Raw genomic sequence first — 374,279 nt, forward strand, 5'->3', positions numbered from 1 at the left:
GCGAAAGCTGGTGAAGGCGCTTTCTTCGCGGGTGGATCGCTGACTTGGGAGACAGAGGATGGCCCGTTCTTGGTGATGCGCGGCGCGCTTTGCGGCGGTCTGTTCGGGATCGGGGACATGGCTTTGATACTGCGCCGCGAGGACGGGGTGGCCGCCGCCGTCGCGATTAAGGGATGTGTGGCCCCCGATGTTTTTCTCGCTCTGGAAGAAACGCTGACATACGCCGCAGGACAGCCCGAGAACTGATCGATGCGGAAACGGCGGCGCTCCGCATCCGATCTGGAAAGCGCTTCCGTCTTGAACTAGATGGGCCGGACGCATGCTAGTGAAAGCCCGACCATGACCCGCCATCTGATCACGTCTGCCATTCCTTATATCAACGGGATCAAGCATCTGGGGAACCTCATCGGATCTCAGCTCCCGGCAGATCTGTTCGCGCGGTACCAGCGGGCGCGGGGCCGGGAGGTGCTGTTTTTGTGTGCCACGGACGAACATGGGACCCCGGCAGAGCTGGCGGCGGCCAAGGCGGGGCTTCCCGTGGCAGACTATTGCAAGCAGATGCATGCCGTTCAGTCGGAGCTCGCCGAGGGGTTTCGCCTGTCCTTCGATCATTATGGGCGGTCCTCCAGCCCGCAGAACCACAAGCTGACCCAGCATTTTGCGGGCAAGCTGGCCGAGAATGGCCTGATCGAGGAGCGCTCCGAACGGCAGGTCTATTCAAATGCCGACGGCCGTTTCCTGCCGGATCGCTATATCGAAGGAACCTGCCCGAATTGCGGGTACAACAAGGCGCGCGGGGATCAATGCGAGAACTGCACCAAGCAGCTTGATCCGACCGATCTGATCGATCCACGCTCGGCCATCTCGGGCTCGACCGATCTGGAAGTGCGCGAGACCAAGCATCTCTACCTGCTGCAATCCAAGCTGAAGGACGATCTGGATGCCTGGATCGACAGCCAGTCGGGATGGCCGGTTCTGACGACATCGATTGCCAAGAAATGGCTGCATGACGGCGACGGGCTTCAGGATCGAGGGATCACGCGCGATCTCGATTGGGGTATCCCGGTCAGGAAGGGTGACGCGGATTGGCCCGGGATGGAAGGCAAGGTCTTCTATGTCTGGTTCGATGCGCCCATCGAATACATTGCCTGCGGCGCCGAATGGGTCGAGGCCGGAAAAGGCACCGACTGGGAACGCTGGTGGCGCACGGACAAGGGCGCCGGCGACGTGCGCTACACGCAGTTCATGGGCAAGGACAACGTCCCCTTCCATACGCTGAGCTTTCCCGCAACGCTGATCGGATCGGGCGAGCCGTGGAAGCGCGTCGATTACCTCAAATCGTTCAACTACCTCAACTACGATGGCGGCCAGTTCAGCACCTCTCAGGGGCGCGGCGTCTTCATGGACCAGGCGCTCGAGATCCTGCCGGCCGATTACTGGCGCTGGTGGCTGCTGAGCCATGTGCCCGAAAGTTCAGACAGCGAATTTACGTGGGAAAACTTCCAGACCTCGGTGAACAAGGATCTGGCGGACGTGCTAGGCAATTTTGTGAGCCGCGTGACCAAGTTCTGCCGCTCGAAATTCGGCGAGGCGGTGCCGGAGGGCGGCGATTGGGGCGCGCAGGAAGAGGCGCTGATCGCAGAGCTGACGGACCGGCTCGCCGCCTATGAGCGGCATATGGAGGCCATCGAGATCCGCAAAGCCGCCGGAGAGCTGCGCGCAATCTGGGTGGCGGGCAACGAATACCTGCAAGCGGCGGCGCCCTGGTCGGTCTTCAAGGAGGACCCCCAACGGGCGGCGGCGCAGATCCGGCTCGCGCTCAACCTGATCCGGATCTATGCCGTCCTGTCCGCGCCGTTCATCCCGGACGCGTCCGAGACCCTGATGGCCGCAATGCACACCGAGGATGCGAGCTGGCCCAAAGACATGCCTTCGGCGCTAACGGCCCTGCCTGCAGGCCACGCCTTTACTGTGCCTGACGTGACCTTCCGCAAGATCACGGATGAGGAGCGGGAGGCGTGGCAGGATCGCTTTGCGGGTCAGCGGATGTAGGCTCAGGCGGGTCGGTCTGAACAAGATCGCTCCCCCGTCCGGCCAGGAACAGGCCCAGCCCGTGCATGCCGGGCACATGTTCGCTGAAGACCCGTAGCGCGATCAGGACGGGCACCGCGATCACCATGCCGATCACCGACCAGGCCCAGCCCCAGAAGGCGACGGCCAGAAAGACCACGACGGGGTTGAGCTTGAGGCTGCGGCCCACCGCATAGGGTGTGATGAACTGGCCCTCGAGGCTCGTCAGGCCAAGATAGACCAGCGCCGCGAGCACCGCGCTTCCAGCCTGATCGTAGGTGACAAGGCCGATAGCGGCGGTAATGATGACCCCGATGATCGCCCCCAGAAACGGCACGAAATTCAGCACGAAGGCCATCGCGCCGAAGAGGACCGGATTGGGCATGTCGAGCAGGAACAGCGCCACGCCTATCGCGACGCCCAGACCGGCATTGATGACGGTGATCGTGAGGAAATACCGGCTGATCTTCCGCTCGATATCGAAGGCGATCGTGATCGAGCGCTTCTTGTCCGCGAAGCGGGGATGCGCCTGCACGATCTTCTCGTAGAACATATCCCCCGAGGCGATCAGAAAGAACATCAGGGCAAGTGTCAGAACCAGCTGCGCCAGCAGGGCAGGGGCGCTGGTCACCGCTTGCGACAGCAGGCTGGGCTCGTCGACGACGACGCGCTCCGCTTCAGAGGACGCATCTTCCTCGGTCGATCCGGCGGCGATCTTCTCGACCTCCTCGCTGGCCTCGGCCACCTTCTCGACCGCGGAGGACAGACCGCGCAGCTTGCGCTCCACGTCCGCGGCGATGGTGGAGGCGTCGCTGGCATAGGTCTGCACGGGGGTCGACAGCCCCATAACAGCAGCCCCAAGCGCCGTAACCAGCGCAAGAAGGACGAGCAGGGCGGTCACCGCATCCGGTACCCCGCGCCGGGCCAGAACGCGGCGCACCGGCGAAAAGGTCAGCGACAGCAGAAAAGCAAGGATGACAGGCATCAAAAACGCCCGCGCCAGGACAATCGCAGCGCCGGCCGAAAGGACGAACAACCCGATGATGGCCCAACCGGGCGCAGCAGGTCGGGCAATCTTGGTCTGCGACATGGGTCTTCCGATCAGGTGGTTCTGAGACAAACCGCCGCGGGACCGGGCCGGTTCCGCGCCCGCTCTCCCGATTGCTATTGGCCCTGAGGGGCGCGGGCTGCTAATTTAAGCGCAACGAGGATCTGAAAGGACTTTATGATGCGTTCTCTTATGCTTGCCGGAGTGTTTGCCGCTGTTTCCAGCGCAGCCTTCGGTGCTGCCTGCGGCAATGACGGATCGGGCTTTTCGAACTGGAAAGCCCAGTTTGCGCAAGAAGCCGCCGCTGCCGGGGTCGGCCAACGTGGTCTGGATGCGCTTGCGGGCACCCAATATGCGACCCGCACCATCGCCGCCGACCGCAACCAGAAGAGCTTCAAATATTCGCTCGAGAAATTTATGCAGGTGCGCGGCGCCGACACGATCGTCAATCAGGGCCGCAGCCGTCTGGCGCGCAATGCCGATTTCTATCGCAGCCTCGAGCAGCGCTATGGCGTGCCCGCTGGAGTTCTCATCGCGATCCATGGGATGGAAACGGGGTTCGGCGGTTTCATGGGCGATGCCAATGTCCTCTCGGCCATCACGACGCTGGCCTATGATTGCCGCCGGTCCGATTTCTTCACCGGCCACGCCATGGCAGCGCTGAAACTCGTCGATCAGGGCGCGATCTCTCCGGGGTCGACCGGCGCAATGCACGGAGAGCTGGGGCATACTCAGTTCCTGCCGGGCAACGTCCTGCGCTACGGCGTTGACGGTAATGGCGACGGGCGCGTGGATCTGACAAATCTCACGGATTCAATGGCCTCTACGGCGAACTTCCTGCAACAGAAGGGCTGGCAACCCGGCGCCGGGTTCCAGGAGGGCCAGCCGAATTTCCGGGTGATTCAGGAATGGAATGCGGCGACGGTCTATCAGAAGGCCATCGCGATCATGGCGGCCCGCATCCAGGCCTGATGGCCAAGCGTCCACTCGACACCGAGGAGGAGCTCGAGGTCTCCTCCCGCGCCGAATTGCGGACCTGGCTCGGCCGCCATCACGGGCGGCCGCGCGGCGTTTGGCTGGTCACGTGGAAAAAGGCGCATCCCGACCGCTATGTCGCGATCGGAGAGATCATTCGCGAATGTCTGGCCCATGGCTGGGTCGACAGCCTGCCGCGCGGCAAGGATGCGGATCGCACGATGCTGTGGATCAGCCCGCGCAAGCCGGGATCGAACTGGAGCCGCGTCAACAAGGAGTTCGTTCAGGAGCTCGAGGATCAGGGCCTCATGACCGAAGCAGGGCGCGCGAAGGTCGAGGCCGCCAAGGTGGACGGAACCTGGACGGCGCTCGACGATGTGGAAAACCTCGTCGTCCCGAAGGATCTGCAGGCCGCCTTCGATGCGCGGCCGGGATCGCAGGCGCAGTGGGATGCCTTTCCGCGTTCGGTCAAGCGCGGCGTCCTGGAATGGATCCTCAACGCCAAGCGGCCCGCGACACGGGCCAAGCGGATCGAGGAGACGGCGTCGGACAGCGCGAATGGGCAGCGCCCGAACCAATGGCGATGACGCGGTGCCAGAGGCGAGCCATATCGAAGGACCCCGCCAATTTAGCGGTCGCCATCGGCGCCGGGTCCCTCTAGATCGTCGGGAATGAGCCTGGATCTGACCGATACGCCCCGCAAGCGGCGTCGCGCCTCCGACGCATCGGGGCAGACGTCCTTCCGGCTCCTCACCGTCTTTGCCGTGGCGATCGCCCTGATCTGCCTGCTGCCGGGTCTTGCGGTTCTGCTTGCGGCCCTGTCCGGGTCGGTCGAGACGATCTCCCATCTGATGGAGACGGTTCTGCCGCGCTATATCGGCACGACGGTCGCCCTCGTGGCGCTGGTCGGCGCAAGCGCGATTGTTCTGGGTGTGTCGACCGCATGGCTTGTCGTGTCGTCGGATTTTCCCGGCCGACGGATCCTCGAAATCGCGCTGGTACTGCCCTTTGCCTTCCCGGCCTACGTGCTGGCCTATGCCTATACGCATATCCTTGACCATCCGGGTATCGTTCAAACCACCTTGCGCGATCTGACGGGCTGGGGCCCTCGGGATTACTGGTTTCCGGAAATCCGCTCGCTGGGCGGGGCGACCTTCGTTCTGGCCCTCGTTCTTTACCCTTACGTCTACCTTCTGGCCCGGGCGGCCTTCCTGTCGCAAAGCGCCACGACCTATACCGCCGCGCGCGCGCTGGGCCGCACGCCGTTCGGCGCGTTCGCCCGGGTGTCGCTGCCGATGGCGCGACCGGCGATCGCATCTGGCGGCCTGCTGGTCGCGATGGAGACCATCGCGGATTTCGGGACCGTCTCCTATTTCGGGGTCCAGACCTTTTCGACCGGGATCTATACAAGCTGGTTCACCATGGCCGACCGGGCGGCGGCGGCGCAGCTGTCGCTTGGCCTGCTGGCCTTCGCTCTTTTGCTGGCGCTGCTGGAGCGCGCGAACAGAAGCCGGGGCAAGCACTATGCGAGCCGAAAACAGCCGCCCGCCAGACGGCGGCTTACGGGCGGCGCGAGATACGGCGCAACCGCCATCTGCGCCTTTCCGGTTGTCTTCGGCGTCATCATACCGGTTGTCGCTCTGGTGGCGATGGCGGTCGGGTCCGAGCAGGATCTTCTAAGCAGCCGGTATCTCGGCTTTGTCCGGAACTCCGTCACGCTGGCCTGCCTGGCCTCGGGGCTCACGGTAATGGCGGGCGTCATTCTGGGCACCTATCAGCGGTTTCGGCCGGGGCGCGTGTCGCTTGGCGCGATCCAGATCGGCCGGCTGGGATATGCCGTGCCGGGCGGCGTGATCGCGGTCGGCCTGCTCGTGCCGTTTGCGGCCTTCGACAATGCGCTGGATGCCTGGATGCGCGAGACCTTCGATGTTTCGACCGGCCTTATTTTGACCGGGTCGATCGCGGCGCTGACGATGGCCTATATGATCCGCTTTCTGGCGGCCGCACTGGGCTCCTATGAAGGCGGGATCGCGAATGTGAGCCCCAATATGGATGCTGCCGCCCGGGTTCTGGGCACAGGCGTCTGGGGAACGCTCAGGCGGGTCCACATCCCGATCCTTCTGCCGAGCCTTCTGACCGGGGCGCTGATCGTATTCGTCGACGTGATGAAAGAGCTTCCCGCGACACTGATCATGCGCCCGTTCAACTATGACACGCTGGCGGTTCAGGCCTACCGGCTGGCCTCGGACGAGCGGCTGGAAGGGGCAGCGGTTCCAAGTCTGGTCATCGCGGCGATCGGACTGCTCCCGGTGATCCTGCTCTGCCGAGGCCTTGCCCGGCCGGACAAAAAGAGGGGCGCGACCTAGCCGCGCGCCCCCGAACTGCGCCTTGGACGCTCGCTTATTCCCAGTTGACCTCGTTGAAGATCCGCTGGGCGGCGGGCACGTTCTTGGCCACCGCGCTCAGATCCACGTCATCGGGTTTGAAGAACCCCAGTTGCGCCACGGATGGGCTAAGGGCGACGCCGGGCACTGCCGGATATTCGTCATTCCCGGCCGAGAAGTATTCCTGCGCCTGATCGGAGGCGAGATATTCAAGGAACAGGATCGCATTCTCCCGGTTTGGCGCATTGGCCGCAACGCCTCCGCCCGAGAGGTTCATATGCGCGCCGATATCGTCCTGATTGGGAAAGACCCATCCGATCTGGTCAATGCTGTCAGAGACGCCGTCGACCGAAGTGCGGATCGCGCGGCCGAAATAGTAGGTGTTGGACATCGCGATATCGCATTCGCCCGAAACGATGCCGCGCAGCTGATCGGTGTCTCCGCCCTGCGGATCGCGGGCGAAATTCTCGGCTACGCCAGCCGCCCAGTCCTGTGCCGCTTCCTCGCCGAGATGTTCGATGATCGCGGCCAGGATCGTCTGCGAGTAGACGTTGGTCGAGGATCTGATGCAGACCATGCCTTCATATTGGTCATCGGCCAGCGCCTGATAGGTCATGGGCGGGTTTTCAACATCGGCCTTGTCGTAGAACAGGATCCGGGCGCGCTGGGAAAAGCCGAACCACTGGTTGTCGGAATCTTGCAGGTAAGCGGGGATCCGGGCCTCCAGAACGTCGGACTCTATTGATTGCAGGATACCGGCATCCTTGGCCCGCTCCAGCCGCGAGGTATCCACCGTCAGAAGGATATCCGCCGGAGAGTTCGCGCCTTCGGCTTCCATCCGGGCGATCAGCTCGTCCGCATTGCCCTCGATCCGGTTGATCGTGATGCCGCTTTGCTCTTCGAAGTCGGAATAAAGGCGTTCGTCCGTGTCGTAATGCCGGGAGGAATAGAGGTTGAGCTCTCCTTCCGCATAGACCGGGAATGCAGCCCCGGTCACAAGGGCTGCAGCAATGGTCGTGGTGGCCAGTTTCGAGCGGGTGGACATCTATCTCTCCTTGAAAGTGAGTATCTTACAATTTTTATCAGATATTACATGTCGCGCCCGATGCAAGGCACTCTTTTTCAAGACGGCGCTGAAGCTAGCCGGTTCTTCCCGGATCGGAGAAACCGAAAAGGCCGGGCGAACCGCGACCACCGGCGCCGTGCAGGCCTAGTTCGTTTCTTGGGAATTCAGGACAAGTTGTCAGCGCGCTTCAGCGGCTATTCGTCAAAGACCTGCCGGGTTGCGTCCTTGATCACCCGAAGGGGATGCGTAACGCGAGGCACTTTCATCTGCGCTAGGTCCGTCAGGCTCGTATAGCCCAGCCGGTCCATCACCGCTGCCACGCCCGGCGCAGAGATCGCGCCGGTTTCCGGGCTGTAGTCCGCATTTCCATCCCGGACGTGTTCGCAAACGCGCGGTACGTCGCCCAGATCCAGAAAGCAGCCGAGCGCGTCTAGAACCTTCTGGGGGTCCGCGACCACATCTTCATACCGGAGGATAAGACTTGAATGGAGCGCCTCCCGATCCGCCAGCGCGAGGCCGTAGGCGCCCGCCCAGTAATCCGCCAGCTCCTCGGGATGCCGGTCCGACCACTTTCCGATGGCCCGGATCCAAAAGGCGGGATGCCGGACCACGATCACGAACTGCGCCATCGGCCAAAGCTGCTGATAAAGCCGCATCCTCATGAGGTTGACGGGCGATTTCTCGACGCGCCATGCCGCCTTGTTCGGGAACCACGGGCTCCAGTCCGCCTCGATCCGGGTTCGCACCTCGAGAGTGTCGTAGCGGCTCCCCTCGATATGATGCTGATCGGGATCGGTGGCGAAATGATCGGGCCGTCCGTGCCGGGCCGTGTGGGGGATGGCGCCCTGAAGGTAGACCCCTTCGTTTTCGGGAACCGGCGCGTTCGTAATTGCGCCGACATTCGGCAGCGATCCGATCAGACGCGCGACCAGCGAGGTTCCCGACCTGTGAAGGCCGCCGACGAAGACATAACGATGCGGCATCCCATGGTGATCGCCGACAAACCCGGTCCAAGCAAATGTAGTTGGCATAACTAGGTTAATAGACTGCCAATTTTGCTCCCAGCCGGACTGGAAAGCGTCCAGGTCTGACCTCCCTCGAGTTGCGACACGTCCAGAAGAGGTCCATCCATGTTTGTAATGCACGTCGCTTTGGGCGGCTGTTTCAAAGCTCCCCCCGTCGCGTATGGCCTGACCGAAGATACCGGGGGGCATATCGCCTACGTTCTTGCCGCGGCGCAGGGCATGATCGGCCACTCTGACATCGACCGGGTCGAGGTCGTCACGCGGCGGTTTCAGGATAAGGCTTTGGGCGACATCTATTCATGTCCCCGGGAGCCTCTTTTGCCCGGTTGCGACATTGTCCGGCTGGCCACGAAGCAATCGGCCTATCTCTCAAAGGAGGCGCTCGAGGCCGAACTGCCCAGCTTCACGGCTGCCCTGATCGATTACATCGGCGATCTTGAGCGAAAACCCGATGTGATCCACGCGCATTTCTCGGACGCCGCAGAGGCGGCGCTGGAGGCGCGGCGGCGCTTCGGGATGAAAGTGCTCTATACGCCCCATTCGCTTCTTCTCGACAAGGTGGACTGCGCCGGGCCGGGCGCCCGGGCGGGCGGCGCCCGGATGGCACGGGAGGCACGCGCGATTGCCGAGGCCGATGCCATCATCGTCTCGTCCCGGGACGAGGCCGAACGCCAGGTCGCCGCCTATGGCGCGCAGGCCGAGGGCTGGACCCATTGCATTCCGCCCGGCGTTCCCGCCCGCCAGTCAGCGGCGGGCGCGGAAGATCGGGCAAGCGCCCTCATCTCGCCCTTTCTGAACGACCCCTCCCGCCCCATCGTCCTTGCCGTGGCGCGCCCCGTGGAGAAGAAAAACCTCGGCGCGCTGGTCGAAGCCTTCGGCCAGGTCGAGGAACTGCGAAACCGGGCCAATCTGGTGATCCTCGCAGGTCTCCGGCGCGATCTCAAAAGCGGATGCGCCGAACAGAACGGGGTCTTTGCGGATCTGCTGAACCGGATCGACCGACATGACCTTTATGGATCGGTCGCCTTGCCCAAACGCCACGAGATGGCCGATGTCAGCGCGCTTTACGACAGAGCCCGGCAGTCGCGCGGCGTCTTCGCGAACCCCGCCTTCGTCGAGCCCTTTGGCCTCACCCTGATCGAGGCCGCAGCCGCAGGACTGCCCGTGGTCGCGACCCGAAATGGCGGCCCGTCGAGCATCATCGAGACCATCGGCCATGGCCGGACAATCGATCCTGCCGACCCGGTCATGCTGGGCCGGGCCTGCCTTGACCTGATCCGCGATACGCGCGCATGGAACGACGCCTCTACCGCCGGGCTGTCCAATGTCGGCCGCTACTCCTGGCCCGCCTACGTGGAAAAGCTGATCGCGCTGGTCAAACGCCTCCCCCGTCAGGCCGCCTGGACAACGCAGGAGCGGGTGCTGCTTTGCAGCGATATCGACAATACGCTGACCGGCAATGCCGAAAGCAGCCGTCTTTTCGCCCGCTGGTCCGAGGCGACCGCGGTGCGGTTCGTCATCGCCACGGGCCGCTCCATCGGCGAGGCGCGGCGGGTGCTGGACAAATGGGCCTTGCCGCACCCGGAGGTCTGGATCACCTCCGTCGGATCCGAGATCTACAGCCCCGACCGGCGCGGCCGGCTGCGGCTGTCAAAGGATTGGTGCGCGCAGATCGGCGATGACTGGGACCCCGCCGGCATCGAAAGGATCGCTGCGTCGGTCCCGGATCTCGCGCCGCAGCCGCATCTTGAGCAGCGACAGTTCAAGAGCAGCTATTTCGGCTCCGCCTCTGCGGCGAAGGCCCTGAACCGCCGCCTGACCGAGGCGGGTCTGAACGTCCGGGTGATCCATTCGCATAGCCGCCTTATCGACGTTGTGCCGCACCGCGCGGGAAAGGCGGCGGCGCTGGCCCATGTCGCACGCTCACTCGGCCTGACGCTGGCCGACTGCGTCGCGTGCGGAGATTCCGGCAATGATGTCGATATGCTGGAGGATGCAGGCCGGTCGATCATCGTCGCCAATGCCTCGTCCGAGCTCGATCATCTGACCCCCAACCAACGCTGCCTGCGCAGCCCTCTGGCCCATGCGGCAGGCGTTCTGCACGGTCTTGAGACGTTCGGCCTGACCGCGCCGCCCCGCGACCTCAAGAAGATTGCAGCGGAATGAGACCGTTCGGCTTTTTCGTTCACCACCAGGGCAGGGGCCACGCAGAGCGTTGCGCCGCGCTCGCCAATGCCCTTCCGCCGGAGCGGCCGGTCACTCTCTTTTCGGCGCGCGCCGATATCTTCCCGCCCCTTAGATCCGGGATCGAGGTGCAGACGCTGCCATCCCTCTTCGAATGGCAAGGGCCGACACCGCCACCCTCCGGTCTTGCCGCTCACGACACGCCAGAGACGCTCCATTGCGCACCGCTAGGCTGGCCCGGCATCCGGTCCGCGATGGCCAAGCTCAGCGGATGGTGCGCCACCGCCGATCCCGAACTGCTGATCGTCGATGTCTCTGCCGAGATTGCGCAGCTGGCGCGCATCTGCAGCGTTCCGCATGTCTGCGTTCTGCAGCACGGCAGCCGGTCCGACCCGGGGCATCTGGCGGCCTATCGCGGGGCGGTCGGTCTTTTGGCACCCTATCACGAGGCCTTGGCGCAACCGGACTGGCCGGACTGGATGAGGACCAAGACCTGCTTTGCAGGCCATGTCGGAGCCTTGCCGCACCGGCTCGACAAGGCAACGGCCCGCCGCCGGATCGGTGTCGCAGAGAAGGCTCGCCTTGCTCTTGTCCTAACGGGTGGCGGCGGGTCCGGCCTGCATACCGCAGCACTTGGCGTCGGCGCACGCGCAACGCCGGACTGGCAGTGGATCACAGTCGGCCAGATCGAACGGGACTGGCATGCGACCGAGCCGGGCAACCTCGAACACCGCGGATGGGTCGATGAAGTGCACGCCTACATCGCGGCGGCCGATCTTGTCGTCTCCTCGACCGGGAACACGACCTGCCATGATGTTTTGGCCGCCGGTGTGCCTTGGCTGGCGATCCCCGAATGGCGGTATTTCGACGAACAGGTCGAAAAGGCTCGCGCCCTGGACCGCGCCAAGGCAGCCCATGTGCTGCCCTATCTTCCCTCCTCCGCCGAGGCATGGCGGGAGGCGTTCGCGCAGACCGCGAAGATCCATTGCGCCAAGCGTCAGACCGATCTGGCCAAGCCGGGCGCGGACGTCGCCGCCGGATGGCTCGACGCCCTCGCGACCCGGTGCTGGGCACAGCCGTCGCTGCCGCGCCCGATAGCGGCCGAATGACCCATCATATGAAGAAGGAGCCGCCCATGTCGCAACTATCGGTGCTGACCATCGCGCGAGGACGCAACGCGCATCTGGCCAACATGATCGAAGGTCTGTGCCGTCAGAAGCAAATGCCGCGCGAGCTGGTTCTCGTGGCGATGCAGGATGACCTTTATCCGATCCCGCAGACGCCTTTCCCGGTGCGGCAGATCCGAATGCCCGGGGCGCATCTTCCGCTTGCCGCCGCCCGGAACGCGGCCGCCGCCGCCGCGACGGGGGACCGACTTGTCTTCCTCGATGTCGATTGCATCCCGGCCCCGAGCCTCATCGGGGATTACGACCGCAGGCTCGGCCATTTCGGCGGTCTGCTGATGGGAGAGGTGATGTATCTGCCGCGCGGCGCTGCCCAGCCGGGCTGGAGCTACGGGGCATTCGACCATGTTGCCGAGCGGCATTCGGATCGGCGCGGCCCCCCTGAGGACGGGCTGGATCTTTGCCGCGACTACCGCTGCTTCTGGTCGCTGAACTTTGCCCTTCACCGCCGTACCTTCGAGGATGTCGGCGGCTTTGACGAGCGCTTCACCGGCTATGGCGGGGAGGATACCGACTTTGGCAAGATGGTCGACCGGGCCGGTCACCCGATCGCCTGGATGGCGGGCGCCCGGGTCTATCATCAGTATCACCCGCACCATATGCCGCCCGTTCACCATCTCGACAGTGTCCTGCGGAACGCTCAGCTTTTCGCGCAGAAATGGGGCTACCGGACGATGGAGCACTGGCTGCGCGCCTTCCGCCTCATGGGTCTTGTCGGCGACGGACCGGACGGTCTGGTCGTTCTGCGGCGGCCCGGGGCCGATGACTTTGCCCTGACCAGTCAGGATGACGGCCAGCCTTACGTCAACACCGCAACGGTCCTGCGCTATCTGGAAGCCAGAGAGACGAGCGCCGCGTCCCCCATGGTGGCCGAATAGGAGCGACTATCCCAAGGCAAGCTCGTGCGGCGCATACCGCACGCCCGGGCCTGCCTCAGAGAGCCCGTCCATCGCAAGCGCATAAAGCCGCTCGTAGCGTGTCACCATGGTCTCGATCGAAAACTGCTGCCTCGCGCGCGTATGCACATCGGCGCGCGGGATCGCGAGCGCGGCTGGGATCGCCTTGGCCAGCGCCTCGGGACTGTCATCCTCCGCATAGGCTCCGCACGGGCCGATCACTTCGCGAACGGCGCCGTTGTCCAAAGCGGCGACCGGAACGCCGCAAGCCATGGCTTCGATGGCCGCCAGACCAAACGGCTCGTCCCAAAGCGGCGTGAACAGCAGAACCGAGGCTCGGCCAATCTCATGGGCGAGGCGCCGCATATCCAGATGCCCGCCATACCGGATAGCCCCGCCAAGATGCGGCTTCACCTCGGTCTCGTAATAATCGCGATGCTCGATCGTTCCGAAAAGCGTCAGCGGACAGCCCGCAAGCCGGGCCGCCCGGACGGCAACATGAACGCCCTTGGTCGGTGTGATCCGGCCCGCCCAGACGGCCTCTCCGGTCCCGTGCGGCTGATAGGGCCATGCGGACAGATCGATCCCGTTCGGGACGACATGCGCCTCTTTCGGCGGAGCGCTCCACCAGGCGGCCAGTTGCCTGCGCGATGTGACCGTGGCTTGGCACCAGGGCGCGAGGCTGTCCTGCATCGCCCGCCGCAACGCCCCGAAAGGCGGCACATGAAGAGAGGTAAGCATCGGACGATGCGCCTGCCGCCCCAACCGGGGCGGGAACCGGTGCAGACTGTTGTTGTGGATGATGTCGAACTCTCCCGTTCGCAGGATCCTGGATCCTCGGGCGAACGCATCGTCCAGATGGGTGTTGAGCGCGTCGGTCCCGTGGAAGTCATGCCAGGGGAAATCCCTGTCGTAATGCTCCGCTACGATGGGAGCGAGCCTGAACCGCTCGTCGCTGTCGCCCGACGCAACCAGCGTGACGTCGTGGCCCCGGCCGGTCAACGCGTCAGCCAGGCTCCAGGCATGGGCTTCCATGCCGCCCATGAAGGGGCGCCGGATGGGATGCCGGATATGGGCGACGACCGCGATCCTCAACCGTTTCGGGCGGGACGCGGAGGAGGGAGGTCGAGAAAGGGATTGAGGCTGCATTCAGACCAACGACAGCGCCCCCGTTCCGGATGCGTTCCCGAGGCCAATCCACTTTAGGATCGCTGCCGAAAAGGATCGCCAAGGAAAATTTCGAATACAATCCAGATGCTTAAAGATCATTCCTCATGCGCAACCTGCGCCCGCTTTCAGAACGCCTGCCTGCACCCCATTCGAAAGACTTGATCGGGCCGGGCGCGGTCGCTTACATCCTCCCTGGGAAGACAGGGCGATGGCGTCGCCGCCGACCGCGGTCGAATCTTCCCCCATGATCCCCATCCTGTACGCCGGGATTTCGCCTTGGCCTGCGGCGCCGGTGGACAACCCCCCGGACCCCCGCGGCGGGCGACGTGAAAAAGGTGTATGACGATGGACAAATCCACAGATCCCGCAGGCGCAACGCAACGTCCCGACTTCTACCGCTTCCACCAGGGCGAGAAGACCTTGCCCTTCGCAGACGCCGAATACGAGGCGCGCCTGACCGGGCTTCGCAAAAGCATGGCGGAGCTAGGCGTCGAGGCCTGCATCCTGACATCCATGCATAACATCGCCTACTATTCCGGCTTTCTTTATTGCGCGTTCGGCCGGCCCTATGCGCAAGTCGTAACCGCCGAGGACAGCGTGACCTTCAGCGCTGGCATCGATGCTGCACAGCCTTGGAGACGCGGCTACGGCGACAACATCACCTACACCGATTGGCGGCGGAACAACTACTGGCGCGCGATCCTCTCGGTGACGGGATCGGGCCGGGTTATCGGGTTCGAGGGCGATCATCTGTCGATCGCGCAGATGGGTTTGCTCGATGACAGTCTGGCGCCCCGCGACAAGATCGATATCGCGCCCGCCACGATGCGCCAGCGTCTGCACAAATCTCCTGCCGAGCTTGAGCTAATCCGGGCGGGGGCGGCGACGGCCGATATCGGCGGATATGCGATCCGGGACGCGATCAAGGCCGGGGCGCGCGAGATCGATGTCGCGATCGCCGGTCGCGACGCGATGGAGCTCGAGATTGCACGGCGCTTCCCTCAGGCCGAATACCGCGACACCTGGGTCTGGTTCCAGTCGGGTCTGAACACCGATGGAGCGCATAATCCGGTCACCGCGCGCCAGCTCGAACCGGGCGATATCCTGTCGCTCAACACCTTCCCGATGATTTCGGGCTACTACACGGCGCTCGAGCGGACGCTGTTTCTGGACAGCGTCGACGAGGCCAGCCTCGCCGTCTGGAGCGCCAATGTCGCCGCCCATGAATACGGGATGAGCCTTCTTCGCCCCGGCAATTCCTGCGCGGAGGTCACCCACAAGATCAACGCCTTCTTCGAAGAGCGCGATCTTCTGCAATATCGCACATTCGGCTACGGCCATTCCTTCGGCGTGCTAAGCCACTATTATGGCCGCGAGGCGGGGCTCGAGCTGCGCGAGGATGTCGACACGGTTCTGGAGCCCGGGATGGTCATCTCGATGGAGCCGATGCTGACGATCCCACACGACCAGCCCGGAGCGGGTGGCTACCGCGAACATGACATCCTGATCATGACCGAAGACGGAGCCGAAAACATCACCGGCTTTCCCTATGGGCCCGATCACAATGTGATCGGATCGCCGCAGATCTAGGATATGGCCCCGCGCGCCGATCACCAGCGCGCTAAGGCAGACTGGCCCGGACTACCGGTACATCGCCTCGTAAAGCGTGATGTGGATCTGTGATCCGGCCTCGGGCCGGGCGCTTCCGCGTGCCAGAAGCCAGCCGTCCTCGCGTTCAAGGCGCGCCACGATCTGCAGGCTGGGAGAGGTGAGATCCCAATCCTCATCTGGTGCGAGGGTAAAGGCAATTCTGTCTGTCTTGCCGCTGCTCTGGATATATAGATCCGCCGCCTCCATGCCTGACGGTCCTGTCGCGGGATCCTTCAGATAGATCGCGATCCGCCCCTCAGGAAGCGCCGCGCCGCTATCTAGACCGATATCGCCTCGTAGATCCGGCGCCTGAGCGAAGGCGGAACTGCCCAGCAGCGCGGCGATCGCCGCGGCCTTGGCGGGTGTCTGGTAGGTCATCGAATTCGCCTCCTTCTGAAAATGGGTGGCCGGATCGCGGGAATGGGGAGGGACCATAGCCCCTCCCCGCAACGGGCCGCTTAGATGATCACGAAATCATCCGCCGTCAGCGCAAGATCCGTTTCGACCCGTGCGAATTGCACCGCCTCGGCCTCGCCTGAGCCGTCCACATCATAGGACAACGTGCCATCATCGGTATCATAGATGATCCGGTCATCGGCATCGAGGCTCTCGCCCCGGGCGCTCGAATGGAACGCGCCAAAGGACAAAGCGCCGTCCTCGCCCAGCTCTGTAAAGATGAAGCTGTCGAGCAGGATCAGATCCTCGGCGACTTCGAAATCCCGGATCCGGTCGACATTGTCCTCCCCAAGCTCCGTCGAGAAGCGGAACGAGTCCTCTCCGGCGCCGCCGGTCAGGACATCATCGCCCAGACCGCCATCCAGAAGGTCGCTGCCGCGTCCGCCGTTCAGCCGGTCATCACCAGCCTCTCCGGGCTGCGCAGGCTCCGGCGGGAATTCAACCGACACGTTGAGCGTGTAGGTTGATCCTTCCGGAATGGCCTCCGTCCAGCCACCTTCTTGGGATTCAGGCGTCCAGCTGCCTTCGAGGATATAGTAGGTCCCTGTCTCCTGAACGACGTGGACGGTGCTGGAATCGCGGATGCTGGTCGATCCGGGATCGCCGCCGCCGTCATCGTTCTGAGCGACGATATTGCCATCCTCGTCAAGCAGCCTGACCCAGCTGTCATGGACATTAGGATCCTCGATACCATCGATATCGATGGAGATCACCGTCCCGGCCGCCAGCTCGATGCTGTAATAGGCGCCCAGACCGTTACCCGTCGCATTGACGGTTGTGTGCGGAACGGTCGTGGAGTCGAAGATGTTCGGATCCTCGGTTAGCGAGAAGTTGTCCGAAATATCGAAGGCCGTCTCAATCGAGTTGTTCGCCGCATCGGCGTCAAGCGTCGTATAGCCTGTGCCCATGCCCAGCATGATCGGTGTTCCGTCCTGATAGGCGAAATCGCCAAGCAGGACATCATCCCCGCCTCCGCCGCGCAGAACATCGTCGCCGCCCTGTCCGGTCAGCACGTTGGCCGCCCGATCACCTCGGATCCGGTCGTCAAAGCCCGATCCCGACAGGTTTTCGATCGAAACGTAAGTGTCGCCTTCGGACCCGCCGTCCCGTAGCCTCAGATCGACGCCGCTGCTCGCATCGGAGTAGTCGGCCGTATCCTGGCCCCTTCCGCCATTGAGCAGATCGGCGCCGACGCCGCCGGTCAGGGTGTCGTCCCCGCTGCCGCCGGACAGCTCATTGACCTGATCGTCGCCGATCAGCCAATCGTCATGGAAGGATCCGACCACATTCTCGATCTCGGCCAGAATGTCGTTCCGGATCACAGTGCCCCGGCCGACGATCTGCGCCGGACCGGTGGCATCGCCCCCGCTCGCGGTGCCCTCGGCCAGGTTCACCGTCACCCCGCCATCGCTGCCCGCATAATCGACCGTATCGATCCCGTCGCCGCCGTTCATGTAGTCCTGACCGGCGCCGCCGATAATGTAGTCATCCCCGTCTTCGCCATAGAGGATGTCGCCATCCCGGCCACCATCGAGCATGTCGTCCCCGGCGCCGCCGGTGAAGTAATCTCCACCGCCCTGACCCCAGAAATGATTGTCCGCGTCATTGCCGACAAAACGGTCGATCCGGTCGTCCGAGCCGATGAGGTTTTCGATACTGTCGAACGTATCGCCCGAGGCGGTGCCTCCGCTGGCCACGTTTGTCTCCAGATTGACGAGCAACTGGAATGGGCTCTCCCGGCTATAATCGACCGTGTCGCTGCCCGCGCCGCCCCGGAAGACGTCCATGCCGTCCTGACCGCTCAGAACATCATCGCCATCCCCGCCGTCGAGAATATCGTTCCCCGCGCCGCCAAGGATCGTGTCATTGCCGCCGCCGCCATAGAGCGTGTCATTGCCATCATCGCTCTCGGTCTGATCCTCCAGATCGGCGATGGCGATCGTGTTGTTGATATCGCGGCTGGCCAACGTGTCCCGGCCCCCGATGATCAGGTCATCTCCGTCAAATCCAAAGATCGTATCGCCGCCCGCGCCGCCTTCGAGCGTCTCGCTGGTGCCATCCCCGAAGATGAGGCTGGTCAGTGTGTTGTCGCCCGCGCTGGGCTGGGGCTCTTCTCCACCGGTATCCGGCTGATACGCAGTCCCGTCCGCATAGATGATCGTCTCGACATTCTCGATCTCGCCAATGTCGATATCGTCGGACAGAACGATGACGGTGTCGTTTCCGCCATTGGCCTCCTCGCGGACGATATCGTCGATGGAGTCGACGAAGTAGATATCGTCCCCACCGCCGCCAGCCATCCGGTCCGCACCTTCACGCCCGTCAAGGGTATTGGCGCCGTCATTGCCGATCAGGATATCGTCATGCGCGCTGCCGATACCGCTTTCGATGTAGTATTCTGTCTCGTCCTCGTTATGACCGTCAAAGATCGACACGTTGTTATTGTGCCCATTGACGCTCGAAAACTGCCCGGCGCGCAGATCCAGAATGGTCCCTTCGGTCGAGCCCGAGAAATCCACTATGTCGTAGCCGCCGGTATCGTGGATGACAAAGCCGATATCCCGCTGCATCCCGGTCGAGGTCAGCTCGTAGCCGTATTCGGTGCTGTTGAACCCATAGACATTGTCGCCGGTGTTGAGGTCGATGACCTCGTAGGTCCGTTCTCCGTTCTCGTCGACAGTGGAGAAATAGGTGCGAATGACAGCTTCGATATCCCCCATCATCGGGGTCGCAGCGGACCAACGACTGCCTTCACCAACATCGATCCCGTCGAAATAGGACATGACGCTGTATTGCTGGCGGTCGTAGATCCAGGTCGCGTTGTTCAGGTAATTGATCTGCACGCCGCCCGGACCGCTGTAATTGTAAAGACCGGGATGGTTCAGGCCGAATTCATGGCCCAGCTCGTGAATGAACGTATCGAAGACGTAGCCGCCGATATCCGTCAGGTTCGGTTCGGTATCGTGAAAGCGCTGGCCGACGCTGATATAGCGGTTGCTCGAGAAGGCGCTGCCATCGCTCGGCTCGCCGATTTCGGGGCTGACGATCTCCATCCAGTGGATTTCGGGATCGAACGGCGCGTCATCGACAATCTCGAATTCCAGCGGTGTCACCGCCGCCCAAACCTGCAACGCCCCGATCGCGGCCTCCTGATATTCAGGATGATCGTTCAGCTCAGTGACGTTGATGACAAGCGGCTCTGCTGCGATCTCGGGTGACAGGCTTCGGGGCAGCGCGCCGAGGTAGTCGAGATACGCCTCGTAGTCTTCGCTTTTGCCGAATGTGTTATCCGGCGTCTGGTCATTTTCCCACCACGGATCGCTCGCATTGTCGGTCTCGAATTGTGCATTGACTGACCCGTCTCCTGCGACCGTGGCCGCGTCGCCCGATGCAGCGGGATCTGGGTCACCTTCTTGAAAAGCGTCCAGGTCGGCTATCGTGTCTAGAAGGGCCGTTGCGACACCCAAATTCGTCTCATACCCAATCGTTTCAGAGCCAGTCTTGCCAAGCGAAGGTTCATTCGCGGGGCCGTAGCCCATTTCACACATCATGCACATGGTCAGATCACCTTTCTAGGAATGCCGGGGATGACGAAGTTCGCGCCCCCTGCGGGGAAGGAGTTATGGTCAGATGCTCTGTTTAGAGCGTTGAAAACGAGCAGATTTTTGATAATTTCAGCAGCCAATCGAAGTATCGTGCAGATCCAGAAGGGATCACCGATCTTCTGTCGGGCGGGGAGGCGCCATTGTCCTCTCTTGCGATCGATGAACGCCAAAGCCCCAATCGGCAGGGAGGACTGACTTAACTTCTTTCGATCCGACGCAGCGATGCTGTCGCAGTCACGCCCCGGTTCAGGGCTGACGATCTCTATCCAGTGGATCTCTGGCGGCAGGCTTTGAGGCAGCGCATCGTGGGAGTCGAAATCGGCCTCGTCATCCTCGCTCTTGCCGAACATGTTGTCCGGCGTCTGGCCATTGACGCACCACGCGTCACTGGCCCCGACTTGATTTGACATTTGCAAAGCCCCCCGACTTCAACCTTAAGTTCACAGACTGTAACCATTGGTTGATGAGTCTGGCAACGCTACGAGCCAGTGGGGAAATCGGGGACAGGATCACCAATCCCCGCAGAACGGCAAGGCAGCGCTCCGGTTGCTCGAGCGGCGTTTTCAGTGAAAACCGGCTCATTGCGCCCTCGATCGACCTGCAAAATCGAGGCCAATTGGGCAAAAAAGCCTCTTGGCAAGATCCCGCCGCCCGGACCCGCCCTTCCGCGAGGTCACCCCCTCGACCCCTCCGATCGGGGCAAAGCGCATGAGTTTTGTGAAGCGCTCCATCACCAAACAGCAGCGCGCCAGAGCCAAAGCGCCGCGCAGTGCCAGGCCGTTGCAGGATACGCGCTGCTAGATCAAAGCACGGGCGGATGTCTCTCTTCACTGAAAGAAAGCCAAACCGCAGCCAAGCCTCTCACCAATCCCGCAAGCAGCGGACCAGACACGACATCAGACCAAAAGAGAGTGGAGGCGAGTACCGGAATCGAACCGGTGTACACGGATTTGCAATCCGCTGCGTAACCACTCCGCCAACTCGCCGAAGATCCGGGATGTCAGTAGGTTTCGCAGCAAGGGGCGTCAAGTCGTTATCGGATTGGTTACCCCCGGAGACGCGGCGCGGAAGGGCGTTGCCGCCTCGCCGCATCTGTGGCATCACGTTTTTTGAGTAACTGAACGAAAGAGTTTAGCCCCTTGGCCGATTTTGCGCTGCGCCGCCGGACGATGGTCGACACCCAGATCCGGCCATCCGATGTCACGAAATTTCCCATCATCCAGGCCATGCTTGAGGTGCCGCGCGAGGCCTTCGTGCCCGAGGGACGGCGCGAGGCTGCCTATATCGGCGAGCATATCGCCTTGGACGAAGGCCGCGTGATCCTCGATCCGCGCGTGCAGGCCAAGATGCTCGACGCGCTTGAGATCGAACCGCAGGATGTCGCGCTCGATCTGGGATGCGGGCTGGGCTATTCGGCCGCTCTTCTGGCGCATATGTGCGAGGCCGTCGTCGCGGTCGAGGAGGATGCAGCCCGCGTGACCGAAGCCCAGACGACCCTGTCGGAGCGCGGCTTCGACAATGCGGCGGTGCTTGAGGGCGATCTGGCCGAGGGCGCGGCCAAGCATGGGCCCTATGACGTCATTCTGGTCCAGGGCGGGGTGGAGACGATCCCCAAAGCCCTGACCGATCAGCTCAAGGATGGTGGGCGGATCGCCGCCATCTTCATGGACGGCGCGCTGGGGACAGTGCGGGTTGGTCTGCGCAGCGGCGACCGGATTTCCTGGAGGGACGCGTTCAACGCGGGCGCGCCGCTTCTGAACGGCTTCCGCAAGGCGCCAGCCTTCCAGTTCTAAAGCCGCCGAAGACCAGCGAAACGAAGGACGATCAGAAGGGACCTGACATGAGATCCTCTACCATCCTCGGAGCGGCGATCGCCCTCGGGCTTGCCGCCAGCGCTCCGGCGCGGGGCGAGACGCTGGCCGACGCCCTTGTTCTGGCCTACGAGAACAGCGGCCTGCTCGAGCAGAACCGCGCCCTGCTGCGCGCCGCGGACGAGGATGTCGCCCAGGCTGTCGCCGCTCTTCGCCCGGTCATCAACTACACGCTGCGCGGGCAGTATACGAATATCACCGGCGGCACGTTCGAGACCAATACCTCGACCACTGCTGAACTGAATGCCGATTTCCTCCTCTATGATGCGGGCGCCACCCGGTTCGGCATCGACGCCGTCAAGGAAACGGTGCTCGCCACCCGTCAGGCGCTCATCGACGTGGAGCAGAATGTCTTTATCCAGGCGGTCAGCGCCTATGTCAGCGTGCGCGAGGCGCTCGAGATCGTGTCGCTACGCCAGAACAACCAGCGGCTCATCACCGAAGAGCTGCGCGCCGCCGAAGACCGGTTCGAGGTGGGCGAGGTCACCCGCACCGATGTGGCGCTTGCACAGGCGCGTCTGGCCGAAGCGCGCAGCGATCTGGCGCAGGCCCAGGGCGCGCTTCAGCAGGCGATCGAGGAATATGGCCGCGTGATCGGCGCCGAGCCGCGCAATCTTGCGGCGCCGCGCGGACGTCCGCAGATCCCCGCCTCTATATCAGAGGCCAAGGCCATCGCCTTGCGCACCCATCCCGACATCCGCGCCAGCCAGCGCCGCATCGCCGCCTCCGAGCTGCGCGTCCAGCAGGCCGAAGCGGCGGTCTCACCGAACATCACCGCGCGCGCCACGCTTGGGATCGACGAGGATGATCTGAACGACCGCTTCGACTCCACCGAATCCGTTGGCGTCACGCTAAGCGGTCCGATCTATCAGGGCGGGCGGCTCTCTAGCGGGATCCGACAGGCGATGAACAATCGCGATGCCGAACGTGCCAACCTGCTGTCGATCCGGCGCCAGGTCGAGGCGAATGTCGGCAACGCCTACGCCATCCTGCAATCCGCGCGGGCCAGCCAGATCGCCGTCGACCAGCAGATCCGCGCCGCCGAGATCGCATTTCGCGGCATCCGCGAGGAGGCGACGCTGGGCGCCAGAACCACGCTTGACGTGCTCGATGCCGAACAGGATCTCCTCGATGCGCGCTCGCGCCGGATCTCTGCGGATGCCGACGAGGTCATCGCGGTCTACCAGATCCTGCAAAGCATGGGCCTTCTGACCGCCGATCATCTTGGCCTCGGCATTCAAAGCTACGATCCGGCCGCCTATTACAACCTGGTCAACGAAGCGCCGGTCGTGCGCTCAGAGCAGGGCAGAGCGCTCGACCGGGTCCTGCGCGCGATAGGAGACTGACGCACGGTCCGGTTGTTTCGCCGGCCCTCTAACTGTTATAGTCAGATATCGGATCAGTGGCGAGTTTATGAATGTCGGATGAGCAACCTGGGGTAGAAGATCGGGAGGATGACACCTCCGATAATGCGCCTGTTGCGAAAGGGCAGGGCAGGTCCGATGAGGACCGCCTGATCCTGACCGCCGACCAGCGGGTCGCCGATCCCCCGCCGCAGACCGCGACGGTGGCCAGAGCCCGTAAAAGCATCTCCTACGAGCCGTTTCTCCAGACCCCCGCCCTGTCCCTGCGCGCCAAGATCGCGGAGCTTGAACAGGCCGTGGATCGCACCTTCCAAATGCACGAAGGGTCCGATCAAACGGAACGCGGTTTCGGCGAAGCGCCCGCCGGATATAGCGCCAAGCGGCCCGAATGGCTGCGCTCCCGGCACCGCGCGCGGGGCGTTCAGCGATTTCAGTCGTCCACTGCCGTGGCCTATCATGGTCCGGCGGCCGCGCCTGCCGGTTACACCGACGCGCTGGCTGCAATCCTCCCTGACGAGGGCATTCCGGAAACGTGGGAAGTCGCGGCAACCCCCGATAGCTCCGGGCCCGATACGCCCGACGTCGCCGCCTCACCGGAAGATCCTTCGCGCGAGGGTGGCGATGCAGGCGGCGCGACTCTCAGGCTCGTCACTCCCCTTCAGGTTGACGGCACGACGACGGCCCAGTCCGACGATTCGGACGGGCCCGACGTATCCGGCCCTGCACAGGGCCATACGAGCCTCGAGGCGACTGTGGCTTCCTCGCCACCCCAGCCCCGGGCGACGATCTCAACGATCCCGCCTGCCGCCACCGAAGATACAGGCGAGTTCTCAGAAGAGGCCTGGCTCACCGCCGGTGCGGTCGCGCAATCCACCGCATTCCCGCCGAACGAAGAGGACGAAGAAGAGGATGACGACCCGCTCGAGGATGCGGTCCGCGCCATCGCGTCGGCTGTCGCAACAAAGATAACGCTCGCCGACCCCGCAGGCACCCCCACCGTGTCCCACCTTCCGGTCGCCGAGCCCAAGATGCCCGAGCCAAAATCAGACGATACCGAACCGAAGCGCCTAGAGCCGGACAGCCCCGATGCCGGTCTGCTTGTTCAGGTCGGCGCAATCGACGGAACGGCCTTGCGCAAACTCGTGGCCGAGATCGTGCGCGAAGAGCTTCAGGGCCACTTGGGCGAGGCGGTCACGCGCAATATCCGCAGCCTCGTCCGGCGCGAGATCAACCGCGCTTTGGCGAGCCACGATCTGACATAGGCGCAGCCAGCCTCAGGATCAGATCCAGATCCAGATGCGCCTCCAGATGATCGGCCAGCGCATCGAGCGTCGCCTCCACCCCATCGTCGAACGCTGTCTCGGGACCCAGATCCCCGAACGCCCCCAGATAAGCCCGCCGGAACCCGTCCGAGGCGAAAAGACCGTGCAGATAGCACCCCTGGATCCGTCCATCCGCTGACGCTGCTCCGACCGGACGCCCGTCCACGTCCAGCCATCCGCGCGTGCAATCAGGACCCTCGGTGCGCCCGATATGGATCTCGTAGCCGCGCAGGGCCTCCCCGCTGGGCAAATGCACTGCGTCCGCCTCGATCAGCCTCTTCTCAGGCGTCATCTCGGTGACGACATCCAGCAGCCCCAGCCCCTCATACCGCCCGGGCCGCCCCTCGATCCCACCTGCATCCACGATCTCGCGTCCCAGCATCTGATACCCGCCGCACAGACCAAGCACATGCCCGCCGCGCCTCACATGCGCTGCCAGATCCACATCCCAGCCTTCCCGCCGGACCGCCTCCAGATCGGCAATCGTCGCCTTCGATCCGGGGATGAGCACCAGATCCGCATCGCCGGGCAGGGGGCGGCCCGGCCCGATGATCTCCACGCTCACCTCCGGCTCTGCGGAGAGCGGATCCAGATCGTCGAAATTCGCGATCCGCCCGAGCTGAGGCACCACAACCTTGATCGACCCGCCGGGACGCGAGGCAATGTCCAGCACATCCTCCGCCGGCAGCCGCCAGGCGTCGGCGAACCACGGCACCACCCCGGCAGAGGCCCAGCCCGTCCGCTCCACGATCGCGTGCAGCCCATCATCGAACAGACGAGGATCGCCCCGGAACTTATTGATCGCAAAGCCTTTGATCCGCTGCCGGTCCGCCTCGTCCAGAACCGCCGACGTACCGACCAGCTGCGCGATCACACCGCCCCGGTCGATGTCGCCGATCAACAGAACCGGGCAACCCGCCGCCTCGGCAAAGCCCATATTCGCGATATCCCCGGCGCGTAGATTGATCTCTGCAGGGGAACCCGCGCCTTCAATCAGCACCAGATCGCGTCCATCCGCGATCCGCCCGTAGCTCTCCATCACCGGCCCGATCAGCTCGGCCTTCATCGCCCCGTAATCGCGCGCCCGCATCGTCCCGACCCGGCGGCCCTGCACCACGACCTGTGCGCCCACATCCGTCTCGGGCTTGAGCAGGACGGGATTCATATCGACCAACGGCGCCAGCCCCGCCGCCCGCGCCTGCAGCGCCTGCGCCCGTCCGATCTCTCCGCCATCGGCGGTCACGGCGGCGTTGTTCGACATGTTCTGCGGCTTGAACGGCGCGACGCTCAGCCCCCGCCGCAGGTAGGCCCGTGCCAGCCCCGCAACCAGCACCGACTTGCCGACATTCGATCCGGCCCCCTGGATCATGATCGCCTTTGTCATTCCGCCCTTTCCGTCCTAGCGTCCCCTTTGCAGAAGGAGAGACCGAAGATGAACACGCCCGCTCACCTGATCTTCGGTCTGGCCGCCTTCGGCAAGCCCGATCACGGCAAGATCGCGCTGGCGGCCTTCGCGGGCAGCCTGATCCCGGACCTGTCGCTTTACATCATGGTAGGCTGGCACCTCGGCATCCTTGGTACCGACCCGCAGATCGTCTTTCGAGAGCTTTACTACAGCGACGCCTGGATGCGCATCTTCGCCATCGACAACAGCTTCCTGCTATGGGGCCTCGCCTTTGCACTGGCGCTCTGGCTCAAAAGCGGCTGGGCCATCGCCTTGACCGGCGCGGCGCTGCTGCATCTCGCGCTCGACTTTCCGCTCCACCACGATGACGGGCGCCCGCAATTTTGGCCGCTGACCATGTGGATCTTCGAAAGCCCGGTCAGCTACTGGGACAACAGACAGGGCGCCTGGTGGATCGGCCCGCTCGAGGCGCTGGCTTCCACAGCGCTGGTCGCCTGGATCATCGTCCGCTTCCGCCAGCTCTGGATCCGCGTGACAGCCATCGTCCTGCTCGCGATGGAGCTTATGGCCTCCGGCATCTGGCGCTTCATCTTCTGACGAACCCGGCCCGGAACCAGACCAAAGAAAAAGGCGCCGCCCTTTTCGACCGCGCCTTCTCTAACCGGTGATGATGCCGGATCAGGCGGCTTTGGCCTGCTCCGCTGCATGGCGGCGCTCGCTCTCTTCGCGCGACAGCGCAACAGAGGTGCGCACACCCTTGCCGACGAAATCCATAAGACCCTGCACGACCCGCTCATTGGGATCGATCCCGGCGCAAGACAGGACTTCGCGGCCATCGCGCGAGCGCGCCCAACGGGCAATCTGCTCGGGGCCGTTTCCGTACTTCTTGTCATCCGCGATGGCATCGTCCAGAGCGGCCAGCACGACAGCTGCAAAAAGCTTGCGTGCGCGGTTGCCCTGTTCGTTGTTGAACGCGGTGCCGTCAACAAAGTCCGTCATGTCCGTCCTTTCATTATTGATCTTTTCTTCTGACGTGGCAGCCCTTATGCCCTGATTTCCGCGATTCGGCGTCCCTTATTAGGAATAGCAGCCATGCGCGATATGCATGGCAAGGAGCGGGGGTCTACCGGATCTGGTGCACTTGTTCGACCACAATCAGCCAGATATAGCTCTGATTAACACTTCATCAACCATCTGACACAATTCTGCCATGAGGCTCCTACTATGCCCAAAATCAACGGAAACGAAATCCGCGCGGGCAATGTGCTCGAGCATAATGGCGGGCTCTGGGCCGCCGTGAAGGTCGATCATGTCAAACCGGGCAAGGGCGGCGCCTTTGCCCAGGTCGAGATGAAAAACTTGCGCAACGGCTCCAAGCTCAACGAACGCTTCCGCTCCGCCGACAAGGTCGAACGTGTCCGGCTCGAACAGAAGGACCAACAGTTCCTCTATGAAAGCGACGGAATGCTTGTCTTCATGGACCAGCAAAGCTTCGACCAGATCGAGCTGCCCGCCGACATCCTCGGTGACCGCCGCCCGTTTCTGCAGGACGGCATGATCGTGCAGATCGAATATTACGAAAGCGAAGCGCTGAACGCGACGCTGCCGCAAAAGGTGACCTGCACGATCGTCGAGACCGAACCGGTCGTCAAAGGCCAGACCGCCGCCAACAGCTTCAAGCCTGCCGTGCTCGACAACGGCGTGCGCGTCATGGTGCCGCCCTTCGTGGGTCAGGACGAGGCGATTGTCGTGAATACCGAAACGATGGAATATTCCGAACGTGCGTGACGATCCGATCTCGCCGATGACCTGAACTGCGATGTCTCACCAGATTCGGCTCGCGGGACCGTCTGATATCGAAGCGCTCATGCCCGCTGCGAAAGCCGTGCAGGATCTGCATTCGGCCGCATATCCCGACCTCTACCGCGCGGATCTAGCGGACGAGAATTGGCACACCCATTTCCAGAAGAGCATGAAAGATCCGCACGGCTTCGTCCTGATGGAGGAGGCCGGACGAGGCTATCTGATTGCCGAACGGATCGTGAAGGCAGAAACGTTCTTCGGCCAAGCCTCGATCCACGGCTATCTGCAGCAGATCTCGGTCGTCGAAGCCGCACAAGGGCAGGGGATCGCCACAGCTCTCGTGGAGGAAATGAAACGCCGGTTTCGCGCCGCAGGTTACTCCAGGTGGACAGCGAGCCACATCGCGACGAACCACGCCTCTGCCGCCCTTCTGCGCAAAGCAGGAGCCGAGCCCTTCCTCGTCAGCCTGTCTGCGACCCTCTAGCCGCCCGCTAGCCAGAATTTTCTAGAAAATTCTGCATCCCAAAATCTTCTAGAAGATTTTGACTTCAAGATCCTTCTAGAAGGATCTTTCACCCCCCGGCGGTCTCCATCAACGGCACGATCCGCGCGTCCCCCGCGCTCAGCTCCGCCTTGGCCCGGTCAAACCGCAGGAATGCGATCGCCCTCTCTCCCGCCTGCGTATGGAGCGTTCCGGCCTCTCGCCCGTCAGGCATCGAAATAGGCGTCCCAGCTTCCGCTCTTCCGTCGATCGCCACCTGCACCAATCCCTTGCGCAGGTCGGTCTTGTGCTTCATCCGGGCCACGATCTCCTGACCGACAAAACAGCCCTTCCGGAAATCCACGCCATTGAGCCGCTCAAACCCCGCCTCGAGAATATACGTCTCGGGCCCCAGCTCGATCCCGGCCTTCGGGATCACATGCTCCACCCGGATCCGGTCCCACTCCACATCCTGCCCAGGCTGCCGGTCATAGCCGCGCCAGCCCAAAGCCTCGTGCCGTGGATCCGTAAAGGCACCGTTCGGCACGTCGCCCAGCCCCCGCGCTACGGCCAGTTCCGTCTCTTCTATCGTCACATCCGCGCGCAGCCGGTACATCGTCAGCCGCTGCACCAGCCCCGGCGCGTGATCCTCGGCGACATCAAGATGAATCGCGCCCTCCCGCTCGAACAGTAGGAAATCGGCGATGTATTTCCCCTGAGGCGTCAAAAGCGCCGCATAGACCATCCCGTTCGTCAGCCCGTCCAGCTCGTTCGTCACCAAATCGTTGAGAAACTTCGCGGCATCGCTGCCCGAGATCTTCAGAACGGTCATTCCGCGGCCTCCCGGAACTGCATATTGTAAAGATCCGCGTAAAGACCGCCGCGCTCCAGCAGCGCATCATGCGTACCTTCCTCCGCCACGCGTCCCTGATCCATCACCACGATCTTGTCCGCATCGCGCACGGTCGAGAGCCGGTGCGCGATGACCAGCGTCGTACGGCCCTTGCTGAGCTTCTCCAAAGCGGCCTGCACCACCGCTTCGGACTTCGTATCCAAAGCCGAAGTCGCCTCGTCCAGCAGCAGGATCGGCGTATCGCGCAGCAGCGCCCTTGCAATCGCGACCCGCTGCCGCTGGCCGCCCGACAGGTTCGATCCGCGCGGCCCCACCGGACTATCGAGCCCGTCCGAAAGCTGCCCGATGAAATCGGAGACATGAGCCGCCTCCAGCGCCGCCTGCAAGGCTTCATCTGGAACGTCCCGGCGGCCGAGCAGGATGTTCTCCCGCACGCTCTCGTCAAAAAGCAGCGCATCCTGCGTGACCACCGAATAAAGGCTCCGCAGCTCGGCCAGCTCCAGCTCTTCGATGGGCACGCCCGCGATGCTCACCCGGCCCGCGCGCGGCTCGATCAGCCGCGTCAGCACGTTGAACACGGTCGACTTGCCCGCGCCCGAAGCGCCGACCAAAGCCGTCGTCTGGCCCGCCTCGGCGGTGAAGGAGGCGCCTTTCAGAACCGGCAGATCCTCATAGGCCAGCTCGACATTCTCAAGCCGGACCTGCGGCACCTCGCGCGGGGCCGGTCGGGGCGCCGCCGGGATCGTCAGCGTCGGATGCGTATCGAAGAGCGCCCGGATCCGCTCGATCCCCGCCGCCGCCGATTGCCAGAGACCCGCCAGCCCCGCCAGACGCCGCACCGGATCGAAGGCCGAACCCATCGCAAAGAAGAAGGCGACGAAATCGCCCGCCGTCCCTTGCCCATTGATGATCTGGCTGCCGCAAAAGATCAGCACCGCGAAAAAGCCCACACCGGCCATCACATCGGCCATGCCGGGCACCAGGGCTCGCCCGAAAGCGGTCTTCATCTGCGCCCGGTTGCGCTCCAGGATCAGCCGCTCGTAGCGGTCGCCCTGATAGTCCTCCAGCGCATTCAGCTTGACCGGGTTGATCCCGTGAAACACCTCGTCGAGCCGCAGCGACATCTTGCCCGACAGCTCCCGCGCTTCGCGCGACGTATCGCGGACATAGCTTTGCGCCAGATAGGCAGGCAGAACGAGGATCGGCACGCCGACCAGCGCCACCAGCATCCATTGCGGATTGATGGCAAAGGCGACCCCCATCAGCGAAAACAGCATCACCACGTCGCGCCCGGCACCCGAGATCAGCGCCCCCCAGACCGAATTGACGCCGCCCACATCGCCCTGCACCCGCTCGATCAGGTAGCCCGGCGGATGGTTCTGGTGAAAGGTCACATCCAGCGTCATCAAATGGCGCATCAGCCCGGTCGTGATCTCGGCCGCCGAGCGCTGCTTGATCCGCGTGACCAGCAACTTCTGCCCGACCGACATCGTCCCGCGCAGAACAAAGGTTCCGAAAACGATAAAGGCGATGCCCCACAGCGCGCTCATATCGCTGCCCGCAAAGGCGATATCGAAGGTCGGCTTGAGCATATAGGCCAGAACGCCGACCATCGCGCCTTCGACGGACATCATCGCCATCGCGAGAAACAGCCACCACTTGTGCTTGGCCAGATACCGCTTCCACAGCCACAGGAACAGCGTGCGCGGCTCCTCCGTCGGTGTGCCCTTGGGCGCTCTCATCGTTTCCACCGCGGCAGGGCATCGAACGAGGCCTGGATCGCATGGCGGTCATAAACCGTCGCGATCCACTCTTCAAAACCCATCTCCGCCTCGCGTTCTTCGTAAAGATCCAGAATATGATCGAGCACACCGGTAGCCGTCTTGCGGAAATGAATGAACTTCGCGCCCAGTTGCTTGCGCGCCTCCGCCACAGGCCGCCCCTCCATCACCATCTGGTAGACGGCCGAGGCGAACCCGGCCCGGTCCGCACCCGATTTGCAATGGATCAGCAGCGGCTTCGGCAGCGTTTTCAGATGCGCAATCAACTCCTGATATTCCTCGCGTTTGGCGGTCCGGCGGGCATAGAGCCTCAGATCCACCATCTCGATCCCTAGACGGTCGCAGATCGCGCGTTCCTCGTGATAATGCCCGCGCCTTTCCTGCCCGCGCAGGTTCAGGATCGTGCGGATCCCCATATCGTAATAGCGTTGCAGCCGCGCGGGCGTCGGATGGTTCGACCGCCAGACGCCATCCGCGACAGGGAAGAAATTCGTCCACCAGTGCCGCAGGTATTTCTGGTCGAACAGGTTGTCGTGCCACGCCGCCAGCTTGCGCCCCTCGGGGGTCGCATATTCCTCGGGCGTCATCTTGCGCATCCGCCGCCTCAGATCGCGGTAGCGGTCCATCACGGATCTTGAGGGGCTTGGCTCGCTCATCACATCGCTGGATGTAGAGCCTCGGATCGCCCCCCGCAAGCGCGACCCCCGTTGCACCTTGGCTCCGCCCCGCCTATAGCGCCCGCCTGACAGGAGGCCCGATATGTCCGGCAGCGCCAATCTCAACGTGATGATCAAGACCGCCCGCGCCGCGGGCCGCCAACTTGTAAAGGACTTCGCCGAGGTCGAGCAGCTTCAGGTCTCGCGCAAGGGGCCGGGCGATTTCGTCTCCCGCGCCGACACCGCCGCCGAGCAGCTGATCCGCGAGGCGCTGATGGAGGCCCGTCCGACCTACGGCTTTCTCGGCGAGGAAGGCGAGGAGCATCACGGCGAGGATCCGACCCGCCGCTGGATCGTCGATCCGCTGGACGGAACGACCAACTTTCTGCACGGAATGCCCCATTGGGCGATCTCCATCGCGCTCGAACACAAAGGCCAGCCGGTCGCAGGCGTGATCTACGATCCCGCCAAGGACGAGATGTTCTGGGCCGAAAAAGGGCAGGGCGCCTATATGAACGAAAGCCGCCTGCGCGTCTCGGCCCGCACGAAGATGGCCGATTGCGTCTTCGCCACGGGCCTGCCCTACGGCCCGTCCAAACACCTGCCCGCCTCGCTGCAGGACATGGCCCGCCTTCTGCCCGCCTGCGCCGGCGTCCGCCGCTGGGGCGCCGCCGCGCTCGACATGGCCTATGTGGCCGCCGGCCGCTACGACGGCTTCTGGGAGCGCGGCCTCAACGCCTGGGACCTCGCCGCCGGCATCGTCATCGCCCGCGAAGCAGGCGCCTTCGCCGAGGCGATGGACGCGCGCGGCAACATCCTCGAAGACGGCTCCGTCATCTGCGCCAATGACGGCATCTTCGAACAATTCGCCAAGGTAATCCGGAACGCGTGAACTTCTCGCAAGACAGCGCCCCGGACTATCAAGTTATTGCAATCGACAATTCGTCCGCCTGCCAACAAGCATCTCAGAAGCGACGCTTTGTTGCTCGCAGACGATCGGACGCTCCTCAACGGATCGATATGTCAGGGAAGCGGCAGCCGCTCCATACTGGCCTCGCAATGCGCTTTGCACTTCTGCAAGTTCTGCTGCCGATGCATCTGCATTATTGCCGATAACATGGACTGTTCCGGGCGACAGGTTCAGCGTCATCGTTTTCGTCCTTGGGCTGATATCGCTCTGGCTTATCCCCGAACTCTGAACGCCATCTGCAAACGCATAAAGCCCGGATGTTCCAGCAGATGTCGACATGACGCGATACTGAATACCGGACGGACCAGTTATAAAGATTTGCTGCTCTCCAGCTGCAATCGGGAACCCGAAAGCGACCGTACCGGCACATCGTCTGATACCGCCGCAGCCTTGGAACTGCCCGGCTTGATTTACTGGACGAAAGAACATCGAGTAAAATCCAAGTTGATGTCTCGTGGGTACAGCAAGATAGACACGATCTTGCGACACCTCAAAGGCGCTCAGAGCCCGATCTCCCGACTCCATCGAGCCATCCAGTTCCGCACATCCAACCAGTCCCAAAAAACAAATCGAAAACAAAAATCGAGAAATCATCTATACTTCTCCCAAATTGAATATCCGATAGACGTGGTCTTGAGGGCTGGTTATCGCAAGTACATGTTTATAAATCCTTTCTGACGTGTTGTATGAAAACGCCGATCTATTTGTAACTCGACCCGTCCACCCAACTCACAGGTTCGTAGTCCCTCGGCTGAACTCCCTCCAAAGCGCCAAGATTGACGCCGAACTCAGTCGGGTCCGACCTTCGCCGATGATGCGTGTAGATCCCGCAGATCGAGCAGAAGTAATGCTCCGCCACGCCGGTATTCCATTGATACAGTGTCAGCACATCCGCGCCCGTCACAATCCTCAGATCGCTCTCGTGAACCGACACGGTCGCCGCCGCGCGCCGCTTGCAGAACGAGCAGTTGCAGCGCCGGGGCCGCGCGCGCTCAAGATCGACGCTCACCTGAAGTTCGACCGCGCCGCAATGGCATGTCACTTTCATCCTCCGCCTCCCTCTGATTGCCGGTGCCGCTCCGACGGCGACCATTCAACGATCCCGCTTTAAGATCTGGTATTGTTTCGATCTGCCGCGCAACGGTTTATCGCGCGGTGCCTTAACCAAGCTTCATGCGAAAAATCCACCGACGGGATACCGACGTATTACCGACCGGATACCGAAGGCTCGTTTTGCCACCAAAGCCAGCGTTAACAGGTGAGTCGCGCCACTCGCAGCCTAGCGCCGCCGGATCACCGGTATCGACGACCGACTATAGGTGGCATCGGGATGAGGCGGATGCCCATGCGTCCTTCGCCAAAACCCCGCTCCTCCCAGTTTGAGCCAGACCGGGACCGCAAAGATCGCACCGACCACGAACCCCCCCGCATGCGCCCAATAGGCAACCCCTCCGACGGAAGGGTCCGCCATGACGCCGCGCAGTACCTGAAAGCCGAACCACAACGCCAGCATCAACCAGGCCGGGACCGGAATGATGCGAAAAAAGACAATAAATATCAGCAGGATATCGACTTTGGCCTTGGGAAACAAAAGCAGGTATCCGCCCATCACACCGGCAATCGCCCCCGATGCGCCGACCATCGGAATCTGCGACAGCGGCTCCGTCACATACTGCGCGATCGAGGCGGCAAGCCCGCAGGCCAAATAGAAAATCAGGTAGGGCAGGCACCCCATCTCGTCTTCGAGGTTGTCCCCGAAAATCCAGAGAAACAGCATGTTTCCCGCAAGATGCATCCAGCCGCCATGCAGAAAAATCGACGTAACCAACCCCAAAGTGCCGTCCCCTTCCGACAACCGAGCCGGGACAAATCCCCAGTCCCAGAAGATCTGAGCGAGCCGCCGCGGTTCATCAAAGGCATCCGCATAACTAAGGAAAATCAGAACGTTAGCCGCGATCAGCGCATAGGTCACGATCGGCGTCTGACGGGACGGGTTGTGGTCTCGGATCGGCAGCATAACCCCAGACCTGACCTTTCCGCTTCATTGCGTCAAGCGGATGGACCCTGGCCTCTTGACGCAGCGCAAGGATGACCGATCCTTATCGCCATGCGTCTATGTCTCCTATTTCTCGTCGCCATTCCCGGCCTCGTCCTCGCCGACTGCCCGCCGCATGACCCCCAAAACGAGCTTCGATCAAGGCTTCTCGCCCATCTCAGCGTCGCTCCGACAGAGGACGCCGCCGCGCCGATCGCCTCGGAATTGTGGAGGATCTGGCTCACCGCTCCGGACCAGCAGGCACAAGATATGCTCGACAGCGGGATGGAGCGCCGCGAGATGTTCGATTTCGAGGGTGCGGAGGCGATCCTGACGGCTTTGACGGAATACTGCCCGGACTATGCGGAGGGCTGGAACCAGCGTGCCTTCGCGCGCTTCCTTCGGCAAGACTATGCAGGAGCACTAACTGATCTGGACGAGGCTCTGACGCTTTCTCCGGATCACATCGCCGCCCGGTCCGGTAAGGCGCTGACCTTGATGGGCCTGGGCCGCACGGACGAGGCACAGGGCGTTCTACGTGACGCCCTGGACCTCAATCCTTGGCTGCCCGAGCGCAGCCTTCTGCAAGAGACAATCGATCAAGAGCGGGAGCTCTAGGCTCTTTGAGCCGCAATCGGGTAGGTCGGCGGGCCTCGACTTCAACGCATGAAAAATATGAAAAAGGGATAGATATCAGTATATTGCTTGGTGCTCATGCGGTAGTCAAACATAGAAATGCGAATAGCATGGCCCTGTGACAGAGCGCACAAAATATCTCGTTGCTTAAATGATCGTGGCCATAGCCAAAACCTTATGGCAACTATCAAGTTATCGACGCGGACGTGGTGGAATCGGTAGACACAAGAGACTTAAAATCTCTCGATCGTATGATCGTGCGGGTTCAAGTCCCGCCGTCCGCACCATCCTCTTCTTAATGCGCAAGGGGGCGCTTTCTCGAAGGGGAAGTCAGAAGATAGAACCTCCTGCGCTGTTATAAATTTTCATTCTACAACAATGCCTTGGGCTAGCGCTATATAAGTCGGGCTATGCTTGAATAAGGTCTTCGTAACGAGAAATGCAGTCTTCTATCGGTAAGGCCATCAATCATCGACAGCTTGCCTCCGATCCTTGATCGCTCAAAGGGTCGCAACAAAGGCTCGCCCACCACAAGAGCGATCATGCGCCGGTCCTTATCAGGTTCGATGTTGGAGACCTTCCTCACATTCTGTATGATCGAATGAACGAGGCGCGTATATGGCTCAGGAATACTGGTCATTTGGGAATAGCTGGATCGCGGCGTTCATCTTGAACCGCGCTACCGGGCGCGCTGCGCTTCGGTAGTCTTGAGACTCATATGCTGATACATGACAAAACTTAAATCGCCTCGATCGCTAAAGTAATCACGCGGCTCGCCAAAGACGATGGACAGCTAAGAAGCGAGACGTACAGCATGATCTGTGGCAGTTTCCGCGAACATCTCGCCGATAACACTGTCGGCGATTGCAGCATCGTAGATGGCCATTGTTATGAAGAGCCTTCGTTCGGCAATAGGTGCGTGTGAGGTCATGCTTAAGTCATCTTATTCACTGGTGCCTGCGCCAGAAGCATCAATTAATCCTCCCGCTACCGGAATTTGGCTGCGAAAGTGAGACTCGAACGATCTTTAATGGAAGTTCGGGTATGTCGGATTGCGCCGCAAATTTTGCGTTGGTTATGAGAAGAGTACTACTCAAAACGACGAGCCTGTATGACCGTCACAGGGGCTCGATGTGATACTTTCGAGAAACGAAGCACCACTGAAATCTTGATCTATTTCGGAGAGGTGAATGCCGTCGTCCTCGGCTACAGGCAGTCGGCTGCCAACCAGCGGTCGACCGTCTCTGCTGTCTGACGCAAGGTTGCATGCGATTCTTTCTACTTTTGAAGCGCAATCGACGCGCCAAATTCCTTCGTGTTTGGCTGCGCTACGACAGAGGCACAGTTATTGTATGCTGCAACAGTGCTGTTGAGAGTAATGCCTTCGACATAGTCTAAGAATGATGTCTTCGAAGTCGAGCCAGATTTCTAAAGACAAGTCTGCGTCATTGTTTGAGACATATAAGAGTGGCCTAAACGAGGCGGTGACAAATTGCCGTCCATCATGAAGCTCAACGATGTCATTCAGGAAAACTCGCTCAGATTCCCCTACAATAAAGTTCGTCCAAGTGAGCTGTCCTTCGTGTAAACGCTAACCGCACTGGAAGATCCGCGTACTATGATAATATTATTAAACGTTAAATCTCTATGCGAAATCGCCGAATCGCGCTCTGGGCATGGTCCGACGTCGACAACAACTTGCGACTTCACGCCGCTTTCTACGGATGGCTGCTGGATGTGGTCTATCTCATCGGCACAACATCATGAAACCTGACTATGAGATCCGGAAGAGCAGCTCAGAAACCGAGAGATCTTGTCCAAAGGACGTGGAGCGCATCAGATGCCCGCAAGGCAATAGCCATAGCCAATCCGTCCTTTGAAATTTTGGTAGCAGCTAACGCAGCTTACATCTGGGGAGAGGGGCTATATACCTAACTAGCTAAATATACTTTAGCCATGGCATCTGCGCTAGCCAGTTTAATTCAAGAGTTAGGAATTAGATCTAATAACCGAAACACTTATCACCTCTGAGTTCTTCAAAGAGGTCCAAGATAAAAATGTTTCACGTAAATATATTGAAGTGCAACGTTAAGGTTATGAACTCGTCTATAGTCACTGTGGTTTGGCCAACACCACCGAGTGCAAAGACCATCGACCCATATTTTACCATTTCCGCGAATGCCGAAGGCAGCCTCGCCCCTTGCGGAAATGACTTCCGGCGATTTTCATCCTCAACAGCGCTCGCAAAGGCATCCCCAGCACTCAAATGGCGCGTGAGTTACCTATAACGCAGAGAACCGCATGGTTCCCAGCCCATCGGATTCGCGAAACATGGCTTCAAGGCCGCAATGATCACACGGCCGGTCAAGTCTAAGTTGACGAAACCTACGTAGGCGGCGAAGGGAACAACAATCACTTTAAGAGAAGCTGAAAGCTGGCCGTGGTACGGTTAGCAAGACAGCCATTGTCGGAACACGTGATTAAAACGTCGAGATTTGCGTAATAACGGTGAAAAATACCGGGGCGCAATGCTTGCTCGCTTTCTTCTCAAAAACAAAAACAAAAACACTGACGCATTTGTCGTGATCGATATACATTGCGGCTACATCGGCTTATTTTCAGCGGGCTATCATCATATCACCGTCAAGCATTCCGCTGGGGGCACGTCCGCGACGTGGCGCACAACAACGGCATCGATAGCTTCTGGTCGCTGCTCAAGCGCAGTTACATCCGCATCTACCATTACATGCGCGCCGAACATCTGTCTCACTACGTGAAAGATTTTTCCTTCCATCACAACACGGTACTAATCGAAGCCATGGACTCTCTCGGCATGACAATCGAGCGCATGTAAGACAGGTGGTTGACATGCGATAGGCTAAGCGATGATTGACAGCAAGAAAGACGAATTTGACCCGATAGAAACGGCATTAAAGAATATAGTTGGCTCGGTCGCCCCGCGCGCAGTCCCAAGCAGCGAGTCGGACGTTACTTCAGCGGATCGGCGGGATTAAATGAACGACAACGAAGCCATTCATCGCGGGCGCTTCGCATTGGACCAGGCGAGATACCGTACGATGTTTTGAAAATGACCGCAGGGCTCTCTCTGGCATCGGGATTGCAAATGCACTTGGTAACCATAGCGGCGCGGTAAAAAAATGCTCAAAATTGAAGTCGAAAAAGACGGTGCTCATGTGCCCGTTTTTCTAGCATATAATAGTCTTTTGCCTTGCGCCAACATCGAATTGATGGTATTATCCTTAAGGTTAATTACGCATAAGTGGGATAAATCTTCGGCAAAGGGTTACGTTGACCAGCGTTTCCCGAGATTTGCAATATTTTGCTTTAAGCATGTCAGGATAGCGTACTTAACCTGCAAAACTGAAAGATGATGGGAGATGCATATCACTCGTCAGACGTCTGGCGGCTATCTAAGTATATAGGCGCCATAGGAATGAGCGTGCCTAATCCCCGATTGAAACCGTACTCGAGCCGGTATCCGCGGCGCCGCCGCAGGAAATCGCATCTCCGACACGCCCTGCCGGTTTGCCGTTGATAAATACTGTCCCCGATCCGCCAGATAGGGTTCGTGAGTGAGGTGGCGCGAGGCAGCTTGGGCAAGCATGAGGCGCGTAGTCATCGCCCTGACGCACGACAGGGATACCATCAACATTCACATCGGGAGAAGCCGCGATGGAGGCAGTCGGAGGGAAGTGACAGTCATGGCCAGAACCGATGTCACCTAGACGAGTGGCTTTGGGCAAGTTTCTCTCCTCACTACAAATTAACGGAAATTAGATACACCTCAACACAAGCAAGCGGACAGAAAAGGATACCTAGATAATATCTAGAGTCTAAGTCAGGTAGACCATATCATTAACCGCGGAGGATCACAAAGCCGATTAGCATCGCGAGTAGACCGAAGGAAACCATGACCCAAAGGTCAGCAATGATTTCTCCTAGCGCAACCAAAAATCCAACCCCTGTCAGAAAAGTCCCTCCTGCATCTACGATTGAGCTAATCGAGTAGCGAAGAAACCCCATCAAGACTGGCCACCTTACTGTCTAAGATATAGAACGCTTCGGTGAACTCGACAAAGAGCGCAAAGTAGAACCTAAGGATTTCATCGAGTGTTGGAAATAATTTTCTGTACCAAGTATCAAGATCTCACCGATCTGGAAAAAAGAGCCGCACCAGCCCGTGTATAAGGACACCACCCGAAACCGCCATACAGAGCCACGCGACAAACCTTGAGCCAGTAATCATCAATACAAAATCAAAAAAGAGAGTACCCAGAAGTGTTAAGCAGACCAGTAAAGTAACCCAAAAAAGAATTTGCCTTGCCATCACTTTCATAGCTACTCCCAGTACTTCTCAAGGTTAACCTGATCTGGCTCAAGATCTCCAAACATCGACATATACTGTTCTTCCGTGGCGCGTCCTTCTCGATAGGCGATTTCCAATAAGTCTTCGATCATCTCGAGTCGCCTTTGACCATGATCATAGAGAGCTAGCCCTGTAATTATGAGGGCGCTACCCGCCAGTCCCCTACGACCTATTTTTGAGAGTGGACCGCGTCGCCCAGTCACATTATCGATTGCTGTACTGCCCGCGGAACGCGCAGAAGCGATAGCTCTGTCTCGTAGTCTACCTTGAGTGTTACCAAAGGTTTCGTTCGCAGATACCGCACTACTAACACCAACGGCCAATGGCGCGGCAGCAGCTCCAGAAGCACCTAAGCGACTCAAAACATATAAAGCTTGCCGCAAGTTCTTATGCAACTTCACCAACTCCTCGGGGGAGGCTCTCAAGTCATTCCACCATTGCGGTAAAATACGCATATTTAGGAGGATAAGATTCACTTCTCGAAAGAAAACATGATGCGGCTGTTGACCACTTATCGCAGAACGCGGGGTCAATCCAAATGCTTCCGCCATAATCTGGCGTATTTCCATACCTGCTTGATCGCGCACTGACTCTTGATCATGGTTGGGAACCAAGAACATCGCTACAACAACTTGTAAACACACAAATGGATAATCAATGGTGTTCTCAGCGCTAACCTCGAATAAATCACAATAATCTTCGAGACGGCTTTGATGGCCATCAGTCCAACCTGCCGCCTCTAGCTCCGCTTGTCTTTCAGCCTGTCTGGCTTCATATGCGGTTGTGTCGATGACATAGCCCTGCTCCTGTGGCTCGTCCGGTTCATCTCCGAAAAGAAGCTCTAATAGTCCACCCATGACTTTCTCCGGCTCTAGTTCAGATCAATACGTGGCGCTTTGCTTCGGATAGTTGAGCTACCTTCGATCCTCACGTCACTCCCCCTCAAAGTGACTGTTCCATCTCTATCGAGGGTGAGTGAAGATGAACCAACCTTGAACATAATTCGGTCGGCCGCGTTAATGTGCACAGTTCTTTGCGATGAAATCATCACGTTTCTACGTACATCAAATGTCAATCCACTTCCGACTGACAAACGATAGCTTTCGCCTGAAGATAGCGTCGTACTGCCTAACGCGGTCTGTGTGACACTGCCTCGCGCCTCCGAGCGGATATCACCGTCGGCCTGAAACGACATGCTGCCATTTCGCATTTGGGTAAATTTCCCACGTCGTAACGTTCGTGCACTTGCACTGACCTTATTGACCTGTGCACCCATTCCTGCGGATGCGGTTTCGTCAAGGCCAGTGATACCTGCCGAAAATACAATACCAACCCCGGCATTTGTCAAAAGCCCACCGGACACCTCCTGCAAACAGTTCCCTTCTATCAAGCCCGACTTATTTCGTAGGACAATTTCAGAGCTATCTCTTCTCACAATAGTATTGAGGTCGTTTTGTGCGTGAAGCCGGATCTCCTCTTGCTCATTCTTATCCTCGAACCTGAGTTCATTGAAACCAGTGCCCTGATGCGTATCACTCTTAAACGTACTCCGCGTCTTATGCTTCGGCAGCTCGTATGGCGGTTGGTTTTTTCCATTATAGACGCATCCGGTGACGATGGGCTTGTCCGAATCGCCGCGTAGGTGCTCGACGATAACTTCCATCCCGATCCGCGGGATGACCATCCCGCCCCAGCCCTTCGACGCCCAGTTCTGGCTGACCCGCACGCGCATCGAATGCGCGCCGCCCAGGTCCCAGTGGAAGCGCACCAGAATGCGGCCATGTTCGTCGCAGTCGATCTCGCCCTCGCCGACGACCACCGCCGTCTCTGGGCCGGCGATCCTTGGCGCTGGCGTGCGCCGCTCGGGCATCAGCGGCGCGTCATCGGGGATCAGCACATAAGCTCCGTCATAGGCCCGCTCGTCCCCGTTCGCGTCGCCGGAGCCGTAGGCCAGTGATCGAAAGCTGTGCCTGGCCTGAAGACATATGAAACGTCGGCCGTTACCTCCGATAGCTCGTCACCCGAGATTTTGACGCAGCCTCCTGCCCCTAGTCCCGCGACGTTCCCTTCTGCCCGGTGCCGGGGCGCCTGTCCCCGCTCGGCCATCAAACGGCGAGCCACCAGGCCTTTTCCCTCCTCATTACTCAAATAATCGCCAGGCCAATCAAAGCTCTCGACGTTGCCTCTCGTGTGACAGGCGTCCCCGGATCTATCGACCTCCTGCGCGGCATTGGGAGTTTTGAAGTTATATTCTGTCAGCCGCACCGCGCCGGTGGTGATCCGCTTGGCACCCGACCAAGTGCGGAAGTGCTCTTCCTCCGACAGGTGATGCCCGTCAACAGGGCGATAGGGCCGCGTACCGCCAGGAATGTCGGGCAGCGCGGAAACATCGTCGACTAGAACCATCGCATGGCTGCCTTCAGAATGCGTCCATGCCCACGAAATGCCATGCCGTTCCAACTGGCGGCGCACGAAGTCCGCGTCGCTTTCGCCATATTGGACTGTGTACTCCAAGACCGGATAGTCTTGGCTCGTCGAGATCTCCAGATGCGGATCGCCCAGATCGGTATAGTCCGCCAGAACCTCCTCGACGATCTGGATCACCGTGCGGTCATGGAAGATCCGTTGGTTGCGCCGCAGTCCCGCAACATGCAGCCAGGGGCGCAACACCAGATCGTAGCGCCAACCGTTCTCCGCCGCGCCGCCATGGCTGGCCTCGCAGACGATCCCATCGAAATGCCGTGTCCCGCCCGCCATGTCGATCTCAACCGTTGCATGGGTTCCCAGCAGGGCCTCGAGATCGAGCCCCGACGCAGTCCCGAGCGCCTCGATTTGCCATGTGAAGTCACCGGAAAGCTCCTCGTCGCCGTTCATCCGTAAGAGAACCAGGGCGTCCTGCCCGAGCGCCGTCGTCAAACGCCCTTGGCGGGCATCCTGAGAAAAGAGAGCATTCATGAGAAACTCGTGGCTCCGAAAAAGAATGGTAATTTAATCAACTCAGCATCGAGCAAGACTGCGGCAAGAGAAAGGCGCACGCCCTCGTTAGATCAGCACGTGACTGCACGGTCGAGCAAAGAGCGCGCGGAGTTCAGTTACGCCCTCCAAGGAGAGGACGGCGGCATAACGTCAATGAGAGCAATACAGCGGAGTTTTCCGCTTGCCTTAAGATCCATCCGAAACCGATCAGGCGCGGTCCACCAGCGCATATTGGCACTCCAAGCCGCGCTGACCTGTGCTTGATCCCGGCTCCAGCGGTACCGGCACAAGCGTACCTCCACATTTCAACCAACCCATCTTTCGCTCTTGGCAGGGTATTTCGCGCGGCGACGTTCTCGGACCACCTAGTAACCTTAGTTTTTGCCATGCCTCAACAGTTGCAGGACCGCGGCTCCAAGCGCGATTGCGCTTCCAGCATCCAATTCAGTGGCCGCTCAGTTCGTGCCCATTCGCCGATGCGGATCGCCATTCGCCGTGTCCGGCGGGAAGGTCGGCCAAGACAGCCGCGATTGTCTCCGCATCCTTATGCGCCGAGCTCCGGCCGATCGCGGTATCGATCCCCACCCCACCCAGACCGGCGCGCTGGAGCAGCACATATTCCATGCCATAGCCGCGGGCTTCGGGCGCCGGCCGGTCCGCGAACTCCAACTGAACCTTCTTACGGGCAAAGGCCACTGAAGGGCCTCGAGGATGCCCCCCCTCGGACGGGAGCGGATGCGGTCGAAGCGGTGGGCCGTTGGTCGAGGCGACAAGTTGATGATCGTCGCACATGGCGCGTGATGAGCCGGTGCCTCGTCCACTTCAATCGGCGGGATCTGGGTGACCTCGGTTTTTGCCAGGAAAGCACCGATGGTTGGCTGCTCTTCTTTAGTCAGTTTGGCGCTTTGGCCTATTGCTTCACCTTTGATTCCAAGATGTTGTTCCTTCAACATAAGGAGAGAGAAGATGTTGATTAAGCGAGTCAGCTTGTGGGGCGGCTCGGGCAGAACGCGCAAGGACGGGGCCGAACCCCAGCAAAGGCGCCAAACAGACAAATCTCTGAACAGAAACGCATAGTTAGGACGGCGGGGCTCGTGGGGCGCATAAATTCCCCCTACACCTGAGAGATCTCCTGCAAGCAAAGCCCCACAGCTCGGATCTCGCGCGCGCACATAAACCCCGCCAATTTGCGCCTCAAGCGCCTCAAGCGCCCCAAGCGCCCTAGCCACTCCGAAGGGCGCGTAAGCCTTTGCCATCCAAATGGTTCTCGGATCAGAGGTCTGACCGAGAGTACCGAAAGGCACGACGAACGATATGGTGATTATTCGGGAAGGCCAATACGATGATCGAGGCCAATTTTTTCATAACGCATGTATTTAATACGAGTACACCGCAGCGAAACCTACTGTCCGAATCAGGCTTAAACGAGATGCGACCTGAGCGGATTGGCTATGCCTCATGCTCTTCAGAAAGGTAGTTGGGTGTGAAAATCCCAAATAACTGACGCGTTTGAGATCGAGAGAACCAATCAATCTCGCCTCGAGTGTGGAAAAGGCTGATAATAGATGGTTTTTGCCCACTTAGTGAAGCTGTATGGCGTCATACTGGATTTTCTACTACTCGAATGCCGGGAAGACCTATCACTAAGGTTGGCCGACAAAAATGCGTGACTTTGAACGAAAGGATAGCGGATGCAAGTTATCAGCGGCTAATTCTACTCGCCATTAAGCTCGCATAGGCGGCTCATGATGACTACGTTTTCTCTTCCAAAAATCTAAAGTTGTTTTGCCGGCCTCTGGCCACCTTGGACGCTAAATGCATCGTCTAAAACCAAGACGATCACTATCGCATCTCTGCACCTTAGAAATTAAGAGATTTCAAAAATTACGTTTACATCGGTAGAAGTCGAAAATAAAGCTTTTTTCCATAAAATTTAGGTATCTTGGAAATATTGTTAGTCTGTCTAAGTTATTGTCGCAATTGCGTCTGATTAATACGATGACGATACCCTGTCAATTCTGTTGCTACCTTCACCGGTATTGCCTTCCCCCCTAGTCTTGGGCAAGAAGTTTCGATCACCACCCGCTTACAACTTCGGGGTAGCGACACGTTCGTCGTTGTCACGTTGCCTGAATTCGCAACCTGCAACTACGCGCTTTGGATGCTTGCTTGGTTTGCCCTACTGAACCAACGCGATCAGCGAGTGAGCCAGTCACATTGAAACGCTGACGCGCGTGCCCAAACCGCTATGGCCGCGCGGTTCCTCGCCAGTCGCAGGTTTGGATATAGTGAACGGACCTCCATCGTTTTACGAGCGATGGGGGTCTCGGCACTTTGTTTCAACACATAATAAGGAAGTCAAGAAAGAGAAATGGAGTTCATTTGGACACTGGTTGTGTGCGCTGGATTGACCGCCGACGGGGCTGTAGCGAGCGCGAGATCAGCGTCATGCTGGCCTTGATGCCTGTTTGGCAGCCGCTCAGGCGACGAAGATAACACGCGCGAGCAATAAGCAGGCCTATGCAACCTGCGAACTACGCCGCGCTGGCGCCGTCGGAGATCACCCAAGAGGATCGTTGATCATCGACGATATTGAAACGAAGATCTAAACTGGTCAGTTGGTTTTTGGGGGCGGTGGGCTGCTTATTGAGACCTCGACGCATATATGCTTTTCCACCGCGACTAACGAAAGTACCGGTACGCGGCGTATTGTTTGGTTATCATTGCCTCCAAGCTTTACACGCTCGATCTTCCGATAAAGCGCAGCGGCCGGAATGCACTCTATGACGTCGTTGAGCTTGAAGCCTAAGCTGATTCACTGTCGATTATGGGCGGGTAGGATTGAGAATGGCGATACCAGAGGGTCGCGGACACCGCGTTTGGAAGTTGAAGAATACCACCCGCACAAGATCGGGTGGCGTTGTCCGTTCCGACCATCGTCAGACCGGTAGGCGGATGCCGGACCTGCCGGCGGATCACCCTGACTTCGCCGCGGCTTGGCTCACTGAAGAGAATGCTGGCCCGAAGCCGACACGGCACGATATGGACATACTAGGTTCAGCCTGCCGTCTTTCTGAGCATTCTGCCGTATTTCGCGACTATAGCGATGGACATCGCAACACTCTCTCCAAACATTTCGGCAAGATGGCGAAGCGGTATGGACGGGTTAAGATCACAAACCTTCGTAAGCGCCATATCGCGATCGACATCGCGCGCTTCGAAGGTCATGCGGTAGAATGCCCCGAAAGGCTTGGCGATCGCTTCTCGCGTAGGCGACATCCAAAAAAGGAGCCTGATGGACACTGATCCGTTACGCGCCTTACGGCGCGCACGCGTCAGAAGGAATGACTGATATCCGCCTTGGGCCTCAGAAGATCTGGAACACGTGCGGAAGCTTGGCTGATTGGCAGTCCGCAGCGAGCGGCGCTGGAGTTGCTACACCGGATGGGCGCACGAGCGGTGGACGCCCACTTGCTCATCCGCGGCAGGATCGACCGGGACGGGATCCTGAGGTATCTGCAGAGCAAGACGTCCAGCGAGGCCTTCGTCCTGATGCGCGCACCCTTACTTACCCAGTGGGCGAACCATGAGTAGGGTCTCGAATTAGCGATTGAGGCAGTCGATTCGGTTGAAAGTCGACCGCCACTGCTTCTGGAGACCTGATTAGGCAGGGCGCACGCGGTCGTCGGTATTTCGAACTATGTCTTAATGCTCGCGAGAAAGGCCGGGGGCGAGAAATCAGCGCATGGGCTACGAGAGGCGCGGCTCTCTGTGCTGGTGAAAATGGGGTACAGACCATTCACTGACGGCATGGTGCGGTCATCTAGCGCCTGCGGAAGTCGAACGTTATGGCGACTGCTAGCCGTCGCCGGGCGATTAGGGGCACAGACCGGAAGAAGAACCTGAAAAGTGTCACGGACATTCTGAAAAGTGGCCTTGTAGGCCGTTGATCTGTAGTGCGATTTTTTTGGAAGTGGCAGCCCGTAGGGGGCTGCGGAAAAGGCGATGAAACAGAGGATTAGACGATAGTGGGACAGTCCGATGTCTCATAAGACGTCATGGTTTTCTGGGAAAAGTGTCCCACTAGTTTGGAACCTGCAGCAAGCATGATCGCCTTCAATCGAGAAATCAGATTTAGTGCATGGCTCAGCTTACGAAGCAGCTCGCTCGACGTTCGATAAGGCAAACTTATTGGACATAAATAAGAACCGTAACGTGGGGCGGTTTGCACATCATATTGTGGACGAAAGCGCCGTGACGCGATAGTCTTGTGGCATGACCTATGCCCGCCAACCCGTTCTCGACGATGTTGAGACCCTACCCCGGATGCCGTCCTGGGTCACCTCGGTGCGGGCAGAAGCCCCTGAAGATGTGGCGTTTTTGTCGGGGGCAGCCCTCAGTCATCTGCATCTTGTGTTGAACCGAGAGGACGTCCCCCAGACCTTGCTGCGGGCACGGCTGGCATTGCGTGCCGCGGAGGCGTGTGTGACGCGCCAAGGACGCCCGGAACGCGCTTCGGAGCTGCGGGATGCCGTGGCTTTTCTGCAGCCTGGCGACAGTCCGGGTCCTGCGGGGGGCATCTATTTCTCTTGGCGTCGGGCGGTGAAACGGCCGATCTCGATCGAGTCCCTGCAGCGGGCGCTGCCCGAGATCGACGCCGACCAGATCGCATCGTGGCTCGACGGGTACAACCCGCGCGGCACGGGGCAGGGGGTGCCGGCCCCCCATGCCGCGGCCGTGCTGCAGGCGATTCTCGCGGATCGTCCGCGGGATCCCGCCGCGGCGTTGATCCTAGCGGACGCAGCCTTGGCGCAGGCCCTCGGGCGGCCGCTTATCCTCCCGCTCCTGGCGCTCGGTCTGAAGCGCGCCGACCTGCGTAAGACTGGTGCGGACCTGAGCCTGGCCTGTCATCGGGCAATTTTGTCGGCTGCGGCCGAGGCAACGCGAGAGGCGGCCGGCCTGGCACGGCGCGCGGTGCGGCTTCACGCCGTCGCGCCCAAGCTCCGGGCAAAGGGCGCGGAGGAGGCGGTTACTCTGTTTCTGAACCGGGACGCTGTGGCGCCGCCAGCGCTAACGTCGTTGCGCTCCAGTCGTGCGGCGCGGCGGTTCTGTGACCGACTGGTGGAGCTCGGTGCGGTGCGCGAGCTGACCGGGCGCGACACCTTCCGGCTCTACGGGGTCTGAGAAATGGCGAAGGATCACGCAGATCAGGTGCTGGACCGAGAGCTGGAGGACCTGCCTCCTGACCTGCGCTGGCGCGAGTGGATGCGCCGGATTGAGGCGGTTCTCTTTGCCTCTGCGTCTCCTGTGCCGCGCGAGGACCTGGTCCGCGTGGTGGGGCAAGGGTTCTCGGTCGATCTGTTGATTGATGATCTGATTGCTGATCTCGAGGGGCGGTCGTTTGAAGTGGCGAAAGTCGCCGGCGGTTGGATGCTGCGGACGCGGCCAGCTTACGCGGCAGCGATCCGCGCGGCGGCGGATGTAGGCGACCAGGATCTTGATCTCCGCGAATACGACGTCGCGGTCCTGGCCGTCATTGCGTATCACCAGCCGATCACGCGGGATAGGCTCAAGGACATCTTTGGCAAGGAGATTAGCCGCGACCTGATCGGGCGTCTGCATGCCCGCGACCTGATCGGGACGGGTCCCCGGTCGCCCCGGCGCGGGGCGCCGTACACCTATGTGACGACCGAAAAGTTCCTCGCGGCGTTCGATCTGGAGTCTCTCCAGGACCTGCCGGATCGTGAGCAGCTGGTGGATGCGGGGGTTGCAGGTTAAGGACCACAAGTCGCTTTCGGTTAGTCTGTTGCCGGTGTTGTTGGGTGCAAAGGCTCTGTGCGAGCACTGTTCTCCTAATATGCTTTCGAGTCTTGCCGGTTTCCCTTGCCCATGCATGACGCAAATTCGGCCGTTCTGCTTATCGTTTCATTCGCCGTGCAACGATTCATGTGGCGTGATAGAAATAGTCGCAATTTCAATGTGATAATCGTTTCGGCCATTTCACGAAGGCGGCTTTTGCTTTGTGACCCAAGAATCGTTTCAAAATCCGTGAAACGAAAACTTGCGCCGAGGAAAAATGTAGGTGTATCAATATTCTAATCGTTTCAAACTTGCGGAATATCGTTTCATGGCCTTGTCGGATCAAGACGTTCTCGAATTTGTCGGCGAGAACCCGGGTGCTGGACGCGATGCCATCCGGAAGGCCGTTGCAAGGGATGTGAGCGAAACCACTATATGGCGTCTCTTGAAGCGCATGGTGGAGGAAGGTCGCCTCGAGATATCTGGCAAGGGCAGGGCGACGGGATACAGGATCGCCGGGGGTGCGGTCGTCCGGGCGCATTTGTCGACGCCGTACAACAGGCGAGCACCGGTGTCCTATCGACCGGAGTTTCTCGACGCGTACGTCCCGGAAAAGACCTGGTACCTGTCTGCATTAGACCGCAAAAGGCTGTTGGAGGCCGGTCGCCCTCAGGGAGGCGCAATTCCAGCCGGAACATACGCGCGTCGGATCCTTGAACAGCTTCTAGTCGATCTCAGTTGGGCGTCGTCCAGAATGGAGGGGAACACCTACGACATTCTGCAGACTGAGCGATTGATCAGGTTTGGCGAAGAAGCTGCGGGAAAGGATCGAAAAGAAGCCCTGATGATCCTCAACCATAAGGAAGCCATTCAGTATGTCGTCGACAATCTCGATGAGATCGGGCTTCGGCGTCCGGATTTGTTCGCGATCCATGCGCTGCTCTCAGACGGTCTTTTGGCGGACCCGGCGATGTCGGGCCGCTTGCGTGCGATGCCGGTCGGGATCTCGCACTCGAGCTATCGACCGCTCGATGATGCGGTCACGATCGCAGAGGAATTCGATATCCTGCTGCACAAGGCTGCGCAGATCACCGATCCGTTCGAGCAGTCCTTCTTCCTTCTAGTGCACATCCCGTATCTCCAGGCTTTTGCCGACGTCAACAAGCGGACTTCGCGCGTGGCGTCGAACATCTCTCTTCTGAAGTCGGATCTTGCGCCGATGTCGTTCACGACGATGGATGACAGCGACTACATCGACGGGCTCATCGGGGTCTACGAACTGAACAACGTCTCGTTGCTGCGCGATGTCTACATAGACGCGTATCTGGCCTCCGCCGAAAAGTACCGAATTCTCCGCGCTGAGGTGGAGAGCCCGGAAAAAGCGGCTTTGGCCTATCGGGAGTTTGTTCGCGCAGCCGTCCGGCGTTGCGTTCTCGAGTTCAAGGAGTTCCGAAACGATGCGGTTGATGAGATGGCCTTGGCTGCTGGCGTGCCCGATGCTGATCGAGCGGACGTTGTCACTTATGTCCGTGAGCAGATCGCAGGGCTCCATGAAGGAAACGTAATCCGCTATCGGCTGAAACCAGATGATCTGGAAGGAGTGAAACTCCGCTAGATCGTCGATCAAGCCGGGCCGAGGAACTTCAACGCATCAATAGCGCATTCAATCATTGCGATAGTCGTTGCAATGATGGGCATCCAAAATAGTGTAGTGCGGAGAGGGTTCTGTTAATGTCTTCAATATTCAAGTTTTTCCGAATTACATTCTTTCTCGTCCTGTATTTCTTTTTGTGCATGGTCGTGGTGACCACAATGCTTCAGGATTGGCCAGACGGCGGCCAAATGCTGTTTGCGTTCGGTGTGCCTGTCATTCTCGTGTGGTGGCAGGAAAAACGGAGATCGCGGAAAGTCGCTGCGCAAGCCAAGGGAAGTTCCGAACATCGAACATCCCGATCTGAGCCGAAAACGCGACCAAGTGCCTACGACAAACGTGTCGAGCGTGAGCGGGCACGAACTCGCGAAGCCAATGTTTCCAACACATCGGCTGCGACTAAAGCCTATTCCCCACCGAAGCAGGACTACGCTGAGATCGTTCGCGCTGGAAAGTCTGCTGCGCCCGCTCTTGCGGCAGCCGCTGAAAGAAAGAAGTCTGGGCGAGTTGCATCGAGCAGGGTGTCCCGGACAAAGAAGAACGGATGGGTTCCGTCTACCGAAGCTGCCAGCGTAGCCGGCCGCAACATCGGCGGGATGGTCTATGTTGGCACGCCTCCCCCGCTGAACTCCTACGGGTATCATGACAAATGCCGAGCCTATATCGATCCATCCTTGTCAGTCGCGCGCTCGGGCAGGGACAAGGCTGGCGATGGTATGCCGTATTGGCCCGGATACTCGGATATCTCACCCCAATGTCGGGCAACCTACTTGGAGTGGTTGGCAAGTGGGCGAAGCGACGCCTCCTATAACCCTGGCTACATGTTCCTGTACTTCTACGGGCTGGAGCGTCGCTTCTTCGTCGATCAGTCCAATGAAGATGCAAAGGATATCGTCCAAGAAGTTCGGCGGCTGCAGTCACTTTACCCTGATAACCATTCCGTCAGACGCTATTTGGGTGAGTTCCTCGACATTGCGATGCTTGTTGAAACCGACCTCGACGCTATCGAGCCGATTTTCGAGAAGCAGGGCTGGGAACTTCCGTTCTCACTCAAATACGCAATCGGCGCTCGGATCGACAAAGGCGAGCACCTGACTGCGGACTGGTTGCTGAGTTGGTTCATCTGCCATCCCGAAGGCAATCTTAGAACTCCCGCGACGCGGTGCCGCGACGAGTTCATCGCCCTCTTCCGCATGCGATTTGATGAACGATTTCCGGACGGACTAAAAGTTGCCAAGCCTAGGAAGAAGCTCACGGCGTCCTATCGGGCCGCTTCCAGCGAGTTTCAGGGTTCCGCCAACCCAACCGTGGATGGCAAGCCTGTCCCGGATATTTCCGGCCTGCGCAAACCGATCGAGATTGCCCAGGAGCTGGCTGATGAGGTGATGAACGATCTCGACAAGCTCAGTCGCTTCCTGGGCCGAAATCCTGATGGCCGCGGAAGCGTTGAAGCGCATGCCTTGATGCCCACTGAACTTTGGGAGGCCTTCCCATCCGAGGAAATGGACCGCTTGAAATCCTGGGCTGCCGATATCGTCGATCGAGGGGGATTGGTGCCGCTTAAGGAGGTGATCGGACGTCTGGAGGGAGAAACGCACGAGAAGATCGGGAAACGGCAGATGACAGGAGCGGCCGACGCGCTCGCGCGCCTCGGTTTCGGTCTCGCGCCTGACCCTCGGTTTGCACTCCGATCACCCAAGGCGGAAGAGCCCGTTGTGTTGTTTAGCCTGGGTGAACCCATCGAAAGACTGGAGGAAGTTTCCGACAGCTATCGAAGCGCCTTGATGGAATTGGCACTTGGATCGTTCGTCGCCCATGCGGATGGTCGCATCGCGGAGCCTGAACGCAGGGCGCTGGAAGGTCAGGTTTCTGCCGCGGCCCTCAGCGATCAGGAACGCCGCAGGCTGCGCGCAAACCTTGAATGGTTCCTGTCCGTGCCGCCGGACATGACGCTTCTGCGGCGCAAATTGAAGGATGTGGGCCAAGACAGCCAGGCCGCTATGCGCGCAGCACTGGTTAGTGCAGCACATGCTGATGGAATTATTCACTCCGACGAAGTCGCAAGCATCGAGAAAATCTACAAGGCTTTGGGCCTCGATCCTGCGCTGGCTTACTCGGACCTGCATGCTGGTGAAGTTGCGGATGGTCCTCGCACTGTTCGTGCCTCGCAACCGGGTCGTCCGGGCGAAGCGATACCCGATCTTGAAAAAGCAAACGGACCCAAACTCGACGCGTCGCGGATCGCAGAAATCCGTTCAGACACTGAGCGAGTGTCGTCTGTCCTGGGCCAGATTTTCGATGTCGAAGAGGAAGAAAACGGTGTCTCCGGGCCTGCCTACCAAAGCTGGCTGGCGGGGCTTGACCCGAAACACGGAGCGCTGGTCCTTGAACTGGTAACTCGGGAGCATTGGTCTGAAACCGAGTTCCAGACGATCTGCGCCTCGCACGGCTTGATGGCGTCTGGGGCTTTAGAAGTCGTGAACGAATGGGCTTTTGAGATCTACGATGAAGCGCTTCTTGACGAGTATGATGGATATGACGTGTCTCCGGAGATTGCGGAGGCGGTAAAAGAAAAGATGAGCGCGGAGGGCAGGGATGTCGAAGTTGAAACCACGTGAACGCGATGCAATCGTACAGGCCCTTCGAGCCGGGGTCGTGCCCAAGCTCGGTTTGCGCCATATCCAGGTCGGCCGAGTCCGGGAGATTGAAGAGCTCGTCAAGGACATGGACCGGATATCCGATGGCGGATCGGCAATCCGGTTCATCATCGGGGAATACGGATCGGGCAAGACATTCTTCATGAACCTGATCCGCCTCGTCGCCTTGGAGAAAGGCCTGGTCGTCATGTTCGCGGATCTGGCGCCGGATCGCCGCATTCACGCGACCGGCGGGCAAGCCCGAGGGCTTTATGCAGAGATGGCCCGAAATCTGTCGACGCGGACAAAGCCAGATGGCGGGGCATTGGCCAGCGTGGTGGAGAGGTTTGTCAGCCAGGCTCACCGAGATGCCGAAGAACGGGATTTGCCAACAGGGTCTGTCATTCGTGAACGCCTTGGCCACTTTGAAGAGCTTACCGGGGGGTTTGAGTTCGCTGAAGTCATCCGTCGATATTGGGAAGGCCATGAGACCGGCGACGACGAGTTGAAATCTGCGGCCCTGAGATGGCTGCGCGGCGAGTTCGCCACACGCACCGACGCGCGCAAGGCGCTTGGAGTGCGAACGATCATCGACGATGCCAGTGTCTACGATCATCTAAAGCTGATTTCGGCATTCGTATGCGAGGCCGGTTACAAAGGTTTGCTCGTGGGCCTCGACGAGATGGTGAATCTCTACAAGCTCACCTCGTCGCAAGCCCGCAATGCAAACTACGAACAGATCCTCCGGATCCTGAATGATGTGCTGCAGGGCAGTGCCGAGAGCCTCGGATTTCTCATGGGCGGGACTCCGGAGTTTCTGATGAACACCCGTCGTGGGCTCTATAGCTATGAAGCCCTTCAGTCGCGTTTGGCCGAGAATACCTTCGCGCGAGACGGATTGGTCGACCTTTCAGGACCCGTTGTCCGGCTGGCCAGCCTGACCCCTGAGGACCTCTTCGTCCTTTTGGCCAATGTCCGGCGGATCATGCAGGAAGATGCCGGAGCTTTACCGGACGACGCGCTCGAGGCCTTCATGGCGCATTGCTCGGACCGGATCGGTGAAGCTTACTTCCGCACCCCGCGCAATACGGTGACGGCCTTCGTGAACCTGCTTTCCGTGCTTGAGCAAAACCCCGGTGTCGAGTGGAGTGATCTGATCGAACAGATCGAAGTCTCCGAAGACCTCGGCGAAGACATGACCGCGGTAGACGAGTCGACTGGCGCCCAAGACCCCGGTGACGATGACCTGATCAGCTTCAAGCTCTGACGCCGATGAGCGGTGCTTTCGACAAACTGGCGAGGCCTGTGCAGAAATGGATACGCCAGAAAGGATGGCGCGAACTTCGCGACATCCAGGCGCGATCCATCCGGACGATCTGCGAAACCAATGCCGATTTGATCGTTGCGGCTTCCACGGCGGGCGGAAAGACGGAGGCGGCGTTTCTGCCGTTGATTTCACAGGTGCTTGAAGAGCCGTCGGGCGGCACCGGCTTCGACCTGCTCTACATCGGTCCGCTGAAAGCTCTGATCACGGACCAGGCCATGCGGCTGGAGGACATCTGCCAAGAAGCAGAGCTTCCGGTTGTTCCCTGGCACGGGGATGTCTCGCAATCGATCAAGACGCGCGCGTTGAAATCTCCAAAAGGGATCCTGCTGATAACCCCAGAGTCCCTTGAGGCACTTTTCATTCGTCGTGGTTTGGAAATCGCTCGCCTGTTTGGGGCCACGCGGGCAGTCGTGATCGACGAATTGCACACGGTCTTAGATAGCGAACGTGGTGTCCAGCTTCGTTCACTGCTCACACGGCTTGAGCTCGCGATAAAGCGCCCAATCCGTCGAGTAGGTCTGTCAGCCACACTTGGCGACATGGACCTCGCCAAGGCCTATCTTCGCCCTGACGCAGCAAGCTCTGTCCAGCTGATCGAAGCAGATGGCGGCGAGGCTGAATTGAGGCTCCAGCTTCGCGGCTACCTCTCAGGCGGTGAAGATGAATACAGCCCGTCCGCAACGGACGCAATTGCAGCCCATCTGTTCAAGCATCTTCGAGGCAGCGACAACCTAGTCTTCGCGGGAGCACGACAACGGGTCGAGATTTATGCGGATCGATTGCGGGAGTTTTGCGAGCAAGAACACCTTCCGCAGGAATTTTACCCCCATCATGCGAGCCTCTCCCGCGATCACCGTGACTTCGTGGAGCGGCGGCTCAAGGATCCTGCGAAACCGACAACAGCCGTATGTACGTCGACGCTCGAACTTGGAATCGACATCGGCGACGTGACCTGTGTGGCTCAAATCGGCGGACCATTCAGCGTCGCCGCGTTGCGGCAACGGCTCGGGCGATCAGGCCGGCGCGAAGGACAACCGGCCACTCTCAGGCAGTACGCTGTCGAAGCCGAGTTGACGCCGGAGAGCAGTTTCGTTGATCGTCTTCGCCTCGGCCTGATCAGGTCTATCGCGATGATAGACCTGCTGCTGGAAGGCTGGTGCGAACCGCCAAAACCCCAGGCGCTTCATCTCTCGACGCTCGTCCATCAGATACTGTCAGTCATAGCGCAGCGCGGCGGTGCATCTGCAAGCGTGGTCTACAATATGCTCTGCCGCGAAGGCCCCTTTAGGAAAGTCACAACCGATGTCTTCGCCGATGTGTTGCGTTCGATCGGTCATCCAGAAACCGGCTTGATCGAACAGTCCGGTAGCGGGCTGTTACTCTTGGGCCCGACAGGCGAAAAGCTGGTCGAGCACTACAGCTTCTACGCAGTTTTTCAAACTCCTGAGGAATTTCGTTTGGTTGCAGACGGGCGGGATCTCGGCACTCTGCCGATCGACAATGTCCTTGCCCCGGGGATGTTACTTATCTTCTCCGGGCGGCGTTGGGTTGTTCAAGAAATCCATGACCGCGAAAAGGTGATTGTAGTCAAACCAGCGAAAGCTGGTGTGCCACCTGTCTTTGGCGGTGATCCGGGTGACATTCATGATAAAGTAATTGACCGAATGTTCGCGATACTCGAAGGGAGCGCTCTTCCGGCTTACATGGACGCGGTGTCTCTGAAGATGCTGGAAGAAGCGCGGGGATACTACGACCAACTCGGGTTTCGGACCAAGAATATCCACGTTCTCGGCGAGCATACATCGATAATCGCAACGCGGGTTGGGACAGTGAAGACGTCAACTCTTGCGCTTGCACTTAGAAGCGTAGGGTTCTCGGTTGAGCAGCATGACGGGTTTCTGATGGCGGAGGCCGGTGACGAAATACCCGATCTTCGAGCGGTGCTGGCGGAAATGGCATCTGGCGAACCTCTTGACCTGTTCGGCGATGCCGGAAACCTAGCGACGGAAAAGTTTCACCCCTACCTTTCGGTGTCACTTCTACAGTTAGATGCCGTTTCTTCAAAGCTAGCACCCGATCATCTGTGTAGCATGCTTGATCGGATTGCTAACTGATAAAGGCGGCGGGAAGCCGACTTTCGCTGCGCCGCCGAGAGATTTTTGGCGCGAAGCGAAAGCGGACTTTCCCTTCTTGTATTGTGGTCGCGCATATAATGCGCAAGCACTTGCCTTATCGTATGAAGTGCCAAATCCGTTGCCAGATGCTTTTTGCTTCAGTTTCATGCTCTAAGTCGAGTGCATGGCCGGGCGCCTTTCTGACCTCCGGCTGTTGGGCGTAGTGACGGGACTTGACCTTTCGATCGCGCAATCGTTCAGCTGCCACTTGCTCATCCGTCCACGGTCCAGCTTCAATGACGCGCCCTCGCTTGATCACGTAGTGTGACCGGCAGTCTAATGTCCAATTCCCAATGGACGGGTTTAGCGATACCGTTTCACCGTCAAAGATCATCTTCCAATCAGTCGGTGTGAACGGCGTAACAATCTCTTCTCCGCATCCGCAACAACAGCTGTGCGCTGCCGTTCCATACTCCATCGAAACGTAGAGAATACCTGGTTTGACCTTTTCTGGAATATGTTCAACAAAGGCGTGTTCTAGTAGCTCATGCCGCATCATTTTGTGTCACCATTCAGCAGCATGTTGCCATCCGTGGTGTATGTGCAGTGGTGCTCCTGCTCCAAGTCCCGGTAAAAGCCGCGAAGTTTCTTCCACTTCACGACAGCAAGCACCGCGTTCAGCGCGTTTAAGTCAGCAACCTGAATATTCGAAGAATAGAGGTCCTTTTCCCCGCCCCCAGAAAAAGACACGCGGCCATTGTGAACGTGGTCCCGCATGTCAGGCGTGCTCGTCGTTACGCGGAGAATGCCACCAAGTGAGCCTTCATCGAGTTCAAGACCCATGCCGACATCGATGAACGATGCGCCTATAGCTTCCAGTTTTTCGACAACTAGTCGCTTTTCTTCGCCAGCATCCATCGACAGAAAAGCAAATGTTACGCCGTCGAGCTTGTCCAAATTGGTTGCGCTCATGGCTTCGTCGCAGGCGATGATGCCACAGTGCATCTTGGAATAGGTTGCTTCAAAGTAGTCAACTTTTTTGGATACCTCCCGTAACTCCTCAATGGATGCGGCTCCAGGCGCACGAAATGCGTTGTGCTGAAGAAACTCATCTGAATCGAACAACCTGATCTCAGAGACCGGGGTTTTCGCAACCAAGTCCAAAACGTAACCGCCCGTTCCTCCTAAACCAACAATCGCAACGACATCAGACTTCAGAAGATCGGACAGCGCGCCGATACCAACCCGATCAGAAGCAGTTTCAGTGTAGTTGAAAATGCTTTCTTCTTCCGCTTCCGGTTCTTTCATCGTTCTTGGGGTGGCGTGACCATCCACAACCTCTGCAGGACCGGAGAGAATTGCCGCATATGTGGTCATCTTGTGAAAATAGTCGACATACCCGCCCTCTGGTTTGCTTGAGAATGAGTGCTTCGCAGCCAGACCGTTCCCGAGGTCAGTGTAACGGCTCTGATGCCGGATTGGTTCGATCGGGCGACCATCTGCCGTACAAGGAAACTCACCATCAAAGTGAATGACATGTGTGTCTGGCCGGCGGGTCTGATCCCCAGCCAATGTCAGACTGGAGATCAGTGTGCCGCTGCGAACCTCACGGCTCTTGTCGACATACGGGACATTGCGCATCACAAGAAAACCGCCCACAACTTGCACGAGGTAACCTTCATTTCGCAGGCGCTTGAGATCGTCATTAAGACTGAACAGTGCGTGTGACATTGAATACAGTCCCCTTCTTTTTGATTTTAACAAAACCACCCGCAGCAAGTTCACCCGCGTGTGGCTTCGAAGCGGCGTGCCGGAACGTCATCGAAAAAATGACATTCGGGTCGTGCGCGCCGGGAAAAGCAAGTTTCACAACTTCTTCAAAAGTCACGTGACGGTCTTCGACCTCACGGGGGCGCGAGTTTATGACAATGATGCAAGTCGCATCAGGGCGCGGCGCAGTGATGAACCGTTCGATCCCAGGCTCGTTCAAATCCATCAAATCATCTGGTTCCACGAGCTGATCTGTCCCACCCCGTTTTTGGAGGAAAACAGCCTCGTCATCGTCAACCTCGGCAAGCTTGTAGAGCGCAGCTCCGGCGATGGCGGGCTTGCCCCACTCGATCTGTCGATTATCAAGGGTCAGTTTGTAATCGCGATCCGTCTGGAACGCGACAAACCGCTCAGCACCCCGCGCCCGAAGGTCGAAAGGTTCATCAAGCCGGATATCCTCGAAATCACCGGAGGCGAGTATGGCAAACAGACTGAAATTGTCATTCGGATTGCACCCCGCTGCGGCGAGAATCTGCCGGCCAAGGGGAATGGGATCCGGAACTTCCAATTTCCGGAATTTCAGGCCGTCGACCGCGAAGCGGATACGATAGGCCCGCGCCTTGCGCAGCGGGCGATCTTCGCGCAGTGCATCAGAAAGATCGTCATGATCAGGAATGTCGTCAAGAGTCATCTTGTTTTGGTCCTTAGCTTTTGCCGGACCCATGCCCGGCTTCTAAGGGTTCAATCGAAGTGACTTTCCGCGACCGGTAAATATAGTCGAATTTTTTTCCTAATGTGCCGTCAGGTGTGGGGCCGCACACGAAAAAAGCAGGGCATCCAGGGCAAACCCGCGCCGATGGCTTGGCAGGAAAGCGCCCGGAACGAATATCTTGAAGATGATTAGTCAGTTTGTCGCGACGGGTTCCCAACTTTTTTTCAGTCATGTCCATCGGCCGGGTTGTTTCGTCAGATAAATGAAGAAACTCAATGTGAGCTCCTGGAAATGCCTGCCGGGCTGCCAGCAAGAACGCCGCAGTTCCGACATCATCTGTTTCCGACTTTCGAAAATGACCAGTCTGAACCTTCCTTACTGCGCGACTTCCGTCTGCTCTCAAAAGGATATCGTCAGGCTCAATTACGAGCTCCTCATTTCCCAGTTGAACCTTCACGGCTGTCGTCGTCTCGGGGGTGTGATCACCGCGCGTCGAGAGGAAAAACGAAATCATCGCAACCGCATAATCCGTGTACTCTCGAACATACCCATTCTCTGAAAGGTTGTGGATCGAAAAAGCCTTCGCGACCAGTCCTCGAAGGTCAGCATCAGATGACACTATGGCGGTGCCTGCGATCACCTCTTTCACAACAACCCGCACGGCTTCGTGCATTTGCATGAACGGTGTAGCAGTGCGGCGCCCACCCACCTGCAAAACATGCGTATAAAAAAACCGTCGCGGACAGCGTTCGTAAAGCGAAAGCTGTGCACCGCTGAAACGGACACGCCCACTGACCTGAAGCAAGACATCGGCCATCTCTGGGGCGGCAGGCAACTTGCCTTCGGGTTGCACGGCCTCATGATCAATTCTGCTTCCAAGCCGATCAAGGAAGCTGGATAGATTTCGCTTGCTGCCGTTTGACTTCTGTGTCGGCGCATAAATTAGAAGCCTGTCGCGTGCCCGAGACATAGCAACGTAAAAGAGGCACTCTTGCTCTTCGGCTTGGCCGGATCGAAACGCCTCCAAAGCACTTTCTGTCGTCCCTTCCACCATACCATCCGGTGGCGGACAGGGTGGAGGCGGAGGCTTCCTTGGGATCGTATCTGCATTCAAGCCCGGCAAATGAACTGTCTCAAATTCGAGGCCTTTGGCCCCATGAATAGTCATCAACCGGACCGCATCGATACCTTGGGCAGCCAACGGCAATTGTCTTAGGTCACGATCATCGCCCAGACGAACCAATCTACGTACTCGATCCAGCAGCCGCTTGATGGGTCGGCCTTGTCCTGTTGGCTGACTTCTCAGAAAGTTCAGAAACTGCCAAATGGCAATTCCCTGTGTACGGTGACAGATTACCTCAGAATTACTCAAACGCGCAGCAAGCCTAGTGCGGTCCAACAATAGGTGCGCAATCACCGACCATGGTTCCGATGTATCATCGAAACCATCGAATGCAGCTTTGAGATTGGCCAAACTCGATTGGCCGCGTTTCGACAGAGAGGTTATCAAATTGGTATTTTCTAGCCAGTTCTTAGGGCTGCTGTCCGAAGACCGCAGGTGCTGGTAGATTTTGCCCACATCATCGATTGGCATTTTAAAATCATCAATACAAGCGACCCGGACCAACCCCATTGCCCTCTTGTCGCTCAGAATAGTGAGCAATGACATAAGATCTTTGATTTCTGGGCGTTCGAACAAGCTTCCCAAAAACAAAACCGGCACACCGAGACGCTCGAGGTTCTGTCCGATTTCCGAGAGCTTTTCATTGCCAGTACACAGCACCGCCTGCTCACGAAAAACGCAACCTTCACGATGGCGCTCTTGGATAGCCTCAGCGATGGCGACGATCTGGTCCGGAGCTTGTGCGACCTTACGCACCGCCGGACGAAAACCACCCGATCCGCGCACCGCCTCAAGACCGCTATCAGTATCTCCTACAATCATGTCGGTCGCAAAATGGGAGAAGGTATCTACGATCTCTTCCACCGATCTGTAGTTCTTCTTCAAGCGACCCCGTTCGCCGTCTGGAAAATCTCTGGCCCCAAAACGCGCCATGTTAAATGATGATGCGCCTCTGAATCGATAAATCGACTGCTTTGCATCGCCAACGGCCCACAAGTTGCGGCCATCGGGACTCAATGCTGCGAGAAGACGGACACTACTCCGATTCACATCCTGATACTCATCGACCAAGATGTGGTCGTACTGGGATCGAAGATGCTCACAAATGTCAGGACGGCTCTCCACCAGTCGAACAGGCATGGAAACAAGGTCGCCAAAATCGACGCAGTGAGCGTCAGTTTTTAGCCGTTCATATGCCTCATAAGTGCGGGCCACTTCCAGAGCCTTCGCCGCAGCAATTTTTTGGTTCTCAGTTTCCGCGGATGTGGCCATTGCCTCTGCCAAGCTGGCGTAGCGCAGCGGATCTACCACTTCGTCCTTGGCCCTGGAAATCGCCTGAAGAATATCGGAAATGATCTGTGTAGGATCATAAAGGTCCCGATAATGAGCGAGGTCAAGCCGCGGAAATTCTTCCTCAAGTAATTCGACCGCCTCAATCCTATCCATCATTCGCGGGTCTGTCGGAAGACCAAGTTCGCCATGGAACCGTCGGATAATGTCTAGGCCAAAAGCATGAAACGTTCCGATCCACATCGCTGTCGCCGCCGAACTGTGCTTGCGCGCAATTCGATCCGCCATTTCGCCTGCCGCCTTATTTGAAAACGTCAGCAACAAGATGCGACGCGGATCGACGCCTTCTTCTAAGAGTGCATCAACGCGCGCCACGAGCGTTTGTGTCTTTCCCGTTCCAGGCCCCGCTTCCAAAAGATAGGCATTCCCCCGGTGTGCCGCAGCTGTCGCCTGAAGAGCGTTAGGAGTCCGCTCCACTGATTCAACCTCAACCTCGGGAACAACTTCGGGTAGGAGCAAAGCGTCGAACAGTTGTTGGGCGACGACGTCGAATGGTGCATCGAACCGTTGAGCAATTTCTGACGCACTCAATTCCAATTCAACATGCAAGTTTTTGACAATAGCGCGTGGGAGAAGGAATTCGCGGGCGAAGAGGTCCATTTGAACTTCGCGACGTTGCCTGCGTCCGTAGTCAACGACACGTTCCATTCCAATTGGAGATGGCTCCGCAGGGCGCGCAGGGTCAACTTCGCTTGTCGGTTCACCTTCCACCCCGTCGCCAAGTTCCAAATGCCCAATCTCGTGAGCGACCAGAAAAGCCTTGTCGAACGTGGTCCCCGTATTCTCATGCAAGACCAATCGATCCGCATGTATGACTGTTGCCCGGCTACCTTCGAGCAGCGGAGAGCTAGCCGAGGTTTCTTCAACATCAAATCCGCGGCTATTGGCTTCGGCGATCGCGAACTCATAGAGTCGCGCTGGATCGTGCCCATTTGAAACAGCGCTCTGGTGCAGTTGAGCTGCAACTTGTCTTGCGAGTTCTACGCCGTCCACGTCAGTCGCCCGGATCCATAATCTCTGCGCGCCGAGCATCTGGCACACCAGCATCGATTAGGAGTTGCTCAAAAGAAACTCTGTTCGCTATCTGCGGCTTCCCATCCGATTTATAGCTGCGAGCGAGTCCTGAGTCAGATGAAACTGACAGACTTTGGGTGAGGACCGCAACCGTCAGCTGAATGGTGTCTGCAAATTTCGAAAGGAAAGGGCCGGGAACTGTCTCGACATCAACGCGTCGTTCTTTGAATGCTGTGACGACCTGCCTTGGAACATCAAGCGTTTTTGCTAGATGCCGCGATTGATCGACAGATAAGACCGCCAGCGGATCTGTCGCGGCTTTCGTTTCCAATGGGGCAAACCCTCGCCAAGCATCATCGATGAGTCGACTTTCGGACGCCGTGAGCGGTCCAAGATCGCTCTCAGAACTTCGTGAGAGCTCTCTCGCCAGGTCGATCAACTCATTGGCATATTCCGGATAGTCTTGCAGATATCGCTCAAACGTCGACCGATCATGTTGAGGTTCGACGGCCAATGCATCAAGCACATCTTCCATAGATGGTCGGTTTTTGCCGACGCTCACTGGTTATCTCCACTCAGAGCTTCGCGCAACGCTGCGAAAGCCTTGTTGCGATGTGTCCTGATGGTCTTTTCCGACTTTCCTAGAGCCTTTGCGATTGTGAATGTGTCAGGGTCTTTTGAGTCTATCGGAATTCCTTCTCTTAGCATCTGGATGATCCTCATTTGTTCTTTTGGTAAAGTGTCAATCGCCGCTTCCCACCGAGACCGGTAATCCGGATCGTCGATTTCTTGCGCTCCGGTCAGATCAAAACTTCCTGCGGCACGTTCGACTTCCTCGGAAAGCTCGCCTGTTTCCGTGTCATATTCGAGCGCTGCAGATCGGTTTTCCTCCCGCCAAGCCTGCTCTTGTGCGTCTCGCCGTAAGCTAGCCAAAGCTCCATCAAAGCGTACCTCAAAGTAATCCAGCTTGTCTGACTCGGATGTACGATCCAGAGACAATAGCTCCACAAATCGGCCAAAAACTCTGTCGCGAATGGCTAGCTTTGTAAGCGAAGCGGTCTTACCCCCGCTGACACCTTCACGTGGAAGCGCTCTCAGCACCCTCTCAGCAAGAATCTTGAAAAGCCGCTCAAACCACGCTTCAGTGTTGTCTTCTCGGCTGTTCCGAATGAAATACACCAAGCATTCGCTTGGCACATAATGCGGATCATTTCTCTTCGACACTGAGACACGCTCGATCAGCTCGATCAGCTCGTTCCGCGACACTGCAGTTAGCTCACTCAATCGCGCTTCAATTTTCGGATCGCGCGTGTAGAGTTCTCCTGTCAATCGTCGTTTGGTTAGCGGTCGGATCTCAATACTTGACTGCAATATCAGGAATTCCTTCGCCTTTGAAGTACTTGAGCGTCAAAGCGCAGGCCTAGACCCATGTACAAATTCACAGTTCATTTCCAACTGAGGTGGATAGCGTTCCTTCTTTAGAAGACATTTCGCTTTGCGCCTACCGTAATGCTGTAGATCATGAGTTGAAAGGCTAGTTTGCAGCGTACAAAACTATGAATGAAAATAATCGAACGGGCGGTCCGACTGGCGGCATCACAGCATCGTGGCGTACTGGTAAATGGCCGGTCTGTGCCGTCAACATTAGAGGCAAATTGCTTAGTGCTGCATGGTATGTGAAGCCCTGAAGTATCTGGTGTAGCACTGGCTTCTAATGCAGAAATACAGATGTGCTTCGCTACACTGAGGAAAGGCGCTATATGGATTTTGCAGGCCGATTACCTGACCAGTTCTCGCATGACTTGCTTGCTGGGAGCCTATTGGTGGCAAAAGAACCAATTAATCCAGTGCGACTGCATCTTGCGGCTGCCGGTTTGCGAGAATTGTTCGGGCATATCTTACACGCTGACGCGCCTGATGATGAAGTGCGTGCATGCTCTTGGTTCGTGCAAGATCAGAATACTGAGACCGTAACACGGCGCCAGAAGGCGATTTACTCTACCCAGGGCGGATTGTCCGATGGGTTTGTCGAAGGGCTTGGTCTCGACGTTAAGGATCTGCACAAAACGGCAATCAAATCGATTCAAGTGCTAAACAAGGCAACGCATGTCCGACCTGAGACACTTGTAAGCGACGAAGCGGCGATTGATGCTTTCGTCCAAGAGGCCCTCTCAGCTTTAGATGGTTTGTTGGTGTCATTTCAACAGGGCCGTGATGCTGTGAAGGAGGCATTGGTCGATGACGTATATGAGGCCATGTGGGACGCGCTTATCGAACAAACCTTTGACGAGATCGACATACTTGCAGGCAAGGGGTACGAAATCGATCCATGGATTGATGATCAGCAGATTGAGATCGAGGCCATCCGCGCAAACGTCGTTGTTGTTCGTTTTTCGGGCCTGGCACACGTCACTTTGCACTATGGTCCAAAGCACGACGCGGCTGAGATCCCGCACGATTTTCCATTTTGGTTGAGGTTTGAGGCTCTTGTCGACGACCCGACCAAACTTGGATTGGTGGACCACCATTTTGATGACACAGGATGGTACACCTAATCGACCCTATCAAATTCATCTCATGGCCGACGCAATTCAGCCGATACGCGGCAATGTCCGCTATGCGGGCTGCGGGTGCAGCATCAGAATTGGATGGTTAATGTCTCTTATGGGCCGTTCTCGCAAGCTATATCGCAACGCGAAGCCATTGATGCTGCGCCGCCAGTGAGGTCAGCAGCGAGCCCAGCACTCGCCAATACTGCGTGGCGCATGAATGTCCATACAGGCTCTTGCAGAACGAATACTGACTCCCATGTTTGCGCTGTAACTTGGCAGAAAGACACCTCCCAGAATGTACGCGGCACTTCTTGTCGTTGTTGGCCTTGTCGGCCTGATCGTTGGCGGCGAACTGCTGGTGCGTGGCGCGGTTTCTGCGGCTAAGTCGTTCAGAATCTCGCCAATGGTCATTGGCCTCACACTGGTGGGATTTGGTACCTCGTCTCCGGAATTGGTTACGAGCTTACAAGCTGCGCTCTCGGGGTCTTCTGGAATTGCAATTGGAAACGTCGTCGGCAGCAATATCAGCAACGGCCTGCTGATACTTGGCATTGCCGCGTTGATTGCACCCATCGCAGTCGACCCGAAAGCATTTCGGCGGGACGGAACCGTCGTTGTTCTAGCAAGCCTCCTTTGCCTGGGCGCTGTACTTCTCAGCGAAGTTGGCCGGCTGATCGGCGCGGCTCTGGTGGTCGCGTTGGCGGCATATCTGTGGTTCACACTTTGGACTGAAAAACAAATCGGTGGGACACCTGCAGCGGCTGTTTATGCGGGTGAAGCAGATGCCGTACCTGGTCCGGAGACACCTCTAGCCATGTCTTTACTACTCGCGCTTGGAGGTCTGGTGATCACCGTTCTCGGAGCGCGGTTTCTGGTCTCAGGCGCAGTGTCAATTGCTCAGGCTGCAGGACTTTCGGAAGCTGTGATTGGTCTAACAATCGTAGCGATCGGAACATCGATGCCTGAGCTTGTGACCTCGATCATTGCGGTTCGAAAGGGCGAAGGCTCTGTCGCGCTCGGCAATGTTCTGGGTAGCAACATCTTTAACATCCTCGGCATCCTCGGGATCACCGTTCTTGTTCAGCCCATGCACATCCCGAACGAGATTGTCCGCCTCGACATTTGGGTGCTGTGCGCAACCACTGTCGTTCTTGTCGCTTTCGCGCGCAGCGGTTGGACGATCTCTCGACGTGAAGGCGGTCTGTTTGTTCTAGCCTATGCTACGTACCTCGCTGTGCTCCTAACTTGAAATCAGGCGATAAGGAGGCCTGGAGACAAAGCGGACGTTAAGCATGAGTTGGCGAACGACAGGAAAGTGCTGTTCACGCTTTGCCGGCGAAGACATGATTTGTAGAAGTCGCGCCGCCTTTGAGGTCCGCTCCGAACCCATTTTACCTACTGCTGCGTAATATAGTACTGATGGCTTTCGCGAATGTGTTTCCTATGCAGCGTGGTGATCAAAATATGTCTAGATCAGAATGCCTAAGTATTCCGAAAACCAAGAGGAACGCTATTCTAGCGGCTAAACGGCTCCAATTGCGAGTTACGACTGAGCCCGCACTATTGAACATAGGCCTACGCTGATGGACCCACACCTTGCTGCGCAGCGTTAGCCGATGTCTAGTTCGGCAGGAACGACACTGCCCTCAGACAACGGAAAGAGACCAATGCAGAGACCTTTGAAAGCCGCTGCTTGCTGCATCGCCCGACGGCGACATAGACTACAAAATCACCGTGCCAAAGCCTCCGATCAACAAAGGTCCGCTTGTTCCAGAACATCTGACGACGGACATTGAAGAATGTGCGGCGGTCGAGAGACGCTACTCTTATGATCATTCCACTTCTTTCGGGACTAGGCTTATCGCAGATTGGTCGAAACATCCGGCAGTCTGCGTGACGGAAACGCGATGCTTTCCCAAGATATCGTAAGGGCCACGCAATGACGCAAGATCTAACCATCGCACTGCATGCGGGAGCTCACAAGACCGCCACGACGCATCTTCAGCGAACGCTCATGGATAACAAGGTGCTGCTCGAGCGCGCCGGAATTACGTTTCGAGGACCCAACGCATTCCGGAACCCCGGAGAAACGCTTCGCCATATGTTTGAGATCGGCAGGCGGATGGAGGACCCCTTTCCTGGTGGACCCTTGGCGCTATTGAAGAAGCTGGCAGCGGGCCGTAAGCGTCTGATAATCTCCGAGGAAAACTTCTTCGGCTCGCTCAATCCGCCAGATGGGCCATTCCGGCGTCATCTCTATAGGAACGGTCCTGGGCGTCTTGAAATTCTGGCCGCTCGAGTTAGGCCGCATCCGATTGATCTCTTTTTTGCAGTGCGCGATCAGGCGACTTTCATGCAGTCGGCCCACAGCCAGGTGCTGCTTTCCGGCCGACGTGTGTCGCTGGATGAGTATCTCAATGGTCTGCGTCCTGAGCAAATCAGCTGGTTCAGCCTTATCGAAGAGCTGGTGAATAAGAACGCTGCACGACGGATCTGGATTTGGCGATACGAGGACTATCCAGCGGTTCAGGAAAAGATCTACGCCAATCTGCTGACGTGTGACATCGCTTCTCGTATCGTGCCGCATCCTAAGCAGGTCAATCAAAGCCTGTCGCGAGCCGCGGTCAAGGCCTGCCTGTCAGATTCCCCCGGAAGCCCGTCTGGTCAGGAAGCGCGAATGCTCCATCCCGTCAGTGACGTAAATCCTCGCTATGAGGGCTTCTCTAGCGAAGCGCGGCGACTTAGCCGCGCGAGATACGAGAACGATCTCGTACGCATCGAAGAACTTAAAGGCGTGCAGCTTCTGAAACCGTGACGCGGGACTTTTGTGTCAACCGGTACTGTTGGTCTCAGGCAACGCTTTTGAGGCACATCATGCCACACAAATCAACTTTCAAACACCATTGCTTTACCGTCTTCGTGCCATGCCAGCCATTCGATCGCGGCATGGCGTGACGATTAGAACCATTATCGCCTGCATTCGAGTCTCGACGGACTGACTCCGCGGCAGTATCACCAAAGGTCAGAGGAGGACCAAACCCTGAACAAAGCTAACTCATAATCGCGGACTCCAAAGGAAGCAGGTCACTTCCGACCTCATTGTAGCAGACTGTCGCATAACTCTCTGTTAGATATTGATAAATCTGACTCTGCCATGGTTTATCATTGCGGAACTGTCAAAATGCTCCGCCTGAATCAGTCTTTTGATTGAGATTTTTTAATCAAATCTTAGTAAAAACAGAGCATCTCTGCCTTCAGCCGCATCTTCTCGTTCCCTGATGCGGCTCCAAACCAGCCGATGTCCCCTCATGGTTTGGCTTAGTCCCAAGTGGCACGTTCCCCCGACAGCGGGTCACTTGGGACACCTACTGCCTAAATTGAGCCTGCTTGCAAAAGATGCTCCAAATACCTCATGGAACTCGTAAGAAAGAGGCCCGAGAGTTTGCTAGGTGTAAAGCAGGCTGATGTTGATCCTCCTACCACCCGATCAATATCAACACGATCTTCGCCTCCTATCTCGATGCAATGTAAATGACCGTAGTCCCAACTATACCGAACCATCGATCAAACGCCGAACCTTGGCGGTGTCCTTGATAGAGAGCAGTGACGTACTGTTGATCCTGGATAACTCTCTCCCAGCCTTCCAGATATCAGATTCTACGAACAACGCAATTATTCTTGTTCACCTCGCGTACTAGGAAAGCTGGTAGGTATAGAGGAGGAAATTTTGGACATATTGCCACTCAATTATGGTACGAGAATCGAGATAATCAAAGTACGGAGCCCTCAAGATCGACATGTGAAGCTTTCATAATATCTTCAAGGCGCGACAAGCTAAGTTGAGGGGGCCGATCGATGAAACCACCCAAGACGTTTCCTGATGCCCGTCGGAAGTCAGTCGTCAAAAGTATAGAAGTTGCCAGCACGATCGAGGTCTGTAGAACCGGCCGGATCTTACGTTCTGACACGACTATATTTTTGTAGGTATATGATGTGAACCTCCATCGTTTCGATCATTTGTAGATCGTTTTGGTGGATGAAGCCGAAGCGGCAGCGGATATTGCAGGTGATACTGTTTGCAGCCTGGCTTTCTTTGGGTGCTGGGTCTGACGCAGGAGCATGCCGCTTATACCAAAGAACCTATTTCCATCGGTGATATAGACGATCGCATCAACCTCATTGATAACGAGGTTCGATAGTAACTCTTTTGCCGAACCAAAAGACGATTGATATGATGGCTGCCACTTTCCTTATTCTGGACATAGGAAGCCCCAGATCTAAACGTTTACTTACGTGAAGGATGCGGAAGGCGTGGTCTGACAAGAACGTCGATCTAGCTGGTCTCTTATCGCAGCAGCGTGGTGGGCTATGTTTTCGTATGACTTGCCCTTGAATAGATGTCCAAGCGCCAAAAAAGGCCGTCAGAGGAGTTTTCTTTGGTGAAAGTTAAAACCAGATATACTTCGCTCACGTGCTGGTCGTTGACTGGCTCGGATGGGCTCGCAACCTTCGAAGTCATGACGCATGGAACATCAAGACGTCGGCAGCTCGAGCGATCCAGCCGCAGACCAAACAAAGAGACTTATAAGGAGCGAAACGAAGAGCCACTGCAAAATGTGGCCAGACCCGTAGCTTTCTCCGATCAGCAGGATCAGTTCGACAAATGCATTCGCAAGCTTAAAGAGCAAATCAGAAAAAACGAAGACCTTATTAAACGAATTGCAGAATACAAATAAGTGCGTCAATGATGCGCATATCGAAGATGCTTCTGAACTCGCTCTCCTTCATCGTATGATCATTGGGTAAGCTGAACATTGCCAGTTCGACTTCTTCTACTGCCTTTCGACAGTCTCTGTCGAGCAAGGTTAGAGCAGACAATCAAGGGCACCATCTTTCAGAATAAGCGTCGTTGGGGCAGAGCATCCAGCCCTTCTCTTCCCAATGCTGCACGACATCAACCGTAAGACTTTAGCGACCATGCTTGATCTGTAGCGCAAATGCGCGCCAGACTATGGTTGGCATCACCAAGTGAGTTTTACAGCATGTATTGGTCTCCCGCATGACGACCTCTGGCAGGGCTGCGCTTGACAAATTCGTCGGGTCTCGCCTGGTTTCGCTGTAGTCGCAACAATCTTCCCAAACGAGGCGCCAGAGAGCTGGTATTCACAGAGCTTATCTTGGTCAGCCAAAGAGCATATCCAGAAGAATACGGGTTGATGTCCACGCTCAAGGGGGGACAGAATGCATCTGCGGTAGATAGATGTCTAGCAGCACAGGGAGAAACTTTCATTAGTCGCTTAAGCTACTGAACAGCATCGGGATTCGTAGAATCCTTGAGCGCTTCGAAAAACCACATAATCTCAATTTCGCCTTAACCCCATAAATTGAATTTATGAATGTTTGAGTCAACCACTCAAGCAAAACACACAAACTCTTAAGAACGTGACATCAAAGGTAGTGGTAACTTTTTAAGTAGATAGTACACTTAAGTAGATAGTACACTTGAGACTAGTCAAGAATTTTTTATTTCTAATAAGATTTAAGTATAATTGAGAAAGTTAACTACTCAACATTACGAGAGCTAGTTCTTGCGCTTATTATTCAATTAAAGGGGGGTAAGCTAATTAATCTGGTTGTGGGTCAAACAGGAAATCGTATCGGCGAGGTGAGACGTCACCATGTCGAGAGAGTTCTTAGTTGAAAACTGATGTAGATCTGTCAAGACATCTATAATCCAACCTGGACATGGGGATCGGGTATCCAAGGTAGTTTCATGGCTAATAGAACAATGACTTCCATTTGTTCTAACGCCTTCTTCTGCGCCGAGCGCGGTACAATAGGCTGGAGTTAAGAGGTCAAGCGATCTGCGCCCTTCCTCCTCGAGTCTTTTAACAAGTAAAGCATGTCTTTCCCGCGCATGACTGACAAGCTCCGAGAGGGTTTCAATCGAGCAAGAAAGTTGCCAGACATGCAGATCCGTCAACGTTGATGTCAAGAGCTCAATTTCTGAGTGAAGGAGATGAATAGCCCGTCTCAGCTTCTTCTGGTTTACTGACGAAGAGCATTCGTAAAGGTCCATACCAGACTCTTCTACAAAACCACGAGCACAGATTTTCCTTGCAACAGCGATTAGTAAATCTGACGCGACTAACTCACCAGACCGCCTTAGCTCTGACGCCAACTTCAATAAAATCTCCACGCGCTCGGAACCGGTCATAAAAAATCTCTCGTTTGTTTTCGGTCACCAGAGGTGCACGCGATCAACCACAACTGATAAGGAGAAGGTGACAACAGAATGTTAAGAATGGGTCATTATTGGTGTATTTTTGAATGGGTTAGGTCAACCTAGCTGACCAATGTTGCTTTGTATGGGAGCTGTCCGTCCTTCTAAAATAATGATCCTAAGCTACTTAGAGCGAGCTTACTGCATCGACAGAGAGCGGGGACTTCGCTCGTCCCTCAAAGGTTTTCTAGATGGACGAGTGCAGATGCAGTGACTTGATACTTAAGTACCGCTGACATACTACAAGAACGCGTCTTCAGCCTTTAATAGCTTCTGTATCTGGCCTGCTACCGATCTCGTGGACGGCTGCCTAAGCTTTCATCGCCAACTCCTCGTATAGAATTCGGCTCAGATACCCGATCACCGACTGTCGCCGGACCGGATTGTGGAAGCGCTCAATGTAGTCGAAGGCATCGGCCTGGGCCAGATCCCGCTTCCGGTGGTCCGCTCCTAGACCCGTTCGATCCTGAGTGAATAGAAGAAACTCTCGATCGCAGCGTTGTCCCACACGTTGTCGGAGCAGCTCATCGAACAGGTCAAGAGTTCAAACAATTTAAATTTCAATACGAAACTCGAGAAATTGAATAGTTTCAGCATATTAGCCTTAGTTATTTTTTCGAATATTTTAGATAATTTCTTAGATGAAAGATCAGTTCAGTTAAGAAACTGTACTCCAGTAATTTGTATTCTTCTATCTACAAGATGGATAAGAAGGATTGATAGAGATGGTCACTCTTAGAGTAAACCAAGGAGACTATGTGAGGGGTGCCGAGAGCTTCTCCGAGGACCATTTTGGAATAATTCAAGCTAATATGTTTCAGTGGCATCATTTTGAAGCTCATGCTGAGAGGCTTGAGAGCCATCATATTAGGTGGCCAGGCGGAACACTTGCTGAGGTTGACTACGATATTTACGGTCTTGATATTCCAAACCTATTTGATGGGACAAAGCTATGGACACACGATGAAAATCGTCAACGGCCTGGCCTGTCTGATATGCTAAAGTATGCGATTGAGACCGACCAAGCCTTTAGTATGATCATCCCAACAATGAGATATGAGGATGATCTAGCTCGCGGCACACGGGAAGTTCGGGACTTCATTCAAGATCTGCTCGATGGAAAATATGGTCCTCTGCCACCAAGTCTGACTCTAGAAATAGGGAACGAATATGATAACAAGTTCGAAGAAGGCGCTGCAGGTTATGCCAAGGTAGCAAACGCACTCCTCGAAGAGATTGCAAAAATCTTGCCTAAGTACGACTTGGATAAGCTCGGCGTCGACCTAAAAATTGGAGTACAGACAGGGTACCGATCAGAAGAGGACGTCGTAATAAGAGAGACGCTTAGCGATGAAGCATTGTCAATCGTCAACACTGTCGTGCATCACGCGCTCCCTATCCGTTTTGAGGCAATTAATCAAACCGAGCGATCCCTCGATGGAACCTTTCTGGACCAAACACAAACAGAAAGCAGGGCCAGCTTTGCGGAAGACTGGGCGCAGGATATAGCCAATGCAGGCGGTAGCAATGATGTTGAGCACTACATGTCAGCTTGGAATATTGGGAAGGGAGCAACTCACCCTGAGAACGCGTTTCTCGACTATAATGACTATGGTCTGAGATCAGCATCAGCGTCTCTCGAGCTGCTAGTGACGAGTGTAGATGCAGGGATAGACAGGGCGGCAGCCTGGGGTATCAATGCACCAAACCTCAATGCGCTGTCCGACATAGGAGGTCAAGACACGCTCACCCACAAGGGTGAAGCCTTCCGCATGATGTCCGAAGCCTTGCCAGGCGCAACTATCCTCGATGGATATCAAGCAAACGATCGAGCAGATGCAGTTATGCAGTATTCTTTCGAGAGTGATGACACCTTTGTGGTATTCGTAGCAGCGAATGACATTCAGGAAGGAGGCGGAAGCGTTCGCTTGGAATTCGGCGACTTAGCAGATGGTAGCTATCTGCATGTAGAGCGGCTTGGTACGGTCTTGGACGACTCCTATGATGGTGAATTTCAGTCCGACGAGACAAGAGTGCATGAAAAACCAACAGTAGATACAGCGCTCTACACAGGTGATATCTCTTCTTTTGATCTCGACCTGACAGAGGATTATGAGTTCATACGGGTCGTAGTTTCAAAAGGTCCGCCAACCGATAGCTTCACAAGTCTTCTAAAAGATGAGACTTTGACCGATGCAGTAGAGGTGACCAATGGCGATCCCGTTGGTCGAGCATACGGGGGCACAGAGCTAGACGACCACATGTTTGGACAAGGCGGCGATGACCTATTCCGCACAGGTGACGGTCAAGATACTGTTCTAGCGGGAGAGGGTGATGATACGGTGTATTCAGGCAGGGGATTTGACACCGTCTATACATTCGGTGGAAATGACAAAATTTACCTTGGGGCGGGCAATGATCGAGCGTTTGGAGGCATGGGCGATGATGAGATCCGCGGTGACTCTGGCCGAGATGAGATCATTGCTGGTCAAGGGAACGACTATATTCATGGTGGCTCAGGGAGTGATTTTGTCGATGGGGGCTCAGGTAACGATCGACTTATTGGCGGCGAAGGTCAGGATTACTTAGACGGAGGACAGGGGAATGATCGACTAACCGGCGGTGCGGATTCCGATGTCTTTAGGTTCGATTTTAATTCAGGTCGAGATGTTATCACAGACTTCGATGAGAATGATGTTATCATATTAACGACTAGCGCTATTAGCAATCAGAATGGAGATAATAATTCAACTGATAGTCTTGATCTCGATAGCCTCATCATTGAAAGGAATGGAAACGTAATCATTAATCTAGAAGGAAGAAACGAAGTTCGCATAAATAACTCTACGAAGGAAGATGTATTATCACAAATTGATGTCGTTTCTGCTGATGAGGTAAAGTTCGGAAAGGGGAAAATTGGCGACGAACTTTTCTTCGTCTGCGATGGCCTAAAGCCATCGGACGATGAGATTATGTAATGATATACAGCTTATGCTTCGAACCTGGTCATTATCAAAGTCTGAATACAGCGGCATTCATTGGAATAGCGATCGCGGAAAAGATCTTCAAGTATCTATAATTATAGGTGGCGACTCGAAATTAGTTCTCATCGACGGAACATGACCTTAACGTATTTTCGACGCTAGTAGCAGAGTTTGTGATGCTATGCGACTACTGCGGTAGCTTATGCTTAGAATTCCAGGGCGCGCGCATTCCTGGTGCGAGGCATCACAGACCAATCAGCGGTATTATCTAGAGGCAGTTACCTGTTAATCGTCGAAGCTGCGTCAGATCCACGCTTCTATGTCGTCATCTGTCCTTTTGAAGATAAGATTGCGGCAGATCAAACGTTGGACATAATACTGTACGGCATGGAGTGCGATACCCGGTACTTGCGCGTGTCCCTAAATTATAAATCCTCCTTCTACCTCGATTTCTTTAATCTTCTCAAACGACTTCCCTTCCCTTTCCTTCATCACTAGATTAGACGCCGTCCAGGATGGATCATAGTAAGCCACATCGATCAACTTCCGACTTCTTACTCAGATATTCCGGTAGCTAACCCTGAATAGTCACAAGCTACCACGGTGCTATAGCTTCAGCGTTCGCAACAACGGTATAAGAATTCTGCAACTAGTACTCCATAGGTTTGTCGCATCATTGGAATTTCTTGCGTCTAATAAATTGTTGATCCAGCGCGTAACAATCATCTATGTGACTTTGGCCATGGAACTGGACAATAGACTGCACGAGCTGTATCGTTTACTTCTTTGATATTAATAAGAGATCACCTGTATCGCATCTCGACTATGAGATCCGTATGTTTGGCTCCGATTACCTAATCTTTGGCCCTAATACTGGAACCTCTTGGAATATACACCAGAAGGCCCAGCAATAATATGACCGCGCACTTGAACATGAAAATGTTTGCAAGCAGACTGAAGACTATCAATGGCTCGTTGATCTCGGGCTTGAGGTTCTGATCTGCCAAAAACTTTGTTTTGTATAAGGACTACGGATATTGCGTTTAGCTCAAGAATCCTCTTCACAATCTCTCTCGGGTAAATCTTTACATAGTCGACTGTACCGCTTGCGCTCTTCTCAATAGTGATCATACGATTATCACCATCCAAATAGAGGACATGAGCCTCCTCCTTTACCTGCGTATGAGTTACGGTGCGACAGTATTCAACAAGTACTTCCCAAGATGAAAGTATATTAAGAGAGGAAATTGACGAATATGGAATATAGCTGACGAATCTCTTTACTAAGAGAATCCGTCGATATATCTCTAACGTAATACCATCTGTATTGAGCATATCCTCCCTACTAGCGCTTAGTATGCTCCTTAAATTAATGAACCTATTGAGTAATATCTCGGTGATCTCATGCTTATTAATACAGTTTGAGGGCAGGTCGTCGAAAAGAGATTCAAGAAGCTCTCGCTCGGGGTTGGAGCTTAGTAGACATGGACTGCACATGCTCCTTTGAATTTGGCACCCTGAGCATGAACGTGGCCGCCTATACGATCTCAATTCCAAAAGCGACGTACAAAAATTATTATCAGTGTTTTGATTTTTCGAAACTACTTTTGCATCAAGACAAATGTTATGAGTTGGCGATTGGATTGTCATATTTTAGATCAACTTCTTTGTGCTGGCAAAGCGTAGTATCTTACGTTCCGACATGAGGTTGGTGTTCTCGAAGTTCGATCTAGTCGCGTCTTGCTTAAGAGAAAGTAAACTTGAGAGCTGTTGTTCGAGGAATATCAGCTCTTACCCCAAGATCGGGGAAGGTAGGCCTCCTCACTCTGGAGCAAAAGGGTCACCTGCGCGTGTCAGAATCCCTATTTATAAGGTGGATGGCTCGAGGTTTGAGTTCGATTGTGGGCGGCTGAGCATCAAGTTCGAGACGCTGACCAAGCGACATCGAAATGCTTCAACATCACTTTGAAGTTCAGAAGTATCTCTTTCGCTCAACCTTACTTTGTTTACCGACTGCTACAACGTAGGAGCTTTTGAACGTCGCGCCTTGCCGACCTATTGCGCGTTACGCTCTCATATCAAGAGGCTAGGTTGGAAGCTCAGTAAGCTTATAGGTTGCCTCGCAACTCAAATTTTATCCCGTCTCTATCATAGCTCACGAGGGAGCTGCCCGAGAAATACGATCCGACAATCCTTTTAAGAATTGTTGAGCCGAAGCCCTCCGTGGTTGGGGGTTTAACTTCTGGACCATCCTGTTCGACCCACCGGAACATGAAAGCTCCCTCTTCATCGACGTCCCAAGCGATCCTTATGTGACCGACATTATTGGAAAGAGCGCCATATTTCGAGGCATTTGTCGCCAATTCGTGAAGTGCGAGCGTAAGACCCAGAACCTGATCGGACGTCATCGGGATCGATGGTCCGAAGAACTCAACTCGGCTCTGCTGAGGAACGTGTGGAGCGAGACTGGTCTCGATCACAGAAAGGATATCCGCAGTCTTCTCTTCCGCGCGGGTCAACACATCCTGAGCACCCGACAGCGCGCGAAGGCGAGCGTCGATCGCCTGCTGCGCCGCCGGCGTATCCGTTGTGTTCCGCAAGCTCTGCTTTACGATGATCTGCGCTATGGCGAGCATGTTCTTCATCCGATGCGCAATCTCGATTGCGAGAATATCCCGCTCCTTTTCGAAGCGGAGAACATCGATCGCAGCATAAGTCCGGTCAAACATCGCGCCAAGGAACGTCAGTTCTGCCTCGGACCACTCGCGCGTCTCAGTGTCGTTTACGAACAGAACCGCCTTGAGTTTGCCTTGCTCTATGAGAGGAAGGTTCACAAGTGATCTGATATCGATACTTGCGAGCGCCGAGGCATCTTCGACGCGCGGGTCCGCTTCCGCATCTGAAATGACAACCTCCTTTCCTTCGTGCAGCTCGGAGACGAAGCTTCCAAAATCACTGAATTTCAGTGTTCCAACGATACTGTTGCGCCTGCTGCTGTTCCAGTCGGCCTGGATATCGATTGTGTCACCATCTGCATCGACATAGCCGTGACCGACCCGCGAAGCGTAAAGCGTCTCACCGATAACGCGAGAGGCTAGCTCCGCGATTTCCGCCGCGTCATCAATGTCCCGAACCTTTTCCGCGAACTCCAGCCGGGCCTCTTTCATCCGGAGATGCTCCTGCTGTTCAGTAACATCAACGACGATACCGGTCAGGCGTTCGGGGTCTCCATTCTCTTTCAGATGGACGCGGCCCTGGAAATGGATCCAACGCGGCCGTGTTTGATCGCTGATCACTCGATAAATGACATCGCTGTCCTGAGCATCTTTGAGCGTCGCCCGAAGAACAGCACGCGCGTCTTCCCGATCTTCCTCGACAATGCCGTCGAAGAAGACGTCCGTTGTCGTGCCGCCTTCTGCCGCATCGATATCGACAGAATGCATGCGGGCGCAGACATGATCCGTAATGATCAAGTCATTCTGCAGATCGATATCGAAGACCCCGACGGTTCCTGATCGTTGCATCGCAAGAGTGGCTCTGTCCTGAAGCCGCGCCATGCGTTGGTCCGCTTCACGTTCTACCATGCGATCGCGGAAGATCTTTACGAATCCTTCGATCCTCTTGGGATCCTGAATCGCATCTCCGTCAAGATCGGTCCCGTCGAGGAATGGCATCATAAGGCCGCTTCCCCAAAACTTCTCACCGTCCTTAGGAACATGCCATCGCACGTCCTCGGCACGGCCATCTTCGATAGCGCGTCTCATCTCAGTTTCCGGGCGATCCTTATCGACATCGTCGGCTGTGAAAAAAACATCCGCCGACCGGCCGACGATTTCATCCTCGGTCCAACCGAGAATGCGCTCCGCGCCCTCGTTCCAGCTGGTCACGATCCCATCCGCATCGAGGGTCACAACAGCATGATCAACGATCGATCTCAGAATAGTCCGGTTCAGCGCAGCAATCTTCTCCATAATGTCCGTTGGCCTTATTTCACTGACGCGGCCGCACCTATCCTCGCGGCCTTGGTTCCAAATCGAACGTTGCTAAATACCATATACAGTTGGTTAGTTGTGCAGGGTCGGGACCTTATCTCACCCGGGCTGCGTTAGCTGAATAATGATTAAGCTGCGAAATCACCACCCACCTGTGCATCCGAGCTCTTTGCGCGGTACAAACGCTACTGAAGTTCTCCATGCCACTGACGGGCCTGCACTTTCTCTTGGTCGAAAACGAGCCCCTTATCGGCCTCGACGTCGTGATGATGTTGGAAGGCGCCGGAGCGACGGTGCAAGGACCAATTATCTCGGCGCATGAGGCGATGGAAGCCGTCGTATCAGCGTCAAGCGAAAGAGCGTGGGACATGGCGATCATGGATTATCAATTAGGCGAGGAGACTTGCGAGCCAGCGGCGCGACCGCTTTGCAGCAAGCATATTCCGGTCGTCTTTCATACAGGGAGCTCGTTGAGAGCTGCAGCGCTCTCAAAAGAGCTTTCCATTCCCATCGTGGCCAAGCCTGCATCTGAAGCGGATTTCACTCTCGCGATAGAATCCTATCATACTAAAGGTTAGCTAGAGTTCCAGTAGTTAGCCATTCCTCTATCTGCATCATTAGCTCGCCACGTAGCCTCTCTAGGTGAACCCTACTAAGCATTTGCGCATCGCACATTAATTATGTGCCACATAATCTTCTACTTGGCTATTTATCAGATAAAGCTAGGTAACATCATGTTATCCAGATATTATCAACTATAATAGATAATTTACCGGCGAGAATATTAATAGCCATAGTATGGCTAGATACTAAGATCAAGATGTTTCAATTTAGTAGAACGGCATTAGTCGCACTTTCTACTATTCACTAGATTTTCTTTACGCGTAGGTAGATAAAATAGATTGCATTGCTTATGTGTAAATGATCATCTGGAGTGTCCCCTCAGAGCTCCATGATCATAAATTTTTTCCAGTTTTGAGTTGATAAGTTTAGTGGATGACCTGCATCATCATGTAACGGTATACAATTGAGATCTTAACAATGTGTTAAGAGAACTAGACAACCATCATCTGATAAACGCTAGAAAATTCCCCACGATAGACAAGATGTTAACATAAGCTATGCCTAACTTGCGATTGGTAGCGGGGAAGAGTTGAGTGTGAGTTCTGAAGATAGGTATGTTGAGATGTATGAAGAGTATGATAGAGGTGCGGATACAGATCGTATGGCATGCGATGGAAGACCCGCATCCCATCAGGTAAGCGTTCAATCAGCACCTAAGGACCAGAAGTTAGAAGCATACTGTAGTGCTTACGATGCTCTTGTACTTCTCAGACGAACGACGCGCACCTCGGATAGGCCGTGTGTCTGCCTTCTGATAGACGGGATGCTAAATGACCTTGAAAAACAGATAGAAAATCGGGTCGATATTCTTCATCGATCCGCTTCAGAGAGCGAGACGACGCCAATTTACTTTGATTAACGTAGTGTTAAGATTTACCACATATGCTTGATTCTGGCTGAACTGTGGGGGTCTGAGATGGATAGGAGAGCCGATCAACAAGCGGAAGAGCTCTTACGGATGGAGCTCTTGATTGTAGCAAGAGACCTCAAACAAACACTTACATGGGCGAACTGCGCAAGCGCTGAGGATCATTTCAAAGCTCATATCCCAAGCATTCTTGCACGGCTAGATCAAATTGAACTTACGGCAAAGAGTTTATGTGAAGACAGCGAGCTAACTCAGACTAGATCGCAGCTAGCAGACGCTGTTGTTGATGTCTAGGATACTCCGAATAAAGAGTGCATCTCAATTTATGTATGTTGATCATTTGAAATACTGCTTTGCTCTTTATTTAGAAAATCTAACCGACTACGAGTGATGACTTGGGTTATTATAGATTGCCTCCTTGCGAAGTGCATATTAATCTCTTTGATTAGGTTAGTATCTACATCAGTCGCCACTGGTGACTGACTATTGTCCCTAGCTACATTATTCCTCACACCGATCTCCCTTCAGATTACCTAAATTTGCATAGCTTAGTTAAGAATATATGAATCAATATTTTCTCCTAGGGACAAAATTCTCCCAGACGGTTTACTATTAGCTAGTTCATGCTCTTTCAATGTCCACCCTACAGCTCCGATACGTTTTTCCTCCACGCATCCGGTAGGTAACCGAACCGTTCTACTGCCCACTCATACTGAGGAGCTAAAAACTTCGCCGCTCGTTTCCTATTCACATCGCTCAACTCAACACGTACCCCCTCATGAACCGGCCTCTGCCTAGTCGGTTGGTCAGGCAATCTCAAAAATCGACAAACTGAGCCAAGACCAGGTCCAGCCCAAATGTCTTCTATAAAAGCAGTCATCTGTCGATCTTCTGGTACGGCGCGCTCCAACCTTTCAGAAATCGTTGAGTAATCCCCGCGTTTAAGAATATGCGTCTCCTTCTCACTTGTGATAATTCTATCTAATATGCGCTCCGCCTTTATTGGAATTTCTTCTCCTGGCTGACGCTGCCGAACAGCTTGCATCCGAACGTGACTCCACAACCTCTCAACTGGATCACGAACTAAAAAAAGGACGCGGCTGGTGCTATAAGAGGCAACCATTCGCTGCATAGTTGGGACATCGAGAAGGCCATAGTTAGGAGTGATATCGGCGACAAGCCTTGCCTCCCCAATATCCTTCATTAAGTACTCTTTATACGCCCTATCATCCTCGCGATTGGACTTCAAAACATCTTTCAAGCCAAAAGCATCAGAGATTTGGCGTTGTAGATTAGATGCGCGCCAATTTTGTCCAGCAACTAAAGCTTGGCCTCGAAGTTTAGTGAACGTCTCGATTCGACGCTCCTGCACTTCAATCTGCTTCTCGCATAGTTCAACTTCGAACGTATCCCAGTAATGAAGTTCTTTTAAAGATTTAAGTCCCGTATCATGTCTATCGTGGAGATACCTATAGAACCATGATGTTCCGGCCTTTGTAGCCCCGACACCGTAAAGAACGTCAACACCGCCCACCTAAATAAATCCGTACTGTTGGATTGAAACTTTACCCATACAGATACTCCTCACAGAAGATATAGATAATCTCTAAAACCCGATAGTCCACCATCACTTTGAAGCACCATCAATTCAACTTCACCTGCTCTGCAACTGACGTAAGCTACGATGAAGCTTATCAAGGCATCTGCGGATAGTGCGTATTCCGTAGAACTTTTGAGCAGGCCTAAGCATGCAAAAGCTCTACTTGAGGTATAGTATCAAAATTAAAGATCTTGACAACTAATAGTGGGAGCATCGAGACCTAGAGGATCTGAACAGTGGACGGCTGTAATCATCCAGGACCGACGATCCTTAGTCGAAAACTGTGTGTATTCGGGTTGCGGATCCTGCCGAACTGTCTCGAATGTTCAAGAAATCTTGTAAGACAAGGCCTAAAGAGCACTTGTACACACGGGCGACTCTAGGGACTCCTAATCTGTATGCAGTAAGCCGTTCACATGCCAACGCAGATCCGGATGCCCAAGAGTTCATGCAAGGATATACGGCAGTCGAGGAGTTGAATTGCGCGGTGACAGATCAGGCGCCCCTGATAACCTCCACCTGTCTCCCACCACCTAGATGTCTTGCTCGAGCTCAAGGACTCAAGGACTCAAGAGTAAGGCCGAGGCGTAAAAGCTTGTGTTATCGTAGCACACTGGCCTCGCGGGTAAATAAATCATCCATCACTGGGAGAGCCGTTTTCAGGAAAAGATGAAAACTAGCCAGTTCTCAATAGTGTTTGGCCTAACTATGCTTGTAATACCAATAACGCTGTAGGAAGCTGCTATGAATAAGCCGGAGAAATTAGAAAGACTAGCGCAACTGGAGAAAGTGTTATGTGATTATATTGAGCGCTTTGGTGCGACCGAAGCCGCTATGAAATACTTTATCAATGTAGAGAGTGCAGATACCTGTAAGTAATACTAGCAATATAATATCTAGCTATAGTCACAAAATAGCGTGAGAGCCGCACATACACGTAAACTTTGTTCTACGGTCATTATAAGAAATTTTTTTGGCGAGATTAGGTGTTAAAGCTTAGTATATCGATTAGGCGATTTCCCTCCTCAAATTATCACTTCGGCCTTTAGCATAGATCGTGATGGCCCTATTCGAGCTATTTTCTAAGTATAAATCAAGCAGAAGATGTAACATAGAGCCTTATAGATTTCGCCTTCTTATTTCCCTCTTGATAGTTTATTTTGATAGATAAAAATAGATCTACATTATTACGGGCAATCCTTTTCACGTTAATGTATGCTATCTTAAAAGCTCGCGGGGTTGATAAAGTTTGGGCCGAAGTATTTTGCGCAACACCTGCTATACCTAAGTATTCTTTATTATACTTCTGCTTGTATGGGGCCGATACCATTTTTCATCAAAATAACTCCTTCCATGACCCCGTACTTGCACTCTGTTTACATTTTTTAGGTCTCCGCCAATCGCCTCAGTCGACCCAGCTAAGATGGCGCCGGGCGATCTCCTCGATCCGGGCCTGTTGCTCTCGGCGGGAGAGGTCGCGCTCCCTAGCCAGTTTGCCTACCTCGATAAGAGCTTTTATGACATCGCGCATTTTGTCGGGCGGCAGGAGGTTCTGGCCGCGTATATGGTCGTGGCCTGCGGCTTTGAAGGTGCGGTGGATGCGCTTGAGCAACTCGCGTTGGGTCAGGGCCTTGTAGATCATGATCTTGGAAGCCGCCTCCGCCGGCTTCCATTGCAGGCGGGGCGGAAGGCCATAATCGAGGTGGGTTGCCATGGAGAAGGCATCTCCCCGCTCCGATGTCGGAGGGCTCTTCTTGCGCGCTTTTTCTGCGCGATGTCTCTGCTTCTCTTCCAAAGCGACGGTCATCAGCAGCGCTTCTCGCTCCTTCAGAAGGGTCTGCATGGCATGATGTTCCTGCAGAGAGCATGGACCGACGAGCCGAACGCCCACTCCGAGAGTGATCTCGATATCCTCCGGATGCGGGAATATCAGCGGGTCTTCTCCATGGGCCTCGCGATGCTCTGCGAAGAGCCGCGCGAGCTGTGCCTTCTCTCGCGCCCAGAGGGCAATCTCCTCATCGATTTGGGCCTGCCGCGCAGCTTCTGCTTGGTTCAAGCGGTCGAGGACATGACGCTGAGCATGGGGACTGCCGGAGATCGCGCTCGCAATGGTCTTCTTAACGACGGCCTCTGCGGCCGTGATCCGCTCCGTCCCGCCCTGTCTCTTGACGCTGACCTCTTGCGCCGTGGCATCGAGCACCTGCTTGTCCAGCGAGGTCATCTTCTTTGTCTCGGGGGCTTTGGGTGGCCGCGACTTGCTCATAGCACCGCCTCCAGCTGGGCCGTGTCCACGAGATCGGCGAACCGCTCGCCGGTCGCGGCATTGACCGCCGCCAGACCCGCCGTGCTTTCGGCCCGGCGCAGGATCGTGTCGCAATAAAGCGGATCGTATTCGAGAAGGCGGGCGCGGCGCCCGCAGCTCTCCGCAGCCATGAGCGTGCTGCCAGAGCCGCCAAAAGGATCGAGGATGCTCTCGCCGCGCCGGCTGCAATCCTGAATGGCGTCCCGGATCATCTCGACCGGCTTGACTGTCGGATGCATCTCGAGCTCCGCATCCCGCCGCTCGCCCAGAACGTTCGCGCCCGCATAGTCCCAGACATTTGTCCGGTATCGCCCGGTCTCGCCCAGCCCGAAGCTGTTCACATGAGCGGCCGTCCCGATCTTATAGACGAAGACCAGCTCGTGCTTGGAGCGATAGAACGTCCCCATCCCGGCATTGGTCTTGTTCCAGATGCAGAGGTTCTTCAGCTCGGCGAAGACACCGCGGCCGGCCTCCATCAGCTCAGCCATATGCCGCCAATCCATGCAGACGAAAGCGATCGCGCCATCCCTGGCCGCTGCGGCTGCATGCCCCAGAGTCGTGCTTAAGAACTCCGTGAACTCCGCGCTCGACATCTCCCCGGAGGCGCAGGCGAACTCGCGATGCACCTGTTTGCCAAGGCCGCTGACATGCCCGTCGATGGCGACATTATAGGGTGGATCGGTGAAGATCAGATCGGCGCGATCTTCCGCCATCACGCGCGCGAGATCCTCGCTTTTGCGCGCATCCCCGCAGAGCAGGCGATGAGGCCCGAGGATCCAGAGATCTCCGGGCTGCGTGACGGCCGGTCCCAGAGAGCGGGCAGGATGGATCTCGCTCGGTGGGGTGTCGCCTCCGGCGTCCTCCAGGGTCAGATCGATCTCTGCCAGCGAGAACCCGGTCAGCTCAAGATCGAAGTCGAGATCGATGAGCCCCTGGAGCTCGATCGCCAGCAGATCGCGGTCCCAGCCCGCAAGCTCGGCCAGCTTGTTGTCCGCGAGGATATAGGCCCGCCGCTGCGCCTCACTCAAATGAGAAAGCTCCAGGACCGGCACGCGATCCAGGCCCAAGGACTTTGCCGCTGCCACCCGCCCGTGACCGGCGATGATCTCGCCCGTGCCGGTGACAAGAACAGGGTTGGTAAACCCGAACTGCTCGATGCTCCGCGCAATCTGCTTGATCTGCTTCGAGGAATGAGTCCGCGCATTGCGCGCATAGGGGCTGAGGTCCTCTGGCGATCGATACTCGATCTTCAAAGAGGCTGAAGGGAATGACGAAAGGGGGCTCATTGTAGTCTCCAGTGGGTGAGGTCGTGGCGTGTACCTTGAGAGCTAACGGTTGTGCCATGGGGCTGTCGCTGTGAAAAAGTTTGGAAAACAGCCGCCCGGCCTCAAGGGGGCTCCTTCTTGAGAGCGGTCGCGACGAAGGCACCTCTCAACGGCGATTGAAGACCCCTTGAAGAGCCCTTGAGGAGATTTGCCTATTCAAAGCTCAACTCACGGCTGCGGCTCTACGATTTGGTTCAAGAGGGAGGGTTTGGACCCTGAGAGAGATGACTTGAGCCTGAACCGCTCAAGACAGCGTATTTGCTTGCCGGTCAGACTGCGAGGAGCGCGGCCCGGATCGGCGTAACTTGAGCGATCTAGGCTTAGCCCATCTCACTCCAGAAAGACTGTTTCGTCGGTCGTGGTTCGAAGTGCCAGCGCCCCAAAACCGACCTCGCAAACATCCATTGCGGCCTCAGGGCCTGACATTTACTCATCCGTTTGGTCTTTGGAGCAACCTCATCCGACATGAAAATGCTCTGCGCCGATATCACTGCACTGCCGTCCGACAAAACGACAATCCGAACTGACAAAACGACAATTGGGACCAACATAACTGCAATCTGCATCGACAAATCTGACAAGCTTTCCGCATAGATCGGACGAGATCCCGGGCGTCCGTATTGGTCAGATCATCCTATCCCTTTGGTTTTACGCTGTTTCCCTCACGAACGCCCCTCAAAAAGCAGAGACTGGTTCGCAAGAAATAAAATCCTCAGCCAGGCCCCACTCTCTCACCGGCCTTCTCTCTTTACCCGGGCCATTGCGTCGAGATTTCAGCGCCTTGGCAGTGAGGCTCTGTGGATGAGACTTGGCTTGGAGCTAATGGCTCAGCGAACTTGGCCGGGCGTCTCGGTTCGACGCTTGCGCGGTCCGAATTTGCGGATATCCGGGTGGGTGCAGTCTAGAGGTCGGCGAACTTCTGGATCTGGTTTGCCCAGACAGGCGGGACACCGGTTTTGATCAGGTAATCCGTAGTCAGTCCCGCCGGTTGCGCGCCGGTCGCGATCGCCTCGAGGACGCTCGGAGCCAGCAGAGCCAGATCAATGACATCCTGCACCCGGCGCCGGGAGGTGTTTTCAGCCCCGGCGATCTCCGCGACGCTTTGCCCTGCAATGATCCTCTTCAGCCAGCTTTTTGCTGTGACGACATTTCGGACCAGAGTCAGATCAACCGCTTTAGTCTCCTCGCCCAGATGCAGCTTCACCTCGACACCACGCCGTCGCATCTGAAACGGAGAGGAAATCTGCAAGCCGTCCGACTGAAGATCCTCGCACGCGCATCCGGCCAGAGCCGCGATGCTTTCCCGCCGGAGCTCTATGATCAGCGCTCCCGGTCGCAGATCGACCCGCTCGATCCATGCGAGCCTCCCGGCACCGGGCATAGATTGCGCAAACTTCTCCGACGCGCTCGCCAACCGCGCAGCGGATTGATCCCGGAGCAGCAGAGCGGCGGTCCGTGGGGAGGACAGATGCGCGTCGATCAGATCAACCAGTACGCGCTCCAAAGGTTCGGCGGGTAGTCTCCAGCCGTCAGGATGATCTTTGCTTCGGCCTGTTATTAATCGATGCGAGACATAATACCGGGATCGACGCCCCTTTCGCGTCGAATGGCTCGGCGTCAACCGGTCCCCGGTCTCATCGAAGAGCTTACCGATTAGAGGAGAGGGTGCAGTCTTGCGCGCGCCGCCCCGCGCCTTCCCCGCCTGATCCTGCAGCTTGCGCTGAACGTCTTCCCAAACCACGGGCGCGATGATTGCAGGATGCAGGCCGTCGTAGATCCGGCCCTTATGGCGGATCCGCCCGACGTAAACAGGATTGCGCAGGATGTGATAGAGATGACCGCGCGAAAAGGGCAAACCGCCCACGGCTCGACCATCGGCCCGCTCCCGCACTCGCGATCTAAGCCCGAGCGCCGCCGCCTGCAGCCGTGTCTCGCGAAGACATCCGTGTTGCTGGTAGAGTTTGTAGAGCATTCGCACCGTTGCGGCTTCTGTCTCATCGATCTTCAGGCTTCGACCTTCTGCCTGATACCCAAGCGGAACCAGCCCTCCCATCCAGAGCCCCTTCTGCTTGGAGGCCGCGATCTTGTCGCGGATCCGCTCGGCCGTCACCTCCCGCTCGAACTGGGCGAAGCTCAGAAGGACATTGAGTGTGAGCCGCCCCATACTGGTGCCGGTATTGAAGGATTGCGTCACCGACACGAACGAGGCCTCGGCGGCATCCAGCGTCTCCACCAGCTTGGCGAAGTCCGCCAGAGAGCGGGTCAACCGGTCGATCTTGTAGACGACGATCTGGTCGATCCGCCGCGCCTCGACCTCCTGCATCAGCCGCCGAAGCGCAGGCCGATCGAGATGGCCTCCCGAGATCCCGCCATCCTCGTAGCGATCCGGGCAGAGGATCCAGCCCTCATGCGTCTGGCTGGCGATGTAGGCCTCGCAGGCTTCCCTCTGCGCATCCAGGGAGTTGAAGTCCTGCTCCAGACCGCTCTCGGAGCTCTTGCGCGTATATATTGCGCAGCGGATCCGGCGCATCACACCAGTCCGAAGAATCGGGGGCCGGACCAATGCGCTCCCGTGATATGCCTGGCCAGAGCCGAGAGCGACCGCCAGCGTTGGCCGTCCATCAGATAGCCGTCCGCCGTGACTTCAACCTGATAGGTGCGCCCGTTCCACTCTCGCACGAGATGGGATCCGGGCTTTATTAGATTGGCTCCGGCCTTGCTACGACCCAGACGGGTCAGCTGCTGCTCTGTCTGGGTGGAAAGCCCGCCAAGCGCCTTGGTCTGACGCTCCCAGATCAGCACCTTACGCAGGAATGGCAGCGACAGGTGTTTGGGAGGCGGCCTTCCGAAGGCCACGCCCCATCGTGCTAGGCAGTCGGCCCGAGGGGCCTGCGCAAGCTCGCTCAAATCTGCCTTTAGCCTCTCTGCGCATTGCTGCGTCATGGCTTCGATCCCTCGGTCACGATCCGATAGACCGGACCGGCTTCGGTGCGGGTTCGCTCCACCCTGTGACCAGCCTTTCGCTGCGCCGAAATCGCCGCACGGGCCGTATGCGGCTGCCACCCGAACGCGGTCTGGATCTGGGCGATCGAAGCGCCGGACTTGCGGCTCAGCAGCTTGGTCAGCTGCCCCCTCCGGCTCAGCTTGCTCTTCGATCGAGGCTTGGCAGCTTGGGTCGGGGATGCAGGATCAGCTTGGGTCATTGTCGTCTCCGCTCTGGCGACGCGAGACCATCCCGCGCCCGGTACCGAGTAGAGCCCGGCGATCCAGGCCGGGCGACAACACCGGCAGTACTGCGTGGTTCGAACACGAAGTCCAGTGCAAAGGGAGGGAGGGGCGGGAACCGGACATTCGCTGCGCTGCAGCTCAAGAGCATAAGCTGTCTTGACAGCGGACCTTCGAGCGATCGAGGTCGGCAGAGTTTGAGTGAAAAAAAAGGCAGTGGCATTTCGTTTGCGATCAATTCTAGCCCCGCGGCGTGACCTTTGAATGAGCTTGAACTGTTTAGAGATTTAAGGATCTGAGGCTGCGGAATCGGGCGTGTTGTGCCACGGGAAGGGGACCCGCGGCCGTCGAATATTTGTCTGAACAAACTTCTGTCCGGAATAATTATCATCTCTTTCACCAACTAAATCGCGGACTAAGCCGATAAGGTCAGGCAAAGATGAATGTTGGGGTCGCCAACCGAGTGTCCGCAGCCTTTGTGCATTTGCGACGATTGAAGCAACGTCTCCTGGCCGTCTTGGTCGAATCAAACATGGAAGGCGCGCACCAATTTGATTTTCTGCTGCGGATACGATTTCGCGAACCGATATTCCATGACCAGCCCCGATATTCAGACGACTTTCGTTGTCCGCGCCACCTTTCGACGCCAACAGGATGGCAGAGCACAGGTCGCGGACGTGAATGAAGTCTCTTATGCAGGTTCCGTCGTGGGTATCATAGTCGTCGCCAAAAATCTCAAGATACGGTTGATCTCCGAAGGCAACACGGGAAACGGCTGCCAAGAGGTGCGGCGCAGCCCGATGTCCGGTTCTTGTTTCATTCAAGACTTGCCCGCCCGCGACGTTGAAGAAGCGCAACGAAATTGTCCGCAACTGTTCTGCCTGCGCAATGCCGGACAAGATCCATTCAGCGGCAAGTTTGCTGCGCCCGTAGGGGGAAACCGGGGTGGTTGGGCTATCTTCTGTAACTTCGCGCGTTGCCGGCACCCCATAAACAGCTGCGGTGGATGCATATATCAGCCGACTGACGCCTTCTACGAGGCAAGCGGTCGCGACGACCCGCGTTCCATTCACATTGGTGTCGTAGTATTTCATCGGCATTTCGATGGATTCTGACACACTTGTACGTGCTGCAAGGTGAACGACGGTCTTCACTTGAAGTGAGCGTAGGATCCCGCGCAATGCGGTCCCATCTGAAATACAGGCACGAAAAAACGGGATATCCTGTGGTAGACTGTCGTGGCTTCCGTTTGAGAGATCATCAACGACGGCACAAGATTGCCCTGTGTCGATGCAGGCCTGTACAAGATGGCGACCAATGTATCCTGCCCCTCCGGTAATAAGGATCACTTCGCACCTCCTGAAAAGCGGGCATGCAGAGTCGATTGCTCCGGTTTGACTCCCGCAACAACTCTGGCAAGTGCGGCATGGTTGGCGCGCAGAACAGGAATGTCGACGCCTGCCAATTCCGCGTTCTGGAGCGCGCGTTCGTAGTTTTCGGCCAAGGCGGCGACCTCTGGAAAGCCGAGCGTTCCACTGCTACCCTTGATCTTGTGGGTAGCAGCGCGAAGCCTGGAGAGCGCATCCCCGCCAGTCATCGCCGCGTCGAAACCGAACTCGATCACCTCAAATTCTTTGCGCAGCGTAGAACAATGACGCTCTACTAGAGCCAGCATTTGCGCGTTCAAAATGATCACCTCTGCATAAATGCAATCTTTAACTCTTATCGAATCAACCGTTAAAATATCGCAAAGATAAATAGTTACGGTTATTTAAGGGTTGCTTGATTATATGCCCCGAACGCAACCGGAGGCCGGACGCTTGGTGCAGACCTCATCTTATCTTGCTGTTGAAGACCCGGGCCTGCCACTACAGGCGCGTCGCGTTTTGCTTGTTGAAGACAGTTCAGTGACAACCGACTTGGTTACGCTGGTCCTGACGCAGGCTGGTCATTCTGTAACCTGTGCGGCAGATGGAACAGCCGCTTTGGCCGCGCTTCGGGCCAATGAATTCGACGTTGTTCTGACGGATTTCCACCTTCCTGATATTAACGGGACCGAAGTTGTTCGTCGGTTTCGAGATGCAAGCCTGGGCGCTGAAATGCCCGTCTTCATCGCGATTACAGGCGATGTCCGGGGTCTGTTAAATGACGCGCATAACTGCGAAATATTCGATAAGGTCGTGCCGAAACCGCTTGATATCGATGCAGTGTGTGAGCTTGTTGAGTTCCCGCCGCAGCGGATGTCTAATCCATCCCCTGTCAACGCAGAGAACATAAAAGCCGTTGATGCAGCGGATCTACCGTTTTCCTGGTTTCATTGGCCGCCCCGTGCGCCGAATGCGATTGATTCCGGTATCTCGGACGCAGACGCTATCCTTGTCACACGGGCGACAGATCTGGATGCCCTCTGGGAAATTCCAGGTGCTAACCTGCTTCCCATTGCCGACCAATCAGGTACGCTTGGCGTGTCCGCTGACGTAGATCTCACATCTCCTGGCCCGGAAGAAATTCAGAAGCTTGGCGAAGTTATCGAGGCGTTTCATCTGCGCAGAGACGATATTGACATTGATCTCCGTGAGTCGTCTGACGAGGCTGAACGGCTTCTGGGACGCATGCACGTTACTGGCGGGGCTTTAACCCCGAAGCGCGACGGGCGACGGGCGTCGATGATGGCATGGAATTCGCTCGTCCCAGACCGCATGCTGGACTCTCTTCTAACACAGCTTGAAGCAGATTCGCTTGTAGAACGGGCATTTTTTGAACGGGTTCACTGTTGTCCGGTATGTGACTCTGCCCGACTTATTGCCAGAGAAGAGTGTCCGTCTTGCCAGTCCGCGCAATTGTCGGAAGAAAGCTATATTCACCATTTCAGGTGTGCGCACCAGGCCCCCGAAAGCGAATTCATAGAAGGTGACGAACTGATCTGCCCGAAGTGCCGGCGCAGGTTGACTCACTTCGGACAGGATTACGATCGTCCGGGCCAAATGGTGGTTTGCAAATCCTGCCAGACAGCCACTTCGGAACCTAGCGTTAGTTTTGCCTGCGCGGACTGTGACAAGATTTTCGCCACTGATCGTGCCGTCGTGCTCGACGTATCCTCGGCCCGATTGACGGATCGCGGGCTTTCAATGCTGCGGATGGGGCGCAGTGGGCTGTCCCGGGGTCGGACGATGTTCAGGTTTTCTGACCTGCCAATTGATATGATTGTCGGTCTCAATCGCGCCGCAAATCTATGGAATGAAGATCACACACCGTTCGTGCTTGCGCGTATCAGCCACGCAAATCTGTTCGAATTGCGCGATACCGAAGGTCTTCGTCAAGTGTCGGAGGCGCGGCGGTTATGGCTTTCGTTTTTGCGTATGGCTTTGGATCAGAAGTATATTTGTTCCGCGGGTCGGAATGATGATTATGTACTATTGACCAATATGACCTCTGTTTCGGCTGAGACTTTGTTGGGCGAGGCTTGCATTTCTGCGGCTCGCGATATTCGCCTGCAGCTTGACAGCGAAATAAAGGTTTTTGGCCCTGATGATCTGGCCAAATAATGGAACAATTTGCGCTCGCGATTGACTATTTGTTCGCGCAAAGCTGGGCAAGTCTACTCGCGCTCTACTGGTTCGTGATTGTATTCGAATTGCCACGCTACGGGCTGCTTTTCGGAACGATGGTCCTGCTCCCAGCACGTAAACCTGGTCCCGAATATAAGGGGCGCGTCAGTGTCATGCTCGCCGGTCATTGCGAAGAAGAAGCGATTGAACGTTGTGTTCAGGCACTGCATGAACAAAGCAGACCGCCCGACCAGATCGTAGTGGTGAGTGACGGATCAGACGACGCGATGCGATCTATCATCAGGCGGATGCAGGTGCAGGGTCTGATCGATCTGGCCCACGCGACGGATTTGCGGTCGGGTAAATCCGCCGGGGTCAACCTTGCCGCAGGAAGCTGCACCGGCGATGTCCTCGTGAATGTCGATGCCGATTGTTCATTTGATCGCCATGCCATCCGTGAGATTGCGCGCCCCTTTCACGATCCAGCGGTAGGCGCAGTCTGCGGGTGTATTCGAACACGCAATGTAAATCGAAGTCTTATCACACGATTTCAGGCGATAGAGTATCTCGTTTCGATCTCTTTGGGGCGCTATGCCGCTGACCGCATTGAACAGGTCACCTGTGTGTCCGGCGCATTTGGTGCCTTTCGTCGTGATGCCTTCTTGAACGCAGGTGGCCTGGATGCCGGTGGAGGAGAAGATTTTGATCTCACCATGCGGATGCGTCAGCAAAATTGGTCGGTGCGTTTTGCAATCGGGGCAATTTGCTACACGGACGTCCCGGAGACGTGGCGCACGTTTGTTCGGCAAAGGTTTCGCTGGGAACGCGACGCAGTGCGGTTGCGCTATCGCAAACATGCAGCGCAAATGAATCCGTTTTCACATGCGTTTAGACTTTCAGAATTGACCGGAGAAATTGAGTTTCTGCTCTTCAATGTCATCGCGGCAATTGCGTTGCCATTCTACCTCATCTGGCTGTTTGAGATTTATGGAACGATGGCGATCACCATTCTGCTCGCTGCACAAATCGGCCTCCTCTTGATAGATACGCTTGTTTTTGTGGCCGCCATATCCGTTGCCAAAGGAAGTAAGTCAGGATGGCTTTTACTCTACCTCCCCGGATACGGCGTATTTGGGGGCCTTGTCATGCGGTTTGTACGCGTCGCGGCATACCTTCAGGAGTGGCTGTTTTACGCGTCCTATAAGGATACCTATGTGCCGTCCAAAGTGCACAAGGTCAGGGAGTGATGAGATGATTACACGTCTCAAGTGCCGCCCGCGTACTGACAGCCACCGCAACGAAATCCGAGTTCATCGATGGTCTTGGGATCGCACGATTTACCTCGTGGTTCTCGGTGGTTTTTTTGCCATGCTTCTGAATTACCTTGCAGGGGATCGTCTTATTTTGCGGGCCGATGGGCTGGTATTGCGCGATCGGATCGTCGTGGCCGCCACCTCTTTGGTCAGCGTCACCGAAGTGCAGGCGCAACCCGGCCAATGGGTTGAAGCAGGCGACATCCTGCTGCGTGCTGAATCGACCACTGTGCTTGATCGTTTGGCAGACCTCGCCCTTCGGCGTGCAGAACTCGATGAACGGCTCGCAAAGTTGATTGGCGAAGCCGCCTTGGCTCAAGCCCTTGCCCCCCTTGCACGGGAGCGTCTTGAGACGCTTGAAGCCGACACTCTCTGGATGATCGGTTCAGACAATGACCGATTGGTCAACGCTGCGCGCCGAGCTGAAATCGAAGATCGGTTGCATGCTGCCCGCACAGAACTGCGTCGGCTCGAAACGCGCGACACCGGGCTTAATCACGAGATTGCTGCGGTGCGCACCGCCGCTGAACATGCCGATGCGGATATTGCCCGCCTCAGGTCGCACTACAACGGCGGTGTCCGCCGGGCACCGCGCGAAGGTGTCGTGGGGTCCGCAGTGCCGGCTGAAGGTGAGGTGTTTCGCCCCGGCGAACCGATTACATCGCTACTTTCAGGCGGACAGTATGTTTTGGCATACCTTCCAAGGCATTATCTTTTTTCAATCGCTCCGGGTGAGCCTGTTCGGGTGATGAACGGTTCCGCATCCGTGATTGGAAAAATTGATGCCATCCTTCCTGTGTCTGCTGCGATCCCGGATGAGTTTCACAACAGCTTTCGCGCTCGCGAACGCAAACAATTGGCGCGGATCGCGCTGCCGCAGGATAGCCCGTTTCCCATTCATTCAACCGTTCGCATCCGGTCGGACTTTGACCTTAGGGGGCGCCTTTCGGCGCTGATCAGCCAAGTCGGGGCTTTACGGGCTGACGACCAGATGGCGTCGGTAACCAAAACAGAACAGTTGAGGAGCCCGAAATGAAAGAGACATTGATGACGATGGTCGAGAGCGGCTCGGTCATGTTGCTTCCGGTGCTCATTATCGCGTTGATCCACGATAGATTGGAGAGGCGACCTATCATTCTTGGCGCTCTAATTGGTCTAATCTTTGCTGCGATCGGAGCCATTGTGATGGATAACGCAGTGGAAGTTATCCCGGGTATTCGGACGGACCCGCGCGCTGCGGTGATTGTTCTTGCCTTTCTGACCGGCGGTCCGATTAGCGGCATCATTGCCACGATCACGCTTGCCACAATCAGGTATGAGCAAGGCGGAATGGGGGCAACGCCGGGAATCATTTATATTGTCGGCACCGCAGTTGCGATGCTGGCCTATCGCGCGTGGCTTGATCGCACTGCGCGCCAAATCGGTGTCCGACAGGTCGTGCAAGCCGCAATCATCGCAGCATTTTTACCTACGTTCTTACTCATGTTCGTAAGCGCAGCGCCTTGGAAGGTATTCCTCATATCGAACGGGTTGGCGATGCCAACAAATTTCATCGCAGTGATCATGGTTGGCATTCTTCTCGTTCGTTACCGCGAACGCGACATAGCGATTGCGGCGAATGTCGAAAAACAGGCCCAAATGAATGCGATTGCTGACAACTCTCCGACCATGATCTTTCAGGGCGTGACGGATCCGTCGGGTGCCTTTCGACTGACATTCGTTTCACATGCCGCCTGTCGTCTACTTGGCCTGACACCACATGAATTAACTGACCAGAGCCGCACCTTTGAAGAAGTTCTTTCGGACGAGTCCGGTCAGCTCAAAGACGCCTTTTGCAAACCTGAAGAGGCCGCTTCAATCGAATTCCAGTTCGAACATGCCGATGGCTCGCGCTGGTTGCGCCTTGATGCGAGCGCACGCAAAGACGTTAGGCAACATCTGGTATGGGATGGTACGATCATCGATATTTCCGCTCAGCGTGCTGCGGAGGAGATGAAAGACAATTTCATCTCGGTGATCAGTCATGAATTGCGCACGCCACTCACGTCGATCAGGGGGTCACTGGGGCTTGCGCTCTCAGTATTGGAGAAGCCGAAGGCGCTGGAGGCTAAGAAGCTAAAGAATATGCTTCAGATAGCAAACAGAAACGCCGAACGATTGGCGCGCTTGGTCAACGAGATTCTGGACAGTCAAAAGCTACGCTCCGGACAGATGGATTTTACGATTACGCAATCCGAAGTGTCGCCGATCGTCAGAGACGCCATCTCAGAGGTTGAAGGGTTTGCGCCCGAAAAGGGGATCGATCTAGTGTATGAGGATCGTACCCATGGTGCAAGCATTATGGTCGACTCGGGCCGCTTGCGATTGGTTCTGCAAAACCTGCTTTCAAATGCCTACAAATTCTCGAAGCCAAAAAGCGATATCCGCGTAATCGCCAATCTCCACAATCAAGAGCTTCTCATCTCAGTGCGAGATAAAGGTTCTGGAATTCCCGAAGAGTTTCAACCCCACGTTTTTGAAAGATTTCGGCAGGCACAGGGCGCGCACAATCGAAACTCAGCTGGCACTGGATTGGGATTAAGTATTGCGCGTTCATTGGTCGAGGGAATGGGCGGACGTATCTGGTTTGAAACCGCAGAAGACGTGGGTACAACATTCCATGTTTCTTTCCCGGCAGAGAGTAAGCCAAGTGCGTTGAAAAAATCCACAAGACCATCTGCAAATCTAGCGCTTCCGCATCTACTGTATGTAGAGGACGATTTGTCTCTTCAGGAAATCATCGCCATCCGCGTTGGCAATTATGCTCGCGTCTCGGCCGCGGCAACCTTGGCCGACGCTATCGAAATATTTGAGCAGGAAGACATTGCCGCAGTTCTGCTTGATCTAGATCTGCCTGATGGGATGGCGCTGGATTTTATGAATGGTGTACCGCAAGAGGTGCCGATAATCGTTTTTTCAGCCTTTGAAATCGACCCATCCGACATCCATCGTGAGGTAATCGTCATGACCAAATCACGCGTGCCCGAAGCCGAAGTCGCCAAAGCTGTGTTGAATGCGCTGAATGTCACTCCAGATTGCGATGCTGCTTGAAACAGAGGAGGGCTTTGCCGTGAAAGTTCTACATGTCGACGACGAAAACGATATCCGCGAGATCGTTGCACTTGCCCTTGAGATGGATGGCGACTGGGAGGTCGCGACTGCTACTTCGGGAGCTGAGGCGCTTGATCTGATGGCGTCAGATAGGCCAGAGATCATCTTGCTGGATGTGATGATGCCAAGCATGTCTGGCCCGGAATTGAAAAAGCAGATGGACTGCGACCCTGACCTCAGAGGAATCCCTGTGATTTTCATGACCGCCGCCGCGCAAGAACAGACCAGAGCAGAACTCCTGGCGCTGAACGCATTGGGGGTTATTGAGAAGCCATTCGATCCAATGGCGTTGGGCGCAAACCTGAATGCGATGCTTGGATCGCGACGATAATAGTGCGCTGCCGCGAAGGACGCAACAATGAACCTGAGGGATTTGCTTCATCACATGGAATAGGGTTGGCCATATCGGCTATCGCCGAACATCTAATGTTAATAAAGCAATCGGCAAACTTAGCATATGACAGGCTGAAAGCCTTTATCCTCGTTGAGGTGGGTCAAGATTGACTTTCGGTTTACAGTAGATGCGCACAACTATCATGTCGTAAGCCAATACATTGCGGGCAATCGACCGAGCAATTCTGTTAGCAACGCCGTCCCGCAAACTGCGAACTCGCGCCCCCTCTCGATTTCGCTTTCAAAGCCAATGCCTGCTTTTCAAATCGCAACCGCAGCATCCAGATTGAGTGGCCAACGGCAGCAATGGGCCGTCCGCGAAGACGACCCTAAAGTCGCTAGATTTCAATGGCCTCGGCGATTGCTAGAGCGTCCTCAAGTTCGACGCCCAGGTACCGGACTGTGCTGTCCATCTTGGTATGACCGAGCAGAAGCTGAACCGCCCGCAAGTTGCCGGTCTTTTTGTAGATCTGGGTCACCTTTGTTCGCCTCATCGAATGCGTGCCATATGCGCTCGCTTCTAGACCGATCGACGTGACCCAATCGCGGACGATCCGCGCATACTGGCGTGTCGAGATGTGCAGGCGCTCGTGGAACCGACCCGGCCATAGGAACTCCGACCCGACCATGAGCTCATCTTCCATCCACTTTTCGACAGAGGCGCGTGTGCCTTCGGATATCTCAAATCGCACAGGTTTCTGAGTCTTGCTTTGTAGCACCGATGCCCGTTCCTTGATCTGACCTGATGCCATCACATCGACGACTTTCATCTTCACCAGGTCACAGCCGCGCAGCTTGCTGTCGATGGCCATATTGAAGAGTGCAAGGTCTCGATGGTTCTCGGCCAGTTCAAGTCGAACCCGGATCGCCCAGACATGTTTTGGTTTCAGTGGTCGTTTTTGCCCGACGATGCGGCCCTTGTTCCAAGCCGGGCGAAGCGCACGAATAGCCGGTAAGTTTGGTGTTTCCATGACTGATCCTCCGATCCGCCATGCCCTCCCACAACGACAACCCGACGTTGACGATGCCACCATATCACAGGATGCTGCGTCGCATCCGAGGTCGGCTGTGAGCCCAAAGCTGCCATCCACCCAGGGTTCCAGATACTGCAACGCAGCTTCCGCAAGCTGTCATTCGATTTTCTTGCATCTCAACCGAAGAACCGGCCCTTTTGAAGAGCCGGTTCTGAGGGCTAAAACGCCGGATCACCGTTCATGATCAACTTTATGAGCCAGATCAGAAACGCAAACCAACGACGGTTTTTCGCCTTTACAGGGTATCTCATCCCTGTGTCCTTCAACTCGACTAGGCGGTCGAGTCATAGAAGGCAGGTCGGCTCTAGCCTGCCGGTGGTAAAGCCTCACCCTGTCCACTGGGGTGGTCCCGAGCTTTTATCTTCGGGGTGAGGATTGGAGACCCACGGTGGCCTTGTTAAAAGTACTTGGGCATTGAAGATCTGAAATTCAAGCTTCCAGCGCATGCTTGCGGACGGCCCTTACCGGAAGTTCGTCGGACCCCCAGATGCCGCGATGCAGCTTTCCTCAAGCGTCGTTCGCTGCGCCTGCGGATTGATAAATGCCTGAGCGCCCAAAGTGCGGACAAAGCCGCTGTTAGATCTTGTTAGCCGTCGACGTGGCCGTCGCCGTTGAAGCGGTGCGGCCAGCCAGAGACGACATCCGCTGCGGCAACATCGGCCACTTGCACTTGGAGGCTGAGAGCGCGCGAGAAAGTTGCCTTTCGGGGCCTAAAGCTAAAGATCTGTATTTCCAAAGTGCTATTAATTTATACTCTTGGAAAGTTCTAGCGCTGCTCTTGCGGCTGAAGACGTCCGATACTCACTCTCCCGCTTACAGCTTCCTAACGATCTGACCAATCTGCAGGCCTCGGATCCTAACTCTCGTTCTCGATCCTCTCTGTTGACAGCACTGAACAATGCCGGATAAGAGGCTTGGCAACTCAAAACACCAGCCATAACTTCGTAAGGCGCGAGTAAGTCATTTACGTTCCGCCTATTTCGATCCTTTTCCCAAAAATATCAGCGCTACACCAAAAGACAAACTCATTCGATAGGTCGGATTAGCTCACCGATAAAAGAAATTGCTTAAGCATGAGGACCGCCGTCTAGAGGTGGCCTTTGGGAACCCGTACTCTCTACCCCTATGCAAATCGTTCCATTTAGGCCTATCAAACGACGAGATAGATAGGATCGAGGATGAGTCATGCAAATATTTACGTAGCAAAACTCTTTCACGGATCCGACAGCAATTGTCTGCCAACTAGGCACCTCTTTAATCTCCATCCTTACGCCCCCGTCTTTGACAAATAGCGCTCTAAAACGCCCCATCGGATAAATCTCATCCCAGTCCGGCTCAATCGCCCTGCGATGTCTAATCACGCCCGTGCCATTCTTTTTCGGGGGGTACAACAGAGCGATGTCGCCCACCCCATACAAGTTCCGTCGATACAGGATAAATGCTCCACTTCCGTTTGACCGCTGATCAAAATGTCCAGAAGCGACGATGTCATATTGTATCTCGTTTCCATCATCTTCGGGAACGGTAATTGTAGTGGCTAATACCATTTCTCCAGGAGCAATCTTCAAGAGCGGCTGATGATTAAGTCCAATATAACTCCTTTGTAGCGTACGACGAACATATCGGTAGATAAGGATCCGATCCTCATTGGGTTGATAAGCAAAAAAACCATCTTCCGCCTCTGACAACCTATGGATATCGATGCTAGTTGCATCCTTAGGAAACTCGTGCAGACACTCAAGCTCTAGACCTTGATCGGGATCACGTGGGAGCTCATAAAAAGATGCGGGCCGTTCAGGATAAACTGCAACCACGTTGTCCCATTGAAACATCGCGAGCGCATGACCTTCGTATCGGCCTCCAGGTATAATGTCTCTACCAAACGCCAGAGGTGGTACATCAGCAGCCGGTTTGAAAGACCTTAGTTTGTCTGCATGAACAGCCGGTCTGAACCACTTCCGGCCTTCGGGTTCGAAGCCTGACGATAACGGCTCCTCCTGTAAGACGTTGAATGCGTGATCGTAATGAAGTGTAGGTATTTGATTTTTATCCCTATCAAAAATTTTGAGTCGCCCTATCGATTGTGTTGGCTTGCGATAGTCAGGCGCCCGAAAGCCGTCGATACGATTGGACCACCGCGCCTCGAAATCTTCCTCGAGCTTTCTTATCGTAAGCGCTCGCGGAAAACGTTTCGGAAAAAGCCTGGGAATAAATCTAGAAGGATTATGTATCGTCTTCTCCCTATGGTAAATCTCGTGGGCTTCACCATTTTGGTTGAATCGATCTGTGCCGCCATTGCTTTCTAACAGAAAATAGACAGTATACCTCCCTTGACCATTCGGGTCTAGGTGAACGGTGCGGATATTGGTGTCAAATCCGTATGGTTTAAGCCTCTTACTGCGTAGGAGGTTGTAGCATTCATGATTGTCAAGGTGAAGAACTACATGACCGAGATTGTCATTCTCCCCGCCCGCGAAATCACCGATTGCGGTAATTCCTTTTCCCACTGCTGAAGTTACTTTTAGGCCTTTCTTCAAATCGCTATCTCCAGATATCACTGATGCACCAATGCTGGAGATTTTCGTTATAAAGTCCACCGCCTTTTCTAGAATTTCACCCCCATCGTCCACTTCTACAACACCTACGACGATCGTAAGCGCTGTCGGTATACTATGGCCGGACCAGAGCTCGTATTTCTGACCTTGATCTCTAATGTCGCCCGCTTTGACGTTTCGGTGTACGGTAGTCCGATGATGCTCTGGCTTCGTGCCCGGCGCACCAGCTACCATTTCGACGAAAACTTCATCCTTGCTGCTCAGCCACTCGTCTTCTGTATTTTTTGAACAGCGAACCCGCATGTAGCTCAACGTGAAGCGTTCGCGACGCTCGTCAGTATTATCAAGGTCTGTCATAATATTCTGCCTCTCAGCTAACCCATTATAAGAAACCGTAGTTCGATCGTCATATGTCACTATCGGCCTCTGACCGGATGAACCGAGGTTCGGTTGAGCCTGAGTCCGCCTCTGACTATCGCCGTTTACTGAATGGGTTTCTATACTTTTTGGCCATCTCTTACCGATCGTTTTTCTATTGACGACGGTTTCCTCATCGCTTTTGCTTCTTGATTACCTAACTCTGGTGCGTTCTTTTCCCTCCCGCAATCCCCTCCACGGAACGATCGCGGGCACCCGTTCTAGCTCTAGTTCGCAATCCAGCTGAATTAGGTACTGGGCGGGTGCACCCAATAAAGACGCCGAAGTGAGACGGTTTCGCCTTTGCGATAGGTCGTTGTCGGGTTTCGACACACTTGCGAAGGAGCACTTAAGGGTGTGATGAGTACTGCACGGTCGCCATGCATGACTGCGCAGCGTCCTGAAATTTGGGCTCACAGCCGACCTCGGATGCGACGCAGCATCCTGTGATATGGTGGCATCGTCAACGTCGGGTTGTCGTTGTGGGAGGGCATGGCGGATCGGAGGATCAGTCATGGAAACACCAAACTTACCGGCTATTCGTGCGCTTCGCCCGGCTTGGAACAAGGGCCGCATCGTCGGGCAAAAACGACCACTGAAACCAAAACATGTCTGGGCGATCCGGGTTCGACTTGAACTGGCCGAGAACCATCGAGACCTTGCACTCTTCAATATGGCCATCGACAGCAAGCTGCGCGGCTGTGACCTGGTGAAGATGAAAGTCGTCGATGTGATGGCATCAGGTCAGATCAAGGAACGGGCATCGGTGCTACAAAGCAAGACTCAGAAACCTGTGCGATTTGAGATATCCGAAGGCACACGCGCCTCTGTCGAAAAGTGGATGGAAGATGAGCTCATAGTCGGGTCGGAGTTCCTATGGCCGGGTCGGTTCCACGAGCGCCTGCACATCTCGACACGCCAGTATGCGCGGATCGTCCGCGATTGGGTCACGTCGATCGGTCTAGAAGCGAGCGCATATGGCACGCATTCGATGAGGCGAACAAAGGTGACCCAGATCTACAAAAAGACCGGCAACTTGCGGGCGGTTCAGCTTCTGCTCGGTCATACCAAGATGGACAGCACAGTCCGGTACCTGGGCGTCGAACTTGAGGACGCTCTAGCAATCGCCGAGGCCATTGAAATCTAGCGACTTTAGGGTCGTCCTCGCGGACGGCCCATTCCTGCCATTCACCGCACAAGGCCGCGCCGCAGTGCGGCTTCACCGAACCGGCCATTCGCCGCGACCGCGAAATCGGTGACCGGCCCAAAGTCGCTTGCGCGGGACATAGCCGCCATTGATCTGAGGTGTTATGTGTCTGATGAACAAGAATGAAACACATTGACCAAAAGACATTAGAAGAGCTTGAAGGCGAGATTTGGCCTGAGCCTGGCTTCAAGTCTTATCTCACAACAACATGCTACCAGCTAAGGAAAAAGAAACTTGCGGAATTCACTGTAGAAGATCTGCGCATCATGCTCGGGCAATCAATCGGTGCGAGACACTTACTTCCCAAAGCGTTAATAGTTCTGAAAGAAAACCCATTCGCGGACGGTGATTTTTTTGAGGGTGATCTACTAGGTGCCATTTCCCGATACCCAGAAAACATGTTGCTGTTGGACTGCAAAGATAAAGAGATGTTTCGCGATATCTGCAAAACGGTTCTGAGCAGTTGCGACGATCCACTGCCTGAACCTGATCGTACACAAGTCGAAGAACTTGTAGCATATTTGAATGAGCAATTGTCGAAGTAGGGTTGGGCTCATTCGAGACCTTCGCGGCATTTGGTATGAATGTCCGCTCCGCGGAGCTGTCCGGTAACGATACTTCCCAGTTATCGTAACCGAAAATCGAGCTGTCGCGCGAAGCCTAGCCGGTAACGATAATGGGACCCAAAAATTCCAGTTTATCTTGGTTCTCGCCGCGTCCAAAAGCCTCCCGCCGACGCTTAAAGGGACTAACCTTTTCTCCAAACCTGCATCCATTGCCGAGGCGCGCCCCGCGTCGCGCGACTATAGGTGGGGACATCCAGGGGATCGCTCGGAGATTTCACCCACTCGATCTCCTTGCGCAGGAGTCCAAGTCCGGCCATTTGCGCGAGGGCTGCAATGGTGCGGGGATCGGAGCGGTGCAGATTGCCGGCCTGCGCGTCCGATACCCTCGGCGGAGCCAAGTTATCCACGACGAGAAACTTGCCGCTGGATGCGAGGACACGCGCGATTTCCGCGAACACGGTTGCAGGCTGTCCGAGCGAAATTCCGGAGCCAGGCTCGAACCAGAGTTCGTGGGGTCCCTGCACCCAGACAACCCGTTCGACGCTGCCATCAGCCGCATCGAGGGCCTCCCAAGTCGTGTGCGAGTAGCGGGCGTTCGATGCCCGTTCCATGCGCCGTCTCGCCTTCTGTCCGAAGAACGCATCGAGCGGCGTTGGTTGCTGGACGATGAGCTCTCCATCATCAGCGACCAGACGCAAAAGGGCCTCCGTGAGCGCCCCTTTGCCGGGTTCGATTTCCAGAATGGTTTGGCCGAGCGTCAGGTCTCCGGCGGCAAGCAGCGCGGCGCGACGCTCTGCTTCCGCCCTTTGTCCGAAGAGGCGCATCAGCTCCCGCTGAGGAGCGTCATTTCCAGGGTGAGCCAGATGCCCACGGCAAAGACCGGGGCCGCGATCAGGAAGAGCGCCCAGGCAAACGACCGGAACGGGGTGATGCCGAGGGCGTAGAGCGGGAAGTAGAGCAGGCGACTGGCGATCATCGCGACCGCGGCCCAGTAGGTCAGCGCACCGCCGGCGCCGCTGATCTGTTGCACCACGACGAGGGCGATCCAGACCGCGGCGACATCCGACTGGTTGCGCACGGCGCGGAGCATCCGGGCCTGGGCGGGAGGAAGGTCAGGCGGAGCGTCCCGGTTCGAGAGCGCGAATTTGGTGCCGGCCGCCTTGTCGAGATGGAGCTGCTGGATGACGATGGAGAGCCACAGCATGGCGCCTGTCACGAAGACGGAGAGAAGTTCGATAGTCATGGGTTTTGTATCCTTGGTGGTTTGTGAGGGTTAGGCCGACGAGGCCAGATGAGGGGCGAGGAAGCGGCGCAGGGCCACGATCGTATCGGGGCCGTCTTCTTCCAGCAGCCAGTGGCCCGCGTCCGGCACGACATGTCCGGCGACATCTGTGGCGATCAGGCGCATCTGTTCGGCGATCATCGCGCCGAAGCTGCGCTCGCCCCCAATCGCCAGGACAGGCATTTGAAGCGGGTCTGCAAAGAGGGCGTCCGCGGCCTCGGCATCAGCCGGAAAAACAGCGAAATGGCCGAGCGCCGCGCGGAGAGCGCCGGGTTCGCGAAGCGCCGAAATGTAGGCGGCGCGGTCCGGCGCGGGGATGGGATCGCGCCCGTCACCGGCGAACTCGGTCCAGAAACGATCGAGATAGATTTCTTCGCGCCCTTCGATCAGCTTCTCCATGTGAGAACCGTGGGCGTTGAAGTGCCATGCGCGGGGGTCGGCAAGGAGCTGCGACCAGAAACCGACTCCCGGCGGTGTGGCCTCCAGAACCGCAAGTGCGCGTAAATCGGTGCGATTGCGCGCTGCATGCGTGGCGGCGACCATCGCGCCGAGGTCGTGGCCGACAGTGACCGAGGCGGGGCGCGCGACTGCCGTCAAAAGCGCGTCGAACCGTTTGGCGAGATCGGCCTTTGTCGGCGGTGCCACTCCCTCCGGGCGGTCCCGCAGGTGCAGATCAGGGGCGACGACAAACCAGCCGTCCTCCGCCAGAGCCTCCGCCGCTGCGCGCCACATGATGGGGGACTGCGTATGCCCATGGATCAGGAGGGCCACGGGGCCATCTTTGGGCCCGTGGGTCCGGTAGGTCATACACGTACCATCGACACGAGCCTCTTGCGCGTCCCAACTTGTCATGCGGGCTGCACCGTTGCTGCCAATGCCTTCGCCTTGTCGGGATGAACCTTCCCGGTTTCGGCGTAGAGCTTGAGGTCTTCCAGCGTCTCGTCGATGGCCGATTTGAATTGCCGTCGGATGACCCAGCCCATGAGCGCGCCGAAGGGCGCCATCAGGTCGGCTTCGAACTGAAGACCGACCTCGGAGCCACTTCCGGCGGGCCGCACCGTCCAGTGTCCGGTAAGCTTGCGGACGAAGAATGGCATCGCTTTCGCCTGGGCGTCATACGCCAGAACGCGGTTTTCGGTGTCATAAATCCGGATCGTCTCCGTCACCGCACCGATGGACGCAGTGCAGACACGACCGCCCACGGCCGCCGCCGGAAGGGGGGCGACGGCGGCGTTTGGCTCGGACGTCTGCACTGCACGCGCCCAACGTCCAACATCTGCATATTCATCCGCAAGGATGCGCCAGACATCGTCCGGCGCTGCCTTCACGTCGAGATCGCGCTCAATGCGCATTACTCGCCCTCCAGCCCAACCGAGGCGGAGATTTCCAGCTGTTGCATCTGCAGCGTCTCGAGGTTTGCTACACCAGGCAGCGCGCCAAACTCTGGCCAGGTCAGGGCTTCTTCGTTGATGCGATTCATCGCGTCCCGGTCGGTCGAGAAGTTGACCATGGTCCACGTACCGTCAGGACCTTCGGCGACCGAACGGGCGACGAGCGTGCCGTACTGGCCCATTCTTTCGGCGATGGGGGCGAGGGCTTCGGTCACTGCCGCCGCATCCGCGCCGTCCTGTGCATTGAACGTGACGATTTCCATAACGGTCGCCTCTTGCGCGGAAGCGAGGGCGGGTGTCAGCGCCATTGCGGCAGCGAGAACGAGATTGCGAAGGGTCATGATTTTCTCCTTGGGTTGGGTTGATTGGTGATGATGGGAAAGCGGTTGATGGACAAAAGTCTCAGGGCCGCTCGTCGCCGAGATATTCGCCGCCGAAGACATCTGCGGCCGTCTGAAATGTCCGGCGGAGCGTTCCCGTGAGAACCGGGTCGATGATCGGCCCGGTGCCGGACACGGCAGGCTCGTAAAAGGCACGGACAGTCAGGTTCGTCCCGCCATCCTCAGCAGGAGCAAAGTCATAGATCAGTACGATCTCGGAGACGGGCAGGGACATGGTCGAGGCGTCGGCATCAACTGTGTAGGCATAGGCGCGCCCCTCCTCCCAGACGAGGATCGGTTCGTGCAGCTCGCGCCCGTCTTCGAACACGCAGATCCGCACCGAACCCACGCCGATCTCGCCCGGCGTTAAGCTGGTCGCGTTGTCCATTCGAACTTCCACGATGGTGGGGTCGTATAGATCGACCCGTGTCAGTAACTCACGCTGGATTTCATCAGGGGCAGCGTCGAAATGGATCCGCACCGTGCGGCGATGCGTTGCTTCGGTCAGCGCTGCCGCCTCGGTCAAGGTGGGGGAGGGGTCCGCCTGCGCGGTCCCGATGGGCAAGCCGATCCCGATCGCCACGGCAAGCGCCGCGACGGCAATGAGGCGAGGAAACATGGTCATTCTCCCAGTCGCGCCGGGCTGGATCATTCCAGAACGTGCGTTACAAAACAATTATCATTTGATTCTCGCGCCCGCAAGGATAATATAACGCGTGTTATGAAATATTTGTGATCGGCCCGCCTATGCCTCGCCCACGTTCCTTTGACGACGACGCAGTGATCGACGCGGCGATGCTTGCTTTCTGGCGCGGAGGATATGACGGGACGCCGATCGGCGCCTTGGAGGAGGCGACCGGCGTGAAGCGGATCAGTCTCTATAACGCGTGGGGCGACAAGGAGGGGCTCTTCGTCGCCGCGCTCGACCGCTACCATGAGGGTGCGAAGGAAGTGTACGAAGGAACGGTTGCGGGTGGCGGCCTCGATGGCATTCAGCGCCTTTTCCGCGCCATGAGCGCGCCGGCTGAGGAAGATGCTCCGGTGCATTCGGGCTGTCTTATGGTCAACACTGTTCTCGATGTCCGGCGCATGTCCGACCCGGTGAGACGAAAGGTCGAGGGCTACAGGTCCATGATCCAGGACGCTTTCCTGACGGCTTTGCGCAACGCGCGCGACGCCGGTGAGATGGAGGGTGACGATGAAACGCTTGCTGCGCGAGCCGATTTCTTGCTCGCGACGCTTTGGGGACTGTTGGCGCTGATCCGGCAGGAAGGGCGGACGACGGCAGCTGGAGCCGCCGCAGGTATTGCAGCCGAGACCGTGGAGAGCTGGCGCGCCGCCGCCAGTGGGCCCTAACCGCCCGGCTAGGGCGTCGCCAGCACGGCCTGCGCCGTGAGAATGGCGACCACCAATGTCCCCATTGACCCACCCAGAAAGCCTATAAGGCGAACAAATGGCAGACCGGTGTAATAGAACAGGACAAACCACGCGCGACCCGCGACGATTGCCATGGCGGCCAGTTGCGCAGCCGGGCTATTCACTCCGAGAAAGGCGGCCGCTGCGAGCACTGGAACGACATAGGCGGCCGCCTCGACCTGATTGACGTAGGCCCGACCGATGCGCCGTCCAAGCGGGCTGAGCGTTACGGCCGGGCGGTTCGAGGAGAATCCGAAGCCGATCCCCTGGGTCGCATAGGTGTACATGATCTCGATACCGAGGGCGAAGAGGGTGACTGCGCCGAAGCCAAGCAAGGCGGCGGTCATGGAAATGGTCATGGTGTATTCTCCTGTTGGTTGAGGTCTGGAGCGGACGGGCAGGGCGCGCCGCGCCCGTCTGGATTTCGAGCCAAGGATTTTGGTCACGGCAGTCCCGGTCTGCTCAGCCGTCGATGAAGGCGCGCAGCCCCGCGATCACCTCATCCGGCGCGTCCTCCTGGATGTAGTGCCGTGCCTTGGGCAACTCGGTCACTTCAGCCTGTGGCAGCTTCTTTCGCCACGCGTCCAGCACCCCGTTCGGGAAGAACGGGTCCTTCATCCCCCAGAAGATGCGCGCCGGGCCGTCGAACGCATCGAGGAAAGGCCCGGTCTCCGCCTGCATGAGCCGCGCCGAGGGATGGCGCGTATTCGTCGGGATGAGACGGGGGAATGCCATGACTCCCGCGCGATCGACTGTCGATTGGAAAATCCCGGTATAGGCATGGCGGACGGCTCTCCAGGCACTCTTGTCGCCAATTGCGGTTGGCATGGCCATGCGCTCAAAAAAGCCCAAACGGCGTACGAGAAAGTCCCCGACGCCGCGGCTGCGCATCAGCAGCAGCGGCGGCGGGAGCTTTAGCTTTTCGGGGTCCATGCCCTCGACCGGCGGATAGAATCCGAACGTGTTCAATATCACGAGTCGCGATACGCGTTCAGGATGCCGGGCGGCCATGCCAAGCCCGATGGGCCCGCCCCAGTCCTGCATCACCAGCGTGACGTCTCGTAGGTCCAGTGCTTCCACAAGGCCTTCGAGGTTCCGCACGTGGGCGTCGATGCTGTAGGCGTTCTCATCCTCTGGCTTGTCGGACAGGCCGAAGCCGATGTGGTCCGGCGCGATGACGCGATGCGTGTCCGAGAACGCCGTCACGAAGCGGCGGTAGAGAAACGACCAACTGGGATTACCATGGAGCATCAGCAGGACGGGCGCGTCCCGCGGCCCTTCGTCCAGGAAATGCATCGCGCCCATCGGGCTGTCAAAGAAATGGTGAGGGAAGGGGTAGGACTTTGCCAGACCCAGGCGCTTGATGGTGGCTTCGGCGCGCGAGCGCACACCTTGGGATTTTGGCGAATTGATACTCGTTGATTGAGCAGTCATTGGGCCACCTCCACGACGATTTTCCCGAGATGGGCATTCGACGCCATGTGCCGATAGGCGTCCTGGATTTCTTCGAACGGGAACACCTTGTCGATGACGGGCTTGTAGGTCCCGTCCGCAAGCCTGGCATTCAGATGCTCCACTGCGACGGCGCGGCGCTTCGGATGATCCAGCATGGACCAGGCAACGTGGAAGCCCGTCACCCGCAAACCCTTCGCCACCATCGGATAGAATGGCGTCATGGATGGTGCACCCGAGAGCAGACCATAGGCCACCATCGTGGCTTCGAACCCGGCGGCATTGGCCAACGTTTCGCCTGCCTCGCCCTGCACGGCGTCCAGCGCGATGTCAAAGCCCCGGTTAGCCGTGATCTCCATCACGCGCGCTAAGACGTCTTCTTCCTCAGTGACGATCACATGATCCGCCCCCGCGGCCTTAAGGCCTTCGACTTTGTCGCGGGTCCGGGTCGTCGCTATGGAGGTTCCGCCGTGAGCGCGGATGATCTGGAATGCGGCCGTTCCGACGCTGGATGACGCGGCGTTCAGCACGACGGACTGACCCGCGCCTTCAATCAGGCCGCCCGTCTGGACGAGCAGCCCATAGGCGGTCCCGAATGCCATCCAGAACGCCGCCGCATCCGGCCAGCCAACGGCGTCCGGCAAACGCTCCAAGGCCGTTTCAGGGATATTGATGATCTCGCCAAGGACGCCGTAGCCGTTCTGTTTGAAGGCGGGCGTGATGGCGACGCGGTCGCCCGGAGAGACCCGCTTGACGGCGTCGCCGACCGCTAAGACTTCGCCGGCGCCCTCGAAGCCCAGGCGCGAGGGCAGCTCGGGGTCGACCAGGTACTGTCCCGCGACGAAGAGAAGCTCCGCCCGGTTGAGGCCCGCGGCTTTGACCGCGACCTGCACTTCGCCCGGACCCGGCGGCGTCGGGTCGCGGTCCACGATCGTCAGGACTTCCGGCCCGCCCAAAGCGGTGAACTCTACGCTCTTGGTCATGTCAGCCCCCCTGTGGCGCGAATTGGGGGACGACCAAGGCGAACGAACTATCGGTGTCGGTCAACTCGAACCGCCGCTTTAGCAACGGTTGGTAGTCCGGGTCGTCGTACCAGGCCCGCTGCGCGTCGGCCGACGGGAACTTGAGGACTACGGTGATGGTCTTGTCATAGCTCCCTTCAAGCACTTCCGGCGCGGGTGTGGCGACGAGGGTCTCGACCCCATGCTTTGCGTGGTGTGGCTGAAGCGGACCGGCATAGTCGCGCATGAAGGCGTCCATGTCGGTCAAGTCGAGCATGACGATCATGTAGACGGGCGCGTCATTGTGTGTACCGTCCATAACTCAGCCCTCCCCCACGACGTCGCGAAGCCAGTCGGACAGGTTGCGGCCGATGGTCTCGGGCTGATCCTCCTGAAGATAGTGAATGCCCGCGCCGATGAACCGCGTCTGCACGTTGTTCATCACCTGAGGGACAAAGTTGGCGACTTCGGGCGTGATGATGAGACCCGGAGAGGCATAGAGGTAAAGCTTTGGTTGTTCGGACGTGCCGAGCCATGCGGCGATGTCCTGCATCACGGCGACGTTGCCGGCAGGCTCACCCTCGATTGGAATCTCGTTCGGCCAGACCAACACCGGCTGGCGGCTCTCAGGCGTTGGGAAGGGCGCGCGATAGGCGTCCATCTCTGCCTGCGTGAGTTGCCTGATAACCGAGGCCGGCAGCAGCCCTTCCACGAAGCCGTTTTGCTCAAGGATGATCCGCGGTCCCATTTCCGGATCACGGAACCCCTGGAAGGTCGCGCGAACCTGTGGGTCCGCAACAGCGTCCCAGGACGGGATCGGCAAGGCGGGCGGTGCCGCCGCTTCCATCATCGCCACAGCGCGGACATTGTCCGGGTGGTTGGCTGCGTAATACGTTCCCAGTCCGCCGCCCCAATCGTGCAGAACGAGCGTGACGTCCTCCAGTCCAAGCGCGTCGATGAAGCCCTCCACATAGGCGTAATGGTCCTGAAACGTGTACGCGATGTCGGGCTGGTCCGACGCGCCCATTCCGATCAAATCCAGCGCCACCGCACGGTGAGTGTCCGAGACATATGGGATCACGTTGCGCCAGAGGTAGGAGGATGTCGGGTTGCCGTGGATGAAGAGAACGACCGAGCCTTCGCCCTCCTCAACATAGGCCATACGGTGTCCATTCACCTCAACGAACTGGTGCTCGTAGGGAAACTCCGCGGAGATGGCAGGCACAGTGTCTGTGCTTTGGGCAAACACAGGCGCCGTGAACGCGATAAGTGCAGCTGTCGTGGCAGCGATCGCGTATTTCGCTGCGGGAGAGAGAGATTTCATGTTTCTTCCTTTTTTCACTGATTGGTGAATTTACATCAAAAAAACTCAGGCGATGTCCTCAAGCGCCTGATCGACCATGCGTTTGAGCTGCTCCACCGGGCGTCCAGCCCGGCCTAGAATACAAAGGGCGACGTGGGTTCCGAACAGCGCCTCCGCGCGAGACGCGACTTGCGCGTCAGTCAGAGCCAGATCGCCCCGGTTAACGGCACGCCTGAGTGCATTGAAATAGGCGTCCCGAATCCGGTCAAAGTAGGTGTCGATCCGGCTCGCGACATCGGCGTCCGACGCGATCTCCTCCTGTGAGCTGCTGCAGACCAGGCAACCGGTCGGTCCGTCCGGCGTCAACGCAAGCTCAAGAAAGGTTCGAAGCAGCGTCTCGATGTCAGCGACGCCCGCCTCATCGCTTTCAAGTTGCGCGAGGAACCGGCGCCCCGCGAGGGCGGAAAAGTCGTCCAACGCACCTAGGAACATCTGCCTCTTGTCGCCCACACCGTTATAGAGCTGCCGTCGGTTCAGTCCGGTCGCGGATTCGATGTCCGACAGAGACGTCTCTGCATAGCCCTGCGCCCAGAAGACCTTCATCATTGTCTCCTGAAGCGCGAGGGGGTCGTATTCGATCTGACGGGCCATGCAAGTCTTATTTCACCGAACGGTGACGAATGCAACAGGTCATTGCTGTATCATCGCGGCGGGTGCGGGAAGACCTGCAAAACCTACCATCCGCTCGATGTCCATCGTCTCGTTGAGGGCTAGCCAGCGTCCGTCATCGCTCTGCACAAACTCGACGGTGATAATCCCGAAAGTCGTCTCGACCGTGCCGTCCTCGCGGAAGTGGTCGGCGGTCTGAAGCGCAGTGGCGGTCGCGGCACCCTCGGCGCCCATTTCAACCTCGACATTCGAGATATAGTGATAGGCCCCAGTGTAGCCGAACATCGCTGACGTCCGCACGTTCGTCTCTGCCCGCCCGGCGGCGCCTTCGCCTTCAATTGTCTGACCCTGGAAAAGGACCTGAAAGCGATAGTCGGGATGCGCGTAACACGCGTTCCACGTCGCGAGCGCGGCATCGGCCTCGCCGCCGATGGTCAAGTCCATGCCCCGGGCCCAACAGCTCAGCGCGGTCTCCAAAGCGTCCCTGGCAATCATCGTCTCAAAGGCGGCGGACTCGCTGACAAGTTCTTGGGCGGATTGCGCGAGAGACTCAGCTGCCGCCATCGCCGGAACAATGACTAGGGCAGCACCGAAAATCTTCTGTTTGATAGGTAGCATTTTGTTCTCCTTGGGTTTCATAAAGACATGACCGCGTGTTCGCGATCGGGAAGCGATCATGTCGGTCTGGATGGGGTTCTTGATTTTTCTGTGCCCAGGGCTTGGTTCAGTTGCCGGCAGGCAAGGCACCGATCTGGCGAAGCATTGTGGCGAAGTCCTCGGAATGCCAGCTTTCGACGATGCGGCCGCCGTCAATGCGATGGACGTCAATTGCGCCGAACTCAACTCTGGCACCGCTTGCCGGTATCCCGAAGAGTGGGCCTTCGTGTATGCCGCTCACCGTTCCACGTACGGTTGCGATATCGTCCGCAATATAAATGGCGAGCACCTCATAGGTCACATCAGGCACACCTGCGGCGAACCCCTGAAACGCTTGCCCCAGTGTGTCCGCATCGCCTTCGGGTAGGGAGGGCGATGTACCATGCACCACGTAGTCATCTGCCAAAACGCTGCGCAGCGCCCCAACGTCTTGAGTGTTAAAGGCCGCATAGAAGCGCTCCACCAACGCACGTGTAGCGGCATCGTCGGAAAGTGCCGGTGTGGCAATCGCTAACAGAAAAAGCAAAGCTGCGGCGCTGCCGTTCCTGAAATTACGAGAGTGGGATTGCATTCGAATTCTCCTTCTTGTTGGTGTGATGGGTCAGCAATGCTCGATGCGTTCTCCTTCCAACAGAACGGCCAAGGCGGTCATGCCATTGTCGACAAAGCGCCGGACCTGCCTGCGCTGCAGTACGCCGGTGAGGCGGGGGGACCGAAAGTATTGATACCAGGAGACGCGCGTCCCGCCGGTTTCCAGGGTTGTGACGACCAGGACGGCAAGGTGATCGTCGATGGGAAAGCCACCGATGATCTGGTAGGCGAAAAGACGCGGCAGCTCGACCGCCACGATCCGCTCGACATCCGCCTGTCCGCCGAAGGACAGCCGTCGCGTCATCCCTGGCGCGATAGGCGCGCGCTCGGGACGATCGTCGTAGGTGCCGCCTTCGAGGCTTGGCATCCAGCGCACCAACTGCTCATTCTCCGTGACGACGGGGAAAATCTCTTCGGCGGTGAGCGGCGAGAGGATATGCCCGGCTGCGTGCAAGCGCCCCGCTCCGGTTTGATCGACCAGCGCCTCCACCTCGGCATGTTCGCTGGGAGTCAGACATTCCGTGTTTGAGTCGGCCATGACCGCTCCTGTGCTTGCCAGAAAGAAAGAGGCGAAGATCAGCGCCAAGCGGCGAGGGATAGGGTGGGTCATCTGCGTCCCTCGGGCGCAGGAAAATCCGGATCGGTCTGCGCGAGGCGGTTGAGGTAGTTGGTCGCGATGTTCATCACGACGATGCCGAGCACTTCGATGATATCGGCATCCGACAGGCCCGCCGCGCGCGCCGCATCGAGGTCGCTGTCTTTGAGCGCGCCGCGTGTCTCATTCAGTCGACGTGCAAGGACGAGGATCGACGCAAGCGCCGGGTCCGAGGATGCGCCACGCTGCCAGGCCTCCACCTCGTCGGCGGGCGTGTCAAACATCTGGATCGCGGTCGCCGCGTGGGCCGCCTCGCAATAACCACAGCGATTCTCGACGGCGATCATGGTGGCGACAGCTTCACGGGTGCGCCCGTCGAGACGGCCCTCGGACAGCTTGGCACGCATCGTCATGTATATGTCGAGATAGAAGGGCTGCGCGCCCATAACCCGAGCCATGTTGGGCACCCGGCCCAATGTGCTTTCGATGGCGGAATATGTCTCGGCCAACTTACCCGAGGCGCTTTCCGGGTCGACGTGCGCCAGCCGGGTCATGCCGCGGCCTTTCGAGTGGTTTTCGCTTGTGCTTTCACCTTGCGGGGATGCGGCACGTCGTTTTCCGCGTAATACTTCAACTCCTCGACCAATCCGCGCAGGCTCTTGCCCATGGACATCTTCATCATTGGCCCCATGAGAGTCCGGAACGGCTGTGTCATGTCGGCGCCTGAGTTCATCGTCACGCGACAACGATCGTTGCCAAGCGACTCGACCGTGAAACGGTTGGTGAGGCGCTTGATAAAGAACGGCAGCTTAGGGCTCGTTGCCTCGTAGGCCATGGTTCGGGCTTCGGGATCGTAGTCGCGGAACATCTCGTCAAATGGTCCGAAGGTGGTCTCGCAATGGCGGCCCGCGGCAGGGGCGTTCTGCAAGGCGACAGGCCGTTCGGACAGGCGAGAAGAGTTCACAGTGGCACACCATTCGGAGATATGACCGAAGCGGGGGCCGAGCAGAGTCCACACCTTCTCAGCCGGAGCATTAACTGTCGTGGAGACGTCGATTTTCATGGATGGGGATCCTTCAGATAGGGATGAAGAGGCCGATGACCATCAGGACGAGCCCTGCGGTGCCGACACCGAAAGCGGCGGATCGGAGGCCCGGCACACCGATGAGGTAGAGGACGGCATGTGCAACTCGCGCCGCGACGAAAAGCTGCGCTCCACCTGCGGTCCATCCGTTCGAGATACCAAGAATTGCGGTCAGCAGACAAAGCGGCAAGAAGAAGAACAGATTCTCCTTTAGGTTGTCGATGGCGCGATCTGTGCGGCCCGCGAAACCCGGCTTCGGCACGGGTATGTCCGCCCGCGACCGGAGCATGCCGCCAACGCCGTGGCCGGCAACGAGCGCCGACATCTGGACGACGTTCGTCAGCACAGCCAACAGGAAAAGGGCGGCAAGCATCATTGTGAGTTCTGCGGTCATGGGTAGGTCCAATCTGTGGTTGACCTCGAAACTATTGATTGCGAAAATCTTATTCGATATCGAATTTTGCATTGAGAAATTGCGAATATGCATCGTCTGGAATGGACCGATCTCGATGTTTTTCGCGAGGTCTACGAGGCCGGATCCATGCTGGACGCCGCGCGTGTCTTGAGATGCAATCCCTCGACCGTGTCGCGCCGAATTGCGGCACTGGAGACCCGACTGGGCGGCCACTTGTTCGAGCGAGGTCCAGGACGATGGGCGACGACCGCGCTTGCCGAGCGGATTGTACCAATGGCGCGTCAGATGGGGGAGGCGGCGCTGATGATCGAGCAGGCCGCGGGTGATGAGGCTGATGTGCTGGCCGGGCCCATCACCGTTACGGCCGGCGATGCGATGATGCGGGGGCTCTTGCTACCCGCCTTGTCAGCGTTCCAAACCGAACATCCAGGCATTCGGCTGACGATTGTTTCGGATGATGAGCGGATGGACCTTGGCGCGCGTGAAGCAGATGTCGCTGTTCGATGCACACCCAAGCCACCGTCCGATCTTGTCGGCCGGGACCTCGGCCTGGCGACGACACGGGTCTACGGTACGCCCGAGCTTTTGACTCGAGCGGCTGCAGCAGACAGCGTTCCGTGTCTCGCCTGGATCGGCGATGGTGTGTTCGTTCCCGATTGGATCGAGGCGGTCGGAATTGCCGAGCCCCGCGTCACGCGAGTGAATTCCGTCGGTCTGATGCTCGACGCAGCCCGCGCCGGATTGGGGCTGGCGCTCCTACCCTGCATGCTTGCGGATCGCGTACAACAGCTTCAGAGGCTCCCGACCGATTTCTCCGATCCGGGCTGGACGATCTGGGTGCTGAGCCACGCCGATGTCCGGAACACGGCTCGCGTTCGCGCACTGCGCGACGCGCTTGTTGTGTGGCTCCGGAAGAACGCTGACTTGATTTCCGGTAGTGCAGCAATCGCCGCAGAATGATACCGCTTCAGACCGCGTCCTTCTTTCCCTAATTGCTAGTGACATATCGCTGTCGGTGACGATCGCCCTTCTGCGATACCTTAGTCGCCGTACTTCTTGCGCAAAGCGTCCGCGATGGCCCTCATGACCTCACGCACACGGGGCACATGGCGCAACTCCTCATGTGTCACGACCCACGCCGGGTAAGAAGGGCCGTCGGCAATGCGCCTAAGACTCGACAGTTCGGCATGGGCGTCGACATAGTGATCCGGCAGCACGACGCAGCCCATGCCGCCAAGACACAGCCGTGCCTGCGCCATGAAGCTGTTGACCCGCGTGACGATCCGCGCTTCCGGGTCATGCTCCAGGATCATCTCGTCGATCTCATTCACGCCCCTTGGGAAAGTCCACGACAGCCAGGGCTTCCCCACAGCCTCCTCGTCCAGATCGGGGGGCGCGTAGATGCCAAGCGGAATCTCCGGCAGCCGTCGGCCTACCAGCCCATCATGCGGGCTATCTGCTTGCCGGATGGCAACATCAGTCTCACGGCGGTCGAGGCTGAGATAATCGTTCGTTGGCTTCAGGTCGAGCGTCAAGCCGGGAAAGCGCCGTTGCAGATCGACCAGCGCCTCCATCAGCAAATCTAGCATGAAGTCGGTGCCCGACAGCTTCACTGTCCCTATGACGGACGGGGTTTCGAGCGGCGCGGACAAGGCGTCGTCGATCCCGGTCTCAACTTCGCGCGCGATGCGGACCAGATCGTCGGCGGCGGTGGTCAGCACAACGCCGCCCTTGATCCGTTCGATCAGCTTCAGGTCCAATCGATCCTCCAGCCGCCTGATCCGGCGTGGGATCGTTGTCTGGTCAACGTGGAGTTTTTCCGCCGCGCGCGAGACATAGCCGCCCTCCGCCAAGGCAAGGATAAGTTTCAGGTCATCCCAATCCAGTCGTTCGCTTGGTCGCATGGTCGATCCCTTCCTGCACGAATGCAGGTCAGCCTGCACACTCCTGCATTGAGGCACTATCGCAGAGAGCGCATCCTGTCGACATCACCAAACTCAAATAGGAGAACCATGATGCCAACCATTCGTGTCACCGTCCCGCAATCCGCGTGGTCGAAGGAAGAGAAAGCCCAGATCGTCGAAAAGCTCACCGATGGGCTGAATAACGTCGCAGGCGCGTCCGGTAAGGGCGACATCAAGCAATTCATCAACGTGCACATCGAAGAGACCGCTGAAGGCGGCTATGCGATGGGCGGTCAGGTGGTGGGCTGAGCGATGGAAATGAACATCTCACGCCAGATCGACGCGCCGCTGGACAAGGTCTGGGACATTGTCGGGCCGAACTACACCTCTGCGGGAGACTGGGCCAGCTCGGTCTATGTCTCCGGCGTCCGGTCCGGCACGCCAAAGGTGACGGGAGCGCCCGCTGCGGGCCGCGTCTGCGAAACTTCCCTCGGTCCTTTCACTGAAACCATCGAGGCCTATGACGATGCGCGCCACATGGTGTCCTACTCGGCCACTGGCGAGAAGATGCCAGGCTTCATGAAAGGGCTGCGCAATACGTGGCACCTGACCCCGAGCGGCAACGGAACCAAGGCCAGCATGACTCTGAAGGCCAACATCGCCTTTCCCATGAACATCCTCATGGGCTGGATGATGAAGATGCAATTTAAAAAGGCGCTGACCGAGACCATCGATGATCTGAAGGTCTATGCCGAGACGGGTCGCCCGTCGCCGCGCAAGGTCAAGGTCGATGGCTCCAAGAAAGCCGTCGCCGCACGGCAGGCCATGGCCTGAATGGCGTGGCCTGTCGGCCATGCCTCCCCCTCAACTTTCCCTAAGGAGAACCCCATGAAACCCATTCTATCCTTTGCCTTCGCTCTGGCCATGACCACCGCCGCCAGCGCTCAACAGCTGCCCAATGTCGAAGCGGAACGCACGGCCATGTACGGCGAAAGCGCCGCAGTCACGTCGTCCGACCCGGTGACGAATTACACCTATGACAGCGGCTATCTGGGCGCTTACATCGATGCGCCCTTGCAGTCGATCCAGACGCTTCTATTGCCAATGACGCCCGAGGAGGCGTTCCCGCTTGTCCATTCCGGAAATGCTGACTGGTCGCTTCAGATCGAAGAGCTGACATGGGATCATTCGGCATCTGAGACGCCGGGTGAACTTGGCATGGGGTCTGTCCGCCGTTGCGACTTCGTCGGCGGCGCAGGCACAGCTTATGAGCGTGTCTTCGCAGTCGAGGAAAACCGCATGATCGCCTACGACCTCGACATGGAACGCAGCACCGTGCCGCTCCCGATCAAGGACTTCTTCGTGATCTGGACGCTTGAGGACAAGGGTGATGACGGCACCTTGATCACTACGCGCATCTACTATGACGAAGCGCAGGAGATGGGTGGAAACGCCGCTGCAGCTGTGGCCCAGGCACTGGCGGTGGACTTCCGAAACTTCGCCAACATCCATGGCGGCACCTACGTCGAAATGTAAGCGATCCTGCGCGGGGCCGGAAATCCGGCCTCGTGCCTCAAGCGCGAAGGGGTCAACCATGCGCCATTTTGCCGTTATGCTCTCGCTACTTCTTACCGCACCGCTTTACGCGTTGGGCATCGTGGAGGAGGACAGCACCTTGGGCTTCTCGGTCGTTGTCGGGACACGGGAGGTCTCTGGCCAATTCGAAGATTGGTCCGCCAAGATTGACCTTGAAGCGCGCCAGATCACGGTGACTGTTCGAACCACGTCCGCCACGACCAATGATGCCCTTCTGGACTCCGTTTTGCACAGCGCAGCGTGGCTGAATAGCCGGACCTTCCCCGATGCCAGCTTCACATCCACTGAAATCACCGAGACCAGCGACGGATATCTGGCAACCGGGATACTTGCCGTGAGGGACACTACGCTACCGCTGGTCGTCATGATTTCTGAGCCTGAAGCAAACGAGCGCCCCATCTACATGGTGCAAGCGACCCTGGACCGGACTGCGGTCGGCATGGAAGCCTTTGCAGACACCGTCAGCCAGACTGCAGAAATCACCGGCAAGATTGCCATAACCCCATGAGAAACCTCTTCAGGAAACCTCCCATGACCACGCTGTCCGGCCGCTGCCTTTGCGGCGCTATACAATTCACGATCCCCGCACCCGCCCGGTTCGAGGTGTGTCATTGCGCCGATTGCCGCCGCTGGCATGGTGCCTCTGTCGTGGGGGTTGATCTGACTGTGGTCACCCCGACGTCGAGTGACGATACGCTGCGTTGGTTCAACAGCTCACCACCGGTGGAGCGCGGTTTTTGCGGCACCTGCGGCTCCAGCTTGTTCTACCGGATGAGGCGCGACCCACGTCGCTGGTCTGTCTATCACGGGGCGCTGGACAAAGTGCCCGCCAGCATCCCGCTCGGCCCACAACATTTTACCGGACAGCGACCACCGCACTATCGCATCGAAGGGTAAGGACCAACGGTTCAGGTCGCCCAGCCTTGGACCGTCGCCAGAGGATTTAGCAACGCCCGGCAAGGTGGCCCACGATCGTGGATTTATTCTCGAGACAGCGAAAGCTGACATTCGTGCACCGCGCATCATTAGGAGGTATGGGCTCCTTCGAGACATCAGCTGCGTATTTCATCAACGACCGCTCTCGAACAAGGTAACGATAATGGGACCCACTCTATCGCCTGCCCAGAATCCCGGCGCCCCTACGGGCGCATTTATTTAAAGCCGCCACCTGTGTACCGAGATTTGCAGGACGAGCCTCTAATGATCGCATCATGAAAAGACGGCTGCCCCGGTGGCCAAGGTCGGAGCCTTGGCCAGGGTCAGCAACGGCGTGCGTGATGATCGTTCACGTCACGGAGCGGGGTAGGGCGCATGGCCAGTGACCTGCTCCCCTGAAAAGTCCTCGATTTGAGGTTAACCAGTTCTCCAACCGAAGAGACAGATGATGAAGAAAAGCCGTTTCAGCGAAGCGCAGATTATTGGCATCCTGAAGGAGCACCAGGCAGGGATGAGCGCGCCTGATCTGTGTCGCAAGCACGGTATCAGCGATGCGACCTTCTACAACTGGCGACGCAAGTACGGCGGCATGGAAGTCGCCGATGCCAAGCGGCTGAAGGCGCTGGAAGCAGAGAATGCGAAGCTGAAGAAGATGCTGGCCGAGCAGATGATGGACGTGGCCGCGCTGAAAGAGATGCTTGGAAAAAACTTCTGAGGCCCGGTTCGAGGAGGAAAGCCGTGGACTGGACCATGAAAGAGAAGAGCTACACGCAGCGGCGTGCCTGTGCGCTGGCCGGGATCGATCCGCGTGTGTATCGACGGACGTCGAAGCGTCCGGCAGACACGGCGGAGCGATCGAGAATGAAGGAGCTTGCGTCTGAGCGGCGGCGGTTCGGCTATCGACGGCTGCACATCCTGCTGAAGCGCGAAGGCTGGGAGGTGAACTGGAAGAAGCTCTACCGGCTCTACCGCGAAGAATGGTTAACCGTCCGTAAACGGGGCGGACGCAAGCGCGCGATCGGGACCAGGGCACCCATGGTGATCCCTCAAGGCCCGAACCAGCGATGGTCGCTCGACTTCGTATCCGACGCGCTGGCTTACGGCCGCCGGTTCCGCATCCTCTGCATGATCGACGACTTCAGCCGGGAGTGCTTGGCGACGGTTGTCGACACCTCGATCTCCGGTAGCCGTGTCGCCCGCGAACTGGACCGGATCGCCGAGATGGGGGGCTATCCCCGCATGGTCGTCAGCGACAACGGAACGGAGCTGACGACGAATGCCATTCTGAAATGGCAGGAAGATCGCCAGGTCGACTGGCACTACATTGCACCGGGCAAGCCGATGCAGAACGGCTTGGTCGAGAGCTTCAACGGCCGTCTCCGGGACGAGTGCCTGAACGAGCACCTGTTCCCGTCTCGGCGCCATGCCTGCCGCATGATTGCGGCATGGCGCGACGACTACAACCACCACCGCCCGCACACGAGCCTCGACGGGCTGACCCCGCGAGAGTATCGCCAACGGTCAGAAGAGGACCAAACTTTGAACAGAGCTAACTTATAGACGCGGATTCCAAGGGGTGCAGGTTAGCTGCCTCAAAGCGCTGGAAAGCTCAGGTACCGCTTCAGTTCTTTGGAGATCACCTTCGTGAGTTCCACGGCGAGCATGGAGAGAGGTCGGTTCACCGGCGTCATCAAGGACATGCTGAGCGCCATGTGCGGCTCAAAAGGCCGGAAGACCACGCCGCTATCCGCTCCGAACTGCTGGACGTGACTTGCTGCCGTGAAACTATCGCAGATGACGTAGCATAGCCCCTCGGCCGTAAGCTGGAGCGCCGGCTGGTAGGTGGTCAGTTCGAACCGTTTCCAGAGCCTTGCGTCCCCGTGATGGAACGCTCTCTCGATCTGACGCGTCACGGAATGCTCGTCGTAGATCAACGCTGCAGGCCGCCCGGAGAGGTCGCGTGGGGTTACAAGGGGAGAGGCGGCAAGCGCGTCGCCCACCGGCACTGCACAGAAGCACCGAAATTCGAAGACTTCTCGGCTAATCGTCTTCGTGGTCTCCGAACTCTCTGCGAGACCGATGTCGTATTTTTGAGAGGCCACCCAATCCGTCACCACCGGTGAGGATCGCATCATGAGAGAGACATCGACCTGCGGCTTGTCCGCCAGGAAGCGGCCGATCACATGGGGCATAAAGAAGCGCGACGCGGCCGGATTGCAGGCGAGACGAATTCGGCCCGTCTTCAGATCTGCGATGTCCTGGAGGGTACGTGTCGACCGCGTGATTCTATCGAGGATCGTCTCGGCCTCGGCAAGAAAGTAGTGAGCTTCGGGCTTCGGAATCAGACGCTTCCGGACCCTCTCGAATAGTGTAAATCCGACCTCCTCCTCCAGGCTTGAAATCATCGCGCTGATGGCAGGCTGAGTCCGTCCGAGGTTCCTTGCGGCCTGAGACAGCGACTCCGAGCGCATCACCTCGACGAAGGTCTGCAGTTGCCTGATCGAGATGTTCAAGATGGCCTCATAAGGTGATCTTCTGATTTTGTCAGAATTATCGATTTGATACTATGTGTCTGCTGTATGACGGTGGTCAAGCGATTGGATCAGCGTCCGAGAGAGACGGCGGCCGATCGCAGGGGAGAACTCATGGAGCGTTTAGCTCAGTACATTTTGATGGCATTAATCTGCATTGTGGCCCTGGGTCAGTTTGTGCAGGTCGTTACGCGCTATGTCTTCCAAGTTCCCGTTATGGGTCTCGAAGAGACGATGCTCTACCCGACGCTTTGGCTCTACATCTTAGGGGCCGTGAATGCGTCTCGCGAGAACACGCACATCAGGGCGAACGTCCTTGAGATCGTCCTGAAGACGAAGCGTCAACATACCATCCTCGCGATCGTCGGGGAGGTGATCAGCTTGGCTATCGGTCTCTGGCTGTTGTCCTGGGCCTGGGAGTTCACGACCTACGCCTGGCGCGTCTGGAAGGAGACACCGACCCTCTACTTCCCGACCTTCTACGCGGATGCCGCGCTGATGGTCGGCCTCGTCCTGATGATGCTCTTCACGACGATGCACTTGGTCCGACACGTCCGATCGCTGTCGGACGAAGAAGAGGCTCTCGTGAGCGGAGAGCCCCAATGATCGAGATCGCGCTTCTCGCCATTGGCGTCCTCGTCCTGACGCTGACGCTCGGCGTCCCTCTCCCCTGGTGCTTTGGCGCGGCCCTGATGGTCATGTACTTCGTCGGCGACGTGACCATGAAGGGCATGGTCCTGTGGGGATTCCAACAACTGGGAAACCCGACTCTTCTCGCCATCCCTCTCTTCGTTTTCGCGGGGACAATCATGGCGCAGAGCGGGATCGCCAGCGCGCTTCTGCGCTTCGTGAACGCCTTCGTCGGTCATATCCGCGGCGGCCTGGGCGTCGTGGCAGCGGTGAGCTGTGCGATCATCGGGGCGATCTCCGGCTCAGGCCTTACCGGGATTGCTGCCATTGGACCTCTCCTTATTCCTGAAATGGAGAAGCGTGGCTATCCACGCGCCTACGCCACCGCGCTAATCGCGAATTCCTCGATCCTAGGGCTCCTGATCCCGCCTTCGGTGACGATGATCCTCTACGGATGGGTCACGGATACTTCGATCGTCGCCTGCTTCCTCGCGACCCTCATCCCCGGTCTCATCATCATGGCCAACTTCTCGGTCGTGAACCTCATCATGTCGCGCAGGTTTAAGCTGACGCTCGATGCACGGCCCACGGTGCCGGAACTTACCCGCCAGGTTGGCCGCAACACGGTCTTCGCGCTTCCGGCGCTCCTCATGCCGATCATGATCCTCGGCGGCATCTACGGGGGGATCATGACGCCGACCGAGGCTGCCGCCCTCGCCGTCATCTACGCGATCCCTGTCGGCTTCTTGATCTACCGTGGTCTCGACTGGAACGGCTTCCTGTCCTGCGCCTCGGAAGCGTCGACTGCCGTCGGTGCGATCATGCTGATGATTCTGTTCTCCATGATCTTCGGCCAGATGCTTGTCTTCGAAGGCGTGCCGCAGAACCTCGTCGGGGTGATCTTCGGCATCACCGAGAACAAGATCGTTCTCTTGATCGCGATCAACATCCTTCTCTTTCTCGTGGGGATGGTCGTGAACGACGCGACCGCGATCCTACTGATCGCGCCGCTCCTCCTTCCGCTGATGAACGCCATCGGCGTGGACCCAATCCACTTCGCGGCGATCATGGGGGTCAACACCGCCATGGGGGGCGTAACGCCGCCCTACGCGTCGATCCTCTACATGGGTGCGCGGATCGGAAAGGTGAAGGTGACCAAAGTCATCCCGCCGGCGATGGTGCTGATCGTGACCGGCTATTTGCCCGTCGTCTTCCTCACATCGCTCTGGCCCGACGTCGCGCTCTTCCTGCCGCGTCTGTTCGGCTACTGACGCAACCCCTTCTAGAAACCAACAGAGGAGAAAGACGATGAAGACACTGATTGCGACGGGGGCTCTTGCAGCCCTGCTTGGCAGCACCGGCATAGTGATGGCCGAAGACCTACGAATGAGCCATGTGCGACCGCAAGGCGCGACCATCGACTTGGAACTCACAGCCTTCGCCGACGCGGTCCGCGAAGCGACGGACGGCGACGTCAACATCGAACTCTTCCCGGCTTCTGCTCTCGGGGACTACACGACAGTCCAAGAGCGGATCTCGGTCGGCGCTGTCGAGATGGCCACGCAGCCGGCCGCGACCGGCATCGATCGGCGAATGCAGATCGCGTCCTTCCCCTATATCGCCTCCAACTGGGAGGAAGCCCAGTCAATCTACGGACCTGGTGGGGTGATCCACGAGACGATGGCCGAACTCTACGCGGAACAGGGCATCACAATGCTCGCGGCCTATCCCGTCTATTTCGGCGGCATCGCGCTGAACACCGAAGCCGTGAACCCCGGCTCTACCGAGGACAACGGGATCAAGGTCCGAGTGCCGGGCATTAAGAGCTTCCAGCTGACCGGCGAAGCCCTCGGCTACATCCCGTCGCCGATCCCGTTCTCGGAGGCCTTCACGGCGGTCCAGACCGGCGTGGTCGACGGCGTGATCGGCTCGGGTGCCGAGGGGTACTATGCATCGTTCCGTGACGTGACGCAGACCTACGTTCCGGCGAACACCCATTTCGAGGTGTGGTTCATGCTCATCAACACGGACACGCTGAACGGCCTCGACGCAGAGGATCAGGAGGCGCTTCGCACCGCGGCCGTCGAGTTCGAGAACACAAGGTGGGGGGTCGCCGAGGAAGACCAGACCCGCAATGAGCAGCGCCTCGTCGACGAGTTGGGCGCGACGCTGGTCGAACTGTCCGACGAGGAGCTCGCCGGAATGTCCGAGACAGTTCGCGCCGCCGTATGGCCCGAAGTCCTGCAGGACATCGGCGAAGAATGGGGTCAGTCGATCCTCGATCGCGCCGGCAACTGACCGGCGCGCGCCGGGCGGTCGTCTCCCGCCCGCCCGGCGCACCTTTAGCGGGGCGTAAGGACTATCATGGAAACGGACTACGCGATCATCGGCGGGGGCGTCGTCGGGCTTTCCGTGGCTTGGGGGCTTCTCAGCCTCGGCCGCCGCGTCGTCGTCCTCGACGGAGGCGACGGCAGCTATCGTGCGAGCCGCGGCAACTTCGGGCTCGTCTGGATCCAATCCAAAGGCCTCAATGAGCCGCGCTACGCGCGATGGTCTCAACGTTCGACCGGCCTCTGGAAGGAGTTCGCTGAGGAACTCGCCTGCCATACGGGGCACGATGTCGGTTTGGAGCAAGAGGGAGGCTACGATCTCCATTTCTCCGAAGAGACCCTCGCCGCCACTGTGGCGAAATACGAAGTCCTGAAGGCGGAGCTCGACGGCAACTATCCTTACGAAGTCCTTGGTCACAACGCGCTGCGCCAAGCCGAACCTGAGATTGGCGGTGACGTCGTCGGTGCAATCCTCCATCATCAGGATGGACAGGCGAACCCCTTGCGGTTGCTTAAGGCGCTGGCCGACGATGTCCGCCGGATGGGTGGGCGCGTACTCAACGGCAAGACCGTGGATTACGTTGATCGAAGCGACGGCTTCTTCCTCGAATGCGACGATGGGACGACTGTGCGTTCCGAGCGCGTCGTTCTTTGCGCTGGTCTTGGAGCCGCAACCCTAGGGCCGAAGTTGGGGTTCAAGGCACCGATTCGCCCGCAGCGCGGTCAGGTCATCATAACCGAAAAGTTGCCGAAGATGATCAACCGGCCATCTCTCATCGCGCGGCAGACGGACGAAGGTGGGATCCAGATGGGAGCGACCAATGAGGAGGTCGGCTTCGACGATGGCACGACCACCGAGGGGATCGCAAAGGTCGCCCGGGACGCCGTCCGTGCGTTTCCCAAGCTAGCGAAGGCGCAGGTGGTGCGCACATGGGGCGCATTGCGCGTGATGTCCCCCGACGGCCTGCCGATCTACCAGGAGAGTGCTGAGATGCCGGGTGCATTCCTCGTGACCTGTCACAGTGGAATCACTCTCGCCGCCGCACATGCACGCCTCCTTCCTCACTGGCTCGAGAAAGCGACCGGCGCGCCGGACCTGGAGGTGTTCAGTGAAAGCAGATTCTGACTTTCAGATCCTCGGTCGGCTGAAGTCCCAGGTTTCCATCATATTCGACGGAAACGCGGTTCAGGTACGGCAAGGCGGCAACCTGGCCGCCGAACTTCTCGCCGCCGGAATTACGACGTTCCGAAGGACGCCGAAGTCGGGGGCTCAGCGGGGGCCATTCTGCATGATGGGCGCGTGTTACGATTGCTTGGTTTCGATCGATGGCATCGTTCGTCAATCGTGCATGCTTACTGCAGAGGATGGCCTCGTCGTCGAGCGTGCCGGGCCAGGAGCAGGTACGGATGAGTGAGACCGACCTCATCATCATCGGCGCGGGGCCCGCCGGCCTCGCGGCTGCACGGATGGCAGCGGATTGCGGGCTCGCCGTGCTTCTCTTGGACGAGCAGCGGGCGGCCGGAGGCCAGATTTATCGCAACGTAGACGGCGTTTCGGATGCCGAAGCGGCAGTCTTGGGCAAGGACTACTTGTCAGGCCGTAAGCTCACAAGCGCGCTGGCTCATCCAAAGATCCAGCATTTCCATCATGCCGTCGTATGGCAGGTGTCCGGAGACTGCAGGGTCTCTTACAGCATCGATGGTAACGGGACGACGGTGGCCGGTCGCGCCCTCCTGATCGCTACCGGGGCGGTTGAGCGCCCAATGCCGATTCCGGGGTGGACCCTCCCCGGAGTGATGACGGCTGGCGCGGCTCAGATCCTTCTCAAGCAGTCTGGGGTCGCTGCCGCCAATGCAGTCCTCGCGGGCTCGGGACCGCTTCTCTATCTCGTCGCGAGCCAGCTTTGCAGAGCCGGACAGCCGCCACGGGCGCTCGTCGAAACGCAAGGGCCTCGCGATCTAGCAGGTGCCCTGCGGCACGGAGCGGGTGCTCTACGCGGTTGGAAGTATCCATTGAAGGGACTTGGACTCCTTGCCGAACTGCGTCGGGCTGGTGTCGAACGTCATACCGGTGCCCGTGATATACGTATCGAGGGGAACGACCGTACCGAGGTCCTTACCTTCAAGACGAGGTCGGGCTTCAAGCGCATCGATTGCAGGACGGTCCTTCTCCATCACGGCGTCGTTCCCAACACACAGATCACACGATCCGTGGAGATCGAGCATAGATGGGATGTGGGTCAGAGTTGCTTCGTGCCGGCCCGGGACGACTGGGGGCGGACATCTCTAGAACGGGTCTTTGTCGCCGGTGACGGCGGCGGTATTGGCGGGGCCGAGGCCGCGGCACTGAAGGGACGGTTGAGCGCGCTCGCCGCGGCCTGTGACCTCGGGTATCTTGAGGCCTCCGCCAAGGACGAGGCGGCTCGGCCGATCCGCAGAGCCCTCGCTAAGGAGATGGCGGCCCGGCCGTTCATCGATATGGCGTACCCTCCCTATCGAGAAGCCCTAATCCCTGGAGATGGCACCATCATCTGCCGATGCGAAGAGATCGATGCGGCTGAGATCCGGCGTTGCGTATCGCTCGGATGCGAAGGTCCGAACCAGACCAAGGCGTACTGCCGCGCGGGCATGGGGGCATGCCAAGGCCGTTATTGCGGGCTGACCGTGACGAACATCCTCTCGGACGAGCTCGGCCGGAGCCCTGATGAGGTCGGCTACTACCGCATCCGCGCGCCGCTCAAGCCCGTCACCTTGGGAGAACTTGCGGCAATGCACGAGGACAAGACCGAAGGGATACAGACATGATTGAAAGACAGCAGACTTCTGCTCGGATGAGCCGCATCGTGAAGCACAACGGGATGGTATATCTTTGCGGTCAGGTCGGGGATGGGCGGACTATTCAGGAGCAGACGCGCGACTGCGTCGGGCGCGTCGAGCGTCTTCTGGCCGAAGCCGGTTCTTCGAAGGATCGCATGCTTCAGGCTATCGTGTGGCTAGCCGACATGTCCGACTTCGATGGGATGAACGAGGTCTGGGACGCGTGGGTTCCAGAAGGGAAGGCCCCAGCGCGGGCCTGCGGGGAGGCGAAGCTCGCGCGAGACGAACTCCGCGTCGAGATCATCGTCACCGCAGCATGCGCCTAGCCTGGGGGCCCCGGAGGGAAGCGGGAGGCTCTATGTCTTCTGCTTGCGACCGGTCGTCATGAGCGCAGATCTCGAGAAACCGCATACCGCCATGAAGGCGTACGAGTTCCTTTCTTTCACGCAGCTCTTCAAGGTCGGCATCGGTCCGTCTTCGTCGCATACGATGGGGCCCATGGTCGCTGGGCGCCGGTTCCGAAACCTCTTGAGAGGGACGGGCGCGGCGCGCATCGAGGTGCGCCTGCTCGGCTCCCTAGCGTTTACTGGGAAAGGTCATGCAACCGACCGCGCGGTCGCGCTGGGGCTTCTCGGTTTCGATTCTGCAACGATGGAGAGAGACAAAGCGGATCGAGCGCTTTCCTCGTCCGAAAGAACGGGCGAGATCGCCCTACCAGGAGGCCAGCTGGTATCCTTCCGCCCTTCGAAAGATATCGTCTTCGATTACGACACCGTACCGACCCGGCACCCGAACACGATGACGTTCCGTGCCCAGGGTCCAGACGGCAACGTCCTCTTGGAGAAGACGTACCTCTCGATCGGCGGTGGCTTTGTCACCGACGGCGAGGAGGACGGTCGGACTGCCGCGCCTGCCAACCTATCCGTACCGATGCCCTTCGGAACCGCAGCGGAGATGCTCTCAATGGCGCGCAAGAATGGCCTCTCGATTGCCCAGCTTCAACTCGCCAACGAGCGCGCGGCGGGCCTCTTCGACGTAGTCGAGGCTCTCGATGGCATCGCCGCAGTGATGCACGAGACCGTCGACCGGGGCCTGGCCGCATCCGGGGAGTTGCCCGGCGGTCTTCGGGTCGAGCGGCGCGCGCGCAGCATTCATGAGAGGCTTCAGGCCGAGTCACGCGGAGTGGCTGAAGTGGCTAGCAGATCGAACGAGTGGCTCTCGGTCTTCGCGATGGCGGTCAACGAGGAGAATGCTGCAGGCGGGCGCATCGTCACTGCGCCAACGAACGGTGCGGCTGGCGTCATCCCCGCCGTGCTCCGGTATGCGCAGATGGTCGTGGAGGGTTTCGGTCCGGAAGAGGTTCGTACCTTCCTCCTTACCGCTGCTGCGATTGGAAGCTTGATTAAGGCCAATGCGTCGATCTCCGGCGCTGAGGTCGGATGTCAGGGCGAAGTCGGTTCAGCATCGGCCATGGCCGCAGCAGGTATGGCTTCCATACTTGGAGCTTCGCCGGAGCAAGTAGCAAATGCGGCGGAGATGGCTTTGGAGCATCATCTCGGCATGACGTGCGACCCAATAGGTGGGTTGGTTCAGGTGCCATGCATCGAGCGGAATGCCTTTGGCGCAGTGAAGGCAGTCACGGCAGCATCGCTCTCAAGACACGGAACCGGACGGCAAGTTGTCTCTCTGGACGTCGCAATTGAAACAATGCGCCAGACCGGTCGAGACATGGCGAACGAGTACAAGGAAACAAGTTTGGGCGGACTTGCCTCAAACATCAGCGTGGGTCGAACAGAATGCTGAACTACAGCGAAGCAATTACGCTGGGAGAAGATTCATTGCATCGATCGAATACCGCAGGAATCAAGAAGTTCAGCCGATTTCCTAGCTGTACTCGCGAAGCTAGCCTTATTCAAATTTTCCGTTCAAGATACGGATCCTTTGCCAATTTTTTATCTTTTTCCGATCGACCAGTCAGGATATCGCGGACACTTGTCGATTGCCCTTCCAATCATAGATTCTTGCTATTGGTTTAAAGGGTCATGGAATTACGCCAACTTCGCTATTTCGTGGCCGTTGCCGATTCAGGCAGCATCAGCGCGGCGGCGCGACAGTTGGGCGTCTCTCAACCAACGATAAGCGAACGTATTCGCGCGCTCGAAGACCGGCTGAACACAAATCTCTTCGAAAGGCATGCGACTGGCATGCAGATGACGTATGCTGGCCACCAGCTGCTAGGCACCGCCCGCCGGATCATCTCCGATCTAGAAAAGGCGTCGAGCTTCGCGGAGCGCATCGCACGCGTCGAAATGGGCAGCCTATCGATCGGGTTCTATACGTCTTTGGTTTGTGGTCCGATCCGGGAGGTCCTGCGGGCGTTCCATGTCGAGGCGCCGGAGGTCACGTTGGAGCTACACGAGGGGAGTCCTACCGATCTCTTGGCGAAACTGCGCGCCCGCGAACTCGAACTGATCCTGACGGTCTTGGAGGTGGAAAACTCCGATCTGGAAGTTCAGGCGCTTTGGGACGAGGGGCTCATCGCAGCCCTGCCAACGCACCACCCCCTTGCGAATAATCAAAGTCTTTCCTGGGCAGATCTGCGAGATCAGCCCATCGTCATTCGAACCTGGGCGAGTGGCTCTATGCCCTATGGGATGCTGGCACCTCGGATTGCGCCGAATGGCTATATCCCGACGCGAGAGCATTTCGTGTCGCGCGAGTCGCTGCTGGCTCTGGTCGGCATCGGCGCAGGCATAACTGTTCTCGGGGCGTCGGCTGCCGAACTGTCTATCCCCGGGGTCGTGTTCCGACCGATCGTGGACGAGAATGCCACCGTTCCGGTGTGCGCGATCTGGCTCGTCGGCAACGAAAACCCCGCGCGGGGCCGCTTTGTCTCCATGGTCCGGGACTGGCGGCCGCAGAGGGATGCAAACGCGTCCTAGCTGCCAGATGTCGTTTTAAGCACGGGCGGTGATGGATTTTCCCGCTTTCTTCTCCGTCGCTTTCGCTTGTTCCTTGCGCAGCTTCGCGAAGCCGCGATCGGTCACCATGAACCGCGCCAGCATGGGCGCGATGATCTGTGCGGCGCTCGCGTCCTGCCCGGTCTCCCGCGAGAGCACCTCAGCATAGGCGATGAGATCACGATGCACGGCAGCGGGGAGTTCGACGGTGAGTTTCACCGGCTTGTCGTCCACCAGCGGTCCGAGTTTAAGCTTAGCCATCGCTCACTCCCTGAGCGGTTCGAGGACGAGATCGCGGGTGACGATCACCCGGACCGGCGTGCCGGGACGGATCGAGATCACCGGCGGCACGTCGAGCTCGCGTTGGACGACCTGCTCGCCGATCCGCCCGATTGTCTGCTGGCCGCTCTCGCGGATGGCCTCGGCGATCTCGTCCTCGTCGTCGCGTCCGAGCTCGCCCGCGAGCGCGATCAGCGTCGCGAGCCCGGCGGCGCGGACCGCCCCGCCCCAATTGTCCTCGACGCGGTCCTGCAGTCCGGCATAGCCCTGACGGTCGGCGCCCGGCAGGCGTTCGAGCACGATCGAGCGGCCGCCCGGCAGGATCAGCCGGGTCCAGACCACGAGGACACGTCGCTGCCCGGCGCCGATCTCGGCATCATAGGTGCCGATCAGCCGCGCACCCTGGGGCACGAGGAGATAGCGGCCGGTGGGGCTGTCATAGACCGCCTGGGTGACCTGCGCTGTGATCTGGCCGGGAAGATCGGAGCGCAGACCGGTCATGAGCGCGGCGGGGATGATTGTCCCGGCCTGGAGGAGGAAGGGGCTTGCGGGGGGTGCGACGCGGTCTGGGCTCACCACGCGCCGATCGACGGGGGCGTCGAGGAAGGCCTGGCGGCGTTCGGTGGCGGTCGGTTCGGATTGCGGCTGCTGGCCGGCAAGGTCCGGGAAGGCGGTCGCGGACGGGCCTGATGCAATACTTGGCGCGGGGGCCGTCCCGCCACCGCTCGTCCGCGCGAAGAGCGAACTGGTCCGAGCCGCCTCCATCTCGGCGCGCCGGGCCTGTTCGGCCGGATCGAGCGGTTGTGGCTGGATCACCGGCGGCGTGATCGGCGCGCCCTGTTCCTGGGTGCGCAGGATCGGTCGGCCGAGATCGCCGGGAAGCGGCGGACCGAGGCGGGGGATGTCGCTGTAGTCGCGTGGGAGCTGGGTGAGCTCGTCCGCCGTGGGCGGGTTGTCGGTGCGGTAGAGCTCGGTGGGCGCCTCGCCCTCGCGGGTCTGCAGCGCGACGAGCAGCACGGCACCGAGTGCGAGCGCGACCACGGCGGCGCCGGTGCCCAGCACCCGTCGCGAGAGCCGTACGACGCGCGGCGGATCGGGCCGGAGCCGCATCTCGGCGGCGATTGCCGTCTCGATCTCGCTCCGGGTGCTATCGGCGACGCTCATGACTTGCCTCCGCTCGGCGCGTGGCGGGTGATCAGCGGCGGCGTGTTGCGGCGCATGATCTGTACGACCTGCTGGGCGTCGCCGCTGCCGAGCCGGAGCTCGGCCGCGGCGAACAGCCGGTCGACGATGAGCACGTTGCGATAGACCCGCGCGTTGACGATCTCCGGCGTGCCGTCGGCGCCCAGCACGAAGAGCGGCGGCATCTCGCCCTGCACGATCCCGCGCGGGAAGGTGACGTAGACCCGGCGGCCATCGTCGTAGACCTGCCGCGGCCGCCAGGGCGGATCGTCGCCCGAGAGCGCGTAGCGGTGGTTGCGGTGCGAGAGCGGCGGGAGGCTCGGCTGCGACGGGACGGCCGCCGTTGCACCTCGCCGAGCCCGGTCTTGCGGATAGTACCAGGCGACCGAGGGCATATGCGTCTCTTCGCTGGAGACCAGCTCGAGGTGATAGGTTCGCCGGTCGGTGTTGAGGATGAGGTTGGTCTCGATATCGGGGCGGGTCGGCTTGACGAGGACATGGACCCGAGCCCAACGGCCGGAGCCGCTTATCGTGTCGCCGATGATCCAGCGCGCCGTGTCACCGGCAGCGATCGGACCCTCGCCCACCAGCCGCTCGCCTGGATCGAGCGCGATCTCGGTGACCTTTCCGGGCGAGGCATAGACCCGATAGAGCGCGCCGGGCGAGAAGTGGTAGACCTGAACGGCGTTGAAGTAGCCTTGCCGCCGTGGCTCGATCCGCGCGGCTTCATTGGCGGCAGACACGCGCGCGAGCGGCGTCGCCGCATCGGCCGCGCCGCCCCGAGACGGTGTGACGATGGGTGGGCGATGCAGCGGCTCCGGGCCAGTGTCGACCGGGATCGTCGGTGGTTCGGGCAGCGGCGGGACCGAAGCGTCGTAGTCGATCTGCGGCGGCTTGGTGGCGCAGGCCGAGAGGACGACTACAAGGCAGAGAAGCGAAGCGATGCGGTGCGGCCGTCTCATTCCCCTAGCTCCCGCGACCAGTCGAGGGCGTGGACATAGATCCCGAGCGGGTTCTTCCGCAGCCGCTCGGCATCGCGCGGCGGCTGCACCACGATGGTCAGGATGGCGGTCCAGCGCTCGGTCCCGGCGAGCTGACCGTTCACGTAGCGCCGTTCGGACCAGGCGACGCGGAACGAGCCGGGTGAGGCGCGGATGACGGAGGAGACGTCGACCGAGACCTGCTCCTCGCCGACCCGCGCGAAGGGATCGCGGGCGCGGGCGTAGTCGTTGAGTGTGAGCGCGCCCTGGTCTGTGGTGAAGTCGTAGGCTTCGAGCCATTGCTGGCGCAGCACGATCGGATCAGCGGGAATGGCGCGGACGTCCTCGACGAAGCGCGCGAGATGCCAGGCGAGTTGGGCGTCGGTCGGCTCGAAGCTGCCATCGGCGGGCGCCACGATCCGCGCCTCACCCAGCCTGTCGACCTCCACCACCCAAGGGACGATGTCACCCTGGACCGATTGCCAGACGAGCGCGCCCGCGAGTGCGGCGACGAGGCCGAGCTCGCCGAGCGCCATGAGCCGCCAGTTCCGCGCCTGGACGCGGGCCGACCCGATGCGGTCGTCCCAGACCTGGGCGGCGCGCTGGTACGGGGTCTCGGGCTCAGGGGTCTTGCCGTAGGCGGTGCTGGGACGCTTGAACATCTCTCTCACTCCTTGAGGCTGACGGCGGTGCCGGACCCGCCGCCGTCGCCGGAACGCAGGGCATGCGCGACGGTCGTGGTGCCGTGGCTCAGCGCCTGGCCGCGCTTCATGCGCCGCGCCCAGGCGGGCGGTGCGGTGGCAGCGCCACCGGCAGTACGGGACGTGGCGGCAGTCGGTGCCGGCCCTCCGGCGGCGTGCGATCCGGCCTGGCCGCCCGCGACGAAGCTTTCCTTGAGCGATCCAGCCGCCCGGCGCAGCGGCGAGGTGGCGGCGGAGGCGCCGGCCTTGGCGACCCCGAGCGTGCCGCCCGCGGCCGAACCGGCCATCGAGGAAGCGCCTGACGCGCCGGTGCGATAGGCGCCCGCCGCACCGCCTGCCAGTGCGGCACCACCGCGTGCTCCGGCCCCTGCGGCGCTCGCCCCCATGCGCAGGGCTGCCCCACCGGCCATGCCCGCGCCGCCGATGGCGAGACCGGTGCCGACGGCGGCGCCCGCGCCGAGCTGCGGCCCGCCGGAGATGAGCCCGTTCGCGATACCGGGACCGAAGATGCCGAGGCCCAGGAGCGCCAGCGCGGCGAGCACGATCGCCATGGCGTCCTCTATCGTGGGCGTGGCGTCGCCGAAGCCCGCGGTGAACGCACCGAAGAGGGTCGATCCGATGCCGATGATGACGGCGAGGACGAGGACCTTGACGCCAGAGGCGACGACATTGCCGAGCACGCGCTCTGCGAGGAAGGCGGTCTTGCCGAAGAGCCCGAAGGGGATGAGGACGAAGCCCGCCAGCGTCGTCAGCTTGAACTCGATCAGCGTGATGAAGAGCTGGATGGCGAGGACGAAGAAGGAGAGCAGCACAACACCCCAGGCGAACATCATCACGAGGATCTGCACGAAATTCTCGAAGAAGGAGATATAGCCCATGAGATCGGCGATGCTCTCGAGGAGCGGCCGACCCGCCTCGATGCCGACCTGCGCGACGCGGCCCGGCTGCAGGAACTCGGCCGGGGTGACGCCGCCGCCCGCGGCCTGGAGCCCGAGCCCGGCAAAGCTCTCGAAGACGATCTCCGCGAGCGCGGTCCAGTTGCCGATGATGTAGGCGAAGAAGGCGATGAAGATGGTCTTCTTCACGAGCCGGGCCAGGATGTCGTCATCGGCGCCCCAGGCCCAGAAGAGCGCGGCCAGCGTCACGTCGATGACGATGAGCGTCGTGGCGAGGAAGGCGACCTCGCCGCCGAGCAGGCCGAATCCGGAATCGATATAGGAGGTGAAGACCTGGAGAAAGCGGTCGATGACGCCGGTGCCGCCCATGGCTCAGCCCTCCGGCTCAGGGATTGGGGTTGGAAGCGCTGGCGTTGGTGCTCGTTCAGTCTCCCGCTCCGCGATGCCGAGGAACCGCCTTCGGGTCTCGGCCCAGAGCGCGAGGCAATCCGCGTCCTCCAGCGCCGCGTCGACGAGATCGCGGCAGCGCCGCAGCTCAGCGCGCCGCGCTTCCTCCCGGCCAGCCTCCACGCCAGGAGAACCCGGCCGGACCTCGGATAGGAGGCGGTCCGAAGGTCCGGCCGAGCCGCCACGCCAGACGACTACGCTCGCAGCGGTCAATGCCGCGGCGAGGCCTATCGCGGCGATCTGTTTGAGGGTGCGGGACATAGAAGCGCTCAGTCCGATCCGAACATGGTGACCCGGGTCGGCTGGTAGCCAGCGCCCGGCGCGAGGAAGCGGCGCAGCTGCTCGCGGGCCTGTTCCTGGCTCGCGGCCTGCCGGGCCTGCTCCAACGCCTCGGCCCGGCCCTGCGCCGCCATGAGCGCAGTGAGGTCGGCGAGCTGCTGCGATTGGAGCGCCACGAGTTGGTTGCCGGCCTGGGCGGCCTGGAGCGCGCCGGTGGCGTTCTGGCTGCGGGTGACAAGCTCGGCCATGGCCTGCCGGGTGCCGTCGATGTTGCCGACGACGGAGGCCTGGACCTTCAGAGCGTCCTCGAACCCGGCGACGGAATTCTGCCAGCGACCCCGGGCCCCGGCGAGCAGCTCCGGATCGCGCGCGCCCGCAATCCCGTCGCGGTAGTCCTGTGCGAAGGCGTCTTCGATGGCCGAGACGTCATAGGCGATGCGCTGCGCCTCGCCGAGGAGCGCTTGCGTGCGCTGCACCGATTGCTGGAGCTGCCCCAATGCGGAATGCGGCAGGCTGGCGAGGTTGCGCGCCTGGTTCACCAGCATCGCCGCCTCGTTCTGGAGCTGGGCGATCTGGTTGTTGATCTGCTCCATGGCCCGCGCGGCCGAGAGGATGTTCTCGGCGTGGTTCCGGGGATCGTAGACGATTCCGCCAAAGCCGCCGCCGAACAGACCCGCCTGAGCGGGCGATGGGGCGATCGCTGTTGCCACGGGCGCGGCGATCATCGACGCGGCGATGAGCGCGCTATGGATGGTCCTGAGTCGCATCTTTCTTCTCCTTCGTGATGGTGGGATCGGTCGAGGTGCTGGCGCGCTCCGAGGAGTTTGCCAAATCGTCGGAAGCGGATTGGATGTCGGGTGCGTCGTCAGCGTCGAATGCTGCGTCCGGTGCGGGCTTGCTGATGGGCGACGACTCCGCCGAGGTATCCGTCTCGGGATCAGCCTCAATGGTTGGGTCCGTGTCCGCCCGCACCGGCACCTCCGGCAGCATCTCCGCCGCCCAGCCGAGGCCGCGATGGCGCAACCAGGTCGCGCCAAACCCCTCCCGGCCCCGCTCATCCACGATCTTCGTGATGGCGGCCTGGTCGGCCTTCGACGAGGTGGCGCAAAAGGCCAGCGCCACGTCCGAGAGCCCGAGCTCGAAGAGTCGGTTGCCTCGGCGCGACTGGCAGTAATAGTCCCGCTTCGGCGTGGCCTGGGCCAGGATATCGATCTGCCGGGCATTGAGCCCGAAGCGACCGTAGATCGCGGCGATCTGCGGCTCGAGCGCGCGCTCATTGGGCAGGATCATCCGGGTGGGGCAGCTCTCGACGATGGCCGGTGCGATGGCGCTGGCATCGATATCGGCCAGCGACTGCGTGGCGAAGATGACGGAGGCGTTCTTCTTCCGGAGCGTCTTCAGCCACTCCTTGAGTTGCGCGCCGAAGGTCGGATCGTCGAGCGCGAGCCAGCCCTCGTCGATCAGGATCAGGGTCGGCGCGTCGGTGAGTCGGCCCTCGATCCGGTGGAAGAGATAGGCGAGGACCGAGGGCGCGGCCGCCGTGCCGATCAGCCCCTCGGTCTCGAAGGCCTGGACATCTGCCTCGCCGAGTGCCTCGGCCTCGGCATCGAGCAACCGCCCCCAGGGCCCGTCCAGCGTATAGGGCTGGAGCGCCTGCTTGAGCTCGGTCGATTGGAGAACGACCGAGAGGCCGGTGAGCGTCCGCTCCTCTTCCGGCGCCGAGGCGAGGCTGGTCAGCGCCGACCAGATCAGGTCGCGATACGCGGGCCCGATCTCGACGCCTTCGCGTCCCAAGAGTCCTGCGATCCAGCCCGCCGCCCAGATGCGCTCGGCCTCCGCGTCGATCCGCGCGAGCGGCTGCAGCGCGACGGGAGCCGCGTCCTCGCCCGAGAGCGCCCCGCCGAGATCGTGCCAATCCCCACCCATGGCCAGCGCCGCGGCGCGGATCGAGCCGCCGAAGTCGAAGGCGAAGACCTGGGCGTTCTCGTAGCGGCGGAACTGCAGCGCCATGAAGGCCAGCAGCACCGATTTGCCCGCCCCGGTGGGCCCGACGACAAGCCCGTGGCCGACATCGCCCACATGCGTAGAGAAACGGAACGGCGTCGCCCCGGCCGTCTGCGCGTGGAAGAGCGGCGGGCCGTCAAGATGGTCGTTGCGCGCGGGACCCGCCCAGACCGCCGAGAGCGGGATCATATGGGCGAGGTTCAGGGTCGAGATCGGCGGCTGGCGGACGTTGGCGTAGAGATGGCCCGGCAGCGATCCGAGCCAGGCCTCGACCGCGTTGACGCCCTCCCGGATCACCGTGAAGTCGCGGCCCTGGATCGCCTTCTCGGCCACCCGCAGCCGCGCGTCCGCCATGCGTGGATCGGGGTCCATGACGGTCAGGGTCGCGGTGACATAGGCCCAGCCCGCGAGATCGGCGCCGAGCTCCTGCAGGGCTTCATCGGCATCCACCGCCTTATTGGCCGCGTCGCTGTCCAAAAGTGTCGAGGCCTCGTTGGTCATGACCTCCTTGAGGATCGCGCCGATCCCCTTGCGCTTGGCGAACCACTGGCGGCGGATGCGGGTGAGGAGCCGGGCGGCATCGGTCTTGTCGAGGCAGATGGCCCGGGTGGACCAGCGATACGGAAAGGCCAGCCGGTTGAGATCGTCGAGGATCCCCGGGAAGGTCGCCGACGGAAACCCGACAATGGAGAGCGTACGTAGGTGATGCTCGCTCAGCCGCGGCTCCAGCCCGCCCGCGAAGGGCGTGTCGGCGAGCAGCGCGTCGAGATGCATCGGGATCTCGGGCACCCGGACACTCTGCCGGATCGGCGAGATGCAGGCATGGAGATGGGTCAGCGTCTCGGCGTCCGAGAGCCAGGCGGCCTCGGGAAAGACGCCCTGCAGGAGGTCGAGCAGCCGGTCAGAGCGATCGACGAAGGCGGCGAGTTGGTCCTTAGCGCGCGATCTGTCCTCGTGCTCGCGGCCCTCGTAGAGCCAGCCCTCGGCGCGCGACGCGTCCTCGGCGGGCGGCAGCCAGACCACGGTCAGGACATAGCGGCTCTCGTAATGTGCAGACTCCTCTTCGAACTGCGCCTTGCGCTCGGCCTCGAGCAGCGCCGAGACAGGATCGGGAAAGGCGCTCTCCGGATAGGCATTGGCGGGCAGCCGCACGGCCTCGGCGAAGAGCGTCCAACCCGAGCCCAGTCGCCGCAGCGCACCGTTGAGGCGGGCGGCCGCCGCGACCAGTTCGGCCTCCGTCGCGGAATCGAGGTCCGGGCCGCGGAACCGCGCCGAGCGTTGTAGAGAGCCGTCCTTGTTGAGAACGACGCCCTCGGCAATCAGCGCCGCCCAGGGCAGGAAGTCGGCGAGGAGGCGCGGCCGCTTGCGATACTCGGCGAGGTTCAGCATCGGCGCCTCATGTCCCGAGCCAGGCCGGGTAGCGCAGGTGGCGCCGCACGACATCTACGAAGGACGCGTCGCGCTTTGCCGCCCAGACCGCGGCGAGATGGCCCACGAGCCAGATCAGCAGGCCCACCATCCAGAGCCGCAGGCCCAGCCCGACCGCGGCGGCGAGCGTGCCGTTGGCGATGGCGATGGTGCGCGGCGCGCCGGCCAAGAGGATCGGCTCGGTCAGCGAACGATGCACCGGCGCGAAGAAGCCGGAAACGGGGTCGGCGTCGGTCACGAGATCACCACCCCGCCGCCGAAGGAGAAGAAGCTCAGGAAGAAGCTCGAGGCCGCGAAGGCGATGGAGAGCCCGAAGACGATCTGCACCAGCCGCCGCGCCCCGCCCGACGTATCGCCGAAGGCCAGCGTCAGCCCGGTGATGATGATGATCATCACCGCGATGATCTTGGCGACCGGTCCTTCGATGGACTCCAGGATCGCCTGCAGCGGCGCCTCCCAGGGCATGTTGGACCCGGCCGCATAGGCGGGCGCGGTCCAGATGGTGAGCGCGAGGGCCGAGATCGCGGCGGTGAGGTGAGAACGAAAGGTCATGAGGGGGCTCCGGAGGCTGCGATGAGGGGGATGAGGGCGTAGTCGCCGGTGGCGGTAAGACCGGTGACGGAGGCGAGCTCCACGAGGCGCCGTTCACTGCCGCGGCCTTCGAGGACGGCGATGACATCGATGGTCTCGGCGATGAGGGGGCGCGAGACCGTGACCACAGCCTCCTGGATCAGCTGTTCGAGCCGCCGCAGCGCACCGAGCGCCGAGCCCGCATGGATCGTGCCGATCCCGCCCGGATGGCCGGTGCCCCAGGCCTTCAGGAGATCAAGGGCCTCAGGCCCACGGACCTCCCCGATGGGAATGCGATCAGGCCGCAGCCGCAGCGAAGAGCGCACGAGGTCCGAGAGCGAGCAGACCCCGTCCACGGTCCTGAGCGAGACGAGGTTCGGCGCGGCGCATTGCAGCTCGCGCGTGTCCTCGATCAGGACGACTCGATCAGAGGTCTTTGCGACTTTCGCAAGCAGCGCGTTGGTCAGCGTCGTCTTGCCGGTCGAGGTGCCGCCAGCGACGAGGATGTTGGCGCGGGACGCGACGGCGGCGCAGAGCGCCTCGGCCTGCCGCTTGTCCATGATCCCGGCGCGGACATAGTCCTCGAGCCGGAACACCGCGACGGCGGGCTTGCGGATCGCGAAGCTCGGCCCCGCAACCACCGGCGGCAGCAATCCCTCGAAGCGCTCGCCGGTCTCCGGCAGCTCGGCCGAGACGCGTGGGCTGCCCGCATGCACCTCGGCGCCGACATGGTGCGCCACGAGGCGGATGATCCGCTCGCCGTCCGCAGGCGACAGCGTGTCGTTGGTCGGCGTGAGGCCCGAACTCAGCCGGTCGAGCCAGAGGCTCCCGTCCGGGTTGAGCATAACCTCGACCGTCTCGGGATCGTCAAGGAAGCCCGCGATCGCCGGCCCCAGCGCCGTGCGCAGCATCCGCGCGCCGCGGCTCGACGTCTCGGATCGGACAGGATGGATCGACATGTGCGTCCCCGTGATCTGGGCCGGGCGCAAGAGCGCGTCCGGCGTGCAGGGACGATTACAGAAGGCAGGAAACAGGCTCGATCAACAGCGGGTTGCGGGTGGGAGAGCCGTGGCGTGGAAAGGCAGGGAAACGGCGGCATGGCGTGTTCTGGCGTGGGGCGTCAGTCGAGCGGGCGGCAGGTGTTCCGGATGAGTTTAGACCCGGACAGCATGGTGTTCTAGAATCTAGAAAAAGCCCATCTGGGACAGTGAAAGTGTTTCATCTAGCCGTGTCAGTGGCCTGCACCTCAACGGCACATCAGTGAAAGCGCATTGAAAGCTTCCGCACCTGACGTGGTCGAGTTGACGGCTCGCTTCGGCGATGACAACATTGGTTGTCATGTTGATCCCGTCTGATTTCTCCTCCGAGCAGCAGGCCGCCCTTCGCCTGGGTGACGAAATCAGCCGATGCCATCACCGGCTCGTCTCACTGCTAGAGCAGTTGCATGTGGACGTGGCTGTCCCGGCATCGAGCCGCGCGATCCTGCGACTTCTGATCGCCCGCGATGCGCTGACCGTGCCAGAGATCGCGCGCGAGCGGGCCGTGTCGCGCCAGTTCGTACAGAAGATCGCCAACGGTCTGATCGCCCAGGGCTACGTTGCGACCGCGCGCAACCCTAAGAGCCGCAAATCGCCGCTGCTCACGATCACCGAGGAGGGGCTGCGGCTCCTGCGGACGATGTACGCGCGCGAGGCACAACTCCTGTCGCGGGCGGTGGAGGATACGGACGCCACAGTCGCCGCGCTCGATGCGTGCCGCACGACGTTGGAAGCCCTGCGCGGTTCCATGGACGGGATGCTGGACGATGGTGGGGCTGGGCGATTATGACGCGCTCGGTCCGATCTACTCGGCGCCGGCTCGCCGTTCGGCGGTGGTTCCCTCGGGTCGGCGCGACGGCGATCCTGCTCGTCTTGCTCATTCCCTTGGGCCTAACGCTGCCGAGCTGCAGCGGAACGCCGGACATGGCAGTCCCGGAGCGCCCCTCCGTCCGGATAGAGCGTGACCGCTGGGGCGTGCCCACGGTGCATGGAGCCGCCGATGCCGACGTGGCATTCGGCGTGGCGCTCGCCCATGCCGAAGACGATTTCCGCTCGATCCAGGAGACCCTACTTGCCACCCGATCGCGACTCGGCGCCGTCACGGGGGTGGAGGGCGCGCAACTCGACTATCTCGCGCAGCTCCTTGACGTCCGCGACACTGTGGAGCGCGGCTACACGTCGCTCGACACAACCACGCGAGAGCTGGCCGAGGCCTATGCGGATGGGCTGAACCTCCATGCCACGCGTGATCCGGACGGCGTCCTCCACTGGGGTCTGTTCCCGGTGCGGGGCGAGGACGTAGTGGCCTCTTTCGTCCTCCTGTCGCCGCTCTTCTTCGGCCTCGACCGCACAGTTGGCGCGCTTTACGCGGGCGATCCCCTCCCGCCCGACGCGTCCGCCGCCACAACCGAGCGGTCGCGCGGCTCAAACGCTTTCGCGCTCGCCCGGTCTCGCTCGGCGGATGGCGCGACGCATCTCGTGCTGAACTCGCATCAGCCGTGGGAGAGCACGGTAGCGTGGTACGAGGTGCGCGTCCGAAGCGAGGAAGGGCTCGCGTTCAACGGCGCGCTGTTTCCCGGCGCGCCAATCCCGCTCAACGGCCACAACGCGCATCTGGGCTGGGCAAACACGATCAACCGACCCGACCTGATCGACGTCTACCGGCTCGTCACCGACGCGGGCGGGGACCGCTACCGCCTCGACGGCGAATGGCGGTCGTTCGAGCGCCGCCGCATGTGGCTGCGCGTGCGCTTCGGCCCGTTTACCGTTCCCGTGCCGCGCACAATCGAGCGCTCGGTCCACGGGCCGGTGCTGCGCAACGCGGACGGCGTCTTCGCGCTACGCTACGCGGGCATGGGCGAAGTCCGGCACCTCACGCAGTATCACCGCCTCGCCCGGGCGACCTCGCTGGACGCGTGGATGGACGCGATGCGTATCCGTGCCGTGCCCGCAACGTCGTTCATCTACGCGGACGGGCGGGGCAACATCGCCATGCTCTACAACGCAGCCTTTCCCGAGCGCGCGGATGGGTTCGACTGGCGCGCCGTTCTGCCCGGCGACACGTCCGCGGCGATCTGGACGAAGCTTGCCCCCTTCGAGGCGCAGCCCTTCCTGCTGAACCCGGCATCGGGTTTCATCGCCGCAGCCAACAACACCCCGTTCCGCGCGGCGGGGCCGGGCAGTGAACTGGACCCGACCGCCTTCGATGACAGGCTCGGCATCGAGCGGGTCGAAACCAACCGGATCGCGCGCGCCCTGCGGCTGCTTGCGGCCGACCCGTCGATCACGGAGGCCGAACTCGAAGCGATTAAGTACGACACCGGATACGAGCGCGAGACCCTGCTGGGTAGCCAGATCGCGGAGGTCATGGAGATCAAGACGGACGACCCCGCCCTGCGCGCTGCCGGTGACCTCCTGCGCACCTGGGACTGGGATCAGGACGGTGAGGGCGCCGCCGACGCGCTCGCCGCCTTGGTGATCGCGCCCTTCAACCGCGCGAACTACCGCGGCCTGCCCGAACCCGATGCCGCGGCGGTCCTGCGCGAAGCGGTCGATCACCTCCAGATGCATTTCGGTCGGCTCGACCCGCCCCTGGGCGAACTTGTCCGCCTACGGAGAGGAGCGGTCGACCTACCGCTGCACGGATCGCCCGATGCGCTTCGTGCGATCGGGTGGGAGGCGGCCAAGGACGGACGGCTCGTCGCCGACTTCGGGGACTCGTTCCTGATGTTCGTGAACTGGTCAGAGGAGGGCACGGTCGCGTCCCGGTCCGTCCAGCCCTTCGGCCAGTCCGCCGATCCGGCGTCGGCGCACTTCGCGGACCAGGCCGGGATGTTCTCGGCGCGGCAGACCAAGCCAGTGCCCGGACCGCCGTGAGGCCGTTTCTGGGCGCTGTCGCGGGGGTATGGCCGGGCAGAACCGCCTACTGCCCCTTCCGGACGACACCATCCTCCCCGCCCTCATGATCGCTTGCGCAATGCGCGTGGTCGGCCAGCGTCTCGATCACGCGGCACTCCGCGACGGCCCCGCCCTCGTTCGCATGGGCGCAGCCCTCGACCATGCGGATCAGCTCGCGGCGCAGCCCCTCCAGCCGCGCGATCCGGCCCTCGACATCTGCGAGATGCCGGCGCGCGATGACGTCGGCCCGGTCGCAGGGGCGCTCGGGGTGGTCCGCGAGGTCCAGAAGTTCGCGCGTAGCGTCGAGCGAGAAGCCGAGGTCGCGTGCGTGGCGCAGGAAGCCCAGCCGCCGCCGGGCGGCCGCGTCGAAGAGGCGCTGATTGCCCTCGCTGCGCGCGGCGGGCGGCAGGAGGCCAATCTTCTCGTAGTGCCGTACGGTGCCCACGGCGATCCCGGTCTCGCGGGCAAGCTGGCCCACGGTGAAGCGCTCCGTCATCATTTTTCCTTTGTCCAAGTCTACATCGGGGCTTGAAGCTACAACCGTTGTAGCCCCTACCTGTGGTCCCGAACAAGATTCGGGAGACGATCATGAGCGATGGATGCTGCGGGCACGGCCCCGAGATGAAGGACGCCTCGGCCCCGTTCCGACGCGCGCTCTGGGCGGTGATCGCGATCAACGCCACCATGTTCGCTGTCGAGATGACGGCCGGAGCGCTGGCGGGCAGCCAAGCCCTCAAGGCCGACGCGCTCGACTTCGCGGCCGACACCGCGACCTACGCGATCAGCCTCGCGGTGCTGGGGGCGTCGTTGCGCGTGCGCGCCACGGCGGCGCTGGCCAAGGGCGCGAGCCTCGCGCTGATGGGCCTGTGGGTGTTCGGGTCGACCGTCTGGGCCGCGCTCGGGCCGGGCCTGCCGGACGCCCCGGTGATGGGCGTGGTGGGGCTGCTGGCGCTCGCGGCGAACCTCGCCTCGGTCCTGCTCCTCCTGCGCTTCCGCGACGGCGACGCGAACGTGCGCTCGGTGTGGCTGTGCTCACGCAACGACGCCATCGGCAACGTGGCCGTCGTGGCCGCCGCCCTCGGCGTGTTCGGCACCGGCACGGCCTGGCCGGACCTCGCGGTCGCGGGGATCATGTCGGCGCTGTTCCTGTCGGCATCGGTCTCGATCCTGCGGCAGTCGATCGGGGAGTTGCGCGAGACGCGAGGTGCCGCGGACGGCCACGAGGCCCACGGGGCGGAGCAGCACCCATGACGACGCAAGAGAACCACGCGCTCCTCCGCCCGACCCCGCTCCTCGACTTCGGCCACCCGTCGATCCGCGACCTGATCGCCGCGCGGGGCTGGGCCGACCTATCTCCCTTCGAGCGGATCGGCGCGGCTTACGACTTCGTGCGCGACGAGGTGGCCTTCGGCTACAACCGCGACGACGCGATCCCGGCCTCGGCCGTGCTCGTGGACGGCTACGGGCAGTGCAACACCAAGGCGACGCTTTTGATGGCGCTGCTGCGGGCCCTGGGCGTCCCCTGCCGCCTGCACGGCTTCACCATCCACAAGGCGCTCCAGCGCGGCGTGGTCCCCGAGGTGGCCTACCGCATCGCACCTGAAGAGATTCTGCACTCCTGGGTGGAGGTCGAGTGGGACGGGCGGTGGGTGAACCTCGAAGGGTTCATCCTCGACGCGGCCTTTCTCGGGGCGCTCCAGACGGAGTTCGCGGGACGGTCCTCACTCTGCGCCTACGGGGCGGGAACGGACTGCCTCCAGACGCCGGACGTCAAATGGTCGGGCGGGAACACCTACATCCAGCGCACCGGCATCGCGCGCGACCTCGGTCTCTACGACGACCCGGACGCCTTCTATGCCGAACACCGGCAATCCTTCGGCCTCGTGCGGGGGCTTCTCTATCGACATGTCGTCCGGCACTGGATGAACCGGCGCGTGGCCAAGATCCGGCGGGGGCGGGTGCCCACGATCCCGGGCGGAGCGGACCATCACGGGCCGACGCTCGCAGGCCGCTTGGCGGGAGAGCGTTGATGGGCGCCGGACACGATCATTCTCACGACTATTCCGGCCATTCGCACCGCCCTACGCTGTCGGCCGACGATCCGCCCGAGGCGCTGTGCTCCAAGGAGCGGGCCATCGCCATCGCCGCCCTGCTGACGGGCGGGTTCATGGGGGCGGAGGTGGCGGGCGGCCTCGTCTCGGGCAGCGTCGCGCTGCTGGCAGACGCGGCGCACATGCTGACGGACTTCGCCTCGCTGGTGCTGGCGTGGCTCGCCTTCCGTCTCGCCCGCCGTCCGGCGGACTGGAAGCGGACCTACGGCTTCGACCGCTTCTCGGTGCTGGCGGCCTTCGTGAACGGCGTGACGCTCTTCGCCATCGCCGTGTGGATCACCTGGGAGGCCATCGGACGCCTGCGAGATCCGCACGAGGTGCTAGGCGGGTTGATGCTTTGGGTCGCGGTCGGCGGCCTCGTCGTCAACATCCTCGCCTTCTGGGTGCTCAGCCGCGTCGAGGGTGATAACCTCAACGTTCGTGCCGCCGCGCTGCACGTGATGGGCGACCTCTTGGGGTCGGTGGCGGCGATCGCGGCCTCGCTCGTCATCATCTGGACGGGCTGGACACCGATCGATCCGATCCTGTCGGTGTTGGTCGTGCTGCTGATCCTGCGCTCGGCTTGGGCCGTGGTGAGGGAAAGCGGGCACATCCTGCTAGAGGGCGCGCCCGCGGGCTTCGACGCGCGTGCCGTTACAGCGGACCTGGAGGCGAACGTCCCCGGCGTCGCACGCGCCCACCACCTCCACGCGTGGTCCATTACGCATGAGCGCCCCATGGCCACGCTGGAGGTCGACCTCGCCCCCGGCGCGGAACCGGATACGGTGCGCCGCGCGGTCAAGGATCGCGTGCGCGAGACGACAGGAATGGAGCATGTCACGGTGGAGGTGGCGAGGCCCGGCGCACACTGACCTCACCCATCGCGGCGGCGCCCCAGCTCGCGGTAGAGAGCGGGAGGCGTGACACCGATCCAGTCGGCGACGCCAGCCCAGCCGCCCGTTCCGGGTGGGCCGTGCAGGTCGAGATAGGCATCGAGCCGGTCGCTGAGCCGTCGGAGGCGCAGCACCTCGACGCGGGCGCGCAGCGCCTGGACGGCATGGGCGGTCTGGGCGAAGGCCGCCGCCGCTGGAGAGGTCCCGATCCAATCGCGCAGTGCGGCGGCCGGAAGCACGGCGAGGCGCGCGTCCAGATCGCAGACGGCGTCGCAATGGGTCGTCTCCGCCCAGAGCGAGGCCGGGGCGACGGTCTCGCCCGGTCCGGCACGATGAAGCGTGAGCGCCCCACCGTCGGTCAGCATACGGCGCAGAGCCACGCGGCCCTCCCGGACATGGAAGACGTGCCGCACCGGATCCCCGCGATGGAACAGAATCGCACCGCCGGAAAGCGTGCGTTCGGGCGCGGCGGCGAAGGCGTCATGGAATGCGTCGAACATGATCGCGATCATGTCCGATGGGTGGACCCGCATGCAATAAGAAGCCCGATCAATCACGCGGATGCCAGCCATGCCTTTCATGAGAACCCCCCTTGCGATCCTGCTTCTCGCCACTCCGGTGATGGCGGAAGACGTCTCGAAGCATTCCCCCTATGCTGGAGAGCAAGCGCGCGAGATCGCAACTTTGTCCGCCGACGACCTCGCCGAACTGGCCGAGGGCGGGGGATGGGGCCTGGCGCGGGCGGCCGAGTTGAATGGCGTGCCAGGACCGGCGCATCTGCTGGAATTGGCGGACGAGATCGGGCTCGATGCCGGTCAACGGACCGCCGTCGAGACGATCCGCGACAAGATGCGCGCCGATGCCATCGCCGCGGGCGAGCGCTTCGTCGCTGCCGAACGCGCGCTGGACGCCGCGTTCACGGGGTCCGTCCCGGACGCCGCGGCCCTCGAACGCCTGGTCCGGGATGCGGGCGTCGCGCGGGCGGAACTGCGGCTGGTGCATCTATCGGCCCATCTGCGGACGACGCCCCTGCTGACGGACGAGCAGGTCGAGCGATACGGCGTGCTGCGGGGCTATGCCGACGATCCTTGCGACGCCGTGCCCGAGGGCCATGACCCGGAGATGTGGCGGCGCCATAACGGCTGCGGGTGATCCTCAGCGTTCCGTGACGGCGGGGCGCGGCGACCCGTCCCTTGCCGCTGATCCATACCCTAGGTAGGTATGACGCGTGCTGCGCTTGGTCCTCTCCCTCTTACTCGTCGTGCTTCTGGCCGCGACGACCGCCGCCTCGGCGGCGCATGGTGGCGCGCACGGCGTGCCCAGCGAACGGCATGACGCCATGTCGATGGATGGTGACCACGATGCTCACGAGGCCGCCTTGGCCGAATGCTGCGACGCCGTCGGGGCGCAAGGTGGTGCGGGCTGTCTCCTGGACGTGACCGCACCGAATGCGCCCATCGTCCTTTCCGGCACGGCGCACATTCTTCGCGCCTTACCCGCCGACATCATCTCGACACGCGGCGTCTCCACCGCCGTCCCGACCGGTCCTCCGAAGGTCTGAGCGCCGCCCCGCCGGGGCCTTCCGCTCCAACCTGACGACAAGGACCGATCCCATGACCACCCGACGCGACTTCCTCGCCCTCTCCGCCGCCGCTCTGTCGGTCGCGGCCCTGCCCGCCCGAGCGGCCGTACCAATGCACGTCCACACTGCGCCCTCCTGCGGCTGCTGCCATGCCTGGGCCGATCTGGCCCGCGCGCGGGGCTACGCCGTCACCGTCTCGGAACTGACCGACCCGCAAGCCGAGAAGGCTGCGCTTGGCGTGCCGCTGGAGCTGGCCTCCTGCCATACCGTCGAAGCCGAGGGCTACGTCTTCGAAGGCCACGTTCCCTTCGAGGCGCTGGAAGCCGTGCTGCGCGACCGCCCCGACATTGCAGGCCTCGCCGTGCCGGGGATGCCGATGGGTTCGCCCGGCATGGGCGATGATCCAAGCGCGCGCTACGACGTAATCGCCTTCGGCGGGGATGCGGGTGCGGGGCGGGTGTTCTACCGCGCGGGCACGCCCGAACCCTTCGCGGGCTGACATGCGCCGTCTCGTGCTGATCGGCACCGGCGGGCTCGCGCTGGCCGCGGCTGCGGCCCTTCTGCTCCGGCCCGCCGGGGCGGAGGGGGTGCGGCTCGCGCCCGGCGATGTGGCGGTCGTGGCGCAAGGCGCGGAGGTCTATGCCGTCGAGTGCGCCGCCTGCCACGGTGCGTCGCTGGAGGGGCAACCAGATTGGCGCAGCCCCGGCCCGGACGGCCTGCGGCCCGCGCCGCCGCACGACGCCTCGGGCCACACATGGCACCACGACGACGCCACTCTCTTCGCGCTAACGAAGCACGGGCTCGCGGGGCTCATGGAGGACGCGCCGCCATCGGGCATGCCCGCCTACGAGGGCGTGCTGACGGACGACGAGATCGTCGCCGTGCTCTCCTACATCAAATCGACCTGGCCCGACGACGTGCGGGCCCGTCACGACGCCATCAACGACAGGGCCCGGCCATGACCGCGCCAGGAGGAAGACCCATGATCCGATCCACCATCCTCGCCGTGCCGCTCGCCATCCTCGCGACCGCAGCCGCTCCCCACACCAAGGCTGAAGGCACGACCCCCGCCGACGGCGCGATCGTGGCCGAGGTGGAGATGCTGCACATCGCGTTCGACGCGCCCATGCGGGTGATCTCCGCCGCGCTGACACACGACGGGACGGAGGTCACCATCGAGCGCGAGACGGGTATGGAGCCGGTGGAGGCGTTCCACGCCGTGCCCACCGCGCCCCTCGCCCCCGGCACCTACCGCCTCGACTGGCGCGGCATGGCCGATGACGGGCACCCGATGCAGGGCGGTTTCGGTTTCACCGTTTCAAAATGACAGGCCTCGCTCCCATCGACGCACTGGCGCTGCTGGCGGTCGGCGCGAAGGCCGCGGGATATGTGGCGGCGCTGCTGGCCATGGGGGGCGTCCTTTTCGTCGCCACCTTCCGCCGGACCACGGACGCCGATGTCCTGCGCCTCGCCCGGCGGCTCGCGGCGGGGGCCGCGCTGGTCGGCCTCGCCGTGCTGGCCGCGCGCTTCGGCATCCGCGCCGCGCGCATCTCCGGCATGGGCTGGGAGGGGGCGACGGACCCGACCATGCTCGGCTTCGTCTGGCAGAGTCCGCTGGGCGCCGCCGCCATCTGGCGCGGGCTAGGCGAGGCGGCAATCCTTGCCGTGCTCATACCGGGGTTCGGCCTGTGGCTCGCATTCGGCGGGGCCGTTGCGGTGGCCGTGTCCTACGCGCAGGTCGGGCACAGCCTGGGGGATCCGCGCGCCGCTCTGGCCATGCTGCTCGTCCTGCACCTGCTCGCCGCCGCCTTCTGGGTCGGCGCGCTCGCCCCTCTCCACCGAGCCGCGGGGAATGTCGGGGGCGCTGCGCTTCTTCACCGCTTCGGAGTCGTTGCGCTCATGATGGTCGCTGTATTGGTGGTCGCAGGAACGGCGCTCGCCTGGCTTCTGTCCGGCTCACTCTCGGCCCTGTTCGGCACCGCCTATGGCTGGACGCTGCTCGCGAAGGTTGCCGTGGTGGCGCTGCTCCTCGGCCTCGCCGCGCTCAACAAGCTACGCCTCGTCCCCGCGCTCGCGGCGGACGATCCGTCCGCGCCGTCTGCCTTGCACCGGTCCATCGTGTTCGAAGGCGCAGCCGTGATCCTCATCCTCCTCGCGACTGCCACGCTCACAACCCTGACCACGCCGCCCGTGAACCTCTGATCCCGGAGCTTGCCATGCCCCTTACCCGACGCACCCTTCTGGCTACCGCCGCTTCCACCCTCGCCGCCCCGGCCCTGCCGCGCTTCGCATGGGCCGACGATACGCCGATCCTGCGCGCGGCGCCCGCCGTCGCGCAGATCGCGCCCAAGGGCTACGGCACGACGCCGATCTGGTCCTATGGTGGCATGATCCCCGGCCCCGAGGTCCGCGTGCGCGCCGGAGAGCGGGTCCGGCGGCGCTTCGTCAACGACCTGCCGCAGCCGTCAGCTGTCCACTGGCACGGCATCCGCATCACGAACGCGATGGACGGCGCGGCGGGCTTCACGCAGGACCCGGTCCCGCCTGGCGGCACGTTTGGCTATGACTTCGTCGCCCCTGATCCCGGCACCTACTGGTATCACGCGCACGCCCGGTCCTGGGAGCAGGTGTCCCGCGGCCTCGCCGGACCGCTGATCGTCGAGGAGGCCGAAGTCTGGACCGGGCTGGAGGGGGCCGCGACTCGAGAGGCGACGTTGATGCTCGCCGACTGGCGCTTGCAGGAGGACGCCGCGCTGCACGAGGCCAGCTTCGGTGACTTGCACGACTGGTCCCATGCCGGACGGCTTGGGAACACCGTGACAATCAATGGGTCCATCGACGCCGCCATTCCGGTTCGGCGAGGCGAGCGGCTGCGGCTTCGCCTCATCAACTCCGCCACGGCACGGGTGATGCCGTTGCGCCTGCCGGGGCTCTCACCGGTGCTGATCGCCCTCGACGGCCACCCCGTCGCGCTGCGGGCGGCTGAAGAGATCGTTCTCGCCCCCGCGCAGCGCGCCGACGTGGTGGTAGACGTGTCCCCCGAGATGGATGCGCCGCTGCCGATCCTGATGGACACGGGCCGGGATGAATGGATCGAGATCGGCGCCCTTGTCGACGGCGGCGAGACACCGTTGCCGCCGCAGGACGGCCCCGTCCGCGCGCTGCCCATGACGATGGATCACGCGCTCGGCCTCACCGCCCCGCAGGAGGAGGTGCTGCGCATGGAGGGCGGCGCGATGGGCGGCCTGCGTCGCGCGCATCTCGGTGGCGTGGACCGCGACTTCCGCGAACTGGTCGCCGCCCGGCGCGTCTGGGCCTTCAACGGCGTCGCGGGGGACATGGACGCGCCCGCTTTCCGTGCCGCGCTCGGGCGGACCGTGCGGATGCGCCTCGTCAACGACACCGCCTGGGCTCACGGCATCCACCTGCACGGGCATCATTTTGAGGTGCTGTCGCGCGGCGGTCGTCCGGACCCGCATCGGGATCGCCGCGACACCGTTCTGGTGATGCCGGACGAGCCGGTGGAGATCGCCTTCATCGCCGACAACCCCGGCCGCTGGCTGCTGCATTGCCACATGCTTGGCCATCAGGCCTCCGGGATGCTGACCTGGTTCGAGGTCGGGTGAGCGGTGTGGCCGCTGTTCGCAGGGATCGCCTTCGGGGGCGCGACGATCGGTCTGCTGCGCGCGACGGGCATGGATCGGGACCGCGCGACCGGGCCGCTCCTCCTCGCCGCGATCGCGCTGTTCTATCCGGTCTTCGCCATCGAGAACGGGACCGGATCGGAGATCGCGCTGCACGTCATCATCGCAGCCGCCTTCCTTGGGGCCGCGCTGGCGGGCCATTCGCGCGGTCTAATCGTTGTAGCCATCGCGATGATCGGACATGGCGCCTTCGACATCGCCGCGCACGTCCTGTCGGACGGTCCCGCCCCGCGATGGTGGGGGCCATTCTGCCTCGGCGTCGATGTGGTTCTAGCCGTGTGGCTTCTGATCGCGCGGCCGTGGTGACGGGAAGGCTAGCCCCGCGCCTTGTCGAGAAGCTCCAGAAGCTCGGTGAACTTGGCGCGCTGGTCGTCCCGGTCGTCCGAAGCCAGCGCGTCCTCGATGCAGTGGGAGGCGTGGTCCTCGATCACCAGCTTCTCGACGCCTTTAAGGGCGGCGCGCACAGCGGCGATCTGCGTCAGCACGTCGACGCAGTAGCGGTCCTCCTCGACCATCCGGGCGATGCCCCGGACCTGGCCTTCGAGGCGCTTCAGGCGCTTGAGCGCGGCATCCCGGTTCTCGTGCATGACCGGACCCTATTCGGAGAAGGGAAGGCAGTGAAGTGCCGCCCGGCGGAACAGACCACCTACCAATTATGTTAAGATACCCTAATGGGGTATATGGAGACCCAATGAAGACCCAAGAACACCACGGCGGGTCCTACGCCCGCTTCGCCGCCATGATCGCGACCTCGACGGTCGTGATGTACGGGCTGATGTATCTGAACACCTACGCGCTGGACCACGTGTTCTTCAGCCAGACGCGCATGTGGATGGCGCTCTACATGGGCGCGGTCATGGCCATCATAATGCTCGCCTTCATGCTGGGCATGTATGCCAACCGGATACTGAACCTCGCGATCTTCGCCGGCGCGGCCATCGCCTTTGGCCTCTTCCTTTACATGGTGCGCAGCCAGGACACCGTGGGCGACGTGGCGTGGATGAAGGCCATGATCCCGCACCACTCCATCGCCATCATGACCTCCGAGCAGGCGAACATCTCCGACCCCCGCGTGCGTGCGCTGGCCGACGCGATCATCGAGGCGCAGCGCTCCGAGATCGCGGAGATGAAGCGCTACATCGCCGACGTCGAAGCGAACGGCGACGCCGCGCCCGGCACCCCCAGAACCAAACCCTGATCCGAAGGAGCCCTGACATGCCCAAGGACACCCGCGACGTCGCGCAAGTTTCGACCGATCCCACCACCTCCGCCACCGGCAAGACGGCCGTGCTCTACCGCATGGCGCTGCCGGACCATCTGTGCCCGGCTGGACAGAAGTCCCGCTGGCTTCTGGACAGCAAGGGCTACGAGGTGGACGACCGCCTGTTCCGAACCCGCGCGGAGGTGGACGCGTTCAAGGCCGAACACGGGGTTCCCACCACGCCGCAGACATGGATCGAGGGCGAGCGGGTCGGCGGCTACACCGACCTGCGCGAGAAACTCACCGATTGGGATCCGAAGGCCACCACCTACAAGCCGGTGATCTATCTTTTCGCCGTGGCGGCCGCGACGGCGGTGGCGCTCAGTATCGGGTTCCTCGGCGGGATTGGCTGGCAGACGCTCGGCTGGGCCATCTCGATGATGATGATCCTCCTGGGCATGCAGAAGCTCCGCGACATCGAGAGCTTCTCCACGATGTTCCTCAACTACGACGTGCTGGCCCGGAAGTGGGTGCCTTATGCCTATATCTACCCATGGGTCGAGACCTTCGCGGGCGTGCTGATGATGGGCATGCTGCTCACGTGGCTCGCCGCGCCCGCCGCACTGTTCATCTCGACCATCGGCGCGTGGAGCGTGTTCAAGGCGGTCTATCTCGACAAGCGCGAGCTGAAATGCGCCTGCGTGGGCGGCGGGACGAACGTGCCGCTCGGCTTCGTCAGCCTGACCGAGAACCTCGCCATGATGGGCATGTCGATCGTCATGCTGTGGATGCTGCTGACGTGAGGTCCTCGTCGGCGTCCGGCGCGACTGTATGAGCGGGTCGCGGCGCAGCCTGCTTCTCGACGGCCTCGCCGTCGCAGGCGCCTACTTCCTGCTGCGTGACGGTATCCCAGCCCTGCGATCGCGCTTCGCGTCCCTGGAGTTCACCGTGCTCGACAGCCCCGATGGGTTCCGGCGCATCGCGGGCGGCCAGACCAGCTCCGGCGGGTTCGATCCGTTCGTCGGTCTGGATGCGAACCCCCAAGGCCGTCCCGATACGTCGGAGGCCCGAGCCGCCGTCGAAACCGACCTCTGCGGCACCCTCTTCGCGGGATGGTCGGGCGATCCAGACGTCGTCCCGATCGCGTCCTTCTCTGACTACAACTGCCCGATCTGCCGGATCACCACACGCCGCCTGGCCCAACTGGACGCCGTCACGGAGGGCGGCGCGCGGATCACATGGCACGAGCTGCCCATCCTCGGCGAGACATCCCTCCTCGCCGCGCGTGCGGCGCTGGCCGCGGATCGGCAAGGCGCCTACGCCGCGTTCCACGACCGCCTGCTGCGGAGTCCCTTCCGGGCGACGCCGGAATACCTCCAAGCCGTGGCCGCCGATCTCGATCTCGACCATGATCGGCTCGCCGCCGATATGACGAGCGAGGCGGTCTCGGACCGGATCGCCCGCAGCCTGGCGCTCCGCGCCCTGTTCAGCTTCGCGGGCACGCCCGCGATCGTGATCGGGCGGACGGTGGTGGAAGGGGATGTCGAGAAAGCGACGCTCGCACGGCTTGTCGAGATGGAGCGGGAAGAGGGACCGCCGCCCGCCTGCTCGGGCGTTTGACCGCGACTGGGAAACGTTTCTCAGGGTATACCCACAGAATACGGAGGGGTAGAGATGATCCTCGACTTGACATGACAATGCATATGCATTACCTGTCCTGCCATCCACGAACTTGTTCGCACAGGAGGCTGCAATGGCCACGCTCGCCGAAGACGTCTCGAAGCTGACCGATCGTTACCAGACGACGGTGCCGAGCGGCGTGCGCAAGCAGCTGAAGCTCGGCAAGGGCGACCGGATCCGCTATCGCACCGAGCCGGGCGGCCGGGTCTATATCGAGGCCGTCCGAGCCGATGAGAGCGATCCTGCGGTCGGGGCGTTCCTCGATTTTCTCGAAGCCGACATCACGGCCCATCCCGAGCGTGTGCGGGCCTTCGACGGGGCGCTGCACGATCGCCTCCAGGCGCTCGTCGGCGACATCGATGTCGACCTGGATGCGCCGCTCTCGCCAGATGACGAATGACGGACAAGCCCGCTGACGCACCGCTCGTCGTCAACGGCTGGTCGATCTACGCGCACCCTCTCTTCCTCGATCAGCTCGAAGGGCTGATCGAGGAGGTCGAACAGCGCAAGGCGCGCGATCCCAGGACCTGGCGGAAGAAGAACTGCACGAAGCGGCTGGCGGCCATCCTCAAGCTGGTGCGCGAGAACATTCCGGCCGATCCGGGCGCTCCGGCATTCCGGCAGGGCGACACGCTCGGCGAGACCCGCAAGCATTGGTTCCGGGCAAAGTTCTTCCAGCAGTACCGGTTGTTCTACCGCTTCAACAGCGAGGCGAAGGTGATCGTGCTCGCTTGGGTGAACGACGAACAAACTTTGCGGGCCTATGGCAGCCGGACCGACGCCTACGCAACCTTCAGGGGAATGCTCGCCAGTGGCAACCCGCCCGACGATTTTAAGGCGCTTATGAAAGAGGCAGCCGCGGCGGCGGAGCGGTTCGCGGATGGCTTAGAGGTGGCGCCGGGCCGCTAGGCGCGACCTGCGTCGTCTTCATCTTCACGTTCCATCTCCTCCGCGATCTCTCTCCGGAACACCGATCCTTTCGCCAGCCGCCGCCCCAGCGCTTCCAAGAAGCCGTCGTAGCGCTCGCCGCCCTTCTGTTGCGCGGCGTCCCGATGCGCCTCGGGAGGCACCGGCATGACGGTCAGCCAGTGGCGGACGAAGAGCGCGAGGGTCTCGATCGCGATGGACTGGTCGCGCTCCAGCCGGTCCTGGGTCCGATTGAGGCGATCGAGCCGTGCCGACAGCGCGGCCTCCTGACGCTCGCTTTCGTCGGGGGTGACGAAGGACGCGATGGCCGCTTCGGCGACGAGGGAGAGGGAGCGCCCGCGCCGATCGGCATAGGCTTCGAGCTCGGCCATGATCGCCGGCTCAAGATAGACGGAGAGGCGGCGCTTGCGCATGGCCTCAGAGCTCGATGTCGTCATTCGGGTCGAGCGCGGCCTGGCGGGCGACGGTGCCGAAGCGCTGGCGCATCGCTCGCGCGCGGACGGCGTCCTCCTCGGCTTCGTCCGGTGCCGGGTCCTCGTCGAAGGCGAACTCGCGGGACGCCTCGCTGTCCTCCGAGCTGAGCGCGACCTCCACGGGCAGGTCCGGCGCCCGCCGCAGCCCGCCCTCCGCCTCCGTCCTGGCCTCGTCCGGATCGCCGGTGTTTGCTCCTGCCTTCTTTGGCGCGTAGATCGGCGGCCGGTCGGACCAATCGTCCGTCGGCCGCTCAGACGTCGACGCGGCCTCCTGGGGATCGGGCGACGCCAGCACGCGGCGCTGGAGCTGCGGGTCTTCGTAGTAACGCGCCTTCTTCGCCCGGATCGGCGGTGCGCCCGAGACCAGCACCAACTCGTCCGTCGGCGGCAGCTGCATGACCTCGCCTGGTGTGAGGAGCGGCCGCGCCGTCTCCTGCCGCGAGACCATCAGGTGCCCGAGCCAGGGGGAGAGCCTGTGCCCGGCATAGTTCTTCATCGCCCGCATCTCGGTGGCGGTGCCGAGCGTGTCCGAGATCCGCTTGGCCGTCCGTTCGTCGTTGGTCGCGAAGGCGACCCGGACATGGCAGTTGTCGAGGATCGCGTTGTTTGGCCCGTAGGCTTTCTCGATCTGGTTGAGCGACTGCGCGATCAGGAAGCTCTTGAGCCCGTAGCCCGCCATGAAGGCGAGCGCGCTCTCGAAGAAGTCGAGGCGTCCTAGCGCGGGGAACTCGTCGAGCATCAGGAGGAGCCGGTGCTTGCGCCGCGCGCCCTCCAGCTCCTCGGTCAGCCGTCGGCCGACCTGATTCAGGATCAGGCGCACCAGCGGCTTCGTCCGCGCGATGTCCGAGGGCGGCACGACCAGATAGAGCGTCGCGGGCCGGTCGCCCTCGACGAGATCGGCGATGCGCCAGTCGCAGCGGCTGCTGACCTCGGCGACGACGGGATCGCGATAGAGGCCGAGGAAGGACATGGCGGTCGAGAGGACGCCGGAGCGTTCGTTGTCCGACTTGTTGAGAAGCTCGCGCGCCGCGCTGGCGACCACCGGGTGCGGGCCGGTCTCCAGATGCGGCGTGGTCATCATCAGCCGCAGCGTGGTCTCGATGGGCTGGGCGGGATCGGAGAGGAAGGTGGCGACGCTGGCGAGGGTCTTGTCGGCGTCGGCATAGAGGACGTGGAGGATCGCGCCGACCAGGAGCGCGTGGCTGGTCTTCTCCCAGTGGTTGCGGCGTTCGATCGAGCCTTCGGGATCGACGAGGATGTCGGCGATGTTCTGGACGTCGCGGACCTCGCTGGCGCCGCGGCGGACCTCGAGGAGCGGGTTGTAGGCGGCGCTCGCAGCATTGGTCGGATCGAAGAGCAGCACGCGCCCGAAGCAGGCGCGCCAGCCGGCGGTGAGCTGCCAGTTCTCGCCCTTGATATCGTGCACAATGGCCGAGCCGGGCCAGGTCAGCAGCGTCGGCACGACGAGCCCGACGCCCTTGCCGGACCGGGTCGGCGCGAAACAGAGCACATGCTCGGGTCCGTCATGGCGCAGGTAGCGACGATCCCAGCGACCTAGCACCGCGCCGTCCGGCGAAAGCAGGCCGGCGGCCTCGACATCCGTCTCTTCGCCCCACCGGGCCGAGCCGTAGGTCTCGACGGTCTGGTCCTCGCGCGCACGGAAGAGGCTCATGGTGATCGCGACTCCGACGGTGACGAAGCCGCCGAGCCCGGCGATGATGGCGCCTTCGACGAAGACCCGTGGCGCATAGGCGTCGTACCAATACCACCAGAGGAAGAAGGCGGGCGGCGGATAGATCGGCCAGCCGCCGAGCTCGAACCAGGGCGCGCCGAGCTGGGCCTGGAAGCTGAGCCGCCACGCGACCCATTGCGTCGCCGCCCAGACGAAGGCGAGGGCGGTCGTCGAGGTCGCGAGGATCTGACCCCAGAGGATCTTGCCGGCTTGCATAGGGCGAGTTGGCGAAGGATGTGGAGCAGAGGCAAGCGGTAGCGTGTCACCATCGCAGTCGTGGCGGCTCCCGCGCGCAGATCGGCGGGCCAGATGACAAACGCGCCGATCCGATCGAATCCTGCAAGGCTTCGTCCCGATCGGAAAAGGCAGACCAAGCAGCCCGCGCTATCCTGAAGGCTCGTCATGACCGATCGGGTGGTCCCTGGCCCGCGCTCATGGCGCCGCACGACCCAGCCTGTCCTCATGGCGGCGCCCCCCGTTCCGACTGCCCCGGAACGGGGCGCGAGCCGGTCAGACGCCACGTGTCTTCAAGCGCCCGAGGTCCCAGTCCACGCCCGATCCGCTCGCGACGCCGGTGACGTGCCGGCCGAGCTTGCGCTCCAGCGGCTGGGACCAGGGGACGAGCTGGAAGCCGGTGCCGTCGTCGATCATGGCGAAGCGGCCGGAGGCGAGCGAGAGGCGCCGGGCCATGGTGCCGGAAACGGTCCCGCCATCTTCGACGGCCCGATAGGTCAGTCCGGTCTCGGCTGCGATCTTCTCGGCGGTCGCGGTTAGCTCCCGGTCCCGGAGCGTGGCGAGGAGGTTGCGGGCGAGCACGTGCCGCTGGCCATGCCGTTCGGCCAGACCCTGCCGTTCGAGATGGTCGAGCCGCGCCCCCATCGCCTCCCGGACTTCGCCGCCGAAGCCGGTCTCGGCTATCGCCATCGATGTCTTCGCGACCAGCCGCCGGTCGAGCCAGGTCGCACCGTCGGCCGTCGTCTGTGCCGCGAGGTCGAGATCGGAGCGGACCGAAACCACCAGTCGGGATCGGCGCGGGTCGATAGCCTCGGTCCAGCGCGCTTCGACCACGGCGCCGATCGGCGCATCGCTCGCCGCCTCGAGATCGGCGAGGCCGACATGGTGGCTACGCCCGTCGATCCCCTCGATGACGACGAAGGCGGAGCCGGTCAGCTCGTCATCGAGCCCGCGCGCCGCGAGCCGACCGAGAACGGAGGACCCGGGTCGCGTGCCGTCGAGGTCGAAGCTCGACAGTCCACGGGTCTGGGCCTTCTCCGCGCCGAGCGCATCGTGCAGCCGCGCGATGATGTCACCGCGGCGCTGCAGGGCGCCCAGCTTTGGCTCGACGTCGTCCGACAATCGCCATTGCGAAGTTCCGACCGGTTGGGCAAGGCCGAGCCCTTCTAGCTTGCGCATCCGGCCGATCTTCGCGGCGTCGAACGCATCGGGCCGTTCGCCGAAGCGGGGGCGCAGGTCGACGACGCCATCGACCGCCTCCCTCTGCAGCGTCCGGTCGAGACCGGTCCAGCGATCGGCCTCGACCTCCCGCATCACGCTCGCTTCGATGTCGCGTTCGCTGCGCGGTCCGAGCTCCAGCGTCGCGCGTTCGCTCGCCCGGTGCCGCAATCCGGCGCTGATATAGTCCCGCGAGATCGTGAGCGTCTCGCCGTGCTGGTCGACGCCGCGCAGCAGGACGTGGACATGCGGATGTTCGGTATTCCAGTGATCGACGGCGATCCAGTCGAGCTCCGTGCCGAGATCGCGTTCGGCGGTCGCCATCACGTCCCGCGTAAAGGTCGTCAGGTCCGCGAGCTCGTGGGCGTCCTCGGGCGAGACGATGAAACGGAAATGATGCCGGTCGTCGGCGCAGCGCTCGGCGAAGGCATTTCCGTCGGCGCTCTGGTCCCCGGCATCGAAGAAGCGCCCCGGTTCGCCCTCGCGGCTGACGCCGTCGCGCTTGAGATAGATGAGATGCGCGCCGAGCGGCGCGGATCGCTTCCCATGGCGGACGACGCGCGCCTTCACGGTGACACGCCGGGCGCTCGGTCCGACCTGCCGACCGGCCCGGAAGGCGGCGGAACCGCCGCGCCCATGGCTCGTGCGCCGCGTTGCGATCCGCTTGCCCTTTGAGAGCCCGCCGGCCTTCTGCGCGGCGCGCAGCGCTTGCGCGACGAACGGCTTGGCGCGCGGTGTGCGCGTCGAGCGGATGCGGCCCGGCCGGAGGCGGAGATCGTCGTCGCGGCTCACGGCTGGATCGCCCACGATGTGTGGAAATCCTCGGAAAATAAGCGACTTGCAGCTGACTGCAAGGTGCCGGTGCCGGCTACACATCGCGCGAAGCTGTTGTTCCCGCGCGCAAAAGCGCCCGACCGACCCCGCCACACCTCGCGGCCTTTATCTTGCCATCCCTTCCTTCCGTCTTCTGTTCCGCCCACGCTCCCTACCCGGTCTACGCTGGAGCCACCGAGAACACGATGCATTGCGATCCAGGTCATGGGCCCTCCCTCCGAGTTGAGCGATCGACGAAGATCGACCGAGGCTGCGACTAGTCAGCAGATCGACCGTCCGTCGGTGGGCCGGCCGACGGGGCGCTTTCGGACAAGCCGCTTGCAGCGCGGCGGTTATCCGACGGCTCATCGATCGGCGTAGCTATGCCGGATAGCGGCACGAAGATGGGCGAGGCGTGAGGATCAACGGCGCGTGTTGCGGGTGCGGGTCCGCCGCCGATCCGCGGCAGGATCGCGGCGACATAGGCGCGGGTCTCGCGCGGCAGCGCTCGGCCGGTTGCCAGCCACTCGTCCACCCGAGCTGGACCCGCATTGTAGGCGGCCAACATAGGCGCAACCTCGCCATAGCGGTCGTACATCTCGCGCAGGTAGGCGGTACCGCCGAGGACATTCGCGCGCGGATCGAATGGGTCGGACCCGAGCCGATAGCGCGCGGTCAGTTCCGCCCAAGTCGTGGGCATGATCTGCATGAGGCCCTGCGCGCCCTTCAGCGAGACGGCGCGTGGATCGCCACCGCTCTCGTGCGCCATGACCGCCCAGATCCACGCCTCCGGGATGCCGAAGCGCTGCGTCGCCTCGGCGACGAAGCGCGCATAGGGCGAGGCCGCTGCCGTACGAGCGCTCTGCTGCGCGAGGGCTCCATCATTGTTCGCTGGGACGACGGCGAGGAAGCTGAGAACGAGCATGGGAACGAGCCGCCGGATGGCCGATCGATTGCACCGGCGAGGGTGCTGCCGTCGCGGCCACTTGGCGGATGCGGCGCGTCTCACGTCCCGCCCTCCGTCCAGAGCGGCACCGCGCGGCCGCTCAGGGTCGCACGCGGCAACGGGCCGACATAGCGTCCGTCGAAGGAGTCCGGCGCGTCCGCGTTGAGCAGGAACACCTCATTCGGGCCGAGCAGGCGGCAGCCCGACCAAGCCGGCATCGGGCGGTCGAGGCTGTCCGTCGACCGCGCCTTGGCGACGGTCTCACCGTCGATCCGGATGACGAGTCCGTCGCGGCAAACATGTTGTCCCGGCAGCGCCGCGACCCGCTTCAGGATCGGCAGCCCGGCCGCGAGATAGCCGCGTTCGGAAAGTAGCGCGTCGATATCGTCCGGTGGATCGACGAGGGCCAGATCGCCGAGGGCCGGCGCATCGAGCGGATGCACAGCGTAGAGCCCGACCGGAACGCTCGGACTGGCGTTCCAGACCAGCCGCGTCGGCAGCTGCAAAGCGGCCGGAAGCGCGACCAGCGCGATCGCCGCGGCGCCGAGGACAAGCATCTGCCTCATCGTGTGAGCGCCTTGCGCAGCTCCCAGGCGCGATGCCGGGACGAGGAATAGGGTTCGGGCGGCCGACCGGTAAGGAGCCGGTTCTGGACCTGCCGCCAGTGGTCCAGGCAGATGCGCTCGGGCTGCCAGCCGTCCGCCTCGATCGCGTCGATGACGGCGAGCGCCGCCGCGACCTTCGGCCAGCCGGAGAGCCGCAGAAGGCTCGCCCCGCCGGGCGTCACGCACGGAACGCCCAAGCCGCTCTCGCCAGGTCCCAGAGTTCGCAGGACGTCGATCCGCGAGGCAGTCGTCCCGTAGGTGTTGCCCTGCCAGCGGACCAGCGCGAAATTCGCGCCCGGTGCGAAGGCGACGATGCGGCGGTGGCAGTCGAGGATACGCTCGCGTGAGGGTCGCCCGAACCGGATCCACCGCTCTTCCCGGCCTTCCTCCCAGACCAGCTCGACCTCGGTAAGCGCGCTCATGACCTGCCACCCTTTCGTCCCGGCAGGCGGCCGTGGTCCGACAGTGCGCGGCGCAAATGCTCGCCGAAGCTTCTGAAGTTAGACTCTCTGTTAGACTCGTTACCGGCCGGACTTTGCGCGCGATCCCAGAGGCCTGGTTGGGACTCGTGCGCCTGATCTGCCGATACGCTTGCGCCCGTTCTGCCGAGTGGGTTTGCGCCCGATCTGCCGATATCCCGGAGTCCAGCCGCCAATCTATCCACAGGGCTCGCCGGCCAGAAGCGGAGCAGCTCTTCGCCGCGATCGTCGCGCTCGATGCGCAGCGCGTAACCGGGTAGCGGCTGGCGCTGGACGATGCGGCGCAGGTCGAGTGCGAAATCGGAATAGCGCGCGAGGCTGCCGGACTTCGCGTGGAGGTGCCGGAACTGGAACGCCCAGCCGCGCGGCTGGCGCCCGCCATGCTTGCGCGCGACGCGGTAGAGCCAGCGCTCGATCCCACCCCTCAGCCGGAAGTAATCCGGATCGATGGTGAGGACGAGCGAGCGATCGAGGACGCCGCGATAGAACCAGTCGGGCAGGACCAGTTCCAAGCCTTCGGACCGTCCGGTGGCGAGGACGCACTCCTCCCATTCGTTGATCCAGGAGAATTGATGGCGCTGCCAATGCGGGCCGTTACGGATCGTGGTGCGCACTGAGGTCGATTGGAGCCGCGCCAAGGCGCGCTTCAGGAGGTCGTATTGCTGCTTGCCGGTGCCGCGACCGACGGCGGTCAGGAACTGATAGGGCGTGAAGCGAACGAAGCGCGAGGTCGGCAGGCCGGCATCGGCGGCCTCGACGAGCTGGCTGCCGGCCCAGATCAGGATGTCGGCATCCCAGATCGAGGCCATGCCGTGTTCCGGGACGGCGTGGACCTCCAGTTCGATCGCGCCCGAGCGGTAATGGATCGGTCTCACCCGGCGCGATTTGGAGAGCGAGAAGAAGGGCCGCTCCATGAGGTCGCGCTGGTCGCGCCGCGGCGGGCCGTCCTGCGGCCGCGCGACGAAGGGCGTAAGCCCGGCGCGCTCGCTGAGGCTGTCGGAAGGGGTCGACATCGAATTGGTGCTGCCGTCAGCGGCGCGGTGTGCCGCCCGTGACCGGCGCGACGCCGATCTGCGGCTTGGCGGGCAGCACCTCGTCGTCCGAGATGTCAGAGGTCGAGCGCTTGAGGCCGCGATCGGCCCAGGCCTGCAGGTCCTCGACGGCGTAGACCACGCGGCCGCCGATCTTGCGGTATTTGGGGCCGGTCCCGTAGGTGCGGTGCTTCTCAAGCGTGCGGTCCGAGAGGCTGAGCAGGCGGGCGGCCTCGGGCGTCCTGAGATAGCGGGGCGGCAATCCGGCGAGGGGATCGGGCATTCGGGGTCCTCCTTGGCATCATCGGCGCCGGGGACGATCCCGCAGCGCATGGGATCGCACCCTCGGAGGGATTGCGACGTCTGCTCAGGGTCGGATTTCGGAGGGGCTAGCCGCGACCCGGCCGCTTCGGCGGGTGCAGGAGCTCGCGATAGTCGCTCGCGACATAGCGGGCACCGTCGCGCAGGAGGCGGCGGAGCGCGCTGCGCTCGGGACTGGTTGCCCAATCGGGTCCAGGCACGATCCGCATGACCTGACGGGCGATGGCGCGCTGGCCGAGGCCAGCTACGGCGAGGTCCATAGCAAAGAGCATGGCGGCTAGGCGGGCGTGGTTACGTTGTGGCCAGTCCAGTCCGCGACTTCGTCCGTTTGATCGGGGTTGGGTACCGAGATGGCGCTGCAAGCGAAGGGCGGCGTCACAGCGCTCCCGTAGATAGAGATCGGGTTGGATGTAGATGCCGAAGCGCGCGTCTTGTTTTGGCAGCCTTCTACAAAGTGGTAGGAAGAGCCGTAACGGCGGAGGCACGCCGGTGTTGGTGACGAGAATGTGCAAACCATCTTCGGCGAAGAGGACTCGATACAGGGCCGCGCGCTGACCAAGATCCAGCGCAAGACCTCCATCTACCCCAAGGTCGCGCCGACACGGCACGAGGCAGACGCAGTCGACGGCGTGGTCAGGCCGCCAAAAGAGCGGGCCGACGTCGTCGGCGCGGAGATGCCAACTCGGCGCGAAAGTGCAGCCCCCATCGCGCCGGAAGGCGATGGGGGCTCTCCTGTTCGGATTCTGGGTCGGAATTCGGCGAGGAGCCTTGTGTCGGACTTGCTGAACGGGGAGACGTCCCAGCATTTTGCCGCTCGACATCTTCGCGAAAGGCTGGGTTCCGACGCAGAAACTCCCACGCGAACTGGGCATCATCGAGGTCTAGGGCATAGCGATAGGCGGCCGGTATCCGCCAGGCGCCGGTCTCTGACATGTGCGTCTCCCGGTCAGCCGTGCGGCTCGTCCGCGACGAAGCAATTATTCAATCCGCGCGAGTTTTGCGCAAGACAGGGGGACGTTATAGCTCCTAAAGAAAAGACGATATTCATCGCCGTCCGAGCGGCAGAAACGCGTCCTTTATGCTAGAGACCATAGGTTGGAAGTTTGGTATTCTTACGACTTGCCCGCCCGATTTAATAACTCGCGATAGCCGGACTCCGACATCCACTTCGCTCGTGCCAGATGCGTCTCGAAGGTAAGGCGCGCCGCCCCGCGGTCCCTCGACGGGTCCAAGCCCAGAACGATCCGGCTGACCTCTTCCCATTCCGCCCCATCCGCGTCCGCGTCCAACAGACGTAGGTAAGTGACGAAGTGCGCACGGTCATAGGCGGTGATGTCTGTTCCGGTCGGTGCGCGAGCCGCAACGGTTACGTCGGATTTTGGGGGCGAGGTCACGGGGTTCCTCCATCGGTATTAGATAGTCTAACACGCTCGTCGAAGCTTTGCGTCGTGCCAGTCACCGAAAAGCCAACTGCAGTTTCATCAATCTCTGAGTACGTCTGCCAAAGATCGATTTAAGGCGTGACCTAGCATTTTGGGAGATATACCCCGTGGCGACATATCCGGCAATCCGGCCTCGTCCTGCGAATGGAGGATCTGCCGGAAATCGTTGCCACAAACCTACGAAAGCTTCGCCGAGACCGAGGCTTGAGCCAGGAGGAGCTCGCGCATCGGGCAGGTATCGATCGGAGTTACCTTGGCAACATTGAGCGGGCCGAGTATTCGGTGACCGTTGTCACGTTGGGAAAACTCGCGGTCGCACTGGACGTGCCGCCAGCCAAGCTCCTTGAACTTCCGGACCGACATCCGATGCGGAAGCGGCTGGTCCGTTGAAGATCGCGTTTCGATGTGTCTGGCGCGCACTGGCTCGCGCCAGTGGCGGTTGGTGATTGGCCCCGCCCGGTCACCCGGGCGGGGCTTTGCGGCGTCTCAGTCGCCGTTGGTCTTGCGGCTGCGGGACCAGATGAGGGAGTAACCGTCGCCGTCCTCGTCGTCGAAGAGGCTGGCGTAGATCGGCTGGGTGAAGCTCGGATCGTCCAGCTTGAGGCTGAGATAGGTGCGGCCCTCGTTGGAGGTCTTGGACCAGGCGGCGCCGATCTCGGCGCGGCCGACGAAGACCCGGTGGGAGGGGGCGTTCTCGTTGGCGCTGGCCTCGGAGGGGGCGATGCGGACGCCCTTGGCCTGGACGCTGAGGGTGACGATCTCGCCGGTGTATTCGTTGCCGGTCTTCTTGAAGGTTCCGATGGTGGCCATTGTAGGTCTCCTTGATGTGTTGTTCGAACCCGCGCCCATCGCGGCCTCGATGGTGATCGCAGAGGCCGGGGGCGTATCGCCGACGCAGCCTGGAAGGCCCGCAGCGTCAGCGGAGGACGGCGGAGCCGGGGCTTTCTTGGACCCGTAGGGTCGATCCGCGAGGAATGGGCGAAGCCCAGGGGAAGAAAGTCCCGGCGCAGCCGTTGCGACCGAGGCGATCGAGGCGCCAGCCGTCCCCCGGCCAGATCACATTCCGAGAGGTCCGCGGGTGGACGCGGGGGCCAGACGACACTCCATCAGGAGACCTGGCCACGCTTGGGACCGGCCCGGAAACCCCGCGCCGCGAACGGCGTAGAACGACAGGCTCTGGCGCAGAGAAGGGCGGGCGGATGTCTTCGGGACTGTTGGGAGAACGTCCCCTCCCACCGGGGCTGTGCCCAGCCAAGCCTGCCGCTTCCTCCAAGACCCGACGGCGCCTGGTTCGGGGTCAAGCCGGTCAGCCCGCTCCACCGCCCCGTTCCGGAACTCGACCCGACGAATGACGACGTGCCGTCTCTTCGCCGGTCCGCAGGTCGTTCAGGGGTATGGGGAAGACGCGGCCTCGACTGAATCGGCCGGGGCCGGCGCGCCGCCGAACAGATCGCCCATCCGGGCCCAGGCGGTTCCACCGATGATGACCGCGCCGATGCCGCCGAACACTACGCGTGCGGTCTCGGAGTCGAACCCGGCCCCCGAGAGTCCGTAGACGGCATAGTAGCCCGCCATCGCCGCCGGAGCGGCATAGACCAGAGCCACCCCGGCCTGCAGCCAGGGATTGCGGATCACCGCGACGAGGAGCTGGCCGATGATCAGCGTGGCGACGCCGGCGAGGAAGCCGAGCGCGAATGCTTCGAAGACGCCCGAGCCGCTCTCGTAGAAATGCAGGCCGACACTCATCGCCGCGAAGAAAGGCAGCGCGTAGATCGCGAGGGTGAAAAGCATCCAGAGAAGGACGCCGAGGCCGAGAAGACTGACGAGGCTACCGATGAACATGACACGTTCTCCCGTTCGAGGGGTCTGAACGCGCACCCACCTCCGCCAAGCGCTTCCGTGCGGGAAGCATAGCAGAGATCGATGCGCGATTGGAGGCTGTTGCGCAGGCGGAACGTGGCGGGACGCGTGGTCCCGCCGATGAGGTCTTGGTGGAGATGAAGGGCGCTCATGCGCCCCTCCGGCAGTCGAAGAGCGGGATGCCGAGCTTGCGCGCCTTGTCCGCGAGGTTGTCGGTGATCCCCGTGCCCGGGAAGACGACGAGACCCACGGGCAGCGTGTCGAGGAGCACGTCGTTGCGCTTGAAGGGGGCGGCCTTGGCGTGGCGGCTCCAGTCGGGCTTGAAGGCTATCTGGGTGACGCCGCGATGCTCGGCCCATTTGGCGGCGATGAGTTCGGCGCCCTTCGGTGATCCGCCATGGAGGAGGACCATGTCGGTATGCTTGGCGTGGACCTTGTCGAGCATCGCCCAGATGCGCGTGTGGTCCTGGCAGTCCATGCCGCCGGCGAAGGCGATCTTCGTGCCCTCCGGGACCATGACGGTCGTGTCGCTGCGGCGCCTGGCGGCGAGGAAGTCGCGGCTGTCGATGGTGGCCGAGGTGAGATTGCGGTGGTTGACCCGTGAACCCGAGCGTGGACTCCAGGGCGAGCCCGTGAGGCGGAGATAATGGGCCGCGGCGCTGTCGCGGAACACCTCCAGGCTGTCGCGGCGTTCGATCAGCCCCTGGCCGATCTCGATGAGGGTCTCGAGTTCGACCGCCTTGACCTCGGAGCCGTCCTGCTCGCGTTGGCCGCGCTTCTGGGCCTGTTCGTTGTCGTCGAGCTTGCGTTTGGCCCGCGCGGCGGCGCGGTGGAACATGTTGACGGCCGACCAGAGGAGTTCGTTGAGATCGTTGTCGAGCGCGGTCTCGGCCAAAGCGGAGACGAGGAGGTCGAGGATCTCGGTGGCGATGCGGGCCGCGAGTTCGTCCTCGGGACAGTCGCGCGGATCGCGTTCGTGCGGCCCCGGGTGGTAGCCGTGGAGTTCGAGATCGGCGAGCACCTGGGCGGTGGCGGATTGGCCGGAATCGACGAGGTCGGGATGATCGGTCATGGTCTGGCTCCTTGGCGGTGGGACCGCGGCACCCGCGGCCTTCATGGCGCGGGAGAGCGGTGGGCGGGCCGGGCCTGCACCGCGCAAGGCGGATATCGGAATGTGATTGCCGCTTGCATGCGCGGCCGAAGCGCAGCGGAGGATGGCGGGGGCGGCTCTTTTGGCTCGCGATGCAAAGCGCGGGGCGCGGCCCCGCGCGGCGGAAAAGAGCCGTCCCCTGCCATTGCCGGACCGGCCCGGCTGCCGCAGACCCCGCCCTCTCGAAGGCCGGCGTTGCGGCTCTTCCCGGCGGTGGGAGGTGCCAGTCCTAGATCAGTCCCGGGATCGACGCGGCCGCTTCACTCCGCCGCCTCGGGATGTCCGCGTCCCGAGATCAGCCGCGCCAAGTCCTCGGGCGCGATCTGGGTGCGGAGGTAGGCCCGAAGCTCGTCCACGCCGAAGGCCATCAGGTCCTCATTGAAGTCCTCCCGCGCGGGCGTCAGCGCGATCGCCTCGACGCCGATCTCATTGGCTCGGTCGATCAGTGTCTGCGTCGCGGCCTCGCCGGCCGGATCGCGATCGCGGAGGACGTAGAGGCGCGTCAGGCCAGGCGGTATCTCGATGGCGGCGAGATGGGCGGCGGAGAGCGCGGCGATCCCGGGAAGATCGGGCAGCGCCTGTCGGACCGAGAGCACGGTCTCGAGGCCTTCGCCGACCATGAGCAGGTCCGAGGGCGTGTCGAACCGCACCCCGTGCCCGAGCAGTCGGCCCATGGCCCGCCGCGGCGTGTCGATCGGGGCCTTGCCGAGACGGCACTCGCTGAACCCTTTGGGATCGAGCCAGGTCCGGTGAGCGCCGGTGGTCGTGCCGGAGAGATCGGTGACGGCGGCGATCAGCGCAGGCCAGGTCTCGGTCGGAGAGGCGGAGTCGGGCTTGTAGAAGCAGCGGGGATGGAAGCGGAGCGCGTCCGTGCCGCGCAGATCGGTGAGGCCGCGGTTGGCCAGATAGCGCTCGGCCAGCGTGCCCCGGATCGGCTGCGCCATTCTGAAGAGCCGCCTTGCCGCCTCCGGCGATCCGGCCGGGGTCGACTGTCGCGGCGTCCGTGCGGGCGGGTCCGGTCGCGGCTGGCGGAGGAAGCGTCGCGCCTCTTCGGCCACATCGGCGAAACCGTGCAGCCCGCAGCGCGCCCGGATGATGTCGAGGAGATCGCCATGTTCGCCGGTCGCCGCGTCGGTCCATTTGCCCGCGGCGCCTTTGCCCGAACTCGGCCCGGTTAGGCGGACGAAGAGCGAGCGGCCGGGTTCGTTATCGAGATTGCCGACGAGCCAGTAGCTCCCTTGGCGCTTACCATTCGAGAGATATTCCCGGCAGACCGCCTCGGCCTCGCGCGCGAGGTCGGCCGCCAGGTCGGATGCGCTCTGCATGGATATGCCTCCCGCAAAGAAAAAGGCCCGCCGACGATGCGGCGGGCCCAGGGTGTGGACAGGGAAGGCGTTATTCCGCCGCTTGGAGCCCCTCGGTGGGCTCGTCGCCAGTCTCGTCCTCGGCAGGGTCCGCGTCGACACCCGGTTCGCCGTCCTCCGCCGCCGTTTCCTCGACGATCTCGAACGCCAGCGCATCCGGGCCTTCCGCAAGTGGCATCGTGCGCAGCGGCTGCGGGAGCCAGCCCGTGCCCGCCAGCAGCTCTTCCGCGGCTTCGACCATGTCGGGCTTCTTGAACCCCGCGATGCGGTCGGCGTACTTGTCGCCCTTTGCGTCGCGCACGGCCGCGAGGATCTGCGCCTTGGTCACGCGGCCGAGATAGTTGTCCGCCGTCGGCGTCCAGCCCGCTTTCACCATGTCGAGACCGAGCGTCGATGCCAGCACGTCGGCATGCGCGATCTGGCGCGGCTTACGATGATGCGGCTCCTGAACCGCGTTGACCGTCATCGCCACACAGTGCGCGAAGAGCGCATCACGGCTGTCGCTGTCCCACTCAATCAGTGCGTCCCACAGGTCTTCCGGTTGCTTCGGCAGGTTGCCTGCCCAGGTCTCGATCCCGAGATCGATCGACTGGACATAGGCAGCGTCGCCGAGGTTCGGGGCCTGTGATCCGAACTGTGTCGAATGCGGGGTGATCTCGGCACAGCTGTCCTGGCTATAATGGTAGAAGAGCTGAAGGACCATCGCATGCAGACACGCGAGCATCGCCAGCTGCGGATCGTTCGCGAGCGCGTCGCGCAGCGCCATCGTGCGATGGACGGTGAGTTCGCAGACGAGGCGGTCTGACAGAGGCTTGGTGCCGTCGTCATTCTCGTCTTCGTCGACCTCCTGTGACTCCGCGCCGTCTTCGTCGGTGACATTGGCGACGTCGGTGTCAGCCGATGTTTCGGCCTCGGTCTCGTCGGTTTCTTCGACCGGTTCGTCCTCGGGCCGGACATAGCCGCGTTCGACACGCAGCCCGCCGGAGCCGTCGATGCTGACGAACGCGCCAGCGATGGCGTAGTCCTCCGCCTCGAACCGGATCGGACGGGTCTGGAGCGCCTCCATCGCCGTCTCGATTTCGCCAAGGCGCGCGTCGATCTCTTCGGGGAGTTCATCCGCCTCGGCATAGTCGTCTTCGAGCGTGTCATACTCGGCCTTGAGCGCCTCGTAGGTCTTTTCTTCCTCCTCGCTCATCGGCTCGGCTTCGCCGCGAATGCGCCGCAGATCGTAGGTGTGGCCATAGGGGAAGTCGGCGCCGACCTCGATCCAATGCCAGCCTTCGGCGCGGATGGCCTCGGCGTCCTCCTTCAGCTTCTCGGTGACCATCGTCTCGAGCAAAGCCGCATCCTGCAGCCAGCCGCCATCGTCGGTCTGGAAGAGATCGCGCAGCACTTCGCCGCCTGCTTCGACATAATTGTCGAGGCCGACGAACTGCGCCCGCCGGTCGGAAGCGCGCACGGCACCTTCGGTCAGCATGCGGCGGATTTCATAGGGCTGCTTGTTGTAGTGCTGCTTGAGCGCGTCCCAGACCTGCTCCTGGCGTTCATGCTCGGGATTGACCGTGAAGGCCATGAGTTGGTCGAGGGTCATCTCCTCTTCGGCATAGGCGTCGAGCAATGTCGCCGAGACGGCGGCCAGCTTGAGACGCTGCTTGACGACGCCCACCGAGACGAAGAAGGCCGCGGCGATCTCCTCCTCGGACTTGCCCTTCTCGCGCATCGCCTGGAAGGCGCGAAACTGGTCGAGCGGATGGAGCGGTGCGCGCTGGATGTTCTCGGCGAGGCTGTCCTCCTCCGCGAGACCTTCGGTGCGTACGATGCAGGGCACGGGCGCGGTCTTGTTGAGCCGGCGTTGCTTCACGAGCAGCTCGAGCGCGCGGTAGCGGCGACCGCCGGCCGGGATTTCGAACATGCCGGTCTCCGCGCCATCTTCGTAGAGGACCGGCCGGACGGTCAGGCTCGCCAGGAGCGTGCGTTGGGCGATGTCCTCAGCCAACTCTTCGATCGAGACGCCGGCCTTGATCTGGCGGACATTGGACTGGCTGAGCACCAGCTTGTTGAAGGGGATGTCGCGCGAGGCGCTGAGGGTGATCTTCTGAGACTTCGTCATGGGATTTCTCCGCGACGGGCGGTCATGAGACTCTCTCTGACCTCCAGACCCGTCACGAAAACCACGGCCCACCTCTCCCTCTCCGGAAGCGATGGACCGTGGACGGACGGTTGGGACCGAAGCGGAACGAAGGACCTAGGCGGCGGCCTCCAGCAGCTTCTTGGCACGGGTCTCCATGGTGAGCCGCGCATCCTGCTGCGGCTTGGACCGGGCAACCGCGGTGATGCCCTGGACGAAGTCGAAGACACTCTCGGGTGGACGGCCTTCTTCGGCCAGCACGGCCTCGACGATCTTGCCGGTCTCGGCCTTCGAAAAGCCGCGCTTGCGCAGGAAATCGGTGCGGTCCTCGTCGCTGCGCGCAACGATCTGTTCGCGGGCCGCGCGGATGCCCTGGATGAAGGGCTGCGGCGAGGAGTCGGCGAAACTCGCCAGTGCCGGCGCTGCCTCATGCGCGAAGCGGTTCGCGGCGTATTTGGAATGGCGGATGCTTATCTCCTGGAAGTCCTCGACACCCCAGAGATTGCGGTTCTGGCAAACGGCGCGGAGATAGAAGCTCGCGATGCCGAGCGTCTTCGCCCCGACCTCCGAGTTCCAACAGTAGAAGCCGCGGAAGAAGAGATCGGGCGACCCGTCCGGCAGCGTCCCTGCCTCGATCGGGTTTCTGTCGTCGACCAGGAAGAGGAAGACGTCGCGGTCGGAGGCGTAGAGCGTGGTCGTGTCCTTCGTGACGTCGACCATCGGGTTGTAGACGCCCGTCGACCAGTCGAGCACGCCCGGCACCTTCCAGCGCGTGTCGCCAACGCCGTCGCCTGCGATGCGTTGGACGGCGGAGACGAGTTCATGGTCATAGATGCGGCCATAGTCCGGGCCGGTCACGGCGCGCAGCTCCGTGCGACCGTTCGCGACCTCCATCGTCTTCACCTGCTCGGCACGGTGGTTGGTGAGGCCATATTGGAGGTTGATGCCCGCGAGCGGCGCCGGGAGCTGACGCAGATAGGCGGCCGGCGTGCCTACGAGACTCGCGAGTTGGCCGAAGCTCCAATGGGTCGGTGCGACCGGCGCCTCGGCGTCCGGCAGGACGAGCGCGAGTTTCTCGGGATCGTCGCGATGGGCTTCGACGCGGATCGCCGCGCTCTCCACTGTTCGTGTTGTGCTCCGTTCGGCGCGGCCCTTCACCGAAGCGAAGAGGTCCGAGAGGGAGAGATACTTCTCATCGTCGGGCCGGGAAAACCATTCGGACGACACCCGCCCGTTATGCCCGCCACGGGACACATCCACCTTGTAGCCGCCGCTCTCGGGGTGTCCGTTCATGATCTCAATCGCTGTCATGGCTGATCTCCAGGACGGGCGGTCCGAGAGCCTCTCTCTCGACCTCCAAACCCGTCACGGCGACAGCCGCCCGTCTCTAACTCTTCCGCCGAAATCCGCGCGAGGGGACAGGTCATTGTGCGACTTGGCCCGGTTCACTCTGGACGGACGTCGACGCGGTGTGCAGCTTTTTGTTATAGGCGTCCTTCCAAGGAACGAAGCCGATGCTTGACGGAAAACCTGCGAAGATCGACCATTGCCGAGCTCCGGAGCGGCGAGGTTTGTCGCGGCGAGAAGCCGCCGAATACGTCGGCGTAGGCACTTCGAAGTTCGACCTCATGATCGGCGACGGACGCATGCCTCAACCGAAGCGGATCGATGGCCGTCGCGTATGGGATCGTCGCCAGATTGATCGCGCTTTCGAGCTGCTCGAAGGCGGATCGGCGCCGGAGGACAATCCATGGGATCTGTGAAACAATTAGCGGCATGAAGATGCGCCGCATGAAATACGTGGTCGAGGATACCGATCGGCATGGCAATGTCCGGATCTACTATCGGAGAAAAGGGCGTCCAAAAATACGCCTCCGCGGACCGATGGGATCGCCGGAGTTTCTCGCAGACTACCAGCGGGCGGCCTCCGGAAGGGCCCGCCCAAAGAAGACGTTATCAGCGGCGCGCCAGCCAAGTCAGGCTCGATCCCTGCGCTGGCTCTGCATGCAGTACTTCGGCTCGCCGATGTACAAGCAGCTCGATCCGTCAACCCGGCGTACGAGGCGCTCCATCCTCGAAAGATTCTGCGAGAACAATTCGGATGGCGACAAACCGTTCGCGAAGCTGCTGCCGCGACATGTGCGGGCCAGGCGTGATGCGATGCTGGCTACGCCGTCGGCGGCAAACACGATGATCAAGACGCTTCGTCAGCTCTTTCGGTTTGCCATCCGCTACGACCTGCATGACAGCAATCCGGCTGCGCCCGTGGAGTATCTGACGACGAGATCGGAAGGCTATCATTCCTGGACGCTCGATGAGATCGCGGCATACGAGGACGTCCACCCGCCTGGGACCATGGCGCGTTTGGCATTGGCGCTGGCGCTATACACCGGACAACGCCGCTCGGACATTGTCCGTTTCGGTTGGCGAAACCTGCGCGAGGACGATCGCGGCGTTCTCTGGCTGCTCTTCACGCAGCACAAAGGTCGCAACCGGCACCCGATCACTCTCGAAATTCCCCTAATTCCGGAGCTTCAGGAGCATCTGGCGAGTAATACGACCGGCAATGAGACGTTCCTCGTCAATGAGTACGGGCGCCCCTTCACCGCAGCCGGCTTCGGCAATCGGTTCCGCAAGTGGTGCGATGCGGCGGGCCTCGAAAATTGCTCGGTCCATGGCCTTCGCAAAGCCGCTGCCGCGCGGCTGGCTGAGCTCGGATGCAGTGAGTTCGAGATCATGGCGATCACCGGGCACCAGACCTCAAAGGAGGTCACGCGCTACACGCGCGGTGCGTCCCAGAAGCTGCGCGCCGCCAGTGCGTTCCGGAAGCTCACGGCCCCGGGTGTCGCGCCAAAAAGTGTCCCACTTTTGCAGGCTGTCCCATTGAGTGGGACACTTTTGCGCCCCAAATCGTTGAGAAAAAACGACAATTTTAGGAAATGGCAGCCCGTAGGGGAATCGAACCCCTCTTTCCAGGTTGAAAACCTGGCGTCCTAACCGATAGACGAACGGGCCACTCAAGTAGCGACCTATTAGGCAAAGGGTGTGCAGAGGGCAAGTGTCTTTTTGATCGATTCTGCATCACATCTGTGGGTTATGGTGCGTGGGAATGAGCGGCGTCTTCCAGCTTGAGCTGCACTCGTTCCCGATCGTTCCAGCGGTTGATCTCAAGACGACCAGCGAGATGAAAGGATGCACCGTCATGTGCGAGAAGGCCGGGACCGAGCGGCCCTGAAAATGCGCCAAAGGAGATCGCGTCTACCTGAGAGCCATCGCTTGCGCGTGCGGTCAGTTTAAGATGTCCGTCACCGACTTCCTTGGCGAAGGAGATCTGCAAACCCGGAAAGGCGAAACGGGGGGAGGGGGCTCCAGCGCCGAAGGGCCCTGCCTTGTCGAGGTCGTGGATGAGATCAAGCGTTGCTGCCGGGGGAGCGAGTGCTCCATCGAGGCGCAAGTCGGACGGACCAAGAAGACCAGCGCCCTGGCGGTCAAGTAGCTCTGACAGGCGGTCCATGGCCTGCGTCACGCGATCTCGGCTTACTGTAAGGCCAGCGGCCATCCGGTGTCCTCCGCCTTTTTCCAGAAGACCTTCGGCTGTCAGAGTTTGTATGGCAGCGCCCAGATCGATACCGGCGACCGATCGCCCGGATCCTTTGCCTTCTTCTCCATTGAAGCCGATGACGATCGCCGGACGGTTTGTCGCCTCTTTAAGGCGGGAGGCCACGATGCCCACGACGCCGGGATGCCACCCGTCCCCGATGGCCCAGACCAACGGTGCTTCCCGACCGCGGGCATCCGCCTGTGCCAAAGCTTCGGCGGACACTTGGGCCTCGATCTCGCGGCGTTCTGAATTGAGCTGATCCAGTCGTTCTGCCAGCGCTCCCGCCTCAGCGGGATCCGCTGTCGAAAGAAGGCGAGCGCCAAGATCTGCCGCGCCGATCCTGCCGCCTGCATTGATCCGGGGTCCGAAGACGTAGCCGAGATGATACGCATTCGGCGGTCCGTCTAGATTGGTTAGATCGCTCAGCGCGACGAGACCGAGCCTTTGCCGCCGGGCCATCACTGTCAATCCCTGACGGACGAAAGCCCGGTTCACGCCCTTGAGGGCTGCGACGTCCGCGACGGTGGCAAGAGCAACCAGGTCGAGGAGACCGAGCAAATCGGGCGGCTTATGATCGGCTTCGCGAAGCTGACGGTTTGCCTCGACCAGAACAAGAAAGACCACAGCGGCTGCGCAAAGGTGGCCCAAGAGCCCATCCTCGTCCTGCCGGTTCGGGTTCACGACGGCGAATGCGGAGGGCAGCGTCTCGCCGGCGAGGTGATGATCGATGACGACCACATCAGTCCCGGCTGCCGCTGCGATCGGATCATGGGATAAGGTTCCGCAATCGACGCACAGGATGATGTCGTGATCCTTGGCAAGTTGGCGCATCGCGGCGTCGTTTGGTCCGTATCCTTCGTCGATCCGGTCCGGCACATAGAGCGTGGCATCTTGTCCAAGCTCCCGAAGCCAGTGGATCAGAAGCGCCGCAGATGCCCCGCCATCCACATCGTAATCGGCAAAGATCGCAATCCGCTCACCCTTTGCAACTGCCGTGACAAGCCGTTCTGCCGCGCGTTCCGTGTCGCGAAGGGATCGCGGATTTGGCAGCAGATCCCGGAGAGCCGGAGAGAGATAGGCCGCCGCCTCTTCTGCCGGAATGCGGCGGCGTGCGAGGATCGTGCAAAGGGGCAGGCTGAACCCTGTCGCGTCCGCTATCGCTTGAGCAGCGCGATCCTGTTCAAGTGTCGGGCCGATCCATCGACGCCCAGTCAAAGAGCTTTCGACGCCGAGAAAGCTCAAGAGGTTGGATTGCGGTAGGTCATCCGGCGCACGGATCCGGTTTTGGAGCGCATCAGAATCGTTTCCGCCGTCAGATATCCAACCTCGCGGCGGATCCCAGGCACCAGAGAGCCATCGGTGACACCTGTTGCGGCAAAGATGACGTCCTCGGTCACCATGTCGTCCCGGGTATAGACCCGGTCGAAATTCGTGATCCCAGCCTTCTTCGCACGGTCTTTTTCATCCTCGTTGCGGAACAGAAGCTTTCCGAACATCTGGCCGCCCATGCATTTCAGGGCCGCTGCGGCAAGAACGCCTTCGGGCGCGCCGCCGGATCCCATATACATGTCGATCCCGGTCTTTTCGGGTTCCGCGCAATGCATCACTCCAGCCACGTCGCCATCCGTGATCAGTCGAATGGCCGCTCCGGTCTGGCGAAGCTCGCCGATCATGTCGTTGTGACGATCTCGCTCAAGCACACAAACGGTGATGTCCTCTGTCGAGCAGCCTTTGACGGAGGCAAGTGCCGAGACACGCTCGCTTGGTGACATGTCCAGCGTCACGACGCCTTGCCGGAAATCCGGACCTATGGCGAGCTTGTCCATATAGACATCGGGTGCGTGCAGCATCGATCCGCGCGGGCCCATTGCGATCACTGCGAGGGCATTGGGCATATCCTTGGCCGTCAGGGTTGTCCCCTCGAGCGGATCAAGCGCGATATCGACGGCGGGACCGCTGCCAGAGCCGACCTCCTCCCCGATATATAGCATGGGAGCCTCGTCCCGCTCGCCTTCACCGATGACAACGACGCCTTGGATATCGAGCCGGTTGAGCTGCGTGCGCATCGCGTCGACGGCAGCTTGGTCGGCGGCCTTTTCATCGCCGCGCCCGATCAGTTTGGCCGAGGCAAGCGCAGCGGCTTCGGAAACGCGGGCCAGCCCGAGGGACAGCATGCGATCATGAAATTCGACGGAAGAGGACATCGGGATATTCCTTTGTTGCGCGTCAGATAACTTCGATCCGCAGGGCGACGGGGGTTCCTTGCAGAACGCCGGTCGCCTCCATCGCAGACACCGCTTCATCAAGAGCGGTTCGGGTCGTCTTGTGGGTGACGATAAGAACAGGCGCCAATCGATCGGCATGGGCCATCTGCCGCATCCGATCGATCGATATGCCGCAATCCCCCAGAACTGTTGCGATTTTCGCCAACGCGCCTGGCTTGTCGAGCAGCGTCATGCGCAAATAGAACGGAGCCGGCGCGGCGGCGATGGCGGGGCGCGCGGCCCGAAGCGTATCCGCCGGTTGCCCAAATGTCGGGACCCGGTAACCCCGCGCAATATCGACAATATCGGAGAGGACTGCGCTTGCCGTGGGACCTTCGCCTGCTCCGGCTCCGCGCAGGACGATCTGTCCCGAGGCGTCTCCTTCGAAGATCACCATATTCGTCGCGCCCTGCAGTTGACCAAGCGGAGATCCCTTCGGGACGAGGCATGGCGACATTCGCTGCTCTAGGCCGCGACCCGTCAGCTTGGCCACGCCCAACAGCTTGATTTTGAAGCCCATATCCGCGGCATGACGAATATCGGCAATCTCGATACGCTCGATCCCCTCGATCGCGATACCGTCGAAATCGACCTGGGTTCCGAATGCGATCGAAGAAAGAAGCGCAAGCTTATGGCCAGCATCGATCCCGCCGACATCAAGGGTCGGGTCAGCTTCCAGGTAGCCAAGCTTGTCCGCCTCGGCGAAGACCTCTTCATAGGGCAGACCTTCGGCTTCCATCCGGGTGAGGATGTAGTTGCAGGTGCCATTCATAACGCCGATCACGCGGTCGATCTCATTGCCGGCTAAACCTTCGGTGAGCACCTTTATGCAAGGGATCCCCCCCGCTACGGCGGCCTCGAAGCGAAGAGACAGGCCAGCGGCCTCGGCCCGTTCCGCCAGTGGCTGACCCGACATCGCAAGAAGGGCCTTGTTGGCTGTGACGACATGTTTGCCGTTCTCAAGGGCAGCCTCGACCAAAGCCTTTGCAGGTCCGTCCTCTCCGCCGATCAGTTCGACGATGACATCCACGTCCGAGCGTGAGGCTAGGGAGACAGGGTCATCTTCCCATGTATACTCGTCAAGACTGACGCCCCGATCCTTGTTCTTTGACCTGGCCGAGACCGCAGAAATGACAATGTCACGGCCCGAGCGCTCCTTCAGGCGCTCGGCATGGGTTGTCAGAAGTTTGAGAACGCCAACACCAACCGTCCCCAATCCCGCAATACCAAGCCTGAGGGGAGTGGTCATGAAACTGTCCTGATCTGTCACCGTTTCGCTGCTGTTACCTTAGCGTCCAGCCTGCTGCAACGTGATCGCACGCACCATGCGGCGGCGCAGCGCCGGTTCGATCACCGGACGCGACAGACGTTCTGCGCGTGCCTGAAGGTCAGCGATCCGGCCTTCCAGCGTCATCGGCTGGTTCGTCCTCCAGTCGCCATCAACAGCGGACAGTAGGGGTGCGAGCGGAACAAGGTCAGGAAAGGCTGCAGATCGCGCCGTGTCGTCCAAGGTCCTGCTGAGATCCGGTGGACTAGCGCAGGCACAGAGGGACATGAGAAGAACAAGGAGTGGGCGCATGGATCCCGCGTTATCGAAGAACGGCGAGATTAGGCTTGCGAGAGGTTGGGGGCAAGGGCAGGCTACGGATTTGAACAGGTGTTCAATTCAGAGGGCAAGATGGGGCGGAAGACGGGATCCCATTCAGAGATAACAGGGCCGCGCGTCCGCGAGGCGGCATTGCGACTGATCGCTCAGCATGGCTTTGCGGCTGTCTCTATGCGGCAGATCGCGGCTGAGGTTGGGATTCAGGCCGGTGCTCTTTATAATTACACTCCTGACAAGCAAAGCCTTTTGTTTGATTTGATGCAATCTCACATGCATGAGCTGTTGGAGGCTCGAGAGGCAAGCCGGACGCGCGGAGATCCGCTGGAGCAACTTGAGGCCTTTGTGCGATTTCACATTCGCTTTCACTTGCCCCGGCAAAGGGCTGTCTTTGTCTCTTATATGGAGCTGCGTAACCTTGCCCCGGATAACTTTAGTAAAATCGAGCAGCTGCGTACCTGTTACGAAGGAGAACTGCAGGGGATTCTGGACGAAGGGCACCGTCTGGGTGACTTTGAGATATCGGATAGCAAGATTACGACACTGGCGATCATCGCGATGCTGACGGGCATCTGTAACTGGTATCGCGAGGACGGGCGCCTCTCTGCCGCCGAGATCGAGGCGGATTATTGGACGCTTGTTCGAAAGTCGGTCGGTATTGACGCGGCAGAACCGATGAGGCACCGCCGGGCGGTATGACGACCGAGCCCATCCTGACCCTTCACGCTTCTGCGCCCCGGCGTGCGATTGCCTGCCTGGTTGTGGGTTTTCTGGGACTCTTGCTGTTGAGCATCGCGTTCTTTCAACCCCCTGCACCGGTTCTGCAGTTTGTGCTTCTTGTCTTGGGTGCTGGCGCAATCTGGGCGGCCGAGACCATGCGCCGTGCGACGGCATTGGCGATAGTGCTGACGGAAGAGGGCTTGTTCGAAACGTCGGGTCGACGCATCGCTTCGATGGAAAATATCGTCGCTGTGCAACGCGGTCCCTTCGCGTTCAAGCCGTCGAATGGGTTCTCGATCGTGCTCGCGGAGAAAGGCCCTGGAGCCTGGGCTCCAGGGCTTTGGTGGCGGCTTGGACGCCGGGTCGGGATTGGCGGTGTCACCGCGAAGCCGGTCGCGACGGCCATGGCCGAGGAAATCAGCCGTCGGATCCGTCACTGATCCGAGGCGTTCTCGTCGTCGTCCTCGGCGACTGTCGGCTCGTCGGTTTCGACAGTTCCATCCGCAGGGGTTGCGGGACAGGACTCGTAGCAGACCCGTGGCGATCCACGTGGACTTACCGGAATGAATTCAGACAGCTCGAATGCGGGAAGGCCCACGTTAAAGAAGGGAGCATGATCCGTTTTTGTCTGAACCAGAATGAAGGTATCGTCGCTGGAAAGAATAGGAAGCTTGTCGGTGAGGTTTGGAATATCCGCATTCGTCAGCTCTTCCAGCCCGCCACGAGCCTTGGACCACTCCACCTCATATTCGTCATCGTCCTTATCATACGAGATCGTCGAGATTCGAAGCGCCGGCGGATTTTCAGACCGGGCCAAATACTGTTGAAGGGAGTACATCCCATCGATAAAGGATGCCCCGACTACGGATTCGCGGCTTACGACATCAGCTATCGTGTCGGCCATCCTCGTGTTTAATGTTTTTTGGCGGTAGGCGTCAAAGAAGATAAAGCAAGCGAGAAAACCCCAGGCCAGCAAGGGAAATATGATAAGCGTCTCGATTGAGATATTTCCGGCCTGTTCAGAGCGGAACTTTGCTAAGCTCTTTTTCATATCAGATAGGCTCCATCGCGAAAGCTGCGGTCGAGACGAGCGCGTAGGCCCCTTCGCTCACTTTTGGCATCGACCGGCCAAGACCCGTCGTCGGAAAGAATGGATCGAAAAGTGCGCAAACCCTTAGGATCATAAGGTCATTCTCGATACCTGTGGCCACATCACCGGCTGGCTTGGCTTCTTTGCTTCGATCAACGCAGCTTACTTCTCGAGGGACGATTGTGCCGGACACGTTTCGAGGATCTACAGGGCGCATTTCGACCTTCACCGAGTTGTCACAATCGGGGATCAGCAAGCTGTTCTGACAGATCATCCGGCGAACATCATTCGCGCTAACGGGGGTGGATGTATTTAGTCGGATATTCCGAACCGTTACATCAAGACCTCGCTCCAGTACGACATGTCTTATCGAGTAGATGCCAACCTCGATTGTGTTGAGGAAGATAAGCATTATTGCCGGGAAGAGAAAAACAAAATTAATTGTCTGATTTCCATCCTCACAATTTCGAAACTGGCTTCCCGTCCGCTTTGCGGCCCGAGCGAGCATATTCATGCGCTTCTTCATTGTGTCAGCCTCAGATCATTCACGTCTTCTGCGATCTTTTCGAATACGTCGACAATCTCTGTCTGCGTAATGTCGAAGAAATGACTCTCATCGGTTGCGCAGGCTTTCATCAGATCTTTTGCATATTGCTCGCCAACATCCATCGCCACGGTGTAGATCTTGATACGGCGGGGATTGCTTTCGTCGATCCCCGAACCGTCGGCTTTGAGACCGCGTGCGATACGGCATAGTTCGATCATACGAGTCGATGAATTGGAGTTCGATGACTCGTCCTCGCTCGGATCGGAGTAGAGAGCCCATTCCGCTTCAGACAGCCATCCGTTCTGATATGGCTTCTTGTAGATGTAGTTCACGAATGGCCATTCCCGCCACCGATTGAAGACCTGAGGATGAGTCAAGCGCTCGAGGACAAATCTCTCGTCTTCCTGCTCCGCGATCCGAGCAGCTGAAAGCTGATCTTTATAGCTTACCAGACTGCCGGGCGTCAGAGACGCTGTCAGACCGGGATCGCCGAGGTAGTTCCAATCCTTGCGCTTTTCCCAAAGAGCTATCTCATCCGGTGTTCCGTGTTCGTAGACATAAGCAGTGAGACCACTCTCGTTGTTTCTTGCATTCCAGTAGAAATTTCCCTTCGACAAGCGAGCACTGCTCTTTTCGAACCGGAGGGGTACTTTTGCTGCTGGCGTATCGGCGAAAGGCATGAGCTGCCCGGCGTCAATCCAGAACCAGTAGTCGCCCATTAGATCATTGGTGGTTGTCGATGCGATCCGGATGACTCGCGTTCCTCGCAGGAGAAGCGAGCTGTCGTTTTCCGCAGGGCTGAAGAAGACATTCGACCAGTTCCATGGATTGCTGATGCTTCCTTTGCGGAACACATCGAGCAAATTGGCTTTCGCATTCATCTTTCCGTCGGTCATCAGGACCATGATCTTGCGCGAGTTCTCCGAGTCGAAATCGAAAGGTCTGCCGGCTGCGAGAGTGTCCGACGTATTATCGGCAATGAGATTGGTTACCGCATCGTCCAGGGACGGGTCGAGGAAAGCGAGGCCCCACTTTACACCGATGTCGATACCGGTCGCGCCGTCCGCGACGAAGGAGTCGATGTGATCGATCAGATCTTGCCGATCCGTTTGCATTGGAAGAATCGGGTTGAGTTCGGCGCCATTTGGTCCTGCTTCGGCATGGTTACAAAGGGGGCCTGCAATCCTCCGCTCATTTATGCCTTTCTGAATATAGTAAGGATCAGGATGACGCTCATATCCCTTGTTTCTTGGATCATAATGCGGATAGCGGATCAGATCTTCGGTCGTTGAAAGCGCAGTCGTTTCAAAGTGCTTATCCTCGAAGAATACGCAGTGAGAGAATGCATGATCGTCGCTGACATTGAATTCTTTCAGAATACGCGGTCCCGCGACGACGGTCGCGTTATAGGGAATGATAGAAATGGACTTGATCGCGGGGTCGCTTGCAAGTTGCGTTTCGGGAAGCGTTGTCTCGACGAATTTCTTTGCAGCTGTCTTCAGGCTTCCGATCCGGTTTCCGGTATTCATGGAGCCCGAGACATCGAGCACCATCGAAATCTCGATATGAGGTGTGCGTTCGTCCGCCTTCGAGGCTGAAGCGGTTTGAAGGGTGTCGATCCCAATGAACTGCATCAGTAGCGTATCAAGCGTGATCTCGGCCGAGACGAACGCGCTCCGCTCGTTGCCATTGTCGACCACCTCGATCTTGGTGACATTATCTTTCAGGCCTGCCTTGGTCACATAGTCCAAGATCACTTCTTTTTGGTCGAGTGTCTGGGTCAGGTCCGCGGCGGCGAGGGCGGCGCGGTCGATTGTGGATTGCAGCCGAGCCCGTTGCGATTCGAGGCGCATGAAGTCCACGGCAAGACTGCCGACCATGAGCATCATGACAAAGATGAAGAGGCCGAAGATCAGCATTCCGCCATCATCGTCCTTGCGAAATCGTGATAAACAGTCGCGTCCGTTGGCCCTTTTAGGCACTCGCAAAAAACTCATCAGTCTCACCTCTTTTTCACCCGCGACAATCGAATCTCGGAGCTCGGGTCCACATCCTGTTCGAAGATGATTAATACTCGGTGAGCCATGACCGAATTTGGGCAACATGGGTCCGGACCTGTGGAGATTGCGCGACGTTTAAGGCAAATTATCGCTGAATTTGGACACTCCGCGCAGAGATGCATCAGGTTCTTGCGAGGGCATCCCGCGGAGTGCCTTTTTCCTTTCAAAACAACGACAAAACCTAATCTTTCTTTGATGAAAAATCAGGCAAGTTCGTGGGCGACAGGAGGGTAGAGGTCCGTTAGGCTTGTCCTCAGGATGCCTTGAAGTGGAGCCACAGACCGATGAACACCGCAGCCCAGATCACCGAGCCGAGCTTTCGCGAGAGCGTCGATATCATGGTCGGGCGGGCCATGGCGCTGATGGATCTGCCGCCGGGTCTGGGACAGAAGATTCGGGTTTGTAACGCGACCTATACCGTCCGGTTCGGTGTGCGGCTCAGAGGGCGGCTCGAGACCTTCGTAGGGTACCGATCGGTTCATTCCGAGCATATGGAGCCGGTCAAGGGCGGGATCCGGTACGCCATGTCAGTGCACCAGGACGAGGTAGAGGCGCTGGCCGCCTTGATGACCTATAAATGTGCGCTTGTCGAAGCGCCTTTTGGAGGATCAAAGGGCGGTTTATGTTTGAATCCAAGGGATTGGGAGCCGGATGAGTTGGAGCGTATCACGCGGCGCTTTGCCTATGAGCTGGCCAAGCGGGACCTGATCGATCCGTCCCAGAACGTGCCTGCTCCGGATATGGGAACGGGCGAGCGGGAGATGGCCTGGATCGCCGATCAATACCGGCGGATGAACACCACGGATATCAATGCGGCCGCTTGTGTGACCGGCAAACCACTGAATGCAGGCGGGATCCACGGCCGGGTCGAGGCGACAGGGCGCGGCGTGCAATATGCTTTACAGGAATTCTTCCGCCATCCGGAAGATATCTCGAAAGCTGGTCTCTCCGGCGATCTGGACGGAAAACGTATTATCGTTCAAGGGCTTGGTAATGTTGGATACCACGCCGCAAAGTTTCTGAGCGAGGAGGACGGCGCCAAGATCGTCGGGATTATCGAGCGGGATGGCGCTCTTTTCGACGAGGCGGGGTTGAACGTCGATCAGGTCCGGGATTGGGTCGAGGAGAATGGCGGTGTGAAGGGATATTCGGACCTTCACTACGTCGCTGACGGGCCGTCTGTGCTGGAGGAAGAGTGCGATATCCTGATCCCTGCAGCGCTGGAAGGCGTTATAAACAAAGGAAATGCGGAGCGGATCACCGCGCCTTTGATCATCGAGGCTGCGAATGGGCCGATCACGGCGGGCGCCGATGAGATCCTGCGGGAGCGCGGCTGCATCATTATTCCAGACATGTATGCCAATGCGGGCGGTGTGACGGTCAGTTATTTCGAATGGGTCAAGAACCTGTCGCATATCCGGTTCGGCCGGATGCAGCGCCGCGCCGAAGAGAACCGGCACCGCGCGATTGTTCAGGAATTAGAGCGTCTTAGCGCTGATACCGGGATCGGATGGCAATTGAGCGAAGGCTTTAAAGATCGGTATCTCAAGGGAGCGGGAGAGCTTGAACTGGTACGCTCGGGGCTCGATGACACGATGCGGACGGCTTATCAGGCGATGCGGACCGTCTGGCATGGGCGGGAGGATGTGACGGACCTCAGGACGGCGGCCTATCTTGTGGCGATCGAGAAGGTCGCGGCCAGCTATCAGTCCAAGGGGCTCTGAGCCTGTCTGATGTCCAAACCGGTTAACGGTTCGGTTCTGCGACATATCGGCATGTCGGTATCCGGTCGGTATTTCGTCGGTATCCTGTCGGTGGATTTCGCGAAGGTATGTGGATGAATGGTCCGCGCGCTCATTTGGCGGCGCAACGCCTATCTGAGGGCGGAAAAACGGCGATTCGAAAGGTGCCGCCCGAGTGCAGTCCTCCGGGCCGCAATTCTGCGTGTCATTTGATCAGTGCAGATCTACGACGTTGCGGAACGGATCCGAATATTACGGCCATGTGATTTGAAGCGGATCGGGATCCGGGGTTTTTTGGAAAACAACGAAAAGAGCAGTAATTCCAAATTCAAAACTCAGGCGAAACGCGATGATGAAACTGACCCGAGCGATCCTTGCGACCCTGCCATTCCTTGCGGGATGGACAAGTACGGCAACGGCGCAGATCTGCGAGGATCTATGGTTTGCCCGCAATGCGACGATCGATCAGGCGGGATTTTGTTTTTCGACGCCGCTTGGCCAGGCGATGTTCGACAATTCCGATTGCACCACCACGGCGCCTGGCCTGTCGAAGAAGGAACGTCGTCTTGTAGCCCGGATTCGCGAGATTGAGGCTGAGTTCCAATGCGCGGTCGATAATTCGATATCGAAGTTCGATGCGCCGGACGGATTCTCGCTTGAGCAGCGCAAAAGCCTTACCGTTCAGCCGATTGCCGGGCGGTCCGAAGAGGTCGAATGGGCGTGCTTTGATTATATGGGTCCGGCCAAGGTTCTCAGAGCGGCGCCGAAGGAGACTGGCGAGGTCATCGGCGCGCTGGCCCCGGGGCAGTCCTTTGCGCAGACCCATTCGGACTGGGATCGCTGGACCTTTATCGAAGTAGTGGATCTGGCGGGCGCGACGCAGATTGGCTGGGTCTGGCTCGACGATCTTGAGCTGGACCAGCCGGAGCAGTCGGTTTGCCGTCAGATCGTCGGCTAGCAGTTAGACGGAGCCCCTTATCTGAGAGGGCCGGTTTCCCGTTACTGGTAGGATGTGGTGCCGGCCTTTGTGCGGCGTTGTCATTTGCTTACGGCGTCTCTCCTGACCATTCGTACTCTTCGCGCATGAGGATCGCCTCCTAAGGGTCCGGCTGACTTTATGCGGCTTATTTCGTCGACGACGGCGAATGTTCTGGCTCCGGAACAAAGGGCTGGACTTTTCTTACTATTTTACTCAGGATAAGGGGGCTTAGTCAGGACAGTCTCCCAGCCCGGCGTGAAAGACCATGGGATCAAGGAGACAAAGATGAGACTTCAATACGAAACCCGCACGATCGAGGTCTGTCTTGCAGCAGGCTGAGCCCGGCTGTTGCCACCGTTTGCCGACCTCGAAAGAGACGACCCTGTCCCTAGCTGACTACGGTTCGGTCGATGTGAAGATTCTCGAGATTGCGCGGCTCTATTGGCAGACCTTTGCGATGCCGCAGTCGCAATCCTGGCTTACGGCGTCAATCCGGGCAGATCGCGGGTTTCGAGGCAGGCAAGGCGGCGAGGTTGCGATGAAGACGCTGGCTGCTGTTCAGGCCATGCGGATGAGCCGCGTTTCCTGCTTTCGCTTCAATGCTCCCGATTGTCCGGGATGTTCGCAGATCGTCAGCGAACATGAACGTCAGTTCATGAGCGTGCTTCAGGCCGTCCGCGAGGACCGTCCGGGGGCTGCGCGCACCCATGCGATGCTGCTATGCGAAGGCAATGAGACAGAACCGCTGATCTCGTCCATGGCGATGCTCGCGCGCGCTGCCTCTCCGGTCAGTGCGGGGACAGGGAAATCCCCAGCATCCGTGCGGCGACGCAAGCGGCGAATGTTGTTCCCGGCAGGGTCCTCCGGGCGGGCTGCGTGAGCGGGTTTGCGTGCGATGCATGCGCAAGTCTGGTCCGACGTTGCCGCTTTTGGTGACCGGCCCGTCTCAGATCTGCCGCCCGCCATGCCTGCCGGTCCGATTCCTGCGGGGTAAGTGGATGCTGGTCGATCTATCACCTCCATTCTCTGCGATAGGACGAGCAGGCGGCGCGCGAGGCCGGCTTGACGCATCTGTTTGCCGAGCTGGCGGCTAAGATCAAGAAGGTGCGGTTCCGTCTTGGCGATCCCTGCAATGGCAATGTTTGCGGGATAACCCGCCTTACGACGGCTCGTTTTCCCATCTTTATCCTCATATTACGGATGATAGGGGCCGGTCGCTTGAGCGGCCTTTTTTGAAGAGGTTGGAGATACAGGCACGCGGTGACAGAAGTGCCGGGCGCCTTCCAGGCCCGATCCGTCCGGGACGTATGGTCAGGTTATCGATGCGGTTGAAAGCAGCGAGACCCAGTGGTGTAGGACCTCGGCTGCCTGTTGATCTGCGGTGGTTCGTCAAGATCAGATGGTTTGTTGCAGATATGAATAGCTCAGGGCCACGAATGGCGCGGATCCTTATCCGTAAGGCGTTGCTGGAGGTCGTACGGACCGATGGACTGACGCTCGACCACCGGCTGACGAGGTCTTATGATCTTCGAAGACCGCGACGAAAGCCAGCATCTCGTTTAGAACCGGCATCAGGATGAGAACGGCCATCCTGGCGAGCAACGTGAGCGCAATGAGGTGTTATGAAAGCGGCCGTTTTCAAATGCGTTTCCGCGCGGTAGCCGGCGCCGCCAGGAGTTTAGAGATGCCAGAATGCATATAGACCAGAGTGCTAGACTTTCCGTGGCGCCGATGATGGACTGGACGGATCGCCATTGCCGGTTCTTTCATCGGCAGATCAGTCGCCATGTTCTGCTTTATACCGAGATGATAACGGCTCCCGCGCTGGTTCGGGGCGAGGCGGTGCATCTTCTTGACCATGATACGTCAGAGCATCCTGTGGCGCTTCAGCTGGGAGGATCGGATCCGGTGGAGCTGGCGGCAGCTGCGCGGCTTGGCGAGAGGCATGGCTATGATGAGATCAATCTCAATTGCGGATGTCCGTCGGACCGGGTTCAGTCCGGCACGTTCGGCGCTGTTCTGATGAAGTCGCCTCAGCGCGTGGCGGATTGTGTGATCGCGATGCGAGAGGCCGTCGACGTGCCAGTGACGGTCAAATGCCGGATCGGGGTCGATGATCAGGACCCCGAGAATGCGCTGCCCGATTTCGTGAGCGCCGTGGCGGGCGCGGGCGTTACGCGGATGACGATCCATGCGCGAAAGGCCTGGCTGAAAGGGCTTAGCCCGAAGGAGAACCGGGAGGTGCCGCCGCTGGACTATGGCCTTGTCGGGCGGATGAAGCGGAATTTTCCGGACCTGCATATCTCGGTCAATGGGGGGGTGGCGTCGCTTGAGGCGGCGGAGGATCATCTGCGCGATGGCCTTGACGGTGTGATGATCGGGAGGGCGGCCTATCATGCGCCTTATGACGTGCTTGCGCGGGCCGATCAGCGGATTTTCAACGATCCCTCCGAGGTCAGCAGGCAGGATGTGATCAACCGGATGCGGCCTTACATCTCTTCCCATCTGGAGGGAGGCGGCCGGCTTCACCAGATCACGCGCCATATGATGGGGCTTTTTGCCGGACAGCCGGGCGCCCGTGCCTGGCGGCGTCATCTGTCGGAGAGAGGAACGGATTCGGCGGCGGGTCTGGATGTGCTGGATGACGCGCTTGGTCTGATGCAGGACCGACGGGCCGCCTAGTTTCGCTTTTCTTTCCGGGTGGGGCTGGCTAGCTGCACAAGCGAGCTTAGACAGGAAAGACTGGCCCCCGTGAACGATCCCATCCTGCTTGCCTCCATGGCGGCGCTTCTTCTCGTTATCGGCGCCTTTGCCGGAGTGCTGGCCGGTCTGCTGGGTGTAGGCGGAGGGATCGTTCTGGTGCCTGCTTTCTTCTATGCCTTCGGGGTTCTGGGATTTGACGGGCCGTCTCTTATGCAGATCTGCCTGGGCACGTCGCTTGCGACGATTGTCGTGACATCGCTGCGATCTGTGGACAGCCACAACCGCAAAGGGGTGGTGGATTGGGAGATCCTGCGGAGCTGGGCGCCTGCGATTGCGCTGGGTGCGGTCATCGGCGTTCTGACGGTGGCGGGGCTGGGGTCCCGTCTGCTTCAGGCCATCTTTGGCGGGCTGGCAGGGCTCATTGGGCTTTACATGCTTGTCGGCCGGAGCGACTGGCGGCTGGCCGAGACGATGCCGTCCGAGCCGGTGCGGTCAGCGATCGCCTTTCCGATGGGGTTTCTGTCGGTTCTGATGGGCATCGGGGGCGGATCGTTCGGGGTGCCGCTGATGACGCTGTTCGGCATTCCTATCCACCGGGCGGTCGCGACGGCGGCGGGGTTCGGGGTGGTTATCGCGGTCCCGTCGACGCTTGGCTTTTTCCTTGTCGAGGCCACGGACAACGTTCCGCCGCTGACCATTGGATCGGTCAACCTGATTGCTTTCGGGCTGATCGTCGTGATGACGCTTTTGACTGCCCCGCTTGGCGCGAGCCTGGCGCACCGACTTGATCCCAAACCCCTCAAGCGCATTTTTGGGGCATTTCTGTTGATCGTCGCGCTGAATATGCTGGGCGAGGCGGTGTTGGCCTAGCTACTCTCCGCTGGCGGGCGTCGCCGCCTGCGCTTTCTTAGACGCGGTGCGCGCGCTGGCAGCGTTGCCATGATGTCATGCCGCGCCTCTTTGGACAGCCTCGACCAGTCGGTGATCTCCTCCACCGTGCGCAGGCATCCGATGCAGAGCTTTTCGGTTGGATCGATGACGCAGATCTTGACGCAGGGGCTGTCGATCTCGTCGCGTTTCCAGATCTCATCGGTCATCGTCGGCACTCATATGTCTTAGCCTGTCGAGCAGGCCCTGGAGAATATATCCGGCGGCGACGTGATCGATCACCTCTGCGCGCCGCCGCCGCGAGGTGTCGGCTTCGAGCAATGCCCGTTCAGCGGCCACCGTCGACAGACGCTCGTCCCAGAATGTGATGGGGAGTGTCATGCGGGTCTGCAGGTTCCGGGCGAATGCGCGGGTGGACTGGCATCTGGGACCCTCGCTGCCGTCCATATTGCGGGGCAGACCGAGAACGAGGCCTCCCACAGTGCGGCTGCGCAGGATTTCGGCGAGGCGGTCGGCATCCTGACCGAACTTGCGCCGCGTGATGGTCTCAAGCGGGGTCGCGATGCTGAGCAGAGGGTCGGAGACGGCAACGCCGATGGTCCGTGTTCCCAGATCGAGACCTGCAATGGCGCAGGGCAAGGGCAGGGCGGCCCGAAAATCCGAGAGGTCTTCGAGGATCACTCCAGCAGGCCCGCTCGGATCGCGCCGTCGCGGACCAGGCTCAGGGCCGCCTCGTCCTCTCCGAAGACCTGCTGGGCTTCGGTCCAGACCGCACTTGCCGTCTCCGTCTGTCCCAGAACGCCGTAGGATGCGATCAGCCGGGCCCAATCCTCGGGCGGGCCGCCTTCGGTCGCGAGCCGGTCTGCCAGAGAGTTCACCATGGCGGTGATCGCTTCCATCTGTTCGCCAGGGGGCAGATCCTCGAGAGCGTCCGTCTGGCTTTGGGGCGGGAGCGTGTAATCGACGCCTGCTTCGAAGGCGATCCGCTCGATCCCCTGCCGGACGAGGTCCGCATAGACGCGGGCGCCGTCCTGATCGACCAGAGGGCGCCAAAGCTGGAAGGCGAGATCGCTTCGGTCCGTCTGGGCATAGAGAAGGCCAAGGTAGTAGCGTGCCGCAGGATCGCGGGGGTCGGCTTCGAATTGCGCCCTCGCGCGCGCTTCCAGTTCAGGAGAGACGCGTCCTCCGGCGGCTTGCTGCATCAGTTGCCACAACCGCTCGCGATCCTCGGATTGCACCGTTCCGGCCGCCGATTTGAGGTCGACCAGCCGCTCCTGAGCGACGCGTGCGGGGATAAAGTTGCCTAGCCGCGCCTCGTAGAACGCCAGAAGCTCGAGCCCGCGAAGATCGTCCGGGCGGCTTGCGACAGCGGCGCGCAGTTGTTCCATCAGATCGGCGTCTTCCTCGGACAGCGGAAGCGGGGGGCGCTCTGCTGCGGCGTCTTCCATTTGCTGCTGCGGGAGCCGCGCGCGCCTGAGATCCTCGCTTTGGGCCAGACGCATCTCGCGCGGCAGATCCGGCAATCCTCCGGAGCCTTGCCACGCGTAAAGGCCAAGGCTGCTCGCTGCGACGGCCAGGATAGTGGAGGCGATGGCCCAGTTCGTGAGGGTCCGGGGAGCGTCGGCGGCCCTGCGGCTCTCGCTCTCGTCCGCCGCAAGGATCCGGCGGGATATCTCGACCCGGCTTCTTTCGGCATCGGCAGGATCGACGACGCCGCGTTCGAGGTCCCTGTCAAGCTCTGCCAACTGGTTGAGATAGATCGAAAGATCCTTGTTCTCCTTGGGGTCGGCCCCCCGGGTTCTGACGAAGGCGTGAATCAACGCGCTCGCCGTCAGCCCGATCAACAGCAGGAGTGTGATCCAGAACATCATGACGCTCACCTAATGCTCCGGATCGCGGATCTAAAGATACGATTTGCGTTCACCGCGACGCTCTGTCGCTTTTCCGGGACGGGGTGCCGCTCTGGTCGGGCTTTTGCATCGATAGTTCTGTCGATATTGTCCGGCAGTCGCTTTACGTGCAGGGGATCAGACGCTTCATGAAACGCTATTCGGCCTTTGCCGTCGCCAGAGAAGCCTTGCGCCGTCATTCGGGCTGGCAGCGCGCCTGGGCCTCGCCGGAGCCGCGGCAAAGCTATGACGTCATCATTGTCGGGGCAGGGGGACACGGGCTTGCGACGGCCTATTACCTTGGCAAGAACCACGGCATCACGAATGTCGCGGTTCTTGAGAAAGGCTGGCTTGGCGGCGGCAATACCGGGCGCAACACCACGATCATTCGCAGCAATTATTTGCAGGATCCCTCGGCCGCGATCTACGAGAAAGCGCGGTCCCTTTACGAGACGCTGAGCCAGGATCTGAACTACAATATCATGTTCTCTCCGCGCGGGGTGATGATGCTGGCGCAGACCCATCATGAGGTGCGCGGGTATCAGCGGACCGCCCATGCCAATGCGTTGCAGGGGGTTGACACAGAGTATGTCGGACCGGAGCGGGTCAAGGAGCTGTGCCCGATCATCTCGATCGATGGCCCGCGCTATCCGGTTCTGGGCGCGCTTTGGCAGGCGCGTGGCGGAACGGCCCGTCACGATGCGGTCGCCTGGGGATATGCGCGCGCCTGCTCGGATATGGGCATGCATATCATCCAGAAATGCGAGGTCACCGGCGTCAGATCGTCGAACGGTCAGGTGACGGGGGTGGAGACATCGAAGGGTCCGATTGCGTGTGACAAGCTGGGCGTCGTCGTGGCGGGCCATTCGGGGCGGCTGGCCGAGATGGCGGGCTTTCGGTTGCCGGTGGAGAGCGTGGCCCTGCAGGCCTTGGTCAGCGAGCCGATCAAACCCTGCATGGATGTGGTCGTCATGGCCAATACCGTGCACGGCTATATGAGCCAGTCGGATAAGGGCGAGATGGTTATCGGCGGCGGGGCGGACGGGTTCAACAACTACACGCAGCGCGGTTCCTTCCATCATATCGAAGAGACCGTGCGCGCCCTGATCGAAACCTTTCCGATGCTCTCGCGGCTGAAGATGCTGCGCCAGTGGGGCGGGATCGTGGATATGACCGGAGATCGCTCGCCGATCATTGGAAAGACGCCGTTGGGGAACTGTTTTCTCAATTGCGGCTGGGGGACCGGCGGCTTTAAGGCGATCCCGGGCGGCGGCTGGGCCACCGCCGAGCTGATCGCGAAAGGCGAGCCGGGTCCGCTGGCCCGGGCGTTCTCTTTGGGCAGGTTCCGGGAGGGCCGGTTCATCGATGAAAGCGTGGCGGCGGGGGTGGCGCATTGATGCGGCGTGCAGCGGATATCAAGACCTGCCGAGCTATGGATCGGTCAGCTTGCAAGACGGAGGACCCGGTCGCGTTCGGGGCCGATAGACGGATCTTTGCCGACAAGTCGGCGACCGGCAGCCGAGTCCCGCCCAAAGCGCTGCAGGCTCGCTCAGATGTCTTATCTTTAAGGGCTCACGAAGCCTCTTTGAGGAGTAAGACATGGCAAACGAGACATCCTCTTCCAACACCATCATCTATATCGTGGGCGGCCTGGTGGTCATCGGCGTTATCCTGTTCTTCGTCTTTGCCGGCGGAGATGGGGAGACGACCGAGACTGTCGTGCCCGAGGCCGAAACCGAGACGATTGACGAGCCTGCCGATGACGGCGCTGTCGAGACCGAAGACGCGGAACCGCAGACCGGCAATTGATGTTGGCACATGCGCGGCCTCTCTCAGAAAGGCCGCGCATGATGCGTCTATTACGGCACGTAGTTCAGGAGAAGATGTATGTCCCCCCGCCAGGCACGGTTCGCAGGTTTTTTTGCAGGCGCTATCGGAACGATCGTCGTCGGTCTGTTTCTCACGGTCGTCATCACCGGTCAGGCGATTGGGACGGGACCTGAACCCAAGCTTCGCGTGGACTTCATCGACTGATCCGCAGCGCTCGCCGCGGGCGGGGGCACTTCCATGCTGACGCTGACCTGTCCTTATTGCGGGGTCGAAGCGGATGAGACAGAGCTGTCTCCCGGCGGGCAGGCGCATCTGGTTCGTCCGGATGTCGCGAGCGACGACGAAGCGTTCGAGAGTTACCTTTTCCTGCGGCAGAATCCCAAGGGCGTTCATTTCGAACGGTGGCGCCACAGCTTTGGATGCGGCAAGTGGTTTCACGTCGCGCGCTGTACGGTGACGCTCGAGGTGTTTGGAGCCTATTCCGCGCAGACCTCCGAGCCGCCGAATGACCTGCTGGCAGTGATAGATGAACGCCGCCCGAACTGGCGCGAGGTCTCCCGATGAGCACACGGCTGGATGCTGGCGGGTCCCGGATAGACCGCGCGAAACCGCTGACCTTTTCCTTTAACGGGAAACGGTTGAAAGGGTACGAGGGAGATACGCTCGCCTCCGCCCTGCTGGCGAACGGGCAGACCCTTGTCGGGCGGTCATTTAAGTATCATCGGCCCCGCGGCATCGTAGCAAGCGGACCCGAAGAGCCGAACGCTCTGTTCAACATAGGGGAGGGCGGAACCTTCGAGCCGAATGCGCGGGCGACCACAACGCCCTTGCGGGGCGGGCTGACGGTCAGGTCGCAAAACCACTGGCCCAGCCTCGAATTCGACGTCGGAGCGATCAATGCGCGACTGTCGCGGTTTTTGCCCGCAGGCTTTTACTACAAGATGTTCATTCATCCGCGATCCTTCTGGAAGCATGTCTACGAGCCGTTCATCCGTCAGTCCGCGGGTCTGGGTCAGGCCCCTGTCGACCGCGATGCGAATCGGTATGAGCATGCCTATGCCCATACGGATGTCCTTGTGATCGGAGGCGGTCTTTCGGGTCTTCATGCGGCGCATCTGGCGGCCTCGGCCGGTGCGGATGTCATGCTGCTGGAGCGGGAGACGGCTTTGGGTGGGCGATCTGTCGTGGATCTGGCGTCTCTGGACGGAGGCAGTCCCGCCGCATGGGTATCGCAGACGGCGCAGAGCCTGGCCTCCTTGGCGAATGTGACGGTGAAGACCGCAACGGTGGCATCCGGCCTTTATGACCATGGCTATGTTCTCGCCGATGAAGCGCTGACGTCACCCCAGGGGCTTCGAAGCCGCCTTTGGCGGATCAGGGCCAAGACTGTCATCGTTGCGACAGGCGCGATAGAGCGGCCTTTATCTTTCGCGGGCAATGATCGTCCCGGTGTCATGCTCGCCTCTGCGGTCAGGGATTATCTGGCCGGCTACGGGGTCAGCGTCGGAGACCGGACCGTCCTTGTGACCAACAATGACGACGGCTATCGGACGGCGCTGGCGCTCGTCGATGCGGGGCTGTCGGTTCCCGCGATCATCGATGCCCGGCCGGAGGGCGGCGGGTCTTTGGCCGACGCGGCGCGCGAGAAAGGGATCCGGATCGAGACCGGATGCGGGATCGCGAAGGTCAAAGGCTCAAAGCATGTCGAAGGCGTGGCGATCTGCCGTCAGGCGGGCGAGGGGGCGATCGTTGACGATATCGCGTGCGACTGCGTTGCGATGTCCGGAGGATGGTCACCTGCGGTTCATCTTTGGTCCCATTGCGGCGAAAAGCTTGTGTGGAACGAGCAGAGTGTCGCGTTCGAGCCCGATCCGGCCTCTTCCCCGACCGGGGCCGATGGCACGCCAAACGTGTTCGCGGCTGGTCTGACGGTCGGCTCTGCCGAGGACTGTGTGTCATCGGCGAGCGAGGCCGCTCGCGCGGCCTGCGGGGCGATTGGGCTTGAGATCCCGCGATTGGTCGCTCCGGCCGTCCCGGTGGAGACCGCAGCGCCTATACTGGCCGTCTGGACGATGCCCCAGGGGGCGGGGCCGGACCTGCGCGAGAAGATGTGGCTCGACTTTCAGAACGATGTGAAGGTCAGCGACGTTCAGCTTGCGGCGCAGGAGGGGTTCGAGAGTGTCGAGCATACCAAGCGCTACACGACGCTTGGCATGGCGACAGATCAGGGCAAGTTGAGCAATATCAACGGGCTTGCCATTCTGTCGAAAGAGCTCGACAAGCCGATCCCTCAGGTCGGCACCACGACATTCAGGCCGCCCTATCAACCTCTGACGATGGGATCGATCGGGGGCGAGGCGCGCGGTCCTCTTTTTCAACCGGTTCGGCAGACCCCCATGCATGACTGGCATGACGCGAACGGTGTCGTCTGGGAGCCGGTGGGTCACTGGCGCAGACCCTATGCCTATCCCGGGAAGGGCGAGACGGTGGAGGAGGCTGTCGCGCGAGAGGTGACGACCGTCCGGTCGGGCGTCGGTCTTTTGGATGCCTCCACGCTTGGAAAGCTGATCGTCAAAGGGCCCGATGCCGGCACGTTTCTTGATCTGATCTACACCAACATGATGAGCACCCTGAAGGTCGGACGCTGCCGGTATGGTCTGATGTGTTCGGAGAACGGATTTCTCATGGACGACGGTGTGGTCGCGCGTCTGTCCGAGGATACGTTCCTGTGTCACACGACATCGGGCGGTGCAGACCGTATCCATGCCCATCTCGAGGAATGGCTTCAGACGGAGTGGTGGGATCTGAAGGTCTGGGTTGTGAATGCGACCGAGCAATATGCGCAGATCGCCGTGGTCGGACCGAAGGCGAGAGAGATCCTTGAGACGCTGGGCGGGCTCGACGTCTCGCGTGAGGCGCTGCCGTTCATGGGCTGGATGGATGGCTCGCTGGCGGGCCTGCCGGTCCGGGTCTTCCGCATCAGCTTTTCTGGAGAGCTGAGCTATGAGATCGCCGTTCCTGCGGGGCTGGGCCGGGCGCTTTGGGATCGTCTGCTTGAGGCAGGCGAGGGGCATGACATTGCGCCATATGGCACCGAAGCCTTGCATATCATGAGGGCCGAGAAGGGGTTCATCATGATTGGCGACGAGACGGATGGAACGGTGACACCTCAGGATCTTGGTCTGCATTGGGCGATCTCCAAGAAGAAAGAGGACTTCATCGGCAAGCGCGGTCAGATGCGCAGTCATATGACCGCCGAGGATCGCTGGCGCCTTGTGGGACTTGAGACGGTGGACGGGCAGGTTCTGCCCGATGGGGCCTATGCGATCGGCGAGGGGGAGACGGAGAACGGCCAACGCCGTATGATCGGCCGGGTGACCTCGACCTATATGTCGCCGACACTTGAGCGGGGTATCGCGATGGGTCTGGTTGAACATGGTCCGGAGCGGATGGGAGAGATTTTGGATTTTCCCACGACAGATGGCGAGATCATCCAGGCGAAGATCGTCGATCCCGTATTCTACGATCCAGAAGGGGAACGGCAGGATGTCTGATCATCGGACCGCCCTTGGCGGATGTCAGGCCTCGGGCCTTGTCGAGATCAGCGAGGCGGAGGCACGCGGCATGATCGCGATCCGAGCTGATCTGGACAATGCCGATCTGAAACGCAGCCTCGATGCCGTTGTGGGCGCAGGCGTTCCGGCCCCGGGCCAGGTGAGCGACCGGGCGCGCGGTCAGATTTGCTGGATGTCGCCGGATGAGCTTCTGCTGATGCTTCCCAAGGCGGCCTGTGACGAGACCCTGACGCGGTTGCGGGACGATCTGGTGGGTCAGCACGCCCTTGTGGAAGACATGTCCGACGCAAGGGCGGTTTTTGTTCTTGAAGGCGATCATTGCCGCGATGTCCTTGCAAAGATTTCGCCTGCGGATGTGCGAGCGTCTGTCCTGTCGCCGGGTGTGATCCGGCGCACGCGCATGGGTCAGGTGCCAGCGGCCTTCTGGCTGACACGCGAGGCGCGAGCCGAGGTCATCTGTTTCCGGTCAGTCGCCAGATATGTCTTCGATCTGCTGGACGCGGCCTCGAGCGGACCGCCGCTTCGCATGGAACGGCCCGCCGCGAAATAAATCCCGGCCCTTCAGGGCACATAGTGGTCCGTCGTGGGGAACCGGGGCGGCTTCAAAGCGATAGTCTCTTGAACCTGTCAGACCAGAAGGAACAGCACATGGCTTTCGATCTTCCCGACCTTCCGTATGCGCACGACGCCCTCGCCAGCAAGGGCATGTCGAAAGAGACGCTCGAATATCATCACGACAAGCACCATGCGGCCTATGCGACCAAGACGTCGGATATGGTGAAAGGGACCGAATGGGAGGGCAAGAGCATCGAGGAGGTCGTCAAGGGCACCTATGATGCTTCTTCTGTCACGCAGTCCGGGCTGTTCGACAATGCCTCGCAATTCTGGAACCACGTGCAGTTCTGGGAGATGATGGGGCCTGGTGACAGCGCCATGCCGGGTGAGTTGGACAAGGCGATCACCGAGAGCTTCGGATCAGTCGATCAGTTCAAGTCCGATTTCAAATCGGCTGGCGGCGGTCAGTTCGGATCCGGTTGGGCCTGGCTCGTCAAGGAGAGCGATGGCGGTCTCAAGGTGACCTCGACCGCGAACGGGATCAATCCTCTTTGCTTCGGTCAGACGGCGCTTCTGGGCTGCGATGTGTGGGAGCATGCCTATTACATCGATCATCGGAATGCGCGGCCGGCCTATCTTGATAACTTTCTGGAAAACCTCGTGAACTGGGAAAACGTCGCCTCCCGGATGTGAGGCCTCGCCGATAAAGACGCCGAAAGCGGCCCGCAGCGATGTTGCGGGCCTTTTTCGTGGAATGGTGGAACTCGGCTTCGAGGGCTCGGGTTGGCTTATCGACAAGAATAAAAGGAGAATGACCATGGCGGACCGCCACAGATCCTCTGACGGAACACGCGATACCGACGCCTACGACACGGATGCCCCGGCGGGCAGCCATTCAGGGCGCGAAGGCGGCGATCTGGCACGCAATGTCGGAACTCAGGACGAGCTTAAGCAGGCAAGGCAGGACAATGCGGGCGTCACGCGCGTGCGCAAGGGGGATCGGGCCAACCCGATGGACAGCTCGAACGGATCTGACACTGACAATGGGGATGCTAATTGATGGCGGGTATGACACAAGGGACATGGGTTCTGATCGCTGACGGCGAGAAGGCGCTTTTCCTCGAAAATGCTACCGATGCGGAAGATCCCCATCTTCAGGTCGTGTCGGAGCATCAGCAGGATAATCCCAAGACGATTGACCAAGCCGCCAACCGTCCCGGGCGAATGAATGCACCGGGCGACACCGGACCGCGCTCCGCCTTTCAGGATACCGACTGGCATGAATTGGCGAAGGACCGGTTCGCGGCGGACCTTGCCGACAAGCTTTACGAGAAGTCTCATAAGGGCAAGTTCGATAAGATCGTTCTTGTGGCCTCTCCCAACGTGCTGGGAGAGCTGCGGGATCAGCTTCATCAGGAAGTAACCAGTAAGGTGATTGGAGAGATCCCGAAGACGCTGACCAATCATCCGATTGATGAGATCGAGAAGATCGTGAAGGCGGATCTTTAGGACATTTCGGCCCGGGGGCTATCTGACCCCGGGTTAGCACTTTGACGCGCAAACAAGGCGTTGCTATCCTTGAACTTCCGACACGCACTGTGCGCTGCCGGGATATTTCAGGAGATGCGGGTCTTGTTTTCGCTCAAAGGAACTCTGGGTGGTATCGCTCTGGGGCTTGTCGTCGCGGGTTTGATCTTTTTTTCGACGGTCTGGTTTACCGAAGAAGAAGACGCGGGTCCTGAAGCATCTGCCGCCCCTCCCGTTACTGACGTTGCTGATGTCTCGACTGGTGACGATGCGGTCGAGATCGAGCAATCCGATCAAAGCGATGTAGCGGAGAGCGTTGATGCGGTCGCAAATGCGCCTTCCTTCGACGTCGTTCGGATTGATCCTGATGGAGAGGCCGTCATCGCGGGCACGGCGCCGGACGCAACCTCGGTCGAGATTTTGCTGGAAGATACGGTCGTCGGGACGGCTGACGTCGCGAGCGACGGTAAGTTTGCAGCTTTCTTGGAGCTTCCCCCGTCGGACACGCCGCGTATCATGAGTTTGCGTAGCATTCGGGACGATATCACCACCGCTTCGGAGAATACGGTGTTTGTCGGGCCGGTTGCAGCCCGAGTGGCCGAGGATGTGGATCCAGCTGCGGTGAGCGAGAGGACCGATCTGGCGGATACTTCGGTTGAGGCAGACACGACGCCGCCTGAGATCTCGAGCGATACTGCGGTGGAGGTTCCGCAAGCAACCGCACCGGTGCTGCTCGCTGGGCCGGATGGGGTGGAGGTTCTTCAGCCCGCCATCGAAGCGGAGCCGGGGCCGGATGTGCTGGCCTCCGTTGCTCTTGATGCCATTACCTACGACGCCGAGGGCGAGCTTCGTCTCGCGGGACGCGCTGGCGCTGATACCCATGTGCGGGTCTATCTGGACAATGAGGCTGTCGAGACGACGGCGGTGCCCGAGACCGGACGCTGGCGGACGGATCTACCGGATGTGGATAGCGGTATCTATACGTTACGGGTCGATGAAGTCGATGCGGATGGAGAGGTTCTGAGCCGGATCGAGACGCCATTCAAGCGGGAAGCCCCAGACGTGATCCGGTCTACCCGTGCGGAGATGGGCAGCGATGGCGACGCCGGGGACGGCGTGTCGTTGACGACAAGAACGGTTCAGCCGGGTGCCACGCTTTGGGCGATTGCGAACGAGCGTTACGGCGACGGTCTGCTTTATATCAAGGTATTTGAGGCCAATCGGGATCGGATCCGAAACCCGGATTTGATCTATCCCGGACAGGTCTTTGAAATACCTCAGTGATCGGACTGGCCCGGGTGCCGATTTCGGGCTAGGTCCACAGACCGGTAGGGTTTCAAGGTCCAGATGCAGAGTTCCCCCAAGTCTTCGGTTTTGACGGAAGACCAGCGTAGCGGCTGGCGAACGGTTCGGCGGGTGGCCCCGTATCTTTGGCCCGATGGCGAAAGCTGGGTCAAACGCCGCGTGGTCGTTGCGATTGCGATGCTCGTTCTGGCCAAGGTCATCGCTGTGGGCACACCGCTGCTTTACAAAGGGGCGGTTGACGCGCTGGCAGACGAGACCGAGGGGAGTTCGGCCTTCTTTCTTGCCGCCGGTGCGGTCGGTCTGACGGTTGCCTACGGGTTCGCGCGGCTGTCCACCGTCGGCTTTCAGCAGTTGCGCGATGTCGTTTTCGCCGCGGTCGGTCAGCGGGCGCTCCGGCAACTCGCACTCGAGACCTTTCGGCATATCCACGCGCTGTCGATGCGCTATCACATCACGCGAAAGACCGGCGGGCTGAGCCGGATCATCGAGCGCGGCGTGAAGGGTGTCGAATTTCTCCTTCGGTTTCTTCTTTTTTCGATCGGGCCGTTGATCCTCGAACTTCTGATGATCTCGGTCGTGCTCTTTTTCCTGTTCGATATCTGGTATCTGGTCGTCGTTGTCGGCACGATGATCCTCTATGTGATTTTCACGTTCATGGTGACGGAATGGCGCGTGCGTATCCGGCGCGTGATGAACGAGCAGGATACGGATGCCAATCAAAAGGCCATCGACAGCCTTCTCAACTTTGAAACGGTGAAGTATTTCGGCGCGGAAGAGCGGGAGGCGTCCCGCTACGATGCCTCGATGGAGCAGTATGTCTCTGCCGCCTTAAAGACCTCCTATTCTCTGGCCTTTCTTAATTTCGGGCAGTCGCTGCTGATCACCGGCGGGCTTGTGCTTGTGATGGTCATGGCAGCGATAGGGGTGTCGAATGGCGATCTGACCGTTGGCGACTTCGTGATGGTGAACGCCTACATGATCCAGATCACCATGCCGCTGAACTTTCTCGGGACAGTGTACCGCGAGATCCGGCAGGCGCTTGTCGATATGGGAGAGATGTTCGATCTGCTCGAACAACCCGCGGAGGTGCAGGACAGGCCGGATGCACGCCCGCTTTCGGTGACGGGCGGAGAGATCGAGTTTGACGATGTCGTCTTCGGCTACGACCCCGAGCGGCCAATCCTTAAAGGCGTGGACATCACTGTGGAGGCGGGACAGACGATCGCGGTTGTCGGCTCTTCCGGCGCTGGCAAGTCTACGATCGGACGGCTGCTTTTTCGCTTTTACGATGTGGTCGATGGGGCGGTGCGCATCGATGGGCAGGACATTCGCGACGTCACGCAAGAAAGCCTTCATCAACAGATCGGTGTAGTGCCGCAGGATACGGTCCTGTTCAACGATACGGTCGGCTACAACATCGCCTATGGGCGCGCTGGCGCCAGCCGCAAGGATATCGAAGCAGCTGCGCGGGCCGCGGAGATCCATGACTTTATCATCGGTCTTCCAGAGGGTTACGACACAGTCGTGGGGGAGCGGGGTCTCAAGCTTTCGGGCGGAGAAAAGCAGCGCGTGGGGATCGCGCGGACTTTACTGAAAGATCCGCCGATCCTTTTGCTGGACGAGGCGACCTCGGCGCTCGACAGCGAGACGGAAAGCGAGATCCAGCGCTCTCTTCGTCAGATGAGTGCGGGACGGACCGTCATCACGATCGCGCATCGCCTATCGACGATTGCGGATGCCGATCAGATCGTCGTTCTCGAGAATGGGATCGTGGTCGAGAGGGGGCGGCATGATGAGCTTCTTGCCCAAAACGGACGATACGCCTCGCTTTGGCATCGCCAGCAGATGGATGAAGAAGACGCCGCCTGACACATGTGATTGCGCCAGGCGACGTTCCTTTATTCGGCTGCGCGAAGGGGTGATGAGAGCGGAAGCTCCTCCTGTTCGGGGTCGTCATCCCGGGTGGGAGGCGCCTGTTCTTCGTCTTCCCAGATGATTTCCGGAGCGCGGACGCGGCTGGCTTCCTTTGACAGGGCCCAGTCGCGGGCGGATGCGCTGGCCCCGCCAAGAGAGGCCTTCCGCAGCCCCCAGGCGGCCCATTTGACGTAGGTCACGAACCAGACCCGCAGCGCTAGCATCGATGGCGTGAAGACCAGCGTCAGGACAGTCGCGATCCCCAAGCCGAAGACCACGGCCGTTGCCAGCTGTTTCCACCACAGAGCGGTGGGGCTGTTGATGGTGTAGCCGCCGCCGATGAAGTCGAGGCTTAGTCCGAACATCATCGGGGCCAGTCCAGCCATCGTCGTGATTGTCGTCAGAAGCACGGGGCGGATGCGATCTTCGGCGGTGCGCGTGATCGCCTCGATCCGGGGCATGTATTTCTCATACTCCTGATAGGTATCGATCAGAACAATGTTGTTGTTCACCACAATCCCCGCAAGCGCAACGATCCCTGTCCCGGTCATGATGATCGAGAACGGCTGATCCATGACGAGCATACCGATGAGACATCCCGTCGTGGACAGAACCACGGCAAGCAGGACCAGAAACGCGTTGTAGAATGAGTTGAACTGGGCCAGCAGGATGATGAACATCAAGCCAAGGGCTCCGGCAAAGGCGTTCGCCAGAAATGCGCCGCTTTCTGCCTGCTCTTCCTGATCGCCGGTCCATTCCCAGGTGACCGAAGACGGCAAGGCATCCGGATTGGCCTCCAGCCATTCGGTCAGAACGCCGATCCGTTCATTGGGATTGACGGGAGAGATCGTCAGATCGCCATCCTCGCGAGCAGTGTCCAGATCGGCGAGGCGCGCATCGGTGAGATAGTCGACAATCAGGTATTGCTCTTCCCCGTTTTTCAGGATCGGCCCGGTCGGCGTCGAGGTCGCTGCAGGATCGAGACGGCGTCCAATGGCGGCGGTTTCTTCGTCGATCGCAAGATTGAAGAGGCTCTCTTCGACATCCGATTTCACGTCGTAGTACCGCTCCTGATCGATCCGGTCGATTTGCGCCAGCTTGGGAACAGGGGTCCGGGTGACAAAATTCGACAGCGGAATAAGACCTTCGTTTGTCCGCACGCGAAGGGTGTCGAGTGTCGACAGAACGCGTGCATCGGCTGGGAACCTGACGCGAATGTCGATCTCCTCGTCGGAGCTGTCGACACGCATCGTATCAAGCAGGATCCCCCGGGTCACGAGTTGGACCATCGCCCCGACGGTGGCCACATCCGCGCCATAGCGCCCGGCTTTTTCGACATCGACGTCGATCTGCCAGTCGATCCCAGGCAGGGGCAGCGTATCCTCGATCTGAAACAGGCCCGGTGTCGCCTCGAATTGCGTCCGCATCAGGCGCGTTGCGTCGCGCAGATCGTCCGTGTTGCTGCCTTTCAGCCGCAGATGAACGGGTTTACCCGATGCCGGACCTTGGGCGAGGGCGAGGATTTCGGCCTCGTATCCTGGCAGCGTCGAGAGCTGTTCGTTCAGTTCGGCAATGACGATATCCCCGTCGAGATCGGGGCGATCCGCCCTTTCCTCCCAGGCGATTGTCTCGAACTGGACCTGACCGATCGTGTCGGCCGGAGAGCCGCCGCCGGACGTATCCGTATTCAGACCACCATCTCCGGCGAAGGAGAAGGTATTGATGACGCCCGGATGGGCCATCACGATCTCTTCAACCTCGCGGACCATGGCATCCTTTTCGGTCAGCGAAAGGTTGCCCCGGGCACGGACATAGACAGTGGCCTGCTCCGGTTCGCTCTCGACAAAGAATTCGACGCCGTTGCTGTTGGCGGCGAAGTAGCCAAAGACGCTCATGACGAGAAACGCAATGGCGCCGATCGAGACAATCGGCATGACCGGATTTCCGGCAATGAAGTGGATCGCGCTGCCAAAGAGGGATCTGCGGTAGCCGGCGCGGATATTACGTGGCGGCCGTTCGATCTTTGCGGCACCCAAGGTGACGGAGGTCGCGAAAGCGCCGAAGAGAAAGATAAGCGCACCGACAATGCGCGCGAAGACGACCCAGTACTGGCCTAGAATGGCGAATGGGCCGGGGGCGTCCTCGGGCAAGATATATTGAGGATTCAGCACCTGCATGGCACCGATGAAGATCACCATCATCGAAACGGGCACGAGCACCGCGCTGACGACCCACGGAACGCTCCGCTTCAACGCTTGCGATGTCCGCTCGAACAGACCGGAGATGCGTCCTGTCACGCCGCCCATAACGGGCAAATAGATGAGCGCTACGACCAGCGAGGCCGACAGGACGAAAATCAGCGTCACAGGCAGCATGCCCATGAATTCGCCGGGCACGCCGGGCCAGAACAGCATCGGCAGGAACGCACAGAGCGTTGTGGCGGTCGAGGAGACGATGGGCCAGAACATCCGCTTGGCCGCCTCGACATAGGCGCGCATCGGGCCCGAGCCTTCGCTGATGCGTTTGTCGGCATATTCGACGACGACGATGGCCCCGTCGACCAGCATGCCGACGGCAAGAATGAGCCCGAACATCACGATATTCGAGATCGAGATGCCCATCACGGCCAGCAGCGCGAAGCACAAAAGGAAGGATGTCGGGATCGCGAAGCCTACCAGAAGGGCAGGCCGGGTTCCCAAGGCCGCGAGGACGACGATCATGACAAGCGCGATTGCCGTCAGAACCGATCCTTCAAGCTGGCGCACCATGGAGTCGACGGTTCTGCTTTGGTCGTTCGATGTTCCGACCCGGATGGCATCCTGAAGCTCCGCCGGCCACCTTTCCTGTTCGGCTGCGACAGTCTGTTTGACGAGATCTGCCGTATCGATGAGGTTGAAGCCCTTCCGCTTCACGATCTGGAGGGCGACGGTGTTCTCTCCGTTAAAGCGGGCCGTTCCGTTCCGGTCCTCGAATGTTAGCTGGATCAAGGCGAGATCGCCCAGCGTGATCACCCGGTCGCCATTCGTCTTCACGGGTAGGTTATAGACGTCTTGAGGTTCGTCGAAGCTGGACGGGATCTTGACCGAGAATGTGCCCTGAGGGCTGTCGACTTCTCCGGCGGCGACCAGAAGGTTGTTGTTTGCAACGACGTTGATGAGCTCGCTCGCCGTGACGTTATAGGCCTCGAGCCGAAGCGGATCGATCGTCACCTCGAGCATCTCGTCGCGCTGACCGGCCAGACCGGCTTCGAGTACGGCGTCGAGGCCTTCGAGGCTGTCCTGAAGATCCTTGGCGACCCGCACGAGAGTTCGTTCCGGCAGGGCGCCGGTCAAATTCACGATGATGATCGGGAATTCGGAGAAGTTGATCTCATTGATCGAGTACTGGTCTGCCCCTTCCGGAAAATCGGCTTCGGCGTTATTCATCGCATCGCGAACATCTGCCATGACCTTGGTCTTGTCCCAGCCGAATTCGAATTCGAGGCCGACGCCCGCATAGCCTTCGGATGCGGTTGCCGTCATCTCCTTGAGACCGTCGAGATCGGCCAACTCGGTTTCCATCGGCTTGACCAGCAGCTTCTCGGAATCCTCGGCGGAGATGCCGGGGAAGGGCACGGACACGAAGAGGGCGGGGATCTCGATATCCGGCTCGCCCTCCTTGGGGAGCGACCAGTAGGAATAGCCTCCCACAATCAGAGAAAGGAGAATAAACGCGATGATCATTCGGGCGCGCGAGGCGGCCCAGTCGACGACGCCTGTCATTGATTGGGCTCCTCTGAGACCTCTTCTGGCGGCTGAAGGACGGCAGGTGTCGCCTCCGGTGCCGCGCTGTCTGTTTGCCGGTAGGTGACCTGAACCGGCACGCCGTCGATCACGAATTCATGTCCGACGACGATGATATCGGCCCGATCCTCGAGACCCGTGATCCAGACCCCGTTTATCGTATCGCGAACGATGGTGATCGGTTGGAAAAGCGCCGTGTCATCTTCGGAGACGACCCTTAAGCCCAGCACGCCTTCGTCATTGAGCGTCATGGCCGATTGCGGAACAAGATGCGCGGATACCCCGTCCGACTGTACGACGATCTCTGCAGTCTGGCCGTCGCGGATCAGCAGATCCTCATTATCGACGTTAATCTCGACGCGGAACGTGCGTGTCGTGTCATCCGCCGACCGGCTGATAAAGGTCACCTTTCCGGTGACTTCGCGGCCCGAGGCGAGGCGGGCTCCGGCCGTGGCTCCGACGTCGATGCGGTTCACCTGGGTTTCAGGTACGAACCCGACCAGCTTGATCGGGTTGAGCTGAATGACCGTCGCGCAGGTCGATCCCGGTTGCAGCAGCGACCCTCGTTCGGCGGTGTCCGTTTCAAGCAGACCCGCGAAAGGCGCGCGGATGCTGAGGCGTTCGATATCCTTCTCTGCGGCCGCAACAGCGGCTTCAGCCGACTCGATAGAGGACTGGGCGGCGGACACGCCTGCATCCGCTGCCCGCTGACCGGCTTGCGCGGACTCGTAGGCTGCCTGCGCCGACGCCACCCGAGTTTCCGACGCGAACCCGCCTTCGCTAAGCCGTTGGGCCGCATTCAATTCGATCTGCGCTTCGCCGATGCGGGCATCCGCTTCCGAGAGGCGCGCTTCGGCTTCGGGGACCCGCGTCCGGGCTTCGGTCAGGCCGGCGCGCGCTTCCGCCAGAGACGCTTCGCGCGTTCCGGGATCGAGCTGGCACAGAAGCTGCCCTTCCTCCACCAAAGCGCCTTTGCGCAGCGGCTCTGACAGGACAAGGCCGGAGATCTCGGACTGAACGACCACGTCCCGAATGGCCTCTGTCTCTCCGCGGATCACGAGGCCGTCTTCGACGGTTCGGGCGTCCGACTGGATTGCAACGACGCTGACGCGGCGGATCTCATCCTCGAGCTCGGTCGACTCTTCGGTGGCGCCGGTGGCCGCTTGGGCAAAGGCCAAAAGCGCCTGTCTTTCAAAGACCAGCAGATACAGAAATGCTGTCACCACAGCCGCGGTTATCAGGGGGAAAAATCTCATCAAGATGCCTTCGCAATCGTTCGCCGCACAATCTTAACCGAATTAACATATCGGGATCGGCTTGTGCGATATAAGACCTATACCCCTGAACTGACCAGTTTAGATTAAAATAAATATCCGGATATGCAAGATCCCGCCCCTCCTACGGCCGGTTCTGCTCGAGCCTTAAGCGGTCTTGGCTTTTCGATACGCTTCAAGATAAGGCTGTCCGCAGAGGTTTTCGGGGCCAAAGTGATCGGAAAGGGCGCCTTTTGAGCAACAACGACAGTTTTATCGATGAAGTCAGCGAAGAGATCCGGCGCGACCGCCTGTTTTCGCTTTTGCGCCGATATGGTTGGATTGCCGGTCTGGTCGTTGTTGCCATCGTCGGGGCTGCGACGATTGTCGAGATCCGGTCGGCCCGGGCCGAGGAGCGGGCTCAAGCGCTGGGCGACTCGCTTTTCGATGTTCTTGAGACGCCCGATGCCTCTGTCGAGGAGATCGCGTCGATAGAGGCGGACGAGCGGGGCCGCCCGATCACTGCGCTTGTCGAAGCGGCACTTGCGCTTGAGGCGGACGATCCGCTTGCGATGCGCGTGGCGCTTGACAGTCTTGCCATAGATGAGGACGCCCCCGACATTTACCGCACCCTGGCGGAGTTGAAGAACGCGATGCTGGCCGAGCCCGGGGAGGACCGCCGGGCGGCACTGACGGCTCTTGCCCAGCCCGGGCAGCCCTTTCGGTTGCTGGCGGCGGAGCAGCTCGCCTATCAGGACGTCACGGATGGCGAGACCGAGGCCGCGATCACCGGCTTTGGGGCCATTCTTCAGGATGCCGAAGCTACGCAAAGCTTGCAGAGCCGCGCCAGAGCGATGATTGTTGCCCTTGGCGGAAACCCCGAAGAGTTCCCCGGCGCCGGCCAATGAGCCGGATCGAACAAAGACGAGGCAGGAAGGCAGCATCGTGATACCAAGGTTTCTTATTGCGGGCGTGCTGTCACTGGCGCTTGTGGCGGGTTGTTCAGAGCGCGAGGTTCTTTTGCCAGGTGAACGACTGGAACTACGAGCAGAGGATGCGGCTGTCGAGACGGTCAACCGCGCTGTGCCGCTTACTCTTCCCGCGCCGCGCGTGAACGCGGACTGGACGCATCGGAATGGCACGCCGCAGCACCGGATCGTGCATCCGGCCCTTGGGTCGCAGCTGACGCAGATCTTCTCGACCGGGATCGGAGCGGGGGACAGCCGGAAGGCCCGGATCACGGCCGATCCGGTCGTGTCGGGCGGGCGGGTCTTCACGCTGGATGCCAGCTCGCAGGTCAGCGCGGTGTCGACGGCGGGCGGTCCACTCTGGAGCCGCGATCTGACGCCGCCGTTCGAACGCAGCCGCGACGCATCGGGTGGCGGTCTGGCCGTGCAGGGCGGGCGGCTTTTCGTCACGACGGGCTTTGGAGAGCTGACCGCACTGGATGTGGCCAATGGGCAGGTTCTGTGGGTTCAGGAGCTTGACGCCCCCGGAGGATCGGCGCCGACGGTTGTCGACGATCTGGTCTATGTCGCGGCGCGCGACAGCCGGGCCTGGGCGGTGGAGACCGCGACTGGCCGCGTGCGCTATACCATGACCGGCGCGCCCTCCCTTGCCAATTTCGCTGGTGGAGCCGGTGTCGCGGTCGAGGACGATCTGGCGATTTTCCCCTTCCCGTCGCGCGAAGTAATGGCCACGTTCCGCAAGGGCGGGCTGCGCCGCTGGACGACGAGTGTGCCGGGAGAGCGGCTTGGATTTGCGGCGGCCCGGGCGGTGACCGATATCTCGGGAGATCCGGTGATCGACGGGGATCGTGTCTATGTGGGCAATCACGGCGGGCGCCTGGTGGCGCTTGATCTGGGGTCGGGCGACCGGATCTGGACCGCGACGGAAGGCGCGTTGAGCCCAGTCTGGCCAACCGGCGGATCTGTCTTTCTCATCAACGATCTGGGAGAGCTTCTTCGCCTTGATGCTGCTGATGGAAGCCGGATCTGGTCGGTGGATCTTCCGACCAGCATCGATCGCCGCTTCCGGGGGCGGAACAAACGGATCGTCGCCCATTACGGCCCTGTTCTGGCCGGAGGCCGTCTGATCGTCGCGTCTTCGGACGGGTTGCTGCGCAGTTTCGATCCGGTTACCGGAGCGCTGATCGGCAACACGCCTCTTCCCGGCGGGGCCGCGACCCATCCGGTCGTGGCGCAGCAAACGCTCTACGTGGTCAACAAGAACGGGCAGCTTCTCGCTTTTCGTTGAGCCGCGCATGGTGTAGGCGCCGTCTTTGATCTTTCGAAAGGCGACCAGGATGTCGTTCACACTTGCCATTGTGGGGCGGCCCAATGTGGGTAAGTCCACGCTCTTTAACCGCCTTGTCGGCAAGCGTTTGGCGCTTGTCGACGATCAGCCGGGGGTGACGCGGGATCTGCGTGAAGGCGCTGCGCGGCTTGGTGACTTGCGGTTCACGGTGATCGACACGGCGGGCCTTGAAGAAGCGACGGACGAAAGCCTGCAGGGCCGTATGCGCAAGCTGACCGAACGCGCGGTCGAGATGGCCGATGTCTGCCTTTTCATGATCGATGCCCGGTCCGGCGTTCTTCCGGCGGACCGGACCTTTGCCGAAATCCTGCGGCGCAAATCGGCCAAGGTGATCCTAGGGGCCAACAAAGCCGAAGGGCGCGCTGCCGAGGCAGGATTGATCGAGGCGTTCGAGTTGGGGTTGGGAGAGCCGATTGCCCTTTCCGCCGAGCACGGAGAGGGGATGGCCGAGCTTTTGGCAGTGCTCACGCCGCTGGTCGACGGGATGGCGGCCGAGCAGGTCGAACCGGAGGTCGATGTCCTAGTCGAGGACGGCGAGGTCGAAGACGCCACGCCGACCGCTTCCAAGCCGCTTCAGATCGCGGTGGTGGGGCGGCCCAATGCCGGAAAATCGACGCTGATCAATCAGATCCTTGGTGAGGACCGTTTGCTGACGGGACCCGAGGCGGGGATCACTCGGGATGCGATTTCGGTCGCGATGGACTGGGACGGAACGCCGGTGCGCATCTTTGATACGGCGGGGATGCGCAAGAAGGCGAAGGTGCAGGACAAGCTCGAGAAGCTCAGCGTCTCGGACGGGCTGCGTGCGGTGAAGTTCGCTGAGGTGGTCGTTGTGCTGCTCGATGTGGAGATTCCCTTTGAACAGCAGGACTTGCGGATCGCTGATCTAGCCGAGCGCGAAGGGCGTGCGGTTGTGATCGCGGTCAACAAATGGGATCTGGAGGAGGAGCGGCAGGCGAAGCTGAAGGAGCTCAAGGAGGAGTTCGAGCGGCTTTTGCCGCAGCTTCGCGGCGCGCCTCTGGTCACCGTGTCAGCCAAGACCGGGCGCGGGCTTGACCGGCTGCGCGAGGCGATCGTCAAGGCACATGAGGTCTGGAACCGGAGGGTGACCACGTCCGAGCTGAATCGGTGGCTCGCGGGGATGATCGAGATGCATCCGCCTCCTGCACCGGCGGGGCGCCGGATTAAGCTGCGTTATGCAACCCAAGTGAAGACCCGTCCGCCGGGATTCGTGGTGATGTGTTCTGCTCCGGACAAGCTGCCTGAGAGCTATTCTCGATATCTTGTCAACGGGTTACGCGAGGACTTTGATATGCCGGGAACGCCGATCCGGCTGACGATGCGATCCCAGGGGGATAAGAACCCGTATAAGGGAAAAACGAAGTCCACGCCCTCCCGGCTTAGGAAGCATCTGGGGAAGCCGCCTTTGAAGTGAGGTTCCCTCGGAAGGTGAGGGCTGCGAGAATGACGATCCCGATTGCGGCGGTTGCGGAAATGCCCGTATTCTCCAGTCCGTTCGCCGCGATGATGCCGATTAGAGCCCAGGCAATGGCCGCCGGATAGGTCACAGTGCCGGGCCGTCTGAGCAGCACGAGGGCACCGACGATCAAGGCTCCGGCGATGCCGATATATGCCCAGCCGGTTTGGTCGGTCAGAAGGCCGTATCCCGCGCCGAACGAGGCGAGCGACACGAAACTGGCGGCTGTGAGCCAGCCCGCATAGAGACCGACCGGTGCTGCGAACCACCAGCGATCCCGTAGAGGCGCCGCGAGCAGGGCCCAAAGCGCGGTGCCCAGCATGATCCAGATCAGAACCGTTGCCGCCTCGGCATTGGCCAGGGCAACGGCAAGCCACGGCGTTCCCGCCGCCAGACTGAGGATCAGGGGCAAGCGGGCCCTGTCCCAGTCACTGGCATCCGCGCGCTTCCACAGACCGTAGCCTGCTGACACGATGAGCCAGCCATAGATGAGGCCCCAGATCGAGAAGGCCCAACCCACCGGCTGGATCGGAGGATCAACCTGCGGGATCGGGAATTGATCTGCCGCAAATCCCGAGAATGGATCCGAGAAAAACGGCGAGATGGCGAATGTGAGTGTCAATAGGGCCGTGGCCCAGGCTTTCCAATTGGTCATGTTCGGGGATATGTGGCAGTGAAAGAGTAAAGAAACCCTGACTTTACCGGACGTATTGCAATCGGCAGTGTACCGCCATGAAACGGATCGCGATTTTCTTCGACGGCACGGGCAATCGCCATGACGTGACTTATCAGACGAATGTCGTCCTGATGTCGCGGGCGGTGGCCCATCAGTGCAGCGACGGCAGACCGCAGATCGTCCAGTATTATCCCGGTGTGGGCAGCGGGCGCGGTTCGAACTGGGTAAGCCGGAACCTCGATACGCTGCTGGGCAGTGTCCTGGCGCTCGGGATCGTGGATATCCTGGCCGAGGCATTCCGGCATCTGGCCTTTGCCTATGAGCCGGGCGACGAGATCCATGTCTATGGGTTCTCACGCGGGGCGTTCATGGCGCGGCTGTTCGTCGGGCTGATCCGGTGTTCGGGTATCCCGCCGCGGCGCAATGTCGGGATGATCTCGACGGCCGTCGCGCGGTTCGTCTCGCGCCATCCCGCGACAGCGCCCGATCATCCGGACAGCTGGGTTTTTCGGGCCGATTTCGCCCCCTATACCGCCACCAGCATCGAAGAGCAGGCCGATCGCCGCAAAAGCGGGGGCGAGAGCATCCTGCTCGAGATTTCCTATGTGGGACTGTGGGATACGGTGCGGTCTATCGTGCTGCCGCAGCGGATGCCGGGCGCGAAGGATCATCCGGACCGGCCGTTTTTGTTCCACGATCTGTGCCTGTCACGGATGGTGCGCTCTGCCCGGCATGCGATGGCCCTGGACGAGCGGCGGCGGCTTTACTCGCCGGTTCCGTGGAGCAATCTGGAGGATCTGAACACGCGTATGGGCGATCCGCTGCGGCCCTACCAGCAACAGTGGTTTCCGGGCGATCACGGATCGGTTGGCGGTGGCGGGGAAGAGATCGGGCTTTCCAGTATCGCGCTTGATTGGGTGGCCGCGGGGGCCGAGAGGGCTGGTCTGGAATTTGGGCGGCGGGAACTTCATCAGATGGATGAGACGCGCAACCTGACGGCGGATCTGCATAATAAGGGCGGGCCGAAAGGGGTTCTGGGCATGATGTTGAAGGCGATGCGGTCGGACCGTCCGGGGCCGGTACAGCTTCAGGATCTGTCGCTGGCGGCGCTTGAGCGGTATCGGCGCGATCCGCGCTATCGTCCGTCCAGCCTTCGGCTGCTTCGCGATGAGTTGGAGGGGCTTGTCGCCAGCGAGATCGATGCGGTGCGGGCGGGTTTTCTGCGGGTCGATCCGGTGAAGGACGAGGCCCGCGAGGAGACGCGCGCCTAACTAAGCGCGCCGCTCGCGTCGATCCGGGTCTTCCCGCCGAGATAGGGGTGCAGCGCGTGCGGCAGATGCACCGATCCATCAACCTGTTGGCCATTTTCCAGCACCGCGATCAGAGTGCGCCCCACGGCAAGGCCGGAGCCGTTAAGCGTGTGGACGAATTGAGGTTTTCCGCCTTCTGACGGCTTGAAGCGCGCGTTCATACGGCGGGCCTGAAAAGCGCCGCAGGTCGAAACAGAGCTGATCTCGCGGTAGGTGTTCTGGCCCGGTAGCCAGACCTCGATGTCATAGGTACGGATGGCGCCAAAGCCCATATCTCCGGCACAAAGGAGCATGGTGCGGTAGGCGAGGCCGAGGCGGTCGAGGATGCCTTCGGCGCATTTGAGCATGCGCTGCTGTTCATCGTCCGAGGCGTCCGGGTGGGTGACCGAGACCATCTCGCATTTCTCGAACTGGTGCTGGCGGAGCATGCCGGACGTGTCGCGACCGGCGCTTCCGGCCTCGCTTCGGAAGCATTGTGTAAGGGCGACATGGCGGCGAGGCAGATAGCTTTCCTCGATCGTCAGGCCGTTCACGATGTTGGTCAGCGTCACTTCGGCGGTCGGGATAAGCCATTGACCGTCCGTGGTTTTATAGCTGTCCTCACCGAACTTGGGAAGCTGGCCGGTGCCGTACATCATGGCTTCGTTGACCAGCACTGGGGTCTGGGTTTCGGTCAGGCCGTTCTCGGTTGTTTGGATGTCTATCATGAACTGACCGAGGGCGCGGTGCAGGCGGGCTATGGCGCCAGACAGCAGGACGAAGCGGCTGCCCGAGAGTTTGGCGGCGGTTTCGAAATCCATGCCGTCCTGAACGGCGGCGAGCTGGTAGTGCTCGAGCGGTTTGAAGTCGAAATCGGGGGGCGTGCCGCGGCGGTGAAGCTCGATATTGTCGGCCTCGTCGGCGCCTTCGGGGACGTCGTCCGCGGGCAGGTTGGGCAGCCCCATCAAAAGGTCGGTAAGGGCCTGATCCTTAGCCTTTGCCTCGTCATTGAGGCGCGCGATCTCGGCCTTCTTTTCGGCGACCAAGCTGCGGAGTTCGTTGAACTTTTCTTCGTCCCCCGACGCCTTCGCCGCGCCTACATCCTTGCTGGCGCGGTTCTGGTCGGCCTGGGCGGTTTCGGCGGCGAGGATACGCTCGCGGCGGGCCTCGTCGAGGGCAAGAATGGTGGAGCTGAGAGGCGCCAGACCCCGTTTGGCAAGGGCGGCATCGAAGGCCTCGGGAGTGTCTCGGATGGCGCGGATATCGTGCATGTCTCTAGCCTCGGTCAGCGTTCGGATGGGGGTATGCCGGATGTGCGGGGGCAGGGAAAGGCGGTTGATGTGCGAATCATGCTTAACGGCAGGAAAGACGGCGAATTGGGGCTTCGGTATCCGGTCGGTATTGGGTCGGTATCTGGTCGGTGGATTTTCGGCATGGGTCCGCTTTAACGAAGCGTCCGTTGCAAAGCGCTCTGGCCTGCGCCGAGTGAGGCCGTGAGGTCACGGGTCCGCCGCTTTGTCCGACTTTCTGTCCGTCCTCCGTTGCGAAGGTCCGGCCGGGGCCCCACATGGCCCGTCAGACCGGTGACGGGCGGGAAAATCTGCCTCACGGGTCGTTGCCATTCGCGGGGGCCGGTTCTAGGTTGCCGCGACTTTGCGGGGGAGCCTTCCCGCACGAGGAAAAGGGACTTCTCCATGCAAGGTGGCGCTTTCGCCCAGTTCGTACCGCTGATCCTGATCTTCGCGATCATGTATTTTCTTATCATCCGTCCTCAGCAGAAGAAGCTGAAGGACCATCAGGCCATGGTCGAGGCGCTGCGGCGGGGCGATCAGGTCGTCACCCAAGGCGGGCTGATCGGCAAGGTGCAGAAGGTCAAGGATGACGGCGAGATCGAGGTCGAGATCTCGAGCGGTGTGACGGTGAGGGTCGTGAAGGCGACGATTGCGCAGGTTCTGAACAAGACCGAGCCGGCCAAGAAGGGCTGACGCCATGCTTCAGATCGACCTTTGGAAACGCGTCCTGATCTGGATGACGGTCGCGGCGGGGTTGCTGCTGGCGATGCCGAACGCCTTCTATCCCCGGGTCGAGGCGCATAACGACGCGATGGCCGAGATCGCGCTGGGTCTGGATCCGGCCACGGTCGAGGGCGAGGAGCTGTGGCCAGCCTGGCTGCCGTCAGGGCTGGTCAATCTGGGGCTCGATCTGCGCGGCGGGGCGCATCTGCTGGCCGAAGTGCAGCTGGAACAGGTTTATGCGAGCCGGATGGAAGGCCGTTGGCCCGAAGTGCGGGATGTCTTGCGCAATGCCCGCGATACGGTGGGCGGCATCCGCCAGGTGCCGGACTCCCCGCCCGATGAGTTGCGGGTCCGGATCAATGAGCCGTCAGGTATGCCGCAGGCACTGGAGCTGGTGCGCGGTCTGGCGCGGCCTGTTGCCTCGACCATCGGGACGGGCGGGACGGATCTGGATGTGCGGGCCGAGGGCGCCGATGTCATCGTCATCACGCTGAGCGAGGAAGAGCGTCTGGCGACGGACGACCGGACCATGGCGCAATCGCTCGAGATTGTGCGTCGCCGGATCGACGAGGCGGGCACGCGCGAGCCGACGATCCAGCGGCAGGGCGCAGACCGGATCCTCATTCAGGTGCCCGGGGTCGGATCGGCCCAAGAGGTCAAGGATTTGATCGGAACGACTGCGCAGCTGACGTTTCAGCCGGTGCGGATCCCGACGAGCAATCCGAACGAACGGGTCGATGCCTCCGAAGAGATCCTGCCTGCCATCGAGGGCGAGGGCGCGTTCTACATTCTTGAGCGGACGGCTGTCGTGACCGGCGAGCAACTTGTCGATGCGCAGCCGGCTTTCGACCAGAATGGCCTGCCGGCAGTAAACTTTCGGTTCAACCCCGCCGGAGCGCGTGATTTCGGCGATTACACGGCCGAAAATATCGGGGCGCTTTTTGCCATCGTTCTGGATGAGGAGGTCGTATCGGCCCCGCGCATCCAGAGCCATATTCCCGGCGGGTCGGGGATCATCACCGGCAACTTTACCATCGAAGAGGCCACTCAGCTGGCGATCCTGCTGAGGGCGGGCGCGCTGCCTGCGGAGCTTGAGTTCCTTGAGGAGCGGACCATCGGGCCGGAGCTGGGCGCGGACAGCATCGAGGCGGGCCGGATCGCTTGTATCGTGGCCTTCGCGGCGGTGCTGGTCTTCATGGCGCTGAGTTACGGTCTGTTTGGGCTCTTCGCGAATGTGGCGCTGATTATCAATGTGGGGCTGATCTTTGGCCTTTTGAGCCTGATCGGGGCGACGCTGACCTTGCCCGGTATTGCCGGGATCGTGCTGACCATCGGTATGGCGGTGGACGCCAATGTGCTGGTCTTCGAGCGGATCCGCGAAGAGCTGAAGACGGCCAAGGGGCCGTCCCGGGCCATCTCGCTGGGTTATGAGAAGGCGCTGTCGGCCATCGTGGACGCCAATATCACGACGTTCATCACGGCGGTGATCCTGTTCGCGATGGGATCGGGTCCGGTGCGCGGTTTTGCGATCACGCTGGGCCTTGGGATCCTGACCTCGGTCTTTACGGCGATTTTCGTCACGCGCCTTCTGGTCGTGATCTGGTTTGAGCGGCGACGCCCCAAGACGGTGGAGATCTGAGATGCGGTTGAGGCTCGTTCCCAAGGACACGACCTGGGATTTCTTCTCGCGCTCGAAGCTGTGGCTCGGGATTTCGGCCTTCATGATGGTGGTGGCGTTCATCAGCTTTCTCATTCAGGGGCTGAACTTCGGCATCGATTTCCGGGGCGGCACGACGATCCGGACTGAAAGCACGCAGGTCGTCGATGTCGGCGCCTATCGCGAGGCGCTGGCGCCGCTGGAGCTTGGGGATTTCTCGATCACCGAAGTGTTCGATCCGACTTTTGGGCCGGATGAGAATGTGGCCTTGATCTCGGTTCAGGCGCAGGAGGGCGACGAGGCGGTTTCAGGAGAGACCATTAGAGCCGTGCAGGCCGCCTTGCGCGAAGTGGCGCCGGATATCACCTTTCCGGCGGTCGAGTCCGTCGGGCCGACCGTGTCGGGAGAGCTGGTGCGGACGGCGGCGCTTGCCGTGCTGCTCGCGATCGGGGCGGTGCTGGTCTATATCTGGCTGCGGTTCGAGTGGCAGTTTGCCTTGGGCGCCGTGGCGGCGCTGGTGCATGACGTGATCCTAACGATTGGGGTCTTTTCGGAGCTTCAGATCCGGTTCGATCTGGCGATTATTGCGGCGCTTCTGACCATCGTGGGCTATTCGCTGAACGATACGGTCGTGGTGTTTGACCGGGTGCGGGAGAACCTGCGGCGGTACAAGAAAAGGCCGCTGAAGGACGTGCTGAACCAGTCGATCAACGAGACGCTGAGCCGGACGGTCATGACCTCGGTCACGACGCTGCTGGCGCTGATCTCGCTTTATGTGCTGGGCGGGGACGTGATCCGCGGCTTCGTCTTTGCGATGATCTGGGGCGTGATCGTGGGAACCTATTCGTCGATCTTCGTGGCCTCGGCGATGCTGCTATGGATGGGCGTGAAGCGCGACTGGTCAAAGCCCGATGACGGCGGCCCGGCGGGCACGCAGTTCGGAACGGCGCCGGAGGGTGAGCGTGCCTGACGGGCTCTCGGCGGCGCTTGCGCTGCCGGGGTTGCCGTTCGTGCTGATCGCTGTGGTGGCGGCGGGCGTGGTTTATGGCTTCGCGGGGTTCGGATCGGCGTTGATCTTTACGCCGGTGGCGGTGGCGTTCATCCCGCCGGAGACGGCGATTGCGGCGTTTGGGCTGTCCGCGCTGGTCTCTTTGTTCACCGTGGTGCCCGGAGCCTGGGGCGAGGCGGACCGGACGGCGGCGGGGACGATGATCGCGGCGGCAATCCTGGCCGCGCCGTTGGGGATCTTCGCGCTGTCGGTGCTGGACCGGGAGGTCATCCGGGTGATTGTGGCGCTGGTCGTGGCGATCACGCTGGCAGCTTTGGTGGCGGGCTGGCGCTTTGCGGCTCCGCCGACGCTGGCGAGCCGGGCGGGGATTGGCGCGGGATCGGGGATCCTTGGCGGGATGACGGGGCTGAACGGGCCGATTGTGATCCTGTTTCAACTGGCGGGGTCGGACGGGGCGCGGCGGTCGCGGGCGAATCTGATCCTGTTTCTGACGGCGACGTCGATCTCGTTCTTGCCGCTTTTGTGGATGCAAGGGCTGCTGACCGTCGAGGCGTTGTGGCTGGGGCTGATCCTCATGCCGCTTTATGCAGTGGGCACGCGGGTCGGGAAGGCTCTGTTCACGCCGGGGCGGGAGCCTATTTACCGGGTGGTCGCCTATGTCATCATCGGGCTGGCGGCGCTGATGGCTTTGCCGATCTGGGAGTGAGGGTGGATGCAACTGAATGACGTGAGCTATCCCGGCGGCGTGCCGATCGACGGCTACGGGCCGGGCTTTTTCCGGATCGGAGGCGAGGTGCACGAGGGGGCGGTTCTGCTAACGCCCGAGACGACGAGCCGTTGGGGCGGCCTTGAGGATACGGCGCCGCTGGTTGCCTTGGCGGGCGACATTGATGTGCTGTTTCTGGGGACAGGCCCGGAGATGAAACCGGTTCCGGCGGATCTGCGCGCGGCGCTGGACAAGGCGGGGATCGGGATCGAGCCGATGGCGTCACCCGCGGCCTGCCGGACCTATAACGTGCTGTTGTCGGAAGGGCGGCGCATCGCGGCGGCTTTGGTGCCGGTCTGAGCCTTATCGCGTCAGATCTGAGCGTCGGGCGCGGGGGTCGGCCCTTGCTGGAGGGCGTGGAGTTCTCTGTGGCTAAGGGGACAGCGCTTGTCCTGCGCGGGGCCAACGGGATCGGGAAGACGACACTGCTGCGAACGCTGGCCAGCTTGCAGGAGCCGCTGGCCGGGCGCATCGAGGTGCCGCGCGAGGATCTGATCTATGCCAGCCATGCGGACGGCGTGAAAGCGGCGCTGAGCGTGGAGGAGAACCTTGCCTTCTGGGCGGAGATCTACGGGCGGCCCTTGGACGGGGCCGTGTTCACGACCTTCGATCTAGAGGATCTGCGCGGGCGGCTCGCCGGGACGCTATCGGCGGGGCAGAAACGGCGGCTGGGGCTGGCGCGGCTGGGTGTCGCCGGGCGGCAGGTCTGGCTTTTGGACGAGCCGACCGTGTCGCTCGACCGGGCGTCGGTGGCAGCCTTCGAGGCTGTTCTGCGGGCGCATCTGGCGTCAGGGGGATCTGCGGTGATCGCGACGCATATCGATCTACTCGGCGAGGCGGACGTGCTGGAGCTAGAGCCGTTCCGGGCGGCTGTGGTGCCTGAGACGGCGGATGAGGCGTTTTTGTGAAAGCCTTATTTCTGAGGGACTTGCGACTCGCTGTTCGCGCAGGCGGTGGCTTTGGGCTGGGGCTGGCGTTTTTCCTGATCGTGGTGGTGCTTGTGCCCTTTGGTGTGGGGCCGGAGACCGAGGTGTTGCGCAGGATCGCGCCGGGGATCCTGTGGGTTGCCGCGCTTTTAGCGGCGCTGCTGACGCTCGACCGGATCTTCGCGCTCGATTGGGAGGACGGATCGCTGGCGCTTCTGGCGACCTCGCCCTTGCCGCTGGAGGCGGTGGCTCTGGTCAAGGCAGCGGCGCATTGGGTGACGACCGGAATGCCTCTGGCCGTGGCCGCCCCGTTTCTGGGGATCCTTCTGAGCCTCGACTGGGCCGTGGCGCCGGTTCTGCTGATCACGCTTTTGATCGGAACGCTGGGGTTGTCGGTAATCGGGACCTTTGGCGCGGCCTTGACCGTGGGGCTGAGACGCGGCGGGCTGTTGCTCTCGCTTCTGGTGCTGCCGCTTTACGTGCCGACGCTAATTTTCGGGGCGGAGGCCGTGCGGCGGGCGGGTGATGGGCAGCCTTACGGCACGCCGCTTTTGCTGCTGGGCGGGATCACGCTGGGGGCCTGCGCGCTTTTGCCCTTTGCCAGTGCCGCGGTTTTGAGGATCAACCTGAGGGCATCCGCTTGAGGGCGGTTTGGCGGGAGGTTAGATAGCACGCATGTCCTTCTGGGAATTCGCAAATCCGAGGCGCTTCATCGCGCTGAGCGACCGGCTGGTGCCGTGGGTGTCTGGCCTTGCGGCACTGCTTTTGGCCGTCGGGTTGATCTGGGGGTTCTTCTTCACGCCGGACGATTTCCGGCAAGGGTCGACCGTCAAGATCATCTATCTGCACGTGCCCTCGGCGATGATGGCGATCAATATCTGGGTGATGATGCTGGTCGCCTCTCTGATCTGGCTGATCCGGCGCCACCACGTGAGCGCGCTGGCTGCCCGGGCGGCGGCGGGGGTCGGCGTGGTGATGACGCTGATGGCGCTGTTCACCGGTGCGGTCTGGGGCCAGCCGATGTGGGGGACGTGGTGGGCCTGGGATCCGCGGCTGACGTCGTTCCTGATCTTGTTCCTGTTTTATCTGGGCTATCTCGCGCTGTGGGCCGCGATCGAGGATCCGGATGCGGCGGCGGATCTGACGTCGGTTCTGTGTCTTGTCGGATCGGTCTTTGCGGTGCTGTCGCGTTATGCGGTGAACTTCTGGAATCAGGGGCTGCATCAGGGGGCGTCGCTGTCGCTGGATGCGGAGGAGAATATCTCGGACGTGTTCTGGCAGCCGCTGGTGATCTGTATCGCGGGGTTCGTCATGCTGTTTCTGGCGCTGGTGCTGGTGCGGACGGCGACTGAAATCCGGTTGCGGCGGATCGCGGCTTTGGAGCGGCGTGCGGCCCATGCCTGATCTGGGAAAATACGCGGCCGAGGTCCTGCTGGCCTACGGGGTGTCGCTGGCACTGCTGGCGCTGGTCATCGGGGTGAGCTGGTGGCGCGCGCGGCGGGTGCGGCGCGCCTTGGCCAAGGTGGAGGGGCGCGGTGAATAAGGCGGTCGTCTTCATCCCGGCGGGCGTGTTCGGCGCTTTGGCGGGTCTGTTCCTTGTCGGGTTGCTGCGGGACGATCCGGATGCTTTGCCATCCGCTTTGGTTGGGCAGGGCGTGCCCGACATCGCCGCGGAGGCGCTGCCGGGTTACGAGACGTTCGACAGTGCGGTGTTGCGCGAGGACGGCGTGAAGGTGGTGAACTTCTGGGCAAGCTGGTGCCCGCCTTGCCGGGCCGAGCATCCGGCGCTGATGGAGCTGGCCGCTGAGGGCGTGCCGATCTACGGCGTCAACAAGAGCGATCAGGGCGGGGATGCCGCCGGGTTTCTTGAGGAGCTGGGCAATCCCTATGCGGCTGTGACGGTCGATCTGCGCGGGCGCCAATCGCTCGACTGGGGAGTGGTGGCGCTGCCCGAGACCTTCATCGTGGACGGCGCGGGCGTCGTGCGGTTTCGCTTCGCCGGGCCGATCCACGGCGTAATGGAGAGCACGATCCGTCCGGAGCTTGAGGCGGCGGGGCGGTGAGATGCATGCGCGATATCGAGTTGGCGGATGAAACAGCTGTCTGACACCGAAGGGCTGGCCTTTCTGGGTACGCTCGACTCCGTCGCGACCAAAGACGGTTCAATAACGGCTCTGGTATACCCGTTCCGCTCTCCGGGTGAGGTGGGAGACCGTCTGGTTCTTGAAATCACGTTCCACGGGCCGCGGTTTCCGTTGCCCAAGCTGGAACGGCTTGTCGGTCAGGAGATCGATCTCGATCTGACTGAGACGGGTGCCGAGGTTTTGAGCGGTTTGCATGACGAACATACGTTCGAGGCGGGGGCGGTCAGCACTGCATGGCGCGCCTGGACGATTCCGGACTATCATCGGTGTTTGGAGGCGATGTCTCGCCGCGAGAGCGAGCAGCAGGATGACGTCATCGAGCTTCGGCAGAAGCTGAGCCATGTCACTGCGCGCTTGGAGGACCTGCTCCGCAGGGCTGAGCTGAAAGCGGAGGGATCACCCAAGCAGGTTGCAAAACAGCGACCGGTTATTATGGCGCTTCGACAGATAAAGAACCTTCTTTGAGCACTAGTTCAGCGTCCGGAGCGAGCGCAGGAAGAGGCCGATGCCTCCGGCGAGCAGGACGAGGATGACCAGCAGGTCGAAGGCGCTCATGTGGGCGAACTGGAAATTGATGCTGGCGATCACGCCGAAGATCAGGGCGGTGAGCGAACCGGCGGCGAGGAGCCAGCCGATGAGGTTGCGCGAATTGTAGAAGATGATCCCGATGCCGAATATGAACGGCACGAGGACGAGGCCGCTGGTGATCGGGATGCCCCAGGCGGAGAACATGACGGTGCCGAAGCCGAAATTGGGCTGGATGACGATGCTGCGGAGCAGCAGATAGCCGCCCGCGCAGATCATGATAAAACCGATGAAAAAGCTGCCGATCCCGCCATCGGTGCCGCCTGCGCCGCGTCGTGCCATGTCTGGTGCGTCCTGCCTCGTTTGGGGCGGTTTATCCCAGGGCGGAGGCGAGATCCAGAGAGGTGACCCGCCCCGGACTTGATCCGGGGCCTCTCGCTAGCCAATTGCGATTGCATCGGAGGCAGGCTGCGGGTTTGCGATACGTGGCGGCGGGGGGAAACGAAAAAGGCGCCCGGGGGTCCGGGCGCCTTTGCTGTCTGATGCCTCGTTGGCGGGTCAGGCCGCCTGAGCGAGGTTGCGCAGGACGTAGTGCAGGACGCCGCCGTTTTCGACGTAGTCCTTTTCGACGGCCGTATCGATCCGGCATTTAAGCGTGATCGTCTTTTCGGTGCCGTCCGCATAGGTGATCTTGGCCGGAACCTCCTGCGCGGGGGTGACGCCTTCGAGGCCTTCGATGTCGACCGTTTCCTCGCCCGTCAGCTCGAGCGATGTGCGGCTGTCGCCGCCGGTGAACTCGAACGGGATGACGCCCATGCCGACGAGGTTGGAGCGGTGGATCCGCTCGTAGCTTTCGGCGATGACCGCCTTGACGCCCAGAAGCGCCGTGCCCTTGGCCGCCCAGTCGCGGGAGGAGCCTGCGCCGTATTGTTCGCCCGCGATGATCACCAGCGGCGTGCCTTCGTTCTGGAACGCCATGGCGGCGTCGAAGATCGGCATCTGATCGCCGTTCGGGCCTTTGGTGTAGCCGCCCTCGACGCCCGGCACCCGCTCGTTGCGGATGCGGATATTGGCGAAGGTGCCGCGCATCATCACCTCGTGATTACCGCGCCGCGAGCCGTAGGAGTTGAACTCGCGCACAGGGACCTGACGTTCACGCAGGTAGATCCCTGCGGGCGTCGATTCCTTGAAGGAGCCGGCGGGCGAGATGTGGTCGGTCGTGACCATATCGCCCAGCATGGCGAGGATCTTGGCACCTTTGACGTCGGTGATGTCGCCCGGCTCGGCGCCCATGCCCTGGAAGTAGGGCGGGTTCTGAACGTAGGTCGAGGAGGTCGGCCAGTCATAGGTGAGGCTGTCGGTGGTCTCGACCGATTGCCATTTCTCGTCGCCCTTGAAGACATCGGCATATTTGGACTGGAACGCCTCGCGGGTAACGGTTTTCTCGACCAGATCGGCGATCTCTTTTTGCGAAGGCCAGATGTCTTTGAGATAGACGTCGTTGCCGTTCTGGTCCTGGCCCAGAGGTTCGGAGGTGATGTCGACATTCATGTCGCCCACCAGCGAATAGGCCACCACGAGGGGGGGGGAGGCGAGGTAGTTGGCGCGCACGTCGGGCGAGATCCGGCCTTCGAAGTTACGGTTGCCGGAGAGGACAGAGACGCCGATCAGGTCGTAATCGTTGATCGCCTTGGAGATCTCGGGCTCCAGCGGGCCGGAATTGCCGATGCAGGTGGTGCAACCGTAGCCGACAAGGTGGAAGTCGAGTGCGTCGAGATCCTCCTGCAGGCCGGAGGCTTCGAGATATTCGCTGACGACCTGCGAGCCGGGCGCGAGGGAGGTTTTCACCCAGGGCTTGCGGGTCAGGCCCAGCTCGCGCGCCTTGCGGGCAACGAGGCCCGCGCCGATCATCACGTAAGGGTTGGACGTGTTGGTGCAGGAGGTGATCGAGGCGATCACGATAGAGCCGTCATGAAGCTGGTAGGCGCCGTCCTTGGCATCGACATAGCCGCGGCGGTGATGGCCTTCGTCGCCGGGGATGTCCTGCGGTTCGGGCTGGCCGCCTTCGCCTTCCCAGCGCACCTCGGCCTTGTCCGAGGCATCGCTGGCGCGTTCGCCCTGCACATAGGTCGCAAAGGTCGAGGCCGCCTTGGTCAGGTCGATGTGATCCTGCGGGCGCTTGGGACCCGAGATGGCGGGGATGACGGTGCCCATGTCGAGCGAGAGGGTGTCGGTATAGACCGGGTCATAATCGGGGCCGCGCCACATGCCGTTTTCCTTGGCATAGGTTTCGACCAGCGCGATGCGGTCCTCGTCGCGGCCGGTCAAGCGCAGATATTTCAGCGTCTCGTTGTCGATCGGGAAGAAGCCGCAGGTGGCGCCGTATTCGGGGGCCATGTTGCCGATGGTCGCCCGGTCGGCGAGCGGCAGATTGTCGAGCCCGTCACCGTAGAATTCCACGAATTTGCCGACGACGCCCTTTTCGCGGAGCATCTGGACGACCTTGAGGACGAGGTCGGTGGCAGTGGTCCCTTCGGTCATCTCTCCGGTCAGCTTGAAGCCGACGACCTCGGGGATGAGCATAGAGACGGGCTGGCCAAGCATGGCCGCCTCCGCCTCGATCCCGCCGACGCCCCAGCCGAGGACGGCCAGACCATTGACCATGGTCGTATGGCTGTCGGTGCCGACGAGCGTGTCGGGATAGGCGACCTCTTCGCCGTTCTGGTCCGTGTCGGTCCAGACGGTCTGGGCGAGGTATTCGAGGTTCACCTGATGGCAGATGCCGGTGCCGGGGGGGACGACGCGGAAGTTGTTGAACGCCTTCTGGCCCCATTTGAGGAAGGTGTAGCGCTCAAGATTGCGCTCGTACTCGCGGTCGACATTATGCTGAAAGGCGCGGGGATTGCCGAACTCGTCGATCATCACCGAGTGATCGATGACAAGATCGACGGGGTTGAGCGGGTTGATCTTTTCCGCATCCCCCCCCAGCGCCACAATCCCGTCGCGCATGGCAGCCAGATCGACCACGGCAGGCACACCGGTGAAGTCCTGCATCAGCACGCGCGCGGGGCGGTAGGCGATTTCGCGGTTGGTCTTGCCGCCGTTCTCGGCCCAGTCGGCGAAGGCCTTGATGTCGTCGGTCGTGACGGTGTTGCCGTCCTCGAAGCGGAGCAAGTTCTCGAGCACCACTTTGAGCGCGGCGGGCAGTTTGGAGAAGTCGCCGAGACCGGCCTCTTCGGCGGCCGGGATGGAGTAATAGGCAAAGGAGCTGCCTCCGGCCGAAAGGGTCTTGCGGGTCTTGGCGCTGTCGTGACCGACGGTGATGGGCATGGGGAACTCCTTGGCTGCGGTGTGGCTTGGGGGTGCAGATAGCGGGGGTGCGGTGGCCGTTCAAGGCGATAGGCAAGCGCGGTATACAATTGCACACCGTATTTGTCGAGAGGGTCCGTCTGGTCACAGTGACATGGTTCTCTCGAACCGTTGATTGGTCATTTCGGCGCGTGCCGCTTAGTCCGGTTCATGCGCTGATGGAAAGGGATCCGGGAATGATCAGAGGTATGGTTGCCGCGGCGGTGATGTGGTGCGGCCTTGCTGGAACTGCCGCTGCCGATGCGCCGGTCATCGTGGAGCTTTACACGTCGCAGGGCTGTTCGTCCTGTCCGCCCGCCGATGCCATGCTGCAGGAGTTGTCTGAGCGCGATGACGTGATCGCGCTGGCGCTGCATGTGGATTACTGGGACTATATCGGCTGGAAAGACAGCTTCGCTCATCCTGGCCATACCGACCGCCAGCGCGGCTATGCCCGTGCGGCCGGAGAGAGCACGATCTACACCCCGCAATTCGTCGTGGGCGGTGTGGATCACATCGTCGGCACGCAGCCCGCTGATTTGGAGCAACAGATCGAGGCGCATTTGGCGGCCCCTGATGCAGTAGAGATGGCGCTGGTGCGCGATGGCGGGGCGGTGCGCCTGACCGGAGCGGCGGGCGATCTGGCGGGACCGGTCGATCTGCATATGCTGCGGTATACGCCTGCCCAACGCGTCGCCATTCGGAAGGGCGAGAATCGCGGGCGGGTGATGGACTATTCCAACATCGTCTCGGACTGGCAGGTGATCGGGCAATGGGATCCGCGCGAAGCGCTGGATCTGCGCGTCGATGCGGCCGGAGAGCTGCCGGTCGTCGTGATCGCCCAGCGGCCGGACCATGGCCCGATCCTTGGCGCGGTGCGTTTGAGGTAGGAAGAATTTTCTAGAAAATTCTTGAGATCAGATCTTTCGCCGAAAGATCTGGAGAGCAAAATCTTCTAGAAGATTTTGGCCCCCGGTTCAGAGCTTTCGGTTTGGTTTCCAGCGGCGGTGAAACCAGAACCACTGGCCGGGATGCGCGGCGATCTGCGTCTCGAGCCTGCGGGTCGCCTCGGCCATCATCGTTTCGGGATCGGTGTGCGGGATCGGGCCATCGACGAGGATCTCGAAATCAAGACCATTGGGCTGGCGGACCGCGAAATAGGTCAGGAGCAGAGCGTCGTATTTCAGCGCCATCTCGGCGGCGGACAGGCTGGTCGGCGCAGGCTTGCCCATGAAATCGATCACCCCGCCATCGCGGGACCAGATGTCGAAGAAGAGCGTGGCCATTCCGCCGCCTTTGAGATGCTTGACGAAGCTCGCTGTCCCGCGCCGGCCCTGTTCGAAGATCGGGCCTGAGACCTCCTCCATCGTTTTGACGTAGTGCAGGTTGAAGAAGGGATTGGCCATCGGCCGGTAGAGACCGCCGATGGTGAAGCCCCGCGCATGCAAGGCGTGGCGCGGGACTTCGTAATTGCCGAAATGGCCTGTTGCGAAGAGGACGGGGCGCCCCTCGGACTTCGCTGTCTCGAGCGCGGCGAGGCCGTCCCCCGAGATCGGGGCGGCGGTTGCCCGTGCGATCAGATCGGCACCCGAATAGTTTTCGATCAGGGTGCGGCCCGCATTGCCCAGCGCGTCGGATGCGATCCGGCGGCGTTTGTCCAGAGGCATGTCCGGGTCGATATAGGCCAGATGCTCTATTGCGCGTTTGCGAAAGCCCGCCAGCGGGCCGACAATGCGGCGGATCGCCTGGTCGAGAAACCAGAGCCGGGTTCGGTAGGGCAAGCGCCTGGCTGTCCAGATCAGACCCCGGGCGATGCGGTCGGTCACCCGGTTGGCGGCGCCGCCTTCGTCCTGTCTGAACTGTCCCATTCACTGGCCTTCGGTTCTTTGGCCCTTGCCTCGCGATGCCAGACATAAAGACCGGCCCCCACGATCACAAGCGCGCCCGCAACGGTCGCTGCGTCAGGCCAGAGGCCGAAGACGGCGAGCTGGAGAAGCATGGCCCAGAGGAAGGACGCGTAAAAGAAGGGGGCAACCACGCTCGCTTCGGCCAGGCTGAGGGCGCGGATGAGAAAGAGCTGTCCCGCCGCGCCGAAAAGACCGATGCCGATCAGAAACGGCCAGTCGGAAGCGATGAGCGGCTCCCAGGCGAAGGGGACGGCGGCGGTCAGGAACACCATCGCGAAGAGCGGTGCGTAGAAGAGTGAGGTCCAGACATCCTCGTCGCTGCCGACAAAGCGGGTGGCCAGCGCGTAGCCTGCGTAGCAGAGCGTGCCCGCCACTGGCAGGAGAGCCCAAACCGTGAAGGCTTCGGTGCCAGGCCGGATGATGAGAAGCGCTCCGGTCAGGCCCACCAGCACGGCGAGGAGGCGGGCGCGGCCCAGTTTTTCCCCGAGGATGAAGGCGCCGCCGAGGGTAAGCCAGAAGGGGGCGATTTGGGCGATGGCGATGTTTTCGGCCAGATCAAGCACCTCGTAGCCCGCAAAGAAGAAGACGGTTGCGGCGAAAAGGCAGACCGAGCGGAGCAGTTGGAGCTTTGGATAGCGGGTCCGGAGAACGCGGCGCGCGCGCGACAGGATGAGGAGCGTGACGAGCAGGGCCTGCACGGCGTAACGGAACCAGAGGGTCTGAAGCAGGTGGACGCGGTCGGCCAGAAGCTTGGCCATCAGGTCCATGCAGGTGAACATAAGGCCCGCCGCAAGAAAGATGAGGATGCCGCGGGCTGCGGCGCTCACCCCGGCTGCCTTGGCAAGCCGGTGCCGATCATGCTGTCGCGGGTGACGAGAGCGGCAAGAGCGTCTTCGGTCATGTCGTCCGTTCCGGCGGGGCGTTCGGGCAGCACGATGTAGCGCATGTCGGCGGTGCTGTCATGGACGCGCAGCTCGATGCCCTCGGGCAGGGTCAGGCCGAATTCGGCAAGGACCGAGCGCGGCTCGCGCACGGTGCGGGAGCGGTAGGCGCGGGTTTTATACCAGTCGGGCGGCGGGCCGATCAGGTAGCGCGGGTAGCAGGAGCAAAGCGTGCAGACGACGACGTTATGCAGGCCCGGTCTATTCTCCAGCGCTATCAGGTGCATCGGGCCGATATCGAAGCCCATCTCGCGGCAGGCGGCGGAGGCGTCGGTGAGCAGGCGCACCTTGAAGTCCGGATCGGTCCAGGCGCGGGCGATGACGCGGGCGCCGTCCGTGGGAGAGCGGGCGTCCATCCGGTCGATGGCGCCTGCGATCTCCTCTGGCGTGGTGACGCCTTTTTCGACGAGAAGCTCGCGCACGGCGATCTCCATCGTCTGCCAGTAGGTGAGCGGCTCGTCATTGTCGGGGCGCGGCGGGGTGTGATGGTCGTGATGATCGTGGGGCATGTCAGTCTGCGGGCTCCAGCCAGTGGGCGTAGATCTCGGCCTCGAGCGTGTCGCCCGGGGCCTCTGCCGTGTCGCCCCAGATGTCGCGCATGGTGAAGCGGACGCGGTAGAGGGCGAGGTTCTTGGCAGCAAGGCCGTAAGCGCCTTGTTCGGGGTTGGGGAAGGGGCCGAGTTTGCGTTCGATCGTACCGGTTTTCCCGCGCAGATAGGCGGGGGTGCGGATATGGCCGGGCGGGTGCCAGTTGCGGACGCGCACGCGGCTTGTCATTGCGCGGCCTCGCCGTAGCTGGCGCCGCGGGCGGAGATCTTCTCCATCCGCAAGGCTAGGTCGGCGGGGGAGTAGATGCCCGCCTCGATCAGGTTGCGATTGACCGAGGAGATCCAGCGTTCGTAGTAGGTCATCGTCTCGAAGGCGTCGGGGGGTAGATCCTCGATCGCGCGGCGCAGGCCGTCGACGGTGAAGATCCCCTTGCCCGCGCAAAGGACGAGGAGCGCATCGACCCGCTTTTCCCAAAGGGCGAAGTCATGGTCGTCCTTGGGCACGGGACCGGCGATATCGCCGCCCATATCGTGCCAGGATTTGATCGGAGGGTTGGACATGGCGGCAGGGTATGTGCCTGCTCGCCGTGTGTCCATGGCGCGCGGGGTCAGCTGTTTTTCTGGGCGCTGTCGTCGATGAGAGTGATGTCGCCCTTTGCGGCCAGACTTCGGATCGCGTCGACGACTTCCATCATCGCCGCCTCGCCGTCGGTTTCGGAGACCTTTCCCATCTCCTCCATCTGGTCGCGAAGCTGGTCGGCCATGCGTTGCGGCAGGTTTTCGAGCAGGAAGTCCGTGGCTGCGGCATCCGCTTCGCGTCCTGCCTGGGCGCCGATCATGGCTGTCACGAGGATCTGTGGCGCAACGTCCCGAAGGAGCGCCGGGACGTCTCCGGGATCGAGGCGGGTCGGGATATTGGCGAAGGTGAAGATCGCGCGCCGCACGCGGGTCGCGAAATCGGCGTCGGTTTCGGTGAGGGCGCCCAGCACCTCGTCCCGTGTCGAGGCGCGCGAGGAATTGAGAATTGCGCCGATGCGGTCCACCGGATCCCCGTCGAAGGCCTGAACCGGTCGATCCTCGATCTGGTGCAGAAGGGCGGCGCCGATGCGGGCGACGGCGGAGGGGGTCACGGCAGAGGTCTGCGAGACGGCATAGGTGATGCGGCGCGCGCGCGGGCCGGGCAGGCGGCCTAGAAGGGCGGCGGCGGTTTTGACCGGTAGCTTGGAGAGAAGGACCGCGCTGACCTCCACGCTTTCCTGTTCGAGAAGCGGCAGCAATTCATCCTCGTCCGCGATCTTGAGGCGATCCCAGGGATCGGCCTCTACCCCCGATCCGATGCGGTTGCGAAAGGCGGTGGCGGCGACATCGCTGATCTTGCCGTCCAGAAGGGTCAGGACGCCGTCCGGGCCGCCTGCGCCGCTTAGTGCAAGCTGTTCGAGATCGGAGGCAAATTCGGCGGCGACCGCCTGGAGCGTCGCCTTATCGATGGAGGGGATATCGGCCAACGCTTCGGTGAGCGACAGCTGAACCTCGATCGGCAGGCTGGCGAGCGAAAAGTCCGTACCTTCGGCGATCAGCCACTTGACAACAATCGCCGCTTTCTTGCGGCCCGAGAGCGCTAGCGGCGCTGGCGGAGGAGGCGCGGTCTGGGGAGCGGTCGCGAGCTGAGCCGTGGTCATGAGAGGGTCATCCTTGCCTTAACCAGTTCCCCGCTTTTCGCTTGGAAAGGTGAAGGAAAGGCTAAGGATGACCACCTGGTTCGTCTGCCTTAGTAGCTGGGGCCGGTTCCGCTTTCGAGGGCGAGGCGCAAGGATACTTCTGCCCATGTATCGCGGCCGCCGCGGGTGCGGATTTCGGTTAGTTGGGCGCGGGCGGCGTCCAGATCTCCGGCTTCGGCATAGCCCTGGCCCATATAAGAGCGGGCGAGCAGGTTGTCTGGATTAGCGCTGAGCGCGGCCTGGTAATACCGCTCTGCCCCTGCCTGATCGCCCATCTTGCGAGCGGTGAAGCCCAGATAGGTCAGCGTGCGGTCATCGCTTTGGTCCATCGCGGCCAGTACGTGGCGGGCGTCGTTATGGCGGTCCGCATAGGCCAGCTCGCGCGCGGCATCATAGCGGCTGTCATCGTCAAAGCGCGCATCCTTGGGGTCGGCGCAGGCCTTTGTTGCTTCGTCGTAGATCTGGCCGTTCTCGCATTGGGTCGTCGTCTCGGTCGGGGTGGGCGGGGTGCTGCCGCCGCCGCCTGCCGCCAGAAGGGTAGACGGAACGAGGAGGGGGAGGGCAAGAACAAAGGCGCGCATTATTTGGAAACTCCTAAAACTGATACCGGGGACTATAGGACGATCGGATGGAAAAACGGCCCCCGATCTGATCGAGGGCCGTTCAGATAAGTGTGATCGCAGCTTAGCTTGTGGTGACGGGCGTGCAGGTGCCGGACGCCTCGTCGAAGGTCGAACCTTCGGCGCAGGACATCGCCTGCTGCTGTTTCTCGTAGTTGCAACCGGCCGCCATGGCGAGACCCGGAAGGATCGTGATCGCGGCAGCGGTGAGGAGGGTCTTGAAGGTCATCAGGGCGTCTCCTTGAACTGGGTATAGACATTATCTTGCATGGCTGAGGGTAACGCAGGTTGCCGCTGGGTCAAACAGTCAATGTGCGGCACACTGTCCCGAGTATCAGGTTTTGAAGACCCGGTCGAAGATCGTGTCGACATGTTTGGTATGGTAGCCAAGGTCGAACTTATCGTCGATCTCGGCCTCCGAGAGGGCTGCTGTCACGTCCGGATCGGCCTTGAGCTCGGCCCGGAAATCGGCGCCGTCTTCCCAGACTTTCATCGCGTTGCGCTGTACGAGCGTATAGGCGTCCTCGCGGCTCACGCCGTTCTGGGTCAGAGCCAGCAGGACGCGCTGGGAATGGACGAGGCCGCGATGGCGGTCGAGATTCTCCATCATGTTGGCCGGGTAGATCACCAGCTTGTCGATAACCTGCGTCATGCGAGCGAGGGCGAAATCGAGCGTGACGGTGGTGTCGGGGCCGATCATGCGCTCGACGGAGCTGTGGGAGATGTCGCGTTCGTGCCAGAGGGCCACGTTCTCCATCGCGGGTGTGACGGCCATGCGCACGAGGCGGGCGAGGCCGGTCAGGTTCTCGGTCAGAACCGGGTTGCGCTTGTGCGGCATGGCCGAGGAGCCTTTCTGGCCAGGGGAGAAATATTCCTCGACCTCAAGGACTTCGGTGCGTTGGAGGTGCCGGATCTCGGTCGCGATGTTTTCGATCGAAGAGGCGATGACGCCGAGCGTGGCGAAGAACATGGCGTGCCGGTCGCGGGGGATTACCTGGGTACTGATCGGCTCTGGCGTGAGGCCGAGCTGGTCGCAGACATGGGCTTCGACGCGCGGATCGATATTGGCAAACGTGCCGACCGCACCGGAGATAGCGCCGGTGGCGATTTCGGCACGGGCGTTTTCGAGCCGGGTTTTGCCGCGCGCGATCTCGGCATGGAAACGCGCGAATTTGAGGCCCATCGTGGTCGGCTCGGCGTGGATCCCGTGGGAGCGGCCGATGGCGATGTCGTATTTATGTTCATGCGCGCGGCGGTGGAGCGCGGCGAGCAGATTATCCATGCCTTTGAGGAGAAGGTCGGTGGCCTGGGTCAGCTGTACGTTGAAGGCGGTGTCGAGCACATCCGAGGAGGTCATGCCCTGATGGACGAAGCGGGCCTCGTCGCTGCCGACATGTTCGGCGAGATGGGTGAGGAAGGCGATGACGTCGTGCTTGGTCACACGCTCGATCTCGTCGATGCGGTCGACGTCGAATTCCACGTCTTTCGCTTTCCAGACGGCTTCGGCATTCTCGCGCGGGATCAGGCCCAGATCCGCCATCGCGTCGCAGGCATGGGCCTCGATCTGATACCAGATGCGGAACTTGCTCTGAGGGCTCCAGATGGCGACCATGTCGGGGCGGGAATAACGTGGGATCAAGGGAACTCTCCGAACGGGGATGTGACGGGGGCGTCTTAAGTGGGGACGGGCGGGGGAACAAGCGGGATGGCTGGAGATCTGGACTTGCGCGCGGGGCTGGAGGGGCGCTGGCGGCTGACGCGGCGGGTCGAGGACCGGGTGCTGCGCGCGGATATGGGGTTCGAGGGGGAGGCTTGGTTCACGCCGGTGGAGGGCGGGCTGAGCTATCGCGAAACGGGGCAGTGGACGGGCGCGCCCTGGGGTGCGCTTTCGGGAGAGCGGTCGTATCTGTGGCGGTTCCGCGAGGGGTTTGTGGGCGTGCGCTATCCCGATGGGTCTGCGTTTCATCAGTTCAAGCCGGGTCTGAAGGCGGAGGCGAAGCATTTGTGCGGGCGGGATCTTTACACCGGATTGTACCGGTTCGATCTGCCGTCCGCGTGGTCGCTGACCTGGCATGTGAGGGGGCCGCATAAGGATTACAGCTCGGCCACGCTGTTTGCGCGGGAGGTTTGAGCCCTTGCGACCCGGCGAGGGGCGGGGCAGAAACGGGACAGCTATGGACAATGGAGGTTCAGCGATGATCGCGATTGGCAATGACAGGGTTCTGACCGAAGCGGTCGGGCCGACCGAGGGCAGCCTGCGGCTGGCCAAGCAGGCGGTTCTGGTGGTGCTGGGGATCGCGCTGCTGGCGCTGACGGCGAAGATCAAGATCGCCATTCCGCCCTCGCCCGTACCGGTGACGCTGACGACATTTGGCATCCTGACCATCGGGGCCGCTTATGGGCCGCGGCTGGGTCTGGTGACGGTGATCGGATATTTGCTGGTCGGGGCCGCGGGTTACGACGTGTTCGCGGGATCGTCGGCCGAGCTGGCCGGGATCGAATACATGATGGGCAGCACAGGCGGATACCTGGTCGGCTATGTCCTCGCGGCGCTGGCGCTGGGCATCGCGGCGCGGGCCGGATGGGACCGGAGCGTCCTGCTGATGGCGGCGGCGATGCTGATCGGCAATGTTCTGCTTTACGTGCCGGGCCTGTTGTGGCTGGGGCAGCTTTATGGATGGGATCAGCCGATCCTGGCCTGGGGTCTGACGCCGTTTCTGATTGGCGATGCGATGAAGTTGGCGCTGGCCGCTTTGATCGTGCCGGGACTATGGAAGCTGATCGGCGACGCGCGGAGCTAAGCCCGGTTGGGATGAACGACGGCGCCGCACCGAAAGGAGCGGCGCCTTTTTCTTTGCCTAGTCAGATAGATCCGTTGCGATCTTCGAGCTTTGCTCGAGGGTGCGGTGGACCGGGCACTTGTCGGCAATCTTCAGCAGGCTTTGCCGCTGATCCTCGGTCAGATCGCCGGTGACGCGGATCGTGCGGGTGAAGTGGTCGGCGCGCTCCTGACCTTCGTTGCGGCAGTCTTTTTCGGCGTCGGTCAGATGCACCTTGTCATGGGCGACATCGACCTCGACACCGTCGAGCGGCAGGTTCTTGTGCCGAGCATAGAGCCTCAGCGTCATCGAGGTGCAGGTCCCGAGCGCGGCGGAGAGCAGATCGTAAGGCGTCAGACCGCGATCGGTGCCGCCGACTTTTTTCGGCTCGTCGGCGAGGATCTCGTGCGGGCCGCTTTGGACCGTCTGGAGAAAGCCGTCGGGGCTTTGTTCGATGACGCGCAGGATGCCGTCGGGGGGCGTTTCCTTTGCCTTCTTGTCGGTGAGGTCGAGATAGCGGGAGGCCCAGGCGGAAATGACCCCGGCGGCGTATTCCGCATCGGCGATATCCGAGACGAGGTGATCGGATTTATCCAGCGTGACGAAGCTTTTGGGATGTTTCGCGGCGAGGAAGATCTCGGAGGCATTTTCGATCCCGACGGTGGCGTCGATGGGGGAATGGAGGATCAGAAGGGCGGCTTTGAGGCCTTGGATCGCGGGGGTGAGCTCTCCTTTTGCGATGTCGTCGAGGAAGTCAGAGCGGATCCGGAAGGGGCGCCCTGCGAGTTGGACCTCGGCGATGCCTTTTTCGATGATCTCGGGGAGTTGGTCCTTGAAGTTGTTGGTCACATGGGCGGGATCGAAGGGCGCGCCGATGGTGACGACGGCCTTGGCGCTGGCGATATCGGGGGCCGCCTTGAGGATCGCGGCACCGCCAAGGGAGTGGCCAATGACCAGATCGGGGGCCATTCCGCGTTCTGCCAAAGCATTGGCGGCGGCATGCAGATCGCCCACGTTGGAGGTGAAATCGGTGTTCTCGAATTCCCCTTCCGAGCCGCCGAGCCCCGTGAAATCAAAGCGCAGCACGGCGATGCCAAGGCCCGCCAGATGGGCGGCGATGCGGCGGGCGGCCGGGATGTCCTTGGAGCAGGTGAAGCAATGCGCGAAGAGGGCCGTGGCGCGCGGCGGGCCGTCCGGCAGATCAAGGCGCGCGGCGAGGGACTGGCCCTTATGGCCGGGGAAGGTGAATTTCTCGCTGCGCATACCGGTCTCCGTATTTAGGGCGTGCAAAAGGGCACGTCCGGCAAGGGCTTAGCACGGGGAGGCGGGGGCGGTCATGTCCCGAGTGGCTCACGTTCCGGCGAGGGTGTTTTACGGTGTGATTTGGTGGTCGCCGGATCAGAAGAGTGCGCCGAACAGGATAAGGCCGCCGATGACGATCAGCATGTTCCGACCGATGCGGGTGCTCCACATCCAGCCGAGAACCGTGAAGATCGTGAATCTTGGCCGCATATGATAGGCGCGGCGATTTCGCCGGGTCTTGTGAATGACCTGGTCGAGCCGCGCGAGGTTGTCGTCATAGGTGTCGGTCTCGTAGGGGATATCAGGCCGCTTCGGCTCTAGCTCGATCTCGGCGATGGGTTCAGGCGGCGGGACGGGATCGCCGGGGCGGCGCGGCGGCTCTTTGAGGACGATCGGATCGGTTTTCTTGGTCATGGGACAAAGATAGGGGTTCGGGCCGTGCAGGAAAACCCGATGGGATTGTCTTCTTAAGGGTTTTGCCTGAACGCCGCGTTTTGACACAAAACCGTTGCACATCGCCCTGGGACAGGCTTCTGGTTCTGTCCGATGGACCTGAGCGATTTGCCCCTTCCGATCCCCGCCGACCGACTTGAGGCCGTTGCGCGTGGCAGCGAGCGCGTGGTCTACCGCTTGGCGGAGAGGCCGGGGGTCCTCCTGAAGATCGCCAAGGGTCGCCCGCAGACGCCACCGCCGGTCTATCGCTACGAGCAGGCGCTTTGGGATGCGCGTCGGCACCTTCAAGACGTGCCGCTGCCGCAGATCTTCGGGACGGTGCCGACGGAGCTGGGTCTGGCGCAGGTGGTTGAGGAGATCGCGGATGGCGAGGGGCGCTCCCGGACCTTGGCCAGTCTGGCGACGGATGGCCCGTTGACGGATGCCACGCTGGAGCGGCTGACGGAGTTTGCGCGGCGCGCCATCGAGATGGGCATTCCGATTCACGATCCGCGCGCGCGCAACCTGCTTTATGGGGTCCGGGACGGAGAGGCGGCGTTCGTTATCGTGGATGGGTTTGGGGACCGGGCGCTGGTGCCGCTGAAGCGGTGGCTGCCCTGGCTGAACGCGCGGGTGCTGAACCGGCGGTTCGATCAGGTCGGGCGTGAAGTGGGTTTGATCTGGGACGCCGCGGGGCGGCGGTTTGCGCGGGGCGAATAGGAAAGGAAAGGGCGCCCGCCGGGCGCCCTTGTCAGTTTGGTTTGCTGGATCCGAGGATCACAGGTCGATGCCTCAGGCAATTTCGGTCAGAGCGTCGGTCTGAATGACGGCCTGATCTTCGATGAAGTAGATGCGTTCGACATTCTTGAATGTCTCTGTGACCTCGCCTGATACGTCGCCAGAGACATCCAGTTCGATGAATGTGACAAACGCATCGCCATCCTCGTCCACGCCGAACGTGGCCGTGTCCGAAGACGCCCTGAGAACAATCGTATCGACGCCGGTTCCGCCATCGAAGCTGTCGGTTCCGGTTCCGCCGATCAATCTGTCATCGCCGTTGAACCCGCGCAGATCGTCATCGCCTGTTCCGCCGACAAGACGGTCATCGCCGCGTCCTCCGCTCAAAGTGTCATTTCCCGATCCGCCGCGCAGAATGCTGTCGCCGCTCCCCGATTTCGAGATCACGTCATCGCCGGCATTTCCGCTTAGGATATCGTTTCCGCCAAAGCCGATGATCCTGTCATCTCCTTGTCCCCCGGATATGAAATCATCGGTCTGACCCCCGAAAAGCAAGTCGTCCCCACCACGTCCGTAGATCGTATTCCCTTCATCAGCGAGATTGTCGCCGTATCTTGCACCGGTGATGATATTATCTCCGGCATCCCCAAACACGGTTAATGGCGCAGAGGTCGAATTCAGGTTGACGAATGAGACATTGTCTTCCGCCAATACAGTGAAGGACGTATCGAGTTGTCCGAACGAGTTGAGATTGGTTCCCGACGCCGAATAGTCGGGGATCAGGAAGAAATCGTTGTCATCTGCGAACTGCGTCGCGGTCGCTTCAAACTCTGCCGGGGAGAGACTGAGCCCTCTGAGCGTCACGAGATTCGGGTTGCCATCGGCGATTTCGGGGTCGTTCGTGAACGTGGTATTGCCATCCCCATCAAAGGTGAGCCGCCCCGCATCGATCACGACGGATCTTATCTCCCCGCCGATCAGATTGCCGTCTGGGCCATATTCCAAACCCGTACCGGTCAAGGTGAAGGAGGCAAAAACGCCGCTGGGTTCGTTGGAAAGGGGATCGTTAATTTCGATGATGGCAATTGTGCCTGATGGTCCGGAGTTGAAATACTCAAACATTCTTTATCCTTTCTACTTCGCACTAAACAGGTGGTGAGTATTTCTTATTGATCAAGTTCACAAATGATATTCCATCCTTGGTTGATGCAACTCTGCAATAAAGGCTAAATAAAAAGGCGCCCCAAGGCGCCTTTCCAATTCATTATACAGTATTTGCGATTAGCAGCTGTAATAGAGCTTGAATTCCACCGGGTGGGGCGTGTGCTCGTAAGCGTAGACCTCTTCCCACTTGAGCTCCATGTAGCCGTCGAGCTGGTCGCGCGTGAAGACGTCTCCGGCCAGAAGGAAGGCGTGATCGGCCTCCAGCTCTTCCAGCGCCTCGCGCAGGGACGCGCAGACGGTGGGGATGTCGGCGAGTTCCTCGGGCGGCAGATCGTAGAGGTCCTTGTCCGAGGAGGGACCCGGGTCGATCTTGTTCTGGATGCCGTCGAGACCGGCCATCAGCAAGGCGGCGAAGCAGAGATACGGGTTCGCCGACGGGTCGGGGAAGCGGGCTTCGACGCGCTTGGCCTTGGGGCTTTCGGCCCACGGGATACGCACGCAGCCCGAGCGGTTACGGGCCGAATAGGCGCGCAGGACGGGCGCCTCAAAGCCCGGGATCAGACGCTTGTAGCTGTTGGTCGAGGGATTGGTGAAAGCGTTGAGCGCCTTGGCATGCTTGAGGATGCCGCCGATGAAATAGAGCGCCTCCTGGCTGAGATCGGCGTATTTGTCGCCCGCAAAGAGGGGGCTGCCGTCCTTCCAGACCGACATGTTCACATGCATGCCAGTGCCGTTGTCGCCCGCGATCGGCTTGGGCATGAAGGTCGCCGATTTGCCGTAGGCCTGGGCGACGTTGTGGATGACGTATTTGTATTTCTGCAGCTCGTCGGCTTGCGTGACGAGGCTGTCGAAGATCAGGCCCAGCTCGTGCTGGCAGGAGGCGACCTCGTGGTGGTGCTTGTCGACCTTCATGCCCATGCGCTTCATCGTGGAGAGCATCTCGGAGCGGATGTCCTGACCGTCATCGATCGGATTGACCGGGAAATAGCCGCCCTTGATGCCGGGCCGGTGGCCCATATTGCCCATCTCGTAATCGGTGCCGCCATTCCAGGAGGCGTCGAGCGCGTCGACCTCGTATGAGACCTTGTTCATATCGACCGAGATCTTGACGTCATCGAAGAGGAAGAATTCCGCCTCGGGACCGAAATAGGCGGTGTCGCCGATGCCGGAAGATTTCAGATACGCCTCGGCCTTTTCCGCCGTCGAGCGGGGATCGCGGTCATAGGCTTCGCCGGTATCGGGCTCGACCACGGAGCAATGCACGCAGAGCGTCTTTTCCGCATAGAACGGGTCCATATAGGCGCTGTCCGTGTCGGGCATCAGCTTCATGTCGGACTGGTCGATCGACTTCCAGCCGGCAATCGAGGAGCCGTCGAACATGAAGCCTTCCTCGAGGAAATCCTCGTCGACCTGATCGGCCATGACGGTCACGTGTTGCAGCTTGCCGCGCGGGTCGGTGAAACGAATGTCGACATATTCGACATCTTCGTCCTTGATCGTCTTGAGAACGTCCTTGTTGCTCATGATACCCTTCCTTTTGGTGATCTTTGCCCCGGCCGGACCGGGATCTGATGGTTCAAAGTGACCTCTGCGGGGACGCGCCCGAGGTCAGAGCGCGTCGTCTCCCGTCTCTCCGGTGCGAATGCGGATGGCCTGCGCGATGTCGGAGACGAAGATCTTGCCGTCGCCGATCTTGTCGGTCTTGGCCGCTTCGGTGATCGCGGCGATGGCCGGCTCGAGCTGATCGTCCGAGATGACCGCCTCGATCTTCACCTTGGGCAGGAAATCGACCACGTATTCGGCCCCGCGATAAAGCTCGGTATGGCCCTTCTGGCGGCCAAAGCCCTTCACCTCGAGGACCGACAGGCCCTGGATGCCGACCTCCTGCAAGGCCTCCTTCACATCGTCGAGCTTGAACGGCTTGATGATCGCTTCGATTTTCTTCATGCCAACTCCCTTGATATGCCCGATCGGGCATTCCCGCCGGTCCTCTGCCAGCCTAGGCTCGGTGGGGTGAGACCATGCCAGCGGGGCGGCCTCAATCACCGCCCTTTGGGATGACACGGTGAAGCGGGGCTTTCCAGAGCGGGCGCCTGCGAAATGTGCGTTATGCCTAAATAATAGGCAAAATGGGAAGAGAGGGCCGCTGTACAATGACTGAATTACTGACCGCTGCCCAAATGCGCGCCATCGAAGAGGCCGCGATCGCCTCGGGACAGGTAACGGGGCTGGAGCTGATGGAGCGGGCCGGGCGGGGCGTGGTGGAGGCGATCGGAGAGGAGTGGCCTGAGCTGCGGGCGGGATCGCGCGCCGTGGTGCTGTGCGGGCCGGGCAACAACGGCGGCGACGGGTTCGTGGTGGCGCGGCTGCTCTGGCAGGCGGGCTGGGGCGTGGAGGTGTTTCTCTATGGCGAGCCGGGCAAGCTGCCGCCGGATGCGCGGGTGAATTACGAGCGGTGGGTGGAGTTGGGGGCAGTTGAGGCGCTGAACGAAGACGCGCTCTTTCAGTCTGAGGCAAACAGAAGCTTGGACAATCAGGATCCCGTCGTCATCGACGCTCTCTTCGGAACCGGTCTGAGCCGTCCTCTCACCCAAGACATCGGTCGATGCCTCTCTAGTCTACATCATACTGACGGAATCAGTTTCGCAAAACATGTCTCTGTGGAATGTCCCTCCGGGGTCTGCATAGATAGCGGAGAAGTTCTGGGGCGGGACTATCTGCCGACAGATACCGATCTTTGTGTGACTTTCCATCGCGCGAAGGTTGGCCATTACACGACTGCGTTGGCTCAGGCGGTCGGTAAATTGATCGTCGTGGACATCGGCTTGGACCGGGATCCAGGTGCGGACCTACCTGAAATCTACGCTGGCCTTAGCGCGATGCTTGGAATCTCGACACAAGCCGGCGTGGAAGAGTTCCGCGCGGCGGCGCTCTCTGAGGCTATGGAATATGCTCAAAAGACGCTTGTCGAACGGGATGAGCCGGTGGTTCTTCTTCAGGCCGGGTGTGCAGAAGAACTCGGCAAGGCCGGTTGGACCGGTGAGCACAAATATTCGTATGGTCACGCCTTCATTCTCTCCGGAGGGGTTGGCAAAGGCGGCGCTGCGCGACTGGCGGCGCGGGGGGCGTTGCGGATCGGGGCGGGGCTGGTGACCGTGGGGTGCCCTCCGGGGGCGCTGCAGGAGAATGCGGCGGCGCTGGATGCGGTGATGCTGCGCAGTGTGGCGGATAGCGAGGCGCTGCGCGATATGCTGGAGGATCCGCGGATCAACGCGATCGGGGTCGGGCCGGGGCTGGGGACAGGGGCGCGCGAGGTGGACCTGGTCCGGGCCGTTCTGGAGACCTCGCGGGATGGCAAAGGCAGAGGGTCCGGCTCGGGGGCCGGGACGGCGCGGCGTCTGGTGATCGATGCGGATGCGCTGACGCTTCTTGCAAAGGACGAAGGGCTCTTTGGATTGCTCCACAAGGGCTGCGTGCTGACGCCCCATGGTGGAGAATTCGCGAGACTCTTTCCCGACATTGCCGAGCGGCTGGAGGCTGTGCCGCAGACTGGACCCGCCTACTCCAAGGTCGATGCGACCCGAGAGGCCGCGGTGCGAGCAGGCTGCGTTGTGCTCTTCAAGGGCCCCGATACGGTGATCGCGGCGCCGGACGGGCAGTGCTCGGTCAATGCGGCGGTCTACGAGCGGGCGGCACCCTGGCTGGCGACCGCGGGGTCTGGCGACGTTCTGGCCGGATTCATCACGGGGCTGCTGGCCCGAGGGTTCGAGCCGATGCAGGCTGCCGAGACTGCCGTCTGGCTCCATGTCGACTGCGCCCGCTCATTTGGTCCGGGGCTTATCGCCGACGATCTGCCCGAGGAGCTTCCGACGGTTCTGCGCAGGCTCGGTCTTTGACGGGATCTTTTCATCTGGCCCAAAATACTCTCGCCGAAGGCAATCCCGCCGCCGCGCGGACCGTTCCTGCGGCCTGGGGGTCAAAGCAGATAAGGGACTGCCGCGCCCCGCCCGCCGCAGGCGTACGGGTCCGGAGCAGCCGGGGACGCTCCCGCCCTCTGTCTTGTGAGCCAAGCGGCGAGCCGATAGACCGATCCCAAACAGGGAGGCGCGAGATGAAGGCGTTCGTATTTCCGGGCCAGGGGGCCCAGACGCTTGGCATGGGCCGGGATCTGGCAGAGGCCTATCCCGAGTCCAGGGCGGTGTTCGACGAGGTGGACGAGGCCCTCAGCGAGCCGTTGAGCGAGATCATCTGGGGCGAGGATCAGGACGCCCTGACGCTGACGCGCAATGCGCAGCCCGCTTTGATGGCGACGTCGATGGCGGCGATGCGGGCGCTGGAGGCCGAGGGAGTGACGATTACCGATGCGGCCTTTGTCGCGGGGCACTCGCTGGGCGAATATTCCGCCCTTTGTGCCGCCGGGGCGCTGACGCTGGCCGATACAGCGCGGCTTCTTAGAACGCGGGGGCAGGCGATGCAGGCGGTCGTGCCGGTCGGCGAAGGCGCCATGGCGGCGCTGCTGGGACTTGATTTCGACGCGGCCTCGAAAGTGGCCATCGAAGCCGCACAAGGCGAGGTTTGCCAGGCCGCCAATGACAACGATCCTTCACAGGTCGTCGTGTCGGGCCATAAGGCGGCGGTCGAACGCGCGCTGGAGCTTGCCAAGCAGGCGGGAGCCAAGCGCGCGATGCTGCTGCCGGTTTCGGCACCGTTTCATTGCGCCCTGATGGCGCCTGCCGCAGATGTCATGGCCGAAGCGCTGGCACAGGCGCGGATCGAGGCGCCGCGCGTTCCCGTCATCGCCAATGTCAGCGTGGAGCCGGTCACGGGACCCGGAGAGATCCGGACGCGGCTGGTCGAGCAGGTCACGGGCACGGTGCGCTGGCGCGAGACTATTGCCCGGATGGCCTCGGACGGGGTGACGGAGATCTGGGAGATCGGCGCGGGCAAGGCGCTGTCGGGCATGATCCGGCGGATTGACCGGTCCATCGCGACGCGGCCCGTGGGCACGCCGGATGAGGTTCGGGCGGCGGCTCAGGGCTGAGAGCGCCGATTTATGCATATTTATGACAAGATGAAGAGGAGCGGGGCATGTTCGATCTGAGCGGGAAGACGGCTTTGGTGACGGGCGCATCGGGCGGGATCGGCGGAGCGATCGCGAGCGCGCTGCATGGCGCCGGAGCGACGGTGGCGCTGTCCGGGACGCGGGAGGATCCGCTCAAGGTGCTGGCGGGCGAGCTGGGCGAGCGGGCGCACGTGCTGCCCTGCAATCTGAGCGATGCGGAGGCGGTGAAGGCGCTTCCCGGGCAGGCCATCGAGGCAATGGGCGGCTGCGATATCCTTGTGAACAATGCCGGGATCACGCGCGACAATATCTTCATGCGGATGTCGGATGATGAATGGCAATCGGTTCTAGACGTGAACCTAACCGCAGCGATGTGGCTCATGAAGGGCATGGTGCGCCCGATGATGAAGGCGCGCTGGGGGCGGATCGTGAATATCTCGTCCGTCGTGGGCGCGACGGGCAATCCGGGGCAGGCGAATTACGCGGCCTCCAAGGGCGGGCTGGTCGCGATGTCGAAATCGGTCGCCTATGAGGTGGCGAGCCGTGGGATCACGGTGAACTGTGTGGCGCCCGGCTTTATCACCACGGCGATGACCGACAAGCTGACGGATGATCAGAAGACCGGGATCCTGGGCGAGGTGCCCGCGGGCCGGATGGGCGAGGCGAGCGAGATCGCGGCTGCGGTCCTCTATCTCGCCAGCCCGGAAGCTGCCTATGTGACCGGGACCACCTTGCATGTGAATGGCGGCATGGCCATGTTCTGACGGCTCCCGCCGCGAGGGGGCGCTAAAGCGTTTGCGCGAGCTATACGGTGTGTTATAGCGGCGCAGATTGCCGCGGGCGATATCCGTCCTTGTGATGTTTTGCCTTTGGCACCAAAGGCTTAGGAGCCGCCCCGACGGGGCTGATTGAAAGACCGGGGCACCAAACGCCCGGAGGAATATGAGGAATAGCGTATGAGCGACGTCGAGAGCCGCGTTCGGAAGATCGTAGTGGAGCACCTTGGTGTGGAAGAGGACAAGGTGACGGAAAACGCCTCGTTCATCGACGATCTGGGGGCCGACAGCCTCGATACGGTCGAGCTGGTCATGGCCTTTGAGGAGGAGTTCGGGATCGAGATCCCCGACGATGCCGCGGAGACGATCCAGACCTTCGGCGATGCCGTGAAGTTCATCAAGGAAGCCACCTGAGCGCGGCCTCCTCACCCGTTGATACAAAAAAGGGGCGCCTTGTGTGATGCAAGGCGCCCCTTTTCGTTTGGCCGTGACCTGAAGAAGCGGTCAGAGCATGAAGTCGTTTTCGGACAATGTGTTGACCCACATGACCTCGATCTCGGCATCGACGCGGCCATCGCCGTTCTCGTCGATCAGAACGTAGTCTCCGTCGAAGCGGACCTCGCCTGAGCCGTTGGCGGAGAAGGCCTCCTCCTGATATGCCAATCCGCCGAAATCGGTGAGATCGATCTTGTCGATACCGCTGTCGAAGCCCTTGATCACGTCGCGGGTCGCATTGGTCGTTCCGGTATCGCCAGAGGCGAAGGTGAAGATATCGCGCGCGCCGGTGTCTTCCCAGTCCTGCAGGATGTCCGCGCCGCGACCGCCGGTGATGATGTCACGTCCGTTGCCGCCGGTGATCGTGTCGTTGCCTGTTCCGCCGGTCAGAATATCGTTGCCATCTCCACCGCTGAGGACGTCATCATCTGACCCTCCGTCGATGATATCGTTGCCGCCGTCGCCCCAGATGGTATCGCGCCCGCGTCCGCCCCAGACGGTATCGTTGCCGCTGCCTGCGCCGACTGTGTCGTTGCCCCAGCCTGAGCTGACGCGGTCATCGCCGGAGCCTGCCCAAAGCTCGTCCGAGCCTTCATTGCCGATCAGAACGTCCCGGCCGTCACCGCCGCTGATGACATCGTTTCCGGCGCCGCCGGACAAGACATCATTGCCCATCCCGCCGCCAAGCCGGTCGTCGTCATCGCCGCCGCCGAGATGATCGTCGCCTTCTTCGCCCCAGATCTTGTCGCGACCGGCGCCGCCCCAAAGCTCGTCATTGCCGCGTCCGCCGCCGATCTCGTCGTCTCCGTCGCCGCCCCAGGCGCGGTCGTTGTCGTGGCCGCCCCAGATCTTGTCGGACCCGCTTCCACCCCACATGAGGTCGGTGCCGGATCCACCTGCGAGCGTATCGTTGCCGGATCCGCCGTTCAGGCTGTCATTTCCGCTATCGCCATAAAGCTTGTCGATGCCGTCCTGACCCCAGATGCTGTCATTGCCATCACCGCCGCCCATCTCGTCATTGCCGAGACCGCCGACGATGATGTCGTTGCCCTTTTGGCCCCAGAGTTTGTCGCTGCCGGCGTCGCCATACATGATGTCGTTGCCATCTCCGCCGCCGGATTCGTCATTACCGCTGCCGCCGCGCACGCGGTCGTCGCCGTCTCCGGCCCAGATCTTGTCATGGCCCGCGCCACCTTCGAAGAGCTCGTTCGCCGCATCGGCCAGCTCGTCGCTGTAGGTTCCGCTGTGAAGCGTGTCGTTGCCGCCGGTGCCGTAGACGATATTTTCGCCGTTGAGGTAATAGTTTAGCCAGCCTGCAACGTCATCGACCCGTTCGTTCTGGTCGCCATCCTCGTTGCGGAAGCGACCGTCCTTCACTTCGAAACCGACATGGTAGATGGCGTCGGCCACGGTATCGACGAATTTGCGACCCTGGAATTTGAGAGTGCCGCCATCGCCCTGGACGAGGTGAAAGCCGGTTTCGACCTGGCCTTCGTCATTGCCGTGCCCTTCGACGAAGTCGGCGTAAAGGTCCGGGTTCTTGCGGATGTAGTTGCTGACCTTGATGAGATCTTGCGGAGTGAGCTTGCCATCGGCGTTCACGCCCGTTGCGCGGATGGCTTCGAGAATGACGTCATTCATGAGGTAGGCCGCGTCGATGCCGCCTTGCAGATCGGCGGCGGATATCCGGTCGGTGAGGGTCTTGTCCTTGGCGACGTCGGTGGCGATGGCTTCGAGGCCGGGGGCGCTCGTGGCTCTTGAGGGCATGGATTAACCTTTTCAACGATTCACCCTTCGCGAGTGCCTGACCTTGCTGGATCTGAGAAGCTGCAGCGCAGCATTTGGCCGGGATCGGCGGATTTATGATTAACGGCCCCAGATTCGAGCGATAGTTCGGCGGAAAACGGAGTATTATCCCCGGATTGAGGAGAATGGATTCGACCGGGTGAAAAGAGAATTTCTCGTCTAGATAGAGCTACTTGCGCGCGCGTTCAGTCACGGATGGAGATCGGGCGTGATCGCCGTTTCGGTGATCGGTAGGCGAGCCCGTTCGGGGGGCGACTTCGGGATAGGGCCAAGCCGCAGGGCGGCGATCAGGCGGTGGTCGGTCAGGCGGAACTCGGTAAGAAACGCCGCTTCGCTATCGGGATCGTCGACGAGGACGGACATCGGCCAGCTGGCGAAACCGCTGGCGGCCAACTTTAGCGTGGCGCGGTAGTAGCGCCGTCCGGCATCGAGCGCGGGGAGGTCTTTAGGGACGGCGAGAAAAGCAATGGCGGCAGCGGTTTCGGTATCGTCCTTTTCGGCCGTGAAGCCCGTGGCGAGGCCCAGCCGGTCGAGCGGAGAGAAGACTTTGAAGAAGGCGCCCATAAAGGCCGCTTGCCAGCGGGGCAGGCCAAGGGCGTCGGCGTTGAGGCCGTTGCGGGACCAATCGGGGTGGCATTTGGAGAGGCGGGTCCAGGACAGCAGCTCTTTGCGGAAGGCGGGGTTTTGCAGAAGACGATGGGAGAGGGCATCGTTTTGAGCGGCGATCTCGGTGATGCGCGATCTCGTCGTGATCAGGTGAATGTCAGGATCGGTCGCCGCCCATGTGGTCAGGGCCTGGAACTGGCCCGGATCGGCCGGGGCGAAGGGCCTGCGATAGGTCAGGCGCGCGGACACGGCAGAGGCCAGCGGGTCGGGTTCGGCATATCCGCCGAGCGTGATCCGGGCGAGCGGTTCCGTGATCTGCGTGCCGAGCGGTGTGACCTGGGCGGCATGACCCTCTCCGGCCAGAGCGATGACCATGCCTTCGAGCGCGGTGCCGCAGCTGAGGATCAGGTCGTGGTTCGAGGGATCGGCGACGGGGAGCGCGGCCCCCGGCGCGCAATGGAGCGTGATCGTGCCGTCGGGGGACAGACCCCAGCGGGCGGGCTGGGTATTGTGGACCGTGGGGGCGAGGGAGGCCTCGGCCATGCAGGTCAGGAAGGTGTCGTGGTCGAGGACGGTCATAGCGCTTTGCGGAAAAGATGGAGGCGTTGCAGGCGAGTGGCTCCGATCTTTTCGGGCTGGCGTAGGCTGGCCTCGTTCACGTCGGCGATCCATGTGCCGCCGACGGTCTTGTAGCCCGCCTTGAGCGCGGCGCGGGAGATGCGATCGATCATCAGCGGGGTCAGGCCCTTACCGCGCCAATCGGGACGGACGCCGTAATAGATGACGACGGCTCGGTCATTCGTCATGCGGTGGCGCAAGTAGTGCCAGGGGGCCAGCGGGCCGAGGCGCGATTTCATGCGTTTGAGCGGGGGATTGAGATCGGGGATGCAGATCAGCGCGCCGATGGCTTGACCCTCGTGGTGCAGGACAGCGGAGAGACGTTTGTCCATCACCCATTTCAGATCCTTGGCCTGGAAGTCGTATTCCTCTTTGCTGACGGGTACGAACATCGGGTTGTCCGCGAAGCTGATATTAAGGATCTGGCGCGCCTCTTCGAGCCGGGCGGAAAGCGTTTGGCGCGTGATCGGCGCGAAGGTTACGCCTTCTGGGGGGTGGCGTTCGGGGCCGGCATGGGTGTGCCATGTGGGCAGATCGGTCTCGTAGGTGCTCATCGGGAAGATCTGGGAAAAACCGTTCGCCTTGAGCTGCAGGGCGGCATGCGGCGGGCTCCACATGCAGTCCGAGAAGACCTGCGCCTCGAAGCCGCCGGTTTGCACGCCGATCATTTGCATGGCGGTGAGATTGAAGTTTCCGGTGAGGCTGGTGAGGCCGCGGGCACGGGCCCAGCCTTCGGCCGCTTTGAGCAGGAGGGTCGCAGCCTCGGGATCGTTCGCGCAGTCGAAATAGCCGAAATAGGCGGCTTTCTGGTCGTGCAGCGCGTTGGAGGCGGCGTGGATATGGGCGGTCAGGCGTCCGATCGGGCGACCGTCGCGGTGGGCGGTGTAGAGCGTGATCTGGTCGGAGCTGTCGAAGAGGGGGTTGGCCGCTGCCGAGACGAAGCGCTTGAGGTCGGATTTGAGCGGGGAGACGTAGGGCGTGCCGTCGTAGACGTTGAACGGGACTTGAAAGAACGCCTCGAAGTCGTCTTCGCGCAAGGTGAGGGTCATCGGGGATCTCCGTTGCGTAGACGCCAAGCGGCAGCGGCGAGAAGCGCCTTTACTTGAGCGGTGGATTCGACGGGCGCCAGCGTCAGGCCGATCAGGCGGAGCGGGTCGGTGCCGGTGGCAAGCAGATGGGTGCTGCGCGAGCGGCGGAGAAGCTCGGTCATTTGATCGGCGATCTCCTCGTCCGCGCGGGTGCTGCGGCTGGCGGACCAGAGCGGGCTGCGCGCCAGCGCTTGGGTGAGCGCCGGGCGGTCGAAATCGTCCAGCGCGGTGCCTTCGATGACGACGGGATCATGGCTGGCCAGCTGAGTCTGCAGAGCGGTTTCCGTCGAGAGATCCGGGCCGAGCGTCAGGAATGTCGTGAGCCGGTCGGCGAGACTGCCCGCGCGCAGGCGCAGCGCCTCGCCCAGGCTGGCGGAGAAGAGCAGAATGGCCAGAAGGCTGGCGGCAAGGATCGTATAGGCGGCCAGGTTTGTTGTCAGGATAGCGGCGCTGGCGAGGGCCAACGCAGCGAGCACGCCGAGCGACAGGAGGGCCGAGGCGGGATTGGCCGTCCAACTGGCCGAAGAAACAGCGAGCCAGATCCCGATAAGCGCAACAAGGCCCGACAGGTGCAGCGGCGGTCCGAGCTGCACGAAGGCGAAATCGGTGGCGATGAGCGGGGCGGAGACGAGAACGAGCAGTCCGTAGGTACGCAGAAGGCGCAGCTGGGCGAGCGTCAAATCGTCCGCGCCGCGCCAGAGCAGGATGGCGGCGGAGACGAGCGAGGCGATCTGAAAGGCCAAAAGCGCGGGCAGGTAGACCGGCGCTGCGCTGTCAGGCAGGGTGAACGCGCCGAGCATCAGAAGCGGTGTACCGATAGCCAGAAGCAGCTTGAGGCTGCGGGGCGCATGGCGGGCCAGCGCGGCTTCGGTCAGGAGTACGATCGCAAGCGGGATCAGCGCGGCAGTGGCCAGAAGGATGCGGTCGGCCAGATCCCAGCCGGTGAGCCAGGCGGGAACGCGCAGCAGGAAGAATGCCGCGAAGAGGCCGGTCAGAAAACGCAGCATCTTCAGGAGCCGCCCGGTCAGGCCAGCGTCTCTCAGTCGTCCGCGCAAGCCGAGAAAGGCAAGACCCGCGAGGCCCGAGATCAGGCAGTCGGCATAGAGTGCGGTCGGGGTCATGGGGCCATCATCTTTGCGAGCTTACGGCGGACGATGGGGCGCAGGATCGCTGAGATGAGCGCGTTCTGCGGACGCTCAACGCGAGCGCGATAGGGGTTGAGGAACCAGCCGCGACAGTCGGTTTTGCTGGGCGTGCTGGTCAGGATGTTGAGCGCCTCGTAGGCCATGAGCATGCCGGAGGTGAGGACCATGGGAGCGAAGGACATGCGGGAGCGGCGGCCTGCCGCGACCTCTCCGGCGAGGTCGAGGTCGATATGGAAGGCGGAGGCGCTGTGGATGAGGATGTATTCGGCTTCGGCGCGAAAAGCCACGGCGCGCTGATCGTCCGTGAGGGCGTTCCAGGCGGTTTGGGCTGTTGGGTAGCCGAGCCGGATTTCGGGTGCAGGATCGGTCGGGCGCGTGACGTAAACCGACGGGAGCGGCGAGGCGTAGCTGTCGATCACGGGTTTGCCATGCGTTTTGGCGGTTCGGTAGAGCAGGAGCGAGGCGCCCAGATCGTCGGTGCCGTTCACCACGACATCCGTGCACGAGACGATGCGGTCCGCCTGATCGGTCCAGTCGCCGTGGAGGACTTCGAGTTCGATCTCGGGGTTGATCTGTCTGAGCTGGTCCGCTGTCGCTTCGGCCTTGTGCTGGCCGATGGTGGCGAGATTGGCGAAGACCTGGCGGTTGAGGTTCGACAGCTCGAACGCGTCGAGATCGCAGATCGTCAGGCGGCCGACGCCCGCGCGGGCCAGCGCGAGGATGACCGCGCCGCCCATGCCGCCGGTGCCGCAGACGAAGACATGGGCGCGGCGGAGCGCCTCTTGCTGGGCGAGGGTGACGAAGCCGATATTGCGGGTTGTGAACTCGGCATAGTCAAACATGATCGGCCTTTCGGGCGGGGCGCAGGCCGTCCCAGCTGCGGCGGCTATCGAGCCAGCTTGCGATGGGGACGGCCCAGGTCTGGACGATGGAGAAGGCGCCGGCGAAGAGGACGGCCTTGCGGGAGTCGCGCGGCACCTCCTTGAGCAGGTACTGGCGCGCGGTGGGCAGGTCCATCTGGCCGACCTGGAGAATATCGTCGCCGCGTGCGTAATCGAGCGTCTCGCGGCACAGATCGTTGATATAGCCGTCGCGGTGGTGGGAGGCCTCGTCGAAGGCCTTTTTCATCGCGTCAGAGCCGCCGGTATAAGCGTTGCGAATGACGAAGCCGTCCTCTTCGAACCAGGCGTCCGCGCCGACCCCGAAGGCGGCGCGGTGGTTGCGCATGACGCCGCGCGCGATGCGCAGGTGGCGAAAGCGGGGGCGGGCGCGTTTTCCGTCGGGATAGACGTCGGTGAAGGATTGCGCGACGCGGCCCACGACGGCGGGAACCTGGCTGACGCTGGTGATCCGAAGGGGGCGCAGGCCGCCGCGCAGGAAAAGGAGAACAACGGTCAGCCCGTAAAGGATCCAAGAGACGCCCCGGCCCTGCGCGTCAGGATCGACCATGGCGAGGCCCAGATGCAGGACGGGCGCGTCGATGGCCGGGTCCTGCAGATCGATCCAGCGCAGGGCATTGAAGCCGATCAGCTCCTTGCTTTTGCGGTCGTAGACGAGGGTCAGGACGATATTGGCCCAGATTTCAGGATCATCGAGGAAGACGCCGTAATCGAGCGCGCCGCGCGGTTCGACCTTGTAGGCGAGCGCGGTGACGTCGGCGCGCAGGCGGGCCTGCTCTTCGCCGGGCAGGCTGAGGCCGGGGCGGTCATAAATGCGGGTGCGGTGGGGCCCGTTGACAAGCGTCAGGCGCATGTGCCGCTGGGTCAGCGAGGAGAGGAGCGCGAGCGGGGTCATACGACGCTGTCTGTTGGCCTGCGGATTGCGATGCGGGTCATTGGCGGGACTTGTCCTTTTCTGCTGCGCCCGGTCGGATCGGTTCTAGAGCGTGGCTCAGGACAAGAAAACGGTGGAAAATCGGACTATTTGATGGCCGCGCCGCCTATGCGTCGGAAAGGGTGTGCCGAATGGTCTACACAGATCCCACCTGTGGCGCCTGAGGCGCGGTTATTGCAGATTTCGAGTTTTTTCGCGCCCGTCGTGCAAGTGTGCGGAAGAGCTTGCGAGGCACCGGGCGATTGAGCTGAACCCCCATATGGGTGTCGTTCAACCAGACAATACGGCCCTGGAATGGTTGGTCTTCAATCCGGAGACCAACCGGATCACCTTTGGCATGACTCGGAGTGAAAGGACGTTCGATTTTGAGCCCGCTTTTGCTGATATCGGATGTTCTCACGATCAGGGATGCCCCTTTCAGATCGAGAGGGATGTCGAGTGAGAGATTGATCCGCCTCGCCCTCCTGCCGTTTTTTGTATGATGAGAGAGCGATCTCATGACGCGGGGAGCCAAGACCAGCGCTGCAAGAAGCACGAGCCCGCCGAGACCGGAGAGGATCGCGGTGAGCGGATGCCGTTGCGCTGTCTCCATGATCCCGTCGAGCGCGTTCTGCCGGCGTCCCGCCATAAGATCGACCCCGGTTCGCGCGTCCTGGCCGTCTTGATGGCCTGTCGTCGCCCCGGTGGCCAGGCGGGTATCGGTCCGGCAGTCAAAGGCGGATAATCTACGTCCGGCCGTGGCGATGATGTCCGCATTTTCGAGGCGCAGAGATTGATCGAGCAACGGGCCGGGACGGGCGGCTTGGCTGGACAATGTTTCGGCGGCTTGAAGGAACACCAGGATCTCCTTGCGGTGGGCCATCATTGATGTCCCCTCCAATGCGTAGGTGACGCTGGCGGCGTTCAGGGTTCGCAGGTCGTAACGCAGCACATTGGCAGCATTCAGCCGGTCCGGTCGTGCCAGCGCCTTGGTCAGATTGACATAGCTGGCATAGGCGCGGTCAAGGCGGTCGAATACCCCGCATTCACGGGCATGGGCCTGCGACGCAAAAAGCGAAATGGCCCAGAAAAGTAGAAGAATTCGCGGTTGGATCACAGCGTGGTCCCGTCCGTTCCAATCTGGCTCACGTCATCGCAGGCAGTCCTTAAGATCCGATGAATGACGGTTTGCCCGAAGACATGCCGCGGAGTGCCGCGGCGGGGTCAGGCTTGCGGGGCGGCGGGGCGGCGTATATCTCTGCGCGTTGACAGATACAGCCTGCGGAGAACGGGACATGAGGCGAGTCGTTGTGACAGGGCTGGGGCTGGTGACGCCCTTGGCCGATGGAGTCGAGGCCAGCTGGAGCCGGATTCTCGAGGGCAAGTCGGGTGCCGGGACGATAACGGGCTTTGATCCAAGCAAGCTGGCGACGACCTATGCCTGCGAAGTCCCGCTCGAGGGCGAGGATGCGTTCAACGCCGACATCTATATGGAGCCCAAGGAGCAGCGGAAGGTCGATACCTTCATTCTCTTCGGGATCGCTGCCGCGGAGCAGGCCGTGCGCGATGCAGGCTGGATGCCGGAGGATCGCGAAAGCCTTGAACGGACGGGCGTGCTGATCGGATCAGGGATCGGCGGGCTCAACTCGATCGCCAATACGACGCTTCTGATGGCAGAGAAGGGGCCGCGACGGGTCTCTCCGTTCTTCGTGCCGGGGGCGCTGATCAATCTGATTTCGGGTCAGGTGAGCATCCGCTACGGCTTCAAGGGGCCGAACCATTCGGTCGTGACCGCTTGTTCGACGGGCGCGCATGCGATCGGGGATGCCTCGCGGCTGATCCAGTATGGTGATGCGGATGTGATGATCGCCGGCGGCGCCGAAGCGGCGATCTGTGAAATCGGGATTGCCGGTTTCAACGCGTGCAAGGCGCTTAGCACCAAGCGGGGAGATGATCCGCAGAAGGCCTCGCGGCCATACGATGCCGATCGTGACGGCTTCGTGATGGGTGAAGGGGCCGGGATCGTCGTGCTTGAGGAATACGAGCATGCCAAGGCGCGAGGCGCCAAGATCTATGCCGAGATTCTGGGATACGGGCTGTCGGGGGATGCCTATCACATCACCGCGCCCTCAGAGGATGGCGAAGGCGGCGAGCGGTCGATGCGGGCGGCGCTCAGACATGCGGGGCTGGAGCCTGCGGATATCGATTACATCAATGCCCATGGCACCTCGACCATGGCCGACACGATCGAGCTGGGCGCGGTCGAGCGTCTGATGGGAGAGGCCGCGAGCAAGGTCACTATGTCCTCGACCAAAAGCGCCACGGGGCACCTTTTGGGTGCGGCGGGCGCGATCGAGGCGATCTTCTCGATCCTTGCGATCCGCGATCAGGTCGCGCCGCCGACGATTAATCTGGACAATCCGGCGGTCGAGACGCCGGTCGATCTGGCGCCCAACGCCAAGCGGGAGCGCAAGATCGACGTGGCGCTGTCGAACTCGTTCGGGTTTGGCGGCACGAATGCCAGCGTGATCTTCGGAAAGCCAAGCTGATGTGGCGCCATATCGCCTCGAACGCGCTGACGCTGCTGATCGTGATGATGTTTCTGGCAGGTGGTCTCATCGTCTGGGGGCAGCAGGAATATGTGGCCGAGGGGCCGCTGGACGACGCGATCTGTCTTGAGGTCGAGCGCGGCACCAATATGCGGCGGCTGAGCGGAAAGCTGGTCGATCAGGGGGCGATTTCCTCTCGGGCCATCTTTCGCATGGGCGCGGACTATAGCGACAAGACGAGCCAGTTGAAGGCGGGCAGCTTTCTGGTCCCGGCGGGCGCGTCGATGGAAGAGGTCATCGATATCGTCACGCGCGGCGGGGCGAGCACCTGCGGAACCGAAGTCGTGTACCGGATCGGGGTCAATCAGGTGCAGACGGTCGTGCGCGAGCTGGATCCGGCGACGAATGAATATGCGGAAGTTGCCAAATTCACCCGCGAGGAGCCTGTGGCAGAGCGCTATACCGAGGTCAGCCAGGATCCCGATACGCGCTTCCGCGTCGCAGTGGCTGAAGGGGTGACCTCCTGGCAGATCGTTGATGCGCTGAATTCGTTCGATCTGCTAGAAGACGATGTGGACGAAGTGCCGGGTGAGGGCCTTTTGGCGCCGGACAGCTATGAGATTACGCCGGGCACCGAGGTCGACGATGTGCTGGCGCAGATGCAGAGCCGCCAAGAGCAGATCATGGAGGAGCTGTGGGCCGCGCGGTCCGAGGACGCTCCGGTCGGCACGCAGGAGGATGCGTTGATCCTAGCCTCGATCGTGGAGAAAGAGACAGCGGTGCCCGATGAGCGGCGGCAGGTGGCGAGCGTCTTTGCCAACCGGCTGGAGCAGGGCATGCGGCTCCAGACCGATCCCACGGTGATCTACGGGATCACTCGCGGAGAGCGGGTGCTGGGGCGCGGTCTGCGCCAGAGCGAGCTGCGCGCAGAGACGCCGTGGAACACCTATGTGATCGACGGCCTGCCGCCGACACCGATCGCCAATCCCGGACGGGCCAGCATCGAGGCTGCGCTCAATCCTGACGAGACCGACTATATCTTCTTTGTGGCCGATGGGACGGGGGGACACGCCTTTGCCCAGACGCTCGATGAGCATAATCGCAACGTGGCCCGCTGGCGCGAGATCGAGGCGGAACGCGCTGCGGCACAGGAGGCGGATGCTCCGGTGGAGAACTAGGCGGGTTCGGTGAAGCCGGATATTGCGCCTAGTTTTCGACGGGATAGGGCTCTATCGAGATGTCGTCGTATTTTTCAGAGGCGATCGGACGGTCCTGCCAATAGATCTCGCAGGTAGCGTCGCCGGTTTCCGGCGCCTCGCAATATGTTGCCCAGCCGCTCGCGAACTGGCGGCTCCATTGGGTTACGTTCGCACATTCCCAGTCGAGCGTTGTGATCTCGCAGCTGTCCTTGTAGCAGATTTGGTAACTTGGCGGGTCGGATCCCAGGCTGCCATCCACGAAATTGGCGCAACCCGCTTGGACAGGTGAGGCAAGAAGAAGGCTGAAACCGAGAGCGGCACCAGCTCCGTAGATCTTCGCTAGCATCAATGACCGTCCTGTTTCGGGAGTGCCGCGGTTCACGACCTTGCTGCCATGATTTCCGAAGAGACTATAGAATTCCAGCCTCAAGCTGTGCCGATCACCAAGTTCGGTTATTTATTAACGGAATATGACCATCGCGGACGGTGGGTGTTGCGTCTTACTATCTGAAAATATTGACTTTTTATTGGTCGAGGCGTATCTCTGCCTTCGCTAGACGCTGTGGTCCAGCCTGTCCGCTCCCCCGCGGGCCGGCATGGGAGGCGGCGGCCCTCCCTGCGTGGCGGATCCCCCAAAATGCAGGCAATCAAGAATGAGCAGGACAGGCCAAACGCCCGATCCGGGTGACGAATTCGACGGTCAGTTGACCGAAAGCAGAGTGCTGTTCAAGGCACTGAGTGACGATCTGGCCGCGGCGCTGCGATCCCTCGACGGCGATTGCGCCTCTGGGGCCAGGGCAGTGAAGCAGAGGCGGGCGGCGCTGGTGGCGGCGCTTGAGCACGCGAAGGCCGTGGAGGCATGGATCGATGACGAACGTGACAAGACAGGCCGAGGCGGCAAGGCAAGTCCGCTCGACCTCGATGCGGTCCGCCATCAGATCGGGTGCCGCCTTCATCGCCTCCGGTCCTGCTGCAAGGCAGGATGAGTTTCTGCACGACCTTGGGGAGGCAGAGCTGCGCGCTCTGCCTTTCCTCTTCGAATTCTGGGCTATGGATCATCAGCTGCCGCCATCGGGGGACTGGCGCGCGTGGGTGATCCTTGGCGGGCGAGGTGCGGGGAAGACCCGGGCCGGCGCCGAGTGGGTCCGCTCGATCGTGGAAGGGTCGCTCCCTTCGAGTATCGGGCGGGCCCGGAGAATTGCGCTGATCGGGGAGACGGTTGAGCAGACGCGGGAAGTCATGGTCTTTGGCGAAAGCGGCATCCTTGCCTGCTCTCCGCCCGACCGGCGGCCCGAATGGATCGCCGGGCGCAAGATGCTGGTCTGGCCGAACGGAGCGACGGCGCAGGTCTTTTCCGCCCATGATCCTGAGAGCTTGCGGGGGCCGCAATTCGACGCGGCCTGGGTCGACGAGCTGGCCAAGTGGAAGAAGGCCGAAGAGACCTGGGACATGTTGCAGTTCGGGCTGCGTCTGGGGACGCGGCCACAGGTTTGTGTGACGACGACGCCGCGTCCGGTGCCGATCCTGAAGGCCTTGCTCGATCGAAGTTCGACCGTGATGACGCATGCGCCGACGGAGGCAAACGCCGCCAATCTGGCGGACGGTTTCCTCGAGGAGGTCAAGGCGCGCTATAGCGGGACGCGGCTGGGGCGTCAGGAACTGGATGGCATCCTGATCGATGAAATCGACGGAGCGCTCTGGTCCGGCGCTATGCTGGAGACGGCGCGTCTTGAAGAGGCGCCTGCGCTTAGCCGGATCGTTGTGGCTGTGGATCCTCCGGTCACAGGAAAGGCGGGGTCCGATGCCTGCGGGATCGTCGTCGCGGGAGCGGTCACGGATGGCCCTCCGCGCGACTGGACCGCCTATGTTCTGGCCGACCGGTCTGTGGAGGGTGCTTCGCCGCTGGCCTGGGCCAAGGCAGCCGTGGCCGCGAGCGAGGAGTTCGGGGCGGATCGATTGGTGGCCGAGGTCAATCAGGGCGGCGATCTGGTGGCCGAGATGATCCGGCAGGTCGGGCCGATGATCTCTTACAAGGCTGTCCACGCCTCGCGCGGGAAAACAGCGCGGGCCGAACCGGTTGCCGCGCTTTATGAACAGGGCCGTGTGCATCATCTGCGCGGCTTGGGACAGCTGGAAGAGCAGATGGGACTGATGAGCCATAGCGGCTTTAAAGGGCGCGGCTCTCCGGACCGGGTCGATGCGTTGGTCTGGGCCTTGACCGAGCTCATGCTGGTTCCGCAGGTGCGGCCGCAGATGCGCTCGCTCGGCTAGATAGCAGGGTGCTTTGGCATCCGGCCGACGGGACAATCGGGCCTGATTTTTCTTTGAAAGCCTTTCGTGCCTCCCTGCGCGACGGGTCGACACGTTGACCCGCCTCTCGCACATGATTAGGTGAAGCCCATGGCCAGCGAGAGGAAGCAAGCATGGGCGTTATGACCGGAGCCAACACGGCCGGGTTCGACCGCGAGGTCGGCACGCAGACGCTGAACAAAGAGCTGCAGGACAAGGGCTTTCTGCTTACCTCGACAGAGGATGTAATCAACTGGGCCCGGACCGGATCGCTGCACTGGATGACCTTTGGACTGGCCTGCTGCGCGGTCGAGATGATGCATACCTCGATGCCGCGCTATGACCTGGAGCGGTTCGGGACCGCGCCGCGCGCTTCGCCGCGTCAGTCGGATCTGATGATCGTGGCGGGCACGCTTACCAACAAGATGGCGCCTGCGCTGCGCAAGGTCTACGACCAGATGCCAGAGCCGCGTTACGTGATCTCGATGGGGTCCTGCGCCAATGGGGGCGGCTATTATCACTACAGCTATTCAGTGGTGCGCGGCTGCGACCGGATCGTGCCAGTCGATATCTATGTGCCCGGGTGTCCTCCGACGGCAGAGGCGCTGCTTTACGGGATCCTGCAACTGCAAAAGAAGATCCGGCGGACGGGAACGATCGTTCGTTAAGAAAGAATAAGAATGACGGAAGAGATTAAGCCGGGCATGGTGGTTGTCCTGAAGTCCGGCTCGCCCGACATGACGGTCGAAACAGTCAACCCAACGGAAAGTGGACCAAAGGCCGAATGTGTCATGTATGTGCGAACGGGATCGACACCGGTTATTCCGGCGGAGATGAGGAAGTTTGAAATCGCATGCGTAGCTCTGAGGCAGAAGAGATGACAGAAGCGTTGCAGGAACTGGGCGGCCATATCGAAGGCAAGCGGCCCGATTGTGTGCTGTCCTGGGAGGTCGCCCATGACGAGCTGACGGTCGATGTCGCCTTGGCGTCGTTGGTCGGGTTCGTGGAGTTTCTGAAAGCCGATCAGACATGCCGGTTCTCGACGCTGATTGATATCACAGCAGTCGACTATCCCGCGCGCGCAAAGCGTTTTGATGTGATCTATCACTTCTTGAGCATGTATCAAAACCATCGGATCCGCCTCAGGGTGCAAGTGCGCGAGGATGAGATGGTGCCGTCGATCCTCGAGATCCATCCGTCGGCCAACTGGTTCGAGCGCGAGATCTTCGACATGTTCGGACTGATCTTCTCGGGCCATCCGGATCTGCGGCGGCTGCTGACCGATTATGGCTTCCGGGGGCACCCGCTGCGCAAGGACTTTCCGACGACGGGCTATACCGAGGTGCGGTATGATGAGGGGCTCAAGCGCGTCGTCTACGAGCCGGTCGATCTGGTTCAGGAGTACCGGCAGTTCGATTTCATGAGCCCGTGGGAAGGGGCGGAATACATCCTGCCCGGGGACGAGAAGACGGAGACGAAATGAGCACTTTAGGTCTTTTTCCGTTCGGCGGCACCCCATACGAGATGGCGCTCCACCTTGTCGTGGCGATGTTCTGGGCCATCCCTATTTACGCGCTCGCCCTTCGTTTCGGTAAATCGTCCTTCTGGGCCGCAGCGACGCTTGTCGCGCCACTTCCCGTCGCTTCAATTTTCTTATTTCTTCTGGCCTTCCCGAACCGTTGGCTCGAATTCCTTGAGGAGAAGTCCTGATGGACGGCAATCCGACCCCGCGCGGATACGAGGATGCTCTGACCGGCGAGCAGACGATCCGGAATTTCAACATCAATTTCGGGCCTCAGCATCCGGCGGCGCATGGCGTTTTGCGCCTTGTTCTCGAGCTGGACGGCGAGATCGTGGAGCGGTGCGATCCGCATATCGGGCTGCTTCATCGCGGCACCGAGAAGCTGATGGAGAGCCGGACCTATCTGCAGAACCTGCCCTATCTGGATCGGCTCGACTACGTGGCTCCGATGAATCAGGAGCATGCGTTTTGTCTGGCCATCGAGAAGCTGACGGGAACCGAGGTGCCGCGGCGGGCGCAGCTGATCCGGGTCCTTTTCTGCGAGATCGGGCGGGTCCTGAGCCATATCCTGAATGTGACGACGCAGGCGATGGATGTCGGGGCGCTGACGCCGCCGCTTTGGGGGTTCGAAGAGCGCGAAAAGCTCATGGTCTTCTATGAGCGGGCCTGCGGGGCAAGGCTGCACGCGAACTATTTCCGCCCGGGCGGTGTACATCAGGATCTGCCGCCTGAGCTGATCGAAGATATCGATACCTGGGCGGACGAGTTTCCACAGGTGCTCGACGATATCGAAGGGCTGCTGACCGAGAACCGGATCTTCAAGCAACGCAACGCCGATATCGGGATCGTCAGTGAGGACGAGATCCTCGACTGGGGTTTTTCGGGCGTGATGGTGCGGGGATCGGGGCTCGCCTGGGATCTGCGCCGCGCGCAGCCCTACGAGTGTTATGACGAGTTCGAGTTTCAGATCCCGGTTGGCAAGAATGGCGACTGCTATGACCGTTATCTGTGCCGGATGGCCGAGATGCGGGAATCGACCAGCATCATCAAGCAAGCCTGCGCCAAGCTGCGCGAGACGCCGGGCGATGTGCTGGCGCGAGGCAAGATGACGCCGCCGACGCGGGGCGAGATGAAGACCTCGATGGAAGCGCTGATCCATCACTTTAAGCTCTATACCGAGGGCTTTCACGTGCCCGAAGGCGAGGTCTATGCTGCCGTCGAGGCGCCCAAGGGCGAGTTCGGTGTCTTCCTTGTCGCGGATGGGACGAACAAGCCTTACCGCGTGAAGCTGCGGGCGCCGGGATATCTGCACCTGCAAGCGATGGATCACGTCTGCAAGGGACACCAGCTTGCCGATGTCTCGGCGATCATCGGGACGATGGACGTCGTCTTTGGTGAGATTGACCGGTAAGTGGCTCGCTCGGACTATGTCCCTGACGCTTGAACTTTGGACACTCGTGATCGGAGCGGCTTGCGGGATCGGCGGGGCGCTTGTTGCGCGAGGGCGCAACCGATTGATCAAGGCGGCTGGCGCGGGTGCTGTCATGGTGGTTCTGGTGCCTTTGATCCGGGAGTTTCTTTGATGCTTCGCCTCGTCTCTCTTATCCTGCTTGCGACCCCGCTTGGGGCGCAGACGCTGCCCGAGGGCGGCACACGGTCGGTGCCGGATCTGCTGGCGCGCGGCGGGACGGTGGAGGCGACAGGCGCGATGGGCGGCTCTCCGTTGATCTATGTCCGGGTGCCGGGCGAGGGGCCGGAGCTTTGGGTCTGCCGGGCGGATTATCCCGGCTTCGAGGCGTTTGCCGATCCACTGAGATCCGCTCCGCCTTCCAGCATCGTGACGGTATGCTCCCTTTTGCGCTGATCGGCCGCGTGCCGCAGGTGCTGGACCATTCCGTGCGGGCTGAGTAGGACAGGCGCACCACAAGTTTCGACCGCGAGAGGCCTGATCCGATGCTGCGACGCCTGCACCCCGAGCAACCCGAGAGCTTTGCCTTTACAGAGGCCAATCAGCGCTGGGCCGAGACGCAGATCACAAAGTATCCCGAGGGGCGTCAGGCCAGCGCGATCATCCCGCTTTTGTGGCGCGCGCAGGAGCAGGAAGGCTGGCTGACGCGGCCCGCGATCGAGCATGTCGCCGACATGCTGGATCTGGCCTATATGCGGGCGCTGGAAGTAGCCTCGTTCTACTTCATGTTCCAGCTGCAACCGGTTGGATCCGTGGCTAATATCCAGATTTGCGGCACAACCTCGTGCATGATCTGCGGCGCCGAGGATCTGTTGGCCGTCTGCAAAGAGAAGATCGCAAAGCGCCCGCATCAGCTGTCAGAGGACGGCAAGTTCTCCTGGGAAGAGGTGGAATGCCTCGGGGCCTGTGCGAATGCGCCGATGGCGCAGATCGGCAAGGACTACTATGAGGATCTGACGACCGAGCGGCTGGGCGAGATCATCGATGAATTGGCGGAGGGCAAGGTGCCGGTGCCCGGGCCTCAGAACGGACGATTTACCTCCGAACCTGAAAGCGGACTGACCTCGCTGGAGGTGTCTGAGGGCGAGTGCGAGACGCATAATGGATCGGTCGCGCTTGCGGTCGAGATTGGAGATACGGTCAAGCGGATCGATGGAACTGAGGTCCCTCTGGTCGCGCCCTGGACCGGCAGCGGTGTCGAAACCGCATCGCCGCCTCCCAAACGCCGCCCCGAACTAGAAGAGACTCCGGGTCCAAAGGTGTCCGCCGATGATGCTGTCGATGCGAGCGGTATCACCAAACAAGAGGCGGAAGCGGCAAGCAAGGCAAAGCCGGTGGGCAAGTCCAATCCCGAGGGGGATGCGGACGAGGTCGCAGAAGACTCGGTTCGTGATGCGCCGACGATAGTCTCGGGCGATGTCGCGCCGGATGGGACGCGCACCGATGGCGATGTTGAGGGACGAGACGTATCGCCTGCCAAAGGTGGCGGATCGGCGGAGGCTCGCTGGGCCGACGTTGTGCCCGCGGATACTGAAGAGAAAGCGCCCGAGATCCTCGACGCGCCAGAGGGGGAGCCCGATGACCTGACGCGGATCAGAGGGGTCGGTCCGAAGCTGGCGGAGACGCTCAACGATATGGGTTTCTATCATTTCCGCCAGATTGCGACATGGGGACCCGAGGAAATCGTCTGGGTCGATGCGCGGCTGAAGTTCAAGGGTCGCATCATTCGTGACGACTGGGTCGGTCAGGCGAAGGATCTGACCAAGAGCTGATGTCGAACGTCGTTTATTGCGTGCAGTATCGGGCCTGAGCTGCACGTTGAGATAGACGTCTTCCGCAAGAACCCTGTGCAAAAGCCGATATAGTGCTATCACTTAGGCCATGTCTGCCAGGAAGCCGCGTGTGGCGCGCGGCCTGACGAAAGGGAGTTCGCGATATGGCCGAAATTCAGACCGGAAAGCTGAGATGTCTTGCCGCCTGCTGGGCGGTTGGAGGCTTGCTTGGTGTCGTTGCCATGGTGCTGGTGTTTCTGCTGGGGGAGTTTTCCTCTGCTCAGGCGATATTCAGCGGCGGCCTTTTGACGGTCTTTGTCGGTTTGCTTCTTCAGGTTGTCCTGTGCCGGTCTTTACCTGCTCCGGGTAATGTGGTGATCCCTGGAACGCAGAGCTCGGTCAGCGGAACGCATTATGCTGCGGCTTCGCCAGTCGCAGCGGACAGGGTTGAGGTCTCTTCGGATGCCGTTGCCTCGTCCGAGCCCGCCTATGATCACCAAGAGGCGGCCGAGGCGGAGCCAACCCATCCGCAGACACCGGTCGAAAAGGTGGAGCGCGAGGCGGTGGCCGATCCCGAACCCGTTCTACAGCCGGAGCCGGACGTGTCTGAACCCGCAGCGTCCGAGCCTGAGCCTGAGGTGTCCCAGCCTGTGTCCGCGACCCCGGCGGGGGAAGCCAGCAAGCCGCAGATGCTCGATGCTCCGCGTGATGGTGGCGCGGATGATCTGAAAAAGATCAAGGGCGTGGGTCCGAAGCTTGAGAAGATGCTGAACGGGATGGGGATCTATCATTTCGATCAGATCGCCTCGTGGAAGGCAGAGGAACTGGCTTGGGTCGATGAGAACCTTGAAGGATTCAAGGGCCGGGCGAGCCGCGACAACTGGGTCAGCCAGTCCCAGACATTATCAGGTGGCGGTGAGACCGACTTCTCGAACAAGGTCGACAAGGGCGACGTCTATTGATGCGATGCCTTTAAGCCGCGACGATGAGATTGCGCTGGCCCGCAAGGGTCGGCTGGCCGCGATCGTGATTGCCGGAACGGCGGTGTGCTGGCTCGCCGTGCAGATGATCGGCAGTGCGATGAACTGGCCGCCCTCTTTTGCGCTGATCTTCGATTTTGCCGCACTGGTTGGGCTTTTCTGGGGGCTCGTTCTGACATATCAGATCCAGCGACGTCGCCGTGACGGGACAGAAAGGTGAGCCATGCTTAAGGACGAAGACCGCATCTTCACCAACATCTACGGGATGAAGGACCGTTCGCTTAAGGGCGCGCAGGCGCGCGGGCATTGGGACGGCACGGCTGGGCTGATCGAGAAGGGCCGCGACTGGATCATCGAGGAGATGAAATCCTCCGGTCTGCGCGGGCGTGGTGGGGCGGGCTTTCCGACCGGTCTGAAATGGTCGTTCATGCCCAAGGAAAGCGATGGACGGCCTGCTTATCTGGTCGTGAATGCTGACGAAAGCGAGCCGGGGACTTGCAAGGACCGCGAGATCATGCGGCACGATCCGCATACGCTAATCGAGGGCTGCCTGATCGCGTCATTCGCGATGCAGGCGCATGCCTGCTACATCTACGTCCGCGGCGAATATATCCGCGAGAAAGAAGCGCTGCAGCGGGCGATCGACGAGGCCTACGATGCAGGATTGGTCGGAAAGGATGCTGCCGGATCGGGCTGGGATTTCGAGATTTATCTCGTGCACGGGGCCGGTGCCTATATTTGCGGTGAAGAGACAGCTTTGCTCGAAAGCCTTGAAGGCAAGAAGGGTATGCCGCGCATGAAGCCGCCATTTCCGGCGGGGGCAGGACTTTATGGGTGCCCAACCACGGTAAATAACGTGGAGTCCATTGCCGTCGTGCCGACAATCCTGCGCCGCGGCGGGGCCTGGTTCTCAGGCTTTGGACGTCCGAACAATGCGGGGACCAAGCTCTTTGCGATTTCGGGCCATGTGAACAATCCTTGTGTCGTCGAGGAAGAGATGTCGATTTCCTTCGAGGAGCTGATCGACAAGCATTGCGGCGGGATCCGGGGCGGCTGGGACAACCTCAAAGCTGTGATCCCGGGCGGATCGTCGGTGCCGTGCCTGCCCGCAAGCACGATGCGCGAGGCGATCATGGATTTCGACTGGCTGCGCGAGAACCAGTCGGGTCTTGGAACGGCAGCCGTGATCGTGATGGATCAGTCGACTGACATCATCAAAGCGATCTGGCGGCTGAGTGCCTTTTACAAGCATGAAAGCTGCGGACAATGCACGCCCTGCCGTGAAGGCACAGGCTGGATGATGCGGGTCATGGACCGTCTGGTGAAAGGCGAGGCAGAGGTCGAGGAGATCGACATGCTGCTTGATGTGACTAAACAGGTCGAAGGACATACGATCTGCGCGCTGGGTGACGCAGCCGCCTGGCCGATCCAGGGTTTGATCCGCCATTTCCGCGATGAGATCGAGGACCGGATCAGACACAAGCGGGTGCCGGTTGCAGCGGAGTGATTCCGTAGATCCAAAATGCTAGACCGCACGTAGAAAGGGGAGAGTAGAGGACATCTGCTCTCCCGTTTTCATTGCGGCAAAGAAATGAACTAGTCGGTTCAAATTTTGCTGGACATCTAAACCGATCGGTTTAGATTGAGTGTCGGGAAGGCAAACCAGGAGAGCCGAGATGAAGATGATGACGTTTCTTGCCGGACTTGCGATCGCAGCAGGTCCCGCGCTTGCCGCCCCTCTCACGGACACCCATGATTCCGCCAAGGCGGTTGGGGACATGTTCGCCCGTAGTATCGATGTCGATCTTGACGGGATGATCTCCCGCCGCGAGCTTATCGATTTCGGAGATCAGGTCTTTGTTTCCGTCGATCAGGATGGCGACGGTATGATTGTGCTGGAAGAGCTCCAGACCTGGCAGTTCGGTCTGGCCGATCTGGCTGAGTTTCGCGGACGCGATCAAGCCTATCTGACGTCGATGGCGATCGTCTTTGACGTGATGGATCGTAACAATGACCAGACCGTCAGCTCGTCGGAATACGAGCGCGCGACGCTGGTCTCGGCGGATTATGCCAATGTGAACGGAGATGACCTTCTGACGCGCGAAGAGTATCTACAGGGGTATATCTTCAACATCGCAATGCGGAACGCCTTTCAAAGCTGAGATCTGCCGTATTGCGCGAGGCGATTGCGCCCCGCCCTCGGCCATGCATATCCTTCATCATCCGGCACCGGGCCGAGCGATGAGGAGAGAGATGCGATGGGTCTTAGACTTTGGAACACGGGCGCTGCGGGCATTCTTGCCATTCTCGCGGGATGCGGTCCGACAACACCTCAGGTGGATACCAGCGATCCTGCTGTCGCGGCCTTGATGGCCGAAACACCGGAAAAATACGCGGCTTCCGCCGATATCGCGCGCCGGATTGCGGCGCAGTGTTCGCGCTACGCCTATGATGCCGGTCGTAAACAGGCGCTGGACGCAGTTCGCCAGTCGCAGGGAATGATTGCGCCGAACCGGGGCGGCTTTGATCTTGAACTCGACGTGAGTGAGCGGGTCTTCCTCGCACGGAATAATCTGTCGTCGTTCAACGAAGATCTGTGCCTTGCAGGCGATGCCGAGGAATCGCGCGCCTCGTCTATTGCCGCCTTGCTGGTTCCGGTTTGAGGAGCCGCGGGATGGAGGGACATCATCTTGCAGAGCTGAATATCGGTCGTCTGGTCGCCGAGACGGACGATCCGCGCGTTGCCGAATTCATGGACGCGCTCGACCGGATCAACGGGCTGGGCAAGCGAATGCCCGGCTTTGTCTGGATGATGGAGGGCTCGGGCGAGCCGGGAACAGGCAATACGGAAGCCAAGATCGATGGCGATCCGCTGTTCGTCTCGAACTTGACTGTCTGGGAAAGCATCGAGACGCTTGAGCAGTTCGTCTGGAATACCGTTCACCGCCAATTCTACGAGCGTGGTCCCGAATGGTTCGAGGTGATGGGCGAGATGCATTTTGTGATGTGGTGGGTTCCGATCGGCCATAAGCCAACGCTCGAGGAGGCGCTTGAAAAGCTGGAGCACCGCAAGACGCATGGCGACAGCGCCGATGCGTTCGGCTGGGATTGGCTGAAGGAGGCACGTCTTCACAAGGTGCGGGGTTGCCAGCAGCAGGCCGCCGAATAGCGGCTGATATTGGATAGCGGTCCGGCCTGACCCATATGGATGAGGCCGGACATCAGATCCGGGCCGCTTTGAGGAGCAGACGGATATGAAAGCTTTACTGGGAGCCGGTGCGGTTTTCGCACTGCTGGCATCGGGCGTTATGGCTAAGCCGCCGCTCAAGGATGTAGCCGAGGTGCGCGAGGGGCTGATCGTCGTTGGTATGGCCTATGAGATCAGTAAGCGCTGCGACGATATCGATGCGCGATTGCTTCGTGGGATCTCGTATCTCAACCAACTGAAAGCGCGGGCGCGCGATCTGGGATATTCAGAGCGCGAGATTGAGGCTTATACCGACGACAAGGCTGAAAAGGACCGTTTGGAGGGGATCGCGCGAGCCCGTCTTTCCGATCTGGGAGCGCCACGCGGAGATGAGCGTGGGCATTGCCGGGTCGGCGAAGCTCAGATGGCGGCGAATACGGCGGTCGGCCAGCTTTTGAGGTAGCTATTGATGATCTCAGGCGACGAAGATGATAGCCGGGGGAGCGCTCATCCTGACAGTTGTCCGAGGTGCGGAACACAGCCGTATCCTCTGGAGCCTTGCACGACCTGCGGATTTCAAGGTGGGTCGGCAGAGCGGGATCGGGGCTGGATCTTGCCATCAGGTCTGCAGGAGGTCGGGCTGGCCATTATCTTTATTGCCGTTTTGGCGGTAATTCTTTTCTGGACCTGACGCGGCAAGAGGACGCCGGTTTTGCGATGGAAAAACCCGTCGAGCCTCGCTAGGTAACGTCAAAAGCGGCGTTACCCGATGGAGATTTCCTTGTCCGACCTGCGCACCATCACCATCGACGGCACCGATATCGATGTCGATCCGGCTCTGACCCTTATTCAGGCCTGCGAGCAGGCGGGGATCGAAATTCCGCGCTTCTGCTATCACGAGCGGCTGTCAATCGCCGGGAATTGCCGGATGTGCCTTGTCGAGGTCGTTGGCGGCCCGCCCAAGCCTGCGGCTTCTTGCGCGATGCAGGTGCGCGATCTGCGGCCCGGCAAGGACGGCGAGCCGCCGCAGGTGCGGACGAACTCTCCGATGGTCAAGAAAGCACGCGAAGGAGTGATGGAGTTTCTCCTGATCAACCATCCGCTTGACTGTCCGATCTGCGATCAGGGCGGTGAATGCGACCTGCAGGATCAGGCGATGGCGTACGGCGTGGATTTTTCGCGCTACCGCGAGCCAAAGCGAGCGGCGGTCGATCTGGATCTTGGGCCGCTGGTCGAGACGCATATGACGCGCTGTATCTCTTGCACGCGGTGTGTCCGCTTTACGACCGAGGTCGCGGGGATCAGCCAGATGGGCCAGACCGGGCGCGGCGAGGACAGCGAGATTACATCCTACCTGGGCGAGACGCTGGATAGCGAGCTGCAGGGGAATATCATCGATCTGTGTCCGGTCGGGGCGCTGGTGTCGAAGCCCTACGCCTTCACAGCGCGGCCCTGGGAGTTGACGAAGACCGAGTCGGTCGATGTCATGGACGCTTTGGGCTCTTCGATCCGGGTGGATACGAAGGGCCGCGAAGTGATGCGGTTCCTGCCGCGCAACCATGACGGCGTGAACGAGGAGTGGATTTCCGACAAGACCCGGTTCGTCTGGGACGGTCTGCGCAAGCAGCGTCTGGACCGGCCCTATATCCGCGAGAACGGCAAGCTGCGGCCTGCGGGCTGGGGCGAGGCGCTCGCTCTGACGGCGGAGAAGATCAAAGGGGCGTCCAAACTGGCTGGCTTGGTCGGAGACCTGGCTCCGGTCGAGGCTGCATTCGCGTTCAAGCAGCTTGTCGAGGGGCAAGGCGGTGTTGTGGAATGCCGAACGGACGGCGCGGCGCTGCCTGCCGGGAACCGGTCGGCTTATGTCGGAACGGCGCGGATCGACGAGATCGACGATGCCGAGATGATCCTTCTGATCGGCACAAACCCGCGGCTCGAGGCGCCGGTCTTGAATGCTCGGATCCGCAAGGCTTGGCTCAAGGGCGCCAAAGTGGCGCGCGTCGGAGAGTCGGAGGACCTGACCTACGATGTGATTGAGCTGGGGACAGACCCTGCCGCGCTTCAAAAGCTGGCTGGGATGGACCATTCGGATAAGCAAGACGTGCCTGGCGTAATGATCATCGGGCAGGGGGCGCTGACCGGTACGGACGGCGCCGCGGTTTTGAGCCTCGCTATGAAGGTGGCCGAAGCTGGCAATTCCAAGCTGCTGGTGCTGCATACGGCCGCGGGCCGGGTCGGAGCGATGGATATCGGCGCTGTGACCGAGGGCGGTCTGAACGCGGCGCTGGATGAAGCAGATGTCGTCTACAATCTGGGCGCGGATGAGATTGCCGTGCCGGACGGGCCGTTCGTGATCTATCAGGGCAGCCATGGCGACCGCGGCGCGCACCGCGCCGACGTGATCCTGCCGGGTGCGGCCTATACCGAAGAGAACGGCCTTTTCGTGAACACCGAAGGGAGGCCTCAGCTGGCGTTTCGCGCGTCCTTCGCGCCTGGAGAGGCCAAGGAGAATTGGGCGATCCTGCGCGCGCTGTCCGGTGAGATGGGAGATGTGCTGCCCTTCGACAGCATCGCGCAGCTTCGGCAGGCGCTGGTGGCGGAGGTGCCTCACTTCAAAAAGATCGATGAGGTGCCCGAGAATGCTTGGGCGGTGCCGGAAGGCGGTGATCTTAGTGAGGGGTCGTTCCGGTCCGCCGTCACGGATTTCTACCTGACAAATCCGATTGCGCGGGCGTCTTCTCTGATGGCTGAACTAAGCGCTGCGGCAAAGGCAAGACGTCATCCGCTGATGGCGGCGGAATAGACGCAACAACTTCACGCAGAGGCGCAGGAAGAGGCTGGCATCCCGCTTTCATTTGCTGTTTACAGCAACTCGCCGGGAGATCGGTGCCGGTCCGGACGACCCGATCCTCCCGCTCGATAGCAAGACCGGCGGCGCCAGCCGCTCCGCCACTCGGGACCTGGCCTTGGCGGTCGGGTAAGGGGACTGAACCATGAGCGAGTTCTTTACGACCACGAATGCGGGCATCGCTCTCGTCGTCCTTGGTCAATGTCTGCTGCTGACAGTGCTGCTGCTGATCTCGCTTGCCGTCCTGCTCTATGCCGATCGCAAGATCTGGGCGGCGGTACAGATGCGCAAAGGGCCGAATGTGGTGGGGGCCTTCGGCCTGCTTCAGAGCTTTGCCGACTTCTTTAAATACGCGCTGAAAGAGATCGTGGTGCCGGCGGGGGCGGACAAGACAGTTTTCTTCCTTGCGCCGATGATCGCCTTCACGCTGCCGCTGATCGCCTGGGTCGTGATCCCGTTCAACGATGGCTGGGCCATCGCCGACCTGAACGTGGCGATCCTCTATATTTTCGCCGTTTCTTCGCTTGAGGTTTACGGCGTGATCATGGGCGGCTGGGCGTCGAATTCGAAATACCCCTTCCTTGGAAGCCTTCGGTCGGCGGCTCAGATGATCTCCTACGAGGTCAGCATCGGACTGATCCTTGTCGGCGTGATCTTGTCGACCGGATCGCTGAACCTCACCGAGATCGTGCGCGCGCAGGACGGCGATTGGGGTCTCTTCGCTTGGTACTGGCTGCCGCATTTGCCGATGGTGTTCCTCTTTTTCATCTCGGCGCTGGCCGAGACGAACCGGCCCCCCTTCGACCTTCCCGAAGCTGAATCCGAGCTGGTTGCGGGCTATCAGGTGGAGTATTCCTCCACGCCCTTCCTGCTCTTCATGATTGGCGAGTATGCCACGATCGTGCTGATGACGGCGCTCATCACGCTGATCTTCTTTGGCGGCTGGCTGTCGCCGGTGCCGTTCCTGCCAGACGGGGTCTTTTGGATGATCTCGAAGATGTTCCTCATCTTCTTTCTTATCTCCATGGTGAAGGCCATCGTGCCGCGCTACCGCTATGACCAGCTGATGCGACTGGGTTGGAAAGTGTTCCTGCCGTTCTCGCTCTTCTGGGTGGTGCTGGTGTCGTTCTTCGCCAAGTTCGAGCTTTTTGGCGGGGCCTATGCTCGCTGGGCCGTTGGGGGTTAAGGCATGACAGCAGATAGCAGAGCGAAGGCTCGGATGGATCGGTTGGATCAACTCAAAGAAACGATAGGAGGCTAGGTATGACGCAGATCGATTACACACGTGCAGCCAAGTACTTCCTCTTGGCCGACTTTTTCTCGGGCATGAAACTGGGATTGAAGTACTTCTTCCGGCCCAAGGCGACGCTGAACTATCCGCATGAGAAAGGGCCTTTGTCGCCTCGTTTCCGGGGAGAGCATGCGCTTAGGCGTTATCCCAACGGCGAAGAGCGCTGTATCGCCTGCAAGCTGTGCGAAGCCATCTGCCCGGCGCAGGCCATCACCATCGATGCGGAGCCTCGGCTCGACGGCTCGCGCCGGACGACGCGCTATGACATCGACATGACCAAGTGCATCTATTGCGGCTATTGCCAGGAGGCTTGTCCGGTCGATGCGATCGTGGAAGGTCCGAACTTCGAGTACGCGACCGAGACACGCGAAGAGCTCTTCTATGACAAGCAGAAGCTCCTTGAGAACGGCGAGCGCTGGGAAGCGGAGATTGCCCGCAACCTCGAAATCGATGCGCCTTACAGATGACTGATCCGGCGAACCCGTTCGAGGCGATGATGCGCATGGGGCAGGACTGGGCCAAGTCTGTGAACCCGGCGCTCGAGAGCTTCACCCCCAAAGGGTTCGAGGCGCTTTGGCCGACGATGCCGAAAGAGCTGATGGAAACCTTCATGGGCAAAACCTTCAATCCCGAAGGGCTCGACGCCAAGACGCGGCTTCTGCTCACGCTCGGGGCGCTGACCATTCTGGGCGCACAGGCCGAGGCGCAGATCCGCATGACCGTGCGCCATGCGGTCGAGGCGGGTGCGACGCCGCAGGAAGTGGCCGAGACGATTGCCCAGATGGGTGCATTCGGCGGGGTTCCTGCGATGACCAAGGCGATGGAGCTGGCGCGAGAGATCCTTGAGGAGGACGAGCAATGACGGTTCCTGTGATCGCGTTCTACGCCTTTGCGATCTCGTGCATCGCAGGTGGGCTTTTCACGGTTCTGGCGCGCAATCCGGTCCATTCGGTCCTGTGGCTGATCCTAGCCTTTCTCAGCGCGGCGGGGCTCTTCGTAACGCTTGGGGCAGAGTTCGTCGCGATGCTGCTGGTCATTGTCTATGTCGGCGCGGTCGCGGTGCTGTTTCTCTTTGTTGTTATGATGCTGGACGTCGATTTCGCCGCTTTGAAGGCCGAGATGACGCGATACCTGCCGATTGGGCTCTTTATCGGCGTCGTCATTCTGATGCAGCTGGCAATCGCCTTCGGTGCCTGGGAGTTCTCGGACGGCGCGCTCGAGCGTGTCTCTGCCCCTGCGGTCGCGGACACCGAGAATGTCGCGGCTTTAGGACTGATCCTCTATGACCGCTACATCCTGATTTTTCAGCTTGCGGGTCTGATCCTGCTTGTGGCGATGGTGGGTGCCATCGTCCTGACGTTGCGCCATCGCGAAGATATCAAGCGTCAGGACGTGCTGGCGCAGATGTATCGTGATCCGAAAAAGGCGATGGAGTTGAAAGACGTGAAGCCGGGGCAGGGGCTCTGAAATGGATTTGCGCACGTTTCTTATCACAGTCACCAGTTCGGTTGCATTTGCTCAAACATCTATCGCTTGTTCCTTCACCCGGCCGCCGCCCGAGTGGCAGCAACAGTTATCTAGTCAGTCAGTCGCGGTTGGTCTGTCATGCAGCTTTGAGAACGCGGGTCTCACCGATCACATATCCGCCGGACCTGCTAAGGATCTTGGATCGGGCCAGATCTACCAGCGCGTGAACGATCAGAGTTACTTCGTCATGTTTGCCGATTGCAACACGAGAGAAGCGACCTTGCTTTGGGGGCCACCCACACCATCAGCGGTGGAAGATAGCTGCGGCTACTACGACGGTTACGAAGCACTGGTGGGCGACGACGCCATTTTGTCCAGAACGACAGGTGGAAACCTTCATGAATTTGTCGCTGCTGCGAAAGATCTTGGGGCAACCGAGCTCAACCCGATCAAATACTTAAATGAAACTCCTTCCGGAAAGCCCGTTTGGAGGCGCGACCGCATCGATCTGCTTTGCGGTTGCAGAATCTTCTATCCAGACAGCCCAGGGGCGCAGCGATGATCGGCCTTGAACATTACCTCACCGTTGCGGCGGCGCTTTTCGTCATTGGGATCTTCGGGCTCTTCCTGAACCGGAAGAACGTGATCATTCTCTTGATGTCGATCGAGCTGATGCTGCTTGCGGTCAATATCAACTTTGTCGCGTTCTCGGCGTTTCTGGGCGATCTGGTGGGGCAGGTCTTCACGCTTTTCGTGCTGACCGTCGCGGCGGCGGAGGCGGCGATCGGGCTGGCGATCCTTGTCTGTTTCTTCCGCAATCGCGGGACGATCGACGTCGAAGACGTCAATGTGATGAAGGGCTGAGACCTTGGAAACGATTATCCTCTTTGCCCCGCTCGTCGGCGCCCTGATCGCGGGGTTCTGTTGGCGCTTCATCGGTGAAACAGCGGCGCAATGGACGGCGACGAGCCTTCTGTTTCTAGCGGCCTTCCTGAGCTGGATCGTTTTTCTAACCTTCGACGGAACGACCGAGCAGATCCAGATCCTGACTTGGATCGAAAGTGGCACTCTGGCGACGGACTGGGCCATCCGGCTCGATCGGCTGACGGCAATCATGCTGGTCGTCATCACAACCGTCTCGGCACTCGTCCACCTTTATAGCTTCGGCTACATGGCCCATGACGACAACTTCCGGGAGGGGGAGCACTACAAGGCTCGCTTCTTTGCGTATCTGTCGTTCTTCACCTTCGCGATGCTGATGCTGGTGACGGCCGATAACCTGTTGCAGCTCTTCTTCGGCTGGGAGGGCGTGGGTCTCGCCTCGTATCTGCTGATCGGTTTCTACTTTCGCAAGCCAAGCGCAAACGCCGCCGCGATCAAGGCCTTTGTCGTCAACCGGGTTGGCGATTTCGGCTTCCTGCTGGGGATCTTCGGGATTTATCTGGTCACGGATTCGATCCGGTTCGACGACATCTTCGCATCTGCGCCGCAGATTGCCGAAGCGTCGATGGTGTTCCTCTGGCGCGAGTGGAATGCGGCCGAGGTGATCGCCTTCCTGCTGTTCCTCGGCGCCATGGGTAAGTCGGCGCAGCTGTTCCTGCACACGTGGCTGCCGGACGCGATGGAAGGCCCGACCCCGGTCTCGGCACTGATCCATGCCGCCACGATGGTCACGGCGGGCGTGTTCCTCGTCTGCCGGATGTCGCCGATCATGGAATTTGCGCCGAACGCGACCGGCTTCGTGACTTTCCTTGGGGCGACCACCGCCTTTTTCGCCGCGACGGTGGGTCTGGTGCAGAACGACATCAAACGGGTGATCGCCTATTCGACCTGTTCGCAACTGGGCTACATGTTCGTAGCTGCGGGCGTGGGCGTCTATTCGGTGGCGATGTTCCACCTGTTCACCCATGCGTTCTTCAAGGCGATGCTGTTTCTTGGCGCCGGTTCGGTCATCCACGGAATGCATCACGAACAGGACATGCGGAACTACGGAGGGCTGCGTCATAAGCTGCCCTACACGTTCTGGGCGATGCTGATCGGCACGCTCGCGATCACCGGCGTCGGTATTCCGCTCACTTATATTGGCTTCGCAGGCTTCCTGAGCAAGGATGCGGTGATCGAAAGCGCCTATGCGGGCACGGCGGGCGGCTATGCCTTCTGGATGCTGGTCGTGGCGGCGCTTTTTACCAGCTTCTACAGCTGGCGGCTGATGTTCCTGACCTTCTTCGGCAAGCCGCGCGGCGACAAGCACACGCACGAGCATGCCCATGAAAGCCCGATGGTCATGCTGATCCCGCTTGGCGTTCTGGCACTCGGCGCGATCTTCTCGGGGATGATCTGGTACAACTCTTTCTTCGGCAAAACCGAGAAGGTCGCGGCCTTTTTCGCGATCCCGGTCGCCGAGGCCACTGAGCATGGCGCGACCGAGGACGATCATTCCGACACTGCGAGCGAGGATCACTTGGATGCTTCGGGCGAGAGCCACGCGGACGAGGGCGATCACGGCGACGATCACCACGTCACGCTTGCCGGTGTTCCGGGGGAGGGCGCCATCTATGTCGCCCCCGAAAACCATGTCTTGGACGACGCGCATTATGTTCCGACCTGGGTGAAGCTCTCGCCCTTCATCGCGATGGTGATCGGTTTCATCACAGCCTGGGTCATGTATATCCGCCAGCCGGACATGCCGCGACGGATCGCCGAGACGAACGGGATTCTCTACCGGTTTCTGCTCAACAAATGGTATTTCGATGAGATCTACGATCTGATCTTCGTCCGCCCGGCGCTTTGGATCGGCAAGACGTTCTGGAAGCGCGGAGACGGCAATATCATCGATGGCGGGATTAACGGTCTCGCCATGGGGGTCATTCCGTTCTTCACCCGGCTCGCGGGCCGCGGGCAGTCCGGATACCTCTTCCATTATGCTTTCGCGATGGTCATCGGTCTGGCGCTGCTTCTGACCTGGATCTCGGTCACCGGGGGAGCGAACTGATGGACAACCTTCTCTCGCTCGTCACTTTCATGCCGGCCATTGCGGCGGTTATTCTCGCGCTTTTCCTACGCGGCGATGACGCCGAGGCGCAGCGGAATGCCAAATGGGTTGCGATGGCCGTTACGGTCGCGACCTTCTTGGTCTCTCTCTTCATCCTGTTCCAGTTCGATCCCAACGAAACCGGGTTCCAGATGGTCGAAGAGGCCGAATGGCTTCTGGGCCTCGAATACAAGATGGGCGTGGACGGGATCAGCGTTCTTTTCGTGATGCTGACCACTTTCCTCATGCCGCTGGTGATCTGGTCGGCCTGGGACGTGACGCACCGGACCAAGGACTACATGATCGCGTTTCTCATTCTCGAGACGCTCATGCTTGGCGTGTTCTGCGCGCTTGATCTGGTGCTGTTCTATCTCTTCTTCGAGGCCGGTCTGATCCCGATGTTCCTGATCATCGGGATCTGGGGCGGCAAAGAGCGGATCTACGCGTCGTTCAAGTTCTTCCTTTATACCTTCCTGGGATCGGTTCTGATGCTGGTGGCCATGGTCGCGATGTATTCGCAGGCCGGAACGACCGATATCGTCGAGCTTCTGGATTACGAATTCGGGTCTGAGACGTTCAGCCTACTGGGCGTCCAGATCATCGGCGGGGCGCAGACGCTGATGTGGATCGCGTTCTTTGCCAGCTTTGCCGTGAAGATGCCGATGTGGCCGGTCCATACATGGCTTCCGGACGCACATGTTCAGGCACCGACGGCCGGATCTGTCGTGCTTGCGGCGATCCTGCTGAAGATGGGGGGGTACGGCTTCCTGCGGTTCTCCCTGCCGATGTTCCCGGTGGCGAGCGATCTGATGGCGCCGCTCGTTCTGTGGCTGAGTGCGATCGCGATCGTCTACACCTCGCTCGTGGCTCTGGTGCAGGAAGATATGAAGAAGCTAATCGCCTATTCCTCGGTTGCCCATATGGGGTTCGTGACGATGGGGATCTTTGCGGCGAACCAGCAAGGCATCGACGGCGCGATCTTCCAGATGATTTCGCATGGCTTCATCTCGGGCGCTTTGTTCCTTTGTGTGGGCGTGATCTACGACCGGATGCATACGCGGGACATCGACGCCTATGGCGGTCTGGTGAACCGGATGCCGGCCTATGCGCTGATCTTTATGCTCTTCACGATGGCCAATGTCGGTTTGCCGGGAACCAGCGGGTTCGTCGGTGAATTCCTGACGCTTGTCGGGGTCTTTCAGGTCAATACATGGGTCGCACTGGTGGCGGCGACGGGTGTGATCCTGTCGGCGGCCTATGCGCTCTGGCTTTACCGCCGCGTCGTCATGGGTGATCTCATCAAGGAGAGCCTGCGCTCGATCACGGATATGACCCGGCGCGAGAAGTTCATCTTTGCCCCGCTTGTCGTCATGACGCTGCTTCTGGGCGTCTATCCGTCATTGATCACGGATCTGATCGGACCCAGCGTTGCCGCGCTGGTTGAGGATTACGAGCTGGCGCTGACGCAATATGAGACGGCGACGCAATTCGCCGCGAATGAAGGAGCCGGGCAATGATCGGTGAAGATCTGAGCATCGTACTGCCCGAGCTGCTGCTCGCCGTCTTTGCGATGGGCGCGCTGTTGGTCGGCGTCTATACCGGGAAGGACAAGACCGCTCCGGTGATGCTTTGGGTGACTGTCGCGGTCTTCGTAGCCTTTGCCTTCTGGATCGGCGCCACGGGCGGAGAAACGCGGGAGGCGTTCTCAGGCACTTTCGTGGACGACGCGTTCGCACGGTTTGCCAAGGTAACGATCCTTCTGAGTGCCGCAGCGGTCCTGCTGATGAGCGAAGGCTACATGGCTCGGCGCGATCTACTTCGGTTTGAATATCCGGTGCTGGTCGTACTGGCGGTCGTCGGCATGATGGTCATGGTCTCGGCCAATGACCTGATGACGCTCTATATGGGGCTTGAGCTGCAGTCGCTCTCACTCTATGTCGTGGCGTCCTTGCGGCGGGACAGCGTGAAATCTACCGAGGCTGGGCTGAAATACTTCGTTCTCGGCGCTCTGTCGTCGGGCCTGCTGCTCTATGGTGCCTCGCTGACCTACGGCTTTGCCGGAACAACCGCGTTCGAAGGCATCATCGAAGCGGCGTCGGACGATCCGTCGCTCGGGTTGCTCTTTGGTCTGGTCTTCCTGATCACCGGCTTTGCCTTCAAGGTCTCGGCCGCGCCGTTCCATATGTGGACACCTGATGTCTACGAAGGCTCTCCCACGCCGGTCACCGCCTTCTTCGCCACCGCGCCGAAGGTCGCGGCCATGGCGCTGTTCGCGCGGGTCGTGCACGACGCGTTTGGCGGAATCGTCGGGGACTGGCAGCAGATCGTGGCCTTCCTGAGCGTGGTGTCGATGTTCCTCGGAGCCATCGCCGCAATCGGGCAGACGAATATCAAACGCCTGATGGCCTATTCCTCGATCGCGCATATGGGCTTTGCTCTGATGGGACTCGCGGCGGGAACGGTGCTCGGCGTGCAGGCGATGCTGGTCTATATGGTGATCTATGTTGCCATGAATATCGGTACGTTCGCCTTTATCCTGTCGATGGAGAAGGACGGGATGCCGGTGACCGATATCGCATCGCTGCAAAGCTATTCGACCAAGGAGCCGCTCAAGGCGCTGGCCATGCTGATCCTGATGTTCAGCCTTGCGGGTGTACCGCCCATGCTGGGCTTTTTCGGCAAGCTCTACGTGCTGCGGGCCGCCTATGATGCGGGGCTTGGTTGGCTCGCGGTCGCCGGTGTGATTGCCTCAGTGATCGGTGCGTTCTACTACCTGCGGATTGTCTACTACATGTATTTCGGCGAAGAGCGGGACGGGCTCGACAAAGGCATGTCTCCGGTGCTTTGGGGCTTTCTAGTCGCCTCGGCCGGGGCGATGATCGTTGGTATCGTCAACCTCTTCGGGCTAGAGCCCATTGCGCTCGCGGCGGCCCAGACACTTGTCAACTGACGCCTCCCTCTGGCCGGAAGGCGTCGACCGGATCGTTCTGGAGACTGTCGACAGCACCATGGCAGAGGCTGGCCGGCTGGCGCGAGAGCTGGACCGTCCTACCTGGATCCTGGGCCTGAACCAGACCGATGCGCGCGGGCGTCGCGGGCGGCCCTGGCGGCATCCTGAAGGGAATTTCGCGGCAACCTTTGTTTATCGCCCGGCCTGTACGCCTGCCGAGGCGGCGCTGCGCTCGTTTCTGGCGGCCAATGCGCTTTTCGAGACGCTGGCGCTCTTCGTTGAGCGCGAGGCGCTGGGTCTGAAATGGCCGAACGACGTACTGCTTCACGGCGGCAAGGTGGCTGGGATCCTTCTGGAAAGCAGCGGAGCAGGGCGGTTCGTCGATTGGCTGTCGGTCGGGATCGGCGTCAATCTAGCAAAGGTCCCGCCTGATGATGGAGGCGATTTCCCTCCGGTAAGCCTGTTCGATCAAGGCGGAGAGCCGGTCACGCCTGAAGCATTCCTCGAACCGCTGGCCACCAATTTCGCAACGCAGGAAGCGATCCTTGCAGAGTTTGGCTTTTCTCAGGTGCGCGAAAGCTGGCTGCGCCATGCGGCCCGATTGGGAGAGATCATCACCGCCCGTACCGGGACCGGAGAGATTACAGGCACGTTCGAGACGATCGACGAGATGGGCAATCTGATCCTCGCGACACCGCAGGGCCGCGAGGCTGTCGCCGCCGCCGATATCTACTTCTAGGAGGCCGCCCATGCTTCTGGCCATCGATTGCGGCAACACCAACACCGTCTTCTCGATCTGGGACGGCACGCAGTTCATCGCGACTTGGCGCGCCTCGACCGAATGGCAGCGAACGGCGGATCAGTACTACGTCTGGCTTTCCACGCTGATGAGCCTCGAGCGGATTGATGTACAGATCGATGAGGTGATCGTCTCCTCAACGGTGCCGCGTGTCGTTTTCAATCTGCGCGTCCTGGCGGATCGGTATTTCAACACACGGCCGCTCGTGGTCGGGCGGCCTGGCTGTGCCCTGCCGGTGGAGCCTCGGGTGGATACGGGCACCAGCATCGGTCCGGACCGTTTGGTCAACACAGCGGGCGCCTTTGACCGGCATGGCGGCAACCTGATCGTCGTTGATTTCGGAACGGCAACAACTTTCGATGTCGTGGCCAATGACGGCGCCTATGTGGGCGGCGTGATCGCACCTGGTGTGAATCTGAGCCTCGAGGCGTTGCACAACGCGGCAGCGGCTCTGCCGCATGTTGATATCAGCAAACCGCAGGCGGTTATCGGCACGAATACGGTTGCCTGCATGCAGTCGGGTGTGTTTTGGGGCTATATCGGATTGGTTCGGGAGATCTGCGACCGGATCAAGGGCGAATATGCCCACGACATGCAGGTCATCTCGACCGGCGGGCTGGCGCCGTTGTTCCAGCAAAGCGCGGCCCTATTTGATGCGTTCGAGGACGATCTGACGATGCACGGTCTTACCGTCATCCATAAATACAACAAGGACTTGTGAATGAGCAGCGAGCGACTGATCTACCTCCCCCTTGGAGGCGCGGGGGAGATCGGAATGAATTGCTATGTCTACGGCTATGGCGCGCCGGACAAGGAACGGCTGATCGTCGTCGATCTGGGCGTGACCTTTCCGAACATGGACACGACGCCGGGTGTCGATCTGATCTTTCCCGACATCTCGTGGCTTGAAGCGCGCAAGGACCGGATTGAGGCGATCTTCATCACCCACGCGCATGAAGATCACGTCGGGGCGGTGGGCCTTTGCTGGGAGCGTCTGCAGGCTCCGGTCTATGCCCGGGCCTTCACAGCAAACATTGCGCGCCGCAAGATGGAAGAACGCGGCGCCCCCGAGAACGACGTCCGCGTCGCCGAAGCCTGGCCCGAGGTTGTGACAGCAGGTCCGTTCAAGGTGGGCCTCGCCCCGATCTCACATTCGATCCCGGAAAGCTCCGGTCTCGTCATCGATAGCCCCGCCGGGCGCGTCGTTCATACGGGTGACTTCAAGATCGACGAGACCCCCGTTCTGGGCGAACCCTTCGACCGCGAGATGTGGCGCAAGATCGCGAAGGACGGCGTGAAAGCACTCGTCTGCGATTCCACTAATGTCTTCTCGAAGGCCGCCGGCCGGTCCGAGATCATTGTTGGACCCGAAGTTGAGAAACTGATCGCGGCGCAAGAGGGGATGGTGGTTGCCACTACCTTCGCATCCAACGTCGCGCGCCTCAAAACGCTGGCCGAGGCAGGCGTGGCCGCCGGGCGGTCGGTTTGTCTGCTTGGACGTGCGATGCGCCGCATGGTCGAAGCGGCGGTAGCTGAGGGAATCCTCACCGATTTCCCAAGCGTTGTCTCGCCTGAAGAGGCGAAAGACATCCCGCGAAGCAATCTGATGCTGCTCGTCACCGGATCGCAAGGTGAACGGCGTGCCGCCTCGGCGCAGCTGTCGAACGGGAAGTATCTCGGCCTCGAGGTCAAGGAGGGCGACCTGTTCCTCTTCTCGTCAAAGACCATTCCGGGCAATGAGCGCGGGGTGATCGCGATCATGAACGCGTTCTCCGAAAAGGGTGTGGATATCGTCGACGACAACGACGGACTTTACCACGTGTCGGGCCACGCAAATCGTCCGGATCTTGAGGAGATGCACGATATCATCAAACCCCAGATCCTGATCCCGATGCACGGAGAGCACCGGCACCTGCGCGAGCATGTGAAGATCGCGGACAGCAAGGGCATTGCCGGGGTCGTTGCCGTGAACGGAATGATGATCGAACTCTCCGGCAATCGTCCCGAGGTCGTCGAATATATCGAGAGCGGACGCACCTATCTCGATGGGTCGGTTCAGATCGGTGCGCTCGACGGCATCGTGCGCGACCGGATCCGCATGGCGCTGAACGGTCATGTGACGGTGACTCTGGTCATCGACGAAGAGGGCGACCTGCTGGGCGAGCCCTGGTGCGAGCTGAAGGGCATGTCCGAGACCGGACGGTCCAACGCGCCTCTGGTCGATGTCCTCGAAGAAGACCTCAGCCAGGCGGTCGGCCGCGCAGACCGCTCGGTCATCGAGGATGACGACAAGCTTGAAGAGCTTCTGCGCCGCGTCATCCGCCAGAGCAGCTCGAACGAGATTGGTCGCAAGCCGGAAGTGACCGCTGTGATCTCGCGCCTCAGCTAGTTGATCGCCGCCTCGGCAATCCCGGTGAGGATCACATCCAGCTCTGAGGCAAGCTCGAGAAGAGCCTCTCCTCCGTCATAGGGGGAGAAGGCAAAGGTCGCAGTCTTGTAGGAGAGTGTCGCCGTCCCGTCGCTGTCCTCGGTCAGATAAAGACGCAGCGGCGCCTCTATTCCGGCCGGAATGCTCGCGTCAAGCATGCGGCGGGCATAGTCGTTGCGATAGACGCCGATGACACGGTTGCCTGGGATCTCGATCCCCTGTCCTCGGGCGCCGTCCGAGGCGCTGGCTTGAGTGACGATGTTGATGGGGGCCTCGGTTATCGCGGCGCGCGTATCCTCGACCAGTTCGGCAAAGGATTTATCCGTATCATGGACGATCCAGCCCTCTCGCGGCGGCATGCTGTCGGCGGCAGCCGGTGCGGCGAGACAGGCGATCAGGGCAAGGGCGCGCATGAGCAACTCCAATTCAGACGGTCCAGATATGATCGGACCGCCGGTTCGGATGAAGTCACTTTGACGTCAGTCGGCGGTCGCCATCCGTTCTTCAAAGCTTTTTGCGATGAAGGAGGGCAAGTCGTCGCCCATTCCGACAACCGCGTCCTCCTTGCGATCCTCGGATCTACGGCCTCGGTTGCGTCCGCCGCGCGAACGGCTTGGGCGAGGCTCGGGCCGGTCTTCTTCTACTGGCGCCGGAGCGGCTTCGAGCGGTGCAGAGGCCGGTGATGGTGCATCTTCGACCGGCTTCTTGCGCGACCGGGTGCGGGTGCGCTTGGGCTTTTCCTCCGCCGCATCTACGGGAGCTTCGGCCTCTGCCGGGATGGCGCCCTGCGGATTGGCAAGACGCGGGATCTCGGTCTTGATCAGGCGCTCGATATCCTCGAGGTTCTTTTCGTCCTTCGGCACGCAGATCATCATCGCGGTGCCCTTCTTGCCAGCTCGACCCGTCCGGCCAATCCGGTGGACATAGTCTTCGGCATGCGAGGGCACGTCGTAGTTGAACACGTGACTGACATCGGGAATATCGAGCCCGCGCGCCGCCACATCCGAAGCGACGAGGAACCGCAGCGTTCCATCGCGGAAGCCATCGAGTGTCTTCATCCGCTGGGATTGCTCGAGATCGCCGTGGATCGGAGCAGCGTCGAGGCCATATTTCTTCATCGACTTGGCGACGATATCGACATCGACTTTGCGGTTACAGAAGATGATCGCGTTGCGGCAGGCCTCGGCTTCACTTTCGATCAAGCTTCTGAGAAGTTTGCGCTTTTCGCTGCCTTCCCGGTCGCGCCGAGAGGCTTTGAACATCACGACGCCTTGCTTGATATTCTCGGAGGCAGTGGCCGCACGCGCGACTTCGACCTTTGCCGGGTTCGACAGGAAGGTGTTGGTGATCCGCTCGATCTCGGGCGCCATCGTAGCGGAGAAAAAGAGCGTCTGACGCGTGAACGGCGTAAGGCTGAAGATGCGTTCGATATCGGGGATGAAGCCCATATCGAGCATCCGGTCCGCTTCGTCCACGACCATGATCTGCACACCCGTGAGCAGCAGCTTGCCGCGCTCGAAATGATCGAGCAGGCGGCCCGGCGTTGCGATCAGCACGTCCACGCCGCGATCGATCAGAACGTCCTGCTCTTTAAAGCTGACACCGCCAATCAGGAGCGCTTTCGTCAGTTTGGTATGTTGGGCGTAGGTGTCGAAATTCTCAGCCACCTGAGCGGCGAGTTCCCGGGTCGGGGCCAGAACAAGACTGCGCGGCATACGGGCACGGGCGCGGCCTCGTTTTAGGAGGGTGATCATCGGCAGCGTGAAGCTGGCCGTCTTACCGGTGCCGGTCTGGGCGATGCCGAGAACATCGCGACCTTCAAGGGCGGGGGGGATTGCGCCTTCCTGAATGGGAGTCGGCTCGGTATAGCCCGCCGACTCGACGGCTTTGAGGACCTTGGGGTCCAGTTTCAGATCTGAGAACTTGGTCATTTACGCCTTTCAATGCTGCAGCCCTGATGGCCGCAGGATTGACGCGGCCCGACTGGCCGGATTGCCGAGTCGTCTTATCGTAGGAGTGCAGGTAGGCTCTTCGCGTGGTGAGGTCAAGCTGCCGCCCTTTACAGCAAGCCGCAGGTCCCTGACAGTTCAGACCATCATTTCCTTCGTCGCTGTCAGCCGGATATCGGGATAGTCCCGTTCAACCCGGTCGATATCCCACTGCAGGCGAGTGAGATAGACGATGTCACCGTCATTGTCGTGTGCGATATGCTGTTTGTTGCTTTCCGTAAACTTGTCAACGGCTTGCCGGTCCCCGCTGACCCATCGGGCAGAGGTGAACTGCGATTGCTCGAACCGGACGGGCAGCCCGTATTCCAGTTCGATCCGCGAGGCGAGCACCTCGAACTGGAGCTGGCCGACAACGCCGACGATAAAGCCGGACCCGATGGCAGGCTTGAAGACCTTGGCGGCGCCTTCTTCGGCAAACTGCATGAGCGCCTTTTCCAGATGCTTCGCCTTCATCGGGTCGCCTGCGCGGACGCCCTGCAGCAGTTCCGGCGCGAAGCTTGGGATACCCGTAACACGCAAAGGTTCCCCTTCGGTTAACGTATCGCCGATTCTCAGCTGGCCATGATTAGGAATGCCGATGATGTCGCCCGCCCAGGCTTCTTCGGCCAGTTCGCGGTCGGAGGCGAGAAAGAGCACCGGATTAGAGATCGCCATCGGTTTTTTATCGCGAACATGGGTCAGTTTCATGCCGCGCTGGAAGTGCCCCGAGGCCAGGCGAAGGAAGGCGACGCGGTCCCGATGTTTTGGATCCATATTGGCCTGAACTTTGAAGACAAAGCCGGAAACCTTTGTTTCTTCAGGAGAAATCTGGCGCGGCTCTGCCGATTGCGGCTGCGGTTCGGGGCCGTAGGTGCCGATCCCTTCCATCAGTTCCTGAACGCCGAAGGAGTTGATCGCGGAGCCAAACCAGATCGGCGTCATCGTCCCTTCGAGCAGCGCCTTGGGATCCAGCTGAGGAAGAAGTTCCCGGGCCATTTCGATCTCTTCCAGGAAGGTTTCGAGCAGTTCCGCAGGGACGTGTTCTGCAAGTTTGGGATCGTCAAGCCCTTCTATTTCGACGGTTTCGGCGATCTTGTTGCGGTCTGCACGGTCCATAAGGTCGAGCCGGTCACGCAGGATATCGTAGCAGCCGATGAACTCGCGGCCCTTGCCGATTGGCCAGGAGGCGGGGGTCACGTCGATGGCGAGGTTTTCCTGAATTTCGTCAATGATCTCAAACGTATCGCGGCTTTCGCGGTCCATCTTGTTGCAGAAGGTCAAGATGGGCAGGTCGCGCAGGCGGCAGACCTCGAAAAGCTTGCGAGTCTGGCTTTCCACACCCTTGGCGCCATCGATCACCATCACGGCGGCATCGACGGCGGTCAGCGTTCGGTAAGTGTCTTCGGAGAAGTCGGAGTGACCCGGTGTGTCCACAAGATTGAAGCGGAACTCCTTGAAATCAAAAGACATCGCAGAGGCCGAGACAGAAATGCCCCGGTCCTTTTCCATCGCCATATAGTCAGACCGGGTCCGGCGCGCATCACCTTTGGCGCGCACCTGACCGGCCATTTGAATGGCCCCGCCATAGAGCAGGAATTTCTCGGTCAGCGTGGTCTTGCCCGCATCGGGATGCGAGATGATCGCGAAAGTGCGGCGGCGCGCGATCTCGGGGGGCAGGTCGGGGCGATTGTCGAGCATCCGGGCGATATAGGCGGCACCTGCGAAAAGGGCAATCTGGGGCTTCGGTATCCGGTCGGTATTGCGTCGGTATCCGGTCGGTGAATTTTGCATAAGAGGTGTGACTTGCGCATCAGGCTCGAAGCTATGCGTCAGTTCGGAAACAATACCACGTGTAGAGGGTATATTGATTTATCCGCCGTCGTGGAGAATCTTGGCCGGATGTGGCAGGCTGACGTATCGAATATCAGGGAGATGGATGATGGACCTCAAAGAAATCGCGAACGAGTTGGTTGCCGGATGCCGTGAGGGGCGGGAGACCGAAAACCTCGACAAGCTCTATTCAAATGATGCTGTCTCGGTCGAAGCCATGGATATGGGCGGGCAGGGGCGCGAGACGAAAGGGCTCGACCGGATCAAGGGCAAGCATCAGTGGTGGGAGAGCACAATGGAGATGCTCGATAGCACGATCGAAGGACCCTATCCGCACGGCGAAGACCGGTTCGCGGTGAAGTTCGGCGGCAAGGCGAAGAACAAGGAGAACGGCGAGATCATGGATATCGACGAGGTGGCTGTCTACCACGTCGAAGGCGGCAAGATCGTCCGGGAAGAGTTCTTCTATTCGATGTAGCCGCCGATTGTTGACCTGGAGCCGATCCGATAGGGACGCGTAAAACCTGACCGGGAGGACAGCATGGATCTGGGAATATCGGGAAAGCGGGCGCTGGTTTGCGCCTCGTCGAAGGGGCTGGGGCGCGGATGTGCGGAGGCTTTGGCCGAGGCAGGTGTGCATCTGGTGATCAATGCCAGATCTTCCGGCCCGCTGGATGAGGCCGCGGAGGCGCTGAGAGGACGAGGCGTCGAGGTCACGGCGATTGCCGCCGACATCACCAGCGAGGCCGGGCGCACTGAGGTTCTGGAGGCTGCGGGGGCCGTCGATATTCTCGTGACCAATGCGGGCGGGCCGCCGCCTGGGATGTGGCATGACTGGGATCGAGACGCGTTCATCGCGGCGCTCGATGCCAATATGCTCACACCGATTGCCCTGATGACAGCACTTCTGCCCGACATGATGGAGCGGGGCTGGGGGCGCGTGGTCAATATCACCTCGCAATCGGTCAAGGCGCCGATCCCGCAGCTTGGCCTGTCGAATGCCGCGCGGACCGGTCTGACGGGCTATGTTGCCGGAACGGCCCGGCAGGTGGCCGAGAAAGGCGTGACGATCAACAACTTGCTGCCGGGAATTCACGCGACCGACCGGGCCGATGCGCTTGATCGCGGCGTGACCGAGACGCAGGGCATCACGATGGAGGAGGCCCGCGCGCAACGGGCGGCCAGCATCCCCGCGCGGCGCTACGGGACGGCGGCGGAGTTTGGGGCGGCCTGCGCGTTTCTTTGTTCGGTTCATGCCGGGTTCATCGTTGGTCAGAATATCCTCGCCGATGGCGGGGCGACGAACGCCACGATCTAAAGGAGCGCCCGTTCCGGGCGCATTCGGTCCATTTGCGTTCAGGCCACGCGGGCCTTCAAGGGGACGCTGTCCACTTGAAAATCCCCTGGAGTATTTCAGGCCAGATGAAGGGTGACTTGTCTGTATCCGTCCGGGCCGCTATCTGACGGTTTCGGTCGGGAATGGAGTTCGGAAATTGGGCGAGGTGCCACGGGTTGAGGTGGACGGTCTTTGGCGGTCGTTCGACGGAGAGCGCGTCGTCGATGACGTGTCACTGTCGATTTCAGCCGGTCAGTTGACCTGCCTTCTGGGCCCTTCTGGATGCGGCAAGTCCACAACATTGCGGATGATCGCCGGTGTCGATCGTCCCGATGGCGGTACGATCCGGCTTGACGGGGAGGTGATCTGCGATCCGGTGGGATCCTTGCCACCCGAAGACCGGTCGGTGGGGTTGATGTTTCAGGATTTCGCGCTGTTTCCGCATCTGGATGTCGCGGGCAATGTCGCCTTCGGGCTGAATGGAGCGCGCAGCGCACGGCGGTCGCGGGTGCGCGATTTGCTGGACCGGGTAGAGATGGGCCGGCATATCGACGCCTATCCCCACGAGCTTTCCGGCGGCGAGCAGCAACGGGTCGCCTTGGCCCGTGCCCTGGCGCCAAAACCCCGTGTCATGCTGATGGACGAGCCGTTTTCCGGGCTCGACAATCGGCTCCGCGACGAGATCCGGGATCAAACGCTCGATCTGCTTAAGGAGGAGGGCACCGCTGTTCTGCTGGTGACGCACGAGCCGGACGAGGCGATGCGGATGGCCGACGAGATCGCGCTCATGCGCGGCGGTCGGATCGTGCAGCGCGGCGTGCCCTATAACATCTACAACGCGCCTGTCGATCGTGATGCAGCGGCGTTCTTTAGCGATATCAATGTGATAGAGGGTCGTGTTCAGGGCGCGTTGACCGAGACCGCCTTTGGACAGTTCCTTGCCCCGGGGGTTCCGGACGGGACGATGGTGGATATCGTGATCCGCCCTCAGCATCTGAAGATCGATTTCGACCGCAAGGGACGCGGGCCCCTTCCGACGCCTGCTGAAGGGACAGCCGCGCGCGGGATCGTGCAACGGGCGCGGTTCATGGGCGGCGAGAGCCTGGTCGACTTCCGGATGGAATTCGACGGCTCCAAGCTGGTCGCGTCGGTTCCCTCGGTCTTTTTGCCCGAGGCGGGCACGCCGCTTTGGCTGATGATCCGGCGCGACCGGTGTTTCGTCTTTCCGCGCAAGGGTAGCGAATCGGACGATGCGAGCACGGAGCGGTCTGCTAATTCTTAGGATCCGCGAGCAGGCCCCGCACGGTTTGCCGGGGTTTTGATCGCAAATGCGCCGTTCCGTGCGGCTTTGTCCCTTTTCTCGAGGGCTGGGAGCGCGTATCTACGCCACTCGGGACAAACGGCTGCGCTGGCGGCCGGAGAGGAGATGGAACATGCTCAATAATATCGGTCTTCCGGGCCTTTTGCTTATCGCAGTCGTCGTGCTCGTGCTCTTTGGGCGCGGCAAGATCAGCTCGCTCATGGGCGAGGTCGGCAAGGGGATCACCGCGTTCAAGCGCGGCGTGGATGACGGCAAGAAAGAGATTGACGACAGCTCTGCCGCCGCCGCGCGCGACGTGACGCCGGCCGAAGAGACGGCGGACGTCGACAAGCGGAACGCCTGACGTCTTGTTCGATATTGGCGGAACGGAGCTGCTCCTGATCGGAGTGGTGGCCCTGATTGTGGTGGGGCCCAAGGACCTGCCGGGCATGTTCCGCACGGTCGGTCAGTTCGTCGGCAAGGCCCGGCGGATGGCGCGGGAATTTTCGAGCGCGATGGAGGCCGCCGCCGATGAGGCCGGGGTCAAGGACGTGACGGAGACCTTCAAGGCCGCGGCCAATCCGGCGAAATTCGGGATGGACAAGGTGAAGGAGGCCGCCTCGGATCTGGGGCCCGCGACAAGCGCCTTGAGCGAGGAGCGTCAGGTGAAGGTTGCCAAGGTCAAGGCGCAGGCCGAGGAGGCGACAGCCCGGCGCAAAGCCAAGGAAGAGACGCTGGCCGAGGGCGCCGAGGCGCCCAATGCACCGCTTCCGGAGGGCGCCGAGGCAGGCGACATGACCGTGCCCGAGCTTGAGCCGACCCCGGTGCAGGCCGAGGAGATGCCGAAGGTGAAAGAGGGATCATGAGCCCGGCAGACGAGATCGAGGACAGTGCCGCCCCGCTGATCGAGCATCTGGCGGAGCTGAGAACACGGCTGATCCGGTCGGTCATGGCATTCATCGTGGGGATGATCCTTTGCTTCATCGTCGCCGAGCCGATCCTGAACTTTCTGTCCGATCCCATCGCGGACGTTCTGCGCGCCCGCGGCGAGGATGCGCGTCTGATCTTTACCGCGCCGCAGGAGAAATTCTTCGTCCTGATCCGGATCTCCTTCATTGGGGGCTTCGCGCTCGCCTTCCCGGTCATTGCCCATCAGCTGTGGCGGTTCGTGGCACCCGGTCTCTACAAGACTGAGAAGAACGCCTTTCTGCCCTTCATCTTCGCCTCGCCGCTTCTGTTCACGCTTGGCGCCGCATTTGCCCATTACGTGGTGACGCCGCTGGCGATGAATTTCTTTATCGGATTTTCGGATGCGATCCCGGCTTTGACGGCGGTTCTGTCCGGAGAATCGACCGTCGCGGAAGTCGAAAATCCGGAGCTGAGGACGATCTTTCTGGGATCGGTTCGCGAGTCGCTGGACCTGACGCTCAAGTTCATCTTCGCCTTTGGCCTGTGCTTTCAGCTTCCCGTGCTGCTCACGCTGATGGGCAAGGCGGGGCTGGTCTCGGCCGAGGGGCTTCGGGGCGTTCGGAAATATGCGGTCGTTGGTATCCTGGTGATGGCCGCGCTGGTGACGCCGCCTGATGTGGTCACGCAGCTGATCCTTTTTGTCGTGGTTTACGGGCTTTACGAGGTGTCGATCCAGCTGGTGCGCTGGGTCGAGTATGATCGCGAAAAGCGCCTCAAGGAAGACGGCCTCTGGGAGGACGAGCTGGAGGACGAGCAGACGTGAGCGATCCGTTGGAGCGGATTGCGGATGCGCTGGACCGGATGAGCCCCCCTGCCGCCGAGGCGCCTGACTTCGAGAGCGCCGAGGCCTTTGTCTGGCAGACCGCGCCGGACCGGCTGGAGCCGGTGGCGCAGGTCAACCGGATCGATCTGGCGCTACTTGTGGGGATCGACCGGGCGCGCGATACGCTTTTGGGCAATACAGAACGCTTCGCAGAGGGCCTTCCTGCGAACAACGCGCTGCTTTGGGGGGCGCGGGGGATGGGGAAGTCGTCTCTGGTCAAGGCGGTGCACGGGGCGCTGTCCGAAACGGGGCTCAAGCTGGTCGAGGTGCACCGGGAGGATCTGCCGAGCATTGGGCGCTGTCTGGCGCTGCTGCGCGGGCGGGCGGAACGCTTCGTCATGTATTGCGACGATTTGAGCTTCTCGCAGGACGATGCGCATTACAAATCGCTCAAGGCGGTGCTCGATGGCGGGATTGAGGGGCGGCCCGAGAATGTGATCCTTTATGCGACGTCAAACCGGCGTCATCTGATGCCGCGCGATATGATCGAGAACGAGCGTGGATCGGCCATCAATCCGTCCGAAGCGGTCGAGGAGAAGGTTTCCCTCTCGGACCGGTTCGGGCTGTGGCTAGGCTTTCATTCCTGCGATCAGGATGCCTATCTGCAGATGATCCGCGGCTATTGCGATGCCTATGGGATCGAGATTGCCGATGACGACCTGCGCGCCGAGGCGATCGAATGGCAAGCGACGCGCGGCAGTCGGTCGGGCCGCGTGGCCTGGCAGTTCTTCACGGATCTTGCGGCCCGGCGGGGCGTTCGGGTCTAGATCCGCCTGTCTTTGCCTTGATAAATATCCCGGGGGAGCTCCGACAGGAGCGGGGGCAGAGCCCCCGTCCACGCCCGATCTCTAGCGCAGGAATTCCTCTGGATCGACGCTTTCAAGCCCGCGCCGGACTTCGAAATGCAGGAAGGACGGCGAGCTTGCCCGCACCTTGGCGACATTCTGGCCGCGGGTGACATTGTCGCCGCGCGCGACGCTCAGGCTATCGATATTGGTGTAGACCGTAAGCAGATCGGCCGCGTGCCGGATCACAAGGATCTTCACGCCGTTCGTATCCTCGGTGACAGCGGCGACCGTGCCCGCATCGGCGGCCCTGACCGCAGTTCCGGCGGGTGCTCCGATATCTATGCCTTCGTTGCGGCCTTTGGCATAGGCGCGGATGATGTCTCCGCTGACCGGGCGGAGGAAACGGCCTTCGGCGGGCGGAGCCGTGCGCTCCGTCTCCAGGGTTGGTGAGGGCGGGGTCGCCGCGGGCGTGGCGATCGGGGCCGTGACCGCCGGATCTTCGGTCGGCAGCGGCCGGGTCGAGCTGGGCGGCGTGGGCGTTGCCGACCCCGCGCCCGGGCTTTCGACCGCCGGGGTGGGCCGCGCGCTGTCGGCGACGGGGATCAGAAGGATCTGGCTTTCCCGGATCGTGAAATCGGAGTTGAGCCCGTTCCATTCGCCGAGCGCCTGCACCGGCACATCGTAAAGACGGGCGATCGAGAAGGCTGTCTCGCCTGCGGTGACGCGGTGGCGGATCGGTTCCTGTCCGGTTTGGGGGGCGGGGGTGGCCGCAGGGGCGCTGTCGAGCGGTGTCACGTTCACCTGGGACGGCGGCTGGATCGGTCCGGTGCCAACGGCGCCGGTCGCGGGTGAGGGCTCTGCCACGCGGATCGGCAGCGCGACGAGCTGCCCTGCGCGCAGGCGGTCATCGGCGGCCAGGCCGTTGAAGGTCGCCACGGTGCGGGGATCGAGGCTAAGCCGCGCCGCAATATCCGAGATCGTGTCGCCTCGCCGGGCGACCGCGACCTGATAGTTGGGCCAGGAAATGATGCCGCGATTGTCCGGCTCTGGCCGTTCGGCAAGGGTCTGGACCGATCCGGTCGTGTCGAACCCGTTGCCGAGGCTGCGCAGATCCAGATCGAGCGGCTCGTCGCAAGCGCTGAGCGCAAGGCAGGCCGCGCCTGCCAAAAGCCATGTCCTGCGGGGCCGGATAGGGGATGCCGTCATCGTTCTTCGCCTCGATTTTCTGCTCGGGCCCGGTTGGCCGGGCTCCGTCATGTACCGCTCTAGTCTTGCCCCAACCCTTCCAGGAGGGGAACGAACCGGACGGGCAGCAGCTCTTCGTAGTCGAAGCCCGCGTCGGTGCGGCGCACGCGAATAAGGCTTTGGACCATGTCGGACTGACCCACCGGCAACACCATGATACCCCCAACCGCCAATTGCGCCAAGAGCGGACCTGGAGGGTCTTCGGCGGCTGCGGTTACAAGGATACGGTCGAACGGCGCCTGATCGGGCAGACCGAAGCTGCCATCGGCCGTGATCGCCGTGATATTGGTCAGATCCATCGCCTCGAAGATTGCGCGAGCCTCGCGCACGAGGCTCGCATGGCGGTCGACTGTATAGACCCGGCGGCAAAGCTGGCTGAGGATTGCGGCCTGATAGCCCGAGCCGGTACCGACCTCGAGCACCTTGTGACGCGGCTCGATCTCGAGCGCCTGGCTCATCAGGCCCACGACCGAAGGCTGGCTGATCGTCTGACCGCAGGCGATGGGGAGCGGCGTGTCGTCATAGCTGCGTTCGGAGAATGTGCCCCGGACGAAGGGCGCGCGGTCGATGGTCTCCATCGCTGTCAGAACGCGGGCATTGGTGACGCCGCGCTGGCGCAGCGTAAACAGGAACTGCATCTTGCGTGTGGCGTTCGCGTCGCTCACGGCGCCTATCCCAGCGCCGTTGCGGCGCGTTCGAGCGTCGCGTGGCAGGTCAGATCGGCGCGCATCGGGGTGGCCGAGATATAGCCGTCCAGATTGACCGAGACATCCGTGTCCGGCGCGGAGGGGAGATCTTGCTGCCCCCCCCGGATCCAGAGAAAGGTCCGGCCCGACGGCGAGGCATGGGGCTCGACCCCGAAGGAGGTGCCCTTGCGAAAGCCCTGTGCCGCAGAGCGCAGGCCCTTAACCTTGGCTGCCGGAACGGGCGGGAAGTTGACGTTCCAGAAAAGCCGGTAATCCGCGTCATCGTTAAGGCCAGCGGCAAGGATCTTGCGCACGGTATCGGCCCCGTGGGTCGCGGCGGCCTCGAAAGGGTCGTCCAGATCGCGGTTCGCGGGTCCGTAGAATTGCGAGAGCGCGATCGCGGGCAGGCCCTGAAGCGCGCCCTCCATGGCGCCGCCGAGCGTGCCGGAATAAAGGGTGTTCTCGCCTGAATTGTTGCCGCGATTGACGCCGGAAAGCACAAGATTGGGGCGCTTGCCGTCCAGCACCTGATAAAGACCGGCCAACACACAGTCGGCCGGAGAGCCTTCGGCGGCGAAGCGGCGCTCGCCCATCTGGCTCATCAGGAAGGGGTGGGTGTAGCTGATCTTGTGCGCCACGCCCGATTGCTCAAAGGCGGGGGCGACGATCCAGACCTCGCCGTCCGGGCCCGCGAGATCCTGGGCGATGGCTTCGAGCGTTTTCAGGCCGGGGGCGTTTATGCCGTCATCGTTGGTCAGCAAAATGCGCATGGAAGGTCCCCGGATTGGCTTTTGCCTTGCTAGCGTGGCCGTTCGCGGGCGGCAAGCGGTGGCGGGCAATGGTTTGACCTTTGCTGCAACCGGATTGCGACTCAGGCGAATGGGGCGCTTTTGAGTATTTTTGGCCAGATGAAGAGGATCGCGTCAGTCTGCCGGTCCGGGCGTGCCGTTAAGGTTAACGGGCGCCCAGGGTTAATTTGTCAGCGAGAGGCTTTGGAGAAGCGTGTGCGCGGCCTCGTCGCAAGATGTGAGGGTCGACCTGTCCTCTCCGGGGAAAAAGCGGGCGCGGGTGGCCGTGGGCATCGGCGGCAGGGTCGCGATATCGATGCGAGGGCCGGTGCGGGCCGTCTCTGCCTGCCAGCTTGCCGCGAGCGCTGTTTGCGCGGCTTTGGATGCGCCGTAGGCCGAGAAGAACTTTTCCCCTGCGCGATCGTCAGCGAAGAAGACCGCGCGGCCTTCGGTGCCCAGAAGCGGGGCCACATAGGAGATCAGCCGCGAGGTCGCCGTGACGTTGATCTCGAGACTGCGGGTCAGATCCTTTTCGGCACTATGGGGTGCCGGAGAAAGCGGGGCTGCATGGATCGCCGTATGACACCACAGATCGAGGCGTCCCCAGCGGTCGTGGATCGAGCGGCAAAGCTGCTGCATGGCGGCTGCTTCGGTGATGTCCATCGGCGCGAGTGTGGCCTGGCCGCCCCTGGCCTGGATGCGGTCGTCCAGATCCTCGAGCGCGCCGGTCGTCCGGCCGACGGCAATGATGTGGTGAGTGGCGGCCAGCTGCTCTGCCAGAGCGGCGCCAAGGCCGCGCGAGGCGCCGGTGATGAGGGCGGTTCGGTCTGTCATGGGCCGGGAATTGACCGCTATCGCCTGCCGGGTCAAGACCGCCTCTCTCTCAACGCGGAGGGAAGGTCAGCGCGACGGCGCTGCTCTTCCTTTGCAGGATGATCCGGCCGTCTTCGATCGCCGCGACGCCGTCCGTGCCGAGGCGGTCGCCGGTCCGGATGGAGACGGTGCGACCGTTGGGGAGCCGGATGAGGGCGCGGCGGTTCGCGGCATTGTCCGATATGCCCGGAAGTGTCATATCGCGCCGCGAGATGCGGGTGCGCGATGTCGCAAGATCGCCCAGACGGGCGGGGGAGTTGGGCGAGCTCATACGTATTGGGTCCCGAAGAGGGCCGGACCTCCGCCGCGAGTGGGGCGAGAGGTCCGGGATCCATTCGTACGGATGGGGATCGCATGGGAGACGTGCTTGGGGCGAGTCCCGTGCCCTGACGTCAGTTTTGCGTATGCTTCGGCGCCAGAGGACGTGGGATGAAATGCGAGGCGGGATTAGGAGGCAGGTCAGATAAGTGGATCTGATCTCGCCTCAGATATCCTTGAAGAAGGCCTTGTCGATTGTCACGTGTTCTATCATCTCTGTTGAGACGCCCAAATCGAATTGCTTGAGCAGATCGCATAACCGCGCGCCGTTTATAAGATCGATGGCAATTGCGCCATCGCGGGTTGCTTCTTCTGAAGCTTGAGCGGTGAACGTGCCGGTCGTTATGAAAAGGCCCTTATCCGCACGGCCCTGCAAGGCGCCGCGAAAATCGCGGATTTCTCGCGATCCAACACTGCCCTTCCATCGCTTGCATTGGAAATAGACTTGAAACGAGACGAGATTGACGCTCAGGACGCCGACGCCGTCAATCCCGCCGTCGCCGGTTTTTCCTCGGACTTCGACCTTCGTAAATCCTGCTTCGCGCAACAGACGTTGCGACAGACGCTCAAACGCCCCCGGATCCATCTTACCGACGGTCGCGAGAAGCTCAGCCGTCCAAGGGTTAGAGGTTGAGGCTTCGGTTTCTGTTTCGAGATCGTCGCGACTGGCGGAGGTCTGCGCTGCCTCTGCTTGCCTCGCCTCCAGCGATTTGAGCTTGGCCTTTTCCGCCTCTTCAGCTTGCACCTGACGGAATATGGCTTCGCATTCGGCCTTAGACGTCAGACGCTCCCCCAATTCAGTGAGCGCCCAAACGGCGCGCCTTGAATTATCAATCGCCTTTCCCCGTTTCAGATAGGTCCGGGACCAGGCGAGATAGTAATTCACCCTTGGCTGCTGACCGTCCTTCATCATGTAGGATTGTTCTTCTTCGGTCAGATCCGCAGCCTCGATCACCTCATCATCGAGCTCACTCAAATGGGCTGATCCGCCGATCTTCTTCAATGCGTTTATTGTAGCGAGCATCATCGCTGGAAGATCCGGAAACCCATCTCTTTTGAGGTTGAACGCATTTGGCATGCGATCACTCCGCCGCTTTGAGGCGGAAGCCTTTTTCAATCATGTCGGCGGGCTCCACCGGGTATTCACCCGAAAAGCAGGCGTCGCAATATTGGGGATGATCGGCATTGCGGCCGGTGGCCTCTCCGACGGCGCGGTAAAGGCCGTCGAGGGAGATGAACCGCAGGCTATCGACGCCAAGGTGGGCGCGCATCTCCTCCTCGCTCATCGTGGCGGCCAGGAGCTTGTCGCGGTTGGGGGTGTCGACGCCATAAAAGCAGGGCCAGGCGGTGGGCGGGCTGGCGATGCGGAAATGCACCTCGGCGGCACCGGCATCGAGGATCATCTCCTTGATCTTCTGGCTGGTCGTCCCGCGCACCACGCTGTCATCGACCAGGATCACCCGCTTGCCGCGAATGAGGGCGCGATTGACATTGAGCTTGAGACGCACGCCCATATTTCGGATCTGCTCGGTCGGTTCGATGAAGGTGCGGCCCATATACTGGTTGCGGATGATGCCCATCGCGTAGGGAATGCCGCTTTGCAGGCTGTAGCCGATCGCAGCGGGCGTGCCGCTGTCGGGGACGGGGCAAACGAGCTCGGCCTCGACCGGGGCCTCTTTGGCAAGCTCGCGGCCGATTGCCTCTCGCGTCTCGTAGACGGACCGGCCCCCGAGGATCGAATCGGGGCGGCTGAAATAAACATGTTCGAAGATGCAAAAGCGCGGGCGCTTGGGGCGGAACGGGCGGTGGCTTTCGATGCCGTCTGCGTTGATGACGACCATTTCGCCCGGTTCGATCTCGCGAATGAACCCCGCGCCGATGATATCGAGAGCGCAGGTTTCGGAGGCCAGCACATGGCCGTCGCCAAGCTGGCCAAGCACAAGAGGGCGCACGCCGAGGGGGTCGCGCACACCGATCAGCTTGGTCCGGGTCATCGCGACGATGGAGAAGGCGCCTTCGACGCGGCGCAGGGCATCCTCCATCCGTTCGGGGATCGTGCGCTGAAGTGAGCGGGCCATCAGGTGGATGATGCATTCGCTGTCGGACGAGCTTTGAAAGATGGAGCCGCGTTCGATCAGCTCGCGGCGCAAGGCGTCGGCATTGGTGATGTTGCCGTTATGGGCGATAGCCGCGCCGCCCATGGCAAACTCGCCGAAGAAGGGCTGCACGTCGCGGATGGCGGTCTGGCCCTTCGATCCAGCGGTCGAGTAGCGGACGTGGCCGATGGCAAGCGGGCCCGGCAATGTCTCCATCAGCGAGGCGGAGGTGAACGTGTCGCGCACATAACCGAAGCGGCGGGCGGATTGGAAACCGGCTTGGGCGTCATGGGAGACGATGCCGCCGGCCTCCTGGCCGCGATGTTGCAGGGCGTGCAGGCCGAGCGCGACGAAGTTGGCGGCGTCGGCAACGCCGATCACGCCGAAGACGCCGCATTCCTCGCGCAGTTTGTCATCGTCGAACGGGTGGGAGGGCAGGGGCCGTGGCACGGGCGATCCTTGTCCGAGGGCTGTCACGTGACTGACATAGTGGCTTGGCTCTTCGCTGTCACGGCCCAGATGCGGCCGCGGCGCAAATCACTCTGTTTCCTCGCCCCCGTTCGGGATATCCAGGGTGACGATTGTTCCTGTTACATCCCGTTCGACACCCAGCTTGGCGTCGAGGCCGGTGATTAGTTGGCTGACGATTTTGCTGCCGAGCGAGCCCTCCTGAGGCCAGTCGACATCATCCGGCAGACCGACGCCGTCATCCGCGATCCGGATGCGCAGAACGTCATTTGACAGCTCTTTCAGCTCGACGTTCACGTTTCCCTCGTCGCGGCCGATAAAGGCGTGCTGCAAGGCGTTCGTCACCACCTCGGAGACGGCCAGACCGATCCGCGTCGCTGTCTCGAACGGGACGCTGACGGCTTCCGTCGTGATCTGAATGCGCACGCCCGCGCGGCCGTCGAGATGGGCAATCGCATTGGCGACGCGGTTGACATAGGCGCCAAGATTGATCGCCTCATCATTGCGTCTGTCAGAGTGCTCACTGCCTTTCAGCTCTTCGTAAAGGAGCTGAAGCGCTTCGATCCGGCGGGCCAAAGTCTTGAACTCGGACTTCGCCTCGCTTTCGCGGGCCTGAATCCGGATCATGCCGACGACCATCGACAGGTGATTCTTGACGCGGTGCTGGACCTCTTCGAGCTGGCTGTCGATGTTTTCGATCTTGGCAAGCAGCGCCCCGGGATCTTGGGTCGCGCCGAGGTCAATCTGGATCCCCATGAAATAGGGAGAGTCGCCACTTTCGGACGAGATCGGGCTGATCATGAGACGGTTCCAGAAGGCAGAGCCGTCAGCGCGGTAGTTGCGGATATCAACCGAAGCCGAGGTCTTTTCGGCGATGGCGGTGCGCAACTTCGCCACTGTCCTGGGGTCAGTATCCTCGCCCTGAAGAAAGCGGCAGTTCCGTCCAACCGCCTCATCGTTGGAATAGCCGGTGACATCCTCAAACGCGCTGTTGACGTAGACGATCGGGCAATCTTCCATCTGCGTATTAGAGATCACCAAAGAGAACGGCGCGCGTGTCAGCGCATCGAGCGTCACCTGGGCGGGAAGAGCGTTCCCTTCGTTTCGCGTAAGCTCGTTCATCCGAAGGGTCCAATATCCTAAGTCAAAGTTCCTCTGACGCGAAAACAGAACCAGGTCGATCCCGCCGACCTGACTCCGATCTCAGAACGATAAAGGACTGCGTCTGCCGGTAAAAACAAGCTTAGCATTATTGCGCGATTCCACACTCGCTGACAAGCTGGTCATATTGACGCGTCAGCCAGCCAACGGCGGCTTCGGGATCCTGCTCTTCGATCTGACCGCTGACCTGAGCAAAGACCTGCGCGGCGCGGCTTTCGTCGACGACAGCGATTTCCTGAGCGGTCAGCACCGTCTCGTAGACGAAAAACCCGATCGCTACGATCAGAACACCGCGCAGAATACCGAAGAGAAAGCCGAGGCCCTGATCGACGCCGCCAAGGGCAGAGCGTTGCACGACCGACGAAAAAAGCGGCGTGAAGATCGAGAAGAGGACCAACGCGACGGCAAAGACGGCGGCGAAGGCAAAGATGATGCTCAGCTCGCAACTGTCGCCGATCAGACCGCTGATGCCGGGGATCTGTGCGATCAGCGGCTTGGCGGTATCGGCGAAGATGAAGGCGAGGATGGCGGCGCCGATCCAGCCTGCGATCGCCAACGCCTCGCGCACGAAACCGCGCGAATAGGCCAGAAGACCGGAAATGATGACGATAGCCACAACGACCCCGTCGACGATTGTGAAGCCTTCCATGGCGATGTTCCCTGACTTAACCGCGCGCTGGGTCGCGGGTCCCGAATGTCCCTTCGACGAAGGCTCTCACATCTGCCATCTGGCGCAGCTCGAGGCTCGTCGTTGCCGGTTTTTTCATCTCCGGCGCTATCGCGGTCGAGAAACCAAGTTTCTGAGCCTCTTTCAACCTATTTTCAGTTTGAGGGGCAGGTCTTAACGCGCCGGAAAGGCTGATCTCCCCCCAGATGACGTGGGTTGCGGGCAAAGCCGCATCCTCGCGGGCCGAAATCAGCGCGGCAGCGACGGCCAAATCTGCCGCCGGTTCGGTCACCCGCATACCGCCCGCGACGTTGAGGTAGACGTCGAGCCCGGTGAAGGGGGTTCCGGCACGCGCTTCGAGCACCGCGAGGATCATTGCCAGCCGCGAGCCGTCCCAGCCGACAACCGTGCGGCGCGGGTTGGCATGGGGGGAGGGGGCGACGAGGGCCTGAAACTCGCACAGGACCGGCCGTGTGCCTTCAATTCCTGCAAAAACCGCCGATCCGGGGGAGGGTCCGCCGCGCTCTGACAGAAAGAGAGCGGAGGGGTTTTTGACCTCGGTCAAACCGCGTCCGGTCATCTCGAAGACGCCGATCTCGCCCGCCGGACCAAAGCGGTTCTTGACCGACCGCAGAAGTCGGAACTGGTGGCCTCTGTCGCCCTCGAAATAGAGGACCGTATCGACCATGTGCTCGACCACGCGCGGGCCCGCGATCTGGCCGTCCTTAGTGACATGTCCGACCATGATGACCGAAATGCCACGGGTCTTGGCAAAAGTTGTCAGCTCATGCGCCGCGGCCCTTACCTGAGAGACCGAACCGGGCGCGGCCTCGACCGTATCGAGCCACATCGTCTGGATCGAATCGATTACGGCCAGATCTGGGCGCTCTGCCTCCAGCGTGGTGAGGATATCGCGCAGGTTCGTTTCGGCGGCAAGATGTACCGGGCTTTCGGTCAGACCAAGCCGCTCGGCCCGCATCTGGACCTGCGCGGTCGCTTCCTCTCCCGAAATGTAGAGCACTTTTAGACCCTGCCGCGCGAAGCGGGCAGCAGCTTGCAGCAAGAGGGTCGATTTGCCGATGCCGGGATCGCCGCCGACCAAAAGGGCCGAGGCCGCCGTCAGCCCGCCGCCGAGCACCCGGTCCAGCTCCTCCACCCCCGATAGCGTGCGCGGCGGCGCCTCTGCCCGCGTCGCCAGATCGGTCAGCTCGATGGCCGATCCGCGCTTCTTGCCAAGCGTCTTGGCCCCCGGACCAGTTGAAAGCGGCTTGACCTCTTCGATCGTATTCCAGGCGCCGCACCCCTCGCAGCGGCCCGACCATTTGGAAAAGGCAGCGTTGCAACTTGTGCAGAGAAACGAGAGATCCTTGGCCATCAATGGGTTGTTGCGCGACCGGGTCGCGGATGCAACAGGTTGTGCGTCTGGCGGCCCCGCTCGACTTTTTGGCGAAGACTTGCCGGTCAATTGGCGGTAAGTTGCCTATCAAAGGTCACCAGACATTTTCGAGGATTCGATGCTCGATTTCATCCGCTCGTGCCGGGTTTCCGGCATGCTCTTTCTGTGCGCGTTCGGCGCGGCCTCCGTTGCGGGTGCCGACGAGATGCGCGAGACGCTGCTCGACGAGGCTCGCGTGATGATCGCGCGCCCCGACGGCGCCGTGCGCAAGTGGTCCTACACCCCGACCGTGACCGTGATCCACGATGCGGATTACGAGACCGGCGAGGTGACCGAGACGGTCGATCTGATCAACGCCAATAGCGGCCTGCGGATCGGGACCGGTCCGAACGAGCCGGTCACCTACATTGCGTGGGATGCTTTTTGGAGCGATCAGAGCCGCCATGTCCGCTTTGGTCTTGTTCACGAGGAAGGGCATCACCACGCGGTGCAATCTTCCATCGCGTTGACGCAGGTCGGCGGGCATGTCGGGACGTCGAATATCATGGTCTTCGCTTCCAAGGCCGAGGAACGCCTGTCCCATGCGGCGCTGATGTCCGGCGTGCTTTCGGATGCCAAGGTGCGGCGCAATCTGCGCGCCATGGCAGGCCGTCAGGGGGGCGGGGAGTGCTATTTCCAGCTTCTATCGAATGCGGACAGCCTGCACGTCGCCTATGTCTTCATCCTTGTCGAAGAAAACGGGCGGTCCCCTGAAAGCTGCCTTTACGAAGAGGTGATGCAAACCATGGGCATTCTTCGCGACGCGGAAGGATCGGTCCATTTCAGCTTTGACGACCGGCACGAGGCGAAGGATCCGACCTACGATCTGGCCTTGCTGCGCGCGATCTACGATCCGTCCATCACAAGCGAGGATCCGGTCGAAGCGGTTCTGGATCGGTTCGCGGCAGAGCTGGATTTGCTTCAGATTGCACGGGCTCAATAGCGCCTTTGCTCAATTGCCGCGCCGTCAGGATCGAGATGGCGATACTGGCAAGGATGCAGGCAGTGAAAAGGTAAAGGCCCCATCCCGTCTCGACCCGGCCGACGCCGATCCCCTTGGCGACGACAACGTATAGCGCGATCAGGAACACGTCCGCCATCGCCAGCTTTCCCAGCCACGATAGCACCGGCAACACCTTGCGGCGCATCAGCCCGAAATGGACGAGGGCCAGACCAATTGTTTTGAGATATGGCGCGAACAGCGCAAAGACGGTGACGACGAGCGCAAGAAAGACGTCGGTCCCCCAGAGCGATTGAAGGCCGGAGATCACGCTGATCTCACTCAGTCGGAAGAGAGGAAGAAGCCCCGCCTTCAGAAGCGGGGCGAACCATGCAATCGGAAAGAGAATAAGAAGGGCGAGGTTCGCGTATCGGAGAAATGCCACGAGAATAATCCATTACGTTTGGATCATTATGTGGCGATTCCCCCTACTTTGGACAAGCCGCGAACCTCACTATCGCGATCATTCGGCTGGATTGGCGATCCGGACCACGTTACTTTTATCGTCGTCCTCGTAGGACAGGCCAAGCTCGGGAAGGATCTCGCGTAGGTCTTCATGCAGGCGCTCAAGCTGCGAGGCGACGACGCTTTCCTCCAGATGGATCTGCTCGCCCCAACGGCGCAGGTCGCGGGCAATGCGCTGAGCCTCGAGGATCTGCTCCTGTTGGCGCTCGATTTCTTCCTGCCGTTCGGTCAGGAACGCCTTGGCGCGGGCCACCTTATCGTCGTTATACACATCGGCGAGGTGACGCGACGCGTGGCTCATCTGGGCGGCGACCTCAATCACGTCCGCCTCGAGATCGGCGAGATCGGGATGATCGCGCAAATGAGCGATCCGCTCGCGGACAGCGTCGAATTCCGAGGAGAGTGTGAAAAGACCGGCACGATCGGCGGCATGGGCATAGTGATAGGCTCGTGTCACATCCTCCATCTTCAGCGCGAATGTGCGGTGATTGTTCTCGAGCCGCAGGACACGCGCGGATGTCGGAACGAAGAATGCCAGCGCGACGAGGATCGCGACGACCGCCATTTGGATGTAGGGGCCTCCGTCAATCGGCGCACCATCACCGAATTGCAATGGCACATTGAGCCATGGCGCTAGACCAATCGCGGCGGCAAGCGTGTACGCAAGGGTCGAGATTGCGAGTGTGAGAAGGATCACCAGGGATATACCGTGGAGAGCGGTCGAGGTCAGATGAGCAGCAGACTTCATCTTCTGTTAACTCCTTGCGCATAGCAGTTGCTTGCGGATCTGTGCCCGCCTTGGATACCTGCTAATTCCTGCTGACGCCGTTTCGTTCCGCACAAGATAAAGCTTTACGCGTCTGCGTCAGCGTGCCGCATCTCCGATACGGATGTCGCGCCTATAGCGCGCGCCGAGCGATGTCAGGATCTCGTACCCGATTGTCCCCGCCGCCTCGGCCAGATCATCGACACCTTGCCGCGCGCTCAGGATCGAAAGATGATCGGGTTTTTCTTCCAGATCAGTGACATCCACGGTGATGAGATCCATCGAGACCCGACCGGCGATGGGGCAGGGCATCTCGCCGGCCCAAAGGCTCGCCCCGTTCGACAGCGCTCGGATCAGACCATCGGCATAGCCCGCGCTGACCGTTGCGATCACGCTTTGGCGAGCGGCAGTCCAGCTCGCGCCGTAGCCGACGGTTTCACCCGGATCGAGGTCGCGCAGCTGAATGACCGGCAGATCGAGCCGGACAACAGGAGACGCCTCCGTAAAAGGCGCTCCGCCATAAAGGCCGATACCCGGTCGAGTCAGATCGAAGTGATAATCTGGGCCCAGAAGAATACCGCCCGTTGCGGCAAGCGACAGGGGCGCGCCGGCATCTCGCGCAATCTGCTGAAAGACAGCCAGCTGCTCGGCGTTCTGCGGATGATCCGGCGTATCTGCGCAGGCCAGATGGCTCGCGATCAACAGCGCCGTGCCAGCCCTTATGATCTCGCGGACGGCAGCCCACTCCGCAGGCTCCATCCCCAGCCGGTTCATCCCGGTATCGAGCTGGATGCCGAACGGATGACCGGGCAGCGCCTCGAAATGGCGAACGACCTGCTCGAGCGAGTTGAGCATCGGGATCAGCTGAAGATCGCGGATCAGATCGGCGTCGCCGTCCATATGTCCCGAGAAGACAAAGACCTGTGGCCCCAGCCCGATGGCGCGCCGAAGAGCCGGGCCTTCCTGCGCTTGGGCTATGAAAAAAGTGCGCGCTCCGGTCTCTGCCAGCGCCGGTGCGACACGTACAACGCCAAGCCCGTAGGCATCCGCCTTGACCACCGCGCCGGTTTGACACGACGTCATAGCGTCGAGCGCCCGCCAATTCGCTTGGATCGCAGCGAGGTCTATGGTCAGATTTCCTGCACCCATGACCGCGATGTCGGGCAAACGGCCCGCCGGGTCAAGCGCCCGAGGAGGGGCAGATGAACCGCGCAAGACTGATGTTGGGCCATAGCGGCGTGCTTGCGATGATCGCCGCGATCCCGCTCGGGCTCTGGCTGATGAGTACCGGCCCCTGGTGGGTCTGGCTCTGCGTGCCGCTTGGCCTCTCGGCGCAGGTCGTGAACGAATACGCGCTGCACCGCTTTGTTTTCCACTTGCCGCCGCCGCGCCGTCAATGGGCGTTCGATCTGCTCTATCAGGCCCATTACGGCCATCACGACTTTCCAACCAACGAGAAACTGTTCTTCGCACCCGTCTGGGTCACCGTCCCGGTTCTGACCGTCAATTCCCTGATCCTGTGGGCCGGTCTAGCCGCGATCGGTGTGGCGGAGGCGGTCCCCGTCGCGGCCGCTGTCGTTCTTGTCGGAGGAACCCTCACCTTTCTGGGATATGAATGGTTTCACATGACGGCGCATCTGACGGTCCCCAAGACACGGGTGGAGCGGCATGTCACCGGGCTGCACAACCAGCATCATTTCCGGGACTTCACCAAATGGTTCCATGTCTCCCCGGGCGGCGAGGTGATCGACCGGGCGCTGGGCACCGCCATCGATCGCGACGCGCTCAAGGCGCAGCAACGGACGGAGTTCATCCAGACCCTTGGACTGCGCCCGGACGATCCGCGCCTGATCGCGGCCCGGGACCGTTTCGCGCCGCGCTATGGCTTGACGTCCGAAGAGGTGAGGCGCGCCGCGGCGATGGGTTGAGCCGGTCCGGCGGTTCTTCTCAGGCACTGCCCATGCGGCCCGATCGGCGTCGTCTGGCCTCGAAAGCCTCCGGCCGGTTCGGGGAGGCGCCCGGTATTTGCGTTCTTTCGCCCAAGGGATTCGGGATGTTACCTGCAAAGGATCATCCACCGTTCCGGAAAGCAGGCTCCCATGTCCGTTCTCGCCCTCGTCCTTGTCGCCGCCATCGCCTGCCTTCACCTCTACATCTGCTGGTTCGAGATGTTCGCCTGGGAGAGCCGCGGGCCAAGGATCTTTCGGTCCTTCCCAAAGGATCTCTTTGCGCCGACCAGGACAATGGCCGCCAATCAGGGGCTCTATAACGCGTTCCTGGCCGCAGGTCTGATCTGGTCGCTGCTGATCTCCGACCCGGTCTGGGCGCCGCGCATTGCGCTGTTCTTTCTGGCTTGCGTCGCCGTCGCGGGGATCTACGGGGCGGCGACGGCCAGCCGCCGGATCCTCTATGTTCAGGCGGTCCCCGCGATCGTTGCGGGCGTCCTCATTCTTTTGACGTAAGAGATGCCGTTCAGAAGTCGCCCGTGCCCTGCTGCCAGGGTTTGACGAGGTTGCCGAAGCGGGTGAAGCGCCCTTCGAAGCTGAGATCGACAGAGCCGATGGGACCATGGCGCTGCTTGCCGATGACGACCTCCGCCTTGCCGTGGAGCGCCTCCATCTCCTCCTGCCACTGGGCCATTTTCTCCATCTCGTGATCACCCGGTTTTTCGCGTTCCTTGTAGTATTCCTCGCGGAACACGAACATCACCACATCCGCGTCCTGCTCGATCGAACCCGATTCCCTTAGATCCGACAGCTGCGGGCGCTTGTCTTCCCGGTTTTCCACCTGACGCGAGAGCTGCGAGAGGGCGACGACCGGAATGTCGAGCTCCTTGGCGATGGCTTTGAGGCCCATCGTGATCTCAGAGATTTCGTTGACCCGGTTCTCGCTGCGGCCCGTCCCGCGCACGAGCTGCAGATAGTCGACGAAAAGCGCATCGAGCCCGTGCGTCCGCTTGAGCCGCCGCGCGCGCGCGGCCAGCTGGCTGATCGGCAAGGCGGGCGTGTCGTCGATGAAAAGCGGGCAGGCCTCGAGCTGTTTGGCCGCCTCCACGAAGCGGCGGAACTCGGCCTCGGTCATGTCGCCCCGGCGGATCTGTTCGGAGGGGACTTCAGAGGCTTCCGACAGGATCCGGGCGGCGAGCTGTTCGGCCGACATCTCGAGCGAGTAGAACCCCACGACGCCGCCATCGACCGCCCCTTCGGAGCCGTCATGTTTCTGGCCGCGCTTGTATTTTTTGGCGATGTTGAAGGCGATATTCGTGGCCAGCGACGTTTTCCCCATCGACGGGCGCCCGGCGAGGATCAGAAGGTCCGATTTGTGCAGGCCTCCTAGCTTCTTGTCGAGATCGTCAAGTCCGGTGGAGACGCCCGCGAGCCCGCCCTCGCGCTGATAGGCGGCGTTGGCCACTTCCACGGCATCGGTGACGGCGCGCAGGAAGGATTGGAACCCGGTCTCCGACGATCCCTTCTCGGCCAGCTCGTAAAGCTGCTGTTCAGCCTCGACGATTTGATCGGACGGCTCGCTTTCCACATCGACACGCGCGGCCTTGGCCGAGATATCGCGCCCGACCGCAATCAGCTCGCGCCGGATCGCCAGATCATAGATCATCTGCGCGTAATCGCGGGCGGCGAAGGACGAGATCGCGGCGCCTGCAAGACGCACAAGATAGGCTGCGCCGCCCAGCTCCTGCAGCCCCGGATCCTCCTCGAGAAAGGCCTTGAGCGTCACCGGCGTGGCCAGAGCGTTCTTGGAGATCCGGGCGGCGGCGGTCTCGAAGATCAGCTGGTGGACGGGATCGTAGAAGTGCTTGGGCTGCACGATCGAGGCGACACGGTCGAAGATATCGTTCTTGGTCAGGATCGCGCCGAGAAGCTGCTGCTCGGCCTCGATCGAATGGGGCATAGTGTCTGCCCCCGCCTGTTCGATCTGGCCTGCCTTGAGGGACGCAATCTCGTTCACCGGCTGCTCTCCTTTTGCTCGTATCGGGGCGTCTTATGCGCCGGCGCCGCACCTGTCGCTGTGGAAATCTTTCGGGGCGACTCGGCTGTTTTGTCCAGACTACCCGGTTTTCGCACAAGCAAGAGACAAGATCTTGTGGCCGAGCGCCGCGTGCCTTCTAGACCGGGGATAAACCGCCGATTCTGTGGATGATCGAACCACAAACCACCCACAGGACGGCCCACAGCTATTTCAGGCGGCGCCGAACGCGCGCCCCAAGGCCGTCACGAATGGGTTGCCTGCCACCCACGCGGATCGGACAGGAACGCCTCTACCTCGGTCAGGGTCGCGCGTTCAAAGCTGCCCTGCGCCTTGGCCTCGGCCAGAACGTCCCACCAGGTCGCCAGATGCAGAAGCGAGATGCCATGCTCGGCAAGGCTCTCTTCGGTGCCTTTGAAGATATCGTAATAGAAGATTACGGCCGTCCAGGCGCAGCTCGCGCCCGTCTCGCGGATCGCATCGACAAAGGACAGCTTGGAGCCGCCATCGGTCGTTAGATCCTCGACCAGCAGCACCCGCTGGCCTTCGGTCATATCCCCCTCGATCCGGGCATTGCGGCCATAGCCTTTCGGCTTCTTGCGGACATAGCTCATCGGCAGTGCCAGACGTTCGGCCACCAGGGCGGCAAACGGGATCCCGGCGGTCTCTCCGCCCGCGATATTGTCGAAGGCCTCGAACCCCGCCTCGCGCAGGATCGTGACGGCCATGAAATCCATCAGGCTTGCCCGGATCCGCGGATAGGAGATCAGCTTGCGGCAATCGATATAAGTGGGCGAGCGTAGGCCGGAGGCGAAGGTGAACGGCTCCTCCGCGTTGAAATGAACGGCGCCGATCTCGAGCAGCGCGCGCGCGGTCAGGCGGGCCATCTCGTCCTTGGGGGGAAAGCTTGTAGGGATCATGTCAGCTTCATCTTGTCCTAAATATGCAAATCCTGCGCTCAGGCCTCGACCCGCCAATGCAGCGGGAAGCCGGGATCGAAGACGGTAACGGGCCCCTCTCCGGTAGCGATCTCGGCGGGGTAGGAGACAGGCTCTCCCTTGACCAGGCGGATGCGGTCCTCACTGGGATCGAGCCGGTAGAACCGCGGCCCGTTCAGAGATGTGAAGGCCTCCAGCTTACCCAGCTTGCCGGCCGCCTCGAAGATCTCGGCGAGGCAAGAGAGTGTGTTGGTCGCGGTAAAGATTCCGGCACAGCCGCAGGACTGGTATTTGTTCGCCGCCGTATGCGGTGCGCTGTCGGTGCCGAGGAAAAAGCGCGCATCGCCCGAAATCGCGGCCTGCACCAAAGCGACGCGGTGCTGCTCGCGCTTGGCGACGGGTAGGCAATAGTAGTCGGGGCGGATGCCACCCGCGAGGATGTGGTTGCGATTGATGATCAGATGATGGGTCGTGATCGTCGCTGCGATGTTCTTGGTCTGGTCGCGAATGTAATCGACCGCATGTTCGGTCGTGACATGCTCCAGCACGATGCGCAGATCGCCCTCCGCCTTGCGGAGGGGCTTGAGCACCTTGTCGATAAAAACCGCCTCTCGGTCGAAGATGTCGATCGCGCTGTCCGTCACCTCTCCGTGGATGCACAGCGGCATCCCGATCTCGGCCATGCGCGCCAGAACCGGGCGAACCTTCTCGATATCGCGCACGCCCGAGGCGGAATTCGTCGTGGCCCCCGCCGGGTAAAGCTTGACGGCCAGCGCCGTGCCATCGGCATGGGCGGCAGCGACATCGTCCGGGTCCGTCTCCTCGGTCAGGTAAAGCGTCATCTGCGGGCGAAAGGACGTGCCTTCGGGCAAAGCCGCCATGATCCGCTCGCGATAGGCGCGGGCCTGGGCGGCCGTCGCGACCGGCGGAACGAGATTGGGCATCACCAGCGCCCGGCCGAAATGACGTGCGGATTCCGGCGCGACGGCCGTCAGCATCGCGCCATCGCGCAGATGCAGATGCCAGTCATCGGGGCGGCGAAGCGTGATCTCTTTCGTCATCGTGACCCGGGCCTAGCACGGAAATCGCGGGATCTGCCATAGGCTCCGTGCCATGCGGCGCGCGCATAGCGGGACTGCCGGATTGTCGGTTTTACGTCAGCTTTGATGACGTATTTTCAGATCAAGCCGTGACCCAAAGGAAATACACCATGATCCGATCCGTCTTCTCCCGCCTGTCCCGTGGCGCCAGCGCCGTGGCCCATGCCCAAAGCCGCTCTGCTGAATTCGAGCGTTTGAACGCCAAGAGCGACGCCGAACTGGCCCGCATCGGTCTGAGCCGCGGGTCCATCGCACGCTACGTCTACCGCGACATTCTCTACGTCTGAGCGGTCAGACCCGGCGCCGTCTCGCTGGCCTTGGCTAGGCGCTCGTCAAAAAACTTATGCGGATGCTCGCGCTGCCCAAACCCGCAGACGCGGGCCGCCAGATCATGCTTCCCGCGCGCCTCGAGCATTAGCACCAGCCCGCGCAGATAGGGCAGGTGGAACCGGCGATGCCGGTAGAGCGCATAGAACAGGTTGCGCGTCAGATTGCCCGACATCGCCGCCTCGATCATCGGATCGAGAAGGCCGATCGCATCGATATCCTTGTCTGTGCGCAGAAGGTTCATCGGGCAGGCCAAAAGTTCGGTCTGCGGCTTATGAAACAAGGCGGCATGCATCGCATCGCGCCGGTTATGCGGATCGTAAAGCACGAAGACCTTGTCGGCCCCCTCGATCATCTCGGGCGCATAGCCGTAGCGGCTCGTGAAATCCTGATGGCGGCTGTCGCGGAACCGGTCGTCCCACCCGGCCAGCGTCGGATCAAGCGTCGCCTGCGGGCGCACGGCGATCACCGTGGAACCGGGAGCGGCCACCGAATAGGCGGCGGCTGCATAGCCGCACGGCCCGGCGCCGAAAAAGACGACCTGTTCGAAGCTCTCAAAGATGCCCTCGTCGATCATCCGGTCCATGGACTGGTAGATCGCCTCGTGCCGGAACCAGCTTTTGCCGTCCGAAAAGAGGCTCAGCGAGGACCAGCCATGTTTGCGCGTATAGCGAAACCCGAGCGGTTCGGCGTCGGGCGATTCCAGAATGTGGTCGATCGTCTCAAATGTGACGATCAACCTGTTCCCGCCCGGCAGAAAAACCGCGCTGTGATCGGGACCGAGGGGTTCGAATTCACCATGATCAAGAACAATGTCTTCGATCCGGCTCAACCATGCCGCCCGCTCCAGGCCGGCCAAACCACGACCGGCTCCGTCTGTCAAAAATGCCATTCCTAATACCTTCCAGCAATAATAACAGGTACATAGGTGCTCGGCCTGGCTGTGTTAACCCTACCGATCCCCGCTAAAAGAAGGCCTGCAGTCCGGTCTGCGCTCTCCCCAGTATAAGCGCGTGAACATCATGCGTGCCTTCATACGTATTAACCGTCTCCAGATTGATCATGTGGCGCATCACCGGGAAACTGCCCGAGATGCCGTTGCCGCCATGCATGTCGCGGGCGTGGCGTGCGATCTCCAGCGCCTTGCCGCAATTGTTGCGCTTCATCAGACTGATCAGCTCGGGAGAGGCCGATCCCTCCTCCATCATACGCCCTGCGCGCAAGGCACCCTGCAGACCCAGCGCGATGTCGGTTTGCATATCCGCGAGTTTCTTCTGGAAAAGTTGCGTCTGTGCCAGCGGCTTGCCGAACTGCTTGCGATCCAGCCCGTATTGCCGCGCCGCATGCCAGCACGCCTCGGCTGCGCCCATCACGCCCCAGCTGATGCCGTAGCGCGCGCGGTTCAGGCATCCGAACGGCCCCTTGAGCCCCTCGACACCCGGCAACAGCGCCTCCTCGCCCACTTCGACATCCTGCATCACGATCTCGCCTGTCACAGAGGCGCGCAGGCTGAGTTTGCCGTCGATCTTGGGCGCGGACAGGCCCGCCATCCCCTTCTCCAACACGAAGCCCCGGATTTTACCCCCATGAGCCTCGGATTTGGCCCAGATGACGAAGACATCGGCGATCGGCGCGTTCGAAATCCACATCTTCGCGCCATTCAGGACGTAGCCGCCATCCGTCGTCTTGGCCGTCGTCTTCATGCCCGCCGGATCGGAACCCGCATCGGGTTCGGTCAAGCCAAAGCAGCCGATCAGATCGCCGCCGGCCAGCCCCGGCAGGTATTTGGCGCGCTGCGCGTCAGTGCCGTAGGCTTCGATCGGATACATCACGAGCGAGGATTGGACCGACATCATCGACCGGTATCCCGAATCGACCCGCTCGATCTCGCGCGCGATCAGACCGTAGGTCACATAGCCCGCGCCAAGCCCGCCATGCTCTTCGGCGGTTGTCGCGCCCAGCAGCCCGGCGGCGCCCAGTTCGGCAAAAAGGGCGGGATCGGTTGTCTCGCTATCATAGGCACCCGCCACCCGGGGTTGCAGGTGTTCCTGCGCAAAGGTCCGGGCGGCATCGCGCAGCATCCGTTCGTCCTCGGTCAGCTGCGCTTCGAGGTGAAAGGGATCCTCCCAATCGAACCGGGACAGCTCCGGGCCGGTGCCTATGCGGATCGGGGTCGAAACGTTCATCGGGATACCTCAGCTTCAGGTTGTGAACCCTAGGGCGTTGTTGACGCAAGGGCAATCGCTCTGCCTTGACCCTAACGTCGCATAGAAGCAGCCTGACAACTGACTTAGGGGAGGCGGAATGGACTCAATAGATAACGTTCAGGCAGCGCTCGGCCAAGAGAACTACGTGTGCGGGCGGGCGCTGGCAACGGTCGTCTTTCTGGCGCAGCGGCTGGGGCGACCGCTCTTTCTCGAAGGCGAGGCAGGCACCGGAAAGACCGAAATCGCCAAGGCCATCGCCGCCTCCCTAGGACGGCGGCTGATCCGTCTGCAATGCTACGAAGGGCTCGATGCGGCCTCTGCGGTCTACGAATGGAACTTCGCCGGGCAGATGATCGCCATTCGCGCCGCCGAGGCCGCGGGCGGCGCGGATCGCGACATGCTCAAGGACGAGCTCTTCACCGAGGAGTTCCTGATCGAGCGTCCGCTTTTGCAGGCGATGCGCCCTCAACCCGGCGGCGCGCCGGTTCTGCTGATCGACGAGATTGATCGCACCGACGAGCCGTTCGAAGCCTTCCTGCTCGAGGCGTTGAGCGACTTTCAGGTGACGATCCCCGAACTGGGCACGATCCGCGCGCCCGAGCCACCGATCGTCATCCTGACCTCGAACCGCACGCGCGAGGTGCATGATGCGCTCAAGCGGCGGTGCCTCTATCATTGGGTGGATTTCCCCGATTTCGAGCGCGAGATCGAAATCCTCCACGCCCGCGCCCCCGAAGCCGCCGAGGCGCTCAGCCGCGAGGTCGTCGCTTTCGTTCAGCGGCTTCGAACCGAGGATCTCTTCAAGAAACCCGGCGTCGCCGAGACGATCGACTGGGCCAAATGTCTGCTCGCCCTCGACGTGATCGACCTCTCCCCCGAGGTGATCGCCGACACGGTCGGCGCGATCCTGAAGTACCAGGACGACATCCAAAAACTGCAGGGCTCCGAGGCAAAGCGGCTGCTGGACGAGGTCAAAGCAGAGCTTGCCCCGGCATGAGAGGCGTTGTTTGGCTCCGGCTCGAAGCTCTGGTCATCCTGGCAGGCGCGATCCTCTTCGTCTGGATCCATCCGGCAACCCTGCCCATCTGGCTGATCGTCCTGATCCTGATCGCGCCGGATATCGCCATGGCGGGTTATGCCGCAGGCCCCCGCATCGGAGCGGTCTGCTACAATCTGGCCCACACCTATGCCGCGCCGGTTCTTCTCGCGATCCTGTCCTATGTGATCGACCACGCCGGCAGCCATGGCATCGAAGCCGCCGCCTTCTGGGCCATCCACATCGCCGCCGACCGTGCGCTGGGCTACGGCCTGAAGGAGCCGACCGATTTCAAGGAGACGCATCTCGGTCGTCTGGGGCAGTCAAGTTGATCCTCTACCGCCCGACAGGCCTCGCCGAACTGAAACTGGTGGCCGCCTCCGGCTGGCACTCATGGCCCCCGCGCTTGCCCGATCAGCCAATTTTCTACCCGGTGACAAGTTTCGATTACGCTGAGAAGATCGCGCGGGACTGGAACGCAATCGGCCAAGGCGACTCCCGCTACGGGTTCGTCACCGAATTTGAGATCAGCGACGCCACAGCCGCGCGCTACCCGGTGCAGGTCGCGGGCGGGCGCGCTCATGAAGAGCTCTGGGTCCCCGCCGAAGAGCTTGATGCATTCAATACCGGGATCGTCGGACGCATTCGAGCGATTGCGAGTTACAAAGATCGCAGCCGATCAGATCTGGCAGCAACGCTGGCTGCCGTAGGTTTGTCATGAAGAACAGACCAGCTCCTCATCTTGCCAAAAATACCTCCGCCGGAGGCTCCCGCCTATGCCGCAGGTGTGACCTCTGATCATGGCCACGCTCCCCGATCTTGACCTGCCGGAAGACCCGAAACTCGGTCATAACATCACCCATTTCGCGCGGGCCTTGCGCAAGGCGGGCCTGCCTGCGGGTCCCGCGCGGGTTGTCGATGCCATCCGCGCGGTTGAGGCGGCGGGGTTCGGGGAGAAGCGGGATTTCTATTTCACGCTGCAGGCCTGTTTCTGCACGCGGCCAGAGCATCGGGAGGTCTTCGGGCAAATCTTCCGGCTCTATTGGCGCGATCCGCGATACCTTGAGCATATGATCGCGATGCTCACGCCTTCGGTGCGCGGCGTGGCCGAGGACCGTGTGGCCAAGGCCGGAGAGAAGCGGGCGGCGGAGGCCCTGCTGGACGGAGTTGAGCGCGAAGCTTCGGAGCTGCCGGAGACCGAGGACGAGGTGGAGATCGAAATCGATGCCTCCAAAACCGCGAGCGGGCAGGAGCGTCTGAGAACGCTCGATTTCGAGCAGATGAGCACCCCAGAGATGGCCGAGGCAAAGCGGCTCATCGCAAAGCTGAGCCTGCCGGTGCCGCCGATCGTCACCCGCCGAATGGTGGCGGACAGGCGCGGGCCGCTGCCCGATTGGCGGCGCACGATGCGGCAGGCGGCGCGAATGGGCGGAGAAGTGCAGGATGTCTCGCGCAAGGCGCGCCGCCGCCGCTATCCCAATCTCGTGGCGCTTTGCGATATCTCGGGCTCGATGAGCCAGTATTCGCGAGCGGTTCTGCATTTTTTGCACGCGGTCGCGAACGAGAAAGGGGCGGGCTGGGCGAAGGTGCATGCCTTCACCTTCGGCACGCGGCTGACCAACATCTCGCGGCACCTTATGGCGCGTGATGTAGATGCGGCGCTTGCTGCCGCCGGCGCCGAGGCGCAGGATTGGGAAGGCGGCACACGGATCGGCGCCTGCCTTCACAATTTCAACCGCGACTGGTCGCGGCGCGTTCTGGGGCAGGGCGCGGTGGTTTTGCTGATCACCGACGGTCTAGACCGGGATCCTTCGGACGCGCTGGCCGCCGAGATGGAGCGTCTGCATCTCTCTGCGCGGCGGCTGATCTGGGTGAACCCCTTGCTGCGCTGGGGCGGCTTTGCGCCGAAAGCGGCGGGGATCGCGGCGATGCTGCCTCATGTGGATGCGCTGCGGGCCGGGCACAACATCGCATCACTGGCAGGCCTTGCCGCCGCATTGGGCCGCCCGGAAGATGGCGGCGAAAAGGGGCGTCTGATGGCTGGTCTGGGCCGGTAGAGCGACTGCGTGCCGTCCGGCACGACACCCGCCCTCCCGGCCACGCGCGCACGATGCTGTGGCTGGTCAAAAGGGAGGGCTGCGTTGGGATTTGAGTATTTCTGGCCAGATGAAGCGGGGATGCGCAAGGTTCGGGTCGGCGGCCTTTCGTCAAACAGGCAATCTGGAACGCGCCATAAGGAGCGCGCGCCATGATATTTCTGTCCTACGATCAGACCGTCGTCGATGCCGTTCGGGCGGGCGGCCCGGATGCGAACGGGCAATCTGCAGAGCGCGCGATCTCCAACGGCAGGCATACGCCGTGCCGGTGCTGCCTGCGCGATGTCCCGAACGGCGAGGAGATGCTGATCCTTTCGGCGCGACCCTTTCCCGAACCGCAGCCTTATGCGGAACAAGGGCCGATCTTTTTGTGCGCCCAGGCGTGTGTGCCTTGGTCGGGGACGGGCACTCCGCCGATCCTGACGACATCGCCCGACTATTTGATCAAGGCTTATGGCCCACATGACCGGATTGTCTACGGCACCGGGCGGATCACACCAAAGGATGAGATCGAGGCCTATGTGCGCGACCTTCTCGGGCGGGACGGGATCGCCTATGTTGATGTGCGCTCTGCCCGCAACAACTGCTTTCTGACGAGGACGAGAGACCCCGATGCGTGACGAGACCCTTTTGCGCACAGCGCTCGATTGGCACCGGGCCGGTCGCGGCGTGGCGCTTGCCTCGGTGGCGCAGACCTGGGGCTCGGCCCCCCGGCCCGCCGGCAGCCTTCTGGTGATCGCGGGGGACGGCGCGATGGAAGGGTCGGTTTCGGGGGGCTGCGTCGAGGGGGCCGTCGTTGTCGAGGCGCTGGACGCGCTCGAGGACGGGACCGCGCGGATGCTGGATTACGGCGTGAGCGATGACGAGGCTTTTGCCGTGGGTCTGGCTTGCGGCGGGCGCATCCGGGTGCGGGTGGAGCCGGTCGGATCGGCGCTCAGCGAGGAAGATCTGGCAAAGATGGTCGCCCGGACAGAGCGGCGCGAGACGTTTCTCCGCCGGGTGGATCTGGCCTCTGGGACGTCGAAGATCCTGGGACCGGGCGAGGGTGTCGATGATCTACTGAGGCGTGGCAGATCGGGGCTGTCGGAGGATGAGGCACATCTCGATCTCGTGCATGCGCCGCCCTTGCGGCTGGCCGTGATCGGCGCGGTCCATATCGCGCAGGCGTTGGTCGCGATGGCGCGTCTGGCAGGCTATGCGCCGACGGTAGTGGATCCACGGCCTGCCTTTGCCAGCGCGGAGCGGTTTCCCCAGACGGATCTGCTGGACGATTGGCCGGACGAGGCGCTGGCGGCCTACGGGATCGATGCGCGCACAGCGGTGGTTACGCTGACCCATGATCCCAAGCTGGACGATCCCGGCCTGCAGGCGGCCTTGCGGTCGGAGGCCTTCTATATCGGGGCGCTGGGCTCGACCCGGACCCATGCCAAGCGGGTGGCGCGGCTGGAGGAGGCCGGGTTCCGGGCCGACGAAATCGGACGGATCCATGCGCCTGTCGGCCTCGATATCGGCGCGGCGAACCCGGCAGAGATCGCGGTGGCAATTCTGGCAGAGATCACGCAGCGATTGAGGCAGGGCTGATGGAGTTCGGCGAGGTTCCCGTGCGCGACGGCGAAGGCGCGATCCTCGCCCATTCGCTTGCGATCGAAGGCGGGCGGTTGCGCAAGGGTGCGCTCTTGACCTTCGCCGATCTCGACCGGCTCGCGGCGGCGGGACATGACCGGATCTGGATCGCGCGGCCGGACCCGGAGGATGTCGGCGAGGACGCAGCCGCGCAGGCCTTGGCAGAGGCGCTGGTACCGGATCCGGAAGCGCAGGGGCTCAGGATCGGTGCCGCCGGGACGGGGCGGGTGAACCTTTTCGCGCAGACCGCAGGGATCGTTGAGATTGACCCAGGCGCCATTGGCCGGATCAATGCAATCGATCCGATGATCACGGTTGCAACCGTGCCCGAATGGTACCGGCTCGATCCCGGCGGGATGGCGGCGACGATCAAGATCATCTCTTATGCCGTCCCCAAAACGGCCTTGGCCGCCGCCTGCACCGCAGCGGAAGGCGCCTTGCGCTTGCGCCCGGCGGCCTGCCGAACCGCCGCGCTGATCGAGACGGAGGTCGGAGCGCCGCTTGGCGACAAAGGGCGGCGGGCGCTGGAGCTGCGGGTCAACCGCCTGGGCGTCGATCTGGCAGAATACCGCATCGTGCCACACGCGGTGGAGGATCTGGCGGCGGCGTTGACGCGGGCCGAGGCGGACGTGCTATTTATCCTGACCGGATCGGCGACGTCGGACCTACAGGACACCGCGCCTCAGGCGCTGCGCGCGGCAGGCGGAACGGTCGAGCGCTTCGGGATGCCGGTTGATCCAGGCAATCTGCTGTTCACAGGCGCGCTGGAGGGTCGCCCGGTGATCGGCCTGCCCGGTTGCGCCCGGTCTCCGGCCCTGAACGGAGCCGACTGGGTGCTCGAGCGCGTCTTGTGCGGGGTGACCGTCGGCACAGAAGAGATCGCCGCCATGGGCGTCGGCGGGCTTCTCAAGGAAATGCCCTCGCGGCCCGCGCCTCGGCTGGGGCGCAAGACCTTGCAGCGGGACGAAGTGACCGGCGACGGTCTGGTTTGAGCCCAAGCCTGACCGATGTTGAGCGGTCGACGAGTGTCTAGAGCACGTCGAGTTTTTCATGCAAGTAAGCCGTTTCATATGCGACGGGATCGCAGAATATCGGGGAGGTCTACGAGTGCCTTTGGCTTTCAGGATACGTGAGGCAACGGCTTGAAGGCGGCAGACCACGACCCACCCAGCTTTGATGTCCGCCAATCCGTCACGGCACGCAATGTCACCCGTCTAATCATTGCCCCTGTCATATCTGCGGCGCTGGTTGCGCTTGGGATGTGGCTCATCCCTGATGCCACAGTCTTCAGACCAAGGTTTGAGGCTTTGGAAACGTGGTCCGGCTGGGCCTTCCTCGGCGTCATTTGTGTAGCGTGCGGACTCTATGGATTGCTGAAAGAGCTCATATTCGCTGCACGCTCCATCGGAACGTCAGGAGAATGGCACTTCCGGCTGACAGATGAAGAACTCCTTTGGCATGTCCCCCGCCACGCTCACGGGACGGAATGCGGGTTCTCAGCCCGACTTGATGAGTTGAAGGAAATCGAGTCTCGAACAATTCATAAGGAGGAAGAGAGGGACGAGCGCGAATACTGGATGCACTTTAACGCGCGAGACCCCATCCAGCTTCAATCATATTCCGGTATCAGCCTGTCGGGACTGGTCGAGAAAATCAGTGCTGCAGGAGTGCCCTACCGGGAAACGTATCAAAGATATTAGACGCGCTTTTCAAATCATTCTTTTGAAACAACGCTTGAAAGCGGTCATTCAGGCCGGACCTCTAGAGGCCCACTTCGTGCCATTAAACGCCAGCTTCATTCCGTAAACCAACATCCGGCGCCCGGCCGCTTTATTCCGATCTCCACATGCGAAAGCCGCCCTCGGTCAAGGGCGGCTTTTAGTCCTCACAATATCCGGACCTACTTCGTATTCGGCCCGATCATCATGACCATCTGGCGGCCTTCCATCTTGGGGAAGTTCTCCACCTTGCCGATCTCGGCGGTATCGTCCGCAACGCGTTCGAGCAGCTCGCGGCCCAGATTCTGGTGCGCCATTTCGCGGCCGCGAAAGCGCAGCGTGATCTTCACCTTGTCGCCATTCTCGAGGAACTTGAAGACGTTGCGCATCTTGACGTCATAGTCATGCGTGTCGGTGTTGGGGCGGAACTTCACCTCCTTCACCTCGATCGTCTTCTGCTTTTTGCGGGCTTCGGCCTCGCGCTTCTGCGTTTCGTATTTGAACTTGCCGAAGTCCATGATCTTGCAGACGGGCGGGCTGGCGTTGGGCGAGATCTCGACCAGATCGAGCCCCACTTCCTCGGCCAGGGCCATGCCGCGGGCCGGTGTGACCACCCCGACATTCTCACCTTCGGCGCCGATAAGGCGGATTTCGTCTGAGCGGATGCGATCGTTGACGCGGGGGCCGGTGTCACGCTGGGGAGGGGCGTTGTGGGGTCTGCGGGCTATGACGTGTCTTCCTTGAATGATTGCACGGGTTTCCGGGGCTGGAAGGTAGCCCTCGCAGGCGGCTCTTTCAACCGGATACCGCGCGCCTGCAAGCGATTTTGGCCGCCTGTGCCTTGCGGCCGTCTTTCCTAGCCGACAAAGGCCTTCTCGACCACATATTCGGCCGGATCTGAATTGGCCCCTTCGCGCAGGCCAAAGCCCTCCAGAATCTCTTTCAGATCGGTATTCAGCCCCATCGATCCACAGACCATCGCCCGGTCGGTCTCGGGCGAAATGCCGTCGATGCCCAGATCGGCAAACACGGTGCCGTCCTTCAAAAGCGTCGTGATCCGGCCCATCTTCGGGCTCTGCTCGCGGGTGGTCGTCGGATAGTAGCGCAGCTTGTCTCCCACGAACTCCCCGATCAGCGGATCCTCGGCGAGGCTCTCGACCAGCTCGCGCCCATAGGTCAGCTCGTCCACGTCGCGGGTCGTGTGGGTGACGATCACCTCGTCGTAGCGCTCGTAGGTCTCGGGATCGCGCAGCAGCGAGGCAAAGGGTGCAAAGCCGGTGCCTGTGGCAAAGAACCAGAGCCGCTTGCCCGGCGTCAGTGCATCATGGACCAGCGTGCCCACGGGTTTGGGCCGCAAGATGATCTCGTCGCCCGGCTGAATATGCTGCAGTTTCGAGGTCAGCGGGCCGTCCTGCACCTTGATCGAGTAGAATTCCAGCTCTTCGTCCCAGGAGGGGGAGGCGATGGAATAGGCGCGCAAAAGCGGCTTCTGCTTGCCGGTCACAGGGTCGGGATCGCCCATCAGGCCGATCATCACGAACTCGCCCGAGCGAAAGCGCAGGCTTTGCGGACGGCTCACCCGAAAGGCAAAGAGCCGATCTGTATAATGCCGCACGCTGGTGACGATCTGGGCATCGGGAAGGGTCGGCACCTTGGCTGCCTGGGTCTGGGTCACGGGGCTCTGCTCGGTCATCTATCCTCTCGCGGGCCGGGCCCGCGCCTCTGTATCTGTCATCTCGGACGTGAAAACGGAAGGGTCAGCCGCGCAGCTGCCCCTGGTAGTCATGCGCGGTCCATCCCGCGCGGGCCTGCCACTGATCCTCGGGCTGGCGGGCGGCCAAAGCCGCGTCGATCTCGACCTCGTCAAAGCCCGACCGGCGCGCCATCGCGTATTGATCGGCGATCACATGGCCCTTGGCACGAAGCCGTCCGCCATAGCCCATCCGCCGCAGCCGCGCCGCCAGCGTGAAGCCGCGCCCGTCGGCAAAGCTTGGAAAGTCGATCCGGATCAGCGCAAAGCAATGCAGCCGCCCGTCGAGGCCGTCCACATCCGCATCCGAGGCCAGATCGAGCCCCAGCGCACCGCAATCATTGGCCGCGAGCGTCTCCGGCGTCACGAACCCGCCAGTCCAGTCCTCGGCGCCAAAGCCGCTATCGGTGACGATGACGCTCATCGCGCGCTCCTCTTCATCTTGTCATAAATATGCATATCCCACCTCTCAGGCCGCGCTGCGTTTTGGGCCGCGCACGATCTTGCCGTCCACGAAATGGATCCCGCATTCTTCCTTGTCGGTGTCGCGCCAGCGGCCCGCTCGTTCATCCTCGCCCGCACCAACGGGCGAGGTGCAGGGCGCGCAGCCGATCGACGGATAGCCTTGCGCCACCAGCGGATGCCGGGGCAGGCGGTTCTGGATGATATATTCCTGCGTATCCTCCCGTGCCCATCGCGCCAGCGGGTTAACCTTGATCCGGCCGGTGCCCAACTCCTCCTCGAAGAAATTCAGCTCGGCCCGCGCACCGCCCTGATAGCGCTTGCGCCCTGTGATCCAGGCATCGACCCCGTCCAGCGCGCGCTGCAGCGGGCGCGACTTACGCAAGGTGCAGCAGGCATCGGTGTCGTGGACATGCAGGATGCCCTCGTTATCCTCGGCCAGCAGGTCGGCGCGATCCGGCCCGATCCGCTGCACATTCATCAGGCCCAGCTTGTCCGCGACCTCCGCCTGATAGGCGAGCGTTTCGTCAAACAGCATCTCGGTATCGACGAAAAGGACCGGCAGGGACCGGTCGAGGATCGACACCATATGCAAAAGCACGACCGATTCCGCCCCGAAGGACGATACCAGCGCGGTCCGGCCCACGGACGGATCCGTCAGCGCCTTCTCCAGTACCGACACCGCGCCGTGATGGCGCGTCGCGGCGTTCAGCGCGGCAATGCGCTCGGCCAGCGGGGGCAGGGGCGCCTCAAGCGGCATCGGCTGTTTCCTTGGCAGGATAAAGCGCCGTCTTGAACGGCTCCATCCCGACCCGATTGTAAGCTTCGAGGAACGTCTCCTCCTCACCCTCGCGCAAATCCAGATAGGCCAGGATCAGGCGCTCGATGGCCGGCACGATTTCCTCGTAGGAGAACCCAGGACCCGTCCGCGCGCCAATCGCCGCCGTCTCGGTGCCATCTCCGCCCAGCGTGATCTGGTAGGTCTCCACCCCCGCCCGGTCGAGCCCGAGGATCCCGATATGGCCCACATGGTGGTGACCGCAGGCATTGATGCAGCCCGAAATCTTGATCTTCAGATGCCCGACCTCGTGCTCGATCTTCAGCTCCTCGATCCGGCTTGCCAGCCCCTGCGCGACCGGGATCGAGCGGGCCGTGGCGAGCGCGCAATAATCCATTCCGGGGCAGGCGATGATATCCGAGGCGAGCCCGATATTCGCCGTCGCCAGATCCGCGCTGCGCAGGGCGGCGTAAAGCGCGGGCAGATCGGATTTGTGTACGTGCGGAAGGATCACATTCTGCTCGTGACTGATGCGCAGCTCGTCATGGCCATGGCGCCGCGCCAGATCGGCGAGAACGCGCATCTGATCGGCGGTTGCATCTCCAGGCGTGGCCCCATGCTTCTTGATGGAGACCGACACAATCGCATAGCCCTCCGCCCGATGCGGCGTCAGGTTCGTATCGCTCCAGGACCGAAAGGCGGGATTACGGTCCCGCTCGGCCTCGAAGGCCTCCACCGGAGCCGTCTTGAACTCGGGCGCCGCGAACTGCGCCTCGATACCCGCGAGGATCTCCTGATCGACGCCCGAAAACTGCGGACGGATCGCGGCAAAGCGCTCTTCCACAAGGCGGGAAATCTCTTCGATCCCATGCTCATGCACGGTGATCTTGATGCGCGCCTTGTACTTGTTGTCCCGCCGTCCCAGCAGGTTGTAGACGCTGACGATGGCCTCGACGAAAGGAAGCAAGTCGGTCTTGGGCAGGAAGTCCCGGATGACCTTACCGATCATCGGCGTCCGTCCAAGCCCGCCGCCGACGATGACCTCGAAACCAGGCGCGCCGTCCCGCTCCACCATCCTGAGGCCAATATCATGCGCCTTGGTGACGGCCCGGTCGTTCGGAGAGCCGGTGATCGCGATCTTGAACTTGCGCGGCAGAAACTGGAATTCCGGATGGTCGGTCGACCATTGCCGCAGCAACTCGGCCACGGGGCGCGGATCGGCGATCTCGTCGGCAGCGGCGCCCGCGAAATGATCGGCAGTCACGTTGCGGATCGTGTTGCCCGAGGTCTGGATCGCATGCAGCCCGACCTTTCCCAGCGCATCGAGGATATCGGGCACGTCGCGCAGCTCTGGCCAATTATACTGGATGTTCTGGCGCGTCGTGAAATGACCGTAGCCCCGATCCCACCGCTCTGCGATCATCGCAAGTTGGCGCATCTGCGCGGACCGCAAAGTCCCATAAGGGATCGCGACCCGCAGCATGTAGGCGTGCAGCTGCAGGTAAAGCCCGTTCATCAGGCGCAGCGGCTTGAACTCGTCCTCGGTGAGTGATCCGTCGATGCGCCGCTCGACCTGCGCGCGGAACTGAGCATTGCGCTCGGCCAGAAAGGCGCGGTCGAAGTCGTTGTATTGATAGCTCATTTGACGGCCTCAGCTTGCTTGCCATGGGCATAGTTCGACGGCCCGCGCGTGCGGAACGCCTCGCGGAAATGGATAGGCTCGGGACCCTCCGGGCCGGCCTGCGCATCGGCCAGATAGGCGCCGACCACGACACCGGGCTGACCTTCGGCGAACAGAAGACGGATCTGCGCATGCGCCTCGTCCTCGATCAGCTCGGCCTCGGCCATGTCTCGGCTCCAGCGATCATCTTCGGTCAGCCAGACGGCATCGCCTTTCAAAAGCGCATTGGCGGTGACGACCTTGGGCGTAAAGGTACGGGGCATCAGGCGATCTCCTCTGCAAGCTGGGGAAGGACGGCTTCGGCGCGGCGTGGCGCCAGACCGTACAGGATCAGGGCGGGACCGGTCAGACCCGCCTCGGTCAGGGTGGGTTCAAGCCGGGAAAGCGTCGTCTCGACAATGCGTTGCGAGGGTCGGCTCACGTTCTCGATCACCGTGACCGGCGTCTGAGGATCGCCGCCATGCATCAAGAGCCGCCCCTGAACGAACCGCGCCGCGCGCTTGCCCATATAGATCGCGGCGACCTCGCCGGGACGCGCCAAAGCGGACCAGTCGTGATCGGCAAACCCCTTCATATCATGGCCGGTCAGCAGTTTGAGCGTGCTGTTGCGCTGCCGCTTGGTCAGGCTCTGCCCGATGGTCGCGGCAGCGGCAGAGGCGGCGGTGATGCCGGGAATGATGCGCCAGCTGATGCCATCCGCCTCCAGCGCTTCGATCTCCTCATCGAGGCGGCCAAAGACGGTGGCATCGCCGGATTTAAGGCGGACGACCTGCGCACCTGTGCGGGCATGCTCGACCAGAAGGGCGTTGATCTCCTCCTGTCCCATCGAGGCGCCGAACCCGGTCTTGCCTGTTTCGATGATCGTCGCCTCCCGGCGCGCCAGCTCGAGGATCTCTTGCGGCACCAGCCGGTCGTGCAGCACGACATCGGCGGCATCAAGTGCCTTGCGCGCTTTGAGCGTCAGCAGATCGGGATCGCCGGGACCCGCGCCCACCAGATCGACATGGCCTTTGCGCTCCGGCGCGGTCGCATGGCGATGCAGGAGTGAGGCAAGCACCTCATTGGCCCCGTATTCTCCATCATCTGCAAAGGCTTGCGGGCCGGATTTGAAGTAGTAATCCGACCAGAAATCCCGCCGCTTGCGACCCATCGGCAGCCGCTTCTCGACGGCCCCCCGGAAGGCCTTTCCGATCCGGGCCAGCGGCCCGAGCGTCTGGGGCAATTGTTCCTCGAGATCCGCCTTGATCCGCCGTGCCAGCACCGGGGCCGCGCCCTCCGTTCCGATCGCCACGGTCACCGGGTCGCGGTCGACGATGGCGGGGGTGATGAAATGGCTGTCCTGCAGATTGTCGACGATATTAACTAGCGCCCCATCGGCATGGGCCAAAGCCGCAACGCGCGCATCCTCGGCGTCGTCCTCGTTCGCCGCATAAAAGAGCGACGCGCAAAGCGCATCCCCCGGCTCCATAGCGCGGGCGATCACGCGCAGCTTGCCTGCCGCCTCCCAGACGCGGATCTCGGGCGCGACCTCCTTGGCCACCACCGTCAGATGCGCCTCGGTCTTCATAAGCAGCCGCAGCTTGGCCAAAGCGGCGTCACCGCCGCCCGACAGGACAATGCGGCGGCCCGCAACGGCCAGGAAGATGGGGAAATGCTGCATCACGAACTCCGGAAAACGTAACTGGAATATAGAACATCGTTCCGCTTTTACGCTATGGGGTAGGGGAAATAGGAACGCTCGTTCTGCTCCGCCCAGAGATCGGAACAGGCGTCATGAAAACGAAGGAGAAGCGGAATGGCATTCCGGATCGACGACACGGACAGGAAAATCCTGCGCGAATTGCAAAGCGACGCGAGCCGATCGCTCGACGAGATCGCCAAGGTCGTCGGCAGTTCCAAGACCCCGGTCTGGAACCGCATCCGCAAAATGCGCGAGGCCGGCGTCATCGGCGCGACGGTGGCGAAGCTCGATGCGGAAAAGTTGGGCTTTGACGCGACTTTCTTCGTCCTGATCCGCACGTCGGAGCACGAGGCGGATTGGCAAAACCGCTTTCTCGAAGCGCTGCGCGCCCGCCCCGAGGTGCAGGAGGCGCACCGTCTGGCAGGCGATATCGACTACATCCTAAAGGTCCGGGTGGCCAATGCGCGGGCCTATGACGCCTTTTATCAGGCGCTGATCGCCGAGGTGCGGGTCTACAATGTCACGGCGCTGCTTTCGATGGAGGAGATCAAATCGACAACCGCCCTGCCGCTCTAGACCTCGACCATCAGCCGCTCCAACCCGTGGAAATGGTAGACATCCGCATAGACCGGCGGCTCGGTCAGCCGCAGCCCCGGGCAGCGATCCAGAAGAGCCGTCAGGGCAATCTCCAGCTCCAGCCGGGCCAGCGGTGCACCGACGCAGAAATGCAGACCGCCGCCAAAGCTGGCATGCTTCGCCGCACGCCCAGGATCGAACCGGTTTGGATCGGGCACCATCGCAGGGTCTCGCCCGGCCGAGGCCAGCAGGCAATCCACCCGGTCCCCCGGCGCGAACGTGTGCCCAAAGACCGTGACCTCCTCCCGCGCCCAGCGGGCAAAGACGTGAAGCGGCGGATCGAAGCGCAGGATCTCCTCCACCGGCACGGGCCGATGCGCGGCAGAGCCGGTCTCTAGCAGGGTCTTCACCCCGTTCCCGATCGTATGCACCGTCGCCTCGTGCCCGGCATTGAGCAGCAGAATCACCGTTGAGATCAGCTCCGGCTCGGTCAGCCGGTCCGCCTCGTCATGGGCCGCAATCAGCGCAGACAGCAGATCGTCGCCGGTCTTTCCTCGGCGGCTCGCAATCTCGCTCCGGATAAAGGCGCTGAAGGCCCCGGCGGCGGCATTGGCGGCCTCTTCGTCAGCGCGGCTGCGGGCGGGCTGGTACATCCGAACCATCGCGTTCGACCAGGCCAGAAGATCTGGCGCCACGGCGTCGTCAAAGCCCAAAAGCCGCGCAATCGTCAAAACCGGCAGCGGTGCCCCGAAGGCAGGCAACAGATCGAACGGCCCGGCCGGAAAGGCGTCGATCAACTCATGCGCCGTGGCCTCAAGCGCAGGCCGCAACGCCTCGACCCGCGCCGTGGTAAAGGCGCGCAGGATCAGCCCTCGAAGGCGCGTATGCCGCGGCGGATCCAGCTCGAGCAGCGAATGCGCCTCGACCCCGTAGAACGCCCCCAGATGGCCCGGAACCTCGAATGGCGGCGCCTCGCGCCCGAACCGCCGATCCTTGAGGATCGCGGTCACCGCCTCCGCCGTCGTTGCGGCGATCGCGCCGTACTCCTCCCACCGGACCAGTGGTCCGGCCGCGCAGGCGCGCGCATAGAACGGGTAGGGGTCCTGCACAAAGCCGGGCGCGGTCGGATCCTGAGAGAGCTGCGTCATGACGGCGAGTTACGCTTGAGACGCTTTTCTTTGCAAGCGCACCCGGATTAAGCTGCCCCGCGATGCGTTCTTTTGCCTTGTCCATCCGGTTGCGCCCTGTCGTTGCGATGCTCTGCCTCGTAACCGCGACCCTCGTGATCGCCGGCGGCGTGGGGGTCACGGGCTTTCGCGCCGGGCTCGATCAGCTCTCCTCGCGCGGCAAATCCGATCTGACGCTGGCCGCCGACAAACTGACCGGGCAGTTGCGCCGCTATCGTGAACTTGCCGTCCTGCTCTCCGATCACCCCGATTTGCGGCATGTGCTTGACGGCGGCACCGCCAACATCGCCTCGGACGTACTGCGCGGGGCGGCCGACAAAAGCGGATCGCTCGACGTCTCCCTGATCGAAGCGGAGGGGCGTGTTCTCGTCTCGGCCTCCGGTCAGGAGGGGACCGAGGTATCGTCCACCTCGTGGTTCAACCGCGCCATGCACGGCGCCACGGGGCAGGGTCATCTGCGCAGTCCCACCTTCGAGCGGCGCACCTTCCTTTATGCCGCCCCTGTCTTCTCCGAAGCCGGTCCGGTTCAGGGTGCCGTCCTTGTCACCGTCGATGTCGAACGGCTCGAGGATGATTGGAGCGGCGGGCGCTCGACCGTCTTCTTCACCGACGAGCTTGGCCTCGTCTTCATCGCGAACCGGTCCGAGCTGATCTACCGCGCCCGTCAGGCGGATCTAGCCGCCCCGGACGTTCTGGCCCGCGCGGGCGCGCCCGAACCCATGCCGTTCATCGATATGACCGAGCGTGTCCTCTTCGGCCACCGGATCTGGGCGATCGACGGCGGTCGGTTTCTACCGGGTCACGCGCTGCACCTGTCCCAGAACCTGCCGGTGATCGGAATGCGCGGCGAGGCCTTGATCGATCTCGCCCCGGTCCTGCGCCTCGCGGGCCTTCAGGCGGCGGTTGCGGCGGCGATTTGCCTCTCCTTTGGCGCGCTTCTCTTCGTCGCGATGGAACGGCGCCGGGTTCTGGCCATCGCCAATGCCGACCTCGAGGGCCGCGTGACCGAACGGACGCACCAGCTCGAGATCGCCAATGCCAACCTGCGCCGCGAAATCACCGAACGCAAAGAGGCGGAGGCCGCGCTCAGGCAGGCGCAGGCCGAGCTTGTACGCGCCGACAAGCTCAGCGCGCTGGGGCAGATGTCGGCGGGCATCAGTCACGAGCTGAACCAGCCCCTCATGGCGATCCGCTCCTTTGCCGAAAATGCCGAGGCCTTTCTCGATCGCGGCGCGCCTGACAAGGCAGCGGCCAATCTGGGCCGGATCGGCGATCTGGCGCGCCGGATGGGCCGGATCATCCGCAACCTTCGGGACTTCGCCCGCCAGGACAGGGAGGTGATTTCGGACGTGGATCTCATCGCCGCCGTCGAAGGCGCGCTCGAGATCGTCAAGCCCCGGATGGATCGCCATGATGTGACGCTACACTGGGAGCCGCCCGCCCATCCCGTCATCGTGCGCGGCGGCGATGTCCGCCTGCAGCAGGTCATCGTCAACCTCGCCGCCAACGCCATCGACGCGATGGAGCGCGAAGACCGCCGCCTCCTGACGATCGAGGTGGAGACCGGCGATCCGGTCCGGCTCACCGTGCGCGACACCGGCCCGGGTATCGAGGCGCCCGAGAAGATCTTCGATCCGTTCTACACCACGAAGGAGGTTGGCCGCTCCGAAGGGATGGGGCTTGGTCTTTCGATCTCCTACGGCCTTGTTAAAAGCTTTGGCGGCGAAATCCGCGCCGGTCAGGCAGACGGCGGCGGCGCGATCTTCACGCTCGAGATCCAGCCTGCAGCACCCTCCGAGGTGGCCGCATGATCCAGCGGGTCCTTCTGGTCGACGACGACGCCGCGGTGCGCGAGGCGCTGTCCCAGACGCTCGAATTGGCCGATTTCGCGCCCATCGTCGCCGGATCCTTCATCGAGGCGAAGGATCATCTGGCCCGCGATTTCGACGGCATTGTCGTAACCGATATCCGGATGCCGGGCCGCGATGGCTTTCATTTGCTGGATTATGCCCGCAAGCAGGATGCCGATCTGCCCGTGATCGTGCTGACGGGCGAAGGCGACATCCCCATGGCCGTCGACGCGGTGCAGGCGGGCGCCTTCGCTTTTCTGGAAAAACCCTGCGCGCCGCAAGATCTGATCTCCGCCGTGCGCGAGGCGCAGGATCAGCGCGAGCGGGTCCTGACCGAACGCAGGCAGGCCCAGGCCGCCGCGCGCGGGGATGCCGCCGAGCGGATGCTCTTCGGTCAATCCGCCCTCGCTGCCGCGCTCCGGGACCGGGCGCGGTTCGTCGCCTCCAAGAATGTCGATGTCCTGGTCCGGGGCGCGCCGGGTTCGGGCACGTCCAAGGTGGCCGAGGTCATCCACCTTCTGTCGCCCATCGCGCAGGGCCCCTTCGTCAAACGGGCGGCGACCGGGCTCGATCCCGATACGCTGGATGCGATCCTGACCGACGCCGAAGGCGGCACCGTCTTTCTGGACGAGGTGGTCGATCTGCCTCAACCGGCCCAGTTCGCTCTGCTCGAACGGCTGGATGAAGGAGGCCGCGCGCGGGTGATCGCAGGAACCTACCGCGACTTCGCCAATCAGACGGAAGCGGGCCGGTTCAACCTCGATCTCGCGCTCCGGCTCGAGATGATGCCGGTTCAGATCCCGTCCCTCGCGGACCGCCCCGAGGATATTCCGGTGCTGTTCCGTCACTACGTCGCGCAAGCCTGTGAACAGGCCGCTCTGCCACTGCCCGAGATCACGCCCGATCAGAACGCGCAGCTTATGGCGCAGGACTGGCCCGGCAATGCCCGCAGCCTGATGAATGCGGCGATGCGGTTCGCGCTCGGCGCGACCGACACAACTCCCGAAGAGCAACTCGGCCTCGCCGAACAGCTTGCCCGGGTGGAAAAGTCGCTTCTCATCGCGGCCCTCACCCGCAACGGAGGGCGCGCCAGCCAGGCGGCGACGGCCCTGAAACTCCCCCGTAAGACCTTCTATGACAAGCTCGCGCGCCACGGCCTGAAGGCGGAAGACTACCGCGCTTGATTCGACACGGAATGCGTGTATCCTTACGTAAAGTCACACGCGAAAAGTGCGCGGTTTTCCGCACACCGATACCCCGACATGTGTGGATTACCGCTCACCCTGCCACATGATGACGTCGCGCCTCTTGGAAAATCCAACCTATCCCTCTGCTTTCGTTAACAAATTATAAACCGCCTATATTTCGACACTTTTTACTTCCGTCAAAGGCGATCGCATTGCTTTCATCCCTTAGCATCGTCCGGAGTGACGATCTTACGCGACCCTAGGGAGAAGACTTATGAAGATGATTTTGACGGCTGCCGTCTCTGTTGCGGCCCTGACCGCCGGAGCGACCGGTGCCTTTGCGGAAAACCACGAAGCAGGCTGCGACGACGGCGAGATCGTCGTCAAGTTCAGCCACGTGACGAACACCGACCGCCACCCCAAAGGCATCGCCGCCGCGCGCCTTCAGGAACGCGTCAATGCCGAAATGGACGGCACGATGTGCATGGAGGTCTTCCCGAACTCGACCCTCTATAAGGACGAGCAGGTCATCGAGGCGATGCTCCAGGGCGACGTCCAGCTGGCCGCGCCGTCGCTGTCGCTCTTTGAGTCGATCACGAAATCCTACCGCCTGTTCGATCTTCCCTTCATGTTCGCCTCGATCGACGCGGTCGATACCTTCCAGGCCTCCGAGGCCGGTCAGGCAATGAAGGACGCGATGCAGCGCCGCGGCGTTCAGGGTCTCGAATTCTGGCACAACGGCATGAAGCAGATCTCGGCCAACGTCCCGCTGGTCTCGCCAGATGACGCACAAGGCCTCAAGTTCCGCGTCCAGCCCTCCGATGTGCTCGTCGCCCAGATGGAAGCGCTCGGCGCCTCGCCTCAGCCGATGGCCTTCTCCGAAGTCTACGGCGCCCTTCAGACCGGCGTTGTGGACGGACAGGAGAACACCTGGTCCAACATCTTCGGCCAGAAGTTCTTCGAAGTGCAGGACGGCATCACCGAGACGAACCACGGCATCATCGACTACCTCGTCGTGGCCTCCGTCGACTGGCTCGACAGCCTCGAGCCTGAGGTCCGCGACCAGTTCCTGACCATCCTGTCGGAAGTCACCGTGGAGCGGAACGGCGAATCCAAGCGCGTCAACGAGGAAGCCAAGCAGGCGATCATCGACGCGGGCGGCGAAGTGCGTACTCTCACCGCGGAAGAGCGTCAGGCCTGGGTCGATGCGATGAGCCCCGTCTGGGAGCAGTTCGAGGACGAGGTCGGCGCCGACATGATCGAAGCGGCGCAGCAGATCAACGCGTCGATGTAAATCTCGGGTAGCAGGTCGTCCAAACCGGGTGACCTGCACTTTCCGTCCGGGCTCCGCATCAACGGGACCCGGACGTCTCGCGTCGGACCATCTTTCCCATGCGGGAAGACCCCTATCGAGAGCGCTTCGGGCAAGCGCTCAAGCGTGAGAGCGGTTTCGACCAAAGAGGGTTCGACAATGCGGCAGGATAGATCATGAGCGGCAGACAAGACAAATCTCCCAGCGCGCTTGCACGCGCCGTCAACACGTTCGAGGAAACGGCGATTGCCGTCATTCTGGGACTGATGGCGATCCTGACCTTCGCCAATGTGATCCTGCGCTACGTCTTCAACGACGCCATTATCTGGGGTCTCGAGGTCGTGGCCGCCTTGTTCTCCTGGCTTGTCCTCTTCGGCGTCGCCTACGGGTTCAAAGTCACAGCCCATCTGGGCGTCGACTCCCTCACCAACATGCTGCCCCCCGCAGGCCGCAAGGTGGTGGCGCTAATTTCGGGCGGGCTTTGCCTGATCTTCGCGCTTCTGCTGGCCAAGGGGTGCTGGGATTACTGGGCGCCTTTCGCGGATCTGCCACCGACCACCGGCAAGTGGTTCCCCACCGGCTTCGACACCGCCTCGCGCGGCCGCAGCTTCTTTGAAACCGACCAGATCCCGATGCTTGGCTGGCTGCGCTTTCTCGAGGACTGGATCAATTACGGCGATCCTTATTCAAAAATGCCAAGGGTCGTGCCCTACACGATCCTGCCTATCGCCGCCGCGCTGATCCTCTTCCGGATCATCCAGGCCGTCTGGCGCGTCTGGACGGGGCAATCGACCAGCCTCATCGTCAGCCACGAGGCCGAAGATGCCTTGGAAGAGGCCGCCGCTCGCGAAACCGTGGCCGCCCCCGCCAGAAAGGACTAGACCGATGGATGTCGTTCTCCTCTTCACGATGATCATCGGCTTTCTGCTGATCGGCGTGCCGATCGCGGTCAGCCTGGGCCTGTCCTCGATGATCTTCCTGCTGCTCTATTCGGACACCTCGCTCGCCTCGATCGCAGGCTCGCTTTATCAGGCGATGGCGGGGCACTACACGCTTCTGGCGATCCCCTTCTTCATCCTGGCCTCGACCTTCATGTCCACAGGCGGTGTGGCGCGGCGGATCATCCGCTTCTCCATCGCCTGCGTCGGGCACCTGCGCGGCGGCCTGGCGATCGCGGGCGTCTTCGCCTGCATGATGTTCGCGGCCCTCTCCGGCTCCTCGCCCGCCACGGTGGTGGCGATCGGAACGATCGTGATCGCGGCCATGCGTCAGCAGGGCTACTCCAAGGATTTCGCCGCCGGGGTGATCTGTAACGCAGGCACACTCGGCATCCTGATCCCGCCGTCCATCGTGATGGTCGTCTATGCCTCGGCGACGGATGTCTCGGTGGGCCGCATGTTCCTGGCCGGTGTCTTCCCCGGGCTGCTCGCGGGGTTCATGCTGATGGTCACGATCTACATCATGGCCACGATCAAGAATATGCCCAAGGGCCAATGGGCCGGCTGGGGCGAGATCTGGGACAGCTTCCGCGACGCGTTCTGGGGCCTTCTGCTGATCGTCGTCATCATGGTCGGCATCTACGGCGTCCCCGGCGTGACCGGAGCGATCTTCACCCCCACCGAAGCCGCCGCCGTCGCCTCGGTCTACGCCTTCATCGTCGCCTGCTTCATCTACCGCGACATGGGCCCGCTCGCGGCCAAGGGGATCGAGTACGACCCGATCACCGGCGTCCCGATCCAGGCTGAAAGCCTGTCAGCGGCCGCTGTTGTCCGCGAACGCTCCTCGCTTTTGCAAAAGCCCTGGGCGCTCGTGACCGCCTTCTTCCATCCTGACACGCGTGATACGCTTTTCGAAGCGGGTAAGCTGACGATCACGCTGATGTTCATCATCGCCAACGCGCTGATCCTCAAACACGTGCTGACCGACGAACAGATCCCCCAGCATATCGCCAATGCGATGCTCGATGCCGGGCTCGGGCCGGTCATGTTCCTCATCATCGTCAACGTCATCCTGCTCATCGGCGGCCAGTTCATGGAGCCGTCGGGCCTCATCGTGATCGTCGCGCCTCTGGTCTTTCCGATCGCAATCTCTCTTGGGATCGATCCGATCCATCTGGGCATCATCATGGTGGTGAATATGGAAATCGGAATGATCACGCCGCCCGTGGGTCTGAACCTCTTCGTGACCTCGGGCGTGGCCAAGATGCCGATGATGCGCGTTGTGCGCGCCGCCCTGCCGTTCCTGGGCGTGCTTTTCATCTTCCTGATCATGATCACCTATATCCCGGCGATCTCGATCTGGCTTCCGACCCAGGTGATGGGACCGGAACTGGTCATTCAATAGGATCAAGCGGCGGATCCGGGCGGCAACCGCCTGGATCGTGCATATTTAGGACAAGATGAAGGAGAGGGGACGGTCCACCCCGTTCTCCGGCTTTCAGGGATTGGTTACCCATATAGTCCGAAGAACGGAGCTTCACCTTGTACCGCCATCGCCTTGCCAGGCTGTACGGCTCTCTCAGGAAAGCAGGTTAACCTTAACGCGGCCCTAACGAGGAAAGGATTTGCGCTTCATCTTGTCAAAAATATGCATATTCAGACGGCGGCCTCCAGCGCAGACACGATCGGGCTGAATGCCTCAGCGGTCAGGCTTGCCCCGCCCACAAGCGCTCCATCGACATTGGCGATAGCAAAGATTTCGGCCGCATTGCTGCCCTTCACCGACCCTCCGTAAAGAAGCGGCGTATCCGAAGGCGCCTGCGCGCGCAGCAAGGCATGCACCTTCTCGATCTGATCGGGCGTAGGCGTCCGCCCCGTCCCGATGGCCCAGACAGGCTCGTAGGCCACGATCAGCGGGGCATCCGTTCGGGGCAGGGATCCCGAGAGCTGACCTTCGATCACCTCCAGCGTGCGTTCGGCATCGCGCTCCTCGAGCGTCTCGCCGACACAGATGATCGGCGTCAGACCCGCCTCCAAAGCCGCCTCGGCCTTTTCTCGCACAAGCCCGTCGCTCTCGCCATGATCGGCACGGCGCTCGGAATGGCCGAGGATCACATGGCCTGCGCCTGCGGCCGCCAGCATCGCGGCGGAGACATCGCCGGTATGCGCGCCCGACGCGGCGGTGTGGCAATCCTGACCACCGGTCTGGATCTTCGTCTGCGACAGCCGCTCGGACAGGGACGCCAGCAGCGTCGCGGGCGGGCAGAGCAGAACGGTCACGCCCGGATCAGGGTGCTGGCGGGCAAGGGTATCCGCCTCGGCGGGATCGGGGGCGTTCATCTTCCAGTTTCCGGCGGCGATTTTCTGCGGCATGTCAGCTCTCCAATTCGGCCAGGCTTACTCGGGCGAGATCGCAGGCAAGCTCCGGATCGTCAAGCGCAGCGTCCGGCAGCGTCCAGTAGGGCATCGCACCGGAGCGTCCGTTCGATCGGGTATAGTGCCATCTCTCGCCGTCAAGCGCCTCGATCCGGGGAATGCTGCCGGGCGTGCCTTTCAGCAGGATCTGGCCGTCCGACCGCACCAGCGCGAAAAGCGTCCCCTTGCGATAGATCAGCCGACCACCCATCATTGCGCGAGTGCTCAGATCGCCCAGATCATCGAAAAGCTCGAGGGCCGCTGCGACATCCGCTGCCGAGACGCCCATGGAAGATCAGCTGGCAGAAAGTGTGGCGTCGAACTTGATGCTTTCGCCGCAGCCGCAAGCCTCGGTCACATTGGGATTGCGGAACTTGAAACCGCTTTCCAGAAGCGAGGTCTCGTAATCGATCTCGGTGCCGAAAAGGAACATTTGCGCCATCGGTGCGATCATCACGCGGGCTGCGCCGGATTCCACCACCTCGTCGAGGGGGTCGATCTCGGTCACATAATCCATCGTGTATTCCATCCCCGCGCAGCCGCCCTTCTTGACGCCGATGCGCAGGCCCTGATGGCCGTCCTTCTCCATCAGCCGCGCGATCTGGGCGGCGGCCTTGGGCGTGATCGTGACGGCTTGCTTGCCGGGCATGGCGAACATGGGCAGGATCTCCTTTGCGCTTAACCTAAGGATCGGGCGGCAGGCTCACAAGCCCCCGGACCGGACCATGCATATTTGTGACAAGATGAAGCAGGGAGCCTAGCGCAAGGGCCGGGCCGGATTTCCCGCGACCGTCACGCCATCCGCCACATCGCGGGTGACCACGCTGCCCGCGCCGATCACGGCACCATTGCCGATGCTCACATCGGGCAGGATCAGCGCGCCGCCGCCGATCCAGACATCCGCGCCGATGCGCACCGGCTTGCCCATTTCGGCGCCTGCCGCGCGAGTGGCCGCATCGCGGGGATGATCCGCTGTCAGGATCTGCGTACCCGGCCCGATCTGGGTCCGGTCGCCGATCCTGACCGGGCAGACGTCGAGGATCACGCAGCCATAGTTGAGAAAAACCTCATCCCCTAGATCGATATGCACCCCGTAATCGACATAGAAGGGCGGCCGGATCGTCGCGCCGCCATCCCGGCCCAGCAGCTCGGCGAGAAGCGCCCGGCGCGTGTCGTCGTCTCCATAAATGGTCGCGTTGTAATCCCGTATCAGCCGCTGCGCGCGCTTGCGCAAGGCCACGAGATCGGGATCCCCCGGGCGATAGGGCGCGCCCGCCAGCATCTTTTCCAGCTCGGTCATAGGTGCAGGACCAGCGGGGCAGGGCGGCGCCATAGAGACGCCGCCCGCCGCGATCTTAAAGACCGAAGCAATTGGCGTAGAAGGTCGTCGTCGCGGGCCAATCCGAGAAGACCCCGACCACGCCGACATCCTGCGCCAGAACGTGCAGCAGCTCGTAATAGACTGCATCGCTATCCGTCGCTTCGGCAATCGACTGGAAGTACCAGCCGCCGCCCTCCGCCAGCGGCCCCGACCGCTCGAGCGTCCAGGTAATGATGTTGAGCCCTGCCGCCTGCGCCTCCTCGGCCCAGAGCGATGGCACGATCTCGCCCGCATCATTGGTCGTCACCAGAACCCAAAGCGGCGGCGCGATATATTGCACGCCCTGATCGGCATAGCTTTGCAGCGAGGCAGGCCAGGTCTCCAGATCCATCGGAGACCAGCCCTCGATATCGTAGTGATCGACAAGATAGACCGCCTGCGCGCCGAACTCCGGCTCGGCCCCGATCCAGTAGAGCACATCGTCAAGGTTGAAGCTCTGCAGCCAGACGTTTTCGGCCGGAATACCCGCCGCCTTGTACTCATCGACCAGCTTTTGCGCGTAATCCTCCTGGCTAAAGCCGTTGAACGGCATCTCGACCGACGCGCTCTTAAGCTCGGGCGTGAATTTCGCGCCGAGCGAGGCGAAAAGCTCGATGGATTCGGCATGGGTCATCAACGTCGCGCCGTCCGAATAAAGCGTCGAGCGCCAATCAGCCACGCCGCCCATGCTCTCTTCCGGCGTCGTGGCGGCGGCATTGAAGCTGTCCATCTTCGGCTCCAGCGTCCGGAACTGCTCGAGCGTGATTTCCGATGTCCGGCATTCGGCGGCCGCGTCCGTATCGCCAGAGGCGGGCGAGAACGGCACGTTGCAGGTCGAGGCCAGATCGGTCGTCAGGATGTTCGTCGTCGTGTGCAGATCGTTCTGCGCATGACGGCAGACGAGTTCCTCATCGGCGGTAAAGGTCACGTCGCATTCAAGGATACCCGCCCCCATCCGTGCGGCGGCCACGTTCGATTCCACGGTATGCTCGGGAAAGAGCAGCGGCGCCCCGCGATGGCCGATCGAGAAATCGCTTCGGCTTGGCTCCTGACCGAGGCAGGCGGTCAGCGTGTCCTTCAGCTCTCCCTCCTCGAGCTTGTCGATCAGATAGGCCGGGCGCGGGCCGTAGTCGATCTGCGCCGTGCCCTCCGTCTCGTGACCGGCGGCCAGAACGGGTCCGGCGCAGCTAAGCGCGGCCAGAACGGTCAGGGCCAAGGGGGAAAGGGCCAAGGCAGATGGGGATCGTATCGTCATGAAGTCGTCTCCTTACTAGTAAGCCGGACATGGCGAACCAAGGTAACAGCACTGTACCGGTTTGATGACGACTGGGTGATGCCGCGCCGTGCGGTCAGATCCCTTCGGGTCGTCCTTTGAGATAACGCGCAAGAGCAGAGAGCGCGGCCCGGATGGGAGGATCATGGCGACCTTCGTGGTGGCTGACCAGCCATTCCTCGCTCTGCAATGCGGCAATCGGCTCTCCGATCTGGCTGAGCCCCGGTCTGTCCCTCCCGGCAAAGATCGGCAGAACGACGCGGCCCATCCCGGCCTCGGCCATGGCGCGCGCCAGCTGGGGAGAGTTGGCGCGCGTCGCGATATCATCCCCGTGATGCTCCAGCACCCACTGGCCCGACGGGGTGCGTGCCGCGTCATGCGAGGGCCCGATCCAGCGCTTCACCTTGGGCGAGGCGGCAAAGACGGCATAATCCACCACGCCTGTCTTCTGCCCGGCCAGCCAGGTCTGCGTCGGGCGGCGGTTGCGAATGCCGATATCGATTTCGCGCCGGGCGATATCCATGTCCAGATCGCAGTGGACGAAATCGGGCAGCCATTGCGCCTCGGGCGTCCAGATCGCGCCCATGTTCTGCGCCAGATCAAGAGCTGTCCATGTGCCCGCCGAGATCCGCACAGGCGCAGGACCGGCGGTCTTGCCCAGATCGATCCCGGCCGCGACCTGCTCCATCCGGATCGCGCCATCGGCCAGCGCTTGCCCCTCGACGGTCAGGGCATAGCCGCGCGCGCCGTGGTGAAAGATCTTGCGCCCCGTCTCCCGCTCGAGCGCGCGCATCCGCCGCGACAGCGTGGCCTGACTGACGCCGGTCTCCTCGGCAGCGCGGGCCAGGCTCCCCGTCCGGGCGACGGCGGCCAGGTATTTCAGATCGTCCCAGTCCGTATCGGCTTTCATTTCTGCAAATCCAATCTCGATCCCGGCGCCTGCCGGGCAAGACGGCGGCTCCTTAGGTTCCCCTTAGGCACAAACCCAAAGGAGAGACCTCATGCGGTATATCCCCCTCGAACTTAGCCCGTCCCAGCTCGAGACGGAATACGAGAAAGAGCAGCGGCACTTTGCAGAATTGAAAGAGCAGTTGCAGCAGCGCAAGCGGTCCCGCGTCATGCGGATCCTTCGGTCGCTGCTGCCTTAGGCCGCTTCGGCCGGATTGGCCTCGGGGAAGATCGGCTCGCCCTTCTCCTCGAGGCTGCGCCCATGGCGGATCAGCTTCTCGCGCATCTCGCAGGCCATCGCCCAAGCGGTGTTCGGATTTCGGCAGGGCAGGCAGAAGGTCACGTCCTGTCCGAACACATCCTGCCCAGTCACGCGCACCTGCAGATCGTCCTTCTCGCCCAACTCGCCTTCTTCCAGCTCCTCGGCAAAGTCGTAGAACACCTTGCGAAATAGATCGACATCCGCGTCATGGCGCATCTTCAGCACGATCAGGCGGATCAGCTCGCTATGCTTGAGCGTCCAGTTCTCGAACGGCTCGGACACGAATTCGTTGACCGGCACGATTAGCCGCACGCCTGTCCAGACGCGCAGCTGCACATAGGTGAAATGGATCCGCTCGACATCGCAGATCTCGCCTTTGTAGACGATCCGGTCGCCGATCCGCGCCGCCTGGTTCAGCGCGATCTGCATGGAGGCCATGATATTGCCCAGCACCGTGCGCGCGGCAAAGGCCAGGATCAGCGTCAGCGCCCCGGCCGAGGCCAGAAGCGAGAATCCCAGCGTATTGAAGACATCCGCCTGCGTCAGGACGATCCCGCCGCCGATGAGGACGATCAGGATGATCAGCGCCCGCCGCCCGGCAGCGATCCGGGTCACAAGCGCCCTGAACTCGGAGTTCTCCAGCTCTTTGAGCGAATTGTCGTGCAGGTTCACCATCCGGTCGAGCACGGCATCCACGACATTCACAACCAGCATCAGCGCCGCGATGACAAAGCCGAGCGCGATCAAGGGCCCCAGGATCGTGCTGATCTGACCCGAAAAGACAAAGAGGCTGGTCGTCAGCGACGAGATCACGAAGGTTACGACAAAGAAGATGAGCGGCATCCGGATCGCATGGACGATGTCGCCGCCAAGCCGGCTATCGGTGCGCGCCGCCAGCCGCTTCATCAGCCGGCGCGTCGCCATCCCGGCCAGCAGCGCCAGAAGCAGCACGATCGGAAGGCCGATCACCTCCCAGATCATCAGGTTCCAGAACGTATCCGCCCGCATCCAGTCGGGCAGCCACTCTTCGAACCGGGTCGGCCCGTAAAGCTCGAACAGAGCATCGATATTGGCCACGCTCTGCGAGGAGAAGATCCAGACCGCATCGCCATCCGCTGGCTTGATCCGGTTCAGCCGGATCGCGACCGACCGGTCCTCCAGATCGAGGATCCACATCAGAAGCGACCGCCGAACCTCTCCGGCCACCGCGCTGTCGGAGGTCGCCAAAGCATCGAGGGAATCGGGCCGCTCAAGAAGGGACTGCCAGTCGATGATGACCTTCCGGTCGATGATCATATGCAGCCTACGTGCCAGATCCTCGCCCCGCGCCGCCTGTTCGGAGGGTTCGAAATCCGACAGGTCCATCAGATGCGCCGCAGTCTCGAATTCGTTCGCCGCCGCCGCATCCAGCAGCGCCTCGATCGTCGATTGCGGCGTGGACCGGTCCAGATCCCCCGGCGCGGCGCCTAGCCCTTCATTCAGGCGGTCGACCTCGAAATAGGGTTCGATCGCCAACGCAGGGAGCGTCAGGCAAAGCCAGAAAAGCGCCGCCAGCGCCAAGCGAAAAGAAGATCTGAGAAACACCATCGCCGGATCAACCGGCGAGGGCAGGCCAAGTTCCTTACATGAACCCCAGCTCAAGCCGCGCCTCGTCCGACATCATATCCATCCCCCAGGGCGGCTCCCAGGTCAGATCGACATCGACGCTCTGTACGCCCGGCACCGCGCTCACCGCATCGGCAACCCATCCGGGCATCTCGCCTGCAACCGGACATCCCGGAGCGGTCAGCGTCATGATGACATTCACCTTGCTCTCGTCGCTGATCTCGATCGTGTAGATCAGCCCCAGATCGAAGATATTCACCGGTATTTCAGGATCATAGACCGACCGGCACGCCTCCACGATAGCCTCATGCAGAGGGTGATCGGTCGAAGACGGCGCAATAAGCGGCGCGCCTTCCATCTGCGGCTGTGGCTCGGGCATGATCTCTCCACTGTCAATCCTGAGCGAAGATATAGGGATTTCAGACCCAATGGTCCAGACGACCGCGCGCCGCGGCGCTGTCACGCTTAACCATCTGTTTCCAAAGAGAGCATAATTCGGCCCAATTCTCTGGATAGGTCGGCGTCAACTCAGTTGGACGCCACCCGTGACAGAAACCCAAGCTACCTCAAACGCGCGCCTGGACCGCCGCCTGGCTCCGGTGATTTTTACCGCGACGATTTTCCTCAGCGCCGGCCTGCTCTTTTTCGTTCAGCCCCTCTTTGCCCGCCTCGTCCTGCCCGAGATTGGCGGCGCGCCCGCTGTCTGGACAACGGCGATGCTTTTCTTCCAGGTCACCCTGCTTTTGGGCTATGTCTACGCGCATGTTCTGACCCGGCACGTCCCGATCCGCATCCAGCCGTTCGTCCATCTTGGCATTTGGGCCGTGGCGCTCCTCTTCCTGCCGCTCTCTATCCACGAAGGCTGGCTCTACGACCCCGGTCGATCCACGGTTCTCCAAACCCTGACCCTCTTTGCCTTTGGCGTCGGCGTTCCCTTCGCGCTTCTGTCGGCCAACTCGCCGCTCCTTCAGGCGTGGTATGCCCGGTCCGGCGGTCCACGTGCCGAGGATCCGTATTTTCTTTACGGCGCCAGCAATATCGGCTCGCTTCTGGCTCTGCTGGCCTTCCCGCTCCTGGCCGAACCGCTCTTCGGCATGTCCCGGATCGGAGCGGCATGGGCCATCGGGTTCATCGGTCTCGGCGCGCTCCTGGCCGCCAGCGGCGGTTTGGCCGCAACAGGGCGGCGAATGCCGTCCATTCCCGCCGGTCTCTCGCATATCATGATTACACCCCGCCAGATCGGGCTCTGGCTCCTCCTGTCTTTCGTGCCGTCCTCCCTGATGCTGGCGATCACGACCAAGATCAGCACCGATCTCGGCGCGATCCCCCTCATCTGGGTCGTACCGCTCTCGCTTTACCTGCTCTCGTTCGTCATCGCCTTCCGCAGCCTCTCGCATGCCGTAAGGCGCGGCCTCACTGCCGTCACGCTGGTTTCGCTGGTGGTCCTGACAATCTGCGCAAGCTCGGTCTTTGCACCCTCAGGCACCGTTCTGATTGCCGTTTTTCTAATCGCGGCGTTCTTTTGCATCGCGGTGTTCTGTCACCACCGCCTGTATGACAGCCGCCCATCCGCAGAGGATCTCACGGTCTTTTATGTCACCATGTCGGTCGGAGGCGCGCTTGGCGGTCTTTTCAACTCGATCATTGCCCCCAGCCTCTTCGACACGATGCTGGAGGTCCCGCTCTCCATCCTCGCTGCCGCTGCCGCCTATGCCATCGCCTCAAACGGGCGAGGCGCCAGATCGCTTGCCATCGGCATCCTGATTGGCGCCGTGCTTTTGGCCGCATGGGTTGCAACGGTGTTTGCCTTCGGCATGCCGCCCGCAACCGCAACCGCATTCATTCTGATCGTTGCAGCATCATCGGGCCTGCTGGTCTTCCGCAAAGCAGCGCTCGCTCCTTTGGCGGTCACCGGCCTCTTCTTCGCGTTCGAAAGCACATTGGAGACCGGGGAAACCCTCTTCACCGATCGCAGCTTCTTCGGATCGCACCGGGTGGGCGACCGGGACGGCCTACGTGTCTATGTCAACGGTAATACGATCCACGGCATGCAGCACACGGACGAAATCGACATGCGTCCCACCCCGCTGTCCTATTACCATCCGGGCGGCCCCATGGCGCAAATAATCCAAAGCGGGCGCGGTCAGGCATCGGACAGCGTCGGAGTGCTGGGGCTCGGCGTCGGCTCGCTCGCCTGCTATGCCATCCCGGGCCAAAGCTGGGAATTCTACGAGATCGACGAAACCGTTGACCGCGTCGCGCGAGATCCGGCTCTTTTCGGGTTCCTCTCAGAGTGCACACCGGATGCGCCCACACATCTGGGAGACGCTCGCATCGTCCTGCGCGATCAGGAGAGGGCCTACGACATCCTTTATCTCGACGCCTACAGTTCCGACTTTGTCCCGATCCATCTGGTTACCAAAGAAGCCGTGCAGCTCTATCGCGACCGCATCGCCAAGGACGGCCTTCTCGTCTTTCACATCTCCAACCGCTACTACGATCTTTCCGCCCCCCTGGCCCGCATCGGCGATGCGCTCGGTCTGCAGATGGCGATCCGACGAGACCGCCCCGATCTGACGCTCGACGAAAATGAGGGCCGCAACCCCTCCGACGTCCTTGTAATGTCGCCTGATCCTGACTGGATCGAGGCGCTTCAGCAAACCGCCGACTGGACGCCGATCAAGGGTGACGGCAAACGGATCTGGACCGACGATTTCGCCAACCTTCTGTCGGCGCGAAAATTCTAGCCTTTCCGCGCCCGCACCGGGCGGGGCAGGGCGCGCTTTTCGATCCCCTCGATGATCAGTCCGGCGATATTCTTGCCGCTCGCCTTCTCGATCCCCTCCAACCCGGGGGAGGAGTTTACCTCCAGCACCTTCGGGCCGCTCTCCGCGCGCAGCAGATCCACGCCTGCCACGCCCAGCTTGAAGGCCTTCGCCGCCTTGATCGCGGCCTCACGCTCCTCTTTGGTGATCCGGACCGATTTGGCCGTCCCGCCGCGATGCAGGTTCGACCGGAAGTCATCGCCGCCCGCCGTCCGCTTCATCGAGGCGACGACCTTCGATCCGATTACCAGACAGCGGATATCCTCGCCCGCCGCTTCCTTGACGAAATCCTGAACCAGAAACGACGCCTTCAGCCCCCGGAAGGCATCGATCACCGACTGCGCCGCCTTCTTGGTCTCAGCCAGCACAACGCCCTTGCCTTGCGTCGATTCCAGCAACTTCACGATCAACGGAGCCGTCCCCACCAACCCCATCAGATTATCCGTGTCATGCGGAGAGGCGGCAAAGGCCGTCGTCGGCATCCCGATCCGGTGCCGCGCCAGGATCTGGTGGGCATGCAGCTTGTCCCGGCTGGCTGTGATCCCTTCGGAGCCGTTCACGCAATGGGTCCCCAGCGTCTCGAACTGACGCACGACAGCGGTCCCGTAATTCGTGATCGACGCCCCGATCCGCGGGATCACCGCGTCGTAGCGCGGCAACCGCTTGCCGTCGTAATGCACTTCGGGCGCCATCGCATTGATCGCCATGTAACAGCGCAACGTGTCGATCACCTCGACCTCGTGCCCGTGTTTTTCCCCCTCAGCCACCAGCCGCGTGGTCGAATAATTGCCGACCTCGCGTGACAGAACGGCGATGCGCAGCGCCCTGCGCGGCGCCGCCGCCTTAATGCGCGAAGAGCTGTAGACGTCATAGCTCAGCTCAGGCTGCAGAAAGCTCTCCGACGGCTGAACCGTCACATCCTCGGCCAGCGCCTGCCGTCCCAGCAGCATCCGGTAGGCCATGTTGCCTCGATCGGTCAGGGTCACTTCGATCGGCCAGCTCCTGCCATCGACCGACAGCTCGGTCTCGATGACATAGCGCAGCTCGGCCTCGCCATTGGACGAGGTCACCTCGCGTCGGTCGATCACGGGGGCCGAGCAGGGGATCACGAGATCCTCCCGCCCCGGCACCGGATGCACAGCAAAGCGGACCTTGGGCTTGGCCGCCGATCCGAAGGGCTCGATATCGAAAGCATGCAGCGCCGAGGTGCGCGCGCCCGTATCAATCTTGGCCTTGATGGCCGGAAGACCCAGATCGGGCAGCGCAAGCCACTCCTCCCATCCCAGGGCAATGGTCTTGGACATGGCGTGGCTCCTTGGCTGTTCCGGACCGTCCGCGATCTGGTAGGTTCGATGTAACAGGCGGCAGCCCGGTCAGAAAGGTCCGGCATCCGGCACGCTTGCAAGCGCTGCAGACAGACGCCCAAGGGGCCCTTCGCACCGGCTTTTCCCGGTTGTCTCGGCAGATCCGCTGACCTAACGTCCGGTTGACGCGGGAAAGAGGCGCCGCCTACAGGTTGGTTTTCGAGGAGATCGAACACCGCCAGGCAAGCCGGACATCCGCGGGTGTGACAGATACGGTACCGCCTCAAGGACATTTGGTCTTAAGGCAATGAGTTCAGTCAAAGACGATCCACCGTCTTTTCACGGTGCGATGAGACATTGAAATAAAATACTCTGCGGAATTTGACCTGCGCAGAAGTTGAATTGGAGGATATTGAAATGGCTGCCAAGCCGACGCATCCAGTCTTTATGGATCTGTTGATCAAGCTGAATAGAGCTGAAAAGGACTATATGTCCAATATCTATGGGCCAATGACGGACGCTTTTGAAAAAGCTTTGGACAATCGTAAGGGTGCCTATGACGAGCAGGCGAAGTTCGAGCAGATCGGGGTCGATCTTCTGACAATCGTCTCACTTGCAGCCCTTGCAGCGCTCGCCCCGGTGGCAGTGGCGGGCGCGGGCGCCGGAGCCTGGCTTGCCAGAGGCTATGCCTCTATGCGCGTCTCCAGCGGCCTCAAGAACTCCCGCTCGATGTTGAGAGTGATCTCGAACACCCGGTTCAAGCGCGGTTGGTCGAACAATATCGGCTATCAGGGCATCAGCTATGCAGGCGACAAGGTTGTCAGCACCTTGACCTATGGCGGGGCACGAGTCACTGGCGATCTGTTCGGATATGGCTCGTTCTACATGCGTGCCAAGATTTTTGCGGAGCAGGCCGAAGCGGCAAAATGCGTGGATCTGGAAACCGCCCAAGTTGCGCTCGATCCCGGCTATTATCGCTCCAATTTCCGAAAGTTCATTCGCGCCAACTTCGATCGATGGGAGACGATCTTCACCGCCATCGGGCAGGATCCCGAATTGACCGACGAATCTGCCGCTGTCTTGGGTGAAATCTTCTCGGGTATTCCGCTTCTTTATCCGGTCCCATTTGTCGATGGTAAGGCGCTCGAGCCCAAATTCGAATTGCTGTTCTATCTCTATGATATTCTGGATCGCGATACCGTCGATGTCTACGGTATGGAAATGCGAAAGCAGCCCGATGGTCCCTATGCGCCTGAAATGGTCTTGCAGCGCCGTGATCCGATCAATGTCATGCCAAGCTCACCGAATTATCCGAAATCCGGCGTCAATTACTACGATCCTGGACGAAAGGTCGGAAACCACATCAACAGGATCTACTCTGATCTGGTCGAGAAATACCCCAAATTTCAGGAGTCGAACACAGAAAGATCCGGCGACTTCTTCGACAACTGGCTTTTCGTGAACGACGTCAATCGCGAGGTAATGGAGAAGGCGGAGGAATGTCTGGCCGATCTCACCGAAGCTGCAACCTATACCGGCCAAATGTAAGCTGATTTTCCGATCTCGCGCGCGATCTGCGCTTGGCCCTCCGCGCCTGATCGGGCAAAACACGCGCGTGACCGACCGCTTCTCCTTCTCCCTTGACGCCACCGACGGCAGGGCCCGCACCGGCGTGATCTCCACCCCGAGGGGGGAGATCCGCACCCCTGCCTTCATGCCCGTGGGCACCGCAGGTACGGTCAAAGCAATGCTGCCTGAAAGCGTCCGCGCGACCGGCGCCGATATCCTGCTGGGCAATACCTATCACCTGATGCTGCGTCCCACGGCCGAGCGGGTGGAGCGTCTCGGCGGCCTGCACCGCTTCATGAACTGGGACAGACCGATCCTCACCGATTCAGGCGGCTTTCAGGTCATGTCGCTGGGCGCTCTGCGAAAACTCGACGAGGATGGCGTCACCTTTAAATCCCATATCGACGGCTCCAAGCATCGTCTGACGCCCGAACGCTCGATGGAAATCCAGCGGCTCCTCGGCTCCGACATCGTCATGTGCTTCGACGAATGCCCCGCGCTCCCCGCCGATCGCGAACGCATCGCAGATAGCATGCGCCTTTCGATGCGCTGGGCCGCCCGCTCGCGTGAGGCCTTCGGAGATCGCCCCGGCCACGCGCTCTTCGGGATCCAGCAGGGCGGGCTCGAACAGGACCTGCGCGGCGAAAGCGCGGAGGCCCTGCGCGCTATTGGCTTTGAGGGCTACGCCATCGGAGGCCTCGCCGTCGGCGAAGGGCAGGAGGCTATGTTCGGCGTTCTCGACTACGCACCCGATCAACTGCCCGAGGATAGGCCCCGCTACCTGATGGGCGTGGGCAAACCGGACGACATCGTCGGCGCCGTCAAGCGCGGCATCGACATGATAGACTGCGTCCTGCCGTCCCGGTCAGGCCGCACGGGGCAGGCCTTCACGCGGCGCGGCGTCGTCAACATCAAGAATGCCCGCCACCAGGACGACCCGCGCCCTTTGGACGAGAGCTGTACCTGTCCAGCCTGCAAAAGCTATTCCCGCGCCTATCTGCACCACGTCTTCCGCGCCCAGGAGATGATCTCGGGCATGCTCCTGACCTGGCACAACCTGCATTATTTTCAGGAAATCATGTCCGGCATGCGCGCCGCCATTGCCGAGGGCCGCTTCGACGCCTGGGAGGCCGATTTCCACAAGCTGCGAGCGCAAGGCGATATCGAGCCGCTTTGACCTGGCCTGCGGGCGAATACCCTTAAAACAGACCGAGAAACTTCTTCTTTTTTGTCTCCTTCGCCAGCTTCGGCGGATTGTCAAAGTCGTAGCCATTTTTGCGAAAGAACGCCTTTACCTCGTCGCTCAGCAGCCCGCGTCCTGTTGCGTTCTGAAGAACGTCGAAACTGCCCGCGTAATTTGACTCCACAAGAACAGGGCCGGAGGGAGTGATCGCCAGATCCGTCGATTGATAGGGGATCGCCCCGAAGACACGCGCGGTCCGCTCGTTGATGTCTTTCATCTCGTCCCAATGCGGCAGTTTTAGACCCATCAGGCCCGGAACATCGGGATGATCCTCGATATACTCGGTGACCAACCCGTCGCTCTTTCCGATGCGGATAACCTCCCCCGTCGCATGATCGATCTCGCAGCACAGATTGCCCGGACGCCAGAAGGCACAGGCGATATTGCCCGCCGTGGTCAGCTTCATCGCCACGCAAGGCTGCCAGATCTCCGAGCCGCGCACGAGATTGGGAAACCGGATCGTCGTCAGCCCCGAGCAATAGGGCGCCAATGCCTCGTGATTGTCGAGCCGCTCCTGCAACACATAGGGCTCCTCGGACAGAACCTCCTTCAGGAAGGCCTCATAGGTCACCGGATCTGCCCCGGTCCGCTTGATCGTGGTGTCGTCCGCCTCTTCGATCACCATGACCCCGCGGCCGATCAGCCCCCCCAGCGTCTTTGCAAACAGCGCCCCCGGCGGATGGGAAAGTACCAGATCCCGCAGCTTCTCCGCGGTGTCGATCTTGGGCGTACCCGCATAGCTCCGCGCGGAATCGTCGATGATCCCGACCGTATTGGGCAGCGGGATCCCCTCCGCCTGGCACAGCAGATCCATGATGTACTTGTCTTCGGGAACCCGAAACCAGTCTTTGTCATTGACCGTATGCGAAATCGGCCAGACCGATCGCGAGCCAACAAAGCGTTGCGCGCCATCCTCCCCGTGTCGCTCCGTATCCCAAAGCGAATGACGCACGAAATCCTTCATGCTCAGCATGCTTCCCGCATTATAAAGACGCGAGAATTCCCGGCCCAGCGCGATTGGCGATTTGCCACTGCGCCGCGCGGCGATCACCAGCAATTCATTGACCGGCATTTCTGCCTTCCCGAACTCGTCATCGGCGGCTATGGCGGTAACAGGCGTGGTTTCGTTCATCGCAGCGATCTCCTTACGCATCCGCATGCCTTACACGCAAATTCGGACCTTTTGCAGGCGAAAATCAACCTGCAAAGGGACCGCCTTCATAACATACACCGTTTTTGCTGACATCCGATTAACCCCACCATTCCGCAGTCATCACCCCCGCCTGTGGCAGCAAGACCCCTTACATCGATATCGATCAAATGGCATAGATGCGGTTGAAACAGCCAGATCGATACCCCAAGTCTGGTGGCTTACGGGGAAAGTCCGACGACTGCCGAAACCGGGGTCAGGCCTTTCCTGCGATCAAAAGGATGTCCCTATGACACAACCCCTCGCGTCCTCTTACCCGGTGCTGCCGCTCCGGGACATTGTCGTCTTCCCGCATATGATCGTGCCGCTCTTCGTGGGCCGCGAGAAGTCGGTGAAGGCGCTGGAAGAGGTTATGGCCGATGACAAGCAAATCCTGCTGTCGTCCCAGATCGATCCCGCCGATGACGACCCGTCGGAAGAGGGGATCTACAAGACCGGCGTTCTGGCCAATGTCCTCCAGCTTCTCAAACTGCCCGACGGCACCGTGAAGGTCCTGGTCGAAGGCAAGGGCCGCGTGTCGATCACTGGTTACCTGGAAAACGACGACTTCTTCGAAGCCTCCTGCGAGCCGCTCGAGGAAACGCCCGGCGATCCCGCCGCGACCGAGGCGCTCGTCCGCTCTGTCGGCGGTGAGTTCGAACGCTATTCCAAGATCAAGAAGAACATCCCCGAAGAGGCGCTCGCCGCCGTCGGCGATGCGACCGAACCGGCCAAGCTCGCCGATCTGGTGGCGGGTCATCTCGGCGTCGAAGTCGGCCAGAAGCAAGAGCTGCTCGAGACGCTTTCCGTCTCCGAACGGCTGGAGCGGATCTATGGCCTGATGCAGGGCGAGATGTCCGTCATGCAGGTCGAGAAGAAGATCAAGACCCGCGTCAAATCCCAGATGGAGCGGACGCAGCGCGAATACTATCTCAACGAACAGATGAAGGCGATCCAGAAGGAACTGGGCGACGGCGAGGATGGCCAGAACGAGGTCGCCGAGCTCGAGCAGCGCGTCGAGGACACCAAGCTGTCCAAGGAAGCCCGCGAAAAAGCCGAAGGCGAGATCAAGAAGCTCAAGAATATGAGCCCGATGTCTGCCGAAGCCACGGTCGTGCGCAACTACCTCGACTGGATGCTGTCGATCCCATGGGGAGTCAAATCGCGCACCAAGAAGGATCTGGGTCATGCCCAGAAGGTCCTCGATAACGACCATTACGGGCTCGAGAAGGTCAAGGAACGGATCGTCGAATATCTCGCCGTTCAGCAGCGCTCCAAAAAGCTCAAAGGCCCGATTATGTGCCTCGTCGGCCCTCCAGGCGTCGGTAAGACCTCGCTTGGCAAATCGGTCGCCAAGGCCACGGGGCGCGAGTTTATCCGCATCTCGCTCGGCGGCGTGCGCGACGAGAGCGAGATCCGCGGCCACCGCCGGACTTATATCGGCTCCATGCCCGGCAAGATCATCCAGGCGCTGAAAAAAGCCAAGACCACGAACCCGCTCATCCTGCTCGATGAAATCGACAAGATGGGTCAGGATTTCCGAGGCGATCCGGCCTCGGCGATGCTCGAGGTGCTCGACCCCGAGCAGAACTCGACCTTCGTCGATCACTATCTCGAGGTGGAATACGACCTTTCGAACGTGATGTTCCTGACGACGGCGAACTCCTACAACATGCCGGGCCCGCTTCTGGACCGGATGGAGATTATTCCGCTCGCCGGCTACACCGAGGACGAGAAGACCGAGATCGCCAAGCAGCACCTGCTGTCCAAGCAGCTCAAGAACCACGGGCTCAAGGACAAGGAGTTCTCGCTCACCGACGACGCGCTCAAGGAGATGATCCGCGTCTATACCCGCGAGGCGGGCGTGCGGAACCTCGAACGGGAACTGGCCAAGCTGGCGCGGAAAGCCGTCACCAAAATCGTCAAGAAAGAGGTCGACCACGTCGAGATCACGACCGACAACCTCGACGACTATCTCGGCGTGAAAAAGTACCGCTACGGTCTGGCAGAGCTTGAGGATCAGATCGGCGTCGTCACGGGGCTTGCCTACACGTCCGTAGGGGGGGAGCTGCTCTCGATCGAGGCGCTACGCCTTCCCGGCAAAGGCCGCATGAAGACGACGGGGAAACTCGGCGATGTCATGAAGGAAAGCATCGACGCCGCTTCCTCCTACACACGGTCCATCGCGCCCAAGATCGGGGTCAAACCGCCCCGGATGGAAAATTGGGACATCCACGTCCACGTGCCCGAAGGCGCAACCCCGAAGGACGGCCCATCAGCAGGCCTTGCGATGACCACGGCCATCGTCTCGGTCCTGACGCAGATCCCGATCCGCCGCGACATCGCCATGACAGGCGAAGTCACCCTGCGCGGCAACGCGCTGCCGATCGGCGGCCTGAAGGAGAAGCTTCTCGCGGCTCTGCGCGGCGGCATCAAGACGGTGCTGATCCCGCAGGAGAATGAAAAGGATCTGGCCGAGATCCCGGATAACGTGAAAGAGGGGCTGACTATCGTCCCCGTCAGCCACGTCTCAGAAGTGCTGGAGCATGCGCTGGTCGAAACGCCGGACGCGATCGACTGGGACGAAGCCGCCGAAGAGGCAGCAGCGGCCGCCGCCGCTCAGAACGCCGAAGGCGGGGGCGCGGCTGCCCATCACTGATCTCAGTTAAGATAGTCTCAAAAGGGCGCCCGTTGCGGCGCCCTTTTTCGTGGAGAAGGGGTGTCCGCGCTGCGCGTCGTCCGCTTCTTCAAGCTTTTCAACAATGATAGAGCTGGGCTGCAGTTTGTTTCCAATGTTGCGCGCGGTTTCGTTCCGCACGCTTCGTTAAACGCCCCACCTTCCGCAAAACCACCGACCAAATACCGACGTGATACCGACCGGATACCGAAAGCCCGTTTCGCCCTCTCCGGCGGCATTAACCTATCGCTCCGAAACCTACTCCCAAGCCGCCAGAAACGCCTTCACAACCTCCGCCGAATTGACCGCCGCGAGGCTCATGAACGTGCCCATCTCGTTCTCTCCATCGCCCCCTCCGGCCAGATCCGACAAGGACCGGAACGCGATGAACGGCACCTCATTGGCATAGGCGACATGGGCCACGGCGGCGCTCTCCATATCCAGGACACGCGCCTCGAACGTGTTGAAAACAAAGGATCTATAGTCAGCATTGTCAACAAAGGCCGCCCCAGAAACCCCATTGCCACCGACGACGATCTGCGGCGGATCAGACAGGCACGCATTCTCCTCGTTGCAGTCCTCCAGCGTCAGATCCGCCGCGACAGCTTCGGCGACGGCCAGCATGTCTGCATCCACCTCGAACCAGAACTTGGTTTCAGGCTCATCTGACCGACTGCTCTGGACGGTCTGGTTGCGGGTGAACATCATGTTATAATTGGGAAAATCCGATCCCATCCAAGGCGGAATGGCAAATCCATCCTCCGTCTCCCGCGCTAAAGTGACATCCAGATACTGCCCCCACTGCGCCGCCACGACGACATCCCCGATATTCAGATCCGGATCCACGCCTCCGGCAATTCCTGAGAAAACGATGCCTTCGATCTCGAACCGATCAAGCGCCAGCTGCGTCGTCATCGCCGCGTTGACCATTGAAATCCCTGACAAAAACAGAACGACCGGCTGCCCCTCAAGCGTGCCGGTGATGAACCGGTTGCCATTAACGACATGCGCCTCGGCCTCCTCCAGCCCCTCCTGAAGTGTCAGCCATTCCGGCGCGAAGGCCGACATGACCGCAAGTCGCGGCTCGGGATCGAGCGTATTGGCGAGCGCCGTAACCGGCATAAAAAGTGCAGCAAAAGCAAGACAGTATCTCATATCAATCTCCCTGTTTTGAAGAGAGGCTGACGTGCCGCATCGCAAGATGTCAATGAAGCTGCACCGCCACTTGATCCGCATCCCGCAATTGGCTATTCCCGCGCCTCAACACGGGTGATTAGCTCAGTGGTAGAGCGCTTCGTTCACATCGAAGATGTCAGGGGTTCAAATCCCTTATCACCCACCAGTTTCCCAAGGCGCATCCCCAAAGGATGCGCCTTTTCAATGGGTTGACCATGAGCGATTACCCCGATCTTTGGCTCTTGCGACACGGAGAGACCGTCTGGAACCGCGAAGGCCGGATGCAGGGCAGCCTCAACTCACCGCTCACCGAAAAGGGCGAGGCCCAGGCCCGCCGCCAAGGCGAGATCCTCGCCCAATGCGACCTCACCAAAGCGCGCGCCTTCTCCAGCCCATCGGGCCGCGCCGTCCAGACCGCCGCACTTGCCGTCGCTCCGCTTCTGCCCGAGATTCACACCGATGCCCGTCTCAAGGAGCTTGGCGTCGGGGAAAATGAGGGACAGCTCGTCCCCGACATGCATTCGGCCTTTTCCGCCGCATATCCTTCAGATCATTGGGTAAAAATCTATGACAGCGTGCCCGGAGGAGAGGGGCTCACCTCCCTCAAGGCACGATGCCGCGCCTTTCTGCACGACCTTCAGACCCCCACCGTCATCGTCTGCCACGGCATCACATCGCTGATGATCCGCTCCCTCGCGCTGGAGATCCCGCTCGCCAAAGTGCCGCGCGGAGCGACCAGCCAAGGCATCGTTCATCATGTCACAAACCGCTGCGTCACAGAGCTCGACTGACGCTTGCTCCTGCCTCTTGCGCAAGGTAGGACAGCGTCTGGAGGGCGATTAGCTCAGTTGGTAGAGCGCTTCGTTTACACCGAAGATGTCGGCGGTTCGAGCCCGTCATCGCCCACCATGAAATCAAAGACTTAGCTGGATTTTGCGAAGTGTTTCCCGGTTCAGTGAACTGGTTCTCCCTTTAAGCGGTCCTTATTCTGGTGAAATCCAGGACGTCTGCAGCATCCTGCATGTGGCCTGGGAGGTAGCGTCCGTAGACTTTGAACGTTGTGGCGGTGTTGGAATGACCAAGCATCTGCGAGACCTTCGTCATGTTGACGCCTTCCGAAAGCATCGTGACAGCCGCTGTATGGCGAATGTCGTGGATTCGGATATGGCCGATGCCTGATCGCGCTACAGCACCTTGGAAGCCGGAGCGGATCGACTTTATTGGACCACCGGCATATTCGACCACATAGTCACTTAAAGCGGCGTCCTGCGCGGAGGACAGAGCGGCGCGGACCATTGCGTTCATGGGCACGTTCGCGCGTCCCTTGCGCGTCACAGTGTCGGGTAAGCGCAAATTAATGTTGTTCCCCTCGAAGCTGACGCGATCCCAAGTCAGATCCAGCAGGGACCCGATACGCGCCGCGGTTCCGAGCATAAGGATAATCGCCAACCGGATGTGGGGCTCGAAGGCTCCATCGATTAGGGCGGCCGCTTCACCACGAGACAAGATTCGCTTGTCGGATTCGGGCTTGCTTGGCCGGAAGATGTGGGTCGCACGATCGATCATCCGCACTTTTTCGGCCCATTTGAGGGCCGATTGCAGATGTCCCAGCTCGGTGTGGACAGTTCCTATGCTTTTTCCCTCGGTGATGCGCATGTCCGCATAGGCGCGGCAGTGGGAGCGCTCTATTAGGTCAGAGCGTAATGCGCCGAAGTGCGGGAGGATCGCCTTTCCAGTCCAACCCATCGTGATCGCTGTCGGCTTGTCGCCGAGATCCTCCCGGTATGCGTTCCAGATCTCCGACACAATTGGGGCTGACTTGCGTGCGACGAACGTCTCTCGGCGATAGACCTCTATTGCCTCCGCTTCGGCCTCACGGACGGTGCCAGCTTTAAGCTGATGGCGTCGTCTCTTTCCGGAATCCGCATCATCCCAGTAGACGCAGAAGCCGCCTCTGAGGCGCCCAAGACTGATATCTGGCATTCGTGCTCCTCTACGGCATCGATCGGTATCCGGATCATGCGGCCAACACGAAATCCGCGCAACTCACCCCGCTTTACCATCTGCCGGATTGTTTCGGCCGAGCATTGCCAGCGGTCCGCTAGCGTCTCGGGCGTCAATGGACGTTCGGAGGCAGCCATCGGTCCCAGATCTCAGATGCGCGTTTCGTCAGCTTCGACGATCCGCCATGAGCGCGGATGATTATCGATGACGTCGGCATTGCGCAGCTCGCAGACCACGTAGGTCTGCATGTTCGTGGCACGGGTTACCTTCGCCGCCTGAGCCGCCAGCATACAGTCGTGAAGGCTTGGCATCGCGCTGACTTCTTTTTCGGCGCAGCCCCCTTCGACTGTCAGTCCCGCACAAAGAACGAGAGTCCAGATGAATTCCATAATCTTCCTCCTATCAAATGAAATTGAAACCGTTGACCTTCGACTAACAAACCAACAACAGCGGCGACCCTTCTCGCCTCAGGTTGCAGGTGCAATTGTGCCTCTCCACTTTGACGAGATCTAGGCTGATCGCCTCAATACCGATCTGAAAGGCAACTAGATCGATCATTGATGGAACTCCGCGATCCTCGCGCGTTCGGCCTGGTCTTCGTGACGTGCCAACGTCATCAGCCGGCCGAGGATGGAGGAGACATTGCGATCAAGAGCGTCTGCGATCGCCGTAAGGGTGGCGCCTTGAGTACGCATGTTAATCAGCCGCCGGTCGTCCGCTTCGCTAAAGCGCCGGATTACGTGATTGCCACGTCTCACGACCATCGGACCCCTTACCGCGATCCTGTATGGTGACGGTGGCTCGGCTCCGAGGCGCAGGCAATGATATCGAACGGAGGCGCGCGGCATCCCGAGTTGCTTGCCGATGGCCGCGTAGGTCATACCTTCCTCCCGCAGATCGACAGCTTTCTTGATCATGGAATCGGGGTATCTAGAGCTCGCCATTCAACGCCCCTTCGCTTGACGTCGGGCGGTGTTAAGACGGCTCAGCGCCTCATCGGTCATGTCACGAACCTGATTCATGGCGACCGGGTAGGACGGCCCTGCGGGCTTTCCTGATCTGGGCCGCTGAGCTCTTGTGATCAGAAGCCAAGGTGCGATCCGTTTGCCAAAGGCGGCAATGAACGAGGTCCAGTCCTTTTGGCACTGGCTGGAACAATAGCGCGCTTTGCCATCAGGTAGCTGTCCGCCACACCAATTGCAGAGCGCCTCACTGAGCGGTGGAGGGGTGCGCGGCTCCGCTCGGTACGGAGCGACCCTAACCCCGGTCAGCGAGGCGCTCCGGAGGGGGGTGTTACGACCCCTGCGTGCCTGAACGGTCACCAGAGCACCCCCTGGGCGGCGATAAACGCGAGCAGCCCTGTTGCGAAGGCGCAGATCACCAGCAGTATCAATTCGATATCTGTCCGACCCACAAACCAATCGCGCATCTGCATCCATGGCGACCGACTGCAGATAATCGCCCTGCGGTCTGCCAATCTGGCCGCGTGGGACGGACCCCACTTCGCGTCTTGCATCTCCTCGGCGTGGATCTGGAAATCATCGATGACCGTCGGCAATTGAGATCTGGCACCCCCAACCCCGCCAAATGCCATCTGGACGAACCTGCGGTTCCATAGGTCCGCGATATCTCGACCCTCGCGATGTCGTGGCCCGCTTGCGCCGCAGGTCTTGCATCCGACCTGCTCAAATCCAAACATCCGATACATCTGAGGCGGCATGATCAAATCACGCGATCCACACCACGGGCACGGCAATAAACCCGTCGTCATACCACGTCCTTCGAGAGGCTGGTTTTCGCGATGCGGGTCCGAGTTGGGCATGGATTCCAAACCCATCTCAGGACACCACGTGAATGCGCCGGTCCAGCTTACGACGGTCGCGCGCATCAGCATTGAGCCGGGTCATGTTCACCCGCTTGCCTCGAGCAGACATGAGGCTGGCCCATGCAAGTGTCCGAAGCTGATAGTTGCGTCGGTCGACGTCAGGATTGCTGGCCACAGCGCGGGCGCCAAGCGTCTCTACCGCGCATGAGATATGGACGAACGACCTCATGCTTGGCACCCGGGAGCATGCTGCGCCGGAGGCGGGGGCGGCAGCATCGGAATTGGCGGCGTGCCGTCATCGTCCCATTCGGATGCAATTTTGTAGACAATTGAGATTGGCTGGCCGCTCGATCTTGAGAGATAAGCCGCGCGTGTCTCCCAACCAAATTTCTCCCATTCCTCAAAATTCGGTATTCCCATGGCATAGACTCACTTCATCGCTTGCATCTTCACGACACTTTCGAATATCGAAACATAAGATGCAACCCAAAACTTTCGAATATCGAAAATTGGTCTGGAAGAGCGCGCTTGTGAACGAGAAGCTAGTCACCAACTATAGATTGAGGGGAGTGGCGATCGATGCAGTCTCATTGCTGGAGACGCAGAGATGACAATGGAAGAATTTCCCGCACGAACGTGGAGAGTAAGCCGACGATTGAAATTAGAATTGTTTGTTAAGATGCTTGGAGCTGCGCTTCGTCGTCACCAAGGACGGCTGACAAATACAGAACTGCAGCGCGTTTTTGATGAGCATCAAGCTTTGATAAATACTCTTGAAGTTGCTCCTCGAGAGGATCCATCGAGTCCCCAGGAGCCCGATAACCGAAAAACTGACGGATCATATCCGCTTCATCAGCCGAAAGCTTCCGGTCCCCACTGAAGAGCAGGGATATCTTGTTGTCGGTGAAGCCAGGAACCGCATCGCGCAATCGCGACCGCGGCATGTTGTGCTTTTTCAGCTGCTGATCAATCCATTCCAACTTCATGCCTCATAGTCTTCGATTATCGAAAGTCGTAAAATCACGAATATCGAAACAATCCACTTGCGCATATACTTTCGATAATCGAAAGTATGCATCATGACACAGGATTCCAAGAGCAGCGTCGCGCATCGAGTGATCGAGAAGTGTGGCGGAGTAGATGAAACCGCACGCTTGATCGGTAAGACCCCCAACTGGGTCTACCGATGGACATATCCTCGGTCTCGCGGAGGAACCGATGGACGCGTACCACAATCCGCTCAGGAAGCCCTCTTGCGAGCGGCGAGAGCTGGGACAGTGTCGATTACCCCTGACGATTTTTTTGAAGACGCATCATGAGAAGTGTTTTTCAATCCGTCGTTTCGAATGGAAGGCCGCGCGCCGCTAAGAGCGACAAGCCTTCCAGCCGCCGCCCGTCGCGTTGTTCTCACTCGCTCCGGCGCGGGCGGCGGCTTCAACAAAGAAGAGCGGGTCGCACGACCTTCGAGATCGCGTCCGATTGGGGAGTCGAGAACTCAACAGTCCGCTCAGACTGTCGGAGATTGGGGCTCACGGTTTCGACCGACGGACGCCTGACATTGCTCTTGGCGGCGCAATGACGAGGTGCGTGTTCCCCCTCGACTGTCTTGCAGTTGTGATAGCCCCCGATCCCAAGTTTGCGACGATCCTTCGGTACCGGATTCGCTTCGATGCGCCGGGCCATCACGCCTTCGTCGATGGTTTCATCAAACCGTCGATGGCCGATGAACTGGACGCGCTCGCCGCCTTTATTCGAGCGCAGGAGGGTTTCTATGAGCCGCGCTAGACCTTTCGAATGGACCGATCAGCGGCTTCTGCAGCTCCTGCATCTCAAGGACGTGGAGGGTCTGACCTTCGGACAGATTGCCGTTCGTTTCTCCGCGTCGCGCAGCAGTGTCATCGGTGCCTATCACCGGGTCGATAAGGTGATGCGCGACGTGCCGTCTGACCGTCATGATGGCTCGATGCCGCCGCGATGGTGGGCCGAACGACGGTGCCCGAGGCATGTCTAGCCGGTCTCCAACAAAGGAAGAGCGGGCGCTCCTTCATCTGGGCGCGGCGCTGTGTTGTAGGCGACTGGATCCGGCAGAGGAGGATATCCTCGTCTCCGAGATGAACCGGCTGCAGCTGCTGATCAATCAGCGCGAAGTCTCCCTGCCGTCGCATGACAAACATCCTTTAGGTGACACCACCGTCCAACTCCTCTCGATCGCGCAAGGTCTTGTGGCCTGCCGCCGGGGCGGTGCGGAGTACAGCAAATGCATGGCTCACCTGAAGATGCTGGTGCAGCTCACCCTCATTCGAATGGCGGAGACGTATCTTGGCCGGAAGCTCGATCAATGAGCCGCCAGGTTGATGCCCGCCTCGAGCAGGCGAAGGACCTATCAATCCGCGAGATTGCGGATCGTCTTAAGATCGACGGATTGCAGCGCCGCGGTGACGAGCTCGTCGCCCCTTGTCCTACCTGCGGAGGGCGCGAGGACAAGCTCCAGATTAACACGGCCGATAACGTCTTTCTCTGTCGCGCCTTCGGTGGGGGCGATGGGATCCGCCTGGTCGAACACGTCCTCAATTGCGACTTCAAATCGGCTCTCGACTGGCTGGTCGGGGAACGGGCGGTTGAGATGTCCGATGAGGAGATCGAGCGTCGCCGGCAGAAACGCGAGAAGGCAGATCAAAGGCGCGCTGAGATCGCAGCGCGGAAACGCGCGGAGTCGATCTCGATGGCGCGGGCGCTTTGGGCGGATGCGCGCATCTTTTCCGGGAGCACGGCCGAGAAATACTTGGCCCTGCGTGGGATCAAATTCGACACGTCCCCAACCGGGCTGCGCTTCCACCCGGCGCTTCGCTACATGCACATGATCGACGGGGCCTGGACAGAACTCCATCGGGGACCGGCTATGCTGGCAGGCATTGTGGCCCCGTCTGGACAGCTGATCGGGGTGCATCGCACTTGGATCGATCTGTCCTCTCCGGGGTCGAAGTGGAAGGCGATCATCGCCCACAACGGCGAGCGCCTCGATGCCAAGAAGGTGCTGGGCTCGAAGAAAGGCGGCGCAATTCGCCTAACGCCGATGGCGAAGTCGCCGGTTCTCATTATGGGCGAGGGGATCGAAACGACGCTCTCGGCTCAGGTCGTGCAGCCGGTCCCAAATGCGGAATACTGGTGCGGCATCGATCTCGGCAACATGGCCGGCCGGATGCGCAAGATCAAAGGCAAACGCTATTCCGGGCGGCCCGATCTGGACGATGAGGACGCCTTTTTGCCGCCGCCCTGGGTCAAGCGATTGATCTACCTGATGGATGGCGATTCCGAGCCGAAGATGACCCGCGCCAAGCTGGAATGCGGGCTCCGCCGGGCCATGGCACATCGATCCGATCTGCGCGGCCAGATCGTCTGGGCCGGTGAGGGGGTGGATTTCAACGATCTGCTGAAGCACGACGATGACTGACAAGAAGAACAGAGTCAGAGCGGCGTTTGATAATGCCGAGGACGTGCCGCCAGACGAACAAGTCTCTTCCGAACCCGACGCGGCGCCTCGAGACGATGGCTATGGCGACGGTTCCCCGCCCCCCGATTGGCAGGGGCCGCCGGAGGACATCCCGGCCCTAGAAGTCGAGGGCGCCAAGCTGCCGCTCAACGATACCGGCAACGGCCATCGCTTCGCGCTCTATTGCGGACAGGATGCGATGTATGTTCCGCGCGTGGGCTGGCATGTTTGGGACGGCAAGCGATGGCGGATCGATCCGGACGGGATTGCTGTGCGCGGCCGCGCGCAGACGATCCATGAATGGATCGAGAAAGAGATCCCGCATCTGCAGCTGAACGCGGCCGAGCGGCGCCGGGTCGATCGCCTCGAGGCGATCCGCGGTGAGCTCCGGGATGTCGGCACGGCCTATCCTGACCTCTCGGAAGATGAGCGGGCCGAGAAGCGCCAGTCGCTTTTGGCCGAGAAAGACAAGCTCAATGGCGAGCTATGGGGACGCGGATCATCCCGGGCCAGGCACAAGGCCTTCGCACGATCAACCGGCAATAGCGGAGCGATCAAGAACTTGTTGCTGGAGGCGACCACGACCCTCTACCGGGATGTGGAGGATCTCGACGCCGATGCGTTAACCGTCAACACCGAAAGCGGTATTCTGCGCTTTTCGGTGTTTGATATGCGCGAAGATGGCGGCGGCAAACAGGCCGAGGTCGGTCTGATGCCACATGAGCGGATCGTCTCGATCCAGGGGCGTAATCGGCCGCAATACATCACCAAGCTGATGCCGGTGGAGTACGATCCGGACGCGAGCTGCCCGAAGTTCGACCACTTCCTTGCGACGGTCCAGCCGGATCCCGCGATGCGGGCCTTCCTGCAGCGATGGTTTGGTCTCTCGCTGACCGCATTGCCGGTCCAGAAGTTCCTCTATTGCTACGGGATGGGCGCGAACGGCAAATCGCTCTTGGCAGGCCTCATACGCCGCATGCTGGGCGACTATGCCACGATGGTGAAGATCGAAAGCCTGACCGGCAAGAACCGCAAGTCAGGCTCGGACGCGACGCCCGATCTGATGCGCCTGATCGGCGCCCGCGCCGCGATCACCAACGAGCCTGAAGAGGGCGAGCGGCTGCAGGAACAGAAGATCAAGGAGATGACCGGCGGCGATGAGATGCTGGTGCGCAACCTGCATTCGGATTTCGTGGAGTTCACGCCGTATTTCAAACTGACCTTTACGGGGAACCATAAGCTCGAGATCCGGGGCACGGACGACGGGATCTGGCGGCGGCCGCTGCTTTGCCCGTTTGAGGTCCAGATCCCCGAACGCCTGCGCAACGAGAAGCTCGGCGATGAGCTCTTCGAGGAGGAGCGCTCAGGCATCCTGAACTGGATGATCGCGGGGCTCCTCGACTATCTGGAAGGCGGTCTGCAGGAGCCGCCGCAGGTGCTGCAGGCGACCGAAGAGTACCGCAAGGACAGCGATCCGATCGGGGACTTCCTCGCCACGGCCTGCGAGATCGATGGCGGATCGGACTTCCTGCCCTCCCGCGAGCTGGTCGATGCCTGCTATCTCTATCTGCTCGAGAACACCTCGCACACCTGGCAGCCCGGCAACCTGCAGCGCAAGCTGAAGGAACGGAACGGGAAGTATCGCCATCCCCGAACGGGGAAGACCTATATGCGCCACAAGCGCAACGGCATCTGGGGCTATACCGGCCTTCGCCTGACGGAGGATATCCGCGCTCGGCTGGCCGATGCCCCCCGAGATGCCAAGGGCCTTCCCATGGTCCGCAAGGACAGCTCTGGCAGCGCCAGCGGCTATGCGCCGCCGGACGACGACTTCACGTGATGTCCTGGGCGGCCTCCTCCCCTCGAAGCGCCGCCCGCACCCCGCACCCCTTTACCCAAGACCCTCGAAAATCGGGGCAGAACCCGAAAAGCTGCCCCGATCCGGGGCGCTTTTGGCGAAGACGTGTACCGCAGGAAACCACGCTCCGACAAAGGCTTACCGGCCATTCGGGGCGCGCGGGGCGCATAGGGCAGAAATTTGAGCATTGCACGTGTGCGCGAGGGATCAGGGGTCTGGGGTGGCCTCAAATAAAAAGCTCTCACGCGTGTAAGGTGGAAACTCCTGCCCTATGCGCCCCGCGTGCCCCACCACGCCTTTTTTGCGCGTTGTTTCAGCGGGTTATGCGATTGGCGTTTTGGCATACGTTCTGCCCCATTCCGTCTCTTTCTGCCCTAGTGGCCCCGCTGCTTACAGACCTTCATCAACATCTTCCTCCTTCTTCGTTCGAAGGAACAAAATATAGAATTCAGAGGTGAGCTAATGGGAAAAGAGGCGGCACTTACAGCGGAAGAGCAGGCGGCGATTGCCGAGTACCTGTCCAAGAACTCTCCAAAGACACCGGCACCGAAAGCAAAGGTCATTCGACATCCGATGTCATATCCGGACACGGTTGCAGCGGTTCGTCCAATCCGTCACGCGCCGCAGCCGATCGCTGATCAGCGGCGCGATCAACGCCGCCGGGAAATGTCGGCGCTCGAGGCACTCGAATGGGCATTCGGGCGAGAGAAAGTCTCGCTGGATCTGCCGGATCCGCGCAGCGCCGAAGAGCGCGGATCCGGCTTCGGGATGGAACACGTGCTCCTGGAGCGGGCGCGGCTCGGCCGAGTGCGCATCGATACGTCGATCGGCCGAAGCTCAGCTCACGATGATGCGGAAGTGATTGCGGCCGTCCTATCAGCGCTACCGCAAGCTGTTGGCGGCAAGCGTATGGCGATTCGAATTGCCGAACTGGCGCGAGCAGGGCGGCGACCGGATTGGATGCCCGATGCACAACCGCGTCTCGAACCGTTGGCGCTCAACGGTCGGGGGACGGCGAAGACCGAGGTTTGTGAGATCCTTCGTGTCAAACGGCGGGTTCGAACGGGAGCCCGAGGGGATCGGTGGTTCAATCGTAAGGTTGAGGTTCGGTGGTGTCCGTGCCGATGGATGCCCGATCTAGCTCAGATCAGTGCAGCCCGAAGCGCCTACGTCCGCTGGTGGATTGCGCTTGATCGGGTTCGAGCAAATTTGAGTGCGGGCGGAAAACTACGGTCATTGACGATCACAAGCACGATGCCAGCGGCGTCGCCCTGGACTAAAAAGCAAGGTTAGATCGTATAGCAGATAGAGGCTGGAAGTATGCCGTTCTGGCTCTAGATCAGCAATCTATGGTTGTAATTCCATGAAACAACTTGCGGAGAATATTAAATGAAGAAGATTTGCACACTTTCAGTCTCTGTTGCGATGTCACTGGCGATTGCGGGACCGATTTCACCAGCACTAGCACAAGACGTTTATCGAACGCCCGTTTATCAGTGCTTCTCTGGTGATATCTTTAATCGAAACAATATCCTAGCAGGTTTAGGCGTCGATCTTGCGATAAATTGGGAAGTGATCTCCGAACTGTTTTCTGTCGGCATAGATAGCGGACCAGGAGAAACGGTTATGGCCGGCGGTCTCTCCGGCGACTATTCAATCTGTTATCCGACATTTACGGGAGAGGATGATGAGATCGATAAACTAGTTCAGCGGCTCGGGGTCATGGTATGTGCGATAATTAACAATGAATCTGGAGATGACGGTTGGATCCATTCAATGACGGGATCGACCAGGAATCTGGTTGCCGAAGGCGAAGTTAGGATGCAAGTCTTTGACCAACCTGCGCAGACTTGCATGTTTGTGACACCACAGGATTTGCGCCCCCTGTAGTGCTACCTTCAGTTGATTGCGGTGGCATCGACTCCTCCGTCTTGTTCGAAGACCAAGAAGCCAGAAGCTACCATTCAGTGGAGGGCGCCGCCTAGTGCTCCAACAACACTTCCTTGAGACCTAGAAAAGCCATAGCAGCTCCTGAATACTTGACGTGGCACAGAGCTTATGATTGACATCTTGCCAGCACATGTTTCGCGCCCGGAGGAGAGATCCTTCCGGGCGCGTCTCGTTTGTGGGGTGGAGCAGCGGTCAGCTCGCCGGTCTCATAAGCCGGAGGTCGCAGGTTCAAATCCTGCTCCCGCAACCAGTCATCATCGCCGCCTAGCGTCCAACCCCCCGGGGCCCTTCGGGTCCTTCCTGGCGCTGGACGTATACGGGGGGGCTTAGCGCTTACGTTTCGCGGCGCTTAACTAAATCGAAAGCCTAAATTTAGCCTAAACGAGGATCGCTGACCCCTATGGAATTGCTGCGCGCATCAGAACTGGCAGATCGTCTTTCGCTGTCGCGCGGCCGGATCAGTCAGCTCGTCTCCGAGGGGAAGTTCGACGGCTGCTATCAGGGCAATGGTCGTAATCGCCGGTTCGATCTGGCCAAATGCGTCAGCTCCCTCGACCGGACCCTCGATTTCGGCCAGATGCATGGAAACGGGGCCGAGGCGGCCGCGACCCGGCGAGAGGTGCTGCGCGAGACCGAAAATGCATCCGGCCTCCCGGCGGGCGCGTCGCAACTGCCGGACTCCGACACGGATGCGATGCGGCTGGTCAAGCTCGAGAAGGAAAAAGAGGGCCTACGCAAGCTAAAGCGCGAGAACCTCGCATATGAGCAGGCCTATGCGCTTCGTTCGGAAGTGGACACACAGGTCCGCCGCATGCTGCAGCAGGAGATTATGCAGATCGAAACCATGCTGTGCCACGCCGCTCAACGGATCGCCGATGAGCTGGCCGTCGATATGAAGACGGTCCGGAGTATTCTGATGCAAACCTGGCGCAAACAGCGCGAAGAGCGGGCGCAGGTCCTCGATGGCGCAGCCGATCAGGCAGAGCTGACCGACGCCGAATGCGAGGCGGATATCTAGTGGGCTTCCTCGCGCCGGCCGCCGAAATCGTCAATCGCGCGGCAGCCGCAGCGATGGTGCCGCCGCCTCCGCCGGACATCACCCGGTGGTGTGAAGAGAATATCATCTTCGACGAGCGCTCGCCGCTGCCCGGCGCGTTCTCAATCGCCCGGTTTCCCTTCCTTAAGGAGATCCATGAGGTTCTGTCACCGGAGCATCCCTGCCGCGAGGTGACGGTGCGCGGCTCAGCGCAGTGGGGCAAAACGGTTTCGGTCATTCAGCCGACGATCGGTGCCTGGCACGAATACGGACCGCTCGACAGCCTCGTTGTGCATCCGACCACTTCGGCCGCAAGTGAATGGGTGAACAACAAATGGCTGCCGATGCGGCGGCAAGCGCCTGCGCTGAAAAAGATCTTCGGTGAGGCGCGCGTCGGCGACAAACGGGACACAACGTTCGACCAGGAGACGATCCTGCGGACGGGATCTCTCAAGGTCGCGTCCGCGGGGTCTCCGGCGGATCTAACCGGGACGTCTCGCAAGCTGGTCGTTCTCGACGATCTGTCGAAGTTTGAACAGAACAAGCTCGGCGATCCCGAAGAGCTCTCGGTCTCCCGCGCGTCTGGCTACGAGGATGCCAAGATCCTGCGCGTTTCGACGGCGATGATCAAAGGGACCTGCCGGATCAGCAGGGCCTTCAATCGCAGCGATGCGCGGCTTTATCACGTGCCGTGCCCGCATTGCGGTACTGCGGCGCCGCTGACCTGGGAGAACTTCCTCAAGTCGATCCATCCGGAGCGGCTTTATGGGGCGCATTTTACCTGCGAGGCCTGCGGCTGCGCGATCGAGCACAAGGACAAGGAGCGGATCGTCGGGCTCGGCCGCTGGATCGCCACCAACCCGAAGGGCGATCATCCGGGGTTTCATCTGTGGCGGGCCTATGCGCCGCAGCGCGATTGGGCTTCGATCGCCGTGGAATATGCTCGAGTTATGGGCTGGACCAGCATGACGGTCACGAGTGAGACCGAGCAACAGCTCAAGGACGCGGTTGAAGCGGAGACCGAACAGACGTTTCACAACGATGTGCTCGGTCTCCCTTTTGCCCAAGCGAGTGGCGGTATGGATTGGGAGGGGCTGCGCGACCGGGTCGAGAACGCGCCCGACGAGCATGGTGTGCTGCCTAAATCGGTCCTACCCGCGATCGGTTTCATCCTGACGGCCGGTGTCGATTGCCAAGGGGACCGGATCGAGGTGCAGATCGTGGCCCATGGCCGCAACTATCGCCGCTGGGTCATCGATTATATCGTGATCCCCTTTCACATTGGTGACGAGGAGGGCCGCGACGCACTTGATGCGATCCTGAAAGCGGCCTGGCGCACGCAGCTCGGCTTGCCGGTTCGCCTCGACATGATGGCGATCGATGTCGGCACCTATACCGAGGATGTCTGGTCCTTCGCCAAGCGGCATCCGTGGTCGCGGGTCATTCTTGTCAAAGGCGCATCGAGCGCGACGGGGCCGATCCTGCTGCCGATGAAGTTCGAGCGGCGCAAGGACGGCAAGGCGAAGCGAGCCCAAAAGCGGGCCTTTATGCTGAATGTCAGCCAGCTCAAGGCCGATTTCTATGCCTGGCTCGACAAGGAGGATCCGCTGGATCGCGGCCATGTCGCGATCGCGCGTGGGATGGGCGACGAGTATTTCCGGCAGATCACGTCGGAGGTTCGGGTGCTCAAACGGGCCCGAAGCGGCGCGACCATGAGCTCGTGGGAACTGGTCGAGCCGACCCGGCGCAACGAAGGCCTCGACACGATGAACTATGCCGAGGCTGCGGCGCGGCGCAAAGGCTGGACGTCGAATACGGCCGAGCAATGGGACGTGCTCGACTCGCGCTATTCGGTGCCGCCCGAAGAGCCGCAAGGCGATCTCTTCGACGGGCAGATACCGGCGGTCACCAAAGAAGAAGCAGCGCCCGCGCGGCAGCAAACGGAGACGCCGTCACCGGCGGGCGGGACCGGGTCATGGCTCGGGCAGAAGAAGGGGGATTGGTTCTGATGAGCTTCACGATCGATGAGCTTCGGCTCCTCAAGGCCGCCTATGCCAGTGGTGTGCTTGAGGTGCGCTATGACGGGAAAGTCACGCGCTACGATGACGGACCCGCATTGCTGCGCCGAATCCGTGTCGTTGAGGCGGAGCTCGCGAAAGAGGCCGGGCAAGACGAGCCGTCCAGCTTGCGCGTCACCTATGTCGGGTTCGACCGGGCCTGATCGATGGCAGATCGGAATACACCGCAGGTGCGGTGGAGGCGCCTCGACAGCGTTCTCCAGTCGATTGCGCCTGAATTTGCCGTCCGGCGCTATGCGAACCGGATCACTGCAGCGAACTTGCGTCGGGCCTATGATGCAGCCGCCAAGGGCCGGGGCACGAGCGGATGGCGGACGGCGTCCAGCTCGGCCGATGCGGAGATCGAAGTTGCAGGCCAGCCCCTGCGCGACCGGATGCGCGATCTCGTGCGGAACAATCCGATGGCTGCGGCGGCCGTCCAGGTTCTCGTCAACAATATGGTCGGCAGCGGGATCCGTCCGCGCGCAGCGACGGGCGATCCGGAGCTGGACCAACAGGTCGATGCCCTCTGGGCGAGATGGCAAAAGCAATGCGATGCGCATGGCCATACCAATTTCCACGGTCTGACGACCCTGGCCGCCCGGGAAATGGTCGAGGGCGGCGATCTCTTCGCGCTCCGCCGTTGGCAGAGGCGGCGGGCCTCGGATGTGCTGCCGCTTCGGATCGAGCTGCGCGAGGCCGACTACCTCGACGATGCCCGGTTCGATCATCGAATGAACGGATCGCGGATCTCGAACGGGATCGAATATAACGCAGACGGCCGGCGCTCGGCCTACTGGATGTTTCCCGAGCATCCCGGCGATCGCGGCTTGACTTTCGGACGCAGTCTCGGCTCGCAGCGCATCTTGGCCAGCCAAGTGGCGCATCTCTTCGAGCGGCAGCGCACGCAATCGCGCGGGGTGCCCTGGGGGACGCCTGCCATTCGTCCGCTGCGCGATGTCGACGATTGGCAGCATGCTGAGCTCGTGCGCAAGAAGACCGAGGCCTGCCTTGTCGGCGTCGTGACCAATGATGCCGGAGAGGAGACGCTGACGCCGGTCATCAAGGATGCCCAAGGCAATCCGATCGAGCAGTTTTCGCCGGGCATGATCGCCTATGCGGATGGGGCGACGGGGGTCGAGTTCAATCAGCCCTCTGCGGTGGGCGGCGTTTACGAATGGCACCGGGTTCAACTTCACATCATCGCCTCAGGCTTTCGTGTCCCTTACGCGCTGATGACCGGCGATATGAGCCAAGCGAACTTCTCCTCGAGCCGGGTCGGGCTCAACGAGTTTCGCCGGATGATCGAGCAATTCCAATGGCAGACGCTCATACCGATGTTCTGCCAGCCGGTTTGGGATTGGTTTGTCGAGGCGGCGCAGCTGATGGGCGAGCTTCCGGTGGGCCGGCCGATCCCGGTCGATTGGGCGCCGCCACGCTTCGAAAGCGTCAACCCGCTGCAGGACGCGCAAGCCGATCTGATCGAAACCCGGGCGGGCTTTGCCACCCTGCCGCAGCAGATCGCCAAGCGAGGCCATGATCCGGACCTGCAGATCGCCGAAGTGATCCGGTTCAACGCAAAGCTCGATGAGGGCGATCTCATCTTCGACAGCGATCCAAGGCGGGTGTCGAAGGTCGGCCAAGCTCAGGCCAATGACCCGCTTGAGACGGGCACCAACCCTCCGGAAAGGAGAGATCCATGACCAATATGCAGCCGGTTGCTGGCCAAGAGCAGCAGGTCTCCGGCCCGCTGGCTTATCGACAACTCGATGTCAGACCTGAGACGTTTGATGTAGAGGCCCGCACGATTGATGTGGTTTGGACAACAGGCGCTATCGTCCAGCGAACCCGCTGGGAAGGCTGGGACGACAAAGTCGAATATGACGAGGAGCTTGTCGTCAGCGAGAATGCCGTCCGCTTCGAACGGCTCAATGGCGGTGCCCCGTTTCTCAATACACATCGAGCCTGGTCGGTCAGCGATGTGTTGGGGATCGTGGTCGAAGGATCGGCTCGCATCGAGGGAGGGCAGGGGGTCGCCACGATCCGGCTCACCGAAGCCGAAGATGTGGCCGATGTGATCCTGCGGATCGTCGAAGGTAGCGTGAAGAACGTCTCGGTGGGCTACCGAGTGCACCGCTACGAGATCACCAAGACCGATGGCGAGCGCGAGCTTTGGCGCGCCGTCGATTGGGAGCCCTTTGAAATTTCTGCGGTCCCGATTGGGGCCGATCCGGAGGCGCGCACGCGCTCGCAGACGACTGCGGGCGCGGCCGCCTATCCCTGCACCCTGATCCGGCAGGATGCGCTGGCCGCGCGCGCGGCATCAATGGAGACCAGAGAGATGACCACAGAAACCGCCGCCGCGCCCATGCCCGGCCAAGACGACAGCACCACCCCGACGCCGCCGACCACGGAGACCCGAGCTTCTCCGGAGAGCCAAGCGGCTCCGGCGAGCGGAACGCCTGAGCCCACGTCGACACCTGCGCCATCGCCCGATGCCGATACGGTCCGTGCGCAGGAGCGGCAGCGCAGTGCGCAAATCCTCACGCTCTGCCAGCGCCATGGTATTCCCTCCGACACTTCGGCCGATCTGATCGCCCGGGGCGTGACGATCGACGAGGCGCGCACTGCGGTGCTTGACGCTCTCGCGGCACGCAATGCAGGCGGGCGCATTCAAGAGCCATCGCCGGCCGCGCCACGCGGGGACGGCGCAGAAGAGGTCGCATATCGCGATGCGCTGTCCAATGCGCTTTTGCATCGCTATGACCCGGCAGCAAATGTCCTCAGCGAGGAGGCACGGGAGTTCCGGGGCCTCTCTTTGGTCGAGCTGGCGCGCCACGCACTCGATCGGCGCCATGTGTCGACGCGAGGACAATCGAAGATGGAGGTCGCGTCCGCTGCCTTTCAAATGCGGTCGACCGGCTACCACACGACCAGCGACTTCGCGTCGATCCTCGCCAATGTGGCAAACAAGACTTTGCGCGCCTCCTATGAGCGGACGACGCGGACGTTTCAGGCCTGGGCCCGGCGTGCGACGATTACAGACTTCAAGCCGGTCACACGCGCGCAGCTCGGCGGCGCTCCGGATCTCAAGAAGGTCGTGGAAAGCGGCGAATTTAAATATGGGACGATCGGAGAAGGCGCGGAGGTCTACGCGCTGGCCACCTATGGCCGGATTGTCGCGATCACGCGGCAGGTGATCGTCAATGACGACCTCGACGCCTTCACCCGCATCCCCAACGCCTTTGGCGCCTCTGCGGCTGATCTGGAAAGCGACATCGTCTATCAGATCCTGTTGCAGAACCCTGAGATGGCGGACGGAACGGCGCTCTTCGCCAGCGCCCACGGCAATCTTGGGACCGCGGCGCGCGTGACGGAAGCGGCCTTGGCTGCGGCCTACCGAGGCTTTGGGCAACAGAAGGGGCTCGAGAAGCGCCTAATTTCGGTTCTGCCGAGCTACATCATCGTGCCGCCCGGACCGCGATCGGTCGAGGCGCGCAAGCAGGTGACCGCGACAACGCCGTCGAACACGGCGGATGTGAACACCTATGCCAACCGCCTCGAGCCGATCGAAGAGCCCCGGCTGATCCCGGCCTCCGGTCAGGATCCGTGGTTCCTCGCCGCCGACCCCGCCCGCGTCGATACGATCGAATATGCGTATCTCGATGGTCAGGAGGGCGTCTACACCGAAACCGAAATGGGCTTCGATGTGGACGGACTGAAGATCAAGGCGCGCCATGACTTTGCGGCCAAGGCGATCGACTGGCGCGGCCTCTACAAGAACCCGGGCGCCGCCCCAGCCTAGGGCCGACCCAGTTAGGGTCTGACAAACGGAGACGCCTTCGGGCGTCTCCTTTTTCTTTGCAAAGGAGAGAGACATGAAGAACTTCATTCAGAACGGCGAGGCGCTCACGGTACCGGCACCGGCCGATACCAAATCGGGAGAAGGCGTTGGGCTTGGCGTGCTGTTTGGCGTCGCGGCAGGCGATGCGCTGAGCGGCGAGCCCTTGGTGATTAATACGACCGGGGTCTATGAGCTTCCCAAGGTGGCGTCGCAAGCCTGGAGCGTCGGCGCGGCGATCTTCTGGAATGGCTCAGCCTGCACCACGTCCTCGACGGGCAACCTCCTGATCGGAGCGGCTGCGGATGTGACGTCCAATCCGAGCGAGACCGGTGCCGTTCGGCTGAACGGTTCCGTGCCCGCGACATCTACCTAACCTGATGAGCGTGTTTTCTGCGGCCATGGACGTGATCTTCACAAACCCGGCCATGGCCGTGGAGGCCGTCTGGACCTCGGCGGACGAGGCACAAAGCAGGCCCGTACGTCTGATCTGGAAGAGGCCGGACGAAGAGCTCAGCTTCGGGCAGGCCCAGATCGTTGCCGAGACCGCTGTTGCCGACATCCGGGTATTGGATCTTGCGTCGCCTCGGCAGGGCGATCGCTTGGCGATCGGAGCTCTTCTCTATGAGGTCATCGGCGATCCGCGCCGGGACCGCGAGGGGCTGATCTGGACCATGGATCTGACACCGTTATGAGACTGCGCGCGGATCTGAAGGGCGATCTTAGAGAGCAGCTTGAGCGGGAATATCTCAAGGGTGAGCGCGCCGTGACGCTGACGATGCGCCGCGCAGGCCGCAGATTGCAGAAGGCTTGGCAAGGACAGGTCACGGCGGCGGGCCTTGGCCAGCGCCTTGCCCGCACGATCCGGGCGGAAACCTATCCCGTCGGACAGAATAGCATGAATGCCGCGGCGCTCGTCTACACAAAGGCCCCGAAGCTCATCGCCGCGTTCGACGAGGGCCCGATGATCCGCTCAAAGGAGGGTTTTTGGCTTGCCATTCCGCTGCCGACGGCCGGTCGGGGGCGGTTCGGACGGAGAATGACGCCGCTGGACTGGGAGAGGCGTACGGGCAAACAGCTGCGCTTTGTTTATCGAAGTGGGCGCTCAGCGCTTTTGGTGGCCGACGATGCGCGCCTGTCCAGTCGCGGCCTTGCACGCAACAAGGGCGGGCGGCGTCGCAAGGATGGCATCCTGTCGGGCGCGCAGACCGTGCCCATCTTCGTCCTGGTCCCGCAGGTCAAGCTTCGTAAGCGGCTGGATCTCGACCGGGATGTACAGCGCATCGCCAACGGCCTTGCCGCCGATGTGGTCGCGACATGGGACCGGCTGTCATGACGCGGCTTGAAACCATTATTCGCGAGGTTGAAGCGCGGCTCAAAGTCGGGCTCGACGCTGACGTAAAGCGCGGTGTTTCGATCCCGAGCCGGATTGGCAATTCCGGGCTCGTGATCATCCGCGATGGGGATCCGGGCGATCCCGACGTGACGCTCTCGCCGCTGACCTATCACTTTGACCATGCGCTCGAGCTTGAGATCTTCGCGGACGGTGCGAGCGATCGGTTCACGCGCTTCGACGTGATCAAAGAACAGATCTCTACCGTCTTTGCAGCGGACCGCGCGCTTGGCGGTCTATGCGATTGGATTGAAGCCGAGGCGCCCCGGCAAGAAGACCTGCCGGTCGAGGGCGGCGCCACAATCAAAGCCGCGATCATCGACGTCGTGGTGCAATACGCCACTGCCGACTCTGTCGGCTGACATTTCCGGAAAAGAGGAGACCAATATGGCACGCGCACAAGGGGCGCGGTCGCAAATGGCGGCTGCGTTCGAGACCACCTATGGCTTACCGCCGCTGACCGGCTTTCGGCGGATGCCGTTTGCGACCAGCACGCTGAGCGAGACCTTCGGCCTTCTCGAAAACGAGCTTCTCGGCTATGGCCGAGATCCGCTGGCCCCCTCCGAAGATGTCGTCAGCCTTGACGGCGACATCGTCATTCCGATGGATACTCAATCCTTCGGTCTCTGGCTCAAGGCGACATTCGGAGAGCCGGCGACGACCGGGAGCGGCGCCCCCTACACCCATACGTTCGAAAGCGGGTCCTGGGAGCTTCCAAGCCTCTCGATCGAGACCGGTATGCCCGAAGTGCCGAGCTTTGCCATGGCGGCTGGCAACAAGGTCGATACGCTGAGCTTCACGATGCAGCGACAAGGCCAGTTGCAAGCCACCTTGGCGCTGATCGGACAAGGCGAGAACGTCAATGCCGCCACGTCGGCCGGAACGCCGACGCCCTTCGAGCTGACACGCTTTGTGCAAAAGCAGGGCAATGTGGAGCGGGACGGCACGCGGCTGGCCAATGTGGTGTCGGCCCAACTGACCTATCGCAACAATCTCGATCGCATCGAGACGCTGCGAAATGACGGCAAGATCGAGGGCGTCGATCCCTCGATGGCGATGCTGACCGGAAATATCGTCGTGCGCTTCGCCGATAAGGTGCTGCTCGATCAGGCAATCAATGGCGAGCCAGCGGATTTCGAGTTCAGCTTCACCCGCGCCAATGAAAGCCTGACCTTCGCCGTCCCCCGGATCTACCTGCCCAAACCGCGGCGGACGATCGAAGGACCCCAAGGCATTCAGGCCACGTTCGACTGGCAGGCCGCTAAGGCTGCCGATGGTGGCCCGATGATCACCGCAACCCTTGTCAACGCAATCGAGAGCTACTGATGCTGACCCTAGACCTTAAACAAACTCCCTATTGGCTCGACCTGCCGCATGGCGTTCGGCTCAAGCTCCGCCCGCTCGGCACGAGCATCCTGAGCGAGGTCTTTGCCGAGCTACGGGACGACGAAGCGGCTGATGAGCCTGCTGAGGACGGCGCGGACGATGTGTCGGAGGACACATCCGCAAGCGCGCCGCCCTCGAAGGATCTGGCGCGCGCGCGATTGATCGCAACCCGAACCGTTCTTGAATGGGAGGGGGTTGGCGACGCGACAGGCAAGCCGATCCCGGTCACCGATGAGGGCCTCGCGGCCTTACTCGAAGTCTATGCGATCTATGCCACGTTTCAGCAGGATTATATCCTGCCGGCGTTCCGGGTGGCCGATGAGGGAAACGGCTCCGCGCCCTCTCCGACTGGCACTTCGGAGACGGCGTAGACTATTGCGCGGCGTGCCCCTCACAATGTGTGGATTGCCCCTACCGACAGAACAAGCCCCGAAGCTACGAGGGTCGCGCGGTTTGGAATTTGGTCCTCGCCTCGGGAGGTCAGTTTCGATGCGTAGCCGGAGACCGCATGATGCGCACCGGATACGACATGTCCGCGGTGCTGGCGCTTGGGCGGGCGAAGGGCGTGCCCTCTGCCGCGATCGGAGAGTTCTTTCCGATGATCGAGCAGATTGCGGTGCGACGCTGGACGGGCGGCGGAACTGACGATGGCACGTAAAACGGTTGGCGTCCGCCTTATCGCGGAGAACGGGCAGCAGATCCGGGCGGAGTTCGCCGGGGTCGGCATGGCCGGCAAACAGGCCTTTGAGCAAATCGCCTCCGGGCAAAAGAGTGCCGAAGCCAGTGCGCGCGTCTTCGAGCAGGCTTTGGAAGATGAGACCCAGGCCTTCCGCCAATTGCGGGCGTCGGTCGATCCGGCCTTCTCAGCAACGCAGCGCTATCAGCAGGTGGTGCGGAGCACGCAGCAGGCCGTTCGCGCCGGAGCGGCGACGCAGGCGCAGGCAAATCAGGTTCTTGCGCTCGCTCAAAAGCAGTACGAAAGGGCGGGTCGGTCAGCCACCCGCTTCAATCGGCGCTTCGCTCTGAGAAACGTCTCCCTGCAGTTGTCTCAGGTGGCTCAGACCGCTCAGGTCCTGGGGAACCCTCTGCGCGCATTGGCAATCCAAATTCCAGATCTCGCAATCGGATTTGGTCCCCTCGGCATTGCAATCGGCGCTGTCATTGGTGCCGCCTCCAGCTTTGCCTTGAGCATGTTTCAAGCGAAGCGTGGGGTTGAAGAGCTAGAGGACAGCCTTCCATCGCTTGAAAGGCGGTTGGGCGATCTGGAACAGGCCGAGAAGGCCTATGCAGACGCGGCGCTGGCCCGCCAAGTGATTCAGACTGCAGTGACCAATAACGCGCTCATTCTGGCGGAAAAGGAGCTGTCGGCGCGCCGGACGCTGTTTGAACTGGAATTCGCCCGAGAAGAGATCCGCACGAAGAGGCTCAGGGAGAGTGTTTCTCAGCTCCAGCAGGAGTTGGATGATCTGGTCCGTGTTCCGGTGGGTCTTACGGAGGACATATCGAACGAGGCCTTCGTCAACACGCAGGCTGAGCAAGAGCGGTTGGCTTTGGTGGAAGAGGCGCTCGCCGCAAATGAAGATCTCGTTGATCAGATCCGCGTCCAAAATGCGGAGCTGGATGTCTCAGAGGCGTCCCTTGAGCAGATGCGCCTCTTGCTACAGGACGGGGCGGCCAGCGCTGATGACATCGCCAATTCGAATATGGCCGATGGTATTTCCCAAGCGACGGTCGAAGCGGCGAAGCTGGCCAACACGCTTGGCATTGCCGTATCTGCGGCTTTCAGCCTGCAGCGGCTTCGGGCTTCACAGCAGATTGGCGGCGGTCGGGGTAGAGACCCCCGGGATTTCTTACCTGGTGGGTCTGGCACGCAGTACCAAAATGAGCTGGGCTACGAGTCAATCGACGAAGTCATCGAACGCCTAACTCCCAAGCCAACGCGCAGCTCGTCGCGCAGCGGTCGCGGGGCGCGCGGTGGCAGTTCGGGTCGGTCCGAGGCGGAACGGGCCGCATTGCGGGAGCAAAACCAGCTCGAGCGCGAAGCGGAGCGCGTCACACGCGCGGTGCGAACCGAGCTCGAGCAGTACAATGCCGAGCGGGAAAAACTGCAGGAGCTGCTCGATAAGAACCTGATCTCGACCGAGACCTTCAACCGCGCGATGGAAACCGCGACGGAGATCTACGAAGAAGCTCAGTTCGAAGAGGTCACCAAAGGCGTCGAGGGGATCTCCCGGGCGATCGCCGAGAACATGGACGATTGGGAAGGTCTACGGGATGGCGTCGCGGGCGTTCTTGAGCAGATCCGCAACGATATTCTGACCTCTCAGATCGAGGATGCGCTCATGGCGATCCTCCAGCCGATCCTTGGCGGTTTGGGCGGCGGCCAGGGCTTCGGCGCTTCTCTTCTGGATTTCTCGGCCTTTGGGCCGTCGCAGGGTGGCACAGGCGAGCTGGGCCTCCCGAGCTTTGATGGGGGTGGCCACACTGGCTACGGGCCGCGCCTTGGCGGGCTGGACGGGCGCGGCGGTTATCTGGCGATGGTTCATCCACGCGAACACATCGAAGACGAGACCCGTCCCGGAGGGGGGCGAGGCGGCGGCAGCTCCGAAACCCGCGTGGCCGTCGACGTCTTCGTCAAAGACGACGGAACGCTAGGCGCCATCGCAAGAGATGCCGGGGCCGCGGCCGGAGCCGTTGCTGCGCAAAAGGCGGCTGGCCCTGCCTTTAACGAGCATGTTGCGCGCGGCGGCAGCGACAGAGCGCTGGCCAGCCGCTACGGTATTCGAGCGCGCGCGCGGTGATCGAGGATGGCTGATTTTCCCGCAGATCTTGCCGCTCGCTTCGGGTTTCGGGGCTACGCCGAAGGAGCGCCGACCGGAGCCGTCATCTCGACGGCGATGAGTCTAGGCCCCGCGAAACGTCGACCCCGCTCGACCACCGTCATCGAACCGATTTCCGGTCGCATCCGGTCGATCCGCTCAGAGCGCGTCGATGCCTTCCTCTCCTTCTTCAAAGAGGATCTACGCTATGGCGCCCTGTCCTTCGGCATGCCCCATCCGCGCACCAAGCTGATCCGGACCTGGACCTTCTCCGGTCCGGACGGCGCCTACACCATCGTGCCGCGCACCGATGAGTGGTTCGACATCGACGTCAATCTGGATCTTTACCCATGAGCCTTTCTCCCGTCGCCCGCCGCTCGATCGATGCGGGCGAGACCGATGCCGTCTGGCTGGTCCTTGCCGATCTGCGCCATCCCGATTGGGACCAGGATATTCATCTCGTCACCAATACCGAGGCGATCGTCTCGAACGGGATCATCTATCTGCCCTATGCGATGTCGATCACCTTTCCCGAGGAGGGGACCGAAGGCGTGCCGTTTGTCGCCTTTGCCGCCGACAATGTCTCGCAAGAGATCCTTGCGGAGCTGCGCAGCGTCAGCGGGCCAATCACGGTCGATCTCTGCCATATCGTGGCCTCCCAGCCGGACCGCCGGATCGCGCCGCTGGACGGGCTGGAGCTGCGCGTCTTCAGCTACGATGTCCAGACGATCTCCGGCCAGATCGTGGCCTCGCCCGTGCGCGAGGCGCCGGCCAGCGCGATCTCCTTCACCCCCAACCGGTTTCCCGCGCTCTTCTGATGTGGACCGCAGACTACATCGGATGGCCCTTCGCCGAGGGCGGGCGGAGCCGTGCGGGTATCGATTGTCTGGGCCTCTATCTGCTGCTTAACCGCGAACGCCTGGGTCGCACGCTGCCGGACCTCGCCTGCACGCGCGCCCAAGCCGTCCGCCGCCGCCTCATCGATGCCGAGCGGGAGCGCTGGCGGGCCGTCGATCCGGCGCGGATTCGAGAGGGCGATCTCATCCTGATGCAGGCGGCCGGGCATCTCGCCCATGTCGGCTATGCCGTCGATGCCGTCTGGATGCTGCATATCGAGGATGATCTGGGATCGCGCCTGGCGCGTCATGCCGAGCACCCGATCGCCTCGCGGATCGAGGGGATCTATCGCTATGACGCTTGATCCGATCCCCGCCAGGGTGGAGCGCGCCGCCTCGCCGATCCAGACGATGGTCTCGACCTCGCCGCTGCCGAAACCCCAGCCGCTGACGCGTTATCTCGAAGGCATCACGCTTGCTCAGATGGCCGATCGCGGCGGAATTGAGCGCGGGACCTGGGCCGCTTATCGGGCGACGATTACGATCGGTCTGCAGAGTTGGGACATCCCGGCGCAGCACTGGACCGTCACCAAGCCCCATGGCGGCGCAATCGTCGAGATCGTGCCGCTCGTCCATGGCCCGGCCGTGGCCGCGATCGGCAGTGCCCTGATCACGTCCTTTGCCCCGACCATTGCCGCCAGCATCTTTGGCACCGGCCTGCTGGCAACGCTGGCGACGGCGGCGATCAGCATCGTCGGAACGCTGGCGCTCAATTCTCTGATCCAGCCGCCCGAGCCCGAGATCGGCGACACGACGCCGTTCTACGGAATCGGCGCCCCGGCGAACCGGGTCGAGCGCTATGCGCCCGTCGCCTATCCGGTCGGCCGGCATCTGAGCTATCCGCAGCCTGCCGCCACGGGCTATTCGGAGACGCGCGAGGACACCGTCATCTATC

General features: G+C 61.2%; 376 protein-coding genes, 6 tRNA genes and 6 pseudogenes (1 of these 388 only partly in view). 209 read left to right on the top strand and 179 right to left on the bottom strand.

The annotated features are described in order from the left end of the window. Together AAD018_RS09600 and metG are read left to right on the top strand one after the other, a co-directional pair. A protein-coding gene (locus AAD018_RS09600) for a serine hydrolase domain-containing protein (protein ID WP_367316297.1) crosses the window boundary here: on the top strand, window positions 1-246 show its final stretch. 729 nt of this gene lie to the left of the window's left edge; only the last 246 of its 975 coding nucleotides appear in the window; its start codon lies beyond the left edge, outside the window; its stop codon occupies window positions 244-246. A 93-nt stretch (window positions 247-339) separates the two neighbouring features. Next, window positions 340-2,052, top strand: a complete 1,713-nt coding sequence (gene metG / locus AAD018_RS09605) for a methionine--tRNA ligase (protein WP_367316296.1) — start codon at window positions 340-342, stop codon at window positions 2,050-2,052. Here the strand turns inward: metG and AAD018_RS09610 are convergent. After that, window positions 1,997-3,160 carry an AI-2E family transporter gene (locus AAD018_RS09610; protein WP_367316294.1) on the bottom strand — a complete coding sequence of 388 codons (1,164 nt, stop codon included), beginning with the start codon at window positions 3,158-3,160 and terminating at the stop codon, window positions 1,997-1,999. The two genes, metG and AAD018_RS09610, sit on opposite strands and share 56 nt — an antisense overlap. Before the next feature lie 135 nt (window positions 3,161-3,295). On the opposite strand from AAD018_RS09610, the gene AAD018_RS09615 reads away from it, so the two are divergent. The 3 genes from AAD018_RS09615 (at window position 3,296) to AAD018_RS09625 (ending at window position 6,459) form a co-directional block, all read left to right on the top strand. Next, complete coding sequence (locus AAD018_RS09615) at window positions 3,296-4,090, top strand: lytic murein transglycosylase (RefSeq protein ID WP_367316293.1); 795 nt, start codon at window positions 3,296-3,298, stop codon at window positions 4,088-4,090. Further along, window positions 4,090-4,680, top strand: a complete 591-nt coding sequence (locus AAD018_RS09620) for a YdeI/OmpD-associated family protein (RefSeq protein ID WP_367316292.1) — start codon at window positions 4,090-4,092, stop codon at window positions 4,678-4,680. The genes AAD018_RS09615 and AAD018_RS09620 overlap by 1 nt, the downstream gene beginning before the upstream one ends. 84 nt (window positions 4,681-4,764) lie before the next feature. Continuing rightward, entirely contained in the window at window positions 4,765-6,459 is a 1,695-nt protein-coding gene (locus AAD018_RS09625) for an ABC transporter permease (protein WP_367316291.1), read from the top strand. Between the two features lie 34 nt (window positions 6,460-6,493). On the opposite strand, the gene AAD018_RS09630 is transcribed toward AAD018_RS09625, so the two are convergent. Both AAD018_RS09630 and AAD018_RS09635 read right to left on the bottom strand, forming a co-directional pair. Then, window positions 6,494-7,522, bottom strand: coding sequence for an extracellular solute-binding protein (locus AAD018_RS09630; protein WP_367316290.1), 1,029 nt, complete (start codon window positions 7,520-7,522; stop codon window positions 6,494-6,496). Between the two features lie 215 nt (window positions 7,523-7,737). Next, on the bottom strand, window positions 7,738-8,574 hold the full coding sequence (locus tag AAD018_RS09635) for a sulfotransferase family protein (RefSeq protein WP_367316289.1): 837 nt from the start codon (window positions 8,572-8,574) through the stop codon (window positions 7,738-7,740). Window positions 8,575-8,673: 99 nt separating this feature from the next. Here AAD018_RS09635 and AAD018_RS09640 point away from each other — a divergent pair, with 99 nt between their 5' ends. From AAD018_RS09640 to AAD018_RS09650, 3 genes are read left to right on the top strand one after another with little or no spacing between them, the layout of a single operon-like run. Next, a complete protein-coding gene (locus AAD018_RS09640) occupies window positions 8,674-10,734 on the top strand; it encodes an HAD-IIB family hydrolase (RefSeq protein WP_367316287.1) in 2,061 nt (686 codons plus the stop codon). Next, window positions 10,731-11,861 (top strand): glycosyltransferase, encoded by a 1,131-nt coding sequence (locus AAD018_RS09645; RefSeq protein WP_367316286.1) that lies wholly within the window; start codon window positions 10,731-10,733, stop codon window positions 11,859-11,861. Before AAD018_RS09640 ends, AAD018_RS09645 begins: the two co-directional genes overlap by 4 nt. Window positions 11,862-11,887: 26 nt before the next feature. After that, window positions 11,888-12,814, top strand: coding sequence for a glycosyltransferase family 2 protein (locus AAD018_RS09650; protein WP_367316285.1), 927 nt, complete (start codon window positions 11,888-11,890; stop codon window positions 12,812-12,814). A 6-nt stretch (window positions 12,815-12,820) separates the two neighbouring features. Here the strand turns inward: AAD018_RS09650 and AAD018_RS09655 are convergent, their stop codons facing one another. Continuing rightward, complete coding sequence (locus AAD018_RS09655) at window positions 12,821-13,927, bottom strand: glycosyltransferase (RefSeq protein ID WP_412005236.1); 1,107 nt, start codon at window positions 13,925-13,927, stop codon at window positions 12,821-12,823. A 420-nt stretch (window positions 13,928-14,347) separates the two neighbouring features. Here AAD018_RS09655 and AAD018_RS09660 point away from each other — a divergent pair, with 420 nt between their 5' ends. Next, window positions 14,348-15,592: an aminopeptidase P family protein gene (locus AAD018_RS09660; protein ID WP_367316283.1), complete on the top strand. Its 1,245-nt coding sequence runs from the start codon at window positions 14,348-14,350 to the stop codon at window positions 15,590-15,592. Between the two features lie 51 nt (window positions 15,593-15,643). Here AAD018_RS09660 and AAD018_RS09665 read toward each other — a convergent pair whose 3' ends face one another. The 4 genes from AAD018_RS09665 to AAD018_RS09680 all read right to left on the bottom strand — a co-directional run bounded on the left by AAD018_RS09665 (window position 15,644) and on the right by AAD018_RS09680 (window position 20,699). After that, window positions 15,644-16,087, bottom strand: a complete 444-nt coding sequence (locus tag AAD018_RS09665; protein WP_367316282.1) for a hypothetical protein — start codon at window positions 16,085-16,087, stop codon at window positions 15,644-15,646. A gap of 23 nt (window positions 16,088-16,110) precedes the next feature. After that, window positions 16,111-19,647 carry a M10 family metallopeptidase C-terminal domain-containing protein gene (locus AAD018_RS09670; RefSeq protein WP_412005237.1) on the bottom strand — a complete coding sequence of 1,179 codons (3,537 nt, stop codon included), beginning with the start codon at window positions 19,645-19,647 and terminating at the stop codon, window positions 16,111-16,113. Window positions 19,648-19,667: 20 nt separating this feature from the next. Further along, window positions 19,668-20,063 carry a hypothetical protein gene (locus AAD018_RS09675; protein WP_412005238.1) on the bottom strand — a complete coding sequence of 132 codons (396 nt, stop codon included), beginning with the start codon at window positions 20,061-20,063 and terminating at the stop codon, window positions 19,668-19,670. Window positions 20,064-20,625: 562 nt separating this feature from the next. Beyond that, a tRNA-Cys gene (locus AAD018_RS09680) sits at window positions 20,626-20,699 on the bottom strand. 153 nt (window positions 20,700-20,852) lie between these two features. On the opposite strand from AAD018_RS09680, the gene AAD018_RS09685 reads away from it, so the two are divergent. The 3 genes from AAD018_RS09685 to AAD018_RS09695 all read left to right on the top strand — a co-directional run bounded on the left by AAD018_RS09685 (window position 20,853) and on the right by AAD018_RS09695 (window position 24,210). Further along, complete coding sequence (locus tag AAD018_RS09685) at window positions 20,853-21,506, top strand: protein-L-isoaspartate O-methyltransferase family protein (RefSeq protein WP_367316279.1); 654 nt, start codon at window positions 20,853-20,855, stop codon at window positions 21,504-21,506. A gap of 47 nt (window positions 21,507-21,553) precedes the next feature. Beyond that, window positions 21,554-22,930, top strand: a complete 1,377-nt coding sequence (locus tag AAD018_RS09690; RefSeq protein ID WP_367316278.1) for a TolC family outer membrane protein — start codon at window positions 21,554-21,556, stop codon at window positions 22,928-22,930. Window positions 22,931-23,001: 71 nt separating this feature from the next. Continuing rightward, complete coding sequence (locus tag AAD018_RS09695) at window positions 23,002-24,210, top strand: hypothetical protein (protein WP_367316277.1); 1,209 nt, start codon at window positions 23,002-23,004, stop codon at window positions 24,208-24,210. Here AAD018_RS09695 and AAD018_RS09700 read toward each other — a convergent pair. Further along, window positions 24,176-25,654 (bottom strand): cobyric acid synthase, encoded by a 1,479-nt coding sequence (locus AAD018_RS09700; protein WP_367316276.1) that lies wholly within the window; start codon window positions 25,652-25,654, stop codon window positions 24,176-24,178. The two genes, AAD018_RS09695 and AAD018_RS09700, sit on opposite strands and share 35 nt — an antisense overlap. A gap of 48 nt (window positions 25,655-25,702) precedes the next feature. On the opposite strand from AAD018_RS09700, the gene AAD018_RS09705 reads away from it, so the two are divergent. Beyond that, window positions 25,703-26,272 carry a cobalamin biosynthesis protein CobQ gene (locus AAD018_RS09705; RefSeq protein WP_367316275.1) on the top strand — a complete coding sequence of 190 codons (570 nt, stop codon included), beginning with the start codon at window positions 25,703-25,705 and terminating at the stop codon, window positions 26,270-26,272. An 81-nt stretch (window positions 26,273-26,353) separates the two neighbouring features. On the opposite strand, the gene AAD018_RS09710 is transcribed toward AAD018_RS09705, so the two are convergent. Next, window positions 26,354-26,674 (bottom strand): DUF6280 family protein, encoded by a 321-nt coding sequence (locus tag AAD018_RS09710; RefSeq protein WP_367316274.1) that lies wholly within the window; start codon window positions 26,672-26,674, stop codon window positions 26,354-26,356. A 225-nt stretch (window positions 26,675-26,899) separates the two neighbouring features. Here AAD018_RS09710 and efp point away from each other — a divergent pair, with 225 nt between their 5' ends. Together efp and AAD018_RS09720 are read left to right on the top strand one after the other, a co-directional pair. Further along, window positions 26,900-27,463 carry an elongation factor P gene (gene efp / locus AAD018_RS09715; RefSeq protein WP_367316273.1) on the top strand — a complete coding sequence of 188 codons (564 nt, stop codon included), beginning with the start codon at window positions 26,900-26,902 and terminating at the stop codon, window positions 27,461-27,463. Window positions 27,464-27,494: 31 nt separating this feature from the next. After that, entirely contained in the window at window positions 27,495-27,962 is a 468-nt protein-coding gene (locus AAD018_RS09720; protein WP_367316272.1) for a GNAT family N-acetyltransferase, read from the top strand. An 88-nt stretch (window positions 27,963-28,050) separates the two neighbouring features. Here the strand turns inward: AAD018_RS09720 and ygfZ are convergent, their stop codons facing one another. From ygfZ to AAD018_RS09735, 3 genes are read right to left on the bottom strand one after another with little or no spacing between them, the layout of a single operon-like run. Further along, entirely contained in the window at window positions 28,051-28,791 is a 741-nt protein-coding gene (ygfZ, locus tag AAD018_RS09725; RefSeq protein WP_367316271.1) for a CAF17-like 4Fe-4S cluster assembly/insertion protein YgfZ, read from the bottom strand. Further along, entirely contained in the window at window positions 28,788-30,554 is a 1,767-nt protein-coding gene (locus AAD018_RS09730; RefSeq protein WP_367316270.1) for an ABC transporter ATP-binding protein, read from the bottom strand. The genes ygfZ and AAD018_RS09730 overlap by 4 nt, the downstream gene beginning before the upstream one ends. Next, a complete protein-coding gene (locus AAD018_RS09735) occupies window positions 30,551-31,219 on the bottom strand; it encodes a tyrosine-protein phosphatase (RefSeq protein WP_367316269.1) in 669 nt (222 codons plus the stop codon). The genes AAD018_RS09730 and AAD018_RS09735 overlap by 4 nt, the downstream gene beginning before the upstream one ends. A 133-nt stretch (window positions 31,220-31,352) precedes the next feature. Here AAD018_RS09735 and AAD018_RS09740 point away from each other — a divergent pair, with 133 nt between their 5' ends. Next, window positions 31,353-32,141, top strand: coding sequence for an inositol monophosphatase family protein (locus AAD018_RS09740; RefSeq protein WP_367316268.1), 789 nt, complete (start codon window positions 31,353-31,355; stop codon window positions 32,139-32,141). A gap of 33 nt (window positions 32,142-32,174) precedes the next feature. Here the strand turns inward: AAD018_RS09740 and AAD018_RS09745 are convergent, their stop codons facing one another. The 3 genes from AAD018_RS09745 to AAD018_RS09755 form a co-directional block, all read right to left on the bottom strand. Continuing rightward, window positions 32,175-32,813 carry a hypothetical protein gene (locus AAD018_RS09745; protein WP_367316267.1) on the bottom strand — a complete coding sequence of 213 codons (639 nt, stop codon included), beginning with the start codon at window positions 32,811-32,813 and terminating at the stop codon, window positions 32,175-32,177. 106 nt (window positions 32,814-32,919) lie between these two features. Further along, complete coding sequence (locus tag AAD018_RS09750; protein ID WP_367316266.1) at window positions 32,920-33,267, bottom strand: GFA family protein; 348 nt, start codon at window positions 33,265-33,267, stop codon at window positions 32,920-32,922. Window positions 33,268-33,498: 231 nt separating this feature from the next. Beyond that, window positions 33,499-34,236, bottom strand: a complete 738-nt coding sequence (locus AAD018_RS09755) for a rhomboid family intramembrane serine protease (protein ID WP_367316265.1) — start codon at window positions 34,234-34,236, stop codon at window positions 33,499-33,501. Window positions 34,237-34,326: 90 nt separating this feature from the next. Here AAD018_RS09755 and AAD018_RS09760 point away from each other — a divergent pair, with 90 nt between their 5' ends. The 3 genes and pseudogenes from AAD018_RS09760 (at window position 34,327) to AAD018_RS09770 (ending at window position 37,744) form a co-directional block, all read left to right on the top strand. Beyond that, a complete protein-coding gene (locus AAD018_RS09760) occupies window positions 34,327-34,872 on the top strand; it encodes a tetratricopeptide repeat protein (protein WP_367316264.1) in 546 nt (181 codons plus the stop codon). A gap of 218 nt (window positions 34,873-35,090) precedes the next feature. Then, a tRNA-Leu gene (locus AAD018_RS09765) sits at window positions 35,091-35,177 on the top strand. Window positions 35,178-36,895: 1,718 nt separating this feature from the next. Then, window positions 36,896-37,744, top strand: a pseudogene (locus tag AAD018_RS09770) (IS1595 family transposase). A 139-nt stretch (window positions 37,745-37,883) separates the two neighbouring features. On the opposite strand, the gene AAD018_RS09775 reads toward AAD018_RS09770, so the two are convergent. The 6 genes from AAD018_RS09775 to AAD018_RS09800 form a co-directional block, all read right to left on the bottom strand. Continuing rightward, a complete protein-coding gene (locus AAD018_RS09775; RefSeq protein WP_412005239.1) occupies window positions 37,884-38,084 on the bottom strand; it encodes a hypothetical protein in 201 nt (66 codons plus the stop codon). A gap of 270 nt (window positions 38,085-38,354) precedes the next feature. After that, complete coding sequence (locus AAD018_RS09780; protein ID WP_367316263.1) at window positions 38,355-38,654, bottom strand: PAAR domain-containing protein; 300 nt, start codon at window positions 38,652-38,654, stop codon at window positions 38,355-38,357. Between the two features lie 595 nt (window positions 38,655-39,249). Beyond that, the gene (locus AAD018_RS09785) at window positions 39,250-40,134 is read right to left on the bottom strand and encodes a hypothetical protein (RefSeq protein ID WP_367316262.1); all 885 of its coding nucleotides are present in this window, start codon (window positions 40,132-40,134) and stop codon (window positions 39,250-39,252) included. Window positions 40,135-40,148: 14 nt separating this feature from the next. Further along, the gene (locus AAD018_RS09790) at window positions 40,149-41,264 is read right to left on the bottom strand and encodes a type VI secretion system Vgr family protein (protein ID WP_412005262.1); all 1,116 of its coding nucleotides are present in this window, start codon (window positions 41,262-41,264) and stop codon (window positions 40,149-40,151) included. Next, the gene (locus tag AAD018_RS09795; protein ID WP_367316261.1) at window positions 41,168-42,232 is read right to left on the bottom strand and encodes a type VI secretion system Vgr family protein; all 1,065 of its coding nucleotides are present in this window, start codon (window positions 42,230-42,232) and stop codon (window positions 41,168-41,170) included. Before AAD018_RS09795 ends, AAD018_RS09790 begins: the two co-directional genes overlap by 97 nt. A 465-nt stretch (window positions 42,233-42,697) precedes the next feature. Further along, the gene (locus AAD018_RS09800) at window positions 42,698-42,949 is read right to left on the bottom strand and encodes a hypothetical protein (RefSeq protein ID WP_367316260.1); all 252 of its coding nucleotides are present in this window, start codon (window positions 42,947-42,949) and stop codon (window positions 42,698-42,700) included. Between the two features lie 2,259 nt (window positions 42,950-45,208). Here AAD018_RS09800 and AAD018_RS09805 point away from each other — a divergent pair. The 7 genes from AAD018_RS09805 to AAD018_RS09835 all read left to right on the top strand — a co-directional run bounded on the left by AAD018_RS09805 (window position 45,209) and on the right by AAD018_RS09835 (window position 55,780). Beyond that, the gene (locus AAD018_RS09805) at window positions 45,209-45,559 is read left to right on the top strand and encodes a hypothetical protein (RefSeq protein ID WP_412005240.1); all 351 of its coding nucleotides are present in this window, start codon (window positions 45,209-45,211) and stop codon (window positions 45,557-45,559) included. A gap of 969 nt (window positions 45,560-46,528) precedes the next feature. Continuing rightward, window positions 46,529-47,437 carry a DUF1403 family protein gene (locus AAD018_RS09810; RefSeq protein WP_367316258.1) on the top strand — a complete coding sequence of 303 codons (909 nt, stop codon included), beginning with the start codon at window positions 46,529-46,531 and terminating at the stop codon, window positions 47,435-47,437. A 3-nt stretch (window positions 47,438-47,440) separates the two neighbouring features. Next, complete coding sequence (gene scpB, locus AAD018_RS09815) at window positions 47,441-48,031, top strand: SMC-Scp complex subunit ScpB (protein ID WP_367316257.1); 591 nt, start codon at window positions 47,441-47,443, stop codon at window positions 48,029-48,031. Between the two features lie 349 nt (window positions 48,032-48,380). Further along, window positions 48,381-49,667, top strand: a complete 1,287-nt coding sequence (locus AAD018_RS09820) for a Fic family protein (RefSeq protein WP_367316256.1) — start codon at window positions 48,381-48,383, stop codon at window positions 49,665-49,667. Window positions 49,668-49,783: 116 nt separating this feature from the next. Next, window positions 49,784-52,321 (top strand): TerB N-terminal domain-containing protein, encoded by a 2,538-nt coding sequence (locus AAD018_RS09825; RefSeq protein ID WP_367316255.1) that lies wholly within the window; start codon window positions 49,784-49,786, stop codon window positions 52,319-52,321. Continuing rightward, window positions 52,299-53,606, top strand: coding sequence for an ATP-binding protein (locus AAD018_RS09830; RefSeq protein WP_367316254.1), 1,308 nt, complete (start codon window positions 52,299-52,301; stop codon window positions 53,604-53,606). Before AAD018_RS09825 ends, AAD018_RS09830 begins: the two co-directional genes overlap by 23 nt. A gap of 5 nt (window positions 53,607-53,611) precedes the next feature. After that, window positions 53,612-55,780 carry a DEAD/DEAH box helicase gene (locus AAD018_RS09835; RefSeq protein WP_367316253.1) on the top strand — a complete coding sequence of 723 codons (2,169 nt, stop codon included), beginning with the start codon at window positions 53,612-53,614 and terminating at the stop codon, window positions 55,778-55,780. A gap of 115 nt (window positions 55,781-55,895) precedes the next feature. On the opposite strand, the gene AAD018_RS09840 is transcribed toward AAD018_RS09835, so the two are convergent. From AAD018_RS09840 to AAD018_RS09865, 6 genes are read right to left on the bottom strand one after another with little or no spacing between them, the layout of a single operon-like run. After that, a complete protein-coding gene (locus AAD018_RS09840) occupies window positions 55,896-56,339 on the bottom strand; it encodes a DUF6527 family protein (RefSeq protein ID WP_367316252.1) in 444 nt (147 codons plus the stop codon). Next, the gene (locus AAD018_RS09845) at window positions 56,336-57,511 is read right to left on the bottom strand and encodes a ThiF family adenylyltransferase (protein ID WP_367316251.1); all 1,176 of its coding nucleotides are present in this window, start codon (window positions 57,509-57,511) and stop codon (window positions 56,336-56,338) included. The genes AAD018_RS09840 and AAD018_RS09845 overlap by 4 nt, the downstream gene beginning before the upstream one ends. Then, a complete protein-coding gene (locus AAD018_RS09850; RefSeq protein ID WP_367316250.1) occupies window positions 57,486-58,241 on the bottom strand; it encodes a multiubiquitin domain-containing protein in 756 nt (251 codons plus the stop codon). The genes AAD018_RS09845 and AAD018_RS09850 overlap by 26 nt, the downstream gene beginning before the upstream one ends. A 13-nt stretch (window positions 58,242-58,254) precedes the next feature. Next, window positions 58,255-61,767 carry a UvrD-helicase domain-containing protein gene (locus tag AAD018_RS09855; protein WP_367316249.1) on the bottom strand — a complete coding sequence of 1,171 codons (3,513 nt, stop codon included), beginning with the start codon at window positions 61,765-61,767 and terminating at the stop codon, window positions 58,255-58,257. Further along, window positions 61,730-62,311 (bottom strand): hypothetical protein, encoded by a 582-nt coding sequence (locus AAD018_RS09860; RefSeq protein WP_367316248.1) that lies wholly within the window; start codon window positions 62,309-62,311, stop codon window positions 61,730-61,732. The genes AAD018_RS09855 and AAD018_RS09860 overlap by 38 nt, the downstream gene beginning before the upstream one ends. Next, window positions 62,308-63,078 (bottom strand): RNA polymerase sigma factor, encoded by a 771-nt coding sequence (locus tag AAD018_RS09865; protein ID WP_367316247.1) that lies wholly within the window; start codon window positions 63,076-63,078, stop codon window positions 62,308-62,310. Before AAD018_RS09865 ends, AAD018_RS09860 begins: the two co-directional genes overlap by 4 nt. A 431-nt stretch (window positions 63,079-63,509) precedes the next feature. On the opposite strand from AAD018_RS09865, the gene AAD018_RS09870 reads away from it, so the two are divergent. From AAD018_RS09870 to AAD018_RS09890, 5 genes and pseudogenes are all read left to right on the top strand, one after another. Continuing rightward, a complete protein-coding gene (locus AAD018_RS09870; protein ID WP_367316246.1) occupies window positions 63,510-64,304 on the top strand; it encodes a pPIWI-associating nuclease domain-containing protein in 795 nt (264 codons plus the stop codon). A gap of 292 nt (window positions 64,305-64,596) precedes the next feature. Then, complete coding sequence (locus AAD018_RS09875; protein ID WP_367316245.1) at window positions 64,597-65,550, top strand: calcium/sodium antiporter; 954 nt, start codon at window positions 64,597-64,599, stop codon at window positions 65,548-65,550. 690 nt (window positions 65,551-66,240) lie between these two features. Continuing rightward, a complete protein-coding gene (locus tag AAD018_RS09880; protein ID WP_367316244.1) occupies window positions 66,241-67,116 on the top strand; it encodes a hypothetical protein in 876 nt (291 codons plus the stop codon). A gap of 81 nt (window positions 67,117-67,197) precedes the next feature. Next, window positions 67,198-67,362 (top strand): annotated as a pseudogene (locus AAD018_RS09885) (integrase core domain-containing protein); the annotation flags it as partial. 1,336 nt (window positions 67,363-68,698) lie between these two features. Continuing rightward, window positions 68,699-69,037: a hypothetical protein gene (locus tag AAD018_RS09890; protein WP_412005241.1), complete on the top strand. Its 339-nt coding sequence runs from the start codon at window positions 68,699-68,701 to the stop codon at window positions 69,035-69,037. Between the two features lie 884 nt (window positions 69,038-69,921). Here AAD018_RS09890 and AAD018_RS09895 read toward each other — a convergent pair. Then, complete coding sequence (locus tag AAD018_RS09895; RefSeq protein WP_367316243.1) at window positions 69,922-70,518, bottom strand: hypothetical protein; 597 nt, start codon at window positions 70,516-70,518, stop codon at window positions 69,922-69,924. Window positions 70,519-70,894: 376 nt separating this feature from the next. Further along, window positions 70,895-71,124: pseudogene (locus tag AAD018_RS09900) on the bottom strand (IS3 family transposase); the annotation flags it as partial. Window positions 71,125-71,342: 218 nt separating this feature from the next. On the opposite strand from AAD018_RS09900, the gene AAD018_RS09905 reads away from it, so the two are divergent. Beyond that, window positions 71,343-73,562: a calcium-binding protein gene (locus AAD018_RS09905; protein ID WP_412005242.1), complete on the top strand. Its 2,220-nt coding sequence runs from the start codon at window positions 71,343-71,345 to the stop codon at window positions 73,560-73,562. Between the two features lie 873 nt (window positions 73,563-74,435). Here AAD018_RS09905 and AAD018_RS09910 read toward each other — a convergent pair. Then, window positions 74,436-75,218, bottom strand: coding sequence for a JAB domain-containing protein (locus tag AAD018_RS09910; RefSeq protein ID WP_412005243.1), 783 nt, complete (start codon window positions 75,216-75,218; stop codon window positions 74,436-74,438). Window positions 75,219-75,676: 458 nt separating this feature from the next. After that, the gene (locus AAD018_RS09915; RefSeq protein ID WP_367316241.1) at window positions 75,677-77,539 is read right to left on the bottom strand and encodes an HWE histidine kinase domain-containing protein; all 1,863 of its coding nucleotides are present in this window, start codon (window positions 77,537-77,539) and stop codon (window positions 75,677-75,679) included. A gap of 221 nt (window positions 77,540-77,760) precedes the next feature. Here AAD018_RS09915 and AAD018_RS09920 point away from each other — a divergent pair, with 221 nt between their 5' ends. Then, window positions 77,761-78,138, top strand: coding sequence for a response regulator (locus AAD018_RS09920; protein ID WP_367316240.1), 378 nt, complete (start codon window positions 77,761-77,763; stop codon window positions 78,136-78,138). A 1,557-nt stretch (window positions 78,139-79,695) separates the two neighbouring features. On the opposite strand, the gene AAD018_RS09925 is transcribed toward AAD018_RS09920, so the two are convergent. Beyond that, entirely contained in the window at window positions 79,696-80,586 is an 891-nt protein-coding gene (locus AAD018_RS09925; protein ID WP_367316239.1) for a sulfotransferase family protein, read from the bottom strand. A gap of 810 nt (window positions 80,587-81,396) precedes the next feature. On the opposite strand from AAD018_RS09925, the gene AAD018_RS09930 reads away from it, so the two are divergent. Continuing rightward, complete coding sequence (locus AAD018_RS09930) at window positions 81,397-81,531, top strand: hypothetical protein (protein WP_367316238.1); 135 nt, start codon at window positions 81,397-81,399, stop codon at window positions 81,529-81,531. Window positions 81,532-82,057: 526 nt separating this feature from the next. Here the strand turns inward: AAD018_RS09930 and AAD018_RS09935 are convergent. The 7 genes from AAD018_RS09935 to AAD018_RS09965 all read right to left on the bottom strand — a co-directional run bounded on the left by AAD018_RS09935 (window position 82,058) and on the right by AAD018_RS09965 (window position 89,200). Then, window positions 82,058-82,915 (bottom strand): DUF5681 domain-containing protein, encoded by an 858-nt coding sequence (locus AAD018_RS09935; RefSeq protein ID WP_367316237.1) that lies wholly within the window; start codon window positions 82,913-82,915, stop codon window positions 82,058-82,060. After that, window positions 82,912-84,240, bottom strand: coding sequence for a site-specific DNA-methyltransferase (locus AAD018_RS09940; RefSeq protein ID WP_367316236.1), 1,329 nt, complete (start codon window positions 84,238-84,240; stop codon window positions 82,912-82,914). Before AAD018_RS09940 ends, AAD018_RS09935 begins: the two co-directional genes overlap by 4 nt. 940 nt (window positions 84,241-85,180) lie before the next feature. Continuing rightward, window positions 85,181-86,809 (bottom strand): recombinase family protein, encoded by a 1,629-nt coding sequence (locus tag AAD018_RS09945; protein WP_367316235.1) that lies wholly within the window; start codon window positions 86,807-86,809, stop codon window positions 85,181-85,183. Further along, entirely contained in the window at window positions 86,809-87,222 is a 414-nt protein-coding gene (locus tag AAD018_RS09950; RefSeq protein WP_367316234.1) for a DUF2924 domain-containing protein, read from the bottom strand. Before AAD018_RS09950 ends, AAD018_RS09945 begins: the two co-directional genes overlap by 1 nt. Then, the gene (locus AAD018_RS09955; RefSeq protein WP_367316233.1) at window positions 87,219-87,482 is read right to left on the bottom strand and encodes a DUF3489 domain-containing protein; all 264 of its coding nucleotides are present in this window, start codon (window positions 87,480-87,482) and stop codon (window positions 87,219-87,221) included. Before AAD018_RS09955 ends, AAD018_RS09950 begins: the two co-directional genes overlap by 4 nt. A 309-nt stretch (window positions 87,483-87,791) precedes the next feature. Beyond that, the gene (gene galE, locus AAD018_RS09960; protein ID WP_367316232.1) at window positions 87,792-88,853 is read right to left on the bottom strand and encodes a UDP-glucose 4-epimerase GalE; all 1,062 of its coding nucleotides are present in this window, start codon (window positions 88,851-88,853) and stop codon (window positions 87,792-87,794) included. Next, window positions 88,850-89,200 (bottom strand): Hpt domain-containing protein, encoded by a 351-nt coding sequence (locus AAD018_RS09965; protein ID WP_412005244.1) that lies wholly within the window; start codon window positions 89,198-89,200, stop codon window positions 88,850-88,852. Before AAD018_RS09965 ends, galE begins: the two co-directional genes overlap by 4 nt. A 94-nt stretch (window positions 89,201-89,294) precedes the next feature. Here AAD018_RS09965 and AAD018_RS09970 point away from each other — a divergent pair, with 94 nt between their 5' ends. The 5 genes from AAD018_RS09970 to AAD018_RS09990 are packed head-to-tail and all read left to right on the top strand — an operon-like array spanning window position 89,295 to window position 95,846. Beyond that, complete coding sequence (locus tag AAD018_RS09970; RefSeq protein WP_412005245.1) at window positions 89,295-91,049, top strand: TackOD1 domain-containing metal-binding protein; 1,755 nt, start codon at window positions 89,295-89,297, stop codon at window positions 91,047-91,049. After that, window positions 91,049-92,299 (top strand): glycosyltransferase family 2 protein, encoded by a 1,251-nt coding sequence (locus tag AAD018_RS09975; RefSeq protein WP_367316230.1) that lies wholly within the window; start codon window positions 91,049-91,051, stop codon window positions 92,297-92,299. Before AAD018_RS09970 ends, AAD018_RS09975 begins: the two co-directional genes overlap by 1 nt. Window positions 92,300-92,303: 4 nt before the next feature. Next, a complete protein-coding gene (locus tag AAD018_RS09980) occupies window positions 92,304-93,401 on the top strand; it encodes an HlyD family secretion protein (RefSeq protein ID WP_367316229.1) in 1,098 nt (365 codons plus the stop codon). Further along, window positions 93,398-95,455, top strand: coding sequence for a hybrid sensor histidine kinase/response regulator (locus tag AAD018_RS09985; RefSeq protein ID WP_367316228.1), 2,058 nt, complete (start codon window positions 93,398-93,400; stop codon window positions 95,453-95,455). Before AAD018_RS09980 ends, AAD018_RS09985 begins: the two co-directional genes overlap by 4 nt. After that, a complete protein-coding gene (locus AAD018_RS09990; RefSeq protein ID WP_367316227.1) occupies window positions 95,427-95,846 on the top strand; it encodes a response regulator in 420 nt (139 codons plus the stop codon). The genes AAD018_RS09985 and AAD018_RS09990 overlap by 29 nt, the downstream gene beginning before the upstream one ends. A 400-nt stretch (window positions 95,847-96,246) precedes the next feature. On the opposite strand, the gene AAD018_RS09995 is transcribed toward AAD018_RS09990, so the two are convergent. Continuing rightward, window positions 96,247-96,879 carry a tyrosine-type recombinase/integrase gene (locus AAD018_RS09995; RefSeq protein ID WP_412005246.1) on the bottom strand — a complete coding sequence of 211 codons (633 nt, stop codon included), beginning with the start codon at window positions 96,877-96,879 and terminating at the stop codon, window positions 96,247-96,249. Between the two features lie 1,130 nt (window positions 96,880-98,009). Continuing rightward, window positions 98,010-99,854: a hypothetical protein gene (locus AAD018_RS10000; RefSeq protein ID WP_367316669.1), complete on the bottom strand. Its 1,845-nt coding sequence runs from the start codon at window positions 99,852-99,854 to the stop codon at window positions 98,010-98,012. A 574-nt stretch (window positions 99,855-100,428) separates the two neighbouring features. On the opposite strand from AAD018_RS10000, the gene AAD018_RS10005 reads away from it, so the two are divergent. Next, window positions 100,429-101,061, top strand: a complete 633-nt coding sequence (locus AAD018_RS10005) for a tyrosine-type recombinase/integrase (protein ID WP_412005247.1) — start codon at window positions 100,429-100,431, stop codon at window positions 101,059-101,061. A gap of 182 nt (window positions 101,062-101,243) precedes the next feature. Continuing rightward, entirely contained in the window at window positions 101,244-101,666 is a 423-nt protein-coding gene (locus AAD018_RS10010; RefSeq protein WP_367315901.1) for a contact-dependent growth inhibition system immunity protein, read from the top strand. A 203-nt stretch (window positions 101,667-101,869) separates the two neighbouring features. Here the strand turns inward: AAD018_RS10010 and AAD018_RS10015 are convergent, their stop codons facing one another. From AAD018_RS10015 to AAD018_RS10040, 6 genes are all read right to left on the bottom strand, one after another. Then, complete coding sequence (locus tag AAD018_RS10015; protein ID WP_367315902.1) at window positions 101,870-102,511, bottom strand: hypothetical protein; 642 nt, start codon at window positions 102,509-102,511, stop codon at window positions 101,870-101,872. Beyond that, complete coding sequence (locus AAD018_RS10020) at window positions 102,511-102,930, bottom strand: MAPEG family protein (RefSeq protein ID WP_367315903.1); 420 nt, start codon at window positions 102,928-102,930, stop codon at window positions 102,511-102,513. Before AAD018_RS10020 ends, AAD018_RS10015 begins: the two co-directional genes overlap by 1 nt. A 30-nt stretch (window positions 102,931-102,960) precedes the next feature. After that, window positions 102,961-103,740: an alpha/beta fold hydrolase gene (locus AAD018_RS10025; protein WP_367315904.1), complete on the bottom strand. Its 780-nt coding sequence runs from the start codon at window positions 103,738-103,740 to the stop codon at window positions 102,961-102,963. Window positions 103,741-103,817: 77 nt separating this feature from the next. After that, window positions 103,818-104,321 (bottom strand): SRPBCC family protein, encoded by a 504-nt coding sequence (locus tag AAD018_RS10030; RefSeq protein WP_367315905.1) that lies wholly within the window; start codon window positions 104,319-104,321, stop codon window positions 103,818-103,820. Then, window positions 104,321-104,701 (bottom strand): hypothetical protein, encoded by a 381-nt coding sequence (locus AAD018_RS10035; protein ID WP_367315906.1) that lies wholly within the window; start codon window positions 104,699-104,701, stop codon window positions 104,321-104,323. The genes AAD018_RS10030 and AAD018_RS10035 overlap by 1 nt, the downstream gene beginning before the upstream one ends. Before the next feature lie 61 nt (window positions 104,702-104,762). Beyond that, window positions 104,763-105,359, bottom strand: coding sequence for an SRPBCC family protein (locus AAD018_RS10040; RefSeq protein ID WP_367315907.1), 597 nt, complete (start codon window positions 105,357-105,359; stop codon window positions 104,763-104,765). A gap of 128 nt (window positions 105,360-105,487) precedes the next feature. Between AAD018_RS10040 and AAD018_RS10045 the strand changes: the two genes are divergently transcribed. Beyond that, entirely contained in the window at window positions 105,488-106,096 is a 609-nt protein-coding gene (locus AAD018_RS10045; protein ID WP_367315908.1) for a TetR/AcrR family transcriptional regulator, read from the top strand. An 8-nt stretch (window positions 106,097-106,104) separates the two neighbouring features. Here the strand turns inward: AAD018_RS10045 and AAD018_RS10050 are convergent, their stop codons facing one another. From AAD018_RS10050 to AAD018_RS10105, 12 genes are all read right to left on the bottom strand, one after another. Continuing rightward, window positions 106,105-106,515, bottom strand: a complete 411-nt coding sequence (locus AAD018_RS10050) for an MAPEG family protein (protein ID WP_367315910.1) — start codon at window positions 106,513-106,515, stop codon at window positions 106,105-106,107. Window positions 106,516-106,618: 103 nt separating this feature from the next. Continuing rightward, complete coding sequence (locus tag AAD018_RS10055) at window positions 106,619-107,590, bottom strand: alpha/beta fold hydrolase (RefSeq protein WP_367315912.1); 972 nt, start codon at window positions 107,588-107,590, stop codon at window positions 106,619-106,621. Then, a complete protein-coding gene (locus AAD018_RS10060; RefSeq protein ID WP_367315914.1) occupies window positions 107,587-108,591 on the bottom strand; it encodes a zinc-dependent alcohol dehydrogenase family protein in 1,005 nt (334 codons plus the stop codon). The genes AAD018_RS10055 and AAD018_RS10060 overlap by 4 nt, the downstream gene beginning before the upstream one ends. A 1-nt stretch (window position 108,592) precedes the next feature. Next, window positions 108,593-108,928: a DUF1330 domain-containing protein gene (locus AAD018_RS10065; RefSeq protein ID WP_367315915.1), complete on the bottom strand. Its 336-nt coding sequence runs from the start codon at window positions 108,926-108,928 to the stop codon at window positions 108,593-108,595. Between the two features lie 3 nt (window positions 108,929-108,931). Further along, the gene (locus AAD018_RS10070; protein ID WP_367315916.1) at window positions 108,932-109,933 is read right to left on the bottom strand and encodes a haloalkane dehalogenase; all 1,002 of its coding nucleotides are present in this window, start codon (window positions 109,931-109,933) and stop codon (window positions 108,932-108,934) included. A 45-nt stretch (window positions 109,934-109,978) separates the two neighbouring features. Next, window positions 109,979-110,563: a TetR/AcrR family transcriptional regulator gene (locus tag AAD018_RS10075; protein ID WP_367315917.1), complete on the bottom strand. Its 585-nt coding sequence runs from the start codon at window positions 110,561-110,563 to the stop codon at window positions 109,979-109,981. Window positions 110,564-110,602: 39 nt separating this feature from the next. Further along, complete coding sequence (locus tag AAD018_RS10080) at window positions 110,603-111,199, bottom strand: hypothetical protein (protein ID WP_412005248.1); 597 nt, start codon at window positions 111,197-111,199, stop codon at window positions 110,603-110,605. Between the two features lie 106 nt (window positions 111,200-111,305). Then, on the bottom strand, window positions 111,306-111,809 hold the full coding sequence (locus tag AAD018_RS10085) for an ester cyclase (protein WP_367315919.1): 504 nt from the start codon (window positions 111,807-111,809) through the stop codon (window positions 111,306-111,308). Between the two features lie 30 nt (window positions 111,810-111,839). Beyond that, window positions 111,840-112,367: an SRPBCC family protein gene (locus AAD018_RS10090; protein WP_367315920.1), complete on the bottom strand. Its 528-nt coding sequence runs from the start codon at window positions 112,365-112,367 to the stop codon at window positions 111,840-111,842. A 68-nt stretch (window positions 112,368-112,435) separates the two neighbouring features. Continuing rightward, window positions 112,436-112,978: a carboxymuconolactone decarboxylase family protein gene (locus AAD018_RS10095; protein ID WP_367315921.1), complete on the bottom strand. Its 543-nt coding sequence runs from the start codon at window positions 112,976-112,978 to the stop codon at window positions 112,436-112,438. Next, window positions 112,975-113,487, bottom strand: coding sequence for an SRPBCC family protein (locus tag AAD018_RS10100; RefSeq protein WP_367315922.1), 513 nt, complete (start codon window positions 113,485-113,487; stop codon window positions 112,975-112,977). The genes AAD018_RS10095 and AAD018_RS10100 overlap by 4 nt, the downstream gene beginning before the upstream one ends. 13 nt (window positions 113,488-113,500) lie before the next feature. After that, on the bottom strand, window positions 113,501-113,902 hold the full coding sequence (locus tag AAD018_RS10105) for an MAPEG family protein (protein ID WP_367315923.1): 402 nt from the start codon (window positions 113,900-113,902) through the stop codon (window positions 113,501-113,503). An 87-nt stretch (window positions 113,903-113,989) separates the two neighbouring features. Between AAD018_RS10105 and AAD018_RS10110 the strand changes: the two genes are divergently transcribed. Further along, window positions 113,990-114,883 carry a LysR family transcriptional regulator gene (locus tag AAD018_RS10110; protein ID WP_367315924.1) on the top strand — a complete coding sequence of 298 codons (894 nt, stop codon included), beginning with the start codon at window positions 113,990-113,992 and terminating at the stop codon, window positions 114,881-114,883. A gap of 80 nt (window positions 114,884-114,963) precedes the next feature. On the opposite strand, the gene AAD018_RS10115 is transcribed toward AAD018_RS10110, so the two are convergent. After that, window positions 114,964-115,866, bottom strand: coding sequence for a LysR family transcriptional regulator (locus AAD018_RS10115; protein ID WP_367315925.1), 903 nt, complete (start codon window positions 115,864-115,866; stop codon window positions 114,964-114,966). 72 nt (window positions 115,867-115,938) lie between these two features. Here AAD018_RS10115 and AAD018_RS10120 point away from each other — a divergent pair, with 72 nt between their 5' ends. From AAD018_RS10120 to AAD018_RS10145, 6 genes are all read left to right on the top strand, one after another. Then, window positions 115,939-116,136 (top strand): tautomerase family protein, encoded by a 198-nt coding sequence (locus tag AAD018_RS10120; RefSeq protein ID WP_367315926.1) that lies wholly within the window; start codon window positions 115,939-115,941, stop codon window positions 116,134-116,136. Window positions 116,137-116,145: 9 nt separating this feature from the next. Beyond that, window positions 116,146-116,661, top strand: a complete 516-nt coding sequence (locus tag AAD018_RS10125) for an SRPBCC family protein (RefSeq protein ID WP_367315927.1) — start codon at window positions 116,146-116,148, stop codon at window positions 116,659-116,661. Between the two features lie 54 nt (window positions 116,662-116,715). Then, window positions 116,716-117,363, top strand: coding sequence for an SRPBCC family protein (locus tag AAD018_RS10130; RefSeq protein ID WP_367315929.1), 648 nt, complete (start codon window positions 116,716-116,718; stop codon window positions 117,361-117,363). Between the two features lie 58 nt (window positions 117,364-117,421). After that, complete coding sequence (locus AAD018_RS10135; RefSeq protein ID WP_367315931.1) at window positions 117,422-117,931, top strand: YceI family protein; 510 nt, start codon at window positions 117,422-117,424, stop codon at window positions 117,929-117,931. Window positions 117,932-117,954: 23 nt separating this feature from the next. Continuing rightward, entirely contained in the window at window positions 117,955-118,320 is a 366-nt protein-coding gene (locus AAD018_RS10140) for a GFA family protein (protein WP_367315933.1), read from the top strand. 487 nt (window positions 118,321-118,807) lie between these two features. Beyond that, a protein-coding gene (locus tag AAD018_RS10145) for an IS3 family transposase (RefSeq protein WP_367316213.1) occupies window positions 118,808-119,919 on the top strand; the annotation gives its coding sequence in 2 pieces (ribosomal slippage) (window positions 118,808-119,063 and window positions 119,063-119,919; 1,113 coding nt in all). Between the two features lie 32 nt (window positions 119,920-119,951). On the opposite strand, the gene AAD018_RS10150 is transcribed toward AAD018_RS10145, so the two are convergent. Beyond that, on the bottom strand, window positions 119,952-120,872 hold the full coding sequence (locus tag AAD018_RS10150; protein ID WP_367315935.1) for a LysR family transcriptional regulator: 921 nt from the start codon (window positions 120,870-120,872) through the stop codon (window positions 119,952-119,954). A gap of 132 nt (window positions 120,873-121,004) precedes the next feature. Between AAD018_RS10150 and AAD018_RS10155 the strand changes: the two genes are divergently transcribed. The 9 genes from AAD018_RS10155 (at window position 121,005) to AAD018_RS10195 (ending at window position 129,609) form a co-directional block, all read left to right on the top strand. Continuing rightward, on the top strand, window positions 121,005-121,496 hold the full coding sequence (locus AAD018_RS10155) for a TRAP transporter small permease (protein ID WP_367315937.1): 492 nt from the start codon (window positions 121,005-121,007) through the stop codon (window positions 121,494-121,496). Then, the gene (locus tag AAD018_RS10160; protein WP_367315939.1) at window positions 121,493-122,791 is read left to right on the top strand and encodes a TRAP transporter large permease; all 1,299 of its coding nucleotides are present in this window, start codon (window positions 121,493-121,495) and stop codon (window positions 122,789-122,791) included. The genes AAD018_RS10155 and AAD018_RS10160 overlap by 4 nt, the downstream gene beginning before the upstream one ends. Window positions 122,792-122,828: 37 nt before the next feature. Beyond that, a complete protein-coding gene (gene dctP / locus AAD018_RS10165) occupies window positions 122,829-123,818 on the top strand; it encodes a TRAP transporter substrate-binding protein DctP (RefSeq protein ID WP_367315941.1) in 990 nt (329 codons plus the stop codon). A gap of 66 nt (window positions 123,819-123,884) precedes the next feature. Further along, window positions 123,885-124,976, top strand: a complete 1,092-nt coding sequence (locus AAD018_RS10170; protein ID WP_367315943.1) for an NAD(P)/FAD-dependent oxidoreductase — start codon at window positions 123,885-123,887, stop codon at window positions 124,974-124,976. After that, window positions 124,897-125,265, top strand: a complete 369-nt coding sequence (locus AAD018_RS10175) for a (2Fe-2S)-binding protein (protein ID WP_367315944.1) — start codon at window positions 124,897-124,899, stop codon at window positions 125,263-125,265. The genes AAD018_RS10170 and AAD018_RS10175 overlap by 80 nt, the downstream gene beginning before the upstream one ends. After that, the gene (locus AAD018_RS10180) at window positions 125,258-126,655 is read left to right on the top strand and encodes an FAD/NAD(P)-dependent oxidoreductase (RefSeq protein ID WP_367315945.1); all 1,398 of its coding nucleotides are present in this window, start codon (window positions 125,258-125,260) and stop codon (window positions 126,653-126,655) included. Before AAD018_RS10175 ends, AAD018_RS10180 begins: the two co-directional genes overlap by 8 nt. Beyond that, window positions 126,652-126,993 (top strand): RidA family protein, encoded by a 342-nt coding sequence (locus AAD018_RS10185; RefSeq protein ID WP_367315946.1) that lies wholly within the window; start codon window positions 126,652-126,654, stop codon window positions 126,991-126,993. The genes AAD018_RS10180 and AAD018_RS10185 overlap by 4 nt, the downstream gene beginning before the upstream one ends. A 91-nt stretch (window positions 126,994-127,084) precedes the next feature. Further along, window positions 127,085-128,470, top strand: coding sequence for an L-serine ammonia-lyase (locus AAD018_RS10190; RefSeq protein WP_412005263.1), 1,386 nt, complete (start codon window positions 127,085-127,087; stop codon window positions 128,468-128,470). A gap of 239 nt (window positions 128,471-128,709) precedes the next feature. Then, window positions 128,710-129,609, top strand: coding sequence for a LysR family transcriptional regulator (locus AAD018_RS10195; RefSeq protein WP_367315948.1), 900 nt, complete (start codon window positions 128,710-128,712; stop codon window positions 129,607-129,609). A gap of 15 nt (window positions 129,610-129,624) precedes the next feature. On the opposite strand, the gene AAD018_RS10200 is transcribed toward AAD018_RS10195, so the two are convergent. From AAD018_RS10200 to trbB, 11 genes are read right to left on the bottom strand one after another with little or no spacing between them, the layout of a single operon-like run. Beyond that, entirely contained in the window at window positions 129,625-129,888 is a 264-nt protein-coding gene (locus tag AAD018_RS10200; protein ID WP_367315949.1) for a DUF2274 domain-containing protein, read from the bottom strand. A gap of 3 nt (window positions 129,889-129,891) precedes the next feature. After that, the gene (locus tag AAD018_RS10205) at window positions 129,892-131,070 is read right to left on the bottom strand and encodes a TraB/TrbI/VirB10 family type IV secretion system protein (protein ID WP_367315950.1); all 1,179 of its coding nucleotides are present in this window, start codon (window positions 131,068-131,070) and stop codon (window positions 129,892-129,894) included. After that, entirely contained in the window at window positions 131,067-132,050 is a 984-nt protein-coding gene (gene trbG / locus AAD018_RS10210) for a P-type conjugative transfer protein TrbG (protein ID WP_367315951.1), read from the bottom strand. The genes AAD018_RS10205 and trbG overlap by 4 nt, the downstream gene beginning before the upstream one ends. Then, the gene (trbF, locus tag AAD018_RS10215) at window positions 132,047-132,730 is read right to left on the bottom strand and encodes a conjugal transfer protein TrbF (protein WP_367315952.1); all 684 of its coding nucleotides are present in this window, start codon (window positions 132,728-132,730) and stop codon (window positions 132,047-132,049) included. The genes trbG and trbF overlap by 4 nt, the downstream gene beginning before the upstream one ends. A gap of 5 nt (window positions 132,731-132,735) precedes the next feature. Further along, complete coding sequence (gene trbL / locus AAD018_RS10220) at window positions 132,736-134,034, bottom strand: P-type conjugative transfer protein TrbL (RefSeq protein WP_367315953.1); 1,299 nt, start codon at window positions 134,032-134,034, stop codon at window positions 132,736-132,738. 3 nt (window positions 134,035-134,037) lie between these two features. After that, complete coding sequence (gene trbK-alt / locus AAD018_RS10225) at window positions 134,038-134,373, bottom strand: putative entry exclusion protein TrbK-alt (protein ID WP_367315954.1); 336 nt, start codon at window positions 134,371-134,373, stop codon at window positions 134,038-134,040. 8 nt (window positions 134,374-134,381) lie between these two features. Then, the gene (gene trbJ, locus AAD018_RS10230) at window positions 134,382-135,158 is read right to left on the bottom strand and encodes a P-type conjugative transfer protein TrbJ (RefSeq protein WP_367315955.1); all 777 of its coding nucleotides are present in this window, start codon (window positions 135,156-135,158) and stop codon (window positions 134,382-134,384) included. Next, the gene (gene trbE / locus AAD018_RS10235) at window positions 135,136-137,784 is read right to left on the bottom strand and encodes a conjugal transfer protein TrbE (RefSeq protein ID WP_367315957.1); all 2,649 of its coding nucleotides are present in this window, start codon (window positions 137,782-137,784) and stop codon (window positions 135,136-135,138) included. The genes trbJ and trbE overlap by 23 nt, the downstream gene beginning before the upstream one ends. A 7-nt stretch (window positions 137,785-137,791) precedes the next feature. Next, window positions 137,792-138,061, bottom strand: coding sequence for a VirB3 family type IV secretion system protein (locus AAD018_RS10240; RefSeq protein ID WP_367315958.1), 270 nt, complete (start codon window positions 138,059-138,061; stop codon window positions 137,792-137,794). Beyond that, complete coding sequence (locus AAD018_RS10245) at window positions 138,058-138,375, bottom strand: TrbC/VirB2 family type IV secretion system protein (RefSeq protein ID WP_367315959.1); 318 nt, start codon at window positions 138,373-138,375, stop codon at window positions 138,058-138,060. The genes AAD018_RS10240 and AAD018_RS10245 overlap by 4 nt, the downstream gene beginning before the upstream one ends. Further along, the gene (gene trbB, locus AAD018_RS10250; protein WP_459382421.1) at window positions 138,372-139,304 is read right to left on the bottom strand and encodes a P-type conjugative transfer ATPase TrbB; all 933 of its coding nucleotides are present in this window, start codon (window positions 139,302-139,304) and stop codon (window positions 138,372-138,374) included. Before trbB ends, AAD018_RS10245 begins: the two co-directional genes overlap by 4 nt. Window positions 139,305-139,713: 409 nt before the next feature. Here trbB and AAD018_RS10255 point away from each other — a divergent pair, with 409 nt between their 5' ends. Next, entirely contained in the window at window positions 139,714-140,220 is a 507-nt protein-coding gene (locus AAD018_RS10255) for a MarR family winged helix-turn-helix transcriptional regulator (protein WP_367315961.1), read from the top strand. 134 nt (window positions 140,221-140,354) lie between these two features. Continuing rightward, a complete protein-coding gene (locus AAD018_RS10260) occupies window positions 140,355-142,307 on the top strand; it encodes a penicillin acylase family protein (RefSeq protein WP_367315962.1) in 1,953 nt (650 codons plus the stop codon). Between the two features lie 46 nt (window positions 142,308-142,353). Here the strand turns inward: AAD018_RS10260 and AAD018_RS10265 are convergent, their stop codons facing one another. After that, entirely contained in the window at window positions 142,354-142,827 is a 474-nt protein-coding gene (locus AAD018_RS10265) for a MerR family transcriptional regulator (RefSeq protein WP_367315963.1), read from the bottom strand. 89 nt (window positions 142,828-142,916) lie between these two features. Between AAD018_RS10265 and AAD018_RS10270 the strand changes: the two genes are divergently transcribed. The 3 genes from AAD018_RS10270 to AAD018_RS10280 are packed head-to-tail and all read left to right on the top strand — an operon-like array spanning window position 142,917 to window position 145,290. Further along, complete coding sequence (locus AAD018_RS10270; RefSeq protein WP_367315964.1) at window positions 142,917-143,579, top strand: cation transporter; 663 nt, start codon at window positions 142,917-142,919, stop codon at window positions 143,577-143,579. Continuing rightward, on the top strand, window positions 143,576-144,358 hold the full coding sequence (locus AAD018_RS10275) for a transglutaminase-like domain-containing protein (protein WP_367315965.1): 783 nt from the start codon (window positions 143,576-143,578) through the stop codon (window positions 144,356-144,358). The genes AAD018_RS10270 and AAD018_RS10275 overlap by 4 nt, the downstream gene beginning before the upstream one ends. Next, entirely contained in the window at window positions 144,358-145,290 is a 933-nt protein-coding gene (locus tag AAD018_RS10280; protein ID WP_367315966.1) for a cation diffusion facilitator family transporter, read from the top strand. Before AAD018_RS10275 ends, AAD018_RS10280 begins: the two co-directional genes overlap by 1 nt. A gap of 2 nt (window positions 145,291-145,292) precedes the next feature. Here AAD018_RS10280 and AAD018_RS10285 read toward each other — a convergent pair whose 3' ends face one another. Next, window positions 145,293-145,892: a Crp/Fnr family transcriptional regulator gene (locus AAD018_RS10285; protein WP_367315967.1), complete on the bottom strand. Its 600-nt coding sequence runs from the start codon at window positions 145,890-145,892 to the stop codon at window positions 145,293-145,295. On the opposite strand from AAD018_RS10285, the gene AAD018_RS10290 reads away from it, so the two are divergent. The 8 genes from AAD018_RS10290 to AAD018_RS10325 all read left to right on the top strand — a co-directional run bounded on the left by AAD018_RS10290 (window position 145,891) and on the right by AAD018_RS10325 (window position 150,903). Next, window positions 145,891-146,463: a Spy/CpxP family protein refolding chaperone gene (locus AAD018_RS10290; protein ID WP_412005249.1), complete on the top strand. Its 573-nt coding sequence runs from the start codon at window positions 145,891-145,893 to the stop codon at window positions 146,461-146,463. The genes AAD018_RS10285 and AAD018_RS10290 overlap by 2 nt on opposite strands. A gap of 76 nt (window positions 146,464-146,539) precedes the next feature. Further along, the gene (locus AAD018_RS10295; RefSeq protein WP_367315969.1) at window positions 146,540-146,872 is read left to right on the top strand and encodes a hypothetical protein; all 333 of its coding nucleotides are present in this window, start codon (window positions 146,540-146,542) and stop codon (window positions 146,870-146,872) included. Between the two features lie 52 nt (window positions 146,873-146,924). Beyond that, on the top strand, window positions 146,925-147,392 hold the full coding sequence (locus AAD018_RS10300; RefSeq protein WP_367315970.1) for a DUF411 domain-containing protein: 468 nt from the start codon (window positions 146,925-146,927) through the stop codon (window positions 147,390-147,392). A gap of 1 nt (window position 147,393) precedes the next feature. Then, complete coding sequence (locus tag AAD018_RS10305; RefSeq protein WP_367315972.1) at window positions 147,394-147,855, top strand: c-type cytochrome; 462 nt, start codon at window positions 147,394-147,396, stop codon at window positions 147,853-147,855. A 20-nt stretch (window positions 147,856-147,875) separates the two neighbouring features. Continuing rightward, window positions 147,876-148,220 carry a copper resistance CopC family protein gene (locus AAD018_RS10310; RefSeq protein WP_367315973.1) on the top strand — a complete coding sequence of 115 codons (345 nt, stop codon included), beginning with the start codon at window positions 147,876-147,878 and terminating at the stop codon, window positions 148,218-148,220. Beyond that, window positions 148,217-149,095 carry a CopD family protein gene (locus AAD018_RS10315; protein WP_367315974.1) on the top strand — a complete coding sequence of 293 codons (879 nt, stop codon included), beginning with the start codon at window positions 148,217-148,219 and terminating at the stop codon, window positions 149,093-149,095. Before AAD018_RS10310 ends, AAD018_RS10315 begins: the two co-directional genes overlap by 4 nt. Window positions 149,096-149,109: 14 nt before the next feature. Further along, on the top strand, window positions 149,110-150,519 hold the full coding sequence (locus AAD018_RS10320) for a multicopper oxidase family protein (RefSeq protein WP_367315975.1): 1,410 nt from the start codon (window positions 149,110-149,112) through the stop codon (window positions 150,517-150,519). 3 nt (window positions 150,520-150,522) lie between these two features. Continuing rightward, window positions 150,523-150,903, top strand: coding sequence for a hypothetical protein (locus tag AAD018_RS10325; protein WP_367315976.1), 381 nt, complete (start codon window positions 150,523-150,525; stop codon window positions 150,901-150,903). A gap of 8 nt (window positions 150,904-150,911) precedes the next feature. Here AAD018_RS10325 and AAD018_RS10330 read toward each other — a convergent pair whose 3' ends face one another. Then, window positions 150,912-151,184: a metal-sensitive transcriptional regulator gene (locus tag AAD018_RS10330; RefSeq protein ID WP_367315977.1), complete on the bottom strand. Its 273-nt coding sequence runs from the start codon at window positions 151,182-151,184 to the stop codon at window positions 150,912-150,914. A 104-nt stretch (window positions 151,185-151,288) separates the two neighbouring features. On the opposite strand from AAD018_RS10330, the gene AAD018_RS10335 reads away from it, so the two are divergent. From AAD018_RS10335 to AAD018_RS10355, 5 genes are all read left to right on the top strand, one after another. Further along, window positions 151,289-151,795: a DUF305 domain-containing protein gene (locus AAD018_RS10335; RefSeq protein WP_367315978.1), complete on the top strand. Its 507-nt coding sequence runs from the start codon at window positions 151,289-151,291 to the stop codon at window positions 151,793-151,795. Between the two features lie 17 nt (window positions 151,796-151,812). Next, window positions 151,813-152,601, top strand: coding sequence for a MauE/DoxX family redox-associated membrane protein (locus AAD018_RS10340; RefSeq protein ID WP_367315979.1), 789 nt, complete (start codon window positions 151,813-151,815; stop codon window positions 152,599-152,601). A gap of 28 nt (window positions 152,602-152,629) precedes the next feature. Further along, the gene (locus tag AAD018_RS10345; protein WP_367315980.1) at window positions 152,630-153,418 is read left to right on the top strand and encodes a DsbA family protein; all 789 of its coding nucleotides are present in this window, start codon (window positions 152,630-152,632) and stop codon (window positions 153,416-153,418) included. 133 nt (window positions 153,419-153,551) lie between these two features. Beyond that, on the top strand, window positions 153,552-153,878 hold the full coding sequence (locus tag AAD018_RS10350) for a type II toxin-antitoxin system PrlF family antitoxin (protein WP_367315981.1): 327 nt from the start codon (window positions 153,552-153,554) through the stop codon (window positions 153,876-153,878). Further along, on the top strand, window positions 153,875-154,387 hold the full coding sequence (locus tag AAD018_RS10355) for a type II toxin-antitoxin system YhaV family toxin (protein WP_367315982.1): 513 nt from the start codon (window positions 153,875-153,877) through the stop codon (window positions 154,385-154,387). Before AAD018_RS10350 ends, AAD018_RS10355 begins: the two co-directional genes overlap by 4 nt. On the opposite strand, the gene AAD018_RS10360 is transcribed toward AAD018_RS10355, so the two are convergent. From AAD018_RS10360 to AAD018_RS10410, 11 genes are all read right to left on the bottom strand, one after another. Further along, complete coding sequence (locus AAD018_RS10360; protein WP_367315983.1) at window positions 154,384-154,842, bottom strand: CopG family transcriptional regulator; 459 nt, start codon at window positions 154,840-154,842, stop codon at window positions 154,384-154,386. The two genes, AAD018_RS10355 and AAD018_RS10360, sit on opposite strands and share 4 nt — an antisense overlap. After that, window positions 154,823-156,826, bottom strand: a complete 2,004-nt coding sequence (locus tag AAD018_RS10365; protein ID WP_367315984.1) for a conjugal transfer protein TraG — start codon at window positions 156,824-156,826, stop codon at window positions 154,823-154,825. Before AAD018_RS10365 ends, AAD018_RS10360 begins: the two co-directional genes overlap by 20 nt. A gap of 294 nt (window positions 156,827-157,120) precedes the next feature. After that, window positions 157,121-158,854, bottom strand: a complete 1,734-nt coding sequence (locus AAD018_RS10370; protein ID WP_367315985.1) for a relaxase/mobilization nuclease domain-containing protein — start codon at window positions 158,852-158,854, stop codon at window positions 157,121-157,123. 298 nt (window positions 158,855-159,152) lie between these two features. Then, window positions 159,153-159,800, bottom strand: a complete 648-nt coding sequence (locus AAD018_RS10375) for a lytic transglycosylase domain-containing protein (protein WP_367315986.1) — start codon at window positions 159,798-159,800, stop codon at window positions 159,153-159,155. An 80-nt stretch (window positions 159,801-159,880) separates the two neighbouring features. Next, window positions 159,881-160,387, bottom strand: coding sequence for a S26 family signal peptidase (locus tag AAD018_RS10380; protein ID WP_367315987.1), 507 nt, complete (start codon window positions 160,385-160,387; stop codon window positions 159,881-159,883). Beyond that, complete coding sequence (locus tag AAD018_RS10385) at window positions 160,384-160,848, bottom strand: DUF2840 domain-containing protein (RefSeq protein ID WP_367315988.1); 465 nt, start codon at window positions 160,846-160,848, stop codon at window positions 160,384-160,386. Before AAD018_RS10385 ends, AAD018_RS10380 begins: the two co-directional genes overlap by 4 nt. Then, window positions 160,845-161,918 carry a replication initiator protein A gene (locus AAD018_RS10390; RefSeq protein ID WP_367315989.1) on the bottom strand — a complete coding sequence of 358 codons (1,074 nt, stop codon included), beginning with the start codon at window positions 161,916-161,918 and terminating at the stop codon, window positions 160,845-160,847. The genes AAD018_RS10385 and AAD018_RS10390 overlap by 4 nt, the downstream gene beginning before the upstream one ends. Before the next feature lie 16 nt (window positions 161,919-161,934). Next, a complete protein-coding gene (locus AAD018_RS10395) occupies window positions 161,935-162,219 on the bottom strand; it encodes a helix-turn-helix transcriptional regulator (RefSeq protein ID WP_367315990.1) in 285 nt (94 codons plus the stop codon). Between the two features lie 106 nt (window positions 162,220-162,325). Continuing rightward, complete coding sequence (locus tag AAD018_RS10400) at window positions 162,326-162,865, bottom strand: DNA -binding domain-containing protein (protein ID WP_367315991.1); 540 nt, start codon at window positions 162,863-162,865, stop codon at window positions 162,326-162,328. A 25-nt stretch (window positions 162,866-162,890) separates the two neighbouring features. Further along, complete coding sequence (locus tag AAD018_RS10405) at window positions 162,891-163,190, bottom strand: transcriptional regulator domain-containing protein (protein WP_367315992.1); 300 nt, start codon at window positions 163,188-163,190, stop codon at window positions 162,891-162,893. Between the two features lie 179 nt (window positions 163,191-163,369). Beyond that, a complete protein-coding gene (locus AAD018_RS10410; protein WP_367315993.1) occupies window positions 163,370-163,651 on the bottom strand; it encodes a DNA -binding domain-containing protein in 282 nt (93 codons plus the stop codon). A 192-nt stretch (window positions 163,652-163,843) separates the two neighbouring features. On the opposite strand from AAD018_RS10410, the gene AAD018_RS10415 reads away from it, so the two are divergent. Beyond that, window positions 163,844-164,089, top strand: coding sequence for a helix-turn-helix domain-containing protein (locus AAD018_RS10415; RefSeq protein ID WP_367315994.1), 246 nt, complete (start codon window positions 163,844-163,846; stop codon window positions 164,087-164,089). Between the two features lie 96 nt (window positions 164,090-164,185). Here AAD018_RS10415 and AAD018_RS10420 read toward each other — a convergent pair whose 3' ends face one another. From AAD018_RS10420 to AAD018_RS10445, 6 genes are all read right to left on the bottom strand, one after another. Continuing rightward, window positions 164,186-164,509 carry a DUF736 domain-containing protein gene (locus tag AAD018_RS10420; RefSeq protein WP_367315995.1) on the bottom strand — a complete coding sequence of 108 codons (324 nt, stop codon included), beginning with the start codon at window positions 164,507-164,509 and terminating at the stop codon, window positions 164,186-164,188. 576 nt (window positions 164,510-165,085) lie between these two features. Then, a complete protein-coding gene (locus tag AAD018_RS10425) occupies window positions 165,086-165,541 on the bottom strand; it encodes a hypothetical protein (RefSeq protein ID WP_367315996.1) in 456 nt (151 codons plus the stop codon). A 166-nt stretch (window positions 165,542-165,707) separates the two neighbouring features. Then, window positions 165,708-166,631 carry a DUF2493 domain-containing protein gene (locus tag AAD018_RS10430; protein WP_367315997.1) on the bottom strand — a complete coding sequence of 308 codons (924 nt, stop codon included), beginning with the start codon at window positions 166,629-166,631 and terminating at the stop codon, window positions 165,708-165,710. A gap of 338 nt (window positions 166,632-166,969) precedes the next feature. Beyond that, entirely contained in the window at window positions 166,970-168,034 is a 1,065-nt protein-coding gene (locus AAD018_RS10435) for a DUF7146 domain-containing protein (RefSeq protein ID WP_459382420.1), read from the bottom strand. Between the two features lie 70 nt (window positions 168,035-168,104). Beyond that, window positions 168,105-170,183 (bottom strand): ParB/RepB/Spo0J family partition protein, encoded by a 2,079-nt coding sequence (locus AAD018_RS10440; RefSeq protein WP_367315999.1) that lies wholly within the window; start codon window positions 170,181-170,183, stop codon window positions 168,105-168,107. A 135-nt stretch (window positions 170,184-170,318) separates the two neighbouring features. Next, window positions 170,319-171,512 (bottom strand): DUF932 domain-containing protein, encoded by a 1,194-nt coding sequence (locus AAD018_RS10445; protein ID WP_367316000.1) that lies wholly within the window; start codon window positions 171,510-171,512, stop codon window positions 170,319-170,321. A gap of 203 nt (window positions 171,513-171,715) precedes the next feature. On the opposite strand from AAD018_RS10445, the gene AAD018_RS10450 reads away from it, so the two are divergent. Beyond that, a complete protein-coding gene (locus AAD018_RS10450; RefSeq protein ID WP_367316001.1) occupies window positions 171,716-171,964 on the top strand; it encodes a helix-turn-helix transcriptional regulator in 249 nt (82 codons plus the stop codon). Between the two features lie 592 nt (window positions 171,965-172,556). After that, window positions 172,557-172,934: pseudogene (locus tag AAD018_RS10455) on the top strand (tyrosine-type recombinase/integrase); the annotation flags it as partial. Window positions 172,935-173,141: 207 nt separating this feature from the next. On the opposite strand, the gene AAD018_RS10460 reads toward AAD018_RS10455, so the two are convergent. From AAD018_RS10460 to AAD018_RS10480, 5 genes are all read right to left on the bottom strand, one after another. Continuing rightward, window positions 173,142-173,216 (bottom strand) — tRNA-Glu (locus tag AAD018_RS10460). A gap of 79 nt (window positions 173,217-173,295) precedes the next feature. Further along, window positions 173,296-175,044: a single-stranded-DNA-specific exonuclease RecJ gene (recJ, locus tag AAD018_RS10465; protein WP_367316002.1), complete on the bottom strand. Its 1,749-nt coding sequence runs from the start codon at window positions 175,042-175,044 to the stop codon at window positions 173,296-173,298. Continuing rightward, window positions 175,041-176,006, bottom strand: a complete 966-nt coding sequence (gene glpX, locus AAD018_RS10470; protein WP_367316003.1) for a class II fructose-bisphosphatase — start codon at window positions 176,004-176,006, stop codon at window positions 175,041-175,043. Before glpX ends, recJ begins: the two co-directional genes overlap by 4 nt. A 22-nt stretch (window positions 176,007-176,028) precedes the next feature. After that, complete coding sequence (locus tag AAD018_RS10475) at window positions 176,029-177,315, bottom strand: homoserine dehydrogenase (protein WP_367316004.1); 1,287 nt, start codon at window positions 177,313-177,315, stop codon at window positions 176,029-176,031. A 39-nt stretch (window positions 177,316-177,354) separates the two neighbouring features. After that, window positions 177,355-177,576: a hypothetical protein gene (locus tag AAD018_RS10480; RefSeq protein ID WP_367316005.1), complete on the bottom strand. Its 222-nt coding sequence runs from the start codon at window positions 177,574-177,576 to the stop codon at window positions 177,355-177,357. 168 nt (window positions 177,577-177,744) lie between these two features. Between AAD018_RS10480 and AAD018_RS10485 the strand changes: the two genes are divergently transcribed. Next, window positions 177,745-178,368 carry a TetR/AcrR family transcriptional regulator gene (locus tag AAD018_RS10485; RefSeq protein ID WP_367316006.1) on the top strand — a complete coding sequence of 208 codons (624 nt, stop codon included), beginning with the start codon at window positions 177,745-177,747 and terminating at the stop codon, window positions 178,366-178,368. Next, complete coding sequence (locus tag AAD018_RS10490) at window positions 178,365-178,829, top strand: hypothetical protein (protein WP_367316007.1); 465 nt, start codon at window positions 178,365-178,367, stop codon at window positions 178,827-178,829. Before AAD018_RS10485 ends, AAD018_RS10490 begins: the two co-directional genes overlap by 4 nt. Here AAD018_RS10490 and AAD018_RS10495 read toward each other — a convergent pair. The 3 genes from AAD018_RS10495 to AAD018_RS10505 are packed head-to-tail and all read right to left on the bottom strand — an operon-like array spanning window position 178,823 to window position 181,945. After that, the gene (locus AAD018_RS10495) at window positions 178,823-179,440 is read right to left on the bottom strand and encodes a TadE/TadG family type IV pilus assembly protein (protein ID WP_367316008.1); all 618 of its coding nucleotides are present in this window, start codon (window positions 179,438-179,440) and stop codon (window positions 178,823-178,825) included. The two genes, AAD018_RS10490 and AAD018_RS10495, sit on opposite strands and share 7 nt — an antisense overlap. Window position 179,441: 1 nt before the next feature. Continuing rightward, the gene (locus tag AAD018_RS10500; protein ID WP_367316010.1) at window positions 179,442-180,005 is read right to left on the bottom strand and encodes a TadE/TadG family type IV pilus assembly protein; all 564 of its coding nucleotides are present in this window, start codon (window positions 180,003-180,005) and stop codon (window positions 179,442-179,444) included. After that, complete coding sequence (locus AAD018_RS10505) at window positions 180,002-181,945, bottom strand: pilus assembly protein TadG-related protein (protein WP_367316011.1); 1,944 nt, start codon at window positions 181,943-181,945, stop codon at window positions 180,002-180,004. The genes AAD018_RS10500 and AAD018_RS10505 overlap by 4 nt, the downstream gene beginning before the upstream one ends. A gap of 425 nt (window positions 181,946-182,370) precedes the next feature. On the opposite strand from AAD018_RS10505, the gene AAD018_RS10510 reads away from it, so the two are divergent. The 5 genes from AAD018_RS10510 to AAD018_RS10530 all read left to right on the top strand — a co-directional run bounded on the left by AAD018_RS10510 (window position 182,371) and on the right by AAD018_RS10530 (window position 188,380). Next, window positions 182,371-183,810, top strand: coding sequence for a Glu/Leu/Phe/Val family dehydrogenase (locus AAD018_RS10510; protein WP_367316012.1), 1,440 nt, complete (start codon window positions 182,371-182,373; stop codon window positions 183,808-183,810). A 367-nt stretch (window positions 183,811-184,177) separates the two neighbouring features. Further along, on the top strand, window positions 184,178-184,786 hold the full coding sequence (locus AAD018_RS10515) for a YARHG domain-containing protein (RefSeq protein WP_367316013.1): 609 nt from the start codon (window positions 184,178-184,180) through the stop codon (window positions 184,784-184,786). A 346-nt stretch (window positions 184,787-185,132) separates the two neighbouring features. Continuing rightward, window positions 185,133-185,687, top strand: coding sequence for a hypothetical protein (locus AAD018_RS10520; RefSeq protein ID WP_367316014.1), 555 nt, complete (start codon window positions 185,133-185,135; stop codon window positions 185,685-185,687). 812 nt (window positions 185,688-186,499) lie between these two features. Beyond that, on the top strand, window positions 186,500-187,489 hold the full coding sequence (dusA, locus tag AAD018_RS10525) for a tRNA dihydrouridine(20/20a) synthase DusA (protein ID WP_367316015.1): 990 nt from the start codon (window positions 186,500-186,502) through the stop codon (window positions 187,487-187,489). A gap of 69 nt (window positions 187,490-187,558) precedes the next feature. Then, window positions 187,559-188,380, top strand: a complete 822-nt coding sequence (locus AAD018_RS10530) for a sulfite exporter TauE/SafE family protein (protein WP_367316016.1) — start codon at window positions 187,559-187,561, stop codon at window positions 188,378-188,380. On the opposite strand, the gene AAD018_RS10535 is transcribed toward AAD018_RS10530, so the two are convergent. Genes AAD018_RS10535 through ccmI form a run of 3 tightly spaced genes read right to left on the bottom strand, consistent with a single transcriptional unit; the run spans window position 188,377 to window position 190,269 of the window. Beyond that, a complete protein-coding gene (locus AAD018_RS10535; RefSeq protein ID WP_367316017.1) occupies window positions 188,377-188,607 on the bottom strand; it encodes a DUF1289 domain-containing protein in 231 nt (76 codons plus the stop codon). The two genes, AAD018_RS10530 and AAD018_RS10535, sit on opposite strands and share 4 nt — an antisense overlap. After that, window positions 188,597-189,079: a Holliday junction resolvase RuvX gene (ruvX, locus tag AAD018_RS10540; RefSeq protein ID WP_367316018.1), complete on the bottom strand. Its 483-nt coding sequence runs from the start codon at window positions 189,077-189,079 to the stop codon at window positions 188,597-188,599. The genes AAD018_RS10535 and ruvX overlap by 11 nt, the downstream gene beginning before the upstream one ends. Then, window positions 189,076-190,269: a c-type cytochrome biogenesis protein CcmI gene (gene ccmI, locus AAD018_RS10545; RefSeq protein WP_367316215.1), complete on the bottom strand. Its 1,194-nt coding sequence runs from the start codon at window positions 190,267-190,269 to the stop codon at window positions 189,076-189,078. Before ccmI ends, ruvX begins: the two co-directional genes overlap by 4 nt. 167 nt (window positions 190,270-190,436) lie before the next feature. Here ccmI and AAD018_RS10550 point away from each other — a divergent pair, with 167 nt between their 5' ends. The 11 genes from AAD018_RS10550 to AAD018_RS10600 all read left to right on the top strand — a co-directional run bounded on the left by AAD018_RS10550 (window position 190,437) and on the right by AAD018_RS10600 (window position 200,948). Then, window positions 190,437-191,684, top strand: a complete 1,248-nt coding sequence (locus AAD018_RS10550; RefSeq protein WP_367316019.1) for a sarcosine oxidase subunit beta family protein — start codon at window positions 190,437-190,439, stop codon at window positions 191,682-191,684. A 202-nt stretch (window positions 191,685-191,886) separates the two neighbouring features. Beyond that, window positions 191,887-192,096 carry a hypothetical protein gene (locus AAD018_RS10555; protein WP_367316020.1) on the top strand — a complete coding sequence of 70 codons (210 nt, stop codon included), beginning with the start codon at window positions 191,887-191,889 and terminating at the stop codon, window positions 192,094-192,096. Between the two features lie 78 nt (window positions 192,097-192,174). Then, window positions 192,175-192,321 (top strand): hypothetical protein, encoded by a 147-nt coding sequence (locus AAD018_RS10560; RefSeq protein ID WP_367316021.1) that lies wholly within the window; start codon window positions 192,175-192,177, stop codon window positions 192,319-192,321. Window positions 192,322-192,354: 33 nt separating this feature from the next. Next, window positions 192,355-192,681, top strand: a complete 327-nt coding sequence (locus AAD018_RS10565; RefSeq protein ID WP_367316022.1) for a sarcosine oxidase subunit delta — start codon at window positions 192,355-192,357, stop codon at window positions 192,679-192,681. Next, on the top strand, window positions 192,678-195,671 hold the full coding sequence (locus tag AAD018_RS10570) for a sarcosine oxidase subunit alpha family protein (protein ID WP_367316024.1): 2,994 nt from the start codon (window positions 192,678-192,680) through the stop codon (window positions 195,669-195,671). Before AAD018_RS10565 ends, AAD018_RS10570 begins: the two co-directional genes overlap by 4 nt. Continuing rightward, a complete protein-coding gene (locus tag AAD018_RS10575; RefSeq protein WP_367316025.1) occupies window positions 195,664-196,242 on the top strand; it encodes a sarcosine oxidase subunit gamma in 579 nt (192 codons plus the stop codon). Before AAD018_RS10570 ends, AAD018_RS10575 begins: the two co-directional genes overlap by 8 nt. Window positions 196,243-196,340: 98 nt before the next feature. Next, window positions 196,341-196,940 (top strand): superoxide dismutase, encoded by a 600-nt coding sequence (locus AAD018_RS10580; protein WP_367316026.1) that lies wholly within the window; start codon window positions 196,341-196,343, stop codon window positions 196,938-196,940. A 124-nt stretch (window positions 196,941-197,064) separates the two neighbouring features. Then, complete coding sequence (locus AAD018_RS10585; protein ID WP_367316027.1) at window positions 197,065-197,307, top strand: hypothetical protein; 243 nt, start codon at window positions 197,065-197,067, stop codon at window positions 197,305-197,307. Next, window positions 197,307-197,756 (top strand): host attachment family protein, encoded by a 450-nt coding sequence (locus AAD018_RS10590; RefSeq protein ID WP_367316028.1) that lies wholly within the window; start codon window positions 197,307-197,309, stop codon window positions 197,754-197,756. Before AAD018_RS10585 ends, AAD018_RS10590 begins: the two co-directional genes overlap by 1 nt. Before the next feature lie 114 nt (window positions 197,757-197,870). Continuing rightward, on the top strand, window positions 197,871-199,058 hold the full coding sequence (locus AAD018_RS10595) for a LysM peptidoglycan-binding domain-containing protein (protein ID WP_412005250.1): 1,188 nt from the start codon (window positions 197,871-197,873) through the stop codon (window positions 199,056-199,058). 63 nt (window positions 199,059-199,121) lie between these two features. Continuing rightward, window positions 199,122-200,948 (top strand): ABCB family ABC transporter ATP-binding protein/permease, encoded by a 1,827-nt coding sequence (locus tag AAD018_RS10600; RefSeq protein WP_367316030.1) that lies wholly within the window; start codon window positions 199,122-199,124, stop codon window positions 200,946-200,948. Window positions 200,949-200,977: 29 nt separating this feature from the next. On the opposite strand, the gene AAD018_RS10605 is transcribed toward AAD018_RS10600, so the two are convergent. Both AAD018_RS10605 and AAD018_RS10610 read right to left on the bottom strand, forming a co-directional pair. Next, window positions 200,978-204,754, bottom strand: a complete 3,777-nt coding sequence (locus AAD018_RS10605; RefSeq protein ID WP_367316031.1) for an efflux RND transporter permease subunit — start codon at window positions 204,752-204,754, stop codon at window positions 200,978-200,980. Beyond that, window positions 204,751-206,031, bottom strand: coding sequence for an efflux RND transporter periplasmic adaptor subunit (locus AAD018_RS10610; protein WP_367316032.1), 1,281 nt, complete (start codon window positions 206,029-206,031; stop codon window positions 204,751-204,753). The genes AAD018_RS10605 and AAD018_RS10610 overlap by 4 nt, the downstream gene beginning before the upstream one ends. A gap of 251 nt (window positions 206,032-206,282) precedes the next feature. Here AAD018_RS10610 and AAD018_RS10615 point away from each other — a divergent pair, with 251 nt between their 5' ends. Genes AAD018_RS10615 through der form a run of 3 tightly spaced genes read left to right on the top strand, consistent with a single transcriptional unit; the run spans window position 206,283 to window position 209,779 of the window. Then, window positions 206,283-206,936, top strand: coding sequence for a hypothetical protein (locus tag AAD018_RS10615; protein ID WP_367316033.1), 654 nt, complete (start codon window positions 206,283-206,285; stop codon window positions 206,934-206,936). 37 nt (window positions 206,937-206,973) lie between these two features. Then, window positions 206,974-208,284, top strand: a complete 1,311-nt coding sequence (locus AAD018_RS10620) for a PQQ-like beta-propeller repeat protein (protein WP_367316034.1) — start codon at window positions 206,974-206,976, stop codon at window positions 208,282-208,284. A 49-nt stretch (window positions 208,285-208,333) separates the two neighbouring features. Further along, window positions 208,334-209,779, top strand: a complete 1,446-nt coding sequence (gene der, locus AAD018_RS10625) for a ribosome biogenesis GTPase Der (protein WP_367316035.1) — start codon at window positions 208,334-208,336, stop codon at window positions 209,777-209,779. Here der and AAD018_RS10630 read toward each other — a convergent pair. Continuing rightward, entirely contained in the window at window positions 209,745-210,443 is a 699-nt protein-coding gene (locus AAD018_RS10630) for a hypothetical protein (protein WP_412005251.1), read from the bottom strand. The two genes, der and AAD018_RS10630, sit on opposite strands and share 35 nt — an antisense overlap. Before the next feature lie 110 nt (window positions 210,444-210,553). Here AAD018_RS10630 and AAD018_RS10635 point away from each other — a divergent pair, with 110 nt between their 5' ends. Next, window positions 210,554-211,768, top strand: a complete 1,215-nt coding sequence (locus AAD018_RS10635) for a phospholipase effector Tle1 domain-containing protein (protein WP_367316037.1) — start codon at window positions 210,554-210,556, stop codon at window positions 211,766-211,768. Here AAD018_RS10635 and serS read toward each other — a convergent pair. Further along, window positions 211,765-213,057: a serine--tRNA ligase gene (gene serS, locus AAD018_RS10640; protein ID WP_367316038.1), complete on the bottom strand. Its 1,293-nt coding sequence runs from the start codon at window positions 213,055-213,057 to the stop codon at window positions 211,765-211,767. The two genes, AAD018_RS10635 and serS, sit on opposite strands and share 4 nt — an antisense overlap. Window positions 213,058-213,480: 423 nt before the next feature. Between serS and yajC the strand changes: the two genes are divergently transcribed. The 11 genes from yajC to AAD018_RS10695 are packed head-to-tail and all read left to right on the top strand — an operon-like array spanning window position 213,481 to window position 220,768. Continuing rightward, window positions 213,481-213,771 carry a preprotein translocase subunit YajC gene (gene yajC, locus AAD018_RS10645; RefSeq protein ID WP_367316039.1) on the top strand — a complete coding sequence of 97 codons (291 nt, stop codon included), beginning with the start codon at window positions 213,481-213,483 and terminating at the stop codon, window positions 213,769-213,771. 4 nt (window positions 213,772-213,775) lie between these two features. Next, window positions 213,776-215,440, top strand: a complete 1,665-nt coding sequence (secD, locus tag AAD018_RS10650) for a protein translocase subunit SecD (protein ID WP_367316042.1) — start codon at window positions 213,776-213,778, stop codon at window positions 215,438-215,440. Window position 215,441: 1 nt separating this feature from the next. Beyond that, window positions 215,442-216,428, top strand: coding sequence for a protein translocase subunit SecF (secF, locus tag AAD018_RS10655; protein ID WP_367316043.1), 987 nt, complete (start codon window positions 215,442-215,444; stop codon window positions 216,426-216,428). After that, entirely contained in the window at window positions 216,415-217,173 is a 759-nt protein-coding gene (locus tag AAD018_RS10660) for a sulfite exporter TauE/SafE family protein (RefSeq protein WP_412005252.1), read from the top strand. The genes secF and AAD018_RS10660 overlap by 14 nt, the downstream gene beginning before the upstream one ends. Before the next feature lie 6 nt (window positions 217,174-217,179). Then, the gene (locus AAD018_RS10665) at window positions 217,180-217,533 is read left to right on the top strand and encodes an Mth938-like domain-containing protein (RefSeq protein ID WP_367316045.1); all 354 of its coding nucleotides are present in this window, start codon (window positions 217,180-217,182) and stop codon (window positions 217,531-217,533) included. Further along, the gene (ccmA, locus tag AAD018_RS10670; protein ID WP_367316216.1) at window positions 217,530-218,141 is read left to right on the top strand and encodes a heme ABC exporter ATP-binding protein CcmA; all 612 of its coding nucleotides are present in this window, start codon (window positions 217,530-217,532) and stop codon (window positions 218,139-218,141) included. The genes AAD018_RS10665 and ccmA overlap by 4 nt, the downstream gene beginning before the upstream one ends. Then, window positions 218,138-218,803, top strand: coding sequence for a heme exporter protein CcmB (ccmB, locus tag AAD018_RS10675; protein WP_367316047.1), 666 nt, complete (start codon window positions 218,138-218,140; stop codon window positions 218,801-218,803). The genes ccmA and ccmB overlap by 4 nt, the downstream gene beginning before the upstream one ends. Window positions 218,804-218,834: 31 nt before the next feature. Then, window positions 218,835-219,563, top strand: a complete 729-nt coding sequence (locus tag AAD018_RS10680) for a heme ABC transporter permease (protein ID WP_367316048.1) — start codon at window positions 218,835-218,837, stop codon at window positions 219,561-219,563. Continuing rightward, on the top strand, window positions 219,556-219,702 hold the full coding sequence (ccmD, locus tag AAD018_RS10685) for a heme exporter protein CcmD (protein ID WP_367316217.1): 147 nt from the start codon (window positions 219,556-219,558) through the stop codon (window positions 219,700-219,702). The genes AAD018_RS10680 and ccmD overlap by 8 nt, the downstream gene beginning before the upstream one ends. Further along, window positions 219,695-220,222 carry a DsbE family thiol:disulfide interchange protein gene (locus AAD018_RS10690; protein ID WP_367316049.1) on the top strand — a complete coding sequence of 176 codons (528 nt, stop codon included), beginning with the start codon at window positions 219,695-219,697 and terminating at the stop codon, window positions 220,220-220,222. The genes ccmD and AAD018_RS10690 overlap by 8 nt, the downstream gene beginning before the upstream one ends. A 27-nt stretch (window positions 220,223-220,249) precedes the next feature. Further along, entirely contained in the window at window positions 220,250-220,768 is a 519-nt protein-coding gene (locus AAD018_RS10695; RefSeq protein WP_367316050.1) for a hypothetical protein, read from the top strand. A 3-nt stretch (window positions 220,769-220,771) separates the two neighbouring features. On the opposite strand, the gene AAD018_RS10700 is transcribed toward AAD018_RS10695, so the two are convergent. Beyond that, a complete protein-coding gene (locus tag AAD018_RS10700) occupies window positions 220,772-221,170 on the bottom strand; it encodes a hypothetical protein (protein ID WP_367316051.1) in 399 nt (132 codons plus the stop codon). Window positions 221,171-221,386: 216 nt separating this feature from the next. Continuing rightward, window positions 221,387-224,158 carry an aconitate hydratase AcnA gene (gene acnA / locus AAD018_RS10705; RefSeq protein ID WP_367316052.1) on the bottom strand — a complete coding sequence of 924 codons (2,772 nt, stop codon included), beginning with the start codon at window positions 224,156-224,158 and terminating at the stop codon, window positions 221,387-221,389. A gap of 215 nt (window positions 224,159-224,373) precedes the next feature. Here acnA and AAD018_RS10710 point away from each other — a divergent pair, with 215 nt between their 5' ends. Further along, window positions 224,374-225,066, top strand: coding sequence for a DUF1223 domain-containing protein (locus AAD018_RS10710; RefSeq protein WP_367316054.1), 693 nt, complete (start codon window positions 224,374-224,376; stop codon window positions 225,064-225,066). 87 nt (window positions 225,067-225,153) lie between these two features. On the opposite strand, the gene AAD018_RS10715 is transcribed toward AAD018_RS10710, so the two are convergent. From AAD018_RS10715 to purB, 9 genes are all read right to left on the bottom strand, one after another. Next, complete coding sequence (locus tag AAD018_RS10715; protein WP_367316055.1) at window positions 225,154-226,044, bottom strand: lysophospholipid acyltransferase family protein; 891 nt, start codon at window positions 226,042-226,044, stop codon at window positions 225,154-225,156. Continuing rightward, the gene (locus tag AAD018_RS10720; RefSeq protein WP_367316056.1) at window positions 225,999-226,910 is read right to left on the bottom strand and encodes a DMT family transporter; all 912 of its coding nucleotides are present in this window, start codon (window positions 226,908-226,910) and stop codon (window positions 225,999-226,001) included. Before AAD018_RS10720 ends, AAD018_RS10715 begins: the two co-directional genes overlap by 46 nt. Next, the gene (gene nthA / locus AAD018_RS10725; RefSeq protein ID WP_367316057.1) at window positions 226,907-227,533 is read right to left on the bottom strand and encodes a nitrile hydratase subunit alpha; all 627 of its coding nucleotides are present in this window, start codon (window positions 227,531-227,533) and stop codon (window positions 226,907-226,909) included. The genes AAD018_RS10720 and nthA overlap by 4 nt, the downstream gene beginning before the upstream one ends. 1 nt (window position 227,534) lies before the next feature. Continuing rightward, window positions 227,535-227,801 (bottom strand): SH3-like domain-containing protein, encoded by a 267-nt coding sequence (locus tag AAD018_RS10730; protein WP_367316058.1) that lies wholly within the window; start codon window positions 227,799-227,801, stop codon window positions 227,535-227,537. Continuing rightward, complete coding sequence (locus AAD018_RS10735; RefSeq protein WP_412005253.1) at window positions 227,798-228,133, bottom strand: ScnB-like protein; 336 nt, start codon at window positions 228,131-228,133, stop codon at window positions 227,798-227,800. Before AAD018_RS10735 ends, AAD018_RS10730 begins: the two co-directional genes overlap by 4 nt. Window positions 228,134-228,180: 47 nt before the next feature. After that, entirely contained in the window at window positions 228,181-229,251 is a 1,071-nt protein-coding gene (locus tag AAD018_RS10740) for a flagellar motor switch protein FliG (protein WP_367316060.1), read from the bottom strand. An 89-nt stretch (window positions 229,252-229,340) separates the two neighbouring features. Then, complete coding sequence (locus AAD018_RS10745) at window positions 229,341-229,871, bottom strand: tetratricopeptide repeat protein (protein WP_367316061.1); 531 nt, start codon at window positions 229,869-229,871, stop codon at window positions 229,341-229,343. A 103-nt stretch (window positions 229,872-229,974) separates the two neighbouring features. After that, window positions 229,975-230,139, bottom strand: a complete 165-nt coding sequence (locus AAD018_RS10750; protein WP_367316063.1) for a hypothetical protein — start codon at window positions 230,137-230,139, stop codon at window positions 229,975-229,977. Window positions 230,140-230,244: 105 nt separating this feature from the next. Further along, window positions 230,245-231,549, bottom strand: a complete 1,305-nt coding sequence (gene purB, locus AAD018_RS10755; RefSeq protein WP_367316064.1) for an adenylosuccinate lyase — start codon at window positions 231,547-231,549, stop codon at window positions 230,245-230,247. Window positions 231,550-231,615: 66 nt separating this feature from the next. Here purB and AAD018_RS10760 point away from each other — a divergent pair, with 66 nt between their 5' ends. Both AAD018_RS10760 and AAD018_RS10765 read left to right on the top strand, forming a co-directional pair. Continuing rightward, complete coding sequence (locus AAD018_RS10760; RefSeq protein WP_367316065.1) at window positions 231,616-232,041, top strand: DUF6314 family protein; 426 nt, start codon at window positions 231,616-231,618, stop codon at window positions 232,039-232,041. Between the two features lie 64 nt (window positions 232,042-232,105). Continuing rightward, on the top strand, window positions 232,106-232,711 hold the full coding sequence (locus tag AAD018_RS10765; protein WP_367316066.1) for a biotin transporter BioY: 606 nt from the start codon (window positions 232,106-232,108) through the stop codon (window positions 232,709-232,711). 57 nt (window positions 232,712-232,768) lie between these two features. Here the strand turns inward: AAD018_RS10765 and AAD018_RS10770 are convergent, their stop codons facing one another. Then, window positions 232,769-233,992 carry a bifunctional alpha/beta hydrolase/OsmC family protein gene (locus tag AAD018_RS10770; protein WP_367316067.1) on the bottom strand — a complete coding sequence of 408 codons (1,224 nt, stop codon included), beginning with the start codon at window positions 233,990-233,992 and terminating at the stop codon, window positions 232,769-232,771. A gap of 135 nt (window positions 233,993-234,127) precedes the next feature. Continuing rightward, window positions 234,128-234,445, bottom strand: a complete 318-nt coding sequence (locus tag AAD018_RS10775) for a hypothetical protein (RefSeq protein ID WP_367316068.1) — start codon at window positions 234,443-234,445, stop codon at window positions 234,128-234,130. A 147-nt stretch (window positions 234,446-234,592) separates the two neighbouring features. On the opposite strand from AAD018_RS10775, the gene AAD018_RS10780 reads away from it, so the two are divergent. Continuing rightward, window positions 234,593-235,183, top strand: coding sequence for a YrbL family protein (locus AAD018_RS10780; RefSeq protein ID WP_412005254.1), 591 nt, complete (start codon window positions 234,593-234,595; stop codon window positions 235,181-235,183). A 72-nt stretch (window positions 235,184-235,255) separates the two neighbouring features. On the opposite strand, the gene AAD018_RS10785 is transcribed toward AAD018_RS10780, so the two are convergent. The 3 genes from AAD018_RS10785 to AAD018_RS10795 form a co-directional block, all read right to left on the bottom strand. After that, entirely contained in the window at window positions 235,256-236,323 is a 1,068-nt protein-coding gene (locus AAD018_RS10785) for a calcium-binding protein (protein ID WP_367316070.1), read from the bottom strand. 159 nt (window positions 236,324-236,482) lie between these two features. Further along, window positions 236,483-237,889: a type I glutamate--ammonia ligase gene (gene glnA / locus AAD018_RS10790; RefSeq protein WP_367316071.1), complete on the bottom strand. Its 1,407-nt coding sequence runs from the start codon at window positions 237,887-237,889 to the stop codon at window positions 236,483-236,485. An 84-nt stretch (window positions 237,890-237,973) separates the two neighbouring features. Then, complete coding sequence (locus AAD018_RS10795) at window positions 237,974-238,312, bottom strand: P-II family nitrogen regulator (RefSeq protein ID WP_367316072.1); 339 nt, start codon at window positions 238,310-238,312, stop codon at window positions 237,974-237,976. 206 nt (window positions 238,313-238,518) lie between these two features. Here AAD018_RS10795 and AAD018_RS10800 point away from each other — a divergent pair, with 206 nt between their 5' ends. The 4 genes from AAD018_RS10800 to AAD018_RS10815 all read left to right on the top strand — a co-directional run bounded on the left by AAD018_RS10800 (window position 238,519) and on the right by AAD018_RS10815 (window position 242,617). Further along, window positions 238,519-240,261: an NAD(P)H-hydrate dehydratase gene (locus AAD018_RS10800; protein ID WP_367316073.1), complete on the top strand. Its 1,743-nt coding sequence runs from the start codon at window positions 238,519-238,521 to the stop codon at window positions 240,259-240,261. A gap of 215 nt (window positions 240,262-240,476) precedes the next feature. Then, on the top strand, window positions 240,477-241,406 hold the full coding sequence (gene fabD, locus AAD018_RS10805) for an ACP S-malonyltransferase (protein WP_367316074.1): 930 nt from the start codon (window positions 240,477-240,479) through the stop codon (window positions 241,404-241,406). A gap of 47 nt (window positions 241,407-241,453) precedes the next feature. Then, window positions 241,454-242,191 (top strand): 3-oxoacyl-[acyl-carrier-protein] reductase, encoded by a 738-nt coding sequence (gene fabG / locus AAD018_RS10810; protein ID WP_367316075.1) that lies wholly within the window; start codon window positions 241,454-241,456, stop codon window positions 242,189-242,191. A 192-nt stretch (window positions 242,192-242,383) separates the two neighbouring features. Beyond that, window positions 242,384-242,617: an acyl carrier protein gene (locus AAD018_RS10815; protein ID WP_367316076.1), complete on the top strand. Its 234-nt coding sequence runs from the start codon at window positions 242,384-242,386 to the stop codon at window positions 242,615-242,617. A 90-nt stretch (window positions 242,618-242,707) separates the two neighbouring features. On the opposite strand, the gene AAD018_RS10820 is transcribed toward AAD018_RS10815, so the two are convergent. The 7 genes from AAD018_RS10820 to AAD018_RS10850 all read right to left on the bottom strand — a co-directional run bounded on the left by AAD018_RS10820 (window position 242,708) and on the right by AAD018_RS10850 (window position 250,890). Further along, window positions 242,708-244,465 carry a calcium-binding protein gene (locus AAD018_RS10820; RefSeq protein ID WP_367316077.1) on the bottom strand — a complete coding sequence of 586 codons (1,758 nt, stop codon included), beginning with the start codon at window positions 244,463-244,465 and terminating at the stop codon, window positions 242,708-242,710. Between the two features lie 228 nt (window positions 244,466-244,693). Continuing rightward, window positions 244,694-245,689: a nitroreductase family protein gene (locus AAD018_RS10825; RefSeq protein WP_367316078.1), complete on the bottom strand. Its 996-nt coding sequence runs from the start codon at window positions 245,687-245,689 to the stop codon at window positions 244,694-244,696. Next, window positions 245,686-246,777 (bottom strand): GNAT family N-acetyltransferase, encoded by a 1,092-nt coding sequence (locus AAD018_RS10830; RefSeq protein WP_367316079.1) that lies wholly within the window; start codon window positions 246,775-246,777, stop codon window positions 245,686-245,688. Before AAD018_RS10830 ends, AAD018_RS10825 begins: the two co-directional genes overlap by 4 nt. Then, entirely contained in the window at window positions 246,774-247,937 is a 1,164-nt protein-coding gene (locus AAD018_RS10835) for a hypothetical protein (RefSeq protein WP_367316080.1), read from the bottom strand. The genes AAD018_RS10830 and AAD018_RS10835 overlap by 4 nt, the downstream gene beginning before the upstream one ends. Continuing rightward, the gene (locus AAD018_RS10840) at window positions 247,934-248,803 is read right to left on the bottom strand and encodes a ThiF family adenylyltransferase (protein ID WP_367316081.1); all 870 of its coding nucleotides are present in this window, start codon (window positions 248,801-248,803) and stop codon (window positions 247,934-247,936) included. The genes AAD018_RS10835 and AAD018_RS10840 overlap by 4 nt, the downstream gene beginning before the upstream one ends. Continuing rightward, the gene (locus AAD018_RS10845) at window positions 248,796-249,755 is read right to left on the bottom strand and encodes a hypothetical protein (protein WP_367316082.1); all 960 of its coding nucleotides are present in this window, start codon (window positions 249,753-249,755) and stop codon (window positions 248,796-248,798) included. Before AAD018_RS10845 ends, AAD018_RS10840 begins: the two co-directional genes overlap by 8 nt. A gap of 175 nt (window positions 249,756-249,930) precedes the next feature. Next, window positions 249,931-250,890, bottom strand: a complete 960-nt coding sequence (locus AAD018_RS10850; RefSeq protein ID WP_367316083.1) for a PilZ domain-containing protein — start codon at window positions 250,888-250,890, stop codon at window positions 249,931-249,933. Between the two features lie 178 nt (window positions 250,891-251,068). On the opposite strand from AAD018_RS10850, the gene fabF reads away from it, so the two are divergent. After that, window positions 251,069-252,322, top strand: coding sequence for a beta-ketoacyl-ACP synthase II (gene fabF, locus AAD018_RS10855; RefSeq protein ID WP_367316084.1), 1,254 nt, complete (start codon window positions 251,069-251,071; stop codon window positions 252,320-252,322). Next, window positions 252,322-253,500, top strand: coding sequence for an endolytic transglycosylase MltG (gene mltG, locus AAD018_RS10860; RefSeq protein WP_367316085.1), 1,179 nt, complete (start codon window positions 252,322-252,324; stop codon window positions 253,498-253,500). The genes fabF and mltG overlap by 1 nt, the downstream gene beginning before the upstream one ends. Before the next feature lie 28 nt (window positions 253,501-253,528). Here mltG and AAD018_RS10865 read toward each other — a convergent pair whose 3' ends face one another. Continuing rightward, a complete protein-coding gene (locus AAD018_RS10865; protein WP_367316086.1) occupies window positions 253,529-253,867 on the bottom strand; it encodes a hypothetical protein in 339 nt (112 codons plus the stop codon). Window positions 253,868-254,174: 307 nt separating this feature from the next. On the opposite strand from AAD018_RS10865, the gene AAD018_RS10870 reads away from it, so the two are divergent. The 29 genes from AAD018_RS10870 to AAD018_RS11010 all read left to right on the top strand — a co-directional run bounded on the left by AAD018_RS10870 (window position 254,175) and on the right by AAD018_RS11010 (window position 279,514). Further along, window positions 254,175-254,507: a hypothetical protein gene (locus AAD018_RS10870; RefSeq protein WP_367316087.1), complete on the top strand. Its 333-nt coding sequence runs from the start codon at window positions 254,175-254,177 to the stop codon at window positions 254,505-254,507. Next, entirely contained in the window at window positions 254,443-255,792 is a 1,350-nt protein-coding gene (locus AAD018_RS10875; RefSeq protein WP_367316218.1) for a DNA-packaging protein, read from the top strand. The genes AAD018_RS10870 and AAD018_RS10875 overlap by 65 nt, the downstream gene beginning before the upstream one ends. A gap of 152 nt (window positions 255,793-255,944) precedes the next feature. Then, a complete protein-coding gene (locus AAD018_RS10880) occupies window positions 255,945-256,478 on the top strand; it encodes a NuoB/complex I 20 kDa subunit family protein (protein WP_367316088.1) in 534 nt (177 codons plus the stop codon). Between the two features lie 209 nt (window positions 256,479-256,687). Next, complete coding sequence (locus tag AAD018_RS10885) at window positions 256,688-257,293, top strand: NADH-quinone oxidoreductase subunit C (protein WP_367316219.1); 606 nt, start codon at window positions 256,688-256,690, stop codon at window positions 257,291-257,293. Then, window positions 257,290-257,520 (top strand): hypothetical protein, encoded by a 231-nt coding sequence (locus tag AAD018_RS10890; RefSeq protein ID WP_367316089.1) that lies wholly within the window; start codon window positions 257,290-257,292, stop codon window positions 257,518-257,520. Before AAD018_RS10885 ends, AAD018_RS10890 begins: the two co-directional genes overlap by 4 nt. Then, window positions 257,520-258,743 (top strand): NADH-quinone oxidoreductase subunit D, encoded by a 1,224-nt coding sequence (locus AAD018_RS10895; protein ID WP_367316090.1) that lies wholly within the window; start codon window positions 257,520-257,522, stop codon window positions 258,741-258,743. Before AAD018_RS10890 ends, AAD018_RS10895 begins: the two co-directional genes overlap by 1 nt. Before the next feature lie 16 nt (window positions 258,744-258,759). Next, window positions 258,760-258,915, top strand: a complete 156-nt coding sequence (locus tag AAD018_RS10900) for a hypothetical protein (protein ID WP_367316091.1) — start codon at window positions 258,760-258,762, stop codon at window positions 258,913-258,915. Further along, on the top strand, window positions 258,915-259,196 hold the full coding sequence (locus AAD018_RS10905) for a hypothetical protein (protein ID WP_367316092.1): 282 nt from the start codon (window positions 258,915-258,917) through the stop codon (window positions 259,194-259,196). The genes AAD018_RS10900 and AAD018_RS10905 overlap by 1 nt, the downstream gene beginning before the upstream one ends. An 89-nt stretch (window positions 259,197-259,285) precedes the next feature. Then, window positions 259,286-260,572, top strand: a complete 1,287-nt coding sequence (locus AAD018_RS10910; RefSeq protein WP_367316093.1) for an NADH-quinone oxidoreductase subunit E — start codon at window positions 259,286-259,288, stop codon at window positions 260,570-260,572. 164 nt (window positions 260,573-260,736) lie between these two features. Beyond that, a complete protein-coding gene (locus tag AAD018_RS10915) occupies window positions 260,737-261,534 on the top strand; it encodes a hypothetical protein (RefSeq protein ID WP_367316094.1) in 798 nt (265 codons plus the stop codon). 4 nt (window positions 261,535-261,538) lie between these two features. Continuing rightward, a complete protein-coding gene (locus tag AAD018_RS10920) occupies window positions 261,539-261,772 on the top strand; it encodes a DUF5337 domain-containing protein (protein WP_367316095.1) in 234 nt (77 codons plus the stop codon). A gap of 3 nt (window positions 261,773-261,775) precedes the next feature. Further along, on the top strand, window positions 261,776-263,059 hold the full coding sequence (gene nuoF, locus AAD018_RS10925) for an NADH-quinone oxidoreductase subunit NuoF (RefSeq protein WP_367316096.1): 1,284 nt from the start codon (window positions 261,776-261,778) through the stop codon (window positions 263,057-263,059). A 169-nt stretch (window positions 263,060-263,228) separates the two neighbouring features. After that, window positions 263,229-263,714, top strand: coding sequence for an EF-hand domain-containing protein (locus AAD018_RS10930; RefSeq protein ID WP_367316097.1), 486 nt, complete (start codon window positions 263,229-263,231; stop codon window positions 263,712-263,714). Window positions 263,715-263,810: 96 nt separating this feature from the next. Beyond that, window positions 263,811-264,215, top strand: coding sequence for a hypothetical protein (locus tag AAD018_RS10935; RefSeq protein ID WP_367316098.1), 405 nt, complete (start codon window positions 263,811-263,813; stop codon window positions 264,213-264,215). A gap of 11 nt (window positions 264,216-264,226) precedes the next feature. Then, window positions 264,227-264,721 (top strand): DUF3291 domain-containing protein, encoded by a 495-nt coding sequence (locus AAD018_RS10940; protein WP_367316099.1) that lies wholly within the window; start codon window positions 264,227-264,229, stop codon window positions 264,719-264,721. An 85-nt stretch (window positions 264,722-264,806) separates the two neighbouring features. Next, window positions 264,807-265,202 carry a DUF5333 domain-containing protein gene (locus tag AAD018_RS10945; protein ID WP_367316100.1) on the top strand — a complete coding sequence of 132 codons (396 nt, stop codon included), beginning with the start codon at window positions 264,807-264,809 and terminating at the stop codon, window positions 265,200-265,202. A 318-nt stretch (window positions 265,203-265,520) separates the two neighbouring features. Continuing rightward, entirely contained in the window at window positions 265,521-267,542 is a 2,022-nt protein-coding gene (gene nuoG / locus AAD018_RS10950) for an NADH-quinone oxidoreductase subunit NuoG (protein ID WP_367316101.1), read from the top strand. A gap of 190 nt (window positions 267,543-267,732) precedes the next feature. Next, window positions 267,733-268,773, top strand: a complete 1,041-nt coding sequence (nuoH, locus tag AAD018_RS10955) for an NADH-quinone oxidoreductase subunit NuoH (RefSeq protein ID WP_367316102.1) — start codon at window positions 267,733-267,735, stop codon at window positions 268,771-268,773. A gap of 77 nt (window positions 268,774-268,850) precedes the next feature. Beyond that, window positions 268,851-269,345, top strand: coding sequence for an NADH-quinone oxidoreductase subunit NuoI (gene nuoI, locus AAD018_RS10960; protein WP_367316103.1), 495 nt, complete (start codon window positions 268,851-268,853; stop codon window positions 269,343-269,345). After that, window positions 269,342-269,740, top strand: coding sequence for a carboxymuconolactone decarboxylase family protein (locus AAD018_RS10965; protein WP_367316104.1), 399 nt, complete (start codon window positions 269,342-269,344; stop codon window positions 269,738-269,740). Before nuoI ends, AAD018_RS10965 begins: the two co-directional genes overlap by 4 nt. After that, on the top strand, window positions 269,737-270,345 hold the full coding sequence (locus AAD018_RS10970; protein ID WP_367316105.1) for an NADH-quinone oxidoreductase subunit J: 609 nt from the start codon (window positions 269,737-269,739) through the stop codon (window positions 270,343-270,345). The genes AAD018_RS10965 and AAD018_RS10970 overlap by 4 nt, the downstream gene beginning before the upstream one ends. 1 nt (window position 270,346) lies before the next feature. Continuing rightward, window positions 270,347-270,907 (top strand): hypothetical protein, encoded by a 561-nt coding sequence (locus tag AAD018_RS10975; protein WP_367316106.1) that lies wholly within the window; start codon window positions 270,347-270,349, stop codon window positions 270,905-270,907. Then, window positions 270,904-271,209 carry an NADH-quinone oxidoreductase subunit NuoK gene (gene nuoK, locus AAD018_RS10980; RefSeq protein WP_367316107.1) on the top strand — a complete coding sequence of 102 codons (306 nt, stop codon included), beginning with the start codon at window positions 270,904-270,906 and terminating at the stop codon, window positions 271,207-271,209. The genes AAD018_RS10975 and nuoK overlap by 4 nt, the downstream gene beginning before the upstream one ends. Window positions 271,210-271,213: 4 nt before the next feature. Then, a complete protein-coding gene (gene nuoL, locus AAD018_RS10985; protein ID WP_367316108.1) occupies window positions 271,214-273,337 on the top strand; it encodes an NADH-quinone oxidoreductase subunit L in 2,124 nt (707 codons plus the stop codon). Next, window positions 273,337-274,893: an NADH-quinone oxidoreductase subunit M gene (locus tag AAD018_RS10990; RefSeq protein ID WP_367316109.1), complete on the top strand. Its 1,557-nt coding sequence runs from the start codon at window positions 273,337-273,339 to the stop codon at window positions 274,891-274,893. Before nuoL ends, AAD018_RS10990 begins: the two co-directional genes overlap by 1 nt. Further along, window positions 274,890-276,326, top strand: coding sequence for an NADH-quinone oxidoreductase subunit NuoN (gene nuoN / locus AAD018_RS10995; protein WP_367316111.1), 1,437 nt, complete (start codon window positions 274,890-274,892; stop codon window positions 276,324-276,326). Before AAD018_RS10990 ends, nuoN begins: the two co-directional genes overlap by 4 nt. Next, window positions 276,316-277,065 (top strand): biotin--[acetyl-CoA-carboxylase] ligase, encoded by a 750-nt coding sequence (locus AAD018_RS11000; RefSeq protein WP_367316112.1) that lies wholly within the window; start codon window positions 276,316-276,318, stop codon window positions 277,063-277,065. Before nuoN ends, AAD018_RS11000 begins: the two co-directional genes overlap by 11 nt. 10 nt (window positions 277,066-277,075) lie before the next feature. Further along, complete coding sequence (locus tag AAD018_RS11005; protein WP_367316113.1) at window positions 277,076-277,846, top strand: type III pantothenate kinase; 771 nt, start codon at window positions 277,076-277,078, stop codon at window positions 277,844-277,846. After that, window positions 277,847-279,514 carry a ribonuclease J gene (locus AAD018_RS11010; protein WP_367316114.1) on the top strand — a complete coding sequence of 556 codons (1,668 nt, stop codon included), beginning with the start codon at window positions 277,847-277,849 and terminating at the stop codon, window positions 279,512-279,514. Here AAD018_RS11010 and AAD018_RS11015 read toward each other — a convergent pair. The 3 genes from AAD018_RS11015 to AAD018_RS11025 form a co-directional block, all read right to left on the bottom strand. Continuing rightward, on the bottom strand, window positions 279,511-279,966 hold the full coding sequence (locus tag AAD018_RS11015) for a DUF302 domain-containing protein (protein WP_367316115.1): 456 nt from the start codon (window positions 279,964-279,966) through the stop codon (window positions 279,511-279,513). The two genes, AAD018_RS11010 and AAD018_RS11015, sit on opposite strands and share 4 nt — an antisense overlap. Window positions 279,967-280,032: 66 nt before the next feature. After that, the gene (locus AAD018_RS11020; protein WP_367316116.1) at window positions 280,033-281,484 is read right to left on the bottom strand and encodes a DEAD/DEAH box helicase; all 1,452 of its coding nucleotides are present in this window, start codon (window positions 281,482-281,484) and stop codon (window positions 280,033-280,035) included. Between the two features lie 156 nt (window positions 281,485-281,640). Next, window positions 281,641-283,239, bottom strand: a complete 1,599-nt coding sequence (locus AAD018_RS11025) for a peptide chain release factor 3 (protein ID WP_367316220.1) — start codon at window positions 283,237-283,239, stop codon at window positions 281,641-281,643. Between the two features lie 241 nt (window positions 283,240-283,480). Here AAD018_RS11025 and AAD018_RS11030 point away from each other — a divergent pair, with 241 nt between their 5' ends. The 7 genes from AAD018_RS11030 (at window position 283,481) to AAD018_RS11060 (ending at window position 288,566) form a co-directional block, all read left to right on the top strand. Further along, window positions 283,481-283,849, top strand: a complete 369-nt coding sequence (locus tag AAD018_RS11030) for a SnoaL-like domain-containing protein (protein WP_367316117.1) — start codon at window positions 283,481-283,483, stop codon at window positions 283,847-283,849. Between the two features lie 63 nt (window positions 283,850-283,912). Next, the gene (locus tag AAD018_RS11035; RefSeq protein ID WP_367316118.1) at window positions 283,913-284,689 is read left to right on the top strand and encodes an SDR family oxidoreductase; all 777 of its coding nucleotides are present in this window, start codon (window positions 283,913-283,915) and stop codon (window positions 284,687-284,689) included. Between the two features lie 175 nt (window positions 284,690-284,864). Further along, complete coding sequence (locus tag AAD018_RS11040; RefSeq protein WP_367316119.1) at window positions 284,865-285,989, top strand: ABC transporter ATP-binding protein; 1,125 nt, start codon at window positions 284,865-284,867, stop codon at window positions 285,987-285,989. A gap of 151 nt (window positions 285,990-286,140) precedes the next feature. Continuing rightward, window positions 286,141-286,371 carry a twin-arginine translocase TatA/TatE family subunit gene (locus AAD018_RS11045; RefSeq protein ID WP_367316120.1) on the top strand — a complete coding sequence of 77 codons (231 nt, stop codon included), beginning with the start codon at window positions 286,141-286,143 and terminating at the stop codon, window positions 286,369-286,371. 4 nt (window positions 286,372-286,375) lie between these two features. Then, on the top strand, window positions 286,376-286,873 hold the full coding sequence (tatB, locus tag AAD018_RS11050; protein ID WP_367316121.1) for a Sec-independent protein translocase protein TatB: 498 nt from the start codon (window positions 286,376-286,378) through the stop codon (window positions 286,871-286,873). Continuing rightward, window positions 286,870-287,739 (top strand): twin-arginine translocase subunit TatC, encoded by an 870-nt coding sequence (tatC, locus tag AAD018_RS11055; RefSeq protein ID WP_367316122.1) that lies wholly within the window; start codon window positions 286,870-286,872, stop codon window positions 287,737-287,739. Before tatB ends, tatC begins: the two co-directional genes overlap by 4 nt. Further along, a complete protein-coding gene (locus AAD018_RS11060) occupies window positions 287,736-288,566 on the top strand; it encodes an ATP-binding protein (protein ID WP_367316123.1) in 831 nt (276 codons plus the stop codon). Before tatC ends, AAD018_RS11060 begins: the two co-directional genes overlap by 4 nt. Before the next feature lie 81 nt (window positions 288,567-288,647). On the opposite strand, the gene AAD018_RS11065 is transcribed toward AAD018_RS11060, so the two are convergent. The 10 genes from AAD018_RS11065 to radA all read right to left on the bottom strand — a co-directional run bounded on the left by AAD018_RS11065 (window position 288,648) and on the right by radA (window position 298,264). Beyond that, on the bottom strand, window positions 288,648-289,793 hold the full coding sequence (locus tag AAD018_RS11065; RefSeq protein WP_367316125.1) for a peptidoglycan DD-metalloendopeptidase family protein: 1,146 nt from the start codon (window positions 289,791-289,793) through the stop codon (window positions 288,648-288,650). Between the two features lie 59 nt (window positions 289,794-289,852). Continuing rightward, window positions 289,853-290,470: a protein-L-isoaspartate(D-aspartate) O-methyltransferase gene (locus tag AAD018_RS11070; protein ID WP_367316221.1), complete on the bottom strand. Its 618-nt coding sequence runs from the start codon at window positions 290,468-290,470 to the stop codon at window positions 289,853-289,855. A gap of 32 nt (window positions 290,471-290,502) precedes the next feature. Continuing rightward, entirely contained in the window at window positions 290,503-291,288 is a 786-nt protein-coding gene (gene surE / locus AAD018_RS11075) for a 5'/3'-nucleotidase SurE (RefSeq protein WP_367316127.1), read from the bottom strand. A 201-nt stretch (window positions 291,289-291,489) separates the two neighbouring features. Further along, window positions 291,490-292,140 carry an SDR family NAD(P)-dependent oxidoreductase gene (locus AAD018_RS11080; RefSeq protein WP_367316222.1) on the bottom strand — a complete coding sequence of 217 codons (651 nt, stop codon included), beginning with the start codon at window positions 292,138-292,140 and terminating at the stop codon, window positions 291,490-291,492. Window positions 292,141-292,189: 49 nt separating this feature from the next. Then, on the bottom strand, window positions 292,190-292,450 hold the full coding sequence (locus tag AAD018_RS11085; RefSeq protein WP_367316128.1) for a hypothetical protein: 261 nt from the start codon (window positions 292,448-292,450) through the stop codon (window positions 292,190-292,192). A gap of 213 nt (window positions 292,451-292,663) precedes the next feature. Further along, entirely contained in the window at window positions 292,664-293,575 is a 912-nt protein-coding gene (locus AAD018_RS11090) for a restriction endonuclease (protein WP_367316129.1), read from the bottom strand. Between the two features lie 4 nt (window positions 293,576-293,579). Beyond that, window positions 293,580-295,043 (bottom strand): amidophosphoribosyltransferase, encoded by a 1,464-nt coding sequence (gene purF / locus AAD018_RS11095; protein WP_367316130.1) that lies wholly within the window; start codon window positions 295,041-295,043, stop codon window positions 293,580-293,582. Window positions 295,044-295,130: 87 nt separating this feature from the next. After that, window positions 295,131-296,183, bottom strand: a complete 1,053-nt coding sequence (locus AAD018_RS11100; RefSeq protein ID WP_367316131.1) for a PAS domain-containing protein — start codon at window positions 296,181-296,183, stop codon at window positions 295,131-295,133. A gap of 127 nt (window positions 296,184-296,310) precedes the next feature. Beyond that, window positions 296,311-296,871, bottom strand: a complete 561-nt coding sequence (locus tag AAD018_RS11105; RefSeq protein ID WP_367316132.1) for a CvpA family protein — start codon at window positions 296,869-296,871, stop codon at window positions 296,311-296,313. A gap of 16 nt (window positions 296,872-296,887) precedes the next feature. Beyond that, window positions 296,888-298,264: a DNA repair protein RadA gene (radA, locus tag AAD018_RS11110; RefSeq protein WP_367316133.1), complete on the bottom strand. Its 1,377-nt coding sequence runs from the start codon at window positions 298,262-298,264 to the stop codon at window positions 296,888-296,890. A 139-nt stretch (window positions 298,265-298,403) separates the two neighbouring features. On the opposite strand from radA, the gene AAD018_RS11115 reads away from it, so the two are divergent. Further along, complete coding sequence (locus AAD018_RS11115) at window positions 298,404-299,267, top strand: DUF2927 domain-containing protein (protein WP_367316134.1); 864 nt, start codon at window positions 298,404-298,406, stop codon at window positions 299,265-299,267. Window positions 299,268-299,283: 16 nt separating this feature from the next. On the opposite strand, the pseudogene AAD018_RS11120 reads toward AAD018_RS11115, so the two are convergent. From AAD018_RS11120 to alr, 3 genes and pseudogenes are all read right to left on the bottom strand, one after another. After that, window positions 299,284-299,709: pseudogene (locus tag AAD018_RS11120) on the bottom strand (paraquat-inducible protein A); the annotation flags it as partial. Between the two features lie 78 nt (window positions 299,710-299,787). Then, the gene (locus AAD018_RS11125) at window positions 299,788-300,537 is read right to left on the bottom strand and encodes a DNA repair protein (protein WP_367316135.1); all 750 of its coding nucleotides are present in this window, start codon (window positions 300,535-300,537) and stop codon (window positions 299,788-299,790) included. A 117-nt stretch (window positions 300,538-300,654) separates the two neighbouring features. Next, window positions 300,655-301,704, bottom strand: a complete 1,050-nt coding sequence (gene alr, locus AAD018_RS11130) for an alanine racemase (RefSeq protein WP_367316223.1) — start codon at window positions 301,702-301,704, stop codon at window positions 300,655-300,657. A 53-nt stretch (window positions 301,705-301,757) separates the two neighbouring features. Between alr and AAD018_RS11135 the strand changes: the two genes are divergently transcribed. Both AAD018_RS11135 and AAD018_RS11140 read left to right on the top strand, forming a co-directional pair. Then, window positions 301,758-302,483 carry a sterol desaturase family protein gene (locus AAD018_RS11135; protein WP_367316136.1) on the top strand — a complete coding sequence of 242 codons (726 nt, stop codon included), beginning with the start codon at window positions 301,758-301,760 and terminating at the stop codon, window positions 302,481-302,483. Between the two features lie 171 nt (window positions 302,484-302,654). Beyond that, complete coding sequence (locus AAD018_RS11140; RefSeq protein WP_367316137.1) at window positions 302,655-303,017, top strand: DUF1304 domain-containing protein; 363 nt, start codon at window positions 302,655-302,657, stop codon at window positions 303,015-303,017. 10 nt (window positions 303,018-303,027) lie between these two features. Here AAD018_RS11140 and AAD018_RS11145 read toward each other — a convergent pair whose 3' ends face one another. The 3 genes from AAD018_RS11145 to pyrC form a co-directional block, all read right to left on the bottom strand. Beyond that, entirely contained in the window at window positions 303,028-304,518 is a 1,491-nt protein-coding gene (locus AAD018_RS11145) for a replicative DNA helicase (protein WP_367316138.1), read from the bottom strand. Between the two features lie 263 nt (window positions 304,519-304,781). Beyond that, window positions 304,782-305,456, bottom strand: coding sequence for an orotate phosphoribosyltransferase (locus tag AAD018_RS11150; RefSeq protein ID WP_367316139.1), 675 nt, complete (start codon window positions 305,454-305,456; stop codon window positions 304,782-304,784). A 38-nt stretch (window positions 305,457-305,494) separates the two neighbouring features. Next, on the bottom strand, window positions 305,495-306,535 hold the full coding sequence (gene pyrC, locus AAD018_RS11155) for a dihydroorotase (protein WP_367316140.1): 1,041 nt from the start codon (window positions 306,533-306,535) through the stop codon (window positions 305,495-305,497). Window positions 306,536-306,684: 149 nt separating this feature from the next. On the opposite strand from pyrC, the gene AAD018_RS11160 reads away from it, so the two are divergent. After that, the gene (locus AAD018_RS11160; RefSeq protein ID WP_367316141.1) at window positions 306,685-306,861 is read left to right on the top strand and encodes a hypothetical protein; all 177 of its coding nucleotides are present in this window, start codon (window positions 306,685-306,687) and stop codon (window positions 306,859-306,861) included. On the opposite strand, the gene AAD018_RS11165 is transcribed toward AAD018_RS11160, so the two are convergent. Together AAD018_RS11165 and AAD018_RS11170 are read right to left on the bottom strand one after the other, a co-directional pair. Then, window positions 306,852-307,793 carry a phosphoadenosine phosphosulfate reductase gene (locus tag AAD018_RS11165; protein WP_367316142.1) on the bottom strand — a complete coding sequence of 314 codons (942 nt, stop codon included), beginning with the start codon at window positions 307,791-307,793 and terminating at the stop codon, window positions 306,852-306,854. The genes AAD018_RS11160 and AAD018_RS11165 overlap by 10 nt on opposite strands. Before the next feature lie 73 nt (window positions 307,794-307,866). Continuing rightward, window positions 307,867-309,087 (bottom strand): acyl-CoA dehydrogenase, encoded by a 1,221-nt coding sequence (locus AAD018_RS11170; RefSeq protein ID WP_367316143.1) that lies wholly within the window; start codon window positions 309,085-309,087, stop codon window positions 307,867-307,869. Between the two features lie 118 nt (window positions 309,088-309,205). On the opposite strand from AAD018_RS11170, the gene AAD018_RS11175 reads away from it, so the two are divergent. From AAD018_RS11175 to AAD018_RS11210, 8 genes are all read left to right on the top strand, one after another. Beyond that, the gene (locus tag AAD018_RS11175; RefSeq protein ID WP_367316144.1) at window positions 309,206-310,105 is read left to right on the top strand and encodes an AAA family ATPase; all 900 of its coding nucleotides are present in this window, start codon (window positions 309,206-309,208) and stop codon (window positions 310,103-310,105) included. Beyond that, window positions 310,102-310,476 (top strand): DUF4260 domain-containing protein, encoded by a 375-nt coding sequence (locus AAD018_RS11180; RefSeq protein ID WP_367316145.1) that lies wholly within the window; start codon window positions 310,102-310,104, stop codon window positions 310,474-310,476. The genes AAD018_RS11175 and AAD018_RS11180 overlap by 4 nt, the downstream gene beginning before the upstream one ends. Then, complete coding sequence (locus AAD018_RS11185) at window positions 310,473-310,865, top strand: ADP-ribosylation/crystallin J1 (protein WP_367316146.1); 393 nt, start codon at window positions 310,473-310,475, stop codon at window positions 310,863-310,865. The genes AAD018_RS11180 and AAD018_RS11185 overlap by 4 nt, the downstream gene beginning before the upstream one ends. Before the next feature lie 79 nt (window positions 310,866-310,944). After that, complete coding sequence (locus AAD018_RS11190) at window positions 310,945-312,201, top strand: vWA domain-containing protein (RefSeq protein WP_367316147.1); 1,257 nt, start codon at window positions 310,945-310,947, stop codon at window positions 312,199-312,201. A 191-nt stretch (window positions 312,202-312,392) separates the two neighbouring features. Next, window positions 312,393-312,860: a DUF1203 domain-containing protein gene (locus AAD018_RS11195; RefSeq protein WP_367316148.1), complete on the top strand. Its 468-nt coding sequence runs from the start codon at window positions 312,393-312,395 to the stop codon at window positions 312,858-312,860. Then, a complete protein-coding gene (locus AAD018_RS11200) occupies window positions 312,853-313,821 on the top strand; it encodes an XdhC family protein (RefSeq protein ID WP_367316149.1) in 969 nt (322 codons plus the stop codon). Before AAD018_RS11195 ends, AAD018_RS11200 begins: the two co-directional genes overlap by 8 nt. Further along, window positions 313,821-314,855, top strand: coding sequence for a molybdopterin-binding protein (locus AAD018_RS11205; RefSeq protein WP_367316150.1), 1,035 nt, complete (start codon window positions 313,821-313,823; stop codon window positions 314,853-314,855). The genes AAD018_RS11200 and AAD018_RS11205 overlap by 1 nt, the downstream gene beginning before the upstream one ends. A 150-nt stretch (window positions 314,856-315,005) precedes the next feature. Continuing rightward, entirely contained in the window at window positions 315,006-315,563 is a 558-nt protein-coding gene (locus tag AAD018_RS11210; RefSeq protein WP_367316151.1) for a hypothetical protein, read from the top strand. A gap of 200 nt (window positions 315,564-315,763) precedes the next feature. Here AAD018_RS11210 and infC read toward each other — a convergent pair whose 3' ends face one another. The 7 genes from infC to cysG form a co-directional block, all read right to left on the bottom strand. Beyond that, window positions 315,764-316,555: a translation initiation factor IF-3 gene (gene infC / locus AAD018_RS11215; protein ID WP_459382422.1), complete on the bottom strand. Its 792-nt coding sequence runs from the start codon at window positions 316,553-316,555 to the stop codon at window positions 315,764-315,766. After that, window positions 316,438-317,274, bottom strand: coding sequence for a ferredoxin--NADP reductase (locus tag AAD018_RS11220; RefSeq protein WP_367316152.1), 837 nt, complete (start codon window positions 317,272-317,274; stop codon window positions 316,438-316,440). Before AAD018_RS11220 ends, infC begins: the two co-directional genes overlap by 118 nt. 64 nt (window positions 317,275-317,338) lie before the next feature. Next, window positions 317,339-317,755 (bottom strand): DUF934 domain-containing protein, encoded by a 417-nt coding sequence (locus AAD018_RS11225; RefSeq protein ID WP_367316153.1) that lies wholly within the window; start codon window positions 317,753-317,755, stop codon window positions 317,339-317,341. A gap of 45 nt (window positions 317,756-317,800) precedes the next feature. Beyond that, a complete protein-coding gene (locus AAD018_RS11230) occupies window positions 317,801-318,553 on the bottom strand; it encodes a phosphoadenylyl-sulfate reductase (protein WP_367316154.1) in 753 nt (250 codons plus the stop codon). After that, window positions 318,543-320,213: a nitrite/sulfite reductase gene (locus tag AAD018_RS11235; RefSeq protein WP_367316156.1), complete on the bottom strand. Its 1,671-nt coding sequence runs from the start codon at window positions 320,211-320,213 to the stop codon at window positions 318,543-318,545. Before AAD018_RS11235 ends, AAD018_RS11230 begins: the two co-directional genes overlap by 11 nt. Then, window positions 320,210-320,515, bottom strand: coding sequence for a DUF2849 domain-containing protein (locus AAD018_RS11240; RefSeq protein ID WP_367316157.1), 306 nt, complete (start codon window positions 320,513-320,515; stop codon window positions 320,210-320,212). Before AAD018_RS11240 ends, AAD018_RS11235 begins: the two co-directional genes overlap by 4 nt. After that, window positions 320,515-321,912 (bottom strand): siroheme synthase CysG, encoded by a 1,398-nt coding sequence (gene cysG, locus AAD018_RS11245; RefSeq protein WP_367316158.1) that lies wholly within the window; start codon window positions 321,910-321,912, stop codon window positions 320,515-320,517. The genes AAD018_RS11240 and cysG overlap by 1 nt, the downstream gene beginning before the upstream one ends. Window positions 321,913-322,047: 135 nt before the next feature. On the opposite strand from cysG, the gene AAD018_RS11250 reads away from it, so the two are divergent. Next, on the top strand, window positions 322,048-322,509 hold the full coding sequence (locus AAD018_RS11250; RefSeq protein ID WP_367316159.1) for an Lrp/AsnC family transcriptional regulator: 462 nt from the start codon (window positions 322,048-322,050) through the stop codon (window positions 322,507-322,509). On the opposite strand, the gene AAD018_RS11255 is transcribed toward AAD018_RS11250, so the two are convergent. Next, on the bottom strand, window positions 322,506-323,657 hold the full coding sequence (locus tag AAD018_RS11255; protein WP_367316160.1) for a cytochrome P450: 1,152 nt from the start codon (window positions 323,655-323,657) through the stop codon (window positions 322,506-322,508). The genes AAD018_RS11250 and AAD018_RS11255 overlap by 4 nt on opposite strands. Before the next feature lie 62 nt (window positions 323,658-323,719). Between AAD018_RS11255 and AAD018_RS11260 the strand changes: the two genes are divergently transcribed. The 5 genes from AAD018_RS11260 to AAD018_RS11280 all read left to right on the top strand — a co-directional run bounded on the left by AAD018_RS11260 (window position 323,720) and on the right by AAD018_RS11280 (window position 330,388). Beyond that, a complete protein-coding gene (locus AAD018_RS11260) occupies window positions 323,720-325,507 on the top strand; it encodes a sensor histidine kinase (protein WP_367316161.1) in 1,788 nt (595 codons plus the stop codon). Continuing rightward, window positions 325,504-326,730, top strand: coding sequence for a sigma-54-dependent transcriptional regulator (locus AAD018_RS11265; RefSeq protein WP_367316162.1), 1,227 nt, complete (start codon window positions 325,504-325,506; stop codon window positions 326,728-326,730). Before AAD018_RS11260 ends, AAD018_RS11265 begins: the two co-directional genes overlap by 4 nt. A gap of 277 nt (window positions 326,731-327,007) precedes the next feature. Next, the gene (locus AAD018_RS11270; protein ID WP_367316163.1) at window positions 327,008-328,027 is read left to right on the top strand and encodes a DctP family TRAP transporter solute-binding subunit; all 1,020 of its coding nucleotides are present in this window, start codon (window positions 327,008-327,010) and stop codon (window positions 328,025-328,027) included. Between the two features lie 194 nt (window positions 328,028-328,221). After that, the gene (locus AAD018_RS11275) at window positions 328,222-328,926 is read left to right on the top strand and encodes a TRAP transporter small permease (RefSeq protein WP_367316164.1); all 705 of its coding nucleotides are present in this window, start codon (window positions 328,222-328,224) and stop codon (window positions 328,924-328,926) included. 4 nt (window positions 328,927-328,930) lie between these two features. After that, window positions 328,931-330,388, top strand: a complete 1,458-nt coding sequence (locus AAD018_RS11280) for a TRAP transporter large permease (RefSeq protein WP_367316165.1) — start codon at window positions 328,931-328,933, stop codon at window positions 330,386-330,388. Between the two features lie 251 nt (window positions 330,389-330,639). Here AAD018_RS11280 and tpiA read toward each other — a convergent pair whose 3' ends face one another. From tpiA to AAD018_RS11310, 6 genes are all read right to left on the bottom strand, one after another. Continuing rightward, entirely contained in the window at window positions 330,640-331,356 is a 717-nt protein-coding gene (gene tpiA, locus AAD018_RS11285) for a triose-phosphate isomerase (protein WP_367316166.1), read from the bottom strand. Window position 331,357: 1 nt separating this feature from the next. Beyond that, the gene (locus tag AAD018_RS11290; protein ID WP_367316167.1) at window positions 331,358-331,687 is read right to left on the bottom strand and encodes a TfoX/Sxy family protein; all 330 of its coding nucleotides are present in this window, start codon (window positions 331,685-331,687) and stop codon (window positions 331,358-331,360) included. A gap of 6 nt (window positions 331,688-331,693) precedes the next feature. Beyond that, window positions 331,694-332,056 carry a HesB/IscA family protein gene (locus tag AAD018_RS11295; RefSeq protein WP_367316168.1) on the bottom strand — a complete coding sequence of 121 codons (363 nt, stop codon included), beginning with the start codon at window positions 332,054-332,056 and terminating at the stop codon, window positions 331,694-331,696. 99 nt (window positions 332,057-332,155) lie between these two features. Continuing rightward, window positions 332,156-332,698 carry a sugar O-acetyltransferase gene (locus AAD018_RS11300; protein ID WP_367316170.1) on the bottom strand — a complete coding sequence of 181 codons (543 nt, stop codon included), beginning with the start codon at window positions 332,696-332,698 and terminating at the stop codon, window positions 332,156-332,158. A gap of 55 nt (window positions 332,699-332,753) precedes the next feature. Beyond that, window positions 332,754-334,013, bottom strand: a complete 1,260-nt coding sequence (locus tag AAD018_RS11305; RefSeq protein WP_367316171.1) for a glycerophosphodiester phosphodiesterase family protein — start codon at window positions 334,011-334,013, stop codon at window positions 332,754-332,756. 94 nt (window positions 334,014-334,107) lie between these two features. Then, window positions 334,108-334,941 (bottom strand): LysR family transcriptional regulator, encoded by an 834-nt coding sequence (locus AAD018_RS11310; RefSeq protein ID WP_367316172.1) that lies wholly within the window; start codon window positions 334,939-334,941, stop codon window positions 334,108-334,110. Window positions 334,942-335,032: 91 nt separating this feature from the next. Here AAD018_RS11310 and AAD018_RS11315 point away from each other — a divergent pair, with 91 nt between their 5' ends. Continuing rightward, the gene (locus AAD018_RS11315; RefSeq protein ID WP_367316173.1) at window positions 335,033-335,179 is read left to right on the top strand and encodes a hypothetical protein; all 147 of its coding nucleotides are present in this window, start codon (window positions 335,033-335,035) and stop codon (window positions 335,177-335,179) included. Here the strand turns inward: AAD018_RS11315 and AAD018_RS11320 are convergent. Continuing rightward, window positions 335,176-336,828 (bottom strand): mechanosensitive ion channel family protein, encoded by a 1,653-nt coding sequence (locus AAD018_RS11320; RefSeq protein ID WP_367316174.1) that lies wholly within the window; start codon window positions 336,826-336,828, stop codon window positions 335,176-335,178. The genes AAD018_RS11315 and AAD018_RS11320 overlap by 4 nt on opposite strands. Window positions 336,829-336,862: 34 nt before the next feature. Beyond that, window positions 336,863-337,225, bottom strand: coding sequence for an SUF system Fe-S cluster assembly protein (locus tag AAD018_RS11325; RefSeq protein WP_367316175.1), 363 nt, complete (start codon window positions 337,223-337,225; stop codon window positions 336,863-336,865). Window positions 337,226-337,391: 166 nt separating this feature from the next. On the opposite strand from AAD018_RS11325, the gene AAD018_RS11330 reads away from it, so the two are divergent. Then, a complete protein-coding gene (locus AAD018_RS11330; protein ID WP_367316176.1) occupies window positions 337,392-339,593 on the top strand; it encodes a transporter in 2,202 nt (733 codons plus the stop codon). Here the strand turns inward: AAD018_RS11330 and rimK are convergent. Continuing rightward, the gene (rimK, locus tag AAD018_RS11335) at window positions 339,590-340,975 is read right to left on the bottom strand and encodes a 30S ribosomal protein S6--L-glutamate ligase (RefSeq protein ID WP_367316177.1); all 1,386 of its coding nucleotides are present in this window, start codon (window positions 340,973-340,975) and stop codon (window positions 339,590-339,592) included. The two genes, AAD018_RS11330 and rimK, sit on opposite strands and share 4 nt — an antisense overlap. A gap of 447 nt (window positions 340,976-341,422) precedes the next feature. On the opposite strand from rimK, the gene AAD018_RS11340 reads away from it, so the two are divergent. Then, on the top strand, window positions 341,423-342,523 hold the full coding sequence (locus tag AAD018_RS11340) for a hypothetical protein (protein WP_412005255.1): 1,101 nt from the start codon (window positions 341,423-341,425) through the stop codon (window positions 342,521-342,523). 67 nt (window positions 342,524-342,590) lie between these two features. Next, a complete protein-coding gene (gene tgt, locus AAD018_RS11345) occupies window positions 342,591-343,721 on the top strand; it encodes a tRNA guanosine(34) transglycosylase Tgt (protein WP_367316179.1) in 1,131 nt (376 codons plus the stop codon). 22 nt (window positions 343,722-343,743) lie between these two features. Here the strand turns inward: tgt and AAD018_RS11350 are convergent, their stop codons facing one another. After that, window positions 343,744-344,940, bottom strand: coding sequence for a sugar-transfer associated ATP-grasp domain-containing protein (locus AAD018_RS11350; protein ID WP_412005256.1), 1,197 nt, complete (start codon window positions 344,938-344,940; stop codon window positions 343,744-343,746). Window positions 344,941-345,226: 286 nt separating this feature from the next. On the opposite strand from AAD018_RS11350, the gene lon reads away from it, so the two are divergent. After that, window positions 345,227-347,635, top strand: a complete 2,409-nt coding sequence (gene lon, locus AAD018_RS11355) for an endopeptidase La (protein ID WP_367316181.1) — start codon at window positions 345,227-345,229, stop codon at window positions 347,633-347,635. A gap of 276 nt (window positions 347,636-347,911) precedes the next feature. Here the strand turns inward: lon and AAD018_RS11360 are convergent, their stop codons facing one another. Then, entirely contained in the window at window positions 347,912-348,808 is an 897-nt protein-coding gene (locus AAD018_RS11360) for a 5'-methylthioadenosine/S-adenosylhomocysteine nucleosidase (RefSeq protein WP_367316182.1), read from the bottom strand. 112 nt (window positions 348,809-348,920) lie between these two features. Between AAD018_RS11360 and AAD018_RS11365 the strand changes: the two genes are divergently transcribed. The 3 genes from AAD018_RS11365 to AAD018_RS11375 all read left to right on the top strand — a co-directional run bounded on the left by AAD018_RS11365 (window position 348,921) and on the right by AAD018_RS11375 (window position 349,738). After that, a tRNA-Val gene (locus tag AAD018_RS11365) sits at window positions 348,921-348,995 on the top strand. Between the two features lie 49 nt (window positions 348,996-349,044). Further along, entirely contained in the window at window positions 349,045-349,620 is a 576-nt protein-coding gene (locus AAD018_RS11370) for a histidine phosphatase family protein (protein ID WP_367316183.1), read from the top strand. Window positions 349,621-349,662: 42 nt separating this feature from the next. After that, a tRNA-Val gene (locus AAD018_RS11375) sits at window positions 349,663-349,738 on the top strand. Window positions 349,739-349,801: 63 nt separating this feature from the next. Here the strand turns inward: AAD018_RS11375 and AAD018_RS11380 are convergent. From AAD018_RS11380 to AAD018_RS11410, 7 genes and pseudogenes are all read right to left on the bottom strand, one after another. Next, a complete protein-coding gene (locus AAD018_RS11380) occupies window positions 349,802-350,812 on the bottom strand; it encodes a tyrosine-type recombinase/integrase (RefSeq protein WP_367316184.1) in 1,011 nt (336 codons plus the stop codon). Window positions 350,813-350,826: 14 nt separating this feature from the next. Then, a pseudogene (locus AAD018_RS11385) lies at window positions 350,827-350,970 on the bottom strand (helix-turn-helix domain-containing protein); the annotation flags it as partial. Between the two features lie 12 nt (window positions 350,971-350,982). Beyond that, window positions 350,983-351,222 carry a hypothetical protein gene (locus AAD018_RS11390; RefSeq protein ID WP_367316185.1) on the bottom strand — a complete coding sequence of 80 codons (240 nt, stop codon included), beginning with the start codon at window positions 351,220-351,222 and terminating at the stop codon, window positions 350,983-350,985. A 165-nt stretch (window positions 351,223-351,387) separates the two neighbouring features. Further along, window positions 351,388-351,750 (bottom strand): hypothetical protein, encoded by a 363-nt coding sequence (locus AAD018_RS11395; protein ID WP_412005257.1) that lies wholly within the window; start codon window positions 351,748-351,750, stop codon window positions 351,388-351,390. Window positions 351,751-352,151: 401 nt separating this feature from the next. Then, window positions 352,152-352,655, bottom strand: a complete 504-nt coding sequence (locus AAD018_RS11400) for a Lar family restriction alleviation protein (protein ID WP_412005258.1) — start codon at window positions 352,653-352,655, stop codon at window positions 352,152-352,154. A 16-nt stretch (window positions 352,656-352,671) separates the two neighbouring features. Further along, window positions 352,672-352,887 carry a hypothetical protein gene (locus AAD018_RS11405; protein ID WP_367316187.1) on the bottom strand — a complete coding sequence of 72 codons (216 nt, stop codon included), beginning with the start codon at window positions 352,885-352,887 and terminating at the stop codon, window positions 352,672-352,674. A gap of 445 nt (window positions 352,888-353,332) precedes the next feature. Further along, complete coding sequence (locus AAD018_RS11410; protein ID WP_367316188.1) at window positions 353,333-353,644, bottom strand: hypothetical protein; 312 nt, start codon at window positions 353,642-353,644, stop codon at window positions 353,333-353,335. Window positions 353,645-354,245: 601 nt separating this feature from the next. Between AAD018_RS11410 and AAD018_RS11415 the strand changes: the two genes are divergently transcribed. From AAD018_RS11415 to AAD018_RS11535, 25 genes are all read left to right on the top strand, one after another. Next, the gene (locus tag AAD018_RS11415; protein ID WP_367316189.1) at window positions 354,246-354,443 is read left to right on the top strand and encodes a hypothetical protein; all 198 of its coding nucleotides are present in this window, start codon (window positions 354,246-354,248) and stop codon (window positions 354,441-354,443) included. After that, the gene (locus AAD018_RS11420) at window positions 354,430-354,669 is read left to right on the top strand and encodes a hypothetical protein (RefSeq protein ID WP_367316190.1); all 240 of its coding nucleotides are present in this window, start codon (window positions 354,430-354,432) and stop codon (window positions 354,667-354,669) included. The genes AAD018_RS11415 and AAD018_RS11420 overlap by 14 nt, the downstream gene beginning before the upstream one ends. Further along, window positions 354,662-355,000 (top strand): hypothetical protein, encoded by a 339-nt coding sequence (locus AAD018_RS11425; RefSeq protein WP_367316191.1) that lies wholly within the window; start codon window positions 354,662-354,664, stop codon window positions 354,998-355,000. The genes AAD018_RS11420 and AAD018_RS11425 overlap by 8 nt, the downstream gene beginning before the upstream one ends. Beyond that, window positions 354,997-356,109, top strand: a complete 1,113-nt coding sequence (locus AAD018_RS11430; RefSeq protein ID WP_367316192.1) for a DUF7146 domain-containing protein — start codon at window positions 354,997-354,999, stop codon at window positions 356,107-356,109. The genes AAD018_RS11425 and AAD018_RS11430 overlap by 4 nt, the downstream gene beginning before the upstream one ends. After that, complete coding sequence (locus tag AAD018_RS11435) at window positions 356,102-357,988, top strand: DNA primase family protein (RefSeq protein ID WP_367316193.1); 1,887 nt, start codon at window positions 356,102-356,104, stop codon at window positions 357,986-357,988. The genes AAD018_RS11430 and AAD018_RS11435 overlap by 8 nt, the downstream gene beginning before the upstream one ends. A 591-nt stretch (window positions 357,989-358,579) precedes the next feature. Then, window positions 358,580-359,299, top strand: a complete 720-nt coding sequence (locus AAD018_RS11440) for a hypothetical protein (protein WP_412005259.1) — start codon at window positions 358,580-358,582, stop codon at window positions 359,297-359,299. Window positions 359,300-359,395: 96 nt separating this feature from the next. Further along, window positions 359,396-359,896, top strand: a complete 501-nt coding sequence (locus tag AAD018_RS11445) for a hypothetical protein (protein ID WP_367316195.1) — start codon at window positions 359,396-359,398, stop codon at window positions 359,894-359,896. Window positions 359,897-360,130: 234 nt separating this feature from the next. After that, window positions 360,131-360,206, top strand: a tRNA-Met gene (locus tag AAD018_RS11450). Between the two features lie 150 nt (window positions 360,207-360,356). Beyond that, window positions 360,357-360,974, top strand: coding sequence for a hypothetical protein (locus AAD018_RS11455; RefSeq protein ID WP_367316196.1), 618 nt, complete (start codon window positions 360,357-360,359; stop codon window positions 360,972-360,974). Then, complete coding sequence (locus AAD018_RS11460; protein ID WP_367316197.1) at window positions 360,974-363,001, top strand: phage terminase large subunit family protein; 2,028 nt, start codon at window positions 360,974-360,976, stop codon at window positions 362,999-363,001. The genes AAD018_RS11455 and AAD018_RS11460 overlap by 1 nt, the downstream gene beginning before the upstream one ends. Beyond that, window positions 363,001-363,213, top strand: a complete 213-nt coding sequence (locus tag AAD018_RS11465) for a phage head-tail joining protein (protein ID WP_367316198.1) — start codon at window positions 363,001-363,003, stop codon at window positions 363,211-363,213. The genes AAD018_RS11460 and AAD018_RS11465 overlap by 1 nt, the downstream gene beginning before the upstream one ends. A gap of 3 nt (window positions 363,214-363,216) precedes the next feature. Next, entirely contained in the window at window positions 363,217-364,752 is a 1,536-nt protein-coding gene (locus AAD018_RS11470; protein ID WP_367316199.1) for a phage portal protein, read from the top strand. After that, on the top strand, window positions 364,749-366,854 hold the full coding sequence (locus AAD018_RS11475) for a prohead protease/major capsid protein fusion protein (RefSeq protein ID WP_367316200.1): 2,106 nt from the start codon (window positions 364,749-364,751) through the stop codon (window positions 366,852-366,854). The genes AAD018_RS11470 and AAD018_RS11475 overlap by 4 nt, the downstream gene beginning before the upstream one ends. A 73-nt stretch (window positions 366,855-366,927) precedes the next feature. Further along, window positions 366,928-367,266 (top strand): DUF2190 family protein, encoded by a 339-nt coding sequence (locus tag AAD018_RS11480; RefSeq protein ID WP_367316201.1) that lies wholly within the window; start codon window positions 366,928-366,930, stop codon window positions 367,264-367,266. A gap of 4 nt (window positions 367,267-367,270) precedes the next feature. Continuing rightward, window positions 367,271-367,585: a head-tail joining protein gene (locus tag AAD018_RS11485; RefSeq protein ID WP_367316202.1), complete on the top strand. Its 315-nt coding sequence runs from the start codon at window positions 367,271-367,273 to the stop codon at window positions 367,583-367,585. Then, window positions 367,582-368,226 carry a DUF6441 family protein gene (locus AAD018_RS11490; protein ID WP_367316203.1) on the top strand — a complete coding sequence of 215 codons (645 nt, stop codon included), beginning with the start codon at window positions 367,582-367,584 and terminating at the stop codon, window positions 368,224-368,226. The genes AAD018_RS11485 and AAD018_RS11490 overlap by 4 nt, the downstream gene beginning before the upstream one ends. Further along, window positions 368,223-368,645 carry an acyl-CoA transferase gene (locus AAD018_RS11495; protein ID WP_367316204.1) on the top strand — a complete coding sequence of 141 codons (423 nt, stop codon included), beginning with the start codon at window positions 368,223-368,225 and terminating at the stop codon, window positions 368,643-368,645. Before AAD018_RS11490 ends, AAD018_RS11495 begins: the two co-directional genes overlap by 4 nt. A 25-nt stretch (window positions 368,646-368,670) precedes the next feature. Beyond that, window positions 368,671-369,609, top strand: a complete 939-nt coding sequence (locus AAD018_RS11500) for a phage tail tube protein (RefSeq protein WP_367316205.1) — start codon at window positions 368,671-368,673, stop codon at window positions 369,607-369,609. Continuing rightward, entirely contained in the window at window positions 369,609-370,040 is a 432-nt protein-coding gene (locus AAD018_RS11505) for a hypothetical protein (RefSeq protein ID WP_367316206.1), read from the top strand. Before AAD018_RS11500 ends, AAD018_RS11505 begins: the two co-directional genes overlap by 1 nt. Before the next feature lie 137 nt (window positions 370,041-370,177). After that, window positions 370,178-370,327: a DUF7697 family protein gene (locus tag AAD018_RS11510; RefSeq protein ID WP_367316207.1), complete on the top strand. Its 150-nt coding sequence runs from the start codon at window positions 370,178-370,180 to the stop codon at window positions 370,325-370,327. Continuing rightward, entirely contained in the window at window positions 370,317-372,470 is a 2,154-nt protein-coding gene (locus AAD018_RS11515; protein ID WP_367316208.1) for a coiled-coil domain-containing protein, read from the top strand. The genes AAD018_RS11510 and AAD018_RS11515 overlap by 11 nt, the downstream gene beginning before the upstream one ends. Before the next feature lie 6 nt (window positions 372,471-372,476). Continuing rightward, window positions 372,477-372,842: a hypothetical protein gene (locus AAD018_RS11520; RefSeq protein WP_367316209.1), complete on the top strand. Its 366-nt coding sequence runs from the start codon at window positions 372,477-372,479 to the stop codon at window positions 372,840-372,842. Further along, window positions 372,839-373,306 (top strand): DUF1833 family protein, encoded by a 468-nt coding sequence (locus AAD018_RS11525; RefSeq protein ID WP_367316210.1) that lies wholly within the window; start codon window positions 372,839-372,841, stop codon window positions 373,304-373,306. The genes AAD018_RS11520 and AAD018_RS11525 overlap by 4 nt, the downstream gene beginning before the upstream one ends. Next, window positions 373,306-373,689, top strand: a complete 384-nt coding sequence (locus AAD018_RS11530) for an NlpC/P60 family protein (protein WP_367316211.1) — start codon at window positions 373,306-373,308, stop codon at window positions 373,687-373,689. The genes AAD018_RS11525 and AAD018_RS11530 overlap by 1 nt, the downstream gene beginning before the upstream one ends. Next, window positions 373,679-374,279 (top strand): hypothetical protein (locus AAD018_RS11535; RefSeq protein ID WP_412005260.1); only part of this gene is annotated, 601 nt, incomplete at its 3' end. The genes AAD018_RS11530 and AAD018_RS11535, both read left to right, overlap by 11 nt.

The organism is Aestuariibius insulae, from assembly GCF_040783535.2.
GTDB lineage: Bacteria > Pseudomonadota > Alphaproteobacteria > Rhodobacterales > Rhodobacteraceae > Aestuariibius > Aestuariibius insulae.

Excerpts from the sequence above, each read along its gene's own strand:
- AAD018_RS11135 (WP_367316136.1), top strand. The coding sequence starts at position 301,758 with ATGAACCGCGCAAGACTGATGTTGGGCCATAGCGGCGTGCTTGCGATG.
- AAD018_RS10135 (WP_367315931.1), top strand. The coding sequence starts at position 117,422 with ATGCGCCATTTTGCCGTTATGCTCTCGCTACTTCTTACCGCACCGCTT.
- AAD018_RS09700 (WP_367316276.1), bottom strand. The coding sequence starts at position 25,654 with ATGACAAAGGCGATCATGATCCAGGGGGCCGGATCGAATGTCGGCAAG.
- nthA (WP_367316057.1), bottom strand. The coding sequence starts at position 227,533 with ATGCCCCACGATCATCACGACCATCACACCCCGCCGCGCCCCGACAAT.
- AAD018_RS09990 (WP_367316227.1), top strand. The coding sequence starts at position 95,427 with ATGTCACTCCAGATTGCGATGCTGCTTGAAACAGAGGAGGGCTTTGCC.
- AAD018_RS11005 (WP_367316113.1), top strand. The coding sequence starts at position 277,076 with ATGCTTCTGGCCATCGATTGCGGCAACACCAACACCGTCTTCTCGATC.
- AAD018_RS11445 (WP_367316195.1), top strand. The coding sequence starts at position 359,396 with ATGAAGAAGATTTGCACACTTTCAGTCTCTGTTGCGATGTCACTGGCG.
- alr (WP_367316223.1), bottom strand. The coding sequence starts at position 301,704 with ATGGGTGCAGGAAATCTGACCATAGACCTCGCTGCGATCCAAGCGAAT.
- AAD018_RS09675 (WP_412005238.1), bottom strand. The coding sequence starts at position 20,063 with ATGTTCGGCAAGAGCGAGGATGACGAGGCCGATTTCGACTCCCACGAT.
- AAD018_RS09855 (WP_367316249.1), bottom strand. The coding sequence starts at position 61,767 with ATGCTCGGCGCGCAGAGATTATGGATCCGGGCGACTGACGTGGACGGC.
- AAD018_RS10260 (WP_367315962.1), top strand. The coding sequence starts at position 140,355 with ATGGCAGTCCCGGAGCGCCCCTCCGTCCGGATAGAGCGTGACCGCTGG.
- AAD018_RS11440 (WP_412005259.1), top strand. The coding sequence starts at position 358,580 with ATGTCATATCCGGACACGGTTGCAGCGGTTCGTCCAATCCGTCACGCG.
- AAD018_RS09850 (WP_367316250.1), bottom strand. The coding sequence starts at position 58,241 with ATGACTCTTGACGACATTCCTGATCATGACGATCTTTCTGATGCACTG.
- AAD018_RS11315 (WP_367316173.1), top strand. The coding sequence starts at position 335,033 with ATGCGGTATATCCCCCTCGAACTTAGCCCGTCCCAGCTCGAGACGGAA.
- AAD018_RS10315 (WP_367315974.1), top strand. The coding sequence starts at position 148,217 with ATGACAGGCCTCGCTCCCATCGACGCACTGGCGCTGCTGGCGGTCGGC.
- AAD018_RS10190 (WP_412005263.1), top strand. The coding sequence starts at position 127,085 with ATGAAGGCGTACGAGTTCCTTTCTTTCACGCAGCTCTTCAAGGTCGGC.
- AAD018_RS11420 (WP_367316190.1), top strand. The coding sequence starts at position 354,430 with ATGAGCCGCGCTAGACCTTTCGAATGGACCGATCAGCGGCTTCTGCAG.
- trbK-alt (WP_367315954.1), bottom strand. The coding sequence starts at position 134,373 with ATGTCCCGCACCCTCAAACAGATCGCCGCGATAGGCCTCGCCGCGGCA.
- AAD018_RS10090 (WP_367315920.1), bottom strand. The coding sequence starts at position 112,367 with ATGGCCGACTCAAACACGGAATGTCTGACTCCCAGCGAACATGCCGAG.
- AAD018_RS09730 (WP_367316270.1), bottom strand. The coding sequence starts at position 30,554 with ATGAGAGCGCCCAAGGGCACACCGACGGAGGAGCCGCGCACGCTGTTC.
- ccmI (WP_367316215.1), bottom strand. The coding sequence starts at position 190,269 with ATGATGTTCTGGATCACACTCCTGCTGTTGATCGGGCTGACGGCGAGC.
- AAD018_RS10635 (WP_367316037.1), top strand. The coding sequence starts at position 210,554 with ATGAAACGGATCGCGATTTTCTTCGACGGCACGGGCAATCGCCATGAC.
- AAD018_RS11410 (WP_367316188.1), bottom strand. The coding sequence starts at position 353,644 with ATGAAGTTGGAATGGATTGATCAGCAGCTGAAAAAGCACAACATGCCG.
- AAD018_RS10045 (WP_367315908.1), top strand. The coding sequence starts at position 105,488 with ATGCCTCGCCCACGTTCCTTTGACGACGACGCAGTGATCGACGCGGCG.
- AAD018_RS09640 (WP_367316287.1), top strand. The coding sequence starts at position 8,674 with ATGTTTGTAATGCACGTCGCTTTGGGCGGCTGTTTCAAAGCTCCCCCC.
- AAD018_RS10745 (WP_367316061.1), bottom strand. The coding sequence starts at position 229,871 with ATGCGCGCCTTTGTTCTTGCCCTCCCCCTCCTCGTTCCGTCTACCCTT.
- AAD018_RS10715 (WP_367316055.1), bottom strand. The coding sequence starts at position 226,044 with ATGGGACAGTTCAGACAGGACGAAGGCGGCGCCGCCAACCGGGTGACC.
- nuoI (WP_367316103.1), top strand. The coding sequence starts at position 268,851 with ATGACGCAGATCGATTACACACGTGCAGCCAAGTACTTCCTCTTGGCC.
- AAD018_RS11435 (WP_367316193.1), top strand. The coding sequence starts at position 356,102 with ATGACTGACAAGAAGAACAGAGTCAGAGCGGCGTTTGATAATGCCGAG.
- AAD018_RS10195 (WP_367315948.1), top strand. The coding sequence starts at position 128,710 with ATGGAATTACGCCAACTTCGCTATTTCGTGGCCGTTGCCGATTCAGGC.
- AAD018_RS11180 (WP_367316145.1), top strand. The coding sequence starts at position 310,102 with ATGAGAGGCGTTGTTTGGCTCCGGCTCGAAGCTCTGGTCATCCTGGCA.
- AAD018_RS10930 (WP_367316097.1), top strand. The coding sequence starts at position 263,229 with ATGAAGATGATGACGTTTCTTGCCGGACTTGCGATCGCAGCAGGTCCC.
- AAD018_RS09740 (WP_367316268.1), top strand. The coding sequence starts at position 31,353 with ATGTCCGGCAGCGCCAATCTCAACGTGATGATCAAGACCGCCCGCGCC.
- AAD018_RS10740 (WP_367316060.1), bottom strand. The coding sequence starts at position 229,251 with ATGACCACGGCTCAGCTCGCGACCGCTCCCCAGACCGCGCCTCCTCCG.
- AAD018_RS10375 (WP_367315986.1), bottom strand. The coding sequence starts at position 159,800 with ATGCTCGTTCTCAGCTTCCTCGCCGTCGTCCCAGCGAACAATGATGGA.
- AAD018_RS10535 (WP_367316017.1), bottom strand. The coding sequence starts at position 188,607 with ATGACCGATGAGATCTGGAAACGCGACGAGATCGACAGCCCCTGCGTC.
- AAD018_RS11260 (WP_367316161.1), top strand. The coding sequence starts at position 323,720 with ATGCGTTCTTTTGCCTTGTCCATCCGGTTGCGCCCTGTCGTTGCGATG.
- AAD018_RS11525 (WP_367316210.1), top strand. The coding sequence starts at position 372,839 with ATGAGCCTTTCTCCCGTCGCCCGCCGCTCGATCGATGCGGGCGAGACC.
- AAD018_RS10450 (WP_367316001.1), top strand. The coding sequence starts at position 171,716 with ATGCTTGACGGAAAACCTGCGAAGATCGACCATTGCCGAGCTCCGGAG.
- AAD018_RS10360 (WP_367315983.1), bottom strand. The coding sequence starts at position 154,842 with ATGACGACATCGAGCTCTGAGGCCATGCGCAAGCGCCGCCTCTCCGTC.
- trbF (WP_367315952.1), bottom strand. The coding sequence starts at position 132,730 with ATGTTCAAGCGTCCCAGCACCGCCTACGGCAAGACCCCTGAGCCCGAG.
- AAD018_RS10170 (WP_367315943.1), top strand. The coding sequence starts at position 123,885 with ATGGAAACGGACTACGCGATCATCGGCGGGGGCGTCGTCGGGCTTTCC.
- AAD018_RS10835 (WP_367316080.1), bottom strand. The coding sequence starts at position 247,937 with ATGACCCCGACCGCACTCTATGCCGACTGCCTGATCTCGGGCCTCGCG.
- AAD018_RS10885 (WP_367316219.1), top strand. The coding sequence starts at position 256,688 with ATGACAGAAGCGTTGCAGGAACTGGGCGGCCATATCGAAGGCAAGCGG.
- tpiA (WP_367316166.1), bottom strand. The coding sequence starts at position 331,356 with ATGCCGCAGAAAATCGCCGCCGGAAACTGGAAGATGAACGCCCCCGAT.
- AAD018_RS10080 (WP_412005248.1), bottom strand. The coding sequence starts at position 111,199 with ATGCTACCTATCAAACAGAAGATTTTCGGTGCTGCCCTAGTCATTGTT.
- AAD018_RS09955 (WP_367316233.1), bottom strand. The coding sequence starts at position 87,482 with ATGACCCAAGCTGATCCTGCATCCCCGACCCAAGCTGCCAAGCCTCGA.
- cysG (WP_367316158.1), bottom strand. The coding sequence starts at position 321,912 with ATGCAGCATTTCCCCATCTTCCTGGCCGTTGCGGGCCGCCGCATTGTC.
- AAD018_RS10560 (WP_367316021.1), top strand. The coding sequence starts at position 192,175 with ATGTCCCCCCGCCAGGCACGGTTCGCAGGTTTTTTTGCAGGCGCTATC.
- AAD018_RS10440 (WP_367315999.1), bottom strand. The coding sequence starts at position 170,183 with ATGACGAAGTCTCAGAAGATCACCCTCAGCGCCTCGCGCGACATCCCC.
- AAD018_RS11240 (WP_367316157.1), bottom strand. The coding sequence starts at position 320,515 with ATGCCCCGTACCTTTACGCCCAAGGTCGTCACCGCCAATGCGCTTTTG.
- AAD018_RS09890 (WP_412005241.1), top strand. The coding sequence starts at position 68,699 with ATGTCCAAGCGCCAAAAAAGGCCGTCAGAGGAGTTTTCTTTGGTGAAA.
- fabD (WP_367316074.1), top strand. The coding sequence starts at position 240,477 with ATGAAGGCGTTCGTATTTCCGGGCCAGGGGGCCCAGACGCTTGGCATG.
- AAD018_RS10310 (WP_367315973.1), top strand. The coding sequence starts at position 147,876 with ATGATCCGATCCACCATCCTCGCCGTGCCGCTCGCCATCCTCGCGACC.
- AAD018_RS10905 (WP_367316092.1), top strand. The coding sequence starts at position 258,915 with ATGCTTCGCCTCGTCTCTCTTATCCTGCTTGCGACCCCGCTTGGGGCG.
- AAD018_RS11255 (WP_367316160.1), bottom strand. The coding sequence starts at position 323,657 with ATGACGCAGCTCTCTCAGGATCCGACCGCGCCCGGCTTTGTGCAGGAC.
- radA (WP_367316133.1), bottom strand. The coding sequence starts at position 298,264 with ATGGCCAAGGATCTCTCGTTTCTCTGCACAAGTTGCAACGCTGCCTTT.
- AAD018_RS09635 (WP_367316289.1), bottom strand. The coding sequence starts at position 8,574 with ATGCCAACTACATTTGCTTGGACCGGGTTTGTCGGCGATCACCATGGG.
- AAD018_RS10735 (WP_412005253.1), bottom strand. The coding sequence starts at position 228,133 with ATGTCCAACCCTCCGATCAAATCCTGGCACGATATGGGCGGCGATATC.
- AAD018_RS10840 (WP_367316081.1), bottom strand. The coding sequence starts at position 248,803 with ATGTTTGACTATGCCGAGTTCACAACCCGCAATATCGGCTTCGTCACC.
- AAD018_RS11235 (WP_367316156.1), bottom strand. The coding sequence starts at position 320,213 with ATGAGCTATCAATACAACGACTTCGACCGCGCCTTTCTGGCCGAGCGC.
- AAD018_RS11465 (WP_367316198.1), top strand. The coding sequence starts at position 363,001 with ATGAGCTTCACGATCGATGAGCTTCGGCTCCTCAAGGCCGCCTATGCC.
- AAD018_RS09705 (WP_367316275.1), top strand. The coding sequence starts at position 25,703 with ATGAACACGCCCGCTCACCTGATCTTCGGTCTGGCCGCCTTCGGCAAG.
- AAD018_RS11020 (WP_367316116.1), bottom strand. The coding sequence starts at position 281,484 with ATGACCAAGTTCTCAGATCTGAAACTGGACCCCAAGGTCCTCAAAGCC.
- AAD018_RS10845 (WP_367316082.1), bottom strand. The coding sequence starts at position 249,755 with ATGACCCCGCTCGCGCTCCTCTCCTCGCTGACCCAGCGGCACATGCGC.
- glnA (WP_367316071.1), bottom strand. The coding sequence starts at position 237,889 with ATGAGCAACAAGGACGTTCTCAAGACGATCAAGGACGAAGATGTCGAA.
- AAD018_RS10000 (WP_367316669.1), bottom strand. The coding sequence starts at position 99,854 with ATGACAGACCTTGATAATACTGACGAGCGTCGCGAACGCTTCACGTTG.
- AAD018_RS11065 (WP_367316125.1), bottom strand. The coding sequence starts at position 289,793 with ATGACGGCATCCCCTATCCGGCCCCGCAGGACATGGCTTTTGGCAGGC.
- AAD018_RS10175 (WP_367315944.1), top strand. The coding sequence starts at position 124,897 with ATGCACGCCTCCTTCCTCACTGGCTCGAGAAAGCGACCGGCGCGCCGG.
- AAD018_RS11390 (WP_367316185.1), bottom strand. The coding sequence starts at position 351,222 with ATGGAATTCATCTGGACTCTCGTTCTTTGTGCGGGACTGACAGTCGAA.
- AAD018_RS10820 (WP_367316077.1), bottom strand. The coding sequence starts at position 244,465 with ATGCCCTCAAGAGCCACGAGCGCCCCCGGCCTCGAAGCCATCGCCACC.
- AAD018_RS10245 (WP_367315959.1), bottom strand. The coding sequence starts at position 138,375 with ATGACCTTTCGTTCTCACCTCACCGCCGCGATCTCGGCCCTCGCGCTC.
- AAD018_RS11275 (WP_367316164.1), top strand. The coding sequence starts at position 328,222 with ATGAGCGGCAGACAAGACAAATCTCCCAGCGCGCTTGCACGCGCCGTC.
- AAD018_RS11250 (WP_367316159.1), top strand. The coding sequence starts at position 322,048 with ATGGCATTCCGGATCGACGACACGGACAGGAAAATCCTGCGCGAATTG.
- trbE (WP_367315957.1), bottom strand. The coding sequence starts at position 137,784 with ATGCTGAACCTCGCCGAGTATCGCAAGCGGCCGCGCCTCCTCGCCGAC.
- AAD018_RS10385 (WP_367315988.1), bottom strand. The coding sequence starts at position 160,848 with ATGAGCGCGCTTACCGAGGTCGAGCTGGTCTGGGAGGAAGGCCGGGAA.
- AAD018_RS09825 (WP_367316255.1), top strand. The coding sequence starts at position 49,784 with ATGTCTTCAATATTCAAGTTTTTCCGAATTACATTCTTTCTCGTCCTG.
- nuoK (WP_367316107.1), top strand. The coding sequence starts at position 270,904 with ATGATCGGCCTTGAACATTACCTCACCGTTGCGGCGGCGCTTTTCGTC.
- AAD018_RS10120 (WP_367315926.1), top strand. The coding sequence starts at position 115,939 with ATGCCAACCATTCGTGTCACCGTCCCGCAATCCGCGTGGTCGAAGGAA.
- AAD018_RS11030 (WP_367316117.1), top strand. The coding sequence starts at position 283,481 with ATGGACCTCAAAGAAATCGCGAACGAGTTGGTTGCCGGATGCCGTGAG.
- AAD018_RS11395 (WP_412005257.1), bottom strand. The coding sequence starts at position 351,750 with ATGATCAAGAAAGCTGTCGATCTGCGGGAGGAAGGTATGACCTACGCG.
- AAD018_RS09795 (WP_367316261.1), bottom strand. The coding sequence starts at position 42,232 with ATGAATGCTCTCTTTTCTCAGGATGCCCGCCAAGGGCGTTTGACGACG.
- secD (WP_367316042.1), top strand. The coding sequence starts at position 213,776 with ATGCTTCAGATCGACCTTTGGAAACGCGTCCTGATCTGGATGACGGTC.
- metG (WP_367316296.1), top strand. The coding sequence starts at position 340 with ATGACCCGCCATCTGATCACGTCTGCCATTCCTTATATCAACGGGATC.
- AAD018_RS10575 (WP_367316025.1), top strand. The coding sequence starts at position 195,664 with ATGTCTGATCATCGGACCGCCCTTGGCGGATGTCAGGCCTCGGGCCTT.
- AAD018_RS09630 (WP_367316290.1), bottom strand. The coding sequence starts at position 7,522 with ATGTCCACCCGCTCGAAACTGGCCACCACGACCATTGCTGCAGCCCTT.
- AAD018_RS11340 (WP_412005255.1), top strand. The coding sequence starts at position 341,423 with ATGGATCTGTTGATCAAGCTGAATAGAGCTGAAAAGGACTATATGTCC.
- AAD018_RS10500 (WP_367316010.1), bottom strand. The coding sequence starts at position 180,005 with ATGAAGAAGCGCATGAATATGCTCGCTCGGGCCGCAAAGCGGACGGGA.
- AAD018_RS11150 (WP_367316139.1), bottom strand. The coding sequence starts at position 305,456 with ATGATCCCTACAAGCTTTCCCCCCAAGGACGAGATGGCCCGCCTGACC.
- AAD018_RS10880 (WP_367316088.1), top strand. The coding sequence starts at position 255,945 with ATGGGCGTTATGACCGGAGCCAACACGGCCGGGTTCGACCGCGAGGTC.
- AAD018_RS09735 (WP_367316269.1), bottom strand. The coding sequence starts at position 31,219 with ATGGACCGCTACCGCGATCTGAGGCGGCGGATGCGCAAGATGACGCCC.
- AAD018_RS10130 (WP_367315929.1), top strand. The coding sequence starts at position 116,716 with ATGAAACCCATTCTATCCTTTGCCTTCGCTCTGGCCATGACCACCGCC.
- AAD018_RS09835 (WP_367316253.1), top strand. The coding sequence starts at position 53,612 with ATGAGCGGTGCTTTCGACAAACTGGCGAGGCCTGTGCAGAAATGGATA.
- AAD018_RS10775 (WP_367316068.1), bottom strand. The coding sequence starts at position 234,445 with ATGACCAAGAAAACCGATCCGATCGTCCTCAAAGAGCCGCCGCGCCGC.
- AAD018_RS10730 (WP_367316058.1), bottom strand. The coding sequence starts at position 227,801 with ATGACAAGCCGCGTGCGCGTCCGCAACTGGCACCCGCCCGGCCATATC.
- AAD018_RS10435 (WP_459382420.1), bottom strand. The coding sequence starts at position 168,034 with ATGCAGAGCGCATCCGACCTGGCGGCCGACCTCGCGCGCGAGGCCGAG.
- trbJ (WP_367315955.1), bottom strand. The coding sequence starts at position 135,158 with ATGCGACTCAGGACCATCCATAGCGCGCTCATCGCCGCGTCGATGATC.
- AAD018_RS11170 (WP_367316143.1), bottom strand. The coding sequence starts at position 309,087 with ATGAACGTTTCGACCCCGATCCGCATAGGCACCGGCCCGGAGCTGTCC.
- AAD018_RS09875 (WP_367316245.1), top strand. The coding sequence starts at position 64,597 with ATGTACGCGGCACTTCTTGTCGTTGTTGGCCTTGTCGGCCTGATCGTT.
- AAD018_RS11015 (WP_367316115.1), bottom strand. The coding sequence starts at position 279,966 with ATGCGCGCCCTTGCCCTGATCGCCTGTCTCGCCGCACCGGCTGCCGCC.
- AAD018_RS10565 (WP_367316022.1), top strand. The coding sequence starts at position 192,355 with ATGCTGACGCTGACCTGTCCTTATTGCGGGGTCGAAGCGGATGAGACA.
- AAD018_RS10395 (WP_367315990.1), bottom strand. The coding sequence starts at position 162,219 with ATGCCCGATCCCCTCGCCGGATTGCCGCCCCGCTATCTCAGGACGCCC.
- AAD018_RS10550 (WP_367316019.1), top strand. The coding sequence starts at position 190,437 with ATGAAACGCTATTCGGCCTTTGCCGTCGCCAGAGAAGCCTTGCGCCGT.
- AAD018_RS10055 (WP_367315912.1), bottom strand. The coding sequence starts at position 107,590 with ATGACTGCTCAATCAACGAGTATCAATTCGCCAAAATCCCAAGGTGTG.
- AAD018_RS10205 (WP_367315950.1), bottom strand. The coding sequence starts at position 131,070 with ATGAGCGTCGCCGATAGCACCCGGAGCGAGATCGAGACGGCAATCGCC.
- AAD018_RS10865 (WP_367316086.1), bottom strand. The coding sequence starts at position 253,867 with ATGCTAGCGAAGATCTACGGAGCTGGTGCCGCTCTCGGTTTCAGCCTT.
- AAD018_RS11515 (WP_367316208.1), top strand. The coding sequence starts at position 370,317 with ATGGCACGTAAAACGGTTGGCGTCCGCCTTATCGCGGAGAACGGGCAG.
- AAD018_RS10490 (WP_367316007.1), top strand. The coding sequence starts at position 178,365 with ATGACGACCGAGCCCATCCTGACCCTTCACGCTTCTGCGCCCCGGCGT.
- AAD018_RS09910 (WP_412005243.1), bottom strand. The coding sequence starts at position 75,218 with ATGACAATCCAATCGCCAACTCATAACATTTGTCTTGATGCAAAAGTA.
- trbB (WP_459382421.1), bottom strand. The coding sequence starts at position 139,304 with ATGCTGCGCACGGCGCTGGGGCCGGCGATCGCGGGCTTCCTTGACGAT.
- AAD018_RS11500 (WP_367316205.1), top strand. The coding sequence starts at position 368,671 with ATGGCACGCGCACAAGGGGCGCGGTCGCAAATGGCGGCTGCGTTCGAG.
- AAD018_RS09980 (WP_367316229.1), top strand. The coding sequence starts at position 92,304 with ATGATTACACGTCTCAAGTGCCGCCCGCGTACTGACAGCCACCGCAAC.
- AAD018_RS11025 (WP_367316220.1), bottom strand. The coding sequence starts at position 283,239 with ATGCTCGACAATCGCCCCGACCTGCCCCCCGAGATCGCGCGCCGCCGC.
- AAD018_RS10605 (WP_367316031.1), bottom strand. The coding sequence starts at position 204,754 with ATGACAGGCGTCGTCGACTGGGCCGCCTCGCGCGCCCGAATGATCATC.
- AAD018_RS09620 (WP_367316292.1), top strand. The coding sequence starts at position 4,090 with ATGGCCAAGCGTCCACTCGACACCGAGGAGGAGCTCGAGGTCTCCTCC.
- AAD018_RS10335 (WP_367315978.1), top strand. The coding sequence starts at position 151,289 with ATGAAGACCCAAGAACACCACGGCGGGTCCTACGCCCGCTTCGCCGCC.
- AAD018_RS10405 (WP_367315992.1), bottom strand. The coding sequence starts at position 163,190 with ATGTCAGAGACCGGCGCCTGGCGGATACCGGCCGCCTATCGCTATGCC.
- AAD018_RS10345 (WP_367315980.1), top strand. The coding sequence starts at position 152,630 with ATGAGCGGGTCGCGGCGCAGCCTGCTTCTCGACGGCCTCGCCGTCGCA.
- AAD018_RS11425 (WP_367316191.1), top strand. The coding sequence starts at position 354,662 with ATGTCTAGCCGGTCTCCAACAAAGGAAGAGCGGGCGCTCCTTCATCTG.
- AAD018_RS11470 (WP_367316199.1), top strand. The coding sequence starts at position 363,217 with ATGGCAGATCGGAATACACCGCAGGTGCGGTGGAGGCGCCTCGACAGC.
- serS (WP_367316038.1), bottom strand. The coding sequence starts at position 213,057 with ATGCACGATATCCGCGCCATCCGAGACACTCCCGAGGCCTTCGATGCC.
- AAD018_RS11200 (WP_367316149.1), top strand. The coding sequence starts at position 312,853 with ATGCGTGACGAGACCCTTTTGCGCACAGCGCTCGATTGGCACCGGGCC.
- AAD018_RS11220 (WP_367316152.1), bottom strand. The coding sequence starts at position 317,274 with ATGACCGAGCAGAGCCCCGTGACCCAGACCCAGGCAGCCAAGGTGCCG.
- AAD018_RS10750 (WP_367316063.1), bottom strand. The coding sequence starts at position 230,139 with ATGACCTTCAAGACCCTCCTCACCGCTGCCGCGATCACGATCCTTCCG.
- AAD018_RS10305 (WP_367315972.1), top strand. The coding sequence starts at position 147,394 with ATGCGCCGTCTCGTGCTGATCGGCACCGGCGGGCTCGCGCTGGCCGCG.
- trbG (WP_367315951.1), bottom strand. The coding sequence starts at position 132,050 with ATGAGACGGCCGCACCGCATCGCTTCGCTTCTCTGCCTTGTAGTCGTC.
- AAD018_RS10085 (WP_367315919.1), bottom strand. The coding sequence starts at position 111,809 with ATGCAATCCCACTCTCGTAATTTCAGGAACGGCAGCGCCGCAGCTTTG.
- trbL (WP_367315953.1), bottom strand. The coding sequence starts at position 134,034 with ATGGGCGGCACCGGCGTCATCGACCGCTTTCTCCAGGTCTTCACCTCC.
- AAD018_RS09915 (WP_367316241.1), bottom strand. The coding sequence starts at position 77,539 with ATGGAGAAGATTGCTGCGCTGAACCGGACTATTCTGAGATCGATCGTT.
- AAD018_RS10890 (WP_367316089.1), top strand. The coding sequence starts at position 257,290 with ATGAGCACTTTAGGTCTTTTTCCGTTCGGCGGCACCCCATACGAGATG.
- AAD018_RS09805 (WP_412005240.1), top strand. The coding sequence starts at position 45,209 with ATGCCGGACCTGCCGGCGGATCACCCTGACTTCGCCGCGGCTTGGCTC.
- AAD018_RS10125 (WP_367315927.1), top strand. The coding sequence starts at position 116,146 with ATGAACATCTCACGCCAGATCGACGCGCCGCTGGACAAGGTCTGGGAC.
- scpB (WP_367316257.1), top strand. The coding sequence starts at position 47,441 with ATGGCGAAGGATCACGCAGATCAGGTGCTGGACCGAGAGCTGGAGGAC.
- AAD018_RS10110 (WP_367315924.1), top strand. The coding sequence starts at position 113,990 with ATGCATCGTCTGGAATGGACCGATCTCGATGTTTTTCGCGAGGTCTAC.
- AAD018_RS11195 (WP_367316148.1), top strand. The coding sequence starts at position 312,393 with ATGATATTTCTGTCCTACGATCAGACCGTCGTCGATGCCGTTCGGGCG.
- AAD018_RS09880 (WP_367316244.1), top strand. The coding sequence starts at position 66,241 with ATGACGCAAGATCTAACCATCGCACTGCATGCGGGAGCTCACAAGACC.
- AAD018_RS11265 (WP_367316162.1), top strand. The coding sequence starts at position 325,504 with ATGATCCAGCGGGTCCTTCTGGTCGACGACGACGCCGCGGTGCGCGAG.
- AAD018_RS10380 (WP_367315987.1), bottom strand. The coding sequence starts at position 160,387 with ATGAGGCAGATGCTTGTCCTCGGCGCCGCGGCGATCGCGCTGGTCGCG.
- AAD018_RS09940 (WP_367316236.1), bottom strand. The coding sequence starts at position 84,240 with ATGAGCCCCCTTTCGTCATTCCCTTCAGCCTCTTTGAAGATCGAGTAT.
- AAD018_RS09710 (WP_367316274.1), bottom strand. The coding sequence starts at position 26,674 with ATGACGGACTTTGTTGACGGCACCGCGTTCAACAACGAACAGGGCAAC.
- mltG (WP_367316085.1), top strand. The coding sequence starts at position 252,322 with ATGTGGCGCCATATCGCCTCGAACGCGCTGACGCTGCTGATCGTGATG.
- AAD018_RS10035 (WP_367315906.1), bottom strand. The coding sequence starts at position 104,701 with ATGACCCTTCGCAATCTCGTTCTCGCTGCCGCAATGGCGCTGACACCC.
- AAD018_RS11010 (WP_367316114.1), top strand. The coding sequence starts at position 277,847 with ATGAGCAGCGAGCGACTGATCTACCTCCCCCTTGGAGGCGCGGGGGAG.
- AAD018_RS11045 (WP_367316120.1), top strand. The coding sequence starts at position 286,141 with ATGCTCAATAATATCGGTCTTCCGGGCCTTTTGCTTATCGCAGTCGTC.
- efp (WP_367316273.1), top strand. The coding sequence starts at position 26,900 with ATGCCCAAAATCAACGGAAACGAAATCCGCGCGGGCAATGTGCTCGAG.
- AAD018_RS10265 (WP_367315963.1), bottom strand. The coding sequence starts at position 142,827 with ATGATGACGGAGCGCTTCACCGTGGGCCAGCTTGCCCGCGAGACCGGG.
- AAD018_RS11475 (WP_367316200.1), top strand. The coding sequence starts at position 364,749 with ATGACCAATATGCAGCCGGTTGCTGGCCAAGAGCAGCAGGTCTCCGGC.
- AAD018_RS10510 (WP_367316012.1), top strand. The coding sequence starts at position 182,371 with ATGAACACCGCAGCCCAGATCACCGAGCCGAGCTTTCGCGAGAGCGTC.
- AAD018_RS10340 (WP_367315979.1), top strand. The coding sequence starts at position 151,813 with ATGCCCAAGGACACCCGCGACGTCGCGCAAGTTTCGACCGATCCCACC.
- AAD018_RS10815 (WP_367316076.1), top strand. The coding sequence starts at position 242,384 with ATGAGCGACGTCGAGAGCCGCGTTCGGAAGATCGTAGTGGAGCACCTT.
- AAD018_RS10330 (WP_367315977.1), bottom strand. The coding sequence starts at position 151,184 with ATGCACGAGAACCGGGATGCCGCGCTCAAGCGCCTGAAGCGCCTCGAA.
- AAD018_RS10765 (WP_367316066.1), top strand. The coding sequence starts at position 232,106 with ATGATCGCGATTGGCAATGACAGGGTTCTGACCGAAGCGGTCGGGCCG.
- AAD018_RS09950 (WP_367316234.1), bottom strand. The coding sequence starts at position 87,222 with ATGACGCAGCAATGCGCAGAGAGGCTAAAGGCAGATTTGAGCGAGCTT.
- AAD018_RS10200 (WP_367315949.1), bottom strand. The coding sequence starts at position 129,888 with ATGGCTAAGCTTAAACTCGGACCGCTGGTGGACGACAAGCCGGTGAAA.
- AAD018_RS10285 (WP_367315967.1), bottom strand. The coding sequence starts at position 145,892 with ATGAAAGGCATGGCTGGCATCCGCGTGATTGATCGGGCTTCTTATTGC.
- nuoH (WP_367316102.1), top strand. The coding sequence starts at position 267,733 with ATGAGCGAGTTCTTTACGACCACGAATGCGGGCATCGCTCTCGTCGTC.
- AAD018_RS11380 (WP_367316184.1), bottom strand. The coding sequence starts at position 350,812 with ATGCCAGATATCAGTCTTGGGCGCCTCAGAGGCGGCTTCTGCGTCTAC.
- AAD018_RS09840 (WP_367316252.1), bottom strand. The coding sequence starts at position 56,339 with ATGATGCGGCATGAGCTACTAGAACACGCCTTTGTTGAACATATTCCA.
- AAD018_RS10585 (WP_367316027.1), top strand. The coding sequence starts at position 197,065 with ATGGCGGACCGCCACAGATCCTCTGACGGAACACGCGATACCGACGCC.
- AAD018_RS11140 (WP_367316137.1), top strand. The coding sequence starts at position 302,655 with ATGTCCGTTCTCGCCCTCGTCCTTGTCGCCGCCATCGCCTGCCTTCAC.
- AAD018_RS10760 (WP_367316065.1), top strand. The coding sequence starts at position 231,616 with ATGGCTGGAGATCTGGACTTGCGCGCGGGGCTGGAGGGGCGCTGGCGG.
- AAD018_RS10920 (WP_367316095.1), top strand. The coding sequence starts at position 261,539 with ATGCCTTTAAGCCGCGACGATGAGATTGCGCTGGCCCGCAAGGGTCGG.
- AAD018_RS10990 (WP_367316109.1), top strand. The coding sequence starts at position 273,337 with ATGGACAACCTTCTCTCGCTCGTCACTTTCATGCCGGCCATTGCGGCG.
- AAD018_RS10275 (WP_367315965.1), top strand. The coding sequence starts at position 143,576 with ATGACGACGCAAGAGAACCACGCGCTCCTCCGCCCGACCCCGCTCCTC.
- AAD018_RS09750 (WP_367316266.1), bottom strand. The coding sequence starts at position 33,267 with ATGAAAGTGACATGCCATTGCGGCGCGGTCGAACTTCAGGTGAGCGTC.
- AAD018_RS11310 (WP_367316172.1), bottom strand. The coding sequence starts at position 334,941 with ATGAAAGCCGATACGGACTGGGACGATCTGAAATACCTGGCCGCCGTC.
- AAD018_RS10300 (WP_367315970.1), top strand. The coding sequence starts at position 146,925 with ATGACCACCCGACGCGACTTCCTCGCCCTCTCCGCCGCCGCTCTGTCG.
- AAD018_RS10590 (WP_367316028.1), top strand. The coding sequence starts at position 197,307 with ATGGCGGGTATGACACAAGGGACATGGGTTCTGATCGCTGACGGCGAG.
- AAD018_RS10430 (WP_367315997.1), bottom strand. The coding sequence starts at position 166,631 with ATGACCGATCATCCCGACCTCGTCGATTCCGGCCAATCCGCCACCGCC.
- AAD018_RS11305 (WP_367316171.1), bottom strand. The coding sequence starts at position 334,013 with ATGACGATACGATCCCCATCTGCCTTGGCCCTTTCCCCCTTGGCCCTG.
- fabG (WP_367316075.1), top strand. The coding sequence starts at position 241,454 with ATGTTCGATCTGAGCGGGAAGACGGCTTTGGTGACGGGCGCATCGGGC.
- AAD018_RS11280 (WP_367316165.1), top strand. The coding sequence starts at position 328,931 with ATGGATGTCGTTCTCCTCTTCACGATGATCATCGGCTTTCTGCTGATC.
- secF (WP_367316043.1), top strand. The coding sequence starts at position 215,442 with ATGCGGTTGAGGCTCGTTCCCAAGGACACGACCTGGGATTTCTTCTCG.
- AAD018_RS10005 (WP_412005247.1), top strand. The coding sequence starts at position 100,429 with ATGGAAACACCAAACTTACCGGCTATTCGTGCGCTTCGCCCGGCTTGG.
- AAD018_RS10595 (WP_412005250.1), top strand. The coding sequence starts at position 197,871 with ATGCGGGTCTTGTTTTCGCTCAAAGGAACTCTGGGTGGTATCGCTCTG.
- AAD018_RS09970 (WP_412005245.1), top strand. The coding sequence starts at position 89,295 with ATGCCCCGAACGCAACCGGAGGCCGGACGCTTGGTGCAGACCTCATCT.
- AAD018_RS09745 (WP_367316267.1), bottom strand. The coding sequence starts at position 32,813 with ATGATTTCTCGATTTTTGTTTTCGATTTGTTTTTTGGGACTGGTTGGA.
- AAD018_RS10140 (WP_367315933.1), top strand. The coding sequence starts at position 117,955 with ATGACCACGCTGTCCGGCCGCTGCCTTTGCGGCGCTATACAATTCACG.
- AAD018_RS10505 (WP_367316011.1), bottom strand. The coding sequence starts at position 181,945 with ATGCTGATCTTCGGCCTCTTCATCTTTGTCATGATGCTCATGGTCGGC.
- AAD018_RS11405 (WP_367316187.1), bottom strand. The coding sequence starts at position 352,887 with ATGAGGTCGTTCGTCCATATCTCATGCGCGGTAGAGACGCTTGGCGCC.
- AAD018_RS10475 (WP_367316004.1), bottom strand. The coding sequence starts at position 177,315 with ATGACCACTCCCCTCAGGCTTGGTATTGCGGGATTGGGGACGGTTGGT.
- AAD018_RS11125 (WP_367316135.1), bottom strand. The coding sequence starts at position 300,537 with ATGAAGTCTGCTGCTCATCTGACCTCGACCGCTCTCCACGGTATATCC.
- AAD018_RS10070 (WP_367315916.1), bottom strand. The coding sequence starts at position 109,933 with ATGAAATCTCTCTCTCCCGCAGCGAAATACGCGATCGCTGCCACGACA.
- AAD018_RS11350 (WP_412005256.1), bottom strand. The coding sequence starts at position 344,940 with ATGCGTAAGGAGATCGCTGCGATGAACGAAACCACGCCTGTTACCGCC.
- AAD018_RS11035 (WP_367316118.1), top strand. The coding sequence starts at position 283,913 with ATGGATCTGGGAATATCGGGAAAGCGGGCGCTGGTTTGCGCCTCGTCG.
- AAD018_RS10095 (WP_367315921.1), bottom strand. The coding sequence starts at position 112,978 with ATGACCCGGCTGGCGCACGTCGACCCGGAAAGCGCCTCGGGTAAGTTG.
- AAD018_RS09975 (WP_367316230.1), top strand. The coding sequence starts at position 91,049 with ATGGAACAATTTGCGCTCGCGATTGACTATTTGTTCGCGCAAAGCTGG.
- nuoF (WP_367316096.1), top strand. The coding sequence starts at position 261,776 with ATGCTTAAGGACGAAGACCGCATCTTCACCAACATCTACGGGATGAAG.
- AAD018_RS09610 (WP_367316294.1), bottom strand. The coding sequence starts at position 3,160 with ATGTCGCAGACCAAGATTGCCCGACCTGCTGCGCCCGGTTGGGCCATC.
- AAD018_RS10825 (WP_367316078.1), bottom strand. The coding sequence starts at position 245,689 with ATGACCGTCCTCGACCACGACACCTTCCTGACCTGCATGGCCGAGGCC.
- AAD018_RS10180 (WP_367315945.1), top strand. The coding sequence starts at position 125,258 with ATGAGTGAGACCGACCTCATCATCATCGGCGCGGGGCCCGCCGGCCTC.
- AAD018_RS10075 (WP_367315917.1), bottom strand. The coding sequence starts at position 110,563 with ATGGCCCGTCAGATCGAATACGACCCCCTCGCGCTTCAGGAGACAATG.
- AAD018_RS10350 (WP_367315981.1), top strand. The coding sequence starts at position 153,552 with ATGGCCACGCTCGCCGAAGACGTCTCGAAGCTGACCGATCGTTACCAG.
- dctP (WP_367315941.1), top strand. The coding sequence starts at position 122,829 with ATGAAGACACTGATTGCGACGGGGGCTCTTGCAGCCCTGCTTGGCAGC.
- AAD018_RS11225 (WP_367316153.1), bottom strand. The coding sequence starts at position 317,755 with ATGAGCGTCATCGTCACCGATAGCGGCTTTGGCGCCGAGGACTGGACT.
- AAD018_RS11320 (WP_367316174.1), bottom strand. The coding sequence starts at position 336,828 with ATGGTGTTTCTCAGATCTTCTTTTCGCTTGGCGCTGGCGGCGCTTTTC.
- AAD018_RS10830 (WP_367316079.1), bottom strand. The coding sequence starts at position 246,777 with ATGACCCTCACCTTGCGCGAAGACGACTTCGAGGCGTTCTTTCAAGTC.
- AAD018_RS11485 (WP_367316202.1), top strand. The coding sequence starts at position 367,271 with ATGAGCGTGTTTTCTGCGGCCATGGACGTGATCTTCACAAACCCGGCC.
- AAD018_RS10875 (WP_367316218.1), top strand. The coding sequence starts at position 254,443 with ATGCGGTCCGCCATCAGATCGGGTGCCGCCTTCATCGCCTCCGGTCCT.
- AAD018_RS10415 (WP_367315994.1), top strand. The coding sequence starts at position 163,844 with ATGGAGGATCTGCCGGAAATCGTTGCCACAAACCTACGAAAGCTTCGC.
- glpX (WP_367316003.1), bottom strand. The coding sequence starts at position 176,006 with ATGTCCTCTTCCGTCGAATTTCATGATCGCATGCTGTCCCTCGGGCTG.
- AAD018_RS10355 (WP_367315982.1), top strand. The coding sequence starts at position 153,875 with ATGACGGACAAGCCCGCTGACGCACCGCTCGTCGTCAACGGCTGGTCG.
- AAD018_RS09615 (WP_367316293.1), top strand. The coding sequence starts at position 3,296 with ATGATGCGTTCTCTTATGCTTGCCGGAGTGTTTGCCGCTGTTTCCAGC.
- AAD018_RS10515 (WP_367316013.1), top strand. The coding sequence starts at position 184,178 with ATGATGAAACTGACCCGAGCGATCCTTGCGACCCTGCCATTCCTTGCG.
- AAD018_RS11175 (WP_367316144.1), top strand. The coding sequence starts at position 309,206 with ATGGACTCAATAGATAACGTTCAGGCAGCGCTCGGCCAAGAGAACTAC.
- AAD018_RS10910 (WP_367316093.1), top strand. The coding sequence starts at position 259,286 with ATGCTGCGACGCCTGCACCCCGAGCAACCCGAGAGCTTTGCCTTTACA.
- pyrC (WP_367316140.1), bottom strand. The coding sequence starts at position 306,535 with ATGACGAAAGAGATCACGCTTCGCCGCCCCGATGACTGGCATCTGCAT.
- AAD018_RS09930 (WP_367316238.1), top strand. The coding sequence starts at position 81,397 with ATGAATAAGCCGGAGAAATTAGAAAGACTAGCGCAACTGGAGAAAGTG.
- AAD018_RS11230 (WP_367316154.1), bottom strand. The coding sequence starts at position 318,553 with ATGCCGCTTGAGGCGCCCCTGCCCCCGCTGGCCGAGCGCATTGCCGCG.
- AAD018_RS10160 (WP_367315939.1), top strand. The coding sequence starts at position 121,493 with ATGATCGAGATCGCGCTTCTCGCCATTGGCGTCCTCGTCCTGACGCTG.
- AAD018_RS11490 (WP_367316203.1), top strand. The coding sequence starts at position 367,582 with ATGAGACTGCGCGCGGATCTGAAGGGCGATCTTAGAGAGCAGCTTGAG.
- AAD018_RS10665 (WP_367316045.1), top strand. The coding sequence starts at position 217,180 with ATGCAACTGAATGACGTGAGCTATCCCGGCGGCGTGCCGATCGACGGC.
- AAD018_RS09775 (WP_412005239.1), bottom strand. The coding sequence starts at position 38,084 with ATGAGCACCGTCTTTTTCGACTTCAATTTTGAGCATTTTTTTACCGCG.
- AAD018_RS11090 (WP_367316129.1), bottom strand. The coding sequence starts at position 293,575 with ATGCCAAATGCGTTCAACCTCAAAAGAGATGGGTTTCCGGATCTTCCA.
- AAD018_RS10945 (WP_367316100.1), top strand. The coding sequence starts at position 264,807 with ATGAAAGCTTTACTGGGAGCCGGTGCGGTTTTCGCACTGCTGGCATCG.
- AAD018_RS11400 (WP_412005258.1), bottom strand. The coding sequence starts at position 352,655 with ATGCCCAACTCGGACCCGCATCGCGAAAACCAGCCTCTCGAAGGACGT.
- ccmD (WP_367316217.1), top strand. The coding sequence starts at position 219,556 with ATGCCTGATCTGGGAAAATACGCGGCCGAGGTCCTGCTGGCCTACGGG.
- AAD018_RS10700 (WP_367316051.1), bottom strand. The coding sequence starts at position 221,170 with ATGGCACGACGCGGCGCAGGCGGCACCGATGGCGGGATCGGCAGCTTT.
- der (WP_367316035.1), top strand. The coding sequence starts at position 208,334 with ATGTCGTTCACACTTGCCATTGTGGGGCGGCCCAATGTGGGTAAGTCC.
- AAD018_RS09625 (WP_367316291.1), top strand. The coding sequence starts at position 4,765 with ATGAGCCTGGATCTGACCGATACGCCCCGCAAGCGGCGTCGCGCCTCC.
- AAD018_RS10050 (WP_367315910.1), bottom strand. The coding sequence starts at position 106,515 with ATGACCATTTCCATGACCGCCGCCTTGCTTGGCTTCGGCGCAGTCACC.
- AAD018_RS09645 (WP_367316286.1), top strand. The coding sequence starts at position 10,731 with ATGAGACCGTTCGGCTTTTTCGTTCACCACCAGGGCAGGGGCCACGCA.
- AAD018_RS09665 (WP_367316282.1), bottom strand. The coding sequence starts at position 16,087 with ATGGTCCCTCCCCATTCCCGCGATCCGGCCACCCATTTTCAGAAGGAG.
- AAD018_RS11370 (WP_367316183.1), top strand. The coding sequence starts at position 349,045 with ATGAGCGATTACCCCGATCTTTGGCTCTTGCGACACGGAGAGACCGTC.
- AAD018_RS10940 (WP_367316099.1), top strand. The coding sequence starts at position 264,227 with ATGGAGGGACATCATCTTGCAGAGCTGAATATCGGTCGTCTGGTCGCC.
- AAD018_RS10895 (WP_367316090.1), top strand. The coding sequence starts at position 257,520 with ATGGACGGCAATCCGACCCCGCGCGGATACGAGGATGCTCTGACCGGC.
- AAD018_RS10425 (WP_367315996.1), bottom strand. The coding sequence starts at position 165,541 with ATGTTCATCGGTAGCCTCGTCAGTCTTCTCGGCCTCGGCGTCCTTCTC.
- AAD018_RS11080 (WP_367316222.1), bottom strand. The coding sequence starts at position 292,140 with ATGACAGACCGAACCGCCCTCATCACCGGCGCCTCGCGCGGCCTTGGC.
- AAD018_RS10290 (WP_412005249.1), top strand. The coding sequence starts at position 145,891 with ATGAGAACCCCCCTTGCGATCCTGCTTCTCGCCACTCCGGTGATGGCG.
- AAD018_RS09895 (WP_367316243.1), bottom strand. The coding sequence starts at position 70,518 with ATGACCGGTTCCGAGCGCGTGGAGATTTTATTGAAGTTGGCGTCAGAG.
- AAD018_RS10100 (WP_367315922.1), bottom strand. The coding sequence starts at position 113,487 with ATGAAAATCGACGTCTCCACGACAGTTAATGCTCCGGCTGAGAAGGTG.
- AAD018_RS09830 (WP_367316254.1), top strand. The coding sequence starts at position 52,299 with ATGTCGAAGTTGAAACCACGTGAACGCGATGCAATCGTACAGGCCCTT.
- AAD018_RS11100 (WP_367316131.1), bottom strand. The coding sequence starts at position 296,183 with ATGAACGAGCTTACGCGAAACGAAGGGAACGCTCTTCCCGCCCAGGTG.
- fabF (WP_367316084.1), top strand. The coding sequence starts at position 251,069 with ATGAGGCGAGTCGTTGTGACAGGGCTGGGGCTGGTGACGCCCTTGGCC.
- AAD018_RS10420 (WP_367315995.1), bottom strand. The coding sequence starts at position 164,509 with ATGGCCACCATCGGAACCTTCAAGAAGACCGGCAACGAATACACCGGC.
- AAD018_RS11270 (WP_367316163.1), top strand. The coding sequence starts at position 327,008 with ATGAAGATGATTTTGACGGCTGCCGTCTCTGTTGCGGCCCTGACCGCC.
- AAD018_RS10610 (WP_367316032.1), bottom strand. The coding sequence starts at position 206,031 with ATGAGATTTTTCCCCCTGATAACCGCGGCTGTGGTGACAGCATTTCTG.
- AAD018_RS09945 (WP_367316235.1), bottom strand. The coding sequence starts at position 86,809 with ATGCGCCGGATCCGCTGCGCAATATATACGCGCAAGAGCTCCGAGAGC.
- AAD018_RS10680 (WP_367316048.1), top strand. The coding sequence starts at position 218,835 with ATGTCCTTCTGGGAATTCGCAAATCCGAGGCGCTTCATCGCGCTGAGC.
- AAD018_RS10185 (WP_367315946.1), top strand. The coding sequence starts at position 126,652 with ATGATTGAAAGACAGCAGACTTCTGCTCGGATGAGCCGCATCGTGAAG.
- AAD018_RS09695 (WP_367316277.1), top strand. The coding sequence starts at position 23,002 with ATGTCGGATGAGCAACCTGGGGTAGAAGATCGGGAGGATGACACCTCC.
- AAD018_RS10770 (WP_367316067.1), bottom strand. The coding sequence starts at position 233,992 with ATGCGCAGCGAGAAATTCACCTTCCCCGGCCATAAGGGCCAGTCCCTC.
- AAD018_RS11295 (WP_367316168.1), bottom strand. The coding sequence starts at position 332,056 with ATGTTCGCCATGCCCGGCAAGCAAGCCGTCACGATCACGCCCAAGGCC.
- AAD018_RS10695 (WP_367316050.1), top strand. The coding sequence starts at position 220,250 with ATGAAACAGCTGTCTGACACCGAAGGGCTGGCCTTTCTGGGTACGCTC.
- AAD018_RS10970 (WP_367316105.1), top strand. The coding sequence starts at position 269,737 with ATGACGGTTCCTGTGATCGCGTTCTACGCCTTTGCGATCTCGTGCATC.
- AAD018_RS10555 (WP_367316020.1), top strand. The coding sequence starts at position 191,887 with ATGGCAAACGAGACATCCTCTTCCAACACCATCATCTATATCGTGGGC.
- surE (WP_367316127.1), bottom strand. The coding sequence starts at position 291,288 with ATGCGCATTTTGCTGACCAACGATGACGGCATAAACGCCCCCGGCCTG.
- AAD018_RS11360 (WP_367316182.1), bottom strand. The coding sequence starts at position 348,808 with ATGAGATACTGTCTTGCTTTTGCTGCACTTTTTATGCCGGTTACGGCG.
- AAD018_RS09720 (WP_367316272.1), top strand. The coding sequence starts at position 27,495 with ATGTCTCACCAGATTCGGCTCGCGGGACCGTCTGATATCGAAGCGCTC.
- AAD018_RS11510 (WP_367316207.1), top strand. The coding sequence starts at position 370,178 with ATGATGCGCACCGGATACGACATGTCCGCGGTGCTGGCGCTTGGGCGG.
- AAD018_RS11430 (WP_367316192.1), top strand. The coding sequence starts at position 354,997 with ATGAGCCGCCAGGTTGATGCCCGCCTCGAGCAGGCGAAGGACCTATCA.
- lon (WP_367316181.1), top strand. The coding sequence starts at position 345,227 with ATGACACAACCCCTCGCGTCCTCTTACCCGGTGCTGCCGCTCCGGGAC.
- AAD018_RS10495 (WP_367316008.1), bottom strand. The coding sequence starts at position 179,440 with ATGAAAAAGAGCTTAGCAAAGTTCCGCTCTGAACAGGCCGGAAATATC.
- AAD018_RS10710 (WP_367316054.1), top strand. The coding sequence starts at position 224,374 with ATGATCAGAGGTATGGTTGCCGCGGCGGTGATGTGGTGCGGCCTTGCT.
- AAD018_RS10155 (WP_367315937.1), top strand. The coding sequence starts at position 121,005 with ATGGAGCGTTTAGCTCAGTACATTTTGATGGCATTAATCTGCATTGTG.
- AAD018_RS09755 (WP_367316265.1), bottom strand. The coding sequence starts at position 34,236 with ATGCTGCCGATCCGAGACCACAACCCGTCCCGTCAGACGCCGATCGTG.
- AAD018_RS09935 (WP_367316237.1), bottom strand. The coding sequence starts at position 82,915 with ATGAGCAAGTCGCGGCCACCCAAAGCCCCCGAGACAAAGAAGATGACC.
- AAD018_RS09995 (WP_412005246.1), bottom strand. The coding sequence starts at position 96,879 with ATGGAAACACCAAACTTACCGGCTATTCGTGCGCTTCGCCCGGCTTGG.
- AAD018_RS11290 (WP_367316167.1), bottom strand. The coding sequence starts at position 331,687 with ATGGGCGTCTCGGCAGCGGATGTCGCAGCGGCCCTCGAGCTTTTCGAT.
- AAD018_RS10255 (WP_367315961.1), top strand. The coding sequence starts at position 139,714 with ATGACAACATTGGTTGTCATGTTGATCCCGTCTGATTTCTCCTCCGAG.
- AAD018_RS11495 (WP_367316204.1), top strand. The coding sequence starts at position 368,223 with ATGACGCGGCTTGAAACCATTATTCGCGAGGTTGAAGCGCGGCTCAAA.
- AAD018_RS10320 (WP_367315975.1), top strand. The coding sequence starts at position 149,110 with ATGCCCCTTACCCGACGCACCCTTCTGGCTACCGCCGCTTCCACCCTC.
- AAD018_RS10485 (WP_367316006.1), top strand. The coding sequence starts at position 177,745 with ATGGGGCGGAAGACGGGATCCCATTCAGAGATAACAGGGCCGCGCGTC.
- AAD018_RS10010 (WP_367315901.1), top strand. The coding sequence starts at position 101,244 with ATGAAACACATTGACCAAAAGACATTAGAAGAGCTTGAAGGCGAGATT.
- AAD018_RS11160 (WP_367316141.1), top strand. The coding sequence starts at position 306,685 with ATGATCCGATCCGTCTTCTCCCGCCTGTCCCGTGGCGCCAGCGCCGTG.
- AAD018_RS10935 (WP_367316098.1), top strand. The coding sequence starts at position 263,811 with ATGGGTCTTAGACTTTGGAACACGGGCGCTGCGGGCATTCTTGCCATT.
- AAD018_RS11505 (WP_367316206.1), top strand. The coding sequence starts at position 369,609 with ATGCTGACCCTAGACCTTAAACAAACTCCCTATTGGCTCGACCTGCCG.
- AAD018_RS10785 (WP_367316070.1), bottom strand. The coding sequence starts at position 236,323 with ATGTTTGAGTATTTCAACTCCGGACCATCAGGCACAATTGCCATCATC.
- AAD018_RS10870 (WP_367316087.1), top strand. The coding sequence starts at position 254,175 with ATGAGCAGGACAGGCCAAACGCCCGATCCGGGTGACGAATTCGACGGT.
- AAD018_RS11520 (WP_367316209.1), top strand. The coding sequence starts at position 372,477 with ATGGCTGATTTTCCCGCAGATCTTGCCGCTCGCTTCGGGTTTCGGGGC.
- AAD018_RS10015 (WP_367315902.1), bottom strand. The coding sequence starts at position 102,511 with ATGCGCCTCTTCGGACAAAGGGCGGAAGCAGAGCGTCGCGCCGCGCTG.
- acnA (WP_367316052.1), bottom strand. The coding sequence starts at position 224,158 with ATGCCCATCACCGTCGGTCACGACAGCGCCAAGACCCGCAAGACCCTT.
- AAD018_RS10600 (WP_367316030.1), top strand. The coding sequence starts at position 199,122 with ATGCAGAGTTCCCCCAAGTCTTCGGTTTTGACGGAAGACCAGCGTAGC.
- AAD018_RS10580 (WP_367316026.1), top strand. The coding sequence starts at position 196,341 with ATGGCTTTCGATCTTCCCGACCTTCCGTATGCGCACGACGCCCTCGCC.
- AAD018_RS09650 (WP_367316285.1), top strand. The coding sequence starts at position 11,888 with ATGTCGCAACTATCGGTGCTGACCATCGCGCGAGGACGCAACGCGCAT.
- AAD018_RS09920 (WP_367316240.1), top strand. The coding sequence starts at position 77,761 with ATGCCACTGACGGGCCTGCACTTTCTCTTGGTCGAAAACGAGCCCCTT.
- AAD018_RS09785 (WP_367316262.1), bottom strand. The coding sequence starts at position 40,134 with ATGGGTGGACTATTAGAGCTTCTTTTCGGAGATGAACCGGACGAGCCA.
- AAD018_RS11070 (WP_367316221.1), bottom strand. The coding sequence starts at position 290,470 with ATGCAGTTCCTGTTTACGCTGCGCCAGCGCGGCGTCACCAATGCCCGC.
- AAD018_RS10030 (WP_367315905.1), bottom strand. The coding sequence starts at position 104,321 with ATGCGCATTGAGCGCGATCTCGACGTGAAGGCAGCGCCGGACGATGTC.
- AAD018_RS11480 (WP_367316201.1), top strand. The coding sequence starts at position 366,928 with ATGAAGAACTTCATTCAGAACGGCGAGGCGCTCACGGTACCGGCACCG.
- tatC (WP_367316122.1), top strand. The coding sequence starts at position 286,870 with ATGAGCCCGGCAGACGAGATCGAGGACAGTGCCGCCCCGCTGATCGAG.
- AAD018_RS11205 (WP_367316150.1), top strand. The coding sequence starts at position 313,821 with ATGGAGTTCGGCGAGGTTCCCGTGCGCGACGGCGAAGGCGCGATCCTC.
- AAD018_RS10570 (WP_367316024.1), top strand. The coding sequence starts at position 192,678 with ATGAGCACACGGCTGGATGCTGGCGGGTCCCGGATAGACCGCGCGAAA.
- AAD018_RS10965 (WP_367316104.1), top strand. The coding sequence starts at position 269,342 with ATGACTGATCCGGCGAACCCGTTCGAGGCGATGATGCGCATGGGGCAG.
- AAD018_RS09820 (WP_367316256.1), top strand. The coding sequence starts at position 48,381 with ATGGCCTTGTCGGATCAAGACGTTCTCGAATTTGTCGGCGAGAACCCG.
- AAD018_RS10975 (WP_367316106.1), top strand. The coding sequence starts at position 270,347 with ATGGATTTGCGCACGTTTCTTATCACAGTCACCAGTTCGGTTGCATTT.
- AAD018_RS11085 (WP_367316128.1), bottom strand. The coding sequence starts at position 292,450 with ATGAGCTCGCCCAACTCCCCCGCCCGTCTGGGCGATCTTGCGACATCG.
- AAD018_RS10020 (WP_367315903.1), bottom strand. The coding sequence starts at position 102,930 with ATGACTATCGAACTTCTCTCCGTCTTCGTGACAGGCGCCATGCTGTGG.
- nuoN (WP_367316111.1), top strand. The coding sequence starts at position 274,890 with ATGATCGGTGAAGATCTGAGCATCGTACTGCCCGAGCTGCTGCTCGCC.
- AAD018_RS09690 (WP_367316278.1), top strand. The coding sequence starts at position 21,554 with ATGAGATCCTCTACCATCCTCGGAGCGGCGATCGCCCTCGGGCTTGCC.
- AAD018_RS10040 (WP_367315907.1), bottom strand. The coding sequence starts at position 105,359 with ATGTTTCCTCGCCTCATTGCCGTCGCGGCGCTTGCCGTGGCGATCGGG.
- AAD018_RS10445 (WP_367316000.1), bottom strand. The coding sequence starts at position 171,512 with ATGACAGCGATTGAGATCATGAACGGACACCCCGAGAGCGGCGGCTAC.
- AAD018_RS10270 (WP_367315964.1), top strand. The coding sequence starts at position 142,917 with ATGAGCGATGGATGCTGCGGGCACGGCCCCGAGATGAAGGACGCCTCG.
- AAD018_RS09760 (WP_367316264.1), top strand. The coding sequence starts at position 34,327 with ATGCGTCTATGTCTCCTATTTCTCGTCGCCATTCCCGGCCTCGTCCTC.
- AAD018_RS11105 (WP_367316132.1), bottom strand. The coding sequence starts at position 296,871 with ATGGAAGGCTTCACAATCGTCGACGGGGTCGTTGTGGCTATCGTCATC.
- AAD018_RS10060 (WP_367315914.1), bottom strand. The coding sequence starts at position 108,591 with ATGACCAAGAGCGTAGAGTTCACCGCTTTGGGCGGGCCGGAAGTCCTG.
- AAD018_RS09670 (WP_412005237.1), bottom strand. The coding sequence starts at position 19,647 with ATGGGCTACGGCCCCGCGAATGAACCTTCGCTTGGCAAGACTGGCTCT.
- AAD018_RS11165 (WP_367316142.1), bottom strand. The coding sequence starts at position 307,793 with ATGGCATTTTTGACAGACGGAGCCGGTCGTGGTTTGGCCGGCCTGGAG.
- ygfZ (WP_367316271.1), bottom strand. The coding sequence starts at position 28,791 with ATGACCGTTCTGAAGATCTCGGGCAGCGATGCCGCGAAGTTTCTCAAC.
- AAD018_RS09845 (WP_367316251.1), bottom strand. The coding sequence starts at position 57,511 with ATGTCACACGCACTGTTCAGTCTTAATGACGATCTCAAGCGCCTGCGA.
- AAD018_RS09810 (WP_367316258.1), top strand. The coding sequence starts at position 46,529 with ATGACCTATGCCCGCCAACCCGTTCTCGACGATGTTGAGACCCTACCC.
- AAD018_RS10365 (WP_367315984.1), bottom strand. The coding sequence starts at position 156,826 with ATGCAAGCCGGCAAGATCCTCTGGGGTCAGATCCTCGCGACCTCGACG.
- AAD018_RS10900 (WP_367316091.1), top strand. The coding sequence starts at position 258,760 with ATGTCCCTGACGCTTGAACTTTGGACACTCGTGATCGGAGCGGCTTGC.
- AAD018_RS11530 (WP_367316211.1), top strand. The coding sequence starts at position 373,306 with ATGTGGACCGCAGACTACATCGGATGGCCCTTCGCCGAGGGCGGGCGG.
- AAD018_RS09660 (WP_367316283.1), top strand. The coding sequence starts at position 14,348 with ATGGACAAATCCACAGATCCCGCAGGCGCAACGCAACGTCCCGACTTC.
- AAD018_RS11325 (WP_367316175.1), bottom strand. The coding sequence starts at position 337,225 with ATGCCCGAGCCACAGCCGCAGATGGAAGGCGCGCCGCTTATTGCGCCG.
- AAD018_RS11455 (WP_367316196.1), top strand. The coding sequence starts at position 360,357 with ATGGAATTGCTGCGCGCATCAGAACTGGCAGATCGTCTTTCGCTGTCG.
- AAD018_RS10390 (WP_367315989.1), bottom strand. The coding sequence starts at position 161,918 with ATGTCGACCCCTTCCGACAGCCTCAGCGAGCGCGCCGGGCTTACGCCC.
- AAD018_RS10280 (WP_367315966.1), top strand. The coding sequence starts at position 144,358 with ATGGGCGCCGGACACGATCATTCTCACGACTATTCCGGCCATTCGCAC.
- AAD018_RS10800 (WP_367316073.1), top strand. The coding sequence starts at position 238,519 with ATGACTGAATTACTGACCGCTGCCCAAATGCGCGCCATCGAAGAGGCC.
- AAD018_RS11115 (WP_367316134.1), top strand. The coding sequence starts at position 298,404 with ATGCTCGATTTCATCCGCTCGTGCCGGGTTTCCGGCATGCTCTTTCTG.
- AAD018_RS10795 (WP_367316072.1), bottom strand. The coding sequence starts at position 238,312 with ATGAAGAAAATCGAAGCGATCATCAAGCCGTTCAAGCTCGACGATGTG.
- yajC (WP_367316039.1), top strand. The coding sequence starts at position 213,481 with ATGCAAGGTGGCGCTTTCGCCCAGTTCGTACCGCTGATCCTGATCTTC.
- dusA (WP_367316015.1), top strand. The coding sequence starts at position 186,500 with ATGCATATAGACCAGAGTGCTAGACTTTCCGTGGCGCCGATGATGGAC.
- AAD018_RS09870 (WP_367316246.1), top strand. The coding sequence starts at position 63,510 with ATGGATTTTGCAGGCCGATTACCTGACCAGTTCTCGCATGACTTGCTT.
- rimK (WP_367316177.1), bottom strand. The coding sequence starts at position 340,975 with ATGTCCAAGACCATTGCCCTGGGATGGGAGGAGTGGCTTGCGCTGCCC.
- AAD018_RS10105 (WP_367315923.1), bottom strand. The coding sequence starts at position 113,902 with ATGACCGCAGAACTCACAATGATGCTTGCCGCCCTTTTCCTGTTGGCT.
- AAD018_RS10915 (WP_367316094.1), top strand. The coding sequence starts at position 260,737 with ATGGCCGAAATTCAGACCGGAAAGCTGAGATGTCTTGCCGCCTGCTGG.
- AAD018_RS10065 (WP_367315915.1), bottom strand. The coding sequence starts at position 108,928 with ATGGACGGTACACACAATGACGCGCCCGTCTACATGATCGTCATGCTC.
- AAD018_RS11300 (WP_367316170.1), bottom strand. The coding sequence starts at position 332,698 with ATGACCGAGCTGGAAAAGATGCTGGCGGGCGCGCCCTATCGCCCGGGG.
- AAD018_RS09985 (WP_367316228.1), top strand. The coding sequence starts at position 93,398 with ATGAAAGAGACATTGATGACGATGGTCGAGAGCGGCTCGGTCATGTTG.
- AAD018_RS11190 (WP_367316147.1), top strand. The coding sequence starts at position 310,945 with ATGGCCACGCTCCCCGATCTTGACCTGCCGGAAGACCCGAAACTCGGT.